At 45.5% G+C, this 461,373-nt stretch carries 393 protein-coding genes, 4 tRNA genes, 3 rRNA genes and 5 pseudogenes (2 of these 405 cut by a window edge); 91 read left to right on the top strand and 314 right to left on the bottom strand.

The genetic code is table 11. The features are described 5' to 3' along the window. Position 1 carries a 1-nt sliver of a hypothetical protein gene (locus U5O15_10640; protein ID MDZ7861096.1) on the bottom strand. Its footprint begins 158 nt before the window's first position, so only 1 of the gene's 159 nt is visible here; only part of the start codon is in view: it crosses the left edge, with 1 base visible at position 1; its stop codon lies beyond the left edge, outside the window. A 766-nt stretch (positions 2–767) separates the two neighbouring features. Here U5O15_10640 and U5O15_10635 point away from each other — a divergent pair. Beyond that, positions 768–1,088: a hypothetical protein gene (locus U5O15_10635; GenBank protein ID MDZ7861095.1), complete on the top strand. Its 321-nt coding sequence runs from the start codon at positions 768–770 to the stop codon at positions 1,086–1,088. A 49-nt stretch (positions 1,089–1,137) separates the two neighbouring features. On the opposite strand, the gene U5O15_10630 is transcribed toward U5O15_10635, so the two are convergent. Then, positions 1,138–2,403 carry a hypothetical protein gene (locus tag U5O15_10630; GenBank protein MDZ7861094.1) on the bottom strand — a complete coding sequence of 422 codons (1,266 nt, stop codon included), beginning with the start codon at positions 2,401–2,403 and terminating at the stop codon, positions 1,138–1,140. A gap of 10 nt (positions 2,404–2,413) precedes the next feature. Here U5O15_10630 and U5O15_10625 point away from each other — a divergent pair, with 10 nt between their 5' ends. Beyond that, positions 2,414–2,692, top strand: a complete 279-nt coding sequence (locus U5O15_10625) for a hypothetical protein (GenBank protein MDZ7861093.1) — start codon at positions 2,414–2,416, stop codon at positions 2,690–2,692. A 120-nt stretch (positions 2,693–2,812) separates the two neighbouring features. Here the strand turns inward: U5O15_10625 and U5O15_10620 are convergent, their stop codons facing one another. From U5O15_10620 to U5O15_10590, 7 genes are all read right to left on the bottom strand, one after another. Then, complete coding sequence (locus U5O15_10620) at positions 2,813–3,916, bottom strand: Wzz/FepE/Etk N-terminal domain-containing protein (GenBank protein MDZ7861092.1); 1,104 nt, start codon at positions 3,914–3,916, stop codon at positions 2,813–2,815. Between the two features lie 28 nt (positions 3,917–3,944). Continuing rightward, the gene (locus U5O15_10615) at positions 3,945–6,287 is read right to left on the bottom strand and encodes an SLBB domain-containing protein (GenBank protein ID MDZ7861091.1); all 2,343 of its coding nucleotides are present in this window, start codon (positions 6,285–6,287) and stop codon (positions 3,945–3,947) included. A gap of 377 nt (positions 6,288–6,664) precedes the next feature. Continuing rightward, positions 6,665–6,781, bottom strand: a 5S ribosomal RNA gene (gene rrf, locus U5O15_10610). Between the two features lie 86 nt (positions 6,782–6,867). Continuing rightward, positions 6,868–9,887: ribosomal RNA gene (locus U5O15_10605) — 23S ribosomal RNA — on the bottom strand. A gap of 121 nt (positions 9,888–10,008) precedes the next feature. Then, positions 10,009–10,081 (bottom strand) — tRNA-Ala (locus U5O15_10600). A 25-nt stretch (positions 10,082–10,106) separates the two neighbouring features. Continuing rightward, positions 10,107–10,183: transfer RNA gene (locus U5O15_10595), tRNA-Ile, on the bottom strand. A 106-nt stretch (positions 10,184–10,289) separates the two neighbouring features. Further along, a 16S ribosomal RNA gene (locus U5O15_10590) occupies positions 10,290–11,845 on the bottom strand. Together the 16S, 23S and 5S rRNA genes with 2 tRNA genes alongside form the textbook arrangement of a ribosomal RNA operon. Before the next feature lie 347 nt (positions 11,846–12,192). Between U5O15_10590 and U5O15_10585 the strand changes: the two genes are divergently transcribed. Beyond that, on the top strand, positions 12,193–14,385 hold the full coding sequence (locus U5O15_10585) for a PBP1A family penicillin-binding protein (protein ID MDZ7861090.1): 2,193 nt from the start codon (positions 12,193–12,195) through the stop codon (positions 14,383–14,385). Positions 14,386–14,481: 96 nt separating this feature from the next. On the opposite strand, the gene deoC is transcribed toward U5O15_10585, so the two are convergent. From deoC to U5O15_10560, 5 genes are all read right to left on the bottom strand, one after another. Next, on the bottom strand, positions 14,482–15,153 hold the full coding sequence (gene deoC / locus U5O15_10580) for a deoxyribose-phosphate aldolase (protein MDZ7861089.1): 672 nt from the start codon (positions 15,151–15,153) through the stop codon (positions 14,482–14,484). A 32-nt stretch (positions 15,154–15,185) separates the two neighbouring features. Beyond that, complete coding sequence (gene alr, locus U5O15_10575; protein MDZ7861088.1) at positions 15,186–16,352, bottom strand: alanine racemase; 1,167 nt, start codon at positions 16,350–16,352, stop codon at positions 15,186–15,188. 22 nt (positions 16,353–16,374) lie between these two features. Beyond that, positions 16,375–17,316 (bottom strand): HD domain-containing protein, encoded by a 942-nt coding sequence (locus U5O15_10570; GenBank protein ID MDZ7861087.1) that lies wholly within the window; start codon positions 17,314–17,316, stop codon positions 16,375–16,377. A gap of 190 nt (positions 17,317–17,506) precedes the next feature. Next, a complete protein-coding gene (locus tag U5O15_10565) occupies positions 17,507–18,286 on the bottom strand; it encodes a hypothetical protein (protein MDZ7861086.1) in 780 nt (259 codons plus the stop codon). A gap of 193 nt (positions 18,287–18,479) precedes the next feature. Further along, positions 18,480–19,466 carry a hypothetical protein gene (locus tag U5O15_10560; GenBank protein ID MDZ7861085.1) on the bottom strand — a complete coding sequence of 329 codons (987 nt, stop codon included), beginning with the start codon at positions 19,464–19,466 and terminating at the stop codon, positions 18,480–18,482. Positions 19,467–19,789: 323 nt separating this feature from the next. Here U5O15_10560 and U5O15_10555 point away from each other — a divergent pair, with 323 nt between their 5' ends. After that, on the top strand, positions 19,790–20,878 hold the full coding sequence (locus U5O15_10555) for a tetratricopeptide repeat protein (GenBank protein ID MDZ7861084.1): 1,089 nt from the start codon (positions 19,790–19,792) through the stop codon (positions 20,876–20,878). A gap of 125 nt (positions 20,879–21,003) precedes the next feature. Here U5O15_10555 and U5O15_10550 read toward each other — a convergent pair whose 3' ends face one another. The 11 genes from U5O15_10550 to U5O15_10500 form a co-directional block, all read right to left on the bottom strand. After that, positions 21,004–22,992, bottom strand: a complete 1,989-nt coding sequence (locus tag U5O15_10550) for a (Fe-S)-binding protein (protein MDZ7861083.1) — start codon at positions 22,990–22,992, stop codon at positions 21,004–21,006. 129 nt (positions 22,993–23,121) lie between these two features. After that, positions 23,122–24,099, bottom strand: a complete 978-nt coding sequence (locus tag U5O15_10545; GenBank protein ID MDZ7861082.1) for an electron transfer flavoprotein subunit alpha/FixB family protein — start codon at positions 24,097–24,099, stop codon at positions 23,122–23,124. Between the two features lie 36 nt (positions 24,100–24,135). Beyond that, positions 24,136–24,927 (bottom strand): electron transfer flavoprotein subunit beta/FixA family protein, encoded by a 792-nt coding sequence (locus U5O15_10540; GenBank protein ID MDZ7861081.1) that lies wholly within the window; start codon positions 24,925–24,927, stop codon positions 24,136–24,138. A gap of 36 nt (positions 24,928–24,963) precedes the next feature. Continuing rightward, positions 24,964–26,124 (bottom strand): acyl-CoA dehydrogenase family protein, encoded by a 1,161-nt coding sequence (locus U5O15_10535; protein ID MDZ7861080.1) that lies wholly within the window; start codon positions 26,122–26,124, stop codon positions 24,964–24,966. Positions 26,125–26,410: 286 nt separating this feature from the next. Then, positions 26,411–31,393: a C25 family cysteine peptidase gene (locus U5O15_10530; GenBank protein ID MDZ7861079.1), complete on the bottom strand. Its 4,983-nt coding sequence runs from the start codon at positions 31,391–31,393 to the stop codon at positions 26,411–26,413. A gap of 338 nt (positions 31,394–31,731) precedes the next feature. Then, positions 31,732–33,576: a hypothetical protein gene (locus U5O15_10525; protein ID MDZ7861078.1), complete on the bottom strand. Its 1,845-nt coding sequence runs from the start codon at positions 33,574–33,576 to the stop codon at positions 31,732–31,734. Positions 33,577–33,707: 131 nt separating this feature from the next. Continuing rightward, positions 33,708–34,052, bottom strand: coding sequence for a hypothetical protein (locus U5O15_10520; GenBank protein ID MDZ7861077.1), 345 nt, complete (start codon positions 34,050–34,052; stop codon positions 33,708–33,710). After that, positions 34,037–34,816: a hypothetical protein gene (locus U5O15_10515; GenBank protein ID MDZ7861076.1), complete on the bottom strand. Its 780-nt coding sequence runs from the start codon at positions 34,814–34,816 to the stop codon at positions 34,037–34,039. Before U5O15_10515 ends, U5O15_10520 begins: the two co-directional genes overlap by 16 nt. 4 nt (positions 34,817–34,820) lie before the next feature. Next, positions 34,821–35,894, bottom strand: coding sequence for an AAA family ATPase (locus U5O15_10510; GenBank protein MDZ7861075.1), 1,074 nt, complete (start codon positions 35,892–35,894; stop codon positions 34,821–34,823). A gap of 358 nt (positions 35,895–36,252) precedes the next feature. Then, the gene (locus tag U5O15_10505; GenBank protein MDZ7861074.1) at positions 36,253–36,681 is read right to left on the bottom strand and encodes a divergent PAP2 family protein; all 429 of its coding nucleotides are present in this window, start codon (positions 36,679–36,681) and stop codon (positions 36,253–36,255) included. Positions 36,682–36,802: 121 nt separating this feature from the next. Beyond that, the gene (locus U5O15_10500) at positions 36,803–38,401 is read right to left on the bottom strand and encodes a peptide-binding protein (GenBank protein ID MDZ7861073.1); all 1,599 of its coding nucleotides are present in this window, start codon (positions 38,399–38,401) and stop codon (positions 36,803–36,805) included. Positions 38,402–38,635: 234 nt separating this feature from the next. Here U5O15_10500 and U5O15_10495 point away from each other — a divergent pair, with 234 nt between their 5' ends. The 4 genes from U5O15_10495 (at position 38,636) to U5O15_10480 (ending at position 43,714) form a co-directional block, all read left to right on the top strand. Continuing rightward, a complete protein-coding gene (locus U5O15_10495; protein ID MDZ7861072.1) occupies positions 38,636–40,345 on the top strand; it encodes an Ig-like domain-containing protein in 1,710 nt (569 codons plus the stop codon). Between the two features lie 143 nt (positions 40,346–40,488). Then, positions 40,489–41,649, top strand: a complete 1,161-nt coding sequence (locus tag U5O15_10490) for a DUF1343 domain-containing protein (protein ID MDZ7861071.1) — start codon at positions 40,489–40,491, stop codon at positions 41,647–41,649. Further along, the gene (locus tag U5O15_10485) at positions 41,603–42,676 is read left to right on the top strand and encodes an NDP-sugar synthase (GenBank protein ID MDZ7861070.1); all 1,074 of its coding nucleotides are present in this window, start codon (positions 41,603–41,605) and stop codon (positions 42,674–42,676) included. The genes U5O15_10490 and U5O15_10485 overlap by 47 nt, the downstream gene beginning before the upstream one ends. Continuing rightward, on the top strand, positions 42,677–43,714 hold the full coding sequence (locus tag U5O15_10480; protein ID MDZ7861069.1) for a phosphotransferase: 1,038 nt from the start codon (positions 42,677–42,679) through the stop codon (positions 43,712–43,714). 37 nt (positions 43,715–43,751) lie between these two features. Here the strand turns inward: U5O15_10480 and U5O15_10475 are convergent, their stop codons facing one another. Together U5O15_10475 and U5O15_10470 are read right to left on the bottom strand one after the other, a co-directional pair. Beyond that, positions 43,752–44,012, bottom strand: coding sequence for a translation elongation factor-like protein (locus tag U5O15_10475; protein ID MDZ7861068.1), 261 nt, complete (start codon positions 44,010–44,012; stop codon positions 43,752–43,754). Between the two features lie 137 nt (positions 44,013–44,149). Further along, positions 44,150–44,944, bottom strand: coding sequence for a sugar phosphate isomerase/epimerase family protein (locus U5O15_10470; GenBank protein MDZ7861067.1), 795 nt, complete (start codon positions 44,942–44,944; stop codon positions 44,150–44,152). A gap of 94 nt (positions 44,945–45,038) precedes the next feature. Here U5O15_10470 and ftcD point away from each other — a divergent pair, with 94 nt between their 5' ends. From ftcD to U5O15_10455, 3 genes are read left to right on the top strand one after another with little or no spacing between them, the layout of a single operon-like run. Next, positions 45,039–46,715, top strand: coding sequence for a glutamate formimidoyltransferase (gene ftcD / locus U5O15_10465; protein MDZ7861066.1), 1,677 nt, complete (start codon positions 45,039–45,041; stop codon positions 46,713–46,715). A gap of 25 nt (positions 46,716–46,740) precedes the next feature. Continuing rightward, the gene (locus U5O15_10460) at positions 46,741–48,006 is read left to right on the top strand and encodes a glucose-6-phosphate isomerase (protein ID MDZ7861065.1); all 1,266 of its coding nucleotides are present in this window, start codon (positions 46,741–46,743) and stop codon (positions 48,004–48,006) included. Next, a complete protein-coding gene (locus U5O15_10455) occupies positions 48,006–49,103 on the top strand; it encodes an FAD:protein FMN transferase (protein ID MDZ7861064.1) in 1,098 nt (365 codons plus the stop codon). The genes U5O15_10460 and U5O15_10455 overlap by 1 nt, the downstream gene beginning before the upstream one ends. A 31-nt stretch (positions 49,104–49,134) precedes the next feature. Here the strand turns inward: U5O15_10455 and U5O15_10450 are convergent, their stop codons facing one another. From U5O15_10450 to U5O15_10415, 8 genes are all read right to left on the bottom strand, one after another. Beyond that, positions 49,135–49,830, bottom strand: a complete 696-nt coding sequence (locus tag U5O15_10450; GenBank protein ID MDZ7861063.1) for an electron transport complex subunit E — start codon at positions 49,828–49,830, stop codon at positions 49,135–49,137. Next, positions 49,830–50,453: an RnfABCDGE type electron transport complex subunit G gene (locus U5O15_10445; GenBank protein ID MDZ7861062.1), complete on the bottom strand. Its 624-nt coding sequence runs from the start codon at positions 50,451–50,453 to the stop codon at positions 49,830–49,832. Before U5O15_10445 ends, U5O15_10450 begins: the two co-directional genes overlap by 1 nt. A 25-nt stretch (positions 50,454–50,478) precedes the next feature. After that, a complete protein-coding gene (locus U5O15_10440; protein ID MDZ7861061.1) occupies positions 50,479–51,600 on the bottom strand; it encodes an RnfABCDGE type electron transport complex subunit D in 1,122 nt (373 codons plus the stop codon). 76 nt (positions 51,601–51,676) lie between these two features. Beyond that, complete coding sequence (gene rsxC / locus U5O15_10435; protein ID MDZ7861060.1) at positions 51,677–52,999, bottom strand: electron transport complex subunit RsxC; 1,323 nt, start codon at positions 52,997–52,999, stop codon at positions 51,677–51,679. After that, positions 52,999–53,826 (bottom strand): RnfABCDGE type electron transport complex subunit B, encoded by an 828-nt coding sequence (locus U5O15_10430; GenBank protein MDZ7861059.1) that lies wholly within the window; start codon positions 53,824–53,826, stop codon positions 52,999–53,001. The genes rsxC and U5O15_10430 overlap by 1 nt, the downstream gene beginning before the upstream one ends. Positions 53,827–53,886: 60 nt before the next feature. Continuing rightward, a complete protein-coding gene (rsxA, locus tag U5O15_10425) occupies positions 53,887–54,468 on the bottom strand; it encodes an electron transport complex subunit RsxA (protein ID MDZ7861058.1) in 582 nt (193 codons plus the stop codon). Between the two features lie 212 nt (positions 54,469–54,680). Further along, positions 54,681–55,220: an HDIG domain-containing protein gene (locus tag U5O15_10420; protein MDZ7861057.1), complete on the bottom strand. Its 540-nt coding sequence runs from the start codon at positions 55,218–55,220 to the stop codon at positions 54,681–54,683. Between the two features lie 20 nt (positions 55,221–55,240). Then, complete coding sequence (locus tag U5O15_10415) at positions 55,241–56,416, bottom strand: isocitrate/isopropylmalate family dehydrogenase (protein ID MDZ7861056.1); 1,176 nt, start codon at positions 56,414–56,416, stop codon at positions 55,241–55,243. A 439-nt stretch (positions 56,417–56,855) separates the two neighbouring features. On the opposite strand from U5O15_10415, the gene U5O15_10410 reads away from it, so the two are divergent. The 6 genes from U5O15_10410 (at position 56,856) to U5O15_10385 (ending at position 64,597) form a co-directional block, all read left to right on the top strand. Further along, positions 56,856–57,278 carry a YbaN family protein gene (locus tag U5O15_10410; GenBank protein MDZ7861055.1) on the top strand — a complete coding sequence of 141 codons (423 nt, stop codon included), beginning with the start codon at positions 56,856–56,858 and terminating at the stop codon, positions 57,276–57,278. Positions 57,279–57,519: 241 nt separating this feature from the next. Beyond that, complete coding sequence (locus U5O15_10405) at positions 57,520–58,002, top strand: ferritin family protein (GenBank protein MDZ7861054.1); 483 nt, start codon at positions 57,520–57,522, stop codon at positions 58,000–58,002. Positions 58,003–58,307: 305 nt separating this feature from the next. After that, positions 58,308–60,230: an aconitate hydratase gene (locus U5O15_10400; GenBank protein MDZ7861053.1), complete on the top strand. Its 1,923-nt coding sequence runs from the start codon at positions 58,308–58,310 to the stop codon at positions 60,228–60,230. Between the two features lie 19 nt (positions 60,231–60,249). Then, on the top strand, positions 60,250–61,539 hold the full coding sequence (locus U5O15_10395; protein ID MDZ7861052.1) for an ATP citrate lyase citrate-binding domain-containing protein: 1,290 nt from the start codon (positions 60,250–60,252) through the stop codon (positions 61,537–61,539). A 3-nt stretch (positions 61,540–61,542) separates the two neighbouring features. After that, positions 61,543–63,390 carry a citrate/2-methylcitrate synthase gene (locus U5O15_10390; GenBank protein ID MDZ7861051.1) on the top strand — a complete coding sequence of 616 codons (1,848 nt, stop codon included), beginning with the start codon at positions 61,543–61,545 and terminating at the stop codon, positions 63,388–63,390. 13 nt (positions 63,391–63,403) lie between these two features. Then, entirely contained in the window at positions 63,404–64,597 is a 1,194-nt protein-coding gene (locus U5O15_10385) for an isocitrate/isopropylmalate family dehydrogenase (GenBank protein ID MDZ7861050.1), read from the top strand. A gap of 225 nt (positions 64,598–64,822) precedes the next feature. On the opposite strand, the gene U5O15_10380 is transcribed toward U5O15_10385, so the two are convergent. The 4 genes from U5O15_10380 to U5O15_10365 form a co-directional block, all read right to left on the bottom strand. After that, on the bottom strand, positions 64,823–66,151 hold the full coding sequence (locus U5O15_10380) for a replication-associated recombination protein A (protein MDZ7861049.1): 1,329 nt from the start codon (positions 66,149–66,151) through the stop codon (positions 64,823–64,825). A 94-nt stretch (positions 66,152–66,245) separates the two neighbouring features. Further along, positions 66,246–67,283: a class II fructose-bisphosphatase gene (gene glpX / locus U5O15_10375; protein ID MDZ7861048.1), complete on the bottom strand. Its 1,038-nt coding sequence runs from the start codon at positions 67,281–67,283 to the stop codon at positions 66,246–66,248. 14 nt (positions 67,284–67,297) lie between these two features. After that, positions 67,298–67,726, bottom strand: coding sequence for a hypothetical protein (locus tag U5O15_10370; protein MDZ7861047.1), 429 nt, complete (start codon positions 67,724–67,726; stop codon positions 67,298–67,300). 172 nt (positions 67,727–67,898) lie between these two features. Next, the gene (locus U5O15_10365; GenBank protein MDZ7861046.1) at positions 67,899–68,375 is read right to left on the bottom strand and encodes a hypothetical protein; all 477 of its coding nucleotides are present in this window, start codon (positions 68,373–68,375) and stop codon (positions 67,899–67,901) included. Between the two features lie 268 nt (positions 68,376–68,643). Here U5O15_10365 and U5O15_10360 point away from each other — a divergent pair, with 268 nt between their 5' ends. The 3 genes from U5O15_10360 to U5O15_10350 are packed head-to-tail and all read left to right on the top strand — an operon-like array spanning position 68,644 to position 70,913. Next, positions 68,644–69,108 (top strand): PTS sugar transporter subunit IIA, encoded by a 465-nt coding sequence (locus U5O15_10360; protein MDZ7861045.1) that lies wholly within the window; start codon positions 68,644–68,646, stop codon positions 69,106–69,108. Between the two features lie 27 nt (positions 69,109–69,135). Next, positions 69,136–69,585: a CBS domain-containing protein gene (locus U5O15_10355; protein MDZ7861044.1), complete on the top strand. Its 450-nt coding sequence runs from the start codon at positions 69,136–69,138 to the stop codon at positions 69,583–69,585. Positions 69,586–69,587: 2 nt separating this feature from the next. Then, a complete protein-coding gene (locus U5O15_10350; GenBank protein ID MDZ7861043.1) occupies positions 69,588–70,913 on the top strand; it encodes an ArsB/NhaD family transporter in 1,326 nt (441 codons plus the stop codon). A gap of 155 nt (positions 70,914–71,068) precedes the next feature. Here U5O15_10350 and U5O15_10345 read toward each other — a convergent pair whose 3' ends face one another. From U5O15_10345 to U5O15_10285, 13 genes are all read right to left on the bottom strand, one after another. Beyond that, positions 71,069–71,599 carry a periplasmic heavy metal sensor gene (locus U5O15_10345; GenBank protein ID MDZ7861042.1) on the bottom strand — a complete coding sequence of 177 codons (531 nt, stop codon included), beginning with the start codon at positions 71,597–71,599 and terminating at the stop codon, positions 71,069–71,071. Further along, positions 71,596–72,123, bottom strand: a complete 528-nt coding sequence (locus U5O15_10340; protein MDZ7861041.1) for a hypothetical protein — start codon at positions 72,121–72,123, stop codon at positions 71,596–71,598. The genes U5O15_10345 and U5O15_10340 overlap by 4 nt, the downstream gene beginning before the upstream one ends. Continuing rightward, the gene (locus tag U5O15_10335) at positions 72,110–72,562 is read right to left on the bottom strand and encodes a zf-HC2 domain-containing protein (GenBank protein MDZ7861040.1); all 453 of its coding nucleotides are present in this window, start codon (positions 72,560–72,562) and stop codon (positions 72,110–72,112) included. The genes U5O15_10340 and U5O15_10335 overlap by 14 nt, the downstream gene beginning before the upstream one ends. A gap of 61 nt (positions 72,563–72,623) precedes the next feature. After that, positions 72,624–73,193: a sigma-70 family RNA polymerase sigma factor gene (locus U5O15_10330; GenBank protein MDZ7861039.1), complete on the bottom strand. Its 570-nt coding sequence runs from the start codon at positions 73,191–73,193 to the stop codon at positions 72,624–72,626. Positions 73,194–73,199: 6 nt separating this feature from the next. After that, complete coding sequence (locus U5O15_10325; protein ID MDZ7861038.1) at positions 73,200–74,045, bottom strand: MBL fold metallo-hydrolase; 846 nt, start codon at positions 74,043–74,045, stop codon at positions 73,200–73,202. Positions 74,046–74,237: 192 nt separating this feature from the next. Further along, positions 74,238–75,500: a pilus assembly PilX N-terminal domain-containing protein gene (locus tag U5O15_10320; protein ID MDZ7861037.1), complete on the bottom strand. Its 1,263-nt coding sequence runs from the start codon at positions 75,498–75,500 to the stop codon at positions 74,238–74,240. Between the two features lie 33 nt (positions 75,501–75,533). Next, positions 75,534–78,515 (bottom strand): SdrD B-like domain-containing protein, encoded by a 2,982-nt coding sequence (locus tag U5O15_10315; GenBank protein ID MDZ7861036.1) that lies wholly within the window; start codon positions 78,513–78,515, stop codon positions 75,534–75,536. 6 nt (positions 78,516–78,521) lie between these two features. Then, positions 78,522–78,932 carry a hypothetical protein gene (locus tag U5O15_10310; GenBank protein ID MDZ7861035.1) on the bottom strand — a complete coding sequence of 137 codons (411 nt, stop codon included), beginning with the start codon at positions 78,930–78,932 and terminating at the stop codon, positions 78,522–78,524. Continuing rightward, positions 78,919–79,404 (bottom strand): GspH/FimT family pseudopilin, encoded by a 486-nt coding sequence (locus tag U5O15_10305; protein ID MDZ7861034.1) that lies wholly within the window; start codon positions 79,402–79,404, stop codon positions 78,919–78,921. Before U5O15_10305 ends, U5O15_10310 begins: the two co-directional genes overlap by 14 nt. A 345-nt stretch (positions 79,405–79,749) precedes the next feature. Next, positions 79,750–80,127 (bottom strand): hypothetical protein, encoded by a 378-nt coding sequence (locus tag U5O15_10300; protein MDZ7861033.1) that lies wholly within the window; start codon positions 80,125–80,127, stop codon positions 79,750–79,752. Between the two features lie 68 nt (positions 80,128–80,195). Beyond that, a complete protein-coding gene (locus U5O15_10295; protein ID MDZ7861032.1) occupies positions 80,196–80,999 on the bottom strand; it encodes a DUF4097 family beta strand repeat-containing protein in 804 nt (267 codons plus the stop codon). Positions 81,000–81,119: 120 nt separating this feature from the next. Then, positions 81,120–81,893 (bottom strand): MBL fold metallo-hydrolase, encoded by a 774-nt coding sequence (locus tag U5O15_10290; GenBank protein MDZ7861031.1) that lies wholly within the window; start codon positions 81,891–81,893, stop codon positions 81,120–81,122. After that, on the bottom strand, positions 81,893–82,747 hold the full coding sequence (locus U5O15_10285; GenBank protein ID MDZ7861030.1) for an SAM-dependent chlorinase/fluorinase: 855 nt from the start codon (positions 82,745–82,747) through the stop codon (positions 81,893–81,895). Before U5O15_10285 ends, U5O15_10290 begins: the two co-directional genes overlap by 1 nt. 217 nt (positions 82,748–82,964) lie before the next feature. On the opposite strand from U5O15_10285, the gene U5O15_10280 reads away from it, so the two are divergent. Together U5O15_10280 and U5O15_10275 are read left to right on the top strand one after the other, a co-directional pair. Beyond that, the gene (locus U5O15_10280; protein ID MDZ7861029.1) at positions 82,965–83,228 is read left to right on the top strand and encodes a hypothetical protein; all 264 of its coding nucleotides are present in this window, start codon (positions 82,965–82,967) and stop codon (positions 83,226–83,228) included. 162 nt (positions 83,229–83,390) lie between these two features. Next, positions 83,391–83,879 carry a YfcE family phosphodiesterase gene (locus U5O15_10275; GenBank protein ID MDZ7861028.1) on the top strand — a complete coding sequence of 163 codons (489 nt, stop codon included), beginning with the start codon at positions 83,391–83,393 and terminating at the stop codon, positions 83,877–83,879. Between the two features lie 7 nt (positions 83,880–83,886). On the opposite strand, the gene U5O15_10270 is transcribed toward U5O15_10275, so the two are convergent. Beyond that, on the bottom strand, positions 83,887–84,840 hold the full coding sequence (locus U5O15_10270) for a PfkB family carbohydrate kinase (GenBank protein MDZ7861027.1): 954 nt from the start codon (positions 84,838–84,840) through the stop codon (positions 83,887–83,889). A gap of 248 nt (positions 84,841–85,088) precedes the next feature. Here U5O15_10270 and U5O15_10265 point away from each other — a divergent pair, with 248 nt between their 5' ends. Next, a complete protein-coding gene (locus U5O15_10265) occupies positions 85,089–85,604 on the top strand; it encodes an NUDIX domain-containing protein (protein MDZ7861026.1) in 516 nt (171 codons plus the stop codon). On the opposite strand, the gene U5O15_10260 is transcribed toward U5O15_10265, so the two are convergent. The 7 genes from U5O15_10260 to U5O15_10230 form a co-directional block, all read right to left on the bottom strand. After that, complete coding sequence (locus U5O15_10260) at positions 85,601–86,635, bottom strand: hypothetical protein (GenBank protein ID MDZ7861025.1); 1,035 nt, start codon at positions 86,633–86,635, stop codon at positions 85,601–85,603. The two genes, U5O15_10265 and U5O15_10260, sit on opposite strands and share 4 nt — an antisense overlap. 56 nt (positions 86,636–86,691) lie before the next feature. Beyond that, complete coding sequence (locus U5O15_10255; protein ID MDZ7861024.1) at positions 86,692–87,582, bottom strand: ABC transporter permease; 891 nt, start codon at positions 87,580–87,582, stop codon at positions 86,692–86,694. 27 nt (positions 87,583–87,609) lie between these two features. After that, positions 87,610–88,599 carry an ABC transporter permease gene (locus U5O15_10250; GenBank protein MDZ7861023.1) on the bottom strand — a complete coding sequence of 330 codons (990 nt, stop codon included), beginning with the start codon at positions 88,597–88,599 and terminating at the stop codon, positions 87,610–87,612. A gap of 52 nt (positions 88,600–88,651) precedes the next feature. Then, on the bottom strand, positions 88,652–90,103 hold the full coding sequence (locus tag U5O15_10245; GenBank protein ID MDZ7861022.1) for an MBL fold metallo-hydrolase: 1,452 nt from the start codon (positions 90,101–90,103) through the stop codon (positions 88,652–88,654). A 15-nt stretch (positions 90,104–90,118) separates the two neighbouring features. Continuing rightward, positions 90,119–91,771 carry a peptide ABC transporter substrate-binding protein gene (locus U5O15_10240; protein MDZ7861021.1) on the bottom strand — a complete coding sequence of 551 codons (1,653 nt, stop codon included), beginning with the start codon at positions 91,769–91,771 and terminating at the stop codon, positions 90,119–90,121. Between the two features lie 240 nt (positions 91,772–92,011). Beyond that, positions 92,012–92,818 (bottom strand): cytochrome c biogenesis protein CcsA, encoded by an 807-nt coding sequence (ccsA, locus tag U5O15_10235; GenBank protein ID MDZ7861020.1) that lies wholly within the window; start codon positions 92,816–92,818, stop codon positions 92,012–92,014. A gap of 2 nt (positions 92,819–92,820) precedes the next feature. Further along, positions 92,821–94,296, bottom strand: coding sequence for a cytochrome c biogenesis protein ResB (locus U5O15_10230; protein MDZ7861019.1), 1,476 nt, complete (start codon positions 94,294–94,296; stop codon positions 92,821–92,823). Positions 94,297–94,428: 132 nt separating this feature from the next. Here U5O15_10230 and U5O15_10225 point away from each other — a divergent pair, with 132 nt between their 5' ends. Continuing rightward, complete coding sequence (locus tag U5O15_10225; protein ID MDZ7861018.1) at positions 94,429–96,162, top strand: hypothetical protein; 1,734 nt, start codon at positions 94,429–94,431, stop codon at positions 96,160–96,162. Positions 96,163–96,177: 15 nt separating this feature from the next. Here U5O15_10225 and U5O15_10220 read toward each other — a convergent pair whose 3' ends face one another. Then, the gene (locus U5O15_10220) at positions 96,178–97,788 is read right to left on the bottom strand and encodes an amidohydrolase (protein MDZ7861017.1); all 1,611 of its coding nucleotides are present in this window, start codon (positions 97,786–97,788) and stop codon (positions 96,178–96,180) included. 522 nt (positions 97,789–98,310) lie between these two features. On the opposite strand from U5O15_10220, the gene U5O15_10215 reads away from it, so the two are divergent. Continuing rightward, positions 98,311–99,126 carry a rhomboid family intramembrane serine protease gene (locus U5O15_10215; GenBank protein ID MDZ7861016.1) on the top strand — a complete coding sequence of 272 codons (816 nt, stop codon included), beginning with the start codon at positions 98,311–98,313 and terminating at the stop codon, positions 99,124–99,126. A gap of 27 nt (positions 99,127–99,153) precedes the next feature. Here the strand turns inward: U5O15_10215 and U5O15_10210 are convergent, their stop codons facing one another. The 65 genes and pseudogenes from U5O15_10210 to U5O15_09890 form a co-directional block, all read right to left on the bottom strand. Further along, a complete protein-coding gene (locus U5O15_10210) occupies positions 99,154–99,651 on the bottom strand; it encodes a DUF4446 family protein (GenBank protein ID MDZ7861015.1) in 498 nt (165 codons plus the stop codon). A gap of 186 nt (positions 99,652–99,837) precedes the next feature. Beyond that, positions 99,838–99,922, bottom strand: a tRNA-Leu gene (locus tag U5O15_10205). A 16-nt stretch (positions 99,923–99,938) separates the two neighbouring features. Next, the gene (gene secG / locus U5O15_10200) at positions 99,939–100,340 is read right to left on the bottom strand and encodes a preprotein translocase subunit SecG (GenBank protein ID MDZ7861014.1); all 402 of its coding nucleotides are present in this window, start codon (positions 100,338–100,340) and stop codon (positions 99,939–99,941) included. A gap of 92 nt (positions 100,341–100,432) precedes the next feature. Next, positions 100,433–101,191, bottom strand: coding sequence for a triose-phosphate isomerase (tpiA, locus tag U5O15_10195; protein ID MDZ7861013.1), 759 nt, complete (start codon positions 101,189–101,191; stop codon positions 100,433–100,435). A gap of 214 nt (positions 101,192–101,405) precedes the next feature. Further along, a complete protein-coding gene (locus U5O15_10190) occupies positions 101,406–102,611 on the bottom strand; it encodes a phosphoglycerate kinase (GenBank protein MDZ7861012.1) in 1,206 nt (401 codons plus the stop codon). 24 nt (positions 102,612–102,635) lie between these two features. After that, the gene (gene gap, locus U5O15_10185; GenBank protein ID MDZ7861011.1) at positions 102,636–103,643 is read right to left on the bottom strand and encodes a type I glyceraldehyde-3-phosphate dehydrogenase; all 1,008 of its coding nucleotides are present in this window, start codon (positions 103,641–103,643) and stop codon (positions 102,636–102,638) included. 28 nt (positions 103,644–103,671) lie between these two features. Continuing rightward, a complete protein-coding gene (gene fba / locus U5O15_10180) occupies positions 103,672–104,595 on the bottom strand; it encodes a class II fructose-1,6-bisphosphate aldolase (protein MDZ7861010.1) in 924 nt (307 codons plus the stop codon). A gap of 302 nt (positions 104,596–104,897) precedes the next feature. Then, complete coding sequence (locus U5O15_10175; protein MDZ7861009.1) at positions 104,898–105,707, bottom strand: hypothetical protein; 810 nt, start codon at positions 105,705–105,707, stop codon at positions 104,898–104,900. A 125-nt stretch (positions 105,708–105,832) separates the two neighbouring features. Then, positions 105,833–106,615, bottom strand: coding sequence for a prolipoprotein diacylglyceryl transferase (locus tag U5O15_10170; GenBank protein ID MDZ7861008.1), 783 nt, complete (start codon positions 106,613–106,615; stop codon positions 105,833–105,835). 15 nt (positions 106,616–106,630) lie between these two features. Continuing rightward, the gene (locus U5O15_10165; protein MDZ7861007.1) at positions 106,631–107,995 is read right to left on the bottom strand and encodes a TldD/PmbA family protein; all 1,365 of its coding nucleotides are present in this window, start codon (positions 107,993–107,995) and stop codon (positions 106,631–106,633) included. Continuing rightward, positions 107,970–109,238 carry a rod shape-determining protein RodA gene (gene rodA, locus U5O15_10160; protein MDZ7861006.1) on the bottom strand — a complete coding sequence of 423 codons (1,269 nt, stop codon included), beginning with the start codon at positions 109,236–109,238 and terminating at the stop codon, positions 107,970–107,972. Before rodA ends, U5O15_10165 begins: the two co-directional genes overlap by 26 nt. A gap of 81 nt (positions 109,239–109,319) precedes the next feature. Then, positions 109,320–111,149 (bottom strand): penicillin-binding protein 2, encoded by a 1,830-nt coding sequence (mrdA, locus tag U5O15_10155; protein ID MDZ7861005.1) that lies wholly within the window; start codon positions 111,147–111,149, stop codon positions 109,320–109,322. Continuing rightward, entirely contained in the window at positions 111,136–111,648 is a 513-nt protein-coding gene (mreD, locus tag U5O15_10150) for a rod shape-determining protein MreD (protein ID MDZ7861004.1), read from the bottom strand. The genes mrdA and mreD overlap by 14 nt, the downstream gene beginning before the upstream one ends. Next, entirely contained in the window at positions 111,645–112,490 is an 846-nt protein-coding gene (gene mreC / locus U5O15_10145; GenBank protein MDZ7861003.1) for a rod shape-determining protein MreC, read from the bottom strand. Before mreC ends, mreD begins: the two co-directional genes overlap by 4 nt. Before the next feature lies 1 nt (position 112,491). Further along, a complete protein-coding gene (locus U5O15_10140; protein MDZ7861002.1) occupies positions 112,492–113,529 on the bottom strand; it encodes a rod shape-determining protein in 1,038 nt (345 codons plus the stop codon). A 12-nt stretch (positions 113,530–113,541) separates the two neighbouring features. Continuing rightward, positions 113,542–114,219: a DNA repair protein RadC gene (gene radC, locus U5O15_10135; protein MDZ7861001.1), complete on the bottom strand. Its 678-nt coding sequence runs from the start codon at positions 114,217–114,219 to the stop codon at positions 113,542–113,544. Positions 114,220–114,450: 231 nt separating this feature from the next. Continuing rightward, entirely contained in the window at positions 114,451–115,692 is a 1,242-nt protein-coding gene (locus tag U5O15_10130) for a rhomboid family intramembrane serine protease (protein MDZ7861000.1), read from the bottom strand. Positions 115,693–116,055: 363 nt separating this feature from the next. Further along, positions 116,056–117,282, bottom strand: coding sequence for a hypothetical protein (locus U5O15_10125; protein ID MDZ7860999.1), 1,227 nt, complete (start codon positions 117,280–117,282; stop codon positions 116,056–116,058). A gap of 392 nt (positions 117,283–117,674) precedes the next feature. Beyond that, entirely contained in the window at positions 117,675–118,748 is a 1,074-nt protein-coding gene (locus tag U5O15_10120) for a C40 family peptidase (GenBank protein ID MDZ7860998.1), read from the bottom strand. A 22-nt stretch (positions 118,749–118,770) separates the two neighbouring features. Then, entirely contained in the window at positions 118,771–118,968 is a 198-nt protein-coding gene (locus U5O15_10115) for a hypothetical protein (GenBank protein MDZ7860997.1), read from the bottom strand. 269 nt (positions 118,969–119,237) lie between these two features. Next, positions 119,238–120,092, bottom strand: a complete 855-nt coding sequence (locus U5O15_10110; protein ID MDZ7860996.1) for an ABC transporter permease — start codon at positions 120,090–120,092, stop codon at positions 119,238–119,240. A 109-nt stretch (positions 120,093–120,201) separates the two neighbouring features. Continuing rightward, a complete protein-coding gene (locus U5O15_10105) occupies positions 120,202–121,140 on the bottom strand; it encodes an ABC transporter permease (protein ID MDZ7860995.1) in 939 nt (312 codons plus the stop codon). A 16-nt stretch (positions 121,141–121,156) separates the two neighbouring features. Then, complete coding sequence (locus U5O15_10100; GenBank protein MDZ7860994.1) at positions 121,157–122,704, bottom strand: ABC transporter substrate-binding protein; 1,548 nt, start codon at positions 122,702–122,704, stop codon at positions 121,157–121,159. A 4-nt stretch (positions 122,705–122,708) separates the two neighbouring features. Continuing rightward, positions 122,709–124,019 (bottom strand): GWxTD domain-containing protein, encoded by a 1,311-nt coding sequence (locus U5O15_10095; protein MDZ7860993.1) that lies wholly within the window; start codon positions 124,017–124,019, stop codon positions 122,709–122,711. Positions 124,020–124,288: 269 nt separating this feature from the next. Further along, the gene (locus tag U5O15_10090) at positions 124,289–125,581 is read right to left on the bottom strand and encodes an ABC transporter permease (GenBank protein ID MDZ7860992.1); all 1,293 of its coding nucleotides are present in this window, start codon (positions 125,579–125,581) and stop codon (positions 124,289–124,291) included. Between the two features lie 11 nt (positions 125,582–125,592). Then, complete coding sequence (locus tag U5O15_10085; protein ID MDZ7860991.1) at positions 125,593–126,870, bottom strand: ABC transporter permease; 1,278 nt, start codon at positions 126,868–126,870, stop codon at positions 125,593–125,595. A gap of 17 nt (positions 126,871–126,887) precedes the next feature. Continuing rightward, entirely contained in the window at positions 126,888–128,099 is a 1,212-nt protein-coding gene (locus U5O15_10080) for an efflux RND transporter periplasmic adaptor subunit (protein ID MDZ7860990.1), read from the bottom strand. Between the two features lie 192 nt (positions 128,100–128,291). Further along, complete coding sequence (locus U5O15_10075) at positions 128,292–128,972, bottom strand: ABC transporter ATP-binding protein (GenBank protein MDZ7860989.1); 681 nt, start codon at positions 128,970–128,972, stop codon at positions 128,292–128,294. Between the two features lie 14 nt (positions 128,973–128,986). Next, complete coding sequence (locus U5O15_10070) at positions 128,987–130,339, bottom strand: TolC family protein (GenBank protein MDZ7860988.1); 1,353 nt, start codon at positions 130,337–130,339, stop codon at positions 128,987–128,989. 367 nt (positions 130,340–130,706) lie between these two features. After that, positions 130,707–131,309, bottom strand: a complete 603-nt coding sequence (locus tag U5O15_10065; GenBank protein MDZ7860987.1) for an energy transducer TonB — start codon at positions 131,307–131,309, stop codon at positions 130,707–130,709. Positions 131,310–131,344: 35 nt separating this feature from the next. Beyond that, positions 131,345–131,752 carry a biopolymer transporter ExbD gene (locus U5O15_10060; GenBank protein ID MDZ7860986.1) on the bottom strand — a complete coding sequence of 136 codons (408 nt, stop codon included), beginning with the start codon at positions 131,750–131,752 and terminating at the stop codon, positions 131,345–131,347. A gap of 13 nt (positions 131,753–131,765) precedes the next feature. Beyond that, positions 131,766–132,176 carry a biopolymer transporter ExbD gene (locus U5O15_10055; protein MDZ7860985.1) on the bottom strand — a complete coding sequence of 137 codons (411 nt, stop codon included), beginning with the start codon at positions 132,174–132,176 and terminating at the stop codon, positions 131,766–131,768. Between the two features lie 15 nt (positions 132,177–132,191). Continuing rightward, positions 132,192–133,055, bottom strand: a complete 864-nt coding sequence (locus U5O15_10050; protein ID MDZ7860984.1) for a MotA/TolQ/ExbB proton channel family protein — start codon at positions 133,053–133,055, stop codon at positions 132,192–132,194. Positions 133,056–133,339: 284 nt separating this feature from the next. Then, the gene (locus tag U5O15_10045; GenBank protein ID MDZ7860983.1) at positions 133,340–134,296 is read right to left on the bottom strand and encodes a PorV/PorQ family protein; all 957 of its coding nucleotides are present in this window, start codon (positions 134,294–134,296) and stop codon (positions 133,340–133,342) included. A 23-nt stretch (positions 134,297–134,319) separates the two neighbouring features. Continuing rightward, positions 134,320–136,809: a hypothetical protein gene (locus U5O15_10040; GenBank protein MDZ7860982.1), complete on the bottom strand. Its 2,490-nt coding sequence runs from the start codon at positions 136,807–136,809 to the stop codon at positions 134,320–134,322. Positions 136,810–136,837: 28 nt separating this feature from the next. Next, on the bottom strand, positions 136,838–139,960 hold the full coding sequence (locus tag U5O15_10035) for a TonB-dependent receptor (protein ID MDZ7860981.1): 3,123 nt from the start codon (positions 139,958–139,960) through the stop codon (positions 136,838–136,840). 298 nt (positions 139,961–140,258) lie between these two features. Continuing rightward, entirely contained in the window at positions 140,259–140,873 is a 615-nt protein-coding gene (locus U5O15_10030) for a V-type ATP synthase subunit D (GenBank protein MDZ7860980.1), read from the bottom strand. A gap of 27 nt (positions 140,874–140,900) precedes the next feature. Further along, positions 140,901–142,334, bottom strand: coding sequence for a V-type ATP synthase subunit B (locus U5O15_10025; protein ID MDZ7860979.1), 1,434 nt, complete (start codon positions 142,332–142,334; stop codon positions 140,901–140,903). Positions 142,335–142,393: 59 nt separating this feature from the next. Further along, positions 142,394–144,166, bottom strand: a complete 1,773-nt coding sequence (locus U5O15_10020; protein ID MDZ7860978.1) for a V-type ATP synthase subunit A — start codon at positions 144,164–144,166, stop codon at positions 142,394–142,396. Between the two features lie 37 nt (positions 144,167–144,203). Further along, positions 144,204–144,548 (bottom strand): V-type ATP synthase subunit F, encoded by a 345-nt coding sequence (locus U5O15_10015; GenBank protein ID MDZ7860977.1) that lies wholly within the window; start codon positions 144,546–144,548, stop codon positions 144,204–144,206. A 20-nt stretch (positions 144,549–144,568) separates the two neighbouring features. After that, positions 144,569–145,549 (bottom strand): V-type ATPase subunit, encoded by a 981-nt coding sequence (locus tag U5O15_10010; GenBank protein MDZ7860976.1) that lies wholly within the window; start codon positions 145,547–145,549, stop codon positions 144,569–144,571. 14 nt (positions 145,550–145,563) lie between these two features. After that, on the bottom strand, positions 145,564–146,160 hold the full coding sequence (locus tag U5O15_10005) for a V-type ATP synthase subunit E family protein (protein MDZ7860975.1): 597 nt from the start codon (positions 146,158–146,160) through the stop codon (positions 145,564–145,566). Positions 146,161–146,203: 43 nt separating this feature from the next. Then, positions 146,204–146,671 carry a V-type ATP synthase subunit K gene (locus tag U5O15_10000; protein MDZ7860974.1) on the bottom strand — a complete coding sequence of 156 codons (468 nt, stop codon included), beginning with the start codon at positions 146,669–146,671 and terminating at the stop codon, positions 146,204–146,206. Between the two features lie 25 nt (positions 146,672–146,696). After that, positions 146,697–148,670 carry a V-type ATP synthase subunit I gene (locus tag U5O15_09995; protein ID MDZ7860973.1) on the bottom strand — a complete coding sequence of 658 codons (1,974 nt, stop codon included), beginning with the start codon at positions 148,668–148,670 and terminating at the stop codon, positions 146,697–146,699. 49 nt (positions 148,671–148,719) lie between these two features. Then, positions 148,720–149,031: a hypothetical protein gene (locus U5O15_09990; protein MDZ7860972.1), complete on the bottom strand. Its 312-nt coding sequence runs from the start codon at positions 149,029–149,031 to the stop codon at positions 148,720–148,722. Between the two features lie 142 nt (positions 149,032–149,173). Further along, the gene (locus U5O15_09985; GenBank protein MDZ7860971.1) at positions 149,174–149,335 is read right to left on the bottom strand and encodes a hypothetical protein; all 162 of its coding nucleotides are present in this window, start codon (positions 149,333–149,335) and stop codon (positions 149,174–149,176) included. 232 nt (positions 149,336–149,567) lie between these two features. Then, entirely contained in the window at positions 149,568–150,533 is a 966-nt protein-coding gene (locus U5O15_09980) for an ABC transporter ATP-binding protein (protein ID MDZ7860970.1), read from the bottom strand. Next, on the bottom strand, positions 150,530–151,501 hold the full coding sequence (locus tag U5O15_09975) for an ABC transporter ATP-binding protein (GenBank protein MDZ7860969.1): 972 nt from the start codon (positions 151,499–151,501) through the stop codon (positions 150,530–150,532). The genes U5O15_09980 and U5O15_09975 overlap by 4 nt, the downstream gene beginning before the upstream one ends. 100 nt (positions 151,502–151,601) lie before the next feature. Next, positions 151,602–152,492 (bottom strand): ABC transporter permease, encoded by an 891-nt coding sequence (locus U5O15_09970; protein MDZ7860968.1) that lies wholly within the window; start codon positions 152,490–152,492, stop codon positions 151,602–151,604. 32 nt (positions 152,493–152,524) lie between these two features. Next, positions 152,525–153,517, bottom strand: coding sequence for an ABC transporter permease (locus U5O15_09965; protein MDZ7860967.1), 993 nt, complete (start codon positions 153,515–153,517; stop codon positions 152,525–152,527). Between the two features lie 26 nt (positions 153,518–153,543). Next, on the bottom strand, positions 153,544–154,320 hold the full coding sequence (locus tag U5O15_09960) for a lipoate--protein ligase family protein (protein MDZ7860966.1): 777 nt from the start codon (positions 154,318–154,320) through the stop codon (positions 153,544–153,546). Positions 154,321–154,346: 26 nt separating this feature from the next. After that, positions 154,347–155,783 (bottom strand): aminomethyl-transferring glycine dehydrogenase subunit GcvPB, encoded by a 1,437-nt coding sequence (gene gcvPB, locus U5O15_09955; protein MDZ7860965.1) that lies wholly within the window; start codon positions 155,781–155,783, stop codon positions 154,347–154,349. Beyond that, positions 155,780–157,135, bottom strand: a complete 1,356-nt coding sequence (gene gcvPA / locus U5O15_09950) for an aminomethyl-transferring glycine dehydrogenase subunit GcvPA (GenBank protein MDZ7860964.1) — start codon at positions 157,133–157,135, stop codon at positions 155,780–155,782. The genes gcvPB and gcvPA overlap by 4 nt, the downstream gene beginning before the upstream one ends. 58 nt (positions 157,136–157,193) lie before the next feature. Then, positions 157,194–157,574: a glycine cleavage system protein GcvH gene (gcvH, locus tag U5O15_09945; GenBank protein ID MDZ7860963.1), complete on the bottom strand. Its 381-nt coding sequence runs from the start codon at positions 157,572–157,574 to the stop codon at positions 157,194–157,196. A 25-nt stretch (positions 157,575–157,599) separates the two neighbouring features. Next, on the bottom strand, positions 157,600–158,709 hold the full coding sequence (gene gcvT, locus U5O15_09940) for a glycine cleavage system aminomethyltransferase GcvT (protein ID MDZ7860962.1): 1,110 nt from the start codon (positions 158,707–158,709) through the stop codon (positions 157,600–157,602). 68 nt (positions 158,710–158,777) lie between these two features. Next, positions 158,778–161,642: an excinuclease ABC subunit UvrA gene (gene uvrA / locus U5O15_09935; protein ID MDZ7860961.1), complete on the bottom strand. Its 2,865-nt coding sequence runs from the start codon at positions 161,640–161,642 to the stop codon at positions 158,778–158,780. Further along, positions 161,620–165,264 carry a tetratricopeptide repeat protein gene (locus tag U5O15_09930; GenBank protein MDZ7860960.1) on the bottom strand — a complete coding sequence of 1,215 codons (3,645 nt, stop codon included), beginning with the start codon at positions 165,262–165,264 and terminating at the stop codon, positions 161,620–161,622. The genes uvrA and U5O15_09930 overlap by 23 nt, the downstream gene beginning before the upstream one ends. A 252-nt stretch (positions 165,265–165,516) precedes the next feature. Then, positions 165,517–166,104, bottom strand: coding sequence for a hypothetical protein (locus tag U5O15_09925; GenBank protein MDZ7860959.1), 588 nt, complete (start codon positions 166,102–166,104; stop codon positions 165,517–165,519). 49 nt (positions 166,105–166,153) lie between these two features. Next, complete coding sequence (locus tag U5O15_09920; GenBank protein ID MDZ7860958.1) at positions 166,154–166,693, bottom strand: hypothetical protein; 540 nt, start codon at positions 166,691–166,693, stop codon at positions 166,154–166,156. Beyond that, entirely contained in the window at positions 166,654–167,100 is a 447-nt protein-coding gene (locus tag U5O15_09915; protein MDZ7860957.1) for a ribonuclease HI family protein, read from the bottom strand. Before U5O15_09915 ends, U5O15_09920 begins: the two co-directional genes overlap by 40 nt. A 165-nt stretch (positions 167,101–167,265) precedes the next feature. Continuing rightward, a complete protein-coding gene (locus U5O15_09910) occupies positions 167,266–168,300 on the bottom strand; it encodes a hypothetical protein (GenBank protein MDZ7860956.1) in 1,035 nt (344 codons plus the stop codon). A gap of 189 nt (positions 168,301–168,489) precedes the next feature. Continuing rightward, positions 168,490–168,612, bottom strand: a pseudogene (locus U5O15_09905) (integron integrase). A 62-nt stretch (positions 168,613–168,674) separates the two neighbouring features. After that, positions 168,675–169,831: pseudogene (locus U5O15_09900) on the bottom strand (IS3 family transposase). A gap of 773 nt (positions 169,832–170,604) precedes the next feature. Beyond that, positions 170,605–171,204, bottom strand: a complete 600-nt coding sequence (locus U5O15_09895; protein ID MDZ7860955.1) for a DUF4276 family protein — start codon at positions 171,202–171,204, stop codon at positions 170,605–170,607. Further along, positions 171,201–172,421, bottom strand: coding sequence for an AAA family ATPase (locus U5O15_09890; protein ID MDZ7860954.1), 1,221 nt, complete (start codon positions 172,419–172,421; stop codon positions 171,201–171,203). Before U5O15_09890 ends, U5O15_09895 begins: the two co-directional genes overlap by 4 nt. Before the next feature lie 473 nt (positions 172,422–172,894). Here U5O15_09890 and U5O15_09885 point away from each other — a divergent pair. Then, positions 172,895–173,937: pseudogene (locus tag U5O15_09885) on the top strand (IS110 family transposase). Between the two features lie 505 nt (positions 173,938–174,442). Here U5O15_09885 and U5O15_09880 read toward each other — a convergent pair. The 4 genes from U5O15_09880 to U5O15_09865 form a co-directional block, all read right to left on the bottom strand. Beyond that, the gene (locus U5O15_09880; GenBank protein MDZ7860953.1) at positions 174,443–175,189 is read right to left on the bottom strand and encodes an exonuclease domain-containing protein; all 747 of its coding nucleotides are present in this window, start codon (positions 175,187–175,189) and stop codon (positions 174,443–174,445) included. Between the two features lie 297 nt (positions 175,190–175,486). Further along, positions 175,487–176,380, bottom strand: a complete 894-nt coding sequence (locus U5O15_09875; GenBank protein MDZ7860952.1) for an endonuclease NucS — start codon at positions 176,378–176,380, stop codon at positions 175,487–175,489. 378 nt (positions 176,381–176,758) lie between these two features. Continuing rightward, positions 176,759–180,088 (bottom strand): DEAD/DEAH box helicase, encoded by a 3,330-nt coding sequence (locus U5O15_09870; protein MDZ7860951.1) that lies wholly within the window; start codon positions 180,086–180,088, stop codon positions 176,759–176,761. Further along, a complete protein-coding gene (locus tag U5O15_09865; protein ID MDZ7860950.1) occupies positions 180,072–180,905 on the bottom strand; it encodes a Hachiman antiphage defense system protein HamA in 834 nt (277 codons plus the stop codon). Before U5O15_09865 ends, U5O15_09870 begins: the two co-directional genes overlap by 17 nt. A gap of 250 nt (positions 180,906–181,155) precedes the next feature. Between U5O15_09865 and U5O15_09860 the strand changes: the two genes are divergently transcribed. The 3 genes from U5O15_09860 (at position 181,156) to U5O15_09850 (ending at position 183,472) form a co-directional block, all read left to right on the top strand. After that, a complete protein-coding gene (locus U5O15_09860; protein ID MDZ7860949.1) occupies positions 181,156–182,031 on the top strand; it encodes a YihY/virulence factor BrkB family protein in 876 nt (291 codons plus the stop codon). Continuing rightward, a complete protein-coding gene (locus tag U5O15_09855; GenBank protein ID MDZ7860948.1) occupies positions 182,032–182,247 on the top strand; it encodes a hypothetical protein in 216 nt (71 codons plus the stop codon). Positions 182,248–182,332: 85 nt separating this feature from the next. Next, positions 182,333–183,472 (top strand): T9SS type A sorting domain-containing protein, encoded by a 1,140-nt coding sequence (locus U5O15_09850; GenBank protein ID MDZ7860947.1) that lies wholly within the window; start codon positions 182,333–182,335, stop codon positions 183,470–183,472. 87 nt (positions 183,473–183,559) lie between these two features. On the opposite strand, the gene brxL is transcribed toward U5O15_09850, so the two are convergent. Genes brxL through U5O15_09820 form a run of 6 tightly spaced genes read right to left on the bottom strand, consistent with a single transcriptional unit; the run spans position 183,560 to position 196,327 of the window. After that, positions 183,560–185,590 (bottom strand): BREX system Lon protease-like protein BrxL, encoded by a 2,031-nt coding sequence (gene brxL, locus U5O15_09845; protein ID MDZ7860946.1) that lies wholly within the window; start codon positions 185,588–185,590, stop codon positions 183,560–183,562. 11 nt (positions 185,591–185,601) lie between these two features. Continuing rightward, on the bottom strand, positions 185,602–188,097 hold the full coding sequence (pglZ, locus tag U5O15_09840; GenBank protein MDZ7860945.1) for a BREX-1 system phosphatase PglZ type A: 2,496 nt from the start codon (positions 188,095–188,097) through the stop codon (positions 185,602–185,604). 11 nt (positions 188,098–188,108) lie between these two features. Continuing rightward, positions 188,109–191,606 (bottom strand): BREX-1 system adenine-specific DNA-methyltransferase PglX, encoded by a 3,498-nt coding sequence (gene pglX, locus U5O15_09835; GenBank protein MDZ7860944.1) that lies wholly within the window; start codon positions 191,604–191,606, stop codon positions 188,109–188,111. Between the two features lie 20 nt (positions 191,607–191,626). Continuing rightward, the gene (brxC, locus tag U5O15_09830; protein ID MDZ7860943.1) at positions 191,627–195,088 is read right to left on the bottom strand and encodes a BREX system P-loop protein BrxC; all 3,462 of its coding nucleotides are present in this window, start codon (positions 195,086–195,088) and stop codon (positions 191,627–191,629) included. 14 nt (positions 195,089–195,102) lie between these two features. Beyond that, positions 195,103–195,702, bottom strand: a complete 600-nt coding sequence (locus U5O15_09825) for a DUF1788 domain-containing protein (GenBank protein MDZ7860942.1) — start codon at positions 195,700–195,702, stop codon at positions 195,103–195,105. Then, complete coding sequence (locus U5O15_09820) at positions 195,695–196,327, bottom strand: DUF1819 family protein (GenBank protein MDZ7860941.1); 633 nt, start codon at positions 196,325–196,327, stop codon at positions 195,695–195,697. The genes U5O15_09825 and U5O15_09820 overlap by 8 nt, the downstream gene beginning before the upstream one ends. 505 nt (positions 196,328–196,832) lie before the next feature. Between U5O15_09820 and U5O15_09815 the strand changes: the two genes are divergently transcribed. Then, positions 196,833–197,063, top strand: coding sequence for an AbrB/MazE/SpoVT family DNA-binding domain-containing protein (locus tag U5O15_09815; protein MDZ7860940.1), 231 nt, complete (start codon positions 196,833–196,835; stop codon positions 197,061–197,063). Beyond that, positions 197,063–197,449, top strand: a complete 387-nt coding sequence (locus tag U5O15_09810) for a type II toxin-antitoxin system death-on-curing family toxin (GenBank protein ID MDZ7860939.1) — start codon at positions 197,063–197,065, stop codon at positions 197,447–197,449. Before U5O15_09815 ends, U5O15_09810 begins: the two co-directional genes overlap by 1 nt. Before the next feature lie 337 nt (positions 197,450–197,786). On the opposite strand, the gene U5O15_09805 is transcribed toward U5O15_09810, so the two are convergent. From U5O15_09805 to U5O15_09795, 3 genes are all read right to left on the bottom strand, one after another. Next, positions 197,787–199,034 (bottom strand): chitobiase/beta-hexosaminidase C-terminal domain-containing protein, encoded by a 1,248-nt coding sequence (locus U5O15_09805; protein MDZ7860938.1) that lies wholly within the window; start codon positions 199,032–199,034, stop codon positions 197,787–197,789. 660 nt (positions 199,035–199,694) lie between these two features. Then, a complete protein-coding gene (locus tag U5O15_09800) occupies positions 199,695–201,350 on the bottom strand; it encodes a T9SS type A sorting domain-containing protein (GenBank protein ID MDZ7860937.1) in 1,656 nt (551 codons plus the stop codon). Positions 201,351–201,466: 116 nt separating this feature from the next. Then, positions 201,467–201,937, bottom strand: coding sequence for a hypothetical protein (locus U5O15_09795; protein MDZ7860936.1), 471 nt, complete (start codon positions 201,935–201,937; stop codon positions 201,467–201,469). A 594-nt stretch (positions 201,938–202,531) separates the two neighbouring features. Between U5O15_09795 and U5O15_09790 the strand changes: the two genes are divergently transcribed. The 4 genes from U5O15_09790 (at position 202,532) to U5O15_09775 (ending at position 209,078) form a co-directional block, all read left to right on the top strand. Beyond that, the gene (locus tag U5O15_09790; GenBank protein ID MDZ7860935.1) at positions 202,532–206,725 is read left to right on the top strand and encodes a T9SS type A sorting domain-containing protein; all 4,194 of its coding nucleotides are present in this window, start codon (positions 202,532–202,534) and stop codon (positions 206,723–206,725) included. Between the two features lie 70 nt (positions 206,726–206,795). Then, positions 206,796–207,665 (top strand): FlgD immunoglobulin-like domain containing protein, encoded by an 870-nt coding sequence (locus U5O15_09785; protein ID MDZ7860934.1) that lies wholly within the window; start codon positions 206,796–206,798, stop codon positions 207,663–207,665. A 17-nt stretch (positions 207,666–207,682) separates the two neighbouring features. Next, positions 207,683–208,231: a cohesin domain-containing protein gene (locus tag U5O15_09780; GenBank protein ID MDZ7860933.1), complete on the top strand. Its 549-nt coding sequence runs from the start codon at positions 207,683–207,685 to the stop codon at positions 208,229–208,231. A gap of 127 nt (positions 208,232–208,358) precedes the next feature. After that, entirely contained in the window at positions 208,359–209,078 is a 720-nt protein-coding gene (locus U5O15_09775; protein ID MDZ7860932.1) for a hypothetical protein, read from the top strand. Positions 209,079–209,280: 202 nt separating this feature from the next. Here U5O15_09775 and U5O15_09770 read toward each other — a convergent pair whose 3' ends face one another. From U5O15_09770 to U5O15_09735, 8 genes are all read right to left on the bottom strand, one after another. Then, on the bottom strand, positions 209,281–209,868 hold the full coding sequence (locus U5O15_09770; GenBank protein ID MDZ7860931.1) for a YeeE/YedE thiosulfate transporter family protein: 588 nt from the start codon (positions 209,866–209,868) through the stop codon (positions 209,281–209,283). Between the two features lie 12 nt (positions 209,869–209,880). Then, positions 209,881–210,414 carry a YeeE/YedE thiosulfate transporter family protein gene (locus tag U5O15_09765; GenBank protein MDZ7860930.1) on the bottom strand — a complete coding sequence of 178 codons (534 nt, stop codon included), beginning with the start codon at positions 210,412–210,414 and terminating at the stop codon, positions 209,881–209,883. Between the two features lie 3 nt (positions 210,415–210,417). Continuing rightward, complete coding sequence (locus tag U5O15_09760; GenBank protein MDZ7860929.1) at positions 210,418–211,869, bottom strand: rhodanese-like domain-containing protein; 1,452 nt, start codon at positions 211,867–211,869, stop codon at positions 210,418–210,420. Between the two features lie 24 nt (positions 211,870–211,893). Beyond that, positions 211,894–213,687: an SLC13 family permease gene (locus U5O15_09755; GenBank protein ID MDZ7860928.1), complete on the bottom strand. Its 1,794-nt coding sequence runs from the start codon at positions 213,685–213,687 to the stop codon at positions 211,894–211,896. A gap of 301 nt (positions 213,688–213,988) precedes the next feature. Continuing rightward, entirely contained in the window at positions 213,989–214,168 is a 180-nt protein-coding gene (locus U5O15_09750; GenBank protein MDZ7860927.1) for a hypothetical protein, read from the bottom strand. Positions 214,169–214,276: 108 nt separating this feature from the next. Continuing rightward, the gene (bamA, locus tag U5O15_09745) at positions 214,277–216,073 is read right to left on the bottom strand and encodes an outer membrane protein assembly factor BamA (protein MDZ7860926.1); all 1,797 of its coding nucleotides are present in this window, start codon (positions 216,071–216,073) and stop codon (positions 214,277–214,279) included. Continuing rightward, a complete protein-coding gene (locus tag U5O15_09740) occupies positions 216,070–219,891 on the bottom strand; it encodes a translocation/assembly module TamB domain-containing protein (GenBank protein ID MDZ7860925.1) in 3,822 nt (1,273 codons plus the stop codon). Before U5O15_09740 ends, bamA begins: the two co-directional genes overlap by 4 nt. 76 nt (positions 219,892–219,967) lie before the next feature. Next, the gene (locus U5O15_09735; GenBank protein ID MDZ7860924.1) at positions 219,968–220,177 is read right to left on the bottom strand and encodes a tautomerase family protein; all 210 of its coding nucleotides are present in this window, start codon (positions 220,175–220,177) and stop codon (positions 219,968–219,970) included. Between the two features lie 393 nt (positions 220,178–220,570). Here U5O15_09735 and U5O15_09730 point away from each other — a divergent pair, with 393 nt between their 5' ends. The 3 genes from U5O15_09730 (at position 220,571) to U5O15_09720 (ending at position 223,171) form a co-directional block, all read left to right on the top strand. Further along, positions 220,571–221,464 carry a lytic murein transglycosylase gene (locus U5O15_09730; GenBank protein ID MDZ7860923.1) on the top strand — a complete coding sequence of 298 codons (894 nt, stop codon included), beginning with the start codon at positions 220,571–220,573 and terminating at the stop codon, positions 221,462–221,464. A gap of 212 nt (positions 221,465–221,676) precedes the next feature. Then, positions 221,677–222,405, top strand: coding sequence for a hypothetical protein (locus U5O15_09725; protein MDZ7860922.1), 729 nt, complete (start codon positions 221,677–221,679; stop codon positions 222,403–222,405). Between the two features lie 13 nt (positions 222,406–222,418). Beyond that, positions 222,419–223,171 (top strand): DUF4197 domain-containing protein, encoded by a 753-nt coding sequence (locus U5O15_09720; GenBank protein MDZ7860921.1) that lies wholly within the window; start codon positions 222,419–222,421, stop codon positions 223,169–223,171. On the opposite strand, the gene U5O15_09715 is transcribed toward U5O15_09720, so the two are convergent. From U5O15_09715 to U5O15_09705, 3 genes are read right to left on the bottom strand one after another with little or no spacing between them, the layout of a single operon-like run. Next, positions 223,127–223,372, bottom strand: coding sequence for a hypothetical protein (locus tag U5O15_09715; protein ID MDZ7860920.1), 246 nt, complete (start codon positions 223,370–223,372; stop codon positions 223,127–223,129). The genes U5O15_09720 and U5O15_09715 overlap by 45 nt on opposite strands. Further along, positions 223,365–224,186: a 4Fe-4S binding protein gene (locus U5O15_09710; protein MDZ7860919.1), complete on the bottom strand. Its 822-nt coding sequence runs from the start codon at positions 224,184–224,186 to the stop codon at positions 223,365–223,367. Before U5O15_09710 ends, U5O15_09715 begins: the two co-directional genes overlap by 8 nt. Positions 224,187–224,227: 41 nt before the next feature. Continuing rightward, complete coding sequence (locus U5O15_09705) at positions 224,228–224,632, bottom strand: Rrf2 family transcriptional regulator (GenBank protein MDZ7860918.1); 405 nt, start codon at positions 224,630–224,632, stop codon at positions 224,228–224,230. Positions 224,633–224,817: 185 nt separating this feature from the next. Between U5O15_09705 and U5O15_09700 the strand changes: the two genes are divergently transcribed. The 4 genes from U5O15_09700 to U5O15_09685 are packed head-to-tail and all read left to right on the top strand — an operon-like array spanning position 224,818 to position 228,615. Continuing rightward, positions 224,818–226,047 (top strand): SPFH domain-containing protein, encoded by a 1,230-nt coding sequence (locus U5O15_09700; protein ID MDZ7860917.1) that lies wholly within the window; start codon positions 224,818–224,820, stop codon positions 226,045–226,047. A 2-nt stretch (positions 226,048–226,049) separates the two neighbouring features. After that, entirely contained in the window at positions 226,050–226,745 is a 696-nt protein-coding gene (locus U5O15_09695) for a hypothetical protein (protein ID MDZ7860916.1), read from the top strand. Then, positions 226,742–227,815, top strand: coding sequence for a hypothetical protein (locus U5O15_09690; GenBank protein ID MDZ7860915.1), 1,074 nt, complete (start codon positions 226,742–226,744; stop codon positions 227,813–227,815). The genes U5O15_09695 and U5O15_09690 overlap by 4 nt, the downstream gene beginning before the upstream one ends. Further along, positions 227,797–228,615 (top strand): hypothetical protein, encoded by an 819-nt coding sequence (locus U5O15_09685; GenBank protein MDZ7860914.1) that lies wholly within the window; start codon positions 227,797–227,799, stop codon positions 228,613–228,615. Before U5O15_09690 ends, U5O15_09685 begins: the two co-directional genes overlap by 19 nt. A gap of 199 nt (positions 228,616–228,814) precedes the next feature. Here the strand turns inward: U5O15_09685 and U5O15_09680 are convergent, their stop codons facing one another. The 3 genes from U5O15_09680 to U5O15_09670 all read right to left on the bottom strand — a co-directional run bounded on the left by U5O15_09680 (position 228,815) and on the right by U5O15_09670 (position 231,036). Beyond that, positions 228,815–229,582 carry a cupin domain-containing protein gene (locus tag U5O15_09680; protein MDZ7860913.1) on the bottom strand — a complete coding sequence of 256 codons (768 nt, stop codon included), beginning with the start codon at positions 229,580–229,582 and terminating at the stop codon, positions 228,815–228,817. A 208-nt stretch (positions 229,583–229,790) separates the two neighbouring features. Then, positions 229,791–230,228, bottom strand: a complete 438-nt coding sequence (locus tag U5O15_09675; protein MDZ7860912.1) for a CGGC domain-containing protein — start codon at positions 230,226–230,228, stop codon at positions 229,791–229,793. Between the two features lie 58 nt (positions 230,229–230,286). After that, positions 230,287–231,036 carry a hypothetical protein gene (locus U5O15_09670; GenBank protein ID MDZ7860911.1) on the bottom strand — a complete coding sequence of 250 codons (750 nt, stop codon included), beginning with the start codon at positions 231,034–231,036 and terminating at the stop codon, positions 230,287–230,289. A 690-nt stretch (positions 231,037–231,726) separates the two neighbouring features. Here U5O15_09670 and U5O15_09665 point away from each other — a divergent pair. The 4 genes from U5O15_09665 to U5O15_09650 all read left to right on the top strand — a co-directional run bounded on the left by U5O15_09665 (position 231,727) and on the right by U5O15_09650 (position 234,640). After that, on the top strand, positions 231,727–231,936 hold the full coding sequence (locus tag U5O15_09665; GenBank protein MDZ7860910.1) for a hypothetical protein: 210 nt from the start codon (positions 231,727–231,729) through the stop codon (positions 231,934–231,936). Positions 231,937–231,944: 8 nt separating this feature from the next. After that, positions 231,945–232,439 carry a hypothetical protein gene (locus tag U5O15_09660; GenBank protein ID MDZ7860909.1) on the top strand — a complete coding sequence of 165 codons (495 nt, stop codon included), beginning with the start codon at positions 231,945–231,947 and terminating at the stop codon, positions 232,437–232,439. A gap of 160 nt (positions 232,440–232,599) precedes the next feature. Continuing rightward, complete coding sequence (locus tag U5O15_09655; protein ID MDZ7860908.1) at positions 232,600–233,298, top strand: DUF1722 domain-containing protein; 699 nt, start codon at positions 232,600–232,602, stop codon at positions 233,296–233,298. 523 nt (positions 233,299–233,821) lie between these two features. Beyond that, on the top strand, positions 233,822–234,640 hold the full coding sequence (locus U5O15_09650) for a tetratricopeptide repeat protein (protein ID MDZ7860907.1): 819 nt from the start codon (positions 233,822–233,824) through the stop codon (positions 234,638–234,640). 74 nt (positions 234,641–234,714) lie between these two features. On the opposite strand, the gene asnS is transcribed toward U5O15_09650, so the two are convergent. Then, positions 234,715–236,010: an asparagine--tRNA ligase gene (gene asnS, locus U5O15_09645; protein MDZ7860906.1), complete on the bottom strand. Its 1,296-nt coding sequence runs from the start codon at positions 236,008–236,010 to the stop codon at positions 234,715–234,717. Positions 236,011–236,242: 232 nt separating this feature from the next. On the opposite strand from asnS, the gene U5O15_09640 reads away from it, so the two are divergent. Both U5O15_09640 and U5O15_09635 read left to right on the top strand, forming a co-directional pair. Beyond that, positions 236,243–238,210, top strand: coding sequence for a tetratricopeptide repeat protein (locus U5O15_09640; protein ID MDZ7860905.1), 1,968 nt, complete (start codon positions 236,243–236,245; stop codon positions 238,208–238,210). A gap of 12 nt (positions 238,211–238,222) precedes the next feature. After that, positions 238,223–239,365, top strand: a complete 1,143-nt coding sequence (locus tag U5O15_09635; GenBank protein ID MDZ7860904.1) for a DUF4388 domain-containing protein — start codon at positions 238,223–238,225, stop codon at positions 239,363–239,365. Between the two features lie 94 nt (positions 239,366–239,459). Here U5O15_09635 and U5O15_09630 read toward each other — a convergent pair whose 3' ends face one another. The 14 genes from U5O15_09630 to sprA form a co-directional block, all read right to left on the bottom strand. After that, the gene (locus U5O15_09630; GenBank protein ID MDZ7860903.1) at positions 239,460–240,320 is read right to left on the bottom strand and encodes a polysaccharide deacetylase family protein; all 861 of its coding nucleotides are present in this window, start codon (positions 240,318–240,320) and stop codon (positions 239,460–239,462) included. A gap of 9 nt (positions 240,321–240,329) precedes the next feature. Next, positions 240,330–240,833: a dUTP diphosphatase gene (dut, locus tag U5O15_09625; protein MDZ7860902.1), complete on the bottom strand. Its 504-nt coding sequence runs from the start codon at positions 240,831–240,833 to the stop codon at positions 240,330–240,332. 172 nt (positions 240,834–241,005) lie between these two features. After that, on the bottom strand, positions 241,006–243,078 hold the full coding sequence (gene pnp / locus U5O15_09620) for a polyribonucleotide nucleotidyltransferase (GenBank protein ID MDZ7860901.1): 2,073 nt from the start codon (positions 243,076–243,078) through the stop codon (positions 241,006–241,008). A gap of 98 nt (positions 243,079–243,176) precedes the next feature. Continuing rightward, positions 243,177–243,446 carry a 30S ribosomal protein S15 gene (gene rpsO / locus U5O15_09615; protein ID MDZ7860900.1) on the bottom strand — a complete coding sequence of 90 codons (270 nt, stop codon included), beginning with the start codon at positions 243,444–243,446 and terminating at the stop codon, positions 243,177–243,179. Between the two features lie 310 nt (positions 243,447–243,756). Further along, positions 243,757–244,716, bottom strand: a complete 960-nt coding sequence (locus U5O15_09610; protein ID MDZ7860899.1) for a bifunctional riboflavin kinase/FAD synthetase — start codon at positions 244,714–244,716, stop codon at positions 243,757–243,759. Positions 244,717–244,742: 26 nt separating this feature from the next. Continuing rightward, the gene (gene truB / locus U5O15_09605; GenBank protein ID MDZ7860898.1) at positions 244,743–245,651 is read right to left on the bottom strand and encodes a tRNA pseudouridine(55) synthase TruB; all 909 of its coding nucleotides are present in this window, start codon (positions 245,649–245,651) and stop codon (positions 244,743–244,745) included. Positions 245,652–245,684: 33 nt separating this feature from the next. Then, positions 245,685–246,674, bottom strand: coding sequence for a bifunctional oligoribonuclease/PAP phosphatase NrnA (locus U5O15_09600; protein ID MDZ7860897.1), 990 nt, complete (start codon positions 246,672–246,674; stop codon positions 245,685–245,687). Beyond that, a complete protein-coding gene (gene rbfA / locus U5O15_09595) occupies positions 246,667–247,044 on the bottom strand; it encodes a 30S ribosome-binding factor RbfA (protein ID MDZ7860896.1) in 378 nt (125 codons plus the stop codon). The genes U5O15_09600 and rbfA overlap by 8 nt, the downstream gene beginning before the upstream one ends. 13 nt (positions 247,045–247,057) lie before the next feature. Further along, positions 247,058–247,336: a DUF503 domain-containing protein gene (locus U5O15_09590; GenBank protein ID MDZ7860895.1), complete on the bottom strand. Its 279-nt coding sequence runs from the start codon at positions 247,334–247,336 to the stop codon at positions 247,058–247,060. A 24-nt stretch (positions 247,337–247,360) separates the two neighbouring features. Further along, positions 247,361–249,529 carry a translation initiation factor IF-2 gene (gene infB / locus U5O15_09585; GenBank protein ID MDZ7860894.1) on the bottom strand — a complete coding sequence of 723 codons (2,169 nt, stop codon included), beginning with the start codon at positions 249,527–249,529 and terminating at the stop codon, positions 247,361–247,363. Between the two features lie 23 nt (positions 249,530–249,552). Beyond that, positions 249,553–251,130 (bottom strand): transcription termination factor NusA, encoded by a 1,578-nt coding sequence (nusA, locus tag U5O15_09580; GenBank protein MDZ7860893.1) that lies wholly within the window; start codon positions 251,128–251,130, stop codon positions 249,553–249,555. A gap of 72 nt (positions 251,131–251,202) precedes the next feature. Beyond that, complete coding sequence (gene rimP, locus U5O15_09575) at positions 251,203–251,721, bottom strand: ribosome maturation factor RimP (protein MDZ7860892.1); 519 nt, start codon at positions 251,719–251,721, stop codon at positions 251,203–251,205. A 379-nt stretch (positions 251,722–252,100) separates the two neighbouring features. Then, entirely contained in the window at positions 252,101–253,012 is a 912-nt protein-coding gene (locus U5O15_09570) for a M28 family peptidase (GenBank protein MDZ7860891.1), read from the bottom strand. Beyond that, positions 253,002–259,262, bottom strand: coding sequence for a cell surface protein SprA (gene sprA / locus U5O15_09565; GenBank protein ID MDZ7860890.1), 6,261 nt, complete (start codon positions 259,260–259,262; stop codon positions 253,002–253,004). Before sprA ends, U5O15_09570 begins: the two co-directional genes overlap by 11 nt. Before the next feature lie 336 nt (positions 259,263–259,598). On the opposite strand from sprA, the gene U5O15_09560 reads away from it, so the two are divergent. From U5O15_09560 to U5O15_09550, 3 genes are all read left to right on the top strand, one after another. Next, positions 259,599–261,017, top strand: a complete 1,419-nt coding sequence (locus U5O15_09560; protein MDZ7860889.1) for an LptF/LptG family permease — start codon at positions 259,599–259,601, stop codon at positions 261,015–261,017. A 46-nt stretch (positions 261,018–261,063) separates the two neighbouring features. Then, on the top strand, positions 261,064–262,143 hold the full coding sequence (lptG, locus tag U5O15_09555; protein ID MDZ7860888.1) for an LPS export ABC transporter permease LptG: 1,080 nt from the start codon (positions 261,064–261,066) through the stop codon (positions 262,141–262,143). Positions 262,144–262,598: 455 nt separating this feature from the next. Then, positions 262,599–264,206 (top strand): GWxTD domain-containing protein, encoded by a 1,608-nt coding sequence (locus tag U5O15_09550; GenBank protein MDZ7860887.1) that lies wholly within the window; start codon positions 262,599–262,601, stop codon positions 264,204–264,206. Position 264,207: 1 nt separating this feature from the next. On the opposite strand, the gene U5O15_09545 is transcribed toward U5O15_09550, so the two are convergent. From U5O15_09545 to U5O15_09365, 37 genes are all read right to left on the bottom strand, one after another. After that, the gene (locus U5O15_09545; protein MDZ7860886.1) at positions 264,208–265,464 is read right to left on the bottom strand and encodes an adenosylhomocysteinase; all 1,257 of its coding nucleotides are present in this window, start codon (positions 265,462–265,464) and stop codon (positions 264,208–264,210) included. A 35-nt stretch (positions 265,465–265,499) separates the two neighbouring features. Beyond that, the gene (gene metK / locus U5O15_09540) at positions 265,500–266,648 is read right to left on the bottom strand and encodes a methionine adenosyltransferase (protein MDZ7860885.1); all 1,149 of its coding nucleotides are present in this window, start codon (positions 266,646–266,648) and stop codon (positions 265,500–265,502) included. 149 nt (positions 266,649–266,797) lie between these two features. Continuing rightward, positions 266,798–267,775, bottom strand: coding sequence for a sugar phosphate nucleotidyltransferase (locus U5O15_09535; GenBank protein ID MDZ7860884.1), 978 nt, complete (start codon positions 267,773–267,775; stop codon positions 266,798–266,800). Next, positions 267,772–268,845 (bottom strand): bifunctional phosphoglucose/phosphomannose isomerase, encoded by a 1,074-nt coding sequence (locus tag U5O15_09530; protein MDZ7860883.1) that lies wholly within the window; start codon positions 268,843–268,845, stop codon positions 267,772–267,774. The genes U5O15_09535 and U5O15_09530 overlap by 4 nt, the downstream gene beginning before the upstream one ends. A 21-nt stretch (positions 268,846–268,866) precedes the next feature. Next, a complete protein-coding gene (gene ptsP, locus U5O15_09525; protein MDZ7860882.1) occupies positions 268,867–270,669 on the bottom strand; it encodes a phosphoenolpyruvate--protein phosphotransferase in 1,803 nt (600 codons plus the stop codon). Next, a complete protein-coding gene (locus U5O15_09520) occupies positions 270,669–270,974 on the bottom strand; it encodes an HPr family phosphocarrier protein (GenBank protein ID MDZ7860881.1) in 306 nt (101 codons plus the stop codon). Before U5O15_09520 ends, ptsP begins: the two co-directional genes overlap by 1 nt. A gap of 14 nt (positions 270,975–270,988) precedes the next feature. Beyond that, positions 270,989–271,702, bottom strand: coding sequence for a PTS system mannose/fructose/sorbose family transporter subunit IID (locus U5O15_09515; protein MDZ7860880.1), 714 nt, complete (start codon positions 271,700–271,702; stop codon positions 270,989–270,991). A 29-nt stretch (positions 271,703–271,731) separates the two neighbouring features. Beyond that, a complete protein-coding gene (locus tag U5O15_09510) occupies positions 271,732–272,466 on the bottom strand; it encodes a PTS sugar transporter subunit IIC (GenBank protein ID MDZ7860879.1) in 735 nt (244 codons plus the stop codon). Next, positions 272,444–274,591, bottom strand: a complete 2,148-nt coding sequence (locus U5O15_09505) for an alpha-amylase/4-alpha-glucanotransferase domain-containing protein (GenBank protein ID MDZ7860878.1) — start codon at positions 274,589–274,591, stop codon at positions 272,444–272,446. The genes U5O15_09510 and U5O15_09505 overlap by 23 nt, the downstream gene beginning before the upstream one ends. A gap of 15 nt (positions 274,592–274,606) precedes the next feature. Continuing rightward, positions 274,607–275,080 carry a PTS sugar transporter subunit IIB gene (locus tag U5O15_09500; GenBank protein ID MDZ7860877.1) on the bottom strand — a complete coding sequence of 158 codons (474 nt, stop codon included), beginning with the start codon at positions 275,078–275,080 and terminating at the stop codon, positions 274,607–274,609. A 74-nt stretch (positions 275,081–275,154) separates the two neighbouring features. Further along, positions 275,155–275,553, bottom strand: a complete 399-nt coding sequence (locus U5O15_09495; GenBank protein MDZ7860876.1) for a hypothetical protein — start codon at positions 275,551–275,553, stop codon at positions 275,155–275,157. Beyond that, a complete protein-coding gene (gene hprK, locus U5O15_09490) occupies positions 275,550–276,527 on the bottom strand; it encodes an HPr(Ser) kinase/phosphatase (protein ID MDZ7860875.1) in 978 nt (325 codons plus the stop codon). Before hprK ends, U5O15_09495 begins: the two co-directional genes overlap by 4 nt. Before the next feature lie 34 nt (positions 276,528–276,561). Beyond that, complete coding sequence (gene raiA / locus U5O15_09485; GenBank protein MDZ7860874.1) at positions 276,562–277,104, bottom strand: ribosome-associated translation inhibitor RaiA; 543 nt, start codon at positions 277,102–277,104, stop codon at positions 276,562–276,564. A gap of 18 nt (positions 277,105–277,122) precedes the next feature. Further along, positions 277,123–277,992, bottom strand: coding sequence for a lipoyl synthase (gene lipA, locus U5O15_09480; GenBank protein ID MDZ7860873.1), 870 nt, complete (start codon positions 277,990–277,992; stop codon positions 277,123–277,125). 68 nt (positions 277,993–278,060) lie between these two features. Next, the gene (gene rpoN, locus U5O15_09475; protein MDZ7860872.1) at positions 278,061–279,452 is read right to left on the bottom strand and encodes an RNA polymerase factor sigma-54; all 1,392 of its coding nucleotides are present in this window, start codon (positions 279,450–279,452) and stop codon (positions 278,061–278,063) included. 17 nt (positions 279,453–279,469) lie between these two features. Beyond that, positions 279,470–280,234 (bottom strand): LPS export ABC transporter ATP-binding protein, encoded by a 765-nt coding sequence (gene lptB, locus U5O15_09470; GenBank protein ID MDZ7860871.1) that lies wholly within the window; start codon positions 280,232–280,234, stop codon positions 279,470–279,472. Beyond that, on the bottom strand, positions 280,221–280,838 hold the full coding sequence (gene lptC / locus U5O15_09465; GenBank protein ID MDZ7860870.1) for an LPS export ABC transporter periplasmic protein LptC: 618 nt from the start codon (positions 280,836–280,838) through the stop codon (positions 280,221–280,223). The genes lptB and lptC overlap by 14 nt, the downstream gene beginning before the upstream one ends. A gap of 451 nt (positions 280,839–281,289) precedes the next feature. Then, complete coding sequence (locus U5O15_09460; protein ID MDZ7860869.1) at positions 281,290–282,333, bottom strand: KpsF/GutQ family sugar-phosphate isomerase; 1,044 nt, start codon at positions 282,331–282,333, stop codon at positions 281,290–281,292. Positions 282,334–282,461: 128 nt separating this feature from the next. Further along, positions 282,462–283,286, bottom strand: a complete 825-nt coding sequence (gene kdsA, locus U5O15_09455) for a 3-deoxy-8-phosphooctulonate synthase (protein ID MDZ7860868.1) — start codon at positions 283,284–283,286, stop codon at positions 282,462–282,464. Positions 283,287–283,291: 5 nt separating this feature from the next. Then, the gene (locus U5O15_09450; GenBank protein MDZ7860867.1) at positions 283,292–284,944 is read right to left on the bottom strand and encodes a CTP synthase; all 1,653 of its coding nucleotides are present in this window, start codon (positions 284,942–284,944) and stop codon (positions 283,292–283,294) included. Positions 284,945–284,995: 51 nt separating this feature from the next. Continuing rightward, positions 284,996–285,718 carry a 3-deoxy-manno-octulosonate cytidylyltransferase gene (gene kdsB / locus U5O15_09445; protein MDZ7860866.1) on the bottom strand — a complete coding sequence of 241 codons (723 nt, stop codon included), beginning with the start codon at positions 285,716–285,718 and terminating at the stop codon, positions 284,996–284,998. A gap of 103 nt (positions 285,719–285,821) precedes the next feature. Next, positions 285,822–286,373 (bottom strand): Fe-S-containing hydro-lyase, encoded by a 552-nt coding sequence (locus U5O15_09440; GenBank protein ID MDZ7860865.1) that lies wholly within the window; start codon positions 286,371–286,373, stop codon positions 285,822–285,824. A gap of 74 nt (positions 286,374–286,447) precedes the next feature. Further along, the gene (locus U5O15_09435) at positions 286,448–287,290 is read right to left on the bottom strand and encodes a fumarate hydratase (protein ID MDZ7860864.1); all 843 of its coding nucleotides are present in this window, start codon (positions 287,288–287,290) and stop codon (positions 286,448–286,450) included. 120 nt (positions 287,291–287,410) lie between these two features. Continuing rightward, entirely contained in the window at positions 287,411–288,067 is a 657-nt protein-coding gene (locus U5O15_09430; protein ID MDZ7860863.1) for an MBL fold metallo-hydrolase, read from the bottom strand. 186 nt (positions 288,068–288,253) lie between these two features. Continuing rightward, entirely contained in the window at positions 288,254–288,508 is a 255-nt protein-coding gene (gene rpmA / locus U5O15_09425) for a 50S ribosomal protein L27 (GenBank protein ID MDZ7860862.1), read from the bottom strand. A 22-nt stretch (positions 288,509–288,530) separates the two neighbouring features. After that, positions 288,531–288,842: a 50S ribosomal protein L21 gene (gene rplU / locus U5O15_09420; GenBank protein ID MDZ7860861.1), complete on the bottom strand. Its 312-nt coding sequence runs from the start codon at positions 288,840–288,842 to the stop codon at positions 288,531–288,533. 222 nt (positions 288,843–289,064) lie between these two features. Beyond that, positions 289,065–290,603: an Rne/Rng family ribonuclease gene (locus U5O15_09415; GenBank protein ID MDZ7860860.1), complete on the bottom strand. Its 1,539-nt coding sequence runs from the start codon at positions 290,601–290,603 to the stop codon at positions 289,065–289,067. Between the two features lie 2 nt (positions 290,604–290,605). Further along, a complete protein-coding gene (locus tag U5O15_09410) occupies positions 290,606–293,350 on the bottom strand; it encodes a TIGR03960 family B12-binding radical SAM protein (GenBank protein ID MDZ7860859.1) in 2,745 nt (914 codons plus the stop codon). 3 nt (positions 293,351–293,353) lie between these two features. Then, a complete protein-coding gene (locus tag U5O15_09405) occupies positions 293,354–294,826 on the bottom strand; it encodes a TldD/PmbA family protein (GenBank protein ID MDZ7860858.1) in 1,473 nt (490 codons plus the stop codon). Continuing rightward, positions 294,808–296,175 (bottom strand): amidophosphoribosyltransferase, encoded by a 1,368-nt coding sequence (purF, locus tag U5O15_09400; GenBank protein ID MDZ7860857.1) that lies wholly within the window; start codon positions 296,173–296,175, stop codon positions 294,808–294,810. Before purF ends, U5O15_09405 begins: the two co-directional genes overlap by 19 nt. Further along, positions 296,172–296,807, bottom strand: coding sequence for a hypothetical protein (locus tag U5O15_09395; GenBank protein ID MDZ7860856.1), 636 nt, complete (start codon positions 296,805–296,807; stop codon positions 296,172–296,174). The genes purF and U5O15_09395 overlap by 4 nt, the downstream gene beginning before the upstream one ends. Before the next feature lie 61 nt (positions 296,808–296,868). After that, complete coding sequence (purQ, locus tag U5O15_09390; GenBank protein MDZ7860855.1) at positions 296,869–297,696, bottom strand: phosphoribosylformylglycinamidine synthase I; 828 nt, start codon at positions 297,694–297,696, stop codon at positions 296,869–296,871. Continuing rightward, the gene (gene purL, locus U5O15_09385; protein MDZ7860854.1) at positions 297,686–300,067 is read right to left on the bottom strand and encodes a phosphoribosylformylglycinamidine synthase subunit PurL; all 2,382 of its coding nucleotides are present in this window, start codon (positions 300,065–300,067) and stop codon (positions 297,686–297,688) included. The genes purQ and purL overlap by 11 nt, the downstream gene beginning before the upstream one ends. A gap of 137 nt (positions 300,068–300,204) precedes the next feature. Further along, positions 300,205–301,560 carry an adenylosuccinate lyase gene (purB, locus tag U5O15_09380; GenBank protein MDZ7860853.1) on the bottom strand — a complete coding sequence of 452 codons (1,356 nt, stop codon included), beginning with the start codon at positions 301,558–301,560 and terminating at the stop codon, positions 300,205–300,207. A 42-nt stretch (positions 301,561–301,602) separates the two neighbouring features. Further along, a complete protein-coding gene (locus U5O15_09375; protein ID MDZ7860852.1) occupies positions 301,603–302,799 on the bottom strand; it encodes a trypsin-like peptidase domain-containing protein in 1,197 nt (398 codons plus the stop codon). A gap of 16 nt (positions 302,800–302,815) precedes the next feature. Beyond that, the gene (fsa, locus tag U5O15_09370) at positions 302,816–303,460 is read right to left on the bottom strand and encodes a fructose-6-phosphate aldolase (protein MDZ7860851.1); all 645 of its coding nucleotides are present in this window, start codon (positions 303,458–303,460) and stop codon (positions 302,816–302,818) included. A 284-nt stretch (positions 303,461–303,744) separates the two neighbouring features. Beyond that, positions 303,745–306,045: a M14 family zinc carboxypeptidase gene (locus U5O15_09365; GenBank protein MDZ7860850.1), complete on the bottom strand. Its 2,301-nt coding sequence runs from the start codon at positions 306,043–306,045 to the stop codon at positions 303,745–303,747. 127 nt (positions 306,046–306,172) lie between these two features. On the opposite strand from U5O15_09365, the gene U5O15_09360 reads away from it, so the two are divergent. After that, positions 306,173–306,445, top strand: a complete 273-nt coding sequence (locus U5O15_09360; GenBank protein MDZ7860849.1) for a hypothetical protein — start codon at positions 306,173–306,175, stop codon at positions 306,443–306,445. Between the two features lie 139 nt (positions 306,446–306,584). Here the strand turns inward: U5O15_09360 and truA are convergent, their stop codons facing one another. The 7 genes from truA to U5O15_09325 all read right to left on the bottom strand — a co-directional run bounded on the left by truA (position 306,585) and on the right by U5O15_09325 (position 312,419). Next, positions 306,585–307,316 (bottom strand): tRNA pseudouridine(38-40) synthase TruA, encoded by a 732-nt coding sequence (gene truA, locus U5O15_09355; GenBank protein ID MDZ7860848.1) that lies wholly within the window; start codon positions 307,314–307,316, stop codon positions 306,585–306,587. Beyond that, the gene (locus tag U5O15_09350; protein MDZ7860847.1) at positions 307,303–308,058 is read right to left on the bottom strand and encodes an energy-coupling factor transporter transmembrane component T; all 756 of its coding nucleotides are present in this window, start codon (positions 308,056–308,058) and stop codon (positions 307,303–307,305) included. The genes truA and U5O15_09350 overlap by 14 nt, the downstream gene beginning before the upstream one ends. 147 nt (positions 308,059–308,205) lie before the next feature. After that, positions 308,206–309,468, bottom strand: a complete 1,263-nt coding sequence (locus U5O15_09345; protein MDZ7860846.1) for a Y-family DNA polymerase — start codon at positions 309,466–309,468, stop codon at positions 308,206–308,208. 2 nt (positions 309,469–309,470) lie between these two features. Then, complete coding sequence (gene umuD, locus U5O15_09340; protein MDZ7860845.1) at positions 309,471–309,920, bottom strand: translesion error-prone DNA polymerase V autoproteolytic subunit; 450 nt, start codon at positions 309,918–309,920, stop codon at positions 309,471–309,473. 45 nt (positions 309,921–309,965) lie between these two features. Beyond that, complete coding sequence (locus U5O15_09335; protein ID MDZ7860844.1) at positions 309,966–310,304, bottom strand: hypothetical protein; 339 nt, start codon at positions 310,302–310,304, stop codon at positions 309,966–309,968. Continuing rightward, on the bottom strand, positions 310,289–310,630 hold the full coding sequence (locus U5O15_09330) for a DUF5674 family protein (protein MDZ7860843.1): 342 nt from the start codon (positions 310,628–310,630) through the stop codon (positions 310,289–310,291). The genes U5O15_09335 and U5O15_09330 overlap by 16 nt, the downstream gene beginning before the upstream one ends. A gap of 124 nt (positions 310,631–310,754) precedes the next feature. Beyond that, positions 310,755–312,419 carry an amidase gene (locus U5O15_09325; protein MDZ7860842.1) on the bottom strand — a complete coding sequence of 555 codons (1,665 nt, stop codon included), beginning with the start codon at positions 312,417–312,419 and terminating at the stop codon, positions 310,755–310,757. A 725-nt stretch (positions 312,420–313,144) separates the two neighbouring features. On the opposite strand from U5O15_09325, the gene U5O15_09320 reads away from it, so the two are divergent. The 3 genes from U5O15_09320 (at position 313,145) to U5O15_09310 (ending at position 317,363) form a co-directional block, all read left to right on the top strand. Then, positions 313,145–314,509: a CoA-binding protein gene (locus tag U5O15_09320; GenBank protein ID MDZ7860841.1), complete on the top strand. Its 1,365-nt coding sequence runs from the start codon at positions 313,145–313,147 to the stop codon at positions 314,507–314,509. Then, entirely contained in the window at positions 314,506–315,186 is a 681-nt protein-coding gene (locus U5O15_09315; protein MDZ7860840.1) for an acetate--CoA ligase family protein, read from the top strand. The genes U5O15_09320 and U5O15_09315 overlap by 4 nt, the downstream gene beginning before the upstream one ends. A 128-nt stretch (positions 315,187–315,314) precedes the next feature. Further along, positions 315,315–317,363: a S9 family peptidase gene (locus tag U5O15_09310; protein MDZ7860839.1), complete on the top strand. Its 2,049-nt coding sequence runs from the start codon at positions 315,315–315,317 to the stop codon at positions 317,361–317,363. Positions 317,364–317,643: 280 nt separating this feature from the next. Here U5O15_09310 and U5O15_09305 read toward each other — a convergent pair whose 3' ends face one another. After that, positions 317,644–318,528 (bottom strand): PhzF family phenazine biosynthesis protein, encoded by an 885-nt coding sequence (locus tag U5O15_09305; protein ID MDZ7860838.1) that lies wholly within the window; start codon positions 318,526–318,528, stop codon positions 317,644–317,646. A 251-nt stretch (positions 318,529–318,779) separates the two neighbouring features. On the opposite strand from U5O15_09305, the gene U5O15_09300 reads away from it, so the two are divergent. Further along, positions 318,780–319,412 carry a peptidylprolyl isomerase gene (locus U5O15_09300; GenBank protein ID MDZ7860837.1) on the top strand — a complete coding sequence of 211 codons (633 nt, stop codon included), beginning with the start codon at positions 318,780–318,782 and terminating at the stop codon, positions 319,410–319,412. Between the two features lie 27 nt (positions 319,413–319,439). Here U5O15_09300 and U5O15_09295 read toward each other — a convergent pair whose 3' ends face one another. The 3 genes from U5O15_09295 to U5O15_09285 form a co-directional block, all read right to left on the bottom strand. Continuing rightward, positions 319,440–320,873 (bottom strand): HAMP domain-containing sensor histidine kinase, encoded by a 1,434-nt coding sequence (locus U5O15_09295; protein ID MDZ7860836.1) that lies wholly within the window; start codon positions 320,871–320,873, stop codon positions 319,440–319,442. Between the two features lie 82 nt (positions 320,874–320,955). Continuing rightward, positions 320,956–321,273: an STAS domain-containing protein gene (locus tag U5O15_09290; GenBank protein MDZ7860835.1), complete on the bottom strand. Its 318-nt coding sequence runs from the start codon at positions 321,271–321,273 to the stop codon at positions 320,956–320,958. Positions 321,274–321,726: 453 nt separating this feature from the next. Beyond that, positions 321,727–322,425 carry an endonuclease III domain-containing protein gene (locus U5O15_09285; GenBank protein ID MDZ7860834.1) on the bottom strand — a complete coding sequence of 233 codons (699 nt, stop codon included), beginning with the start codon at positions 322,423–322,425 and terminating at the stop codon, positions 321,727–321,729. A gap of 166 nt (positions 322,426–322,591) precedes the next feature. Between U5O15_09285 and U5O15_09280 the strand changes: the two genes are divergently transcribed. From U5O15_09280 to U5O15_09265, 4 genes are all read left to right on the top strand, one after another. Beyond that, positions 322,592–323,686, top strand: a complete 1,095-nt coding sequence (locus tag U5O15_09280) for a glycosyltransferase (GenBank protein MDZ7860833.1) — start codon at positions 322,592–322,594, stop codon at positions 323,684–323,686. A gap of 40 nt (positions 323,687–323,726) precedes the next feature. After that, positions 323,727–325,058 (top strand): chloride channel protein, encoded by a 1,332-nt coding sequence (locus U5O15_09275; GenBank protein MDZ7860832.1) that lies wholly within the window; start codon positions 323,727–323,729, stop codon positions 325,056–325,058. A 329-nt stretch (positions 325,059–325,387) separates the two neighbouring features. Continuing rightward, on the top strand, positions 325,388–325,996 hold the full coding sequence (locus U5O15_09270; protein ID MDZ7860831.1) for a hypothetical protein: 609 nt from the start codon (positions 325,388–325,390) through the stop codon (positions 325,994–325,996). A 10-nt stretch (positions 325,997–326,006) separates the two neighbouring features. Then, the gene (locus tag U5O15_09265; GenBank protein MDZ7860830.1) at positions 326,007–326,354 is read left to right on the top strand and encodes a DUF192 domain-containing protein; all 348 of its coding nucleotides are present in this window, start codon (positions 326,007–326,009) and stop codon (positions 326,352–326,354) included. A 6-nt stretch (positions 326,355–326,360) separates the two neighbouring features. Here U5O15_09265 and amrB read toward each other — a convergent pair whose 3' ends face one another. Beyond that, positions 326,361–327,506: an AmmeMemoRadiSam system protein B gene (gene amrB / locus U5O15_09260; GenBank protein ID MDZ7860829.1), complete on the bottom strand. Its 1,146-nt coding sequence runs from the start codon at positions 327,504–327,506 to the stop codon at positions 326,361–326,363. Between the two features lie 127 nt (positions 327,507–327,633). On the opposite strand from amrB, the gene U5O15_09255 reads away from it, so the two are divergent. Further along, on the top strand, positions 327,634–328,269 hold the full coding sequence (locus tag U5O15_09255; GenBank protein ID MDZ7860828.1) for a class II aldolase/adducin family protein: 636 nt from the start codon (positions 327,634–327,636) through the stop codon (positions 328,267–328,269). A 123-nt stretch (positions 328,270–328,392) separates the two neighbouring features. Here the strand turns inward: U5O15_09255 and U5O15_09250 are convergent, their stop codons facing one another. The 3 genes from U5O15_09250 to U5O15_09240 all read right to left on the bottom strand — a co-directional run bounded on the left by U5O15_09250 (position 328,393) and on the right by U5O15_09240 (position 331,782). Beyond that, positions 328,393–329,529: a site-2 protease family protein gene (locus U5O15_09250; GenBank protein MDZ7860827.1), complete on the bottom strand. Its 1,137-nt coding sequence runs from the start codon at positions 329,527–329,529 to the stop codon at positions 328,393–328,395. A gap of 31 nt (positions 329,530–329,560) precedes the next feature. After that, positions 329,561–329,920 (bottom strand): aspartate 1-decarboxylase, encoded by a 360-nt coding sequence (gene panD, locus U5O15_09245; protein MDZ7860826.1) that lies wholly within the window; start codon positions 329,918–329,920, stop codon positions 329,561–329,563. A gap of 167 nt (positions 329,921–330,087) precedes the next feature. Next, positions 330,088–331,782 (bottom strand): aspartate 1-decarboxylase, encoded by a 1,695-nt coding sequence (locus U5O15_09240; protein ID MDZ7860825.1) that lies wholly within the window; start codon positions 331,780–331,782, stop codon positions 330,088–330,090. 394 nt (positions 331,783–332,176) lie between these two features. On the opposite strand from U5O15_09240, the gene U5O15_09235 reads away from it, so the two are divergent. Together U5O15_09235 and U5O15_09230 are read left to right on the top strand one after the other, a co-directional pair. After that, entirely contained in the window at positions 332,177–332,755 is a 579-nt protein-coding gene (locus U5O15_09235) for a hypothetical protein (GenBank protein ID MDZ7860824.1), read from the top strand. A gap of 173 nt (positions 332,756–332,928) precedes the next feature. Beyond that, complete coding sequence (locus tag U5O15_09230) at positions 332,929–333,672, top strand: phosphatase PAP2 family protein (protein ID MDZ7860823.1); 744 nt, start codon at positions 332,929–332,931, stop codon at positions 333,670–333,672. A 428-nt stretch (positions 333,673–334,100) separates the two neighbouring features. Here the strand turns inward: U5O15_09230 and U5O15_09225 are convergent, their stop codons facing one another. After that, positions 334,101–335,492: an amidophosphoribosyltransferase gene (locus tag U5O15_09225; GenBank protein MDZ7860822.1), complete on the bottom strand. Its 1,392-nt coding sequence runs from the start codon at positions 335,490–335,492 to the stop codon at positions 334,101–334,103. A 422-nt stretch (positions 335,493–335,914) separates the two neighbouring features. Between U5O15_09225 and U5O15_09220 the strand changes: the two genes are divergently transcribed. Both U5O15_09220 and U5O15_09215 read left to right on the top strand, forming a co-directional pair. Beyond that, positions 335,915–336,880: an aminopeptidase gene (locus U5O15_09220; GenBank protein ID MDZ7860821.1), complete on the top strand. Its 966-nt coding sequence runs from the start codon at positions 335,915–335,917 to the stop codon at positions 336,878–336,880. Positions 336,881–337,407: 527 nt separating this feature from the next. Continuing rightward, a complete protein-coding gene (locus U5O15_09215) occupies positions 337,408–338,244 on the top strand; it encodes a putative Ig domain-containing protein (protein ID MDZ7860820.1) in 837 nt (278 codons plus the stop codon). A gap of 79 nt (positions 338,245–338,323) precedes the next feature. On the opposite strand, the gene U5O15_09210 is transcribed toward U5O15_09215, so the two are convergent. Further along, the gene (locus tag U5O15_09210; protein MDZ7860819.1) at positions 338,324–340,549 is read right to left on the bottom strand and encodes an AsmA-like C-terminal region-containing protein; all 2,226 of its coding nucleotides are present in this window, start codon (positions 340,547–340,549) and stop codon (positions 338,324–338,326) included. Positions 340,550–341,124: 575 nt separating this feature from the next. On the opposite strand from U5O15_09210, the gene U5O15_09205 reads away from it, so the two are divergent. Next, on the top strand, positions 341,125–341,589 hold the full coding sequence (locus U5O15_09205) for an arsenate reductase ArsC (GenBank protein MDZ7860818.1): 465 nt from the start codon (positions 341,125–341,127) through the stop codon (positions 341,587–341,589). Between the two features lie 18 nt (positions 341,590–341,607). On the opposite strand, the gene U5O15_09200 is transcribed toward U5O15_09205, so the two are convergent. The 14 genes from U5O15_09200 to U5O15_09135 form a co-directional block, all read right to left on the bottom strand. Next, positions 341,608–342,075, bottom strand: a complete 468-nt coding sequence (locus U5O15_09200; GenBank protein MDZ7860817.1) for a MogA/MoaB family molybdenum cofactor biosynthesis protein — start codon at positions 342,073–342,075, stop codon at positions 341,608–341,610. Beyond that, positions 342,047–342,487, bottom strand: coding sequence for an MOSC domain-containing protein (locus U5O15_09195; protein ID MDZ7860816.1), 441 nt, complete (start codon positions 342,485–342,487; stop codon positions 342,047–342,049). Before U5O15_09195 ends, U5O15_09200 begins: the two co-directional genes overlap by 29 nt. Next, a complete protein-coding gene (moaC, locus tag U5O15_09190) occupies positions 342,480–342,935 on the bottom strand; it encodes a cyclic pyranopterin monophosphate synthase MoaC (protein ID MDZ7860815.1) in 456 nt (151 codons plus the stop codon). The genes U5O15_09195 and moaC overlap by 8 nt, the downstream gene beginning before the upstream one ends. Before the next feature lie 92 nt (positions 342,936–343,027). Continuing rightward, positions 343,028–343,843: a radical SAM protein gene (locus U5O15_09185; protein MDZ7860814.1), complete on the bottom strand. Its 816-nt coding sequence runs from the start codon at positions 343,841–343,843 to the stop codon at positions 343,028–343,030. Positions 343,844–343,855: 12 nt separating this feature from the next. Beyond that, a complete protein-coding gene (gene glp, locus U5O15_09180) occupies positions 343,856–345,052 on the bottom strand; it encodes a gephyrin-like molybdotransferase Glp (GenBank protein MDZ7860813.1) in 1,197 nt (398 codons plus the stop codon). Next, positions 345,052–345,489 carry a hypothetical protein gene (locus U5O15_09175; protein ID MDZ7860812.1) on the bottom strand — a complete coding sequence of 146 codons (438 nt, stop codon included), beginning with the start codon at positions 345,487–345,489 and terminating at the stop codon, positions 345,052–345,054. The genes glp and U5O15_09175 overlap by 1 nt, the downstream gene beginning before the upstream one ends. A 67-nt stretch (positions 345,490–345,556) precedes the next feature. Continuing rightward, positions 345,557–345,745, bottom strand: a complete 189-nt coding sequence (locus tag U5O15_09170; GenBank protein ID MDZ7860811.1) for a hypothetical protein — start codon at positions 345,743–345,745, stop codon at positions 345,557–345,559. Next, positions 345,735–346,115 carry a LysR family transcriptional regulator gene (locus U5O15_09165; protein ID MDZ7860810.1) on the bottom strand — a complete coding sequence of 127 codons (381 nt, stop codon included), beginning with the start codon at positions 346,113–346,115 and terminating at the stop codon, positions 345,735–345,737. The genes U5O15_09170 and U5O15_09165 overlap by 11 nt, the downstream gene beginning before the upstream one ends. A gap of 22 nt (positions 346,116–346,137) precedes the next feature. Next, positions 346,138–347,199 (bottom strand): ABC transporter ATP-binding protein, encoded by a 1,062-nt coding sequence (locus tag U5O15_09160; GenBank protein ID MDZ7860809.1) that lies wholly within the window; start codon positions 347,197–347,199, stop codon positions 346,138–346,140. Next, a complete protein-coding gene (locus U5O15_09155; GenBank protein MDZ7860808.1) occupies positions 347,186–347,974 on the bottom strand; it encodes an ABC transporter permease in 789 nt (262 codons plus the stop codon). The genes U5O15_09160 and U5O15_09155 overlap by 14 nt, the downstream gene beginning before the upstream one ends. Continuing rightward, positions 347,974–348,960, bottom strand: a complete 987-nt coding sequence (gene wtpA / locus U5O15_09150) for a tungstate ABC transporter substrate-binding protein WtpA (protein MDZ7860807.1) — start codon at positions 348,958–348,960, stop codon at positions 347,974–347,976. The genes U5O15_09155 and wtpA overlap by 1 nt, the downstream gene beginning before the upstream one ends. A gap of 201 nt (positions 348,961–349,161) precedes the next feature. Further along, the gene (locus U5O15_09145) at positions 349,162–349,500 is read right to left on the bottom strand and encodes a NifB/NifX family molybdenum-iron cluster-binding protein (protein MDZ7860806.1); all 339 of its coding nucleotides are present in this window, start codon (positions 349,498–349,500) and stop codon (positions 349,162–349,164) included. A gap of 164 nt (positions 349,501–349,664) precedes the next feature. Next, positions 349,665–350,411 (bottom strand): NAD-dependent deacylase, encoded by a 747-nt coding sequence (locus U5O15_09140; GenBank protein MDZ7860805.1) that lies wholly within the window; start codon positions 350,409–350,411, stop codon positions 349,665–349,667. 18 nt (positions 350,412–350,429) lie between these two features. Continuing rightward, positions 350,430–350,798, bottom strand: a complete 369-nt coding sequence (locus U5O15_09135; GenBank protein ID MDZ7860804.1) for a NifB/NifX family molybdenum-iron cluster-binding protein — start codon at positions 350,796–350,798, stop codon at positions 350,430–350,432. Between the two features lie 375 nt (positions 350,799–351,173). Between U5O15_09135 and U5O15_09130 the strand changes: the two are divergent. From U5O15_09130 to thiS, 5 genes and pseudogenes are all read left to right on the top strand, one after another. After that, positions 351,174–352,430, top strand: a pseudogene (locus U5O15_09130) (aldehyde ferredoxin oxidoreductase N-terminal domain-containing protein). Between the two features lie 102 nt (positions 352,431–352,532). After that, positions 352,533–354,368 (top strand): NADH-ubiquinone oxidoreductase-F iron-sulfur binding region domain-containing protein, encoded by a 1,836-nt coding sequence (locus U5O15_09125; GenBank protein ID MDZ7860803.1) that lies wholly within the window; start codon positions 352,533–352,535, stop codon positions 354,366–354,368. After that, the gene (locus U5O15_09120; protein ID MDZ7860802.1) at positions 354,368–356,362 is read left to right on the top strand and encodes an aldehyde ferredoxin oxidoreductase C-terminal domain-containing protein; all 1,995 of its coding nucleotides are present in this window, start codon (positions 354,368–354,370) and stop codon (positions 356,360–356,362) included. Before U5O15_09125 ends, U5O15_09120 begins: the two co-directional genes overlap by 1 nt. Positions 356,363–356,367: 5 nt before the next feature. Continuing rightward, positions 356,368–356,985, top strand: coding sequence for a sulfur carrier protein ThiS adenylyltransferase ThiF (thiF, locus tag U5O15_09115; GenBank protein ID MDZ7860801.1), 618 nt, complete (start codon positions 356,368–356,370; stop codon positions 356,983–356,985). Beyond that, the gene (gene thiS / locus U5O15_09110) at positions 356,986–357,186 is read left to right on the top strand and encodes a sulfur carrier protein ThiS (GenBank protein MDZ7860800.1); all 201 of its coding nucleotides are present in this window, start codon (positions 356,986–356,988) and stop codon (positions 357,184–357,186) included. Positions 357,187–357,251: 65 nt separating this feature from the next. Here the strand turns inward: thiS and U5O15_09105 are convergent, their stop codons facing one another. Both U5O15_09105 and U5O15_09100 read right to left on the bottom strand, forming a co-directional pair. Then, entirely contained in the window at positions 357,252–357,659 is a 408-nt protein-coding gene (locus U5O15_09105; protein MDZ7860799.1) for a DUF2914 domain-containing protein, read from the bottom strand. 206 nt (positions 357,660–357,865) lie between these two features. Further along, a complete protein-coding gene (locus U5O15_09100; GenBank protein ID MDZ7860798.1) occupies positions 357,866–358,867 on the bottom strand; it encodes a radical SAM protein in 1,002 nt (333 codons plus the stop codon). Between the two features lie 259 nt (positions 358,868–359,126). Here U5O15_09100 and U5O15_09095 point away from each other — a divergent pair, with 259 nt between their 5' ends. The 4 genes and pseudogenes from U5O15_09095 to U5O15_09080 all read left to right on the top strand — a co-directional run bounded on the left by U5O15_09095 (position 359,127) and on the right by U5O15_09080 (position 363,940). Further along, positions 359,127–361,487, top strand: coding sequence for a C25 family cysteine peptidase (locus U5O15_09095; GenBank protein ID MDZ7860797.1), 2,361 nt, complete (start codon positions 359,127–359,129; stop codon positions 361,485–361,487). A 389-nt stretch (positions 361,488–361,876) separates the two neighbouring features. Further along, a pseudogene (locus U5O15_09090) lies at positions 361,877–361,984 on the top strand (integrase). Between the two features lie 182 nt (positions 361,985–362,166). Further along, on the top strand, positions 362,167–363,054 hold the full coding sequence (locus U5O15_09085) for a hypothetical protein (GenBank protein MDZ7860796.1): 888 nt from the start codon (positions 362,167–362,169) through the stop codon (positions 363,052–363,054). Between the two features lie 259 nt (positions 363,055–363,313). Next, the gene (locus U5O15_09080; protein MDZ7860795.1) at positions 363,314–363,940 is read left to right on the top strand and encodes a hypothetical protein; all 627 of its coding nucleotides are present in this window, start codon (positions 363,314–363,316) and stop codon (positions 363,938–363,940) included. Between the two features lie 409 nt (positions 363,941–364,349). Here U5O15_09080 and U5O15_09075 read toward each other — a convergent pair whose 3' ends face one another. Beyond that, on the bottom strand, positions 364,350–365,228 hold the full coding sequence (locus U5O15_09075) for an IS110 family transposase (protein ID MDZ7860794.1): 879 nt from the start codon (positions 365,226–365,228) through the stop codon (positions 364,350–364,352). 90 nt (positions 365,229–365,318) lie between these two features. Between U5O15_09075 and U5O15_09070 the strand changes: the two genes are divergently transcribed. Together U5O15_09070 and U5O15_09065 are read left to right on the top strand one after the other, a co-directional pair. Beyond that, the gene (locus U5O15_09070; protein ID MDZ7860793.1) at positions 365,319–367,718 is read left to right on the top strand and encodes a PAS domain S-box protein; all 2,400 of its coding nucleotides are present in this window, start codon (positions 365,319–365,321) and stop codon (positions 367,716–367,718) included. Between the two features lie 220 nt (positions 367,719–367,938). Continuing rightward, complete coding sequence (locus tag U5O15_09065; GenBank protein ID MDZ7860792.1) at positions 367,939–368,469, top strand: hypothetical protein; 531 nt, start codon at positions 367,939–367,941, stop codon at positions 368,467–368,469. A 94-nt stretch (positions 368,470–368,563) separates the two neighbouring features. On the opposite strand, the gene U5O15_09060 is transcribed toward U5O15_09065, so the two are convergent. The 4 genes from U5O15_09060 to U5O15_09045 form a co-directional block, all read right to left on the bottom strand. After that, positions 368,564–369,481 (bottom strand): polysaccharide deacetylase family protein, encoded by a 918-nt coding sequence (locus tag U5O15_09060; GenBank protein ID MDZ7860791.1) that lies wholly within the window; start codon positions 369,479–369,481, stop codon positions 368,564–368,566. 9 nt (positions 369,482–369,490) lie between these two features. Then, positions 369,491–371,098 (bottom strand): tetratricopeptide repeat protein, encoded by a 1,608-nt coding sequence (locus tag U5O15_09055; GenBank protein ID MDZ7860790.1) that lies wholly within the window; start codon positions 371,096–371,098, stop codon positions 369,491–369,493. Positions 371,099–371,159: 61 nt separating this feature from the next. Beyond that, positions 371,160–372,419, bottom strand: a complete 1,260-nt coding sequence (locus U5O15_09050; GenBank protein MDZ7860789.1) for a glycosyltransferase — start codon at positions 372,417–372,419, stop codon at positions 371,160–371,162. Between the two features lie 28 nt (positions 372,420–372,447). Next, positions 372,448–372,882: a hypothetical protein gene (locus tag U5O15_09045; GenBank protein MDZ7860788.1), complete on the bottom strand. Its 435-nt coding sequence runs from the start codon at positions 372,880–372,882 to the stop codon at positions 372,448–372,450. A 340-nt stretch (positions 372,883–373,222) separates the two neighbouring features. On the opposite strand from U5O15_09045, the gene U5O15_09040 reads away from it, so the two are divergent. After that, on the top strand, positions 373,223–373,558 hold the full coding sequence (locus tag U5O15_09040) for an FHA domain-containing protein (GenBank protein MDZ7860787.1): 336 nt from the start codon (positions 373,223–373,225) through the stop codon (positions 373,556–373,558). A gap of 152 nt (positions 373,559–373,710) precedes the next feature. On the opposite strand, the gene U5O15_09035 is transcribed toward U5O15_09040, so the two are convergent. From U5O15_09035 to ggt, 8 genes are all read right to left on the bottom strand, one after another. Continuing rightward, positions 373,711–374,358, bottom strand: coding sequence for a class I SAM-dependent methyltransferase (locus tag U5O15_09035; protein ID MDZ7860786.1), 648 nt, complete (start codon positions 374,356–374,358; stop codon positions 373,711–373,713). Positions 374,359–374,378: 20 nt separating this feature from the next. After that, positions 374,379–375,563 carry an aminotransferase class I/II-fold pyridoxal phosphate-dependent enzyme gene (locus tag U5O15_09030; protein MDZ7860785.1) on the bottom strand — a complete coding sequence of 395 codons (1,185 nt, stop codon included), beginning with the start codon at positions 375,561–375,563 and terminating at the stop codon, positions 374,379–374,381. A 156-nt stretch (positions 375,564–375,719) separates the two neighbouring features. Further along, a complete protein-coding gene (locus U5O15_09025) occupies positions 375,720–376,535 on the bottom strand; it encodes an Mrp/NBP35 family ATP-binding protein (GenBank protein ID MDZ7860784.1) in 816 nt (271 codons plus the stop codon). Positions 376,536–376,783: 248 nt separating this feature from the next. Continuing rightward, complete coding sequence (locus U5O15_09020) at positions 376,784–376,915, bottom strand: DUF5320 family protein (protein ID MDZ7860783.1); 132 nt, start codon at positions 376,913–376,915, stop codon at positions 376,784–376,786. Positions 376,916–376,939: 24 nt separating this feature from the next. Then, a complete protein-coding gene (locus tag U5O15_09015; GenBank protein ID MDZ7860782.1) occupies positions 376,940–377,305 on the bottom strand; it encodes a DUF5320 domain-containing protein in 366 nt (121 codons plus the stop codon). Positions 377,306–377,516: 211 nt separating this feature from the next. Continuing rightward, entirely contained in the window at positions 377,517–378,068 is a 552-nt protein-coding gene (locus U5O15_09010; protein MDZ7860781.1) for a NifB/NifX family molybdenum-iron cluster-binding protein, read from the bottom strand. 196 nt (positions 378,069–378,264) lie between these two features. Then, entirely contained in the window at positions 378,265–379,626 is a 1,362-nt protein-coding gene (locus U5O15_09005) for a sigma 54-interacting transcriptional regulator (protein MDZ7860780.1), read from the bottom strand. A 131-nt stretch (positions 379,627–379,757) separates the two neighbouring features. After that, positions 379,758–381,491 carry a gamma-glutamyltransferase gene (gene ggt / locus U5O15_09000; protein MDZ7860779.1) on the bottom strand — a complete coding sequence of 578 codons (1,734 nt, stop codon included), beginning with the start codon at positions 381,489–381,491 and terminating at the stop codon, positions 379,758–379,760. Positions 381,492–381,819: 328 nt separating this feature from the next. Here ggt and U5O15_08995 point away from each other — a divergent pair, with 328 nt between their 5' ends. Both U5O15_08995 and U5O15_08990 read left to right on the top strand, forming a co-directional pair. Next, a complete protein-coding gene (locus U5O15_08995; protein MDZ7860778.1) occupies positions 381,820–382,614 on the top strand; it encodes a T9SS type A sorting domain-containing protein in 795 nt (264 codons plus the stop codon). A gap of 55 nt (positions 382,615–382,669) precedes the next feature. Beyond that, positions 382,670–384,784 carry a hypothetical protein gene (locus U5O15_08990; GenBank protein ID MDZ7860777.1) on the top strand — a complete coding sequence of 705 codons (2,115 nt, stop codon included), beginning with the start codon at positions 382,670–382,672 and terminating at the stop codon, positions 384,782–384,784. Positions 384,785–385,105: 321 nt separating this feature from the next. Here the strand turns inward: U5O15_08990 and sppA are convergent, their stop codons facing one another. Both sppA and U5O15_08980 read right to left on the bottom strand, forming a co-directional pair. Then, the gene (gene sppA, locus U5O15_08985; protein MDZ7860776.1) at positions 385,106–386,845 is read right to left on the bottom strand and encodes a signal peptide peptidase SppA; all 1,740 of its coding nucleotides are present in this window, start codon (positions 386,843–386,845) and stop codon (positions 385,106–385,108) included. Positions 386,846–386,968: 123 nt separating this feature from the next. Continuing rightward, complete coding sequence (locus tag U5O15_08980; GenBank protein MDZ7860775.1) at positions 386,969–388,582, bottom strand: C69 family dipeptidase; 1,614 nt, start codon at positions 388,580–388,582, stop codon at positions 386,969–386,971. Between the two features lie 408 nt (positions 388,583–388,990). On the opposite strand from U5O15_08980, the gene arfB reads away from it, so the two are divergent. The 4 genes from arfB to U5O15_08960 all read left to right on the top strand — a co-directional run bounded on the left by arfB (position 388,991) and on the right by U5O15_08960 (position 392,765). Further along, complete coding sequence (arfB, locus tag U5O15_08975) at positions 388,991–389,419, top strand: alternative ribosome rescue aminoacyl-tRNA hydrolase ArfB (GenBank protein MDZ7860774.1); 429 nt, start codon at positions 388,991–388,993, stop codon at positions 389,417–389,419. A 77-nt stretch (positions 389,420–389,496) separates the two neighbouring features. Next, on the top strand, positions 389,497–389,658 hold the full coding sequence (locus tag U5O15_08970; protein ID MDZ7860773.1) for a hypothetical protein: 162 nt from the start codon (positions 389,497–389,499) through the stop codon (positions 389,656–389,658). Positions 389,659–389,806: 148 nt separating this feature from the next. Further along, positions 389,807–390,598 carry a T9SS type A sorting domain-containing protein gene (locus tag U5O15_08965; GenBank protein MDZ7860772.1) on the top strand — a complete coding sequence of 264 codons (792 nt, stop codon included), beginning with the start codon at positions 389,807–389,809 and terminating at the stop codon, positions 390,596–390,598. 55 nt (positions 390,599–390,653) lie between these two features. Beyond that, positions 390,654–392,765 carry a hypothetical protein gene (locus U5O15_08960; protein ID MDZ7860771.1) on the top strand — a complete coding sequence of 704 codons (2,112 nt, stop codon included), beginning with the start codon at positions 390,654–390,656 and terminating at the stop codon, positions 392,763–392,765. A gap of 328 nt (positions 392,766–393,093) precedes the next feature. On the opposite strand, the gene U5O15_08955 is transcribed toward U5O15_08960, so the two are convergent. The 8 genes from U5O15_08955 to U5O15_08920 all read right to left on the bottom strand — a co-directional run bounded on the left by U5O15_08955 (position 393,094) and on the right by U5O15_08920 (position 409,907). Further along, positions 393,094–394,380: a DUF362 domain-containing protein gene (locus U5O15_08955; protein MDZ7860770.1), complete on the bottom strand. Its 1,287-nt coding sequence runs from the start codon at positions 394,378–394,380 to the stop codon at positions 393,094–393,096. A 190-nt stretch (positions 394,381–394,570) separates the two neighbouring features. After that, complete coding sequence (locus tag U5O15_08950) at positions 394,571–397,024, bottom strand: S8 family serine peptidase (GenBank protein MDZ7860769.1); 2,454 nt, start codon at positions 397,022–397,024, stop codon at positions 394,571–394,573. A 281-nt stretch (positions 397,025–397,305) separates the two neighbouring features. After that, positions 397,306–399,966 carry a PAS domain S-box protein gene (locus U5O15_08945; GenBank protein ID MDZ7860768.1) on the bottom strand — a complete coding sequence of 887 codons (2,661 nt, stop codon included), beginning with the start codon at positions 399,964–399,966 and terminating at the stop codon, positions 397,306–397,308. A 266-nt stretch (positions 399,967–400,232) separates the two neighbouring features. Further along, positions 400,233–404,237: a PAS domain S-box protein gene (locus U5O15_08940; GenBank protein ID MDZ7860767.1), complete on the bottom strand. Its 4,005-nt coding sequence runs from the start codon at positions 404,235–404,237 to the stop codon at positions 400,233–400,235. Between the two features lie 182 nt (positions 404,238–404,419). Beyond that, positions 404,420–405,826, bottom strand: coding sequence for a sigma-54 dependent transcriptional regulator (locus tag U5O15_08935; GenBank protein MDZ7860766.1), 1,407 nt, complete (start codon positions 405,824–405,826; stop codon positions 404,420–404,422). Between the two features lie 18 nt (positions 405,827–405,844). Further along, positions 405,845–409,171: an FG-GAP-like repeat-containing protein gene (locus tag U5O15_08930; protein ID MDZ7860765.1), complete on the bottom strand. Its 3,327-nt coding sequence runs from the start codon at positions 409,169–409,171 to the stop codon at positions 405,845–405,847. Between the two features lie 244 nt (positions 409,172–409,415). Next, positions 409,416–409,748: a DUF3147 family protein gene (locus tag U5O15_08925; GenBank protein MDZ7860764.1), complete on the bottom strand. Its 333-nt coding sequence runs from the start codon at positions 409,746–409,748 to the stop codon at positions 409,416–409,418. A gap of 30 nt (positions 409,749–409,778) precedes the next feature. Next, positions 409,779–409,907 carry a hypothetical protein gene (locus U5O15_08920; protein MDZ7860763.1) on the bottom strand — a complete coding sequence of 43 codons (129 nt, stop codon included), beginning with the start codon at positions 409,905–409,907 and terminating at the stop codon, positions 409,779–409,781. A gap of 449 nt (positions 409,908–410,356) precedes the next feature. Here U5O15_08920 and msrB point away from each other — a divergent pair, with 449 nt between their 5' ends. Together msrB and U5O15_08910 are read left to right on the top strand one after the other, a co-directional pair. Then, the gene (gene msrB / locus U5O15_08915; protein ID MDZ7860762.1) at positions 410,357–411,484 is read left to right on the top strand and encodes a peptide-methionine (R)-S-oxide reductase MsrB; all 1,128 of its coding nucleotides are present in this window, start codon (positions 410,357–410,359) and stop codon (positions 411,482–411,484) included. A gap of 197 nt (positions 411,485–411,681) precedes the next feature. Further along, complete coding sequence (locus tag U5O15_08910; protein ID MDZ7860761.1) at positions 411,682–413,226, top strand: AbgT family transporter; 1,545 nt, start codon at positions 411,682–411,684, stop codon at positions 413,224–413,226. A gap of 543 nt (positions 413,227–413,769) precedes the next feature. On the opposite strand, the gene U5O15_08905 is transcribed toward U5O15_08910, so the two are convergent. The 3 genes from U5O15_08905 to U5O15_08895 all read right to left on the bottom strand — a co-directional run bounded on the left by U5O15_08905 (position 413,770) and on the right by U5O15_08895 (position 417,717). Further along, positions 413,770–414,978: an ATP-binding protein gene (locus tag U5O15_08905; GenBank protein MDZ7860760.1), complete on the bottom strand. Its 1,209-nt coding sequence runs from the start codon at positions 414,976–414,978 to the stop codon at positions 413,770–413,772. A gap of 562 nt (positions 414,979–415,540) precedes the next feature. Further along, entirely contained in the window at positions 415,541–416,878 is a 1,338-nt protein-coding gene (gene gdhA / locus U5O15_08900) for an NADP-specific glutamate dehydrogenase (protein MDZ7860759.1), read from the bottom strand. 452 nt (positions 416,879–417,330) lie between these two features. Next, positions 417,331–417,717, bottom strand: a complete 387-nt coding sequence (locus tag U5O15_08895) for a response regulator (GenBank protein ID MDZ7860758.1) — start codon at positions 417,715–417,717, stop codon at positions 417,331–417,333. Between the two features lie 239 nt (positions 417,718–417,956). Between U5O15_08895 and U5O15_08890 the strand changes: the two genes are divergently transcribed. Next, positions 417,957–420,479 (top strand): glycogen/starch/alpha-glucan phosphorylase, encoded by a 2,523-nt coding sequence (locus U5O15_08890; GenBank protein MDZ7860757.1) that lies wholly within the window; start codon positions 417,957–417,959, stop codon positions 420,477–420,479. Positions 420,480–420,524: 45 nt separating this feature from the next. Here the strand turns inward: U5O15_08890 and U5O15_08885 are convergent, their stop codons facing one another. Beyond that, positions 420,525–421,541 (bottom strand): peptidylprolyl isomerase, encoded by a 1,017-nt coding sequence (locus U5O15_08885; protein ID MDZ7860756.1) that lies wholly within the window; start codon positions 421,539–421,541, stop codon positions 420,525–420,527. A 113-nt stretch (positions 421,542–421,654) separates the two neighbouring features. Here U5O15_08885 and U5O15_08880 point away from each other — a divergent pair, with 113 nt between their 5' ends. Continuing rightward, positions 421,655–422,011, top strand: a complete 357-nt coding sequence (locus tag U5O15_08880; protein ID MDZ7860755.1) for a Smr/MutS family protein — start codon at positions 421,655–421,657, stop codon at positions 422,009–422,011. Positions 422,012–422,075: 64 nt separating this feature from the next. On the opposite strand, the gene U5O15_08875 is transcribed toward U5O15_08880, so the two are convergent. From U5O15_08875 to U5O15_08865, 3 genes are read right to left on the bottom strand one after another with little or no spacing between them, the layout of a single operon-like run. Continuing rightward, entirely contained in the window at positions 422,076–422,816 is a 741-nt protein-coding gene (locus U5O15_08875) for an ABC transporter ATP-binding protein (protein ID MDZ7860754.1), read from the bottom strand. Next, positions 422,817–423,623 carry a cobalt ECF transporter T component CbiQ gene (cbiQ, locus tag U5O15_08870; GenBank protein MDZ7860753.1) on the bottom strand — a complete coding sequence of 269 codons (807 nt, stop codon included), beginning with the start codon at positions 423,621–423,623 and terminating at the stop codon, positions 422,817–422,819. It lies immediately after the preceding gene. Between the two features lie 32 nt (positions 423,624–423,655). Continuing rightward, a complete protein-coding gene (locus U5O15_08865; GenBank protein ID MDZ7860752.1) occupies positions 423,656–424,672 on the bottom strand; it encodes an energy-coupling factor ABC transporter permease in 1,017 nt (338 codons plus the stop codon). Positions 424,673–424,995: 323 nt separating this feature from the next. On the opposite strand from U5O15_08865, the gene U5O15_08860 reads away from it, so the two are divergent. Next, entirely contained in the window at positions 424,996–426,627 is a 1,632-nt protein-coding gene (locus U5O15_08860) for a DUF2271 domain-containing protein (GenBank protein MDZ7860751.1), read from the top strand. Here the strand turns inward: U5O15_08860 and U5O15_08855 are convergent. The 10 genes from U5O15_08855 to U5O15_08810 form a co-directional block, all read right to left on the bottom strand. Then, positions 426,616–428,346, bottom strand: coding sequence for a ferrous iron transporter B (locus U5O15_08855; protein MDZ7860750.1), 1,731 nt, complete (start codon positions 428,344–428,346; stop codon positions 426,616–426,618). The genes U5O15_08860 and U5O15_08855 overlap by 12 nt on opposite strands. A gap of 19 nt (positions 428,347–428,365) precedes the next feature. Further along, positions 428,366–428,611, bottom strand: coding sequence for a FeoA family protein (locus U5O15_08850; GenBank protein MDZ7860749.1), 246 nt, complete (start codon positions 428,609–428,611; stop codon positions 428,366–428,368). 50 nt (positions 428,612–428,661) lie between these two features. After that, a complete protein-coding gene (locus tag U5O15_08845) occupies positions 428,662–429,084 on the bottom strand; it encodes a metal-dependent transcriptional regulator (GenBank protein ID MDZ7860748.1) in 423 nt (140 codons plus the stop codon). 222 nt (positions 429,085–429,306) lie between these two features. Next, complete coding sequence (locus tag U5O15_08840) at positions 429,307–430,197, bottom strand: mechanosensitive ion channel family protein (GenBank protein ID MDZ7860747.1); 891 nt, start codon at positions 430,195–430,197, stop codon at positions 429,307–429,309. A 97-nt stretch (positions 430,198–430,294) separates the two neighbouring features. After that, entirely contained in the window at positions 430,295–431,782 is a 1,488-nt protein-coding gene (locus tag U5O15_08835) for an MFS transporter (GenBank protein MDZ7860746.1), read from the bottom strand. A gap of 254 nt (positions 431,783–432,036) precedes the next feature. Next, positions 432,037–432,112 (bottom strand) — tRNA-Asn (locus U5O15_08830). A 243-nt stretch (positions 432,113–432,355) separates the two neighbouring features. Continuing rightward, positions 432,356–433,972 (bottom strand): (Fe-S)-binding protein, encoded by a 1,617-nt coding sequence (locus U5O15_08825; protein MDZ7860745.1) that lies wholly within the window; start codon positions 433,970–433,972, stop codon positions 432,356–432,358. A 38-nt stretch (positions 433,973–434,010) separates the two neighbouring features. Further along, positions 434,011–435,498, bottom strand: coding sequence for an FAD-binding oxidoreductase (locus tag U5O15_08820; protein ID MDZ7860744.1), 1,488 nt, complete (start codon positions 435,496–435,498; stop codon positions 434,011–434,013). Positions 435,499–435,545: 47 nt separating this feature from the next. Next, positions 435,546–436,493 (bottom strand): AEC family transporter, encoded by a 948-nt coding sequence (locus U5O15_08815; protein MDZ7860743.1) that lies wholly within the window; start codon positions 436,491–436,493, stop codon positions 435,546–435,548. A 298-nt stretch (positions 436,494–436,791) separates the two neighbouring features. Then, positions 436,792–437,313, bottom strand: coding sequence for a ferritin family protein (locus tag U5O15_08810; GenBank protein ID MDZ7860742.1), 522 nt, complete (start codon positions 437,311–437,313; stop codon positions 436,792–436,794). A gap of 209 nt (positions 437,314–437,522) precedes the next feature. Here U5O15_08810 and U5O15_08805 point away from each other — a divergent pair, with 209 nt between their 5' ends. Both U5O15_08805 and U5O15_08800 read left to right on the top strand, forming a co-directional pair. Then, on the top strand, positions 437,523–437,744 hold the full coding sequence (locus U5O15_08805) for a hypothetical protein (protein ID MDZ7860741.1): 222 nt from the start codon (positions 437,523–437,525) through the stop codon (positions 437,742–437,744). 14 nt (positions 437,745–437,758) lie between these two features. Then, a complete protein-coding gene (locus U5O15_08800) occupies positions 437,759–437,974 on the top strand; it encodes a hypothetical protein (GenBank protein MDZ7860740.1) in 216 nt (71 codons plus the stop codon). 55 nt (positions 437,975–438,029) lie between these two features. Here U5O15_08800 and rplQ read toward each other — a convergent pair whose 3' ends face one another. From rplQ to rpoC, 36 genes are all read right to left on the bottom strand, one after another. Beyond that, the gene (rplQ, locus tag U5O15_08795; GenBank protein MDZ7860739.1) at positions 438,030–438,611 is read right to left on the bottom strand and encodes a 50S ribosomal protein L17; all 582 of its coding nucleotides are present in this window, start codon (positions 438,609–438,611) and stop codon (positions 438,030–438,032) included. Then, positions 438,611–439,615 (bottom strand): DNA-directed RNA polymerase subunit alpha, encoded by a 1,005-nt coding sequence (locus U5O15_08790; GenBank protein ID MDZ7860738.1) that lies wholly within the window; start codon positions 439,613–439,615, stop codon positions 438,611–438,613. Before U5O15_08790 ends, rplQ begins: the two co-directional genes overlap by 1 nt. 77 nt (positions 439,616–439,692) lie before the next feature. Then, entirely contained in the window at positions 439,693–440,322 is a 630-nt protein-coding gene (rpsD, locus tag U5O15_08785; GenBank protein ID MDZ7860737.1) for a 30S ribosomal protein S4, read from the bottom strand. A 94-nt stretch (positions 440,323–440,416) separates the two neighbouring features. Continuing rightward, positions 440,417–440,824, bottom strand: coding sequence for a 30S ribosomal protein S11 (gene rpsK / locus U5O15_08780; GenBank protein MDZ7860736.1), 408 nt, complete (start codon positions 440,822–440,824; stop codon positions 440,417–440,419). A gap of 41 nt (positions 440,825–440,865) precedes the next feature. Next, positions 440,866–441,234, bottom strand: coding sequence for a 30S ribosomal protein S13 (rpsM, locus tag U5O15_08775; protein ID MDZ7860735.1), 369 nt, complete (start codon positions 441,232–441,234; stop codon positions 440,866–440,868). 34 nt (positions 441,235–441,268) lie between these two features. After that, positions 441,269–441,382 carry a 50S ribosomal protein L36 gene (gene rpmJ / locus U5O15_08770; GenBank protein ID MDZ7860734.1) on the bottom strand — a complete coding sequence of 38 codons (114 nt, stop codon included), beginning with the start codon at positions 441,380–441,382 and terminating at the stop codon, positions 441,269–441,271. A 50-nt stretch (positions 441,383–441,432) separates the two neighbouring features. Continuing rightward, positions 441,433–441,651: a translation initiation factor IF-1 gene (gene infA / locus U5O15_08765; GenBank protein ID MDZ7860733.1), complete on the bottom strand. Its 219-nt coding sequence runs from the start codon at positions 441,649–441,651 to the stop codon at positions 441,433–441,435. 46 nt (positions 441,652–441,697) lie between these two features. Continuing rightward, a complete protein-coding gene (map, locus tag U5O15_08760) occupies positions 441,698–442,441 on the bottom strand; it encodes a type I methionyl aminopeptidase (protein MDZ7860732.1) in 744 nt (247 codons plus the stop codon). Continuing rightward, positions 442,438–443,106 (bottom strand): adenylate kinase, encoded by a 669-nt coding sequence (locus tag U5O15_08755; GenBank protein ID MDZ7860731.1) that lies wholly within the window; start codon positions 443,104–443,106, stop codon positions 442,438–442,440. The genes map and U5O15_08755 overlap by 4 nt, the downstream gene beginning before the upstream one ends. 68 nt (positions 443,107–443,174) lie before the next feature. Continuing rightward, positions 443,175–444,482 (bottom strand): preprotein translocase subunit SecY, encoded by a 1,308-nt coding sequence (gene secY, locus U5O15_08750; GenBank protein MDZ7860730.1) that lies wholly within the window; start codon positions 444,480–444,482, stop codon positions 443,175–443,177. Further along, positions 444,479–444,964, bottom strand: a complete 486-nt coding sequence (gene rplO, locus U5O15_08745; protein ID MDZ7860729.1) for a 50S ribosomal protein L15 — start codon at positions 444,962–444,964, stop codon at positions 444,479–444,481. The genes secY and rplO overlap by 4 nt, the downstream gene beginning before the upstream one ends. Positions 444,965–445,001: 37 nt before the next feature. Beyond that, positions 445,002–445,304 carry a 50S ribosomal protein L30 gene (gene rpmD, locus U5O15_08740; protein MDZ7860728.1) on the bottom strand — a complete coding sequence of 101 codons (303 nt, stop codon included), beginning with the start codon at positions 445,302–445,304 and terminating at the stop codon, positions 445,002–445,004. A gap of 64 nt (positions 445,305–445,368) precedes the next feature. Further along, positions 445,369–445,965, bottom strand: a complete 597-nt coding sequence (gene rpsE, locus U5O15_08735; GenBank protein ID MDZ7860727.1) for a 30S ribosomal protein S5 — start codon at positions 445,963–445,965, stop codon at positions 445,369–445,371. Between the two features lie 48 nt (positions 445,966–446,013). Continuing rightward, positions 446,014–446,445, bottom strand: coding sequence for a 50S ribosomal protein L18 (gene rplR / locus U5O15_08730; protein MDZ7860726.1), 432 nt, complete (start codon positions 446,443–446,445; stop codon positions 446,014–446,016). An 82-nt stretch (positions 446,446–446,527) separates the two neighbouring features. Continuing rightward, positions 446,528–447,073: a 50S ribosomal protein L6 gene (gene rplF / locus U5O15_08725; GenBank protein MDZ7860725.1), complete on the bottom strand. Its 546-nt coding sequence runs from the start codon at positions 447,071–447,073 to the stop codon at positions 446,528–446,530. A gap of 75 nt (positions 447,074–447,148) precedes the next feature. Beyond that, entirely contained in the window at positions 447,149–447,544 is a 396-nt protein-coding gene (rpsH, locus tag U5O15_08720) for a 30S ribosomal protein S8 (protein MDZ7860724.1), read from the bottom strand. A 33-nt stretch (positions 447,545–447,577) separates the two neighbouring features. After that, positions 447,578–447,763 (bottom strand): type Z 30S ribosomal protein S14, encoded by a 186-nt coding sequence (locus tag U5O15_08715; protein MDZ7860723.1) that lies wholly within the window; start codon positions 447,761–447,763, stop codon positions 447,578–447,580. Positions 447,764–447,781: 18 nt separating this feature from the next. After that, positions 447,782–448,342, bottom strand: coding sequence for a 50S ribosomal protein L5 (gene rplE, locus U5O15_08710; protein ID MDZ7860722.1), 561 nt, complete (start codon positions 448,340–448,342; stop codon positions 447,782–447,784). A gap of 57 nt (positions 448,343–448,399) precedes the next feature. Then, positions 448,400–448,741 (bottom strand): 50S ribosomal protein L24, encoded by a 342-nt coding sequence (gene rplX, locus U5O15_08705; protein ID MDZ7860721.1) that lies wholly within the window; start codon positions 448,739–448,741, stop codon positions 448,400–448,402. Beyond that, positions 448,741–449,109, bottom strand: coding sequence for a 50S ribosomal protein L14 (gene rplN / locus U5O15_08700; protein MDZ7860720.1), 369 nt, complete (start codon positions 449,107–449,109; stop codon positions 448,741–448,743). The genes rplX and rplN overlap by 1 nt, the downstream gene beginning before the upstream one ends. 12 nt (positions 449,110–449,121) lie before the next feature. Continuing rightward, positions 449,122–449,379 (bottom strand): 30S ribosomal protein S17, encoded by a 258-nt coding sequence (gene rpsQ / locus U5O15_08695; GenBank protein ID MDZ7860719.1) that lies wholly within the window; start codon positions 449,377–449,379, stop codon positions 449,122–449,124. 40 nt (positions 449,380–449,419) lie between these two features. Continuing rightward, the gene (rpmC, locus tag U5O15_08690; protein MDZ7860718.1) at positions 449,420–449,632 is read right to left on the bottom strand and encodes a 50S ribosomal protein L29; all 213 of its coding nucleotides are present in this window, start codon (positions 449,630–449,632) and stop codon (positions 449,420–449,422) included. A 48-nt stretch (positions 449,633–449,680) separates the two neighbouring features. Next, complete coding sequence (gene rplP / locus U5O15_08685; GenBank protein MDZ7860717.1) at positions 449,681–450,109, bottom strand: 50S ribosomal protein L16; 429 nt, start codon at positions 450,107–450,109, stop codon at positions 449,681–449,683. A 23-nt stretch (positions 450,110–450,132) separates the two neighbouring features. Beyond that, positions 450,133–450,813: a 30S ribosomal protein S3 gene (gene rpsC, locus U5O15_08680; protein ID MDZ7860716.1), complete on the bottom strand. Its 681-nt coding sequence runs from the start codon at positions 450,811–450,813 to the stop codon at positions 450,133–450,135. Between the two features lie 10 nt (positions 450,814–450,823). Beyond that, positions 450,824–451,201 (bottom strand): 50S ribosomal protein L22, encoded by a 378-nt coding sequence (gene rplV / locus U5O15_08675; protein ID MDZ7860715.1) that lies wholly within the window; start codon positions 451,199–451,201, stop codon positions 450,824–450,826. A 21-nt stretch (positions 451,202–451,222) separates the two neighbouring features. Further along, positions 451,223–451,513 (bottom strand): 30S ribosomal protein S19, encoded by a 291-nt coding sequence (gene rpsS, locus U5O15_08670; protein MDZ7860714.1) that lies wholly within the window; start codon positions 451,511–451,513, stop codon positions 451,223–451,225. A 66-nt stretch (positions 451,514–451,579) separates the two neighbouring features. Continuing rightward, positions 451,580–452,413, bottom strand: coding sequence for a 50S ribosomal protein L2 (gene rplB, locus U5O15_08665; GenBank protein ID MDZ7860713.1), 834 nt, complete (start codon positions 452,411–452,413; stop codon positions 451,580–451,582). A gap of 77 nt (positions 452,414–452,490) precedes the next feature. Beyond that, positions 452,491–452,793, bottom strand: coding sequence for a 50S ribosomal protein L23 (gene rplW / locus U5O15_08660; GenBank protein MDZ7860712.1), 303 nt, complete (start codon positions 452,791–452,793; stop codon positions 452,491–452,493). Between the two features lies 1 nt (position 452,794). Then, the gene (gene rplD / locus U5O15_08655) at positions 452,795–453,421 is read right to left on the bottom strand and encodes a 50S ribosomal protein L4 (protein ID MDZ7860711.1); all 627 of its coding nucleotides are present in this window, start codon (positions 453,419–453,421) and stop codon (positions 452,795–452,797) included. Between the two features lie 14 nt (positions 453,422–453,435). Further along, positions 453,436–454,062: a 50S ribosomal protein L3 gene (gene rplC, locus U5O15_08650; protein MDZ7860710.1), complete on the bottom strand. Its 627-nt coding sequence runs from the start codon at positions 454,060–454,062 to the stop codon at positions 453,436–453,438. A 13-nt stretch (positions 454,063–454,075) separates the two neighbouring features. Continuing rightward, a complete protein-coding gene (gene rpsJ / locus U5O15_08645; GenBank protein MDZ7860709.1) occupies positions 454,076–454,384 on the bottom strand; it encodes a 30S ribosomal protein S10 in 309 nt (102 codons plus the stop codon). 23 nt (positions 454,385–454,407) lie between these two features. Beyond that, entirely contained in the window at positions 454,408–455,601 is a 1,194-nt protein-coding gene (gene tuf / locus U5O15_08640; GenBank protein ID MDZ7860708.1) for an elongation factor Tu, read from the bottom strand. A 16-nt stretch (positions 455,602–455,617) separates the two neighbouring features. Beyond that, positions 455,618–457,696, bottom strand: a complete 2,079-nt coding sequence (fusA, locus tag U5O15_08635) for an elongation factor G (GenBank protein ID MDZ7860707.1) — start codon at positions 457,694–457,696, stop codon at positions 455,618–455,620. A 229-nt stretch (positions 457,697–457,925) separates the two neighbouring features. Beyond that, on the bottom strand, positions 457,926–458,396 hold the full coding sequence (gene rpsG / locus U5O15_08630; protein ID MDZ7860706.1) for a 30S ribosomal protein S7: 471 nt from the start codon (positions 458,394–458,396) through the stop codon (positions 457,926–457,928). 28 nt (positions 458,397–458,424) lie between these two features. Beyond that, a complete protein-coding gene (rpsL, locus tag U5O15_08625) occupies positions 458,425–458,799 on the bottom strand; it encodes a 30S ribosomal protein S12 (protein ID MDZ7860705.1) in 375 nt (124 codons plus the stop codon). A 162-nt stretch (positions 458,800–458,961) separates the two neighbouring features. After that, on the bottom strand, positions 458,962–461,373 hold the 3' portion of the coding sequence (gene rpoC / locus U5O15_08620) for a DNA-directed RNA polymerase subunit beta' (protein MDZ7860704.1). It continues 1,641 nt past the right edge of the window; 2,412 of the gene's 4,053 nt are visible here — the last part of the coding sequence; its start codon lies beyond the right edge, outside the window; it ends in the stop codon at positions 458,962–458,964.

Below are 461,373 nucleotides of genomic sequence, written 5' to 3'. Positions count from 1 at the left end.
TCGCTTCATCCCCAGTATTTTGATACCCATAGTAGCCGTAAATTAAGAATCTCATAGTTTTATTATACCTAGATTGAGCGATTTACCACATGAAAAATCCCGCCGGATTAGTTAATATTTTGCTATAAAATAAATTTCTATCAAATGGTGCTATATGCGCTGTCAACGCATCATGTGGGAGAAACTATAGCAAAAGTCAAAAGAAAATACGAGGTTAAAAAAAGCATACAACTCTCCTTTTAAAAAAACTCACGAATTCAATTTTGAAATGCAACACCCGATGATTTATTGAGCACCTCAATCGGAGTTATATAGTTTGTTCATCTCCCAAAAAGTGAGTAAAGTATAAAGAAAAACAGATAGTGACATCGACACTCAAATTCTGTATCTAATTTGTAAATTATAAGTTAGAAAACAAAAAAGGAATGTCGATGTCATTTTTAAGTATAGCAACTTACTTTGGTGAAACTCGAGCAGTAATTACAGGACAGGAAATATCGATGGATTTAGCTACGGCAACTATTAAAATAAAATCGGATAAAAGATACATTTTTGTTTGCAGGAATTGTGGAGGAAAAACAGATCATGTTTGTTCACATCATGAGCGCTTTGTCGGATGAATCCCCAGTTCTTTTGCCACAGTAACCATTTGGTTACCTTCTTCTGTTACCAATCTTACAGCTTCTATCTTAAATTCCTTGCTGTAGCTTCTTCTGCTTTTCCACCCGCCACCTCCAACTACATCTAATTTAACATAGCTTTTCTAAGTGTCCAAGAAAACGGGGGAGGTTCAAAACATACGGCTTGTGAAATACAGAGGCCTGCAGAATATGATGTTGATGACATTTTGTGCTATGTATTTTGCCGGTGTTCACTTGGGGGATAGCGTAAGGCTTAGGGTTCTTGTTCACCATGGTCTCAAAGAAGCAAAGAGATTTTTTAGTATTCCTGATTTCAGGCACTATGCCCTTCTGGAGAGATATAAGAGGCCTTTTTTGCCGGATGGACGGCTTGGTTGTGGAAAAATCGTAACTACCTCTCTTGGATACATAAAAAAATGGGGAAACTCCGAAGGAAAGTGGTCCTGAAAATAGGGTCTACTTTACACTATAAAAATAACATTTTTTTAAGTCTTTCTTATCCACTTTCAAACTCTTTATATTGTGTGTTCTCTTTATCTCCAATTTCAATAAGTACATTAACTAGAATTCCAAACAGGAATATATAAAGTGGGCGCCAAAACATATTTAAGGCGAATACAAAATAAAAACATGCAAATAGTGCAATTGTTTTTGATGAAACATCTTTTGAATTTATTAAGTTTATACCCTTTAATAACATATAAATAATAATAAATAAATAAAACAATATCAACATCATCCCCCCTTTTAATAAATAAAAATTAATGAAAGTATGAGGATGAAAATACTTTTGTTGTACCAGATCATTTATTGCATAGTCGGATAAACCAAGCTTAAAATCAGTCGGAAAATTTTTATATGTAAAATAGCCTCCGAATCCCTTACCAATAAATAATGGATAGATAAGATCACCTGCTTCTTTAGATATATTTTTAAATTCTAAAATCCTAACCGCAGGAGAATGGGAAATATGACCGGACCATAACTCTTTTGTAAAAAAATCGATTTTATAATTCAAGAAAAGATAAGCAGTTTCGTTATAATGATATAGTAAGACAGGCGGAATCAAAATTATTATTATCAAAAGAATTATTAATACATTTATTCTTTTAATTAATAATTTCCTCTGTTTCATACTACTGATTATTAGAAAAATAAAAATCATCAAGTCAAATGCAAATAATAAGAGATTACCTCTACTTATGCTGACCCCCCCCATGAATACTACCAATAAAAGCAATATTATTTGAAAATACTTTAGTTTTTTACTAAAAATATAAAATACAACAAAAAATAAAGGCCATATCAGATAAGGTTGTGCGGCAAAGCTCATACCTTGCATATGGTTAATACTATCATTTACCATAAAAAAGATTGTTTTAAATCCGGAAGTTAATCCTATAAAAATAATATCTCTCGCGAATGTATAGATTGGGTTTTTATTAACCCTTACAAAATAATTTCCGGCGATTAATGAACTAATTAAAATAACAAAGAATCTATGATCAGAGATAAACTGCTTAACACTAAAAACATCCCTGAAAAATATCGTATCTAATAATGTCGCTAGATACATTAAAATTACTACACCAAAGGATAAGCTTATTAGTTTTTTTGTATCTTTAAAAAGAATTAATCTCCCACTATTATGGATATATTTTATCAATGCAACTATTCCAAACCATAAAAATATCCATTGCGGGAGTGAAATCCCTAAAATTTGCGTAGTACTTATTGAAAAAAATGCTATTTGCTCTTCCATTCCAGCAGTTATGAATGAAAGAAGATTTCTCGGAAATGGGGAAGAGAGAAACATAGAACATAATGCCAGCGAAAGTGCTTTTGAAAAATCCTTTAAAGAAATAAACGCTATTATCAAAAATATTAAAATTGATAAAACAAATCCGATTTTTGAAAAGGCCCAATACTCAGTATATAGAAAAAAGAATACTGCCACAATTATAGAGATAACTACAAATCTCCGGGAAAATATATTTTCAATTGAAAGATTATTTAATTTATTTTCCATAGGAGTCTTAATATTAATCTAAATATTGAAAAATATTTTTAAGAGAATTCATATTTTGTGAAATGTCTATTCAATTTCTGTTTTCAAGTAAAATTCCAATTCCCACATATCTTCTATTTGTAATATACTGGTTTTAAGTTATTTAATTATTCTTTGCATACTTTATAAAAGCAGAAAATAAAACGAGGAAATTAGTAATCAGAAAACTAGCGATCATCGCCAAAATAACAATGTAGGCCCTCTTCGGCTTAATCTTCCATTCCGGCCTCGTAGCTCTGTCAATCACCTGAATAGTAGGCACATCTTTCATTTCCTGTATTTTTGCCTGTTCGTATTGAGGCCCGAGATATTCTAAAACTTTTGTAAAATAAACTGCATTTCTCTTTAGTCTCGAGTATTTCTTCTGAATGTCGGGCACATCATCTAAGTTTATAAAAGCCCCGGCCGAGCCGGAATTCTGAAATAATTCATCGTATTTATCCTTCAGGATCTTTAAATCAACTTCTGCATTGGCGATTGCCCGGCTGGAAGTTGTTCTTGTCTTCATTACACTAAGCTCAACTTCCTTCGCCATAATCTCTGCTTTCATATCAGCGGCTTTCTCTACCTGTGCAGTTAATTGACCTTCCATGGCAATAATGCTGTTATTCTCCATAAAATCGCTGATTCTGTTTTCAACAGCAGTCAAGCTGTCCCGCACTGTCCGCATTCTGTTTTCAATAAATATCCGGTTACTCTTTCCCTTACTTGTAGACATGGCGATATTTAAACTGTCAAGGCAATGAACAACATGATTTACCATGTCCGCCACTTGATCCTGATCTTTATCCAGCATTGAAATATTGATTTGAGACTCTTCGCCAAGATTGATATTCAAATTGGATTTTATTTTTTCATAGGTTTGAAATTTAAACTTTTTATTCCACTTGTTCTGTAAATCGAACTCTTCATCTAACGCCTTCAGCACCGACTTGCTCTTTAGTATCGTTAGCAGTCTCATCTGACTTTCATTGCCGCCCAGCATACCGCCAAGGCCACCTCCCAGCTTTTTCCCGGCGATGGCTCCTAAACCGCTCTCTTCTTCAGCAGGCGGCATAATAACGGCGGTAGCTCTATACCATTTCGGCAGGATTAAACTGATAATCAGCGCCAGAAGCGTAACAACAGTAACAGAAATTATGATAAACTTCTTATGCTTCCAGATTATATTCCAGTAATCAAGCAGGTTAATCTCTTTCTCTTCCACATCAGCCTTTCTTTCTGCATACGGTTATTTATTGAGATATCTGATATATTATATAGGTGCTCGTTACAATTGTGCCTACTACTGAAAAAATATTGTTTAAATCCTTCCAGAGAGTGCTCGGCTTCTTTAGTTCCTTTGGTATAATTATATAATCGCCGCTTTCAATAGGGACATCTCCTAAGTCTTCAGAATATACAAGACCGTTGTATTTGAGTATCGATATCTTCTCATCGTCGGCATTTTCATTCAGCCCGCCCGCTGATTTGATATAATATTTATAATCTTCTCCTTTTTTAACTTTATAAGTCCCATTTCTGGGTACCGCGCCCAGAACAAAGACCTCGTCTGTTTTCTCGGGGACATTTATTATATCAGCGTTCTTGAGGGTTACCTCCCGTTCATCATCTAGGACTTCTTCGAAATCGACGTTTATCCTCTGGAAATTTATATCGTTAAACTTCACAACGCCGTACTTCTTGGCGAATTCAACTACCGCACTTGTGGTATCCTGCTCCATTTCATATGCATTATTAATAATGCCTCTAATCTCTTCGTCTGAAAAATTCCTTCTCAGAGACGGGCGAAGAAGCATAATACCCTTTTCAAAAGCCCTGTCTGTAAAACCTCCCGCTCTTTCGATCAAGGTGAATATATTATCATTGTCGGTAATCAAAGAATATTTCCCCGGATATTTAACCTCTCCTTCTATTGTTACAGTCTCCTGTAATCTAAACTCAGGTTGTTCTCTAACATAGACCCTGTCAAACTCTTGCAGAGGAAATTGTTCGTTATTATCCTTTAAATCAACTCGGAAGACATTCCAAAGTGTGTCGCTCTTAGGAGTAATTTCCCTTAATCTGGATATTTCAACCCAGGTTGAATCAGCCGAATATTTAAAACCGCCACCGCCTGTAACAAGATCTTCCAGATTCATATCCTCTGTAAAGAGATACTCGCCCGGTTTTCTCACAGCCCCGCTGATTGAAACAGAGAGTGTATCCTTAAAATCCAAAACAGAATAAATAGTTACTTCATCTAGTTTCTGGAGTTCAAAATTAATGTTTTCCTTTACTATTTCCGCCAAATTTACATCATAAATTTCTTTGGTACTATCCGGATAGGTCCTTAAGATATCACATCTTTTTCTGTACGCATCGTCAAAAATACCCCCCGCTTTGGTTATTAATTCATTTAAGCTCATCGCGGACTTAATAGAATATGTGCCCGGCTTGAATACAGCGCCCCTTATTTTAACATAATTATTGATCAGACCGGAGACTTGAAATACTGTAACAACATCCGAGTTCTGCAAGATAAAATTCGTATTTTTCTTTTTTAGAGCTTCATAGTCGACATTTAAGATTTCTCTCTCGGGCATACCCGTTATTCGCTCTTGGGCCTTGATAATCCTGTCGATCTGGATTCTGCCGGGGTCGGCATCCGCCGTGAACCCCCCTGAGAATTCAATCAGCTCTTTTAAACCCTCGTTATCTTTTAATTCATATACGGCGTTTCTTTTTACATTCCCGAGAATCGCCACTTTCTTTTCAGCCATCGGGATGTAGATCACATCGTTCGGCGATAAAATTCTGTTTTCCCAGTCTCCTGATAACAGAAAGGGATATATGTCTATGCTGATTACTTTCTTGTTTCTTACAAGATGAATGTTCCTCATCGAGCCCTTGTCGCTAATCCCGCCCGCGTATGAGATCGCCTGGATAATATTCGAAACAGGCGGAAGATTAAACTGTCCCGGGTTATTTGCTTCTCCGTTAACTGAAAGATATATCAGTTTTGGATTTGAAAGTGAGAGGTAAACGTTAGAATCTGAGTAGGTTTTACTGATTTTATTCTTGAGCAATTTTTTTGAGTCAGAAAGAGTCCTGCCTCTGAGATTAACGGCGCCTATTTGCGGGATAAATACATTCCCTTCATAGTTTATCTTAAGCGTGAAAGACTCTTCCCTTTTCCCCCAGATATTAAGGGTTATCTTATCGCCGGGACCGAGAATATAATCTTCGGGGACAGAAAAAGAACCGGCGTTTGAAAAACTGCCGGAACCCTTCCTGAAAACAGCATTCCCGAAGACAGGCAGACTGGAAAAAACCTCACCGATATCTGTATAATAGCCGTATTTTTCAAAATCTGTCTCCGGAGGTACCTGATCCAGCGAATCGTTCTTGACCTTTTTAGGTTGATCTTTACCCTTTTGTTCTTCTATTAACTTCTGCCTTTTATCTTTCGGCAGGTTATCTAATTTCTGTTTAACACTGTCAGGAAAATTTTCCGGATTAACCGGCTCCTGAGCGCTTAAGCTAACGCCCGCAAAGAGAAATAATATAATTGATATGAAAGAAAATGCCTTCTTCATTGATACTCCTTACGACTTATCAGAATTTGTATGATTAAAATCACTTTTTTGTTACCGTAAAATCATATCATTATTGTTCAAGAAGCTATCATACATTTTAAATGTCAGTCAATACAATAATCCTTTTGGAATTTCTTCGATTTTTATCAATTCCACATAAAATTAAGAAGTATGCATAATTTGTCATATATATGGTTGACAATGTTACAATGCCCGACCTGTACAGAATCTCTCCATCCCGCGTAATCAAATAACCGCGGCATATTCCTAATAATTCTCTAAGAGATTTTAACACTCTTTCAGATAAATAAATTTTTATCTTTAATTAAATATAGATATAAAAAAGGCCGCTCAAATAAATGAGCAGCCTTTAATTAAACCGGCAGCGACCTACTCTCCCATAGGGTTGCCCCTACAGTACCATCAGCGCTGAAGGGCTTAACTTCCGTGTTCGAGATGGGAACGGGTGTTTCCCCTTCGCTATCGCCACCGAATAAACAGTGTCCGGTTCTAAAAAAACCGTACTTAATAAATTAAACAGAAACAGGGAAAGCTAATCAGCATCTTCGCTCAATTAATAATGGTTAAGCCTTACGGTCTATTAGTACCAGTCGGCTGAACATGTTACCATGCTTACACCTCTGGCCTATCAACCTCGTAATCTCCGAGGGACCTTCAAGTAACTTGTGTTACGGGAAGTTTTATCTTGGGAGGGGCTTCCCGCTTAGATGCTTTCAGCGGTTATCCCTTCCGAACATAGCTACCCAGCAATGCCTCTGGCGAGACAACTGGTACACTAGAGGTTCGTCCACCCCGGTCCTCTCGTACTAAGGGCAGCTCCCCTCAAATTTCCTACGCCCGCGACGGATAGGGACCGAACTGTCTCACGACGTTCTGAACCCAGCTCACGTACCGCTTTAATCGGCGAACAGCCGAACCCTTGGGACCTGCTCCAGCCCCAGGATGCGATGAGCCGACATCGAGGTGCCAAACCTCCCCGTCGATGTGGACTCTTGGGGGAGATAAGCCTGTTATCCCCGGAGTACCTTTTATCCGTTGAGCGACGGCCCTTCCACTCGGGACCGCCGGATCACTAAGCCCTGCTTTCGCACCTGCTCGACTTGTCTCTCTCGCAGTCAAGCTCCCTTATGCCTTTACACTCTACGCACGATCACCAACCGCGCTGAGGGAACCTTTGGGCGCCTCCGTTACCTTTTAGGAGGCGACCGCCCCAGTCAAACTGCCCACCTGACACTGTCCTCTACCCGGATTCACGGGTCGAGGTTAGAATTCCGACATACCAAGGGTGGTATTCCAAGGATGGCTCCACCGAAACTGGCGTCCCGACTTCTAAGCCTCCCACCTATCCTGTACATGGTCTACCAAAACCCAATGCCAAGCTGCAGTAAAGGTGCACGGGGTCTTTCCGTCCAGTCGCGGGTAACCGGCATCTTCACCGATACTGCAATTTCACCGAGTCCCTCGTTGAGACAGCGCCCAAATCGTTACGCCATTCGTGCAGGTCGGAACTTACCCGACAAGGAATTTCGCTACCTTAGGACCGTTATAGTTACGGCCGCCGTTTACTGGGGCTTCGGTTCAGAGCTTCGCTCCTGAAGCGCTAACACTTCCCCTTAACCTTCCAGCACCGGGCAGGCGTCAGTCCCTATACATCGTCTTACGACTTAGCAGAGACCTGTGTTTTTGGTAAACAGTCGCCTGGGCCTATTCTCTGCGACCTCTCCGGCTCACTCAGCAAGTGGATTTGCCGATTAGAGGCACCCCTTCTCCCGAAGTTACGGGGTCAATTTGCCGAGTTCCTTAACGAGAGTTCTCTCGAGCGCCTTAGGATTCTCTCCTCGCCTACCTGTGTCGGTTTACGGTACGGTCATCCATCGATCTCGCTTAGAGGCTTTTCTTGGCAGTATGGTATCGGGCCAGTTCGCTACCGATATGCGCTCCCCATCACGCCTCAGAGTTAAGGTACCGCGGATTTGCCTACGACTACCTCCTACACGCTTGGACCGGCATTTCCATCAGCCGGCTGGCCTTTCACTTCTGCGTCACCCCATCGCTCAAACGCCTCACAGATGGTACAGGAATCTTTCGCCTGTTGTCCATCGCCTACGCCTTTCGACCTCAGCTTAGGGGCCGACTTACCCTGAGCGGATTAGCCTTCCTCAGGAAACCTTGGGCTTTCGGTGAACAGGTTTCTCACCTGTTTTATCGCTACTCATTCCGGCATAATCACTTCCATATCGCTCCACCGTACCTCGCGATACAGCTTCAACCTGCATGGCAACGCTCCCCTACCGACTACCCGAATGTGCAGATCCGTAGCTTCGGTGACGAGCTTGAGCCCCGTTACATTTTCGGCGCACAACCACTCGACCAGTGAGCTGTTACGCACTCTTTAAATGAATGGCTGCTTCTAAGCCAACATCCTGGTTGTCTGGGCAAAATCACTTCCTTTATCACTTAGTCTGTATTTAGGGACCTTAACTGATGGTCTGGGTTGTTTCCCTCTCGGCTATGGAGCTTATCCCCCACAGCCTGACTCCTGTACTGAAAGTAGTGGCATTTGGAGTTTGAGTGGGTTCGGTAACCTTGTAGGCTCCCTAGTCCAACCAGTGCTCTACCTCCACTATTCATCATACAAGGCTAGTCCTAAAACTATTTCGGGGAGAACCAGCTATCTCCAGGTTTGTTTGGCCTTTCACCCCTACCCACAGCTCATCCGGGAAGTTTTCATCCTTCTACGGTTCGGACCTTCACGCAATTTTACTCGCGCTTCACCCTGGCCATGGGTAGCTCACCCGGTTTCGGGTCTACTATACGCAACTTATCGCCCTATTAAGACTCGCTTTCGCTTCGGCTTCGTGACCTTTTCCCCTTAACCTCGCAACGCACAGTAACTCGCCGGATCATTATGCAAAAGGCACGCAGTCAGTCAATCCGCAAGGCATCGACCTCCTACTGCTTGTAAGTAAATGGTTTCAGGTACTATTTCACTCCCCTTCAGGGGTTCTTTTCACCTTTCCCTCACGGTACTAGTTCACTATCGGTCGCTGATGAGTATTTAGCCTTATGAAGTGGTCTTCACAAATTCCCACAAGATTTCTCGTGTCCCGCGGTACTTGGGAATACAATCTAACAGGCTCGTTTCTTTTCGCTTACTGGATTATCACCATCTATGATTCACCTTTCCAGGTGATTCAGCTAAGAAACAAGTTTGTAACCTGTTTAACCTCTCTGCATTCGGTTACGATTGAATCCCGCAACACCGATCGCGCAAAGCATGCAGGCTTTAACACACAATTCGGTTTAGGCTGTTTCCCTTTCGCTCGCCGCTACTAAGGAAATCGATTTTCTTTCTTTTCCTGAAGTTACTGAGATGTTTCAGTTCACTTCGTTCGCTTCTCCAAGCCTATGTGTTCAGCCAAGAGATGATCGGGTTTACCGTACCGGGTTGCCCCATTCGGAAATCTCCGGATCAACGCTTATTTGCAGCTCCCCGAAGCTTATCGCAGCTTGCCACGTCCTTCATCGCCTATCAGCACCAAGGCATCCACCATGTGCCCTTTAACTTGTAGCTTAATCCGGACACATCACTCGAAATTTCATTGCAACATTACCAACATTACAAAGATCCACGTTTACCGCTTTACCCTGTTTCTGTTTTCAAAGATCAATCTGGTATTTACCAGAATTCTATCACCAGTGGAGAAGACCGGGATCGAACCGGCGACCTTCGCCGTGCAAGGGCGACGCTCTCCCAGCTGAGCTACTTCCCCAGCAGCCTTATTCCAAATATCCTTATGGTGGGCCTAGCTAGAGTTGAACTAGCGACCTCACGCTTATCAGGCGTGCGCTCTAACCAACTGAGCTATAGGCCCTTAATAAAAGGAAATAGCGTGCTCAAAACTTCCGTAATATGGTTCGACCTGTGATCTTTGCCTCAATCACGAAAGTGATATCGGCAAAGTCCTTGATTTCCTTAAGAAAGGAGGTGATCCAGCCGCACCTTCCGATACGGCTACCTTGTTACGACTTAGCGCCAGTCACCAGTTTTACCTTAGGCGGTTCCTTCCGAAGTTAGGTCACCGACTTCGGGTACCCCCGGCTTCTATCGCTTGACGGGCGGTGTGTACAAGGCCCGGGAACGTATTCACCGCGGCCTGCTGATCCGCGATTACTAGCGATTCCACCTTCATGCAGTCGAGTTGCAGACTGCAATCCGTACTGAGACAGGTTTTCTGGGATTCGCTCCACCTCTCGGTATTGCTACCCTCTGTACCTGCCATTGTAGCACGTGTGTAGCCCGGGACGTAAGGGCCATGAGGACTTGACGTCATCCCCACCTTCCTCCGGTTTATCACCGGCAGTCTCCTTAGAGTTCCCAGCATTACCTGTTGGCAACTAAGGACAAGGGTTGCGCTCGTTGTGGGACTTAACCCAACATCTCACGACACGAGCTGACGACAGCCATGCAGCACCTGTGTAATTGCTCCCGAAGGAGAAAGTATCTTTCGATACCGGTCATTTACATGTCAAGCCCCGGTAAGGTTCTTCGCGTATCATCGAATTAAACCACATGCTCCACCGCTTGTGCGGGCCCCCGTCAATTCCTTTGAGTTTCAACCTTGCGATCGTACTCCCCAGGCGGGGCACTTAATGCATTAACTCCGGCACGGAAGGGGTCGATACCTCCCACACCTAGTGCCCATCGTTTATAGCTAGGACTACCGGGGTATCTAATCCCGTTTGCTACCCTAGCTTTCGTTCATCAGCGTCAGATACAGGCTAGAAAGCCGCTTTCACCACCGGTGTTCTTCTTGATATCCACGCATTTCACCGCTACACCAAGAATTCCGCTTTCCTCTCCTATCCTCAAGTCAAGTAGTTTCAAAGGCAATTTAGCGGTTAAGCCGCTAGATTTCACCTCTGACTTTCAAGACCGCCTACGCACCCTTTACGCCCAGTAAATCCGAATAACGCTCGCTCCCTCCGTATTACCGCGGCTGCTGGCACGGAGTTAGCCGGAGCTTCCTCTTACGGTACTGTCAGATCAAAAGGTAATTAACCAATCAATTTTTCATCCCGTATGACAGGGCTTTACATCTCGAAAGACTTCATCACCCACGCGGCGTCGCTCGGTCAGGGTTTCCCCCATTGCCGAAGCTTCTCGACTGCTGCCTCCCGTAGGAGTCTGGGCCGTGTCTCAGTCCCAGTGTGGCCGGACACCCTCTCAGGCCGGCTACCAATCGTCGCCTTGGTAGGCCGTTACTCTACCAACTAGCTAATTGGACGCGGGACCATCCTTGAGTGACAGCTTATAAATAGAGGCTGTCTTTGATTACAGAACATGCGTCCTGTAATATTATGCGGTATTAGCATCTCGTTAGAAATGTTATTCCACGCTCAAAGGGCAGGTTCCCCACGCGTTACTCACCCATTCGCCACTTTACTCACGATTAAAAACCGTTTTCACGTTCGACTTGCATGCCTAATCCACGCCGCCAGCGTTCATTCTGAGCCAGGATCGAACTCTCCGTTGTAAAAAAATCTAAAGAACACCGCCAAAGCGATGCTCCTGTTTTCATTGACTCACTCTTCAATCCAAATGGATCTTAGAGCCCACATTTAGGTCGTTTATTGCACGCTATTCCTTTGTCAAAGAGCATATTCCATATTTATGGAAAATCTATTCTAAACCAAAATATATCGAAGAAATCAGCTTTTGTCAACCTCTAATAAATATATTTTACACAACTTCTTGAGGCAAATTACAAAAACTGATCTCGCACTCGAGACTATATAATTCATAATCATATGTATGTCAAATGATTTAAATAATAATCTTCTTTTTTTTAGTTTTTAATGATTAAATTTTAAATTCAAAAAAATGTTCTGTTTTATTTATAATGAAAAGATATTACTATTAACCTATACTTTCGAGTGTGAAATATTCGAACAATATTATAACGAGGACGGTTTTGCTGTGGGAAAAAATAACAAGAGTAACTTCCGGCACATAATATTTAAGATAATTATAATAGGCGGCATAGCAGTTATAGGATTTTCCGCGGCCGCGCTGAAATGGTTTTCGAGAGACCTGCCGTCTATGGCACGCCTTGAAATGATTGAACCGGCCGTTAAAACAAAGATTCTTGCCGCCGATTCCACGGTTCTCAAGGAGTTTTATACACAGGACCGAATACTTACTTCAATAGAAGATATACCGGAAAAGGTAAAAAAAACATTCATAGCCGTTGAAGATCACAGATTCTACAATCACTTTGGAATCGACTTTATTCGTATTATGTCCGCGGCCTGGGAAGACGTAAAAAGCAGAAGCTTAAGCCAAGGCGCCAGCACAATCACGCAGCAGCTCGCGAGGGATTTATTTCTGACGAAAGAGCGCACGTTTCCCAGAAAAATCAAAGAAATACTGCTTGCTCTCAGGATTGAACGCACATACACCAAAAATGAAATTCTTCAGATGTACTTAAACCAGATCTATTTCGGAGGCGGGAGTTACGGCGTAGAAGCCGCTTCCAGGGAGTTCTTCGGTAAACCCCTAGATGAGCTTAATCTCAACCAGATCGCTCTCCTGGCGGGCCTTCAGAAGAACCCGGCCGGATATAATCCTTTTAGACACCCGGGCAGAGCAGTCAGGAGAAGAAATACCGTTCTGAATCTGATGGCGGCTAATGAAATAATCACTAAAGAACAACACAATTCCCTGAAAAACCTTCCCCTCGATATCGACAACAAGAAGGAATCTGACTCTGAGCTTGCCTCATATTTTACAAGGTATATAAAATCAAAACTCTCGACAAAATATGGAGACCGGGCAGTGTACCGTGAAGGTTTTACGGTCTATACTACACTGAATACTAAGCTCCAGAGAGCCGCCGAAGACAGCCTTGAATCCTTCTTGAGGGATATGGAAGAGGAAGCGGGCTACGAAATTACCCGCGAGGTATATCTGGATTCTCTGGCCGCCGGCTCGGAAATCGAACCTACTTATATTCAATCAGCCGCGCTAGCTATGAATCCTAATAACGGACATATCCTTGTTATGGTCGGCGGAAGAAGCTTTCAGGAAAGTAAGTGGAACAGAGTTACCCAGGCAAAAAAACAACCGGGATCAGCTTTTAAAATATTCACCTATATTACGGCGCTCCAAAACGGTTATAGACCTTCCGATATGCTTCTCGATTCTCCTCTTGTAATAGAAATGCCCAACGGGGAAGTCTGGAAACCTAGAAATTTCTCGGAGAAATTCCACGGCGCCGTATCACTCAGGTATGCCCTTGACCATTCGATAAATGTCCCAACCATAAAACTCTTAAAAAAAATTGGCGCGCCCTCTGTAGTAAATACCGCGAAGAGTATGGGAATAAACAGCCCGATTCATCCATACTATTCGCTGGCACTTGGAACAGAGGATGTCTCACTCATGGAACTAACAACCGCCTACGGCGTTCTTGCCGCTGAAGGAATTCATTCAGAACCTCTGGCTATTCTGAAGATAGAAGACCGGGACGGCAATGTACTCGAAGAAAATTACCCGAGCCGAAGAGAAGTTCTTTCTCCTGAAATCGCCTATATCGCTACAGATATGCTTAAGTCCGTAATAAATGAAGGGACGGGCAAAAATGTCAGACGATCGGGACTCGGCATCCCGTGCGCGGGGAAAACCGGCACTACGGACGACTGCGGAAACGGGTGGTTTCTGGGATATACTCCCGAGATTGTTGTGGGAGTCTGGACAGGATTCGATAAAAAGAAATTCATGGGAAGGAGAAGAACAGGAGCAAGAGTAGCGCTTCCAATATGGGTCGATATAATGAAAGCCGCGTATCCGCTTAACAGAGGGCCCGAATTCAAACAGCCCCCCGGCATTACTGAAACAATAATATGTGAAGATACGGGGCTGCTGGCAACTCCCTATTGTAAAAATGTGCGGCGTGAACTGTTTCTAAAGGGGACTGAGCCAAAGCGAAAGTGTGACCTTCACAGCATAAGTAAATACAATTTAAACAGCGATAAAGAATTCCCGGAGATGGATAAGGCTTTTCAAGAAAATTGACACCTGCCAAATCTGACTGCCTATAATCGTTATGGAATTAAATCCGGCCGGAAAAGCAAAGGGAAAAGGGGTTTCCTTGCTAATACGCGGGCGATTCTAAAAATCTCCGGCTCTGAATTCCTCTATAATCTTTACACCGGCGCTCGCGCCTATTCTAGTAGCCCCCGCTTCTATAAGTTCCAAAGCTTTTCCGGCCGTTCTGATTCCAGCGGAGGCCTTGACACCAAAGCCATCTCCGACAGTTTCACGCATTATCTTAACGTCATGAACGTTTGCCCCGGGCGGTCCAAACCCCGTCGAAGTTTTCACAAAAGAAGCTCCCCCGTCTACCGCAATCAGGCAGGCTTGGCGTTTTTCCTCTTCAGAGAGAAGCGCCGCTTCTATTATTACCTTAACAACAGCTTCGCCGGCGCAGGCTTTAACTACTTTTTTAATATCATCACGCGCGTACTTTTCCCTACCGGATTTAAGGGCGCCAATATTCAACACCATGTCTATTTCATCCGCTCCGTCAGAGACAGCTCTTTCCGCTTCAAAAGCCTTTACAAGAGAATTAACAGCGCCGAGGGGAAACCCTGAAATAGAACAAACCTTAATACCGGTTCCTTTAACCTGTGATTTAACTAGAGGAACGTAATGTGTATTCACACAGACAGACCAAAAATTATATTTCTTTGCTTCATCACACAATCTTATAATATCATTTTCATTCGCCTCAGGCTTTAATAGTGTGTGATCTATCAATCTGTGCAATTTTATATTTTCCATATTATTCCCTTTTCAATTTACTTGATAAATAATCAGATATTCTTATGAAGCCCCTGAAGATTCTTCAATGTGTCGATTTTACCACTTTTAATATAGACCCGGACTACCCTTTTGTTGATTCGACACATCACTTCGTAATTTAAAGTGCCATCCCACTGGGCTGTTTCGTCAACGGTAATTTCTTCATCTCCCTGCCTTCCAAAAATTACAACCTCCTCACCAACCCGCGGATCTTCAAAACCGTATAGATCAACCATAGTCATATCCATCGTAACTCTTCCCACGATCGGGACCCTTCTTCCTCGAAAAAGAACTTCCCCTTTGTTTGAAAGTCTGTGACTCATGCCATGACCGTAACCCGCCGCAATGGTTCCAATGATGGTGGGCTTTTGGGTAATATAAGTTCTGCCATAGCTTATACTCTCCCCCGAGAGAACTTTTCTCGCGAGCAGAAGTTTAGTTTTGAAATTCATTACGGGGCGAATATCAATTTTGTCCCTTAAATCAACAGAGGGTGTATGCCCGTAAGCCAAAAGGCCCGGTCTGACCATATTGAAATGAGATTCGGGGAAATTAATTATGGCCGCGCTGTTGGCGCTGTGAATATATTTAAACGTAACTTCTTTACTTTTTAAATGCTCCACAATTTCAGAGAATAAATTTATCTGATCCCTTGTATACTCAACATCACTGTCAGCTGCAGGGAAATGGGTAAATAACCCGTCCATTACAAGGCCTTCGAGTTTACTGATCTTCAACACATAGTCAGATACTTTTGCCACAGACAACCCCGCTCTTCCCATACCTGTATCAACTTCAATATGAACACTGCACTTTTTGCAGGTACTGATTGCCATTTTGGAGGCGGCTCTCGCAAACTCATAAGTTGACAATGAAGCGGAAAGATCATATTCAATCAACCTTCCTATCTGATCTTTGAGAATAGGACTTATAATCAGAATTGGCAGCTTAATTCCAGCTTCACGAAGCTGCACACCCTCACCAATAGTAGCTACTCCAAGCATATTTACTCCACACCCGGAGGCAAACTTAGAAATCCGGACAGCTCCGTGGCCGTACGCGTCAGCCTTGACGACCAGCATAATATTTACACTGCCGGGAAGAATATCACGGATTCTCTCAAGGTTCCATTTGAACGCGTCAAGATCGATTTCTACCCACGTGGGAAAACTCAGCATCACTTCTCCAGTTATCTACATATCAATCTGTTTCTTCTTTGTCGTAATAAAAAAACCTGTCCAGCAGTCTTACATACTCAGTCCAATTGCCGTCCTCTTTATTATGATCTTCAAAGATATTCAGGGTTCCCCGCACCTGCGCGTCCATATTATCAATATAGCTCAACAGCAATGCCTCAACAGTCATCGGTCTGACGGGTGAACCATGTTCCAATTTCCCATGATGACTGAGTATCATATGCTTGATTTTCATCTCAAGGTCATCGGGAAAACCCTCAATACCCCGTATATATTCATTCAGAAACTCAACCCCAAGTGTTATATGACCAAGAAGCCTGCCCCTGTCTGAATATTCAATATGGTTTGTAACTTTGAGTTCCTGCAGTTTCCCGAGATCATGAAGAATCACACCCGCAATCAGCAAATCATCATCAACTTGCGGATATATGCCGGCCGCCTTAATGGCCATCTGTAACATATCGTATATGTGCTCAACTAAACCGCCGATATAAGCATGATGCCACCCTTTAGCCGCGGGCGCGCTTATAAGCCTTTCTCTGAAACTGCCGTTGTCAAAAATCTTCTCAAGGAGGAGTTTTAAATATTTATTATCAACATTAGAAATAATCCGCTGAATTTCTGAATAAATTTCATCAACCGGTTTCGACGAAGAGGGCAAGAACATAGCCGGGTCGTATTCAGCGCTCTCCAGTTTCTCGATATCATAAACCTTGATCTGGATACTCCCCTTGTAATCCTGTATCGTTCCGCTGACCCGTACAACATCCCCGGCCCTGATAGCGTCACTTCCACTGGGAGGATCCCACATAACTCCCTTCAGCACTCCATCTTTATCAGTGAACTGAAAGAGAAAAAACTCACCTCCGGAAAAGGTTCTGACAACTTTCTTAGATACAGCCATTATTTTTTCTACATCATCGCCAACATTTAATATCAAACCCATTCTTCCTCCACTTAAAAAAACCGGGGTAACCCCTTACACTAAACTACTCCACGAAAAACCTAACAGTCAAGTAATATCAAACTTTTAAGCGCCAATACAACCCGCCATACTCAAACAATCATAAAAAAAGTGCGGCTTAAGAAACCGCACTTGATAAAAAACTAAAATACAAAATCAATCCTGTCGTATATTAGATGGTAGATATGAACTTACCAGCGTATTCTATATACTCAACGGTAACTTTGCCTCCAATATGATTGATTCTTCTGTAATTTCGGGTTGCAGCCGTCGGCCTGCTGCCGAAACTGACTCCACCCTTAAAATAATGATTTTCATTCATCAGAGCCCTGAGAATAAAGGCCGTATCCTCATTCGGTGAATCAACAATAAAACTTACATTCTTCAGGTTCAGCAGAAAAGCCATCTCAGGTTCACCGTCGTAGCTGACTTCCTCATAAGTTACAGGGGCTTTGTCTATCTTGAATTTTGTGTCTATTATTTCCTTTGTTGTACGAGTATTATAGGTTAAACCATCGAGTGTTATCTCTTCATAAGGGGAATCATCAAAACCCTTGACTATATTAGGAAGAGGGTTGCCCGCCGGGGCGTCAACAAAAGAAGTGTCCTGTCCAACGACAATAAAATCCACTTTGTAATGAACTACGGGGTTAAATCTCTTGGTAACACCGACGCTGTAATTCTTGCCCTTTAAAGCTTCTATCTCACTGCCGAGTTTATCGCCAGTGAAAAAATCAAGCAGATTCCCTTCACGTACGAGAGCCGCGTCATCCTTAGACGCTATGAAATGGGGAGTATCAAAACTGAACTTATAGCCCGGACTCTTGATTCCGGCGAAATTCGCTTCCCTTAAACTTACCTGAGTATAAGTTTCCTCAAGCTCTCCTCCGCAACCGGCAAAAATACTGACAGTTAAAACAATAATCATGGAAAAGGAAAAAAACTTAGACATCGACCTCTCCTTTGTAAAAATCGAATAACTCGTTTCTCTATCTACTTATAATTTTATACCATACACTAACAGTTTTCTCCAATGGAAATTAATATGCTTTAACAACAATGTCAACAGCAAAGTTAAAGTGGCAGAGTTACGGATGGATCTAAAATAACTTGCCTAATCACCCTTCTTTACCCTTTCCCGGTTATCAATAACTTTTCTTGCTGTCTTCTTTGTCTGTCAGCTCGATGCCGTGGCTGCGGAACACCCTTTTGACACCATTATGAATCGGTATATTTTTTTCCAAAGGAACCAGTTTTACAGATGAGTATTCGATTTCTCCCTTTCTGGAAATTTCAAGATCCAGTTTCCCGATATATTTACCGTCCCCCCCCACACCTAAGAGTAACGTTTCACCTACTCTCTCGATTTTATCGATCCTCTGACTCCCGTGTCCGGTAACGGCAATGTCAAACAGAGGTACTTCGCTGAGAACCCTCCTGGTTGCGTCCAACTCCATATGAGAAAGCACTATAAGTAAATCCGCCTCGTCTTTCATCCTTTCAGCCACTGCCTTTAGGGTATCCACGGCCGGTTCAAGCCTGAATTTAGAACGATCTATATAATCAGGGAAGCGCACAGAATCATCCAGAAGGCCGGTTATCCCCACCCTGAGCCCGGTATCAAGCTCCTTTATCAAATAAGCGGGCTTGAAGACCCTTTCTCTATTCTCAGAATAAACGAGATTGGAAACGACAAAATCAAAGGAGAACAGCTCGTCAATATCAATTAAATAATCCAAACCGAAAATATATTCTATCTCCCCGGTAGTAAAAACATCGAGTCCCATTAATTCATAACACTCCATTAATAAATCCGCTTTATCCATCGAAAAGGATAAATCAAGGCTGAAATCATCGCCGCAGCTTAAGAAAATAAGATTATCTGTTTTTCTCTTAGTCCTCTTAACATAAGTAGCCATACGCCCAAGACCGCCCATGTCGATTACAGCGCAACCGCATGATCTGATCTTTCCATGCAAACCACTTGTAAAAAGAACCGTAAGATCGGTTCTTCCCTTCAAATCAGCCCTCCGGCTACTATCCTTCTTTGAACAGGAAACAAGAAGGGAAAAGATAAGGAAGAAAACAGATAATAAAACAACTCTTTGTTTCTTCAGCATCATAATCGACATTTTACAACCTCACTGTCTATCTGTAAGAACAGAAACATTCACATCCACATCATTTATAGTTTGCCCTCCGGCGGGAGCACTTAAAATTTATAACTTTCAGCTCACCCTCAAACTTTCATCTTCCGACATCTTCCGAGAAATAAACGCAGCATTTACGGTTTAATATAATCATATTATACAAATTTTTTCCAGTACCAAGAATAAAACCTATCAATAAAATCAGAAATCAAGCTTTACTATATGGATAATTAAAGCTTGCGCGGAAACCGTTTACCATATTTATTTTTTAGAGAAGGGATTAAAAAACGGAAAGGAAGCAGATTATGCCGCAATTCAGGTACTCTCTCGTTATTATAATTATAACAGTTGCCTTTTTTGCCGGATGCGCTGGTCCCCAGGGCCGGCATCCAGCCGCGGAAAAACCCGCAGATACCGCTAAGACAACGCAGAAACGTCCCCCGGAAATAGTATTAGTTGACGCAAATCAAACCGCCGCAGCCGGCAACTTGAAGAAAGCGGCCTCGATGCTCGAAGAACTCATCGATTCTCACCCTGAAAACATAGAAGCGCTAAGATTGCTGGCTAAAATCTATTCTAACCTCGGTAAAGAGGATGAATCATTCACGCTCTGGGAAAGAGTTTACAGACTGAACCCTTACGACCCGGACGCTGCTTATGAAACAAGCAAAACACTAAGATATACCGAAGACTGGTCACAGCTTCGATCCCGTATGCGTAAGCTTGAGAAGAAAGGCGTCGCTGACAGAAGACACTACCTGATGCTCGGACGGGCGGATTTCCGTCTCGGATATAAAGCGGAGGCTGAAAAATATCTGCTTAAAGCAAATGGGCTGAAAGAGGCGGATCTTCTTCTGGGAAAATTGTATTACGGGCAGGGCAGATATTCAGAAGCAAAAAAGGCGTTTGAAAAAACACTGAGGAAAGACAAGGGAAATTATTCAGCACATATTTATTTAGGATATATCAATTACAGCAGAAAGAGGTACGCGAAAGCTCTTGAGCATTACAGAAAGGCACTTGGAACGCGAAACAGCTCTCACGCAAATTTATGCCTTGCGGCAGTCCACCGGAAACTCGGCAATTATACTTCAGCCATTAAATTTTTCGAAGATGGGCTCTCAATAAATGATTCGCGCGGAACAAACGAGAGAAAGAAGGCCTATAATACTCTCTGCCGGCTACTTATCAAAACAGGAAAAACAGACCGCGCCTACTCGGTCATTCGGAGGGGTGTAAGGGAATTCCCGGATTCGGGAGGGCTTTATTTCTACTGGGGAACAGCCCTTTTCAAAGACGGTTTCCCTGCCAGAGCCAAAGATAAGTTCAAAAAGGCGGCGCGTGATCCGTCCTGGAAAGATGAGGCGCTTAAGAGATTCCATTCTATCCGTTAAAGATCAAATTGCCGGATATGCTTATAATACACGATCCTGAGACTCATACGGGGAAGGAAGATGATTTCTCAATAACGCTTATTTCCGTTTCCCTTTCCAAGCGGTTCTGAAATCTCTAGTGCAACTTATTGCTTTTCACTTGAAGCTTCAAGAAGCAACTCTGAAATATCTTTTACTTCCACCTTTTCATTTTCCAGCGCCTTCAATCCGTCCTCAAACATCGTCATGCAGAAGGGGCAGGCGGTATATATCTGATCTATATCTGTTTTAAGAGCCTCCTTGACTCTTGTTTCGTTTATTTTATCTCCGATTGTCTCCTCCAGCCACATCCTTCCGCCTCCAGCTCCACAGCAGAAACTTCGTTTCCCGTGCCTGTCAAACTCAGACAGATCGACTCCTTCTATTTGTGAAATCAGCTCGCGGGGTTCTGAAATAATATCATTATACCTTCCAAGATAACACGGGTCATGATAAATCCCTTTTATATCTTTAGCGGCCGCGAACTTAAGTTTCCCGGCCCGGGCAAGCTCGAGAAGAAATTCAGCGTGATGGACGACAGGTTTTGAATATCCCGCTTGAGGGTAGTCCGCCCTGAAGGAATTAAGCCCATGGGGACAAATGGTCAATATTCTATTGAATTCATAGTTTTTCATGACCTCTATATTCGATTCAATAAGCATCTGCGCGAGATACTCGTTACCCAATCTCCTCGCGGAGTCGCCGCAGCATTTTTCCTCAGTGCCTAAAATGGCGTAGTCAATTCCCGCCCTCTCAAGCAGTCGCACTACAGATCTCGCTATCGTCTTGCCCCTGTCGTCAAACGAGCCGGCGCATCCTACCCAGAATAATATATCAAAGTTCTTCTTTTCCGAAGCTATAGGCACATCAAGGTCTGCCGCCCAATTTGCTCTGTCGGCGTAACCGAATGACCACGGATTGTAATTTACCTCCATGTTTTTAAAAACCGGTTGGACTTCAGGCGGAAAATCAGCTTCTGTTAAAACCAAATATCTTCTCAGATCTACTATTTTCTGAACATGCTCGATAAAAGGAGGACATTCCTGAAGACACGCTCCGCACGTTGTGCAAGCCCAGAGTTCATCCTTTGATACCTGGCCGGGAACAATCTGCTTTTCTTCCGAATCCTTATCGTTACCGGACAAAAGGCCGCCCATCTGTTCCATAAAATGCCCCCTGAGGTTATGTATCATTCCATAAGGGGTTAAGGGTTTATCTGTAAGATACGCAGGGCAGGCCGCCTGGCATCTTCCGCATTCGGTGCAGGCATAAAGGTCAAGAAGCTGCTTCCAGGAAAAGTCGGTCAGGACGGAATTGCCGAATTTCAGAGCTGTTTCATCTTCGAAATCCATACTGGTTAATGTTCCGGGTAAACCGAGATTCCTGAAAAAAACATTCGGGATAGCTCCGAGAATATGAATATGCTTTGAAAAAGGAATATATAACAGAAAGAAGAAAACGATCAAGTGATGAAACCACGCGAACACTGATTCCGCGATATCGGCTCTTATTCCGTTACTCTCTATGATATTGGCGGCAACATTGGAAATTGGCGCTGAAGAACCGTCTACTTCACCCTGGATAATACCCGCTCCTTTGAGTCCGTACATGAGAATTATCAGAATAAAAATCAAGGTAAGGATAAATACCGCTTCTCTGCCTGTTTTTGGATCGTCGCTCTCAAGGCGGACAGGTTTTAGAACAAACCGTCTGAAAATAGACACGATGATCGCCCCGAGAACTATAAACGCCAGTATATCCTGACAGAAAGATATCACGGCAGCCGCACCGGAGCCGAAAAGGGCTTCGTAACTAAAAGAGGGGATTATCATATTCAGGATATGTTCGCCGGTACCCAGAGTAATAAAAATAAACCCCCAGAATATGAAGAAATGGCCGATACCCGAGGCCTGAGAAAGAACGCGGGCCTGCCCGGCAACAAAAACAATAATCGACTTTAAGCGTTGGCCGAAATTGTCGAATCTGTCTTCCGGCCTGCCCAATCTGAGAGCTCTAATCAGTCGAGAAACAATAAAACCAAACGCGATCAGCACAGCTGATAATGTAATCAGCATAATAATGCCTTCAGTGGTCATAAAACTTCTCCTTTAATAACAACCCGGCAGATAAACATTTTGTACATACAGATGATATAATTAAAAAGGCACTTGCCGCCCGATTATCCTTCAAGCTGTATGTTCCTTTAACAAAACTCATCTAAAAATCTACAGGAGCTTCTTTATCTCCTGAGTAAGCACAGGGACAACTTCAAAAAGATCTCCGACAATTCCATAATGAGCTTTTTCAAATATAGGAGCCTTAGAATCCTTGTTTATCGCCACGATTACTTTTGACGTTCTCATTCCGGCAAGATGCTGAATTGCTCCTGAAATCCCGCAGGCAATATAGAGTTTCGGGTTTACGATCTTACCTGTCTGACCTACTTGAATGGGTTGGGGAGCGTAACCAGCGTCAACAGCGGCTCTTGAAGCGCCGACAGCTCCGCCCAGCAGATCGGCGAGTTCTCCGAGGATCTCAAAATTCGACTCCTCTTTCATAGCCCTTCCGCCGGCAATAATCACTTCCGCTTCCGTAATGTCAGGTCTTCCTCCAGCCATCGGGATGATCTCCGTCGCCAGAGCTCTTATCATATCTTCAGTAACTCCCGAAGTACGTGTCACTATCTCAGTTTCACCGCCGTCAGTTTCAGCCGGGGTTAGATTGTTAGGCCTTATTGTGATAAAAACCGGAACCTCTCCGACCGGAGCAATCTCAACAAAAAGCTTTCCGGAATAAACGGGCCTTTTAGCAACGCAGCGTCCATCCTCGAATCTCAAATCAACACAGTCGCTGAACATCACACCATCCACGCGGGCGGCAACTCTTGGGCTCAAATCCCTGCCCATGGCAGTAGCGGCTGAGATAATATACCCGTAACCGTTTTCTTCTATCATGTCAGAAACAACTTTAGCGTAACCCTCTGTAGAGTATTTTTCCACTTGATCGTCATCGACGCATACAGCTTTTCTTATCCCGAATTCGGATATATTCTTCGAAAGCTCGGAAGCGCCTTTGCCTATCAATACGGCGTCTATAGCCCCCCCCGTTCCTTCGGCAACGGTCCTTCCGGCGGTAATAAGTTCTTTGATTACCTTCTTGAGGTTTCCGTCCCTTATTTCTCCAAAAACAAGAATATCATTCATTATAAATATCCTCCTCTATACTATTTTCCCGTATTTTTATAGTACTTTCGCTTCTTCACGTAATACCCTGGCAAGCTCTGCCGCCTTTTCGCTCGCTTCTTCACCCTCGATAAACTTACATTCACCACTCTTGGGTTGTGACAGCCACTTGACAATAGTGCTCTTATTTTCTAAAGACATATCGCTAAGATCAAGATCCTCCAGTGTTACTTTCCTTATCTCTTTCTTCTTGGCCTTCATGATTCCAGGAAGAGAAGCGTAACGAGGTTCGTTCAACCCCTTCGCGCAGGATATAATCACCGGAAGAGAGGCCTCAACTTTCTCATCCGCGCCCTCAATGCTTCGCGTCAGGAAAGCTTTCTTATTATCCTCTGAAATTTCAAATTCAGATATTACATTAACCTGCGGAATATCGAGCTTTTCAGCCAGAAAGGCCTGTGTCTGAGCCATATCGTAGTCTATCCCCTGTTTTCCGCAGAAAATGATATCAAATCCGTTTTCCTTAATAGCCGCGGCTAAAACAGAGGATGTCACATCGGGAGTCGGTTTTTCAAGAGCGGGATCACAAATATGAACAGCCCTGTCAGCTCCCATGGCAAGGGCCGTTCTTATAATTTCGGTTGATTCCTCCGGACCCATGCAAACTACAGTTACAGTGCTTTCTCCCCCTATTTTTTCCTTAAGCTGCAGGCCCTCTTCAATGGCATATTCGTCATAAGTGTTGATTATAAACTTGACACCTTCCTTGTTAATTCCCGAACCTTCGCTGTTAATCAATATTTTCGCTTCAGTGTCCGGAACACGTTTTAATAATACTATAATTTTCAATTTTTCCTCCTTCCAGGATTCATATCATAAAATTATCTAGGATAACATATGACTGTATTCTTTTAAGATCTCTCTGGATATTACTAACTTCTGAATCTCGCTAGTTCCTTCATAGATCTCCAGCGCCCTCGCGTCCCTGTAAAGTCTTTCAATCAGAAACTCGGAAGTATACCCCACTCCGCCATGAATCTGAAGTGAATCATAGACTATTTCATTAGCCGCTCTTGTGGCAAACAGCTTCGCCATCGATACTTGTTTAGTGCTTGCATCACCCGCATCACGTCTTTTTGAGGCAGAATAAACAAGCAAACGCGCGGCCTCAAGTTTAGTTGCGATCTCGGCTAACTTCCATTTCGTAGGCTGCAAATCAATAATCCTCTTTCCAAACTGCTTCCTGGCTCCAGCGAACTTTATTGCCTCCTCAAAAGCAGCCTGACCTATTCCCAGGGATTGAGAGGCAATTCCAATCCTGCCTCCGTCCAGCGCGCTTAGAGCAATCTCCATACCTCTGCCTTCTTCAGAAAGAAGATTCGAGGCCGGGACAACGCAGTCTTCGAAGACAAGCTCAACAGTCGAAGACGCCTTCAGCCCCATTTTCTTTTCTACTTTTCCGATTGAAAACCCGGGGTAGCCGGGCTCTACTATAAAAGCTGACAAACCGCGGTTCCTGTCATCGGGATCAGTTCTCACGAATACAATTATAGCTCCCGCTTTATCGCCGGTAGAGACAAACAATTTTGAACCGTTCAATATGTAGTCGTTATCTTTGCGAACCGCGGATGTCTGTATCCCCGCAATATCACTCCCCGCATTTGGTTCGGTAAGGGCGTAAGCTCCGAGAATTTCTCCTGAAGCCAGTCTTGGCAGATATTTTTCGCGGCTTTCATCACTTCCGTATTTAAGAATAACCCAGTTTGTCAACGAATTATGAACAGACATGGTAACAGCTGTGGAAGCGCATACTTTACTGATTTGCTCTATAGCAAGAGTCAGAGAAAAATTTCCAAAATCTACGCCTCCGTATTTCTCGGGAACGGTCATCCCGAGAAATCCAAGTTCCCCGAGCTGTTTATATATATCATCCTGAAATTCGCCATTTTCATTGCTTTCCACCGCTACAGCGGCAAGGGTCTTATTCGCAAAATCCGCCGCGGTTTTCTGCAGCATCCTTTCCTCTTCACTCAATTGATAATTCATAAAAATCCTTAAGTAAAATTAGTAATCCAGTTATAACAATACAATCACACATCGGGAATTAAGAAGATACTAAAAATTATACCATTCTGTCAATAATTCAAGTTCATACGGTTTAATGTAATTTAATAATTAAGGTCTCTTGAAGCTTTGAATCAGTGTTGAGAAAAGGATAGAATTACAATGGTATAATACTTTGGCGGAGGTTAAGAACTTTAAACCTCCGCCAATTCAAGAACTGCCGATGCATTATTATATAGCAGTTCATCAGGAAAAGATAAATCAACGATTAACGAAGAAGTATCATCTTCTTGGTATCCTTAAAACCTCCAACACGGAGACGTGAAAAATAGACTCCGCTTGAAACCGCGGCTCCTCTATTATTATCACCCTGCCACTCAACTGTATGTCTTCCTCCGCTTACCGGTCTATTTACAAGGGTTTTTACTAGAGCACCCCTGGCATCGTAAACCAGAAGCAGTGTGTTCCGGCTGGATTCAGAAGTGCCGGGTACTGTAAATGATATCTTCGTTGAGGGATTGAAGGGGTTTGGGTGATTCTGATAAAGTCTCGCTCTTGTAACGGGCACATTTACACCGTTTGTTTCAAAGAAGAGGTCATTATCCTCCCCCTCTAACTTATAATAGTAAACCAAGCCCTCCTGAGCCGCCCTGTCAGTATACTGAATCATTCCAGCCTCATCGGCTCTTAATCCGCCCCTGACCAATTCATATTCCCTGGTATCTGTCCTTCTGTAAAGGTCGAAGGAACCGGCGCCGTATGGGACAAGCCAGTCCAGTCTTACTCCGCTACTCTCCAGCTTATAATGAAACGCTATTTCATTTACGGCGGTAATATCTGAATAATCAAAGCAGCCGTTATTATGAATATTAGCGTGGAATCCGTTCCAGGGATCATATTTATAATATTTCTCTCCATCAAGATCCCATATATAAACATTCTGGTCCCAGCATGAAACGGCCAGTTCGATATCACCGTCATTATCTATATCATCTATCGAGGGAGTCCCCCTTAGAAATCCTTTGAGTCTAATCGGAAATCCCAACAGGGAATTTCCGCTGACATCCCAGGCATTCAACTGTCCTTCTTCACAGGCCAGGACGATATCAAGACTGCCGTCGTTATTCAAATCCGCGATAACAGGTGAAGATTCAGTAGTCCCTCCATTCTTATCATAAGGCTGAGGCCAATTCGAAAGAGATGAACCATCAGAGCGGAATATATAACACATACCGTTATTACCGGGAACAACAACTTCAAGACTTCCGTCGTCTGTTAGATCGCCGAGAGCAGGTGAACCAATAAAGTAACCGGAGCTCGATACCCATTTCGGCCAGCCGCTCATAGTACTGCCGTCATGATTCAGTCCCAACACCCTGCCAACATTATTCTGGACAACAATTTCCATTTCTCCGTCATTGTCAATATCACCTACCGCCGGGCTGGCGGTAATAATAGCTCCGGCGTCACCGATAAAAACGGGCCAGCCGCTGACAGAGCTTCCGTCTGAATTCAAACAGTACAGACTGTCATTGTGATCACCGACAATAAGCTCCAGAACACCATCACCGTCGATATCCGCGAAAGAGGGTGTAGAAACATGCCAGCCATCGCCAGTTCCGTCCCCTGCCAGGAAAATCCCGTCAGTGCCGGGATCGCCATCGCCGTCTGTCATTTCTGAACCGTCATGATGCCACACATACACATTACCGCTTATATCCTGTGTTGCCAGCTCTTTATCACCGTCGCCGTCAAAATCTCCCGCAGCCGAGCTGGCCCAGCAGAAACTAGCCGTGCTCTTTGGCCATCCCGGAAGATTATTACCTTCACTATCAAAGACATAAATTTCATCAGTATTCCATGATGACCCGACAATCTCAGCGCCGGCCTGACCGTCGAGGTCTACAAGGGTTGGAGCAGCAACGAAGTTATCACCTTCAGTATTCAAAATACCCCAGGTTAACGGTTTGTTATCGCCGTCCCTTAACTCTATCCCGTCATCATGCCAGGCATACATGTAATCAGACCCGATAACAAGTTCATTATCACTGTCGCCGTCAATATCGCCTATCTTCGGGCTGCTGGATGTTTCTTTCTGCATTCTGTTCGGCCAGCCGGTCTGCTGAGCCGGGCTTGTAGTTATTGACACTTCATTGCAATAGGGACCCATATTCCCGCATGAGTCGACTGCGGCTACAAGATAATAATAATGTGTGCTGGACAATAAACCATAATCATGGTATGTCGTGTGAAAAAGCAAATCTTTACTGACTTGACTGAACGGCCCTCCCGAGCTCAGAGAGCGGTATACAAGAAAATCATTTAATGTATCGCCGGAAGAAGCGTGATGCCAGAACAACACAATTTGATCAGCTCCCAGGCTCGCGTCCAGATTGACGTTTTCAGGTGCCTGGGGCTCTCTCAATTCAAGCTGTTTAGTAAAAACCCTTCCGCGGTTATCTGTAAGAGTTAGAGAGAAATAATTGTTCCTGCTCAGACTATCTTCAGAAACAACAAACCCGTTGCCGTATCCAATCTCCATAGGAGCTATATCAGCATAGGTCGAAACACCGTCTATAACTGTAAGATCGGGGTCAAGCGAAGAAATCACTCCTTCCAGTCCGACTGCCGATCCTGTTCCAAAATTCTTTACTCCGATTTTAAGCAGAAAATTCTCTCCTGTCTCCACCGTTCCATCCCCGTCACCGTAGGGGAGTTCGTCCGATTTAGAGTTTACATATAGTTCTATCCTCGGAGCGTGAACTTCGAAGGCAAAATGTTCACTCCAAACCGACCCTGAAGAATCAAGAACGGCAATCTGAAATTCTATTACTTCTTCATCCCCATACCCCGGACTAACGCTGAAACTGAAAGGGTCATTTCCAAATTCTTTTCCGCCGGCTACTATGTCGGGATAAAGTGCGGTGCTGTCTATAACGGTAACACCCGTATCAGAGGAAGACAGTTTAGCGTAGAGTTTCTCCGCGTCGGTGCCTCCGGTATTCTCGATTTCAACAAAGAGATCCAGAGTTTCTCCGCTATCTATTACACCGTCTCCATTACCGCCGGAAGAATCAGAGCAGTTTTTATCAGACACCCTTAGATACGGCCCGCTCTCCTGCAACACTTCTATTGTGTCAAGATAAACGCTGTGATTCAAACCGGTAACTGCCACATATACCATGCCCTGTTCTCTGCAGAGAAAATCATTGAATGTTATTTCACCCGATAAATCCGTATTCCCATAGATGTAATCATCGTTCTCCTTATAAAGACAGACTCTGGCCGAATCGAAAGGCATTCCATCACTCTGAACAGCCACTGTCACATCATTTTCACCCATCGCGAGAGAAGGCGGAAGAGTTACGCTGAAATTCTTAACCTCGCCTCTGTGCATCATAGCTTCAGGATCTCCCAGTAAATTACAGATGAAATGTGTCCACCTGTGACTCGATTCCGATAAAGCCGATGATGTGTAAGGTTCCCGGGACAGGGTATACAATTTACCCAGTTCCATTATATTCTCATCAAAAACAAGCCTGTAATATTCCTCCATATAAAGCCTTGAAGTGCTTGGAAACGCCGATCTGCTGGAGCCGGTAACAGCGTAAGCGCCGCCTGTATTGTTGAGAAGAAAATATTCCGCGAGGCAATCCGTGTCATAAGAGGCATTTGTACAATTCATTAGGTACATTGAGAAAAGAGCGTCCCCATTTGTGAGATTATTAGCATCATAATTCAAGATGCTTGCGTCTCCGACCGACATATTGTATTTGTAGCCGTGCCCGGCATGTACGACATGATTAGTGCCGGCATCCAGATAAGATAAAGCGCTCGCTTTTGTCAATTCCTCAGAACCCGAGTATGCCGGATAATTTTCATAGAGCCTGTCAGTTGTAATCTCGGTGTGTCCTTGAAGCCAGCTTTGATATATGTCATCTAACAGCTCAGCACCATCGAGAATAATATCATCGCCCGGTGAATAATCGGAGGGGAATAACACTTCACCCAGCATCAGAAATTTTTCTTTTGATGTGGTATCCGAGGGGGTTTCATAATCTATCGTTTTGTTGATTAACAGTTCCGCTTCCTCTAACGTGGAAACGGGCATTCTTCCAATATAAACTTCTGAATACAAATCAGCATCATCGCCCGCGGTCGCCCCGGGAGCTTCTCCCCAGAGAGAATCTCCATCAGCATTCCACGTTCCGTCAAGACAGGAATAATACATATCGGTAGGAATATATTCACCATAATAAAAATCCGAGTACGCGACTCTATCAGGAATTACATCTGTATCACCTGCAAGAAGAACCCATTCAGCCCCCCATTTCGCGTATGCTTCCTGAATGAAGTTTCTTATTGATTCAGCTATATCAACACCATTTCTATAATTATTCTCAATCCATTGAACGGTTTTTACTACAGCGGGGATGCCCTCTCTAGTCTTTCTGTCTGCGAATTCCTGAAAGGTGGCTTTCATTTCCTCATTAGTAATAATAATATATTTAACTTCACTGCCTTCGGTGCTCGGCATATAACTCGGAAGAAAACCACGCTTAGTATCATCGACTCTTATATCTTCGAACAAATAGGATGACGCCATATCTTCATTTTCCACCATAGATTCAACTATTTCCCTGGATTCTTTCCTGAAACCCTTTATATGCCTTATCCGCTTGGCGTCACTGCCTTTAAAATCACGCGGGGCTGTCTCAACAATGAGTTTTGCCTTCGTAATCATCTCCAGTTCACTGGTTTCAATTGAATAATGTATGGGATAAATTGCTATAGAGACTATTCTATACTCCCTGTAATTATTTGTGCCCAGGTGCCGGATCTGCCATTTTGGAAAGGCAGAATCTGAAGTAATTATATCCTCTTTATCCGCGGTTAAGCCCAGTTTCGTCCCATCGTCAAGCAATTCACCGTTATAATTAGCCAGAAGCACAGGTTTTTCAAAGTCAACTGATTCTACGTCAATAAGTTCTATGGAAGAAACCTTTTCACCCTGGGGGATTAACAGGCTCACAACTCGATATGGTACCTGAGGATAATCCAGATATTCTGTCATCTGAAAACCTTCAATCTCGGTAAATCGTTGTGCGCCCGCAACAGGTTCGGAGAAATCAGCATCAGATCTCTCCATGGAGAAATCCCAAGTGACGGTCGATGTTAAAGCAGCTTCCGGCGTTAATAACAAACCTGCCGTGAAAATTATCATAATCATACATAAAACAGATCTACGCATTTTCGTCCTCCTGATTGGCAAAGAGAAAGCCTTCGGATTCTATACTGATAGCATTTTGTCTATGATAAGACGTTAGCTGTATGGCCCTATGATGCGACTCCTTCAAGAATATGACTCTCTACGGTTTAAACGCATAAGAAAGAAAAGTCGTTGAGCTTTATTCTACACTAAATCGGGCTTTTTGTCAACCCTGATGACCCCGTCAGCCCCTCAGGCGGTGAGGGATCGGAAGCTGAATAATTTAATATCAAATGATCAGTTGCAAATAATAAATAAAAACAAACGCCCGCGTTACTTAAATAAGATAAGTGAAACGGAAAGAAATCGAAACTGCAATTTCAGTCCTCAACTATCCAGTCGGAATCAAAAACAGGAGGTAAATTATAAAGTATCTTTACCAGATTTGATTCATCAGTAGAGACATGCTCAACCTTTGGAAAAGTCAAACCAATCATTATGTGCCCTTCATCCAAGCTGTGATGAAGACCTATAACATGCCCAAACTCATGTGTATAGATTACATGGGTATCATTTGTGATAGAAGGCGAGGATAACAGAGTATAGATAAACATGACTTTTCTGCCGGGTGTATCATCTTCAAGCATTTCCACGGTTTCAACACGATGACTGACATAGTCATCAGGTACGGTTGTAGAATCGTAAAGAATTTCAACATCAGCTTCCACGACATTTTCTGTCGTTGTGAAGAGATCGATCCCCGTGATACTTTCCCACTCGGCCATAGCCCCCTCAGCCGCCGCCCGCAGATCGACGCCATCACAAACAACGGGAGGATTATATACCAAAAGCGGCCAATGCCCCCATCCCCTGTAGATACTGGCTTGATATGTGCTCGATGTATTGGTCATTCGTTTGAAAAAATCAAGAAAATCCGTATACCGGTCATCCTTGGCGTCAACCAACGGAAATATCGGAACCATGCATAAATCAGCCTCTAAATTTTCACCAACTTTATCAAAGCTGTAAGTAAAGTCATAATAATCGCCGAGAGAAGAAGAATCCAATTCATCCCTGGCCGTTAGAGATGTTGAGCTTAGAGTAAGATTTTCAAGTTTGTAGGGTCCGCCCTGCAAAGAGGTGTCCTCAACATTATTTGACGATACAATGACACCCTGAACCCCTTCTCCACTGATTCCGTCAATAACCCTGCCTTCAACGTCGAACCCGCGGATTCTCAAATGGGGAGAGCTGCATAGAGGCGATATATTACCAAATTCATCATACGCTCTCAAAGATACATAAACCATTTCTCCCGGATGAAGAGAACGCAATACCATTGAATCTTCCACGCCCGGATCCAAAGGTATCGGCTCGCCCGTATGGTCATTCGCCTGATTCCATGCCAACTCGGTCATTATGCGGATTGTTGATGTCCGTACAATATATCTCGTGGCATTACCCTGATACCCGTCATCGCCCGGAGTCGTCCAATTAAGGGTAATTGTGCCGATTTCATTGCCGGGGTGTCCGTTAAGGTCACATATTCCGGCCGGAGCGATAGTATCTGGATCTCCGCTGATTGTAATATCCCATCCTACAGTATCGGCGTACTCTCCATCGAAAGCAATCCCTTCGAGATAATAAGAACCATTCTGCAGAAATCTGTAGCTGAGTTTCGGGTAAGCAGAAAAAGGCTTAACTGTAATACCTCCCATTTTATAACCGTAAACCAGATTCTCGGGATGATCATCGCTAACCTTAAAGCTGAAATTGACGAGAGACCCCACTACAAATTGAACCAGCTTACTTCCGGGAGTCCACTCAGTAATAACGGGAGGTACATTATTTCTTTTATTAACCTGGATAAACCAGTTGTGTTTCCCGTAATTATCTGAATCGTAAGCTCTTCCTTCTATATTGTAGATGCCGCTATCACGCGCGCAAAAAACCGCGGAATCAGAATCAGATAGAACAGAATCTATCCCGCCGGCAGAATCAATTATCACAAAACTATATCTGATATTGTCTTTTTCAGGATCAACGGCTTTGATATTAAGCCTAACCGAGTCTGACGGAATCCGCAAAGTACCTATCTGCCAATCAGGGGAGAAGTAAACGATTTTTGGAGGCTGGTTCGGCGCAAGGGAATCGTCTTCAAAAATACAAGAATAAATCAGAAGAGGGAAAAGTAAGAGCAGTATTATCAATCCATATTTTCGCATATTCTTCCGCCTGTGGTAAAGACGGGATCCACTTAAATATAACATGAAATATGACAATTTCAACCAGAAATTTTAAGTAATCTTTAATACCTTTCCTCCCCTTTACTTATCTCTCTAACCTCTCTGTTTATCTACCCGTGTGTTGTTGAAAGATAATCCAGGTAATGTTTCAAAGATAGGTCAAGCCCCCTGAAGAATCCATCTTTATCGGACACCCTCACTTCAACGGAGGAATTGTCGCCTATCGATACAATAAAAAGATCTTTATACGGAGACACTTTAAGCAGCAAACACCCAGCTGAATGAAAGCTTATCTCAAAAGGGGTAGTTTTTTTTGCTATTTGATTCGAAAACTTCAGGATTTCATGGCAAAAATTACTGAACAGAGAACGAACAGGTCCTTCAACTATAATCTTCCCTAATCCTTCGATATCACTGTCTAAAGTATGACCGGGGATCATTATCCTTCCTTCCATCTGCCGCCTATCTTCTGCAGCAGGGTATTTGTAAAGCCCGAGAAAAATGGACCGGAGGGGGGCAGACGCTTTCCGAATAAATAATCTATTCCGCTGGAAAGATCCAATTTCTCCATATCAAAACGCCCGGTCCTCTTAACCGGAATCCGGCCGGAGGCGTAAAGTTGGGCGCCGGGAGCTATACAAGACAGCAAATCAAGAAAATCATTGTCCTTAACAACCCTGTCATAATCCAGTATTATTATAACAAATGGAACAACACTGCCGGACTCGTCTTTAAGAGAATAAAACGGTGAACCGCGTAAGATCTCTTCCAAATAATTCTTTCTGCTTGTTCCCGGATAAAAATTAAATGCTTCAACTACAATATGTGCCGTGTTATCCCGAACGAATCCTCCGTTAAAGGGTCTGAGCATATACGGATGTTCGGCATATACAAACCGCAGTGAATCGTAGATAGTCCTTTCTATAACAACCTTCTCCTCAAGTATCGGAGAGAGATATTCCTCGGGTTCAAGCGCGAAATAATAGCCGGCATTCGGCATTCCTGATCCGCATTCAACAAGGGTTACATTTACATCATGGCGGGCAATAGAAGCAGATATGCCGCTTGCCAGAAAAGACCTCATAGCGGAAACTTCTGATCCTATGACCCAGATGAAAGCTTCCGGTACTGCTATTTTTCGGGAATCCCCTCTCTCTTCCTCGGACAGAAACAGACGCGATAACTGTTTGAGTTCTATAGGTGTTTTTCCAGGAGACATTATATTATACAATCAGCAGAGAGTTTTCCTGACCGAATTCGTTCACTACAATATCGTTGTTCTTTGGATCCTTAACCCAGTTTCCATCTACAATAAATCTGTATTCATATTCGCCGGGTTCAAGGTTCAAGGTAACTTCCCATAGTCCATCAATGGAATTTCTCTCCATCTTGATTCCGTTCCTGGACCAACTGGCGAATTCACCTGTAAGATAAACACTCTCCGCGTCCGGCGCGTCAAGTGAAAACAGGATACCTTCTTCCACAATCTTAGGTCCGTGAAGCCTTGCCATCCATCTTTTTATATTCCCCACATTCAGTATCGGGGCTTTTTCTTCTATTTCCTCGGCAATATGCAGGAATTCTCTTTGTAGATGCTCAACACCTTTCATTTCAAATATTGAAACACCCATGTGCGCCGATTCTTTATACCGTACAGAATGGCTTACGGTATTATTCATCAATATAGATTCATGCTCCTTCTCCAACTCACACACGAAATCTCTGGCAAACCTGGTTCCCTTCTCCAGATTATTTATAAGAACATTCATACTCACGGCATGATCTATCTCACTCTCGAGAAGTTCAAGAGTTTCTTTAAGCCGGTCCAAGCCGTCCAAAGAAAAAGAACTCGGCTCAACCGGTATAATAACTTCATTCGAAGCAATGAGGGCATTGAAAGTAAGTATCCCCACATTTGGCGGTGAATCAATTATTACAAAATCATACACTTCGTTCGATCTGGCCAGTTTGGATCCAAGATGCCTTTCCCTTCCCTTTTTTCCGGAAAGCTCCTGTTCAAGCGCGCTGAGAATAGGAAGGGAGGGGATGATATGGAAATCCTCGGATAATTCAAAAACCGCGTCGCATAGTTTCAACCTGGGCTCTATAAGTAAATCATAGGTGCTATAAGAAATCCTCTCATATGGTGTATTAAGACCCATTGAGGCATGCGCCTGGGGATCCAGATCAATCAAAAGCATTTTCTTTTCGAGTTTTCTGAGAGCAGCGGCAAGATTTATCGCTACGGTTGTTTTGCCGCACCCGCCCTTTTGATTAACTACTGATATAATCCGCATACCTGATCACACTCCCGTCTTTACCGGAGATACAGGGAAATATATTTGGCAAAAAAAATACTGAACCATCCCTCGGTTCAGTTTCTAGTTATATACTCTTTGTTTTACCAGCCAGCATTTCCAGATCGCCCTTTAAGGCAAAAATTAGTTCCTATATCCTCTCTTGCAGCCTTCCTGTCCTGTATGAAGTTGAAAATTCCTCTCTACGCATACTTACGTTTCTATTATCACTCCTGTAATAAATTGTTGTCAAGGATTATTTATAGAGAGTTTTATACAATTATTATAGATTCTTTTTAAACGACGACCCCGCTTTATACCACGTCTGTCTGAATGGTAGCTGTATAATTTATATAATCTATCCGTAAAAGAACAACAGTGCGACAGCCAGTCCGACCGCGGCTCCTCCCAGAACCTCAATCCAGGTATGCCCAATGAGTTCGCGAAGTTCATGAGAATCTATATGATGCCTCTTACCTGCTTTTTCAATTATTTCATTAAGAACCCTTGCCTGATTCCCAACTTCCTGCCGCAGCCCCGTCGCTTCAAAAACAAAATAGAGACTGAATATCAACGTTATTCCAAATAGGACCGAGTCCGCTCCTCTGTATATACCAACACCAACGGTAAGAGTAGTTACCATTGCGGTATGGGAACTCGGCATTCCCCCTGTATCGAGCATACGTAAAGGATTGAACTTTCCGTCCTGAATCAATTCAATAAAGGGTTTAATAACCTGTGCGCACAAAACACTTATCAAAGAAGCGATTCCAATTGTGTGGATCACTATACAGCCTCCCAGACAAACTTTGATATTTTAAAGCTCGAAATCAATAAAAAAAGAGCCTGTCCCTCATAATGAAAGTCCTCAAAAAGATAACTTGCATCTTACCATCTTTCCCCGTTATCTAATTCTTCGCGTACCAGTCATACAGATAATGATAGATACCTATAGCGTCAGGCTCAACCCCTCCGAAACGCTTACTTATAACAAAGAGACTGTGGGGAATATAGAGAAATGTATACGGCTGATCATCATGGATAATCTGCTGAGCCCGGCAGAAAAGTGGCTTCGCCTTTTCAAAATCCAGCATACTTGTAGCAAGTTTGTTCAAACTGTCAACCTCGCTGTTACAGTAATCAACACGGTTATAACCACCTTTCCCTCTTGCCCGGCAACTCCATATCGGAGCAAGATCTGCTTTAGTTCCCACGCGCCAGGCGCTTATTATTCCGTCAAAATCCGATGCCTTATGTTTTTCCAGCATTACGGTCCATTCGAGCAAAACCGGATTCACTTTCACTCCTATCTTACTCAGCATCTGCTGAATCATTACCTGTATATCAGCGCGTATCTGATTACCGTGATTAGTGATAATTGAAAATTCAAGCCTCTTACCGTTCTTATCGAGGAACCCGTCGCCATCTTCGTCGCTGTACCCCTCTTCCCGGAGTATCGCCTCAGCCTCATCCGGATCAAAGGGGAGAGGTTCGAGGTCTGGATTATACGCCCATATAAGAGGAACAAAAGGCCCGCAGCACATTTCCGCGTAACCGTAGTAAAGGTTGTCTATAATCAGTTTTCTATCGATAGCCATTGTCAGTGCTCTTCTGACGCGCGGATTGTCAAAAGGCTCCCTGGCTCCGTTCCACCCCAGATATATATACGCCCTCGTTGGAAAATCAAAAACTCTCAGCCGGTTATTATTCTTCTTTATTTTTTCGACTTCAGCTGGAGGAACACTTTCCATGCAGTCGATTTCACCATCTAGAAGCTGTGTGACAAGTGTAACCTGATCAGGTATAATCTTGAATATTACTCTGTTTAGACGAGGCTTGTTATCCTCGTAATAATTTTCATTCGCCGCGAGTATCAGCGACTGGCCCTTTTCCCACTTCTCAATCTCAAAGGGTCCCGTTACGGGAAGTTCCTCGGCGGGTATTCTCCCGAATTTTCCGTGGTCGGTGGTTTCAATAATATGAGCCGGCATGATGGGACCATCTACCGCGTCCATAAGCTGGTAGGGATATATATGATTAAAGTGATACACAACCTTGTATTCATCAACAACTTCCACACTGTCTATATGTTCCTTTAAATGACGGCCGCTCCATACTGTCGAAGTGTCTACCTGCATTCTGAATGTCGCGGCAACGTCCTCCGAGGTAAATTTTCTTCCGTCACTCCAGGTCACATCCTCTCTTAAGTGAAAGGTGAGCTCACGGCGGTCATCTGAAAACTCCCATGAATGAGCCAGCCTCGGACTGAAGGTAAGAAAATCGTCATTTTCATCGAGGAGTGACAGAAAGAGAAGATTATATATGTCCCTGGCGTGAGCATCGGTTGTCGACATCGGGTTTAACCCTTCGTAATTACTCATCTCACCAACAATGAGAGTGCTTTCCCCCCCCTCTCTATCTTTATTATCGGCGCACGAAGAGAAAAGAAACACACAAATAAAGAGAACTGATAAGATAAAGTGATATTTGTTTCTTGTTAGAACCACAGCTAACCCCCTGTGTTTAAATGCATACCTGATATCACGGTGCTTAAACGGTCTAAAGCCGCTTTGATAAAAACAGACTCAGCATCGATGATTATACAACCTCAGGGAAATTCTTAAAAGATATTCTTTCAGTCTTAAATTTATTAAAAAACTCTTTACACTGTTAGGCCACCTGTGCTAAACAATCGTGTGTATGAATAGTTATTTTTTTAATTATAGGCGAAAGGAGCAGAGATGCTTAAACATTTTGGCTTTTCCCTGGCATTAATCTTCGTTGTTGCCGGGCTTGTCATTTTCTGCGGATGCTCAGAAGAGAGTGCCGATGGACCTGAGCCGGACACAACTCCCCCTACTGTTGTAGCTACTGAGCCAGCAGACGGCGCGGCCGATGTTTCCAGAAGCGGGCCGTTCTGGGTACTCTTCAGCGAGGAGATGGATAAAGAATCGGTGGTGGACAACATGTCATTCCAACCCGACGGGTCACTGGATATCGGATACAATACTTACTGGGAAGGCGACACTATTTTTATTACTCCATCTTCTTCTCTTGCCGGAGCAACAGATTATATAATAACAGTCTCAGAATTAAGCGAGGATCTGGCGGAAAATCAGCTCAGTGACGATTATCTTATTAATTTTACGACAACAAGTTTAGAGGATATTACACCTCCCGATGTTTTATCCACAACGCCTGATGACGGAGCGGTAGATGTTACTTCGGTCATTACTGTCGAGATTGAATTCAGCGAACCTGTAAGTGTTCCTTCATACGACCTGGAAACTCAATCTTTTATCACATTTGATCCTTACCCGGACAACGGCGATATTTCCGTTGAGGGTTCCACACTAATACTTCAAAACCTTGTCTTTCCGCAGGATACCACAGTGGAAATTACAATTCTGGGAGGAAGTGGAAATATCACAGACCTCGCGGATAATCCTCTCGCAACGGACTACGGTTTCAGCTTCGTTATTGCGGCGGATGACACAAGACCGACACTTGTAAGCGCCACGCCTTCAAACGGCGCTGCGGGAGTTTCAACTGGTCTTTCAGAGATGATTTTTAATTTCAGTGAACCTATGTATCCCGAGATTAATATGCTTCCGGAAAATATTGACGCCAGAATAGAAAACGCCGTGTCAGTATCCGGAAATCCCTGGAATTCAGATTATACCAGTATGACAGTTCCTGTGCTGAGCGACCGCGTAGCTCCCGGGTGTACATACTGGGTAAGGTTTGCCGCTGAGGACATGGCTGGAAATAGAATAGATCCGGACCCCACACCCTACGAGTTTACAACTTCCGGGACTGTCAGTTACTTCCCCGTAGACAACGGCAACACCTGGTATTTAAGCAGAAGCGGACCGTCTTATGAAAAACATTATATATTAAACTACACCCCGGGTGACGGTACTTTTGACATCGTATACGAGGACTCTACCGGCAGCGGCTGTGAAGTGTATGATATCTGGCACATGAAAAAAACATCGACTGAAATTCAGATGCTGGGGCGCACCGGGTATGATGACGGATCTGTTTCAGAAGAGATGACATGGGACAGCCCCCTTACATTCTACAAGCTCCCTATACTTGATAATCTAGACGAACAATGGGCTCTGGACACTGGTTTCGATATGCATGTAATAGAAGGGGAAACGGATACAACATTTAGCGCCACCTTAACGGGAACTGTAACGATGGCCTCTGCTCCCGTCGATATTGTCTTTAATGAAGGAGTACTTCAGGGAACCTTTAAATCGTGCGCAAAGCACAATCTATCGATTACAATCTCAGTAGCCCACCCTGATAGTGGATCTGTGATCATGGCCCAGATAGATGAGGACAAATTCCTTGCTCCGGGAGTTGGTGTCATAAAACAAATTACAGATGATTTGGAATCATCCGGAATAGACACACTTTCTGTAGAAAGATGGGAATACTAATCAGCCCCGGTTTATATCGGGCCGGCCGTTAACTCGACCGGCCCGATTTTTAATATAGTGACATTGTTGCCGATAGACCCTTGGAGAAATTTACTGAAATTGTTACTTCTGTTACATCTTTTCTCTGAAAGGATATAATTGAATTGGTAAAAACAGGTTGCGATATACTGGCCGGGGGAAAGTGCGCCCGGCTCAGGGGTAAAAGGACCGGCGTTCTGGCCAATCCAGCCTCTGTGACGTCAGACCTGCGGCATATTACCGAAATTCTCCAATCAAACAAGATAGAGTTAAAAGCGATATTCGGCCCTCAGCACGGCTTCGCGGGAGAAACGCAGGCTAATATGATTGAGTGGGAGAGCTATGAGCAGCCCGGCTCTGGGATTCCCGTCTATTCTCTATACGGAAAGACACGCGAACCGACTGACGAAATGCTGAGCGGTCTCGAACAAATTCTAATAGACCTTCCAGATATTGGAACAAGATGCTATACTTACCTCTGGACCGCCGCGTTGATGCTCAAAGCCTGCGCTGAAAAGGGCATCAAAGTGATTATAGCGGACAGGCCGAACCCCATAGGAGGAGAATCTGTTGAAGGCACTGTTATCGACAGGGGCTTTGAATCATTTGTCGGACTCTTCCCGCTTACGATAAGGCACGGGCTGACGATCGGCGAAGCCCTTACAATGATAAATGAAAATGAAGATAAAAAATGCGAGCTGGATATAATAAGGATTTCCGGATGGAAAAGATCAATGCACTTTCGGGATACATCCCTGAGATGGATCATGCCTTCACCTAATATACCACGTGCCGGGACAGCTCTCCTCTATCCCGGAATGGTTCTTCTGGAAGGCACTAACATCTCTGAAGGTAGAGGTACCGCACGCCCGTTTGAAATTATAGGCGCCCCATGGATCGATCCCCGCGCCCTGGCGGACGAACTCACGAAACGGGCCCCCGGAGCCATCTTCCGCCCATTGCGTTTTAACCCAACCTGGGATAAATACCGCGGTGAGATCTGCGGCGGTGTGCAGATTCATATCACAGACAGAGAAAGATTCAAGCCGGTAAGGACAGGAGCCCTTGCGATTCGAACCGCGGCGAGTTTATACCCCGGAGAGTTTGAATGGACGAGGCCACCTTACGAATATGAACGAGAGAAAATGCCAATTGATATTATCACAGGAAGCGATAGTTTTAGAAATACAATCAACAGAGGAGCTGGCCTGAAAGAGCTATTTGAATCCTGGCTCGAGGATGAACGCGAATTTAAAGAAGAAAGTAATAATTTTTTCCTGTATTGATATGAAAAGTAATAACGTTATCAAAGATAAGCTTTGCGGAGTGATTCTCGCGGCGGGATACGGAAGAAGGATGACCCCCCTTTCATCATTCATACCGAAACCCCTTCTTCCCGTTCTGGGAAAACCGCTGATAAATATAATAGCAAAAAAACTGATAAGAACCGGAGCTTCTTCCGTGCACGTTAATACTCACCATCTATCTGAATCTTTCGATAAGGGTCTAATCAGCCCCGATCTTCCCGTCACCTTTCATACTGAAGATAGAATTCTCGATACCGGAGGCGGCATAGGGAATATGGCCGGCTCGCTTGACAACTGCGAACTTATTCTAATACATAACGGCGATATAATATCCAATATTGATTACGCTCCCGCTATCGATTTCCACCAAAAACAAAATGCCCTGATAACGCTGATTCTTACAGAAAGCGGGGGAAATAACGGGAAAGAAGTTTCCGTAAAATCAACCCTTTCCACACCTCCTCCCCGGATTGAAATATCTGATAAAATGCGAGTAGTTGGAATAAGAACTAAGAGCCCCGATAACTCAGCTTCGGCCAAACTTGCCGGTTATACCGGTATGGCAATACTCTCCAGAGAAGCCCTCAGATTCTTTCCATCCGGCAAAAATATAGGGCTTATAGAAATTCTTCTTGAGATCATAAAGAAGAACGCGGGAAGAATTTCGGGATATATAGCCGGCAGCTTAACTGAGGGGATTTTATGGAGCGATATAGGATCGCCTGAAAGCTACCTCGAGCTTCACAGAAGAATATTGACAGGACAGGTCACATTCGACCCGGAAGTTGTTCCGCCCGCTATACCTCTTCATACGGGGCCGAACGCCGTAATCGCCCGGGATACTTCATGGAGGGGATTTCTTGAAATCGGCTCCGGAGCTGTAATTGAGCAAAACTGCGAACTGGAAAATTGCGTAATTCTACCCGAGACAATTGTAAAGAGGGGAACAAAGATAAAAAACTGCATACTGTTTCCTGAAGGACAACTTGAGGCGAAAGGATTGTAAATGGACACCATCACTGAACTTGCCGCGTACTCTTTGAAAATGGCAGCCCGATTGCCCGGCGGACCGCTTAATGCTTCAGCCCGCGTAATCCCATTCTCTAAAAGCGGTTCCAACCGCTATTTCTTTCGTCTCAGCGACGGAAACCGTTCCGCTGTCGCACTTATCGATCCTCGCCCAGACGGAGAATTCGAAGATTACATATCGATCGGGAAATTCCTCTGGCGCAACGGAATCGGCGTCCCCGAATTCTATTCTGTCGATCGAGAACGAGGCATTGTCGTAATGGAAGATCTTGGCGATCTAAGTCTTGAGATTACAGTAAAAAAGGACAACACAGATAAAATAATGCCGCTCTACAAAAGATGTCTCGATCTTTTATGCGAATTGCAGACCGATATTACCTCCGCAATTAAAGAGGAGAATATGCTGAGCGGAAAACTCTTTGACAAAAACAGACTCCTAAGTGAAACAAGTTATTTCGAGGACGAGTTTCTAACCAGATTTCAATCTTACAGAATTCCGAAAGGATGGAAGAATGAAAAAGAAAAACTCGCGGAAATAATCTCATCCCAACCCCTCGTTTTTATGCACAGGGATTTTCAAAGCAGAAACATTATTATAGAAAAGAACAAACCCAGAATAATTGATTTTCAGACAGCCCATCTCGGCCCCGGAATGTACGATACTGTCTCCCTTCTAAAAGATCCTTACGTATCTCTGTCCGAGCACGACAGAAGGAGTCTGCTCGCGTATCTATATAATATACTGGAAGAAAGAGGCGCGCATAACCGCATGAGTTATGAGGAATTCATCAGCCTGTTTGTAACAACCGGAATTCAGCGAAACCTGCAGACTCTAGCCGCGTTTGCCAAACTGGGCTACAGTGACGGCAAAAAGCTCTTTCTTGAATCAATTCCTGCCGGCTTGCGGCTTCTAGAAGAAGGAGCCGGAGTTAACAACTCCTATCCGGCAATAGAAGAGATGGCAAAAGATCTTTTGACTATAGTAGAAAGCGAAAATACTCCGCCATCCGGATAAGCTGTTAAATCATATCCGCGGAAAAAAATTCAGTAGCCTAATCGTCTATTACCTTAAAAACGGTATCGCCGGACCTCGCCTTATCTTTAACTTTGATTCCAACACTTGAACCAGCGCCCGCCTCCTCAACCTGATCATGTTCAATCTGCAGGGATTTAACCTCTTGTGTGAAATCTGTAGTATGTCCCTTGAAATGAAGAGTGTCGCCGATTTTGATACCTTCCGCCGTAACTTCAACAGCCGCAACGTCGATATGGCCAAAAAAATCAGTGACGTGGCCAATCTCTACTTCCTTCATAATTCACCCCCTTATTGCTGTGTGTTGAAAAAGATAAACCTTCAGCATATCAATAACTCTAAAATCGGAATTTTTAAATTTCAAGAGAAAATTATCAAATTTCAGATGATTTTTTACAACAAAACCCAAAGCCGGCCCTACTTGATTCCCTTTTCCTTGAAAAGCCCTTCAAGATAACTTCTGCTCTCTTCAGCGCCTATGAAATCAACTTCAAGATCCAACAGAGGCAGTTTATCAATCTCACTCAGTTTCCCGGCGAGGTTACGAAAATCAAAAATACCCCGTCCCGCGGGAAGATGATCATCGGAGAGCCCGTCATTATCGTGTAAGTGCAGCACCTCGACTCTGCCTCCGACTTTATCCCACCACCCTTGAAGGGAAACCCGGGAAAAACAGTTTATATGTCCGGTATCCAGACAAATACTGAAACGATAATCAGGAATAATATCAGCCAGACGCAGGAGAATCTCCGGTTTATCGTCCCATGTATTCTCAAGAGCAATCGTAACATCTCTCTTCTCCGCTTCTTCCACAACAGGCCTTATCCTTTCGCCCCAGTTTCTAAACCAGTGCTTTCTTCCCCCTCTTGAAAAATAAGGCAGATACCCGGTGTGCATTACCATTATTTTTCCTCCGAGAGAAGCAGTAACTTCAATCCCTCTCATCAGACAATCACGGGTGTATTCAGAAATCCCGCGATCCATACTGGCTATATCGAGACCGAAGAACGGACCATGGGAAAACACGCTCATCCCCCGCCTCTCAACCTCGTCCCTCATCCTGCCGAGGTCGGAATCAGAGAATTTGAAAAGAGCGTCCGTGTTCGCCATCCTTACCTCGGGATAAAATCCTTCCCTGGTAATTAAATCCAGCTCGTGTTCAAGTCTTTCCAAGTGTGTGCTGAGATAAAAAACCATCGACTTTCCAATCAAAATTCAAACCCGCACTTGACCTTAACCCTTTACAATTATATTCTATCCACATATTGGCATATCTTCGAAGATAAAACAAGAGGAGTCATAGATCATGAAAATTGTAGAATGTGTCCCCAATTTCAGCGAAGGTCGCGACCTTGAGAAAATCAAAAAGATCACCGGCGAGATTGAATCGGTAAAGGATATAACTCTTCTCGATGTAGATCCCGGCAAGGATACCAACCGGACTGTGGTCACCTTTATAGGGCCGCCCGACGCAATAGTGGAAGCGGCTTTCAGGGCAATATCGAAGGCTTCAGAACTGATAGATATGTCAACCCACAGCGGGACTCATATGAGAATGGGAGCGACAGATGTAGTGCCTTTCGTTCCCGTGTCTGATATCACGATGGAAGATTGCGTTGAACTGGCAAAGGCGCTCGGCAGGCGCGTGGGGGAAGAACTTGATATACCGGTATATCTATACGAAAACGCTGCTTCCCGTCCCGAAAGGAAAAATCTCGCCACTGTGAGAAAAGGGGAATATGAAGGACTCGGGGAAAAATTGAAGGACCCCGAATGGAAACCGGATTTCGGAAAGGCGCGTTTCAACAAGAAATCAGGCGCTACTATTATAGGGGCGAGAGAATTCCTGATAGCCTATAACGTTAATCTCAACACGAGAGACAGGAAAGTTGCCAGAGAAATTGCCTTTACAATTCGCGAAAAGGGACGTCTCAAGAGAGACGCCAACAGGAAGGTAGTACGTGATGAAAACGGGAAGGCACTCAGAGATCCGGGCATATTTAAAGATGTAAAGGCAGTAGGGTGGTATATGGATGATTTCGGGCGGGCTCAGGTCTCGATAAATCTGATAAATTATAAAGTATCACCGCCTCATCTCGTATTTGATCAATGCCGCAGAATCGCCGGAGAGCTCGGCGTAAGGGTAACAGGGAGCGAGCTTGTGGGGCTCCTGCCGATCGAGGCAATACTGGAAGCGGGAAGACATTATCTTAGAAAAGCCGGTAAAAGCACCGGAGTAACTCAATCGGAACTTATTCATATAGCAGATCTCTCTCTTGGGTTAAGCGACCTTTACCCCTTCGAACCGGAGAAGAAGATAATCGAATACCAGATAAAGCGTGAGGACAGTCTCAACAATATGACTGTTACAGATTTCGTTGATGAGCTGTCGGCGGATTCTCCCGCGCCGGGCGGAGGAAGCGTGGCGGCCCTTTGCGGATCTATCAGCGGAGCTTTATCTTCCATGGTTGCGGCTCTCACTCACGGGAAGAAAAAATACAAGGACGTTTTCGATGAGATGGAAGAATTGGGTGTTAGAGCGCAGAATCTCAAAGATGAGTTTCTAGCCGATGTGGACAGGGATACAGACGCTTTTAACGAAGTTATGAGCGCGATGCGTCTTCCGGGGAAAAAGAAAGAGGACAAGGAGATTCGCGACGAAGCTATTGAGGAAGCAACCAAGAACGCCACTCTCGTGCCCCTGAATGTTTTAAAGAGAACTCAGGAAGCGTCCAGATTGGCGCGTATCGCCTTTGAAAAAGGCAATAGAAACAGTCTCAGCGACGCAGCTGTCGCCGCCCTGACTGCCGCGAGCGCCGCTGAGGGGGCTTTCCTCAATATAATTATCAATCTGGGCGGGATAAATGACGAGAAATTCAAAGCGGATATACTTAAAGAAGCTGAAAAAATAAGAAGGAATGTAACCAAAGAGACAGAAAAGACGGTTCTGAAAACGAAAAAGGCTCTTTCTGAACAGGATTAACTGGTTCGGCTCCGGGCAGGTTGCGGTGATTTCTTTAGAAGCGTATAACTTAAAGGTTGTTTCTGATAAAGACAAAGAAAATTCTAAAGCTTTGGAAGCCCTCCTTTCTATTCTAGACAGAGAAGGGGCCGGTTCAAATATGCTCGGATGGCTTGACCTTCCGAATACCCCCGAATTCGAACTGGATGCCGTAACAAAAGCATCAATAAGAATTCAGGATGAAAACGACTGCCTCGTCGTCGTAGGAATAGGGGGATCGTACTTAGGCGCGAAAGCCGCTATTGAGGCCCTTCCGGAAGAAGCGTCATTCCCCGTTATTTTCGCGGGCAACAGCCTTTCCCCCGGATATCACGACAGACTCATGTCCAGTCTTGAAGGAAAGAGGTTCGCCCTATGTGTTATATCCAAATCGGGAACTACCACCGAACCCGCTATAGCCTTCAGGCTGCTAAGAGATAAACTCATCGAGCGGCACGGAAAGAAGGAAGCGTTAAAGAGGATTATAGCAATTACGGACGCCGAAAAGGGAGCCCTGCGGCAGACGGCGCGCCTTGAAAAAATATTGACTTTTACTATTCCGGAAAATGTGGGAGGACGATTCAGCGTTCTCTCCCCGGTTGGACTTTTTCCCTGCGCGGCCGCCGGGATTCCAATAAAAGAAATGATAGATGGTTCATCCGCTGCGCTCAAAAAATACACCGCCGCGGAAAAAGACAATATCATGATCCGCTATGCGCTTATCCGATACTTGCTTCACAAATGCGGAACCGCGGTCGAAGTTCTTTCAACCTTTCACACAGAGCTTCATTATTTCTGTGAATGGTGGAAACAACTTGCCGGTGAATCAGAGGGGAAGGACGGTAAAGGACTTTTTCCCGCTTCAGCCGTTATGACGACCGATCTGCATTCCCTGGGACAGCTTCTCCAGGAGGGCAGGAGAAATCTTCTTGAAACATTTCTCGTGGCAAAGCGGCCGAGACGCGATGTAGTAATTCCTGAAGATCCGGAAAATCTTGACAACCTTAATTACATAGCGGGAAGATCCTTAGGCCAGATCAACTACACGGCGTACGAAGGAACGAGGGGTGCTCATATCCATGGAGGAATTCCGGTTATTTCACTTCAGATCCCCTCTATCACTCCCGCTTCTTTAGGAGAACTTTTTATCTTCTTTGAGCTGTCAGTCGCCGTAACCGGACGGCTGCTTGATGTAAACCCCTTTAATCAACCGGGAGTGGAGGAATACAAAAACAGAATGTTTAAGCTTCTCGGAAAACCCGGAGTTTCTTGATGCCGCTTATTGATAGAAAAAAAGTCAGGCTCTCAGTCCTTGTTTTTCTGCTTGTATTTTACCTTCAAGCCCTTATCTCCTGTTCAAAAGAAGACCCGGTGGTAAAAGAAACATATGTAATGGGAACAAAGGCGAGTATTACTATATACGGAATGAGCAGGAAAAAAGCTCTTGACGCCGCCGGCAAAGCCCTGCACGAACTTCACAGACTCGAAACCGTAATGAGCACCTGGAATCCCGAGAGTGAAATATCACAGCTTAACTTGAGCGCCGGCAAAGAACCTTTAGTCCTTTCGCCCGAACTTTCAGAGCTTATCAGGATATCTACCCTGTTCTCAGAAAAAACGGGAGGCGCCTTTGACATTACGGCAAGACCTCTCGTGCGTTTATGGGGATTTCAGGACGGAGCCAAACAGCTTCCTTCAGATAAAGAGATCAATAACGCTTTAGACAGGGTTGGATACGGGAAAATTAAGATCGGCGAGAACAGAAATTCCGTAGCACTGCCGGAGGGAACGCAAATTGATCTGGCGGGAGTCGCGAAGGGCTACGGTGTCGACCGATGCGCTGAAATACTTAGAAAAGAAGGGGTGGAATCGGCTCTAGTCAACCTTGGAGGAAACATCTACGCTTTCGGCTCGCCGCCCGGTAAAACGGGGTGGGTCGTTGGAATACGCAATCCAACGGGTGATTCTGAAATAACAGGATATATTATCCTGAAGAATGAAGCCGTGGCAACTTCCGGAAATTATGAAAACTTCATTAGAAGAGATGATAAGACAATCGGTCATATCATCAATCCCCTGACTGGAAGGCCGGTTTCGGGGAACACTCTCAGCGTAACTGTTATTTCCCCGACAGCCGCAGCTTCCGACGCTCTTTCCACCGCTCTCTTCGTTCTCGGGCCTGAAAGGGGCCTGGATACTCTCAGAAAAATAAAGGGAAACGGCTCAGCAGATTATATATCTGAAACTGCCCGGCGAGCGGGCAAACCCGCCGAAGCACAATACGCGAAGGCTGTCTTTATAGTTTCAGACGATGCAAGGATCAGATTTGTGAAAAGCTCAGATCTTGAGGGAAAAGTGATTCTTGAATAGAAGCCGGACGGAAAGAACTTCGGCCGCGGATTTATTGCCCTTTTTCTACGCTGCCTAAGTCAAACCAGCTGCGGTTGACAACACACCCCGCGCAATCGTGTTTTTTGCTTATGATAGGTTCTCTTCCGGATCTTTCCGCTATCTTTATTTCGATCTTGTTCATCAGGCCCAGAAGAATTCCAAGCACAATAAAAGCTCCGGGCGGCATAATTACAAGGAGAAGCGGGTTAAAGGAATCTCCAAATATCGAAATATTAAATACGGTTCCGTTGCCGAACAGTTCCCTTACTACACCAATAATCGTAAGGGAAACCGCGAACCCCAACCCCACTCCAAAGCCATCCACAATAGAAATCCACACGGGGTTCTTGGAAGCAAAGGCCTCCGCGCGTCCCAGAATAATGCAGTTGACAACTATAAGCGGAATAAAAAGCCCGAGACTTTTATGCAGAGCGTGAAAATAGCCGTTCATAACGAGGTCAACTATAGTAACAAAGGTGGCTATCGTTACGATAAAGGCGGGTATACGGATCTTCTTGGGGATAAAAGACCTTATCAGGGAAATAACCGTGTTGGAAGAGACAAGAACGAATGTAGTCGCCAGTCCCATACCCATACCATTTACAGCTGTAGTGGTAACAGCCAGAGTAGGACAAAGCCCGAGAACCAGTCTGAAAACCGGATTTTCTCTCCAGAATCCCTTAATAAACTCTTTACCTGCGTTCATTACTCTTTCTCCTCACTTCCCTGTTTAACGCTTTCTTTTAATCTATCTGTTCCACCTGTAATTTCATTGATATTGGTTTCATAGAAGTTAAGTCCTTTGCGAATCGCCCTCGTTACGGCCCTGGATGAAATCGTAGCTCCCGTAATCTGCGTGAACTCTCCGCCGTCCTTCTCTACCTCCCATACTTTGGTATTATCAATGCTGTGATTCTTGAACTGTTCTCTAAACTCCCCGGAAATTTTAGCGCCGAGCCCAGGAGTTTCCGAATGTTTCAGTATCTCTATACCCTGGATAACCCCATCTCTGTTAACACCTACGAGAAATTCAATATCCCCTGAGTAACCGTCAGCCGATATAACCGGAAACGCGGCACCTGTGATTTTACCGTCTTTTCTGCCTCTGAATACCTCGAGGGTATCGCCGGCCGAATTAACTATAAATTTTCTGTCCTCAATAATTTTATTATCAAAAGGGGGCAAAACATTCCTTACGGCCTTCATTTTCTCTTCCTGCAGGGCTTTCATTATAGGCTCTTCCGTCTTATAACTCACAAAAGCAAGCACACTTGCCGACACGGCCGTAATAACCGTAAGTACGAGAGTTAACCGGAATATCTCTTTCATTACTCTTAAACCTCCATCTTTTCGATCATGCCGCCTTGCGGGCTCCGAATACCTTTGGTTTAGTATAACGGTCTATAAGAGGAGTCGCGGCGTTCATAAGCAGAATGGCGAAGCTTACTCCTTCCGGATATACTCCAAACAACCTGATAAGAACGGTTATCAACCCGCATCCTATTCCGAAAATAATCTTACCTGAGGATGTCATAGGTGAAGTAACGTAATCAGTCGCCATAAATATAGCGCCCAGGAAAAGACCTCCCGAAAGCACATGAAATGTCGGATTGATGTAGTGAGCGGGGTCAATCTTGTAAAATATCCCAGTCAGAAGCCAGACGGAACCGATAAAAGAAACCGGTATATGCCAGGAAATTACTTTCTTAGCTATAAGGAAAATGCCTCCCGCGGCCAGAAGAATGATCGAAACCTCGCCGATACATCCCGCTGTGTTTCCTATAAGGAGATTTATTATCTCTTCTCTGCTGAATAATTCCCTGATTAAATCCATATCAATATGCCCGAGTGTATCTAAGCTTTCCGCCATACGTCCAAGAGGAGTCGCGGTTGTAACGGCGTCGGCGCCCCACGCTGAAGGGGCAATCCACCTCGTCATATGCACGGGAAAGGAAACAAGCAGAACTACGCGGCCTATAAGAGCCGGATTAAAGGGATTATAACCAAGCCCCCCGAATATCTGCTTGGCGACTACTATAGCGAAAAACGTCCCCGTTACAACAAGCCACCAGGGACTTCCCGGCGGCAGGTTGAGAGCAAGCAGAAGTCCGGTAAGAAAAGCGCTGTCGTCACTGATATTAACAGGACGCTTCATGATTCTCAGCGCTAAAAGCTCAAATACGAGAGCGGAACAAATTGAAATGACAATTACCCTGAGAGATGTAACACCGAATATGTAAATGGAAAAGAGTGCGGCGGGCAGAAGAGCAAAAATAACCAGACGCATGATACTGGAGGTTGTCCGTCCATCGTGAATATGGGGAGATGAACTTACAATGAATCTTTCCCTAAAGGGCTCTTCCTTCTTTTTCTCAGGCGGTTTCCGGGAAGTTTTATTTTTTCCCGCTTCTTCCCTCTTCATTTCATTCTTTCCGGATCCGGATTTCCGATCTTTATCTTTCATTTCGTCTTCCAAAAGAACCTCCAGATATTTTTATCTTGCGGGCTCTATTCTTTACACAAGCAGAGTTCATCTGCCGGCCTCTATGTTATCAGCCCGCCTTTTTAGATCTATTTCGAATTTCGGCCTTGGCTCTCTTGAAATGTTGAACCAAAGGCCTCTTTGAAGGACAAACATAGGCGCATGAACCGCATTCAATACAGTCTGCGACTCCATGCTCCCCGGTTTCTTCATAACGCATTCTCTCGGCGAATATACTCAGAGCGGAAGGGTTCAGCTTCATCGGACAGACGACCAGGCATCTTCCGCACCTTATACAAGGTTCATTCTCAAACTGGGCGACTTCGTCGGCCTTAAGAAGAACGATCCCGCTTGTACCTTTATTCACGGCTGAATCAAGTGAATATTGCGATACACCCATCATCGGACCGCCGCTTATCACCTTTGCCGTATCATCCGTCATGCCGCCGCAAAAATCTATTATATCCCTGAAAGATGTTCCCACACGGGCGAGTACGTTGCCCGGATTTTTAATACCGCTGCCGGTAACCGCTACAACACGCTGTATGAGGGGCCTCGACAACCTTGCCGCTTCAAAAGCGGCCAGGCAGGTCCCGACGTTCTGTACGAGCGCGCCGGCTTCCATAGGAAGTCCGCCGGCCGGGACCTTTCTGCCAGTTATACTGTAGATAAGCTGTTTCTCCGCCCCCTGAGGATAAATAACTTCCATCGGTTCAACGCTGAAACCATCCCTGCCTTCAACAGCTTCGCGCATCTTTTCTATAGCGCCGGGCTTATTCTTTTCAATAGCGACAACTATATTTTTGACGTTAATCGCACGGGCGAAAAGAGATGCTCCTTCCAGAATCTCTTCTGTTTTCTCCAGCATCAGCCTGTGGTCGGACGTGAGATAAGGCTCACATTCGGCGCCGTTGAGTATCAGAATGTCAATTGGTTTGTCTTCGGGAGGAGAGAGTTTAACGTGTGTGGGGAAAGTCGCGCCCCCCATTCCAACAATCCCCGCCTCTTTAACAATATCCTTTATTTCATCAGATGTTAACCCGGCAGTATCCCTTTCCCTGTCACAGCCTTCCTCCCATTCGTCCCTGCCGTCCGGAATAATAACAGCCGCCTCCATGAGAGTTCCCACCGGAGAAGGATAAAATCCGGTGGATTTTATCTTTCCGGATGTCGGCGAATGAACGGGAGTTGAAACAAATCCTCCCGGCTGTGCTATAACCTGTCCCTTCTTTACTTCTTCACCCTTCTTTACAACGGCGTTTGAAGGAGCTCCGAGATTCTGGGAAAAATATACGGTTAACTGTTCGGGAAGGGGCATTACCCTAATAGATTTACCGCGCGATAATTCTTTGTTATACTCGGGATGTACGCCGCCAAAAAAGCCTCCGGCCATCACGAACCACCTCCAGCAGTCTCTTGCCCGGCAGAGTCTTCAGTTTTAAATACCTTTATAGTCCCCATCGGACACTCGCCGGCTACACTTTCAGGTATCTCGGCATCATAATTTATTACAGCAAGAAAATCATCCATGTGTATGGCTCCTTCCGGAGCCGCCTTTACACATTTCTGACAGCCTATGCACGCCACCCTGCATTTCTTCTTCGCCGCCGCTCCTTTATCATGGGATGAACAGAGAATGTGAACATTACGCCCCGCCGGCACCAGCTTGATTATACCCTTTGGGCAGGCTTCAATACATTTGCCGCAGCCGGTACACTTATCACTGTCAACCTTAGCTATCCCCTCGGGCAGAATATCTATCGCTCCGAACGGACACGCGCCCGCGCATGTTCCCAGTCCCAGGCATCCGTAGGAACAGGCCTTATCCCCGCCGAAAAACATATCAACCGAAACACAATCATAAATCCCATTGTATTGATATTTCTTAAGCGCCTCCTTATTATCCCCGGCGCAAAGAACAAGAGCTACATACCTCTCGCCGCCCCCGGAGAAATCAATCCCCATAATCTTGCCGATGGCTTTTGCCGCTTTCTCACCGCCGACAGGGCAGGCATCTATATCGGCGTTCCCTCGGGCTATTTCCCTGGCCAGATCGAAACACCCCGGTTTTCCGCACGCTCCGCAATTGGCTCCCGGAAGCACTTCCTCGATCTCCTCAGCCCTGGGATCTGTCTCAACGGCAAACACCCTTGCCGCGATTGCCAAACCGAGACTTCCCAAAAGGCCAAGCCCCGCGAGCGCAATAACAGCAGTCAGCATAATATCCAATTCCTCCGTTAAAAAAATTCTACTATGTAAAAATCTGTCATGTCCTATTAACTACATCTTTACAAATCCGGCAAACCCCATAAACGCGAGAGAGAGAAGCCCGGCGGTAATAAGTCCTATAGCAGTGCCTCGGAAACATACCGGAGGGTCGCACAACTCTATCCTCTCTCTCAGTCCCGCGAAGAGAACCATCGCAAGCCCAAAACCGAGACCCGCCCCGATACCAAAAACGGCGCTTTCGATCAGTGTGTATTCCTTCTGAATATTCAGAACTGAAAGCCCCATAACAGCACAATTCGTTGTAATAAGAGGCAAATAGATTCCGAGAGCTTTATATAGCGCGGGGGATAACTTCTGAAGAGCAAGTTCAACAAACTGCACAAGAACCGCGATTACAAGAATAAACGAAACTGTCCTCAGAAAGGAAAGATTAAAAGGAACAAGTATGTAGTGGTATATAATCCACGTGGCAATAGAGGCTATAGTCATAACAAATACAACCGCGCCGCTCATTCCCGCGGCTGTTTCCAGCTTCTTCGAGACACCCAGAAAAGGACATATACCAAGGAACCTGGCCAAAACAAAGTTATTGACCAGTACAGCACCGATAATAATAAGTATTAATTTTTCCATAAATCATCCGCCCCCGTTAAAATCTTATCTCCTGTCATAATTCCGAACCGGGTCGCAGTTTCGAAGCTGATACTTTATTTTCCTCTAAACTTTAATACTCAGTTGAATAAACGGCATTAACTTAATACAGTTCTATAAAAAAATCAACCACTATTCAAACCGGTACTTATAAGAGCCCCCGCCGCCTGCATCTTCGCCTTACCGGCCTGATTCTACTTCAGCCTTTCCTTAAACGGAAGATATGTCATAAAATCAGCGTGATGAACGATATAGGCTTCAGTCGACCTTTTGACCTTATCGCCCTCTCCCGCGTGAGCCGCGATAATGTGCAATACCTCTTTAGGGACTCCGCACTCCTCGGCAATAGACACACCGGAAAAAGGATGCCTCAAATATTTTCCGTACTCGCCCTTAGTTAGATTTCCGTCATCGTCGTAATCGTATTCGAGAAGTTTACCGACATCGCACAGTATGGCTCCCGAGATAAGAACATCCATGTCAACGGGGAGTTTATCTTCGAAAAATCTGTTCATCTCCTCTCCCGATTTTCTCGAAACATGTACAACACATCGTTTATGCTCCATAAATGTCGCCACCTCACCTTCACACAGAAGTGTAAAGGGTATTTCCAGGAGGTCTTCGGCCTTTAAGACACTCCTTGAGAATGCCGACTCCCAGGTCTTTTCAGTACTTTCCCTCAGCTTGTCATCTTTGATCCATTCAAGCTCGGGCCATAATTCTCTAACTTCCATATTAATCTCTCCCGTGTTTACTACAATTTTGCTATTATCGCGTCGGTCATTTCACTTGTTGAAACGGCGCCCTGATCAAGAACTTCCTCTGAGCCTTTCAGCTTCATCATATCATAAGTTCTTACCTTGCCTTCTCTTACGACCTTTAAAATTGCATCCCTGATCTTTTCCGCCTTTTCTGTCTCTCCGATATGGTCAAGCATCATACACGCGGAACGGATCATCGCGATCGGATTCACTATCGATTTTTCATAGGAAGCGTACTTTGGAGCGGATCCGTGAGTAGGCTCAAATATGGCTACATCTTCACCTATATTCGCTGAACAGGCAAAACCGAGGCCCCCTATAAGCCCCGCGAAACCGTCAGAAACTATATCGCCGAACATATTCCCGCTTACAAGCACACCGTAATTTTCAGGGTTCTTGGTAAGCCACATCATCTGAGCGTCTATATTAGTACTCCAGAGATCAATGCCGTCATACTCTTTGGCCATCTCTTTTGCCATCGCGAGCATCATTCCGGAGGTTTCTCTGATTACATTGGCTTTCTCGCAAACGGTCACAGACTTGTAGCCGAATTTCTTCGCGTGCTCAAAGGCGGCCCTCAGTATTCTTTCTGTTCCTCTTCTGGTGAAAATTCTAGTAGAGATTGCCAGCTCTTCCTTTGGAATGGAAGAGAATTTCTTCATCTTAGGATGAGTTTTAAACGCCTCGTATACGTCATCCGGCGGATCGGTCCATTCGACTCCGCAGTACAACCCCTCGGTATTCTGCCGGAAAATCACAACGTCAACCTCGGGCTCTTCGATATCATCCTTTCCGCGTCTGATAAAATTAAGTGGATTCCCCTTGAATGTCTTACAGGGTCTGATGCACAAATCAAGATCAAAATGCTGCCTTAAACCCACGATAGGACTGTAATATACATAACCTTTGTCCTGAAGTTCGGGGGCTAACTGCCGCGCCGCTTCCGCCTTAGGTTTTGATGTTATAGCCCCAAAAAGGGCTGTTTTATGCTCCTGGAGTATATCCAGTGTGCGCTCAGGAAGAGGATTTCCCTCTTTACACCAGAATTCCCAGCCGATATCGGCATGCACATATTCAGCTTCAAATCCTGCCGCCTCTAAAACCCTCTTCGCTTCTGTTAATACTACACTGCCTATACCGTCACCCGGCATCGATACTATCTTTCTCATTGGCCGACTCTCCTTGCTTTTAAAACCAAAGAAAAAAATTATTACTTTTACTAATCAGACAATAAGACATATGCGGATATTATTCAAGATTAAGTCTGAATCTCCCCGTTTAGAGGGAAAGAATGATGAACGTAAAAATCCTTCTCTTTCTTCACACGTGCCGCCTTACTTCATCTCCGTACGATCTCTTCATGCCTGAAATCAGGATAATGGCGGCGAAGCACAGCATAAATGGGGCTTAAAACCCTCTCGTGCGCACCTGCCCAGTTGACAGAAAAAATCAAATTTTTTATAATTCTCCATAAATGCTTTCAAATACAATCTGCCGGCGGACCGAAGGCAATCAAACCGTACGACACATTTGCCGGTATATTTTTTTTGTCCAGCGAACACAATAACTATTCGGGTTTAAAATAAAGTGAAAACGGCAGGAAGCATTATGAAGAAATATCTGCTTATTTTTACCGGCTATACATCTCTCGTGCTGGGTGCGGTCGGCATATTCCTGCCACTTCTTCCTACCACGCCTTTTTTGCTGCTGGCTTCCGCGTGTTTTTTCCGAAGTTCAGAAAAACTTCATGACTGGCTTATTAATCACAGGATATTCGGAAACTACATCCGGTGCTACCAGCAGTTCCGGGCGATCTCCTTCAGAATAAAGGCGCTGACGATTACAGCTCTCTGGCTATTCATCGGGTATTCAATCGTGTTCGTAGTCAGTGCTTTATGGATACGGATCTTACTCTTAATAATAGCAGTCGCGGTAACTGCTCATATAGCGCTTTTGAGGACGCTCACAAATGAAATGCTGGCTGATTTGAAGAAGAACAACGAATCTGCTCATACTCCACTTCGGCATTGAAAAATTAAGAAAGGCCGCGAAAAATAAAAGTATACAAGAGCCGGTGCTAAAAAAGGTTAACTGATACAAGTTGACAGGATTTACGCGGAAAACCTATACTCAACATGATCTGAGAGGAATAATAAAACTACATCGAGGCGGGAACTGATTTTCAAGCGCTGTTAAAAAATCAGGTATACCCCGTGTCAGGTGTGAAAAAGATAAATTCAAAGAGACTCAGAAGCTTAAAGAAAGGTTGACGATGGAAATACTGGAGTACGCTATGCAGATGGAGAAAGACGGGGAAAACTTCTACAGAGAAATAGCCTCCAGCACCAATGACGCGGGGTTGAAAACTATCACAAATATGCTCGCTGATGAAGAGGTTAAACATTACAGGTTACTACAGAAGATGAAAGCTGATGAATATGTAATGACCGAGACGACCATCCTGGAGGACGCAAAAAATGTCTTCAGCGGGATGCAGGGCGGGAAGTATGTAATTGACAAGAAGGATGACCAAATTGCCGTTTACCGGGAAGCTCAGGATATAGAAAAGAGAAGCCGGCTGTTTTACGAAGAGAAAGCCGCCGAAACCGACAATAAAGATCAGAAGAAACTATTTGAACGGATTGCAGAAGAGGAGCGGAAACATTATTTCCTGCTGGAAAATATAATTGAATTCGTTTCAAGGCCGGAGAACTGGATAGAGAACGCCGAATGGAATCACTTAGAGGCGTATTAACACGAAGCGGAACCGTATAAAAGATTGACTGGCCTTGTGATCCACGGATTGATATATCGACAGTACCCTTCGTGACGCCGGCGGGATAATCAGACATTAGAGAGACTATTAACCCGGATTATCGAGGTGTCCGGTTGAACAATAAACTCCATTCCCACCGCTTATCACAATTAATTCTGAAAATATTCAAGAATTATTTGCTATTTGAATTCATTTTATTATAGTCCTGTTGCATGAGCTTTTTAAGCATGCTGATTGTCAATTTTTAACTGTAATTGCCAAGCTTAAAACAGGAGGAAATGAGCATGGGCAATACTATCACCGAGACGATATTGAAAGATCATATCGTCGAGGGAGAAGCAGCGGCGGGGGAAGAGGTCGCGCTGAAAATAGACCAGACCCTCACGCAGGACGCGACAGGAACAATGGCCTACCTGCAGTTCGAAGCGATTGATATTCCAAGGGTAAAAACAGAATTGAGCGTAAGTTATGTTGATCATAATACGCTTCAGTCTGACTTTAAAAACCCGGACGACCACCGCTATCTGCAGTCGATAGCGCAAAGGTACGGCCTTTACTTCTCCAGACCGGGTAACGGAATATGCCACCAGCTCCATCTGGAGAGATTTTCTGAACCCGGCAAGACACTTATCGGCTCCGACAGTCACACACCGACAGCCGGAGGAATAGGAAGTTTCGCGATTGGCGCCGGCGGACTTGACGTGAGCGTATCAATGGCGGGGCTGCCTTACAGAATCAAATATCCCAAAGTCATGGGCATCAAACTCACGGGCAAATTGCCCGACTGGGTAAGCGCCAAAGACATTATACTTGAAGTATTGAGAAGAATTGACGTTAAGGGAGGCGTAGGATATGTGCTGGAGTATTTCGGTCCCGGAGTAAAATCTCTCAGCGTACCTGAGAGGGCTACTATTACCAATATGGGTACCGAAACAGGCGCGACAACGAGCGTATTCCCAAGCGATGAAATAACAAAGGAATTTATGGAAGCTCAGGATCGAGGAAATTCCTGGATAGAACTTAATCCGGGAGACGATGCTGACTATGATGAAATACTCGAGATCAATTTAAGCGAGTTGGAACCACTGGCGGCAATGCCTCACAGCCCGGGCAAGATTAAAACGGTCAAGGAACTTGCCGGAATGGAAGTTCAGCAGGTTGCTATCGGTTCATGCACAAATTCCTCACTGCTGGACATGAAAAAAGTTGCCGGTATTCTAAAGGGTAAAACAATCTCTGATAAACTTCACCTGACGATCAGCTCGGGTTCCAGACAGGTAGTTGACCACCTGATTGAAAGCGGCGAAATGGCCAATCTCGTACAAGCAGGCGCGCGTATCCTGGAGAACGCCTGCGGACCTTGCATCGGGATGGGAGCGGCTCCTCCTTCCGGCGCCGTTTCAGTAAGAACATTCAACAGGAACTTCCTCGGAAGAAGCGGGACGAAGGATGCCGACATCTATCTTGTAAGCCCCGAGACCGCCGCGGCGACAGCTATAAGGGGAGTACTGACAGACCCGAGGGATCTCGGAGAGTACACCGAAGCAAGTATGCCGGATAAATTCAACATTAATGATAATATGTTTCTGCCTCCTCTTTCTCCGGTCGCTTCTGAGAAGATCGAGATAATCAGAGGTCCTAACATAAAGCCGTTGCCAGACTTTCCCCCTATACCCGGCAATCTCGAAGGGGAAGTGCTGCTGAAAGTTGAAGACGACATTACGACCGACCACATCATGCCGGCCGGAGCAAAGATACTGCCTTTCAGAAGCAATATTCCGGAAATTTCAAAATTTGTTTTCGGAGTAATAGACGACACCTTCCCGAAACGCGCCCTCGATAAAAAGGGCGGTTTTATTATAGGCGGAGAGAACTACGGGCAGGGCTCAAGCAGGGAACACGCCGCTATCGCCCCTAAATATCTTGGTATAAAGGCGGTAGTTGTCAAGTCCTTCGCGAGGATTCACCTGGCCAACCTTGTTAACTTCGGCATAGTCCCCCTGACCTTTAAAGATCCGGACGATTATGACAAGATCGATCAGGGAGATGATATCTCGATAGAGATAGGCAGCTTCGACAAAGTTATAAAACTTAAGAACAAAACCAAGGGGCTCGAGATAGAACTTGAGCATTCCCTTTCCGATCTGGACAAAGAAATACTTAAGATCGGCGGAAAACTGCCCTGGGTTAAAAAACAGGTAAAATAAAACAAAGAGGTGTTTTGATATGGCAGAGAAAGGAATAAGAGAATTCGACGCTAAGAGAATGATCGCGAAGGGATTGAGAGATTTCACCGGGAACGGACTTAAACTCTCAACAAAGCAGGTGCTGGTAACGCCGGAGACCGACATTGAAAGCCTTTCCGGCGAACATCCCTGGCTCGAAAGCGAGAAACTCGTAGCCAAGCCCGACCAGCTTTTCGGCAAACGCGGCAAGAACAATCTTCTACTCGTAGGCAAAGACTGGAAAGATGTAAAGGCCTGGATAAAAGAACGCATGAATAAAGAGGTTACTATTACCCAGACAACCGGAGAAACAACAGGTGTCCTGACACACTTTCTTGTGGAAAAGTTCTTTCCCCACGAAGAGGAATATTACCTTGCAATAACTACCGGCCGGGAAAGCGACACAATTCACTTCTCCACAAAGGGAGGGGTAGATATCGAAGAGGTTTGGAATTCGGTGTCTACATTGGAAATACCGATCCTGTCAAGTATAGACGAAATGGATGTCGCGGGTTTTCTGCCTGAAGAGCTCGGTGATAAATCAAAGGAAATGGAGGAGTTCATCAAAGCTCTCTACAAGATGGCGGTGGACTATCATTTCACATACCTGGAATTCAATCCGGTTACTTTCGTTGACGGCACCATCGTTCCTCTCGATACTGTGGCAAAACTGGACGACTACGCTTCCTATCAATGCGCGGAAAAATGGAACGGCGTAGCATTCCCCAGTTCATTCGGTCTTAAAGGAACAAAAGAAGAACAGTATGTAAATGAACTTGACGAAAGAACAGGCGCTTCGCTGAAGCTTACGGTTCTCAATCCCAAGGGACGTGTCTGGACACTTGTCGCCGGAGGCGGCGCCAGTGTTATATTTGCCGACACGGTGGCGGACCTCGGGTTCGCGGGAGAACTTGCCAACTACGGTGAGTACAGCGGTAATCCCTCGAGAGAACTCACCTATGCTTACACAAAAACCATACTGAAGCTTATGACGGAGAAAAAAGACAGCGAGGGAAAACCCAAATTCCTGATAATAGGAGGCGGCATAGCAAATTTCACGGATGTTGCCAAGACCTTCACGGGAATAATTGACGCTATCGAAGAGTATTCGGACGCGCTCAAAAAGACAGACGTCAAGATATATGTAAGAAGAGGCGGCCCTAACTATAAAGAGGGTCTCGCAAATATGAGAAAGATGGGAAAGAAACTTAATCTGCCTGTAGAGGTCTACGGTCCGGAAACGCATATGACGGAAATTGTTTCAATGGCTCTGCAGGGGAAAGAGGTGTAAACAATGGAAGAATACGAACTCTTTGACAAGAATACGAAATCCTTTATCTACGGCTCTCAATCCATAGCCGCTCAGAGAATGCTTGATTTTGATTATCTTTCCCATAGGGAAGAACCGAGCGTTGTCGGATTTATAACACCATCCGGCGGAGGTTATTACAAGCTTTTCTGGGGAACAAGGGAGATACGTATTCCGAGGTTCAGATCTGTCAAAGAAGCAACGGATAAACATCCGGAGGCGGATGTAATGGTTAATTTCGCCTCTGAACGCTCGAGCGCCGATTCAACAATGGAGGCTCTCGAATCCGATACTATAAGAACCGTCATCATGATTGCCGAGGGTGTACCTCAGAGAGACACACGCAAAATAGCGGCCTACGCGAAGAAAAAGGGCAAGTGGGTAATAGGCCCCGCCACGGTTGGAGGTCTTAAACCCGGTTGTTTCAAAATAGGAAACGCCGCTGGAACGATACAGAACATAAGGGACACGAAACTTTACAGACCCGGCTCAGTGGGTTTTGTTTCAGTTTCAGGCGGTCTCTCAAACGAGGGATACAACATCGTATCTCTGAACACTGACGGCATCTACGAAGGTTACGCTGTGGGAGGAGATGTATATCCCGCGACAACCCTTCTCGACCATCTGCTGAGATATGAAAAGAATCCGAAGATCAAAATGATGGTAGCACTCGGAGAACTTGGCGGCCGGGATGAATACGAAATCGTCGATGCGATTAAAGACGGAAAACTCACAAAGCCCCTTGTAATGTGGGTCACCGGAACTTGCTCAAAGATGCTTCCGGGGGGCGTTCAATTCGGACACGCGGGAGCAAAATCGGATTCGGAAGATACTACCGCGGAAGCGAAAAACAAAGCCCTTAGAGAGGCCGGAGTGGTCGTGCCGGATTCGTTCAACGACTACGGCGAGAAAATAAAGGAGACCTTTGAAAAGCTTAAGGCTGAAGGGAAGATCGAGGAGAGAGAAGAACCCGACATTCCCAACATACCGATGGATTACAAGCAGGCCGTGGCTGAGGGGATCGTTAGAAAACCCACCAGCTTCATATCAACAATCTGCGATGAAACGGGAGACGTGCACAACTATTGCGGTGTGCCTATCGACCGCGTAATCAAGGAAGAATACGGTATTGGCGGAGTGCTGGGTCTGCTCTGGTTTAAAAAGAACATGCCTCAATACGCCCGGGATTTCCTGGAGCTGGTAATTCAGATAGTAGCGGATCACGGCCCGGCCGTCTCAGGAGCTCACAACACGATAGTTACCGCGAGAGCCGGCAAGAGTCTGATAGAGTCGATAGTCAGCGGAATAGTTACCATAGGCCCCAGGTTCGGAGGCGCCGTAAACGGCGCGGCGAAACACTTCAGCTGGGGTATGCAGAACGATATGGCTCCGAGGGATTTCATTAACGCCATGAAAGAAAAGAATATTCGTATTCAGGGTATAGGCCATAGAATCCACAGTGTGGACGACCCCGACGTACGCGTTGAGATTATGGTGAATTTTGCCAGAGAGCATTTCCCGAAGACCCCTCTGCTTGATTACGCTCTGGATGTCCAAAAGGTCACAACCATGAAAAAGAACACTCTTATCCTCAACGTTGACGGTTGTATTGGAGTGCTCTGCGTTGATCTTTTGAAGAATCTCGGGTATGAAGACGGCGAAATTAAGGAAATGATCGATATGGGATTTTTCAACGCTCTTTTCATCATTGGAAGGACAATGGGCTTTATGGGCCACTATTTCGATCAGAAAAGACTCAAGACGGGTCTTTACAGACACCCCTGGGACGACATACTCTATGATGTCCCTGACGAACCTGAAAAAGTAGAATGAAAGAGGTGACAAAATGAGCACAGACGCCATTGAAAAAGCCAAAGAGCATTTCGGCAAATTAATGAAAGAACAGCTCGATCGCGTTGAAATGATGAAAAAAAGCGGAAGCAAACCCGACTATAAGTCCTTAAAGCCTTTAATAATAGGATTTGTAGGAGGCGACGGCATAGGTCCGTTTATAGCAAAGGAAGCCCGCAGAGTATTGAACTTTCTCTTAAAGGACAGCGTGAAATCCGGCAAGATAGAATTGAGGGATATCGAGGGCCTCACTATCGAAAACAGAGCAGAAGTAATGAAAGCCATACCGGATGATGTACTCGAGGAAATCAAGAAATGCCACGTCCTGCTGAAAGGACCAACGACAACACCTAAGAAAGGCGATAAGTGGCCGAACATAGAGAGCGCCAATGTTGCCATGAGACGTGAGCTTGACCTCTTCGCTAACGTAAGACCGGTAAAAGTGCCTAAAGACGGTATAGACTGGATTTTCTTCAGAGAGAACACCGAGGGGGCCTATATACTCGGCAGCAAGGGTATAGATGTCACAGAAGACCTCTCAGTGGATTTCAAGGTTATCACTAAACAGGGCTCTGAGCGTATACTCAGAATGGCCTTTGATTACGCCAAAAACAACAACATCAACAAAGTGACAGTAATTACAAAGGCAAATGTCGTTAAGGCTACTGACGGAAGATTCCTTAACATGGCCGAGCAGGTCGCTAAAGATTATCCTGAAGTTGAGTGGGATGACTGGTTTATAGACATTATGACGGCAAAATTGATCGACCCGGCCAGAAGAAAACAGTTCAGAGTGATGGTTGCTCCCAATCTCTACGGTGATATCATAACAGATGAGGCCGCCCAGTTCCAAGGCGGAGTGGGAACAGCGGGAAGCGCTAATATAGGAACCCGCTACTCGATGTTCGAAGCAATCCACGGTTCCGCTCCAAGAATGGTGGAAGAAGGCAGATCCAAATACGCCGATCCGGGGAGTATGATGAAAGCCGCTTCAATGCTTCTAAACCACATAGGTTTCACTGAAGATGCCAGAAAACTGGAAATGGCTCTGGAGATCTGCGTACAGCACGAGAAAAAAGTCGTTCTCACCGGAAGAGACGACGGCGCCACAAGCGAGGAATTCTCCAATTACGTAATGGAGACCATTCAGGATCCTAAGCTCGAAAGTAAATGGGAGAGCTATAAGTAAGATGCCGCACTCTTATAATCAGGACCTTATTACCTACCGGGGTTCACCTTAAGCAAACCAGAAGAAAAAGGTGAACCCCTCTTTTTATCTTACAATTAATTTTTATTTCAGGTTCAGAGCTTAAAGTTCTACGGCGGCTTATTTCAAAATGTATCAGGCATCTTATTTAACCGTTATTCATACAAAAAATAACTGCTTATAAAATCAACTTTTTCTGTCAAGGTTCTATTTATCGGTTTTCTTTTTCTCCCTGAGCCGGCGCCAGTATTTTATCCTTTTAATTATCTCTCTTTCAAACCCCCTTCGGGCGGGATGATAATATCGTCTTCCAGACAACTTTTCGGGAAAGTATTCCTGAGTTACAATTCCCTCCGGCGCGTCGTGAGGGTAGAGATAATCCTTTCCATACCCTATCTTCTTCATAAAAGAAGTCGGGGCGTTCCTCAACCAGAGAGGAACGGGAAGCGGGCCGTGCTCCTTGACATCCTCCGCGGCCTTAGAATACGCCCTGTAGGCGGCATTGCTCTTTGGCGACACGGCAAGATAGGCTGCAGCCTGGGCGAGAGCGAGTTTGCATTCCGGAATCCCCAGAAACTCAACAGCCCTCTTGGCGTTTAAAGCTACTGAGAGAGCATCGGGGTCAGCGTTGCCAATATCCTCGGAGGCGAATCTTACCAATCTCCGCGCTATATAAAGGGGGTCCTCACCCCCTTCCAGCATTCTTGCAAGCCAGTAAATAGACGCGTCAGGGTCTCCTCCCCTGAGACTCTTGTGCAAAGCCGAAATGAGATTAAAATGCTGCTCCCCATTCTTGTCATAAAGAGGACTGGCCTTTTGCATCGAATCCTCTATAATTTCTTTCGTTATAACCAGCCTTCCCCGTTCATCACTGAATGATTCAACGGCCATTTCCAGAGCGTTAAGAGCTGACCTCGCGTCTCCGTAAGAAAGATGAACAAGATAACGCAAAACTTCCTCAGAAATCTCTATATCTCTTTTGCCGAACCCTCCTGTTTCATCTTCAAGCGCCCTTCTAAGTACCGCTTCTATATCATTTTCAGAAAGGGGCTTTAGAATAAATGTTCTACATCTTGAAAGCAGAGGAGATATCACCTCAAAACTCGGATTCTCGGTCGTAGCCCCTATGAGAATAATAATACCCTTTTCCACGTGAGGCAGAAATGCGTCCTGCTGGGCTTTGTTGAATCTGTGTATCTCATCGACAAAAAGTATTGTTCTTTTTCCGCCGGCGCTCAGACGTCCCCGGGCCTCGGCTATTATCTTTCTGACATCTGCTATTCCGGATGTAACCGCAGAGAAAAAGATAAAAACAGCGTCAACAGATTCCGCGATAAGATGAGCGAGTGTTGTTTTTCCACACCCGGGCGGCCCCCAGAAAATAAGTGAAGATTCGAGTTTGCCATTCTCGAGAATTCTACGAAGTACCCTGCCCCGGCCGATAATATCTTCCTGCCCAACAAAATCTTGCAAACTGCGCGGCCTGACTCTTTCGGCCAGCGGAGCTTCTATATTATTTTTAAAGAGACCGTTCATTTTTACGCTTTCTCCGGTTTTCCCGCGGACAGAAAAAAACTTCGAAGCTCACCGCCGGAAAAAAGAGTTTATTATTACTCTAGCGGCAGACAATCTATTTAGAATAATCAGGAGTTTTATCAAAGAAATGTTCAGTTCTAAGGAATCTTACAGTCCCCGACTGGCTTCTTAAAACAACGCTGTGAGTGAGAGCCCCGCCGGGTTTGAAGATCGTACCTTTCAGAAAAGGACTTAATGAGACTCCCGTAGCGGCAAACATTATATTATCACCTTGAATAAGGTCTGTTTTATCGTAAATTTTTTCAAAATGCTCATCTTGCCCGCTTTTAGAGTTTTTCTCAGCTTTTGCCTCTTTGCCACTTTTCGATCCATCCCTGCCTTTTCTCTCTATCGAAAAAGTGTCATATTTCTCAGGTGTAATTTCACCGGGAGGTATAAATTGAGCCTGCAATCCCCCGCCCAGACATAACAGGGCGGCGGCGGCAATTATCCCCTGCGCGGAACTGCCTATTCCCATAACAACGTCAATACCGCTCGCGGGAATTCCGGTTGATATTGAAGTGGCAAGATCACCTTCCCGTAAAATAGCGATCCTAGCGCCGGACCTTCTTACTTCATCGATTATTTTCTTGTGCCTGTCGCGCTCAAGAACAACGACTGTAAGATCCTCCACATATACCCTCTTCGATTCAGCTACACGAACAAGGTTATCAAACACGGAATCATTAAGATCGATAGAGCCAATCGCTTCCCGGCCGACGGCGATTATCTTCATAAAATCAGAGGGGTATTCTATTATAGTATCTTTCGGCCCAATAGCGATAGCTGAAATAGAATTCGTCTGACCGTTCGCGAGCGATTCACGGCAGTCAAGAGCATCGAGCGCGATATCAACTTTCAGCTCACCGTCTGTACCAACCCTGCATCCCGGATAAAGAATGGCGTTATCCGCGCTTGGTTTTTCTCCGATGATTACACGGCCGTCCATCTTAACGTTCTTGATCGCCTGCTGCATAGCTTTTACAGCCGCGATATCCGCCCCCTCCGGATCCCCTTTACCAAGAAACCGGGCGGCCGCAAGAGCCGCCGCTTCAGTAACTCTGACCATTTCCAGTGCTAAATTACGCTCCAATTTCAAACTCCTTATTACTGATCTTCAGGTTCTTCATCTAACACGTTTGCCGTCTCAGCGTCCTGCTTCTTTCCATCCCGTTCGGCAATAATCCTTTTATTAATCTCCTTTGCCATCTGGTATTGATGGAAAGCGAAAACCACGGGCAGCACAATATATGCCAGCCCAAATGTCAGCGGTATGGCGAATAGCTGGATTATAAAGGTAAGCCAGAACCAGTTCCACTGTTCAAGGTATATATAACCCACAGGTCCAAGCAGTATCCAACCAAGCAGAAATCCCATCGAAGAGGCGGCGCCGGGATTTTTGGTCTCATTAGGAATCTTCAATTCAGTCAATTTGCGGCTCTGTTTCGAAATTCCCGGAGAATCCTGTTCTCTCCCGCAATATTGACAGAATTGATCTCTTTCTCCAATTTCCCCGCCGCAGTATCTGCAAAACATATCTAAACCTCTCTTTTAGAACCTACTATTAATACGGTTCCAAAAACAGAATTGTTTCTGATTAACAGGTATATGCTACAAATATCTTGAGGAAAAAACAATCATTTATTTGATAAATCCCCGGAAAGATTGATTGTTGAACTAATCGACGCGGAATATAGAGCAAAAATGATCAGATATTACCCCGATTACCAATTTTATGTCTTAACTTTCCCAGAAAAACGTTGAGAGGATTCTGTCTCGGAAGAAATGGTATAACCGGCTTTCTTCTTATACCCATCGAAGAGAGTTCCAGCGCGGCCGGGGCATTAGACCTGTCCATAGAATATCCTTTGAGAAACATCCTCCGCGCCTCGTCTTTTCTATTATCTTTCAGTAGAACCCTGCCTAAATTAACATAAAGAATCGGTTCAGTCGATAAAGAACGGACAGCTTCAGCGCATAAAGATTTCCCTTTGACTACATCGCCTTCCACCGCCGTACATAGCCCCAGATAAGATAAATAAAAGGGATTATCAGGCGCGATTTTGACAGCTTTCTCCAGATATTCTCTGGCGCCGGAATGATTTCCCCTTTTTATACTTTCCCTTGCTTTCAGAAAATAATTTCTTGATTCATATGTTTCTTTTTCTTGAGTCGCTTGTACCATTTACCTGCTGATCTCCAATCACTTAAAAACATACAGTGCTATTTAAGAACAACCATCACCTCCGCAGATACCACCCTTTGAAAAGGTGCAACATTCATTCCCTGCGCCTTGAATAACAGAAAGATGACTGGAAATATTCATATAACCGGTTCAAATGATCTTTTATGTATATCTTTATAAGGAGAAACTCCGCTGTTATAATAATTTGACAATTAGTAATCAAACAGATAGGTTTTATTACTGTATAATGCGGGTTAAGGAATTAAGCATGAAACTTTCGAAAAAAATCAAAAAATCCGCGGTAAAACTCGAACTGCAGTCCTATAGCAAAAGGGATGTCATTGAGGAATTGGTGGTTCTACTTTGCGGGTGCTACAAACTTGACGAGCGCAAAACAATACTCGAAGCTGTCCTAAGAAGAGAGGCCGGTCAGAGCACCGGCGTGGGAATGGAAATCGCCGTACCTCACGCGAAGACCCCCGCTGTAGATAAACTCTACGTCGTATCCGGACTTTCGGAAAAGGGAATTGATTTCGATTCAGTTGACGGCAAAAAGGTCAGAATCTTCTTCCTTCTTGTTTCACCGCGGGATGTTTGCGGCCCCCACATAAAGGCCCTGGCAGGTATCTCGAGACTGGTAAAACACGAAGAATTCAGGGCTTCTCTGCTAAAATGCACTACGGCCGGAGAGTTTATCAGGACCGTCAAAGATGCCGAGAAAAAGTATCTGTAGGATTACCACATCGGAGGTTTCAGCCTCTTGGAAATAAAAAACTATATAACGAGGGATTTTCACTCCGCAGGGCCGGAAACACCCTTTAAGGATATCGCGAGAATATTTTTCGAGACGGGAGAATCTGTGATTCCCGTGACAGATAAAGAGGATACCCTTCTCGGAATAATCAGCATTGATGATTTCATGCTTATATTCCTTCCCGATTATATCGATCTGATAAAGGATGTTGATTTTATACACAGTTTCGGAGCCCTGGAGAAAACTTCATTTACTATAGAAGAGCTCCTCTTCGTGGCGGAGGACCTGATGAAAGAAGATCCGCCCGTACTGGAAGAAAATGACAGTTTTCTAAAAGCAATAGCCACACTCCACAGACACAATCTTTCACGAATACCTGTCGTAAAAGGAGATAAACTCACGGGAATGATAAACCTAAATGATATCTGCCGGGGCATCTACGAAAACAAAGGTTAAGTATGACAGCACAGACTATCATCGCTATAGCGTTGTTCATCTCCTCATACATAATTATTATCACAGAGAAAATTCATAGAACAAAAATAGCAATTATGGGGGCAGTGCTCCTTATATGTTTTCACATTATTACTCAAAGTGAAGCATTTGAATACATTGACTTTAACACCATAGGGCTTTTGCTGGGCATGATGCTGCTGATAAGTGTAATTAAAGACACCGGCGCTTTCACCTATGTTGCCATATTTATAACTAAGAAAACAGGCGGCAGCAAATGGAAAATACTTCTCTGGTTTTCCCTTTTTACCGCCCTGGCTTCAGCTCTTCTTGATAACGTAACTACGGTTCTTCTTATAGCACCTATAACGATACTCATAGCTGAAATGCTCAATATATCGCCGTTTCCTTTTCTCATCGCGGAAATTCTATCGGCGAATATCGGAGGAACCGCCACCCTTATAGGCGACCCTCCAAACATATTAATAGGAAGCGCGACAGATCTTTCATTTGTGGATTTTCTCGTACATCTCGGGCCCGTGTCAGTCATAATTTTCCTTGTTACTCTCGTTATTTTCAAAATAATCTTTAGAAAAGACCTGAAATCAGATCAGAATGACAATGAAAGAATCATATCAGAAATGAACGAGGCAAAAGTCATAAAAGACTCTGTGCTTCTGAGACGCAGCCTGATTGTGCTCGGATTTACATTGGCTGGATTCCTCGTTCACAGCTTTATTCACCTTAAACCGGCAACCATCGCGCTTGCCGGAGGAGGAACGCTTCTGGTCTGGAGCGGAACCGACATCGAGAAACACTTGAAAGAAATAGAATGGACAACGTTATTCTTCTTTATGGGACTCTTCATCCTCGTCGGAGGACTTGAAAAAACAGGTGTTCTGAGATACCTGGCTGAATCAATTATCCAATTGAGTGACAACATGCTAGTCCTCTGCGTCAGTATACTCTGGATATCAGCCCTCGCGTCTTCATTTCTGGATAATATCCCGTTTGTAGCGGCCACTATCCCCCTGATTACAAGGATCGCAACAACACTCTTTCCGAACACTCAGGGACTTGATGAAGCCGCTTATCATATATACTACATACATCATTCTCTGCCGCTGTGGTGGAGTCTCGCGCTCGGCTCCTGCCTCGGAGGCAACGGAACGATAATCGGAGCGTCAGCAAATGTAGTTATCTCCGGCTTCAGCGAGAAGACAAAGACCCCCCTTAATTTCAGAAATTATTTCAGATACGGATTCCCCATTATGCTCGTATCAATTACCATTGCCACCGCCTATCTGCTTACCAGATATCTTCTGTTTTAAAAACTTTCTTTTCCGTCAATTCCATATAAAACACAAATAGAAAGTGTCTGGGGTTTAACCACCAGACACTTTCATTGGTATTACGATCTGTCTCTTACAACCTCGGGCGGGGAGTTTATTCTTTTATTAATTCATCTTAAGCATTTTCCCGCCGCCTAGGACCTGCGTCCTCTCCTTTCAGCTTCCGGGCATTCACCTCTTTTTTTATGCATAGAAGATCCTCTATGACCTCTGCTGAATGCTCCTTCTCTTTTGCCACACATTTGATTATTACCCATTCCGTGTCTTATATGCTTTCTGAGAAAGAGTTTCCATTCTTTTTCAGGCAGAACTTTCTTCGCTTCGAACAGGAATCTTATTCTTTTCTTGTGAAGTTCACCCTTAGCCGACGCCATCTTCCCCGCCAGTTTTTCCAGTTTTTCCGCTTCAGGGGTTTCATTTATCATTTCAGCTTTCATGTCGAGTTTTATTTTCTTGATCTCAGCTTTAAGATCAACCAATTCGCGTTCATTCTCCAACTTTAATTTATGAAGCGCCGAGGCATGCTCGCTGTCCAGCCCGGCCATTAAACATGATCTATCCCGATCCGCTCTCCTATAGCAGTTTTTAGATTCATCAGCCATAAGGGGTGAAACAACAAATGCCGTTAATACAAGAACGATCATAAACAATTTAAAAGTCCTCATTTTCTTACTCCTTTTCCGGGAAATTCAGGATGTCCGGGAAAATGTCTTCCTGCTCTTCTCATCCCCATCCTGTGAAACAACAATTTATTGAATCTCTCCTTCTCAGATTTACTGAGAAGTGAATTTACGCGAAGGAGCCTTCTTACCAGAATCTTTTCGAGCCCATTCTGAAGAGAGGATATTTCGTCAACCTTCAGCATAAGTTCTTCCTCGTCCGGCTGTGATCCCTGTAAGAGTTCTATAAGCTCAATTCTCGCCTTTGCGATCCTGTCCTCGATTTTCCTTTCTTCGCCTGTGAATTTACTCATTTCAACAACAAAGCTGTCTGCTTTTTCAGGATGAAGACCGAATCTTCTCGCGAAGTGTCTGCAAGTACGGGGACCCGGGCACTCGGGAGACCTATTTAGAACACTCACGGCATCGCCGCTGTCCGGACGCAGAATAAAATAGCCGAAAACCGCCAGCACAGCCACATTGAAAGCGAGTGAAATAATAACAAGAATACTGAGTTTATTCCTGTTCATATTCGCCTCCCTCTGTTAAGGCCGCGATAAGCTGTCCCGTTGAACCGGGCGGATAGTTGGCAAGATACTCCACCCGGAAAATATCATCCTCGAGGGGATCTACCCGGGGGACTGATCTTTCTGCCAGGAAATTGCCAACTCCCGCTCCAGCGAGCATAACAAAGACAGCCGCCGCTGACACCGCCAGTTTTGCCCAAAGACCCAGCTGAAACAGATGGTCTTCTTCTCTGATACCGGACATTATGCCTTCAAGAAGAGTAGAGGGAGGCTCAACCTCTTCGATACCTTTATGAAACTCTGAAATAGAAGCAAGAGATGCCCTCAGCCGGCTGCATTCTTGACATTGATTAAGGTGCATTTTGAGTTTCTTACTGTCATCTTCAGAAATCTCGCCGTCTATCTCTCTTGAAATCAGCTTATGACACTCTTTACATTCCACAATTTACTCCTTCTATATAGTACAAACGCAAAAGGGGCTAAAAACTTGCAAAAAATATTTTTTAACTGCCTCTTTGATCGAGAAACTCCTTGAGTTCAACCAGGAGAATCTTTCTCGCGCGAAAGATCATCGATTCAACTGCTGAAATACTTTTTCCCATTATTTCCGCTATCTCTCTGTATGAGAAACCTTTTTTGACTCTAAGGTCAATAGCCGCTGAAAGGTCAGGAGGTAATTTTACAAGGGCTGCTTTCAGACTCTCTTCGAGCTCGGAGGCCTGAATATCCAGAAACTGGTCTCTCCCGTGTGGTAGTTCATCGGAAAGTTTTCCGAACTCCTCCTCTTGATCGAAGGGTATTACGGTTCTATTCTTCTTTTTCCTGGCGAAACTGATTGCCAGATTTGAGGCAATTTTATAAATATATGTTTTAAAAGAAGATCTTTTCCTGTATTTTCCCGAACTCTTATACAGATTCAGAAAGAGTTTCTGAGTCAGGTCCTCAGCGTCTTCCCGACTGGCCGTAGAGCGGAAAAAGAAATTATACATGGGGCTTTGATAACGCTCTACAAGCTCACGAAAAGCGCGCTTGTCACCTTCGGCTGTCATAAACATCAGTTCAGTATCATCCACTGAGCTTTACTCCATATCAACCTGCCGTGAGATTTCAAAACTTCCCCTGTCATTTCTTTTTACTTTACACGCCGCTATAACAGGGTCATGCTCGAAGAAAAGGATCCACCCCTCGTCCGCCGCTCTGGCTAGGATTTCCTTCTTCTCACTTAAAGTAGTAAGCGGAAAATGATCATAAGCCATAATATAGGGAAGGTTGATGTGAGAGGCGAGGGGAATAAGATCACCGCAGTAAAGCAGATTCCCATCAGAACTCTCGACTAGTATTATCTGATGCCCGGGTGTATGCCCCTCTGTCGGTATGAGTTTGACGCCGGAAATTATCTCTTTTTCTCCTTCAACAAGAGAAAGTTTACCCTCTTTCTCAACGGGCAGATAGTTTTCCTCAAAAAAACTCGCCCTGTCCTTTTCATTCGGGTGAAATGCCGCTTCCCACTGCTTTTTCTGAATATAGTGACACGCGTTGGGAAATGTGAGCACAAGCTCTCCATCGTCGTTATATCTTGTTAATCCCCCGGCGTGATCAAAGTGGAGATGAGTGGATATAACATCGGTGACAGATTCAACATCCAATCCCTCGGATTCAAAAACATACTTTAGATCCTTACACCTTACGCCGTAGTTTCTAACCATCTTCTCGCCCAGTTTTGTTCCCGCGCCGCTGTCGATTACTATCTTCCGGCCCTTCCCCTCAATGTAGAGTATCCTCATATTCATATCTATTCTGTTATTATCATCCGCCGGATTAGTCTTGCTCCAGAGAGCCCTGGGAACAACTCCAAACATGGCGCCGCCGTCAAGCAGCAGCGTCCCGGCGGTTACGGGCTTGAGAAAAAAATCACCGAGTTTCATTATTATCCTCCAATAATTTCTTTAATCCATCAATGCTGTCGAATGATAATATGGCATTATGGAGAATTTATCAAAAGATTATTCGGAATAAAAAGCGCCGGAAGGATTAACCCTCTATATTCGATATTACCCCTAAGGTCACCCTTAAGGTAATATCGCATCTATCTTTCTGAGAGAAAAGTATCTGTCTTTCTATAGCTCACGCCAGGAAAGCACCATACAGGGCATCGCGCCGCTCAGGGCATTTGATATCGCATCTTTGCTGTATAGAACAGCCGCGTTACCGGCGCTGAAGTTCCAGTCGGATGTACCCCTGACCACAACGCTTCCAAGTATCCAGGGCGTGCCGGTAAGGTGCAGATCTCCTTCCACGTATATGAGCCCCCTGAAGGTAAACGAGCCGGCTCCCTGCAGATCTCCGTTTACATACAAAAGGCCGGAACCCACAAGATTGCTGGTAACATTAGCATCGCCGTCTATATAAGTTATCCCTGTAAGGGGATCAGTGATAGACGTGTTGTCGGCTTTTGAAAGAAGCTCATTGACTTCACCGTTGCTCATTCCAAGAACCTCCGCCAGAGAATAAAAAGGGTTGCTCGAGGAATCGTCTATTGGAGAGGGATCACCACTCACATCCGCGGAGCCCTTTACCTTGACATCGTCACCCGAAGTTGTAACACCGGGGAGATTGCCGCTGCTTAGATGCCAGGAGTAGCAGGCATTAGGTTGGGTTCCCACGGGTGTGTTCAGATCGTGATTGTATCCGCAGAAGGCGCAATTTCCAGTCAGTCTTACCGCCTTATCACAGTAAAGAGACCCAAGAGTACGTACCATAATGGTTCTCTTGGTAACTTCAGCCTGAATTTCTCTCTCCGCGCCGTCTCTTTTTCCGGTTACTGTAATTACTTCCACCGGAAAACCTGAATCAAAATTCTCCGGGGGAACCTTGACCGGGTCATACCTTACAATCTCGTTGGCATCTCTTACTCCGTCACCGTTCCTGTCCTCCCATTTGTGCTCGATCGTGAGTACTCCGTCAGTTCCGCTTGCCTCACTGTATTTCAGATAGGGGTTGCTGGGATCCTGAATAGTCCCCGTAGTTACAACGCTTCCGCCCCCCGCCGGAGCCCCAGCCGGCGTAGTAAGGTATAAACGAGTCTCCCAGTTGGGATCATACGGATGCGCGTCACCAATGGCGGCGTTCCCTGTCCAACCTCCAACCGTAACATTCGTTGGATCTGAAAGAGAAAGCCTGTGAATCGCTTCACTAAGACCCGCCTCAGCCACAAACAATGATTGTGTGTTAACTCTCTGGTTTCCGGATATTTTAGTATCCATGGATGAAACACCCGCCAGTGTAGCCCCTATTACAGATACGGCAAATAAGACTAAAAGTGTTACTACGAGAATATAACCTCTGTCATCATTACTGCTTCTGTTGATTTTTATCTTCATTTTTTGCCTGTCCTTTTTGCTGAATTATCCCTGTTACAAATCACTTCCGAAGAACGCCACAAGTTTACCCTGAGTAGCTGAAGAACGCGTTCCCACTACAATATCCGGCCTGCTGTCCTTGTTGAAATCTCCCGTGTCAATCGAAATAATTTCGCCCGCTTCCGTCTTGTTGATCTGTATCCCGCTTTCGGGAAGTGTTCCATAAGCCGGGAGTACGTAAATATTTCCCGTATAACTCGATGAACTTCTCGTACCATAAGTTACATCCGGATAAACATCATTGTTCACTCTTATAACTGCCATGCTCAGAACTTCTCCTCCAGCGTCGACGTAGTCACTCGGAAGCCGGGGAGTCGTCTCCGGTTCAAAAGTGAGTCCCAGAGTGTCCGGAATACCGAAAATACCGGCTTCGTTATTCCATAACATTACCCTCCCGTAACTATCACCGGAAGATACTCCCGCTATTATATCTTCGTCTCCCAGGTCATCTTCATGCATATCGTTCATAATAATATCGTTAACAGCTCCGAAAGGCTGGTATCTGGCATACCAGCTGAATGTACCTGACGCGTAACCATCGTTTAAATATATATCAATATAGCCGGCGTAATCGGTTTTGTGAGATCCAACGATCACATCTTCGTCTCCGTCACCGTCGACATCGGCGGCTTCGACAGCCCAGATCGGCGCGAGATTGATGCCGCCCGAGGATCCGGCAGTTGTAACGTACTGCCCTGACGTAAAAACACCACTTCCCCATCCTTGAAGAACTTCAAAACCCCCGGATGTACCGATTGGAGATTTCAACCCTACGAGTATGTCGATATTTCCGTCCTTATTGAAATCCGCCATTTTACTGTCCATAACCTCGTTAGTCCCGCTGGAGATATATTGAGCATCGGGAGTAACCCCCAGAATTCCGCCGCTCCCGGTGTGCCAGAGTTGAATGTTATTGCCCGTACTTCTGTCAAGACCTGTTATTATATCGTGAACACCGTCGGCATTTATATCCCAATCGTCCATTGTGTTGATATTATATCCGGCGTCTCTTTTGTAATCCGGGTCGGTGTGAAAAAGTTCACCCACCGGAGTAGTTGTGTTTTCCCATCTATTAAGAAAAACAAGCATGTTGCCTATCCCCGTTGTCAAGGCCGTACCGAGGATTATATCCTGATCATTCTTGCTGTCTTCATTTAAATCCGCGGTGCATACTGAAAGTACACGCTCAGTATTTGAAATGTGAATTTCAACGAAATCCTGTCTTTCCTCAAGTACGTCGCCGAAATTACGGACCACCACTGTGTCCGCTTTAATTTCAATATCCGCGTAAACATTCACGGTAGTAGACAAATAACCGACAGGGTCAGTCTCGGTAACTGAGTATGTATTGGGTTCAAGACTGAATTTGTAATAACCGCTTGTATTAGTAACGGTGCTATCTCCGTTGGATACCCTGATAGTGACGTTTGCCAACCCTTCTTCACCAACATCGAGTATTCCATCTTCATTTGTATCAAGAAATACGGTACCTTCAAGCGTTCCGGTAACCGGCCCGGCAAAATCGCCGAAATTCACTACAACAGTATCGTCTTGAGCCGCTATAGAGGCTGTAGCTGAGTTTGGAGTCGTAGATGAATACCCTGTCTTATCAGTTTCAACCACTGTGTAGCTTCCCATTTTAGCTGTAAACGAATAATTACCGTTTACGTCGGTATTGGCCTTTGATCCGTCATCGAGTGATATCAGCACTCCTTCAATTCCGGGCTCCGTTAGTTGCTGAACTCCATTCTTATCAAAATCTTCGAATACAGTGCCCTTTATCACTCCAATAGGATCGTTTGCAAGATCTCCAAAATTAATTATTTTTGTCTGTCCCGCCGTCAGGTTCACAGTTACAAGGTTCGGAGTAGTTGAACTGTAATCCGGGGGATCAATCTCCTGAATAGAGTAGTTACCCGCGGAAAGAGGAAAGAAATATTTTCCGTAACCGTCAGAAAGAACTTTGCGTCCCTGTCCTGTCAGCTGTATTTCTACCGATGGAATTCCTGTTTCTCCAGGGTCCTGAACACCGTCCCCGTCAGCATCGTGAAATACCGATCCCCTCACCAAAGAGCTTGCCATAGAAGAATTTCTGACGTGAACTTCCGATTTCATCGTAACATTGAGAAAACCGCCGTTGGTTTCATACTGCTTATCGTATGTATTTGATTCACTTATCGCTGTAACTTTGACTCTTCTTATGTTATCCACAACGTTCTGGGAAACCGGTGATATCGATGTAATTTCTGAAGTTTCCAGTTCTCCGCTGTTGTTAGTGTCTCCCCATAACAGATCGTCGGTGGCCGGATCTTCATCGTGATCATAATAGTACTGAAAAAGAGGCTGCGGAATTTTCCAGGTGGGAGATAAATTAGGCCCCCTTATAATGGCAATTTTTGATTCCTGCATTACATTACTGGAAGATCCGTCCGATCCGTATCTGTTCATTTTCAATACAAACAGATTTTCATTCTCTCCGTCTTCTTCCGGGTCATCACCCCGATCGGATGATGTAATATCCCCGTCCCCATCTGAATCAAGTGTAAAAACCACTGTTTCAGCGTCAGAGTCGTAACTTTCAGAGGGGGCATAAAGAATGCTTCCCGAATAAGGCACAGTGTGAGGAGTGCCCGATATGTCTATCGATTCCAGGGGAGCTTTTCCGCCCTTGACCTCACCATTGTCAATATCAGCGTTAAAAACAATCTGATACGGACCGGCGTGTATTATCGGCTGCTGTCCTCTGAAATAATCCAGGTCCGACCCTGCCTGCCTCAGATGTTCGGTTATGCAGTCAAGAGCTATCCTTGAATTCTGCTGAGCGGACGCGTATTCGGAAGTGCGGCCCGAGGACTTAATGAAAAGAGCGAATATACCCGTAACGGCAATAAGTATAATTCCCGTAACGAGAATACTTATAACCAATTCTACCAGCGTGAAACCTCTCTGGACATTCAATTCTCTGAAAGTAGTCATAGTAAATCAACGCCTCGATGTAATGTACGTGGTTAATGTCGCGGAGCTGTCAGAACTTCTCGAATTAAAACTTACAGTAACATTCACTTCTTTCATGCCGCTAACCGGAACGTTGTCATTAATATTCCAGCTTCGCGTAAAGTGGTTCTGGAGAGGATTCTGCGGATCTGTGTGACTCCCTGAAGCAAGGTCGGAGTGATCGAAAGGAACCGCTGAAAGCTCCTCTATTTTTCCCCTGGCTAAATTAGTAGCAAATGTAATATTTCTTGATTTTGTAGTTGAGAAATTACTTACGGGAAGTATCCGCATCGCGGCTGTTATACCTATGGCGAATATCAAGATCGCCATTATAATCTCTATAAGCCCTATTCCCTCTTCTGAATTAAACATATCCTGATTCCTCTCAATCAATTTCAATATTTCCGCTGCCCCCCATAACTCGAATATTCTTTACGCTGTTTCGATCATTCTTTATAGTGATAGTACCGCTGTTTCCTGTTTCTCCCTTACTTTCAAATGTAAGAGTATTTCCGGACAGGGTGTGTGCCGCGATTCTTATTCCCGGCGCCATTTCCTTTGTTCCGCTCATGTACTCGTCCGTGTCTCTACCTCCATCCCCGTCATCGTCTTCGAAGTAGAAGTATGTGTTGTTACTCAAATCGAATGAAAATACCACGCTTGTATTATTCTTGACCGCCGCGGAACGTGCGCATCTGAGTGTGCTTATAAACTCCTGTGTCTCTCCGTTGAGCTTCCATGACTGCAGGAATCCATTAATGTTAGGAAGTGCCATGATCGCGATAAGCCCCATAACAGATATGACTATCATCAGTTCTACAAGAGTAAAACCGCCTCTTCCGCAAAAATATGAACGCTGATTTATTTTCATACATACTCACCCTGTAAAAAGCGCTTGCAATTTCAATGCCACGGAGTTACCGATCCTTTAACCTTATTTTTAACAGTGAATACGTATAGACTGTGCCGTATTGGAGATAATCGAAGATAGACGAATAATGCAAAAAGAGAGTTTTTTTGCGATTTTAATGTAAAATTGCAAAGAACAGGCCGGACAGGCGGCTGTAATCCGCCGTATGGTACAGAACTATATATACTTCAGGGACAGATCCAATGGGGAATTAAAAATATTCTGCATCTATTTGGAGATTTCAATTATCATAATAGAAATCCCTGGATTCAAGGTCTAAATAGAGTATAGAGAAATATAACCTTCTTAACCTCCGTAGATATGACTGTGAGCAATATCGCCAATTACAGGAAGCCTGCATACCCTTCTATGAATCGACTGATACATTATATATATCCACGATACGACAAGAACAAGGGCTACAAGTTCATCCAGAAACGAAATCCAGGAGATAATTGCCGCTACAACGAAAGCCACCCCGAAAAAGACCCAGAAGAGAATCGATTGAACCGAATGAAACCGGAGCAGGTTATTCCTTTTCTCAGCGAATAGAAAGAAGAGCCCGCCTATGACAGGAATGAAATAAGCCAGCATACAGGCAATACCGATTGGAACGGGAATGTCGAGATCTGTGTCAATGTTTACTTCTTCACCCGTGTCATTAATTTTCTTGTCTTCTTCCATTTTCTGCCTCCTCGTTAATCTTTCTGCCGGTTATACAATATACGACTGATTACTCAATTATGTTACTATTATTTAACAGATTCCACAATGATTTTTCCTCTTATGTTTGAGAGATTAATTCTCCCCTGGCCGCTTCCGAATTTCACTACCGCGCGGTCGTACTCTTCTATATCCGGTTTTACAGTATCGCCGATGTCGAGCTCGACACGGCCCTTATCCGACCGGGCTGTTAATACCGCGCTTATCTCTTCATTAAGAAAAAGATATATTTCCCCTGACCCAACCCGGAGATCCAGCTTACCTTTCCACTCGGGAGCAGACAGCTCACACCGGATCTCGCCCCTTGAGACTTCAGCTTTTCCGTTTTCACAGAGAGAGTTTCTGATGTCAATGTCACCGACGTCTGTTTTAAGCAGAAATGTGTCTTTAAGAGTCTCCGCGGCGATATCACCTGCCGATGTAAAAATTTCAATATTAACACCTGAGGGAATTAAAATTCTATAATCTATCAGGATGCTGGTTCTCACTCCCAGCCTATAGCTGAACAACCCGCTCAGGCGCAACCTCGGAAGATCAGTTTCTACAGATATTTCTTTATTCTTCTTCGACATATCGAACACAATTTCACGGAAAATCTCTATTGCCTTCGATTTTGAAGGCGCTCTCACCTTAACAGCCGCGTTAATTTCTAATGAATCCCCCTTATAACCTTTAAGATAAACTGACCCCGCCCTGTTTTTCAGTCTTAACTTCATGGAGCTGCCGGCTTCGAAGCTTCTCCTAACATCCTTTCTGAGTATATAGGCCGGCGCCGAAGAGACAAAAACAGATACAAGAAAAATGAAAATAAACAGGGTTCTATAAATTCTCATACAAAAACTCCCAGACTACAGATCTTTTAAGTAAATCTCATCCTTCCCCTTATCAGACAGGGCAAAACCTCTTTCAAAGTGCCGAGGAACTCAAAACAAACTGACATTGAATATTTAAGATCATTCCGTATTATCTGTCTCAAGGGTCATTCCATCTTCTCCCACTATAATCTCTCCATCATATCTGCGCCTTATTGACCTCTTCATATCTTCTTCCCTCTGGGACGGATACATATGCAGAATAAGCAGTCTCAGAGCTCCGCACCTGGAAGCCAGAAGCGCTACATCAGAGGGGGTCATATGTCCCGCGGCGGGGTTATCATCGGGAAAAGAACACTCGGCGGCAAGTATGTCCGCCCCTTTCGCGAATTCAACAACAGACTGATTAAATTCCGTATCTCCGGTAAAAACAAAAGTTGAACCTTTATATTCCGCCCTGTACATAAGCGCTTTCTGTGCGCCGTGTTCAGCCCGCCCAGTTGAAATGACAAGATCTGAAAATTCAATTCTATCACCGGCATGAACTTCGTTTACATTGAAAAAACGGGTCGCTTTACGATTGGATGGATACAGATCGTGCCATTTTCTGATAAACTCCCCTATTCCCTCGGGGGCGTATAGATGAAATTCTTTTCTTTCAGGAAAACCGGCATCGTTTATGACCGCAGAGAAGATATGTCCCAGGCCCAGGGTGTGGTCAGGATGAAAGTGCGTAATAAAAATGCGGTCCAGCTCACTTAGCGAGAACCCGTTCACTACAATTGCTTGGGGAATGGAGGGACCGCAATCGAAAAGGATAACCTCACTATCTGTTTCAAACATGATAGCGGTCGGTTTTCTTCTCGCAGAAGGTATGATTGTACCTGAGCCGAGAACAGTAATTCTATAACCCATTATTTTACACCCTTATCCGGTAATCTGAGAGAAAAGAGATAAACTTCAATAGATTCCTTGTCTTCATATCCAAGATACTCATAAGCGCTTCCTCCGTTTACGGCAATTTCAATATACCCCCAGCTGTTCTCAAGCGCTATTAATTCTCCTGTTTCCCCTTCTGCATAATATCTTTTCAGACCTTTAGTTTCTCTCCCCGCGGCCTTTATTACACATTCTTTCCGGGGAATAGTCCCCCCGAACAGTTCTCTTAAGTAATCTGCGCTTATATTCGTAATAATATTCCCGAATGTATCTACGTGAACTACTCTGCCTGATATTTCATTATTTTTATTTATGAACGGTTCCTCCCGGGGAATGGTCAGAATTGAAGGAATAGATTCCCCAATTTCGTCCGGATTGACGCCAAGAGAAAGATGAGCTGCAAGAGGGGCGAAGAGATCTCTCCCGAGAAAAGTAGCTCCGCGCCTCTTCTCCGCGACCCTCCCCTGTTTAACCGAAAATATGCCCTCAATACGGCTCCTTTCACAAACCCGGGTAATAAGACCGTTATCAGGAGCGACAAACAGGTAATCTTCTGTCTGAACTATAATATTCTTTCTATCTCCTCCAACCCCCGGATCAACAACACATAAAAAAACAGTGCCGGGGGGAAAATAATTGAAACTTGCCCCTAGAACGAAACCACCCTCGGAAATATCTCCATGGGATATATCGTGGCAGAGGTCGATAACTACAGCTTCGGGGTTGATGCCGAGAATCACGCCTTTCATCACACCCGGATACCAGCTTCCTGTTCCGAAATCTGTAAGTACGGCTATTATCCTCTTCTCTATTCTTTTATTTTCAGGCATAGCTAAACCAAAACTCAATCTAATTGCAAAGGGCGGATAAACAGGGGGCAGGAAACTTCGATATGTTCCCCGTAAAAATCATCCCTTTCGCCGGCATTTCGCAAACGCCAGGTCCATTGCAAGCGCTCTTTTTTTCTTAAATTCAGTCAGCTCCCGCAAACCGCTGAATAAAAATATATCCACGCCAATATCATAGATACAATATTATAAATGTTACATGAAAAAAATATGTAATGTCAAAAATATATTTGGGTGGAGTTTCTCCAATTTTTACATATTCTTTGTATATCCGGCTATTGGTATTGTCAAAAACGCCGTCTATTTCCCCTGCGAGGAAATAGCGTCTCCCGCTCTCAGACTCGCTCTTTCCCATTTCCTTAAAGGAAATGGGAAAACCATGCCCGCTCGTCTTCCGAGAGGGTTTTGCAATACCAATAGCCGGATAGAAACTAAATATAAATTCCCTTATCATTATGGGTAATTACTCGATAGTTATGCCGTTACTAAAATATTGCCCGGATTTTCAGAGGGAACTCCAATATTTATATTTTGGAGTTTCTCCAATACTGTAACGCAAATTAGCTTTCCCTTATAATGATACTGTGATAAGCTTATTTTAAGCATTAAATAGAGAGGTTAAATCATGAAAATAGCCGTGATGAGCGACACTCACGATAATACAGCAAACATTGATAAGGCCGTAACCGAAATAAACAGCTCAGGGGCGGAAAAACTTCTGCACTGCGGCGATCTCTGCTCGCCATTTGTGATTAAATCTCTCTCTCAGTTCAACGGCTCAGTTGATATTGTATTCGGGAATAATGAGGGAGACCGTTTTACAATAAGCAGAACGGCAGCGGAGTTTCCCAATATTACTCTGCATGGAGATATTGCTTTTCTGAAAATCGGCAGTATAGATATCGCGGTCACACACAGGCCTGAATTCGCGAGGGGACTGGCATCTACGGGTGAATACGCCGCAGTTTTCTTCGGTCATACACACAGACGCGAGAATTCAAGGATAAACGACACGTGGCTGATCAACCCGGGTGAGATTCTAGGTTTGGAGGAAAATCCCTCCTGGCTGTCATTCAACACAGATGATTGCGGCTTCAAATATCATGATATTTAGCGGTTATTTATTCTGATATCTCGAACTTTAGTCCCGGTTTTGTCTCTGAAAGATACTCTATCGTCTTCTCAATATCACATATCCCCTCTCTGCCGCCAAGCTTTCTGCACTTCAGAGCCGCGACGGCGTTTGAAAATACGCACATCCTGTAGAGGTCCCATCCCTGCAGTACCGCGAAAAGGAAGGCTCCGTGAAAGACGTCTCCGGCTCCGGTCGTATCAACAACATCCACATTGAATCCTTCAACACTGATCAAACCGTCAGCATCAAGAGCGACACAGCCGTTTTCGCCAAGTGTGACTACGGAAGCCTCAGGGCCGTATGAATGAAGAATATCGAGAGCTTCCTTCACGCTGCCACCGCGAGAGATCTGATCCGCGAAAACCTCACTCGCTATTATATAATCACAGAGAGGAAGCAGTTCTGTCACTCCGTCTCGAAGTGTGCCGGCGTCGATTACAACCGGGATTCCCTTTTTCCCCGCTATTTCCGCGGCATAAGCCGCGGCTTGAGGCTCCAGGCTGTCTATAAGCAGAATGTCGGCTGACAGTATAAGATCGGTATCAACCTGCTCCTCTTTTATAAACGGCAGAGATCCCCTTGTCCATAATATCGTCCTGTCACCCGTCACTTCATCCACCATAATGAACGCGAACTGAGATTCTTTTCCCCTCACAATAATGACAGATGAAACGTCAACCCGTTCTTTCCGCATTTCATCAAGTATCCTGCGGCCGAAAGAATCATCACCGACAATACCGATAAAGGAAGTATTAAGTCCCAGCCTGCTCGCTGTAACAGCCGCGGTGGCCGCAGGGCCTCCTCCCTGGATATCAAACTCCTTAAGCCGCATCTTCCTGTTCTCGACAGGGAATGACGGTATTACACCCAGATAATCGAGAGCTGAATAGCCCAGAGCAACCGCCTTATATCCTTTTTCCGTATTATTTTCCTTCTTCATCTAATTATTACACTCTTATTGTAATGAACTGACCCCGAATATGTTGTAATCATTACTACATTATAACAGGCCTTAGAGACATGAAAGGAAAACTTGCGTATCCGGGGTGAAATGTAAAAACTGAATATATTCAAACTTGCGTCAGCGCTGGTAAAAAGTACATTTTTAGATGATTATTATACTTTAAACCGGCTTGCAAGCCTCCCCGGCTATTGTTATCTTGTGAGAAATGAAAGCGGGTAGATAAAATGCAGGACCGTATGATATTCTGTCCTTACTGCGGAAACAGACTTACATCTAAAAAGAATGAGGGAAGAACACGTTTATACTGCAAACCGGGGGAGAGATATGTATATCAAAACCCCATTCCGGCGGCTACGGGGCTGATATTTGATGAAAATGGAAGAATACTGTTAGTTTTAAGAGCCAGAAATCCGGGAAAGAACAAATGGTGTCTTCCCGGAGGATTTGTAGAAACAGACGAGGCTCCTGTAAAAGCGGCAAAAAGGGAAGTATTTGAAGAAACTTCGATTATCGCCTCTAAACCTGCTCTGATAGATATTGAATTTCAGGAAAGCATTTTCTATAAAACATCCATTATGATTATCGGTTACCATTTTGCTGAATATTCCGGAGAACTTACAGCAGGAGACGATGCTGAAAACGCCGGATTCTTTGCTCCGGAGGACCTTCCGAAATTAGCCTTCACAAGTCATATGAAATTAATAGAAAAGTTTATCAGGGCAAAGGTAGATTCTTCCTAAAGGCGGTAAGATTCAAGTTCGCTGTCTCTTATCGGCGCAACCCTGAAGATCAGCTTCTCATCCTTTCTCCTCGCGATAATCTCGACCTCAGACGAATATTTCGCGTCGCTGTATCTTGCCGTAACAGAAGCAATCTTTTCGAGTTCTTTCCGGTCTGAACTCCCCTGGACCAACACCGTGGGTCCCGGCACGTCTGCCGCGAAAAGAAGCCAACCGTAATTCCATTTTTCCTCGATATATTCATTCTCGTGTTCATCTCTTCCAACCACAATTTTCAATTTTTCATTCAGGCGGAAATGCCTCCCTACAGAGAGCAGAACAATATCTTCAGTCCTTAAGCGCGCACTCTTTTCATGACTCAAAAAATCTTTAAGTCTCAGCGAATAATTTTCGTCAGTCAGGATACAGCCTCCGGCGGGCTCGGGATAATCCGCGGCGCCGAATTCAGCAGCGAGAGCTATCTGCCGTTTTCTTGAACGGCCCTGAATACTCTCGAGGTTCTCTCTTTTAACCCAGCCTCTTTTTTCCACTTCAGTTTCCGCCATGACTTTAGCGGATAAGGGGCGAAGCAGTAATCCTTCCAGACCGCTTCTAACCGCGATAAGGTCTATCGCCTTTTTACGCTGTGACATAGGCCTTTGCCCTACAACTTCTCCGGTAAAGACAAAGTCAGCTCCGATCTCTTTCATAAGCTCGGCCGCTTCCTTAAGAAAAAATATCTTGCAGTCAATACACGGGTTGCAGTTTTTGCCGTATCCGTATTTCGGCTCCAGCATGACCTGAAGAAATTCCTCTGTAGCATCTTTTATTTTAACATCTATCCCGAACAGCTTGCTCATATCAGCTTTTTTCCCGCGGAGCCATTCTTTCTCGTCAGTGGTTACATCTGATCTAACACGCATAGTTTCCTGATCAAACCCGTTAATAATATGAAATCCGACAAGATCGACATTCTGTCTTTTCATTATTTCGACAGCGATTATGCTATCCAGCCCCCCCGAAACAAGCCCTATAGCTTTTGCCTTTTTCATACCGCCACAATACCTCTCAGCAGAATTTACTGTTTACGTACGATTGGAAACTATAATTAATCTCTTGAATAGGCAAGTGTGTTTTTTAAACCTTTTCCCAACAGGTTAAAACAAAGGCATGTCACGAAAATCATAAACCCCGGAACGATTGCGGCCATTGGGGCTGTCCTGAGAACGCTTCTCGCGCTGTCAAGCATGTTCCCCCAGGTGGGAACCGGAGGCTGAACTCCATATCCCAGGAAACTGAGCGCGCTTTCGATCAGCATGACATTCGCGAATCCTATGGTAGCTGAAACAGCTATTGATGATGCTACGTGGGGAAGAATATGTTTCAAGGCGACTATCCAACCGCGTTCGCCTACGGTAAAAGATGCTTCGACAAATCCCCTCTCCTTTATTGATTTAATCTGGACTCTAACGATACGCGCCGTCTCCATCCATGAGACAGAACCTATAACAAAAGGGATTACAATCAATCCGCCGGAAAAAGCGGAAGCGGCGACAAGAAGTACAAGAAAAACCGGTATCGAAAGAAAAACGTCAACTATAGCCGTTACAAAGTGATCTATCGGTCCCCCGAAAAAACCGGCGAGCGATCCTAATACAACCCCTATCAGAGTCGCGACGGTAATCGACCCCAGAGCGACAAAGAGGGAAAACCGCGCTCCGTATATTAATCTCGTAAATGTATCTCTCCCCAGAAGATCTGTTCCGAGTAAATGAACGGCTGACGGAGAACCTGAAATGTTTTGCAGATCAATTTCATCCCTCCCGTAAGTCGACAGGAAAGGGGCCAGCAGCGATACAATCGAAATAAGAATTATATAAATAAGAGCAACTACAGCAACCCTGTTTGACATAAACCGCTTAAAAAACCCTTCTTTCCCGCTTTGAACCGGCAGTTTAGCGGGATCAATCTTCCATAGTTTTTGTTTATCCTTTCTCATCGGCACCCTCTTATTAAATTATTATCTTCAAGGATTGCGATCTGCGGAGTATGACTTTTTCATACCGGTCTGGCTTCTTGGATCGAGAATTACACATATAAAATCGCCTATAATATTGAATATAATTATGCAGAGAGAAGCTATTACTACAATACCAAGAACTCTCGTATAGTCGTGTCTCTGAAGCCCTTCATAAAAGAGTCTCCCCATTCCGGGCCAGGAAAATACAGTTTCTGTAATTACAGCCCCGGTAAAGAGAGTAGAAACGCGCATAGAAACAGCGGCTACTGTCGGCAGCAGGGCGTTACGCATCGCGTGTTTAAATATAACCTTTTCTCTTCTCAACCCCTTTGCTTTAGCGGTTTGAATAAAACTTCCGCTTAAAGCCTCAATAAATCCTTCCCTGATATATTGACTCCACATTGAAAAATAAGCAAACGCGAGTACCGAAGCGGGCAAAACGAGATGCGACAGATGATCCTTCAAAGAAAAAGTTTCCCCGACGCTGACACGGCCGGCCGAAGGTAAAACCCCGAATTTTATTGAAAAAACAAGTATCGCCATCAGCCCGAACCAGAAAACAGGGATTGACATACCCGCTACTGAAATTACGGAAAATAATTGATCCGCGAAGCGCCCCCTGTTAAGAGCGGAAATAATTCCGAAGAGTAAACTTGCCAGAACCGCTATAATAAAAGCCGTGCCCATAAGCTCCAGCGTTGCCGGCAAACGCTCAATTATCATTTCAGAGACAGGCCTGCCGGTTATATAGCTCTTTCCAAAATCAAGCTGCAAAAAGGTCGATTTGAACCAGCGCAGATACTGAACCGGAAGAGGTCTATTGAGCCCCAGATTTTCTTTAGCCCTGACGACATCCTCCTCTGTCATGCGGGGACTCTTCGAAAATATACCCACGGGACCGCCCGGCGCAATGTGAAGCAAGCTGAATATCAATATAGAAATAAGAATTACCAGCGGAACAGCCCGCGTAATTCTAAATAACAGATATTTCTTCATATCTATCCCTGCTTCCTCCCTTACTTATAGAGCACCGCGGCGGAATTAACTATTAATTTCCACTCAGCGTGACATTTTCCCCCAAGCGGGGAATGTATGCTTCCACGCCAAACTTATTACTTATCTTTTCCGCGAGAACACTTGACTGATCATATTCTCCATGTACGAGAAACACCTTCCTGACTCCCTTTATGTTCTTGACCCATTCTAAGAGTCCGCTCTGATCAGCATGTCCGGAAAAACAATGAAACTCCTTTATCCGGATCAGCGGTGAAACCCATTCTTTCCTGTTCTTGCCACTCCCCCAATAACTTACCAGAACCCTTTCCTCGCCTTCAACGAGTCTTCTTCCCAGGGAACCCGGAGGCTGCCACCCCACAATACACAACAAATTCTTATCGTCGCCGAACATCTTCATCAGGTGCCTGGGAGATGACGCGTGCTCAAGGTCGCCGCTCGATGACACGAAGATTGACGGCCTGTGGATTCTGTCATGAACTACGATAGAGGAAGAACTGCCTGTTTCCCTGAATCCGGGCTTACTCAAGATCGCGTCTCCGTAAAAAGTGTTCGCCCACCCGCTGAGTTGGCCGGGGAAATTACGATATATAGATGTTATTCTTTCCGCCGTCGGACTGTCGGCGTATACGATTGTTCCCGAAGGGATTACTCCTTTGTCAATATACCAGTCTATAACGGCTGTAACATTCTGAGTTCTTCCAAGTGTAAAAGCCGGAATAAGAACATCGCCGCCGCCTCTTAAGGCATTTCCAACAGATTCAGCAAAACCCCTGTGTCTCTCAATCGGTATATCACCCTCGTAATCCTTTTTTACGGCGCCGTAAGTTGATTCCATGACCACAAAATCAGCCTCTCTGCACCTCCCAAGAGGGGGAGTAAGGACTGAATTCCCGCTTCCGAGATCACCGGAGAAGACAATCTTCACCGTATCTTCGGGCTGTATAATGGATATTTCGATAAAAGCCGCGCCAAGCAGATGCCCGGCCCTTCTGAATCTGAATGATACATCTTTTAATCTTTTTTCGTCTCTGAAGTTTACTGCTTCTAATCCCTCCAGGGCTCTCGCGTAATCCTCCCCCGCAACCCTCTTTTCTTTGAAGTTCCTGGACATTTCAAGCATAACCGGAACAATTTCCGCCGTCGGAGAAGTACAGAAAACTTTCCCCCTGAACCCGCCGGCGTAAAGCTCCGGCAGTCTTCCGCAGTGATCGCTGTGCGCGTGTGTTAAAAGCAGAAAGGATATATCTTCAGGGTGGGCGGGTATAATATCGTTCCCGGTGCTTCCAAATGTCCCGCAATCCACAAGGAATCTCGTCTCTCCGGTATCAACAAGATAGCATGAACCTCCAACTTCTCCCGCGCCCCCGCAGAAACGCAAAGCGGGATAATTATCAGAGCCGACCATCACCCCTGATATTTTCAGAAAAGATATTGCCGCTGTAACTGTCAGCGCCGCTAACAGTAATTTGAATCGGTTATTCATCCTGTTCCCTTTTATCTATTTATCGAGCCGCCACATATTCGCGTTCCAACTGTCACCCGACTGAGTAGGGTTCGGCCTGTAATTTTTCAACGCTTCCGGCATCGCGTCCACCTGAGTGATCCATAGAAGAGGTATTATAGGAACTTCCCGCGCGAGTATCTTTAATATTTCGGAATAAAGTATCTTTCTCCTCTCGAAAGAAATAGCGCTGCTTCCCACAGAGAGAAGATCTGTCAGGGCGGCATTCTTAAAATATGAATAATTCTGACCTGCAGGGGGGAGAAAATCAGCCGAATAACTGGTTTCCTTCGTTGACGGATCCGGAGGAGCCATAAAAGCGTAAAGAGCCATATCATATTTGCCCCCGCTGAGGATACCGCCATCATCAAATCCGGCAAACAGGACACTTGGATGATAATTCTTTATCTCGAGATTCACCCCTATCTCGCCAAGTTGTTTATTAAGCACAAGTTGTGTGCGTCTTCTGTTCACTCTTCCCGTCACTGTCGAGATTTCAAACTTCAATTCGCGTTTGCCTTTTTCCCTCACACCGTCTCCGTCGCTGTCTCTCCAGCCGGCTTTTCTAAGAAGCTCTCTGGCAAGCTCGGGATTATAACCGTTAAATTCTCTGCCAAAACCCGTGTGGAACGGAGAATCGGGGTGCTCATCACTATAAGCCGGCAGCCATATTCCGTTATAGATTTTATTAGATATCTCTTCTCTGTCAATCGCCAGCGAAAGAGCTCTTCTCACGCGGCTGTCATCTAATGGATACCTGCTGCAGTTTAAATCGATGTGTTCAAGAAACAAAGCGGGTGTTTTATAAATTTTTATTTTTTTAATCTCTGAAACTATCTCAAGAAGGGCGTTTGGAACATTGTCGGCGCCCATTATCTCACCGCTCTCGAGCTGAAACATAAGTGAATTCCCGTCGAGTATAAATTTTATTATAATCCTGTCCAGATACGGCCCCTCGCCGTAATAATCTCTGTTTGCTTTGAACATCATGTGCGAACCGGATTCCCATTCCTCGAAGATAAATGGTCCGCTTCCCACTGGATCTTTATGAAAGTCCGCGCTCGTAAAATCGGAACTTTGAAATTCTTTAAGCAGATGCCGGGGCAGAACAGATTCATCATAAAAACAGTCACCGACGAAATTTGTATATACTTCACTCAAGTGGAAAACTACAGTATGAGAATCAGGGGTATCGACACTTTCAATAATATCCCAGCCCTGTCTTGTACTGACGTTTATTTCGGGATTTCTCATAATGTCGCAAGTGAATCTTACGTCTGCTGATGTAACAGGTCTGCCGTCGTGCCAGAACGCGTTCTCTTTGAGATGATAGGTGTATGTAAGATAATCTTCTGAAATTCCACCGTTCTTTACTGTTGGAATCTCCGTTATCAAATCAGGCACCAGCTCCATACTGTCATTATGCTTTACGAATTTACTGAAAATCAGATTACATAGATAAATCCCTGAAAACATACTGCTTATTGATTCATTCAATATCTCCGGCTCCTGCTGCATTCCTATAACCAGCGTGCCGCCGGATTTATCAGGATTTTTGTCTTTACTCCCCGGATCATCTTTGTCCGCGCATCCGGATAACAATATAAATATAGATAGAATATATATTAAAAGGGTTTTGATGCGCCTCATTATCCTCTCCAGTTATTATTGTTCATCTCTGAGCACCTGTGAAATTTCACCGCGGCGTATGTTTCGTTGAAATAAACGATTTTCTTAATAAATGAATGCTTACTATCCGCATGAATACAAAGCATTTAACATGCCAGAACTAAAGGCCCCAAGGCTTTCATTACAGTTAGAAAACGGTTAACCCCGGGGGAAATATCAATTAGAATATCTCAGCAATTATCATAAGCTCAGAATCCCTTGTTATATATAAGCATGGAGCCCGCCCAGAAAGAGAGTTCCCAGAAATGAAATTATAATAATCAGAAATCCCGCTATAGACAGTATCGCGAGCCGGCGGCCCCGCCACCTTCCTCTGCTCTGCTGATGAAGCAAAAGTGTGTAAAACAACCATACAACGAGAGCTCCCGTTTCCTTTGGATCCCAACTCCAGAAACTTCCCCACGCCTTCCAGGCCCACAGCGATCCGGCAAAGAGAGCTCCGATGGTAAAGAGGGGATATCCAATCCTGATCGATTTGATTATAAGCCCCTCTACAGCCTCGCGGTTTTTAAAATCAATCCCTTTTCTCACTGAACCGAAGAGATAATAAACACCGGCGCCCGCGGCGGTAAAAAAAGCCCCCTCAGCAAGAGCCGCTAAGGTAATATGAATATAAAGCCAATAGCTTTGAAGCGCCGGCATCATATGCTTTGATCCTTCCTTTGGAAGAAAGGCCGCGATCACCATCACAATTATTATGACCGGGGATATAACAAGTCCTGAAATCATGAGGCCGTATTTTGAAATAACCACAAAAAATGAAACAGCAATAAACCAGGAAAGCAATAGAGAATATTCGAACATCGTAGCAAGCGGAAGGTGGCCTGTAAGCCGATACCTTTCTATAATGCCCCCGGTATGCAGGGCGATGGCGGCAAAAAAAACAATTGCCGCTATCTTTCCAAGCAGCCTTTTTTTTACTCCGAAAAAGATTACAAAAAGAAGGAATGAGGCAAGATAGACCCAGAAGGCAATCCAGAATAATGAAATATCAAGGGTAGTTTGCATTTCTAAAATTCCTCCTCGGCGTTATCAATTATACAACCGCGTAATATCCCGCTTAGATCCTTTTTCATTCGGCTGATTTGACGGCTATCCATTTTCCCTCCGCCTTCCGCTTCGATTATGATCGACAAACCTTTTCCATCCAGCTTTATCTTTATCAGCCGATAGCTCGTGCCGAAGAGGAAAAGAAGCCCGACGGCCGCGACTGCTATCCCGGTGACTATGAAAATCGTCCCGGGGTTTGAACTTATCTGCAATCCCGTGTAGTAAACCGGCTCTATATAACTTAACGAAAACTCTGCCGGAAGATCAAAATCCGAATTAAAGGACGGATGTTTCAGAAAAAGCCATCCCGACTTACGCCCGAAAGGCCCTTTGACCTCTATATTTACAGCCGGATTATTCATTCTCCTGCTGGCGTTATACACCTCAGCCCCTTTTCTGAAATCGGGTTTATAATCCTTCACCTTTACTGTCCAATCTTCTGATTTTAGACTTATTTCTTCACCGGGTCTTACGGTAATCGATTCCTCCCTCCGCTTTTCATTGAACCGGCATTTTATAAGCGCCCATGAAAATTCTTCAGTATCTATATAATAGGAACTCTGATAAATATCATACCCGCTGTAACGCGCGGGATCATTAACCTCTAATCTCTCGGAACCCACACTGTCCCCTTCAACGTCAAGAAAAGAAAGATCGGTTATATATTTACTTACTTGCCCCGTATTCGTATGGATAATTTTGAACCTGTCAACCCGTATGGAAAGAGGGCTGTCATAAAGATTGAGGACATCACCTTTTCTGCCGTACATTATCTCTTTGTTACCCTTAAAACTCCCTATCATCCCACCGATTGTAATAACGAGCAGGGCGATGTGAAAAAGCAAATTCCCCGGATAATGCCACCGCCCTCTCAACGCGGAAAAGAGTATGCTCTCATCTGTTTCCCTTGATTTAACACGATACCCCCCGCCTTTAAGATAACCGGCTATCTTCGAGTAAACTGGTGATATCCTCTTCGCCCCTATTTCCACTTCCCTGCCGAATTCTTTTTCATAATAACCTAATATGTCTCCTCTTTGAGGGTCCTTACGGGCTAAATCAGTCCACTTAATCAAAACGGCGGCTTTCCGCCCCGCAAACTCATCCGCAGAGGCGGGAGGAGAGAAATTGAAAGAGTTCACAATCAATCCCTTCCAACCCGTAATAACACATAGGGTCAGCGACAGGGTAAAGAAAGCAAGAACTCCACGGTACCAGAAAGAATGGAAAGGGTCATAAAGCCTTAAATAACTAACCAGATTGAATGTAAAATCCCCCCATCTGAGCCTGTAGGCTTCTTCATTAAAATTAATATCTCTAGGAATAACTTCAGTGCAGATCCAGCCCGCGGCGCTCGCCGCGGTCAGAACTATAATAACCAGAACCGCCGCGCGGCCACTTATCAAACCTTTCCGCTTTTCTCTATTAAAGATCATAATAAATTAAACACCCGAATTCTATAAACCTGTTTACAGACTTCCTGAAAGGAATTATATACATATATAGAGCAGGTAGGCAACAAAAGTATGAAGAATCCGGATGATCGGGAAAATACAATGCTATCGGCAGTGAACGAAAAAAGATTTCTGCTTAATCGACTTATAATTATTATCACAGCGGTATTAATTCTCTTTGCCGGATGTGAGAAGGATAATAAGTCAAGCGGAAATTCAAAGAGATATCGCGAAATAAAGAATAATTCAACTGAATTATACTTCAGACTCCATCCCCTGCGGAGTTCCAGAATCGGAATTCAGCGCGCCGACTCCGCTCTATTTACCTTCTCAGAAGAAGAGTTGTCCGAAGCGGAAGAAAATATCACTTCTATCCTGGACAACCTGTCTAATCTGACTACAGAAGGATTGACAGAAGAGGAGATCGACAACTCGGTATTAATCCTCAACTGGCTTTACGGAGAAAGATTCGCTCTGAACAGGCTTTCTTATCACAAGAACAACCCTGTTATTTACTGCTGGATGATCAATGAAACCCTATGGGGAATTCCTTCGAGGCTGAGCCCGCCGGAGGATAATGAGATGGAAAATTACAGAAAACGGCTTATGAAGATCCCCCGGCTCCTGAGTACCGCCAAAGAGACTATAGACAAACCGTCACAACTTCATACTAAAATTTCACGTAATATGGTAAAAGATATTTTGAGCGAATTCGACAACCTCAAAGCTCTAGTCTCAACACGTTATGAGAGAGGCTTTAACGAGCTTGATTCAACTCTTAAATATATAGAGGATTTTCAGAAGTATATTAACGAAGACCTCTCGGAAAGGTCATACGGCAAAATGATCCTCGGTTTAGAAAATATCACAAAGATTTTTGACTATGATGAGCAGATTTTATCCAATCCAAATATGATTATAGAAAGAGTTGAAAAGAAAACACAAAAGCTCCTGTCAAGCAGAAGGTCTCTCAAAATCATGATCGACCGGGAATCCGAGGATAAAAAGCCCGGCGAATCAGAAATTCCGATAGACAAAATAAGTAAATCCCGGATACTGGAAATGATAGGAGAAATAAACAAAGATATATCCTTTTCCGGCGCGGGTTTCAGCCAGTCACCGCGTGAAATGCCGGAAGTAATCTTCACGGATAATCCGGGACGATTCGCCTTCTACATAAAAAACCCATATCTGTCGATACCATACCCTCAGAAATTTCCCGTTGTTTGGATACCGCCCCCTCTCAACTCCCCACCCCCAAGAAATGGGCACCTTTTAGTGTCTATGAACAGATTGAAAGAATCAGCTGACTATCTCCCGGACCACCTGAGCGGCGAATCATTCGCGGTTTTCTCCATAATAAGAGCCCTGTCGGATAAAAATATATCTTCAGAGTATCTCTTTACCGGAGATACCCTGAGGACACTCCTATGCAGCGAAACCTACAGATTAGGGTTACTCTTTAATAGCATAGATAACACACTTAAACGATATACAGAAAGAAATCTACAAATGCGCCTGCATCTTATTAATGCCCGTATGCTTGATTTAGCTGGAGCGATGACCGTTTTTAAACTCCACAGCGGAAATTATTCCAAGAAGATGGCAAGAGATTTTTTCATGGAAAGATGCGGATTCGACAAGAAGGAATCTACATACCGCGTTGAAAGTCTTCTTATCTCGCCCGCGGCAGCTTACCCGGGTATTACGAGAATTCTGCTGAATAATATCAATGACAGATTAAAAAGCTCTGATGACATAAAACTAAGAAGAATGGGCGCTTTTGAATTTCTAAAATCAAATCCCCCTCTTCCAATCTCACTTCTGAACAATAAGTATTTAAACTGAGCTTCGCAAAACGGATTAAAAGGGCCAATCAGCTGAATTATGAACAATATTGCCGTTTTGAACTGTTCCCAGAACCGCGGTCATAGGTATTTCCTCGACTGGCATCTCCAGGATATTATCAGAAATAATAATAAAATCGGCGAACTTCCCGGCTTTCAGAGAACCCAGAAGATCTTCCCTGAACGAGGCGTAAGCGGCGTTCAGAGTGAAAGACTCTAAGGCTTCCGGGAGACTCAATCTGCGGTCGCAATCACCGCCCGCCTTTGATCTTTTCCCCTTCCTTATCCGACAGGTAACAGCGGAATATATTCCTCTAAAAGGATTTATCGATTCAACCGGCATATCCGATCCTCCGGCGATCCTGCAGCCGCTTGAAACCAGGCTTTTCCAGGGATATGCTCCGGCGAGGCGTTCGAATCCAATCCTGCTTTCCGCCCACGGCATATCCGAGCTGCAGTGGACAAACTGCATAGAAGGTATAAGCGATAAAGCGTGAAAACGGTCAATATCCTCGGGAGCTATAATCTGCGCGTGTTCTATCCTGTGCCTTCTACCCGCAACGGGTGAAAAGAGATTTACTTTTTCGAATATATCAAGGACAACGCGGTTGGCTCTGTCACCTATAGCATGAACGGCCGCCTGCAAACCGGCCCTTTGGCATGAAAGAATCTTCTCTGAGAGAGTTTCCGGATCTTCTGTAAGAATCCCCCTGTTGCCTTTGTCATCTGAATAATCCTCGAGAAGAGCGGCACTGCGGGCGCCAAGTGAACCATCGGTGAAGAATTTTACACCTTGCACGGAGAAATTTTCATCCCCTCCTTCGGGCAGAAGATCGTTATCAGCAATATTATCAAAATCAATCTTATCTTCGAGATAGTATCCGTAAAGACGAAACGGGAATCTCCGCTGTTCTTGGAGCTCTCTGTAAACGGCGGCTGATTCCGGATTAACACTCATATCATGTACGCAGGTTACTCCCGCTGCCAGACAATCATTAACAGCCTCCCCGACAAGTTCTTTCTCTTTCTCCGGAGTTATCCGGGGGATAATCCTCCTTATTATATCCGCGGCCTTGTCGATCAATAATCCGGTCGGCCTTCCCGCGGGATCCCTCTTAATCTCTCCGCCTGCCGGATCCGCCGCGGCGCTCTCTATAGACCCTTTCCCTAGAGCTGCCGAATTAACTAGCGCTGCATGCCCGCAAACCCTCTCTAAAAATACGGGGTTCTCCGGAAAGATCTTGTCAAGTTTTCCAATAACAGATCCGTTAAACCCCCGCATTCTATTCTGATCCCATCCTCTTCCGACTATCCATTCACCTTTCTTGCAATTATCCGCTCTTTCTTTTATCAGGCTTAGAGCCTGACCGAATGAATTCATATCACTCAAATCGAGAAGGTTTTTTGCCATGGCGTAGCTGAACAGATGTGTATGAGCATCTATCAGCCCTGGGATTACTGTTTTCCCTTCAAGATCGTACCTTTCGGCTGACTTTTCCGCCAGCGAGAGCATATCTTCGGAATTTCCAACACGGGAAATCTTATTCCCCTCAACCAGTAAAGCCTCAGCCCGCGGGCAGCCCGAATCCATTGTTATTATTCTGCCATTATAAAATACTTTTTTCATATATCACTCACCTTGGATTATTATCTACCAAATGATCTTATTTATAAAGGAAGATTATTCTACCGATAGAATACTCTATTAATGAATATTTGCTGAAAGAGTAATTTTTCTCCGGGAGTTTGCTCAAAAATTTAGCAATAAATCCACTAAGTTATGTAATGGGTATCAGTTACAAGAATAACCAGCTGGAATAAGTCGGTCAACGTTACTTAAGGCGGATGATTGATATTTTCAAAACCCTCCGGAGGGCGAGCGGGCAAGGATTTCTGGCCCGAAGGGGCAGAAAGAGCGAGCCCGAGGCGGGAGTGGCGATTACCTCGCCGGGGAAATCGACCACGATTTTGAAAATATCAATCATCCGCATACTGTTACAAATCACCCTCTACCTTATAGGTTATAAAAATTGGGGGAATTCCAAAAATTATTCTAAGCTTGAAAAAAACCGTGTATGTTGTATTATCAAAGTTGCTCATTTAAACTTCAGTAGTTATTATAAACAGGATTCAACAGTGGAGTATAGTAATGAACGATTTCTACGGCGGGAGCTCATCAAACGGTATTAAGAACTTCTTGGGCAAAAACGTCCTGAATAAAATAATAGCGGCTAATGTGGTAATTTTTTTTCTGCAGATCATCCTCTATAAGACCAACTTCGAACAATGGCTGGTTCTGCATCCGGAAAAAGTACTCACCAGGGGATATATCTGGCAATTATTCACATATATGTTCATTCACGGAGGTATACTTCATATCGGTTTTAATATGCTGATAATATGGATGTTCGGAACGCAACTCGAAAGGATGTGGGGAAGCAGGCAATTTCTCAAATATTACTTTGTGTGCGGACTCGGCGGCGCCCTGTTCAGTTTTATATTCTCCTATCATTCGATAATACTTGGAGCATCTGCCGCGGCTTATGGAATTCTTCTGGCCTATGCCGTTCTCTTTCCGTACAATCAGATATATATTCTGGGATTATTCCCTATCCGGGCCAGAACACTCGTAATAATATTAGCCGTTTTGGAATTCTTAAGAGGCATGGGCGGTCAGGACGGAATAGCGCACTTTGCTCATCTGGGAGGATTGGCGGCCGGATTGATCTACATACATTCAGATCATAGAACCAGCATATTCTGGAGAAAAATAAAATCTCTTTTGGATTCATTCCCGATCAAAATAAAAATTAAAAATGAGGATGACGCTGAGACTTCTGATGGAAACAGCAGGAAAAAGATAGATTCCATACTGGATAAAATATCAAGAAAGGGTTACGGAAATCTAACAGAAACTGAAAAAAGAATCCTCGAACAGTACTCTGACGACAATAAACACAATTAAAAAATACCACTTCAGAAGGCGCGAAGATCAGGAACCGAGAGAGCTTAGAGCATCCTTGAAACTCTCTGTTTCCTCGTTACTTAATTCGCGCGAAGGGTTGCCGTTATTTATTTCAATTGAATACCCTCGGGTGGAATCCCTGGCGACAAGATTAGATAATATTATTCCATTCCTTTTGGGCGACAGAAGACATACCGAATAACTCTGATTACCTCCAATATCTTCGAAGGCATTATATCGGACTATTCCCATGCCGGAGTAACAGTTGTCAAGTCTTTCCATAATTTCTTTCTGACGGTCGGCATGTTCACGGATATAATTCCTGTTCTCACCGACACCCTTCATAAGTTCCAGAAGGGACTCTTCAGTACCGTTATCGTCATGTAATTGAGCCATGTCAGTGAAGGGTTTGCGCATTCTTCTGACATTAATCAACAAAACTATAGATAAGGAAAAAGCGGCAATTCCTAAAATCATAGAAATTGATATAAGTAAACTGCTGTTAGAACTAATAAGCCCGCTCAATTTAGTTACCTCCCGCGTGTATCAGCTAAATAAATACTCAACAGGAAGGAGATTATCCCCTGCAAGAGAAATTGTAAATAAAAATCCTCAAAAATATTTTATAATCACGGCAACTGCCGATCGGTAATGCCGGACCCCAAGCAGGTAGAAACCATAAAAAAAAGACCTTAAGGTCTCAACAAGTAATGCCGAGGGCGGGATTTGAACCCGCACAAGCGTTTCGCTCACCACCCCCTTAAAGTGGCGTGTCTACCAATTCCACCACCTCGGCAATCAGATAAAATAAGTTATTCGGAAGGTTTTTTCTCTGTACTTTCTCCCTCGCTATTATCTTCCGTGCCTTCCGGAACCTTCCCGAGAATATCGTCAATCTTCTTCTGTTCCTCGGGAACAACTGTTCCCCATTGGTTCTGCTTCGCGGCATTTTTCAGAACACTCTTCTGCTGCTTGCCGCCCCTTCCGGCAGAAAGAAAAGCAAGCGAAAGAGAAGTTACCATAAAAATTACTGCCAGATAAGTAGTTGCCTTACTCAGAAAGGACGCGGTTTCCCGTCCGCCCATAACAGCCTGGCTGCCCATACCGCCAAAAGCTCCGGAGAGCCCGCCTCCCTTACTCGACTGCATAAGCACAACAATAATAAGCAATACACATGCTATGACATGAATTCCAACAAATAAACTAAAAAGCATTATTCACCAACTTTCTCTCAACTGTATTTTAATTAATAGAAGGGCTTCAGTCAATTAAATTATCAATTTGAGAAAAAGAAAGCACTCTGTCTTTATCTTACCGACTGACGAATAATTTCAAGAAATGAATCGGCTTTCAGAGCCGCGCCGCCAACGAGGGCACCGTCAATATCTTTTTCTTTGATTAGTTCAGCGGCGTTTGCGGGTTTAACGCTTCCGCCGTACATGATAATCATCCGCTGTGAAATCACACTGCTGAAAATATTCTCTACCACTTCTCTTATAAGTGAATGCATATCCGCCGCGTCAGAAGCTGTTGCTGTCTTTCCGGTCCCTATTGCCCAGACAGGCTCATAAGCTATTTTAACCCTTGAGATCTCACTGTCATCCAACCCTTCTAATACTTCCCGCAGCTGCTTCTCCACCACATCATCCGCTATACCGCTTTCTCTTTGCTCAAGGAGCTCCCCCACGCAAAAGAAGGGCGACAGCCCGTATTTGAGGGCAATTCTTAATTTCTTCGAAAGTACTGCTGAATCCTCACCGAAAATATGCCTTCTTTCGGAATGACCTACAAGAACATATTCGCAGCCCAGCGCTTTAAGCATATCCGCGGATATTTCACCCGTAAAAGCCCCGCTGCTTTCAGAATAGAGGTTCTGCCCGCCAACAGACACCGAAGATCCCCGGACGACATCGAGAACTGAAGGAATAGTTGTAAAAGATGGGAAAAGAACAACTTCACAATCAAACCCGTCCTTAAGTCCGTTTACAATCTCACCTGCGAGCCGGGCGCCCTCTTTGTTATTCATGTTCATTTTCCAATTACCGGCAACTACGCTCTTTCTCATCAAATCCCCCTCGACAAATACTACGCAAACTAAATTTCAATGTTTAAATAGAATGTTGTTAAATTATCTTTCAACTCTCCGGAAAACACCGGCTGCAAGCCTAAGGGCAAGGTATACTTTTTTAACTCCTTACATACTATATAGGGTTTAAATCCCGTTCACCCTTGAAATCAGCGCGTAACCGGAACATAAGCATGATTACACGCGGTTGATTCTAATTATTTTTCTTCTCCAGTACTTCTACGGCCGGCAGCTCACCTCCTTCCAGTAAAGTGAGTGAAGCGCCGCCGCCGGTGGAAATATGAAATATCCTGTCGGAAAGATGATTCTTGTTCAGGGCTGAAACAGTATCCCCGCCGCCCACAACAGTCTTCGCCCCGGAATCAGTTATTTCCGCCACCTTTCTGGCAATCCCTTCGGTCCCGCGGGCGAAATTATCTATTTCGAAGATCCCCATAGGTCCATTCCAGAAAACCGTGCGGGCTTTGTTCAATTCCTCCGAAAACAGATCTACTGATTTCTCGCCAATGTCCACGGCCGTCCATCCTTTCGGGATATCCCCGGTGGAAACCAGCTTAACTTCGCTATCTTCATGAATCTCCCTCGCGACGAGGCAATCGACCGGCAGATATATTTTTTTCTCCCGCGCTTTGCTGTCTTTTTCCATAAGATCCCTGCAAAGGGGAAGATACTCCTCATCCAGGAGCGAATTCCCAATCTCAAGTCCGACAGCTTTTAAAAAGGTAAAAGCCATTCCTCCGCCTATAATAAGACGGTCAACATGATTAAGAAGATTGCTGACAAGGCCGATCTTTCCGGATACTTTTGCTCCTCCGAGCACGGCGACAAAGGGATAAGCGGGATTATCGATAAGCCCCTCAAGAACCGTAAGTTCCTTTTCAAGGAGAAACCCCGCCACTCTACTTACAAAATTCCGCGGCACCGCTACAGTCGAAGCATGGGCTCTGTGCGCTGTACCGAAAGCATCATTAGCGTAAAGATCACCCCAGCGGGCAATCCGTTTCGCGAACATGGGGTCATTCTCTTTTTCTTCCTTATGGAATCTCATATTTTCCAGCAGAAGTATTTCTCCCTCTTTCAGACCGGAAATCTTATTGACAACGGAGTCTCCAATACAATCTTCCACAAATTTTACAGGATGATCCGTAAGCTCCGCAAGCCGGTACGCTACAACCTTCAGACTCATTGAGGGATTCTTCTCGCCGCCCGGCCTGCCGAGATGAGACATTAATACAAGGGACGCTCCGTTATCAACAACATATTCAATGCTGGGCAGTGCCGACCGTATCCTTGTATCATCGGCCACATCTCCATCCTTTGAAAGGGGAACATTGAAATCAACTCTCATAAGGACTCTTTTGCCGCGAAGATCCAAATCGGCTAATGTCTTGAGATTCAAAATGTTTCCTCCATAAAATTACAATTATTTCTTCCCTATCAATCTTATCATGTCAACCATACGCATCGCGTAGCCGATCTCGTTATCGTACCAGGTAAGAATCTTAAACACCTTCGGCGTCACGCTCATTGTGGCGCCCGGATCAAAGATTGAAGAATGAGGATTACCTATAACATCAGCAGATACAATCGGATCCTCACAGTATTCAATTATACCTCTCATTGATCTTGCGGCGGCAAGCTTAACGGCATGATTTAATTTCGCGATTGTAGTTCTTTTCTTAAGAGTTACAGTCAGATCCACAAGAGAACCGTCGGCGGTTGGAACACGCACAGCCATACCATCCAGTTTCCCTTTAAGTTCAGGCATAACAACTCCGACCGCTTCAGCGGCGCCCGTACTGGTCGGGATTATGGACACGGCGCAGGATCTGGCTCTCCTCAAATCCTTCTTGTGGGGGCCGTCCAAGATATTCTGATCAGTTGTATAGGAATGTATAGTCGTCATCAATCCGTTTGATATACCGAATTTATTGTTCAAAACACTGGCTATGGGAGCAAGGCAATTTGTAGTACAGGAAGCGGTGGAAATTATGTGATGCCGGCTTTTTCTGTAAGATTTGTGATTTACTCCCATCACTATCATTATATCCGGATCTTTGGAAGGTGCTGAAATGACAACCTTTTTCGCTCCCGCCTTAAGATGTTTCGCGGCGGCTTCCCTCTTTCTGAACAGTCCGGTTGATTCAATAACCACATCAACTCCATGTTTCTTCCAAGGCAGGTCAGCTGGATCGGGTTCTGAATAAACCTTGAACTTCCTGTTTCCAGCCCTGATATGACCGGACTTCAAAGCCTTTACGTTACCGGGGAACCTTCCGTGCATGGAATCGTACTTTAAAAGATGAGCAAGAGTTTTATTATCAGTAAGATCATTAACAGCAACAAGATTGAACCGCTTGTCATTTGCCAGACCGCGCATGACAAACCTTCCAATTCTTCCAAAGCCGTTTATGGCTACTTTAATCGCCATTTTATCCTCCTCAGATTAAAATTAAATACTACCCTATCTTATTTTCGCTGCCGAACAACCTGATTTTCGTTTTTACAACCTCTGCTATGGCGTCCCTTCCCGCTCCGAGATACTTTCTTGGATCAAAAATGTCGGGATCCAGAGAAAACTTCTTTCTAATAAAAGCTGTAAAAGCGATCCTCATATCGGTATCTATGTTAACCTTGGATATCCCCCTCTTCACAGCCTCTTTTATAGCGTCATCCGGGACACCTCTCGCGTCCCCGATATCAGCCCCGAACCTGTTCGCGATTTCCACATGCTCTCTGTTAACTCCGGACGCTCCGTGAAGAACCAGCGGAACAGACACCTTTGACGCTATATCGCTCAGTCTATCCATCCCGAGTCTCGGCTCACCTTTGAATTTATAGGCGCCGTGGGAAGTGCCGACCGCTACCGCCAGAGAACCGACACCAGTGCTCTCAACGAACCGGGCGGCTTCATCAGGATCGGTGAATTTCGCGTCCTGCTCAGAAACAGAAACATTATCCTCCACACCGGCCAGTTGACCGAGTTCGCCCTCCACGGAAATCCCCCTTGAACCGGCTTTCTTAACAACTTCACGGGTAACCGCGACATTTTCTTCGTACGGCAAATGCGATCCGTCAATCATTACAGAGGTAAATCCGTTTTCAATACATCTTTCAATTACATCCATATCCTTACCGTGATCGAGATGCAGCGAGAATCGTGTATTATCCCCCTTAGCCGCTATATTTACCATGGCAACCAAATTCTCAAAACCGGCATACTTTATGGCGCCTTCCGAAACTGCTATTATCGCCGGGCTGTTTAGTTCCGCGGCAGCTTCAGTTATAGCCTGAACAAACTCCATGTTATTAATGTTGAAAGCGCCAACTCCATATTTTCCTTTACTGGCCTCTTCAAGAAGCTCTTTGTTCGTTACCAGCATATCTATCCCCCTTCCTCTTAAATCTTTCAAATATCACAAATCTATACTCTCTACAACCCCGTCAACTATGAAGCCACCCGTGTTATAAAAAACCCGCTAAAATATTCAACAGAATCCGGCCGAATAATACGGGCGGCAGGTCATATAGAGTATTGAAACATAACCGCCTTCTATCTTCAACAAAATATTTACAGGACTTTCCCAAAAAATCAGGGCAACATTTTAGTAACGGCATAACTATTAAGTAATTACCCATATTGATAAGTGGAATTGATATTTAGTTTCTATCCGGCCCTTCTAATCTATTTAAAACATGCCTTGGAGGCCCCGGCGGAAAGCACGCTTACGGCCGAAACCCCGTTTCTTCTGAGAACCTTTACGCATTCCCGAACGGTCTCGCCTGTAGTGACAAGGTCATCTACAAGAACAAGGTCCACACTGCCCCTTTCCACTCTATCCGTCATATAGAAAGCGCCGCGCACATTTTCTTTCCGGCTCGAGGCATTGAGTCTTGACTGGCTTTTAGTATTCTTTACTCTCACAAGAAGATCGGTTCTGAAAGAGCATCTTAAATCCGCGCTTACCCTGGAAGCCAGAAGAGACGCCTGATTGTAACCCCTGCGTCTTCTTCTTGATTTATGAAGAGGCACGGGCACGACAAGCAGTTCAGTCAGAGCAGAATCTGCAACATCGTGAAAGTAGTTTTTAAGCGCGTTTGCCATCCACCATGAAAGAGGTTCCGCGGCTGATTTCCCGCCCGAGAATTTCAAATACCTTATAATTTTAAGAAGGATTTCACAGGTTCTGAATGGAGCAATTATCGGAATATCGTCTATAGCGGCAACTGGATACTCCGCGGCGGGAATTAGTTTCAACCAGCAATCGTCACATAACACCCCGGCTGATAAGCATATGCCTCCAATCGTCTTGAAAATGAATTGATTCTGAAAGAAAGACAGGGTCTCTCGGGGCCATCCCCGCGGGATAGGGCCGGGAAGATAAAAAGAATGGTCCTCTTGATTAACCGGCCTCTCACAGACGAGACATCTGTTGATAAATACAGAAGAAGCAGCAAATGAGATAAAATCTTTAAAAAGTCCTGTTCCCTTCACGTCCCGACCCATCCCCTCCGAAATCAAAGTATTATTTGAAATACTCCGATTAAAACCCGTTTAGAACTCTTTTATGTGAACATCGCGCGGAAATCGCCGCTCACACTGAGATCATTAAACCAATTCTAATTATAGCTCTCAACCCTTTTTTTATTTCTCGAGTTAACAGCTATTATGAAACCCGCCCCGGCCGCAACAAGCCCTATACTTATCAATTGATTGAATGTAAATGGACCAACCATGGCAGACTCTTCATAATACCTGAAATAATCTATAAAAAACCTCGCTATTCCGTAAAAAACAAACATGAAACCGAAAAGTGAACCCTCCGCCAACTTTATTTTTTCAACGAGGATAAGCAGAATAAATATTATAAGCCCATAGGCGGAAGAATACAATTGGGTGGGATGAATATGAATATCCGGATATTGATAACCGGCCGGAGAATGATGCGGGAAGACAACACCCGCAGAGCAGGTAGTTGGATGCCCAAAACAACAGCCGCTTAAGAAACAGCCGATCCTTGTAAAGAATATTCCAATACCTATCGAGGGAGATATAATATCAGCTACTTTAAGGAAAGAGGTTTTCTTGATCCTGAGATATATCAACGCGCCCGCTACCGCCAGTATCAACCCTCCGTAATATACAGCGCCCCCTTCCCACAGAGCAAACATATCAAGAATACCGTTATAATTATCCAGATGAGTAATAATGTACAGCCCCCTTGATCCCACCACAGCTCCTATTATCAGGACTATACTCAGATCGTATATCAAATGGGATGAGACTCCCCTTCTTCTCGCTCTCGCCGCGGCCAGAAGTATGCCCGCGAAGAAGCTCAGCGCGAGCATGAATCCGTATGAATAAATTTTAAGAAATCCAATTTCTATCAACACCGGATGCATTTATTTCTCCCTTTCTTATTTTCCGCTCACGCTTAACCCGCTTACAAGTATCGAGGGCGACCCTGAAGACCCCGCAAATACCAGATCATTCGCAATACATGTAATACCTGATAAGACGTCGAGAATATTACCGCTGACTGTCATTTCGCATATTGGACAGTGGACATTTCCCGATTTTATGTAACTCCCGCTGATACCGACTGAAAAATCACCCGATATCGAATCCGCCGTGTGAATTCCCATAATGCTCTGAACATATATTCCCTCTGATAATCCCGACATAATATCACGGCTGCTCTTATCCCCGGGTTCAATATAGAAATTGGTCACGCCGGGCCCGGGTACAGCCTTAAAGGAGGAACGGAAAGCGTTCCCGGCTGAAGTTACTTTCATTTTTCTCGATGTCATAACAGTATGTAAATACCCTTTCAATCTGCCCGATTTTATGATTTCATATCTTCTCCGCGACACCCCTTCGTCATCGAACCGTGAATTGAAACATCCCCCTTTCAAGAACGGATCATCAACAATAGATAGAAATTTCGGGGCGATCATCTTGTTCAATTTCCCGGAAAGACAGGAAATACCTTTAATCACCATTTCCGCTGAAAGAATATCCCCCAGAAATCCGAGGATATCTATAAAAGCCAGCTGACTGAACAGGGTCGGATACCTTCCGCCGGGTATTTTCCTGCTACCCAGTAGATTTAAAGATCTTTCGGCGGCCTTCCTGCCGATACCGGCAAAGTCAATTCCATCCGGGCTCGGCGACTGTCCCCAGGCCCAGCCGCTGCGTGTCTCTCCGGACCGTTTTGAAATAGCCGAAATAAAAGTTGAGCAGCTGCCTCTTTTCTCTTCTCTTGTAAATCCGCGGCTGCTGCTGACAGTTATTATACTGCTCTCTTCAAAATATCCAGCCCGGTCGGTATTTACTATAGAACCGCTGAAATCAAAGGCCGCTTCTTCCATCTTTATTACATCTTCGATTCTCCCCTCTACCGCGTCTCGAGAAAGGTCATCCTGATCCAAATTCCCGTCTGCTTCCGAAGGCTGCGGGTCCGCCAGAATATCTTCATCAAGAGGAGTGCTGTTCCGCGCTATAACTAATGCTTCCTCGAACATGGAGTCTAAAGAAGAGAATGAAAGGTCACTTGTAAACGCGTATCCGGCCCCGGCGTCTTTAACGAGGCGTATCGCTATTCCTCTCTCTCTGTATTTATCCACAGACTCGACGTTTCCCCTGTGCGTTTCAATTTCAATGCCGGCAGAATCCTCTACGTAAACATCGCACTGAACGCTCCGTACGGAGGCAAGGTCAAGAATATAATTAGTAGATTCTTTCAAAAGATCCTTTCTAATACTCGTTAAAACGCATTCCAAAATTCAAAGCGACTCCTATTAGAAAACAACTTGTCAGCATAGAGCTTCCTCCGTAACTTATAAGAGGAAGCGGAAGACCCGTTACCGGGGCAAGTCCTATTGTCATCCCTATATTTATAACACAATGAAATATAAAGTACGCTGAAATTCCAACCGCCGCGAGGGATCCAAACCTGCTCTTTGTCTTAACCGCTAAAAACAGAATACGGTAAATCATAATCCCGAAAAGCCCTATTATTACAACACTGCCAATAAACCCCAACTCCTCGGAGAGTACTGAAAATACAAAATCAGAATGCCTTTCGGGAAGAAATTCAAGCATCTTCTGCGTTCCTTCAAGAAACCCCTTCCCCGTAAATCCACCCGAACCAATCGCCAGTTTTGATTGGTAGACCTGCCAGCCCATTCCCAGTATGTCAGATTCAGGACGGAAAAAGGCCAGTATCCTCTTCTGCTGATATATCTCGAGGCGCCCTATTATGCCGGGAACTGTAAGCATAACAAAAAGGTTGATCCCGACAAGCATAATACTCTGAAAAATCCTGTGCCTCCTCCTGTACGCAATCACCAGTATTATCAAAAAGAAAACCAAAAGCGGGAAAGGATAATCACCGCTGCTAAGGGAAGATTCACTGTAAACAGTCAGAAACGCGCTCACAACGGGGGTAATAAAAAGAAGCATTATACCCTCATCCAGACCGCGCCAGTATAATACCGGAAGAAGCAGAGCCGGAAAAACGAGAGCCGTCCCAAGATCGGGCTGTTTGATTATAATAAAAAACGGGACAGCAATTATCATTACAGCTACGGCAATAACACGCAAGCGGTTCGGGTCCTTCCCCTTGGCGGAAAGGTATTTCGCGAGAAGAAAGATTGCCGCTATTTTCATGATCTCACTCGGCTGAAGTCTCATGCCTCCTATTGTTATCCACCGGCTCGATCCTCTGGAGGGATCAAAGAACAGAACAAATAACAGCAGCGCCAAACTTACAAAATAGATCGGGTAAGACATTACCTCGTAATATTTAAAGGGTATAAGCACGCCAAGAATCAAAACAACAACGCCAAGCAGGGCCCACAAGGATTGCTTTTCGAAAAAATGAGATTCCCCGGAAGCCATGGTATCCTGCAGGTCAGCGGGGATATATCCTATTGAATAGAGATTCAGAAGCCCCGAACCTATAAGAACCAGAGTTACAACTATCAATATCCAATCTATATTTTCAACAAATTTACTGTTCAAAGCTGCCTTCCCTCTTGCCTCGACGCCTTACTACCGACCATCAAAACGCGCGCATCGAACGCTATCTTAATAAATCTATCTTTATTTACCATCCTCTTCTCTTTCAGCTGATAAGCCAAAATAGAATGACATTATTTCCCTGGAAATCGGCCCTGCTTCAACGCCTCCATGTCCCGCGTTCTCAAGGATTACCACGATGGCCAAACGAGGAGATTCAACCGGCGCGTAAGCGATAAAAACCGCGTGATCTTCACCGTGAGGATTCTGAGCGGTCCCTGTCTTACCGGCGGACCTTACCCCCGGCACACGCGAAAACCTCCCCGTCCCCTCAGGAGCCGACACTACTTTTTCCAAAGACTCCCTTATTCTGTTTAAATGCCGGCGATTGATCTCTTTCAGCTGGATAGACCTCCCGTCGCCTCGGTAGACAACTTCACCGTCATTATCCACTATTTTTTTAACAAAATGAGGAAACACCTTTTTCCCGCCGTTTGCTATAATCGCGGTCATAAGGCAGAGCTGAACAGGAGTGGACAGAAGATCGCCCTGCCCTATAGCTAAATTTAATAGATGGCCCCTGGTCCATTTTCCCTTGCCGAAACGTCCGTTATAATAATTCCTGTCAGGGACTATCCCCCTCGCTTCTCCCGGTAAATCCACACCGCATTTCCGGCCGAGCCCGAACAATCTCGACGCTGTGGCAATTTCGTCAACCGGAAGAGCCTCTCCAAGCTGATAAAAATAGGTGTCGCAAGAGTACATAATTGCTTCTGTCAGATTTAATCTTCCGTGCCCTTCCCTCTTCCAGCATTTGAAGTATCTATTTCCGAATTGATAACCGCCGCCGCACGGCTGAAAGTCTATATCGTTAAAAATCAACTTATTATTAAGAGCCGCGTAACCAACCACCGGCTTGAACACGGAACCCGGCGGATATTCGGCCTGAACGGAGCGGTTAAAGAGAGGTTTGTCGGGATCATCGTTTAACTGCCGCCATCTCTTACCTGAAACCCCTGAGGAAAAAAGATTAGGGTCGAAAGTCGGATAACTCGCGGCCGCCAGAATTTCGCCATTCCCGGGGTTCATGACAACTATACTTCCCTTCCTCCCATCAAGAAGTTCTTCCACTTTATTCTGCATATCCATACCTATGGTAAGGTAGAGATCATCTCCGGGTATCGGCATGCGGGGGCTGATATTTCCCCATCCTTCCATTTGCCCGGCATATTCGCTTACGCGGGTGCCTCCGGCGCTCTTCTCAATTAGTCTGACCCCGTCCCTGCCTCTCAAATAATCATCATAGACTTTTTCCACACCCATTCTTCCCATCACATCACCGGATAACAGTTCTTTTGATTTGCTAACCTCTTTGTCTGTTACCTCCCCGATATGTCCAAGAATATGCGCCGCGAGACTCCCATGAGGATATTGCCGATGATGTTTCATCACGAGATTGAAGAAAGGAAAAAGCTCTCTGTTTTCCATCAGAATGGAAATCTGTTCTTTGTCGGCAACCTTGATGAAAATCATCTCCCTGCCGTCAGGATATTTCTCTTTCCATGCTGAAAATTGCTTGAAAAAGAGCTCTTCATCTACTCCGAACCACCCGCAGGCAAGTTTAAGTTCTGGGGTTTTCCCGGCCGCTCTGCCGGGAGAAACGCTGATCTGATAACGTGGTATATCAACAACGAGTTTTTTCCCTTCTTCATCTCTTATAACGCCCCGCGGAGCGATAATACGCTCTCTGTGGATTCTGTTTGACACTGTAAGTTTTCTGTAATAATCGTGCCTGCTTACCTGCATATAGAAAAGCTTTAGAGTAAATATCGCGAAAATAACCGCAACGATGAAATAGATTACTTTTTTCCGATACTCCGGAAGTGATCCGGACTTAAAATCAATACCCGCCACCTGGGCGCACCACCCTTTCGCTTACAAGCTGTATAAACTTCCACAGGGAAACTGCTATCAAGGCCGTATATACCGCGGAAAGAACAGAAAATCTGAAGAAAAACGAGATCACCCGTATAAAAGAAAAAGATTCTGTTATATTGAGAACGATAATCGATTTGACAAGATAAGCCGAGAAAAAGAGAAACATTCTAAAGACTACCGCTTCGGGTAAATAATCACGCCCAAGTCGTGAAACACCATAGGCGACAACTGAATTGGCGAGAGCGTTCATACCTAAAAAAGAAGCGTTCCCCAGATCCTGCAGGAAGCCGAGCAGGAAACCCGCCACCACAGCTGTAACCGGCCCTCTGTCGATAATAATGAGCAGGAGTACGATAAAAACAAGGTCGGGAGAGGCTTTGCCCGGCCAGACTTCATTTACTATGGTCACCTGAAGGACAAAAGCGACAATCGAGACAAAAACTATCCTCAGTATGTAAAGCCATCCTTCTTTCATTCAGCACCATTCTTCAATTTTCCCAGTTCCCGCGAAATTCTTCTGTAATCCCATTCCTTGCCGCTCATTATTACAAACAGCTCTTCAAGTCTGCCGGGATCTACCATGCTGACTACGGTTACATCTTTTGAGATCCGCCCTTTTCCCTTTCTTACTTGACGCACAACCCCCACCTGAAACCCCCGGGGGAAAACCTTGCCGAGACCGCTTGTCACAAGTGTGTCTCCAACAATAACGTCCTCTTCGCTTCCTATAAAATCGAGATTGAAATACCTGCCGCGATCCCATTTCAGAATTCCGACAACTCTGCTTCTTCTATCACGACAGCTGATGGAGAGAGATCTGTTATTAATCAGAATAACCCTGGATGAAGAGGGAAATACCTGCGTCACCCTTCCAGCAATACCCCTATAACCCGATACGGGCATACCCTTTACGACTCCATCACCACTTCCTCTGTCAATCGTAACAGAATGATGAAACCTGTTGGAAGACATTGAAACTATTTCACACGGAAGAAATCTGTAGTGTGATTCCATTCTAAAATTCAGTAATTTTCTCATCCTCTTCTTTTCTCTCTCAAACTGGAGCAGTTTACCGCGCTCGTAGTAGAGAGCGGCGAGAATCTCACGCAGTTTGTCGTTCTCATCCCTCAACCTGGCAATATCAACGAAGTATTTATCAATTTCTTCAACAGGAGCAAGCAGAAATGAGCTTATCTTTCGGGCGGAATTAACTTTGTTGTCCTCTTCCAGGCCAAGCAGTAAGAGCGAAGCGGCAATTGATATAACAAGAATGGACTTGTCGAGATGTTTATTAAAAAGAAATGAGAAAATAGCCATTTTAAAACCGGGAACTCTTCATTATGATCTTTTCATACTTTTGTAGATTACTTAGTATCTTGCCGCTCCCCAGAACAACACAGGTTAGCGGGTCCTCAACTGTATTTATAGGCAAATTAGTTTCTTTCTTAAGCATTATTCCAAGATCTCTAAGGAGCGCTCCCCCTCCCATCATTACGATCCCTCTGTCCACGATGTCGGCGGCGAGCTCCGGAGGAGTTTTTTCAAGAGCTGTTTTGAGAGCGGAAATAATCCTGCCGAGCGGTTCTGAAAGGGCTCCCGATATCTCAAGGCTGGAAATACTGAGTGTCTTGGGAATGCCAGAGACAAGATCACGCCCCTTCACTTCCATCTTCTTCTCCTCACTTACATCTGTTGCGGCACCTATAACTTTCTTGATATTTTCAGCTGTCTGATCACCTATCAGAAGGTTGTACTTCTTTTTTATATGCTGAACTATCATTTCATCCATCTTATCTCCGCCGATACGTATCGATATGTCGGTAACGATTCCGTTAAGTGCTATAACAGCTATCTCCGTTGTACCCCCGCCGATATCTATCACCATATTGCCCGAGGGCTTATCAACAGGCAGCCCGACTCCTATAGCGCCGGCAATGGGCTCGGAAACCAGGTATACCGCTCTCGCGCCGGCGTTCTTAGCTGAATCTATTACCGCGCGGCGCTCCACCTCTGTAATCCCGGAGGGGACACTTATTACTATTCTGGGTCTTATAAAGAATCGCTTTTTAAGGGATTTCCGTATAAACTCCCGAAGCATCACTTCGGTAACCTCAAAATCAGCTATAACGCCGTCTTTCATCGGTCTTACGGCAACGATATGATCGGGTGTCTTGCCGAGCATCGATTTGGCTTCGATGCCTACGGCGTATACTTTACCGGTCTTCTGATCCATAGCCACGACTGAAGGTTCATTCAATACAATTCCGCTTCCCTTCAGAAATACGAGAGTGTTTGCCGTACCCAGGTCAATTGCCAGATCGTTTGAAAAATATTGGCTTATATTATTGATAAACACTTTTTTTTCCTTTCAAAAAGATATAAATCCTCTTTCCTTCATACTTACAAAATCGGTTCCGCCTATAATCACGTGATCTATAAGTTCTATCCCCATCAATTTACCGCACCGCGCGAACCTTTCTGTCAGATCTTTGTCTTCACAGCTGGGCTCCGGGTCGCCCGTTGGATGATTATGCACTACTATTATCCCCGCGGAGCTTGATATCACTGCCTCTTTGAATATCTCTCTCGGATGAACCAGAGCGGCATTGAGAGAACCTACCGCTACTGTTACTATTTTGAGAATTCCATTCCTCGTGTTGAGCAAAAGCGCTCTGAAATGCTCTCTGTCAAAAGAACTCATCTCGGGGATCATCAATTCCGCGACATCCGCGGGGGAACTTATTCTCCGTATCTCCTTCTCTTTTACGGATATCAAACACCGCCGGCCAAGTTCGAAAGACGCCTTCAGCCGGATAGCGGCTACCCTGCCGATACCCATAATCCCCATTAGCTCTTTCACTCCGGTCTTCTCAATGTCCCGAAGACCGCCGAAACGGTCGAAGAGTCTCTGAGCCGTCATTCCGCCCGAACATCCTCCCCGATTCCCGAGAACAAGAGAAAGAAGATCAATATCCCCCATTCTCTCCATACCCCTGAGATAACCTTTTATTCTAAGTTCCCTTAGTGACGACCCAGAACTTCCCATTCCGCACCTCCCGGTCACTACCTACACATTATCAGAACAACAAGGCTGATTCAAACTGTTTTATACAGTCTAATCTAAATTAATTTCAGGAATTTGTGAAGAACTATTTATCTGAAATTTCACCGGGATTAAAAATTTTTTCCGTATAGAAATTAACCGCCTATTCTAATTGACAGCTCTGCCGCTGACAGATATTAGCCCCCGCCTTCTGTAAATATTCTAACATTCAGTTCACGGCAAAACGCTGACGAGATTACCCCTACACAGTTTTTCAAGCTCACGTCCCGCGAAACCTGTCCATTCCGACCCGGGGTACTCTTTCAGAATCCTTTTATAATACTCCAGCGCTTTGCCGGGCTCCTCGAGTCTCCCCTTGTATATCCCGGCCAGCCGCATAAGGACCAGAGGGACACTCTCGGATAATGGATATATATCGATAAATTTTTTGTAAACCTTGCTGGCGCTGTAGAATTTAAGCGACCTTTCAAGGCTGAATGCCATATCCAGGTAGAACTTTTCCTCCATTCTAAACAATGGTATACTTTTCGCGGCCTGAACAAAGGTTTCTTCGGCGATATCTCTTTCCCCTCTTTCCTTGAACAACTTAACCGCGGAGGCAAAATGACCGGCGGCTTCAGCTCTGCTGCCTGTGCACAGAAAAGCTCTCGCGGCCTCAGCTTGAACCGCCGGGTCGGAAGAGGAATCTTCAAGATAGCTTAGATATTCACCCTGCGAGGAAAACCACTCTGCTCTGCGAAAGTGTCTTCTCGCCTTCACGAGGTGTCTCTCACAGCGGGCGGACCGCAAACCCCCGAACAGGACGGCCACTCCCATACCACAGATAAATCCCCCTATATGCACGCCGTAGGCTACAGCCGCACTGCCGGCACCAAACTGCAAGAGCGCGTATACCCCCTGATAAAGCAGCCAGAACATAACGGCTAAAACCACGGGGACAGCTGTCTTTCCGGCTTTATTTATAAGCTGAAGCGGCATAAAAACCCAATAGGCGACTTTTATACGGCTGTAATAGAAATGTATCATAAACGCCCCCAGAATCCCCGAAGTAGCCCCGGAGGCCCCGCCCACAGGGTTGACCAGTAGTGAAGGCATAAAATGCCTCGCGAGGGCCAGATGTGTATACGCACCCGCCACGGCCGAGAGAACAAAAACGGCGAAAAACCCTCCCGCTCCAAGCTTAGATTCAAGCGGTCTTCCGAAGATAACGAGATAAACCATGTTTCCAGCGATATGCATCCACCCGAGATGCACAAACGCGTGTGTTACAGCCGAGGCAATTGACGGGTTTGAGGGAAAAAAGAGCAGGTTTGCCGGATTCCAGACGCCGCCATACGGCACATACTTCGAGATAATAAATATAATAAGAGATATTGCCACAAAAAACCTGGTAACAAACACCCTTTTTGTAACCTGTATATCAAGGCCGACCGGAATATAGTAGAAAAAATACAATGTATTACCTCTGGCTCAACAGCTTCCACCCGGCGCCGCTGCCCCACTCTGGACCTTAAGGCATGTCATATGCCGACTGAAGTCAACGTGACGGCAGCGCATCAACGCTAAACTGCCTATGAAACCAAGCAAGTTACAGGCCACAAGGGCTGCAAGGTCAAAAGGGGGTGTGATATTTATCATTAAAAAACACGGCTGAAAAAACCGGATAAAAGGTTTTCAGTTACTAATATTCTTCTTATAAACAGCGGGCGCTGTAAGTTCTTCCGCCTGAGGGGAAGCTTTAGTTTATTTTGCGGAAGAATAAAAAAGCGGGAGGCAAAAAATGCCCCCCGCCTCTTTTAAGCTAAACTGACCGTCCGATTAGAAATGATATACAGCGGTCATTTTGGTAATGACATGCTGGTCGTATTCATCATAACCTGTCAGCCAGTTACCAAGAACAAAAGGTGTCTCCTTGGCAAGCACGCAGTCGATATCAAAATCGCTTACGTGAAAAGCGAGACCGAGATGCCAGTCGAAAGGCGCCTCGGTAGCTTCATATGTCTCTTCATTTGTTCCATCATCATACGTATACTTCATCTTGCCTAATGATTTATAACATCCTGTACGTACTGTCAGCCATTCCTTTACATCAGTTTCTAGAGCCAGAAGGAAACGGGGCATGATAGTCCCAGTCAGTTCAAAGCTTCCGTTAAAACCATCTTCATAAACTGAAGGCTCAACCTTCATATACTTGAACGGCTCGATACCGAAGATTAACATATTGTCTTCGTTGACTTCAAAGTTCGCGGCCATACCGAGATCGAAACTCATAGCCTTTATACCTGTCATTTCTTCACCCGAAATGTAAAGATCGTTGTCATCCGCTTCCAGATTGTATTCCTGAGTAGTAAATCCTATGTATGGAATAAATGTAATAGTTTCACTATACTCATAGAAGAGCCTGCCGTTAAACTCCATCTTTCTACCTGGGTCAGCGCTGAGATCGCCATATGGTTCTGCGGGGTCATTTTCAACCGTCCAAGAAGCCATCGTGTAGTCAAAACCGATATCGGCGTACATCTCATCGTTTATGTCCATGCGGAAACTCGCGCCTATTGTGGTATAAGCTTGGGTTTCATCCATTTCATTCGTGCCGTCATCGTAAAGCATGCTTGCGCTGGCCCTGCTGAATTTAAAACCAAGGGCCATCTTATCCATCTCATAGGCATAGACGAGGCTATACTTGTTGTCAAGGGTAGAACTAAAAACATCGGAGTTAAACCATAAAGACATACCACCCATGATATCATTAGGACCGTGTGTATTTTCCATAAAGAACAGTCCTATGGTTCCATAATCTCCGTATTCGCCGAGGCCATAGATAAAACCATACGTGCCGTAGACGCCTTCTCCGGCTTCCAAATCGACTATCACGAGATTGGCGTAAGAGGGCAGTGTGGCGGGCCATTTAAAGATGTTAGCATCATCCTCTATATAATTGTCAACGTCACCTAAGGCGTTGAGTCTGCTTTCTGTTGCCATCGCGGGTACTGCTACAGCAGCAATCATGATGGCGGCCAGAGTAATCTTGAAAAACTTTTTCATTTTAGCCTCCTGTAAGGATTTTTCCCTTTCGGAAAATTCCAAGCTAAAAAAGATTCTATATCACCGTTTTCAGCAAACGGTTAGCTACATACAATTAACGCGAATTCATTTTTGAGATTCTAAGATGCGTTTAGAAACGCTACTTAATTCATCCCTCCTTTCAATAGTCTGTTTAAACCGGATCGCCCGCGCGACCGCGCGAACACCCTTCTTTCAACTCCTGATGGTAAAAACCATCAAAATTCTTACTGCATACCCCCTTCCAAAACCCCGCAAACTGCTACTCTATTAATTTGCAGGCAAAGCTAAACCAGTAAATGAACTCTGTCAACCCTTTTTTTAACTTTTTTTTAATTTTTTCTTAACTTTTTTTTAACTGACTTAAAATTATTTTAATCAGAAATAACGCTCCTCGAGGAGAAAAAAGACTCCGCCAACTCTCTGTCAAAGTATTTATCGGACTCTATCAGGCTTCCGGGGGTTACCTCTCCTCTAGCGTGAATGAACCTCCCGGAGCCTGTAGAAAGGGCTACATGAGATATTCTGCCCGCCTCGCGGAAGAAAAAGAGAGAACCGGGCTCAGCCCCCCTGCTTTCTCCGGGAACTGCTTTCTCTGAAACTTCATACTGAAGGTCGCTGTCTCTGGGAAGCGATACGCCCTCCATCTGAAAAACCCTCTTTATAAAACCTGAGCAGTCAAATCCCCTGGAAGTAGTCCCTCCCCATAGATATGGAATACCGAGGAAGACCCGGGCCCTGGATATTAACCTTCCTCTGTCAGCTTTCGCGCCCGGAGGATCGGAAATATCTGATATTCCAACAAATCCTCTTCTCCCGTCCGCGAGCGTAACGCTGTAAGAGTTATTCCCCGTCCCGTCAATCCTGACTAAACTTCCCGCGACAAGCTCACAGACTCTAACGCCTTCGCCTCCTGCCTGTGAATATACTACAGCTGTATTTCTCTCCACCATACCGTTAACGCTGCGCTTCCATTCTTCAATCTCACGGCGGTCCGCCCGCAAAAGACTCCACGAATAAACCCATCCGATATAGCCGTCGGGAAGTCTTACTAGAACCCAGTCCCCCCGCCTCATCAATCCCTCAAGCTGCTCTCCGGCTAATGCCTGAGTAATAAGTTCCCCCCCGTGGGAAGGAACGTTCCTGATATTCGCCACGCTGCCTCCAACTAAAAACAGAGTTTCTTCCCTGCCTCCTATAACCTTAAGCGCTACCTTAATGCCGGATGATGTCTTGAAAACAATTTTATTAAAACTCCTCGATAAAACCCTTGCGTCACCCATCTTTTCCATGACACGGCCGAAGACCCTCTCGCTGCTTACATCTATATTTGCCGATTCTCCCGGTCCGGGCTCAACTGACAGGTAGTAAAACCTGCTGTCGTCAGCGCCGAGTTCCTCGCAAGCTTCATTTACAAGTTCCTTTATATCATACAGCAGTTTTTTCATAATCCCCTGTAACTTGAAACTATTACCGGACATCGCCTGACAGCTCCCTCTCTTTTTCGATAATCCCCATGCCCGGCGGAATATCTCCTGTAAAATCAATAAATAACCTCGAATGCTCCGGTTTGTCAACTGCTATAACCATTTTGGAGTTTCCCCAATTTTTATAACCTATAAGGTAGTCGATGATTTGTAACAGTATGCGGCTGATTGATATTTTCAAAACCCTCCGGAGGGCGAGCGGGCAAGGATTTCTGGCCCGAAGGGGCAGAAAGAGCGAGCCCGAGGTGCAGAGCGTACAATTCCCTCGCCGGGGGAATTGACCAGGATTTTGAAAATATCAATCAGCCGCACTCATCAGCAATGAAAGCCCTATTCCACTTACCAATCCTGATAACTGATTGTATCTCGAATTGTTAGCAAAATACTTACCAATTTCCGGGGAATGTCCTGCTATAACCATTGAGATCAGAAAAACCCAGCTTCAACCATTCATTCCTTACCCTTAGAGTAAATATATTTCGGGTCAAACGCGTCTCTTAACCCATCGCCGACCAGATTCAGCGAGCAAATTGTTAAAGAGAGAATGATCCCCGGAAATATCGTAAGCCACCAGGCGGAACGCATAAATATAATACCATCCGATATCATTCTGCCCCAGCTCGGCGAAGGGGGCTGGACTCCCAGACCGAGAAAGCTCAAACTCGATTCAGCCATAATCGTCATTCCGAGGCCCATCGTATATACGACTATTACGGGGGATAAGCACTGCGGGAGAATATGCCTTATTACCAGAGACAGATTGCCCGCTCCGGATGATTCCGCCGCCTGAACATACTCCCTTTCTCTTACAGTCATAACCTGGGCTCTTACCAATCTGGCTATCGCGGCCCATCCTACTATCCCCAGAACCGTAATAAGTGTGGAAATCCCAGGTGCTACGACAGCCATAATCGCCACAAGAAGAAGCAGTGTCGGAAAAGCAAAAGTGATATCGGCAAAGCGCATAATTACTGAATCGATTCTGCCCCCGTAAATACCCGCTATTACACCCATTACAAGACCGATAAAAAGAGAAATAGTTCTCGCGGCAAGGCCCACCCCGAGTGAAACCCGTGAACCGCGAGTAACCCTGGAGAAAAGATCTCTGCCGAAAGAATCGGTCCCCATGGGATGCTCAAGAGATGGTGGTTGAAGAGAGTTGTCAAGATCTATACGCGCCGTACCTGCCGGAGCGATAACGTCGGAGAGCAATCCAGCTGTAATTATAAGCGCGAGAACGATAAGCGCCGCGAACGCGATACGATTACCGTAAAACCTTCTGTAAAAAGCTTTCAGATTACTCACCTATTCCGTCCTGCTGAATATGTCAAATATTATTTTATCAATTATTACTGCCTTTCTTTCGGCATTCACGCCGCCCGCATTCAAAAATCCGCTAAACTAAAAAAGGGTTCTATCCTCTCTTTCCCTCTACTCTGACCCTGGGATCTATAAATCCATAACTTAAATCCACCAAGAGATTTACAAGCACGAAAAGCAAGGCCATAAAAAGCACCGCTCCCTGAATAACGGGAAAATCACGCTTGAGAATCGCCTGTACTATATGTCTGCCCAGTCCCGGCCATCCGAATATGGACTCGGTGAGGACCGAACCGCCGAGATAACTCCCGAAATCCGTTCCAACTATAGTAATAACGGGAATAAGCGCGTTTCTTACAAGATGTTTCGCGAAAACGACAAATTCATTCAGCCCCTTGGCTCTCGCGGTCTTTATAAATTCCTCGGAGGAGATGTCAAGAAAACTTGAGCGCGAGACTCTGGCCACCGTCGCCATAGAGGCAAAAGATAACGTTACGGCGGGAAGAATCAGATATCTCAGTGAACCATTTCCGTATCCCGAGGGCGGAAGGAGCGAAAGTTTGATGGCAAAAAGATATATCAGCAGCAGACCCAGCCAGAATACCGGAATAGAGACGCCAACGAGAGAAAATGTCATAAGGCCCCGCCCCAGCCACCTGAAGCGCTTCAAAGAAGAAACAGCTCCGATAACTACGCCCGCCGCAACGGCAATCAGCATGGAGGTGAAAGCTAAAACCAGTGTGCGGGGGAAATATTCCTTTATCGATTCAATAACGGGCCGGCCTGTCATAAATGACCTGCCGAAATCCAGTCTTGCCACTCTGCCTATATAATCGGCATATTGTAGAGGAAGGGGCTTATCAAGCCCGAACTCCTCCCTCATTTTCTCTATCGTCGCCTCATCGTATCTTTCTCCTACAAGCGAAAGTACCGGATCGCCGGGTATGATATACATTATAAGAAATGTCACGGTTATTACTCCGAAGAGGATCGGAATAAGCTGAATTACTCTTCTTGTTATAAATTTAAACATTATCAGAGTCCGCCCCTTAGAGGGAAACTTCCAGAAACCGCTGCCCATTGAATATAACCGGAATATGATATCCTTTCAGTCTGTCAGAGACAGCCTCATACCTGACAGGAAACCACAAAAATATCCACGGCGCGTCGCCGTAGATAATCCCTTCAGCTTCATGGTAGAGCTTCATCCTCTTATCTCTGTCAAGCATGCCGGAAGCTCTGTCAATGAGAGAATCCACACGAAGATTTTTATAACCTGTTCTGTTGCCCCCTCCGCCGGTGTTGGAAGAATGAAAAAGAGGAGCAATAAAATTTTCCGCGTCGGGGTAGTCGGCAAACCAGTCAAGATAGAAGGCGTCCGGGGTCTTGTGATCCACAGCCTGCTTGAAAGCGCTCCAATCCCTTGTTACAATCTCTACGTCAACGCCGATATTCCCCAGATAGGCCTGCACACATTCTAAGATTCTCCCTCCCTCGGGACTTTCCCTCTGCCATATTTCCATTGAGAAGCCGTTTTCAAGCCCTGCTTCACAAAGAAGGCTTTCCGCCTTCTGTGGATTGTATCTGTAGATATCAGACTCGAGGGGCTCGCTTCTCAGCATGGGAGGAATGACGCCAACCGCCTTTCTGCCCGCGCCGAAGAGTACTTTCGCGATTACAGCTTCCACATCAACCGCCATATTGAGAGCCCTTCTTACACGGACGTCGTCGAATGGATATCTTTGTGTATTGAATCCTATATATACAATACGGAGCTCTTCTGTTTTTTCCAGATTCATACCGGCGGAGCGCCACCTTTTAAGTTCCGCGTGGGGTATCTTTAAGATATCCAGATTACCAACTTCGAATTCAGCTATCCTCGTCATAGCTTCCGGAATAAACCTGAATAATATCCCCTCTATGCCTGCCTTTCCGCCGGCATAAAAATCGTTCGGTTTGAGAATCATCTTTTCACTCCGGACCCACCGCGAAAGGCGCCAGGGCCCGCTTCCACGGGGTTCAACGCCGTACCTTTTACCCTCTTCCCCAATCTGCCCGGGGCAGACGATTCCGGCGGCGGGCATAGAGAGAAGACTCAGGAAATGCGAGGCTCTTTTTTCAAGCCGGAGGGCCACTGTGGAATCATTAATAACTTCCACAGATTCGGCGTTCCATTCACCATTTTCATGATAATTCCGGGCGCCTTGCAACGGGGCAAGCACCCACCACCTGGGAGAAAGAGTTGAAGGGGAAAGAAGCCGCTTGAAAGAAAAGAGCACGTCGCGCGCTCCTACTCTCGTACCGTTTGAGAAACGGCCGCGGCCAAGGTGAAAGATATAACCTTTCCCGCCGTTTATAACTTCCCAGCTTTCAGCCAGGTCTGGACAAACCTTTCCCTTCGGGTCAATTCTGACAAGATTGGAGTGTATAAGTGAAGTTATAAGCCCCGAGCTGTAATCAACGGCGTAGGCGGGATCAAGAGTCGAGGGCTCTGTCTGAAGCGCCCTTCTCAGGATAGGCGGCTTATCCCTATCCGCGCAGGAAAATAACAGGAGAAAAACAAAAGCTAAAACGACTTCTGGGAATGCCTTTTTCATATATTCAGAAATTCCTCGTACTTAAATATCTATAATCACCCGTTCCGAACTTATCTGTGAATATATAAATAACCCCTCTTGAGTAATAATACCAGAACTGATAATACCCGCCGGATTGCACGCTTCGCCTCGTAACAATCTTGTCGGGCCTGCCGTTGCTGATAAATATCCTCCCCATATCAGTCTTCCATCCGCCGGAGCTATCTGAATAATGTTTTAACACATAATTGATATTCCTCAGAAATTCCTGATAATTATAAGATCCTCTGCCCCTCTCCGCCACCCTGTCACTCCAGAATTCTTTCCACTCATCTATTCTATCCTCGGGAGAGGCTGTAACGATAGGTTTTATTTCATCCTCGGACGCTACAAGCAAAAGCAGATCCTCTGTTTCTTCGAAATGCTGACGCAGCGACCCTCTGTTAAAAAGAACCGCGAATTCCTTCCTAACAAGATCCTTACGCTCAGTTTCTTCAATTTCAGCGCTTATTTCCATTAGGTAAACACCTATATGATAATTATCAACGTTAAAGTCAAAACAAACGATCGAGTGTCCTGTCTCATCGAGATAAACTTGCTGCCTGTTGTATAAAATAATCCCGCCTCTGTAATCGGATATTTTAATAGAGACTGAACACTTTTCACTCTTTTCATCATACGAAGAGACGGAAAGATTAAAAGAGGCTCTGAGCCACATATTAAAATCAGCGTAAGTGTCCTCGGAGCTGATTTTGAAACCGGTTGTTACGGGAGCCGCGCAAGTTAAAACCTCAATTTCGCCGCGGGGGGGTTTTTCCGCCTTTCTGCTCTCTGTCGGAATTGATAAAAGGGGTTCTGATAAACTGACGGCGCCTTCTGAAACTCCGGGTATTTCTATGTCTGTTTCACGTTTATACTTTATATTCGTACCAATTACTTCTATAGTTCCCTCGACTCTGTATCTGCCCGGCCGCAAATATATTCTTCTGTTAATTCTGGTTATTCCGGACGGGGATTTAGTAGCCCTGTAGGTTGGCAGCTTCACATTATTTTCCCATACGTCACCCCAAACAGACCTGTCCCGGCCCCTTTCGAAGATCTGTATATAAACCCTGTAATCCGCTTTAAACCGGTCCTGCTGTTTAAAGAAGACCAAACGCCTGTACTCTATGGATATACCAAGGTCCAGATACACTTTCGCGCTGTCGTCATAGGCATAAAACGCGGAGAGCTCAAAGGGCCTCTGACCTTTGTAATCCTCACCCATTATTAACCGGCACGGGATAATGGTAAGAAGGAGCGCTGAAGCGGCCGCGAAAAAGAGTTTTCTATTCATCAAAAGAGAGATCATAAAATTATAGATTCTAAAGAAAGAGGTTCACTCTTAAATTATCTCTAAACATATGTACTTGCAAGACAGACATATCTTAACAGACTGTTTTCATCTGAATCAGTCCGTCGATTTCAAGTATAGCGCCAGTGCCGCATAGAGAGCAAGCGTGGATTTATACGGGAGTTTTCCGGCGTTTATTTATCGGGTCTTTAATGTCTCAAGAAGCGGGCTTTATTTATCTGAAGGTAATTTCGAAGTTGAAGTCGCCCCTTTCACTCAACTCTCAGAGCGTCAATAGGGTCCATTCTCGCCGCTTTGTTAGCTGGATACAAACCGAAAATCAGTCCTATAGACGCCGAGAAAATAAATGCTATAACTATCCAGATAAAAGGAACCGAGTAGGGAAAACGTATCAGAGTTGCTACTCCCCGCGCCGCGAACAACCCCATAACGATCCCTATAATTCCCCCAAGACCGGTCAGCGTCGCCGCTTCAATAAGAAACTGCTGAAGAATATCCTTTTTATTGGCCCCCATCGCCATTCTTATACCAACTTCCCTGGTCCGCTCGGTAACCGAAATCAGCATAATATTCATTACTCCAATCCCGCCGACCATCAATCCAATCGATGAAATCACAACCAGAATCAATCCTATGTATTTTGTTATATTCCCCAGCATCTCTCTGAATGTCTCAGATGTGGTTACATGAAAATTGTTTCTATCCCCCGGATTAACCCCTCTTCTTTTCCGGAGTAAAGCAGTGATTTCTTCCATTCCTTCCTCAAGTGTATAGCCGGAGCGCATTGTTACCGCAATCTGATATTCATCCCGCCTGCTTGAACGATCCTTTTCATAGACAGTATATGGAATCACCGCGTAATTATCGCTTATACTTCCCATTATATTCTCTCTTGATTCCATGGTGCCGACAACCCTGTACCTGTTGGCACCTATTTTAATCGTTTTCCCTATAGGATCCCTGTTGGGGAAGAGATCCTTGGCCGGGCCATAACCAAGAACAATAACTCTAGTCTTGTGATCCTGTTCAAACCGAGAAAAGAATCTTCCCCTGCCGATCGTAAAATTGAACATATAACCGAAGTTATACGAAGCGCCCAGTATCTGAATAAGGTTGGTCCTCTCATTCCCGTAGCGAAGAACACTCATCGATCCTTCAGAATTAACCTGAAGATCAACTTTGTCTACCGTTGAACATTCCTCTGCTATCGCGGTCGCGTCACCGCTTGTCAACTTCTTACGCCTCATCAGATCGCGCCTGTCCTGTGAATTTGAGAATGGATCAAACCTGCTCACTATTAAATACGGCTTGTTAACCGAAAGGATATCCTGCTGGACCCTCTTCCCGAGACCTGACATGACTGTAACTATAGTCAGAACAGTTGTCACGCCGATAGCCACACCAAGAATAAGAAGTCCCGAACGCATCTTATGACTGAGAAGAACATCAACCGCCTGTTTCAGATTCTCATACCAGACGCTGGCTGCCGAACGCCGTAAGGTGACTTCGTCCGCCCTTTTTATATTGCTTTCCACATCTTTCATAAAATATTCACCTACTCGTGATGAAGGGCTACAACAGGATCAAGTCTGGAAGCCTTACTTGCCGGATATGTACCGAAAATAACACCAATAAGAAATGTTACCGTGAGACCGGCCGCGATTGACCACGGAGCAATCAAATACGGCAGTGGTGATAAGAGCGAAATTACAGCCGCGATAGTAAAGCCCAGAGCAATACCTATAATCCCTCCCAAAAGAGAAAGTGTTATTGATTCAACTATAAACTGCCAGATGATATCCAGTCTTCTTGCTCCGATCGCTTTTCGTATGCCAACCTCTCTTGTTCTTTCAGTTACAGAGACCAGCATCACGTTCATCAATACTACCCCTCCTACTACAAGAGCTATTGAAACCAGAAAAATAAGAGCTTTGAATATCGAAGAGGAAATGTTTTCCCAGAGAGAAACGAGCTGTTTTGAAGTCGATATACTGAAATCGTTCCTTTCCGTCGGATGAAGCCCGTGCCTTATTCTCATGGCTATTTCGGCTTGTTCAACCGCGTTGCCCAGCAGCTCTACATCGGCGGCTTTTACCTTTATTGAAATAGATTCTCTCGATCCGTACATTTTTAGAAATCTTGTAACGGGAATATAAACAAATCTGTTTCTTGATTCACCAAATACAGTTCCCCGATCCTCGGCAATACCAATTACTTCAAAATGTTCCCTTCCTATTTTCAGCGTTCTACCGATCGGGCTTCTGCCGTCAAAAAGATTCTTATATACATCCCACCCTATTACAGCTACTTTATTGCTCCTCTTAATTTCCAGCCGCGACAGATGCCTTCCCGCGTAGAGTTTTACATTTTCTATGACAGGATACTGGACCGACCTTCCCCGTACTTCAGCGCGGTCTACCCAGTTGTCCCGGTACGACATTGAAGATCTGTTATCCGCGGCAGCCCCCACAGATGAAGCAGAAGGGATATTTTTCCTGAGATAATCGGCGTCTTCGAGGAGAATCCTCTTATTCCTGGCAAGAGCTTCCAGAAATTCGTCCAGGTCTGTTATTGCTTCCAGAAAATTAACTCTTTCCACCGTAAACACATTGCTGCCTTCATTTGCAACTTCTTCTCTTATATAATCATCTATCCCCCCGATAAGAGAAACGACAGCTATTACGGACATAGTCCCGACTATATTCCCCAACAGAGTCAGAAAAGTCCTGAGTTTATTCTCAAGTAAGGCTTTGAGCGCTATTCGAACACCCTCTAGAACCATATTCGATACTCCCAGAAAATAACCGCGGCTCTCCCCGGTGTACGTTAACAAGTTGTTATTCTATTATTTTATTTTCCCTTGATTTCAACTCTCTGATCATCTTTTAAATCTCGTATAGCTTTGTAATTTCCGCTTACAACCTCTTCACCCTCGGCAAGACCCGATACCACTTCAAAATATTTACTTCCCGATATACCGACTTCTACCTTTCTGAATTCAGCCTTCTCCGTGGAAATGACAAAAACACCTTCAATTTCTTTTCTTTCAGCACTCAGTGTGTCAGGAACTTCATAATCATTTATTTCATTTTCTTCCCTCACTGTCAGGCTCTGAATAGGAATACTAAGTGCGCTGTCGCGCTCGGCTACTACTATTTCCGCGTCAGCGGATAATCCCGGCCGAACATTTTGAATTGTATCGTTCAAAGTTATCACTACTTTAAAATCGACCCCCTGCTGGCCGGAAACGGATGAAGAAAGTACGGGGCTGTTTCCTATCTCGGTGACTTCTCCGCTGTAAGTCGTGTCCGGAAAGGCATCCAGTGTAACTCCTGCTTTGTCCCCTATCTTGACATATACTACTTCAGTTTCGTCAATTTCGACTTCAGCCTCTATTTGCGACAGATCGGCAATTGTCATAAGAACAGTTCCCGGATTATTGATAGTCCCCATTATCGCCGTTTCCCCTTCCTCGACGTTCAGTCTGGTAACAACCCCGCTCATCCCCGAATTAATCGTAACCTCTTTCAGGTCATGTCTCGCGCTCTTAAGCAGGGCTTTCTGTTCGGCAACCCTTTGAATGCTGGCGTCTAAGTTGGCTACCGCAACATTGTAGGCCGTCTGAGCTGTTTCAATATCCTCCTCAGTTCTAAACCCCTTTTCGAACAAACTCTTGACCCTATCCAGTTCATTTTTCCTCTGCTTCATTCTAAAACTTGCCTCTTTACTCGCCGCTTTTACCGATTGAAGAGATGCCTCTATCCTCATAACACTCGACTCGAGCTGCTCCGGATCTATCTGCATAAGGAATTGTCCCTTCTCAACGTAATCCCCTTCTTTTACGGAGACACTCGTAATCTTTCCAATAGTGCTGGCGCTTATGTCGATCTTCCTCTTAGGTCTTATACTTCCGGAGGCCGTAATAACCATCTTCAAATTCCTGCGCTGAACTTTATCGACCTGAACTTCGATCGATTTACCTCTCTTTGCCTTCAGGTTAATAATGATCAGAACCGCTATAACTATCACAACACCTATAAGAATCCAGTATTTCCTTTTCATGTATCCTCCCCTGACAAGCTGCTAAAAACTGAGATAAATCTAATAACAAAAACGCCTTACCAGATAAACACACCTATTAATAATCCAATCCCGTCCATAAATCTTTATTATAAAAAGAAACGGTCTCATCGGATACTTCAGAGAAATTTTGCCTGAAGACCGCTAAAATATACCCCGTGTTTTATTACAGCTTTAATTTATATTTTTATCAGACTCTATTTTCCCGTCCCGCAATCTTAAGACGCGCATCGAATGCCTGGCAACATCTTCTTCGTGTGTAACCATAATAATGGTATTTCCGGACTGATGAATTTTATTGAAAAGGGCCATAAGCTCCTCGCCTGTTTTGCTGTCTAAATTTCCGGTGGGTTCATCCGCCAGTATTATCGAGGGCTTATTTACAAGGGCTCTTGCTATGGCTACCCTCTGTCTCTGCCCGCCGGAGAGTTCATTCGGGCGATGAGTAGCTCTATCGACGAGGCCGACTGAGTCAAGAGCTTCCATCGCGATCTGCTTTCTCTCGCGGGTTGACAGGCCGGCATAAACGAGGGGAAGCTCAACGTTCTGAAGAGCGTTGGCGCGCGGAAGAAGGTTGAATGTCTGGAAAACAAATCCTATTTCACGGTTGCGGATATAAGCGAGTTTGTCGTCGTTGAGATTGCTTACTTCCGCTCCATTAAGATAATATTCACCCTCGCTGGGAGTATCGAGACATCCCAGAATATTCATCAATGTCGATTTACCGGAACCGGAAGGTCCCATAATCGAAACATATTCATTTTTTTCTATCTCTACATCCACTCCGGCCACTGCTTCGATCTTCTGTATTCCTACCTCATATATTTTTTTTATTCCCTTTACTCTTATTAACATCTTTTGCTCCCTCTCTACATCTTATCTCTCATTTTCCCCGCCGCTCTAGCGAGATCTGCTTCAGCTATAAGATAGTCGCACTTCGCCTCAATTAAATCGGCCTTCGCGGTAGTCAGCGCTACATGGGCGTCGATAGTTTCAAGCATCGTTCCCGCTCCGATACGGTAACGTTCTTCCGCCAACTTCACTTCCTCCTTTGCCTGCCGGATGATCTCTCGCGCGACGGCTATCCTTTCACGCGCTTCATTCATTCCGAAAATCAGGTTCTTGATCTCTTTCGAAACCTCGAGTGCTCTTTTTTCCAGATCATACTCGGCTATTCTGCGATCAGCTTTAGCTGATTTAACCTTAGTGCTGGTCGACATCCTGTCAAATATATTAAATGTAAGAAATCCGGTAACATTCCACTGATACTCTTCACGGAATACGTCCAGAGGATTGTCCACTAATTTACGGTCATTCCAGTAATAATCAAAACCTATCCCCAGAGAAGGCCACCATCCGGCTTTAGCTACCGAAACATTCGACTCGGCGGCTTTTAGATTGTACCTCACACTTTTGAGGTCCGCTCTGTTCTTTAAAGCAAATTCGATCACATTTTGATATTCAGGTTCGCTGTATTCGATTGTCATCGATGTATCGATAGAAAAAGTCCTGTTCTCACTCCTGTTCATTAAATTCCTTAATTCTTCCCTAGCCATCTCCATGGAATTTCTCGTCTTTATTACATTAAGTTTCGTGTTCGAATATCTGACTTGGGCTTTCAGCTTATCAACCCTTGTTGCCGATCCGGCTTCAAGCAGAGCCTTTGCTCTGTCTAAGTTCTTACTGGCTTGCTCTTTACTCTCCACCTGAACAGTATATAACATTTTGTTTCTATAGAGATTGTAATATGCTCTTATTATTTTCGCTATCATAATATCTTTACTATAATTATAATCCTCCCTGGCGGCGTCGTTCCTGCTCTTCGCTGAACTAATCCTGCTGTAATTACCTCCTCCCTGCCACAACATCATGCTGGATGATAATCTCAACGTATAATTTTCATAATCAAACCCGTCTCGCTGTATCGGTCTTCCTTGTGAATCATACTGAACCGAGGAGGGGCCATAGTAGTTATGACCCGTGTAAAAACCGAGAGAAAAATCGGGCATCAAGCTTCCGTATTCAGCCTGAAGGCTACTCTCCGCCTTTTTAATGTATTGAAAACTTATACCAATATCGGGATTGTTTTTCAGAGCTATACTAACGCAATCTTCGAGGGATAATACTTTAACTTCAGAAGATCGCGTTACTCCGGAAAGTAAAGCTAAAATTAAAAGAGCTGAAAATAAATTTTTTACTTTAAATAATAAAGTTTTATCCATTGTCGCCCTCTTTTCATCTTATCAGGTAAATATTCCGGTTGTGTATTTACATTTAATATATAACTTGCGCATAAACGTCTCTCAAACAGTAGTTTAGAGTGAATACATTATGCTTTCTCAAAAAGAATGGTGAGATTCCTTTTACCTTATTTCACCATCTTTAACAACCTCAAACAAGGCGCCTTATATTACTATACGCCTCTTAAGCTAAATTAGTTACATAAAATTATATACAATGATCTATTATAAATCGACTGCCAAAACTATAAATAATAACTACCGGAGAAAATTCAAACCCTATAAAAAAACCCGGCATGACAACCGGGCTCATATAAATATTCTTAACAAAAAACACCTATTCTGATTTCTAATGTAGTCTGAACACAATCGGAATCGCCATATAAGCCTTAACCGGTTTCATTCTCTGCCTCGCCGGTTTGAATCTAAACTCTTTTACCGCTTTCATTGCCGCCTGCTCCATTGCGGGTGTTACTTCCGAATGCAGAACCGATACTCTTATTACTTTCCCCTTCTCGCTTACAAGCACTCTTAACATGACAGTTCCGTCGATGCCGGCCTGCCTGGCCAGCTCCGGATATCTCGGAGCTACCCGTTTAATTAAAACCGGGGGTTCATCAAACGCGAAGAACTTACTCGCCTTATCACTATCGGGAGGCGGCGGAGGCGGAAGATTTTCAATTTTGTCAAAACTTGTGGCAGCAACATCAGCCGCGTCCTGTGCCTCTTCTCCCTCTTCCGCGGCCATTGGAATAACGGGCTGGCTTACTTCTTTAGGAGGAGGAGGAAGTACAAATTCTTCCGCGGTATCAATCGCGATAAATTCCTTTTCTTCCAGTACGTATGGCTTAAATTCAAATTGCGGGCTGAAATAAAACCCCAGAAAATGAAGCACTATAGCCGCGTAGAAAGAATTACGAAGATACCTCTTGTAACCCTTTTTGAATTCCACATTTTCTAATGCGACAGTAGCCACAGATCGTACCTTTAACTTTCTTCCGCCACAGAAACAAACGTTACATTAATAGCATTCGCGTGTTTAAGCTGTTCGATGATATCAGAAACAAGCTGGTATCTTGCTATACGGTCAACTTTAAAAGCGACAATAAGATTAGAGTTTTCTTCCAGTTTAGCCCCGACAACTTTATCTATATCATCAACACGCATTAATTTATCGTTAATACTTATCCTGTTAAAGCGGTCTGCCCATACTGAAATCAGTCTTTCTCTCTGCAATTCCCCGCCGGATTCAGCCCTCGGCAATGAAATAGGAAGTCCCGACTCCATTTTAAAAATCGTTGTAACCATAAAGAAAATGAGAAGCAGAAATATTATGTCTGCCATCGAGCCTGTCGGTATAGTATTCTGAACACCCTGTTTTTTTGATATTTTCAAAGCAGGTTCTCCTCTATTGTCCGGATTTCATGGTTCTCAGGGATATCTTTTTAGCATCGGCATTTCTCAGCTCATCTAAGATATCAATCATAATATTGTATTGGGCGTCCGGATGTGTTTCGATTACTATCACTAATTCTGGATTAACTTTAAGTTTCGCTCTAACGAAAGGTTCTATATCACTCAGAACTATAGGGCCTTTACCTTTAGCTTCTATAGCTCCGTTCGAGAAGGCTCTTATCTTTAGAACATCCTCGGTTTTAAGCTTAACAGTACTGGAGCTCTCGCCCGGCAGAGACATAGGCAGTCCTCTGTCTACGGCAAACATCGTGCTGACAAGGAAGAATATAAGGAGCAGGAAATTAATGTCAGACATAGACGAAGTACTGAATTCTGAAGTTACTTTGCTCGACTTTTTTATCATCTTATCAAACTCCGATTAATTTTCTATTCTACCACTTTCAATAAGTTCGTTAACAAGTTCGGCGGATGCTTCTTCCATTTCCAGAACAAAACGGTCGATCTGTGAGACAAAGTAAGAATGGCCGATACTTGCCGGTATAGCAATTATAAGACCTGTTGCTGTTGTAATCAAAGCCTCTTCAATACCTGAAGCGACAACTTTCGCGCTAACCTGTTCAGCGGCAGCTATTGATGCAAAAGCGCTGATCATACCGGATACAGTACCGAGGAATCCAAGCAGCGGAGCCACCTGAGCTACCGTAGCAATAACTACCAGTCCTCTTTCGAGAAACGAAGTCTCAATACTTCCGGATGTCTCAATTGCCTCTTTGACAGCATCCGGACCTCGGTCACTTCTCAGGAGTCCCGAATGCAAAACGGCGGCAATGGGACCCTTTGTTCCTTCACAAACGCGCATTGCCCCTTCTACACCTTCAGAACGCATGCTCTTGATAACATTATTCATAAGCTTACGCACATTAACACGCGCTCTAAAAAGAGTGACGAATCTTTCTATTATAAAAACAAACAATACTATCGAAGCCAGAAGGAGGGCATGCATAAAATTGCCCCCTTTGACATATTTCTCTCCAATTCCGCTATTTTTGAGATTATAAAGAATCGGTCCAAGACTTTCACGCTCAGCCATATCGGCAAGATCTTGAGCTACAGCTGCCGAGTCATTCTTAGCAGTAGCCAGGGAATCATTTTCCGACTGCATGGTTATCTCAGCCGTTGCTTCTTCCTGCCCCTGCTGAGAATATACTGCGGCGGGTACAATAGCCATAAAAACCGGAATAATAACAAACAACATAACTTTTACCACACACTTACTTCTCATGCTCCTAGCTCCTTCTGTAAATTACAATTGACGCGCTAAGCGTTGCTAACTTAACAAAGTAACTGAAATTTCACCTTTTACAATTCTCAATCATTTATAAATTCTTCATAGCCCGGGCACAAAATCCGGGTTAACGAAACCTTTATAACTCATTTAAAATAAGTTATATACTAAACCTTGTCAACCAAAAACTAACTCCCGTAAACACAGCCTAAGCTGTTATTTAGCAAACCATTACTCTCTTTTATATCCGGCACGGCAGAGCCTCTTTCTTCCTATTACTCTTAATAACTAAAGCCGAGAGATACTCGGTTAGAGTAACCAAGGAAATTAAGATCCTGCCAGGAATAATCAAATTTGATATCGGAAGTCTGGCTTGAATCTATCTTGAACCCTACACCCCAAGCCATCCCCTGGCTGTCATAGTTGATATTATACCCTCCGCGGACGAAGAAAAACTGATTGTATGAATATTCGAATCCCACATTCATTCTCTCCGCGTTGTCTGAAGGGTGAGAAAAGCCTGAAGAAGCAGTTAAAACGCTGGATCCAAGTCTCAACAGATCCATAGCAAGCCCAACGTTGAATACGGTCGGAAGTTTCGAAGAACGCTCATCGTAAGTAAATTCACTTCCCAGGCTCTGAACCATCATACCTAACGTCATGCCGCGTATGCCTATCCTGTAAAGAAGCCCGAAGTCAAATGAAAGTGATTCAACGCTGCGTTCAGCAAGACCCATATGAAGAAAATGCGCCGTAATGCCGGCTGAAAACCTGTCTGTGAAGTAAGTCGCGTAGGATAAACCGTAAGATTGCGAACCGGCATCAAAATGCATGTTCGTGCCCTCCGGCCTGTATATAGTTCGGACTATCTGAGGATCCATAGTCAAAGCCCGCGCTGAAACTCCGAAAGTTCCGGGAAGATAGGGTGTCCTGAAAACCGTGCCTACGAAGTAGAGGTCAATGTCGGCGGGCCAGGATACTGAATTCATTGTTACCTCTGTGCGTTCCAATTCCACAAGTCCGGCAGGATTCCAATATAGAGCCGAGGCATCATCTGCCACGGCAGTAAAGGCGCTGCCCATACCAGTCGCGCGTGCCGATACTCCGACTTTTAGAAATTGAGCGGAGTATGTTCCAACTTTTTCGAATGGTGAAGTACCATACGCAACCAGGGGAAACGCCGTCACAACAGTAAAAATCAACGCAATCCCAGTAAGTAAATGTTTATTGCCTTTCATCGCCAGACCTCCTAAAAGGGCACTTATTTGATAACTACAAACTTTCCAACAAATGTATCGTAATTGGTGTTTTCAGGTTCTACAGAATAGAGGTAAATCCCGCTGGTAATTTCCTGTCCATTTCTCGAAATAAGATCCCAGGTTGCTGTTCCGCTTTCCCCCTTATGCAATATTGTCTCAACGAGGTCACCCGCTAAAGTGTAGATTCTTATCGTGTTAGGACAATGGGGAAGCCTCCGGAATTCAATTTTGATTCCCGACGGGTCATCCATATTTTTCCCGAGCTTCCAGGGTTCAACTGATTCCTTCGTTACGGGATTAGGCACAACGAATATTTCATCACCCTCGGTATTTTCTCCTGTACCGAATTTGGAAACAGGCGATGTAAGAATAAAGTTGCTCGTTGGTTCCCCATATTTATCCGTGTAGTCAAAAGCAGTAACAGAGTAGAAATAATACTGTCCGTTTGTTACTTCAGCATCAACATATTTATAATATCTTTTACCGCCATTAAAATTCAGATTGTATCTCGCGAGAGATTCCAGAGTATCACATTCAACTTGTGACAAACCGGGAGGACATGGAACCGGATCAAGAGGAAAATAATACAGATTCTCTTCAAACATGGTTATAAGTTTTTCCTTATTTCCTAAATCCTGCAGGGGTTCATAGATCAACCCGCCTTCCGAATAGGGCATACGATATTCCCTGTCCTGACCATACCCGTCGCCGGCGTAGTCTCTCTCTAATATCAACTTCCACAATTCTTTTGAAGGGCCGCTGGATTCCGTGGTGCCTACTGGACGGTTCCATCCGTCGGCGCGCCAAACACGGAAACCGGCAAAATCCTTTTCGAGGGTACTCACGTCAAGCGCCTCTTCGCTGAAATTATCCCAGTAAAGGGTTGTTTTATTATGTCCCGGTACGATTCTCATTCCCGGGGGAGGAGGAGCTGTTCCGACAAGCCACTTAATCTGGGCCTCTCTTCCATTTCCCGATTTACTCCTTGTCCCCGTCATATAATCTTCCTTATTACCGGATGAACAACCGAGTCTCTGTCCTTCTTCATACAGCCAATCCTCTTTCCCGCAATCCATGTTGACCCAGACATAGCCGTCTTTGCCGGCAGAAACTGTCTCTGAATCATCCGCGTCACATGTATCAGGATCTATTGTCACAGGCCCCGGCAGCCTGGTCTCCCTGCCGTTAATACCTGTTTCCGGATCGGTGTCCAGATCAAACCAGTTCCCTTCATATGTAACTACAGCGCTTGCCGCTTCTGTAAGCAATCCCGATAATCCCGGTCCGACAGCGACAGCTACCTGAAGCGATAAAGTATCTCCCGGCATCAAAGCGTCAAAAGGACCCGTTGCCATCAACATCCGGTAATCCCTGGGTACGTCCTGATTCTTATCCTTCTGGTTAGCGCTCATGAGTTGATAGCGCTCTGAGTCCTTGGAGGGATCTCCGCCGTCTTCAAAGGGCTGATCACCTGAAAATGCCTGATAGGAAGTGAGCCCCACAACCTTAGGCGCGGTAAAACCGGTAGGGTCTGTTTTATGCCCCAGGAAAACAATCCCAAGATACCCTGTTACAGCTCCCTCATCCGTATCCTTATCGTAGAAATAGGCGGCATCCACTATAACCGGATAGGGTGTGTTGCCCTTTTTTGTACAGACAACTCCATTATACCGTCCTGTACAATCATCCTGCCAGTAGTTATCTGTTTCCAGATCGCCGGCGTCACCATCGGCGAAGAACCCGACATATACATTATCAAGGCTGGTTGTCCCTTGATAATGAATTATCTGATAATCTATTCCGACGAAATTCATGTAATCTTCATCCTCCCACTGATAACTCTCCTGATGAACATAAAGTCCCAGAGGAACATGGTCGGGATATAAACTTGTAGCGGTTTCTTCATCATCCATATACCAGGTTGAAAACATCTGACTACCGATCCCCGCGAAATCCTCGTCGATCTTCCCGTCACCGTCATTATCTTTACCGTCAAGGGGATCTTCATCTATAAGACCGTCTTTATCATCATCGGCGGGGCGTGGAAACCTCGAGCCCCCGACCTTGCTCGAATTAGCTTCATAAATAATCGCAATATCACCGTCAGGTGAACTCACGCCCGGAGGCCTGAACTCCTGCTGATAAGCAGCGGTTGAAACAGCGGCAAGTCCTCCCTTTTTTGCTCCAACCCACAACCCAGCTATATAAAGATACTCCACTCCGCTGTTAGCGGGCCATTGCGCGGAGGGATAATCACCTGTAGGAAAGTTAGACCCGGGGTAAGAACCGAAACAACCCCAATTCGTAACATGCAGCTGAAGATTACCGACGTTATGTATCCCCGACCCGTCAAGGACCCATATCTTTTCTATCTCTTTGAGCTTCCCCATCCAATCTTCATTGTTGTTTCGTGGTTTCGCGGATGCCATTTGAGGAATCAAGGTAAAAGATATTACCATGGATACTGCTAAAAGAAATCCTTTGCGAACCATACGGAACCTCCATAAAATATAATTGTTTCTAAAATTCAAATCCAAATCCGATTCGCCACTGCCTTCTTGACGCCCAAACCGTCGGATCATGTACAGGATTAAAATCCTCTATTCCATCGTCATTTATATCCTGCAGATAAGCCCCTCCCGTTCTACCGGTTTCAGTAAAATAGGATCCATTATCCATAATAGCGTTAGGCATCCCGGGGAAAACACCAGGGGCGATATTTTGAAGAATATCCTCATTGAGCAGGTTCCTTCCCTCAAAATAGAAGGTTAGTTCCTGTCCGTAAATATCAAACATCTTTCTTCCCTGTAAACTCACGTTATGAGTAACTTCGTGTCTTTCAGAGTTTTCCAAAAGGGGATCCTGCTTTCTGGCCCACCTGTCATACGGGGTCCATGGAAGACCGCTTCCAAAAGAATATATAAATGTGGAGCCCCACTTATTCTCGTCATTAAGTGTTAATCTAATATTAAGCGTATGTCTCTGATCCCAGTCGAGAGGCATTTCCTGCGTGGGCAGGTGAGACAAACCTTCAGCCGTTACTCCGAAATTGGCGTCGGAAGCCACACCTTCAGCGAATGAAAATGTATATGAAATCTCTCCCGCGAAATGATAGCTCAACCGCTTAGAGACATTCAATTCAACCCCCCTTGAACTCGCGTAGGCTCTATTAATATGTCTATATCCAGTGGCTCCGAGATCTTCGTCCGTTACCCGTGTTGAAGAAACCAATCCATAAATATCCTTATTAAACACCACGAGTTCTCCGGCAACTGTTTCGCTGAACTGATGTGAAATCCCCGCTTGATATGAAACAGTCAGCTGCTCATCCAGGTTGGGATTCCCGAGTGTACCCGAACCGGCCACCATATCCTGCGAATGAAAGAGGTAGGATCTTGAAGGCCACTGTGTGAACCTTCCATAATGAAAATGGAATTTATCTTTGTCTGTAATTGGAAAAGCAAAGCCCAGTCTCGGACTGACCTGATATTTTACTCTGTCGACAGTATAGTCCAGCCCGCTGCTTACAATCTCGATCTCAGTTGAATTGCCGGGAGAAAACAAATCCAGCCTAATACCGGCATTCACAACCATTCCTTTATAATCCCATTTATCCTGAACGTAGAAGGATCCTTCCGGGTTGTAATTGTGAAAATCGTTACTGCTCTGGCCCTGCATATACCTGTTCTCTTCTTCAAGCCAGCGCAGACTGCCGGGATAATAAAGGGTGAACTCATCCAAGTCGTTATATAAAAATTGAACTCCCGCTTTTGCCGTGTGCCCGCCCCATTTTTTTGATGTTATATCAGCTTTGAGTGTATATACATCTGTATTTCTATCCATGTAGTATGGAGCGTCATAAGCTGTTACATAATATGGATTGTCGGGATCAGTATACCAGACTGTATTCGATTCACCCCTCGCGTTGAAAGCCCCGTTAGGTAAAACGACTCCCAGACCGCCAGTCTCGAATTCTTCCGGATCTTTCCCGTTAACTGAACTGTAACTATAAAAATGTGAGCGGCTTGCTCTTACAGTGTAGAAGATATTGTCGCTTATATTATGGTTTAGAGATACTTTCAGATTCAAACTTTCATTTTCGTTAGTACTGAGTCTTTCAGCTGAATTAAACTCAACATAGCTTGAATCATCCCTGAAATGACTGAACTTCGAGTCAGGATTTCTGAATCCCTCGAAGAGTATCTTATCCTCGTAACTTTCCGTTTCACCATCCTGATTGACCACGGCCTCATCCCATATAATTTCTACTTCATTACCATAGACGTCACGCACACGCCTGGCATAGAAATTCTCATAACTCAGAATATTTACTTCCGGATTTTCAATGCCTCCGGTCGTTACCTTTGTAAATACCCTTACGGGATAGAGATATTTCTTCTGTAAATCCCTGTCATCAACATATTCCGCTTTTCGATCCAGTTCTCTGTCCATCCATGGACCTTTATAAACACTCACAACCCAATTGAAATCCCTCGCGTCAGGGGGAGGGTCATCAAACAGATCTCCGGAATAGGGCTTAAGAGTCATAAATCGATACACTTTCTGCACATATCCCTGAATATCCCAGTTATTAGCGTATCCGTTTCCAAAAGCGTTACTCCTTGACCTGGTATAAATTGCCTGACCAGTCAATTTTAAGTTCGGCTTAACTTTATATGCCAGTTTCCCCTGTAAATTGTAATTGTGCATGGCTCTGTCTGTGAATGAGAACATATCATTAAGAAATGTGTGTTTTTCCCTTTTAATATCCGCCCAGTATTCGCCGTCGCTGAACGCCATCTCGCCGGAGAGATAAAATGTCAGATCTTCAATTGGAGTTGGCCCTCCAAAACCGATACTGAATCTATCATAATTAGTATAAGTTTTATCTTTTCTGCCAAAATCATCTGTCATGTAACGAAATTGGCCTTCGTAAGTTCTTCCGCCTTCACGCGTACTTACGTTAACAACGGCCGACTGAGCGTTACCATATTCAGCGCTCATACCTCCGGTAATAATTTCACTCTCGGAGGATCCCATCAATCCAACTGAAATCTTACCGCCGCCTAAAGGATCATTCACGGGTACCCCATCAATAAGATAGCTGACCTCGCCTCCTCGTCCTCCGCGTACGTGAAGTTCATCTCCGGTCTTGATAATACCGGTTTTAAGGGCAAGAGCTTCATCGATATTGTCGACGGGGAGGTCCTGAAGTTCATCATCGCTGACAGCGTGACGAACATCACTGCTCTTTACATCAATCTGTTTTCTTCCCGCCTCAACAATAATTTCCTCTGTCTTGTCAACAATTTTCGTTTTCAGAGAGAAATCAATTTTTGTGGTCTGTCCAGCTTTTATAACCACACCCTTTTTTTCCTTATGTTCATACCCCATCATCATAGCCTTCACGGTATATTTTCCCGGAGGGCCTTTTATTTTGAACGTCCCGTCTTCAAAAGTAAATCCTCCGTATCCGTCTCCAAAAACAATATTCACCCAGGCGAGAGGTTCTCCTGTCTCCTCGTCAGTTACTTTTCCAACCAATAGTCCCGTCGCGGCAAATACCGCTGAAGTGGAAAACAGCAAAACCAGAAAAACAACTGCTATTGAAATTAACTCCGCTGAATGAAAACGGGTATTCATTTTGTCACTCCTTAAATAATTAGCTCCTGACATCACTTTTACAATTCTGATTCATATTTATCATTCAATTCCAACCTGAATGGAAAATTTGTCAGGTGTGGTCTCCAACACTCTTACTAACCCGTCAAAGTCAATATAATTAGCAGAAACATACGTGTCAATAAATTTGGAATATATCTGGGGAAATCTTTTCCCCGTCATCTCTCAATCGCCCGCACAAATGGCTGTGCTTTAAGCATATCTCAACCCGTCTTACTCTTTCATTTCGTCAAAGTAAAAAAGAAAATTACAGGGTCCGTTACTGTACCATATCTTTTATTTTCATAAGACGCGTCTGTGTCGCTCTCTCATTTTCGCTTAATTTTCTCTCGATACCTTTTATTGTAGTTTCCAAATCAGGTATCAAAACATACTCCAGCGCGTTAACCCTTCGTCTGGTTTTTTCCAGCTCTTCAGACATCTTAAAGAGCGCGTTTTCTCTGGAAGCAAGTTTTAGAAGTGAAGGAAAGGAATCATATAAACGCTCAAAAACGGAATCAAGCATAGGCGAAGATAAAGCGTGTTTATATAGGGGCGCTTCTCTATTAAAACTCATTTCATACTCCGGAATTCTGATACCCATCTCATAGCGGGTTTTAATATCAAGCTGCCCTCTGCAATCACTTAGTTCCAGCGCGTCGCTGAGAGCTTGAGGGCCCGTAAAAGAACGGGCCATAGTATAATCCAAACTTATTTTCAGAAATTCTTCTTCCGCCCGGCGCCTCAGCTTTGTTGTTTCATCGATCAAACTGAAGAAATTCTGCATCAGTTTTTCCTGTTTGTTCTTGAGAAGCTTGTGGCCCCTCCTGGCCAATTCAAGTCTTCGCCGCATACGAAGAAGCATCATTCTGTTAGGATTTACTTTCCTTTTCAAACTATAACCTCCCCAGAGAACAATCCATCAATCGGAAGAGTTCTCATCGGTGCTTTTCTCAATGTCTGTTTCGTCTCCCGCCAGGTATTTTTCAATAAATTCGTCCTTGATACGTTTGATTTCTGTTTTCGGAATAGATTTGAGAAGTTCCCAGCCTATACCAAGGGTTTCCTCAATTGTACGGTTCTCGTCTAACGCCTGCTTGACGAACTTATCTTCGAAAGACTTACCAAAAGCCATGAAAGCCTTATCAGTATCAGTCAAAGCAGCTTCTCCGAGCACAACCGCGAGCTCCTCGACTTCCTTGCTTTTCGCGTAGGAGGAAAACAGCTGATTGGCGAGCTCCGAATGATCCTCCCTCGTCCTTCCCTCACCTATCCCTTTGTCTCTCAGCCTCGAAAGACTTGGAAGAACGTTAATAGGAGGATATATGCCCTTATGGTGCAGATTTCTGTCCAGTATTATCTGTCCCTCTGTGATATATCCGGTTAGATCGGGAATAGGGTGAGTCTTATCATCATCGGGCATTGAAAGAACCGGTATCTGAGTAATTGATCCTTCAAGCACTTCTCCCTCTTTCTCACCTTTCAGAAGACCCGCGCGTTCGTATATAGTAGCAAGATCCGTGTACAGGTACCCGGGATACCCCCTCCGTCCGGGTATCTCCTTCCTGGCAACAGACACTTCCCTTAGGGCCTCACAGTAGTTAGTCATATCGGTCATTATAACCAGAACGTGCATCCCTTTTTCAAAGGCCAGATATTCCGCGGCTGTCAGAGCGGCTCTGGGTGTCGCGATTCTTTCAACTGTCGGATCGTTTGCAAGGTTGATAAACAGCACCACTCTCTCCATAGCGCCTGTTTCCTGAAAATCCCGGATGAAATAGTTCGCCTCTTCAAATGTGATCCCCATAGCGGCGAAGACTATAGCGAAAGAGCTTTCCGATCCCGTGACAGTCGCTTGACGCGCTATCTGAGCCGCCAGCTCTGAATGGGGCAGTCCGAAGCCGGAAAAGATCGGGAGTTTCTGACCTCTGACAAGTGTGTTAAGTCCGTCTATCGCCGATATCCCCGTCTGAATAAACTCTTCCGGGTAAATCCTGGCGTAGGGGTTAATGGGAACTCCGTTTATATTATTCTTTTTCTGCGGTATGATTTTCGGACCGTCATCTATAGGCGTTCCCAGTCCATTGAATATTCTTCCGAGAATATCAGGTGACACGGAAAGCTCCAGCCCCTTACCCAGAAACCTGACTTTGGTTTTTTCAACATCAACACCCCGTGTACCTTCAAAAAGCTGGACGAGGACCTTGTCCCGGTTAACTTCGAGCACCTTCCCGCGACGGACCTGGCCGTCCGGCAATTCCACTTCAACAAGTTCCTCATACGTGGCCTGCTTCACATTATCGAGAAGGATAAGAGGCCCGACTATTTCTTTTATTGTAGTATATTCAGTTGCCATTCCCTCAACCTCTTTTCTTTAGATTATCAAATACTCAAAAGTTTTTCAGCTTCCGCGAATTATTCAGTCCGCGCTTTTTTTTCCTCAACCTGTGAATTCATTTCCTTTTCAATCGCGTCAAATTCGTCAAACTTATCTTCTTTTATATGCCTCATTCTGGCAATCTTCTGACGTACCGGAAGCTCGAGAAGTTTATCGATGGACTCACCCCTCTCAATCGCTTTCTCGCATATCTTATGCAGATTCATTATAGCTTTAAGCATTCTGTACTGCTTATCAAGCTTTGTATATTCATCTTCGGGATCAAAAGCCGACTGATGGAGAAAATCCTCCCTGATTGACTTGGTTGTTTCAAGAACCATACGGTCATTACCCGAAAGGGAATCAAGCCCCACAAGACGAACAAGCTCTTTCAGTTCAGATTCTTTCTGAAGAAGGTTCATTACCGCCGACCTCATTTTTTCCCAGTCTTCATCTATCTCATCACGGAAGTAATCCCCCAGATTGTCATGATACAAAGAATAACTCGTCAACCAGCCGATTGCCGGAAAATGTCTTTCGAAGGCGAGCTGATCTTCAAGAGCCCAGAAGACTTTCACAACTTTCAAAGTCGCCTGAACAACGGGGTCAGAAAGATCTCCTCCGGGAGGGGATACCGCGCCCACAACACTCAACGCGCCCTTTCTGTCGTCGCTTCCAAGGCAAAGCGCCCTTCCGGCTCTTTCATAGAAATCAGCTATTCTCGACGGGAGATAGGCGGGATATCCTTCTTCGCCGGGCATTTCTTCAAGCCGGCCCGACATTTCCCGCATAGCTTCTGCCCATCTTGAGGTTGAATCAGCTAAAACCGCAACGGAGTAACCCATATCCCTGAAATACTCCGCGATAGTTATACCTGTATACACAGAGGCTTCTCTCGCTGCTACAGGCATATTCGAAGTATTGGCAATCAGCACTGTACGCTCCATAAGAGGCTGGCCGCTCGCCGGATCAACAAGCTCTGGAAATTCCTGAAGCACGTCGGTCATCTCGTTTCCCCGTTCTCCGCATCCCACGTAGACGATAATATCGGCGTCAGACCATTTCGCCAGCTGATGCTGAACCACTGTCTTTCCGGCACCAAATGGGCCGGGAATAGTAGCCGTGCCCCCGTGCGCCAGAGGGAAGAGGGTGTCTATGACCCTCTGCCCGGTAACAAGCGGCTTACCGGGAACGAGCTTTCTTTTAATAGGTCTCGGAACGCGTACGGGCCATCTGGTCAGCATTCGAATTTCTTCCGGCCCGTCTTCAGTTTCTATTTCCGCGATAACATCTTCTACAGTATATGAACCCTCTTCGGGAACCTTCTTTAATTTTCCCTTCTTTATATTCGGGGGAACCATGATCCTGTGGACCATAAGCTTTGTCTCCTGAACCTCTCCAAGGAAATCACCGGCTTCCAGCTCCTGCCCCTCCTTCAAGCCTTCCACAGGTTTAAATTCCCATTTCTTTTCCCTGTCCAGTCCGGGAACATTAACGCCTTTTTTAATATAGTGTCCGACTTTTTCATATATAGTATCAAGGGGGCGCTGAATCCCGTCATATATAGACCGCATAAGACCCGGACCAAGGTCAATGCTCAGAGACTGTCCGGTAGTAACCACCTTTTCTCCGGGCCCCAATCCCGAAGTATCTTCATATACCTGAATATACGCCTGGTCACCGTGAAGCTCTATTACTTCACCAATCAGTTCATCCTCACTGACCTTTGCCACTTCAAACATACTCGCGTCCCCGATACCCTCGGCTACAATAAGGGGTCCCGCTACTTTTATTATCTTTCCAGCGCCCATTCGAAACATCTCCTTCTCTGATAAATATTATTCTTCCTTAAGAACCGGATATATCCTGACCGATAGCTCTTATCACGGCCTTTCTTGTTTCCTCCACAGAAACTCCGCTTGACGAAGGCTTACCATCTTTCCAGACGGCTCCTCTTATATCGGGGATTATTGTAACTGACGAACCTTCCCTGCTAAGTTCATCTCTGAAAAATTCCCTGTATTTCAAAAATACCTCTTCTGTGACAAATATAATTTCAAATTGGTCCTTCTTTAACAGCTCTATATTTTCGTTCGTCAACTCCCCTCCCACAGTTTCAAATATCCTGCATCCGAGTATTCTAAAATAAGAAACTGAATCCAAATTCCCCACAACCGCGATCCTTTTAGCCAACTGAAATACTCCCTTCGCGTCTAGACAATTATACTCTCCACTGTTTCTGAGAGAAGGTCACCGGGCAGTCGATTTACTTTGCCCGTGATGACAGAACGCAAAAGTGTTTCGTTTCTCTCTCTGATCTCAAGATGATAGATTACCGGACCGATATCAAAATAGCGGTAGCGGCTGTCATTCATTATATATAACAATTGCCCGGATATCAGGGGATCGATTTTCCATAGGGCTGTTTCGCTGTCCAGCCCGTTTCCTGTCAGCCAGCTGTAGTGCGACGTATTCAGATAGGTGTACAATTCATCCTCAGGTTCTTTGAAAAGTCTCTTCATAGTGAAAGTGTCTATACGCCCTCCCCCTATCCAGGTATGGTCCTGAAGGTCCTTCCTCAAACCGGTCCTTTTAAGCCTGATAAGACTCTTTATGTTCTCGAGGTCTATTCCGCACTTTGTGATAAAACGGGCGTAAGATGACGGCGCCGCGTCAAACCGGCAATTCCATTTAGCCGATTCGCAGAGGGATTGAGCCGTGAGAATCTGATTATCATCCTTAATTCCGAGAAGTTTCCCGAAGATTTCCTTCAGGTAAGAAGGGAGATTCGTCGCTTCCTCGGAATCTATAGCTTCAGCTAACACCTCAGGTGAAACGAGACCGAAGGGAACGGGAGTTTCCCTTTCCATGCTTTCATTCGGGCTGATCAGATGATTTAACTTCCAGAGATAAAGCAGATTGTCAAAATCATATCCTCCACGCAGGAAAACCAGAACATCCCGGTCTGAAATAAGATTTGAGACAAGGTCGAGGACCTCGAGTTTTTCCTCCTCGAGAACCATTTCAAACTGATCAATTGATTCAGCTTTCTCAAAACCGCTATAGTATTCCCTTAACGAGCCCATCAGAGATCCTTTTTCAGTCCCGGCCAGACGGTCAAACCATCCCTCCTCGGGCATCGATGCTTCAATGGCGTTAAGCCTGGCGATAATATATGTGTAATCAACTGCCAACTGTTCAATCCTCTCTATTTACCCTCCGGAAAGAGTAAAGCCGCCACCTGTGATTCAACCCGCTCTGCGATCTGATCAAAAAGAACGCCTATCGACAAATCGATGACTCTTTTATCTTCTTTAAGTACGACTCCCCATGAATAATCGGCTTCCGAATCGGAAAGAGTGAAATTGCCCCCTCCGGGGAAAGCCCGATTGAGCGAATCTATAAAGTCGCCGTCAAATAGATCTCTCTGTTCTTTAGAGACAATAATTTCCTCACTTCCCGATAACGTCCGCTTCAGAATTAACTCTTTCATAAACTCGATATATTCCTTCCGGGGTATCTCCTTTATTTTCTTTTCCGCTTCTCTGTATAAAGCCTCCAGGATTTCGTGTTTCTTAGAAAGCAGAGACTTGCGTAATTCGAGCTGTTCATTGACAATCAAACGGCGATACTGTTCATCAGCTTTATTTTCAGATTCCTTCTTAAGTTTCGCGCTCAGGGCTTTAGCCCTGTCTGAATATTCTTCCCTGATCTTATCAGCTTTCTCCTCCGCTTCGGTTATAATCCTTCCAGCCTCTGATTCGGCCTCTTTATCGATAGTGTTTATTATATTCTCAATAGACATATTAAGACTTCCATTCCTTTATATTGACCGTCTCCGCCTGTTCTTACAACGAGATCTTCTGAAGGAGCAGAATAGTTCCGAGAAGTCCAAGAACGGCGTATGTTTCAACTATAACGGCAAAAACCATCCCTTTACCAACCTCTTCCGGTCTTTTGGCAACCAGACTGCACGCGGAGGCGCAGACCTTCCCCTGGTAGAGTCCGGAAATAAGACCTGTAATAGCTATAGGAAGAGCGGCTCCGAGCATAGCCAGTCCGGAACCTACCGAGATTCCGCCCAGAGCGTCCATCCCGGGAAGCTTGTTTATTATCATAAACAGCGCGACCAATCCATATATACCCTGCGTTCCCGGCAGAGCCTGAAGAACAAGCAGACTGCCGAATTTACCCGGGTCTTCACTCGTCACTCCGCTGGCGGCCTGGCCGGCAACACCCGTTCCAAGAGCCGACCCGGCGCCGGCGAGCCCGGCTGCCAGAGCGGCACCTAAAACAACTAACATGAATCCAAACATATTTTTTTCTCCTTCCTCAGGTAGATTAATCCGTATCCTGTTTTCTGATTATCGAATAACTCCGCTGGCTCCTGAAGGGCCGGAATTCTTTTCCCCCACCCGTGAAGAATTTCGAGAAGAACTCAAGGTACTGAAGTCTCGCGGAGTGAACAAACCCTCCAAGACTGTTAACGGCAATATTGAAGGTATGCCCTCCGAGAAGAATCAATCCGGCCGCGAGATAACCGGCATAGAACGGAAGGCCTGTGACCATTCCCGCGATATCATTGACAGCTATCGCGATAGCGCTTGTAGCCAGTCCCAGCGCCAGAAGCCGCGCGTAGGACAGAACATCTCCGAAATATCCCACAACATCGTAGAAACCGGCCAGCCCGCCGAAAACCTTCTTTACAAATGTCTTTTTCTTTCTGCCTCCTGTTAGAAAGATTATAAACACAAAAGCGAGCGCTCCCCTTTTGCTCCATAAGATAATACTATCCGGAACATAACCGCCGAGAATAACTGAATATCCGAGAGGAGCAAGTGTAATCAGAAAGATAATCCAGCACAGATTGTCGAAGACCGCGTCCGCTATCATGCCCTGTCTTATTTTAGCCGTCATCTTAACGCCCATCCCGAAGAGAATATGGATAATCCCCATCACGAAAGAGATATTAAGCACCGTCATGGGATCTTTAAGGGGGTTAACAAGAATAAACTGCCTGATAAGCGGAGGAAACGATTCGGAACCGATTCCGAAAATCCCGCCGCTGAGTAACCCTACCACCGCGGTTATTATTCCTCCCAGGAAGAGAAGTTTCATGAGCTTGCCGAATCCGCCCGTCGGTCTGAATTTCAATAAAATTACAGCTGAAAAGGCCGCGAGAGTAAGTCCGTAACCGGCGTCACTCAGACACATGGCAAAGAAGAGCACAAAGAAGGGGGCAAGCAGCGGAGTTGGATCCACTTCGGAGTAACCCGGTCGTCCGTAGAGCGTTGTCACGAATTCGCTCGGTCCCGCGAGGGCGTTGTTGTCCAGGTGAATCGGCGGTTCTTCATCATCAAGAGGTTCTCTAAAGGCAAGTTCAATATCTTCAAAGCTGGAGTAGAGGTTGTTCTTTAGATTCTTTACGTCAAGAGCCCTTACCCAACCCTCTAGTAAAACCGTGCTTTCGGTGTGATAAAATCTATTCTCAATCTCTGTAAGTCCGATTTTTTCGCCATAATAATCTGAAAGAATGTACAATCTATCAAGAATTCCGGCGAGTTTTCCAGCCTCGTTTTCTGCTTCAACAATCTTATTCTCCAGCCCTTCCCAACGGGATCTTTCAAATTCAATAACTTGAAGCGGAGTGCCCTCCACTTCCTCATAAATATTACGAAAACCGCCGAGCTCTTTTAATGCTTCAGTCAATTCATCCTGCCCGGCAAGAGGCAGTATAACGGCCAGATAAACTTTCCCCCCTTCCTTCAGACATGACTCAAAATGAGACAATTCAAATTTCTCTTCAAGATCATCAAGTTCCGGGGCGGCCTGTTTTTCAGGCAGAATCCACATCTGAAGTTCATATTTACCGGTTCTCAGAGATTCCAGGGGAACGTCGAGTTCCCTCCATCCGTTAAGAGAATCAACCATATCTTTACTCTTCGAAAACTCCTCTTTCAATTCACGAATCCGTTTATTGGCTTCCGCGCACTCAGCCCATACGCCGCTCACGGAAATTTCACTTTCGAGCTTTGCGATCTCTTCATATGAAACGCCCAGGGGACCACTGCTTAATTTCTCAAAGAAAGAGGGCTTTTCTTTAAAACCCTCGAGGAAAGAGATAGAATTAGCGAGTTCCTCTTTCTTTTTCAAAATCCCCGCCGCTTCATCTTCAAGCGCCGCCGTGTCCTCTTTATCGATTCCGGATACATCGGTAACTTCCACAACGCCGTATTCACGCAGGTACCTCTTTAGTTCTTCCTTTATGGAATTATGCGCGAGGAGTTGGATTTTCAGCATCCTGCTTATTGCCATCCTCAATTCCTCCCTGAATTGATTTATTGGAATCCGGGTAGAAAGATATCTAAGCGCGAAAAGCGTCTAAAATAATATCAATCGATTTATCGTGATTCTTGTCGGCTTCCTTTTCAAGCGATTCAATTGCTTTTTTATTTTTCTCGCGAAGGGTTTTAATCTCATTTTCTGCTTTTTCTCCGGCCTTTTTAACAAGCTCCCGCTTCTCTTCATCCTTCTTTTTTATAAGGTCCTCGATCTGTGCTTTCCCATCCTCATCGGCCTTTTCGATAATTTTTTCTGCGCGCCGGCGGGCTTCACTTATCTGCTTATCAGCTTCTTTTTCCTTCAAACGTATTTTTTCGAGGTCTTCGACCAGCATATAATTCCTCCGGAATATGACTGTTCCTGTATATCATTCTGAAACTGAATATTGCTAAATTTCCTCCTCTAACTCAAGTAAAATATTCTTTGGAGTTCCCCCAATTTTTTAACATTCCTTTGTATATCCGGCTATTGGTATTTCAAAACCCTCTCGGAAGACGAGCGGGCATGGTTTTCCCATTTCCTTTAAGGAAATGGGAAAGAGCGAGTCTGAGAGCGGGAGACGCTATTTCCTCGCAGGGGAAATAGACGGCGTTTTTGACAATACCAATAGCCGGATAGAAACTAAATATCAATTGCACTTATCAATATGGGTAATTACTTGATAGTTATGCCATTACTAAAATATTTCCCTGATTTTTGGGGAATGTCCTGAAATATTTTCAAGCAGACGGCCTGAGGCCTAGAAAGAGAGGTTTTCAGCGCCGTGACATAAAAGAGCTTTACACCTGAATTCATAAGATAAATTGCGGCGTAAACAAAGCCGCCCTCTCCGGCGCTTTATGACAATATTCAACCTTCCGCGATGAATACCTACGAGTAAAGCCAGCACCTTACCGACCGTCCCTCAGGTGTGGTGACAAAAGGAGGAGGTTTGTAACGGCACTCTTTTACGGCTTCGGGGCATCTCGGATAAAAGGAGCATCCCTCGGGGAGATTTATCGGACTCGGGACTTCACCCCTTATTGCCGCTTTCAGCTTCTCCCCTTTGAATTCCAGTTTCGGAATGGAAGCCAGAAGCCCCCGCGTGTAGGGATGCAGAGGATCGGAAAAGAGAGCATCCCTGCTTGATAATTCGACGATTTTACCCAGATACATTACAGCGACATTATCGCTTACATGCTTTATTACACCGAGGTCGTGAGCAACAAAAAGATACGTCAACCCCATATCCTCCTTGAGGTCACGAATAAGATTTATTATCTGGGCCTGCACGGAAAGATCCAGAGCCGCGACAGGTTCGTCGGCAATGATAATATCCGGCTCAACAGCCAGAGCCCTCGCTATGCCGACTCTCTGGCGCTGCCCTCCCGAAAACTCATGCGGATACCTGGATTCAGCGGCGGGAGGAAGACCTACCTTGTCAAGAAGTGAATGAACCCTCGTTCTCACTTTCCTTCTTTCTACTATTTTGTGTATCTTTATGCCTTCGGCTATTGTACTGCCTATAGTCATTCTTGGATTAAGAGATGAATACGGGTCCTGGAAAACCATCTGAATCCGGCGTCTTGTCTTTCTGAGTTCTTTCCCCTTAAGGGCGAGAAAATCAATTCCGCCTAAAAATATTTTCCCCGCCGTAGGTTCGATCAATCTCATAAGAACCCTTGCCAGAGTGCTCTTTCCACACCCCGATTCACCCACAAGGCCTAAACTTTCACCCTCCTCGATCGATATGTCAACTCCATCCACGGCCTTAACAGGCGAGCCGGAACGGGAGAAGAAGCCGCTCCCGGACGACGTGAAATATTTCTTAATCCCTTCCGCCCTTAGAATTATCAACTTTCCTCCTTGTCATGCAGCCAGCAGCGTGAGAAATGAGAATTGTCCAGGCTGAACAGCGGGGGCTCTTCTTCGAAGCACCGGCCGATTCTTTTCACGCACCGGTCGCTGAACCTGCAGCCCGGAGGCAGTTTCGCGGGATCGGGCACTCTGCCGGGTATCACGGGGAGGGTCTTGCCCGGCGCGCTGTAGCCCGGCATAGAGGCAAGAAGGCCCTGAGTATACGGATGAGACGGATCCGAAAAGAGTTTCTCTGAAGGCGCTTTCTCAACTATTTTCCCGGCATACATGACAACCACTTTATCCGCCATTTGCGCTATTACCGCCAGATCATGTGTTATCAGCAAAAGGGACATGCCGAACTTCTCACGGAGATCCTGAAGAAGCTCGATTATCTGTGCCTGCACTGAAACATCAAGAGCCGTAGTCGGCTCGTCCGCTATGAGCAGTTTAGGCTGACAGCTGAGCGCCATGGCAATCATCACCCTCTGTCTCATACCCCCGCTCATCTGATGCGGATAATTCTTGTACCTTATTTCCGGATCAGGAATCCCCACCATCCTGAACATCTCGACCGCTCTGGCTTTTGACTGCTTCCTGCCGAGACGCTGATGAAGGACTATCGCCTCGCGGACCTGTTCTCCGCAGGTAAAGACAGGGTTGAGGCTTGAAAGGGGTTCCTGAAACACAATAGATATCTCGTTCCCTCTTATCTTTCTCATTTGCTTCTCGGGCAGGCTCAGAATATCCCTGCCATTCAGCTCAATTGAACCTCCGGTGATCTTTCCGGGCGGATCTGATATCAGCCGCATAATAGAAAGAGCGGTCACACTCTTACCACACCCTGATTCACCAACCAGACCTATCGTCTGTCCGGTCTCTATATCAAAGCTTATTCCGTCAACGGCCCGGACATTTCCCCTGTCCGCCCTGAACACTGTTTCGAGATTTTTTATTTTTAGAAGCATTTTTTTTAGCAACTTCCTCTTCATTCCGGCCACTGAACCGTAAATTTTCTGCCGCCGTATAATATATAATTTAACTTATCGGTAAAAGAATCAACCCTTCTTATGTAAAGTGCATCGGATCAAAGGCGTCCCGCAGACCGTCGCCCAGCAGGTTGAATCCAATAACGGTTATCACTATCGCGAGTCCCGGAAAAGTGGAAATCCACCACGCGTCAAGCATAACACTTCTTCCTTCAAAAACCATCATACCCCAGCTTGGTGTTGGAGGAGGAACGCCCAGCCCGAGAAAACTCAACGCGGCCTCTGTGAGAATAATTCCTCCAATCCTCAAAGTCGCCGAAACGATTATCACGGTAAGAGTATTAGGTATGAGATGCTTGAAAATAATCCTCTTTCCGTCCATACCAAGAGCCTCGGCGGCTGTGATATAATCCCTCTTTTTAATAGAGAGTATCTGGCCGCGGACAAGCCGGGCGGCTGACATCCATCCAGTCGCTCCCAGCAGGATAATCACAAGCAGTATAGACCTGGAGAAAAGAGCTATACATGTAAGAAGCAGAAATAATCTGGGTATAGCCATAAAAGCGTCGACAATCCGCATTATAACAGCATCAACTACTCCGCCGGCGTAACCCGAGAGGGCGCCGATAAACGAACCGAACAACACGGAAAGCGCCACGGCGAAGAAACCTATCGAAAGTGAGACTTGTGAACCGTAAAACATCCTTGTCATAACATCACGGCCGAACTTGTCAGTGCCCAGCGGGTGCTCCGCGCTCGGTCTTAAATATCTGTCGCCTGGTATATCTCCGTGCTCGCCGGGATCATAGGGGGTAAGAACAGGAGCAAATAATGCCGTCAAATAAAGAAGAAGGACAATCACCGCTCCAGCCACCGCGATGGGTTTCTTCCTGAATCTGGACCAACCCCCTGTCCAGATCCCGCTTGAATAACGCTTGCCGCTTTTCTTTTCCCGCTTCATTCTTTTCATAACAGCATTCAACCTTTTGCGCTCTAGACAGCTCAGCCTTGTTTATTCTTCCTTTTCTCATTGATCTTGATACGGGGATCGAGCAGGGCGTATCCCACATCCGCCATAAAGTTCCCTAGAATCACCATAACACCGACCACAAAGTTTATAGCCAGCACCAGGGGATAATCCCTCGCGTAGATAGCATCGACAGCCAGCCTCCCCATACCGGGCCAGGAGAAAATCTTCTCTATTACGACGGACCCTCCCAGCAGAAAAGGAATACTCAGTCCGATAATAGTGACCACCGGAATAGCGGCGTTCCTGAAGGCGTGCTTAAGAAAAACCCTTCTGTTCTCCAACCCCTTCGCCCGGGCGGTTCTTATATAGTCCTCTCTCAGTACATCAAGCATGCTTCCCCTCATATACCTCGCGATTCCCGCGGCTGAAGCCACTCCAAGGACAAAAGCGGGCATTACGAGATGTTTGGCTCTGTCACATAGAATCTCAAACCAGCCGGCACCGCTCAAACCGAACGACTGCATATGTGAAGAGGGAAGGATCCCGAGCTTTAATGAAAAGAGGAATATAAGCATCAGGGACAGCCAGAAAGATGGAATTGAATAAATAAAAAGAGCGGCGATAGTGTTGACTTTATCAAAGATAGTGTCTTTTTTTACGGCTGAAAGTATCCCAAGACTTATTCCAATCACAATATACAGGAGTAAAGCCGCGACAGTAAGACGCAGTGTGTTGGGTACGGCTTCAAAAATAAGATCGCGTACCGGCCTGTTGTAATTAAGAGAAAACCCAAAATCACCGCGCATAAAGCTCGCGACCCACTTTATATACTGCTCGGCTAACGGTCTGTCCAGCCCGAACTTCGAACGCATCATCTCAACAGTGTGAGGTGAAATTCCCGGGCGGTTAAAGTACTTAGCCATCGGGTCGCCGGGAGCAATATGCAGAAGAAAAAAGGTTATAGTAAGAACGAGAAAAATAAGAATAACTGACTGAAGCAGTCTCTTTACTATAAATCCCGCCATAACTCTTTTTTCCCTTCCTGACGATATTAAAATTCAGCCGCTTTCTTTCTCGCCGCGGCTTTAATATAAGACCTGTCCCCGCCGGAGAGCTTCAAATCCCGGAATTTAACCCTGAATTTAGCGGAAAACGCCTCTTTAAGAACTTCGGCGCACCTGCTGTAACCCGGATTTGTGCCCGTTTCCTTTTTGATACTCGTTACATGACGGTCAAAATCACCCCAATCCCCCTTAAGATATTCCGATATTTTCTTTGCCCCTCCGTCAAGCAGTATAGATCCATGCTGTATAAAAACCGGTCCGCAGCTTCGCTGAGCGCTCGCTACTATCTTCCTGCCGCCGGCGGTGATTTCGTGCTGACTTACGGAAGCAAGACAGGGAGAGGTCATTTCCCCTCCTCCCGGTTCCCTCCTGCCTCTAGATATCCGGGCCTTTACTCCGCAAATGTTCAGCGCGTCCTTTAAGGCTTCAGAGACAGCCGTAAACCTCTCTCTCAGGTTCGACTGAAACACCCCTCCATCCACAGAGGCCGCCAGGCAGTACGTTATTTCATCGTCGTGAAGAAGCGCCCGCCCCCCTGTTATCCGGCGGACGAGAGGTATTCGATCTCTTCGCAGAGAGGCAAGATCTAGAACATTCCCGGGATCCTGATGATAGCCGACAGTTACCGCCGGAGGATCAAATGAATAGAGCCGAAGGATCGCGCCGATATCCGATTCCCTGACAATTTTCAGGATGAATTCATCGGCAGCCATATTCTCGGCGCCGCTTCCTTGTCCGTCATCAAGAAACAACCATCGCGACATCTGTTAGAATCCATTCTCCGCTAAATTTATTTCCCCTTTTGCCAGCGGAAATCGGGATTACGGGCGGCAGAAACCTCATCAAGCCTCCGAACCGGAGTGCTTACCGGAGCGTCATGAAGAAGGTCCGGATTCTTTTTCGCTTCCTCTGATATATCTTTCATGATTTCCGCGAAACGGTCAAGAGTCTGCTTCTTTTCCGTTTCAACGGGCTCGATCATCAGAGCTTCCTTTACAATCAACGGGAAATACACGGTGGGAGCGTGTACTCCGTAATCAAGAAGACGTTTCGCCACTTCCAGTGTGTTGACCCCGTATTTCTTCAGGTTCACCGATGACGCCACAAATTCATGCATACAGGGCCCGGGATATTTGATATCGTAATATTTTCCCACCAGTTTCATAAGATAATTGGCGTTTATAATCGCGTTTTCAGATACCTCTCTGAGGCCTTCTCCGCCGGTGGAGCAAAGATAGGCGTACGCTTTTATAAAAACATTGAAATTGCCGAAATATGAATGCACTTTTCCGATAGTTTTTTCAGATTCCCGCAAAAAGGCGAATCTGTCTTCCTCTTTAACTACTCGGGGAACAGGCAGAAAATCGGAAAGATGCTCCAGCACACCCACGGGGCCCGACCCCGGACCTCCGCCTCCGTGAGGAGTTGCGAATGTCTTATGCAGATTCAGGTGCATTATATCGACCCCTATCTTACCCGGCCTCACTATTCCCAGAAGCGCGTTCATGTTGGCTCCGTCCATATAAACGAGAGCGCCGGCGTCATGCGTTATTTCAATTATCTCTCCTATATCCTTCTCGAATAATCCGAGTGTGTTAGGCAGGGTGAGCATAAGAACCGCCGTTTCACCGCTGATCTTTTCTTTCAAATCGGAAGGATTGATCATACCCCTTTCATCCGACTCGATAGTTACGGGAGTAAACCCGCATATCGCCACACTGGCGGGGTTTGTCCCGTGCGCGGAATCAGGTACTATCACAACCTTTCTCTCTTCCCCTCTGCTCAGGAAATAATCGCGGGCAATCATCATCCCCGTGAGTTCTCCGTGGGCGCCCGCTGCCGGCTGAAGAGAGAAAGAATCCATTCCGCATATCTCGCATAAGATCTCCTGAAGATTATACATGAGCTCCAGAGCCCCCTGGATATCCTCTTCGTCCTGAGCCGGATGAAGACCGCAAAACGCGTTATTGCGGGCAATCTCTTCATTTACAACCGGGTTGTACTTCATCGTGCAGCTGCCGAGCGGATATATTCCCTTGTCGATATGATAATTCTTTGATGCCAGTCCCATGTAATGCCTTATCACTCCCTGCTCCGCTACGCGGGGCAGCCCCAGTGAAGATTCGCGCTGTAGAGGCAGATGGTCCTCGTCAACCGGACAATCGTTCTCGGGGATATATCTTCCGCTGATACCGTCTGTTCCTTTATCAAAAATCGTCCCTGTCATTTTCCACCTCCAGTCCGCGAGAGCAGGTCACGGTAAAGGATAAGATCCTCTCTGGAGCGCCTCTCGGTCACCGCCGTGAGAATAGCAGAATCCCCGAGCTGCGGGAAATCCTCAGCCAGAGAAATGCCGGCAAGCACACCTCTGCCTCTTGCCTCCTTCAGAAACTGGTCGGCCGGAACGGGCAGTTTAATAACAAATTCCTGGAAGAAGTTGTTTCCGAAAGGAAAGCTGCATCCGGGCAGGCCGGATATCATATCATACAGCGTGCGGGCCTTCGAGGCGCTCTGAAGGGCAACTTCCCGGAAGCCGTCTTCACCCAGCGTTGCCAGATAGACAGAAGCCGCGAGAGCGCAGAGCCCCTCATTAGTACAGATATTAGATGTCGCTCTGCCGCGCCTTATATGCTGCTCTCTTGTTTGCAGAGTCATCACGTAACCTGTATTGCCGTCAACATCTGCTGTTCTGCTAATAAGACGGCCGGGTGATTTTCTGACGTACTTCTTCTTAGTCGCAATAAATCCGAGGAGAGGTCCGCCGAAGTTCTGCGGAAGACCGAAAGACTGTCCTTCCCCCACAACGATGTCGGCGCCATACTCTCCGGGAGGGGTTAATACAGCGAGAGATACCGGATCAACATACGAAACGAGAAGCGAACCGGATTCACGCGCGATGGAGGAGATTTCCTCCGCCTTCTCTATCACACCGAAATAATTGGGCTGAGCCATCACAACGGCCGCCGTATCCGGCCCGACCTCTTCTTTGAGTTTGCCGATATCCAGAGTGCCGTCTTCTGTGAAGGGAATATATTCCATTTTGATATTTCCCCCGAGAGTATATGACCGGAGGACGGATTTCATTCTTCCTGGAATAGAACCTGAGACGAGCACCTTATCTTTCCGCTTCACCGAACACGCCATTAATATCGATTCAGCCATAGCTGTCGCTCCGTCATAGAGAGAAGCGTTCGCCACTTCCATCGAAGTCAGCCCGCATATCATACTCTGATATTCATAAATCGACTGCAGAGTACCCTGACTTACTTCCGCCTGATAGGGCGTGTATGAAGTATAAAACTCACTTCTGGAAAGCACGTACCTGACGGCAGCGGGGATAAAGCGGTCATAAACCCCTCCGCCCAGGAAACTCTTCATCGAAGAAGCCGGATTGTTCCGGGCGGCCAGCCGGTCAAGCTCACTTATTACTTCAGCTTCGCTCTTTGGCCCGGGAAGATCCAATCCTCCCTTAACTCTAAACTCTGAAGACACCGGCTTGAGAAGTTCTTCGAAAGATGATACTCCTATAGCCTTTAACATCTCTTCTCTGTCTTGATTAGTATTCTGTATATAACTCATCTGTTACCCTTCTTTAATGCTGTTGCCGCGCATTCAGATTCGGCGCGGCCTGCCGGAGTTACTCCTCACCGAGAAAATCTTTGTATTCCTCGTAGCTGAACAGAACATCAAGTTCAGACATATTCTCCATCTTTATCTTAATAAACCATCCCTCTCCGTAGGGGCTCTTGTTGACAATATCGGGGTTGTCCACTACCTCTTCATTGATTTCAGTTACTTCGCCCGTTACGGGTGAGAAAAGCTCGGCCACAGTCTTAACCGCCTCGATAGTCCCCACAGGGTCCATCTGTTTTACTTTCCGGCCCTTTTCGGGAAGCTCAATAAAAACGATATCTCCCAGCTCGCCGGCAGCATACTCGCTGATACCGATTGTCACCACTTTATCTTCGACAAACACCCATTCGTGTTCCTTGGTAAAAAGGCATTCTTCTATCTCCATTTCACACCTTCCTTCCGGTGAAGTGCTAATCCTTCACCCTGCTCTTGTAAAAAGGGAATTTAACTCTCTTTGCCTTCAGCCTTCTGCCCCTGATATCTATTTCAAAGTCCTTTATCTTCTTGGAGATTGACCGTCTGATCATTGCAATCGCGAGGGATTTGCCGAGTGTGGGGGAATAATTGCCGGATGTCACGCGTCCCGCTTCCTCCTCGTTCTGAAAAACCTTAAATCCCGTTCTCGCTATGCCCCTTCCGATAAGTTCAAGACCGATCAGTTTACGAGCCGGTTTATTTTCCTTCTCATCCACAAGGGCGTCTCTTCCGATAAAATCACCCTTATCAAGTTTTACGGTCCAGGAGAGACGGGCTTCGAGCGGAGAGGTGTCTTCATCGAGTTCATTCCCGTAAAGGCAGAACCCCGATTCAAATCTTAGGGTATCTCTCGCTCCCAGGCCGATAGGCGCCGCGCCAAGTTCCTTTCCGGCCCTCTCTAAATCATCCCAGACTTCTACAACACGGCCCGCGGGAACATAGAGCTCATAACCCAGTTCGCCTGTATATCCCGTTCTTGAAAGAATAATCTCCTCTCCGTCTTTCTCGAAAGAAAAGAACCTGTAGTAATCCAAGTTTTCTACCTTTTCAGTGAATCCCGAGCAGATATCGCTCTTGAGCATAAGCTCTCTGGAACGGGGACCCTGAATCGCTATCTGTCCTATGTCGTCAGAGATGTTTTTGACATCAACATCTTCCCAGCGCTTATCAGAAAGGTGGCGGAATATCTTCTCATAATTAGCCGCGTTGGAGACTACCAGAATCCTGCCTGAGGAAAACTTGTAAACAAGCAAATCGTCGAGGGCGTGCCCTTCGTTATTGCAGCAGACAGTATAACATATCTGCCCGTCATCGAGTGAACCCACATTATTGGTAACAACGTAATCGGCAAATTCCGCGGCTCTTTCGCCTGTAATCTCAATCTCTCCCATATGGCTGACATCGAATAATCCCACACTCTCGCGCACCCTGTTATGTTCCGCCACTATTCCTTCAAAAGAGACGGGCATGAGAAAGCCCGCGAAGTCCACGATCTTACCGCCGTTCTCAACGTGCCTGTCGTATAAAGCTGTTTTCCTGCTCATCGCTTACAACCCCTTCATCAAGTTTAGAATTAACATTAACTGTCGAAGCTGTTTAATTCAACCATTCTTCAATCCCGCGTGCTGTATTTCTTTAGCATCTTTCCCGTGTACGAAGCGCCGCAGCTTAGAATATCAGCCGGAGCTCCGCTGAAAACCACCTCTCCCCCATACCGCCCCCCTTCGGGGCCAAGGTCAATTATATGGTCGGCGTGCCGGATAATATCCGGATTATGCTCTATTACTATCACCGTATTACCCTGATCGACCAATCTGTTAAGCACGTTCATAAGCAATTTTACGTCTTCAAAATGAAGCCCCGTACTTGGTTCGTCCAGAAAATAGAGTGTTCTTCCCGTACTCTTCTTTGAGAGTTCAGAGGCGAGTTTTACCCTCTGCGCCTCTCCTCCCGAGAGTGTCGTCGCGGGCTGCCCAAGACGAATATAGCCGAGCCCCACACTTTTCAGAACCCTTAATTTCCCTCTTACAGGCGGGACATTTTCGAAAAAGCCCTCCGCTTCGTCCACGGTCATCTCAAGAACCTCGGCGATATTCCTGTTTCTGTAGGCAACTTCCAACGTTTCGCGGTTGTATCTTCTACCCCCGCAATCTCCGCAATGCACGTAAACATCCGGCAGAAAGTGCATTTCAACCTTGATCATTCCCTGCCCGCGGCACGCTTCACATCTTCCCCCTTTTACATTGAAACTGAATCTTCCCGGATTATACCCTCTCATCCTCGATGTGGGCAGTTCCGAGAATATTTTCCTCACGGGAGTAAAAATCCCCGTGTAAGTCGCCGGATTAGACCGGGGGGTTCTTCCAATGGGAGACTGGTCGATATTTATTACTTTATCAATATGTTCAACCCCTTCGATACCGTCATGTTTTCCGGGCAGAACCTGAGAACGGTAAAACTTGCGGCGAAGGGCCGTGTATATAATATCTTCCATCATTGTACTCTTGCCGGACCCTGAAACTCCTGTTACACAGATCAGTTTCCCGAGGGGAAATCCAACGTCTATATTCTTAAGATTATTCTCCCTTCCGCCTTTAAGCACTATGCTTTCCCCGGAACCTCTTTCCCCGCCCGTCTTAAGATCGAAATGCTGCTGCGTCTTGAGATATTTTCCGGTAAGACTTTTGCTTTCCGCGATAACATCATCTCTTGTTCCGGCAGCTATGAGCTGACCGCCCATCTCTCCCGCGCCCGGGCCGAGATCAATTATATAATCCGCTGCCAGTATCGTTTCGCGGTCGTGCTCGATAATAACAACCGTGTTGCCTGCATCCCTTAAATCTTTCAGAGTGGAGATCAGCCTCGCGTTGTCCCTCTGATGAAGTCCGATAGTCGGCTCATCGAGAATATATAGAACACCCACGAGCTTCGTCCCCACCTGCGTGGCCAGTCTGATTCTCTGAGCTTCTCCTCCCGCGAGGGTCCGGGCGGAGCGATCCAGTGTAAGATAGTCGAGCCCCACATTAACGAGAAACTGGAGTCTGCTCGTTATTTCCTTCAAGAGCGGAGCCGCGATTATTTTCCTGTTCCCTTCAAACCGCAGAGAATTCATAAACCGGAGTAATTCTTCAACCGTCATTGAACTCACGTCGCCGATCGTTTTTCCGCCGGTAAGAACAGAGAGAGCTTCCCGGCGAAGCCTCGTTCCCCCGCACGCCGGACAACTTTCCATAGTCATATAATTTTCACACCAGCCCCGCACAGCCTCAGAAGCCGTCTGATGATATCTCCTTCTCAGATTGGGTATCACACCCTCCCACTCAGTTACATATTCCCCCTCACCCTTCTCAAAATCATACCTTACGACAAGATCATCTTCAGAACCGTACAAGACGGTTTTCTGAACACCCTCTGTCAAATCTTCGAATGGCATATCCAGCGAGAAATCATTCTCACCGGCAAGGGACTTCAACCTCTGGCCAAACCAATTGTCCTTGAGAGCGCCCACGGGCGCCAGAGCTCCTTCTCTAATACTCAGCGACCGGTCCGGAACGACAAGTTCTATGGAGAAATCAACCGTTGTTCCAAGTCCGTTACATTCCGGGCACGCGCCGTACGGCGAATTAAAAGAAAACAGTCTGGGCGACACCTCGCCGAGACTGATATTGCAGTAAGGACAGGAATGTTCAAGACTGAAAAGCTGTTCCTTCTCTTTTCCGATCTTAGCCAGCAGAACCCCGTCGCTGATATCAACCGCGGTCTGAGCGGAATCTGTAAGACGCTCTCTGATGCCGTCCCTTAAGGTAAGTCTGTCCACTATTACTTCGATATTGTGTTTTCTGTTCTTGTCTATCTTTATCTCGTCTCCGAGCGAAAAGGTCTTTCCGTCAACCCGGACTTTTGTAAATCCCCTGCTTGAAAGTTTTCTGAGTTTCGTCTTGTGCTCACCCTTTCTCCCTCTTACCACAGGGGCCATCAGGACGACCCTCTTCCCCTTCTCATTAGCCGTGAGAGTGTCTATTATCTGTGACAGCGACTGACTGAATATCTTTCTGCCGCAGGACGGGCAATGCGCCGTGCCGACCCTGGCGAAAAGAACCCTCAAGTAGTCGTAAATTTCCGTGGCTGTGCCGACAGTCGACCTCGGGTTTCGGGAAGTTGTCTTCTGATCTATGGAAATGGCCGGCGAAAGGCCTTCAATCGAGTCAACGTCCGGTTTTTCCATCTGCTCTAAAAACTGACGCGCGTAACTGGAAAGAGATTCGACGTAGCGTCTCTGTCCCTCAGCGTATATCGTGTCAAAAGCGAGAGACGACTTTCCTGAACCGCTAAGGCCCGTTATCACAACCATCCGGCCTCGCGGAATTGTAACGGTGATATTCTTCAGATTATGTTCCCGCGCTCCCCTGACGGTGAGATACTCGTAAGCTCTGTCCGAATCTGTCCTGTCCGATTTACTTACTTTCTTTCTGCCCATTCTTCCCGCTCTGATCTTTATCTTTTATATTCCGTACTTGCTGCAGGGAACCGGCCGCTATCCTGCCCCAATCCGAATCCTTTCCGTGAGACGATATTATGTCAGTGTATATCCTCTCCGCTTCATCGTACCTCTCGAGTTTCGAATAGCACCCGGCAGCTTCAAGCTTTGAAGTAACACCCCACATTCCGCCCGTTCCAAGATAGGGCACACGGAGGAATTCCCTTACAGCTTCTCTGTATCTCTCTAAATTCTTAAGACTTATGCCCGCCCAGTAATGCGCTCTTCCCAACTGTTTCTCGTTTACCGCTATCGCGGGTATCCTGCTGTAAACGTCATAGGCCGGCTCAAAACGTCCGGCCTGACTGTATGAAAATCCCAGTTTAAAGAACGATTCGATAATATCTGAATCGGCGGGATGTCTTTCAATAATCTTTTCCCATGTGGCGGAGGCCTTATCCCAGTTCTCCGTCTTCTCGTAAATCCGGGCGAGATTCCTCAAGGCCTTAAGTGAAAGTTCGGAATCCGAGCACGCCTCTGATGCGAGGGAAAAATTTCTAGCCGCTAAATTCAGCTTTTCCATATTGAGCTGAACGGAGGCCAGCTTGAAGTATGCCATGCAGAGAATTGAAGAATGGGGCGAACCCGCGAGGAATGCGTTCAGCTTCCTCTCCGCCTCCTCATACCCTCCGGACTTGATATCACAGAGGGCCTGGTAGTAAAGAGCCTTTTGAGAATATTCGGTCTCTTTAAACTTCTCCGTAATATAATCCAGGGTTTGACGGGCCTTTTTATACTCCCCTTTACTTATGAATATCATACCCTTTTCCAGAAGAACAGAGGCCGCGGCGTCTGAACCCGCGCAAAGACTCCATATTCTGTCAAGGTCTTCTTCGCCCTTATCGTATTCTCCCAGCCTGTAGTAGGCTTTCGCCCTTCCTTCAAGCACCCTGCAGATATCGGGTTCTTCAAGCTCAAGCGCGCGGGAAAAGTTCAAAGCGGCGCCTTCTAAGTCTCCTGTTTCTCTGAGAGCTTCAGCGAGGATCGCTACGTTACCGGCAGTTTCTTCCAACATAACAAGCTCTTTATAAACCTTTACAGCCTTTGAAAACTGATTATTCGAATAATATTTCCTGCCTGCCCTGGAAAGGAGCTTTACGCGCAGGCTTCTTTTGATACCGTCTCTTGCGAGAAGTTCACTGAAGATAGAATCCGCCCTCTCCGTCTTTCTCATTCTTTCCAGAGCCAATCCCCTTCTATACTCGGCGACATCCGACAATGAACTCGAAGGAAACAGGCCGGCGAATTTTCCGTACTCCTCTTGGGCCCTTCCGTATCTCTTCATAAACAGATAGCAGTCGCCCCTTCGAATATGGGAATTCTCGGCAAGCCTGCCTGCGGGATTGTTTCGAAGAGAGCAGTTATAGGCGTCAAGCGCTTTTTCATATTCCCTCAGGGATATGCGTATCTCTCCAAGGTCATAGCAGACAGGGGCCTTGGCCGCCCCCCCTAAATCTCCTGAAATATACTCTGTTAAGAGCTCTTCCGCCTCTCTGGTATTCCCCTTATCCCTGTGTAAATAGGCTTTTTTCTTAATTGTCCGGTATCTTATACTGTCCGGCGGAGAAGCTGAAAGTATCTTCCTGCATAGGGTTATAGCGCTTTCAGATGCCCATTTTTCACCCCTCACAGCGGCCTGGTATAGAAAATCCAGTTTCTTTTCGAGGGCCCACCATCTGCCGGCGCTTCCTTCGTAATATTTAATAAACTCATCTAGTCTTTTGAGGCGGGTGGCAAGATTCCAGTCCTTGAACTTACAATCCAGATACGCCCTGTGAGCCTCTTCTCCCCACCTGGTATTATTATAGTCACGCGCCGTATTGAGCCAGAGCGAGCGGGCCTTATCCAAAAATTCATCCCGCGCGTCACCTTTAAGCTCGGTGATCTTATACTTATCGAAGTATGCCCTGCCCAGATAAAAGTTCGCTTTAGCGCGGGCGTCTTCCGGCAATTCATCCGAAAAGGAATTTTCGATAAATTCAATGGCGGTATCAAAATCCCGCGCGTTATAAAAAGTAATCCCCGATTCAATCATTCTTATATCTCTATCATTACCGCTTGATGCAATCTCTCCTAGTTTACCGGCGAGGTCTTTATTCCATCTCTCTCTCAATTTCAAGACCTTAAGACGTCTTTCAGCTTCAGGGCCGCGGTCTCCGTCAGGGTATTCTCTAATTAGTTTCAAATAGTTCTCGGAGGCGGATTTATAATCGCCGGAGGCCTCTTCAAGCAGAGCTGTTTCAAACAGCGCCTCCTGCCTTGTTCCGCCCGCTGTAACTTCTGCCGCTTCTTTTAAAGCCGTAAGAGCCGCCAGCGTATCTGAGAGCTTATTTGAATATATGCCGGCCAGTTTAACCAGGATCTCTCCCTCTTGACCTTTAATGTCATCGCCCGCCAGTGCCATGTTATAATATCTCGCGGCCTTTCTGTTGAAGCCGGCGGCGTAATTAAGGTCGGCTTTAAGAAGGAGAACTTCGGGGCTGTAGGAACTCTCCGGAAAGAATCTTTTCATCCTTTCAAGCTCTTTTAATGCTTTTTCCGTCTCTCCTTTCAGCCGCAGAAGTTTTGAGGATTTCACATAGGTCCATCCGGTTGAATCGCCCTTCGGGAATTCCTTTCTGAAATTTTCTATCAGCAAAAGTGATTTGTCCGTTTCGCCGATTTCAGAAGCCGCGTTTATAGCGGTGATATAGATATCGTCTCTACCGTCTGTCTTCTTAAAATCCTCTATAAACCGTTCAGACTCTTTAAGAGCTAATTTATAATCCTTCCCGTTATAATAGAGTTTTATCAGACTAAGAAGGGCTTTTTCCCTAATAGCGGTTTCTTCGTATCGGCTTAGGGTTTTGTTAAAATAAGTTTCGGCTTCCTCTGTCCTTCCTTTATCAGAAGCTCTCACGCCCAGTTTCAAGAGAGCAAAAGCGGCAACGGGTGAATCGGGATAGTTCTCAGCCAGTTCTTCAAGAGTAGCGTAACCTTTAAGTTCCCTACCCATACTCGTAAGAGCGAGAGAAAGGCCGTAGAGAGCACGCGGCGCCAGAGCAGTACCTCTGTATTCGTTTATCAATCTCTTAAACGCCTTCGCGGCTTCCGCCGGATCGGACGCCGACAGAAGGGATTCCCCCGCCTCAAGCAGGGCCTTCTCCACTAAAGGACAACCCCGGTATTCATCCGCGAGAAGGAGAAATTCGCTCGCTCCCTCTTTGTACCTTTCGGTTTTCTTAAGTACGCGCCCTCTGTAGAAGAGAGCCTTGCAGACCTGCTTATCTTCCGGATATGAATCAATATAAGATTTAAAAGTTTCAAGCGCCTCACGGGGCTTTCCCGCCTGCATCCAGGATTCTCCGGCGGAAAAGAGCGCTCCGGGACGCAGACTGCTCTCTGGATATTTCTCGCAGAAGCGGATATATTCCTCCGCCGCCGCGATGAACATCCCATCTGAGCGCAGTTTCTCAGCGAACCGGAAATCTTCATTTTGGCCCGCGAGGGCTCCATTTAAACCGGGAATAAGAAGCAGTGCCGCCGCGGCAATCAACCCAAAAATTAAAGCACTCGTTTTCAAAAGACTTCCTCCAGTAAAGAGACGTGGGGTCACGGGTAAAAAGTAATGTAAAATTAGCAAATCGAACCTTCAAGGTCAACTGTGAAGGAAGAGGGGTTCAAGTTAATGGAGGGGGCGGGACTGAGAATTTCAGTGTCTTAATATCCTTTTTTCTGTTAGGGCGGGCATTTGGACGGAAGACACGTTTGCGGTCAGGCTCGTTATAGTCAGAAAATTAAACATATTATTGGCAGAGGAGTCTTGATATGGGAGTTAGACACTTTTTGGCACATCATCAAGAATATGCCAATAGCAATAATCTCTAGAGAGACCTATGAAGACAGGAATGCTAAAGTCAAGTCTCTCTTTGGCATTAGCCCATCCAACAAACCTGTGATTCCCCTCGATAATTGTAAAAGGACCGTCTTTATAATGTCCCCATAGTATTGGGGCATCCCAATTCGAAGGTTCTGTTCTTAAGGGTTCTTTTTCTCTAAGAATTACCTTCTCTATTTCATTCTTGTCTGATTTAGTTTTTGAATCCCACTCACATCTTCCGATAACTCTGAGTTCGGATATATGCTGCTCATTAAGAAACTCGACTTGATACCATTTTGTTGAACACGGTATCATCGCCAATAATCCCTTTCGACCGCAGACCTCTATAAGTAGCCTGAATCTCAAATGGTTTTCCATAGGATCTTTAAAATCAGGCGTCGTGATAATTTTATGATATTCACTCATTTTGTGGGGGTTACGCTCTCCCAATTCTCCTTTTAAGAATGAATGATAAACATGATGAATAGATATTTCGGTCCATGCTTGATCACTTAGGGTTGATTTAGAATTATTATTCGTCATTATTTCAATTCCACTAATCGGCAAAAATTATTTTTTTTAATATAAATGATCAATGCATAATTCTTTGAACTTCCTCTAAGAAATTGACATATGCAGTAATACGAGTTCTATTTGGTTGAAATTTATTTACTGTGAAGTATCCGTAAAAATTGCCATTTTGGTCAACAATTATAGGAGGATTAGGTGCATATAGATTCCATGGGCTGTATTGACTATATTTAGAACCGTAAATTCCATTAGCATTCCAAATACTAAATGGCCCATAATTACTTCCATAGCTCCCATATTTATTGTAGATAGAGTCATTTTCGTATTCTGGACAATTCAAACGCCCTAGGAAAACTGAATTGTTTGCCCCACCAAATAGCATATGCTTAGTTTTTAGTCCTCTATGTTGATATGTTGCTCTTGAATAACCTCTGGAAAAACCTTTCATGAAATCTGCAGCATTTTTAGGTGTGCAGCCAACCCATTGTAAAACACATAATAATGAGATTGAAAAGAATATTTTTTTTCGATAACAATTCATATATTTTTTAATCAACTCTTTTAAAATGTCCTTCCTTCGAATGCTTCGTTTACCATCCAATCAGCTTTTTTTATGAATTGGTGAGTACGCCTACAATGCTGATAGACTACTTCTTCAAAAGGATTTTCGTTCCGCTTAACTTCATGGTAAAGTGCTCTAAGTTGATCATTTTTTAATCTCCAAAGACCATTCATCTGTTTTACTACAAGGTTGCTATCGAGCATGCATATTACTTTTTTTCTGGTATATTTTGCAGACATATCTAATCCTCTAATCAAAGCATGATACTCAGCTTGATTATTTGTTGTATGTCCTATGCATGCAGAATAATGTGCAAGCACATCGTTACTATCGCCATCACGTATTATAATTGCTATAGCCCCTGGACCGGGATTCCCACGACATCCACCATCAGTAACAAGTTTGATATATTTAACGTACTTGTTTGATTTATTTTTAGAAGCCATTTAAAAAAATCCTGCTATTTTTTAGCTCTTACACAATTTTTAAAACTCAATATTTCCAGTTTCAAAAATCCGAATGCCCCGCTTTGCTGTCTAACACTCTGCATAACCAGCACGGGAACTACCCTTGCACGTCCCACTGCTGCCTGTGCCTGGTTCATGCAGTGGTTAGCCAACGAATAGAAGGTATGCAATAAAAGCACATGTGAGATTAATCACTATTGATACGACGATGTTGAACCAGAACTTCCTTATCAGAGCTGTATTTTTGGTTTCGTTCTCCTTCTTTGCGTTTTTATCACCATTTGTAAAGCAAAACATAGTATGTATGCCATAGTTATCTATAGTCTTATATATTGTTTTGCCCAGGTATTTTCCCATCAGAGATATAGCCGAGATCCCGACTCCAGTCCCCAATAGCCAGTATAGTGAATATTTAAATATACTAATAGGTACTAGAGTGTTTGGAGTGAACTCAGCAAATTTGGCGTGCAATATGCTCGCAGACAATAAACCAAATAGGAAAGGAAGTGAGTAATGTACGAATCGGGCAATAGTCCGTTTACGTAATTTCAGGAAAGTCTTTGGCTTTGTAATAAACTCAGCCACTGATCGTGACTTCACCCACTCTTCAACAATGTTTATCAACTCATCGCTAAGTAAATGACTAATAAAATCGACGCGGCATAGGATCGGGGCGGTCTCCATTTCCACTTCACTTATCTGATCGGGATTCTTTGAAAATATCGCCTGTAACATATGCAATGGACTAAATGAACCTAGTAGAGTAACAGTCAGCGTATGTCTTTGCGGAATAGCATAGTGAGGGAGTTGAATGATGAAATCCCACTTAACGCTAGCTTTTTCAACTACATGTGTAGTATGCCAGTTATAATCTTCAAACTCTGGCCATGTACCAAATTGCGTAGCCCTTCCATTCTTATACATCACATCTACAGATGCAACGGCTGCTTTTGTGTTATGCTGCATTAGCTTTTCTTGTATACGCTCATTCAGTTCGCTAATATCTTCTGGTTCTATGCATATAATGCGCCAAAATAACTTTACATTACTATCTTGCTTTCCTGCAACAAGGTACAAAAGAGATTTCAATCCTTCTTTTGATAGCAAAGAGGCGGTTTCGCCTATCTCTGTCAAAGAACGATTTTCGTTTTTCCTAATTTCCCTTGGCTTGTCGTTCATTTGATTCCTTTCTTGGCTAACATATAGTATACAGCCCTGCATAACTAAATAACCGCAGTATAATCCCGCTGTATAATACGAATAAATTCATTTATTTTATCCCGTAAGATTCCCGTAACCAAATACTACCAAATTAATTCCCACTCATGCAACCTTTAATATATACAGCGAGAGCTTTGCAGTATAATTCTATAATTCCTCCAGCGGGCTCTTCACCCCCCACCCTCCCCCGTTCAGGATATGATTATTAATCATGGTTGCTGACACATCCTTGTGACCGAAAAGCTCCTGAATATTACGGATATCATATCCGATGATGAGTGGCACAGGGTATGGCAAGTACCTGGTCTTCCCCCGATATTCCAGACAGTCAGTTAAGCTATATTTGCCATCCTTTCAAAATCACAAGGGCTTTTATACCCCAGATATGAATGACGACGAATACGATTATAAAACGTTTCAATGTATGTGAAAATATCTCTTTTTGCCTCCTTTCTGGTTTTATATTTCTTTGAATAAACAGATTCAACTTTCAACGATCGATAGAAACTTTCCATTACAGCGTTATCCCAGCAATTCCCTTTTCTGCTCATACTGCAGATCATACCATGTTTCTTGAGCTTATCCTGGTATTTATAACTGGCATACTGGCTACCCCTGTCCGAATGATGTAATAAGCCGGGGGCCGGACATCTGGCTCTTACAGCCATATCAAGAGCGTCTATCACAAGATCTTTCGTCATCCGTTTATCCATAGACCAGCCAACAATACGTCTTGAATATAGGTCCATTACAGTAGCCGGATATAGCCACCCTTCATCAGTCGCAACATACGTAAGATCAGACACCCAAACCATGTCCGGTAAAAGAACTTCAAAATTCCTGTCGAGAAGATTGGCGGCAATAGGATAATTATGTTTTGAATCTGTTGTTGGTTTAAACTTACGTTTGCGCTTTGCTGCTATCTGCTCTTCCCTCATCAGTCTGGCTACACGTTTCCGGCTGCAGCTAAAGCCTCTATCAAGCAATTCTTCATGCACTCTCGGGCTGCCATAACTTATTTTTCTACCGGTATGAATTCTCCTAATCTCTTCCAATATTCTCCTTTTTCCCCGATATCTTTTACTTTCCGGCTGGCTCTGCCAATTGTAATAGCTCTTTCTTGATACACTTAGAACCTTGCTCATCACAGATACCGGATATTTATTCTCATTGTCTCTTATGAATTTGTATTTCATCCTTCGTCCTTCGCGAAGTAACCAACTGTTTTTTTTAGAATTTCATTTTCCATCCGAAGACGCCGGTTTTCTCTTTTTACCCGCGCCAGTTCTTCATTTTCTGGTTTCATGTATCCTTTGCCGGGAAACAAATGTTTTGCGTCTTCGGCATATTATTTCTTCCATCTCGTCAGCGTAGTTGGATGCACCCCCAGTTCTTTTGCCACTGTAACCATTTTGTTGCCTTCTTCAGTTATTAGTTTTACAGCTTCCACTTTAAATTCCCTGCTGTATCTCTTCCTTCTCTTTTTCATTCGACACCTCCTGCTATCTCTAGTTTAACATAGCTTTTCTCAGTGTCTAGGAAAACGGGGGAGGTTCAAACCCAACTTGGCCAGACTTACTATCGCACGGCAAATTGCATCTATTGTATTATCAATTTGGAAATCAAAGGAGGTGTACAATCCGGAAAAATTAAAACACGCAACGTAAAATCTATTGGAGTTAAAAATAATACAGGAGATAAAATTAGTCTTGGGTGGAACCGTTCCTGGAAACTAGATGGTTACAGGGGAGAGTATCCAGCCAAACACTGGTCCTGGACCATAAGTCCAGAGTCCCCGTCGATAAGCTATGCCCCTTGAGAACCGAATAAAGCAATGGACCATAGAGTCCCCCGATAGAAAGTTGGTTCCTGTCTTTGTGCAGAGAACAAAAATGCTTTGATGTCAACCGGGATGCCATCGGAAGGTTGATGACAAATCACTTGAAATACAAACATTCACTTATCAACCCTCGAATACCATGTATCTTTATGCGAAGATTAATTTTAAACCTATTTTTCATACAACTGGGGACGGACGCCGGATGCAATTATATGTGCGCTGGCTATAGGGGGAAATTATGTCTTGACATCTTGCCCCATAGAAGGTGTTTGGTGTAGAATGCTTATCTATACCAGATCGATGAAATTAAGACAGATGACAGAATCAGTGATCTAAAAAAACAGCTGCCTCAGGCAGCTGTCAAAAGGTGAACTTTATCCCTTGACATGGGAAGGCCTCATAGGAGTTAGGACTAATCCAAATTACTTAATTCCTATTTCTGTACAGAAAATGTTAAATGACTTTGAATTTAAACAACCATCTCTATTTCTTACGGAGGTAAACAGTTTTTTGGCGTGCAATAATTTTTTGTATTGCACTTTCATGATATTTTTTAATTCTCTCACACCATTTTTGCCTTCGAAATTTTTTTGTCTACAACTTTGTTTGATCAAATAACTGCAAGATTTTATTCCTTCGATATCACTCAATATCCAATTCTCAAACATTCTATCAGGTACAAATACAACTAATTTGTTTTCAATGTCGTCTTCTTTAATCTTAGTATTTTCAACTACTTTTCTTATTATTGACTCTCTAAGTTTTTTGCCGAAATTTTTAGCTAGAAGCCTTCTTTTTTCTCTGTCAACTACACAAACGATATGTAAAAACCTGTCTCGTAAAACGGCATTGAGTGTTCCAAGGGCAGCTGATGCATAACCTTCGGCAGTGACAGACTTTCCATTACATCCAACTTTTCTAAATTCTGGCGCACTACCGCATTCCATATAAAATTTAGCTTTGATTGCCATTATCTCAGTTTGGCCATCAACTAAAAATACTGTGGAATTAATATCAATCATTCAGGCGTACCCCCTAAATTTCCTGCAACATAATGATATCCACACCCGAATCCTGATTCGCTTATAGCTTTTTTCAGCCCAGATTTATTTGTTGCCCTGGCAGCTTTTGTAAATCCATTCTCATTTTCTACAATTACAATTTCTTTAGGAAAAACTAAATTTAGAATAGTTTCTGAATGTGTTGTTATAATGCAAACTCCTTTTTGAAAATGATCCCTCAAATATCGTATAAGTAGTTGACATGCCCATGGATGCAGGTAGTTTTCAGGTTCTTCGATAATGTTTGTTGAAGCGTTTTGACCGTAAACTCCAACAAGGAGTGCAATTGTTTTGATTGTCCCATCGGAAAGACAATTGGCAGGGCATGTAACATCATTATGATCGGTTATTGAGAAAGAATTTAGCATTGTCTCAGTTTTTGTAACAACATTTATTTTCCTGAAACCAGGTAATATTCTTGCCAATATATGGCTCATTTCTTCAAATTCTTTTCCCCCCTTTTTTTCCATCTCATGAAGAGCATTAGCCATTCGCCTGCCATCCGATAACATAGATGAAGGCTCTAATACATCGGTTGGACGTTTAGCAAGATATGGATCAATATTCCAAGCTCTAGAAAAAGACAAGTCAGCGTTAACCAAATGGCACGCATAGATAAAAACCGATAAAACAGAAAGAAACCCCATCATCTCAGGTATTCTCAAATTAAATTCTCTTTTTCCTTCCTCTTGAAAAAGATCGGTTCTTAAAGGTCCTATATTTTCCAAATCAACAATATTAATATTGGCATTACCCTTACTATTTCTTGATGCAGTCAATACCTTTTTGTAGATTTGATCTCTTGTTAATCTCTGTATTTCTAATTTCTCATAATATATCTTCATACCTTGAGTTTTTAATCTTAATGTTAGAGAATATTTGTATTTCAAATCTATTGATTCTTTTTCTAAGTCATTTTTAACGTTACCGACACATCCTATTTTCAGCCTCGATCTTGATTGATTCGAACTTAAAGTTGACAGAGATGATTTTCCTCCAACTGAAATGATATATTCAGCAATTGAGTTATCGCATACAGCGGAAATCATACCTAAAGCTTGGCATATATTTGTTTTCCCCGCACCGTTTGGGCCTATTAATACATTAAGACCTTTTCTAAAATTGAGCCTAAACTTATTTAAAGATTTAAAACCACTGACTGTAATCTTTTGTATCATAATTTCTCCTATTACTTTAGGTACTTTCTATAGTCCTAACGGGCTGCGGATCAGTGGCGGGAGAGACCGCGAGCTTGCTCGCAGGCCCTACCGCCCGCTGCATGCGCATGATGGCCGGCGCGCAGCGACGGACAGAATGCGGATGGTAATCCGCAGCCCGATGGCGCGAAGCTGAGCGCCTCCTATTTTCCCGTTAACCTTTTTATCTTATACCCTTTCCATCAGTTTTTCAACCAAAATACCCTCGCGAAGCGTCCGCGCCATCATTCCCAGCATCAACTGCGGGATGGCCTGGCGCGGCTCTGGCCGAATGGCCGAGCCGCTGCCGGCCTGCCGAAGCCTCTTGCCAGATCCGTGACAGGGCAGAACCGTCAGCCGCATAACGATAGATACTCATTGAGGCCTCCCCCTCAGCATACCAAAGTGGTATGATGGGAAGCTACCAACCTTAACCCGTAAAGGAGGAGACCTCTATGAGATTCTATACTCAAGAGCATAAATTCTACTGCGGTATCGACCTTCACGCAAGATCAATTTACATCTGCATCCTAGACAACCACGGGGAAGTCCTCGTACACTGCAACACGCGCGCAGAGCCCGGGTGCTTCCTAAACACTATCGCCCCATACCGGGAAGATATCGCCGTTGCAGCTGAATGTATGTTTTCCTGTTATTGGCTTGCCGATCTATGCGCTGCAGAGAACATCCCTTTTGTCCTCGGGGCTCATTATACATGAAAGCTATACACGGAGGAAAGGCTAAAAATGACCGTATCGATCCCAGAAAGATCGCCGGACTTCTAAGAAGCGGCATGATCCCTATGGCTTATGTCTATCCGGCTAAGATGAGATCAACCCGGGACCTCATGAGGCGTAGAAACTACCTCATGCGAAAACGCTCCGATCTGCTCGCTCACATTCAGAACACCAATGCTCAATACAACCTACCTGAGTTCGGAAAAAAGATAGCCCGGAAGATCCATCAGCAGGGTATTGCCGAACAGTTCAGCGATCCCCAAGTCCGACGAAGCATCGAAACTGATCTCGAACTGATCAATCACCTCAGCCAGCTGCTGACAAATCTGGAGAGACATATACTGCGTACCGCCCGGTATCACGACCCCCAGGCTCTATATCTTTTACAAAGTATCCATGGAGTGGGGAAAATCATCTCTATGGTGATCCTCTACGAGATCGGTGACATCAATCGTTTTCCCAGGGTCCAGGACTTTGTCTCTTATTCCCGGCTCGTGGCATGCGCCCGCGAGTCGGCGGGAAAGAGGTATGGGAGTTCCGGACGTAAGATCGGAAACATGCACTTGAAGTGGGCGTTCTCTGAAGCTGCCGTACTTTTTCTAAAGGACAACCCGGCGGGAATGAAATACAGAAAAAGACTCGAGAGAAAACATGGCAAGGCAAAATCTCTCAGCATCCTCGCACACAGGCTGGGCAGAGCTGTCTATTACATACTCAAGAGAAAGAAGGCCTTTGATATGAATAAATTTCTTGGGACTTAAGAGGAGGGGGCGGTCAAGCCAAATGTCTAACTGGAGTAACAGATGATGATCCGGCTCAGTACCATAAGACAGGGACAATGTCTGTGACCAAGATCACAACCCAGGTACTCGAGACTTAAATCATGAGCCTTCGCGATAGATTGGATGACCGCTCCGCTCCGGATACATATGTACAAGGATCGTGCCTCCTGCCCCTTCCCCGGGTCGTACGTTAACTGGAGAGTGCTCTGGCACTCAGCCATCCGTTCGATTGATCCGGCATAAGGGAACTGATGTGTTTCTTGGTCGTGAAGCTTCCGCTTCGCAGGTTCATCACCGATGAGCCGGAACCAATATAGGAGTTTGGTGCAGGGCACAACCCTGCTCCCCTTAACATGAAACAAAGTCGGGAAACGGTCTTATGTATAATTAAACAACCCGGCGATAAAATCGCCGGGGAACAGAATCATTTTATCTGTTGACAAAAATAGGCCTCATAGGAGTTATAACACCACTTATCCAACTGCTAAAATATTTTATCACGGATGTACAACAACATCATTCTCAGTGCCTTAGCCTCTATGTTGTCTAGCACATCATCCTGCAAAAATCGCCTGGTTGTTTCGGTAAGCTCCTCATATTCTTTTGCAATATCTCTGTGATCCTCAAGCCAGTAGAGTAGCTGATATGCTTCTTTATAATCGACAACATCGTCTTCGAGAATATCGCTAATTAGTCCTTTGAATTCAGTCTTGCTGTCACCTGCAATTTGAACAGGATTATCTTGATCAAGATCTTGTAACTTTAAATATACTCTAGCACATGCAATAGCATCTTCCTTTGCATCATGATGCTTGAAAGTGGGAAGCTTGAAATATTTCACCAAAGTCTTAAGTTTATGGTTCTTGAGATCAGGCAAGCGCATTTTTGCCATGGAACTAGTATCATGATAAATAAAATTAATGGCTATTCCGAAGTATCGGGCAAGTGCTCTGAGTACCTGTTCATCAAATAGACTATGCGCAACCAATGGTGAATCAAAGATACCAGCAATAATAGGATAGAGAGCACAGAACTCTGGCTGACTACATGTATGCTCTTCTTTTATCCCATGAATCTTTGACTGGAACGGTGCATGCCCTCCAACAGGTTTGATAAGATACCCTTTTGATTCAACAATATCCCCATTGGATACTCTAGCATACCCAATTGCACAAGCACTCACCCTCTTTGGATTGGCTGTTTCGAAATCGATTGCGATGAAATCTTTCATCTTCAACCTCAGTGTTATAACTTATGTATATCCGGTTTCCAGATATCCTGATTATTAGATATTTCGTCCGCATAAGAAACATTGGCATTTTATCGGTATCACATTTAGTTGTAAAGTGTTATTTAAATATTTTTAACTGAATAAGTTCTTATCTGTTTTCCGTATAACGCCTGCGATAACCCGCCAAAAACTAAACGGATAGTGAACCTTTATATTCTCAGTCGCTACCTCTAAGCAAATACGATAAAACAATCGATGCGCGTTTTTGGTCAGGTTGATTGCGTTGTTATACGACTTTTATATTAACTGAGATATTATTTTCCATTCAGTATCTTTTACAGGGAAATTCGTTCCCTGGTAGTGACGAAGAATTGATAAATTATTCAATTCATTAATTTTCAATAAATCTTTTTTTAAAATTGGTTTATTCAGCAACCTTTTCAAAATTGTCATTTCAACCCTTACAGCTTCCTCTTTTTCAGAATCATTCAACCAGTACTTTCTTTCTGCTGGATGATCCTTCCTTAACGCTGGATCCGTTTCTATCCGAGTAAGAGCATAGATTCCAGCATCTTTACCAGACATCCAGATCAATCCTATATGGTTTTTTTTAATTTTTCTTTTATGCTGATTGACAGACCAATGTATATTATTGCCAATCTCATTATCTGATAATGAGTTCAAAATATCATACCTTTGTGGATTACCCTGAAAAATCCATGTAGAAATATCTTCAGTATTTGAGTCGATAGAATAGTGTGATGTAATTTTATTATTTGCACGCTGTTTATTTTGATATGATGGCCGATCATCAATAAATGTATAGTCATATTTTTTTGATAGTTCTGAAATAAATGCTATACCAAGCTCTTTACACTCAATCCCAATATTTTCTAAAAATAATCGCCTTTCTTTAGGAATCACATTTGCGCATAATATCATTTCATAAAATGTATCTTTATTTTTACTTTTTAATCTTCCATAATATTCAGCTATTTGCCCCGAGGCATTACGATTTAAGATTCCTCTTTTTACTTCAACAATAACTTTCCTACCAACACCATCTTCAAAAAGAATATCTATTCTCTTGCCTTCAACCGAATACTGTTGCTCAATAAGCTTAAATCCTTCTCCTTTAAATATTTCTTCCGGGTACATTGCTATCAGATTTTCTATGTCTTTTTCTAACATTCTTTTTCCTCAAGTAATTAAAGTAAAACGGTTTACGGATAGGCGGCGGGAGAGGCCGCGAGCTTGCTCGCAGGGCCTACCGCCCGCTGCAGGCGCATGATGGCCGGCGCTTTAGCGACGGACAGAATGCGGATGGTAATCCTCAAAGCCCGATGGCGCGAAGCTGAGCGCCTCCTATTTCCCCGTTAAGCTTTTTTTATCTTATACACTTTCCATCAGTTTTTCAACCAAAAACCCCCCGCGAAGCGTCCGCGCCATCGTTGGCCATCACCGGCGGGAATGGAGCGTAGCAGAATTCCCGTCCGTGTGCATGGCACTGTTATGTGTTTTTCCATTTTTTTCAACAGTTATGCGAATTGACCTATTCTTGAAACTCCCCTAATCGACAATATCCTTGGGGGATCGAATAGTGAACTGAAATCTTCCGTCATACTTCACAAACGAAAACCGATAGTCGTCGGTAACTCGATCAAATGGCCACTTTTTCGACACTTTGACGGCCATCCGTTGTCTACCATCTGGGGAACAGAGATACGTTCTGTCCCCATCTGTGCGAACGAGGAGCGTGTCATGGCTTTCTATCTTTTCGGCCTCAAAGGACGGGAATTTAGGCAGATTGACCTTTTCTCGGGCGGATTCAGCCCAGTGAAGTTCCAGCCATGCCTGCGTTGATTCGCTTACGCATGATGCCAGCTCATCCAATGTTTCTTTGTCTCGGAGCCGTCTCCGAACGGTCGATGGAGATCTACCGAGATCGACGCCACATTGGGCCAATTCCGTTGAAGCAGCACGTGAGCGAATACCTGCCAGGAAGATCCATGCGGCGGCTTCGTTGGGAACACCAAGTTCGACCAGTAGTGCCACCGACGCCAGGGTATCGGAGAGTTCCTCATTCCCCATTTTTCTTATTTGCTGCGCAGCTGCATGGACAAGCCAAGGGACTTGATAACCGTAAATATTCTTGCAGATGGCATCGGCACTGGCTGTCTCGTCAAGAATATCGCGCATGGGCGTCCCGGCGACCCACGGTTCACGAACCAGATCCATTATTTCGTTTTCCGGGAGCTCCTCGACAACGGCGGTCGAGTGCTCACGAGCCCATTCTTCCAGCCATGCGACGAACTCAACAATGGACTGAATCGACTGTTCAGCGTCGGCGATTTCTTGAGCCTTTTGGAGAAACTCATCCCTGTCCCGATATAGATTCTTCGCTGCCGACAAAGGCAATCCTGTTACAACGTATGCTTTGCGCTCTCCGGAATCTGGACACGTTCGAAGAATGTTCTCAGCCCGCGTTTGTATGAACTTCAGGAATTCATCTTTGGTGAGATTGAATTTGCCATCTTCGGATTGAATAGCAGCCAATGAACCGCGAAACACATTATCCGCCCAATTTTCAGGCTCCTCGTTTCCTGGGTTTGCTTTCGCGTCCTCCTGAAGTGCCAGCAAACCATCGTCAATGAGATCAAGAATCCCCGAACATCTGGCGGCGTCCTCGCCCAACCCAGAAAAGTCATTCTCGGCAACCATGGTCATCAATTGGTTGAAATTGACACCAGCTTTCTTTGCAATATTGCGAATGAGATGGAGCACAAACAGCAATCCACTCTCAACGGGATCAGCATTCGCAGCACCGAAATACTTTTCAGCCAATTGCCGATCTTTCCGAATCTGCCACGCTTGTCTTGTTTCATCGATTGCGAACAGAATCTTCCCCTCGCCATCCACGAATGCGCGTCCGGCACGTCCACAAATATTCCAGAAGTCCCGATGACCGATGGGGTGCCTTCTTTGATACGGAGTGGCAACGATCACGCTAGAAATTCCTATATTGACCCCCTGTGCCAGCGTCGATGAGGCGATGATGATTTTGGGTGGCACTGACCGCATCAGCCGTTCCGTTGCCATGCGAACTTGAGTCGGAAGACGGTTGCTGTGGCAAATAACACCATATTGTGCTGCCTTCAATTCAATAGCATTCCCGGGAAGCTCTTCTTCGCACGTTGCATGAAATGCTTTCCAGATCACTTCTGGCCATCGGTGTTCTTCCGGATTTTCTCCAAGGGCCAAAAGGACTGCCTTCGCCAGCCCCGGGATGCTGTTGGCGCGTGCCGAGAAAATCATGACTGGTCCCACAGAGGCCAATCGAACAGCAGTTGCGGCAATAGCCTCGTTCTTATTATTGGGAAAGGGCTTCCGGCGTCTTCCCCAGCCCAGTGGGCCAGATTGGACGAACCGGGGGTTGAACGACTCAAAGTCGCCACGCCAATCAATGCGAACGTTATCGCCTTGCCATCGAAGCAGTCCGAATCTCTCTGCCGATGGCTTCCATTCCGAACGAACAACATTTTCGGAGTCGCCAGTAACCCACTCGGCGAGATGCGCTGGATTTGGAAGAACCGCTGACAACATCATTATCCGGCAATCAGTGACACTGGCGATGAATCGTAGATGATCCAAGAACAGCTCATTCTTGACCAACCGCTCGTTTGCCCCAATGAGGTGTCCTTCGTCGACCACAATCAGCTTTACGTTATCAAAAAGCTCCGGCGAAGATCGTAAAATGGCCCTGGCTTTTTCGGGAGTTGCGATGGTGATGGTTGAATCTTCCGCCAATTGCCTGTCTACGGAACTGAGTCGAAAGCCTCCGTATAAATGGGAAACATGAAACCCACACCAGTCAAAGACCTGACCAAGTGTCTGCTCAATCTCCAATGCAAGAGACCTGAAGGGAGCAAGATACAGGATCTTTGCATTTGGATCGGCATGCAGGGCTTGAAGGATCGCCAGTTCGGCGACGCGTGTCTTACCAGAACTTGTTCGCATGTTTATCACAGCGCCATGCCTTGTCCGATCCAGAGCGACAGGGACGGCTTCGCGCTGAGAACACCACAGTTCCGTGATGGATTGCTTGCTAAACAAGAGCAGTCGGATGTATCGGCGCAGCAATGACAAGTCATCCGGAAAGAATGGCGGCAGAATACGCCACAATGACGCATCGCCATTTCCCCGAATCATCAGACGCAGAAGCCGTGCGATCCACCATAGTGCTGGGGATTCGTAATCCTGGGCAAGACGCATAGCAATATTCAATGTGCTGCCTGCTGTCTCAAGGTGCCGCGATTCCCCAGTAGCGAAATATTCAAGAATCAGCGAGAGGGATCTGGCAATCGCGGTCGTCACAGCATGGTCGCAAATAGTCCAAGGGTCATTGAAATCGCTCAGGTCTGCTAGGAGATACGGGTTCAGTTGCCCGATCAGTTCATTCGGACGTTTCCGAATGAACAAAGCGACCATACGCGCGAGGTCCGTCTGAGCCTCGACCTTTCGTATTGATACAAAGGCCCGTGAGTACTGCCCTGATGCATAAAAGGCCATTGATGCCACGAGGATATGGAACCCACTTGCCGGATCGTTCTGCGCACGCGGCAGATGTACGTTATTCAGAAGGGTGGCGGCTTCTTCCATTGCCGCAATTGCCTCCGGCGAGGGCACTTCCTCGGCAAGGCTTACACCCGCAGCGAGAATCGAATAGGCCGACATCGTGACTTTGTCGATAAGAGCGGGATCAAATCGGGGGAAATTACCTTCATCCTCGCCCACTTCATAGAGAACATGGCTCGCGTTCGATTGTGCGAACAGGTTCTTGATTCTCGATGTTCGATAATCCTCAAGAATGTTGCGGGCAATGTCAGTCGGAATCGCCACAGGCATCCTCCTCAATCCCGTCAAAACAGTCGCGGACGAGACTACTGGGGTCATCAATTCCCAGAGAGATCATGACGAGATTCCGCAGTTCACTATTGGTGTGCCGGTCTACATTCGCCTTACTATTTGTATTGCTCAAGAGCAAACCAACGTATTGCAGATCGAGCTTCCCCTGTGCCATCAAGAGGGCGCAGTTTTCGACTCGGCGACCGAGGTCTATATTTTTCATTTCGAAAAGTCGGTCGGCAACAAACTGAAGAGATGCCGGTAATCCTGCTTGGTGTGATCGAACAAGACCTGCCACAATCTCTTGGACGGCCGCTTTCGATGAGGTGCCACGAAATTTGGCCTCTCCCACAAGGATGCGCACCCGCTTAGAATGAAAATCGAACGCTAAAACGTCATCACCTTTCATGGATTGTTCGACATTGGGGTTGTATCGGAGGCGGTAGATGGGTAGGTCGGCATCCGCGCCTGCACCAATATATTCCGCGAGAAACACTTCGGCCAAGTTGCCCTTTCGGGTTTTGTCGGCATGCGGGAATCTGTGCGTCCCTGCGTCGGATACGGGGTAGCCAAGCTGACGCAGATCCTCTCTCTTTCGCTGATCTCGCGCTCGCATTTCCACGCTGGTATGATGCCGGATTAACGCTTTTCGGAGCTGCCCCACCGTGTCATTACGGCTTCCATCATCCTGGCTCAGAGCGCGATGCGGAACATCTGAATTTGTATTCGTGTCTTTTGCCTGAGTATGACAACCAAACGCATCAGCTTCAGGGTGCGATCCCAATATTTCGTCTGGTTGTTTCTCTGCCATTGTCACTCGATTCCATTTCTTGGTTCATACACATAACTATGTATACTCGGTTTCCAGATATCCTGATTATTAGATATTTCGTCCGCTTAAGAAACATTGGCATTTTATCCGTATCGCATTTAGTTGTAAAGTGTTATTTAAATATCTTTACCTTAATGCCTCCCAAAGCCGATTAATCTTGAAAGAGCACCTCATATCAAATAAAATCATTCTGTTGGATCCAGCTACGTGTGAATTCTGAACCGGCAGATTGATCCAGGGGAGAATAATTATGTCAGAATCAAAGGACCGTTCGGTAAAGATCCCGGGTGTGCTGCTGATGCTGAAGAAGGCGGTATGGAATATATTCGAGGACGATATCTTTACCCTGGCAGGGGCGGTGGCCTTCTTCGCAACACTTTCCATTGCCCCCCTTCTGGTTCTTCTGCTCTCGGTTACCGGCCTGTTTTCAGCATCGTTCCACCAGGAGATCGTAGCGGAACTGAACCTGCTCCTTGGCCCGGCCGCCTCGCGCGCCATAGACGTGGTTTTGACCAATATAGAGCAGCAGCAGCTGGCTGGGAGGATATCGGCCCTGATAAGCATCGCCATTCTGCTCTTTTCCTCCACGGCGGTATTCGTACAGCTGCAGAAGGCGATGAACCGGATCTGGGGAGTAAGATCGAAACCTGGCAGAGCTGTCAAAAACTGGCTCAAGAAGCGGCTGGTATCCCTGATTATGATACTTGCAGTAGGGCTTATACTGATGCTTTCGGTACTGATGAAGACCGTCCTGAACTTTGTGTTCGAAGATATGGGCAACTTGATAAGTATACTGAGTACTCTGGGAACCATGCTCGTATATATAATACTGTTCGGCGCCATGCTGCTTTACGTTCCGAATGCAAGACTGGCGTGGCGGGATATAGCTTTCGGGGCGGTCACTACGGCGCTGTTTTTCCATTTCGGCAAATGGGCTATCGGGCGTTACCTGTCCTTTACCGGGATCGGCTCAGCATACGGAGTCGCGGGAACCCTGGTAATAGGCCTTCTCTGGGTATACTACTCCACCCTGGTTGTTTTTCTGGGCACCGAGCTGGCCAAGGCGTACACCCAGCAGCACGGAACCGTAATAGAATCTGACTGAATGTTCTGCGTAAAAACATATCACGCGGCGTCGCTCGTCCTTGCACAGATGTTGGTGTTTACTATACCTCTCGCCTTTCTCGGTTCTAAGCTGATTGGGCTGACAGGCGTTTTTACGGGAATGGCAGCGGGCTACTTTGCGGCGGGCGCTCTGGCGATATTTGTATTAAGGGATGTAATTATTGAAACGGGGGAAGAAATAGTGTATAATAGCTAGAATATAAGGGATCTCCGGATCTCTAAAAATCCGGAAAAATAGAATTCAATTATTGAGTTGAGGGATAATAATGGGGAAAATAAAGGTGAAAAAATTTATTATAATTATTTTTGTTTTAGGTTTAATCGCTGCGGCCGCCGATATGAGTTACGCGCAGCAGAGCGGTGAACCTGTAATAATAGATCATACATGCGAGGGAATTTCAGATATCCCCGATGCCTGGATAGATTCTGTTCAAGCGGTTATAAAACTTCACTACGCTCACACCTCTCACGGGGGTCAGCTTGTATACGGGCTTAGCTATATAGAATCAGATGATGCAAAATACAGCTTTGCCCGTGAGGATAATAATCTCCCTTCAGAGGAGGGCGCTTTCTGCATTTACGGCGGGCAGATCAGCGACACATATATCTCAACTTACGAATACTGGGAAACAGCAAGCGGGATGGACAAGACCAGAGCGGTTCTTGACGCCAACCCGGAAATAAACGTTTCGATGTGGTCGTGGTGCACCGAGCTTAATAGCTACACGCAGGAGCAGACGCGGGCATACCTTGACTCCATAAGTGTACTAGAAGCGGAATATCCGGGCGTTACATTCGTTTACATGACAGGCAATGCCCAGTATACGGGAGCAGAGGGATACAACAGATATCTCAGGAATCAAGAGATAAGACAGCATTGCCTGGATAATAACAGGGTTCTATACGACTTCGCCGATCTCGACGCCTGGTGGTATAATCCTGTGGCAGAGTCGTGGGAGCAGAATACGTACGATTACGGGGGCACCGCCGTGCCGGTTGAGCATGAACAGTTTAACGGCGATGAAGCGGCGCACACGACAATAGAAAGCTGCAAGCAGAAGGGCAGAGCGGTCTGGTGGATGGCGGCTCTCATTGCCGGATGGGATGGAGGGGTAATTTCAGATTCTCCTAACATACCGCCGATCTCCTTGACATTATTCCAGAATCACCCGAATCCCTTTAATCCCACGACAACAATACGGTACTATCTGCCGCGGCGAACCCATGCGGAATTGAAGATATATGATGTTTCAGGCAGCGTGGTCACGAAGCTTTCAGACGGGATAGAGGAGGAGGGGTTTAAAACTGCCAGGTGGAATGGCACAAATACCCGCGGAGGGTCTGTGGCCTCCGGTGTCTATTTCTATCAGTTGCAGGCGGAGGGCGGGACTGTTACAAAGAAGATGATTCTTTTAAGGTGAGGGTCAAACAGAAGGGTTGATGACTATTGAGGAAAAGATCAATTGATCCCTCATGAATTCAGAATATTATTTTTTCTGCCGTTCTCACTACCCCCACCTTTCCCTGATATAAGCGCCCACTTCCTTCGTGGTCAGCTGTCGGGTTGAGGCCGCGGATCTGATGAAGAAGTCATTTTCGTGTACATATATAGGTTTTGAGCTACTGGAAACATCTATATGACAGACCTTTTTCCCTTCGATCTCAATAATCTTGACCTTGCAATTGGCTGTAATAGGGGTTCCCAGCTTCTTGCATATTATATCATCTATCTGGAGCCGGAAGCCGTCCAGGCCCCTGTCTCCTCCCAGACTCTTAAGGTCATTCTCTATCCCCAATATTTCTCCGTTGTTACTGACACCGATAAGAAGAATTCCACCCTCTGTATTAGAGAATGCGGCTATCGTTTTTGCTACATTATTCTGCAGATTCTTGTTCTTCTTGTTTTTAGAATAATCCCACCTGAGTGATGATTTAAATTCGAGATTCTTGTTTTCACCTCTTGTTATCAGAGTTCTCAGGTATTTAACCTCCATATCGTTTTTTATAACCCTCTTATTATCAGCTCTTTTATCCATTTCTGCTGATTTTTCAGGATAGGGCTTACCAACGCTTCCGTAGAACTGCGGGAATTTCTCCTCCTCCATCGTCCTTACGAGAATTTCCTCTTTGCTGTCAAGGTCAATATAGCCGAACCTGACATCCGTATAGGTCGGATCAATCCTCATGATCTGGTCCTTGATGCGCTTGCGGCCCTCTATTGCAAATTCTAGTATCTCCCTTTTTTCATCTCTGGTAGCTTCCCTGTTGGGGTACAGTATCTTAAGAAGCCCCGAGAAGGTTTTATTTATACCGTCCCTGTCCCTTGTTGAAATCTCCGGGAACAGTTCGAAATCATCACTGTAGAACTGGCTGTAGTCGTGGTCCCTGACAGAACGGAGTATCTCCGCCAGGTAGTCCACCACAAAGCCATACCCATCGCAGAACATCTCACCCCGGATAATATCAACTTCCCATCCGGGAATATAGAAATGAAGCCGGTCGAAGAAGGCGGAGTCATGGTACTGATGGGGGACCTCGTCGAAGAGGTCGGAATGCCTGAGCATGTATTCAACGTTATGTCTGGTGTTGCCGACGAAAGCCAGGGATGCCTCGGCTCCCAGTGTTTCTATACCTCTGGAGAATGATTTGTTGGCCATGTAATTCTTCAGGATATCCACCAGGGCCTTGTTGGAACGCTTCTTCTTCCCGGAGAATTCATCGAAAGCGACTGTATCCCAGAAGCCAACCAACCCTATCTGACCGGTTGAATTATTAACAAACAACTTCGGCACCGTCACCTCGCCGCCCGATATGAGAATACCGTGGGGCGAGAATTCAGAGTATATATGAGACTTGCCAGTTCCCTTGGGGCCGAGCTCTATCAGATTGTAGTTCCTTTCGCAGTAAGGGATCAGCCTGACCAGCTGCAGCAGCTTGCCGCGCCGGGTGAACTTCTCAGGGTCGAATCCGATGCTCTGAATAAGAAGATCGATCCATTCTTCGGTCTTGAAATCTTTTCTCTTATCAAGGTATTCATCTATATCGAAATATGACAACTGGATCGGTTTGAGAGATCTCATGATCCAAGGGCATACCCTGGAATCCTCGGTGTACTCGAACTCAAGGTCTGCTATGGACCACACTCCTGTAAGAAGGAGTTTGGGATGTTTCTTGACCGTGTCAGAATTGACCAGCACCTTCTTGATCCCGAGGTTGGAGAAAGAGGCCTCATAGGTATTGGTCTTGTCATTAAGCCGTACGCTTATCTTATCGATGACCTTGTGCCGGCCCTGCTCTCTTATCCTCGATTTAACCAGCTCCGCTTCGTTTCGGTGTACGAAATGCTTTCGCAGAACCTCCCGTACTGTCTCTATGCCGGAGCTGATGCTCTCCTCGTCGCTGGTAGCGCAGTACTGCCCCAGCAGGTACTCCAGCACGTAGGTTGGCACAATGGCGTTCCCCTTGACCAGTTTAACCAGGTCCTTACGGACCACCAGGCCGGAGAATACTTCTGTAATCTTCTCATCCAGATAGTTCATATCTAATCCCTCTAAAAGTCAAAATCACTGGTGAACGATCTTCTGAATTGATAATGCGCGGTCTTATAATCTTTCATGTGAGATGTGTCAGCTATCTGCTCCTGTAACTTCAGCACGATTTCCTGATCCTTGGCCTTTTCCGAATCTCTGGAGAATATAAATCTAACCTTTTTCTCACGATCTCTTGGGTTTTCAGATTCGTAATTGAAAACGAGTTTGTGCTCTTCGGAGATTAGATCTCCATCCGCATTGTAAAACCCCGCATGCAGCTCTATCGGCTTTTTCTTTCCCCCCACCGGTTCTGTCTGATAGAACACCACGGTATGCTGGCCGGATGAGATCACCCTGTTCGGCTCGCCCAGGATATCAACACCTACGGTGCTTATATCACTCTTTCGCTTCTTATTCACATGGATAACCGGCAATACTACTTCCTGCAGCGATGCTCCACCATGAACGTATCTGCTTCCGGAGCCCTTTTGCCGGAGGCGGTTTATGGATTTGGGGATCTGAACCTCCAGGTCGCCTTCCAGCCCCAGCTCCTTCGCCGAAAACTTACGCAAGCTGGGGTGATCTGAAAGGTTTCTGCCTATTATATATCTCCGGTCCCATACGAAAACATCCTCTTCCCTATGAACAGGTTCGGTAAAATCACTTAAATCAATTTCCCTGTCCTGATAGATAAATCCATGATCAGAGGTGATCAGAATATTATTTGCGTTTGCAGATGTCAGTCTTCTTATCATCAGCATCAACTCTTCGACGGTTTTCTCCACAGCTTCGAATATCTTAGTCTCTGTCTTTCTGTCTCCGGCGGCATCGATCCTGTTATGGTAAAAATATATGATATCGTTATCGCGAATCAGCTCTCGGGCATCGTCATTGTTCATTTTCAGGAAATCATCAGCCGGCATAACCAGTGACCTCTGATCCAGTTCCTTCTTAAGAATCTTACCACGGTTGACGCTGCCCTGAGAGTCCAGACCATTCACCAGCACCTTCCCTGACCGGTCATCAACGATCTCAAGCTTCCGATTGGGAAGAAGCGCTCCCATTCCAAGCTGAGTAAAGCTGGGAAGCATCCCCAGTACCGGCTCGGTTTCCGCGTTGAACCGGTCTTCTCCCGTGATCCTCCCTGCCAGCTCTTCACCCACTTCATAACGCATGGCATCCGATATGACCACAAAAATCTTTTTTTCATCAGCCAGATAGGGCCATACTCTTTTCTCATAAAACTCTCTCTGGCTCTTCACCCCGGACGCGCTCCACTTATCCATACTATCCACAACCCTCTGCCAGTTATTGTTAAGCTTCAGGAGAAAATTATTGTTATATATATTCTCGATTTTCTCATAAAGGGTACCCAAAAGAGTCCTGTGACCGGACTGATTAAGATAGCATATAAACTTTCGGTATAACTGGTCAATCCTGAACCAGGTTTCAGCATAAGCCTTTACACCCTGAGAGGCGGATTCAACTTCCAGCGAGATATTATTCATCTTCTGCAGGAATTCGGAAGCGCAATCAGCCGCTTCGTAAGAATGCCTGTAATTCTCATACCAGTGAGTCTGCCTGCGTTTACGAACAATTTCCGCGCAGTCCTCAGCTGATATGGTCTCATCAGTTACCTGCCCTACAAGCTCGCTGAGTATTTTTCGGTCTATTACCTCAAAGTAATCCAGATCTACCAGATTAAGGTAGTCCATTCCCACAAGATCTTTCTCAATGCTCAATAAACTGGAGTATTCTGAAGAAAGCTTCTCGAAAGATTCATATCTCTTTCTGTTGTTTTTCCATCTGTTCAGAAATATCAGCGCCTCATCATAGAGGCGGGGAGTATCTCCTGCCCCCATTGCCCAGCAGGATTTGAACAGTTCAATGGCAAAATCGCGCACGCCCGGCTTGTCCGAGCTGTACCCGAAAAGCGCCTCCATCTGACCCCAGAGAAATCTGTCCAGTCCGCATCTTTCAATAAGTCTGAACTTACTGTCTTTCTCCTCAGAAAGCTCCTCCAGCAGACTTTCCAGAACATCATTGATCGAAGGTTCCGCAGAAGCGCATACCCCCAGCATATTCAACTTCAGCTTCTTTTCGCTTACCGTCCTGGGAAGGCTCTTCATGAGAGCTTCACGCCGTTTCCCGGCATTGAAAAACTCTACATGTCCCTGCAGCACATCTGTGAACTCAGAGCCCAACCCCAGCTCATCCAACCAGATAGATACCTGATCTGTATGGAACACCCCATTCGCCAGTTTTATATCCAAAAGCCAGTTCCTGATATCTTCAGGTTCAGGCCCCTCATGATAGAGCAGAAATTTATCGTCCGTCTTCTCCCGGAGCACTGTGTACTTGATACCGAATTCATTGTTGTCAATCACCAGCTTATTCACTCCGGGGATCATCAGCTCTTCAAACTCATCCCTGAGCTCAAGCTCCCTGTCATACCAGAACACTATCCGGTCCTTCTCGAACATCCCGGAAAGCCGTTTCTCGATGCTGCCGCTCATTATGATCTCTTTCAGCTGAGCCCCATGACCTTTCGAAGAGCTTTTCCGAACTCAGGATAGTTCACCTTCACCCCGTCATCCAGGTCAATATCTATATTCTTCGTAGCCAATGGATACAGAACTTCTCTCTCATACTTCTCAAGCTCGTTAATTATCTTTCTGATCTTCTCTATCTCTTTTAGGGCTTTGGTCTTCTCCCTCTTATCCTCACTGCTTAATCTCACATGCTCCAGATGATCCTTCCTGGATCTGAGCTTGGCCCGGTAATCCCGAAGGTATCCGTTCAGCACTACACTCACCGTATCGGGACGGTACCGGTGCATATATATCAGCGCCTGAAAGCTCTTCTTCGGGCTGGAGAAAAGCCAGTATATGGGACGCTTTTTATAACGCCTCACATGATCTTTGTAGAATTTTGTTAAGAAATATTTACGGACTGTCAGCTTCTTCCCCTCTCTGGGCTCCAGAGAGTTTTCTATAAATTGCAGGTTCTCTTCAAACTTCTCCTCGCCAAAAGCAACCTTCAGGAATCTGTAGAATCGTTCTGTGATATCGTCGTTAAACCAGCCCCTGTCAAGAACCGGAATAACGTTGTCGTCATCAGCCATGAAGCTGGGCTCGGGAACCTTCTCCAGGTAGTCACCTATGGTCTCTCCCTGGTTGGCAAGTATCAGCCCCGGCTTATCCAGGGAGTATCTTCCGAACATGCATCCGACCGCATAGGAGATGAGTTCTTTCATGGTATCGGAAAGAAGGAGAGCTTCCAGCTCTTCTTCACTTCGGTCTCCTTTGTATCTGTAATGGGGGTTACAGGTCAGGGTGATCTCCTTCAGGGGAACATCCGGAGTCAGCTCTTCTTCCAGCCCGTAGGCCTCGATAAAGATGCGGTTGTTCTCTTCCTCCAGCTCTTTCATCCGGTCTGTCATCCCCTGCCAGTGTTCGCGGAGTTCGGAGTAGGTTTCTTTGAGGGTGGGGTGGCGGAACTCAGGGCTGAGCAGTGGGAGTGTCTCGAAATCCCAGGAGCGTTCGTAGGCATCCCAGTCGGATTTGGCGATTTTAATATTTTCTCTTACTATTTTGTCAATGTCATTCAAAGTAATACGATCGAGAGCAATTATTGGAGTTTTAGCAATCTGTCCAACCTCATAATTTAAAGTAGGACTCAAAGAAGATATTAAAGGATCTTTTATGACTCCATTAAAGAATCCTAATAAATGAATTATTTTATTATTTTTTCCGAATATGGAACAACCAGCGACATCAAAAATAAATCCTTCTGGAAAATATCTCATAGCTAATCCACCAGAGGTAACTTTAGACCATGAAATGCTTTCTCTAAAATAAAAATGCGTATTTTGAGGTCTAGATCGAATATTTCCAGAGCTGTCTTTAAAGTTTTTTATCCTTTCACCATCATTTTCCCAATCTACCACGTAATAATGATTTCCATACCATTTTCTATATTTACCACCGCTATTATATGGAAACCACTTTAATGATTCCTCAAATCCAAAGAAACCAATTTTATGAAAACTGATCTCTTGCCAATTTCTTCTAAATAAATTATTGTCCCCGGATTGTAAACCCACACAGGGTTTAGCAACCGGGGACAATAAATCACCTATCACAAATATCTCCCGCACCCTCTCACTCGCCCAATACGCAATCGGCGACCCGGGTATTTTCTTGAAGTCGCTGGCAGAGGCGCGGAAGGGTTCCTCTCTTTTTTTAATAAGTTCAGATTCCTTCTCCTCCTCGTTTTTACCGTCAACAAGTCTCAAATAAGACCCCTCGTATTGCGGTTTGATAGAGTTTTCTATAACAAATGAAGTTGTTGATACTACATGCCCTCCGATGCTATCAAAAGCATTTGGGCCCAAATGCGCCATAGAAAAGATGGTGCTGCTATCCAGAATTTTATTACGAAGATTTTCGAAAGATGACAGAAACATCCAGCTTTGCATAGTTATCATACTGACAAACCCATTTTCACCTGCTAATTCCAGATTTCTTTCTATAAACATCGCAAAAAGATCCGATTTGCTCTTCTTGTAGTTTTTTCTGGAAAACTCCTTCAGCCGCCCGTTCATATTCTTGCTTCCCATATAAGGCGGATTTGCTATTACCACATGGTATTTCCTGCCCAGGTAGTCTGCCTGCTCAAGCGCTTTTAGTACCTTCCTGTGTGTTTCATGCAAGAAAATGTCGCTGTACATTCCCTTCTCTTCAAGGGTCTGGCGGATATAGCCAAGGTCTTTCACTTCCGGTCTGATCAGGGAACCGAAGTTGTCTGCCTCCTGGAACTGGTTGAGGGTTGTTTCAAGATCGGCGGTGAACAGGTCCCTTCCTATCCTGTCCATGTACTTTTCCAGCTCTCCGTGCTCGAAAGAGATATTCTCCAGCACACAGATATTCGGCTGAGTGGGATCGCTGAAAAACCTCCTGTCTTTCTCCCGTGCCTTCATTACCAGGGCGAAGGCAGCCAGGGCTGCTGCCCGCTGGTCGATCTCTATTCCAAACAGGTTGTTCTGCAGTATCAGCGATGGTATCTCTGATGCCTGATACCCCTCCCCCTCGTATACTGCGTACAGCAGATCGAATGCGTATACCAGCATGTGGCCGGAGCCGCAGGCAGGGTCGCACACCTTTATCTCTTCAGGGGTGTTTATCCTGAGAAAATCATCCTGTTTTTCTTGATGCTCAATGTAATAATCCATCCGCTTTTTTAATGCTGAATCCGGCCGGTTCAGCATCCATAGCCTTCCCAGGGAGTTCTCTGTCAGGTATCGGACTATCCAGTGAGGGGTGAAAAGCTGGGTGACTGCCGGTATCTCTTCCGGCTGTACTTTCTTTTGCTTTTTCAGTTTCCTGTATACCTGCTCTTTTCTCTCCGAGATGTAGAACTGGTACAGCCATCCGATAACCTCCACATCCCCGCATCTGTCCGCTGTCAGAGTCTCTCTTACGGCATGCAGTATCGAATCTCCCGAGAGCAGGTCCTCGGGGATCAGAAGCTCGGTGTAATCGTCTATCTGCTCGAACATGAAGGGCATTATGGAGTTGTAGTAGTTGCACACCGCTACCAGGAGCATCCTGTACGCTTCTCCCTGGGGATCTGAGGAAGGCACCTGACCATTAAGAAGGCCCAGTACCCTCTTGCTGTCAATGAACGGGACCAGTCTGTCCTCTATATGCCCACCCTTGGCGTTTCTGAGCATCTCCGGCTGGGTGAACCCCGGCTCCGGCGATACTACACCTTCTTCGGTGTAGTTATTTGCATCCATGAACCTGAGGGCGCAGAAACGGTTGAACCATATATATGCGATCCGTTCGGTCACTTCCCCTCTGGAGCTGGCTTCGATCTGTTTCTTGAGAGCATTCACCGCAGCTTTTCTCTCGCGGAGTTCAACGCTGTCTGTGTTCAGCACCCAATCCAGCCGGGCTGATACCTGATCAATAAGCTGACGCCTGGCAGACCTGGCAAATTTCTCAAGGTGGCTGGTGTCCATTAATATCCCCTTCTATAATGCTAGAGACTTATCCTTTTGCCCTCTTCAAGCGCTTTCTCAACAGCTCTTCTTAGAGCTGCGACATACTCTTCTAAATCCTGCCTGTTCTTCAGCTGCGTTTTATTGAAATCTATCCTGATCTTGCTGAAAGTAACATACTTAAGCTCTTTTTTCTCGCCTGCCATTTCTGACATATTCTTAAGAATTCCAGGATATTTTATCTTCTTAAAATCATCGATCCTCTCTCTGATCATGGAGATCAAGCTCTTCTGTTTCAGTTCGCTCTCAAAGTTTTTGAATGGATTCAGCAGCTTTTCCTCATCATCCGCTGAAAGTTCCTTAAACTCATTCTCTTCCTTGAGGTTATCTCTCAGATCATGCAGGATCTTTAAGGCTGCTTCCAATTCTTCCTCTCTGAGTTTCCCGATCCTCTTTTCAAGATCTGACTTCAGCTTCTTCGCCCGCCTCATGGAATCTCCCCGGAAACATTCCGGGTCGTTAAGTATACCTTTCAGTTCCTCCTTTTCCTCTCCTTCGAGGTAGTCCAGGTTTGGGCCCTGAAGCTTCAGAAATTCTGAGATATCATCATAAATCTTCAAAGGGCTTCCGCTCATAAAGTGCCGCACCGGGTCTATGACCTGCTCCTTGAGCCGGAGAAGCTCTCCGTGTTGTTCAGGCAGCTCCAGCAGATAATATTTATATGACTTCCCTGTGCACTCGCATATCAGCCCTACCGGTTCTTCCAGGACGGCCAGAAAGGGATACCTGTGTTTTTTATCAGCGATAGTTTTCAGTTCTTCAACCAGGCTGCCGAAAGCTTCTGAGGCCTCCTTTCCCAGAGATTTTGCCTCGCCCGCCGACGGTGGCTGGTCGAAAAAGTCGCCGTAGAACTTCCTGAGTTTATTCACCATTCTGGGATCAATTCTTTCCCGCAGATCTATTATCACGTTGCCGTAGGTGTGAGTGTTTAGAAGTACATCTTTCATTTTATCTTCGTCGATCAGATTGCTATCTCTTACCAGGTCTATCTCGCCCCTGACGCATAATCTTCCAAGCTGGCAGAGTATAGCCATTAACGGCCAGCCATAGGTATTACCTTCAAAATGGCTGACAACCTCCTTGATTGTGGTGCGTTTTCCGCTGGCTTTATTCCTTCGGACAAGATTTAAGACTTCGCTTTCCGGTTCGTTTAATGCTTCATCTCCTTCAAAAAGCTCTTTATCTTTTCTCCGAAGAATATTGTCCAGATCTTGCTCTGTATAATCATATTTCCCCAGCATCCTGAGATTCGAATAGGTTCTGCTCACAAGTTTTTCAAAACCCCGGGATATCCTCTCTACCGGCTCGCTGGCCGAAACATCAAGCTTTTTGCCTTCAATGATTAGCTCCGAGTGCGATATCAGTTCCTTCAGCTGCTGTTCTATTCTTCCCAGCAGCTGGTTATTATGAAATTGTTTATCGCTGAGTATCTTCTTTTTGGATTCTTTCTGTGTTACGCTGACATTCTGCCTTACATATTTTTCAGTCCTCTTGTACATGATAAGATCAGAAAGCATTCTATCATCACCGGGCAATCTTACCAGCAGTTCACTGCGGCCCATGGACTGAAAAATAACATTCTGATTATCATAATTTTCATTAAAAGGAGTGATGATATTAAGGGATAATTCATGTTCTCTGCCTTTCTGACGGCCATCAACCTTTCTGGTAAAACTGAAATCCAGGTTGTATTCGCTATGCCGGATTTTCTTAGTTTTAATAATGTCATCAAATATCATCTTTGACATCTCATCAAGGATTGCTGAATCTTCCACCTCTGTATTCTTTATTTCCTGTTCAATGTCCTTTTCCTCGTCGGTCAGAAATTCGTACTCTTCTCCGTTGAATTGGATATAGCTCTGGTTCTCCAGAAGCTCCAGAGCGCTCTTGATCTTATCATGGAAAGAGGTTATATCGGCGCTGAAGCTATCCAGCATTAAAATCCCGATATTTCTGAGGTCAGCCTTGAATTCCTTTATATATTTAACCAGGAATAATGCTTTAAGAACCCGCAATGCGAATTCATCGTCCAGATTCTTCTCCGCAACCAGTATTGAGCTCTGATGATTTGATTTCAGTGTCTCACTTATTCCATCGAACATCCGGTCGAAAGAAGCGATTCTACCCAGCTGGCTGTCTGATATTTTTTCCACCACTTCCTTGAACACCGCAAGCATTGATCTCTCCCCTACCGACTGGTGCTTTCCCTGAAAGGCGTTCTGAGCTGAAAGGTTCTGTATGGCGGTCTGAAACAGAGTAAACTGATACGGTATAAATGGATAGCAACTGATGAAGTGATCCAGGCCCTGGAAATTCCTGTATTTTCGAGAACTTCCTGAGAAGCCGAACAGAGTCATGAAATTGTTCTCCTGCTCACTGTATATATCTGAAAGCTCTGTGATGCAGCTCTCCTTTTTAGCCAGGAGCCGCTTCTGTATCACCTCCTCCACATCCCTGCTGGTCAGTGATATCCTGGTCTTGAACCTGTCTCTAATCTTTGAGAAATCGGTACTCTGCGCCCCGCTTTTCTCCCCCAGAACATCCTTCATCTCCTGCTGTGCCGTTACAAACAGCCATGCTCGCCCTCCGCACTTTGTACCAAGGCTCTCTGCGATTGTCTGAAGGTTGGTCATAAGTTTGACATTCCCAGCCACGTACTGCCCCACTTCATCCACGAAGAAGTTTATCCGGAAATCCTTGTCCTGGCTGTCGATATATCTTTTTACCTGCTCGGCGAAATCCTCTATTGATACCCTGTACTCCTCCCTGTACTTATCTATTATATCCGAGGCCGCGTTTTCATCATCCATCCCTCTTGTCCTTGCATATGCAGCTGCGATATTGTCTGATTCCAGAAGTGTCTCCTCTCGCCCCTTCTCCCAATCTCTCCCGGCTACCTCCCTGTAATTTTCCATGAACTCCTGATATTCATCCCTGCTATCCAGGTCCCTTTCAAACTTCGCAATATACCCCTGCTTACCGTAATATCCACACATCTCATCAAAAACCTTCATAAAGACAAGAAGTACAGCGTCGATATCCTTCTTGGATATGATATCCGCCTTCTGATCAATGTTGAAAAGAACGCTTTTTGATGGTATGCCAGCCGCCTTCTTGAGATCTGCCCTTAGCATTTCATTATCACCACACTTGGGCAGAAACATATCCAGGACAGGTTTTTCATCTATAGATCTGTTCTCAAGAAGAAAAGCGAGCATTTTCAAAAGATGAGATTTTCCGGAACCGAAAAAACCGGAAATCCAGACACCGTTTCCCCCCTCATAGTTATTGTAGGCATCCAGCATCGATTCCAGATTTTGAGCCACCTCATTGGTAAGGACATATTCTTCAACTTCGTTTAAAAGATGTTTCTGGTCATCAGCCTTTATTACTCCCTCGATCGGCCTTTTAATATCCTTTTGAAAAATATCTTTAATCTTCAACTTATATCCCCCTATCAAACCTTGTATTCAGCAATATTAAATGCCCTGTAGTAATTATCATCATGTAGCCGCCCGAACAGTTCCAGGGATGCCCCCTTCTCCGGTGAGTGTATAAACTCTCCCGGAAAGAACATAACAGTCGGCTTTTCATCAGCAGTACTCTGCAGATTATTAAGAACCGTATGAGATCTTATATACGGGAACACTTCTCCCACACCGGTGATAAACATCAGATCAAAATCCTGCCTCTTCATCTTCTCTGCTATCGCCGGAATAAGGTGATTCTCTATATCCAGCGGCCCCTGCAGGATCTCCTTGAACTTTTCTTTGGTTGTATCTTTTTCGATCTCGATTAGCTTTTGCCAGATCCCTCTTTTTTCAAGCAGTTCAACTGAAAGATCATAAAGATTGATCTTAAGCACATCTATACCCATATTTTTCAGCTTTCCCATCAGCTGCTTACCCATCTTTGAGACCTTGTTGGAAAACTCGGGAGGGAACGGAAAGATAAAGAACGGCACCTCGTTACCCAGCCCCTGTTTATTCAGAAACCGGTCACTGCTGAGTACTTTTAATAGGTGCTCAAAACTGTCTTTTATGAAGCCGCTAACCATTCTTCTTACCCGCCAGTACAGCCTGAATATCTCTCTGAGAAACCGGGAAGGCGGTCAGCAGTAATTTATCGTCCCGGATGATCACCATTGCCAGTTCCCTGTTGAGAATCACTGGATTTATCAAACCCTCCTCTGAAATAATACCTGCCTGTCTCATGATCTTGAACAACACTTGCCTTATCTTAGATCTGGTAGAATCGCTGAGTTTTTCCAGCTCTTCATGCCACTCGGCCTTATCTGCATAGAAACGGTCAAAATCCTGGTAGGTGACCAGCATTTCCAGATGGAGATATTTCTCTCTAACCACTTCCTTAGCAAATTCAAAAATGAACTGATGCCTCTTACATATCGCAATCCACAGCAGGCAAAGCTTCTCAAATCTGCTGCCGGATAGTAAAAAAACGAATTCGTCAGCAGTCAGGCATTTCAATCTTTCTTCCACTTCGCGGTAAATTCTTATCGCAGAATTCATCCGGTGCGCCTGTAGCAGATTATCCTGCAACACCCTCTCTTTCGTCTTTTCCCAATCCTTAAGTTCATTATAAACATCAGCCACTATGACCGATTCGTTAAAGCAAAGGTTCCCCGCAGTAAAGGACATGTTGTAATGCTTTTCAGTCTTCATGATGATTCTCACTTACCCACACTCACAGTTAATATTTTAAAATCATATTTTCATTACCAGGTATCCCGCATCCAAAAGGCAATTCCGTAAAACCATCATTTTGAGTCAAAAAACTCCCCTCATGTACCCCCGGAAATTCCTTTCAAAAAGCTTATTTTATGGGGAATTACCCCTGAGTAATAATGCTGCTGGGATTATACCCCATGCAGGATAATATTAAAATATTTTTTTCTGGTAGAGTTCTTAATTGACCGTCTTGAAATGAGCCAGGATGTTCACGTTGAAGACGTTCAAATAGTGCCTTTGCTGTGGAATCAGGTTCTTTCTGCAACCATCCCGGAACATCAAACCAGACCGATTAAAAGGATCTTTCCTTGTTCTCCAATGACGTGATTCAGATGATTTATTGCGATGAATCGCTCGAACTTCCCTCGAATGCCAGAATTTTGGCAGTTGACATGAAGCCCATCCTTAGTTATAATATAGTTATAACAAGGGAGTTGACATGATCAAACAATTACGAAAGCTCGGTAACAGCAACGCCTTGATTCTTGACAAGCCTATTTTAGAGCTTCTTGGGCTTGAGGAGAACGGCCAAGTACATCTCACGATTCAGGATGGCAATCTGATCGTCACACCTGTCAATCCACAACTCGTCAATGCAGAGGAGATGAACGAACAACTCGATTATGTCATGAAGAAACGCAGGAATGTATTGCGGCGGTTGGCCAAGTAATGCAACCAGTCGCTTATCTATCGGTAGAAATCGTATTGGAGATTCATCGACGGGTCATTGAGGAGTTCGGAGGGGATCCTGGACTGCGTGACCGGGGAATGCTGGAATCAGCAGTTTCATTACCACAATCAACCTTTGATGGCAAAGACCTTCACACGGGATTGTCTGAGAAAGCTGCGGCGTATCACTTTCATCTCTGTGCGAATCATCCATTTGTTGACGGCAACAAACGCGTAGCCGTTACTGCGGCAGAATTGTTCTTGCTAATTAACGGAAGAGAGCTTCCAGCGAGTGATGAAGAGGTGGAAGATCTTACGCTAGGTGTCGCCGGTGGGCGGCTATCCAAAGAGCATGTTATTGAGTTTTTCGTGAGATTCGTTAAATAGTTATATGTCAGTTGGATCAGCGGCGGGAAAGGCCGCGAGCTTGCTCTCAAGGGCCTGCCGCCACTTGCATTCGCGTGATAACCGGCGCTTTAGCGGCTGATTTTAACCATAATACTGAGTAATTGCTGAACCCAATATTGATAATCTTACTTTTACGATCTATAGAATTTCAGGCAGGCTTAGGGATTTACCGGGATCTTTTTTCATGCCGGTTGAGTATATTTACCGAAGGGTTAACAGTCTTAAGGTTTTATAGCCGTAATGAAGTGACAGGAGGGAAACTGATTTCAGCTTCCCTCCCGAGTCTTCACACCTGATTAACCGCTAATTTCAATTCTTATTGAGAACTCTCAGCATTGTAGAGAGCTGAAATCTCAGAGCCGCTCAGCGCTCTGTCATAGAACCGGATATCATCTAGGATCCCCTCGAAATGTAACGGATCGCCGGTGGTCCGGAGCTTCCCGATGAGCACGTTGTCGTCATTCAGCAGCGGGTCAGGCATTGAAAAGCTTGTCTGCCCCAGCACGCCATCATAATAAAATCTTATCTCATCGGACATGGTAACAACCACGTGGTAGTACTGATCCAGGTGGATATATTCAGAACCGGTGGTAGTCCAGTTGCCGCCTGAAGTTACATGCGTGACATTCATGTTGCAGTAACTTGCTCCGCCGAATTTCCGCAATCTCAGGGTGTAGTTTCCGAAATTACTTCCCTTGTTTATCAGGCAGTAGTCTCCGGGGGACAACGGATCCGGCAGAGTGGGCAGGGTTGAGATCCTGACCCAGAAACTTATGGAGTACTCTTCAAAATCGAAATATGTCTCATCGGGAAGTTCTATGTAATCATCAGTTCCGTCGAACTGGTAGGCGGAATTCGCGTAACCGAAACGGTCGGTGGCAGGAGTCGCGCCGTAAACGGTCCCGTCATGGCCGTGCCCGCTGACATCTATCGCATCTCCATCGAACGTGTAATAGGCCACCAGATCCGGGATAATTACGATCTCCTTACTGGCCACAGGGCTGGGATCCATACCCTCCTTGAATGCCCGCGCCTTTAATACGCAGCTGCTATCAACCCGAACTAATGAGAACAGATGTGTGGAATTGGTATCCGGGGTGCTCCCGTCAGTAGTGAAGTAGATATCGGCGTCCGGAGTGGCGCAGGTGATTGACACAAAAACGGAACTCTGATAAACCACTGACCCGACATTGATAAATGGCGCTTCGACTTCAGGTAAATCAATAATATACTCCGCCTCGGCGATGGCGCTGGGGTCCATCCCGCTACTGTAAGCCCTTGCCCTGATAGTGGTAGTGCTGTCCACCCGAATCGAATCTTCCGCTGCCAGCATGGTGGAAGATTCATCGGGGTCCGAACCGTCTATTGAATAATAAATATCCGCTTCCTGGTTGTCACAATTGATCTTTACGGATATAACACTGTCGTAACTCCCCGCGGCCGGATCAAAGGTGGGTGTGGATACACAGTCAGTATCGGCCTGAGTGGGTGACGAATCGTCGTCTGAACAGCCGAATGAGATCAGAACAACGGCTGCCAGCGCGATGATAGCTGCTTTCCTCAAAACAGAACCTCCTTCTGGTTAAAAGTTATCTCTAAACAGTTAAATTATTATTAATTAATAACATATCTTTTTTATACAACAAATAATTTCTTTGAGAAGCAAGCAAAATTCCTGCCTCCTTCCGAAAAAGGGATGAAAAAAGTCGTTTTTCAGAATAAATTTCAGTCAGATTCTATTACTTTTTTGAGCCGCTGAGTATACGTCTTGGCCAGCTCCGTCCCCAGAAATACCACCAGGGTAAAATAGTATACCCACAGAAAATGTATTGCCGGAGTGCCCGCCGCTCCGGACGTAGGCGGAGCCGATCCCTGTAAAGGCGAGGTGCCTCCATATGACCCACTTGCAGAAATAAAAGAACAGGGCGGTTATTACAGCGCCGAAGCCGATATCCCGCCATGCCGGACGAACATCTGGAACGTAAAACGCTTTTATCTGCAGGGGCGAAGATGAGGACGATGGGCTACAGGAAGCGTAAGTCTGGAGATAATCCCCACTACAGAATCCTCAGTCTCCCTTGTGCGACCGCATGCTTATGACCGACCTCTCCAGAGCCGCACACAGGACTCTGGGCTCTGAAAAATAAATTCCTGGGCTTGCGGCTGAGATGATCATCTCGAGTGAATTCTTATACGGAGATTCCTGACCTGGATTTATTACAGGTTATTTCATTATAAGCAGTTTGCGAGTAAAGGCGCGTTCACCTATCCGCACCACCACAAAGTAAACACCTCTGGAAAGAGGGTTCTCTCCGTTATTTCGGGGGTTCCAGCTGCGTATCAGTGCTCCCTTTCCGTATACACCCTCGGCAATGTCGGTAATCTTCCTTCCGGTTACGTCATATATCGCCATTCTTACCTCATCCCTTTTAGCCAGTGTACACCTTATCTTTAAATCAGAACTGGCAGGGTTGGGATAGATATCGACCACCTGTTTTGATATTTCTTCGGCCGTATCAGAGTCTGTTACAATTATTTCCTCTCCGAAAAGTGAAGCGGTGCCCGTTCCGCCGATGTTCCAGCCGCCCGCGGTGAAACTTCCTCCGCCGCCGTCATGCCTGGTAAAATGCCTCAGCCCTGCTACTGAAATTCCGAGTTCTCCCAGGGTATCAGCGGATTGATAGGTGAAGAGTGGAGATGAGGACAGAGGGTATTCCCCTTTAAAAAGGTATACCCTTCCGAATTGAACTCCGGCGCCTCCGTAACCGGGGGCTCCGGCTATTATATCCTCGATGCCGTCACCATCCGCATCGGTACAGGAAAGAGAGTATCCAAGCTGTTCTTCATAGGACCCACCGGGGATTGTGCCGTCCTGTATTCCGTCAGGGTTAGAAGCGCCCAGAAAAAGGTATATTATGCCGGCATCATCACCGTATATATTGTTGAAATAGGGAGCGGAAACTATCATTTCATCCATGGAGTCTGCGTTGAGATCTCTGACAATCTTACCCGCGGCGCCGAACCAGTCTCCTATTGAAGCTCCGGTCATGGATGCGTCGGGGATAGTATCAAAAGCGGCGCCTCCCAGATAGAGATAAGCTTTCCCTCCCCATACTGCGCCGTCATCATTTCGGGGAGCCCCGATCAGCAGATCGTCTTCCCCGTCGCCATTAACGTCACCACCGGCGTCTACCATATCGCCGAAGAAATCTCCGGTGTTCTCTCCGTTAATAGTGATATCTTCGTCTGTATCGAAAGGGTTTCCCCCGAAATAGATATAGACCGTACCTGATGAATCCGCTTCGGAGGCCCCTATAATCAGGTCACTGCAGCCGTCTCCGTTGATGTCGCCGTTTATCGACATACCCCTTCCGAACCGGTCGCCGGATTTTGTGCCTGTCAGCACCGCATCGGGAACACCATCCAGAGAGCATCCCCCGAGAAATATATATACTTCGCCAGGATCTCCTGAAGAACCGGAAGCGTAAACTGCGATATCATCGTATCCATCGTTATTGATATCTCCTCCGCCGGCGACTCTGGTTCCCAGTCGGTCTGCGGTTGAGCCGGTAAAAGTCATATCCGGGATTGAATCAGGGGTCATACCGCCAAGGTAAAGGTAACATCGCCCGGCAGCGTCACCTCCGGAATCCTCAAGGTTGGCGCCAACCACCAAATCGATATACCCGTCTCCGTTGAAATCACCGGCAGTACTTACCGAAATGCCGAACTGGTCGTTCTGATATTCTCCCGGGAAGGTTGTAATCTTCTCTATTGAATGGATATTCCCTCCATGAATCAGGACGATTAGAATTACCGGCAGATATAAAAATATTTTTATTCTCTTGAATATCATAATCCTCATTTTTTGATCATGCATTTACCGGTTACACATTTGCATTCGTTTTAAAAAACCACAGTTGCTATTTATTGCCTTAGAAATGCAAGGAGCACCCCTCCCGGAGTACTCCTTTTGATTTTAACTGCCGACAAATATTATCTATGTATAGATTTAACCTTACCCCAAGTTGCTTCCTCAGTACCTACGGGTGAAGATACTGTGTTGAATGATGTGACCATATTGTCATCATTAAGATAAACAGTTGCGCAGGCAACGTCTGAGGCAAAGCCCATCTCAGCAGTTACGCAAAGTGCGTACTCACCGGGTGGTACCGCTTCAGGAATAGGCAGTTCCAGTTCCTTAACAACGATTTCCCCTGCGGGCATATATACTTCAAACGTGCCGGTACCGACCTCTTCACTATCGTAGGTCAATTCTACTGTCAGTTCAACCATTCCAGGCTCGGTTCCGCAGTTTTCCAGAGAAAAGTAGAGCTGCAGAATATCGATAGTCTCACTCTCAACTACTTCTGCTCCGAGTTCTACGTCCACACAATCATCGGCATTGGCTGGCATTGCATAGAGTGCAATAACCAGTACGCTGAATAATACTAATAACTTTTTCACAAATTCACCTCCTTTTATAAGTCCAACTCTAAGCTATTGTATCATAATGATATACTTTCGTCAAGGAATAACCCTGTGCGGAGCGGGAACTGCGCGAGTGCCAGATAAATCTTGACTTAATATACTATTTGATGTAATATGTGAACGTAAATTGTAATTCTAAGAGGGCATTCAATAGAATCTAGGCTAATAAAAAGAAGAATCGTAAGAGCCACTCGCCGGTTCGTCTGTTATAAGGGGGTAAGAGGATTTTTTCTTTTTTTTCCATAAAATCTTCAGCGGATTTTTCGATTTCCATAATAAATTCAGAGTTGGGTGTCATTATATGCTTCCCTTGTGGAAGGAGTGTGCCATGATTCTGAAACCACCATGATTCCTTCAGATCGAAAAATATTTGTAGAATACTCGCAACTATGAAATCAAAAAAGACCAATATCCAATATCATTTAGGAGGGGACTATGAATTATCGACGAACAATGTTTGCACTTCTCTTTTTTCTCATCGCCTTGCCACTCTCACCCTGCCTCGCGGCCAGCGGTGAAGATAACGCGGAGAAACCGAAACCAGCAGAGCCATTCTTATCGGAAAGTCAAATGCTCACTAGCCAGAGTCCTTCCGATAAGTCGATTCAACGGGCTCCAACCGGCATCGTCGCGGCGACACTTAATGTGCCGGGCGATTACGCCACCATACAGGCGGCCGTAGACGTCGCCCTGTCGGGCGACGTGATAGTGGTTGCCTCAGGAACGTACCCGGAAGCGATCACCGTCAACGGCAAGGACCTGACCATTCAGGGAGCGGGCTCAGGACTTTCCATAATAACCGGGACGACAGCTGTTACTACTCACATCGTGCACATAACCGGCTCCGCCACGGTCGATTTCTCCGGATTCACCGTCGACGGTACCGGGAAGGATATACAGTACGGCGTCTACGCCGACAGCGGTACGGACGGAGATATCCATGACAATGAGATCAAGAATATCGCTTATCCGGGTGCCGCCGGCCTGGCGGTGCGGAGAGAGGACAGCCAGATCTACGTAACCAATAACGATATTTACGGATTCGGCCGGATCGGTATCTATACCAGGGATGAGAACATCCTCAACAACGATACCGGCGTCATATCCGGAAACACCGTAACCGGCCTGGGAGGCGCCGACCCCGACCGGATCAACTATGGAATATCCTGTTACTACGGAAATCCCACAATCACGGGAAACCATATCTATGACTGCCTTTCGGGGGCCAACCAGACCAACTGGGCCTCATCGGGAATGGACCTGTGGAACGGAGGAACCCCGTCGGTCACCAATAACGACATCCATAACTGTGGATACGGAATCATGGTGGGAAACTCGACTGTGTCGCTGTCGGGAAACACCTTTTTCGATATCGACGGCGACGATGTCCGGCTTGACTTCATAGTCAAGGGAAACCCCACGGCCCACTGGGCCGAATGGTATGACACCATTCAGGAAGCCGTGGACGCGGTGCCGGTAAGTTCCTATAAGTCGCTGGTGTGGATCGCCATATACAGCGGTGCGGGCACCTATGAAGAACAGGTGGAGATCGACAAATCGCTTCGAATGTATGGAAATTATTCCAATACCGTTATTGTTTCCCCAGAAACACTTACCCAGTTTTTTACCACCAGCGGCGATAATTACCCTATCGTCTATGCCCACGACGCGGATGAGGTGATCATAGACGGCCTGGTAGTCGACGGAGCCGGCAGGGGAAATAGCAATAACAACTTTATCGGTGTGGGCTATCACAATGCCGGTGGATACGTCAACGAAGTAGAATTCAAGGACGTAAAGGACACGCCCTTCAGCGGAGCCCAGCACGGCGTGGCCATGTATCTGTACAATGAAGATTCGGTAGCCCGTGAATTCGGCCTGTACAGCAGCACCTTTACAGGATTCCAGAAGAACGCCGTGGCCCTTAACGCTTCCTCCACCACGGAACTGACCGTGGAGGTTGCCGGAAACGTTATCACCGGAGCGGGAGCGACCGATGTCACGGCACAGAACGGGATTCAGCTTTACGGTGAAATGATAACCGGTACCATATCCGGAAACGAGATATCCGGAATAGCTTATGATAATACAGCGGCGGCCACCAAATGGTGCGCGACTAGCATTCTTAATTATTTAGGCGATGCTGAGGTAACCGGTAACACCATCACCGGCGCCCACATGGCAATCTACCACTACTTCGGCAGAGGCCCTGTCCGCGAGAACGACCTGACCATCGAGAAGATCGGAGTATACGCCTACGGAGTGGTGACCGCGGATCCTCCGCATCTGGTGCCGTCACCATTCAGCGGGGAAGACGGCGCTCTGGGCAGCTCGAGAGAGATCTACAGCGCTGCCGCGGCGGATGTCAATTCCACCGTAAACTCCAATGTTATAGTGTTCAGCGGAACGGATAACACCGATACTTACGGCGTATCCCTGGAAGCCGGCTACGACGCGGACAATATCACAGCGGTGGCGGACAGCAACACGGTAACCGGATTCGGTACCGGAATAGAGTTCTGGTCCTGCCAGAGCGGCTGCGGGACGGGACTTTTCGCCAGCGGTGACGCCCATTATAATAATATCAGCGGCAACACCATGGGAATGTTCTCCAATGTCGACTATATCACAGTGGACGCCACCAACAACTGGTGGGGGCATTCCAGCGGGCCTTATCACCCCACACTCAATTCGGACGGGCTTGGAGACGAGGTAAGCGACCGCATTCTGTTCGATCCGTTTATCGAGCCGGGAATCAGCGTATCCCCCGTCTATGCGGTAACCACCTGTTCCGATCCGCTGACCTTCACATTCCTCTATGACGGGACTGACGTGCCCAAAGAGGTACGCGGCTATGAGGTGACATTCACCATAGATCCGGCGGTAGTGACGGTACAGGACGACGGCACTGATATAGTGGAGGGCTCCTTTCTGGATTCTTTCGGCGACGGCAGTTTCTACGCCACTGATGAAGGCGGCGGAGCTTACACTGCCAACTGCGCTATTCTGGGCGGAGATACCGGAGCAACCGGCAGCGGTGACCTTTTCAGTGTTGAACTTACTCCGGTGGCGGAAGGAACCAGCGCTATAACCATTACAGGTGTGAAAGTGAGAGACCTGGACAACAACGACATGTCCGCTTCAACAGAAGGGGCTTCCGTACAGGTAGACTGCACCGTTCCCACCATGGAAACGATAGCTGAAGCGGAAGGCGGCTGGTACAACTCCGCTCCGGTTTTCAGCAACTTCGGCTTCGATGACGACGTAAACCTCGACGTTGCCGAGTATCAGATAGATGGCGGCAGCTGGACCACCATATTCAGCGGCATTGACGCTACCGAATGGAATGATGACGGATGGACCCTCCCCGGATTCTCCGGGCTGAGCGAGGGAAGCCACACCGTATACTTCAGGGTGGCTGACGACGCCGGCAACTGGAACGGCGAGAGTACTCCGGACACCTACAGCTGGCAGTTCAACAAGGACACTACTCCTCCCGAACCGCCAACCGCATTCGCGGCCGCGCCGGGTAACAACAAGGTCCACTTGTCCTGGACCAATCCTACCGGCGACGCTACCTTCGTCGGCGTTGAGCTCAGAAGGGCTGCGTGGGGAGATTATCCCGAGTACATCACCGCGCCCAACTACCCTGCCGATGAGACAGAAGGTGTTTTAATCGCTCAAACTTCCGCTGAAGCGTATGACAACTCCGTAACGGCGGGAAGAGACATTTACTACTATACCGGTTTAAGCTATGACCTGGCCGGTAACTATTCAGCCTATGACGCCGACGGCTCCGACAGGGCTACCAGCTACTGGCTCGGCGATGTAGCCTCGCCCTATGACGGCTATGTTAATTATACCGACCTGGTCGATTTCTCACCGGCTTTCGGGGAATCGGATGGAGATCCCGGCTGGAACAATGAGTGTGACTTCGGTCCCACCTATGACAATTCCAGTTACGGAATCCCTCTTCCGGATGATGTGGTTGATTTCGAGGATCTGATGATCTTCGCCATGATCTACGGCAAGGTGGACGCCCTGGGTAGCACCAGGCTCCTGGCCGGGACCATTCCCGAACCTCTGGAGAGTAAGGTTGCCTTCAGCCTTGAGAAGCAAGACTCTGACCAGAATGGAACGGTACTGTCGCTTAGAATCGACAATGACGCCGAGACTCTCAAGGGCTTCAGCATCCATTTAAGCTCTGGAGACGGAGGCAGGATTCTGAGCGTCCAGAGAGGTGAGATCTTTGAAGGCGGCAATGATCTTTTCTTTGGAACCATGAGAACAGACAACGGCTCTGTCGAAATAGACGCGGCGGCATTGGGAATAAACCTTCCCATCAGCCAGTCGGGCGAAGTAGCCAGGGTCGTGGTATCGGGCGGTTCGGCTTCACTGAAGATGCTGAGCGCGGATCTAAGAGACCTGGAGAACAGGGGCACACATGTGGAACTTGAAGGAGAATTCGAGGCTCCGTTCATGCCCACCTCTAACGCCCTGATGCAGAATTATCCCAATCCGTTCAACCCGGTTACTTCAGTAACCTTTGATATCGTAAGGGCCGGAAGGGTCAACCTGAGGATCTTTGACGTGAACGGACGGCTTATCAAAACTCTGGTGGATGAAATCAGAACCGCTGGAAGGCACACCATAGAATGGAACGGACTCAATAACAGAAATGAATCCGTACCAAGCGGAGTGTACTTCTACAGAATCGACAGCAGCGGCTTCTCGGCCACCAGAAAGATGATTCTTCTTCGTTAATACGGAGGGGAAGTCAGGAGCGGGGGCGCTCGTCGTTGTCCCCGCTCTGTTTAAACCAGGGAAGAAGAACATGAACTCGAGTATTAAAATCAGATTCCGGTTATTCGGCCTCTCGCTGGTGTTTGGAACGTTGTTTTTGGTTACAGCATACAGTTTCCCGGACGCGGAATGTGGCAGCATTGTCAGCGGCCCAGCGGAATCTTCCAGTTCGACCGTCTACCTCCTGCCCGATTCTTCCCGTATACTACAGGGTGAAAGATGCACTCTCAGCGTGATGGTGGATCAGGGAACTGATTCTCTCAGCTGCGCGTATTGCGAGATTACTTACGACAGTACTATGCTGGAAATCGTCTCTGCGGGGGAGGGAGCGTTATACAGTGAAACCTCTTTTTCAACTTTCTTCGATTGGGAGGTTCTCTACCCGGGCAGAGTGATGGTCAGCAACTGCGTGCTGGGATACCGGAGCTACATTCTGGCGCCGGGAGAGCTGTTCGAATTGGTCTTCGAGGGAAAGTCGGATGGTTGGTCATGGGCGGAAGTCGATTCCGCCACGCTACATGATATTGACCGGGACCCTGTCGGCACGGTTCCCGGAATTCCCGTCGATATCTATATTGGAGAAGTCACCGGAGTAGATAAAATAATCTTCCCGACCGGCAGCTTCACATGCAGGCCCAATCCTTTTAATCCTCTTACCAGGATTACCTTCCAAAATTCGGACGGGGAAAACCCTTTAGCGTCATCCGGAGAGCTTAGGATCTATTCGCCTTCTGGAAGAATCATCAGGGACCTTTACAGGGGAAGGCTTAACAGAGGAAAAAATGAATTCGTCTGGAAAGGAAAAGATAACAGTGGAAAAATCGTATCAGCAGGCCTTTATATCGCTGCCTTGAAGGCCGACGGCGCTCTTTTTACTCAAAAGCTGATTTTGGTTAGATAACAATGATTGGAGTTTCGATGAAGTTCGACATAAAGCAATTATTATTAGCATCGGTTATATTAGCAATCTTCCTCGGAACCCCCCTCGCGGTCAGGGCTGGATTGACACTCTCGATACAGCCGGACACCACACAGGTGGACATAAACTGCGAATTCGAAATAAAAGTCCACGCCGGTCCGGATACATTAGATTTTATGGGCTATGACGTTAGACTTTTATTCGATCCGGAATATCTTGAGATTACCGGCTGCTCCGAGGGTGAGCTTCCTTCAGGTTCAGGAGAAGAAACCTTTTTTTATTGGCAAATTGAGCCGTCCTGTGATATAATGTCGGTAAGTGGAGCGATACTGGGTGCCGAGATTGAGACGCCAGGGGATTTATTATCCATCAGTTTTAAAGCCTTAAAGTCAGGTACTACAAACATAGGAATTACTTATTCCGACCTGAGGGACGGCAATAATGATGGTATAGGGCACGATGCCAAAGGGGGGGAGGTCTCGATTATCACAGAGATAGGGGCTGAAAATACCTCTTGGGGAAGATTGAAGTCTAGTTATATAAAATAGGATGAGGGTTTATTCTTTGACGGAGTACTTTTGAAGAACCAGGCAAGGAGGTGATTAAAAGAGATAATTTAAATTGTTAACGTAAATTACGTAAAGGAACTGGATTCAAAAAAATCGGAGGGGTAAAATGAAATTTTTGAAAATGACGTTCATTATTGCTTTGACACTGTTATTCGCCTGGCCCGTTTTGGCCCAGGACTGCGAAGGCGCGAATAATCCTGACGGAAATTATACCACCAATGGAGGAGATCTTCTGGGAGGACGCGTCTCAGAGGCAAACTGCGCCGGAATGGGCCCCGGATACCCGGGAAACACTCAGGACGCTCAATCCTGGGACGGCTCAACACTCATGACCCAGTGGCACGTCTGGGGAATGGAGATAGACGAAAACGGCGCTGTGGAAACCGCGAGATACTTTGACGAAAACGGAAACGGCTGGATCGACTACTCGACGAATTACACGGGCGGCTACTTCTGGCTGGCCTCCACCGGTCCGTGGGGCGACGGCTCGATGGACTATACGGGTTATCTGAACTATTACAACGTAAGCACCAGAGTCAGCTACGAAGGAGGACAGCCCGTCGGAAAAACATCCAACGTTTACTTCACTGGAAACTTCGACGAGATGGATTGCTACGACTGCGCGCTCGACTTTGTTATCTCAAACGCGCTGATGGTCTGGGAAAGCACCAGCGGAGAACCAAAACCCGCTGACTATCCCGATTTTCTATGCGGAGCAACCGACGGCGAGCTTTTCGACGCCTGCTGCATCGACGCTTCTATTACCTGCGGAGCGGTCGCTGCAGAAGAATCCACATGGGGAGCTGTAAAACAGCTCTACAGATAAACGCTCGAATCGCTGTAAATCGGACAGATAGGGCGGTGAGATACGAGGAAACCGGATAGCTACTCGTCTTTCTCACCGCCCTATAATCATATTTAAATCCTGAGGGTTCCGTTTTTCTCTCGTTCTCTTATCCATTTTTTTAAATATATCTAACCAGGTGTTATGCAGTACACCGGGAGTATTGGTTTTTCCCTCATAGATGTTACAAACCGGCCCGTTCGAGCCAATACAGCACGATAATAATGAGTGCTGCGGCGGGAATGACGATCACCCAATCATTGACTTTGAACAAGCGCGGGAAGGTCAGGTCGCCAAAATCGCCTTTCATCATAATGCTCTGACTAAGCCGCGGATAAAGTGCGGCAAAAAGGCCGGAACCGATTAAAATTCCCGCCAGTCCTCCGACCAGGGCGTCCAGCGCGCCGTTACCGATAGCGCCCGCAATGGTACCGGGACAATAGCCCAATACCGCAAAGCCTACCCCAAAAATCAATCCGCCTATAATGTTCTTGCCCGCAGAGCCTGATTTGGGATAAAGTTTCACCCAGCCCAGGGTCTTCATCGCATGGATACCAATCATTCCGATCAAAACAGCGGAAAGCATGATTTTTATGACGGTGAAATCGGTAAGCAGCAGCTGCCCGACAATCACGTCATATTTTGTCGCGCCGCCTTTCTGAAGCAAAAAGCCGAACGCAATACCGAACGCCAATCCCCAGAGCAGGGGCGATATGTCTTTCTTTGATACGGATGTCTGTTTACGCTTATCCATAAATTTACTTGTTTGCATGTTTACCTCCTGCTAACCGATTAAGGCGAAGATAATGTGAGCCGACAGAATGCCGCCAATGAAAAAACATATAGCCGAAATCCAGCTTGAAACGGCAAGCTGGAGGGTTCCGCTGATACCATGCCCGCTGGTGCATCCGCCCGCCCATCGTGCGCCAAAACCGATGCAACCGCCGCCAACCAGCGCCACGATGAAGCGCAGTACCGGGTTGCCGCCAAATGCGTCTGCCCAGAGCGAAGGAACCCACTGCCAGCTAAAATCACCGGACAGCAGCGCCGAAATCAGCGAGCCGATGATAATGCCCGCCACCAGCATCCATTGCCAGTCCACGTCAAGCCCTATCTTCTGGTAGTAAGGCTTCAGATCAACCTTTTTCCCCGAAAACAGTCTTTCAATCATGCCGCTGGTCCTGGCAAAGCTTGTTGAACATGCGAGCGGTTTTCTGGAGATGAGAAAGCTGAACCAGCTCAGGATGCCGATGCCAATCCCGACTGCATAAGGCGACCAGCGCACTTCTGTTAAGAATTCCATCAGATTGCCCTCCATTCTTTATTCTGTATCCCTGTGTTTTTTAGGTTCGCTAAAGTTCGTGAAAAATCTCGAGCCATGCGGATTGACACAAACCCGGCACTCCCGGATATACTCGGCAGCGCTATAGCCAGACAATCCTCCGGCTACATTATAAACATTGTTGAATCCATGCTGTTTGAGAATGCTGGCGCCGAGTGTGGAACGATTCCCCGAGCTGCAAATAAGGACGGTTGTTTTGTCCTTGTTCAGTTCATGGTGGCGGGTGCGCAACTCGGCCACCGGGATATTGATGGCGCCTTTGATATGGGTATCCGCATATTCAAGCGGTGCTCGTACGTCCAGCAGTACAAAACTGGTGGTACCGGTGATCATGTCGTGCAAGTCCTCGGCTGAAGCCAGCTCGATATGACTGGTCTTAAATCCCGCCACGGCCCAGGCGACCATGCCGCCATCCAGACAACCCACAATATTATCCACACCAACCCGGCGCGCCCAGGTATTAGCTTCCAGCGCCTTTTTAAAATCATCTGCTATCAATAAGATATCCTTGTCCGTCGGCAAAACCCAGCCGGCAAAAGTCGGAAAGTTGCCGTTGAGATCAAGATGCCAGACGCCAGGGATGTGCTGGCTGGCAAAGGCGTGATAACCGCGGGCATCCAGCAGCACAATATTGGCGGCGCTCATGCGTTCCTTGAATTGGCCTGGGTCCAATTCCTCCATAGTGGGGAGATCGGTAACCAGAGCCGGTCCTTGGCGGTTGATGTCGCTGCAGCGGCTAAAATGATCTGGGGCAGGGGGCATATCTTGCGTTAGCGATTCGATAAACACGGATTCATCTTTGATTTGAAGAGCAGGGTTAAAGTTGCGTTCATAGCCGATGGTGGTGCGCCATTTGGCGCCCATAGCACGACCGCACAAGGAACCCGCGCCGTGCGCCGGATAGACTTCGACATAATCAGGCAGCTTCAACAATTTGTCATGCAGGCTGTGGTAAAGTTTTTTCGCCAGTTCCTCCGCCATGTCGGGAAAAAGATCCGGCCTTCCTACATCCCCAACAAAAAGCGTATCGCCCACAAACACACCAACCGGGCTATCTGACCGGGATTTGTCGATCACGACATAGCTGAGATGTTCAGGGGTATGGCCGGGGGTTTCCAATACCTGGAGAAGCATATCCTCCAATTCTATGGAATCGCCTTCCGACAGGGCCACGTGGTCGAAGGTACACTGTGCCGATTTCGCAACGTAAATTTTTGCACCGGTTTTTTTCGCCAGATCCATATGCCCCGAAATGAAATCAGCATGAAGATGGGTTTGAAGAATATGGGTGATTTCCACGCCCATCTTACGGGCTTCGGTGATGTAGACATCGACATCCCGCTGAGGATCGATGACGGCGCAATAATTCTTTCCCGCGAGAAGGTAAGAGCTGTGAGCAATTTTACCGACAAAAAAATGTTTGAGCAGCATTAATTTCTCCTTTATTTTCTGAGTTTATAGATAGAAAAAGAAAAAGATGGGCACAACAACCGCAAGAAATAGCAAGGTCATTCCGCCGCCGGCTTTAAAATAGTCTGCATTACGATATCCGCCGGAGGACATCAGGAACGCATTGACCTGGTGGGTGGGCAAAATAAAGGAATTTGCCGCACATACCGCTGCCATCAAAGCCAGGGGACGGGGATCGAGTCCGCCAATTTGCGCCATGCTCATGACCAGCGGGGCCAACACCACAATCGCACCTACATTGGACATAAACAACGAAAACAGGGTGGATAAAACCGCAACGGCCAAAAGGATAAGCGCCGGATGGCTCCCCTGAACCAGCGACATCACTTTCCCTGCCAGAAAAGCAGCGGTTCCGGTCTTCTGCATGGCGACCCCTAGCGGAATAAGCCCGGCAAGAAGAAAAACAACCTTCCATTCGATGGCTTGATAGGCTTCCTGGATTGTGAGCGCCCGGGTCAGTACCATAGCGATAGCGCCGGTGAAAAATGCCAGCGAGATGGGAGCGCCGGTCATTGCTAATCCAATGGCGCACAGGAAACAGAGCGCAGCCAGCCAGAATTTTGAGGGCTTTTGTTTCTTTCCGACCGTGAACGGCGTCACCACCACAAAATCAGAGTTCGTTTTCAGATCGCTTACATTCTCCCACACACCATAGACAATAATTGTGTCGCCGGGAAGTATCTGACGGTCTGAAAAATCACCCCGTATTTCTTCTCCCTTGCTGAACATCATCACCGGCTCCACGGCATACCGTTTGCGAAGTGAAAATTGGCGAATGGTCTGACCCATCATTTCCGAACGGGGCGGGATAATGATTTCCGCAAAACCGGCGCGCGCTGGATCGTTGAGACTGGAAAATCGATCAGCCTGTTCTTGATGTATCAGGTTGTAGGCGGAGGCGAATTTTTTAACATTTTCTTCGTTGCCCAAAAGCGCCATCTCCTGCCCAGCCTCGAACTTTGCTTCTCGCCAGGGCGCATATTCCGCCTCTCTGCCTTGCGAGATACCGAGAATATTTAGATTAAATTTTTCCCATACACCCGATTGTTCGGTCGTTTTGCCTGCCAATGCGCTGTCTGGGGGAATGGTATAGTGCCAGATATGATGCGGCAGATGTAGTTCTTCAATGAGTTTATCCTGCTCCGAAATTGATTCGTCCGAAGATTTTGAATGAGGTAGAACGAATTTGCCAAATAAGAAAAAGAAGCCAATTACAGAAAGAAGCAACACAATACCCACCGGGGTTACGCTGAATAATCCATAAGGCGCCAAGTCAGCGCCGCGAAGCAGGTCATTGATCAGAATCAGCGGGCCTGAGCCTACCATGCTTAATGTGCCGCCTACTATGGTCGCAAATCCTATCGGCATGATCAAAGCCGATGCCGGGATTTTTTCCCGGCGTGAGGTAGTGAGAATACCCGGCAAAAAAAGCGCCGCCGCGCCGATGTTCTGCATAAGCCCCGAGAGCATCCCCGCCGATAAGGACATTACTCCAATCACGCTCGACTTTTTAGTCCCCACTTTTTCCAGGACTGCGCGTGAAAACCGATCCATGATGCCGGTTTTAGCAATGCCTTGCCCCAAAATCATGACGGCTATCATAGCGATCACGGCATTGCTTGAAAAACCGGAGAGCGTTTCTTGCGGCGTCAGCACGCCGGTCCATCCCAACGCCAGCATGCAGATAAGCGCAACGACATCTATGCGGACGGTCTCGAAAATGAGCGCAACCACAGTGCCAATGAGGATAGTCAGAACAGTGATGATGGCTGGATCCATACTAAAAGTTCCTATTATAATATATGCAGAGTTGTCACATAAAGCATACGTAAGGGATATCCTATCTGAAATGCAGTACCAACGATTTCCATTCCGATACCTCTTTCAATTAATGTATGCGATATTTATTGAATTTGCCTGCATAACAACCTTCTATTCAGCCGCGGGCTTCACTGGCGCAAGTCCTCCGTGACAGGGAAGCCTGCGACGGCTGCAATTGATGTAATGGACTCCTCAGTAAATCCGTATGACATTGATATAATTAAAACTGGTGTCATTTTATCGTTTCAAAAAGGAGAAGTCAATAAGGGATAGTATCACAATCGCCGTCGATATTGCAAAGTCTGTCTTTCATGTTGCCGGATCCTCTCCGGCAGATCCTGAATCCGCCGGCAGTGCTTATGGAATAAGGGGAATATAGAAAGCAGAAAGCAACATAGCCATTGGTGTATTCCCTTCCATCTTCGAACAGGCGTATCACCCTCTTCGCAGTCTTTACGGTGAATAGATGAAGATCAGGGCAGCAGCGAAGGCCACGTTTCCTCTAACTATCCCGGTACAGGTAATCCGGCCAGGCTCCTGAAAAATCCTAGAAGGCGTTTCCCATAACGATGTAATACCGGACCTTCTCCTCACCTTCCCTGGGATCGGGATTGAAGCCGGCATCAAAACGGACGATGCCGATCGGGGTGTTAATTCGGATTCCGGGGCCGGCGGAGTAACGAATACTGTCGAACCGGCAGTGTCGTATCCTCCTCCATACATTTCCGGCGTCGAGAAAAACCGCGACTCCGACCCAGCGCCATACCGCTTTCCTGATCTCTCCGTTCAATACCAGTTCGAACTGTCCGCCAACGGGATTACCCCCGGCATCCAGGGGGCCCACCTTCCTGTATTCGAAACCCCGGATTGAATTGGGCCCGCCGGTATAAAACAGCTCATTTATCGGAACTCCGCCGGAAGCCCCGTAAATATCAATCCATCCGGCTTCTAATGACGCCGCAAGGACATTACCCAATCCCACAGATCTGAAACAGCGGAGATTCAATACTGTGCGGTTGAATGCTTCGGTGCCGCCGAGAAAGGTTCCAGACAGTTCGTATGAAAAATCCAGGAACCAGCCCCTTGTGGAGTTGAAAAGATCGTCCCGGGTATCGTTGGTAAGACCCAGGGTTATACTGCGCAGCCTTGGTTTGGTATTCTCAGGCAACTCCAGGATCTCCACATTACGGAGACGCTGATCCTCGTGACGGTAACGCAGAGTTAAATAACCGCTACTACTAATGTTGCGGCCGAATGTGAGAAGGCCGCCGTGACGGCTGACGTCGAAGCCGGGTTGATCCTGATAGCTGTAAAAGAGATTCAGATCGGTGGTAAAACGGCTGCCCATGGTCCTCGGTTCAGAAAAAGAGCCTTCCACCCTCCGCTCGATGAAATTCGCCTTCATCCTCACACCTGCCTTCCGGGCGGTGCCGAAGAGATTGTCAAAAGAGATCTCAACCCTTCCCATAACCTTCTCTATCGAACCGTACCCTGCCGAAACGCTGAATCTGCTGGAGTCCTTTTCCCTTAATTCAACCACAAGGGCTCTCTGTCCTTCGGAATCCCCGGGGCGCTTTGCCGGGGTGATGCTGACACTATTAAACAGGCCGGTGAGATAAAGCTGTTTCTGGGATTTCATAAGCTTTCTGCGAGATATAATTTCTCCCTTTTTGAAGTTCAGCTCCCGGCGCACCACAAAATCTCTTGTCTTATCCAGTCCCCTGATCTCGATATCAGAAATGGACATCTGCTTTCCCTCGTCTATTATCAGATCTATTATCACCCGGTGTTCCCCTTCGTTAATTCTGGTTTCCGGTGTGACCGACGCATCCAGATATCCGTTATCCGCGTACAAGGTGGCTATCGCAATCATGCCGTCCTGAAGCTTTTTTCTCATGTAGGGAGTTCCGGTCTCAAGTTTTAACAGAGCCGTCAGGGTTGAATCCGGGAATGCACGGTTACCTAAAATGCTTATACCCTCCACCGAGGTAACCGGCCCTTCATCTATCGAGATGAATATTCTGACATGGTTTTCATCCCTATCTCTTGACACTGTGGTATCGGTTATCTCAGCGTTGAAATATCCGTTCTGCCTGTAGAACTCACCAAGTCCGGACAGGTCATCCTGAAAAACTGAATGGTGGAACTTTCTGGACCGGAACCAGCCGGATGGACGGGTAACCATAAGTTTAAGCAGCTCGTCATCTTTGAATACCCGGTTTCCCTCAATATTTACACTTTTCACAGTCCATTCAGGCTGTTTTTCCTCTGCCCGCCCCTCTGCAAAAACGTACGGCGCGGCAATAACCAGAATTGCTATCTTAATAATCACAATTCTTCTCATCGGAACCTCAATGAATAGGTCAGACTCGCTGAGGAATCGCCGCTTCTGCTGGTAGAGCCCTCGACCATCCAGCGCCTGCTCAATTCCCAGTTGAGATTTATCCGTTGTTCATTCAGATGCCCCACGGTAGTCTGGTATGTAACAGTTACTCCTTCGGACACCTTCTTTGCCATTATCAGTTCAGGCTTTAAGATCTTGCCGGTGACCGTTACTCTGTCGAGCCCGAGGGTCTTCTCCAGCTTACGGCCCGCGTAACCCGTTATCTGCCGGCTGGCCAGGACCTTTCCGCGGTCTTTCAGCACATTGCCCGTATCCCCGGTCAGTTGGGCCCTGGTAGCTCCCAGAGTAAGCAGCGATACAATGTCGGAGCGCTGCAGAGGCGGATCTGCGGTGAGTTTGATAATCGGATCCTGGGCCTTCCCGGTAATTTCCAGGGAAATCCTGTATTCGGCACTCTCTGTCTGCCGGTATGTGGTAACATTCGTGACGGCTCGAAAGATAATATCAGGATTGATCTCCGCGGGATCAGAGAAAAAAGCCACCCCTTCCCCGACCTCGAATTTCCGGTCCAGATAGAGTATATAACCTTCTTCCAGCACCAGGCGCCCACTGATGCCGGGATCGGCAAGAAATCCTGATATGCTTAAATCAGCCGCCGATCTGAGATGAGCCAGGTTATTATCGATCCATATCTCATCGGCTCCGGCGATCTTTATTTCCATCCTGGTTCTGGCCAGCAGCGGAGGCAATTCTGTTTCTACCTCCTTTGTCTTCCTGGTCCAGGGCATGATCGATGCCGGATGAAAATTGCGGGTGTAGCGTATTTTCCCCGGGTCGATATTACCGCCCAGCTTATAGTATGCCCCATCCCGTTCCCAGAACACATCAAGGGAATCGATGTTAACTTCCAGGTCATGGTTAATGACAAACCCCACGCGGCGGCCATGAAGTAACATCGATATATCTGAAATGCCGGTGGTGTCCAGATTGGCATACCCGCTGCCTGTGATCACACCCCCGCCCAGCCGGGCGGAAAGGGCTTCCATCCGGATAGTGCCCCCGTCGAACTCCGCCAGAAACCGGCCTTTTGTTACGGGACGATCCAGAGCCTGCGGCTGGATCTCAAGACCTCTCCCCCGAATATTTCCTGTAATATCATTCTTTTCCGGAGTACTGCTCAGATGAACCGATGCGAATAATTGACCTTTCGTCAGCTTAACACCCGGAACGAACGGTTCAAAGATACGGACATTCAGGCTGTCCATCTCTATATTCAGGTCCTGTTCCTCCCGGGAAAGGATACCCCTTGCCGTAAATACCTGAGCGGCTTCCATCCCTCCACGCAGATCTATCTTCAACCGGTTTTCCGGGATCAGAGTGGCGGAACCATTCAATGAAACCGGCGTGCCGTTAACATTCGCCTCTGCTGTATCCAGTATAAATACTGAATCGGCTAGGGTTCCGGAGATATTAATCCCGCTTACTGACTGCGCTTCCTCTCCAGCTCTTCCCCAGGCAGCTGATTCTACCCGCAATGAACCCTCCGGCTTCGGGTCGAATATGATTCCGTCCCAATCCAGATCGATCCAGGCCAGACCCTTTATAGACCATCCTTCCGGAAAAAGACTGCCAAACTGCTCAAGATTAAATTGTTCAACGTCAATACGGCCGCTGGTTGGGCTCCCGGGAGTCACGGTCCAGCCGCCGGAATCATCTTCAGCCAATTCCATATATAACTGGCCCCGTAATGATTGCGCGGCGCGTTTCAGGTATACTTTTTCCACTCTCAGTATTCCATTCTCAAACGAACTGTCAAGGCGAAGAGAATCCATTCGGACACCGCGGCAGCTCGGTCTTTCCACCTCCAGGCGAAGGCCCGCCCTCAAAGAATCGACTGGACCGCGGGCAGTCACTTCAAACTCCGCTACTCCTCCGGCCGTTATAGTATCACTGACAGCCGACGCCAGGGCGTCTATATCCATCCCTCTGCCGGATCCTTTGAGGTAGAATGATCCTGTTTGCGGGAAGCTGAAATCCAAGTCAAGACATCCGGCTGATTTACCTATATCGGTCGGTTCAGGCCAATCTGCCGAATCCGCAACTCTGCCCCTTCCGGAATCGTAGAGGCAGGCGGACAATCTTCCGGAAGCGGATATCCGGTCGAAGTACCCTGCCGCCCTCACCAGCAGCGAGTCTCTCCCGCAGGAAAGTGAATCCAGGAAAATCTCTGTTCCTTCCATCCGGCCCATGCAGTAAAGAGCATCCAGAAAGACTCCCCGGACCTGCAGACTTTCCGCCTTTATTTCGGCTTTCAAGTCCGGACTGCCGTATGTTCCCTCTATATCCATCTTCGCCGTCATCATCCCGCTCAGCTGCCCGGCATCTAATAATTCCGCCAGAAGTTCCAGCCGGTCGATACCGGCGTCCACTGAGCCTTCCAGGGTGGAATCGCCAAGGATGACGTTTCCAGTCACCCGGCAGTATTCCTGGCTGAAATCAAGGTTTAAACGTCTGTCCCTGAGACGCAGAGACAGCTCTGTATCCTCAAAAGGCCGTGACATATAGCGGGTCCCACGGGACTGGACCTCTGCCGTAACATCCCATTCCTGCCAGCGGGGTCCATTCAAGTCCAGACTGACATGTCCTTCCAATCCACTTCTTAAAGGAGAAGGGGGTTCACGGAATATGGCCCAGATATTCTCTGTTCTAACCGAACTGAATGCCAGATCCGCTCTCCCTTTCAATCCATCCGAGTAAGAGAGGAAACCGTCTGCAAGGATGACACCCTCTGCCGCGGCGGCCCTCAGGGTATCTACTGCCAGGGTATCGGGGCCTCCCCGGACTTTCAGAAGACAGTCTTTAAACACCAACCCGCGGTAATGAATTTCCGGCAACACTACCCTGGCATCGCCCCGGGGAAAGGACAGAGGGCCCTTCAGATTCGCGGCAGCCGATAGGCGGCCCCCGATCTTATCCACGGGCAACTCCAAACTTTCCATTATTTGGCTAATCACCGGCAGCGGCTCACCCTGCAGCCCGAGCTGCAGATCCGACAGGTATTCCCCGTCTGTCTCCACCGATCCGGTTACCGACAAGATAAACCCACCCACAGCAAGCCGGGTGGAATCGGAAACAATCAGGCCTTCGCTGATTTCACCGCTATAAAAGAAGGAAAAGGGGATTTCAGGCAGGGTCTGGTACTTCATCATTCCTGTACCGATTTTTATCCTCGCGCTCCTGCCTGTATGTCCCGAACCCGGGCTACCGGCCAGAAATAAGATTTGGCCAAGCCGGAAATTCACCGGGACCAACCTGTCGATGTAACTTATATCCGCGCCGGTTATCCTGACTGCCCCCGCCTCTATATTCCATCTTCCTCCCTGCACGGCTGTTTCCCTCAAACTATCCTCTGGTGGCGCAAGCAGGGAATTCAGAAGAGGAAGGTTATATCCTCCGGTAGAATCCCTGACGATATTCAACCGGGGCGACCTTATTTTTATTGAATCGATTATTACTTTCCGGTTCAGCAGCGGCTTCAGCCGGTAGTTAAGTTCTACCGCCCCTATTTTAACTCCTCCGCCTATCGAATCCGGTGCCGGGATATTTATATCCCTGATGATTAACCTGGAAATAATATCTGTTTCCAGATCCCCAATCAGCGTTTCCTGGTGGGTAATAGCTGAAACCCGGCCCTGTATCACCCTTCTCAGGATATCCTCTCCGGGAGGAAGAGTGGCGAATATCAGCAGAACCGCTATCAGCAGGATCAGACCGCCACCCGCGATAAATAAATATTTCACAGCTGATCGCAACTTCACAATCCATGTATTAACAGGCATTTTCATCATCCGGGATAAGATAGTCAGTAAATGGTGTCATCTTTTTACCCATAAATCAGTCATCCGATTCATATCTGTCACTGAACTTTTTCGAGGCAGGTACTCCGCCAATCCCCCAGTTCGTCATAGGCACTTCATGCACCAGCACATCAACGGCCTCTTCGGGAACTTCAAGATCCGCGAATACTCTGATTATACCCTTAATCACCTTTTCTGCCTTTTCTTTTCCGAAACCTTTCCAAACATGCGCGTGAATTACCGGCATTTAATAATCTCCCTGTTTTTAAGCGATATTATCATTTACGGCCGCATTGAAACAAGCAGTCATTCACCATGGCCATCAGTTTCCCGATCCGCCGCGGCAGACTCTGAACCCGCCGTCGGTGTTCAGGGAAATCTTATGGTTGGTGCCCCTCTTCAGGGTCAATATCACCTCAAAGCTGCTGCTTGTGGCAAACGAACCCCCCAGTGGCGAGCTGAAAAGGTTCTGTTAATGCCGGATACTGCAATCGGCAATTCCTATTTGAAGGTTATGCAATCCCCCTGCGATAAAGGTAAAATCATGTATTGACGAAAAATCTTTAAATCACTGCGGTTATTCTGCTAATATATAATATCACGGCTCTGGCACGATTATTTAATGCTGCTGGTGAATATGATGAAACGTTTTCTTATTCTGACATTGCTCTTTATGCTGCCCCGGGGCGTTTCCGGAATGGCAAATGTCGCCTCCGAGCAGCCGGAGAAGTTCAACCGGCTCTACAGGCTGGTCAGGAAGAACTATTCGGGAGCTGAGCTCAGAAAGCTCTTCAGCTCTCCTGATGTGGCGCGGATGGAGGAAAAAACGGACAGGAATCTCAGGTTTCTATTGAATCCGCTTTCTATCAGGAAACAGAAGACTCAGCACGAAAATGCATTTCTGAAAGATATTGACAGGGAATTTATCGACAAGGGGGCCCGGTTCTTCGAAGAGCACAGAGGGATATTCAAAGAGGTTTACCATAGATTCAAGGTCCAGCCCGCTGACATAATCGCGATCCTCAACTCGGAGAGCAGCCTGGGGAGCATAACAGGAAGCCAGAAAATCATTCAGATCTTCATTGGCCAGTACTTTTTGTGGGAAGAATATATCGAGGGATTTGAAAAAGAGGGCGCATTCGGGGAAAAAGGCGCGATGACCCGGGCAGAAGCCATGAAAAGAGGCCGCAGGCTTGAAAAGAGCGCTCTTTACAACCTTGCCGCCCTTCTCAATCACGGAGCGGAGATGAACTTTGATCCTGCTGAAGTAAGGGGATCCAGGGCGGGTGCAATCGGATACTGCCAGTTCATGCCCGCTTCTATGCGGTTCGCCCTGGACGGAGACGGTGACAGCCGGATAGATCTCTTCAGCATGCCGGATGCTATTTTTTCAGTAGCAAATTTTCTGGCAGAACATAAATACAGGGAACGGGGAAGAGAATATTCTTTCAAACGGTACAATCCGGACAGCACATACGTTAGAGGTATAAAAAAACACTCCGAGATGCTGAAAGAGGCCGGAGTTAAGATATAAAGAACTTAAGAAAAACAATATTATAATTACCCCGCCCTCTCAAACTCCCGCGCATTCCCGCCCCTGATTATGTTGGTGTGAAGGTTACATCAGGGGGATAGCCATCGTAATAATATCCCACTTCAGTAAAGAACCTGTACAAAAAAGTAGTACGCCGCTATAATGAAAGGGCTACAGAAAATTGATGGCGGTATAAACGCAGAGGAGGCGCCATGAAGAAAGTTTTTATAGTACTAGCGGTAATTGTAATTGTAATTGCGGCCGGGATCTGGTTTCTGTACTCGAACCTGAATTCCCTGGTCGCCGGAATGATCGAGAAATACGGAAGCGAGGCGACTCAAACCTCCGTAACCGTATCAGAAGTTGATATCTCCATATCCGACAGCAAGGGCTCGATTAAGGGGCTCACGGTGGCTAACCCTGATGGGTTTGATGCTGCCAGCGCCTTTGAAATGGATGATATCACCCTGGACATAAACGTGGAGAGCCTTCGGAGCAGCCCCATAATTATCGAGGAAATAAGGGTGATGGCTCCGGTGGTCTACGCGGAGTTTACCGGGAGCGGAAGTTCCAACCTGAACCAGCTCCGGAAGAATGTGGAAGAGTACACCGCGGACAAAACCGGCGAAGCGGAAACGGAAAAGAAACAGAAGCGTCTGATCATAAGGAAGTTCATCTTCGAGGAAGGCAAAATAGAGATGGACGCGACGGCGCTGGGGGCCGGGGAAAGGACCGTTACCCTCCCCGAAATCAGGATGACTGATATCGGAGGCGAAAAAGGTGCGACCCCCGGAGAGATCGCGTCAATTATACTGAAATCTGTGGCCGGAAAGGCAGCCTCGAGGGTGGCAGGCTCCGAACTGAAATCAATCATCGAGAACAAGCTGGGCGATGAGGGAGCCGAAAAAGCGAAGGAATTAATCAAAAATATGATTGATTAGAAAAGAGGGCAACATGGCGCTATCGAAATTCCGGCTTCTGGCAGCTGTGACTGTTTTTTCCCTGACTCTGTCCGGTTGCTCCGTCCTGGACGGGGAGCTTGGAAAGGTTCTGGAAATAGGAGGCGGCCCGAACGGGGCGCTCGACGAGCGAACCGTGGCAGCGGGGATAAAGGAAGCCCTCCGGGTGGGATCGGACAGAACCGTTGAATCCACTTCACGGAGGGGCGGGTTCCTGGAGAACAGGCTGATACACATAGCCATCCCGGAGCAGCTGCTCAAACCTGCCGGTATTATGAGGGATTTCGGGATGGGAAACCTGGTGGACGAGCTGGAATCCGGCATGAACAGGGCGGCCGAGCTGGCCGCCGCCGAGGCGAAACAGGTCCTGTGGAACGCCATAACGGAGATGACCGTTCAGGATGCCTTCGGGATTCTGAGGGGCGGGGATAACGCCGCCACCGAATACTTCCGCCGGAAAACAGGGCCGGTCCTTAGAAAGAGGTTTCATCCCATAGTCGAGAGCAAGATCGAGAGTATCGGGCTATCCCGGGTTTACAACAGGTTCGCGGACGCTTACAACATCATAGATATCGAAGGAAAACCCGAGTTGGTGGAGCTGGACGAGTACGTTACCAGCCGGGCTCTGGACGGGCTGTTCACCGTTCTGGGAAGAGAAGAACTTAAAATCAGGGAAGACCCCGTCGCCCGCACCACCGAGCTTCTAAGGCGCGTTTTCGGACAGGACGAAGCTCAATCCCCCGGATAACAGGCTCGCTCCAGGTTCTCTTTGATCTCTTTCAGGGTAAACCGGTCCGGCTTGAACCTCATCGATAGTGATATCCTTAAAAATCAGCAAGCTGCCGCCGGCCGCTCCGGCTGCATATTTTTTTCGTATGAAATCTGATTTTTCTTTGATTCGAATACGGCACGGAGCACCCTTTCTGCCCGCGCTTCCCGGCTTATACAATGTCACCCCCGACTGATATGACATTTACCTGTACCGTATGTCTAACCCCGGCTTTATCCAGAGCTTTTTCCACTATCACTTCAATTCCGCCGCAGCAGGGCACTTCCATCCTTGTTATGATTATGCTGTTAATATTCCTGCTGCTGAATATTTCAGCCAGTTTATCGATGTATTCATCTATACCGGAGTCCAGTTTCGGGCAGAGAGTGATCACCACTCTGTCTTTGACGAACCGGCGATGAAAATCGGCAAAGGCGAACGGTACGCAGTCGGCGGAGATAAGAAGATCGGCATTCTCCAGGTACGGCGCGTTCGGGTTTACCAGGTGTAACTGCACCGGCCACTGCCTCAGCTGGCTTTCTATCCTGCCGGCAGTATCCCCGGTGCTGTCCTTCTCCCTGCCGGGTTCTATGGTTTTCGATTCTGAACCGGGGCATCCGCACCGGCAGCCAGAAAGTTCCATCTCCGGTACAGGGATCTCTTTTTCATACAGTATCGCCAGCGCTTCACGGAGATACTCCATCTGGCCGTGATCGCGGAGATGCTCCAGGTGGGCTTTTATAGTATTATCCCCCTTATCGATTATATTTTCCATCACCCGCGCTTCGTCGTAGGGTTCCGATTCACGCTCCTCTATACTTATCGCTCCCTGCGGACAGTCACCCATACAGGCACCCAGCCCGTCGCAGAAGAGGTCGCTCACCAGCCTGGCCTTTCCGTCTATTATCTGAAGGGCCCCTTCGGGGCAGGCAGGGATGCATTCACCGCAGCCGTTACAGAGTTTCTCGTCAATTTTTATTATTTTTCTCTTCATTTTTTTAAGTTCTCCCTGTGAATCATTTACCGGGTTGATCTTTAATCTTTGATAAAATCAGAAAGCTTTATACTTTTGTACATTTCATAGATATCTCTGGAAATTCTCGTTACTTCATCTCTGAAGATACAGCTTTCGAATCTGCACACCTTCCTGTCAAAAGGGCACCCGCCTAATTCAATCTTTCCGTCTATAACTTCCAGAATAGCCAGAAAACTGATCTCTTCCGGAGGTCTGTTGAGTTCAAATCCCCCGGCCGGACCCCGGATGGATCTGACCAGCCCGGAGGCTGCCAGCTTCTGGAATACCTTGGCCATATGAGCTCTGGAAGCGCCGAGCTTTTCTGAAAGATCTTTTACCTTAAGCCTTTCAGACTGATCTGCGGCTATCAGGGCCATTGCATGAAGGGCCAGAGATGCGCCCTCTGATACTCTGATCAGACTCATATTACTCTCCTTGTCTATTAACGTATTTAGGATAATGAATACCTAAATAGATTTCAAGAATTTTCTTATAGATTAATCAATTAATTCTATCAAAATCCTGAATTCCCCGTGCTTTTCACCAGGCCCGGGATAGATCCTTATCTGTCCGGGTATGGAACAGGGCGGAACGATAATCCGTGATCATAATGGGGCATTCTGGCATCTCATTTGCTAATATACCAGTGTTGGAGCAGAATCTCTATTTTAAAGATCATAATGTATTCACGAATGGAGCAGAAATGTCACAGTTTATGGAAGTTCTTGAGTGGTTCGATGAAACAGGCGAAGAGATAGTTCATCGGCTGCCCCCGGAAGGTTCAGCCGAGATCAAGATGGGGGCCCAGCTTATAGTAAGGGATAACCAGAGTGCGGTTTTCTTCAAGGACGGGAAGGGGCTGGATATCTTCGGTGCCGGAAGGCACACCCTTACAACAAAGAACCTGCCGATACTGACCAAGGTGCTGGCGCTTCCCTGGGGATTCAAGAGTCCGTTCAGGGCTGAGGTTTACTTCGTCAATATGAAAACATTCCTTAACCAGAAGTGGGGTACCAGGGATCCGGTGGCCTTCAAGGACAGCCAGCTCGGACTGGTCAGGCTCAGGGCTTTCGGGCTGTACACTTTCCGGATTAAGGAGCCGGTCCTGTTTATTAACCATGTAGTGGGCACACAGGGCGAATTCACCAGCGAAATGATAGATAATTACCTCCGGGATGTTATTGTCTCGAGGATGAACGATATGTTCGGGGAACGGCTGGATACCATATTCGATCTGCCCCGTAATTACGATGAACTGGCCGAGGAGATAACCGGAAGACTGGAAAGCGATTTTTCGAAGTATGGAATGGAACTGGCTGATTTCTTTATCAACTCCATTACCCCTCCGCCGGAAGTTCAGAGGATGATAGATGAACGGTCTGGCCTCCAGGCTGTGGGTAATCTGGACAATTTCTTCAAGTTCAAGGCGGCAAAGGCTATGGGAGATGCCGCATCCGGCGGTGGAGCGGAAGCCGGAGGAGCAGCCGGAGGAGCCGCGGGGGGAATGGGAGTGGGTGTAGGAGCCGGACTGGGTATGATGCTGCCCGGAATGCTTGCGCGTACCATGAATGAACCATCCGCGGGATCGGGAAAAAAACTCAATTGCCCCAGGTGCCATAACGAAGTCTCTCCAGATTCCCGTTTCTGTAATAACTGCGGCGCTCAGCTGGTTACGCTCAACCGGTGTCCGGAGTGTAAGACAGAGCTGCCGGCGGAGGCTAAATTCTGCTCCAACTGTGGAAAGGAACTGTCGGAAACCCTGATCTGCCAGCACTGCGGAGCAAAGCTGCCGCCGGGAACAAAATTCTGTACCAGCTGCGGCGAGAAACTGAAAGACTGACCATGCAGGTTAAGTGTGAACTCTGCGGAGGAAAAAATGAACTGCTTCCGGGTCAGAAGATGCTCAAGTGTATCTATTGCGGCTCAGCGCTGGCGGTGGAGGATAAAGAATATGAGCACCTTATACTGCCGCACCGCCGGGACGACGGGACAGCTGAGGATATGCTTCGCTCTTTTCTTCTGAAACGGGGCTGCCCCGCTCCGGATGATATCGAAACTGAATTCAGTTACGTCCCCTTTTCGGTGATTGAGGATGAGTCGGGAGGAACCAGCTGTATTCCCACCGACGGGGCTTCTCGCAGGGTTGGCCCGCTGGCTGATATTCCGGCCGGGGACTACTGCTTTTTCGACGAGAAGCTTACTTCGGGCGAGAACCTGGTTCAGGCAACCAACAGGGATGACCGGGCTTCCAGGATGATTCATTTACCCCTGTACCTGATATCATTCAGGATGGGGAAACAGAGATTAGACGCTGTGATTACAGGAGAGAACTGGCATGTGCAGATGGAAAAGGTTCCGGCCAGGAGAAATCAATCCATGGATATTGCTTCACTACTGCCGGCAGCAGGACTGTTTTTAATATATCTGCTGGCGGGGAAGCTGGCCGGTTCCTGGATGGCCAGGCTGGGTCTGATGGCTGCAGCCGCCTCTGTTGGTTATTCCGTGTACAGAATCAGAGATAAGGTGGCTTTTCTATGAGAAGCGGCAGAATCACAACCGATCCCGCCGCCGTGGCCAATCTAGCGGCGGATACCCCTGCCGAACCGGAGATAGAGCTGAACGTCCGGCACACCGGGGATGGCTCAAGGGAGAATATTGGGATCAACTGCCCCTCATGCGGAGGCTCGCTCAGTATACCAGAGGGGATCAGGAGCATTCTGTGTGAGTACTGCGGATCTGATCTGTATATACTGAATCCGCGCGGTGTCCGGAGCTTCTATATCGAACCGGGAATTACCGCCGGGAAGGCAAGGCTCAGGGCACTGAATCTTCTGAATCAGCGAACCGGCGGGCGAATCGGAGCAAGGCACACATCAGTGGTTGATTTGAAGCTCATCCACGTTCCCTTCTGGAGGATGAAGGGAAGATTTATCGGATGGATCTGCGGAGAGGAGTTCAAAACAAGAACAGTTGAAAAGTACACGGACACCCCCGGCGGAAAGATGAGCCGAAAGGTCATCCAACAGGAAAGAAAGCCCTTCTCAAAATTCATTTCAAGGAATATTAACTGGAGTGCACCGGCATGTGTTATGCGCCATCTTGGGCTCCAGGGAATATCCTTCCGGTCCAGATTCGGTGACTGGAAGGTGTTCGATCACAGCCTGAAGAGATCGATGAATATTGCTCTGGTCACCGTTCCGCGCAGAAAAGCGGAAGCGAACGGATTCAGGTATACCGCGAGTCTGTCCAGGCCGGCGGGGTCCAGGATAGACGCCAGCCGGTTCCACCTCTTTGATAAGAGACTCTCCGTATACTACTACCCTGTCTACCTGCTGTTTTATAAGTACAGGGGGATTATCTGCGAAGTGACCATTGACGGGAACGATGGCCATATCATCAGGTCGGACGTTCAGGAAACAAGGAGGATAAATCCGGCGTACTACTTTTTCATACCTGCTGCCGCGGCTTTCCTCGCCGGAACCTGTTTTCCCCTTATCTTTGCTGTCATCTGTCTGCTGTACATATCCGATATGATTAGAAACAGCAGAATGATAGATCCGCTGAAATGGATGAAGTATAAACTCCACAAATGGTTCGGAAGGGGATAGGAATGCTTGAAATAAAAAGACTGGCCTGTCCGCACTGCGGAAGGGAACTTTCCGGCTCAGATGATTATATAACCAGGTTGTGCCAGTCCTGCCTGCGGCACTGGATGATAACGGAAGATGGCCTCAGGGAGTTGGCTGTATACAGGGCGGTGGAAGAGGGCGATGCTGATCTTATGCTGCCTTTCTGGATAGTTTACATAGACAATAAAAAGCTGGCTGAGGATCTGCGTGCAGCCGCGGGAGAATATATGCAGATAAAGAAGGCTCTTTACGGAGTCAGGCTCGAGGACAAAGGAGAAGCAACTCTGCTTTCGTCATTCTCCGAACCGCCCGACGGGATGGAGAAAATTGAAAAGCCGGCCGGAATACGGATGGACCGGAGGATGGCCGGAATAAGAGAAATTGAGCATTTTATAGATAAGATGGCGGGCAGCCGCCCTTACAGGGTTTATATACCGGCGTTTATTTCAACGAACCCATTTGCTTACCTGAAAGCGGGGAGACTGCTTACCTCCAAGCAGCCCTCCTTCCGGATGGAAAGCTCGGCAGGACTGAGAAATCCCGTGCTGTGTTCGGTGGAAAGCTCGGAGGCAATGGCCCTCGCGGATTTTGTGTTTCTGGCCTCACTTCCGAAATCTATACTCAGGTGCGGAAGAATGCTGGAGAATATATCGCTGCATCCCTCTTCGCCTGCCGTTCTGGTTAATTTTCCCTTTATCAGGCGGAGAGATTCTCTGATTTCACTGATAGGCGGTTTTTCTATCTCATCCGGGCTGCTGCAGCCGGCTGAAGCGGGCTAGATCATTGTAAATTGTGTCACCTCTCGGGGAGAGTTGGATGAGTTATAATCTGATTCTGCCTCCCCCCCACCACAGCAAATTCTGCTTTAACGGCCCGGAACACGGCGAAGAACAGCATAAATGGAGCTGCAAACCTTCCGGTCCGCACTTCCCTCGTTGACAGAAAAAATCGAATTTCTTGTAATCAGCCGGAATGGTCTCATGCCCCTTCCCCGAACATAAGTATAATAAATTCGGCATCTTCATCCCGGTTGTTCCAGAACTCGTGAGCTACTCCGGCGGGGATCATAACGCTGGTCCCTTCCTTTATTTTCATGTATCTGTCTCCGATCCTTGCTTCCGCCTCGCCGGATGTAAAGACCAGCAGGGTGGGGAAGGGATTTGTCTGATCCTCCGGGCGCTGATTGATATGCTGGCCCTTCTCGATCTGGTACCATGCGGAGCGGAACCCCTTCTGATAGTAAAAAGCCGTTACATTGGCCCCGTGTACTACCCGGGTGTTTTTTTTATCTCCGAACTTAATCATCTCAGGGAATCCTCTGGTCCAGAAGTGGAAGGTGAAAGGGGTGAAAAAATCCATAAAGTCGCCGGGGGGAGAGTATCCAGGCATCATCTCGAAATCCATTGGCGCGGGATCGGATGCGGACGCCCTCCCCATCGCCGTAATTACACCCAATTCTTCCCGGTCCATTTTCCGCAGGGTTTCCATATCGGTCAGGTATAGGAAGGACGGCTCCGGCGGCTCCCCCTTCTTCAGGAATGCTTCCCCTTCGCCTCCCAGCTGTACCGTCCAGATGCCAAGCCCTTTTATTTTAACCCCGAAACTCAGTTCCAGCCCCTCCGAAGCCACATCCCTGCGGAAATCCTTCACATATCTGTTCAATATATCATCCGGGCCCGAACCCAAGGCAGCGGTCGCGGGCAGGATGAAAAGCAAGGTTATTAATACGGCAATCTGTTTAAGCATTCTGTTTCCTCCTGCTGAGAATTCAATAAAGGAGATTTCAACCCCCGGCCGGGGGAGCATTTATTAAAGATAATTCTTTATACATTTGCGATGTTGTCAGTTTCGACACAAGCGAAACATATTCTTCCGGAGTGGGATAAACCGGCAAAAAGGCTGTAGAGACGACAGGATGAAATCCTTAACTTAAAAAACTCCGGGTGCGTTATTCCTAGACATACGCCTTACGCATCTGCTCATCCGTCAGGACATGCTTGATAAGTTCCTGCCATCTATCAGATTTCCAGGTACCCAGCTTACCGTGGGTAATGTAATAGCTCTGAGGAATCGGATGAGTGCCGACAACCACGTCCAGATCAAAATGGGCGGGAATAAATTCAGTAAAAAAGTTCAGCCGCGGGCAGGGCGGATATCCAACCACCAATCCGGTTGCAAGATGAATTACATCTGCCCCGTTCTTTTTCATCTCCGCCGGAGCGTACTCTATATTTCCTCCGGGACAACCTCCGCAGGTGGTATAGCCGGCTAATTCAACTTCCTCATTCTTATACAGGGCGAATGCCCCCTCACGGTTCCGCAGGGATCGAAGACATTTCCCTCCCGCGCAGTTATGATAACGGTCACAGATAATTATTCCGATTTTCTTCATCTAACCCGCCTCCTTTTTATTTATATATCAATTTCCATATTTTTAAGATAGAACTTCTTTATTCAAAATGAAATACCGCGCCAACGGAGGCGTAGTTTATCAACGTAAAATTATATACTTCATCATTATCCGCTCCGCCCTCCAGAATTCTGTAACCCGCGTACATATCGATCTTATCGGTCGCTTTAAAGGTCAAGGCGGCAAGAATATCCTCTGCGCGGCCCTGAGGAGCTACAAGGGCGTCTCCATCCAAGAGAAACGCGAACTTCTCAGCAAATTTCCATAAAAGCCGGTAATGAATTATCGGGACGAACCCGACATTGCTTTTTTCTGATTCGAGGCCGTCCCCTTTTACGGCAATTTCCGCGTCTCGTATCTTTCCTGTAAATCCAATACCCATTTCGATTTTATCATTTCTCATAAAGTCATAACGGTAGGTCAATCTGTAAGAATTAAATGTATATTTTGCTTCCAGGGGGGTATGAGCCGGGAAAGTCTTCCCTTCGAATACGAGGTCACGATCCAACCCGCCGCTTGACTGAATTGAAAGCGGGGCATAAAGAACTCCGAGGTGATGACGTTCATTGAAATTATAGAATACTCTAATTCTAAAGAAACCTTCCGCGCCGGTTTTAAGCTCCTCGGAAAGGGAAAAAAGCGTTCCCCCGTCCCCGGGAATCCTCACATCGTTGTACCCGCTGAATACTGCGCCTGTTTCAATCTCCAGGTCAACCTGGGAGAGAAGATCAGGTGTATGCAAAACAATAACGCTTAACAATAAGATGAAAAAGCTGCCTGCTTTTTTCATGACCTGCTCCTTTTGCAATATAAATTGACCTTCATTTTAAAGTGCGCGAGGACAGAAAACCGGGGGAGCTTGAATTCTAAAGCTTAACTTCCAGTTTCACATCAGATCCCCGAATTGCAGCCAAAGCCCCCGCGTACCATAACGAACTTATTGGAATAACAAATTTTAGGATATAGAAAATATTAAGTCAATGAAGTTTACAATGTGGAGTTTCCCCAATTTTTATAACCTATAAGGTAGTCGATGATTTGTAACAGTATGCGGCTGATTAATATTTTCAAAATCGTTGTCGATTTCCCCGGCGAGGGAATTGCACGCTCTGCGCCTCGGTCTCGCTCTTTCTGCCCCTTCGGGTCAGAAATCCTTGCCCGCTCGCCACTCGGCGAGGGTTTTGAAAATATCAATCAGCCGCACTCATCAGCAATGAAAGCCCTATTCCACTTACTAACATCAGTTAGCTGATTCTCTGCCTGAAAATTGGGGGATGTCCAAAAAAAAAATAGACATATACAAAAATCAGAGAATAATATAAAATTTGTTATTATAGTATAATTCTCCAAATGTAATTTGAAAGAAACTGCGATAGGGGTAAGGTCAAACAATATTTTAGGGCGCGGTGATAATGCTATATATCCTCAACAATATTGAATTTCCGATATCCTGTAGGGAAACCGCGGAAGGAGACAAATCATGAACATGCACAAAAATCATAGAATCAAATTTACACTGGCCGGGCCGGGCAGCAATCCGCTGATGATTTCCGCCGCCGGCACCTTCGCGTTACAGGGCTTCACCGTGGTCAAAGCGGGAGGTCTGGTCGTCAACGCCAACAACAACCTGGACATAAACGACAACACACTGCCGGCGACAACCTCTATATCAGCACTGCTTTCGGCATGAACGGACGTATGGAAGTAATGAACCACAATTCGAACCCACAATTCGAAGTGGCCTCTCCGGTAGAAGGCAATACAACCTGGGGGGTAAGCAAGAACATGTTTGCCTCTACTACTATCGGCGCCGAGGGCGTAGGCGAGATGAACGGCACGGTGACATTGACCGGCAACACGCTGAACGGCACCGAGGCCAGTCAATGCATGGTGATCGCCAAGGGCCGCGTCGACGCCGACAACAACGACGTACTGTCTGGCAACATCACTGTCATAGAGGGCCCCCTGCACCTGTCGGGCAACACAATTTCCTCCTGCTACCTGATCGACAGCTGGCCCGAGGGAGGATTGATGAACGACCCCGTGGAGGACAACGACGGGCTTACGCCGTACAATGTAATTACTTTCGTGGACTTCGACGACAATGGCTGTTGCGACTACCCACCCCCCAGCAACGAGAAGGACGAGAACGGCGACTGCCTATGCGACGGTGTGTCGCCGCCGGGTGGATAAACAGAACCAGAGTATGATCTGAATATTCAGACTATTTACCTCTTTTAATCGACGTACAAGATCCGAGGTAAGCTAAATGTGAGAAAGATTGTATAACATCAATTTGCGCCGGACACACCTGCCGGTGAAGCGATGCTCTTTATAGGGCTTTGGATATCACATGAGAATTTGGGACATTAATCCAGGTTATTTGAATCGGCAAAGCCTGTTAGGTGAACATCGGGAATTACATGCAGTAGTATCGATTGTTCGTAATAATAAGAAGGGATACTCAAAGCACCCCGAAACTCTTCGCTGGATTGGCTATGGATGGGCGCTCAAGCAACGCCATAAATTGATCGTCGCTGAGATGAATCTTAGAGGCTACGTTGATAGGTCGCCCGTGAATTTAAGATCAAAAAAAAATCAATGGCCAGCCGTGTTCATTGATTCCCCGGCTTCTCAGTTATCTATTCTGTCTAAAAAATATGAACTGCTTGAACCCGGGAGAATACCCTTACCTGAAAACGCACAACAATTATGGGCGCAACATAAATATTCAGTAATGGCGAGAGATATCGAAACGTATAAAAGGATCGGAAAATGGTTAGCATCAAAGCATGATCTGAAAAACATCGATGATATCTCCCTGGAATTAACAACATTATTAAAAACACCGCCAAATCCAAAACTTATTCATAACGCGGCGCTGCACATGTGGGACTATGTTTCTGAATATTCATCGACAGCAAAAAATAAGATTGACTCCATTCCAACTAAGAAATTGTTAAATAAAATTCAACGTCTGGCCTTATCGAATAATTCACGTTATTTGATAGATTCGACAGCATTGAGCGAACTACGCGCATGGAGCGACTAAAGCCCTTTAACAAACGCTTATGCCGTTAAAAATTGTTGAAAGATAAATATCCAGTGTATTTTAGATTTATTTTATGAATAGCAGGGGGCGGGTTAAAACCGGAATGAGTGGCAACTTTCGCCGGAATACAAAAGTGTTAAATTTTTTTTAAATATTTATTTATATTGAGGGAAAATTGGCTGGAGTACCACTCTAATCTGTCTGAACTATAGTGTTCCTCCGCTTTGTTCTTAATCCTAAGATAATTAAAAAAAATAGATTGAAGGAATTTGCCAACCATACTTTACGTTAAAAAAAACGGATGTAAAAACTTCATCAAAACCCATAAGAACTTTGATCGGGTAGAATTAGAATTGTAATCCGCAGATCAAAAATGTTAAGTTATTTATGTTCTACTGGTTGACTCTTTATTCAGCAATTTTTGTTATATTATACTATCGGGCAGTCTGGTGGCGCGGCATTAAATATTACAACTGTTGCATTTCAAAATTGAATTCGTAAAGCAAAGCAGCAGGGAAAAAAGTTGAAGATAAAAAACTACATTATAGCAAACACGATACTCCGAACAACTCGCAAAGCCTTTTCATCGAATTCCAATACATCCTCACGCCCTCCTACTACCGCCGAGTGTAAAAAAGCTTGCGGATGCTTGTTCAAAATTGTCTTGCCTTTTATCTACCTGGTTGAGCTGCTTTTCGCGGCAGCAGTCCCTCTATTTGGAATATCCCTGATTGCTCTTACAATAGCCGGCCAGCTTCTCTTCTACTTTTCAGATAAGCAGAAAGCGAAAAGAGCCAGCCGGAAAGCTCATAATAAATTTGAGGAAAACGATTTCCACGGAGCGCTCGAATTTTTCAAAGAAGCCCATCGTCTTGACTGCAGCGACTATTCTACAATTAGAAGTCTCGGATATACTTACCGCCTGGTTGAAGAGTATGATGATGCCATCGAAATGCTTCAGAAGTACTTATCAGAATATCCCGATGATCATTTTGCTCTCTTTCTGCTCGGAAGCTGTTATTACGACACTGAACTATTTGAGAAGGCCATAGAAGTGCTGCAGTTAATCCCTGAAAGTTATGAGAAAAATGCTAAAGTACTTAACCTTTTAGGGTCATCATTTTATCAGTTGGGTAAAGTGGATTCAGCGCTCGACACATTTAACAGGGCTCCTCTAAACCAGCCGATAGATAGCTATGATCTGAAAGAACTGCATTACAATCTCGGCCTGATCTATAATGATCTGAAGGAAGAGGAAAAGGCATTATCACAATTCAAAAAGGTTTACGCGCGGGACATCAATTACCGGGATGTTGAGGCGCTGATCGAATCCCTGGAATAATTGATGTACATTTTTATAAAAACAAAAGGGGCATCCCTCTTCTATCGCCCGTCTTTCTAAGAAATATTTACCGCTTAAGGACTCAGCCTGTTTATCAGTCTCGGGAAGGCAATCGTTTCTCTTACGTGCTTTATCCCGCAGATATAAGCGAGGAGACGCTCCAGACCCAGCCCGAAGCCGGAATGCGGAAAAGCCCCGTACCTTCTCAGATCCAGATACCATTCAAACGCTTTTCGAGGCAGCTGCTCTTCTTCTATCTTCTTCTCGAGATATTCCAGATCGGAAGCCCTCTCGCCGCCGCCTATGATTTCCCCGTACCCTTCGGGAGCCAGAAGGTCCACCGACAGACTTAACTTATTGTCATCCGGATCCGGTTCCATGTAGAAAGCCTTGATGGCGGCGGGGAATCTATGCACGAAGAATGGTCTGTCAAATTCCTCGCTCAGTACGGTTTCATCATTCCCGCCGAAGTCTCCTCCGAATTCAAAATCGACACCCTTCTCCTTTAATTTAGCAGCAGCGTCTGTATAAGATATCCTGGGGAAAGGAGGCTTGACGCTTTCCAGCATACCTGTATCCCTCTCGAGAACATCCTCCAGCAGGTCCCTGTATGTATCAACAGTTCTTCCTACAACCTCGACAACAAAGTCCTCCGCGAGCTTCATTATATCATCGAGACGGGCGAAAGCAACCTCCGGCTCCACCATCCAGAATTCGGTAAGATGCCGCCGTGTCTTCGATTTTTCAGCTCTGAAAGTAGGACCGAAGCAATATACTTTTCTGAAAGCCGCAGCGGTGGCTTCATTGTAGAGCTGACCGCTCTGAGTAAGATACGCTCTATCCCCGAAATAATCCGTCCCGAAAAGTGTTGTCGTGCCTTCACAGGCGTTCGGCGTAAAGATGGGAGTATCACAACATATAAACCCCCTGTTGTCGTAGAATTCCCTTATGTAACGTATAACTCCGGCTCTTATCTTCAAGATAGCGTTCTGTCTGGAGCTGCGCAGCCAGAGGTGTCTGTTGTCCATAAGAAAGGACATCCCATGCGATTTAGGGGTGATCGGATAACCATCCGCGATATGAATCACCTTCAAATCAGTGACGTCGAGTTCATAACCGCCCGGGGCGCGCTTGTCCTCTTTAACTGATCCGGTAATCTCGAGAGATGATTCCTGTGTGAGGGATGAGCCCGCTTCAAAAATTTCATCTCCTACCGATGATTTCTCTATGACACACTGTATAATACCTGTGCCGTCTCTCATCTGAATAAAAATTATCTTTCCGCTGGAACGTATATTATACACCCAGCCTGACAACTGTACACTCTTCCCCACAAAACCACTTATACCGGAAATTTCGGCTGGCTGCATTTTCTCTCTCCTCCTTAAAAAACAAAATTGATTTCTTTCCGACACTATTAAGGCGGCATCTAATACCGCGCCACATTATTCTATTTACCACTTCAATATGAAGATGTAAACAGTGAAATGGCAATAAATGCCTTTTAACCCCCTATTAAACCTCTAACGGCATGATTATTGCCGAAAATATCGGGGAAAGTGTTAAATAACCGCTGTTTACATCAGAGAGGCAGATAAATAATTGAAAAAGAGGTTCTGGCAGAGGAATATAACTAAATCCCCGGCGATTATTTCACTGTGCGCCCTGCTCTGTATTGCATTATGCACTTCAGCTCTGGGCAATTCACTTGACGACATAAAAGATTCCGGAATCAAAAGTTATACAAACGAGGAGCTGCGCGTGGGGGCGCCCGCGCTGAACTTAAGCTCCAGACTTTTATACAGCGAAGCGATGAGAACCCTGAAAGAGGGAAACCGGAAAGAGGCAAAAGAAAAACTGCTTCTAGCGCAGGATCTCTCAAGTGACTACGCCGCCCCTTCATACGCTCTTGCCCGCATCTCCCTGAAGCAGGCAGACTTCAATTTTATTATCTATCTTTTAAGTGGACTGAAGAAACAAAGTTCGTCTTTCTACAAGAGGAATCTGGTTCTGATAAATCTTATTATCACCCTTACAGCGGCTGTCGGTATAACTCTGCTGATTTATCTCATACTCCTGCTGGTAAAATACAGTTCAAAGATAAACCACAAAATCACTGAAATCTACGCGGGCAGATTTACTTTCCCCCCGGCAAAATACATAGGCCCTGTTATAATAGCGGGGCTGCTGCTTACTCGTCCCGGGCTTGCCGCCTACGCCTTTCTTCTTATTATCGCAGTATGGAGCTTCAGTTCAAATAAGGAAAAGGGGATATTGATATCACTCATCGTCTTAATATCCATTTCTTCTTTTTTCTCGGAAAAAATTAATAATTTTGTTCCGGGGATCGATGAATACAGCGTAACAAGACGACTATCTTTGATTAACGAAAAGGGAGCGGATAGAGAAACAATCAGTTTGATTGAGGAAATTGATTCGCCGGAATTTAGCGCCGAAAGAAATTTCGCTCTGGGAACTCTGATGTACAGAAGGGGAAATTTACAGATTGCAAAACGATATCTCAGACAGTCTATCGAGGAAGAAAACGATTTCGTTGAGGCTTTCATCAATCTCGGTAATATCTATTTCAAAGAGGGTGACTACGATAAAGCTTTGAACGGATACCGTAACGCCGTCTCCATAGACTCAACTAATTCTGTAGCACAGTACAATATCGGTCAGACCTGTATCAAAAATATGCGTTTCAGTCTTTCGAGTTCGGCGCTTACAAAAGCCAGTGAATTTGGTATCGAAAGATACAAAAGAGAAAACCCAGCTTCAGATTTTGCTGATAACGAGATTCTCGGGTGCGGCTTTAAAAAATCACATTTGCGCCGTATAGCCGCCCGCGAAGCTAAAAACCGAAAACTGCTCCTTATAGACGAAATCTTTAGAAACTGGATTCTACTGCCGTTTAGCATCCTCTGGCTGCTGTTTCCGATGAGCGTTTTGGCCGCGATCTTTATAAAAAAAGCCCTTCCCGAAGAATGGGAGGTATTTAATTGCGATAATTGTGATAAACCGGTCTGTCCGAAATGCGCGGGAACTGAACTGGGAATCAATTTATGCCCCGACTGCGCCAGCATGATAAATGGACTTTCAAGTGTAAAAGTCACTGAAGCGCTTCTTCGCCGCAAACGTCAGAAGACAATCAAAAGAATATCATCAGCCAGGTGGAAGAGGATGCTTATATTTCCCGGCGGAACACACATATACACTAAAAAGACTTTCACAGGTGTACTTATGATTTTCGTCAGCTCGATCGCGCTTCTTTCTCTAATCTGGAACGGTTTTTACTTTAAAGATCCGCGATATGAGTTCACCTCCCCCGTGCTCTGGAAAACGATAATATCTCTAATAATACTGACTATTACGGCCATTATCTCAACAAGGGCAAAGAAACCCGGAATAACCCGTAATTACAATATTCTTCCGCCGCAGACTCTCGGCGAACATAACGAAGAAGAAGACAAAAGGAATTACGGCGAGAATAACAACTCGGACGAAGTTGGAATAAAAGACTCAAAGGAGAAGGAAGAGTTCTTCAGTTCATTTATGGATGCTCTTTAGAAAGGGCTTAATATGGCATTCGAAGGAGATGTAAAAGATTTTGGATTAAGCGAGATACTTCAGCTGATCTCAGTACAGCAGAAATCCGGGATGCTCCTTGTAAAATGTAAAGAAAAGGTCGCGATATTCTTTCGTGAAGGAGAGATTATATCCACTCGCGACCGCAGAGACCAGACAAGAGATCCACTCGAAGAATACCTCATAAGGTACGGGTTCCTTAGTGAAAGTGAAATAAAGAGCCTTAAACGGATCCAGGCTGAAACAAAACTCGACCTGACAGATATACTGCTGTCCGAAAAGTACTATTCAGAGGATGAACTGAAAAAAATCTTCACGGATCAGATATACGAAACTATCCAGGAAGTTATAAGCTGGCCGAAAAGTCACTACAAATTTATCTCGGGTAACAGACTCCTCCAGGGAGTAAAAAGTTTTATCAGCATCAGGGTTGATGCTATTCTTATGGAAAGTATGAGGAGGATAGACGAATTTGCTGAATTCGAGAAGAGATTTCCCTCAATGGAAATGACCTTCAAGAATATATCCAGACCGGAACATGAATTTTCAGAACTTACGAAAAACGAAAAGTTGATCTACGGAATGCTCCATGAAGAAATGAAACTCTCCAACCTTATTTCAAGGGGCAGGATGCCCCGTTTCAACACCTATGAAGCCTTAAAAGAACTCCTCGAAAAGGGTATGATTGAGATCGGTAAAGTAACAACCCCTGAGACAGAGGAGCTGCCGCCGGAAGAAAAAGAGGAGAAAAGTTCCGGAAAGCGGTTTTTACCAACTTCCATAACGATATTGACTCTTATCATCTGCTTTTTTATTGGAGAATTTGCCGTACCCCGCGTCCTTCCGCCCGGATGGTCATTCCGGAACGTTAAAACAGAACATAACAATGGTTCCAAAGCAGCCGCCGGAAATTACCTGGCGGGGAATATTGAAGAGATCAGAACACGGCAGCTTGAGAAGAAAGTCCGGTCAGCCCTCGACGAATACACCGCGGAAAAGAAATCTTATCCCTTAACTCTGGAGATTCTGTCAATAAAGGGTTATATTTCAGAGGAAATATCAGCCCGGGTAAAAAATGCTGGGTTCAAATACAAACCGTATAAAACCGGCCGGTCCTATACTCTGAGAAAAAACTGAATTCATCCGTTTTCGCAATGATATTGCTCCAGGTCCCAAACGGAAGACTCCGTGTATGATTTCCTTAAGCACAGGTTTATGAAAAATACTTCCTCTACCTCTTTATAAGCGGTGTAAGGGCGGAGACGCCATTTATAAATCTACCCTTTAAATCTTCCACCCAGAAGAGTTTTCCGTATGACAATTTGTTTTTTAGACTGAAAATATTATCTATCACATAAACACCTTCACGGCGAAGGGCGAAGGGGTCAATTCTTGAATTTAAAGACGGCGGACAGATCGAAAACGCCGCCCTGTATCCCGCGCGGCGCGCCGCCTCACTCACTCCGGAATTCACCTTGCCGAAAGGATATGAAAGGCATTTAATCTCTTCTCCGGTGTTTTTATCCAGTATTCGCTTAGAAAACGTCAATTCATCCCTGAGCTCTTCTTTGCTTAAACCGGTTAAGTCTCTGTGTGACATTGCGTGAGATCCAAAACTGAACCCCATATCAGAAAGTTCCTTTATTTCATCCCAGCTTAAATGCTTGAACCTGCGCCATGGAAGATTTAACTCCCAATCGTTGTACTTGCCCGTATATGAGGTAATAATAAAGATTAGAGCGCTTATATTCCGTTTCTTAAGAATCGGCGCCGCGTTGAACAAGAATTCCCTGTAGCCGTCATCAAAGGTTAAAAGTATTTCTTTTCTATTTCCCGTCCGTCTACCCTCAAGGACCGCCAAGAAATCATCTTCACCTAAAAAACTAAACCCCAGATCCAACAATCTGTCAATCTGGGACGCAAACCTGGCGGGGGATATCCATGTCCCGCCAAGTTCAAAGTCTGTAACCTTATGATAGGCGAGAACACGCGGGAAATCATCGGGAGGCAGTCCCCATCTGGTTTTCCAGAGCAAATATGAGAGAATAACTAAAAATGATAAAACGGAAAGTATCAAAAGAAAAAGGGACAAACCTTTCTCCTAACCGGTATGGCCGAATCCGCCTTCACCCCGCTTAGTGGCATCGAGCCTGTCCAGTTCGACAAGAGAGACATTGGGCAGTTTACAAATGACAAACTGTGCTATTCTGTCTCCCCTCTTCACAACAAACTCTTCAGAACCGAAATTATACAGAATAACCCCCACCTCTCCCCTGTAATCACTGTCGATTGTTCCGGGGCTGTTAAGAACACCTATTCTGTTATTTAGAGCCAGCCCGCTTCTGGGCCTCACCTGAGCCTCATATCCGCGCGGGACTGAAAGCTTGAATCCGGAGGGAACTATTCTAACATCTCCCGGACTTATTGAAAGATCTTCAGCGCAGGCGGCGCAGATATCATAGCCGGCCGCCCCTTCGGTCGCGCGGGACGGGGCAGGGAGTCCGCCGTGATGAGGAAGATAGCAAACACCTACCTCGGCGAGTAAGTCGGATATGACCTGCTTTTCCTCCAACCTTATCCTTTCAGAAAATCCCGTTAGAACCACAAGTAAGACTATTTAAACAGCGGTAAATTCGCGTATTGAGATCTATGCTTCCGGAAACAGAAACGGGGAAATATTACCCCTTTAAGATTAAGATATTAAAAAAGTAACAAAACCCCGGGAATTTCCCTGCCTTAAGTTGATTACAAGAAAATGCGCTGCATGCCCTGAAATACTAGAGAAGCACTTTTCGGCTTAACCTGATTTTCCCCTGATCGTCGATACCGATAATTTTAACATCCAATTCATCTCCGACATTCAGCACGTCCTCCACCTTTCCTATACGTTCGTTAGCGATTTCAGAAATATGAAGCAGTCCGTCTTTGCCGGGAAGAACCTCCACAAAGGCGCCGAATTTCACGACACTCTTTACGACTCCTTTGTAAACCTTGTTGAGTTCCGGTTCCTCGATTATTCTCTCAACCATTTCAAGGGCTTTATCGCCTGATTCCTTATCTACCGCCGCGATCTGAACCGTTCCATCGTCATCAATATCAACCTTCGCTCCTGATTCTTCCTGGATATGTCTGATAACTTTACCTCCCGGGCCGATAATTTCTCTGATTTTATCAACGGGGATCTGTATCTGGACTATCTTAGGAGCTTTGGGCGAGATATCAGCCCGCGGTTCCGGGATTACTTCCAGCATCTTATCAAGAATACTGACTCTTGCTTTGCGCGCTTGTTCAAGGGCTTCAGCCATAACTTCGCGCGACACGCCCGATATCTTCGTGTCCATTTGAAATGCCGTTATCCCGTCTTTAGATCCGACTACTTTGAAATCCATATCCCCGAGGTGATCTTCAAGCCCGAGAATGTCGGTCAGGATAGCATAATTATCCCCTTCCATAACAAGCCCCATGGCAACTCCCGCGAGGGGTTTCTTCATCGGAACCCCCGCATCCATAAGGGCAAGTGTGCCTCCGCATACAGTTGCCATCGAACTGGAGCCGTTGGATTCCATAATGTCGGATACCACTCTGATCGTATATGGAAAATCTTCCTCAGACGGAATCACCGGAGTCAATGAACGTTCAGCCAGCAAACCGTGACCTATCTCGCGCCGGCCGGGACCGCGGAAAAACCCCACTTCACCCACGCTGTACGGCGGGAAATTATAGTGGAGAAGGAACCTCTTCCATGATTCCCCTCTCATAGCGTCGACTCGCTGCTGATCCTGAGAAGTTCCAAGCGTTACGGCAACCAGGCTCTGTGTTTCTCCCCTGGTAAACAGAGCGCTTCCGTGAGTCTGAGGCATCACACCCACTTCACAAGTAATATCTCTTATATCATCCAATTTTCTTCCATCGGTCCTTACTCTTTCATTGAGAATTAAATCTCTGACAATCTCCCGCTCAATTTCGTGAAGTATTTCAGTTATTTCTTTCTCTGCCTCGGGATATTCTTCTGAATATTTCTCTACAGCCTCCAAACACAAACGGGAGAGCGAACGCTCCCTGTTCAGCTTACCGCTGATATTGCTTCTCTCACGAATCTCCTCAGTATATTCATCTCTTAATTTCTCAACGAGTTCGGCGTCACGCTCAGGTTCGAGGACCTTTCTCTTCTCTGGAATATCACAATCTTCAAGAAACTCCCGTTGAAACGCGTTTAGTTTTCTGATCCAGCTGTGAGCAAAATCGAGAATCTCCAGTATCTTATCCTCTGAAATCTCGTTTGTTCCCCCCTCAACCATCAGAATCGCGTCATCTGATCCGGCGACTATTATATCCATATTCCCATTTTCAACTTCTTCAAAGGTGGGATTTATTATATAACCGTCATCACCAATACCAACTCGAACTCCGCTCAGTATGGTCTCAAACGGAATCTCAGACATATTAAGAGCAAGAGAAGCCCCTATTATACCCAGAACGTCGGCCTGGTGTTTCTGGTCCGCGCTCAACACGCTGCAGGCAACCTGCACTTCATAATTAAAATTGTCGGGGAAAAGAGGCCGTATCGGTCTGTCAATAAGTCTGCAGCTGACCGTTTCATGATCTCCGGGCTTCCCTTCACGCTTGAAGAATCCTCCGGGAATCTTCCCCGCCGCGTAGAATTTTTCTCTGTATTCGACGAAAAGAGGGAAAAAATCTTTATCTGTTTCCTTGCCTTTTGAGGCAACCGCGGTTACAAGCACGGTTGTGTCGCTTTCTCCCAGAAGGACAGAACCGTCCGCCTGTTTCGCGATTCTTCCGGTTTCGAAAAATAATTCTCTGTCTTCAATTGTAATATTCTTTCTTATCATCTTATTTCTTTCCTTCCACAAACAAATAATTAATACAAGACACGCTCACGCACACTCCAACGGCCACGAAAAGACCTGGTTGGCAATATAACTGATGATTATTTCCTGAGATTCAATTCCTTGATGAGCGCCCTGTATTTTTCAATTCTGTTCTTTTTCAAATAATCCAGCAGTTTCCTTCTTCTACCTACCATCTTCAATAGACCGCGTCTGGAACCGAAATCCTTCCTATGCTTTTTGAAGTGTTCCGTCAAGTCGTTAATCCTCTTTGTGAGGATAGCAACCTGCACTTCCGGTGATCCGGAATCCGAATCATGGAGCTTAAATTTGTCAATTATCTCTTTCTTAGCATTTCCGTCTAAAGCCATCGTAAAAACCTCCTTTAATCACAATGCTGAACAAACACGATGGCAGCAGAAAGGGGTTTTCCCAATCCGCCATTAGTATCTAATTAATATTAAACTCAACGGCAGGTCTATTCTTCAATCCTATTACCGTCTCCTGAAAAAATTTAAACTACAGCACAATGCTGTAAGTTATAATGATATAATATTAAATTGGTTTGTCAATCATTTAAATCCTAATTGGAGTTTCCCCAATTTTTATACCCTGTCAGGTAATCGATTGATTTGTATAGTGTGCGGCTGAGTGATATTTTCAAAATCGTTGTCGATTTCCTCACGGGGAAACCCCCCGCTCATTCTCTTTGAAGATACCTCTGATCAATTCACGGTCCTTTATCAATTGCTTTCTCAGCTCGCCGTAACTGCCAAACAACCTCTCTTTTCTTATGAAGTTGCCGCAGTGAACCCTGAGCGTTTCACCGTAGATATCTTCTGAGAAATCAAATAAATGAACCTCTATTCTCTTCTTATTATCTGATTTAACAGTGGGAGACGTGCCTATATTCATCATGCCCGCGCGGCGCGTTCCGCCTATTTCCACGGAGACAGCATAAACACCCTCCGCCGGGATCAATTTATCAGGATTATCCACGACAAGATTCGCTGTCGGGAAATCAAGCTCGCGCCCTATATTTTTTCCCCTGACAACAAGCGCGTCAAAAAAGTATTCACGTGTCAGATATTTCACCACATCTTCAGTTCTTCCGGCAGAAACATCCGCTCTGATTATAGTGCTGGATACAATATTACCCTCGATATTCTCAGGAGGAACAACGGTTAATCCAAATGAATCCCGCTTGCCTTCGCGCTTTATACGCTCCAGCGATCCTTCTCTGTCCTTTCCTAGACGAAAATCATACCCGACGACGAGATGCGTCATTCCCCATCTTTCTATCAACCTCTTCTCGATAAAAGAAACATAATCCATTTTGAGCAGTTCACCGGAGACCTTCTCAATAACAAGATAATCGATGCCGAGGGGCTCAAGGAGTGAAATCTTCTCTTCCATAGTAGTAAGAAGCTGCGGAGCCGTACGGGGCTTAATAAAACTCAACGGATGTCTGTCGAAGGTAAAAACAATATTCTGATCGAGAGTCTCTCTCTCCTTTATATCAACAAGCGTGTTTATGACCTGCTGATGGCCGGCGTGGACTCCGTCAAAGACCCCTATCGTCACCGCGGATTCGCCCTCAATTCCCTTTTTAATATCTTCCGTCTTAGAAATAATCTTCATCAGTATCCCCGAAATTCATAATATCATTAACTGGAAGCTGTCTTAAGAACACGCCTGATCTTAATGATTCTCGCGCGGGTAACTTCTCCTATCCCGCCCAGTGTATTATCGAAACGGATAAGACGGATAATATCACCCCGGGATAAGTCCATATCGACCGGAAAGGGCGGGGCGACGCCATTTAGAAGCAGAGCGGACTGACGCTTTGTCATCTCAAGAGCCGGCAGATGTGCCAGCGCTTCAGCCGGCGAGTATCCCGGACTGTCAATCTCAGAGAGCATGTTAAAAGCGTCCGGCGAGACCGCCTCTTCAACGTTAAAATTGCCTATCGCGTCTCTTCTCAGACCTGACAGGTGAGAAGGAACTCCCAGTCTTTCTCCTATCTCCTCGGCCAGAGTTCTAATATACAGTCCCCTTGAACATTTTACCTTAATCCTGAACTCGGGAAGATTACATGAAACAAGATTTATGTCATATGTTGTAACTTCACGAGGCTTCCTCTCTACTTCTTTTCCCTTCCTTGCAAGTTTATAGAGCGGAGTCCCTTTATATTTGAGCGCGGAATACATGGGAGGAACCTGCGGGCGTTTTCCCAGAAAATCGGGCAGAACTGAAATAATATCCTCTTTCCCGATATCCTTCCACTCCCCGGTTGAAACCACCTCTCCCATTGTATCCTGAGTATCGGTTGACTGGCCCAACCTGATATCGGCAGTGTACTTCTTCGGCAGATCCATCAGATAGTCGGACAATTTTGTCGCTTCACCGCTCAGAATCAGAACCAATCCCTCCGCCACGGGGTCTAAGCTTCCCGCGTGGCCCGCTTTTTTAATCTTTGTAAAACTCTTGAATTTCCTTACGCAGTCAAAAGTCGTAATCCCGGTACTTTTATTTACAGGTATAACTTTATTATTTAATTTATCTTTCAGTTTCATTAGATCCTCTTGCAGGGTTTTCCGCCCGAAGAATTAAAGTTTAATCAATATTTGGCGAAACCCATTAATTATCAGCTCTCTGCTTCTCTCGAGGTCATACTCTAAAGTCAATCCGGCGGCGTTCTTATGTCCCCCCCCGCCATATCTTTCAGCCAGGGAAGCAACATCAAGGTCATCTAAAGAACGAAGGCTCGCCCTTACTCTCTCTGGGTTTATTTCTCTAAGAAAAGCGGCAAGTTCAACCCCTTCGATTGAAGAAGCATAATCGATAAACCCCTCGGTATCCTCCGCCTCGGCATTAAACTCGTCCAGCATGGAATTAGTAAGCGTCATAACGGCTATCTTTCCATCCTCGAACAATTGCAAATTGGCGAGAACACACGATAAGAGCTTTACTGATCTGAATTTCTTCATATAAAAGAATTCCCTTGTTATCTCACTCGCCCTCGCCCCGTACTTAATAAGTTCTGAAGCGACGGAAAGCGCTTCAGCGTCAGTATTCTGAAATCTGAAACAACCCGTATCCATTACAATCCCCAGATAGAGATAATCGGCAATCTCCGGTGTTATAGATTCACTGCCGGTAAAGGAAAGAAAGTGATAAACCAGAATCGTTGTAGAAGCGGTTTTATCTTTGATATAATTGATTGAACCGAATCTCCTGTTCGTGGGATGATGGTCGATATTTACTATAACGGCGTCGCCTTCGGGAGTGATGATATCGCCCGCTCTTCCGAGAGTAGGCGTATCGAAAACAAAAGCGGCTTCAAACTGAAACCCTTTAACATCCTCTTCGGACAGGATCGATTCCAAGCGCGGAAATTTCTTATACTTTCCCGATACTCCGCCCGGGATATAACACCCGACCTCTTTACCCATGTTTTCAAGCAACGCGGCAAATGAAAGCATTGAACCGACACAATCACCATCCGGATCAATATGAGCAATCAGAATAAATGTCTTATGCTGGTTGATCAGTGTTCTGATATTCTCAAATAACTGCATATCCTTATAGCTAATCAACCTCATCCTCCAGATCCCGATCCTCCTGCTCATCATGAATTTTATTGATTATTTTCTCTATCCTCATTGCCTTGTCGAGTGATTCGTCATATTTAAATATCAACTCGGGGATCACTTTCATACGGATGTGTTTTCTTATCTTACTTCTTATAAAACCCTTGCAGCTTCTCAGTCCTTCCTGAACTGTCTCGATATCATCTTTTCTTCCTATAATATTGTAATAGATTTTAGCAACCGAAAAGTCATCTGCTGCGTCGATCTTTTGTACCGTAACATTGGCGACACGCGGATCCTTGACTTTTTTCATAATCAATTCCGCGACAAACTCACGAATCGCCTCCTTTTTTCTGGCTTTATACTTATTACTCATATCGTTTTTCCCTCTATAAATAAGTTCTTTCTATGTTAGCGCAAACGACTCTTGGATCACTGTCAAGAAAGGATATGACAGATTGAAGAATCTTATCCAGCCTCTTTGAAGTGTTAGCGACTGTCACGACGCAGAACTCGCTGCGCTGCCATTTATCCTGAAAACCCGTTTCGCAAAAGGCGGCGTTGAACCTGTTTCGCAGTCTATCCTTGACGCTGTTAAGAATAATCCTTTTTTCTTTCAGAGAAGAACAGCCGGGTAAATAAAGTTCTAATACTAAGCTGGCAATCATCATATGAATGGTTTTTCAGCACCCTCAAATAGACCTGCTTCTTTCCTCCTTAATAAAAATACGCAGGATATCCCCTTCTTCTACGTCATTATAGTCCTGTATTCCTATACCGCACTCGAATCCGCTGTTTACTTCCTTGACATCATCCTTGAATCTCTTCAGGGAAGAAACCACACCTTCAAAAATAACCTCTCCCTCCCTTTCGACTCTAACAAATGAATCTCTGACCACCTTGCCGGATTTTACGAATGACCCGGCAACCACCCCCACTTTTGACACACCAAAAACCTGTCGGACTTCAGCCGCCCCAATATCTTTTTCGATGATTTCAGGTTCCAGAAGACCTGACATAGCGGCTTTAATATCCTCGATTGTTTTATATATAACTTCATAAAAACGGACATCAACATTTTCCGTTTTTACAATTTGTGTGGCTGGGGGGGTTATACCGACATGGAAACCAATAACTACAGCGTTGGAAGCTGAAGCAAGCAGAATATCGCCTTCATTTATCATCCCCACACCACTATGAATAATTTTAATCTTAACCTCTTTTGTGTCAAGACCTTCCAAACTATCCGCGAGCGCTCCCACGGAACCGTCAGTATCAGCTTTAATTATAAGGGGCAGTTCTTTTACTTCTCCTGCTTTTATCTGATCATAGAGGTCTTCGAGAGTTATTTTGCTTTCAATTCTTCTTTCCCTTTCCCTTCTTAACTGCTGTCTCTTGCTCGCGATATCCCTTGCTGTTCTCTCCTCTTCCACCTGAATAAGGAAATCTCCGGCTTGAGGAATACCGTTGCTTCCCATAACAATAACGGGAGTAGAGGGGGGAGCCTCTTCTATTTTATTGCCCCGTTCATCCAGCATAGCCTTAACTCTTCCCGCGTAATCCCCCACGAGGAAATTATCCGATACTCTGAGCGTACCCTGCTGAACCAGAACCGTGCATATAATACCGCGCCCTTCCTCTTTTCTCGCTTCAATAACGGTCCCATGAACCATAGCTAATGGATCGGCTTTTATTTCCATCATCTCCGCCTGAAAAAGGACCATTTCAAGGAGATGCTCAACCCCTTCACCCGATACAGCCGATACTTCAGCCACCATTACATCCCCCCCGTATTCTTCGGAGACGATCTCATGTTCTAGCAGCTCACGCTTAACCTTTTCCACGGAGGCATTTGGAAGATCTATCTTATTTATAGCTATAACGATAGGCACATCGGCAGCTCTCGCGTGGTTTAGCGCTTCGACTGTTTGAGACATCACGCCGTCGTCGGCAGCTACCACAAGAATTACTATATCAGTTACTTGAGCTCCCCTCGCTCTCATAGCCGTAAATGCTTCGTGCCCAGGTGTGTCTATGAAGGATATCTTTTTATTATTTACTTCGACTTCATAAGCGCCGATATGCTGAGTTATTCCGCCCTTCTCTCCGGCGATTACATTTCTCTGGCAGATATTGTCCAGCAGGGAGGTTTTTCCGTGATCTACATGTCCCATGATAGTTACAACAGGAGCTCTCGATACCATGCGTTCAGGATCTATCTGTTTGACCTCTTTCTTAATCAACTCACGGGGTTCTACTTCTTCGAATTTTATTTCGTAATCGTACTCATCGGCGATCAATGACATTGTATCGGAGTCAAGACGCTGATTGATAGTAACCATCACCCCCAGCCCCATACATTTCTTAATAATTTCCGTGGGGTCTACATCAAGCTGACGCGCTACTTCTGAAAGTGTGGAATACTCCGGGAGTTTAATGACATTATCCTCTTCCACAACCTCTTCTGATTTTTTCTTTCTTTTGCTTCTCTTGGATTTTCTGGTGACTTCCATTTTAGCCAGAGTTTTTCTGACACTCTCTTTAACGGCTTTCTGATCCGCTTCCTTCTTGCCTTTTTTTGACTTCTGAGGTTTCCTTTTCTTGCCGGGTTTTTTGATCTGCTTCTTATTCTTACTTTTTTCCTGAGTCTCCTTAATCTTAGATTTATTCTTGTTTTTAACATTCTCTTTAGTGTCGTCCTTAATCTGCTTCAAATGCTTCTTTATCATAGATTCGGCGCGCTTCTCCACCGTGCTCATGTGGCTCTTTACAACGATACCCTCTTTGACAAGAATTTTGATCAAAGCCTGACTGGATATACCATACTTTTTTGCAATCTCATAAACTCGAATCTTCGTCAATAGACCTCAACTCCCTCCAGATATTACTCTAGTTTTTTTTCGGTATCATCTTCCGCCTCTTCAAAAAGTGGGCTTTCAGAATCTCCTTCAGATTCACTATCTGCCTGATCTGTTTCATTATCGTTTTCTTCAGTGATTTCACCTTCATCTGTCCCGGGAGTATCGGCATTCTCCTCTTCCTGTTCAACTTCATCCTTCTCTTTCTCTCGGGATTTGCCGAACAACTCATCCTCGGTAGGCATTACTTCACTTTCCTTATCTTCAGAGGATTCGAACACCTTTTCACCAAACAGCTTCTCCTCCATGCCCTCATCTTTTTCTTTTTCCTTCTCGATAAGTTCCTCAAGCGCTTTATCCAGCTCTTCCATAGTCTCCTCGGCTCTCGCCTTGAGGTTATCGGCAGTCTTTTCTCCTATTCCTTTTATCTCTTTGAGTTCCTCTACCGGTGTCTTGTGAAGCTTCTGTACAGTTAATACCCCAAAATCCTTGAGTTTCCTGGACAGCGTTTTAGTGACTCCGTACATTTCCGATATATCCATCAAGAGTTTCTGTTCAAACTTGCTTCTTCTTTCGGTGTCCTTAACCGTGGCCAAATCTATTTCCCATCCTGTAAGTTTCGAAGCCAGCCTTACATTCTGACCCTGCCTGCCTATAGCAAGCGACAGCTGATCTTCCTCAACAATAACCACAACGGTTTTTCCCGCTTCATTGAACCGCAAACCGCTGACTTTAGCCGGCGCGAGCGCGCGAGAGACGAATTCGGAAGAGATATCACTCCAGTTCACTATATCTATCTTTTCGCCGTGTAATTCATTTACGACAGCCTGAACCCTCGATCCCTTCATTCCAACACATGACCCTACCGCGTCTACTTTATCACTCCGAGAACGAACGGCGATCTTTGATCTCCCTCCCGGTTCTCTCGCGATACTCTTTATTTCAACATCTCCGTCAAAAATTTCAGGAACTTCCTGTTCGAATAACTTTCTGAGGAATTGACTGCTGGTTCTCGAGATCGTAATAAGGGGGCCTTTGATATCTTTATCAACGTCAACGATACAGGCTCTGATCGTATCACCCTGATTATACCTTTCTTTCCTTATCTGTTCTCCGTAAGGAAGATACGCTTCAGCTCTTCCGAGGTTAACAAGGATGTTGCCTCTGTCTACCTGCCTGACCGTACCTGAAACAATATTACCCACTCTGTCTTTATAATCCTCGTAGATCCTTTCTCTCTCTGATTCCCGGACACGCTGCATAAGAACCTGTTTAGCGGTTTGTATGGCATTCCTTCCAAATTGCTCGAGAGACATCTCTTCGGAAACCTCTCCGCCAATTTCAGCGTTTTCATCCAGCTGCAAAGCTTCATCCAGCGTTATCTCTGTATCAGTTGATTCAACTTCCTCTACAACTTTGTATATACGATTAATTTCAAGAGCGCCCTTGGCTTCGTCGATATGAACTCTCACGTCCGCGTCAGGTCCAAACTTCCGTTTTGCCGCGGAAACAAGACTGGCTTTGACAGTTTCAATAAGAGCATTTTTGTCAATCCTCTTTACGCGTACCATCTGCGAAAAGGCGTTGAAGAATTCCGATTTCATAATACCTCTTTTCTTAAATTCATCATTCCTGGTTTCATTGTATTCCAGCTAATGGAATCTGTCAAAATTTTTTCACTTCCGTCTCTTTTTCTTCTTTCCTTTTTTACCCTTACCGATACCAACGGGCTCAGTATCAAGATTAGCCCGGGTTATCCTTTTTAATTCAATCCTGACAGTATCTTCTTTTAATCTTAAGACAACCGAGCTTCCATCTGTTCCGGATATCTCCCCCGTAAGCGACTGCTTATTCCCCTTTTCATTAATAAACTGAACTCTGGCTTTTTTCCCTCTGAACTGTTCGAAATGTTCAGGTTTCACAAGGGGCCTTTTAACCCCGGGAGAAGATACCTCAAGATTATAAGGACCTGATATGCCGTCCAGCTCATCAAGGACAAGAGAGAGTGATTTTGAAACACCAACGCAGTCATCTATAGTAATACTCCTGTCCGGATGAGCTATAAAAATACGTAATATCCGGCGTTTACCCCTCTGGAAAGAATTTGCTTTTATCAATTCATATCCCAGATTACCGAGCTCTTCCGTAAGGATTTCATCTATATTCTTTTCAACTGTCATATTAATATTTACCAATACCCTCAAATAAAGCAAAATAGGGCGCTTCCGCCCTATCTACCTACTATTAATAACTACCTTAATTACAGTCAAAAATCAAGGATAATTTTAATTGGAGTTTCACCAATTTTTATAACCTATAAGCTAGTTGATGATTTGTAATAGTATGCGCCTGATTGATATTTTCAAAATCGTGGTCAATTTCTCGCCGGCCGAGGAAATTGTACGCTCTGCGCCTCGGGCTCGCTCTTTCTGCCCCTTCGGGTCAGAAATCCTTGCCCGCTCGCCACTCGGCGAGGGTTTTGAAAAATATCAATCAGCCGCCTTAAATAACGTTGATGGACTTATTCCAGTTGTTTTTCCCTGTAACTAATTCTCAATCCAAAATTTAGTGGATTCACTGCTGCCAGATATATTCCAGAAGAACAGTGCCGACGGCACCCAGGCTCTCCTTTGAGCATTTATCGGGGGTATCCTCTAGGGTATGCCAATATGGATAATCAAAATCTATAAGATCAACCGCCGGTATTCCCTTTTTTATAAAAGGCAGGTGATCATCAAGAATTGAAACCCCATTTTCATCCCTGAACTGTGAAATATCCAATCTACGGGCAATTGAATATATTTCTTCGAGAAGCCGCGCTGAAAAGTCTCTTGAAAAACCCTCTTTTCTGATTTCAACATCTTTCTCGCCAATCATATCAACTATTATTACAGAATAAGGACGATATCCCTTCATATGAGAAGCAAAATAAGAAGATCCAAGTATATAGTCTTCAGAAACACCTTCCCTTCCGTAATCCTCTCCGTCAAAAAAAACGATATCTACTCCGATTGGAGGATTTGACTTTCCAAGCTGCCTCGCTATTTCAAGCAGCACGGCAACGCCGCTGGCTCCGTCATTAGCTCCGATAATCGGTTTGTCGCGATTTGAGGGGTCGGGATCACGGTCCGCGAAGGGCCTGGTATCATAATGCGCCCCCAGCAAGATTCTTTTTCTGCTGCCGGTATTGAAATTGCCTATTATATTTACCAGCTTCAATGTATCGCCTGAAGTTAAGACTCCGTCAAAGGGCTGCACTGAAACATTGCCGCCGAATTTCTCCAACTTAGAGACAAGATACCTCTGCAGTATCTTATGCTCCTTCGTCCCCGGCGCCCGCGGGCCAATTTCACATTGATCCAAAAGGAATTCAAATGCCTTGTCTTTGTTGAATTCCGGTAACTCTGATGAGGAACATCCATACCCAAAGACAGCGATAGATACAAAAAGCAATACCGGCAGGAAAATATAAAATTTAGAATTCAATGTTAGCTGTCGCATGAACACCAACCTGCTGATGAATATAACCGTAAATTCCGCCCGATGAACGGGAATAATTCATCGATAAATTCCCAGTTACAGCCTGGCTGAATCCATAGGTAAACATAGGCGCCACCTTCAACGTGGACATTTTGGGATTGTTATAACTTTCCTTCTCAGAATATGATATGTTGAGATTCGAAGTCAATTTACTTTTGAATTTTATCTTCTTGCCTCCGATAAACGGAAGTGGAAAGCCGAATCCCTCCTTGCCGCTGAAATCATATTTAAGGTTAATGCTGGCTGCCCATGTTCTATCCCACATCTCCTGATTTTTCACATTCCTGTTTTCCTGGGAATAACTCATCGATATCGTTGAATAAAGACTGTTTTTCCACATGAGAGTCCAGTTTGGAGAAACCTTATAAGATGTCTTTTCATAGGTTTCACTAACTGAAAACCTGCGTGTAAAATTTACGTTAAGCATGCTGGATTCTATAAATTTCTCTATAATCCCCCATTTTTCGAGGCCTGTCCAGCTGACGCCGATCTTCGGCCACAGTAGATCCGTGGTCTCTCTCTCCCGGCCGTTTGTTTCTTTGAAATCGCCGGTTAGACGGTACCCTATATCAAGATTTACATCAGAAGTTACTTCAACCTTTGTGTCCATATTCAGAGAAAGCCTGTTTGTCAATGATACCGGAACTTTTTCTTCCTCCCCGTCACTTCCCAAAGCTCCGCTGTAATCGGTTATTCCCAATTGATAACCAACCGCCGCGCGCTCATAAAGATGCTGGTAGGAAGTTCTTTTTGTTAGATCGAGCCTGGCGTTAACGGGACTTACTCTTCCAATCAGACCGAGAAATTTCTTTACTATGATTAGTTTATCCTTATTTTCACCTTCCTCTTCTTCACTCTTGCCCGGTTCGGACACGGATTCATCTTTCCTCTCCACCCCCCCGCTGGAATTCCGCCTGGTTATTGGAAGAAGTTTCAGATAGTCTGTTTCTGAATCAGTTTCTACGGGGAAAGTGTCGAACTCAAATAAAAATCTCCTTTCCTCCTCAGTCAAATTTCTTCTTAGATATTTCTCCTCTATCAAAATAATAAAATCCACTTTACTTTTTTCTTCATCCTTCTCTTCAGATTCGACAATCTTCTTCTTTTCTTCCTTCTCGCCGAAATGCTCAATATATCCTTTGAAATCATTTGCGTAACTGCCGACATCAAAATCCAGATTGATATTTATCGATCTATTAGAGGTGACATTCCTCGTTCCGGGAGGGTCCCCGGCTCTTCTTACACCGCTGAGGTTTTCCGAATAACCGGTCTTGTACTGAAACGAGGGACTGAACTCGGAGAGAATGGGGATTTTGTTTCTAGGTCTGAAATCAATCGACATACTCTGATTGAAATTTCTCAGCATCCCGATAGGGACGCCGTGAAAATCATGATCCACGCCCATATCACGGCTTTCACTCCTCTGGTAACCTATTTTTACTGACTCGAAGGGATCATAGGACATTGAAAGATCATTAGACCAATCACAATCGTAAGTAGAGGGTCTTCTGCCCGACTCTGAATAGGAATTACGCGTGACTCTGCTTGCCCTTGAATTTATTGATATGTTAGTAAGCCAGTAACGCCATTTTAACCCGAATAAGTCGACCGTTCTATCTTTCCCGAACTGAAGACTATAATTCATCGTCCCGCTCATAGACCAGGATGTATCACTTGAGATTGGTGTGTAGCTCGATTTTTTAGAATAATTATAACCCAAATTCAAATTATCGAAGAAATGTTTCATAATGAAATTCGAAGACCCGTTCCTGCTGAGTTTCAAATTAAACCCATAACTTTTCGAAGCACTCACAAGGCTGTCACGTACAGAATCATCGGTAATTTCCACATCGCTCTGAGTCATATATTTAGGCTTTGAGACCCTGCTGTTATAACGTAAGGACACCGGAATATTAAATCCTCCCGTGGGAATAAAATGCTCCAGCTTACTGTTTCCTGATAAAGACAGAGATGTTCTGCTGACTCCACTTCCCCTCTTCTGCTGCAGGGAGCGGAATTCAGGCCCGCTCCTCTCCCAATTACCATTCAAGGAGAAAATGCCGCCCCCCAGATTGGCAGAAAAAGTGGTTCTGGCGGCAAAATCAATATCTTTCCGCACATCAGTTAAAGTTATATCGTTCAGCATAAACCTTGTTTCCGTAATTACTTCGTCTGTTCTATTTCTGAGCCCCACATAAAAACGACGGACTTTGAATAAAGAAGGTTTTCCCTTCAGTCTGCCCCAGTATTTCTTTCCTGTTGAACGGCTGTCCTCAATCAGTCCTTCCACAAAATTGCCGGACGCGCCGATCTTCAAATTCGTCAGGTCACTCAAGTTAACGAAAACGTGATTCCAACCGACTGGCGTGAGGTAATCAATGGGAACCCCTATTTCGTAATAATTGAGACTGTCATAGGCGATCTGGAGAAAGAACTCCACACTGTCAGCTGGGTCACTTACTATCTTGCTGTCCAGATGATAATAGAATTCAATGCCCTTATACTGCCCGAAGTTTTTCCCGTCTCCGTAGAATCTTTTTGAAAACTGAAATGATGTGCTGTCGGCAAAATTCTCAACTTCAAAAGTAAGAGATTGTTCTCTGATATCAATCCCATCTTCCTCTTCTACGTCATACGGCGACTGGTAAAGTGAAGGGTTGTCTTTATTATTCATCGTTCCCGCCTTCACCCTCATCCCCGGGGCGGAACCAACCGGCAGTATACTCCCCTTCAGATCACGAATATTGTCATAACGCCATTTGTTCCCCACAAACTTCAGACCGGCAAGTTCCAGTGTATGCTGATCTCCTCCCGTTTGTACTGAATCTACATTTTCAACCCATATTCTCATTTGTTCAATGGCATCCAGCCGCGGCTTCATTCCAAACAGCTCCGCTTTTGACAGATCGATACGGTACATTCTCCAGGATTTACTTCCTTCTATCCCATTAAAATCCCTTTTGACATCGATCATAGCCGAATCGGCCAGATTAAACTTTAGTGAATAATAATTATTCTTAGTGTCAAGTCTGTTGTTGCCGTTCATATCTTCACTGTCATGAAAGGAATTTTTCACGCGCGAATTTATCCACTCGTAAACTCCTTTTTCCTCATTATAGTGTGACTCGTCAAACGCGGTCGGGTAAATACGGTTCTGGTTGTCTCCCGTGAAACCAAAATCATTTTCCATCGCTGTCCAGTTATAGGGGTTTTCATCATTTAACAGGTTTTCATACGGTAAATAATAGTCTTCATCTATCTCACCGAAATCAATATGAACAGTTCCGCCTCTTAAAGCCTCATCTTCAGTGAAATCATTTACCCAAATTTCCAGATACTGAGCGTTGGAAAGATCCAGCCCCCCCATAAACCCTGACATTATGCCGCTCCATTGATTTTCCGGTGATCCATCCGTGTTAATTGTCTTTAGGAAGAGTGATGTTACTCTTGTATTTTCCCTGTCATCGATCTGGGGATTCAGATCCTTTTTACTTGTTACAAGATGTTCCTGCTCATCGGTTGTCGCGGGATTATACCAATAAAATTCGACATCCTGAGGGACGGGAGCAAGAGTGTCATTCGGGTTTTCCGGATGAAGGGGAGGAGAAGCCGGTTTCCATACGTTACGTACTAAAGTAAGCCTGTTACTATCCTCTATCCCTTCCATATTATCAATATAGGCATTTCCTTTAGTGTTGGGGTTAGGGATGCTGAGCGCCACCTCGCCGCCAACGTTCAATTGACTTTCCTTATCTGTATCGACTCTCGGCAATAAATTAACCAGGGAAGTCATCCAGGAAGGTCTGAAGACAAAACTTCCGTTAATATCAGCCGCCATGTTTCTGCTCGGCTCTTCACCCAGATTCGGTTTATACCGGCTCGCGCCGCTTGAATTGTAAAGAAATGCCGCGTTCAGACGCGCGTCGGGGGAAATATCGTAATTCGCTCCTATCCCGATCAAAGAGCTCTTCCCTCCCCCCACCAGGGGTTCTTTCTGATAGTCAATATTGATCTTAGCGCCCGGATCACTCTGAAGTGTGTTGAGAGCCTCTCCCTTGAGAGTTACTATACCCGACATATAATCAATTTCATAATCGGTCCCCTTCGAGAATTTCACGCCTCCAATCCGAACAACTTCACTGCCTTCAATTATATTAAAGGCATTAAGCCGAATCGTTTTCTGTCCGCTTGAACCTTCTATTACGATATCATAGTAATGCGGCGGGGGTTCATTGGGGGTTATCAGATCATCGTATATAGATGTATTCCGGGTGAGAGATGTGTCAACTACAGCCGCCACTGAATCTGATAAATAGCTCCTTAAAACAGCTTCAGGTGTTTTGAATGGTTCATCCCAGGGAAACATTAAGAAACCATTTCTGTAATCTATAACACCCTGGCGGTCATCCACTCTGCCGTCGGGATTTTTCTGTCCCGTTACATCGTACTGATCTAATCCGAAGATCCGGAGATAGCTGATCTGGGTTTCTTCATGAATATCCCTGCTCCCCTGTATTTTTTCCACACTTTCAATTGTTACTTTCAGACTTCCTTTACTGATGTTGCTCATATTAAGCGAGTATATGTTTCTCATCATCATGTTCCAGGTAGAAGGAAAGTCCGATTGTGCGGGACTGAAATCAGCTTTTTGCGGGCAAATTAACTCCGCTTTAAAAGTTAAATGATCATCCGGGGGCCTGTCTCCTCCGTAATTTTCAAAGCCGGCTCCGTAATCGCCTATTGTATCGCCCTCGTTATTAATATATCTGACAGCAAGAGCCTTATCGTTCGGAAGGGGACGGTTTAGATATATCCCCATATATTTTATCCCTTCATCTTCATTGTAATAATCCTGAATCAGTTGATAATCCTCGCCTTCAGTGAGCACCCTGTACCAGGAACCCCAGGCCGTAACTGTTGTATCGATTCCGTCATTGCCCGAATCGGGATAAGCTTCGAGGTAACATCTCGGTTCGTCCCCGGTCCATTCAACGGCCGGGTTTAGTTCGATAAAGACTTCCAGACTGTCTTCAGCGTCTATTTTGGGATAAACTCTGCCGGTATTTGAAAAATCAGAGCCGGGATTTTCCAGATAGAAAAACTGACGTTTTATAAAACCATAATCCGCGATCACGTTTTCACTGCTCTGACCTCCGCCTGACGAAAATGTGCCGGAGGCAGTTTCTCCCTTTTCCTTACTCGCGATCAGCGTCAGATCCACCGGCCCGACCTGACCCTTAACCTTCACTCCGAACAAGCCCTTAGCGGATCCTGAATAACGAATCATCTGGGCTCCCCGCAGAGTCATGTCGGTGTCTCCCATTTCAATCAACTTTATAATATCATCCTCAAAACCCTGATAATGCACTCTTACCTGATTGACAGACTGCATTCCATCCCCCTGACTCGAATGGTTTATCGCGACTCTTATCTTCTCTCCGATAGTTCCATGAAGATTGACTGACAATTTCTGCTGCATATCAAGGTCGGGGAATTTCTGCGGTTCCGGCATACCTTCGGTTCGAGGACAGTTGCTGCACCATCTCGAATCACCTCCAATTGTAATCTCTTCCCTTCCTGAAATAGAGAGATTCGTCTCTTCACCTTCGCCAATAAACCACTCTATCTGTTTAGGAAGATCGATTGGTATATCAATATCCAGCATTCCGCTTTTATGACTTTCTTCTCTGTCTATACCGAGATTGTATAGAATATTCTCTTTCCAAACCTCACGGAAAGCCCTATCTCCCAAATATTCAGCTCTTTCCTTCAGTGAATAGATATTAATATCGATCCCCGGAATTTTCATATCTCTCTGAGAATAATAAATAAATCCCCTTTTTCTCCTCTCTCTGCTGATAAAGGAATAGTCATTAGGAACGCTGAACTCAAAGAACAGCCCGGTCCCTTCATCATATTCTCTGATCAGTTTTGTGGGTTCTTCGGCTTCTTTAATAAATGATCTTCTCCTGCTGAGTCCGAGTTTCATGTAATCAAGGGGCAATTCTCCCTTCTCAATTTCGTGTAAATAAACTTCGGTCTTTTCACGCATTTCGAGCAAATCCACTTCCAGCGATTGTGCCGTAAGCTCATAGGGACAGATAAAAAGCAGGATAAAAGAAACGGTGAGAATCCAGGCGGGGACAAATCTGTTTTTTGTTCGATAATGAATTTTGAATTTATCGATAACAATCAATTTATACTCTCAGACGAAATCGTTCAGAAAAAGCTACATCCCGGGAACTAATTATGTTAAATTACATTTACTATACTAATTACCATGGACATACCCACAATCAAAGGCAGGCGATACAGTGTCCATAAATGAATACAGATTACCCCTGTGCTGTCCACAAAAATATACACACTATTTTCACCCTCGCCGACTGACCAAGTCACGGCAATGTGGAAAATGGACACCCAGAGGCGGTCTTATTTTATCATTGAAAAGGGGGTCGTCTATACCGTTCAAACCCCTTTATCAATTTTCACAAACAAAAATTAACAGCTTTTTACTAAACCGTGTAACTGTATGAAAATGAATACAATAGACAAATACGTGCTTAAAAACCATATCGTTCCATACCTCTTCGGATTTTCTATAATCACCTTTATCTTCATAATGGACTTCCTCTACCGTTATCTCGATCTGTTCATCGGCAAAGGGATTAATTTCCTGGTAGCGATGGAGTTCTTCATACTCAGTTTAGGACATATGTTCGCATTAATTATACCAATGTCGGTCATGCCGGCTACCTTGATGGCATTCGGACAGCTAGCCTCAGATAATGAAATAACCGCGATGAAATCCAGCGGTATTTCTCTATATAGAATAATTTTGCCCGTACTTATAGCTTCGCTGATACTTACCGGAGGACTTGTATATTTCAATAATTATATACTCCCTGAAAGTAACCACAAATTACTCGGTTTGATGATCGATATTGGAAAAATGAAACCAACTATGAATATTAAAGAAAATATTTTTTGTGAATCAATTGAAGATTACACACTTCTCATCCAGGAAAAGAACGATAAAACCGGATTGATAAAGGGGGTGCAGATATTCCAGTTGAACAAGGAAGGAATCCCCATTATAACTGTCGCTGAAAAGGGGAAGATGAAATATATCAAGAGAAAGAATCTACTCCAGTTCGAGCTCGAAAACGGAGAAATACACAAAATGCCCAATCCGGATGATGTATCTACATACCGTAAGACTCATTTCGAACATTATACTCTCAGCATTCAGGATTCAGATAGAGATCTCAACAGAACGAAACGAAATTACCGCGGCGACAGAGAAATGAATATAGCTATGATGAAAGCGAGGATAAGAGAAATAAACACAGAGATCAACAGAAGTCTGACAAGAATGAACAAAACAGCGCTGACACCTATCCAGAATACATTTAACAGTATCTTTACGCAAGGATCAGACTCAGCCTCAACTGATATTTCAAAAAGGGTTAGAGGCACTGAAATATACTCCGGGTCTGATACAGAAAACCGCTCCGAGACGATTGGATCAATCCAGAAGATTCTAAAGAAAATAAAGAATGAAATCAAGATTATGGAAGCAAAACGGAGCCAGATTGCGCGTTATAAAGTTGAAATACACAAGAAATACTCTATTGCCTTCAGCTGCACGATTTTCATTCTCATCGGCGCTCCCCTGGCCCTTTTATCGGGGAAAAAGGGTATAACAATGGCTATTGGATTCAGTTTACTGTTCTTTGTAATATACTACATTTTCTTGATTGGGGGGGAAAAACTCGCCGACAGGCAGCACCTTGCCCCCTGGCTGGCAATGTGGCTTCCGAATATTATTTTCACCGCGATGTCAATAGGGCTTATTCATATGGTTGTAAATGAAGCAAAAACCATCAACTGGGCAAAGATCAATCTTCTGAAACAGTGGCGTAAAAAGAGGGAAAAAGCTATATTATAATTTTGATTTACGCTGTGTCCAATATCCATAAACTGGAATAATAACAATGAAAATTCATGACAAATATATTCTGTCATCATTCTGGAAAAATATCTTTCTGGGTCTACTGGCCTTTACGATTATCTACATAACTGTTGATTTCAATGAGAAAATTGACGAATTCATCGATCACAATGCCAGTATTATACAAATAGTCTCTTATTACTTTTTTGAAGCGCCGTGGATAATCCTGCTCGTTCTGCCCGTGGCGGTTCTTCTCGGTACGGTCTTTTCACTTGGAAAAATATCGCGGGACAATGAACTGACAGCTCTTATTTCCTCAGGTATTCCGCTTATAAGATTAGCAATGCCGCTACTAATATCGGCATTCTTGATATCTGTTTCTTCAATAGCTTTTAATGAAATTGTCGTGCCCCGGTCAAACCACAGAGCCGAAGAGATAATGCGCGTTGACATACAAAAAAGTAAAAACAGAAGCTCTTCAAGATTCAAAAACAATATTCATTATCAGGGTAAAAACGGAATGACATACTACGCTGAAAAATACGACACTAAAATGAAAGCCCTCACAAATTTGATTGTTCAGGAATATGACGGTCCGCATTTGAAAACCAGGATAGACGCCAAGAAAGGATTCTGGAACGGATCAGAATGGATATTCATAGACGGGGTTTTAAGATCGTTCTCAGGTAATGAGGAAACGACAAAGCAATTTAGCCGCCTGCCGATGCCCAAGCTCGATGTAAAACCGAACGACCTGAAAAAGGAAGAAATGGAACCCGAAGAAATGAATTTCGTTCAGCTTAGAAAATATATCGACAAAATCAAACGCCAGGGAGGATCATTCAATAAATACAGAGTAGATCTTTATTTTAAATTCAGTTTCCCCTTTACAAGTCTGCTATTTACTATAATCGGCATTGCCCTTTCAGCCAGTAAAAGAAAACCTTCTATGGCTACAGGTTTTGGATTGACTCTGCTCATCAGCTTCTCCTACTACGGAATACTCAGGCTGGGTCAGGCATTAGGTAAGAGCGGTGTAATACATCCTTTAATAGGCGCGTGGGCCGGAAACATTATATTTCTCGTGCTTGGAATATTCTTGCTCTATAAAGCAAATAAATAGCCGTCGCAGGAAATGTAAGGCCTGGAGTTTCCCCAATTTTTATAACCTATAAGGTAGTCGATGATTTGTAACAGTATGCGGCTGATTGATATTTTCAAAATCGTTGTCGATTTCCCCGGCGAGGAAATCGCTGGCTCTGCACCTCGGGCTCGCTCTTTCTGCCCCTTCGGGTCAGAAATCCTTGCCCGCTCGCCCTCCGGAGGGTTTTGAAAATATCATTCAGCCGCACTCATCAGCAATGAAAACCCTATTCCACTTACCAACCCTAATAACTTATTGTATCTCGCAATGTTAGTAAAATACTTGCCGGATTTTCAGAGGAAACTCCTGCAAATATTTTTCCCTTTAATATGATTATGTTGAAATCAGCGGCAATCCGGCTATATATCTTTGCAAAATTCTCTCAAATTCTATATTTTATAACCAATCAGTTACTACGGGATGGTAAGGATAAAATGAAGCAGAAAAATTTCATAATAGCCGCGGCCGTGATTTTACTCTCTATTCTCACCTCTAATACCGCGGCCGCCGAAGATTTCGACGGAGAAAACAAATTGATAGAACGCCTCGCGCCGTTCGAGAAAAAAATCTACTACGGCCTCCAGTATTTATTTAATAAATACCAGAAGAAAGAATTCCTCTCTATGGAAAGTGTCGCGGGCAGAACAAAGTGGAGGAAGAAATTCTGGATATACAAAGATCCTACTCCCACAACTGAAAAAAACGAACGTAAAATAGAACATGAAGCCAGAGTCAAACTGGCCGGAAAGCTTTTCGGAATGGAGAAACCGCCGGGCTGGGATAAGAGAGGGGAAACATTAATACGGTTCGGAATGCCCTCGAGCAGAACAAAAGTACCCGGGGAGGTGGGATTCTATAGAATGACCCCTCCCGGCGAAATATGGTATTACAAGAAACTGGATATGTTGATTCCCTTTCAGAATTTCAACCTCAACGGCGTGTTCATTTACGCCATCGAGCATTACGGAGAAAGCTCCAGACAAACCCTGGACAGACTGCGAAGGATGAAACAATTTTACAACCTCAGGAGTATTGAGGAATTGATGTTCACAAGACCGGAAGATGTAATTAATGTAATTGAATTTAATCCGGACGATATTGACTATATAGCCGATCAGGATATCAGGGCTAAGAAAGCAAGGGATCTTATCGCGGCGATTGAAAATCGCAAAATGATCAAATCAAAACGTAATTTTTATAAATATCTTCAGGACAACCCTACAATCTACTCTTTCGAAGTAAATCAGGAAAAGCTTCCCGTCTATTTCGATATAACAAAATTTAAAGACGGAGCAAATTCCGTAGAAACTAAAATAAACTTTGAAATTCCTTCCAGTGAGATACGCTTCATAAAGAAGGAGGGGGAATTGAGGGGTGAAGTCCTGCTCAGCGCTCTTGTCAGAGATATAAATATGAAAAAGGTCAGCTCCGGGCATGACACAATAAGGGTAGCTCAACCCGGACTCAGTAAATTCTCGGGGCCCGGGCATCTTCCCGGACAAATCGTTATGAGTCTAAACCCGGGCTATTATCGAATCGGCCTGGAGGCAAAAGACACTTCATCAGACCACAGGGGCGTCTACAACACAACTGCTCAAATAGACCCGATGGACAACCGTCTGGCTATGAGTGATATCCAGCTGGCCTCCGTTATCAGAAAAGCGAATAATCAGACAAAATTCACAAGGGGCGGCTTGCAGATCATTCCACACCCGCTGCACGCGTACAGAATCCCTTACCCGCTTACATTTTATTTCGAAATTTACGGCCTGGAGACAAACAGTGATGATCTGGCATTCTATTCAGTGGATTATAAAATAACTCCGCTCGGCAAAAGACGGAAAGGTCCTATACTGGAAGAAGTGCCTACTGCCATCTCCTCCAAATTCGAGAGAAAAGGGAAAGGGTCAAAACAGATACAGAGACTCGAGATCGCCACGGATAATCTCTGGAACGGAACGTTTGAACTCACAGTCAGCGTAATGGACAGGCAGACGAGAGAGACGATTCATAAAAGAGCAAGATTCTCCGTCCTGGAGTAGATCAGGTTCCAAATTTCCAGCTGGAAAGATATTTCTTCTGTTTTGGAGTCAATTCATCGATACCGCATCCGAGAGCGTCGAGTTTCAGCTCCGCGATATTTCTGTCAATATCTTCAGGTACGGGATACACCCTGTTTTCCAGCTTTTTATAAACCTTCGTAAGATACTCAGCGGAAAGCGACTGATTGGCAAAACTCATATCCATTACTGAAGCTGGATGTCCCTCAGCGGCCGCGAGATTTATAAGCCGTCCTTCCGCCAGAACATTTATCCTCTTCCCGTCATCCATAGTGTACTGCTGAAGATTTTCGCGTATCCTCTTTTTGTCCGAGGAGTTTTCAGCCAGATCATCCAGATCTATCTCAACATTAAAATGTCCTGAATTCGCCACAATAGCGCCGTCCTTCATTTTCCTGAAATGCTCGAGACGGATTACCGAAATATCACCGGTAAGCGTCACAAAGATATCACCGTATTCCGCGGCCTTCATCGACGGCACGACATTGTATCCGTCCATTACAGCCTCAAGAGCCTTTACAGGATCAACTTCAACGATTGATACTTTAGCGCCCATCCCTCGAGCTCTCATTGCGACTCCTCTTCCGCACCATCCATAACCGAAAACAACGAAATCAGTGCCGGCGAGAAGAACGTTTGTCGCCCTTATAATACCGTCGATGGTACTCTGCCCTGTGCCGTACCGGTTGTCAAAAAAGTGTTTTGTGAGAGCGTCATTAACGGCGATTATAGGATAGGCAAGAACCTTGTCGGCCTGCATACTTCTCAATCTTATCACACCCGTAGTAGTCTCTTCGGAACCGCCTATAATGTTCTCTAGAAGTTCACGTCTCTCCTTGTGAAGTGTGCTGACAAGATCAGCGCCGTCGTCCATTGTGATATGCGGCTTTTTATCAAGTACTGAATTAATATGATCGTAATATTTGACGTTATCTTCGCCGTGTACGGCAAAGACGGAAATCCCGTAGTCATCTACAAGAGAAGCTGCTACATCATCCTGCGTGCTGAGAGGATTAGACGCGCATAGAGCGGCCTCGGCTCCACCGGCTTTGAGGGTGCGCATCAGGTTCGCCGTTTCTGTTGTAACGTGGAGACAGGCTGAAATCCTAATTCCGTCAAGCGGTTTCTCTTTTTCAAACCGCTCACGAATCATACGCAGAACCGGCATATTGCTGTCGGCCCATTCAATCCTTGCCTTGCCGCCCGGGGCAAGCTTGAGATCCTTGCAATCGTATTTCATAAAAAATCCTTTCCAAACTAAACGTATTAAATATTCTAAATTCTTGACTTCAATTTATCTACAAAATCAAGTTTCTCCCATGTAAAATCCTCGTCTATACGGCCGAAATGCCCGAATGCCGCGGTTTTTCTGTAAATGCTCCTTTTCAGATTCAACCGTTCTATAATACCGACTGGAGTAAGGTCAAAAAGATCAGAGACAATGCTGCCAAGTTTTTCATCATCGATTTTACCTGTTCCGTAAGTATTAACCATTACAGAGACAGGATCTTTCTTCCCTATAGCGTATGCCAGCTGTACTTCACATTCATCCGCGATATCCGCTCCCACGATATTCTTCGCGATATGCCTGGCGGCGTACGAAGCCGATCTGTCAACCTTCGTCGGATCCTTTCCGGAAAAGGCTCCGCCGCCATGGCTTCCGAACCCGCCGTAAGTATCAACGATTATTTTTCTTCCCGTTAATCCGGTGTCAGCCATTGGCCCGCCCTTAACGAATTTTCCCGTCGGGTTAACCCATGTTTTATAATCATCTTTCTTTATATCAAACTTCGAAATAACCGGCTTAATTACAAATTTCTCAAGATCACTCTCCATTTTACTGATCGTAACATCTTCGTCGTGCTGTACAGAGATAACAACAGTATCGATCCTTCTTGGAACTTTATCCTTATATTCAATTGTTACCTGTGATTTTCCGTCGGGTCTCAGATAATCAAGAGTCCCGTCTTTTCTTACCTCCGAAACCTTCCTTACCAGCTTATGCGCTATTTGAATAGGAAGAGGCATAAGAACATCGGTCTGCCTGCAAGCGTATCCGAACATCATTCCCTGATCACCCGCGCCGCCGGTATCTACACCCTGAGCTATATCCTCAGACTGCTCTTCGATTGATGTCACTACTGCTGACGTCTGGAACGCGAAACCAAGTTCCGGTTTTGTATAACCTATATCCCTGACTATTCCTCTAACTATACTGGGGATATCAATATAGGCTTTCTCAGTGTGAATTTCGCCGCTTAAAAAGGCCATACCAGTAGTTACAAGTGTTTCGCATGCTACTCTCCCGTCAGGATCCTGATCAAGAATGGCATCTAAAATTCCGTCTGATATCTGATCTGCCACCTTGTCCGGATGTCCTTCTGTTACCGATTCTGATGTAAATAGATGTTTGCCTCGGTTCATTATATCCTCCTGATTGTAAAGGTATTTATCTAAATCTCTTCAAAATTAACTCATTTTTACCGTTAGAATTAAGCTGACAGCAGCTGATTAGACACGCAATCTGAAATTCGCTCTGCCTCTATGAAGAGGCTATATCTCTAATCAACTCCCTATTTCTTCAAATTTAGACTGGAATTATTTCCAATATTAACACTCTTCCTGCTTCCGGCGACCTCCGCCATAGAACCTATAACACTGTCAGCTAAAATAATATCCTGAAGACGGCAGCCGTCATTCAATATTGAATTTTCTACCAGCGAATTAGTAATCTCACAATCCGGCGAAATAGAAACATACGGTCCTATTATCGATTTTTCGATCTTACAGCGCTCGTCAATCCAGCATGGAGGAATAATTATCGATCCTTCCCTTTTCTGTTTATTATCACCTTTTTCCAGCAGCGCGCGGTTGGTTGCCAGAAGTGTCTCTATCTTACCGCAGTCATACCAATCGCCAATCCGGTACGGTTTGAACTGCTCGCCTTCGTCAATCATAAGCGCGAGAGCGTCTGTTATCTGATACTCCCCTTTGGTCTTGATATCTTTATCTACAATGGCCCGGCAAGCTCTGTAAAGCCCCGCTGAGTCTTTGAAATAATAAAGTCCCACGATAGCGAGATTACTTTTCGGCTTATCCGGTTTTTCCTCTATGCGGGTTATTATTCCATCAGATATTTCAGCAATTCCGAAACGGGCCGGATCGTCAACTTTCCTCACGCCCAGAACATTATCCCCCTCCAGAGGTATTTTTGAAAAATCAGCCTCTATTATCGTATCTCCCAGGATAATTATCAATTCGGAGTTATCGGCGTGTTGTCTCGTGAGGCTTACCGCGTGAGCAATACCCTTCTGCTCCTCCTGAACAACGAAATTAGTTTTAATATCGTACTCGCCTGTAATATATTCACGGATCATCTCTCCCTTATACCCGATAATAGGGATAAGTTCCGTAACTCCCATATCCAGAAGATGATCGATTATATGCCCCAGAATCGGACGGCCGGCAACACTAATAAGAGCCTTGGGAACCGCGTGTGTATGCGGGCGAAGGCGCTTTCCTATTCCCGCAACGGGGATAACCGCTTTCATAATTCTCCTATCTTTAAAAATTTCTTTATTTTTTCTATCTTCCCAACCGGCGTCGGATCAACACCTCTGCCAACAGCCAGATAAAGACTTATAAAATCGCCGAGCGCCAGCATGGAAAGAAGACGTTCAAGTCTGCCGGGGGAATCATTTCCATACCAGCTGCTGCCGATCATTACCGCTTCCCCGGTCGATTTTGCGAGCATTGAATAAGCCGCATCCATACGCTTCCGTACACCGGGGTGATCATCGCTGTCAGTTAAAAAAATAAAAAACAGGTTCTTCATTATCTCCTCTGAACATTCCCATCCCATAACTTCATTGTGCACAAGCTCCGGGAATATGTTCGAGTACGCGGCAATCTTGCTATTTTCATTAAACTGGCACTTCCACCTGTATGATATCCCCTCAAGCAGTCCGTCTCCCGCGTAAATAACAGGCATCTTATCACATAATTTCTTTGATAATTCAAACGCCGGGTTGTCCCGCGCATTACTTTCCGGAGTGAGTTTTTTTATTACAAGTTCTATTCTTTCAGTAAGAAGGTTTAATTCTTCTCCGGTAATTTCATATACCCCCCAGTTAACCATTAAATGAAGCAGTGTGGTAAAGAGCAGACCAATTGCCGCCCTCGGGGGAAGTCCTTCCCGCACCTTCATCATGCTGACATTACGCTTAGCCGCTTCTCCGGCCAGCTCTCCTCCCGAAGTAATCACACCTGTATTACAACCACGCTCCGCGGCGTCGCCAAACAGCTTCAATACCTCTTCAGTATTTCCGCTGTAGCTGATACATATAACAGTCGCGTCAGATCCGACATGAGGAGGCAGTAAATATCCTCTTTCAACCTGTACGGGAAAATCGCATTCTCTCTTGATTAGATCCCGAATTAAGAAAGCGCCAATTGCCGACCCGCCCATACCGCAGATAACCAGCGGGTTGGGCCCCGAGGGGCGGGGAAGAATAAAATCCCCGGACATCTTCCATGCCTCACGGATATGATCCGGCAGCGAGAGAATATTCTCCAGCATTCCGGATCTGTCATATTTGTTAAACCTATCTTTTATATTCATTGCAATCTACCTATAACAGGTTTACTTATCGAGGGCAACTTTAGGGATAAACTCTGTTAATTCCGACCTTTTCTCCTTTATATATTTGCTGAGCAGCTCCCTTACTTCATGGGGAGTTGAAAATTTCAATATCTTCTTCACGAGAGTACGAGTTTCATCAAATGTCACCGACCTGATAATCTTCTTTATTTCAGGTATAAGGTAAGAAGGAGCGCTGATTTCATCAAGACCCATCCCGATCAGCGGCAATACACCTAAAGCTCCTTCACTTACAGCCATTTCACCGCATAACCCAACCTTTATCCCTTCTTCTCTGGCGGCATTTACCGTATCCTGTATAAACCGTATAATGACTGGATGAAGGGGATCGTATAAATATGAAATCCTGCTGTTTCCCCTGTCAACTGCCAGAGAATACTGAACAAGATCATTCGACCCTATACTGAAGAAATCAACTTCTTTGGCAATATGTGGAGCTAATGCCACCGCCGACGGAGTTTCTATCATCACTCCTATTTCAACATCTTCGTTAATTTTATAACGCTCTTTCAGTAAATCTTCTTTTACCTCACCGCATATTTGCTTCGCGGCCCTCACTTCCTCGATAACCGATATCATCGGAAACATTATCTTCAGTTTTCCGTGGGCTGAAGCTCTGTAGATCGCTCTTAACTGTGATCTGAAAATGTCTTTTCTAGAAAGGGTGAATCGGATACCCCTCCAACCCATAAAGGGGTTCGCTTCATCAACGTTTGTTATCCAGTCCGCGATTTTATCCCCTCCGATATCCAGTGTCCTGAAGATCACACATTCGGGAGCCATCTCTTTTACGACATCTTTGTAATATCTATACTGAACCTCTTCACTGGGAGGAGAAGATCGCGTGATAAAGAAATATTCCGTTCTGAAAAGCCCAACTCCTTTAGCGCCGTGGCTGGAGACATCCTTCAACTCATCTATAGCTTCAACATTTCCCGAAAGCTCGAATTCCCGGCCATCCAGAGTTACCGCGGGATAATCCTTCAGAGTAAGGAGTTCCTTTTCCATTTCCGCGAATCTTCTTCTGGCATCTTCATAAAGCTTAACGGTGCTTTTTTCAGGCCGGAGAATAACTTGCCCCGTGATACCGTCAACAATAATATTATCGTATGGACGTACCTTGTGAGTGAAATCCTCCAAACCGACTACAGCCGGAATCCCATGCGATCTTGCTATTATAGCGGCATGAGAAGTGCTGCCCCCTATAGCAGAAACAAATGCCTGGACATATTTCCTGTCAAATCCCACGGTATCAGATGGGGTAAGATTCTTTGCGACTACAACAGCTTTCCGTCTCAGATCTTTCAGGCCTTCCTGAGCCTGCCCAAGCAGATTACGTATAATACGTCTCTTTACATCATGGATATCCTCAGCCCTCTCGCTCAGATATTGATCATCCATACTTGCAAAAGATTCAAGGGTCTTGTTTAGAACAATATCAAGGGCATAAGCCGCGTTCCCCAACTCAGTTCTTACATAGTCTTCCGTTTCTTTTATCATAGTAGAATCATCCAGAATCATCAGATGAGTATCCATGATTCTCGCGTGGTCCTCACCAATATCTCTCGCTAGTTTTGCTTTAATATTCTTCAGCTCCGCCTCGGTTTGTTTAAGCGCCCGTTTGAACTTTCTGATCTCCTCTTCAACATCACCTTTGTCAATCTTCTTGTCACTCAAAGAAAGCTCATCGAGGTTTGCGACAAAGACCTCTCCAATCGCTATCCCGGGTGATACGGGAATTCCGTTAAAAATCATCTCTTTTTCTGTATTTTTTGCGGAAAACATCATTTCTCCCCTTCAGAGAAACCACTTTCAAAGAGCTTAACAAGTGAATCCAGCGCTTGATTCTCATCCTGCCCATTGACAATTATAGTTAATTCGGAACCGTATTCAGCGCCGAGACTCGCGACACTTAGAATACTCTTTCCATTTATCTGTTCGGAGTTTTTCTCAATTAGTATATCCGATTTGAACTTGTTGCTGTTTTTAACCAGCTCCCCGGCTAAACGCAGATGAATACCATTCTCATTAATAACTTTAACCTGAGCCCTTTTCATCTTATCGGTCACTTCTTTTAAAACAAAATTCATATAAAGCGGACAGTCTAAAAAAGCTGCCGGCTGACAATATATAGAACCGAGACAATAAACCCGGCAATAATACTAACCCTGAACGAGTACTTTCTTCTCAACCATATAACCCCGGCAACTAACAGCAATCCCGCACCCGTAATCTGGAACCCTCCAAAAAAGTAACCTCTCATAAACACAATTGATGTAAATACACCTATTACAAATGCAGCCGCCGCTTCGATAAATTTGCAGGTTTTTAAATACGATCCTAAAACTAAGCCCCCTGCATCTTCACCAAACCTCAAACCCTTGTAATAACCCCCGACCCTGATCTTAAAATGATAATAGTTGTATAAAAGCAAAAAGATAATCGGGCCGAAATACAATCCGTATATAGTAAAAATACAAGCAATTGTCAACGTCAACGGGAATAAAACAACTTCAAAGAAATAGTCGCCCCTTGCTGCCATTACAGACGATAATGTGTTTTTTACACTGTCTATCTCGGCTGTATCAATTTCCTCCCCGCCCGCTTTCCGTTCCTCCATACCTTGAACCACGCCTATAATGCAGGAGGAAAATACAGAATTGGTATTATAATAACTTAAATGCCTTTTTACGTAATCCTTCATCCTGTCATTCCCCGCGGAGAGTTTTCTAAATACGGGAAGTAAGGCGAAAAAGAATCCAAGCCCGTCATTTAACCTTTCATTTCTTAGATTCTTGAGAAGAAACAATCTCCATATGACATTTAAATTCAGAATAACTGCTCCTCTTAAGTAAAGATCAGTACTACAGTCGATATAAGAAAGCCGAATACAAACCAGAACCCCTGGGATTTAATAATCTGCGTCTTGAGAAGAGAACCGACACCTATGAATGGTAAAATAATGTAGAGGATATCCAGAGAACCGGTTAACTTCCAGGACGAGAGGACGAAGTACAATATTATTTCGTAACCAACAGGCAGGATTACTATAAGAACCACAAAACCGTAAACAAAATGAAAGAGAAACATGAAAATGTTAATAAAAGAAAGATAGTATAATTTTCCTTCCATCGCCTTTTTCGATACTTCTTCAGCTACTTCGGACAATCTGAGATAGATCATTCTGTAGACGAAATGTCCCAGCCATCCAGCTGATAAACCGAAAAACAGGGCCCATATCATTGTCATGGCGGCTACAGAAACATCCCCTGCCAACTTGATATCGACGAGAACGTACAGCGCGGCCGACACAACACCGGCAACAGGAAGATCAAGTGCCTTAGATCCTCTTACAAAGAAATTGCCCAGAAACATTATCTGAATCAGAGTGCCGGCAAGCAAGCCGTTGAACGGTTCGCCCAGAATCAATCCGGTTAATAACCCGCCGCACACGGGCTGTGACACCATCAACCTTAATGAAGTTCTGAAATCAACGCACAGAGCTCCGCCGAGAATAGAAACTGGAATTATAAGATTCAGCCCAGCCAAACCGACCCTTTCAATCTTTAAACCTTTCGACACTTACTACTATCTCTATCTTACTTTTTTTCCCTTCCTTTATATCAAGAGGCCATACAGCCGCGATAACAGAACCCTGATATATCAATTCATATCCTGATTCGGAATTCGAGACCGTCTCTATTGGAAATCTCCATACTTTTGCCCGAGGTTTAAATTGTAGATCTATCCTTATATTCAGCCATTCATCAATTAGTGAAACAGTATCAACATCTTTTTCCTCCCCGGTCGACGCCAGGTTTCTCTTATTAATATTCCTGCCCTGAAAACTGTAATACCTGTCAGGCGCGTCCCCGGCAAGGAGGGAAAAAACATTTTCTACCGCGAAAGAACCTTTAGCGTCTCCGCTCTCACAGAAAAGTGAATAATCCGCTTTAAACCCCGCGGATGATTCTGAAACAGAAATAAGCTTATCTATCTTAATTTCAGATTCTCTATTGTCTAAATTCACTTCTCCGTGCCTGCTGAAGAGGAGAGATTTTCCGTCATTATTTTCGATTATACGGTGGGAAAATTCACCATCAGTAAAATCTCCGCATTCACGGTACGAAGTACGGGCGAAAGAATCTATTCCGACATCGCTTTCAATGAAATGATCGCTGAGTGACATCCGTTGATATGAATCGTATATAAGGAATGAATCAAGACCATCCTCCTTAGCAAAATTAATTTCATGAATGCTGGCGGTTTTGCCGGGTTTATCAGCGGCAGTACCGGGAATTTTGCTGTGGTATATCTCCTCACGCCTGCGAAGAATATCTGTTAGATTAAAAGCCGGGTCAAAAATATCGAATTCTCTCAGAGAAGCTCCCCTCGACTTGAATATTAATTTCATAAAGGGAGAAGAAATCGAAACTTCCTCGATTCCGTCGCCGTCAATATCCCCGGCTGAATACTTCAGATATTTATCTCTTTCATTTATCCCGTTTTCAACAATTGTTTCAGCCTTGATCAGATGCTGAAAAATGGCGCTTCGCAAATGCGGAAGATAAAGCCCTCCGAAAAGACCGTGCCAATAGGCGCAATTACATTGAGCCTGATACAGATGATTCCTCGCCTCCTCCCAGGTCTCGTTATACTCTGTTTCCCTTCCACATCTGTCCACTAAAGCGCTCGCTGACAGCATCCTCTTGTGCATCCAGTTGCTTTCCTCATATTTAACGAGAAAATTTCTCCAGAATCCCCCCTTGATAAAATCCGCCGGTTCATCGATTTGGGGATCAGATGACAGGATTTCACGGGCTTTTTTATGCTTAATCTGAACTGAAAGGGGAAGCGCCCATTCCATCATCTCACTATATGAGGCAGTCGGAATATAGACAATTCCGGATGGAGCAAACCTGTCTATAACATCCGAAAAGTTCATCATCCGCAGCCAGTCTTTATTCTCCTCGAGGATAGCGCAGAAACGGCGGAGCCATCCCTGCTGATAGCAGAGAGAATGAGTTCCCGGCCAGACACCGAACTTCTCACCGTCATCTGCCAGAACAATTATTTTGTCTTTGTTCTGGCGGTCTTCAGCAATTTGACGCAAATATGAAATGGTCTCTTCCGGACTACTGAAAGGAACCAGATATCTTAATTTTTTATCGATAGGGAAGACTTTAACATACGATCCATTTTCTTCAGTATTGAAAAAGGTTCTTATTTCAGAATCTCTAAGCCCAATTGACTTAAAATGCGAGTCGTCAACAACAACGAACTCCAGTCCCGCGTTCTGAAGAATATCCGGCATGTGAGGTTCCCATATTCTTTCAGTCAGCCAGCATCCTCTTGCTTTGTAACTCAATTTATTCGCAATGAATTTGTTCATCATCGAGAGCTGGCCCATCTGGTCTCTCCCGGGAATAATAGACAAAATCGGTTCATAATATCCCGCTGAAAGAATTTCAAGCTGGGAGCGCCGTATCATTCCGTGAAGAATTTCAAGATATTCCTTGTGGTTCCGGGAAATCCAGTCCCATAGTATCCCGCTGTTATGAAGCGCGAAGGGAATATCGGGAAATTCATTCATTACTTCAACAAAAGGGAAATAGGCCTTTTGATAGGCATCCTCAATTACATGATCGAAATTCCCTACAGGCTGGTGGTTATGAATCCCAAAGGAAAATATTACTTTATTCTTCATATTCACTGTTCTGTTCTAGACAATTCTTGAATTAATTATCACTTTCTCATCGCCGGGAAGAGCTCTCGATTCTAATACAACACTCTTTTTTACAAGCTCCCGGAGTATTGATTTCTCTTTATCGCTGATATAAAAGTTCTCCATCAACTTCTTCCTGCCCTCCATATAATGCATTCCGCCGATATTTAATTCATCGAACACTACGCCATACTCATAAAGGCGGAGTGCCTGCTCGGGCGCTCTGACAAGAAGTATAACCCTGTCCCTATCGTAAACCCCCCGCTTAATCCTTTCCGCAGTATTTTTCAGCGAGATCACAGAGACTTTTGTATCGGTAGACACGGCTGAAATATAAAGATTCTTCTCGAATTCATTGGCGGCCACATTATCATCAGCCAGAATTATCCTGTCGGGGCGACATTCTTCATTCCATCCTATAACAACTTGCGCATGAATCAACCTGTCGTCTACTCTGACTAAAACCAGCACCCGTTAAACACCTTTCCGTAATAAAATGTTTAAAGAAATTTATATTATACAGAATAAATTAAAACAATTAATTCCTATGACATGCTTGTGATACTATCTCTACCCCGTTTGACCAGGTGGTCTGTCATTTCATCATAATCCATCAGGCTTCTTTTAGTCACAAAGTCCAGAAGAACAGGTAAATTAACTCCGCTGATCAACTTTATACCCTTTACGCCGACTTTCGCTCTAATACAATTAAGGAAACAGGATCCCCCTGAATAATCCGCGAATAAAACAACACGCTCCTCTTTATATTTTTCAATTATATCTCTTATCTTCTTTACAATCATAGTATCACCGTAATTTTCGCTGCAGACAGGATAGAGATCCTCCATCTCCCCCAGAATACTCTCAATTGTTCTAATCAGCTCCTTCGCTAACTTTCCGTGAGTAACAACAACTCCGGCTATTCTTGTTCTCGTGTCGCTCATTCAGTATCATTCCTGAGATATCTTCGAGTTCTTTTTCTGCTTTCCATCAAGTCAATAAGATTCCTATCGAGTTTTTTCGCGGCGTCAAATCCGTATATTTTAAGCATATGATTTAAGGCAATAGTCTCGGAGATAACTGTAATATTCTTTCCCGGAAATATAGGAATAAACAGCTGTGTAACTTTCGTTCCAAGTATGTCAGTGGATTTCTCGTCAAGGCCGTGCCTGTCCCAATCCTTGGAGGGATCCCATTCACTGAGTTGCACTGCTACCTCTATACGCTTCTGTATTCTAATCGCCCTTATACCGAACACATCCATAATATTTATAATTCCTACACCTCTAACCTCCATAAAATGCCTCAGATGTTCTCTGCCTCTTCCAATAACCACATCCCCCTTCTTGATTATTTCAACGACATCATCAGCGACAAGCCTGTGCCCGCGCTCAACAAGGTCGAGAACAATTTCGCTTTTGCCTATACCACTGGGTCCGGAGAACAACAAACCTACACCATAAACGTCAACAAGTGATCCGTGAGTTATAGTTCTTGGTGCAAAGTAGAAATTCAATACTTCTCTCAGTGTGTACATGAAGATCGTGGTTTCCCAATTTGTCCTCATAACAGGTACTGAAGATTCTCTGGCCTTCTCGATGAATAAATCCGGTACATCAAGTTTCTTTGTTATAATAATGCAGCAGAGAGATTCTGAAAAAAGCCTGTTGAAAGCGTCCTTCCTCTGACCGGAAGTGAGGGAACGAATGTAGAGCAATTCAGTTTCCCCTATAATCTGGATTCTTTTATGAAGATAATTCTCCATAAATCCAGTGAGAACAAAAGCCGGACGGTAGAGATCAGAACATGTTATGTCCAGAGGGCTGTCAAGATCAGAGGTAAGAAGCTCAAACGAAAATTCGTCTTTGTTATCTTCGTAAAATTCCTCTACCTTGTAATTACTTTCAGATCCAGTCAATATCTTTTCCCGGCCTAAATAATCTGCCTATAAACTACAATTTAATTACCCCGTAATTGCCGTCAGACCGCCTGTAAACAAAACTCGGGTTGCCCGATTCTGTATTATCAAAAAAGAAGAATTCCTTTTCCTGTTTCTTCATAGCCTTGATCGCTTCTTCAACATTCATGTTTTCCAAGTCATAAGCGGCCTCTTCGATCATTTCAACGCCGTTTTCACTTTCAACACTCCCGGCGCTGATTATATATTCACGCGGATATTGTTCCCGCTTACTCCGTTTATGGTTTTGATAACGGGACTGAAGCTTCCCCCTATATTTTTTTATCTGCCTTTCAAGATCCTTCTCGCATTTATCTATTGAAAAGAACATATTATCAGATTCTTCTATTGCGGTAAAATTATGCCCCTGAACGTGGAGATTTACTTCTGCAATATGACGGACTTTCTCTACAGACATTATCACATCGACATTAAGAATATTCTCGAAATAGCGTTTCAGTTTTCTCATTTTTACTTCTATATGTTCAATAAGTTCGGGACTTGCCTTGAAATGCCTTGATGTTGTTGTTAATTCCATATCAATTTCCTCCTCGCATCATTCGTCCGGCTCTATCACTGCACTTTTTCTAAAATTACTGATCTTATTTTCCTGATAAGAACTCCTAACTAAAGGTCCTGCTGTTACTTCCAGGAAACCCATTTCATATCCCTTTTTCTCATACCAGAGGAATTTCTCGGGAAGAATAAATTCCTCAACAGGAATCTGCTTTATTCCCGGACGGAGATATTGCCCAATCGCGAGAAAATCACACTCCGCCTCTCTGAGCTCCCTCATCGTTTCAAGAACTTCATCAACTGATTCTCCCAAACCAAGCATTAACGCCGATTTTGTCATCACCTCCCTCCCCTCATCCTTTATTATTGAAAGTATCGAGATGGATCTATCATAATCGGCTCCTTTTCTTACCCTTCTGAAAACACTTCTAACTGTTTCGATGTTATGAGAAATAATATCAGGTTTTGTATCAAGAACCGTCCTTAAATCATCTATATTACCATTAAAGTCCGGTATAAGAAGTTCAATCATCGGAGGGGGATCCAGCTCCTTGAGTTTCCTTACAACATTGGAATAAAAACGGCTTCCGCCGTCCGGAAGATCGTCCCTGGTAACAGAAGTTATTATCACATGAGTCAACCCCAGCTGCTGAACCGCCTCGACTATTTTATCAGCTTCACTTAAATCGGGCGCGATGGGCCGACCGTTCTTCACATCACAAAACAAGCAGTTCCTTGTGCAAACATTCCCAAGTATCAAAAACGTAACTTTATTTTTCGAGTAACATTCCGCTCTATTCGGACAACGCCCTTCACGGCAGATAGTGTGAAGTCCCCTTTTTCTTATCACGCGTTCAACATCAGAACACACATCTAAAAGAGGAATCTTCCTCTTCAACCAAGACGGCAATCTTCTGGAGCGTCGATCATAAGTAGAAAATGTCATTTATCTATCTTAGCTCCGTCGAAAAATCAACCTCAATACTCTTTCCTGTGTCTCGCGGGCAAAATACCCAGCTGTTCTCTGTACTTAGCAACAGTTCTGCGGGCTATAACCAACCCTTCATTTCTCAAAATATCAGCAATTTTCTGATCACTCAAGGGTTTCTTTACATTCTCATTTTTTATTATATTCTCTATCTTCAATTTAGCGCTTCTAGAGGAAACATTCTTCCCCGATTTAGTACTGAGTTTGGCACTGAAGAAGAATTTCAGTTCATAGACACCTCTTGGTGTCTGAACATATTTGTTTGTCGTTACACGGCTCACAGTGGATTCATGCATATCTATTTCAACGGCGACTTGCTGAAGTGTCAAGGGCCTAAGGGCGATTACCCCCTTTTCAAAAAACTTACTCTGCTTATCCACTATACATTCCATGACCTTGATCATCGTACGCCGGCGCTGTTCGATAGTCTGAATAAGCCATTTGGCATTCTTGAGGCGTCCTTTGATAAAATCTTTTGTTTCAGTGCTGATCTTCCGGTTACTTGTCAATTCATCCCGATACGCCTTGCTGATTCTCAGCCGGGGGACGTTACGTTCGTTCAAAGATATAACAAACTTCTCGCCGACCCTCTCTACTATGAGGTCGGGAATAACATATTTAGGTTCCTCTGAATAAACGCTCAGGCCGGGCTTTGGATCGAGAGTGGCAATTATCTCCGCCTGGGTCTGAATTTCCTTCAGGGAAATTTTCATCTTCTTGCTGATGTCGAGGTATTTTCGCTGTTTGAATTCTTCAAAATAATCACTGATAATAACCGCCGCTTTACTGCCCAGCATCTCTTTTCTTTCAAGCTGCAGCATGAGACATTCCCTGATATCCCTCGCTCCCACACCGGGCGGATCGAACGTTTGAATAAGTTCGAGTGTTTTACGAACATGTTCTTCTTCGACACCGAAAGTCCTGGCGATGTCACTTAGAGAACCAACCATATAACCGGAATCATCAAAACTGCCTATTAAATATTCACCTATCTCGAGCATCTCTTCATCATCGGTGGCTAAACGAAGCTGGCTCAACAAATTGTCAGAAAAGCTCTGTTTCGCGACGGGCACTCTCTCGAGCATATCTTCTCTTTGCTCTGTCTCCTCACCATTTGCTCCACCCATATTGAACGCGGTTTCAAAAACCTCATCCCAATCTGTATCTTCCTCCTCTTCTTCCTCCTCTTCCTGGATTTCATCCTCATCCAGTTCTTTAAGTTCGTCATCTTCCTCAAGAAGGGGGTTCTGTAGAATCTCCTGCTTAAGTACCTGCTGCAATTCCAGCGTAGGCATTTGCAGCAACTTCAAGGCCTGTTGAAGCCTGGGGGTCATAACAAGACGCTGCTGCATTGCCACACGCATTCCCATCTTCATTTCCATAGATCAGCTATCCTCCATTACAATTGAAAAGATTCTCCCAGATATATCTTCCTTACCTCAGGATCGGCGGCCAAAGCGTCCGCGTCACCCAGACACTTGATACTCCCCTCAAACATTATATATGCTCTGTCGGTAATTGACAATGTCTCCCTGACGTTATGATCCGTTATTAAAACACCGATCCCTCTATCGCGCAGCTTGACGACTATATCCTGCAGATCGGCGACTGCGATAGGATCGATACCCGCGAACGGCTCATCGAGCAGCATGAATGAAGGATCTGTAACTAAAGCCCGGGTTACCTCAACTCGTCTTCTTTCCCCGCCGGACAACTGGTGCCCGTAATTATTTCTCAAATGTTTCACGCCAAGTTCATCGAGAAGACTTTCGAGAAGCTCAGAGCGTTTATCATCAGAAATAGAAAGGGTCTCGATTATGGCTTTGATATTATCCTCTACTGTCATTTTCCTGAAAATAGAAGGTTCCTGAGGCAGATAACCTATCCCCAACCTCGCTCTTTTGTACATAGGCAAATCAGTAATATCCCTGCCTTTAAAAAATACTTTTCCACTCTCGGGTTTGATCATACCGACAATCATATAGAATGTAGTAGTCTTGCCCGCTCCGTTTGGTCCAAGCAGCCCCACTATTTCACCTTTTTGAACCGATATGGAAACTCCGTTCACTACAACTTTCTTCTGATATTTCTTAACTAGATTCTCGGTTCCGAGCCCCTCGCCGATGTCACCGGAATCAAGACACTCCCTGCTACTCTGCTTCATTCTGCTCCACTTCCTGATTCATCTCTTCGTCTGTGTTCGAAGTTTCATCAATCAGATCTCCATTAATATCTCTTACTATATCAAATTCCTTTAATTCAGGATAGCCCCAAAATCCGTATCCCGTCGTAACATTCTTGCCCTTTGTAAATCTTACAAAATCTTCAGTATGAATCTCGCCTCTTTCATGAAGCCAGGCGAGACTCTCGGTCTCAAGTGTGTATCCTTCGTTCGAGGTAACAACAACACTTCCAATAGCTGTCAAGTCCCGTGATTTCTGATTAATCTCACCCTTGTCAGCCGTGACCACCGATGAAACTTCACCCTTTTCATCGTAAAATTTTATTACAGGATTTTCGGTAACAAGCAGCTTTCTGCTGTTGTATATTCTCGCTACTGGCGCTTTCATCCGCCACTTTACAACCCCGGAATCACTTTCCACGGTAGTAAAATTATTAATTACTTGATCAGCTCTTCCATATGGATTGATATAGTATTCTTCATCACTGCTTTCGCATGAAAGAATAATCAATACCGGCAGTAAAATAATGACAGCTGAAAAGAAAGAACTGAAAGAAGAATTTCTGAGACTAATGATATGCCGCATTTGAATTAGTGATCCTTCGCTATTTTGAAGTCATAGAAAACAGCTGTTTTTCTTTTTCCGGCCGGCCGGCGTTCTGCCAGCGTACTACCGAAAGAAGTATAAATTTCATAATCGGGACTTACTGATTTCCGGCCTTGCAATTAATTATAGCAAAATCAATTCACACAGTCGAGCAATTAATGTGCCATCCAAAAAGGCAAGAAAACTAATGAGTTACGCCTGCGCAACCCTAAGCCGAACATAATATTACACAATACGCAAAAATTAACTGGAATCTCCGTAAAGAAAATAACATCTCAGTTAGAAAAATATGCCGGATAGTTCTGAGCCGGCACAGATATGAAATGAATGAATATTTTGCTTTTATTAGAAACAGAATCGCTTCCCGGCAGGGGATAAACGAAATAATTTATCGGATTTATTAAAATCTGTAACTGTGAGAGAAAACGGTCTATTTCAGTCCCGCCCGGAGAATATCGTGGATATGAATTATACCTACGGGATAGCCCTCATCATCGAGAACAAAGAGTTGAGTAACCTGACCCTTGGGATTCATTTCCATCTCTTTGAGGGCTTCTACAACAAGCAGGTTCGGACTTACAGTCATTGGTGATTTAGTCATGAGTTTCGATACAGGAGTGTCCAAAGCGGAAGGGTTTTCCGTGAGAATTCTCTTTAAGTCGCCGTCTGTGATAATACCCGCCAGCCTGCCGCCCGGGCCAGTAACGCCCGTACAACCGAGCTTCTTGTCGATTATCTCAATCAGGGCTTCCTTAAGAGAGGTATCCATGCTGACAAGGGGAAGCTCATCTTCAACATGCATCAATCCGGAAACCTTCAGAAAGAGCTTTCTCCCCAGAACGCCCCCCGGATGAAGTATCGCGAAGTCCTCACGGCTGAAATTCTTCTTCGTCAATACGGCTACTGCCAGAGCGTCTCCCAGAACCAGAGAAACCGTTGTAGTCGTAGTCGGGACTACTCCAATTGAACCCGCTTCTTCTTTAGAATTTATCAGCAGCACCACATCGCTTTCTTCAGCAAGCCTGGAATCCTCACTGGCAGTAATGGAAATTATTTTTACTCTGATAGCCTTAAGATATGGAATAAGCCTCGTTACTTCCTCGTTGCCCCCGCTCTTGCTGACAGCCAGGAAAACATCATTCCCGGTTACCATCCCCATATCACCGTGGCCGGCTTCCACAGAGTGCAGATAAACAGCGGGAGTGCCGGTACTGCTTAGCGTAGCAGCTATCTTCCTTGCAATAATACCCGATTTGCCGATCCCGCAGACGATAACTTTCCCGGGGCATTCAAGAAGGATCTTTACGGCCTCTTCAAATTCGTCCCCGATTCCGTCATGTAACCCCTTAAGCCCTTCAATCTCTTTTAAGACAACTTCACGCCCGATATCCGAGGTCTTCCTCTGACCGGAACTTTCCCCGAAGGAATGCTCCGCATCAGATCCTTTAATTTCAGAAGAACTCTTTTTTCCCATATCAGTAATTTCCTCCCCGCTGAGTTTCCATACCCCGAGGCCTTGAGATTAATATCAGGCCAATATATTAATACATGAACGGATAAAATGATATTTCCGCTCTACATAATCTATCAATCAATATCACTTTAATCAAAGGAATTTACAAGGTCAAAAATCTGTGATACTTCCCTTAAGATATCCGGCATCTTATCTATCTGAAGCATTGACTCCGCGTCAGATTTACATGAAGAGGGGGCAAAATGAGTTTCTATAAAGAAACCGTCGCACCCCGCGGCGGCGGCGGACCGAGCCATAATGCCGGCGAATTCAGGACGACCTCCGCTCCTGGTTCCCGACCCTCCCGGAAGCTGGAGGGAATGAGTTACATCCATTATTAAAGGTACTCCGAAGTGCCTCATCCTCGGAAATGATGTCATATCAACAACAAGATTATTATAGCCAAAAAGAGTACCTCTCTCTGTGACCATCACTGACGCGGCCCCGCTTCTTCTGGCTTTGTCAACCGCCAGTTCCATTTCTTCCGGAGAAAGAAACTGAGCTTTCTTCAGATTCAGAACCTTCCCCGTTTTCGCCGCGGATACAATGAGCCTCGTCTGCCTCGCCAGAAAGGCGGGGATCTGCAGGACATCGCACACATCGGCAACACTGGAAATTTCCTCCCGGCAATGAACATCTGTCAATACCGGAACGCCAACTTCACCGCGCACTCTATCTAGGATTCTAAGTCCATCTTCAAGCCCGGGACCCACATATGAATCCAGAGAAGATCTGTTGTCCTTAAGGTAACTTGATTTGAAAATATAGAAAAATCCGTTTTCTTCAGCCAGCTCGGCACATTTGCGGGCGATTCTTACGGCGTCTTCTTCATCTTCCAACACGCAGGGACCGGCTATCAGAATGGGTTTTTTTCGAAGGGAAACCCTGTGTTCTCCTATTACAAGAGGATCCATATCAATTATCCGTCCTGCTTTACTTTATTATTCGATCCCGTCGAAGCTGAAACAGAATATTCTATAGCCGCCTTGACCAATCCCTTGAAAAGCGGATGAGCTTTCTGTGGACGGGATTTAAACTCCGGATGAAACTGAACGGCAATAAAGAAAGGATGTGACGGCAATTCAACTATTTCGACAAGGTTGCCGTCCGGAGAAAGCCCTGAAAACACGAGACCGTTACTGCCAAGTACACTGCGATATTCATTATTAACCTCCCAGCGGTGCCGGTGTCTTTCATTGATTTGAAGGGAACCGTAAAGTTTCTCCGCGAGAGAACCCTCTTTTATATTACATGGATAGGAACCAAGCCGCATAGTACCGCCCATCTTCGATTTGCTGCGCTGTTCAAGCATAAGATCAATAACCGGATCCTCCACATCGGGGTTAAATTCGGAACTTCCCGCTTCAAGTCCGCAGACATTACGGGCAAACTCGATAACGGCGCATTGAAGACCGAGACAGATGCCGAGCAGGGGAATGCCATTTTCTCTGGCGTATCTAACGGCGTTTATCTTCCCTTCAATCCCTCTTTCGCCAAAACCACCCGGAATCAAAACCCCCTCTACATCCTCAAAACACACCTCGGGGCCATCTTCCTCAACTCTTTCCGCGTTTACCCATTTAATATTAACCCTGACATCGTTAGCGGCTCCCGCGTGAGTGAAAGACTCTATAATACTCTTGTAGGCGTCGACTAGATGAATGTATTTACCACATACGGCGATCCGTACATTCTCTTTTGGAGATTTGATTTTGGTAATCATTTCTTCCCACCGAGTAAGATCGGGCTCTGAGCTTTTTATGGCAAGTTTTGTTATTACAATATCATCGAGTCCTTTGCTGCTCAGCCTCAGAGGAACTTCATATATTGAATCAGCATCAAGGGCTTCAATGACAGCCTCTTTCTCGACATTGCAGAAGAGGGATATCTTGTCTCTTATCCCGTCTTCAAGCGGCCTTTCAGATCTACAGAGCAGAATATCAGGTTGAATCCCGATCTCCCTCAACCCCTTGACGCTGTGCTGAGTAGGTTTCGTTTTAATCTCATGAGCGGCTTTAATATATGGTACGAGGGTAAGATGAAGGTATAAAACATTCTCTTTTCCAAGTTCAAAACGAAGCTGCCTTATCGCTTCAAGAAAAGGCAACCCCTCGATATCTCCAGTTGTTCCGCCAATCTCCGTGATTACAATATCAATATCGTCATCTTCACCGGCGGCTCTCATTATTCTCTTTTTTATTTCATCTGTAATATGCGGAATAACCTGAACCGTCCCCCCCAGATATGCTCCCTCACGTTCTCTGTTTATAACAGCTTCGTAAACCTGACCTGTTGTGACATTCGATTTCTGGCTTAGATTCTTATCGGTGAAACGCTCATAATGACCCAGGTCAAGATCGGTTTCAGCTCCGTCGTCTGTGACAAAAACCTCGCCATGCTGAAAGGGGCTCATCGTTCCGGGGTCAACGTTCAGATAGGGATCAAATTTCTGGAGAACAACATTCAAACCACGCTGCTTAAGGAGCAGCCCGAGAGAGGACGCCGCTATTCCCTTTCCGAGAGAAGATACCACACCGCCCGTAATAAAAATATATTTTACCTTTCCGTTCACTCTTCTCCCGATCTTTGTCTCTTAAAGAAACTGCGGTTACTTAAAAACACTCTACAAATTATCAAAAAAAGATTCAACCCTTTTTATATCTTCGGGTCTGTCAACCCCTCCGGAAACCGCGCTGCAGTTTATAACTCTGATATCAATACCATTCTCAAGTGCTCTGAGCTGTTCGAGGGATTCGATTTTTTCCAGGGGGCCTCCGGGAAGGTTTTCATAATCGAGTAAAAAAGAGCTCCTGTAAATGTAAATTCCTATATGCCGGTAGAATCCGCCGCCGGAAGCTCCAACCGGCAGACGGGAAAAATAGAGAGCGTTGCCGGAGAGGTCAAAAACAACCTTTACAACATCACGGCTGTTCATCTCCACCTCTGAATCTGAAAAAGAAGCCAGGGTTCCCATCTTTATAGACCGGTCAGTTTTCATGACCTCTATCAGTTTTTCAACTCCGTCTACCGGAAACAGAGGTTCATCGCCCTGGATATTCAAGACAATGTCGCAGTCGTTCTCAGAGACAACTTCGCATACTCTCGAAGTGCCGGTATCATGGGATCCGGAGGTAATTACCGCGCGCCCGCTGTCCGCGTTTACGACATCGGCAATCCTTCTGTCATCAGTGGCCACTAAAACGCTGTCGATACCCTTGATACTTTCAGCCCTTCTAAGAACATGAACTATCATGGGAGTCCCGTTTATCAAAGCCAGAGGTTTCCCGGGAAACCTCTTAGAGCCGTAACGCGCCGGTATGACCGCGGTAACTTTCTGTGAAGACAAATTCATCCTCCGGTGAAAAATAACACCGGGTCTTATCTATGCCCGGAGACTAATAAAAATTGCGGGAACGCTGGATTCACATATTCTCTTTCCGTGCCGCAGGTTATTCAGCATACTTTGCCTGGCCCTCAACGTAAACATTGCCGCCGTGACAATCCTGAGCGACAATTACGGGAAAGTCCTTAACTTCAAGTTTTCTTATCGCTTCAGCCCCGAGATCCTCGTAGGCCACAACCTCCGAAGAAAGGATGCTTTGAGCAATCAGTGCCGCGGCTCCTCCCGTCGCCGCGAAATATACCGCCGTCCCTTTTTTCATGGCATCCACGACGGGCTTCGTGCGTCCCCCTTTTCCTATCATACCTTTCAGACCATTCTCTATAAGAACAGGTGTATACGGATCCATTCTGTAGCTTGTCGTCGGTCCCGCGGACCCTATCGCCCTGCCGGGCGGAGTGGGCGCCGGACCGACATAATATATAATCTGGCCCTCAAGGGGTATCGGAAGCTCATCTCCCGCTTCTATCAATTTTACAAGACGCTCGTGAGCGCTGTCCCTCGCCGTATATATTATCCCTGACAGGGACACTTTGTCGCCCGCTTTCAATTTTTTTACATCCTCATTCTCAAGTGGAACCTCTAATGAATATTCAGCCATTCTACACCGCCTGTCTGCAAAATTTTATTTAAATTACTTCTAATATTTCATTCCTTCAAACTAAGATATCAACTTTACAACTCGATAAATTTGTGCCGCGCGGCGTGGCAATTGATATTCATCGCCACCGGGAATGAAGCAATATGGCGAGGCGCGGTTTCAATATGAACAGCGAGGGCGGTTGTTGTGCCTCCGAGTCCTGCCGGACCGACTCCTGTTTTATTAACAAGTTGAAGAATTTCCTTCTCCAGCTTGTCATAGAAAGGATCCTTATTACTACTTCCTATCGATCTTAAGAGTGCCTTTTTTGAAATCTGAGCGCATCTTTCAAAACTGCCCCCTATTCCAACTCCCACCGTAATGGGCGGGCAGGGATTGCCGGAAGCTTCCCTGACTCCATCGACAACGAACTTCTTTATCCCCTCTACGCCGTCGGCGGGCTTCATCATAGCGATCCTGCTCATATTTTCACTTCCGCCCCCCTTTGGTACGACATACATCCTCAATTTGTCACCTGGAACAAGATCAAGATGTATAACCGCGGGTGTGTTATCCCCTGTATTTCCACCTCTCACGGGATCGGATACAATCGACTTTCTCAAGTACCCTTCAGTGTAACCCTTCTTGACACCTTCATTAATAGCCTCTTCAAATCCGCCTCCTGCAATATGCGCGTCCTGCCCCAGCTCAGCGAAAATTACGGTCATACCCGTATCCTGACATATCGGGACCCTCTCTGTTGAAGCAATATCGGAGTTATCGAGAATCTGCTTCAGGACCTCTTTCCCGACAGGGGATTTCTCTGTTTCATACGCCTTTTCCAGACTCGTCTGAACATCTTCTTCGAGTTTGAAATTAGCTTCCATACAGAGTTTCGCCACAGCCTCGGTTATTCTGCTGGCTTGTATTTTTCTCATCCTTCCCTCCCGCTGAATTTAATAATAAATCACTTATGAGATCAAAATACTCCGGGCTCGCGTTCATCCATTAGATCGAAAGTCCGGGCAAAAGCCGCGCTGAATCGCAAATTCATAAAGTTATAGCGCGGGTTCAAGCATTATAATTCTTCGTTCATCTCCAAAGATCTTCTCATTGATATCCAACTCACTGCCGCCCGTTTTTTCAACATTATTCTCAAGTTCGAGAAATTTGTCAACCGATTCGATAGGAAAGCCCACCTTTTCCGTCTTAAAATGCATTGGTATAACAATTTTAGGACTGAATTCCTCTACTATCCAATGAGCCTCTGCGGCATCGATCGTAAAATATCCTCCCACCGGGATCATCATTATATCAACATTCTCAAGCTCCGGTATTTCTGCCAATGAGATGTCGTGACCGAGATCACCGAGGTGAGCGAGACGAATCCGTCCTGTATCTACTAATGAAATCAAATTATTGCCCCGCTCGCTGCCCTCGGATTTATCGTGAAAGGTGGGGAAAGTCTTTATCTTAATACCGGAGAATGAAAAATCACCTTTGCTCTCGACAACATTTTTTATCCCCGATAATACTTCTTCGTCTCTGTGATCGGCATGATCATGGCTTACCACGGCAATATCATAATCGCCCTCAACCGGTCCGTACGAAAGCGCTCCGTCATATGAACCGGCTTCATAGGGATCAAATACGATCTTAATTCCGTCATCAGAAATGAGTTCAAAGCAGGCGTGACCAAGAAATTTGAGTCTCACAATACACCTCCGGGATTTCAAATACAGCAGGTCCGTGTTACTTGTCAGCTATCCTATTTAAAAAACACCAAGTATATTTCTCAAGACTAACATAAATTGCCGGACTGCTCAAAAAAAAAGAACCCTCAGCTTTTTATAACGCTTCAGGTTCCCGGTAAATTGCCGTTCTTATTTTATAAGAAGAGTTTAATTTACGTATATACTCACCTTTTTTCTTTTCTTACTCAATCTTTCGTATTCTACTCTGCCGTCGATTAAAGCATAAAGGGTATTGTCCCTTCCCTTGCCCACATTCGTACCGGGGTGAATTCTCGTGCCCCTCTGACGGACGAGTATCGTGCCCGCGTTAACTTCCTGGCCCGCGAATCTCTTTACTCCAAAAGATTTCGCGTTACTGTCTCTACCGTTTTTTGAACTTCCAACACCTTTTTTATGCGCCATGACAGCCTCTCCCTGATTATACTTATGCTGATATATCCTTTATTTTAAGAAGAGTATATCGCTGATGATGTCCTCTTTTCCTGCGGTACTTCTTTCTGCGTTTCATCTTGAACACGACGATTTTGTCATCCCTGCCGTGCTCTAGAATCTCCGCGGTCACTTTAATGCCGTCCAGATAAGGTTTGCCGACTCTTATATCGTCATCATCTGAATAGAACAATACGTCATCGCAAGTGACAGTGCTGCCCACTTCCATATCTATAAGAGGAACGTGGACATTACTTTCCTTCTCAACCTTTATCTGTTTTCCCGCTATATTTACAACCGCGTACACTTTGCGCAACCTCCTTAAATAATCAAGCGACTTTATAAATAACAAACAAACATCCGCAAGTCAAGCGTGAACTTGCAGCTTGAAGGGATTTTCTGAATCCCGGCTCGACAAATAACCTCTTCAAACATAAGCCAGCTGATCTTCCGTTTTCAACACGGATAATTCATTGTCGGATTAGAGAATAGAAGGATCTCGATATAGACGCCCCTGCGGACGGCCGATCTATACAAGCTCCGCCTTAAGATCTCTCTTGCCGTCTCTTGAAAGGACCCTGAAGTCCTCCCTCTGCATTCTGGGATCATCTATAATCTCAATCTCTAAATTGTATTTATCAGCGAGCTGATTGATATATTCACCCTTCTGTTCACGGAGGAATAATCCAAGCATCGAATTTACGCGAAACTGAATCCCTTTTATCTTCTTTGACCCACAGCGTCTTACCCAGTGTTCGATCTTCATAGCCATAGATTCTATGCTCAGGATTTTCCCGCTCCCCTTACAGTATGGACATTCATCGCTATAGTAGTGAAGAAGACTTGGACGGACTCTTTTTCTGCTCACTTCAATTAACCCCAGATCGCTTATCTTCGAAACCCTGGCGTACGATTTGCCCCTCTTGAGCATACGCTTGAACTCCTGATAAACTTTGCTGCGGTTCTGTTCCCTTTCCATATCGATAAAATCGACAACTATGATTCCGCCGATATCACGAAGTCTCAGCTGTCTTGCTATCTCTTTTGCCGCAATCATATTTGTCTCAAAAATCGTCTCTTCCTGATTCTTCTTTCCCGTAAAGCGGCCGGTATTCACATCTATCGAGACAAGCGCTTCTGTATGTTCTATAACAAGATATCCACCCTTGCGAAACCATATCTTTCTTTCCAGAGTCTTCTTGATTTCCCTTTCAATTTCGAAGTAATCAAAAATAGGTATACTCTTTTTATACAGCTTCACCTTTGAAGACAGGTTAGGCGCTGAACTCTTAAGATAGGCGATCAGCCTGCTGTATTCATCCCTGTTATCGATAGTGATCCTGTCAACATCATTCGACACCTGATCTCTGATGGCAAACACAGTAATATCAACATCCTCATGTATCAAAGAAGGCGCCTTGGCTTTCTGGATTTTCTTCTGAATATTCTTCCATTTCTTTTCCAGTTGTTTAATGTCATCCCTGAGTTGATTTTCGCTCACACCTTTTCCAACGGTTCTTACTATAACAGCGCACCCTTTGGGACGGCATTTCCTTGCTATCTGTCTGAGCCTGTGTCTTTCACGGCGATCTCTAGTCTTTTTACTTATTCCCACATGATTGAGATTGGGCATGAGTACCGCGTAACGTCCGGGCAGTGAGAGCTGGGAAGATATTCGGGGACCTTTAGTTCCTATTGCTTCTTTGCGTATCTGCACAATTATTTCATCACCCTTCTTCAATAGACTCTGAATCGGGGGTGTCTCTTTCTGATTCCTGCTTTCGTTGAAATCAGCGTCCTCGTCCTCAATCAGATCAGGATCCACGGATCCCGTGCCGACGTCACTCGCGTGAAGAAAGGCGGCTTTCTCCCTTCCGATATTAACGAATGCCGCCTGAATACCGGGAACAACAGCGCTGACCTTTCCGAGAAATATCGCGCCTACAGTTCTGCGGTTATCCTCCCGTTCTATGAGAAATTCAACAAGCTCTTCATCTTCTAGTATAGCTATACGAACTTCTCTATTTGTATAATTTATTACTATTTCTTTTTTTATCTGTTTTCCCATATTTACCTTTTTTCTATAAGCTCGGCGGGGTCATAAGATTTTCCCCCCTCTATATAGTATAATCCCTTTCTCGTAATTCTTACTAAATCAGCAAACTTATCAGGCAGATAAACGCTCAATAGATCCCGCGGAGTTACCCCGGCGCCTCCTTCAGCCGGCAATTTCAATCCGATAACATCGTCTCCCACGAATTCCGCACGGCAACCCTCTAAAGATCGCGTTTTCCCCCTTCTATTTATAATATCTTCATTCCTTCCAAAAAGCTCTTCGAACCGCTTCAACAGACATTCTGCCGGGTTATCCGCGAGACAACCGTTAACAACGCTTTCATCACCCGGGAAGCTCAAACTCTCTTTTAACAAATACCACATATTGAACCCCTGACGCAAATATTTACTGTCTTTTCTGTAGTCCTTCATCAGAAAACGAAGAGCCTCAAAATCGAGATGATAATGAAACAACGATTCAACCGGCAACTTCCCCTTTTTCTTAGTAAAAGGTCCCGTGCACCGTTTAACTTCAATTCCCGGAGGTAAAAGCTGATGAAAAACCTCTGGAGATATATCCATTCTATCTTTCAGCTCGATATCGAAAAACTCGTTTTCGCCTTCCATTCCCACAGAGAGAGGGGGCGCAATAGAAAGTTTTATCTGAGGATGAAAACCTTTGCTTAAATTGACCGGAAGTCCCGTTCGCCTGACGGCTCTCCGGATTACATCTACAATCTCCCGGTGTGATATAAATCTTGCCTTCCCGGTCTTTGAGAAAATAAATCTGTAACGGAAAACTGCCTCCTGATTGTTCTCTGAATCCGCATTAATATCCGCTTTATCAAGTTCCCCGCCGGTCTTAAGGCTTAAATAATCTTCAGCAGATTTAGAATTTTCAATACTCTCTGGTTTCTCTGTATCATTCAAGCTGCGCTGCTTTTTTTCCGAAACATCATACCCTTCACCGGGCAGATAATCACACACACCGCAATCAGTACATAACCCCTCCCTGCAATCCGGAGTGAGCATCCCTTCATACCCTCTTTCTCTCTCCTCGATAAGGAACTCTCTTTTTACGGGGGATCTGAATTTTTCCCATGGGAGAGGATTACCGGAGGGTATTCCGGAAAGGAGGTTGTGTAGATTCATCCCCTTCTCATCGAGCTCTTCTTTCCATATGTCGAAGTTGAAGTAATCGCTCCACCCTTCAAAGCGTCCTCCTCTCTCAACTACACGGAGAAGGACCGGCCACAGGGAAGAATCTCCTCTCGCCAGTATCCCTTCCAGCACACTGACCTCGGGATTTCTCAGGCGCAGGTTCAAACGGCGGTCTCTCAAACGACTCGAAAGGTATTCTTGCTTCTCAGCGATCTCCAGGGTACCGCACTGCTTTTCTCTTTGAAACGGAGTATGCGCTTTAGGAACAAAAGGTGAGACTGTCACGTTTAACTTGAATTTTCCCTTTTTCTTCAGACTGAGAATCTCATTTATCAAATCAACAATTCCGTCAAGATCCGCTTTAGTCTCAGTCGGAAGACCTATCATAAAATACAACTTGATAGTCCGCCAGCCTCCTTCGATTATTCTCCTGCAACTGCCGATAATATCCCCATTACTCATATCGCGGTTTATAACTCTTCTAAGCCGTTCCGTTCCCGCTTCGGGAGCAATTGTAAACCCCGACTTCTTCCCCAGCGAAAGGGCTTCGACTATCTTGTCCGTTATTGTTTCCGGCCGAAGGCTGGGGAGAGCGAGCGAGACATTCCTGCGGCGCAGCTCCGGAGCCAGCTTTTCAACAAGCTCGCCGAGTTTAGAATAATCGGAAGTAGAAAGGGAGAGAAGCGACACTTCCTCCCAACCGCTGGAGTCCAGCCCTTCAATTACAGCACGGACAATCCCGTCGATGCCCCTTTCACGGCAAGGCCTGTAGAGCATCCCCGCCTGGCAGAAACGGCACCCCCTGGTACATCCTCTCTGAACCTCGATTACGAGTCTCTCGTGAACTATCTCAGACGAAGGTACAAGGGGCTTCCAGGAAGGAACTATACCCGGGAGTTTATAAGGAGGATCAAACTTCTTATCGTCATCCGAGTGTAAAGAATAGATCCTTGCTCCGGCGCCTGAAGAATAGCCTTCAACATAAACCCCGTCAATCCCTGACAGCGCCTCTTTCCTGTCTTCTCTCGGCGCTTTAGAACCTTTCAGTTCCTTCAGCAGTTCAACCGCTTCCAACAGAGATTCTTCGCCGTCGCCGAGAAACACGGCATCCATTGACTTTATAACCGGAAGAGGATTCATGCAGCATGCTCCGCCGGCAATAACAAGCGGATCCTTATCCGTTCTTTCAGACGCTTCGAAGGGTATGCCGGCCAAACGCAGCATCATAAGAAGATTAGTGTAGTGAAGTTCATACGTCAGTGAGAATCCGACAAGATCAAATCTGCCCGCCGGCGTTCCCGACTGCAGTGACCTTAACCGTTCATCACAGTCTAAAAGTCTCTTCTCCATATCGGGCCACGGCGCGAAAATAAACTCCACTTCTGCCAGCCGCTTCTGAAGAATTCTCCTGTAAAGGGTGTGGATCCCCTGATATGACATTCCTATCTCATAAACATCGGGAAAGGCCAGCAGGATGTTGAATCTCCCTTCTGTAAATCCCTCAGAGAGAAAGTTCAGCTCATTTCCAATATATCTTGACGGTTTTTCTACTGTCGGAAGAATTCCGTCAAAATAGGGATCAAGAGATTTGCCGCTCATAAATCATCGCACCTGTGCCTCTCCCCCAACCGTAATAGATGGAATTCTCAGAGTCGGCTGGGCGTCTGAAACGGGCACAACTTGTCCGTCTTTACCGCAAGAACCTATATCGAATCCTGGGTCATCCCCTACCATATCGATCTGAGTCAGTATCTTAGGTCCATTTCCTATAAGAGTCGCTCCTCTTACGGGACTGCCGAGTTTACCCTTCTTGATCATATATCCTTCATTAACCTTGAAAACAAAATCGCCGGTTGAAGTGTCAACCTGCCCGCCCCCCATACGGGCAACGTATAAACCGTCTTCAACACTTGATATTATAGAATCAGCGTCATCCTCGCCGGGAACGATCATCGTATTACTCATCCTTACAATCGGCCTGTATCTGAAAGATTGTCTTCTGGCGTTTCCCGTCGAAGATGTTCCAAGTTTTTCAGCTGACTGACTGCTGTGCATATACCCCTTCAAAACACCTTTATCCACAAGAAGTGTCTTGAGCGCCGGCTGACCCTCGTCGTCAAATATATACGACCCCCTTTTCCCTTCGAGAGTAGCGTCATCAACAACGCTTACCAACTCTGAAGCGACCATCTTCCCCATTCTGCCCGTGTAAACCGATTGCTCCTTTGCGACTGAATCACCTTCGAGCCCGTGCCCGATTGCCTCGTGAACCATTGTGCCGCCCGCTTCACTGCCCAGAACAACTTTCATAATCCCGCCGCTTACGCGGGGAGCTTTAAGTATCCTGACAGCTCCGGCTGAGGCTTCGCGGGCAAGTTTCTCAATCAGTTCGGCTGAAAGAAACTCATACCCTTTCCTCCCTCCGACGCTCCTGTACGCGGACTGCAGATCTGAACCGTCTGAAGCGACAACGGTTATATTGAACAGTATCTGACGGCGTTCATCTCCGACAGATACACCTTTACTGTTGAATATCTCAACGTACTGAAGACTTTCGCCGTATCTCACACTTACCTGCGCAATCTCTTCAGATGTCCCCCTGGCAATTCTGTCAGCGTCAAAAGCAATATCAACCTTATCTTCAAGAGAGACTTTTTCAGCGGGTACTTCTATTTTGCCGGCCCGCCCCTTTTTCATTTTCCCGTGAAGAACAAAATCACCTTTACCGCCATTTACGCCGTCTAAGACATCCCGGCATAACCGCATCATCTCTTCAGCGGATATAACATTGGAATATCCATACGCGGTACTGCCGGAAGTTACAATTCTAAGGCCGAAGCCGGCATCCCTCCCGCTTAATATTTTTTCAGCTCTTCTGTCTTCGAGAAGTATAGATTTCGTCTGTCTGTTTTCGAAAAAGAGTTCGGCAAATTCAGCGCCGTTTGAAGTCGCCAGTTCCAATACGTCGTTTATTTCACCCGCTCGAGGGAACACATTCATATTATTTCCAGTCCCTTCAGACCAACAATCCGTGCAATCCCTATAACAGCCGTTTCTCACGAATCTCCGGAACAATTACTACAGCCAATTGGATAATCACCATTGAAACAGGCCACGCAATAATCCTCCGGATTGTTTACACAACTCTTTAATCCTTCCAGGGAAATATATTCAAGGCTGTCCGCGTCGAGAAATGACCTGATCTGCTCTGCCGAATAGGAAGAAGCAATCAGCTCTTTTCTCGTTGGTGTATCTATACCGAAATAGCACGAATAATTTATCATGGGAGCCCCAATCCTTAAGTGAATTTCGGCCGCTCCAGCCTGGCGCAGCATATATACGAGTTTCTTCATTGTAGATCCGCGAACGATCGAATCATCCACTACAATAACCTTTTTACCCTTTAGAACACCTCTGACCGGATTGAACTTAATACGCACATCCCAATCCCTCGAACTCTGTTCGGGCTGAATAAAAGTCCGCCCTACATAGTGATTGCGGATCAAACCTATCTCATAAGGAATGCCGGATCCATTCGCGTAGCCGAGAGCTATCGTATTACTCGAATCGGGAACGGAAATTACTATATCGGCGTCGACCGGCGCCTCTTCACTCAACTTGCGTCCAAGTTTCCTCCTGACCTTATCGACATTTTCGCCGAAGACTTTGCTGTCCGGCCTTGAGAAATAAATAAATTCAAAGATGCATTTAGAGAGAGTGGCGGCCGGTTTTGCAAAATTAACAGACTCGATCCCGTCTTCAGTCGCGACGCACATTTCACCCGGGGCTATTTCACGTATATATGTCGCCCCGATGAGATCGAAAGCGCAGCTTTCGGAAGCAAATATATAGGAGTTTCCAAGTGTTCCCAGGCAAAGAGGCCTGAACCCGAGCGGATCCCTCACCGCTATTATCCTATCCTTGAGAAGAAAGACTATTGAATAAGCACCCTCGACGTGCCTGAGAGCATCGGGCAATATTTTATCCATAGTCTTTTTTTTGCTTTTCGCGATCAGGTGCAGAACTATCTCGCTGTCCATAGTACTTCTGAATATAGAGCCGTTATTTTCCATTTCCTTTCTCAGCTTTGCCGCGTTAACTATATTCCCGTTGTGAGCTATCGCTATCTGTCCCCCCTTGTAATTAACCATAAAGGGCTGGGCGTTAGCCAGGCTTGTCCGGCCCGTGGTCGAATACCTATTATGCCCTATAGCGAGGTCTCCTTTTAAGCCGTCTAATATTTCACCGGTAAAAGCTTTAGAGACAAGCCCCATCGATTTGTGTTCAAACATTTCTCTGCCGTCAGAAGTAATGATTCCGGTACTTTCCTGTCCCCTGTGCTGAAGTGAATAAAGTCCGAGGTAGGTCAGTTTCGCGGCCTCATCGTTTCTGAGTATTCCAAACACCGCGCATTCTTCTTTCAATTATTACCTCTTTCCGAAAGGCTTACTGTGGAAATGATTTCAAAATCCTGGTAATGAGGATTCAAAAGAAGCCCTTCACGGCGCGAACGCGTAACTGAGATTTCTCTGGCTTTTTTCTCAGCTTCACTGCTGCTGTCGGCCTCAATAATCAATCTCCAAACAAGCCCCGCTCTCATTTCTGAAATAGATATGTCATCCAGCCTGCCGCTAATGCGGTCGGTATAATTCTTATTTTTATCGGATTCCAATTCACTTACCAGACAGTCGCAGGCGTAGAGCTTATCGGAAGGCGCTTTGGAGCGCAGGGTAAAATCCTCCTCAGTCTTAAGATCGCCCCTCTTGGCGACAAAAGAACTCTCACCCTTCCCCGTTTGATTTTTCTCCTCTTCAATCATCAATGAATATTTATGTTTGTTCTGGTTCGTAAATGTACTGTCAAGAGTTATCACCCTGTCTAACTGATCAGCTGTTTCCTCAAGGCTCTTGCCCTCACACCTCATAAACCAGTAAGAATATTTCGTCAAGCCGCGAAGATAATCAAAATCAAGTTTCTCGGTCAGGGTTAACCATGCCGTCTCAACTACCAGATCTGTAACTTTCAATTTCACCCATAACTCAGCGCGGGCTTTCAAATCCTTCCTCCTTATTGAATATTCTTGATTTCAGACTCATCAGAAAGATATCAACACCGCCTCAGCCCGATATTTCTTTAATGATCGAGGCAAAAAACCCGAACCCGGGCCCTTCATTCTCCATCTTCTCCGGCTTTAAGCATGATCTCCTGCGTTTCGCTCTCCATTTTCCGGAAATATCTTCAGGCACCTGTCTCAGCCACGAGGCTCTTTCAGGATGAGGCATCATGGCCAGCACGTTTCCTTCCGGGTTACATATTCCGGCCGCGTTTTCAATAGAACCATTCGGGTTTACCGGGAAAGAAGAGTCCAACCGGCCCGCTTCACCGCAGTAGCGAAGCACTATCTGATTGTTCCTGCGGATATCATCGATAATATTTTTATCCCTTGTTATAAAGCGTCCCTCAGCGTGGGCAATCGGCATGGGAATGATCTCTCCTTCTCTATATTCACCCGTCCACACACAATTATTCTCCTCGACCCTGAGATAGATCCAGTTACAGTAATACCCTTCCCTGTCACTCATAACATTAGGAGCAAGCGCGAGATCAATCCTTTCCCAGTGAAGACCCGGAATAAAACCAGCTTCGACCAACACCTGAGCTCCGTTGCATATACCGAGAACTGGTTTGCCCTTTTCCGCGAGATCACTCAATTTGTCCATAATCCTATCCTTAGCAGCAACCGCTCCCGCTCTCACCCTGTCCTGGTATGAAAAGCCGCCCGGCAGAATAACAGCAGCCGCTTCACTTAGAAGCCCGGGAGACATATTCCAACGGAATATTTCCGCCTCCAATCCGGCGTCCCGCGCGGCTCTTACAGTTTCAGGCTCACAGTTTACCCCCGGAAACTGAATAACAGCCACTTTCCCATTAAAATTATCCGGCACTTGTTCTCCTTTTCCGCTTTCCGAATATAGCTCTGCAGGCGTTTGAATAAGCGGCACGCAATGCGGCTATATCCCAGCTCGCCAACCTCTCGTTTCCGGCCGATATATTAAGCTTCGGCCTGGAGATGATATGTCCAAGCTTGAACAGTTTAACACGGTTCCTGGCGCACAGAGCAAGTACATCTCTATCGAGACCTTCGGGAAGTTCCACCAGGAACGCCCCCGTTTCGGAGAAAAGGAGTTTTTCCGGTTCGAGAGTGGTTTTGCCTAATTCATCAAGATTAACCGTAAGTCCCAGATCGTAATCAGAACCCATGGCCATCTCGGCGAGGGCTGTAATAAGCCCTCCCTGGTTTACATCGTGACAAGCCCTTATCCAGCCCAGCTTGTGCATCTCTATTATCGTTTTAATTTGATTTCTTTCACGGATAAAATCGGCTATTGGAATATTCGCTCCGCTGGTATTATAAATCAGCCTGTAATACTCACTGCCTCCAAGCTCATCCAGCGGTTCACCTACCAGAAACACCGCGTTGCCCTCTTCCTTGAAAAAGATAGAACGTGATCTGGAATAATCTTCCACAACTCCGGCGCACGCGATAATGGGGGAAGGTGGTATGGCTTTTTCTTTTTTGCCCTGGTTATAGAAACTGACATTCCCGGATACAACCGGCAGAGGTTCCCCCTCACTGCCTATCAAACCGATCCCCCTGCAGGCATCGCCGACCCCTCTAACACCCTCGTAGAATTCCCAGAAGACTTCCGGGTATTCGGGATTTCCGTAGTTAAGGCAATCTGTTATTGTTGACGGGACCGCTCCAACGGCGGCAACGTTTCTGGCCGCTTCACAAACCGCGAGCGCGCCCCCCTGATAGGGATCAACCATTCCATAGTAGGGGTTTCCGTCAACTGAAAAAGCAAGACCTGTGCTGCTGCCCGGTATCGGAGCAATCACTCCCGCGTCCGCTTCCCCGGGTCTTATAACCGCTCTTCCTCCGACTTCAGAATCATAATGTCTGAAAGCATACTCCTTCGAAGCAATATTCACAGACGAGATTATTTTCATAAAATCTTCTTCTATTGACCTTTCGGGATCGAGCTGGGGTTCTTCGAAGATCCTCTTTCCCGTCTCTTTCGCTCTGTCATAAGATATTCCCGTTGTAATAACATCGACCGGAGTCTCACATACAATCTCACCTGAGGTTTCTATCCTGTAGATCTTTTCATTTATAACGTCTCCTATTACAAAAGCCCCCGCCCCGTGATAAATATGGGGTAGCTCATAATCTTCGTTATAGATCCCCAGAACCTCATCGACAAAATGCTCCGGAACAGCAAGGCAGTAACGTTCCTGGGTTTCGGAACATGATATGACAGACGGAGGGTAATTCCCCGCCGCAAGATTAACGCTGTCAAGATTCAGCCGAACTCCGAATCCGCCCGCGTCGGCCATTTCAGATGTCACACAGGCTATTCCTCCGGCGCCCAGATCCTTAAAACCTATCTTAATGCCTTTCTTATGCGCCAGATCGAGAACTTTTCTATTGGCTACTGTAAGTACACGTTTAAGAAATGGATCGGGGACCTGCACCGCTCCCCTGTCCGCTTCCTCCTCATCGGCAAGATCTTCAGAGGCAAACGCCGCGCCGCCAAACCCCGAGTCATCCGTCGGTTTTCCGACGAGAATAATCTTGTAGGGGGTCTTTCCGGCCTCCTTAGGGACCCTGCTCCTTATAAGCCTTGATTCCTTTACAAGGCCGACGGCCACAACATTTACGAGACAATTATCGTCATAGCCGCCGTCAAAGAGAAGATCGCCGCCTAGATTCGGCACACCGAGAGCATTTCCGTATTGAGCTATACCGTCAACTACTCCTCTCGCTATAGCCGCTGATTCGGTCCCCCTCTCCCCTTCCGGATCACCGAAACGGAGGGGGTCGAGTACACCCACGACATCCGCTCCCATGCAGTATACGTCTCTTACAATTCCGCCTATGCCGGTCGCGGCTCCTTCAACGGGCAGAACCTGAGAAGGATGATTGTGGCTTTCGTGAGCTATCACAAGACAGTATGAATCATCTTCGCCCGCGGGAGCAAATCTGATTACACCGGCGTCTTCACCGGGCCCCATTACGACATTGGAGGCTTCGGTGGGAAGAAATTCCGACAACACTTTGCTGCTGCTTTTGTAGCTGCAGTGCTCGCTCCACATAGTATTGAATATAGTAAGCTCTACCTGAGTGGGGTCTCTGCCGACGAGCTTCACAACCTTCCGCGCTTCTTCAACTGTGATATTAAAACCATTTTCCGACAAAGATTCTTTGACCTCAGAATCTGTTTTTCCTTTTATAGATACGGTTCCTTTAACCACCCTGTTTACCCTTTCTCCGACTTCTTAAACACCGATATACAACCAAACCCTCAATCTATATGAAACCGAAATAATTGTCAAAAGGAGAGATGGCAAAAAAACAAATTGCAAAATAATAAATAAGCTGTTTCGTCTCTCTATTTTTTCAGTACTCTCTTAAAAATATAATCGATGTTTCTATAATGATTATCCAGATCGAAGGCTTTATCGAGCTCCTCTTCGGAACATAACTTTGTGAAATTTCCATCACGGGCCAGGCACTCTTTAAAGTCAGCTTCGGATTCCACACTCTTCATCGCCGCGCTCTGTACTATCGAATAGGCATCCTCTCTGGAAATCCCCTTTTTCACCAGAAGGAGAAGAATATGCTGGGAGAAGATATGCCCGCCTGTAAGCTCGAGATTTCTCTTCATCGCCTTTTTGTTGACCCTCAGATTCTTGACCACCCATGTAAACTTCTCAAGCATATAGGCCAGTATTCCGGTTGAATCAGGGAAAATCATCCTCTCTACCGATGAATGGCTTATATCTCTCTCGTGCCAGAGAGCTATATTTTCTAAAGCCGCAAGGGAGTTTGAGCGCAGAATTCTAGCCATTCCGCTTATCCTCTCGGTGAGAATCGGATTTCTCTTATGGGGCATCGCGCTCGAACCCTTCTGCCCGGACGTAAAGGGTTCTTCGGCTTCAGCAACCTCCGTTCTCTGAAGAGCCCTTATCTCTAATGCCATTTTCTCGAGTGAAGCGCCGACGAGAGCTATCGCGGACATATAGCGGGCGTGCCTGTCGCGCTGAATTATCTGAGTTGTCACTCGCGCGGGGGTCAGCCCCAGTTTCTTCATTACAAATCGTTCGACCTTAGGATCGGTATGAGACATCGTTCCTACCGCCCCCGTAAGCTGGCCGACTGAGATACCGTCAATCGCCTCTCGCAACCGCTCGATATTTCTTTCTGTCTCACTGAACCAAACCAGCAGTTTAAGGCCGAAAGTAGTCGGCTCGGCGTGCACTCCGTGGGTTCTTCCTACCATAGGAAGGTTCTTGTATCTTACCGCCTGATTTTTAAGAACTGTGCGGAGTTTCTTAAGTCTCCTGAGGTTTTCCTTTCCGGCGGAGCGGAGCTGGCAGGCAAGCGCGGTATCTAAAAGGTCCGAACTTGTCATCCCCATATGAAGGTATTTGCCCGCCGGGCCGATATTCTCAGCCATATTAGTAAGGAATGCTATCACATCATGGCGGGTTTTCTTCTCTATCTTTTCGATCCTCCTGATCTTAAAATCCGCTTTCGATCTTATCTCTTTGGCGGCTTTTTCCGGAATGTATCCGTACCTTGCAAGCCCTTCACAGTATAAGACTTCAATCTCGCGCCATAAATCATACTTGTTACCATCAGACCAAATTTCCGCGATAGCGGGAATAGAGTATCTGGATATCAAAACGACCTTCCTTTCTAATCTGGATATTGCCTGCAAAAATGGATATTCTCTATATTCCACTTCTTCAAGAAACCGCGGCAAGCAGGTTTCGAAGCAATTCCGTCAGGCCCTGTCAAGGGATTCAGCGAGTTTCAATTCAACTTTCAGAAGCTCCCCGTCGCGCCAGACGGTAATCCTCAGAATATCTCCAACACGTTTCCCGAAAATAAGCCTGTTTGCCTGTATAAAACTGTCAACCTCTTTGCCGTTAATCTTAATAATCACGTCTCCGACCTTCAAATCAGCCGCTTCCGCGGGACCGCCCTTTTCAATCTGCTGAATAAAAAGCCCGTTATCAAATGGGAGCGAGAATCTCTCGACCATTTCTTCGTCAAGTTCTACAACTCCCAGGCCGGTCCAAACCTGTCTGAAACGGCCGTAATTAATTATTTCCTCCATTACCATCCTGGCTGTATTGACCGGAATGGCAAACCCCATCCCGATACTGTTATTCTTATTATTCCCGGAAAGGATAAAAGTGTTGATTCCAATTACTTTTCCACCTCTGGACACCAGGGGACCACCGCTGTTTCCGGGATTTATCGCCGCGTCTGTCTGTATCATGTTATTAAATATATGGTCCGCGCCCTCACCCTGGCGGACGTCCCTTCTAAGCGCGCTGATGACTCCCGAAGTTACGGTAGGCTGAGTATCATTAAAAAGATAGGTAAAAGGACTCCCTATAGCTATAACAGTCTCTCCGATTTCTAGGTCGTCTGAATTACCAAGCGGAGCGTAATAGTATCCCTCTCCGTCTATCTTGAGAAGAGCTAAATCAAAACTCACCGTTTTGCCCGCCACGACAGCTTTTTTCTCAGCGCTGTCGGGAAGTGTTATATATATCTCGTCAGCGTTCCTTATAACATGTTCATTGGTGAGGATATATCCGTCGGGATTAACTATTATACCGGAACCGAAATTCGGATATTTCTCCTTCCGTCTCCTGGGCATTCTTCCCGAAAACTGCATGAACCACTCATAGCTCGAGCGCGGTCTGTCATAGACCATTTTCGTCTTATAAGCGGTAATTGTCACTACCGCGGGGGCTACAAGTTTTCTGGCGGATACCATCGCCGATCCGCTCACATCGGGAATATCTTCCGTGTCCAGCTCTTCGAGCGGGGCGGGGAGAAAGGGCCTGCTGCTGCTGACCCTTTGAAACATCACAATCGATATAACAAGAAGGGCAACGGAGAGACCGAAGATCGTCCCCATAACATAAGGGAATGCTTTAGACCACCAGGAATTGAAATTTTTCACAGTAGATCACCCGAAATTACTTTTCGACCTTTTCCCAGTCAGCAAGAAACTTCTCTATTCCTATATCGGTAAGGGGATGCTTTATCAGCTGTTCTATTACTTTCAAAGGAATCGTAGCCACATCGGCTCCCATAAGAGCTGCTTCGTACACATGCTGAACACTGCGGATACTTGAAACAATAACCTGGGACGTAAATGAATAATTGTTGAATATCATGACAAGATCAGAAACGAGATCAAGTCCGGGAGATCCGACGTCGTCTATTCTTCCCACAAAAGGGCTGACGTATGTCGCTCCCGCTTTTGCGACTAAAAGACCCTGATTGGCTGAGAAACAGAGAGTGGCGTTGGTCTTGATCCCCTCCGCGTTGAATTTTCCAATCGCCTTGACCCCTTCGCGGATGCAGGGAACCTTTATAATAATATTATCCGCTATCTTGCATAACTCCTTCCCCTCTTTTACCATGCCGTCCGCCTCGAGAGAGACAACCTCGGCACTGACAGGACCGGGAACTATCGAACAGATCTCCTTGAGTATATCCTTAAAACCCCCCTCCTCTCTTGAAAGAAGAGTCGGATTAGTTGTAACGCCGTCAAGAACTCCAAGTTCCGCCGCTTCGCGTATCTGCTGAACATTTGCCGTGTCGATAAAGAATTTCATTTCTGCCTCCCTATTAACCTGATTTTCACAATTCAAAAAGTAAGAGTTCAGTATACAAAGATTTGCCTGAGTTGACAACCAATTTTACAAATGTGGAGTTTCCCCAATTTTATAACCTATAAGGTAGTCGATGATTTGTAACAGGGTCACAGCTGCCTCTTCAGATAACCCCGGTTGTTTCTCCCTGGCGAGCTGCCAGGGGGTTTTATACTACCTGTAGAAGTTAGGCCTTTCGAGATTAAAGAAGATCTGGTAAATGCTGGCTGGCACCAGCCGGATTTATATCACCTCATAAGCACCATCTTCTTCGAGATAACCCGCTCGGCTGCGGAAAGCCGCATGAAATATATCCCGCTGACCAGCTTCCGGCCGCTGTCTCCCCGTCCATCCCACCGAACCGAATACTTCCCCGGCGCCATGTTTCTCTCCAGTATGGAAGCTGCCTTCCTTCCGGAAACATCGAAAATTTCCAGGGTAACCGGCGCTGGTTTCCTCCCCCCAACGATGAACTCTATCCTGGTGCTGGGATTGAACGGGTTCGGGTAATTCTGCTTCAGTTCTGTCAGATGGGCCGGGTCCGCTATATCATCGGTTATATCACTGACTGAATGGAATACTATATTGCTGCCCCTGCTCAGGTGCCCTTCATTGTCAAAAGCTTTTACCTGGTAAGCGTAATCACCTGTTTCAGAGGGGTCAACCACATAGAAGGTATCCTGAACTTCCTCGGCCAGCAACAATTTACGCTCGCAGTAAGAGGTGGGTGAAACATCGTCGACGTAAATACCCTCTTCGTCCACATAGGCGTCGGTGATGTAGGCGAAACGGAGCTTGATTACCTCATCGGCGGTTATATCGGGAATGTCGCCGATATAAAAACTGGCCTGCACCCATCCTCCTGAATTCCCGGTTATACCGTTACCTCTGTTATTTCCGTTGGGGTCGTAATCGGTGGTAATATCCCCCGGGACGGTGGTATAGGTCAGGCCCCGGTCGAGGCTCGCTTCCAGGTAGGCGTAGTCCCAGTCCGTTTCGATATCGTGCCACAGCATGCAGCGGAGGGTATCCCCAAAACTGCGGCTATAATCGGTTTCCATTGCCATAGTATTGTTCATACTGCTTCCCATGTCCGAATAAAAACTGTGAGTGCCCGCGTTGGAACGGGTATCAGTCAGATAGAATCCATCGGTGCTCCACAGGGTATCTCCGGGTTCACAGAAGTCCCTGATTCCGGACAGCCCTCTGTATTCCGAAATCCGGTACCCTGACGGCTGATTCGGGTCGGAGGGGACCGGGCCGGACCACTCCAGCAGAAAATCGGGATTTGCCAGGGGGGTAACCTCACTTAGCACAGGAATTTCCGGGCCGATTACGCTGAACGGTTCATCCGCTTTCTCTATCGCAGTGAGATTCAGATCCAACACCTTTTCAAAGGTGGGCTGTATCAGAGTATCCGGAGGGGCGAAACCTCCTTCCTGATAGGAATTCAGCTCTACAGTAAAGCAGTAGAATCTGTTCTTCCCGGTAGTCTCTCCGTATGCCCAGTCGTCGGTGTCCCCGTTAGTGGGATAGATAGCGCCGGTGGCCGAACAGCCGGGAAGGTATCCGGTGCCTCTTTCCAGCGAGTCCGCGAATGTGGAAAAGAATTCATGGTCTTCGGTATAAATAGGGCTGTACCCCCAGGGGTAGAGTATAAGCTCACTGTATGAATGATATGATAGTGCCACGCCGAATGAACGTTCCGCGCAGAAATCCCTTACCGCCTGGGTTTCTGGTTCGCTGAAAGGGGCCGGCCCCCTGTAAACAAGTGAGCTGGTGTTCGGGGAGGAGCCGGTGTTGTCGTACCCCCATTTGTAGCTGTAGTTCCTGTTAAGGTCCACGCCGTAGGTGCCGTCAAGGTTGTCCCGGCGGTTCTTCCTCCACCAGTTATAGGATTCGCCGCCGTGATTGAACTGAACGTAGACGTGGCCGTCCGGGTTTACCATCGGGACTATCCAGATTTCCCTGCCGTCCACCAGATCCATGATCCGGCTGCTTTCTCCGTACCCGTCGAGCAGGTGCTCTGCCAGAAGCAGCGGGACCTCCACTGACATAAGCTCTCTGGCGTGATGGCACCCCATTATCAGAACCTCCGGTTCATCCTCGTCAAGGCCGGCGTTATCGGAAATCTTGATACCCCTGATCAGCCTCCCTTCCACACTGGTTCCCAGGGTATCCAGTCTGCTGATCTGGGGAAACAGGCCGGCAAGGGAGTCCAGAGCAGCTTCCATCTCGGCGTATGTATGGTAATTTCCCAGGTTGGAGTCCAGTTCCGCCGAGGCCCGCGGCATCCCCTGCTCGTGAAGAACCTGGTATCCCGGCAGTTCGGAATCGATCCACCTGCGCTGTTGTTCATTTACCGCGATGTCGGCTCTCCCGTCGCGGTACACCGCCAGTACATCGATATTTCTTTCAATGAGATCTCCGTAAGTTATACTTTTTCCCAGTTCAATCCTGAGAAGAGCGGTGCTGTCTTCAGCCGCCTCGGCAGCGGGAAGAATGCCCGCCAGAATCAACAAAACGGCTGCCGTTTTAAATATCTTCAAGTTAATCTCCTCTTTGGTGAAAGTTAAAAGCTAATATTCAAGCAACATTAGGACTCAGCGGGCGGAATAACCCGCAATCCTGTATTATTTTACCATAAATCAGCCGCTTTTTCAATCTCTTCGGCAAGTGGAGTCCGAGAATAGGAAGAGAGATCATGACCCCCTTCCTGCGCTAAGGAAGCTTCTTTGTTTTGGGGAAGGGGTGTGGACGGCTCTTCCGGAGGCGGCAGAGTCTGCGCGGGGGAGCGGGGAAGAGAAAGAAGAAGAACTACTGGAAGAGTTAACAGCTGAGATAGAGATCCGGGAAGAGACAAAGGCTGAATATGCATCTGGCGAAGAGATCTTTTTTAAGGCGAGGGCCCTGGTACGAGAGGTAGAGATGACGCGAGATCCTCGATGAGAGAACGCAGTGAGGGGACATTAGCGGAGAGAACGAGGCGCGTAAACCGCTTAAAGAGTTGTTCAAAAAGATATTACTTAATCTCGCGGCCGCCCTTCCATGATAAAAGTTCAGAATTACCCCCGCCCGCCCCTCGCCATCAGACCGGAGGGTCATACGCGACTTCCATAAGGTACAGAGCGTGAGGAGGCAGGTTGGGCCCGGCGCGGGAACGGTCGCGGGCGGCAATAATCCGGTCCATATCATAATCCTTTCCCCTTCCCGCCTCGAGAACTGTCCCGGCTACAGTACGTACCATATTGTATAGAAACCTGTCCGCCTTTAATGAAATTATAAGAAGTGGATCTCTCTGCCTGAGGTCTGCTGAAATCACTCGGCATTCTGTTGTTTTCACACCGGATGATGAGGCGAATGAAGCAAAATCTTTTTTTCCCTTTATACGCGACAGAGCGTACCGCATGGCGTCGATATCGAGATTCTCTCTTACCCGCAGATAAGACTTTCTCCACAGGGCGGTTTTTTTTGTAATAAATATATAATTATAGGTTTTATGCTTAGCGTCATAGCGGGAATGAAACGACAGAGGGACTTCCCGTGTATTCCTTATTAAAATATCAGAGGGCAGAATGTTGTTTAGAGCTCTCCCTATCGTTGCCGGCGAATGATCAGATTCAATATGAAAATTTGCCGCCTGCCCGACAGCGTGCACTCCCGCGTCGGTTCTACCCGCGCCTATAACCTTTACCGCGCTTCCGGTAAGTTTTGTGACCGCGCTCTCAATCTCACCCTGCACTGTCCTCTCGGAGGGTTGAATCTGCCAGCCGGAGAAAGCGCTTCCGTCATACTCTATTGTCAATTTAATATTTCGCATATAAACCCGCCGAAAACAACAGAATTGCTATAATAACAATTGATATATCCCGCGCCGACATTCGCCGTTCCAGATTAAGGATCCTTCCGCTTCCGGTTCCGTATTGCCTGGCCCTCAGAGCCAGTTCAAGCTCGCCGGCCCTCCTCATAAGAGATGCTATAAGGGGCGCTAGAAAGGGAACGACTCCGCCTTTCTTTCCGGACAGCCAGCTTCCGCGCCCGCACCTTACAAAGCGGGCAATTTTGATTCTTTCCGCTTCCTCGGCGATGTGAGGAAGAAAGCTGAAAACAATCATCAGAAAAAGTGAAACATCCTCTCTTCTCAGCCCGATACTTTCGAGAGGTTTCAACACGGACACAATTGAATCCGAAAGATCCACCGGATCTGTTACCGCGAGGAAAAATCCGGCTGAAGTGATAAGAACCAGCACTTTAAGCCCCTGCAGAAGCCCCCGGACGGCATGGCTGAAAAGGGATTGCCCGTCCCTTAAGAAAATGACATTAGCCGCTACTATCAAAACAACAAAAAGCGGAAGGAGCTTTAAACCGGAGAAGTATCTCTTAATCTTAACCCCGCCTGCCGCGTATAGAAGAAAAATAAACACGGCCAGCGCGGCATTTACGGCCGGGCCGTACATAAACACAGACAGTACAATAAGGAACAGGATCAAAAGCTTTGCGGCCGGGTTCATAAGGTGTATAAACGAATCACCGCCTACGTATCTCAGTTTTAAAACAGCCATAACAGACCCTGCCTCTGAATTCCGTGTTGACAGAATACAACCGGTACAATTTCTCCTTATGAAATGTAAAGGAATACACCCTTAGTATAAAACAAAAAAAACAATTTCCGAGCGTCAACACTCAGGGCGTAATTAAGACACATATAATCAGACCTTTACCGTTATAATATCACGCCAGCTGGTTGTATAGCGGGGAGAAAGCCTTTCCTGCCGCAGTCTCCATTCACTGCCGCTCCCCTGAGCGCCTATTTTTATCGTCTCTCTCCCGTAGCGGTCATTGACGCTGTCAAAAGCATCCATGACCTTACTGTGCTTTTCCCTCTTAACATTGTCGAACAGGGATGTCTGCGTCTGTCCTTCAGGGACAATGCCGGCCGTGATAACACCCGCTTTCTTGTAGCGGTAGCCCTCTCTGTATATGCTCCTGAGCCCGGCAAGGGCGTAGCTTACTATTTCCATACTGCTGTTTGACGGCACCGGAAGTTTCAGCACCCGGCTGCGGGCATACTGCGGGTCCTTCTCTCTGAAGGGGTTAGTATGAATAAAAACCATGACTATGTTCGCGCGCGAGTGCTGACTTCTGAGCTTAGCGGCGCAATTGTTGGCGAATGTCGCCACCGCCTCCTCGATATTCCGCAGCCGGGTCTGCATGGTGCCGAAAGAACGGGAGGTGCATATGGCTTTCTTGGCGCCCGGAACTTCTTCCAGCTGAATGCACGGCTCTCCCCGCAGTTCCCTTTTTAAGCGCAGACCCGTAACTGTCATTTCCCGTTTTACCCACCTGTCAGGAAGCCGGGAAAAGTCCCCGGCGCTTTTCACATTATGCCGGCGCAGTTTTCCGCCGTACCGCCTGCCTATCCCCCAGATATCACCTACGGGAAGTTTCTCGAGATAAAAGTCCCTTTCCTCCGGCCCCTCTATTACCAGTGTTCCGCGGCACTCCGCATTTTTCTTCGCGAAACGGCTCGCGGCTTTGGCCAGCGTCTTGGTCGCGCCGATGCCGACGCTGACCGGAATACCCGTTCTTTTTACAACCTCCCGGCGGATTCTATCCGCGTAAGCGGATAGATCATAGCGGGAAAATCCGCTAAGATCCAGAAACGCTTCATCGACGGAGTAGATTTCCAGCCGCGGGGTAAACCTGCCGAGTATATTCATCACCCGCCGGGACATATCGCCGTAGAGGGCGTAGTTGGAGGAAAAAACCGCGACCTCTTTTTCCCTGAGAAAATACTCGGACTCGAAAAAGGGCTGCCCCATCTTAATCCCGAGGGCCTTTGCTTCATCTGAACGCGCGATAATACACCCGTCATTATTGGAAAGCACCACAACGGGCCTGCCGCGCAAGTCGGGTCTGAAGACGCGCTCACAAGAGGCGTAGAAATTATTGCAGTCAACTAAGGCGAACATGGCTACATCTTCTTGATAATATAGGTAACTATACCCCAGACAATAAAATCGTTTTCCGGTGTCACCTCAACCGGGTCATAATCTTCATTGTCGGGAACGAGAAAAAGTCTTTCCCCGGCGAATTTTATCCTCTTCAGGGTAAATTCACCGTCTATAAAGCAGACAGCCACTCTTCCGTTTACAGGCTCAAGGGATTTATCGATAACAAGAATATCGCCGTTATGAATGCCGGCGTCTTTCATCGAGGAGCCTTTTACCCGGCCGTAAAATGTGGAGCTTGGATTACTTACGAGTTCTTTGTTGAGATCGAGAGCCAGATCGATATAATCTTCAGCGGGAGACGGAAATCCCGCGGCTATACCGCTGTCGACATAAGGAAGCAGCATCTCTGAAGATGTATCAGCCGTGTAAAAATCTATTTTCGGTGTTGTCTTTATTCTCTTTATCTTTATCACAGGGTCTCTCCGATCCCGGTATTGACCGGTTGCGTGTCCGTTCTATTTTCGCGCGGCGAAATTAAAATGGTCAAAGTATTTCCGCCACAAGTCTTCAGAGGAAGAGAACTGGTTGGTCCCGTAAAAGTAGTCAACCACGGCTTCGCGCAGACGGGCCAGCTCCTTGAGCCTCGGAAACGACCTGGTGGAATCGAGACTCAAATCAAGCAGTTCAAGGGCTCTCGCGGCGGCTCGTCTGGAGTATTCCTCATTATCCTTCTTACGCCAGTTGAGCGCGCGGCTGACTTCACTGCCGATATTGGCCAACTGCACAGAAAGAGATAATTTCTGCCATCTTCCCGAAGCAAGCTCTTTATGCCGGCAATTCATCTCTTCACCCATCTTTCTACTATTGCGAGAACCGCTTTTCGTACCGAAGGATCATCCACCCCGCGGCTCATGTTCCCCCCGGAAGGACGCATATTAATCATGGAATCGAATTCGACAAAATCATCGCCTTCCAGGTAAGGGTAGAAATTTATACCCCACAGATCTTTCTGGCTGGAACCGTTTTCTATCAGCAATGCTTCCTGATCAGAATGTAATTCGGCGTTAATCACGATAAGCCCCAGACGTACATCGACGACAGCCTTAACCATATCGCCGAATGTGTCCGCGGCGATTCTCTTTAATTCATCTATTTTTACAGGTTTTCTAAGTATTCTCACAGCTTCTCCCGCCGGCAAAGCTCACCGCGGCAAAACGTCTTATAAGTCAACTATGAAATAATAAGATTTTACGCCTGCTTTTAAAAGTATTAATCGCTTCTGCGCCGTGTTTTGGAAAAAAGCATCAGCGAAAGAGAGGAGGATGTTCATCCTTGAACCCCGCCGCGTCCTGATACTTCTTTGCCGCGGCCAGGAGTTTACCCTCTTCGAAGAGTTTGCCTATAAAACTTATGCTGACCGGATCTCCCCCGCTGTCAAAACCGTTCGGAACCACCACGCACGGATGCCCGGTCAGATTAGTGAGAAGAAGGTTATTCCCGCCGAAAGAAGGCGCGAGATATATATCCACATCTATATTTTCCATCTCCTGAATGAGCTTATACCGCAAACGGTTCGCCCGGATATATTCAACCGCGGGGATCAGCCGCGATGCTCTGAATACATTGGGCCACGCGTTTCTGACCTGTCTTACCATCATATCGTCCTCTCCGGAGCGGGTAAGCCGGTCAAAAGCGGCGGCGGCTTCGGCGTTTAAAATAAAAGACATGCTCTCTACCGGGAAATCGGGCAGTTCTACCGGTATCAATTCGGCGCCGAGTTCTCGCATCTTTCTCAAGGCGGCGGCATCTGTTTCCTTCTGCCGGTAATCACTTTCGAAAAGCCTTTTAAGATATCCTATTCTCACATCCTCAAGATCTATATCATCATTGTAATTGAAGGGAAGATCGACCACCGTAGCGTCATTCCCGTCCGGACCGCGAATGGCGTCGAAAACGACGGCGCAGTCTTCGACGTATCTGCATATCGGGCCTATCTTATCCATCGACCAACTCAGCGCCATCGCCCCGGAGCGGCTCACCCTTCCGAAGGTGGGGCGCAGCCCTACCACACCGCATCGCGTCGAGGGGGATACTATAGACCCCCACGTCTCCGTTCCTATTGAAAACGCGACAAGTCCGGCGGCCGTAGCCGAAGCCGGCCCCGCGGAAGATCCGCTCGAACCTTCCTCCGTATTCCAGGGATTACGCGTCTTTCCGCCGTACCATACATCTCCCCAGGCAAGGGCACCCAGGGTAAGTTTCGCGACCAGAACAGCGCCCGCTTTATTCAGCTTATTTATAACCGCCGCATTCTCATCTATCTCCTGATCCCTGTAGGGCGTAGCTCCCCAGGTAGTTTTATAACCCTTCACAGAAAGAAGATCCTTGACTCCGTAGGGAATACCGTGAAGAAGCCCCCGGTAATTGCCTTCCGCTATCTCCCTGTCAGCCCGCTTGGCCTGCTTTAAAGCCAGCTCTTCTGTCAGTGTGATAACACATTTGAGCTTCGGGCCGTATTCCTTTAATCTCGCTATATACATCTCGGTAAGCTCTGTTGAAGTTATCTTGCCCTCGCGTATCAATCCGGCCAGCTGACGCACAGAGCAGAAGGAGAGTTTTTCGAGATTCTCCGGGACCTCTACATCCTCGGCGGGGCTGAATTTCAAGCCGCTTTCCTTCTCTTCAAACTCCGCTCCGGCCGGAACAGGGTTAAACATCAGCGCGGGCGGGACCGCGTTTGATATCCGCGTCTCTCTGAGCTTACGATAGGAATGGAGATTGGCGGTTAAATCCTCCAGCATAGAATCCATCTCCGAAACTGTAAATTCAAGTCCTATTAATTTCCCCGCCCTTTCTACATCGGATCTTTCAATTTCCGCCTGACCTTCCCTCCCGCGGTATAAAGTGTAGAGAAGAACAGCAGCAATCACCGCTATTACCGCGTAACACGCAATTCGTCTGGCAAACATAATTCAACTCCTTTTCATCAATTACCTGTCCGGCTCATCTCTCAGAACCGATATTGAGAAGTTCTGGCCCTTTCTGATCCAAGCCAATACACCAGAAATAATATTCCGGGAACAGCAAATAAAAACAGCTGGATATAGTGTATTGCCGGGCTATATCCGTCCGGATATACCGCTGACTGCCGGTATCTATCCCTAATTTCTACATACTAATGTTAAACGTCAACTCCAACAAGACAATAAATTCACTGGAATCTGTCACCGCCGTGTTATTTACTTCTCTTTCCGCGTATAAGTTACTTGCAGCTGCCGTAAGCGCCTGTCTTCCAGAATAAACTTAAATTGACTCCGGCTTCAAGGATATATACAACTTTCGCCGCCTGAAACCTTGAGTCTTAAACAAGGAAAAGAAAAGTGTACATAGGGTTTTCATTGCTGATGAGTGCGGCTGACTGATATTTTCAAAACCCTCCGGAGGGCGAGCGGGCAAGGATTTCTGGCCCGAAGGGGCAGAAAGAGCGAGCCCGAGGTGCAGAGCGTACAATTCCCTCGCCGGGGGAATTGACCACGATTTTGAAAATATCATTCAGCCGCATACTGTTACAAATCATCGACTACCTTATAGGATATAAAAATTGGGGAAACTCCAAAACGGTATCCGCTTGACAGAAGATGCTAAATATATCAGGATGTACAATAATACATATCCTTTTATTCTAGGAGAACAATTGGATTTCCTGAAACTATTTGAACCCAAGACAATAGCGGTGGTCGGTGTTTCCCTCACAAACGACCGCCACCCGGCGAATGTGATCTACAATAAAAACTACTTTCGCTATCCCGTGAAGGTCTACGCCGTAAACCCCAAAGGCGGCATATATTACAAGGAAAAAGTTTATAAGAGCATAAAGGATATCCCCGAGAAAATTGATCTGGCGATTATAGCAATCCGGGCGGAGTACGTACCGGCTGTTTTGAGCGACTGCATTGAGCGCTGGGTCGGCAGCGCGGCTGTTATCTCAGGCGGTTTTGCTGAAACCGGCCGCGGGGATTTGAAAAAGAAACTCCTTAAAGCGGTCGAAGAAGCGGACTTTCCAATAATTGGCCCCAACTGTCTTGGAATATATTCACCGGGTTCTGTTGACTCCTTCTTTCTTCCCAGCGAAAGAATGGTAAAACCCGAATCGGGCAATGTCGCGCTGGTCAGTCAGAGCGGGGGTATTCTCGTCGATCAGATGGTTAAATTCGCGGGGCAGGGAGTCGGACTTTCACGAGCCGTAAGTATCGGAAACAAAGCTGTTGTGAATGAACTGGACCTGCTTACCTTCTTTGCCAGAGATGACATGACCGATGTTATTGCTTTCTATATAGAAGGGTTCGGCCCGGGTGAAGGCCGGGAGTTTGTGCAGACAGCCAGCAGGTTTCCAAAACCTGTAATAGTAATGAAGGGCGGACAGAGCGCGGCGGGAAGCAGAGCAGTCTCGAGCCACACAGCTTCAATGGCGGGGGATTACAATGTATTCTCCTCGGTTATGAAGCAGTTCGGTATGGTAGAAGCAAGAAATGAATATGAAATGATCTCTTTCTGTGAGTCACTTAGCTGCCACCCGGAACCGATATCCGGAAAAGTGGGTATTGTCACCGCCAGCGGAGGTCACGGCGCTGTAGCCGTGGACAGATGTGAAATATCAGGACTGAAGGTACCTCCCTTAGCAAAAAAAACGCAGGATAATATAAGGAAGAAACTTTCTTCCAGCATTCAGCCAATCGCTTCACTGGGGAATCCTCTGGACCTGACGGGAAGCGCCCGTGACGATGATTTTGTGACCGCGGCTTCAGAATTAGGCAGGCTGAAAGAGATCGACTGCATTCTAGTGCTCCTCCTTCCGTATCTTCCGGAAGTTACAACCGATGTGGGAGCGCGGCTCAGCCAGCTTTATCAGGAAGTGAGCAAACCAATCGTCGCCTACGTTCCCCACGTAGAAAGATACCGTATGTTCATTGAAGGATTTCAACTTAATAATGTCCCCGTAGCCCGCTCAATTGACGGAGCAATTCTAATGGTAGAAGCTATGAAGAGGTATGACCCATGATAAACGGAGAAATTCTGGATATTTTAAAAAAATCCAGAAAGAACGGCTGGGTACTTGAACCGGACGCCAAGAAAATATTCAGAATATCCGGGTTTGACGTACCCCAGCACACACTCGCCTCGAGCGCTGACGAGGCGGCCGGGTTCGCGAATAAAACGGGATACCCCGTGGTAGCAAAGGTAGTATCCCCGAAAATAGTCCATAAATCAGACGTGGGAGGTGTGGAGGTCAATATCGATAATGATAAAAGATTGAAAACTGTCTTTAACCGCTTCAGCAAAATGGACGGGTTTGCGGGTCTCTTTGTGGAGAAGATGGTCTCGGGCACCGAATTGATCATAGGGGCTAAGATAGACGAGCAGTTCGGACCTGTAGTGCTGATGGGGATAGGAGGCGTTGGAGTGGAATTATACGGCGATACCGCCATAAGAATGGCTCCGGTTGGAAAAACGGATGTTAAATCGATGATAGATGACCTCAAAGCAAAAAAATTAATAGAAGGTTTCAGGGGAAGCCGGCCCGTAAATATAGATAAATTATCCGCAACACTAGTTAAATTCTCCGAATTGGTTATGGAACTCAAAGAGAAAATTGAGTCTATAGATCTAAACCCCGTTATATGCGGGGGGGCGGAATGTGTGATAGCGGACGCGAGAATCATACTAAAAAAGAAGTAATCCCTCCAAATTATCAGCGCGGCTTCCGGGCGGGCGGAGCAAAATCCGCAAACATCTTGACAGGCATCTCACATGACAATACTCTATACCTGATATTTAAAAGCACTGACCCAAAAGGAGGATAAAGAATGAAACAGGGTATTATATTCACCGCTTGCCTGGTTATCTGTCTCTTGCTTGTTCAATCCCCTGAGCTGAGCGGAAAGGAAAAAAGAGCTATAACTTTCGACGACCTCATTTCATTCGGAAGGATCGGAGATTTTGAGATCTCGCCCGACGGAGAAACGGTTGTCTTCACCGTAGCCTGGTTCGACAAGGAAGATAATTCGTCCCGGAAAGATATCTACAGTGTTCCCGTAGGGGGGGGTACTCCGAGAAAAATCGTCGGGAGCGAAAGCGACGACTACGCGCCGTGCTGGTCGCCTGACGGAAAGAAAATAGCTTTCATCTCCGACAGGGAAGAAACACCTCAAATATGGATTCTATCTATAGAGGAAGGAGAAGTTCGCCGCGTAACGGATATCCCAACGGGGGCATCCGCGCCGCTGTGGTCGCCCGACGGCGTCACACTTGCTTTTACGTCAGATGTATACCCGGGATGTCCGGATATGGACTGCAACAGAGAAAAACTCGAGGAATTCAAGAAGGGGAAGGTAAAGGCGAGGGTTATAGACAGACTGATGTACCGCCACTGGAATAGTTGGAGAGACGGAAGGTGGAGCCACCTCTTTCTGACCGACACTGAAGGTTCAGCGATTACCGAAATAAATAAAGGAGAAACCGACGTGCCTCCCATCTCGCTGGGCGGCGAAAGAGATTATTCATTTTCTCCCGATGGAAAAGAACTGTGTTTCACTATGAACCCGGATTCCGTTATCGCCACCTCAACTAATAATAATCTCTACATAATGAACCTGCCGGGCGGCAATCCCGAATCGATTACAGAGGAAAACCTCTCTAACGACAATAACCCCCGCTATTCTCCAAATGGAGAATTTATAGCTTACCGCGCCCAGTTTACTCCGGGATTCGAAGCCGACAGATACAGACTTATGCTCTATAACAGAAAAACCGGGGAAACCCGCAATCTGACGGAAGATTTCGACTACAGTATAGAAAATTTCACATGGAGCCCGAATAGCAAAAATATATATTTCAACACCGAAAAACACGGCCGGATCTGTATCGGCAGGGTTTCTGCCGGCGGCGGCGACGCGGAATTTATTCTCACGGATAAATTCAATATGAACCTGCGGATAACTCCGGACGGCAAAGAGATTATCTTTTCAAGACAGGATATTTCACACCCTACCGAATTATATAAAGCGACAACAGAAGGTGATGAAGTAACACAGCTTACTGATATAAACGGAGAATTACTAAGCAATCTGAAGATGAATCCGGCTGAAGAATTCTGGTTTGAAGGGGCCGAATCAAAAGAGATACACGGTCTTCTCGTAAAACCGCCCTTCTTTGACAAAAACAAGAAATATCCGTTGGTAATTCTCATCCACGGTGGCCCTCAGGGAGCTTTCGGTGATGAATTCCACTACAGATGGAATGTTCAGATGTTCGCCTCGCCGGGATACGTTGTAACCATGTTTAATTTCACTGGAAGCACCGGCTACGGGCAGGAATTCACGAACGCTATAAGCGGAGACTGGGGCGGCCGTCCATACGTCGATATAATGAAAGGTACGGATTACGTGCTGAATAATTACACCTGTATAGATACAAACAGAGTGGGCGCCGCGGGAGCTTCCTACGGCGGATTTATGATAAACTGGATAGAGGGTCATACCGACAGATTTGAATGCCTGGTCTCTCATGACGGAGTTTACAACCAGACAAGTATGTACGGGGCTACCGAAGAACTGTGGTTCCCCGAATGGGAGTTTAAAGGAACTCCATGGACAAATCCCGAAATGTACAGAAAATTTTCACCGAGTACATACGCGGAGAATTTCAATACTCCCTGTCTCGTTATTCACGGTGAAAAAGATTTCAGGGTACCCTACACCCAGGGGCTTGAATTTTTTACCGCGCTTCAGCGCCGTGGGGTGGAATCGAAACTGCTCTTCTACCCCGACGAAGATCACTTCGTTCAGAAACCTCTGAACGCCGAGCTTTGGTGGAATACGATACACAAATGGTTCGCTGAATACCTGGATATGTAAAAGTCCGCCGAATGGTTAGAAACTCTGCCCGCAAACAGGCAGCCGTGGGGTAACACTATGTTTAACAGGGGTCTTAAGAAAGGACTGGCTTTTCAGGGAAGATATAAAATACCGGAAAAGAGAACCAATGAAAGGGTCACACGGGCCGCCTTCTCAGTACCTTCCCCGGTAATTTCTAATTTGAACCCGACTCTTTTATAGTATACTAACCCGCGGAAATTATCAAGTTTAATTTATATAATATCTTAAAAGGGAGGATTATCAAGTAATCCGCGATAATCTACGGGACCTGAAGAGTCCCTTTTCCAACATGTGCAACAGCCCCCGTAACACTTACACTTTCAACCATTCCCCTGTCACAACGGACAAAAACCTTGATCTCACTGGGACGGCCCATTTCAATACCCTGCCGCACCTTGAAGGACAATTTATCGGGAAACTTAAGGAGTCTGGCCAGATATCCGCCCATGGCGCCGGCAGCAGAACCGGTCGCGGGGTCTTCCCACACTGATAAGCCCGGAGCGAAAAAACGGGCGCGAATATTTCCTTTCCCCTCATTAATTCTCGCGAACAGGTAAACTCCGCATACCCTGTGCCTGGATATCACATTGGAAGCCTGCTCAAGATTCAGTTTCGCTCTGCTTACAACTTCCTCCCCATCCACCTCTATCATCAGGAAAGAAAGGCCGTTTGAAACAACCCCGCCCCCTAAGACCTCATGCCTCTTCAATCCGAGACCTCTGGCAACCTGTCCTCTGTTCTGAACAGCTGTTCCGTATTTCGGAATCGGTTGATTCATAGAAAAGAGTTTAGAATTTCTCTTCTTAATAATATCGACCTTTATTATCCCTGACTTCAGTTCCAGCACAAGCTCTGCCGGCTTTCTTCCCTTCTTGTGCCTTTGAATTACATAAGCGGCGCCGAGAACCGGATGACCGGCAAACGGCAGTTCTTCAGAGGGGGTAAATATACGTATCTTCGCGTCAGCTTCTTCCAGTTTCGAGGGAAAGATAAAAACAGTTTCAGAGAAATTTATCTCCCTCGCGATCGACAGCATCCTTTGCGGAGAAAGTCTGCCTGGAGTTCGAAAAACAGCCAGTTGATTTCCCTGAAAGGCTTTCTTTGAAAAAACGTCAACATGTTCAAACGACAGCTTTCTGCTCATTTAAAAGATCCTTTTAAAAAAGATATATAATCAACGGTCTTCAATCCCCATCGTCATATAATAAATACAATTCAGCGTGATACCTGTAATATTCACATATTATCAGACCCGCCCTTAATGTTAAAAGGAAAAAGATTCCTTTGTTCAGAATCAATAAAATCATACCCCTGTTTGATTTTTCCCTCTTAAAATGATAAATTACCATATAGAGAAATGTAAATTGTAAGCAGACTAAAGGGAGGTATCTGAATATGAATTCAAGAGGGATTACAGCCTTACTGTCAATTACCTTTATCCTCTTTTCATGCGTGTTCTTTGCCGGCAACGCGGCCGCGGGCGAGAAAGACAACCCGAGAGTACTCGTGAAAACTAACATGGGATCATTTACTATCATGCTTTACCCCGACAAGGCTCCCATAACTGTCAAAAACTTTCTAACCTATGTGGAAAGTAAGTTCTACGACCAAACCCTGATACACAGAGTTGAAAAAGATTTTGTTATCCAGGGAGGCGGCTATAACATTGATAACAAGAAGAAATATACAAGAGACCCGATAAAAAACGAAGCTGACAACGGGCTTAAAAACCTCAAATATACTCTCTCTATGGCAAGAACGAGTGCCGTGAACAGCGCGACGAGTCAGTTTTTTATTAATCTCAAGGATAACACTGCCAGTCTCGACCACAGAAGCGACAATCCAAATGAATTCGGATACGCCGTTTTTGGAAAAGTTATAGACGGGAAAGACGTTATCAAAAAAATAAGATATGTAGAAACTAAGAAAAAGGGTGTAATGCACGTACCCGTTGAGCCGGTTATTATCAAATCAATGCGTAGAATAGATTCAAAAGAAGAAGAAGGCAAAAAAGAAGAAAATAAATAACTTGAAAACTGTAAAGAAACACAGGATTTAAGCGGGCAGCCAGACGGAAAATTCTGTTCCCTCATCTTCGGTGCTGCGGTAATAGAGTTTTCCGTCATGCTCTGATATTATCTTTTGAGAAATAAAAAGCCCCGCGCCCATTCTCTTCACTCTTTTCTCACTGGAATTTGATCTCTTCGGGGAAAGCTTCACTGTCTTATCAACTTTCTCTTCTTCAGTTCCGCCTCCGCTGTTCTTCACCCTTAGAACTAACCATTCCCCGGCCGTAATATCTCTCAACTGCTTCTCCAGAACACCGTTTATACCGACCGTTTCATTTTTACTGCTGATATCCTTTTCAGACGGCATAGCGTCTACATCACTGCTGTCGTAATATCTTAATTCTATACCCTCCATTTCATTCGGACCTGTCTGATAGATAGATAAGGCGATTTTAAGACGTCCCCCGCTCGGCATAAACTTAACCGCGCTGCCGATTATCTCTTCCACCGCGATTTTGATTCTCGCCCGATCTACCCTTACCTCACGAAACACCTTTTCATCGAATATGACCGAAATCCCTTTCTCTTCTATATCCGGCAGTATCTTCCTCAGGCATTCTTCCACAATAGTAGAAATATCTGTCATTCTAAACTGGAGACCCGTTCCATCAAATTCAATTTCCGCGATGTTGGCCAGTTCATTTATGCCGCTTTCAAGATGTTTTGCCGCGTCTCGGGCCATATCCAGCATGAGAGATTCACTGACGGCATTCGACTCAATCGACCACAATGTACTTTTCAATACTGTCAGAGGTGTGTTCAGTTCGAACGAGCGGCGGCTTGTCAATTCCGACTTCACTTCCGAGAAACTATTCCTTTTAACGCTGGATTTTGACAGCGCCTCAAAATCAAGTGCGTTTTTAACCGCCGCCGAACCGATCCTCATAAGAATTTTCAAAAGTTCACTGTCATCTTTGTCGAAACCCTTTCCGTCGACTTTTCCGCTGAAAAATATCAATCCTTTCAGGTTACCATCGAACTGCAGGGGAAAAAGATAACCAAATCCGCTTTTTACGATCTTCTCAAGCCACTTTCCTTTTACAAGTAACCCGGAAGATTTGCCCGTATAGATAGTGTCAATATGAACGGGGGTTTTCTCCTCTCTCAGCCATTTTATGAAAACATTGCTTACATTCATTGACTTGAGATCGAAATCTGACCCCGTCCCCAATGAATATATCGACCTGAGGCTCCCGCCGCCCGCAGAAGCAACAAAAACTGAAACTCTGTTAATCCCCAGGTTCCCCGCTATAGACATTGCAAAAATCCTCGCCAACCTCTTTATATCAAGGGTTGAAATAAGCTTTTCGGACAATTCCAGAACACTTTTCAACATATAATCAGATTTACGGAGCTCCTCGCGGAACTTGTTAAGGGCATCCGCGTTTCTATAATCTTTATCTTCCGTTTCTTTACTCATCAAAAATCCTTTTTCAAAAGTGCCGTCATATATCCTGTTTTAAAATTTCCTCTGACAAGGATTCCCTTTATCACGCATTATTTTACACACACTCAAAATAGCTGCCGGCTCCGATCATCTTCATTTTCGCGCCTATCTTACCCGGTACGTTCATAAAAACAACAGATCGGCCTTCGCTGCTGAGTGAAGACTGAATGCCCAACAGTAATCCCATACCCTCTTCGGAAATAAACGAAAGATCCTTCATATCGATTTTAAGATCTATTGATTTCCTTCTCATCAGCTCCGTCAATTCATCTTCCATTTCCAACGCGCTGTCACTATCGAGCCGGCCCGACGTCACGATGAGGCAGCTGCGGTCCTTTTCTTTCTCTCCCACTTTGATTTGGAAATCGCTCATCTTTAAAACCTCTTTCAGGTGATAAGTTTCTGTCCACCCGCCCGAATTTCAATCAATCTTTTATAGAAGCTAACTGAAAGCTATATATAGGAGCAAGACTCAGGCCGGAAGGTAGTTAGAGATCCTTCTTCCTTCTTGCCTGTATTTACAATATTAAGCTAACCCTCCATTATATAATAAGTTAACAACGTTTTATGATACACGGTCATAATTTATGCCCACAAATTACAGGGCAAGAATTGTTCACACTATGCTGGGTAAAATATATTCAGGACGTTAATCGGATTATATTTCAGAATTTAGGGGGGCGAACAGGATACGTGGACGGTGGGATAATATCCGCGCTGAAGTCTGCCTTCACAGGCATTTTACACGCGGAGCTAATGCCATTCTATCCTCGTCGTATACACGGAAATCTTGGTAATATATCTTTAAAGCCGGTTTTTAATAAAATCAGACTCTATTGCCGGAATACCGGCAGTAAGTCCTCAATGGGCAATCCGAACAGAGAGGGACTTTTCTGCAACAGGATTTTGCGTGTTCTACTATAAGAGCGTGAAATTGATTGAACAGCCGGCTGTCATCCGGAAGATTCTTTTCAAAATATCCCCTTATAGTTTCATAGGAACCGTTTCTTTCTATAATACCAAGCCTTCCAAATAACCTTCTTGTATAAGCGTCAACGACAAAATAAGGTTTATTTAAAGCGTAAAGCATAATGGAATCAGCGGTTTCCGGTCCTATTCCGTAAAGCTCGAGAAGAGACTGACGGTTGATATTATTATTCTGAATAAAATATCCGGCAAGCACCTTGAGTTTCTTTGCCTTCATATTGTAATAGCCTGAGGGACGAATGATTTTTCCGAGCCGCTTCTCATCCATCTTTAAAATAGCTTCCGGGTTTAGAATGCCCGATTCGTTAAGGTTACAAACAGCGCGGGCGGCGTTCTTCCACGATGTGTTCTGCGTAAGAACAGCCCCGACGGCAACTTCGAATATCTGCTCGGGGTTCTCGGGGCCACCCGTGTATTCGGGATGTGTCTTCCCGGGGGGAGTAACCGGCCACCAGTTTCTCGGTCCGTACCAATCATTAAGAAGGTTAAAAATATCAATCAGCCTTGAGGGTTTCCCCATACCGTTTTCCCTGTTCATCCAATTTAAAGCGATGCGGCCTTATGCTTAAACATTAACGAATATCCCCGTTCATAACAATCGGCATATTTAATAATTTCGAAAACAGGATATAAAGAAAGGATGGAAAAATATATACATTTATCCCGATAAATTATAACCTTCAGTAAAATATTAACAATATCTGATGAAAGGAAACTTCATGCGGATCGCTATTCTAGGAGACGGCTCACTTAATCATATAAAACGCTGGGGAGGTTTCTTTCAGAAGCAAGGCCACGAAGTTCTTCTGCTCTCCTTTGAGAAAACAGTAAATTCTCCCGTGCCTGTAATACATCTGAGAAAAAACCTGCCCACAGATCTTCTCGGATACCTCTCATCACTCGGGACAGTAAAGAAAAAGCTCGGCGTGTTCCGCCCCGATATTGTCAACTCACTCTATATCAGCGGATACGGATTGATCGGGGCCTTATGCGGCTACAGACCTCTAGTTTTATCAGCTCTCGGCTCCGACCTTCTCGTGGATTACAGAAAACACTTCATCCATAAACTGCAGATAAACTACTCGATTGAAAAAGCGGATTTAATCACGGCTGACTCTGAGGATCTTTCAAGAATCGCGGCTGAGGCGGGCGCTATGAAGAAAAATATCCTCAAAATATACTTCGGTATAGACAAGAATCTCTTCTATCCATCCGATGAAAAGAACGAACCATCAGCCGATAACGGTAAAACATTGATAATAAGCACTCGTAATCTTTATAATATATACAATATAGAACTCTTAATAGAAGCCTCTCCCAAAATTTTAAATGAAATAAACGCTTACTTTATTATATGCGGGGACGGGCCTGAACGTGAAAATCTCGAGAAAAAAGTTGACAGACTCGGGGTAGGCGAAAAATTCACTTTTAAGGGAAGACTCAGCCCGGAAGAACTTTCACGGGAGCTTAGAAAAAGCGATATATATATATCAACATCGCTTTCCGATTCCACTTCCGTCTCCCTCCTCGAAGCGATGGCAAGCGGCTTGACCCCTATTGTAACCGACCTTGAAGGAAACAGGGAATGGATCGAGGACGGAGAAAACGGAATGATAGTGCCTACCGGCGCCCCCGACATACTCGCGGAATCTGTAGTCAAAACGGCTAAAGATAGAAATTTTACGCGGAAAGCCCGTAAAATCAATATAAGTAAAATTATCGACCGCGGCCTGTGGGAAGTGAATATGAAACGCGTGGAAGAAGAGATGTTAAGACTGATCGAAAAAAGAAAACGCTGACGATCGTTAAGGTTGTAAATAATCTAAGAAATAGTACGCTATGGATAAATTCTCCGTCAACACAATCGGTAAATTCTCCGGGATGATTATTTTGTCAGTCCTGGCTGGAATCAGCGGAGCTGTAATCGTTGAAGCCTTTACATCTACTCTGAAATTTATAAGCAAATATACCGACCGCGCGGACAACCTATGGGGGTTTTTATTACCCGTTGCCGGAGCGTTTATTCTGGGGTCATTAATACTTAGATACCACTCAGATGCCGGACATGACGGAATACCGTCTTATATAAAAGCCATAAATCAAAAGGGCGGTAAATTCAGCACACCTGCCACATTGCTGAAAATACCCGCGACTCTTCTGACCCTGGGTTTATGCGGAAGCGGAGGAATAGTCGGTCCTCTATCAAGAATTGGCGCCGGTATCAGCTCTCTGATCTACTCAAAAGTTCTTACAGTGTTTAAGATAAGGCACGAAGAAGCGCTTCGCGCGGCGGCAATATGCGGTATGAGCGGTATTATCAGCGCGATATTCTTATCGCCCCTCGGCGGTGCTTTCTTTGCCGTCGAGATATTAAGTAAGAGATCACTTAAATATTCAGACCTTTTCCCTTCGATTCTGGCGGGTGTTATCGCCGTAATCACTTCTTTCTCACTCGGACTGGAGCCGGTCTTTCGAGTACACGCTGCTCCATTCAGAAACGATCTCTACATTTTAATGCTGCTGCCTCTTGCCGGAATAATAAGCAGCGCGGCGGGATTATTGTTTATAACAATATTTGATAAAATCTCAGACCTGTTTCAAAGTATATCCGCGAGACAGCCTTTTCCGGTACTCCTTTCGTGTTTAACCGTATCAGTCCTATGGCTCTCCGGAGCAAAGGCGGTGCTTGGAACATCAATGCCCCTTTTTCGAATTTTTGCCGGCGGCAGTCTAGAGGACCTCTCTTTACTATCTATTAATTTCGGCAACATACCGCTTATCATCATCAGCTTCGTGATATTAAAGATTATGGTAACTTCACTAACGGTGGGAAGCGGAATGAGCGGAGGCCTTACAGCTCCCATACTTATTATAGGAGCGGGATGCGGAGCGTTTCTCTGCAGCATCTCAGGTATCGAGCCGGGATCAAGCGCGTATTACGCGGTTATCGTCTCCTGTATATCAGGTATACTCGCTTCAGGATTAAATATTCCCATAGCTTCAATTCTTATTTCAGCGGCGATATTCGGACACTCCTATACCGTGCCCGCCATAATCGGCGCTATACTCCCGTTCCTGCTCTTTAAGGAGAAAACTGTCTTTAAGTACTTAAAAGCAGATGAAGAAGAGGATTCTGAAGGGGAAATCACAAGACGCGATGAGGCACATTAAGGAACAGCACTAAATTACGCGAAATGCTTTCAACACACGAGTCAAAAAAGTAGTAACAATCACCAATGCTCCCTATACCACCGGGATTACATGGTGGAATTTCCCCACAATATTTGATTCCAAACTCCGGTATATTTATTAAAATTTGCGCTTATAATAATAATCCGTTTTATCAACCTCTGTAACTCGCTGTAATAAAAATAATTACATAATTTGATCTAGGTAATAAAACCGCTCTTTTTCCCAGGTGATTAGGGGCCGGATTAAGGAACATTTCTTGTTTCTGCTATAAAAGAAGAAACAGTATTAAGCAAAAAGGAAGGGTGTCGATGGGAACATATCATTTGCAGACTTTGATTCTTAAAATTCTGGCTGTTGCCTTCATTATGATAATTATAACGAGCAGGCCGAAAAAGAAGGTTCTTACAGCAATAATATTCACGGCGGTAATGTCGCTGGCTGTTCACGCGTTCAGAGATGGAATAAGTGGTGTTTATTTCTCAGTTTCGGGTATTTTTATATCACTTTTACTTACAACACCGATCAGATTCTATAAAAAAACGTCAAAATTGGGATTTCTTTATTCAGCCGCGGCCGGAGCAATTACAGGCCCCCTCGGTTCAATACTTGTTTTTATTATTCTCTTTACCTTTCTTGCCATTTCAAAGCTTTTTAAATCGCGACAGCTTATGGTCCTGTCTAATTTTCGAAATCCGGCACTCTTACTTCAGTTTACTATTCCGGCACAAGAAAATCTTACATCTCAGCTCTCCCGAATAGAAGCATCCAGAATGGATAATGAAAACGGACAACCTGACGGATTAGAATATAAGTATGAGGATGGAGAACAAATGACAAAAAATATCAGGATAGGACCCTGGAAAACAATGCTCGCGATGTCAACTCTCGCCGTAGTAATAATAGGAGTTTTTGTATAGAGGAGAATAAATGTCTGTTCTGAATCTAACACAAAACACCATACTTGGAGACACTCTCCTTACTCTAGCTTCAAATTTCAAGAAAACACTCACGCGGATAAATAATTACGGAATACCAACGGGATGCGCGTTGTGGCTGCATCAATGCAGCGGAATCTATACCGTAGGAATGAAAAAACCGGTAGATATAATTTTTATCGATAAAAACAGAAGAATAATAAGGATATTGAGAAACTTCCCCCCGGGCTGTTTCACGGAATCAGCCGACGGTGCTATCGGCGCGATTGAGCTTCCTCCAAACACACTGTCCGAAACCCATTCTAATCAGGGTGATGTAATAGAATTATTCCCCGGCTGACATACTTTACCAGTAACCCACAGCCGCGTATCCAACCCAATGATGAAGTGTATTAATGTTTGTTACTCCAAGTCCGTCAGGTTCAGGGTTGATCCTTCCAGGTTCCAGGCTGGTCTGATATTTCAGCAAAAACCCCTCCGGGGGTTCACGGCCTACAAGTTCACACAACCTGCGGGCGGTACTCAAACCGAAAGGAATCGAATAAACCCCGCACCACGGGATTTTATAGGGGAACTCAGGGTCATCCCTCTCAACCAGAGATCTGAATCGATTTATCCTTTTATCATCTATTACACCCGTTAAAGATGAATCTATTACCTTCATTTCCTGTTTTAAGGCCTTCTCATACCCTTGGTCATCCGTTCCGAAAGGCGCGAAATTGCGCCCGCCCCATTTTTTATCTCCATAGTGCACGCAATCGGCTGAAATAAGAATCTGCAGGTCTTCTCCCAGAATCCAACCCCTCTCTTCCATCTCTTTTTTCAGAACTGAGGCGAGCCTGCCGGCTGCTTTCCCCTGCGATTCCCCCTTAAATCTGGTAACAAGAATGGGAATAATCCTCGGAAAAGAATAATTTCTCCTCTCCAGGGCTTTATTTCTGTCAGGGAATCCCGGATACTGCAGGAAGGGCAGAAAAGCCTCAAGAGAATGTTCCTCCGCGTGAATATCGCCGTCAACAATAACAATTTCCGGCGGAAGAGCCTCAATAATATCATCCCTGAGACTGGAAACCTTTACTTTTCCATAGGGACCTTTCCAGGTTTTAAAATCATCAAAAATCAATTTCCCCTCTATCCCCATATGTCTGGCACGGTGAGAAACGCCAATCATTAAAATCACAGGGGCTGTAATTTCTCTCATCACGTGAAAATAAACGGGAGCGGCATACAGATAATCGTCATGCGGGCAGACCGCGGCGATCAACTCCCTTTTGGACATTACGGGATGTAAACGTTCATTCTCCAAACATCGAGCGTTTTCAAGGGAATCACATAAATTTATAACAGCCACGGTCTGTGAAGGTGTAACAGCATACCCGACAGTATCCATGGGACACCTCGTCTCTTCTATAGACTTATTTTTTCCAAACGAAGAAACAGACGTCGATATCATCAACATTAAGAGACATGTTGTAATCACCAGATATTTCATATCAATACCCCTCCCCAAGTAAGATTCAATCACTCGGAACCGTTTTATATTTCCTTTTATTCTGTTAATTTATATGATAGTAATGAAGAATAACAGATAGAACGACAATTTTAAACAGGCAAATACCATGTCATCAGGGAAAAAAGAAGAAATCGCCTACTTTATGAACCGCCTCTACGCGCGCGGACTTACAACGGCGCTAGGAGGAAATATCAGTCTGAGAAACGGCGCAAACTCGATCCTTGTTACTCCATCGGGGCTCGACAAGGGAAGGGTCACAGCCGCGAGTATTTGTGAAGTTTCAAATGACGGCAGAAATCTTTCCGGTGACCTTACACCCAGTATGGAAACCTCCCTTCATCTTAAAATCTATAAACGACGCGATGATATCAAAGCCGTTATACACGCTCATCCCCCTTGGGCAACCATCCTGTCAGCATCCAACATAGAGATAAAAACCAATCTCACAGGTGAATCACGATTTATACTGGGACAAATAGCCAATGTGCCTTATGCTCTTATGGGGTCCGAAAAATTAGCCGGGGAGGTCTTCGAAGCCGCGGCAAACAGGGATGTAATAATGATAAAGAATCACGGACCTGTCTGTCTTGGGCAGACCCTTCAAGACGCCTTTAGTAAAATCGAAGCGCTTGAAGCGGCGGCTCGAACGACCTTGTTCACGGAACTGCTTGGAGGCGCCAGCAGACTCACCCGCGAACAGATAAGCGAAATAGACAGACTTCGAGAACAGAAAAGATCATAACCTTCAGTAAATTTAGTTACCTGACAGCCAAGAGACGCCCTGCTGTCAAATCGGCTGCGCCCCCTAAGTTCTAAGCTCAATAGAAAACTACGCCGATTCAGGGGTGATATAGCTTTATTGATACTAACCCGGCAAATTTCTAAGAGAAGTCATAACTCTCACCGCTTCTTCGAAATCACTCCTCGTTACAATGCCGGTAAATCTTCCGTAATCATCGATTACCGGAAAAGAATCGTACTTTCCCTCTTGTATAAAACGGAGAAGTTTCCCGGCGTTATCAAAAGCCCGGATCGCGTAATCTGAAATATTCCTGTTTACTAAATCCGCCGTCTTCATTTCAGGCCACCTGCCGCTGTCAACCTTCTTAACATCATCGAGTCTTATTATTCCCTCTAGAACTCCATCTTCCACGACGGGAAAAGAGAGAAAGGGGTACTTCTTGAAATAATCCTCGACAAGCGTCTTCAGATCAACTGACAATCCAACGGTCACAACATCATTTCTTACTATATCTGAAACCTGAAACCTATTCATGACCTCCCGGTAAATAACGGCTTTGTAGCTTCTTTCGGCGGCTTGTCTTAGAAAAGCGCCGATTATCATCAGCCAGATACCGTCTATAAGATTACCCTTAACCAGAAAACTGATAATGCCCATGCCGATCAGGAAAAAGGCGAAACCCTTTCCAATCCGGCTGGCTGTTTTTGTTGCTCTGAGGAGATTGCCAGTCTTACGCCAGATAACCGCCCTCAGTATTCTTCCGCCGTCAAGTGGAAATCCCGGAATCATATTGAAAACAAGAATCGCTCCGTTTATAAACGCGAGAGAACTGAACAACACAAAAAGGGTGTCGAAAGATCTGAAAATTACGCCCAGCAAGTAATAAACACCTATCAGCACAAGGGTCATCGCGGGTCCCGCTGAGGCCATCTTAAGTTCCACGGAAGGACTTTCAACCTCACGGCGCATCTGAGCTACTCCTCCGAACATAAATAATGTGATTTTTCCGATAGGAAGACCATTTCGGACAGCAACAACAGAATGACTGAACTCATGAAGAAGTATCGACAGGAATAAAAGAACAGCCGTCAGAAAAGACATGATCCATAACTGAGTGGAGGAGAAAGTGCCACCATAAGACTCGGGATAAACACCGGTGGCAAAGCTCCATGTTACAAGTATGAAGACAAGAAGCCAGCTTATATGAATTTCCACCGGAATGCCCCATAGCTCAAAGATGCGTAGGCTTCTTTTGAACATTCACTCCCTTTCTGAGAAACCGTAGGAAGGGTCAGCGCTCACCCGCTGTGACATACCTGGAAAAATGATTATTCTCATCCAATTTTATAAAGAGTGATTGAGCTTCACCCGTGGTCCAGGAAAATGCCATGATATCAACAATGTCACCTTCATCTACAAGGTGAGCCGCGGCACCGTTGATGCAAATTTCTCCGGAACCCCTTTCCCCGATTATTATATAAGTCTGGAGTCTGTTGCCGTTGGTTTTGTCAACGATCAATACATTCTCGTTTTCGCTCAGATTGGCTTTATCAACAAGATCTTCGTCGATCGTAATGCTTCCCACATAACGAAGATCGGCTTGAGTGACCTTCGCTTTCAGAATCATAGATTTTAAAAACATACGTTTCATGACATACTCACATCTCCACAGTTTCGATCGCGTACAGATATAAATATATCAAATTATCTATAAAATCAAAGGGAAAGTAAGGATTAATAATGCCCGACAGACAATTGATTATTAAGCCAAATGAGAAAGTTTATCTCCGGCATCTTTAAAAGCGCCGGATAGATCTATCATATTTTCTGCCCTGGAAATTCTGTAAGATAACGTAAGAACCTGTTCTTCTTATCAACGAGAATATTACTGAAATCAATCTCGTTTTCCTTCGACCATGTAAACGCCATTACGCCTATTTCATCCCCCGGGTTAAGTTTTTCCGCGACCGCTCCGCAGGCTTTAATATCACCTTTATCTTTGGGAGCATTCACGGCGAACGTTTCGAGACGAACTCCATTTGTGGCGTCAACGATGAGGATTTTTTCATATTCGGAAATATCGGCTAGCTCCATGAGTTTTTCGTCTATACACAGACAGTCATTCATATCAGGTTCCGCCGAGGTGATATTTGCCTTGTGTATCTTGGATTTAATGACAAGTTTTTCTTCGGTATCAGGAATAATAAACCTGGATTTCCCCGAGGGTGTAAGAGGAATGTCATCAACTTCAAGAAAGGTAATGTTTAAATTATCTCCGCAGTATGACTTGATTTTTCTTTCAAGCATCTCTTTAAATTCAACTTTCCATCCGGGACCCGGAACAACTCTGTAATTAATGCTGTTTAGACCTTTCTGCTCAATTTGAAATCTCTTTATCCCCGGCACTGTTCTCGAAAGTCTCGTCCAGAAAGCACCCCCGACAGATTTGCCTTCAGCAGTTCTGATAGTATTTAAGTTGCGTCCTTCAATCCTTTCAAGGAGAGGCAGACCTATTCCGCAGTCACAAATTCTTCCTGCCGGCACCGCGTAATCTCCGGTTCTATATCTTATAAAGGGCATGTAAAAGTTAGACAGGTCGGTAATGACCAGCTCCCCCTTTTCTCCCGCTTCAGCCGGTTTTCCGCTATTGTTAATTACTTCGACGAAGAAGAGATCACTCGCGACATGCAGCCCCTTATGCTGTTTACATTCGCTGGCAACATTGGAAAACTGACTGGTTCCGTATCTGTTGAAAACAGGGGCGGAAAAAACCTCTTCGATTATCTCCCTCTGCTCCGGGTACAGCATTTCTCCGCTTGTAACAACGGCTTTCGGTTTAAAAAGCTTCAAAGTTCTCCGCTTGCAGAAATCAGCCAGAAGGGCGAGAGCTGAAGGGTAGGCTACAATAACAGAGGGTTTAAAAAAGCGTTCAACACGTATATATTCTTTCATCGCTTCGTCTGACATATCAAACGATGACAAGAATTTAATATTATTGAAGTAATCTTTTACCTTCGCCGCGGCGCTTTCCTTCCATGTTCTATCCAGCTGATCTCCCATAAGCCGCAGCTGTCTGTCGCCAATATCAATACCGGCATAGCGGAACTGCCTGATTGTGTTGGCACGACGTACGGGGCCGGCCGCAAGATCACAGTAGAAATACAGAGGGTCACCGTTAGACCCGCCGGTACTCGAAGCATACCCCTTCATCAGCGGATCTCCCGTAATAAGATTACGGCTGCTCTTTGTGATAACATTTCTTGTCAGATACGGTATATTCGTAAAATCAGCGGGGCTTTCTATCTCATCGGGCTCTATTCCCCTGTTGCTGAAGAGATCCCTGTAATAGGGAACATGGATAGAAGCGTAACTCAACAGCTTCTTCAGCTTCCTCCATTGTATCTCTTCTATCTGGTCTTTCGAGAGCCATTGATTATCCTCCAGATCGCTGAGAATTGAAAGGACCCTGTCTTTTCTATACCCTCTATAGAAAGGGTAAACAAAATGTCTCACTAACGAAGGTAAAAGAGGAGGTAACATATTTTAACTTCCCTGCCCGGCTGTTTAATAACGTTCGAAAGAACCTACAGGATATATTCTAATTAATATTACACCTTTCTCCAACCGGATTTTTCACATTTATTGGAACTTAGTCTGTAAATTCTCACTTTTTATGCCGGTGCCGGAAGCTTGAATTTGATTTCCTCTCATCAAAGAAGCTAAACAGAAGTTTTAAGGGCGGGTAAACTTTTCACCGCGTGAGGTCCTACCCGGTGTAAGGTTGAAAATAAAAAACAATACTTGTCTTTTCCTTGAATCTGTGGCACCCTGTACAACAACTTACTTTGAGAAGGACAGTAAAAAGTTCTTATCCATGCAAGAGTGCGAGCAAAAGGGAGGGAAAAAGATGATTCATAAAAGTGCGTTGCTGATGATCGCCATTATTATTATTCTGCCTGCATCAGCTTTGGCCGCGGACAGCATTATGGAACAAATCGAATTCAACGCCAATGCCGGACTATCAATGCCTATCGGCGATACGGGCGATTCTTACAATACGGGAATATGCTTCGGCCTGGACGGTTTTATCCCACATACAGACAATATACTCCTGGGAGGAAGGATCGCCTACAACAGGTGGGGAGTCGATGAAGGCGGATGGACGGGAACTGATATTGACGGTTCAGCTTCGATAATGGAATTTATTCCCCAGGTGAAATATCTCTTTTCACAAAGTGATTCGACAGGCAGCACAAATAAATATTTCGGACAGGCGGGGATCGGCTTTTACCGCAGTGCTTTTGATGTAGATGTTGGAAATGATAACTATGATGATTCGGAAATAAATCTTGGGATGAGCTTAGGCGGCGGAATAATAATCCATCAGTCTGAATCAAGAAGATGGGAGATCAAACCCGCCCTTAATATAATATTTAATGATGGCACAAGTAAATATTTCACTATTTCCGGCGGTTTCTCATTTTAGTAATAAGCTTCAGCTAAAAAGTGTCAGCGGTATAGAAGCACAGACGAAACCACCTGCTGATAGGAATTGTAAAGTAATTTCAGAGGAGTTCTGATTCTGTCTATTGCACTTTTCGGGCGGCAGGATCAGAACACTTCCTTTTGAATTATTGTCTTAGAAAAAACTCTGCAGCTATGGCAAAAGAAAGAATCCGGCAGACATTCCTGATATTCATAGTTCTAATTATGCTGCCTGCAGCTTCCGCCAGCGCGCCGACTCCCCGCGCGACAGACACAGATTCTCTTTCGGGGTCCGCCTGGCGTAAATTCCAGAACGAATCATCCTACGACGTGAAGATCTTCCGGTTTATTAATACGGGGCTCGCCAACAGGGCATTTGATACTGTCATGCCGATTATTACAGATTTTGACAGATCTAAGATTATTATTCTACTTTCATGGTCAGCTCTTGTAATATTCGGAGGGGCGAAAGGGAAATGGGCCGCTCTCGCGCTCATACCCCTTCTGGTAGCTTCTGATCAAATATCCAGCGGAATTATGAAACCCCTCTTTCAAAGATCGCGTCCCTGCGAAGTGCTGGGCGGCGCGCGTTTCTGGAGCGGGAACTCAGGATGGATTACCACATCTTTTGAAGCAGTCAGAGGATATAAATCATCCTTCTCCTTTCCGTCCGGACACGCGGCTAATATAACAACTTCCATGCTGTTTCTCGGTCTCGTCTACAGAAAACTTCTCGCCCCTCTCCTTCTGATCGCGGCAACAGTTTCCTTCTCGAGAATTTATGTTGGAGTACACTGGCCTCTTGACGTAGCGGCTGGAATTACTCTGGGGATTATTCTTTCAGTGCCTTCGTACATTATTTTCAGCAGACTTACGAAAAAGAAAGAAGACTCCAGAGAGGTGAATCCCGGGCAATAAAATCCGCGAAGACCCTGTTATCAAAGGCAGAATTTAAAATATATATAATTTCCAGCTGTTTTCTGCTGGAAAAAACCGGCTTCTGCGTTATTTGGAGTTCCCTCTGAAAATTCGGCAAGTATTGTAATAACATTGCGAGATACAATCAGTTATCAGGATTGGTAAGTGGAATAGGGCTTTCATTGCTGATGAGTGCGGCTGATTGATATTTTCAAAACCCTCGCCGAGTGGCGAGCGGGCAAGGATTTCTGGCCCGAAGGGGCAGAAAGAGCGAGCCCGAGGCGCAGAGCGTGCGATTACCTCGCCGGGGAAATCGACCACGATTTTGAAAATATCAATCAGCCGCATACTGTTACAAATCATCGACTACCTTATAGGTTATAAAAATTGGGGAAACTCCAAAAGCCATGTTACCCGCCGCGGCCCGATTATTCACCGTTCCAGCAGTTCAGACACAATTTTTCCCTCGGCATACCTGTCGATTCTACCATATCATCGGTCGTCTGATATCTCAGAGTCGTCACTTTCAGATCCTTTCGTATCCATTCTATCATTCCAGCGTACTTATCTGTTGTGTGATCTACGTATTCTGAGACATCCCCGATATCAGTTCCTTCAATAGCTCTTATAGCCCTGCGGGCCGCGAGCTCGCCGATACTCCGAGTTGAAAAATTGAATTTACATGGAAACATCAGAGGAGGACAGGCAACTCTGACGTGAATCTCCTCGGCGCCAGCGGACCACAGCTTCCTGATAGTATAATTTTTCAGCTGAGTTCCTCTCACGATCGAATCTTCACAAATAATAATTCTGTTTCCTCTAATTATAGACTCATTAGGAATCAATTTCATTCTGGCGATATGATCCCGCATATCCTGTGAACTGGGAATATAACTCCGCCCGTATCCGGGAGTATATTTTACCAGAGGCCTTCTGTAGGGCTTATTCGATTCAATAGCGTATCCGACCGCGTGGCCAGTCCCCGAATCAGGAACACCCGCGACGACATCCACCTCGATATCACTATCCCTCTTTGCCAAAAATCTGCCGCATTTTTCTCTGACTGTCTCGACATTAATACCTTCATATCTACTAGTCGGAAACCCGGTATATACCCACAAGAAGGCGCAAATCTGGTTTTTGTCGGAACCCTTCTTTTTCTGCGTAAGCCCTTTTTCATTTATCAAAACGATTTCACCGGGTCTTAAGAACTTTTCACCTTCAAAATTAAGGTTGGGAAAGGACGATGTTTCAGAAGCCACCGCCCATGAATCGCCGTTTCTCCCAACGGCCAGAGAGGAATGCCCGTGCCTGTCTCTGGCGGCATAGATTCCGTCTCTATGCAGCAGGAGAAGTGAACAGGACCCGCTTATTTGATCGAACATCTTTTCGATACCGCTTACGATGCTGTCACCCTGCGTTATCAATTTAGCGGTAAGCTCAGCGAGATTCACATAACCCTTCCCTACTTCACTGAAACTGATTCCACGGTCCAGAAGCGCCGAGGCAAGCTCTTGAGAATTATTGATAATTCCATCCATGATGAGGCAGAAAGGACCAAACCTGGAATTAATATATACAGGTTGCTCATCAACAGCGCTCACGACCCCTATTCCCATATTTCCCCGCATTTCCATAATATCCTTATCGAATTTCGATTTGAACTGGCTGGCGCTTATATCGTGTATTTGCCGGTGAAAAGTTTCCCCTAAAACCGCCGCTCCTCCGAATTCATTACCGAGATGAGAGTGATAATCCGTTCCATAAAGCAAATGCTCAGAACAACGATCTCTGGAAACTACACCGAAAAGCCCACTCATTTTTTTTACCTCCGAGGCGAATCAAATTATATATCACCACTGCGAAAAAAAGCATTGTAGCCTCTCAGTGTTAATTCCGCAAGAATTTTTAGGATTTCCGGTCGGCAAACCTATTTCCTGAAAGTAAATCCGGGCTTCAGGCGGCTTTTGAAGAATCAGTTTTATAGCCTTTTACGCCTTCCTCAGCCCCATTATCAGGTCGAACGATATCGGGCATCGGCGAAGACTCTATAAAAAATTCATGTTACTGAATATATATTTCACTTTTTTATAAAATGAATTGAAATACCCCGCCCGGTTCATGTTAATATCCTACCAGCTGGAAGATAACCCTCTATACCCTTTATTATCGAATAAAGCAGAATAGACGGAGTGAATTACTGATTAAGCCAATCACAGTTGAGGCAAAAAGGAGGAATCTGATGGATAAAGAACTTTATGAATCAGCGGTAATAGCCGTAAAAGATTGCCTGAAAGTAAAAAAAGATGAATCATTCCTTGTGGTAACAGACTCTGAACTTAAAACAATAGGCCAAGCTCTATTTGAAGCTGGACGCTCACTCGGAGCGGAATCTGTCTTAATGGAGATAATGCCTTTGAGTAGAAACGGCGAGGAACCTCCTGAAGCAGTCTCGCGCGCGATGGCCGCCAGTGAAGCTGTTATAATCCCGACATCAAAATCACTTACTCACACGGCGGCAAGAAGAGAGGCTTGCTCGGCCGGAGCCAGAGTAGCTACAATGCCCGGAATTACCAAGGATACAATGGTTCGCTGCCTTAAAGCCGATTACTACGCTATAGCTGACAGAACAAAAAAAATAACTAAGATGCTGACAGATGCAAAATCCGCGCGTGTAACAACAGAGTCGGGTACAGATATAATAATACCTATCGATGGGATAGAGGGTATAGCCTCGACCGGGCTCATACATGAAAAGGGCGGATTCGGAAATCTTCCCTCGGGCGAAGCCTATCTCATGCCGGTTGAAAACAGTTCCAACGGAGTATTTATAGTCGACGGATCTATGGCCGGAATCGGCGATCTTACAGGGAAGACTCCTATAACAATTACTGTAAAAGACGGCTTTGCCGTGGAAATTACAGGCGGACCGGAGGCGGATCTTCTCAAAGAAAAACTGGAAGCTGTCGGGCCAATGGCATTCAACACAGCCGAACTGGGTATTGGAACCAACGATGCCGCGAAAATAACGGGCAAGATACTCGAGGACGAAAAAGTCATGGGAACAATACACATTGCTCTCGGAAATAATATGTCTATGGGAGGAACTGTGGATGTTCCGATCCACCTCGACGGAATTGTAATGAATCCCACCGTAGAGTTGGACGGCAAAATGATAATGGAAACGGGAAAACTGCTTATAGACTGAAAATACAACATACCCGCGCTGACTCAATACAGATTAATACTGGCGTCATAGTCTGCCGTATAATCCAGACTGAATTACTGCCTGTTTCAGGAATTACTCTATCTCAGAACTTCAATTACGGTATTGGGAATATAAACGTAAAAGTATAAAGTGTGTTGCACTCTGAAGAACAAATTATCTCTGTAGATAATTTACAGACACTCTGATACTTCCCCTTAAAAAGATTTCTTACTGTACGCAAGGCGCTTTCCAAAGACCCTTTCAGATGTATCGGAAAGCAGCCGCCGCCGAAGGTAACTATTGTAAACACTGAAGAACTAATAACCACTGTAAAACATAATTTGGCATAATGAGAGTCTGATATTACTTCAAAATACAGGCAAAACCTCCGGGCGATAGAATTTATATATATGCGTGACAAGGAGTTACAGAATCTAACTTCATACATAACATATGTGGCACGCGGATTGCAATGGACAAGGCCAAAGGGTACAACCGGACTTTAAGAGACAAAAGGAGGTCTCAAAATGAGAAAGGTTTTTTTAGTTCTTTTAGTTCTCTCTTTGAGCGGCATGTTTATTTCGTGCTCAGAGGATGAGGACACCGTCGCTCCGACACCGGAGCCGGAAGAATTGGCAATCACAACTGATGCCACACTTGAAACAGGATACACCTGTTCCCCGTATAACGTGCAGATGGAAGCCGAGGGTGGAACGGCACCGTATACCTGGTCGCTTGATGCCGCTTCAAACCTGCCCAGCGGAATGGAACTTTCTTCAGACGGTACTATTACTGGTGTGATGGAATCGGCGGGAAGCTATAATTTCGACGTAGTTTGTACAGACGATGAAGGGGCTACAGATCAAGTTGATTTCTCACTTGAGGTTGACGTACCTGATAACCCTTCAATAGCTATCTTCTTTGATGAAGAAACTTCTGTATGCAGCGGCGACGTTACATATCCATCCGTACTTGACTGTTACGCGTATGTTATGCTGGATGGAACCGAGTACAACAGGACAAATGGCGCCTCATTCAAGATCAATTTCGTGGATTCCGAAGGTTCACCAGTTGATGAATCTACAGATTTTGTATACACATATACGAACTTCCCGGATTATGTGCTTCCCTTAGGAAGCATCTCAAGCGGAATCGCGCTCACATTTACTAGAGATGTGTATTCCGACGGCGAAACATTGGTTTGTTCTTTCGGTCTAATGCTTCTTGAAGACCTTAACGAACTTGCTTTTGAAATCGCTCCCAACCCTAATGAACCGGGTGATGCTGCTAATCCAATTATACTCGATAAGGATATGAATGAAATCCAGGCAACAGGACGTAAAGCCGCTATTAATTATCAGTAGACGATAGAGGATTTCAAATAAACGGTTAAGCAAACTACCCCCGGGAAATGTGAAGAGACTTCACTTTCCCGGGGTTTTTCTAGAAGAGGCCTTTAAGTTTCTCAACAGCTTTTTTCTTTAAATCATCGACGACTTTCTTCTTCGCTTTATCTCTGACTTTTGTCTGATCCAGCTTAACTATCGGTGATTTAACAGTGCCGCCGATATCAAAAACAAATATAAGATTCCCCTTGTCATCTTTGAAAAGATCCACAAGATCGCCGTATTTGCTCAAATCTTTCATTCTCTTCTGCGCGCCGGGCGGAATAACCAGCTTGGCTGTACAGCTTAGAGTGCCGTCCAGGCCTATCGAACCCCCGGCCAGAATATCGCCGTCTCCCGATCTGAGTTTCCAGTCCTTTATAATCACCCTTCCGCCCGTAATAAGCAGATCCCCCTTCCAGGTTTCATAGTGGTATTTCTCATATTTTGAGAAATCCAAAGGCACCGCGGCGGTTACCGGAGAAAAAAAACCTGAGAAATCCACATACCCGTCACTTGAATAAATTGAACAGCGGGCGTGGAGAGATTCTAACGGATCGGCATGGCGTGAATAATTCATCCTTCCCGTACTATTTATATCAAATTTTCCTCTTACCAGGCTGCTCGAGCTTGAAAACCGGGAAAGAATCCGTCCTATTTCAATACCATCGGCTTTTAGATTCATGGCGGTTCTTATCTGATCAGGATTCCTTAAGGTTATCATTCCCGACGATTCAAAGCTGCCGCCCGCGACCCTTCCCTTAAGCGGCTCGAGACTTATATTGCCATTTCTGATTTTACAGGCCATATCCAATGAAGTTATAACGGCGCGTGATGAAACTACCGAGTCAACGCGAGCTGAAAAATCTAAACTTTTCAGAAAAACTAATGTTACAGGATTCCTGATAATCATGGCTCGAGGCATATTCTCACTATCTGATCCTTCCATTCCTTGAGAATCCGGCCCTGAATCATCGCCCAAGAATTCCTCCAAGTCAATATATGAACCTGTGATTTCTATTGAATTTTCAGAATCTGAACGCATCCCGCTGAATATTGAGTTAACCCCGGCAGGGGAAAGATCCGGAGCGCTTTCACCGCTGAATATAGAAACAACTTCAAGCGCGGCGGGAATAATATTTATAAATGAACCCTCAAGAGAAAAAGGTCTCCCGTTCAGTTTGAAATTGCATTTAAGTTCCCTTACGCTTCCTCTGTTAATACCGGCGTCTATATTTATATCTGAAATATCGGCGGGAAGAACGGCAGGGCCAATCGATGCGGCATTGATATCCAGTTTCCCCTCCAGCTTGAAATCTTTGAATATCTGATCTTTTTTACCTTCACCGGATGTTTTGGAAATATCCTTCAACCCCCTTATTAAAGGCTTTAGCTTACCATCTCCGTTTAAATCCAATGCGACTGTACCTTCCGGAGCTATAGATGATTCCCTTAAAAAGGGTTTTAGATCAGACAAATCTATCCTGATACTCTGCGTAAAATTCAGGTCCTCAGGTTTTCTGTCTTTATCAAAAGTGATCTCGAATCTGACATCAGATGAAGATTTTCCTGATTTAATCACCAGATCATCCGTTGCAACAACGTTACCAGACAGGTTTATAGAACCCTCCCCTTCAAATTCAGCGGGTACCTTTTGCCCGGAAAACATCAGCTTCCCGGTTTTAAATACGCCGTTTATGGTCGCACGGGGGAAAAGTTCTTCATCAGTTTTTCTAATGGGAAAATCTGTCTCTATCACACCTTTATAATTCAGGCCGGCCGCTGAGCTTATCTCTGAAGTCTCATCCGATCTTAACAGAATTGAATCAATGCCGAGAGCGATGCCGATTTTGTACAATTTATCTTCCGGAACAAGAGACATCACAGAAGAGATCCCCTTTACAGTAAGCATCTTGACCCGATCCTTACTGATCGTTATATCCCCTCTGTTAATCCGGACCTTGGTAAGCTTCGGTTTTCTTCTGATTAATGACATAAGAGAAGCCTTTACTTCCGCGCTTTCAGAGTAGAAGCCTATTTCTTCACCACTTTCAAGTTCCTTTGAAACTCTCAGCCGCTCTACCTCAACACCAAACCCGAATGGAAATTCAATTTTCACATCCCCGACTTCAACCCCGGCGCCCAGATTCTTCTCGATCCTGGGCACAATCATAGAAATCAGTTTATCATCAGTAAAAACGACCCTGAGAGCAACGCTTGCCGCTATTACAACTATCGCGATAACTACTAAGGTTACAAGTAATTTGCGGTTTATTCTTTTCATCTCTACCCCCCAAAAAGACATTGAAGATATTCGCATAATAAGACGAATTAACAGGTCTGCTTCGACTTTCGCTTTATCTCACCGCCTGATAACTCCCCAACACTATCGAGAGAATAACCGATTATGAACTTACCGTCAATTAATCTGCCCGGCTGGAGTTTCCCCAATTTTTATAACCTATAAGGTAGTCGATGATTTATAATAGTATGCGGCTGAATGATATTTTCAAAATCGTTGTCGATTTCCCCGGCGAGGTAATCGCAACTCCCACCTCGGGCTCGCTCTTTCTGCCCCTTCGGGCCAGAAATCCTTGCCCGCTCGCCACTCGGCGAGGGTTTTGAAAATATCAATCAGCCGCACTCATCAGCAATGAAAGCCCTATTCCACTTACCAATCCTGATAACTAATTGTATCTCGCAATGTTATTACAATACTTGCCGAATTTTCAGAGGGAACTCCAAATCTGCCCGGTGACCTTGATTCTTTTAAAGATGATTTAATCAGCTCAATTTGTTACAATTTAATAACAGGCAAGGAAGTAATGATTATTACAAGATTAAAGACGGGGGGTAGTATTGAAAAAGGATAAAAAAATTAGAATTCTTTATCTATGTACGGGTAACGCCTGCAGAAGTCAGATGGCGGAAGGATGGACTAATCACCTCAAAGGGGATATAATAGAAGCTGGCTCCGCGGGGGTTACACCTATTGGAGTGAGCAGAAGGGCGATCGAAGTAATGGCCGAAGAAGGCGTTGATATATCAGGGCACAGGTCCAAGTCGATGGATGAATTTATAGGCGCGGATTTTGACTACGTTATAACACTTTGCGCCAATGCCGAAAGAAACTGCCCTGCCGGCATGTGTAACGCCGTAAAGATCCACAGGCCTTTCGACGACCCCTACGGGCTCTCCGGCGACAGAGAATATGTAATGTCGGAGTTTAGAAGGGCCCGTGATGAAATCAGAGCTTTTGTTGAAAGTATGCCCGAAGTTCTGATATCCAGCCGGGATTTAGGAGAGAAGCCGGAAAAAAATTAACGCAGAGTTCCTCTTCGTTTAATGCCCACCGCCCCGCAGCATAGCTAACGAATGCTTTAAAATGTCCGGGATCAGTTCAGCGCAGAAACTCGCTCCTTTTACAGATCCCGGAAGATTAATAATAATCGTGTTATCTTTGATCCCGGCAACCCCTCTTGAAAGAACGGCATTTAAGGTTTCTTCAAGGGATTTTATTCTTAAATATTCCGCTATGCCGGGGATTAGTCTGTCACAGAAGGCGCTCGTAACATCGGGCGTAACATCACGCGGGCCGATACCTGTCCCGCCTGTAGTTATAATTACATCTTTGTCAAGATTAGCACTCAAGGCTTTTCTGATCTCTACTTTTTCATCCGGTACTATTTGTCTGTCTACTTCAGCCCCTGATATACTATTCACAAGGACGCTTTCTACGGCTGGGCCGGATCTGTCACTGTAGATACCCTCTGAAGCCCTGTCAGATATCGTAAGAACCAATACTTTCATCCGTAATAACACCCCCCTTGATCACCCTGGCGAATAATCCTCTCTTTACAAGAAGAGGCTCAGTTCTTAATCCCTTAATGGTGTGCCCTTTCCCGGGTTTTCCTATCTGTGTGACCTCAAATTCTACTTCGTCAATATTAAATCTCGCTCCAACGGGAAAGGATAGAAGGTCAATCCCCTCAGTAGTAATATTCTCGGCAAAATCACCGGGGTTCAATCCTGAAAATTCCTCTTTCTTTCTGTCAATGTCCTCCATAGCTAAAAATGACACCTGTTTTCGCGAACTCCCCGCGTGAGCATCACCGACAATACCATATTCACTTTTAAGAACGATTCTTCCAACCGGCCTTTTCCCCGTTCCCCTGCCGGGGGAAATATTAACGGACACAACCTTGAATCTTCCTTCACTCATCCGGCTCTTCCTTCCTTTTACTTATGAGTTTAATTTCGCCGATAACCATATCCTTACTTACAGCCTTACACATATCATAAATCGTCAGCGCGGCGGCAGTGACAGCCGTAAGCGCCTCCATCTCCACCCCCGTTTTCGCGGTTGTTACCGCGGTAGCTTTGATTACGACCCTGTCATTTCCGACCTCAAAATCAACATCCACATTTTCAAGAGGCAGAGGATGACAAAGCGGGATAAGATCGCCGGTTTTCTTGGCGGCCGTAATTCCCGCGATTCGCGCGGCTGAGAGAGGATCCCCCTTCTTCAAAGACCCCGCCTTTAATAAGTCCAGAACCTTACTGCCGGCAACTATAACTCCTGAAGCAGCAGCGGTTCTCTTCTGGACCGGTTTGCCGGAGATATCAACCATTCTCGCTTTCCCCTCTGAATCAATGTGAGTAAAATCCATTCTCGTTTCCTCTCTTAATAACTTGGTGCCCTGAAAAAACCGCCGTTTACAGAAGGAAGACAAATTCAGAAACTTTTCAAAGCCGGCAAATATCATCCTCCTATCTGCGACATCATTCTGTTATCACATACGGTGCCTCTCTGAGGTTTTTCTCTTACAGCCCTTTTCAGGCTTTTCTCTATATCGTTCCAATCAACTCTGATTTCAGAATTTGACAAAAGACAGGGTTTTAATAACCCGTCCGCTGTAAGTCTTATTTTATTGCATAAACTGCAGGGCTGCGGCCTGTCAAAGACAAAGGGAAAGCTGATTTTTCCCTCTCTGTTATAAAGTGAAAATTGTTTTATCGTCTGAAGCTTTAATCCCTTTCTCTGGCAGAAAGAACGCATTGCCTTAATATCATCGTGCGAAGTATCCTCGAATATCACCATATTTATCTTAACAGGATCCAGCCCGGCGCTTCTCGCGGCTTCTATTCCGGAAAGAACGTCTTCTATATTGCCTCTTCTTGTTATTTTCTTGAATTCATCGCCGTCGAGAGTGTCTAAGGATATATTAATTCTGGACAATCCAGCTCTTTTTAAATCCAAAGCCTTTTCCTCTGAAAGCAGAGAACCATTGCTTGTCATTACGAGTTCATCGATCCCTTCACAATGAGCAAGCATGGCTACAAGCTTTTCAACATCTTTTCGTACAAGCGGTTCTCCGCCCGTGAGTCTTATTTTCACTATACCTAGACGGGCCGCGCACCCGGCAATCCTTGTTATCTTCTCAAAAGACAGTATCTCCTCGTGCCTCTTCAGCTTAACACCTTCCTCGGGCATACAGTACACACACCTGTAATTGCATTTATCCGTCACTGAGATCCTAAGGTAGTCGATCTTTCTTCCGAAATTGTCCCTGAGCATTCTGAATCTCCATTAATTTATCAATGTAACCTCTATTGTTTCGCCGGCCTCTATTTTCCCGGTACCCGCGGGAACGGCTATAAAACCATCAGCCGCCGTATAGGCGTGAATATGAGCTGATCCGTGATATTCAACAATTTCAACCTTACCACTTCCAGTCAGCTTTACGGGAATATGTGAAATACGGCCTGTTTTCCGGCGCTCAATCTTATCTTTTAACCGGGCGCTCACGCGCCGAGGTTCCCACTTAGCCCCCTCTAGAGCAAAACAGAAAGGTTTAACGAACAATTCAAATATAACAAATGTCGAAACCGGGTTCCCGGGAAGACCGAAAACGAAATCATCCTTGCTTTTTCCAAAAACAGTCGGTTTGCCTGGCTTGACCGCCACCTTTTCAAAGAGCAGTTTAAAACCCCTGTCTTTTAGAACACCCGGGACAAAATCGAATTCGCCCATCGACACACCCCCTGAAAGCAGAAAGAGATCAACGCTGCCTCGATAACGGTCTATAGTATCGCCGATAGCTTCCGGTGTGTCCTCTGTGATACCAAAATAGCGCGGTTCAAATCCGGCGTTTCTCGACTGAGCGGCAAGTTGATAACTGTTGCTGTTTCTAATCTTCGCCCGTCCCGGTTCACTGGACGGTTCGACGAGTTCACTTCCTGTCGCTATAATCCCTAAAACCGGGGTTTTCGAAACAGGAACCTCAACGCAGCCCACCGCCGCAAGAACCGCAATCTCGGAAGCTCCAATCACAGTCCCCTTTTTGAGCACAATATCACCTTTCGCGACATCTTCCGCCCTGTAGCAGATATTCTTCCCTCCACCTTTGATCTTTACTACAACTCTTCCTCCGGCAACCTCTGTATGCTCAACCATAACAACCCGGTCGGCGCCTTCAGGCACAACCGCTCCAGTCATTATTTCTGAACACTCCCCCTCTCCGATATCCTTCTCCGGAGCTTTCCCCGCGGGAATCGTTTCAATAACCTCAAGGGGGCTGTAAATATCCGCGGACCTGCACGCGTACCCGTCCATAGCGGATTTGTTAAACGGTGGCATATCAACATCCGATCTGATATCCTCGAATAGAACCCTGCCCGAAGCTTCATTCAGCGAAACAGTTTCTTTTCCAAGAAGTTTCGCGCTATTCATCATTAACTGAAAAGCCTTTTCAAAGGATATCATTTCCATATTATTTCCTTTCATTAATCATCCCGTTCACAGAACAAGGCTTCGGAAGCTTTTATAATATCAATCAAGACAGTTTCGGAAACAGCAAGATCTTTCTTTAGGCGTCTCGCGGTTTCAAAATCAACTTTTTCACCTCTTATAATATCCGCGCTTTCCCGAGCGGCGGCGGCGGAGGGTTTGGGATTTTCTCCGGGAAGATAGATAACACAATCGGGAGTCATTTCTTTAAGAATAGTATTGCTCTCAATTACAAGAAATGAGGCGTTTCTGTTTTCCCGCCTTATTCTCTCAAAGGAAATTCCAATGTGATAATAGACATTATCAACGCCATTCTTTTCCGTTCCGTGACCTATTTTTATAAACACAGCTCCGGGCAGAATGGACGCGATCTTGCGCGCGAGGGTTGTTTTGCCCACATTGGAACTGGCTCCTGAAATTACTACAGTCCTCATCGTGTTATTTCTCCATACTCTTTTCCCAAGCCGAGAAACCTTGGTTTTCCCCTCTTCTTATTTCTTATCATTTAAAAAGTCCCAGCTGACACTCTGTAATCTTAACCCCCGTTCTATTACAGCTCTTTCCTATTTCGCGGGGGCTGACCTTGTGTTTTTCAGCCAGATCAAGCGCCGCTGCGCATTTTATCTTCTTCTTTCCTTCAATATCAAAAGAAGCTTCAATAACAGCTCTGTCTATCTCTTCACTGCCCATTTTTTCCTCCTTTTCTGATAAGCCCTTTTATATTACGCCTGAATGAATCCTCGAGATATAATGAAATATCCTTTCTGTATTCTTCCCAGGCTTCAATCAATCTTAATCCAAATTCCGTAAGATGAGTTGAACCGCCTTCACTGCCCCCCCTGTTCTTGACCACTACTTCGCGGCCGAACCCTTCCTCTACTTTCCTTATATCCTCCCATGCTTTTCTGTAACCCCTGCCCAGTGATTCCGCGGCCTTCATAATTGATCCAGTGTCTCTGACTTCTTTCAGGAGCTTGAACCTCCCGTCGCCAATCAGTCCTTTTCCATCCTTACTCTGAAGAAAAAGCCTCATTCCGGGTTTCACATTCAATTCATTCATACTCACACTCTCAACCCGCAAGTCAAATCCTGATAAACTTCACCGCGCTCGCTTTGACGCTGACAAAAAGCTCTCTTCCCCTCTCGACTCGCATTCTTTCCGCCGACCCTCTGGTTACGAGGGCCGCCAGTTCGACTCCCACATCAATTATCACTTCAATCCCCAGCCTGACGGGAAAAAGATCAACTACCCTGCCTCGAAAAGTGTTCATGGCGCTTGTTGAACCCGGTCTCGAAGAGAGTGTTAAATCCTCGCTTCTGATTACAATATTCCCTTTTCCGGGCTCCCTATCTGTCAGAACATTGAAAGTTATTCCGTCAGATATAAATTCCGAGACTTGCTCATCCTTCGAAGTTGCTCCGGTAAGTCTTCCGCGGAAAAAATTTCTGATACCCACAAAATCAGCGACAAAGCCTGAAGCGGGATTTGTAAAGACATTATCCGGACTGCCGGTCTGAACAATGGTACCTTCTTCCATAATACCCACCGTGTCAGCCAGCGATAACGCTTCTTCATAATCGTGAGTTACGTGAACTACCGTCATCCCCCTCCTCTTGAGGTTCCTGAGAAGAGATCTTATTTCGGACCTGGCCCCTCTGTCCAGAGATGAAAGGGGTTCATCGAGAAGAAGACAACGGGGGGTTCTGGCGAGAGCTCTTGCAAGCGCGACTCTCTGCGTCTCTCCGCCTGAGAGTGTCGCCGGATTCCTCGGCATCAATGATGAAAACCCCAACTCCTCAGCCAGATCATTTACCGTACTTTTTATCTCTCTGCTGTTTTTCCCCAGGCATTTCAATCCGTATGACACATTCTCCTCCACGGTAAGATTAGGAAACAGCGCGCCATCCTGAAAAACTATTCCGACATCTCTTTTCTGTATCTTCAGAGATGTTATATCCAATCCTTCGAGTTTAATCCTTCCGGTGTCAGGGAGGTATATCCCCGCGATTATCTCAAGAAGTACCGACTTTCCCACACCGCTGGCGCCGAGAAGAACAAAATATTCGCCCGGAGCCGCTTCAAAAGAAACATCTCTTAAATTAAATTCACCGATACTTTTCGACAGATCACTAACTCTTAACATAATTCTTCCCGCCGCCAATACTCCTAAGCAGAATGAAGGAAATAAAACAGACTATCAGAAATACGGCAGATACAGGACGTGCGTATTTCAGGCCGAAGGCCCCGAATCTCTCATATATAAGAACAGGGGTGATCATAGGATGATAAGCTATAATTATAACAGCGCCGAATTCACTCATCCCCCTCGCCCACATTAATACCAGTCCCGATACAACAGAACGCCACGCTATAGGCAGAGAGATCGTCAGAAAAACTCTAAAGGGGCCAGCGCCAAGATTCATAGCCGCCTTTTCATAGACCTCGGGTACCGCAGCGAACCCGTCCCTCGCGGAATTAATAAGGAAAGGTACGCTCACAAAAGCCATTCCGGCCATAATGCCGGCCGGAGTACCGATGAATTTTATCCCGATTCTCTCGGCGGCTCCGCCGAAGAGACTGCCGCCTGAAAGAACACCGAGCAGAGCGATACCCGCCGCCGAGTGAGGAATAACTATAGGCAGATCTACAATCGAGTTGACAAGTCCTTTAAGCGGAAAATCCTTGCGGGCTAGAATATAGGCCAGAGGAACCGAACCCGCGGCAAATATAAGTGTGGCGCCCATCGAAGCTGACAGGGTAAGCCAGATGCTCCCGGTCACTTCACCGTCACGGGCGGCACTGATGAATTCCTCGGTGGAAGTATTTACAAAAATACCCGCGAGTGGAGCTATTATAAACAGCAGAACAACGCCGCCTAGAATCGAAAAAAGCAGATGGACGGGTTCGATCTTACTCATCATTCTTCTCCCACAATCTTTTCCGCGGGGAGAACGAATGCCTTAAGTTCGTCCGGGATATTTTCGTAATTCTCAGCCGGCGACGGAACTACGGACGGCTGGCCGTTTCGGCTCATAATCTTCTGTCCCTTTGAATCTTCGAGCAGATACTCTACAAACTCGAGGGCGAGACCGGGTGACGGAGCATTATCCGGTATAGTCACACCGTAAACCATGGGAGCGCCCCTTCGTTCTATAAATTCTCCAGGCTTTTTCCCGGAAATCTTAACGGAAGAGGACGCGTAATAATCTTTAAGTTCAGATTCCTTTAAATTTATCTCATCAGGCAGGGTGATAAACCGCAAATCGTGCTGTCTGGCTACCGACCGGTATATGAACATGTAATCAATAGTACCCGATTCTAGAAGTCCCAGAAGATCAGTCTCTTTAGGTCTCATAAACTCAGTATCTTTTTCCAGAAGTTTCTCGCTGAGTCCTTTTTCGCCGTAGAACTTCTCGGCCAGTTTCAGAGTGAGGACTGTTCTGTAACCGCACGGATCAGCATTAGGATCTGATCGCCCGAAAGTAACATCATCCTTTAGCAGTATGTCATACCAGTTACTCCGATTTATAGTATCCGCCTCTCTTGAATCATCCCTGAAAGCTACTGCCATTTCATTAGACGCGAATTTAATGTTCCAGCTCGCGAAATCGGGTATAAGAAGAGCGTCGATAACCGCGTAATCCGCCGACGCTATAACATCGCATCTTCTGCCGAGTTCTGAAATCTTGCGCGCGCAGGTTCTGCTTCCGGCCGCCTCCATATTTACTTCTACCTGAGGATTTTCTTCTTCAAACCTCTCGGCAATCTCCGCGAAAGGAACAGACAGACTGCCCGCGTGAAATATAATAAGCCTCTTCCGGGCGGATCCTTCATCGCCGCAGGAGCAGGAAACGAATTGAACAGCCATAATTAACGAAATGACAGTTAACCCTATTTTCCTCATCCTCTTCAAACCCCTTTCATAATTTGGTAACGAAAACCCGTTGACAGTTTTTTTAAAATAGCATCAGGAAAAACCGAATGCAACCGTTATGTTTTTATGTGCATATCGAGCGTAAAAAAACTATTTAAAGCATCTTTATCTAAAATTAAGACTTAATCAATCCCCCCGGGTTTAACTCTTTGAAGCAGCTAAACGCACTGTTTAGAATTCTTTCAGTTCACCCTTTTTATATGCGTCGTAGGCTTCTTTTACTGTCATACCTGAAGCGCCGATATAGACCCGCATGTCAGCTTCAGCGAGAACAGCCGCGGCGTTTCCTCCGGGCCCGTTGCCTGTAATCAGTAGATCAACCTTATTTTCAAAAAGCCTCTGCGCGGTTTTGGGGCCCGCTCCGTGAGCTTCATTTACAATTGAAGTATTGTCAATTGCGCTCTTTTCATCCTTTTCTTCATCGTACATAACAAAATATTCAGACCTCCCGAAGCGCGCGTCAATCTGTGAATCCCACTCGGTCCCCTTAGCAGTTAATGCTATCTTCATTCTTCTAAATCCCCCTTTACCTTTATAGTGTTCAAAGAAATCCTTTTCCGCGAATTTCATCTGAGGCTAATTCGCGGATTCCTTTAACAGCATGCTATCCTTTAACGCTGAAAAAAGCAAAATTTTTTTATAAAATCTCTTTCTTATTTTCTTAAAATAAATCTCTACAGATTCTTTCTCAACTCCTCCAGAAGACTGGCGGTCATTTCAGACGCTTTTCCCTGAAAGAAGATATCTGTAATACTGTCCGTGTAACTCGACTTATTAGTGTTTATCTCAATAATTCCGGCGCCATTTTCCTTGGCTATATAGGGAATCGCGCACGCGGGCATAACCTCGCCCGTAGTTCCGATAAGTATAAAAAGATCAGATATGTCGGCTTCCCTGAAAGAATTGGTCCTGGCGGGTTCCGGTATCTGCTCGCCGAAGAAGATAAAATCAGGCTTCAGCACACCTCCGCAACTTAGACATTCAGGCGGGAGTTCATTCAAACTGACCTGATCTACTGAATATTTTTCGCCGCAGGCTACGCAGACAAGCTTTCTTGAATTTCCGTGGAATTCAAAGATATTCCTGCTGCCGCCGACCTGATGAAGGTTATCTATATTCTGAGTTATTATCGCGCCGAGAAGGCCTATTTTCTCCATTTCAGCGAGGCCGTAGTGGGCTCTGTTCGGAGCGGCTTCACCGAAGAAATCATAGAATATTTCCTTTATCAGTGTCCATGATTCGAAGGGGTTCATGCGGAAATGATTGATATCGAGAAGAACCGGATTATACTTATTCCACAACCCACCTTCGCCCCTGAAGGGAGGAATTCCGCTTTCAACAGAAATCCCCGCTCCGGTAAAAGCGGTAACCCTCCCGGCATTCATTATCATCTCAGCCGCTTTTTTCATCATCTTAAACATGAAGACTTCCGTGATCGATCAGTGCCCGCATCCGTGAGTGCCGTCCCCATGGCCTTCGCCATGCTCGCAGCTGCTTTCACCAACTACGAGAGTGTCACTTAAATAGTCATTAATAACGGCGTCTACTTCTCCTCTTACACCGACTATCCAATCAATATCCGCCTGCCTGAACAGGTCCTTCGCCCTGCCGCCCATTCCTCCGGCAATAATCAGAGTACATCCCTTTTCCTTAAGGAATGCCGGTATAGCGCCCGGTGCGTGGCCCGGACTGTCTAGTACTTCCTTAGCTTCGACTTTTGAATCTTCCACATCAAAGATCGTGTATTTTTCGCATCTTCCGAAATGAGGAGCCACCTGACTTCCGTCCGTTGAAATTGCTATTCTCATTGATCTACCTTCCTCTATTGAAAACCCTTTGGTTAGAAAATAAACTGGCGTCATCGCTTTAAAATATCACCTTAGAGAATATAACAAAATGAATGGAATTTAAAGACAAAAAACACACCTAAAATACTCTTTGCAGATTATCTTGCTGCCCGGCGCCCGGCAACAGGATAAAACAGAACAAAGACGAGAACGTTTTCTTAAAACGCCACAGAGCTTCGGGCCCTGTGGCGTTTTTCTCCAATCATCCCGCGGGAAATTGCCGCGCCCCTTTGAACTTTCAAAGAAAATAATTTATGCTTTATATCTGAAATAATAAATTGTATATTTAGAGTCTCAATAGGTTTTTTTGATATCCAGCCTTTAGGAGGCCTTCAGATGGCGGAAGAATCTCTATCAAAGATAAAGAAAGCGCACGAACTCTTGGCCAAATTTCCCTTTGAAACAATAAGATTGGAAAGGGGATATTCAAACAGAACTCTCAGAATTGATATCGGTGAAAAGGACATTTCTATCAACCCCGTATCGGAACGCATGAAAGAACTCTGGACAGGGGGCAAGGGTTTTGACCTCTGGCTTATGTTTCAGGAAATAAACGCTGAGACAAAATGGGACAGCCCGGAAAACAGTATATGTTTTTCTCCGGGTCCTCTCGGAGGAACAGCATCATTTCCCGGCTCCGGCAAGACCCTGGTTACCGCCGTTTCTCCTTCCACTCATTCGATTATGGATTGTAACGTGGGGGGTTATTTCGGGCCTTATCTTAAATTCGCCGGATTTGACGCCTTAACCCTGACCGGCAAATCAGAAGAAGAAATAATTATCGTCATAAACGCCGTAAAAGGTGAAATTACTATTGAGAAAGCCCCCCTTGAGAGTATTGATTCACATCTTCTGGCAGAGGAGCTCACCGAGATGTACGCTGACGATGAACTGGACAAAAGAAATATTGCCTGCGTAACTTCAGGAAGAGCGGCCGAGCACGGCAACATGGGAGTGCTCAACTTCTCCTTCTGGGACTGGAGGAGAGCTACTGCCAGACTCAAACAGGCCGGGCGAGGCGGTATAGGAACTGTATTCCGCGACAAAAGGATAAAAGCCCTTGTCCTAAAAGGGAAACCTGATATTCCCGGCTGGAGTATTCAAAAAAGCAGGGCCGCCGAGGCCGCCGCATCCAAAAACAGTCCTCCACAGACAGACAGAAGCGAACTTGAGGAAATAGATCGGATAATCAAAAGCTGGGGCTGCCGCGGTGAATACGCGATAGAAATATTACGGGAACTGCAGAACCGCTTCCACTATATCTCCAGAACCGCTATCGACAAACTTTGCGAAATGACCGGAAAACCCAAATCTCATCTTTACCACATAGCCAGCTTCTACAAAGAATTCAGTCTCGAACCCAAAGGAGAGAAAGTAATCCAGGTATGCATGGGGACGACTTGTCATGTAAAAGGGGCGGAGGGAATACTTGAAAGTTTCGAGTCTGTTCTCGGAATAAAAGCAGGCGAGACGACAGAGGACAAAAAATACAGTCTCGAGGGAACATCCTGCCTCGGAGCATGCAGTGTGGCGCCTGTAGTACAAATAAACGGGAAAATGTATGGAAACGTAAAAGCTCAGGATGTAAAAAAACTCCTCGAAGAAGCAGATAAAGAAGAAAATAAAGAGAACAAAAGCTATGCCGAAAATAAAAACGCTCCGGCGGAGAAAATCTCACCCTCAGATCTAAAGAAGATCGCGAAAAGAGAAAATAACGCGGCCCGCGGGTACAAATCAATATTCAATGTCTGCGCGTGCTCGGGGTGTGTGGCCGCGGGAAGTCTGAAAATAAAAGAAAAATTAGATGAAGTAATCAGGGAAAAGGGGCTGGAAAAGGAATTCGCTGCCGCCCAATGCGGATGTGTGGGGCTTTGCTCAGCCGGCCCAATCGTCATAGTCCAGCCTCAAGGAGTGTTCTATCAGAATGTCGCGGAGAATAATATCGACCAGCTCGTTGAAAGCGCCGCTAAGGGTGAAAAGCTAGATCGCCTCATGCGCAAAGATCCGGGCGGCGGGAAAATATTAGAAAGAATGGAAGATATTCCATTCTTCAAAAACCAACTTTCCGTCGCTTTAAGGAACAAAGGGGTTATAGATCCTGAAAGGATTAACAGCTACATTGCTCGAGGCGGCTATGAAGCCTTCAAAAACGCTCTCGAAAAGAGCACTCCTGAGAAAATAAGAAATGAAGTAACTTCCTCGGGAATAAGAGGGCGCGGAGGCGGCGGATTCCCGACCGGAATCAAATGGGAAACAGCAAAGAAAAAGGCCGAGGAAAGAAAAGAAGAAATATATATCATCTGTAACATCTCCGGAGCAATTATGGAAAAAAGCATCATCGAGACCGACCCTCACACAGTCATTGAAGGCCTTCTTATAGGAGCTTTCGCTCTCGGAGCGAAAGAGGGTTACATATATATCAGAAATGCATATACACTGGACAGGGAAAGACTTAAGAAAGCCATTACCCAGTGCAGGGAGTACGGCTTGCTCGGAAAGGGAATACTGGGCAGTGATTTTGACTTTGATCTTGAAATTCGAACGGCAACGGGGGCATTTATAACCGGCGAATCCAGCGCTCTTATAACTTCCATGTCCGGACGCGCAGGCGAACCTCAACCTAAATATATCCACAATGCCGAACGCGGATTCCGCGGGAAACCCACCGTTCTTAACAATGTTGAAACCTGGGCAAATATTCCGGTTATCATCGAACGGGGATCGAAGTGGTTTTCATCGATCGGTTCAGGCGACGTAAGCGACAATCCCCTTAACGGCTCCTCCGGCACGAAGATTCTCTCCCTCTCCGGCGACATAAACAATCAGGGACTGGCGGAGGTTCCGTTCGGAACAACGCTCCGCGAGGTCATCGAAGATATCGGAGGCGGAATTCCAGAAGGCCGCGAGCTCAAGGCGGTTCAGATAGGCGGTCCTTCAGGCGGAATTCTGCCTGCGGGCAAACTTGACATAAAGATCGATTTCGATTCTTTAAAGGAAGAAGGAACAATAACAGGTTCGGGCGGAATAGTTGTAATGTCAGACAGGACCTGTATGGTGGATACCGCTCGGTATTTTACTGATTTCCTTATGAATGAATCCTGCGGGAAGTGCGCCGCGGGCAGAGAGGGGCTCTTTCACCTGAACAAGATACTGACACGAATATGCGGCGGCGAAGGAAAGGCGGGTGATATCGAGAGACTTAAGGAGCTGGGCCAAACCGTAAAAGAGATCAGTCTCTGCGGGTTCGGCCGAACAGCTCCCAACCCCGTCCTCTCCACAATCAAGTATTTCAGAGAAGAGTACGAGAAACATATCGACGAGGGGAAATGCCCCGGCGGAGTCTGCAAAGCCCTTGTTACGTACCGCATAGACAAGGATAAGTGCACCGGCTGTACTCTCTGCGCTAAAAACTGCCCCGTAGAGGCAATATCGGGCGAAGCAAAGAAACCACATTTTATTGACATCGAGAAATGCACGAGATGCGGAATCTGCCGCCAAGTCTGCAACTTCGACGCAGTGGAGGTGATATAATGTCAGCTCAGAAGATAAATATAACGGTAAACGGAAAAGAAATTAATGTGGAAAAAGACACCTTTCTTCTTAAGGTCCTGAAGGAAAACGGCATATCTGTTCCAACATTATGTAATCACAAAGATCTAACCCCTAGCGGCACATGCAGGCTGTGTGTAGTCGAAATTATATCCGGAGACAAAAGAGAACTTGTCACCTCCTGTAACTACCCTGTGCGAAGCGCGATCAAAGTTGAGACCGATTCTGAAATGGTAAAAAAGCACCGCAAGAGACTGGCCGAAATGTACCTTGGACGCTGGCCTAATGTCCCTGCTATTAAGAAGATAGCAAAGGATTGCGGAGCAACAGATAAGGAAAAATATAAAAGTGAACTAACGGATGAAAACCCTAAGGCATGTATCCTCTGCGGCAGATGCGCGAGAGCGTGCGCTGAATTCATGCAGGAGAACATTCTCGATTTTGCCGGACGAGGTATCGACAAGTATATGACTATGCCCTTTGAAGAAGTAGACCCTCACTGTATTGGCTGCCGTTCATGCGAATATGTCTGTCCCACTCAGGCTATCAGTATCGAAGAGGATCAGAACCATCCCGCAAAACCTAAGATGATTCGAAATTACGGGATGCGCATCAACGCTGAAATGGCAACGCTCGATGAAAACCAGTGCCGCATGAGAGAAGTAGGAACCGCCAATATTGTGGACGTAATGGATGAATACGATCTTCTTCCCGTACACAATTACAAGTTTGGATCACATCCCGATACACACAGGATCGACTCGGTTATGCTCAAGGCAAACTATTTTACCCAGAATTCACCGGACGGCTGCTGGAAGGGCTGCTCGATGGCCTGCTCTAAAACAATCGATAATTTCGAGATAAAAACCGGTCCCTACAAGGGAGATAAGGTAGTTGTAGACGGGCCGGAGTATGAAACAGCCGCGGCGTGCGCTAATATGGGATGTTTCGACGCGGACTTCGCCGCTGAATTCAATTTTTACTGCGACACTTACGGAATTGACACAATCTCAGCCGGTACATGCATGGCCTTTATCATGGAGTGTTTTGAAAACGGCATTATCACAACGAAAGAGACCGGAGGGAAAGAGCTCAAATTCGGCGCCACAGATGAAGTCCTCAAATGCCTCCACGAAATGGCGGAAGGCAAAGGGTTCGGTGTTGATTTCGGCAAGGGGATCCGCTGGCTTAAAGAAAAATGGATTAATGAACTTGGAGCGGACCCTGACTTCCTTGCCGATATAGGAATGGAAACAAAGGGTCTGGAATTCTCCGAATATGTAACCAAAGAATCTCTCGCCCAGCAGGCTGGTTACGCGATGGCGGTAAAAGGCCCTCAGCATGACGAATCCTGGCTTATCTTCATGGATATGGTTAATAACCAGATCCCCTCCTTCGAAGACAAGGCGGAAGCGCTGTATTACTATCCCCTGTGGAGAACATGGTTCGGGCTCCACGGTCTCTGCAAACTTCTCTGGAATGATGTGGTTCCTACAAGCACACAGAACTATTCACCTCAGGAAGCAGCCAAGATACCAGAACACGTTGAAGATTTCTTTAAATTCTTCGAGGGTATGACGGGAAGCCCCCTTGACGAGGCGAGTATGCTTGGGCAATCCGAACGGGTTCATATGCTGCAGAGATTGTTGTGCAGGATGCTAGGCTACGGTACTAAAAAAGACGATTTTCCTCCGTACCGCGCCGTAGGTCCCGTAACAAAGGAAGAATACGAATCCCGCGCCGAGAGATACGACAAAGAGCTGCGCGAAAAATGCGATTACGATCCCGAAGGCAAATCCACAGAGGAAAAGATGAAAGTTCTTCGTGATTACAGAGAAGACCGGTACAATCAGGTAATGAAAGCGACATATAAACGCAAGGGGTGGGATGAAAACGGCGTTCCCACGCTTGAGAGGATGAAGAAACTTGGAATTGATCTTCCGGAGCTCGTAAATATTATTGAAGAAGCAACCTGATCGTAATGAAAAACAAGGACCAACTTTCGATATTCAAGCGGAATGTACCGCGTTCAACTGCTATACTGCAAAAATCAACTGTAGGAATAGCCGGCTGCGGCGGGCTTGGCTCAAACGCCGCGGTCGCTCTCACAAGAGCCGGAATAGGCAGTCTTATTCTGGCTGATTACGACAGGGTTGAAGAGTCGAATTTGAACCGTCAGCATTACTTTCAGCACGACATCGGGAAGATCAAGGTAGCCGCCCTCGCGGAACATCTCCGGGCCATTAATCCGAATATTATAATAAATCCGCTGGTGATAAAACTCTCGCCCGAAAACATTCCTGAAGTTTTCAAAGACGCCGACCTGCTTATAGAGGGGTTTGACAAAGCTGAAAGTAAACGCTGGCTTATTGAATCGTGGTCCTCGGCCTATCCGGACAAAGCAATAATCTGCGGAAGCGGATTAGCCGGAATCGGCCGTACAAACTCTCTGAAAGTGAATTCGTCCGGAAATGTATATGTCTGCGGAGATGAAGAAAGTAATTCATCTATGGGTCTTTGCTCCTCCCGCGTCTCTATTGTGGCGTGTATGCAGGCCAACGTAGCAATAGAACTTCTAACCCGGCCAGGTGAAAAATAAATGATCATAGTAAATAACAGAGACAAACTGGAATGGAAAAAGGGGATGACAGTTCAGAACGTACTCGATGAGATGAGATACAATTACTCACTCATAACTGTTACTGTCGATGGAAAACTCGTCCCCGCTGAAGAGTACGACAGTTATACCCTTGAAGATAACTCTGATGTTAATGTCTTCCATCTCGCTCATGGAGGATAACGTTACTCCAAAGCTTCAGGTTAACCCTTCTAATATGAGAATATCTTCAAGCTACATGAAAAGACCTATTCCTTTAACGGTTTATAGATAAATTCTTTTTCTGAAATAACGGTGCTGTCCTGTGTGGTAACAACGACTTTCCAGCTCCCCTCCCAGCTGTCGATCATCCTCTTAGAGCTCCATGTACGCCACAGCGGCGAACGGACCGGGAGCTTAACTCTGGCTAACTCCCCGCCGTCATAGTACCATATATGATAGACGGATGTAGTATCAAGCGCCCCCGCTATCTTGGTAAAACAGTACAGTTTTTCCACTGATTCGAAGAACTGGTTTTTAACCCCCACAGGCGACATGTTTTCAATATTCTTACAGAAGACCATTTCTTCCACCTTTAGAATATCTCCGCCCTCAGCGGGCCGCATAAAAAAAGTTAATAAGAAAACAAGAGAAATCGCGATATTAAAACGTTTCACCATACTCTCCTTTGCTTAAAAATCTTAAAACACACTACGCCGGTCGTGAAGTTCCTGATTTTAATGATTATCATTCGAATTATATCAGCGGTTTTTTGCCTGCGTCAACACTATTTTCGTCTATAGAGCTTTCCTTACAACTCTAACCCGGCAAAACGCTCAGATTGTTATATAATTATCACAAATGGAAAAGCTTCAATTTACAATTATAATTTTACTTTCATAAGTTTATTTTTCAAAGCCCAGAGACCGATCTTAAACTTGCGCTCAAGAAGGGCCTTTCTGAGTAAACACCCCATCCAGTAAGGGGTTTTATCATTTCTGCACTTTTCACGAATTATCCCGCTCTGAGAGGAATTCCAGATCCCTTCGAAAGTATCTTCTGTCAAATTCCCCATAATATGATCGTGAATAACTGACGGGTATATATTACCCCCCGGATCAAGGTAGAAAAAGTCCTCTCCCGGACGGGAGGAAAAAAGCTGCCTACCTTCTGCGGCCAGAGCATAACTTCCGTAATGAATAAACGCCTTACCCCATCTTTTGAGATTATAAGAACTTAGCTCGCCGTTTATTATTGTCTCAAAATCCTCTTTTAACTGATCGCTGCTGAAATTGCCGGAGTTGTCACTTATTACAGATGATTCATTCCTGCCGAAAAAGAAGTCGCTCTCGTGTGAAACCTGCATAGTAAATTCAACCCCTAATTCCTCGGCAAGCCTGTAAACCCTTATCATATGATCGGGATTATCAGATGTGAGTGTATAGGCAATCCTTATATTGCTTATCCCGTTTCTTTTTATTCCCCTGACAGCTGAAATAACCTTCTCATAGGCTCCCTTTACCCCCCGGATGAAATCCTGCATCTCTCCCACGCCGTCCACTGAGAAGGCGAATCCGATACGGGGAAATATCTCTTTCAGTCTAAGCGCTCTCGGTATTATATCTTCCCCCATAAGGCCGTTTGAGGATACTACCATTCTGCTTCGCGGAATATGATCGTGAACCACCCTGACTATCTCTTCAAGGTCCGCTCTTAGAAACGGCTCGCCTCCGGAAATATTCACATCTCTCAAGGTCTTTGGAAGCCTTCTATAAATTTCGGGTGAAATGTCATCATGCTCTTCAATTTTCCATATAGAGCACATCCTGCATTTTGCCTGGCATCTGTATGTAACTGCTATTACAGCATCGATTGGATATCTCATAAATAACCCTTAAACCCCATAAAAGAGACTTTGTCAATAATTACCGGCTGACCTATTCTACTATAATTAATATCCGGAGCAAAATAAATTCCAAAAGGTAGAATTAAACCCGTCGCAGAACTCTTCGGACTCTTTCATAATCATCTCAAATATGTTATAATAAGGCAATTAAAAGTACGGCCAGGTTATATCTATTATTATTTATACCTTTGGCGACCAATAGTAAGAATTTGAATAAATCATAAAAGGAAAGGTAAAGATGAAACTCAAAACCGCCTCTTTTATCCTGCTGCTGATATGCGCCTCCTTACCGTTTTCCCTTTATAGCGCGGAGGTAAGTGTTGTTTATCACTTTGACACACCCTACGTAATGAATAACTCTAAAGGATTCTCCCGTATTATCTTTCCGAATACTATTCAGGCGGCGAACCCGGGCGAACCGAGCGTTCCCTACCGTAAAGCGCAGATACTGCTCCCTGCCGGCCAGAAAGCAATCGATGTCAGGATAGAAAAACGGAACTGGGAAAAAATAGGAAGCCGGTGCAGACTGCATCCAAGACAGCATGTTGTGCCGGGAGACCTCAGGTCAGGCGGCAGAGGCGGATTTATTTATAAAAGCTCGTCATATAATATAGACAAGTGGATATATCCTCCTGTGTCAAACTTCTCAACTCACTATCTCCGCGGACACCCCATAGCTACCGGTTCATTTTCTCCGGTCGGGTTTCACCCTTCAGCTGATGAAGCGGGGTATTTCAAGGAAATAAAAGTCACAATAGTAACAACTTCGGAATATTCATCTTCCGGAATAATGCCGAAATCAGATAAGGAGACTGTTACCAGACTTAAAAAACTCGTTGATAATCCATCCGGCGCCGATCTGCCGTGCCATCCCGCCGCGGAAGGAGACTATCAGTATTTAATAGTCACGAGCGATTCGTTCGAAGACGATTTCTCAGAACTGGCCGATTTTTATAACAGACGCGGATTCCTCACGCAGATCATGACGGTTGAAAATATTGAATCGGCATACAGCGGAGAAGACACAGCCGAAAAGATCAGAAATGCCGTAATCAGCGAATACAGTCAGCACAGCATCACCCACCTTCTTCTCGGAGGAGACGGTGATGGAGAAGCCGGCAATTCCGGGATCGTTCCCTATAGGGGGCTCTATGGCGCCGTTCAATCCAGCTCCCTGTATGAAATAGCCGATATCCCATCTGATATTTACTACGCGGCCCTCGACGGCAGTTGGAACAGTGATTCTGATTCACTGTGGGGAGAACCCGGTGAAGAGGATTTTTATTCTGAGATTGCCGTTGGACGCGCCTGCGTGGGGAACGCCGATGATATCGCGGCATTCATAAACAAGACAACTATGTATCAGGAATCCCCCGTCGTCTCTGATCTAAAAACCGCGACCCTTTACGGTGAAAAACTCTATGACAGCCCTCTTACGTACGGCGGAGATGAAATGGATCAGCTTATAGACACCTGCAGCGCCTATGGCTTCTCGACAGAAGGCATACCTATCGATTTCAATATTACAAAGTACTACGACAGAGACACCACCCCATGGGACGAAACAGCCGTATTCAACGCTATCAGCTCGGGAAGTAACTGGATAGCCCATTCGGGTCACGCGAATCAGACCTATGTTATGAGAATCACAAATTATGATATTACGACTTCTAATTTTCTCAACGACGGGCAGAACGCGAACTTCCCGATTATTTACAGTTACGGATGTTACTCGGGCGCTTTCGACTACGATGATTGTGTGGGGGAAGATATGGTCTCAAATCAGCACTGCGCGGCCGCGTTCTTAGGCAATTCAAGATACGGATGGTTCACGGAGGGTACAACAAACGGTCCATCTCATCATTTTCAGCGGGAATTCTATGATGCTGTATTTACAGAAGGCATCACAACGCTGGGAGCCGCGAACCAGAGGTCGAAGGATGAGACTGTTCCATTTATTGACCTTCCGGATGAATACGAACCCGGCGCCCACAGATGGTGTTTCTATACTCTTAATCTTATCGGAGATCCCGCTATGGACGGCTGGACAGACACGCCGGAACAGATTTACGCGACACACGCGACCTCTATCGAGCGCTCAGACACGGTCTTTACAGTAGGAACAGATGTCGGCGGTTCTGTTGGAGCACTTTACTGGAACGGAGTCTGCTACTCCAGGGGTACAGCGGACGGAACGGGGGATATTACTCTGAACCTATCCTCGGCGATACCCGCCGGGGTTGATTCAATCGTTCTGACTGTAACATCTCACAATTACCACACATACAGAGACACGATAATGGTCGAAGATACTACCGGTTCTGACAATCCCTCTTTCCATCTCAGGTTGGCTCAGAACACTCCAAACCCGTTCAATCCGTCCACGACAATTACTTTTTCCATACCTCGCTCGGGGCATGTGGATCTCAGGATATTCGACATTACGGGACGGGAAGTAGATTGTCTGATTGATGAAAATCTTGAAGCAAAATCCTATTCTATAGACTGGCGTCCTTCTAATCTTGCAAGCGGCATCTATCTCTACAGATTGAAAACCAGAGAAGGAACTAAGAGCCGCAAAGCGATCCTCCTGAGATAGAGCTCTTTTGCAAAAAGTTAAAAAAGAATCTGTTTTAAGAGTTATTGAAACTTATAAGGGATATACGCGGACGCACGCGGGCATGTGGAAATAACAAATTTATTTTGAAGATAAATAGATGGCTGAAGTATTTAAGTTTATTAAAATGCTTAAACCCCTAAAAACCTTCCCCGTTCCCGAAAGAGAGCAGCTTCACTCTTGACATTATAACTGATTATATGGTATAAGTTTGTCCATCCGGGGAGAAGATATAGGTTTTATTTATTCAGATATAATCGAAAGTATCAGTTCGGAGACTGCCTTTTCCAGCTCTGTTGTGCGTGAAGAGAGACTTAAGGGAAATAAACGAATTTCTCACCCACCTTGCAGTTAAAAGAAGTGTAAGTTCTTCAACACAGGAGCCTCTCGGCCATAAGGGTATAAAAACGACAATGATATATACGCATGTTTTGAATAGAGGGCCAAATGGTGTAAAGAGTCCAGCAGATGAATTGTAAATATTGAAAGGATTTTATACGGAAACCGTATAAGAACTTATTTGTTTTATTAAAGTTGAATAAGCACCTTACTTAAAAGGAGATATCGCAAAGATATTTAAAAAATATATGTTGACGAAATAATCAAATATAGGTTTATACGTAAACTGTATATACAATGTTAGGTTCTGATCACGGAAATTATGACAGAGTTCAAAGAAAAATTTATCGCATACATTGATATCTTAGGTTTTAAGAAACTGACTGAGGCCGCAGAGAAAGGTACAGGTCCTAAGCTTTCTGAACTATTGGAATACACAAAAATATTAGGGGCGACAGGGGACAAGGAAGGTTACAAACGATACGGAATTACAACCTGTCCTGAATCGGAGACTATTGAAACAGATATTGATTATCAAATAACGCAAGTGTCCGACTGTGCGGTTATTTCGGTAGAAATATCACCTGGTGCAATAATCAATTTAGTATCTTCTTGTTGGACAACGGTGCTTTATTTGCTGAGACAGGGTCTGATGTGCCGTGGTTATATAACGAGGGGAACAATTTATCACAATGGTGAACAAGTAGTTGGAACAGGCTATCAAGAAGCCTATGAACGGGAGAGAGGCGTTTCTGCTTTTAAAAGAAACGCTGATGAAAGAGGTACTCCTTTTGTCGAAATAGACAAAATGGTGACAGATTATATTTCTGATAATGGAGATGATTGTGTGAAGAAGATGTTTGAACGATTTGTGAAAAGGGATGGAGACGTTTCTGCATTATTCCCCTTCAAACGATTATCACATTCTTTTCTGATTGGAGGAATTGGAGTAAAATTCGATCCAAAGAGAGAAAAGGAATCAAACAATAATATCAGAATTGGTATCCTCGAATTTAAAAAGAGAATCCAGCATCATATAGACACGACTAACGAGGATGCTGTAAGAAAATCTGAGCACTACTTATCAGCATTAGACAAACAGCTCAATCATTGTGACGAGACCGATAGAATAATCGACGATCTATGTAAGCCTTTTTTAACAAAGAGAATTATAGATTTGTTTAAACCAGATATCGATAAGAGAACCTAACCCTAGCTTGCAGCCGACGGAATCTTCCCTGTCACGGCCCCTGCGGAAGGCAAAGCCCGCGCCAGGCAAGCCCGCGGCTGAAGCGAAGATTGTTAGACAGGTAATGTAGGAGATTATGCTCAAATACGTAGAAACACTTATTACCTTAACTGAACGCTTCTCGCAAGAATCCTGTTATTGGTTATTCAGTACGATATCTCAAACCATATCTGCGTTTATAGCATTTATTATTGCCGGGTATGCGCTGGTATATTCAATTATGGATAACAATGAGACTAAGGATGAGAGCTTGGTTGAGATAAACTTTAAGCTAAAGACAACGTATTTTAGGAGATTGATTCTCTTATCCGTATTGTTTGTTCTTACTATAGTATTGAGTCTTGCCTTAATAATCCTAAATGAAACTTTATATTCTCTGAAATCAATTCTTATATTAATCACTATTGTTTTATCGGTTGCTGTAACGATTCTTGGATTGATGTTCATAGTATCCATACTAAATCCGAGGAAGTATTCCAATATTGCGGATAAACTACTAAAAGATGAGGAAGATAAAATTGCTGAGAAGGGAGAAGTAATTAGTAAAGCCTTGTTTATTGAGAAATTTATTACTCTAGAAATAACAATGAGAGAGTTTCTTGAGAGTAACGATATCAAAGTAATCTCTAACAATATTAATAACATGTACACTTATAAGAATATGGTCTATGCTTATATAAATAACGGGTATCTCGATAGAAAATATTTAGATAAGTTCATGGAATTAGGTAAAATAAGGAATCTCGTTGTCCATGGTCGTAAGGAAGATATAGATACAAACATGCTTAAATTAGTAGAAGATGCGATTACTATCATCAGTAGAGTTAATAAAGATAGGTCTGTCTAACCCTCATATCTGGACTCCTCTGTCAATAATATGTTTAATTTAATGAGCTGAACGGATCTGACTGCAAACGTATCTTCGGCCTCATAAAGTGGAGATCTAAAAACGTCTCCGGGCCATGATGGAGAATGCGCACAGGGAGCCAATCGCTATGCACGACCTAAAGGGGTCAGGACAGTTATCGGCTTGCCCCTGCGCCGGTGCAGACCGGTCAGCCATCAAAGCTATTTGTCATAGCAATCAAGGGTAAGAGCTGATATTAATTGACCTCCTTTTTTGATCCATAGTTGCAGTTTTTTGTCCAGATAGCCCAAACGATACGGGCAAGTTTATTTGCCAGAGCCACAGCAGCTTTGTTGTGACTACGTCTTCTCTCTATTTCAAGAGCCCAGATTCTTAATCTGTCCAGGTTTTATTTTTTCTTGGAAGACCACAGAACTGATCTTGCCCCGTGAACCATCAGCATTCGGATATACTTATCTCCTCTCTTGGATATAGAGCCGAGATGTCTTCTTCTGCCACTTGAATGTTCTCTGGGAGTAAGACCAAGATAGCTTGCGAAGTGTCTTCCTGATGGAAAGCGTTTGGCAGTTCCGATAAAGGCAACCATAGCTGTAGCTGTTAATAGCCCTATCCCTGGAATGGAACGAAGCCGGTGAACAACAGGGTCACCTTTTGAAATAGTTTTCAGCTGCTCTTCTGTTTCTTTAATCCTGGACTCAAAATATTTGATCTCATCACAGGCAGAGTTAAGAGCTGCCCGTAGAGGATGAGTTGTCGAGCTTTCAGGATCGGAGATAACTTCAATAACGGTTGGAACTACTCTGGAAGCCCCAGAGGGTATGAAAATTCCGATTTCTCTTAAGATTCCTCTGGTTGCATTTATTCTGGCTGTACGCTGGCTTATGTAAGAAGAGCGGAAACGGTGAAGTGTTGCCAGGGTATGTTGATCCACTGATTTAACCGGAACCGTATTTATATCTTTGTTTCTGAATGCTTCAAGGATTGCTTTGGCATCGGTCCGGTCTGTTTTGTTTCTTGCAACATATGGTCTAACCTCATGAGGGGGAAGAAGGGATACTTCATGTCCTTGTTTCTTTAATTCTCTGGCCCAATAGTGAGCAGAACCGCAGGCTTCGAAGATTACTCTTGTTGGCTGACGTTTTACGAAGAAACTTTTGAATCTACTCCGAGTGAACCGGTAATGTTCGCTGACTTTTCCTGGGTGATGGGATACAGCTACCTGAAAAACAGATTTTGCAAGGTCAACGGTGATTGTGGTACTTTTCATTATTGACTCCTCCTTATTGAAGTAATAGAATGACATCGGGTGAAATTATACCAATGTCATACAGATTTACTGAGGAGTCCATTACATCACTTGCACCAGCAGGCGGGGCTGGAAGGAGAGGAAAGCAATATGAGCCAAAACAAGAGACCAGATTGCGAAACGGGACGTCGTCATGGCTCGACACCCGCGAGTGCCGATGTGTGGGAGGCATTGCGTGCCTCGGAAAGCCGCTATCGCAGACTCTTCGAGTCTGCCAAGGACGGTATTCTGATCCTCGACGCCGAGACCGGGATGATCACGGATGCCAATCCGTATCTATTGGAATTGCTGGGCTACTCGCGCGAAGATTTGGTCAAGAAGAAAGTCTGGGAGCTCGGTTTCCTATCGGATGTCGTCGCCAACGAGGCCAACTTTTCCGAGCTACAGGAGAAGGAATTCATCCGGTACGATGATCTGGCGCTGGAGGGTCGCGATGGAAAGCGGCATGAGGTGGAGTTCATCAGCAATACCTATCTGGAAAACGGCCAGAAGGTCATGCAGTGCAACATCCGAGACATTTCTGAACGAAAGAAGGCAGAAAGAGTGGAGCGGGAATCCGCACTGATGATCCAACGGATTATCAATGCAATACCCGCTCGTGTCTACTGGAAGGACAAGGATCTTGTCATCCTGGGCGGCAATGCGGCATTCGCCCATGATGCGGGTTTCGATGATCCCAAGGACATTATCGGAAAAGACGACTTCCAGATGGGATGGCGCAAGCAAGCGGAAATGTATCGCGCCGATGATAGAGCCGTCATCGAAAGTGGTTGCACCAAGCTGCTCGTCGAGGAAACCCAGACGAACCCGGACGGGGACCCCATTACACTGCTGACAAACAAAATGCCGATGCTCAATACAGACGGTGAAATCGTTGGGGTGATCGGAACGTATGTGGACATCACGGCCCTCAAGCAGTCCCAAAAATCCCGCGACCTGTTGGCGATTGCGGTGGAGCAGGCGGCAGAGGCGATCGTCATCACGGATCAGACGGGCAGCATCGTCTACGTGAATCCGGTGTTCGAGACAATTACCGGCTACACCCGTGAAGAAGCCATTGGCCGGAACCCGCGCATTCTCAAGAGCGGCAAGCACGACGAAGGATTTTACCGTCAGATGTGGACGGAACTGACCGCCGGGCGTGTGTTTCGATGCCGTATGATCAACAAACGAAAGGACGGCAGCCTCTACAAGGAAGAGTCCACGATCTCACCCGTGCAAAGCATGACGGGCAAGACCACCCATTATGTCGCCGTAAAACGCGACCTCTCTCACGAAATGGACCTCGAAGCACAACTCCACCAAGCCCAGAAGATGGAATCCGTGGGCCGGTTGGCGGGGGGCGTGGCGCATGACTTCAACAATTTTCTTATGGGCATCATAGGATACGTCGAGTTGTGCAAGGATAAAATTGAGCCGAGCCATGAGATCCGCAAGTGGCTCGACGAAATAACCTTGTGCTCCGAGAGGTCGGCTGAAATCACCCGGCAACTTCTGGCCTTTGCCCGGAAACAAACTATTGAGCCCAAGATCGTGAACCTCAATGATTCTGTGGAGGGCATGCTCAAACTGTTGCGGAGGCTCATCGGCGAGGACATCAATCTGGTCTGGCGGCCCGGCAAGGGCACCGGTTCGGTACTGATCGATCCGGCGCAGATTGACCAGATCCTTGCCAACCTGTGCGTCAATGCTCGTGACGCCATCCCCGGCGTCGGGGAGATCGTCATCGAAACCAAAAGCGCTCACATTGATGCAGACTATTGCGCAAGCCATCCGGATGCCATCCCCGGAGAGTATGTCTGCCTCTCGGTCAGCGATGATGGCTGCGGAATAAACGAGGAGGATCTGGAGCAGGTGTTCGAGCCGTTCTTCACGACGAAGGGGATCGGCAAGGGAACGGGTCTGGGATTGGCCACCGTTTATGGTATCGCCAAGCAGAACTTCGGATCCGTAGACGCCTCCAGCGAACCAAGCAAGGGCTCGACATTCAGGGTCTATTTGCAAGAGGTTGAGGCAGAGGTCGTGAAAACAACCGTTACCAGCAAGGCGGAAGCACCCAGAGGTCGGGGGGAAACCATCCTGTTGGTGGAGGACGAGAAAGCACTGCGCGTAACCTGTGGCCGTTTCTTGGAAACCCTCGGGTATCACGTCGTGGTAGCGGAGACACCGGGCGAAGCCTTGAAACTGACAGCCCAGCATTCGGGGGCCATTCATCTGTTGTTGACCGACGTGATCATGCCCGGAATGGATGGACGCCAATTGGCGAAAAGAATCACTGTGGCCAAGCCAGGCGTCGAGGTGCTGTTCATGTCCGGTTACACATCTGATGTGATAAGCAGAGGCGGTGTAATTGACGAGGGCATGCATTTCATGTCCAAGCCGTTCACACGCGATGACCTCGCTCACAAAGTGCGAGAGTTGCTCGATGCCTCATCCGTACAAACGATATAGCTGCCAACAAGCCGGATGCACGCGACGGCCATCAAACGGCTGCAGCAGACGCTGATCCTCAGCCCGATACATCACCCGGCAACTTGACAATTTCGTGAATAAATGGTACAATAGTATTAGATTTCAAGTAACTCCTCTCCTCTTTATATACCCTGCGCGAACATTAAGCATTTCTAAATTCGTCTTATCCACTAACTTAAAATAGATCGGAATGACAACAATGCGTTTATCATTAAGACAATCCGTATTTATACTGATCGTGACAGTTCTTGCAGCTGCTGTTTCGGGCACAACTTCAGCCGGTGAATCTTTTAACAAGTGGGCTTCCTCGATGAGCAACAGGCTGGACAGGCAATGGAATAATATAAGTCAGTCTGACGCTTTAACCCCCGTCAGCTTCAAGACAACTCACAGAGCCTTCGGAAGAAGTGCTTCACAGAATGGTTCGGCGAGGCGCTACCGCAGCGGCAGAGCAAACTGGGCGTTTGTTAATTCAAGTTTTACCCAGCGGGGAAAGGTAGGATTTTTAACTTCCACCGCGAAACGCCGGAGAGCCCCAAGCCGCGGTACAGCCAGTTTCGACCACCCGGCGCGAGGCCGCCACGGGATCACAAACGGCAGTTTCCATCACGGTACTTCACAAAACTACAGACGGAAACACGTTTCCAGCAGAGGCGGTATCAGCCGGCCGAGATTGAAGAATTTTACCAGAAGTGTAAATACAAGGGGATCAAGAACAAGAAGACGATAAAGAATGATTTAATAAGCGCTTCAGTCTGAGAATGCCGGTCACCTCGCCTGCCGGCATTCTTTTTCTTTTTTTTACACATTGCCGGTGTGCCTGTCTAATTACAATCAATTCCGACAATCTTCTTGAATCTAGTGAAAGATGTCTTGGATGTAACAGCAAAACGTTTGATTCCAGATAGAGGGTCTCCAGGATAGTTTCTTCCGCTCTTTAGAGTCAATATACCCTCAAACCCGGCTGCTGCCGCGAGCGAATCTGAAATGTCTGTTCCGAAACCGTAAGGCCAGGCCAGAAAATTCGACCCTGTTCCGAGGTTAAAATTCAGAGATACCTTCGACCGTCTAAGGTCATTGAATATTTTTTCCTTCCTGCTGTTATCTATTGTCTCTCCGGAAACGATAAAGACAGGATGGGGAATATCCCCTTCCCGCAGCTTAGAGTGCATATCATGCGTATGGGATTCAATATCGATAACTCCTGATTCCTCCATCTCACGCAGCTCTTTCCACGGGGAGATATTAAGACTATTCCAATTCCGCCCGACCTTGGAAGTAACAATAAAAAGAGTGCCCTTCATATCGTATTTCTTAAGCAGCGGATACGCGTATTTGTAAACGCTTCTATCGCCGTCGTCAAATGTTATGGCCACACAATTTCCCGTCATCTCTTCACGGCCGGTCATAAAAGATTTCAGCTCATCCATTGTAATGGTTTTATAACCGTTTTTATCGAGACATCTTAATTGCTTTTCAAAATCGTCTAATCTTACCGTCCATGCATCCTTTACCGTCAGGAGGGGCAAATTCAGAAGAACCGTGCCTAAGGCTCTTCCCCCCTGTTCAAATCTGTTTCTGTCATTTAAATAATGGTAGGCAAGTACAGGTATTCCGGCTTCCGAACGCGGCGCCCTGTTATCAAATCCTGAATCTCTGTCATTTGCGCATGAACTTAGAATACAAGAAGTAATAAGAAACACTATTATTACAATGCTCTTTTTTGAAACGTAATTTATCATAGCCAACCGTCAGAAGATAATTCTTAAAAAGACGCGGGTGAACGTTCTGCTGTATCCCGCTTCACCCGCCACGCGCGAATTGGAAGCAAAAAATTCGCCGCCTAATTCCAGGCTATCCCCCGCCCTCCATTCAACGCTGGACCTGAAGGAACCTACAGAAAAGAAATCCTCTCCCTTTTCCTTTTCACGGGATAATCTTCCCTCAATCCTGTAATATACAGATTCAGAAAAATCCCCGCCAATCCCAACCTGAACTCCAACGTTGTGGTATCCGGCGGGATTGTAATAACCGTTCGGTTTATATTCTCTGAATGAAAAGAATGTGTATCCCGGCTGGACTTCTACTATCACAGGAGAAGAGATTATCCTCCACTGGAAAGCGGCTTTAACTAAATTCCGCCTGTTTCCGTCAGAATACGATCTATGATCATAGGCTGTCAGCGCTTTGAATGATTGTGTTATCTTATAATCAATCCCGATGCCGCTGCCGCTAAATATAATCTCTCTCTGTACCGACAGAGGGGTCGCTATAACCGCTCTGCCGGCGGACAGATCCGCTCTGAATCTTCCCGTGGGATTCCACGTCAGCCATCCATCCCAGGTCAGGGCTGTAAAATCTTCGCTGCCGGTCGAATGAAACACCGGCAGAATATTCAGATGAAGAGCCCAGTCTTCATTAAACCGGCTATAGAGGCGGGCGGCGGCATCGATTCTCGTCACATGGGGCATTGCCTCCTGTCTCATAGAAAGCCTCGCCACACCAAGCCCTATCGTTGTTTCACCGTAAATATTATAAAGCCCGGCGGCTTCACCCCTGTGAATTTCCAGACCGTCCGAGTCATAAGAAGTACCGTAGCTGAATTTTAAGCGTGGCGCCCTGTCGTGTTCGATAGAACTGATGATTTCTTCCGCTTCAGAGTCGCCTTCAATTTTATAAAGCAATTCGAGGGCTTTGCTTCCGAGTCCAAGCCACTTCAGGGCCTGAGCCTTCCCCTTTAAAGCTTCCTTTGAGTCAGGATCTTCCTCGAGTATATCATTATACAAACACATTGCCTCGCGGTGCTTACCCTGCCAGTTAAGAACACGCGCCAGACCTAGAGCAGCTTCAGTATTACCGGGATGTTTTTCGATTATCTTTCTGTATAGATCCTCCGCTTCAGCATTTCTATCGAGCCATGATACGACTCTCGCCTCTCCAACTCTGGCATCTAAAACACCTGGATATTCACGGGTTATGCGGCGGTACCACTTAAGAGACTCTGAATTCTTATCCGCCCATGAAAGAGCCCTCGCCAGTCCGAGCATCCCTTCTATGTCTTCAGGGTGAGTCTCAAGATATCTCTGAAACCATATTATCGCACTGTCCGGTTTATCACTCCACGTGTACTGAAGACCGATTTCTTTTCCGAGTTCTCCTATTAGCGATGTATCCATCCTGCCGGCTTTAAAATACAACCGTAGAGCTTCCCCGTGCCTGTCATCCGCAGCTGCTTCTCTTGCCCGCCGAAGAACGTCTTCGCCCTGCTGTTCATTTCCCCGAAGATTGATCTGCGGAAGAATAATAAACAGAAAAATCGCGATAAACACCACTCTTATTATCTTAAAGCTCTTTGTCAACTCAATTCCTCCGGCAGAGGCGATCTCTTCGAGATTAAAATAGAAAACAAAATCATCTTACTTACTTCCTTATTGGTTTCCAGCGGGTCATTACGCCTGTTTCGGGTTTTTTAAGTAATCCGCGCAGAGAGAAAGACGCCGTTACCATCGCTAAAAATATCCAGTAGATAATCGGATAGAACACAGCGACTCCGTAATACCATCCGAGTCCCCTGTCATACTTACGATCCAGAATCACTCCTGTAAGCAACTGCATCATACAGACAGTAGAAATCATCATCCCCCACCAGTTCGGGACTGGAGACGCCCCAACTGGAGGAAAACCCATAGAGTAGGAATAAACCCACAAAATTGTAAGAATAACAAAATCATAAGCCCATACGATTGACATCAGAGATTCCAGCATCACCATCCACAACCTTCTGTTTTTCCAGTCAGCCATTCGTCTTCCGTATCTTCTGAGGACCTGGGCCTGGCCGAGAGCCCATCTCTTTCTTTGATTCCAAAGACCCTTAAATGACCCCGGCGCTCTCATCCATACAATAGATTTGGATTCATATCTTACATCGTAATGCTTCAACTGAAGCTTCCACGTCATATCAATATCCTCTGTTGCCATCTCGGGACTATACAATCCGACATCAAACAGCGCGCTTTTTCTGAAAGCTCCAACAACCCCGGACATCGTCATAATACGCCCCCATACCCTCTGAGCGCGTCTCTGAATGCTGATTATCGAAGAAAACTCTATCGCCTGAAGCTTCCCTGTAAATGACTTTCTGTTTACAACCCTTGGATTCCCCGTAACAGCCGCCACTCTGGGATACTTAAAATGAGGGATCATAAACTTGAGTATATCGGGATCCGGACTGGCGTCAGCATCTATTATCAACAGGAATTCACCCTTCGTACAGGGAATCGCGTCATTAAGCGCCATTGCTTTCCCCTGATTTGCTTTCTTTTTTATAAGGCGAACTCTTCCCTCTCTTACAAACCTCATCACTAAATCAACTGTACGGTCATTAGAGTCATCGTCGATAACAACTACCTCATAATTCGGGTAATTCAGGTTGCATGTATTCTCTAGGACTTGACCTATATTTCTTTCTTCATTAAATGCCGGTATAACAACCGTTACCATTGGATACTCATCAAGTTCATAGAATTTTCTGTGGTCTCCCTTTTCATTACGGAAGAAATAAACAAGAGCCGTAAATATCCACATTATGCTTGATAATATCGGATACCAGGCAAAATAGACAAGAGCTGTCAGATAAATGCCTGAATTTTCAATAATTTCCAATACAGAAATAATATCCATTATTTAAACCTGAAAGATTGTTTAATCTCTATCCCTTATCTTCAGTCTGTACCTGAAGAGGCTTGAATATCTTCTTGCCGGCGTCAACGGTAACCTCTATCAAAGGCGATTTCTTCAATACTTCAATATCCTCAATTTTAACTTCAGCTCCAACCTTATCGAACGCGTATGTATTCGGTGAAATATCGGGGGTGGTTCTCCTTCTGTTTCTTTTAGATATATTTATATTATGCCTGATCCATAGAGATGTAAAAGTTACGAGAAGAAATGTAAAAACAGCCATCGAGATAACGGCGATAGGGATACCCCTGCCAACCCCTCTCTTTATTACTACAAACCAGAAATACCCGAACACCGTCCAGCCCGCAATCCCTATAATCACATGAAGGATAAACCCGAGAACACCGCTTGTTTCTATACTATCTTTTCCTTCTCTTTTATCCGTTCTCTTTTCTTTATCCATTTTATACACCGTTACAGGCCTGTTAGTACCTATAAATCTACACTATTTAAGCTTTATGCAAGTTTCAAGCCTCGATAAAATATATACACGTCCCGCCCCCCATTATAAGAGAGAAAGTTGCCATAATACAACAATTAATAATGCAAAAAACATTACAAATCAAATATTCAGGAGAGATAATTAGATCTTTATATATTCTATAAGCTCATGTAAAACAAAGAGATACAATACTTATACTCAAATCGGGCATACAACATGGAACATTATTTGCGAAAAAGCGTGGCAACTAATATCCGTAAATTGATTAACCGTAAATTATACTATTACGGAAGGTTCAAATATGACTAGTAAAGCTAATACTTCTAAGAGAAGCGCGGGCCCTAAATCGAAGAATGAAACAATTATTATAACAAACGGTTATTTTTCGGGTTTGAAAATGAAACTGAAAGGCGAAAAAACCCTTATGGGTAAAAGCACTGACTGCGATATCTGCCTTGATCACAATCTTGTCTCTGAAGAACACGCCATAATATACAAATCAAAATCCGGCTGCTGGGTCGAAGATTTGAACAGTAAAAACGGCACCTTTATAAACGGCAGAGAGATCCACCGGAAAAAACTGAAAAACAAAGATAAAATATCAATAGGGGATTTCTCGCTTGAATTCAAATGCTGAATTACCGCTGACACATATCCTTCACTATGGCCTGAGATGGTTTATTTCAATTATAATATTCCATTTAGAAGTGAGAATATAAACCAGGCGCTGCGACTCGGGTAAATCAGAGCAATATTTTTGAAAAAAAGTACGGGTGAATTTGTGAATTTTCAGTTCTTCTCCGCTACCATCAAATGCTCCTGAAACCGAATATCCTGACTGCGGCACTTGAGGCCGAACTCCGGAATGATCTGCGCTATATCATATATAGTTTTTCGGTTACTCCTCTGGTGCTCACGGCCTTCGCTGTTAAGAATACTGTGAAGAATTTCGAACCCCTCCTCTGTAAGGTCAGCCACAACAAAAATCCCGCCCGGTGTCAAAACGCGTGAAATCTCGCCGGCTGTTTTCTTGAAATCTTTAAGGTGATGCAGGGTGTTTACCATAACAACAAGATCAAAGCTGTTATCGTCGAAACCCATCCTGGCCGCGTCTAATAGATGAAACTCTATAAACTCAGCGACAGATTCCGCCATAGCGTAAAGATAGGCCTTTTGTAAATTTTCTTCCGATAGGTCAACGGTCTTGACAGGGATCCCCCTCCTGGCAATTTCAACGGCGGTAAACCCCTGGCCCGTTCCAATATCGAGAATGCGCTTCCCGGAAAGATCCACAGAGTCAATAATAAATTTTACAGCTTCCGCCCGGTTGTGCCCTCTTTCTTTGTATATAGTGTTTCTGTTTCTTAACCCGGCGGCAGCACCTTCAATCTCTTGCGGGGTAACTTGACGCGGACTCCATAACATCGCTGATAACACTCACCTTACCAATAAAATTCTTATACCTTTTCAAGGGCCTGTTCGATATCGGCTATCAAGTCCTCAACATCCTCGATCCCTACGGATATTCTAACAAGGCCGTCGCCTATACCGGCTTCATTCCTCTCCTCAGCTGACATACAGGCATGTGTCATAGAAGCCGGATGCTGAATGAGGGATTCAACACCTCCAAGGCTGACAGCGAGGGTATTTAAATTTACGGAATTCATCATCGTTTTCCCCGCTTTCAATCCCCCCTTGAGAAAGAAACTGATAAGCGCCCCCGGACCGTTAGTCTGTTTCTTATGTGTTTCATATTGAGGGTGCGATTTAAGACCGGGGAAAACCACCTTTTCAACCTTGGGGTGAGTCTCAAGATATTCCGCTATCTTCTGAGCATTTTTGCAATGACGTTCCATTCGAACCGACAGCGTTTTTATTCCTCTTGCCACAAGAAAGGCGTTGAAAGGATCGATTGTTCCTCCAAATTCCGTAGCCATGGAACGGAAATGGTCATAATCCTCTTCTGTTTTTAAAACGACTATGCCCGCTACAACATCGGCGTGGCCATTTAGAAATTTTGTCATCGAATGAAGAACCAGATCCGCGCCGAGATCCAGGGGTTTCTGAAGCACGGGGCTCATGAATGTGTTGTCTACACAGAACTTCACATTATTATTATGGGCAATATCCGCAATAGCGGCAATATCCGAAACAACTATAGTAGGATTCGCGGGAGTTTCAACATATATAAGTTTTGTCTCGGGTCTAACGGCGGCCTTTACCGCTTCAGTATCCGAAGTATCCACAAAACTGACTTTAACTCCGAACCTGGGGAATACGGAACTCAGTATCTTACTTGTTGAGCCGTAAACCGCTTCACTGCTGATCACATGGTCTCCGGCGCTGAGCAAAGAAGCAAATACAAGATGAACCGCGGCCATACCGGTAGCGCAACCAACTCCCTTGTATCCGTTTTCAAGTATAGCCACCTCATTTTCAACAGATTCAATTGTCGGATTTCCCACACGGGTATAGATATACCCTTCTTCCTCGCCGCTGAAAAGTCTGGCCCCGTGGTCAGCATCCTTGAACGCGAATGTCGATGTCTGATATATCGGAGTTACAACACAACCCGTTTCATCGGGTATTAAACTTCCGTGAACACACTTGGTATTCTCTCCCAGTTTTCTTATATCCTTCATTTTGTGCCTTTCCCTTCATGAAAAACCAATTCAACAAGTTGTATTGGAACTTACTCCGGTATTATAACCAAAAACATAACAATATTCCAGTAATCGATCGGAGGAAAGGAGAAAACGATTATTCGAAACAGAATTATTTCATTTCCGTTATTAAGTTCAATCCTTTTCGCCAAGCTTCAATATAGGGGCGGAAACAGCGGTGAACGCTTTCGCTACCTCAGTATCGGCCTGTGAAGAGACGAAAGGTTTTCCCTCGTCACTGGCGTTAACCACAGACGGATCCATCGGGAGACTTCCGAGAAACGGAATTCCCATATCATCCGCCATCACCTTACCTCCGCCGGTTTTAAATATCTCCGTGCGTTCCCCGCACTTCGGACATACGAACCAGCTCATGTTTTCCACTACGCCAAGCACGGGCAAGTCAAGTTTGCGGCAGAAAGTAACGCATTTGCGCACATCGGATATCGCCACATTCTGCGGAGTCGTAACTATTACCGTCCCGTCCGCCTTTCCCAAAAGCTGAATAATACTCAAAGGTTCGTCTCCGGTTCCAGGCGGAGAATCCACAATAAGATAATCAAGCTCGCCCCATCTGACATCCGAAAGAAATTGCTGGATCATTTTATATTTCAAAGGGCCGCGCCATATTACCGCGTCATCACTCTGGCGAAGGAGAAAAGCTATTGACATAACGCTAAGATTATCATCGATCTTCAGCGGTTCAACAGATTCCTTGTTCCCCTTCAGCTGAGATCCCTCGACACCGAGAAGTGTGGGAACGCTCGGGCCGTGAATATCAACGTCCAGCAGACCTACTTTCTTACCCGCGGAAGCAAGTGACACAGCCAGATTAACCGCCACGGTACTTTTGCCCACACCGCCCTTACCCGAAAGAACAATCACCTTATGTTTGATAGTGCCCATTCTTTCTTTTATTTTTGTTTTTGCTTCTTCCCTGGCATCGTTCATTTTCCCTCCTGTCCGGCTTTAACAACAACATCGCTCAGCAGAACCTGTTATACTTTGTAAGCGGGGTTGATTTCCAAAGCAACTTCAGGCCTCTTCTATTCTCCGCGCGCACATCCCATTGTAACTATAATAGATAACGGAAAGTAAAGTAACCTTTTTCCTTCCGGGGCAATTCTCTATTCATGACACACGGATATACCCCATCCTCGTTCTCCTGTAAGAATGATAATCATCCACTCTGTAAAAATCTACTGTCTGTTTCTGCCTCTTCCGGGGCTTCCTGTTCCGCGCCCTCCTCCACTTTTCTTGCCGCAGTCTCCCCTTCCTCTTCCAGTACGCGGACCGTCTCCGTCAGGTCCTGTTCTGTCTCCTCCCGGCATATCTGCCTCCTTTATACTTAGCAGTTAACCTTTCTTGTTTTCTTTCTCCAATTCCTCGATGCGTTTGGTAATATTTTGCAGATTTTCCTTTAAATAATCCGCCTGTTCGCTCAGGTATTCCATTTCCTGCTCTTTCGTCGCGGCAGGCGCAGGGGGCGCGGCGTACGGCGCTCCATAGAAACTGTTATTCCATCTGAAGCCGCGGCCGCCATATCCATAACCTCGACCAAATCCACGTCCTCCACCGCGTCCGAATCCGCCTCCGCCGCGAAAACCGCCGCCGACCGAGCGATTCATAAATCCCGGCATATTGTAACCAGCGCAGTAACCAGCGCTTCTACCTGTCATTGGTCCGTATCCATCAGGTCCTCTTCTGTCTCCTCCAGGCATAACTGCCTCCTTTCCTTAGAGATCCTTTTCAATTCAGATCTCAATATAAAAAACTTATTTAGACACTTCCTTTATCCACTCGCGTTTAAGAATTGATCTTCCGCTAAAACACCTCCCTGCTTCTAAAACCATAAAATTCATTCGTTTGCTTCCTTCCTCATCTTTTCCTATCTGAAATTAATAAAATCCTTTCTATTATTGAATACCACATCTAATCCCTCTTCTTATTTCCATCTAACCTGTTTCCCCTATTACGATTACTTCCACCCGCCCATCGCTCTTGTAATCCGTTGAAGTTATAATTACCGCCATCTCGAAACCTGCCGTCCTTGGAATTTCTCCTTCCCCTCCTCCTTCTTCTTCCGAAACACCCCGGCATGAGAAACCCATCATCACCTATCCTGTTTCTTATAAGCGCCTGAATAACTTCTTCCTTATAACCGCTTATCCATCCGATAATCTCTATACCCGCTGAACTGACGAGCCCGGCTGTAAAATTGGATATGGCTCCGCAAACAAGAATATCAACATCAAGTTCCCTTAATCTTTCGATCTTTTTGCATACAAGCCCTTCATCAAATCGCGGTGAAAACGATCTGTTATAATTGCCTCTCTCCGCCTCGTGAAAGGGGGTAACGGGCAGCTCCCGCTCCGACCTTGACAGTTCATGGTTCTGTTCTACTTCAACTAGGATAATCCTTCCGGCTGACTCAAAAACCGGGGATATTCTATCATTCCATATTGTTATCGCTATTCTCGACATAATATCACTTATCCACTCGAAATTGCATTATATGTACCAGAAAAGCAGATTGCAGGAAAGCAATCTGTATCTTATTGCTATTAATTCTCTTATAAAGTTATTATACCTTCCGGGATGTGGTAAAATATTCGATAGTATTGCAATAATGCTATGCTATCTAAACGGGATTTACTGCATAATTGCAAATATAGCAGAATTACGGATTCTTTTTCGAACTGCGCCCGTCAACGCGGGGAAGGTCAATATTTAACTTCTTGATCTTTCTCCAAAGAGTTGTCTCGTGTATCCCCAGCTGCCTGGCGGTTTCCTTCCTGCTCCAGTTATTTCTTCTTAGAACATCCTTTATAAATGCCGATGTGAGCTCGTCGAGACTGCTTACTTTCGAAACTTCACTTTTCTGTTTTTCTTTTCTTAAAAAACTCGGAAGATGCTCTACGCCTATAACATCCCCGCGGCAGAGAACAAAGGCGTGTTCAATTATATTTTCAAGCTCACGCACATTGCCGGGGAAACCGTACCCCATAAGCACAGCCATAACATCCGCGGATACCCCTTTGATATTCTTGCTTTTAAGCGTGTTGAACATATTGACAAAATGCCTTACCAGAACAGGTACATCCTCTATCCTGGAAATAAGCGGAGGGATATCCAGCCTTACAACATCTATTCTGTAGTAAAGGTCCTGCCTGAATTCCCCGGCGTCGACAAGCCCTTTCAAGCTCTGATTAGTGGCGGCGATAATCCTCACGTCCGCTTTTTCTGTCTCAGTGCCGCCGAGAGGTTCATAAACACCCTCCTGGAGTACGCGTAGCAGCCGGGCCTGCATAGCCCTGGAAACATCACCGATCTCATCGAGGAATATCGTCCCTCCCCTTGCCATGGCAAACCTTCCGGGTTTATCTTTTCTCGCGTCAGTAAAAGCTCCGGCTTTATACCCAAATAATTCAGCTTCCAGCAGGGAATCCGGCAGAGCTCCGCAGTTTACTGTAACAAGCGGTTTATTATGCCTGGAGCTCAAATTGTGAAGCGCTCTCGCGAACAGTTCTTTGCCGGTCCCGCTTTCACCTTCTATAAGAACAGTACTGTCACTTTCGGCGATATCGGGAAGGACGTCAAAAAGCTCCCACATCTTATGATTTTTGCTGATAATATCTTCAAAACTGTAGCTCTTTTCGAGTTTTTTCCTAAGTTCGATCTCCGTTGAGATATCTCTGAACGTCTCAACGCCTCCTATAACATTACCTTCCCCGTCCTTTAAAAGAGCGGTAGAAACAGAAAGCTTCAAGGGTTTCCCGTCTGCTCTAAGTATGGTTATCGCTTCATTAACTATCGATTCCCCCGTCTTCATCGTCCTTCTCATCACACAATCCTTTTCACAAACGTTCGCCTTGAAGATCTCGGCGCAGAATTTCCCCTCGGCCTCTTCCTTTGAGACTCCGATAATCCTTTCCGCCGCTCTGTTGAGATATGTTATCCGCCAGTTAAGGTCGACTGTAAAGACGCCGTCAGCGATACTGCTTAATATTATCTCATTTTTTAAATCAAAACCTGAATTCACGTAAACTACCTGCCAATAAAATAAGAAACCGGCATTTTAAACCTCTTTACCAATAATAATGAAAATAATAGGAAGTTTCAAGAACAACATTGCAATAGTGCAATTGTAGTATATATTGAATACAATATATCTCAATACCCAATCGCGCATCCGTCTTTTCTCGATTCCGAGCCTCCTATCAGGATATCATTTCTGTGGTCCCACCATATACCCTGATAACCTCCAAACCCGCCACTCTCTTTTATTATCCTGTGCCCCTTTTCGATAAGTTCCCTTATAACCTCTCTGCCTATACCAGATTCAAGAGCCACTCTGCCGCCCGCCGACATCTTTCGGCCGGTTGGCTGAGAAGATCCGAGATGCCTGAATCTCGGAGCGTCCCCGGCCTCCTGAATCCCCATACCAAAGTCGATTATATTGCAGAGGATCTGAACGTGTCCCTGGGGCTGCATCGAACCTCCCATCACTCCGAAAGCAAATACAGGCATGCCCTTCCGGGTTACCATAGCCGGGATTATCGTATGAAAGGGTCTCTTCCCCGGCTCAAGCGAATTTGGGTGCTCCGGATCAAGATTAAATAGAGCCCCCCTGTCCTGCAGGCAGAAACCAAGTCCGTCCGGCACGGGACCGGAACCAAAACCCGCGTAGTTGCTCTGTATCAGAGAAACAAAATTCCTTTCACTGTCAGAGACAGCAAGATAGGTAGTTTCGCCGTTTTCGAGTATAATATCCCCCGGATTTATAGCTTTGAGGGCTTTCTCCGGATTCAAAAGCTTCCTTCTTCCGCGGGCATATTCCTTTGATATCAATTTATCAACCGGGATATCTGAAAATTCCGGATCTGCGTAGTAACTTGCCCTGTCTTCAAAAGCTATCTTCTTTGCCTCGATAAGGTGATGAAGATATTCAGAGCTGTTATGCCCCATGGCCTCAAGATCAAAAGCCTCTATGATATTCAATATCTGAAGAGCCGCTATTCCCTGTCCATTCGGAGGCAATTCCCACAGGTTGTAACCCCTGTAACCGGTACTGACTGGCTCTACCCATGTTGAGGTGTGATTTTCAAAATCCTTCAGGCGAAGATACCCGCCGATACGCCTTTCGAATTTATCTATTGTCTCCGCGATTTCACCCCTGTAGAAAGCATCTCTTCCCCTTTCCGCGAGCAAGGAATACGTATGGGCAAGATCCGGGTTCTTAAAGACCTCTCCCTTGAGAGGCGCCCGCCCCCCGGGAAGATATGTCTTCGCGAAGTTCGGCTGATCTTTAAGTCTTTCTCCCCCTATCTTCCAGTAGTGAGCTATTATTTCTGTCACGGGAAAACCCTTTTCGGCATACCGAATAGCGGGAGCGAGAATTTCCTTCATATCAAGTTTCCCAAAACGCCCGTGAAGCTCAAACCATCCGTCAACACACCCCGGAACTGTCTGAGGCAGCACGCCGGTATAGGGAATCTCTGAATATCCCTTTTTCTTAACTTCCTCGATATTTAAAAGACGGGGAGCTCTGCCGCTGGCATTAAGACCGTAGAGCTTCTGCGTTTCCGCGTCCCATACAATGGCGAAAAGATCTCCTCCAACCCCGCTGGAAACAGGTTCCATCAGACCGAGGGCGGCATTTACTGCAATAGCGGCGTCAACGGCGCTTCCGCCCTTTTTAAGAATGTCTATTCCGATCTGAGCGGCAAGCGGCTGTGCCGCGCAGACCATTCCCTCTGAGGCCAGAACCTCTGAGCGGGAGGCGTACATCTCCCCAGCGGGCCTGTCATAAGCACGCGGCCATCCGGAAAATAGAATTAAAGATATTATTGCGGCAAACAGCGCCGAAGCAGATCGGCGCCGTACAATTCCTCCTAAAGCAGACACTTTAAACCTCCCGGCCAAAAAAAACACTTTAACCATAAGCTCTCAATAAAGGAATTTGGGCAGAACAAAATAAAACCGATAGAAACAGATCTAAAAAGTGCTAACCCACCTCACCATTCCTTTTTACTATAAATATACTAACATATTGATCTTCTTTACATGAACTTATTATAATCAGCCGCGGGCGGCTAAAAAACTCCGTTCAAAGGTAGATCCCTCCGTGGAAGAATAAGAAGAACCTGCTTGCATCTTTTTTCGGCTTAAAATATTATATGGGTATAATAACCTATACATGATCCTTAATTCAAAAAACAAAGGAGGCGGGCAGATGAAAAGTGTTATACTGCTGCTTCTCATTCCTCTGCTGTTGATGTTTCCCGCGCGGGCGAATACTCAATATCTGATACCGCACGGGACACTTAACTGCGGAGGGACAGTAAGAAGCGGAACAAATATTATTTATGACACCGCGGGGCAGGCCGCAGCCGACAGGCTCAGCGGAAGCTCCCACAACGTCAAGCTGGGCTTCTGGTATGTAGCGGACCTTGAATCCGCCGTTGACGTGGCTATAGTATCTTTTAAGGGGGAATACACAAATGACACCGTACTTCTCAACTGGACGGTAAAATCCGGCGCGCCGTTTGACGGATATGATATATACCGCGCTGAGGGGGATGGCGCGAATTTTACGCGCATCAACGAAAGCATAATCGAAGCCGAGCCGACGGTTGAATACAGCGATCAGTCCGCAATTCCGGGGAGAAGCTACAGATATTACATAAGCGCGGTTAAAGAAAAGAGTGAAGTAGTACGCTCTACGACATTTGAACTGACACTTCCGCCAAAACCGGTCACACTCTATCAGAACTTTCCGAATCCATTCAACCCGTCGACTACGATCAAGTTTTTTATTCCGGACAAGAGACGCGTCACACTTGACATCTTCGATGTCAGGGGAAGAAAAATAAATACTCTAATTGACGAAATTAAACCGGCAGACAGATACAGGACAGAATGGAATGGCAGGAATTCCCGCGGAAAACCTGTCAGCTCCGGCGTCTATTATTACAGGCTGGCAGCCGGCAAAAAGGTTATCACCAAAAAACTTGTTCTTATGAGATAGAGGGAATTCAGTGTTTATTAACAAAACAGGAAACAAAAAATGGAGGAGACTCAAGATGAAGAAACTGGCGTTTTTTATTATTATTTCGGCGATCGTTATAGCAACCGCCGCGACGGCCCAGATACCAAAGACTATCAATTATCAGGGAGTACTTACTGACAACGGAGGGACAGTAGTAGCTGACGGAGACTATGATCTCACATTTAATCTCTACACGGTAGCTACCGGCGGTTCGTCTATCTGGAACTGCACAGAAACAGTAACAGTTACAAAGGGGATATTCAGCGCGGTGCTTGGCGAAAGCTGCGTGCTTGCTCCCTCTTTCGATACTCAGTACTATCTCGGAATCAGCGTCGAAGGGGGAACTGAACTTACTCCAAGAACAGCGCTTACCGCATCAGCTTACAGCTTAAACGCTATGGCTGTAACCGGTACCGATAATGTGTTTCCCGCGACTGGAAACGTGGGCATCGGGACAGCGAGCCCGGGAAGCAAACTTGAAATCCACTACGACAATTTGTCGAGTAATAACGCCGCTATTGAAATAGACAACAATACAACGGGCGGACAGAATGTTCTCTCCTTTGCCTTTAACGGCACACAACAGGCCGGCCTCAGGAAAGCGGACGGCGGGGATTTATTTGTTTCATCTCTTAACGCTCTTTCTTTTGTGACATACAATTCAAACAGAATGAGGATCTTGTCCGGAGGAAATGTCGGCATAGGAACTATTTATCCACATGAACTGCTGGATGTCGCGGGCGGAATAAAACTAGGAAGTTCTACAGGCACAAACGCGGGAACCATGCGCTGGACCGGTTCAGATTTCGAAGGATATGACGGAGGTTCATGGCAGTCGCTAACATCGGGCGGCGCTTCCCTGCCCTCCGGCACATCCGGGCAGACTCTTCGGCACAACGGAAGCAGCTGGACGGCCAGCAGCGCGATTTATAACGACGGCACAAATATAGGTATAGATGACGCAACCCCCGAGACAAAACTTGATATCAGCGGAGGAGAGTGGGACCTCGACAACACAGAGGGCGACTTTAAGATAGGAGATGAAAACTACCGTCTTAAATTCGGAGTAGCCACGGAAGGCGGAGGAGCCGGCTCAGCCGGAATCCGGGTTCAGGGAGGGTTGAACAACCTTATTCTGGGCGCGGGCTCAAGGGAAGTGCTTCATGTGGACAGCACCGGTACGGTAGGCGTAGGAAGCTCCCTGTATACAGGTAATCTTAAGCTCTATCAATCAGGCTTCAACGATCCCTTGGCAGTGATCTCCCCTCACTACAGTAGTGGCGGACAAGTTTCTTTATATGATGAAGCTGGCAATTCAACAATATCAATGATGCCTGACGTACATGGAGTAGGTGGATATTTTTATGTAAGAAGGTCTACCGGATCAACCGGATTCAGTGTGGATGGAAATTATTCCGGCACCGAGAATCCACGAGTCGGAATTATGGGGGCCAGCAGGAGCGCTTACTTTAATATGGATTCTCCCGGTAACAGCTCAGTCTCCCTTCCGGCAAATTCGATCTCAAATTCAGAGATTCTCGATGAACCCGGAGCGGCCAGTTACATAGATGGTCTTTCATCAACGGAAATTGGCGCCGAAGCTACTGTTATTGGCAGCAGGAGCATCACCGTACCCGCTTCAGGTTATGTGCTCGTTATGTCATCCGCGCAACTGACAGTGTACCACACAAACGGAACTTACAGCCGGGCTGATTTTGGTGTTTCAGACAATAACTCTTCATTGCCGTCAAATCAGGATATAATGGCTGGACTTCCATCCGACGCGGCTACGGGGTATTATAACATGCCAATTACTGGGCACGGGCTTTTTGAAGTTGCTTCCGCGGGCACCTATACCTATTATTTCCTGGGTGACCTTCTTGATACCGGGGCGGACATTGAAGCCTATGATACGCAGTTAACCCTGATCTATATCCCGACATCCTACGGCACAGTTTCACCGACTCTCGCGGGTGGAGGCGACATCCCAGAGGACAACTCAAGCGGCAATCCCGGCATGACCGAAGCCGATATCACCGCTGAGAGGACAGAATCAATAGCCGCGAACGAAGCCAGGGTAGAAAAAGAACTCGCCGAGATAAGAGAAAGAATGGAAAAGCTGGAAAGAGAGATGGGAAATAATAAATAACAGGCAGGTATAATCACATAGGCATAATGTCTAATTAGGCAAAAGGGGGAGTTTTTTACAACAAGCTCCCCCTTTTCTTAATTTGTTACATATCCGCTTGATAATATCTGAACAGCTTAGACCTCTTAAATCCTTTCAACTCATTATACGCGGGCGCCGGGGCAGGGATCTATCGGATTACCTGCTGAGGGGAAGGAAACTCAACACTTTTACTACCGCGTTGAGTGCCGGCGCCTCCGGCAGTCTATACTATTATGAATAACCCATAAACCCCCAGACTCCATAACAGTCATATACAGTAACAATCGGGGACTTTACAGATCAATTTATCTCCATTCGATCCAGCATGTACAATCTTTTTGAAGATATCATCTCCCAGGTTTCCGCGAGATCTTCCCTTATATATTTATAAATTATATGGTTTACCGCGGCCGCGAGGTCGAACTGTCCGCTTATAATACTCTCAAAAAGGGTTTTTCTTATCGGATAGTGCACGAGTGTAACCTTTTCTTCCGGCTCTATCCCCGCCAGTTCCCTGGCGACTTCAACTGCTCTGGTGAGTCCGCCAAGTTCGTCCACGAGACCGTTCTTCTTTCCCTGGCGCCCTGTCCATACTCTGCCGTGAGCAAGTTTCTGGGCCTCATTAAAAGTCATCCCTCTATGCTCCGCGACATCCTTGAGCCATCTGTTGAACCCCTCGAGGTGATTATCCGTAAAAATCTTCCACTGTTTATCCGTAAAATCCTTGTAGGGTGAGAACATCAGAGCGTTTGGCCCCTTTTTGACAAAATCGTGCGTGATCCCCACCTTTTCGTTTAATCCGTTGATATTCATCTTGCCGCTTATAGAACCGATCGATCCTGTCACAGTCATGGGGTCGGCGACAATCTTACTGGCCCTGTAAGCTATATAATACCCTCCGCTCGCCGCGACATCCACCATCGAGACCACAACGGGTTTCTTTTCTTTCGTTACATCAACTTCGTGGCTCATAAGATCGCTTCCGAGAGATTCTCCCCCCGGACTGTTTACGCGGAATACAATTGCCGCGACACCATCGTCTTCCCGGGCCTTTTCCAACTCCTCGGCAATAGATTCATGTCCCATCATTATTCCGAGCATCGGGTCCACTTTGTTTTTTCTTCCCCCTATAGTTCCCTGCGCGTGTATGACCGCGATCTTTTTCTTACCCCTGAGGCCGACAATTCTCGGGCTTATCCGGGCGTATTCCTCCTGAGAAACGACTCTGAGTTCGTCATCCGTTCCCTTTAGCATCTCTTCAATTTCATCCCAGTACATCACGCTGTCTATAAGAGAAACCTGTTTCGCGTCTTGAGCAGACAGAGTGGCCATCTCCATTATTTCAATAATTTCATCCTCGCCGATACCGCGGTCTTCCCGGAGGGCCTGAACGTACATATCCCAGAACTCATCAAGCATCCACTCTTTATTATCACGCGCCGGCTTTGACATCTTTTTGTCCATGATCATCTCAGCGGCACTCTTGTAATCTTTTATCTTATGCAGCTGCGGGTTGATCTCCAATTTATCGAGAGTACCGCGGAAATGCTCTGTGGTAACTGAAAACCCGAAGAAAGTGATATATGCCGTCGGAGGCATAAAGACAGAATCACACGCGCTCGCTAAAAAGCAGGTCTTGCGGTCAATCGAATCTGAAAACCCGTAGACCTTCTTTCCCTTTTTCTGAACCATCTTTATTGCTTCTCTTATCTCCTGGATCATCGCCCTTCCGGCATTGTTCGTGCCGGACATTTTCATTATAACCCCTTTGATCCTCTCATCGACCGAGGCCTTCTCAAGATTACCGAGGATTCTCTGCAGGGTTTCAGTCCTGTCTCCTATAATTTCAGACATAATACCCACCGGAGGTCTGTATTCCTGAATATCTCCATAAATATCTATTACAAGATAAGATCCGTCCTTTACTGTTTCCTTTTTCCCCGAAACGGAAATAGCAGTCAGCCCGACAATAAAAATAATGACGATAACCACTACTATAGCCAGAAGTGAAGCGAAGAAAGACTTGAAAAACGATTTCATCTCAGACCTCCATTTTTCCTTTTACTTCCCGTTAAAGATAAAAACAGCATTTAGAATCAGCCGGAATTAAATTCGAGCATTTCAAATCCCCCGTGAAATTCGCCCGCCCCGCATAATAAAATATTAAAACTTTTCATCATATTTCGTCCACAGCTTATCCCCAAGCTTCCAGTAGGCTTCTGTTATTTCCTCACAGAAATCATAACTGTACTCTGAAAGATACTCTACGGCTTTATCAGGATCTTCTTCGAAAAGTTTCAACGCCCTGTCCTCTACACGTTTCTGATCCGCCAGGGCCTGCTTGTGAATTGAATCTCTCACAGCGGCTACATCATGACGCATATCCCCCCATCTGTGAGCGGCTATTGTTCCAACCCGGTTGAAAGCCCACCATGCACTTTCTCGTGTATACGCGGGCTTTCCGCCCTCTCCCCCTATCTTATAGGAATCGGGAAGATCTCTCGCGCAGCAGTATATGGGAGCATAACAGGTCATCGCCGGATTATCCCATCCGAACCAGGCGACTCCTCCAATAGGATCGGGAAGCCAGCCGCGTGACTGAGAGATAAAAACGTAAAGACAGTAAAACCGTGCTATTGTGCGCTCTCCCATTTCGTGCAGAGAACCGTTTATCTTCCACAGAGGCATCTGGTCATAATTCATAAAGGGGTTAGCGTAAGGACTTTTCACACTCCTGCCGTCTTCATCTGTCACTGTCATAAACTTGGTCATATCATAGTCGGTACCCTCATAATAATCGCCGAATATCGCATACATATCCTCAAGCGATATCTTTTCCTCAGGTTTAACGGAAAATGGAAAATTCTCTCCGTTAGGATCCAGGTTGAGTGACGGAGCCACAATATCAAAGACTCTCCATTCGCGTCTTCTAGCCCACATCGACCGGCGGTCCGCGTAGGCATAGCAGAACTGAAAAGGTTCCCCGCTTTCCTTATCCCACAATCCCATCTCCCGGGCTACTTCGCGGACATTATCGGAAGCCATAAAATAATCTTTATTATCCAGGTCGAGCTCGCGGATTCGGCTCGCGTTGGCATTTACACTGACATGATCATCCGGAACCCGCTGAGCGGCCCAGACAGCTCCGACCCTGCCCTCTCCGGGGCCTACAACCTCAAAATGCCAGACCTCTTTCGTGTCCGCTATAGTAAGACATTCCCCGCCGTCGTTGTATCCGTATTTCTCAAGAAGTTTACCAGCCAGTTTTATAGCTTCACGGGCCGTCCTGCACCGCTCCGCCATTATGCGCGTCAGCTCATAGCAATTTATTATCCCCTTCTCACTCTTCATCTCTTCTCTGCCGCCGAAGGTGGATTCGCCAATGGCGAGCTGATGCTCATTAATAATCGAATAGATTGCCCAGAGGTGCCCGTATGTTTTTGTCTTATAGGGAATTGCTCCATTATACACTAATCCGGTTGTGTCCCCCGGTCCGGCCATATAATCCGTTTTCATGTATATGGTATCAAGTTCGTTTTTGCCGTGCTTCTCGGCCGGAATGGGCTCGAGCCACGTTCTCCCGTCATGCCCGTCACAGGTATGAGAGGTCATAACGGATCCGTCCGACGAAGCGAGACGGCCTACGGTAACAGTCGTACAGCCGTCAGGTATACCGGCGGCTGATATATTTTCAGCGGATAATATCACAGCCGACAGAGAAATCGCCGCGGCATAGAGAACGAATTTACGAATCGATTTAAAAATACCGGTTGACATTTGATCTCCTTTCAGTAAAAAACAGGTCTTAAATCCTTAACTTAAAGGGACATTGATCAGATTCATTATTTTAAAACAATATAACGGAATGTCCCTCATATTTGTTTTTTCATGTCCGGACAGGTTAACAGATTTAGCTCAGGCTCTCAATAATAAAAATTTTTTTCTGGCTGACTCGGAGTATCTGTATTCGGTAATTGATATTACGAAAAAATTCCACAAAAAGATTTTACCCAGAATACCGCCCAGGCGGAAACAAATCAGAATCAACACAAAGTAGTCAGGGCGCCGGAGCGCCTTCCTTTACTTTTCCCTCTAACTGTAATAACATAATTCTGTCAGCCCGAATTCAAACCGCGGCTACTCGAACGGTGATTTTTCAGCCCGAGCGACGGGAGACTGTAAGAGATGTTAAAAATCAACAGAAGAGTTGCTGTCCCTGAAAGCGAAACAGCATTCAGGTTTTCAACAAGCAGCAAACCGGGCGGTCAGAATGTGGACAGAGTGAACACGAAAGTCACACTCCTTTTTGACGTTGCCGCTTCACGGGCTCTTTCCGAAAGACAAAAAAACCGGATCATAAAGAAGCTTAAGGGCAGAATCAACAAGGAGGGTATTCTCCGAGTCTCATCACAGAAGCACAGGTCGCAAAGTGAGAATCGCAAGGCGGCCGTGGAACACTTTGTTTCTCTCCTTCAAAACGCTCTCAAGCGGTCTGCCCGGCGAAAAAAGACTCGTAAGCCCAGATCGGCAAAAGAGCGAAGACTGGAAACCAAAAAGCGCCGCGCGAGACTCAAAAAGCTTCGATCCGGAGTAGACCCCTCCAGAGAAAAATAAACAAATTACAGGACATTCCTCGAAATCAGGGCAATATTTTAGTAACATAACTATCAAGTAATTACCCATATTGATAAGTGGAATTGATATTTAGTTTCTATCCGGCTATTGGTATTGTCAAAAACGCCGTCTATTTCCCCTGCGAGGAAATAGCGTCTCCCGCTCTCAGACTCGCTCTTTCCCATTTCCCTAAGGGAAATGGGAAAACCATGCCCGCTCGTCTTCCGAGAGGGTTTTGAAATAACAATAGCCGGATATACAAAGGAATGTAAAAAATTGGGGAAACTCCAAAACAAATTATGTTTGACCCTTTTTCATAGATAATATACCCTTTAGGCATAAATACCTAAGAGGGCGTTTTTATTTACAGACAAAGGAGGCGGGCAGATGAAAAGTGTTATACTGCTGCTTCTCATTCCTCTGCTGCTGTTTCCCGCGCGGGCGAATACTCAATATCTGATACCGCACGGGACACTTAACTGCGGAGGGACGGTAAGAAGCGGAACAAATATTATTTACGATACCGCGGGGCAGGCCGCAGCCGACAGGCTCAGCGGAAGCTCCCACAACGTCCAGCTGGGCTTCTGGTATATAGCGGACCTTGAATCAGCCGTTGACGTGGCAATAGTCTCATTTAAGGGTGAATTCATCAATGACGCCGTACTTCTCAACTGGACGGTAAAATCCGGCGCGCCGTTTGACGGATACGATATATACCGCGCTGAGGGGGATGACGCGAATTTTACGCGCATCAACGAAAGCATAATCGAAGCCGAGCCTACGGTTGAATACAGCGATCAGTCCGCAATTCCGGGGAGAAGCTACAGATATTACATAAGCGCGGTTAAAGAAAAGAGTGAAGTAGTACGCTCTACGACATTTGAACTGACACTTCCGCCAAAACCGGTCACACTCTATCAGAACTTTCCGAATCCATTCAACCCGTCGACTACGATCAAGTTTTTTATTCCGGACAAGAGACGCGTCACACTTGACATCTTCGATGTCAGGGGAAGAAAAATAAATACTCTAATTGACGAAATTAAACCGGCAGACAGATACAGGACAGAATGGAATGGCAGGAATTTCCGCGGAAAACCTGTCAGCTCCGGCGTCTATTATTACAGGCTGGCAGCCGGCAAAAAGGTTATCACCAGAAAACTTGTTCTTATGAGATAGAGTAAATTCAGTGTTTATTAACATAACAGGAAACAGAAAAAGGAGGAGACTCAAGATGAAGAAACTGGCGTTTTTTATTATTATTTCGGCGATCGTTATAGCAACCGCCGCGACGGCCCAGATACCAAAGACTATCAATTATCAGGGAGTACTTACTGACAACGGAGGGACAGTAGTAGCTGACGGAGACTATGATCTCACATTTAATCTCTACACGGTAGCTACCGGCGGTTCGTCTATCTGGAACTGCACAGAAACAGTAACAGTTACAAAGGGGATATTCAGCGCGGTGCTTGGCGAAAGCTGCGTGCTTGCTCCCTCTTTCGATACTCAGTACTATCTCGGAATCAGCGTCGAAGGGGGAACTGAACTTACTCCAAGAACAGCGCTTACCGCATCAGCTTACAGCTTAAACGCTATGGCTGTAACCGGTACCGATAATGTGTTTCCCGCGACTGGAAACGTGGGCATCGGGACAGCGAGCCCGGGAAGCAAACTTGAAATCCACTACGACAATATTGATTCTAATGAAGCGGCTATAGAAATAGACAACAATACAACGGGCGGACAGAATGTTCTCTCCTTTGCCTTTAACGGCACACAACAGGCCGGCCTCAGGAAAGCGGACACCGGGGATTTCTTCGTTTCATCTTCAAACTCAATAACTTTTCAGACAAACAACACAAACAGAATGAAAATTATGCCCGCGGGACAGGTGGGCATAGGAACTACTTCTCCAACTGAACTGCTGGATGTCGCGGGCGGAATAAAACTAGGAAGTTCTGCGGGCACAAACGCGGGAACCATGCGCTGGACGGGAACAGACTTTGAGGGCTATGACGGAGGTTCATGGCAGTCGCTAACATCGGGCAGCGCTTCCCTGCCCTCCGGCACATCCGGACAGACTCTTCGGCACAACGGAAGCAACTGGACGGCAAGCAGCGCGATCTTCAACGACGGCACAAATATAGGGATAGATGACGCAACCCCCGAGACAAAACTTGATATCAGCGGAGGGCAGTGGGACCTCGACGCCACAGAGGGTGACTTTAAGATAGGAGATGAAAACTACCGGCTTAAATTCGGAGTAGCCACGGAAGGCGGAGGAGCCGGCTCAGCCGGAATCCGGGTTCAGGGAGGGTTGAACAACCTTATTCTGGGCGCGGGCTCAAGGGAAGTGCTTCATGTGGACAGCACCGGCACGGTAGGCGTAGGAAGCTCCCTGTATACAGGTAATCTTAAGCTCTATCAATCAGGCTTCAACGATCCCTTGGCAGTGATCTCCCCTCACTACAGTAGTGGCGGACAAGTTTCTTTATATGATGAAGCTGGCAATTCAACAATATCAATGATGCCTGACGTACATGGAGTAGGTGGATATTTTTATGTAACAAGGGCTGCCGGATTAACCGGATTCAGAGTAGATGGAAATTATTCCGGCACCGAGAATACACTAGTCGGAATTTACGGAGCCAGCAGGAGCGCTTACTTTAATATGGATTCTCCCGGTAACAGCTCAGTCTCCCTTCCGGCAAATTCGGTCTCAAATTCAGAGATTCTCGATGAACCCGGCGTTGCTAGCGACGGTGAAGATAGCTATACAACAATTGGTGCCGAAGCTACTGTTATCCTTTCCAGGAGCATCACAGTTCCGGCCGGGGGGTATGTTCTTGTAATGTCATCGGCCCAGCTAACTCTAACCCACACAAACGGAACTGATAGCAGAGCTATTTTCGGCGTTTCAGACAATAGCTCTTCATTGCCGTTAAATCAGGATATAATGGCTGGACTTCCTAGCAACTCTACTTCGGGAATCAGATACATACCCATTACAACTCACGGGCTTTTTGAAGTTGCTTCAGCCGGAACCTACACCTATTATTTCCTGGGTGACCTTTTTGATACCGGGGCGGACTTCTTGGCCTGGGATCCGCAGTTAACCCTGATCTATATCCCGACATCCTATGGCACAATCACCCCCACTCTCGCTGGCGGCGAAAATAGTTCTGAGGAGAACGCCAGCATCAACCCCGGCAAAACCGACGCCGAGATAGCTGCCGAACGTTCAGCTTCCCTAGCTGACAACGATGCCCGCATCCAGCGTGAGCTCTCCGAGATAAGGGATAGAATGGAAGAGCTGGAAAGAGAGATGGGAAATAATAAATAACAGGCAGGTATAATCACATAGGCATAATGTCTAATTAGGCAAAAGGGGGAGTTTTTTACAACAAGCTCCCCCTTTTTAATTTGTTGCGAATCTGTAAATATCAGAACTGCTTAAATCTATTCAAGTCTCAATATAAAGCGACTTTGAGGTTGAAAAATTCCGATATTAACATATCTAAAATCAGGGAAGGGATGACAAAGACAGGGGCTTTCGCGGGAATCGTAAGCGAAGGGCAGCATGATCGTCATCTGGAAGTAATTACAGGGCGGAATATTCGATCTTTAGATCCATTAATCAATCATCACCGATAACAACAGATAAAGTATGATCAGCTTCTTTTACCCGTTTGTCTTCCCGTCACAAAGCCGGGTATCTCCTTTAAGGTTGTCCCCATCACCCTGAAGGCTTTCATCATATGCCTCAGAGACTGTTTCTTGAGTTTAGCGGGTTGTCTTCCAACATCTTCCCAACCCGGAATTTCAAGTTCATCGGGAGGAAGTTCAACTTCTTCCCAGTTGTTGAATAATCTCCCCCAACTGCTTCTTAATATCTTCAGCACCCTTCGTTTGTGAACGGCATACCAGAAAAAATCATGATACAGGACACTCGCTATGAATGCCCACGGCGCGAGCACAGTCTTTAATGACCATTCCAGCGGTTTTTTTAGAGGTCCCCAGTATATCATGTGCTGCATCCTGCTCGCGAATGTCATCTTCCTGAAGGGACCGGCAAAATGCCAGTTTTTCTTTGATTCTTCAACATCGCCCGCTATCTCTATCTCTTCCGGTCTTCCCCTGCCAAGTCCGGCTTCATGAGCCATTCTTATAAACTTGATATCCTTCATAGGGTCAAACCCCATCATTTTTGCCGCGACAGCGTCTATAGCCACCTGATCGGAAGACGCCAGAAGCACATTTTTGACATAGGGCGCCATACACCTGGGCCCGGGGCCGTCCCCGGCGAATGTTCCATCCATTACGGCGAAAAGCCCTGAGTGTATCTCCTTCTGTATCCTCAAAAGATCTACCAGGGTTTCGTGAATTACGGGGTGGGTCCAGTGCCTCTTCTCATTTAGAAGTCCGCCGAAAGCATTCTTCATGGCTCCCGTTGTTGTAGTAAATACATGTGTCTTCACAGTCGGAAGTTGAATAATATTTTCCCCTATAAACCTCTTCGGTATCATAAATCCCTTGGGATATACCTCATTAAGAACCAGAAATCTGTCAGCTAAATCGCCGACTGCGTCCCTTATGTGTATCCACTCCTCACCCTCATACAGATGGATATTCCTGAGTCCGTGGTTATCCGTGACGTTCACCTGCTTGTTTTCCCTCTCCCCGAGATGAGAGTCAATTACAACAGTTCTGTTATGACACCCGTGGATGAGACCGGGGTCATACCCGTCTCTTTTCATCGTCCTTATGACACCCTCGAGCTGCCACGGAGTAGTAGAGCTTCCGGGATAGAAAAAATGCCAGCTTATATTTATCTTTAAAGCCGTATCAACATCTTTAGGCAGTTCATCCTGGTAATCCGCGAGATTCATAAGCCGGTAATAATCTTCCAGCACTGTCCGGGGCGAAGTCTTTACTACAGCAACTTTTGATTTCTCCATATCCGACCTTTCAGCTTTTTTTATTTATATAGCATAGCCATATCAAACAATATACAAGGTGGGTAGATTAATGATAAGAAGAAACAGAATAAAAAGGCAGAAAATCCTATAAGGCGTAAAGTCAATCAAACTGCACTTAACGTTTTTTACTTTATCGGCCGATTCAATAAAATATCCAATTCCAACCCTTTTACCGCAGCAGAACCATCTTTCTTGACTGCTTATTCTCTCCCTGCCTCAGAACACAGAAATAAATTCCGGAAGAGACCTGTTTCCCTTTATTGTCGATCCCGTCCCAGCGGGCGGTGTGAGGGCCTTTCTCCATAAGGCCTTCTTCGAGATTTCTCACAAGCCTCCCTTTAACATCGTATATCCTGATACCCGCTCTGGCAGTCTTCGGAATATAGAATGGTATATGTGTTGAAGGGTTGAATGGATTGGGATAGTTCTGGCCCAGCGTAAGAACCGGGGGCGTTCTGCCGTCAGCTACATCCTCTATACCTGTAACAACACCCAGAGCGCCGATAATGCGGAGTTTGCCGTATCCCCACGTATCGTTGTAGACACTTCCGGTATATCCGTCTGTAGCGGCGTTAACTTGAATCAGCCCTGCGATTTCATCCATGCTGTGGGCGGGATATTTCTGCTGCACAAGCGCGGCCGCCGCCGCGACATGCGGCCCCGCGGCGCTGGTGCCGCTGAACTGCATATATCCCCCCAGAGGATAACCGTCTGAATCTGTATGTGATTTGGTTGAATAGACGTCGTAGTTTCCGGGTGAACATATATCAAGAAGGTTCATGCCGTCGATACGTGCTCCTCTGCCGCTGAACGCGCTTATCTCTCCCTCGTCGATACTGCCTCCTCCGACTCCTCCATAACCTTCGAAACCGCGTGTTGAATAAGACCCGTTTACGAAGGCGGAATCCGCGGTCGCCGGATAAGTTACATTTCTTTCATCAGTAGCGTAATTGGCAAAAACAGCTCCTCCGGACCATGAGGAGACATTATCGGCGATATTACTTATCACTTCTATAGTCGATCCTGTCTGGTTGCTTACCGTAAGATACCAGTCGCCGAGCACATCCGCGTTTGAGTTCTTATCAACATAAATATCCTGCCTGCATGTTCCCCTGTCGCTCTTTCCCGTCGACGACCAGATGTAATAACCGTCAACATACTGGTCCCCTCCGGATATCGTTATTTCACCCCCAATTGGAGATTCCAGTCTGAAAATAAGATCGGAGAGTTCTGTTCTCCAGAGTGTAGTCCCGTAGAGCTGATCTAACGCGGTTGTTCCGTATATGGCAGCGTCGATATGCAGCTCCACTGAATCTGAACCCGCCGCGTCGGCTATCGCGTGTTTTCCGCCCCGGCCGAGATTGCCGGAAGGGACGACCTGGAAGATAGAATCGCTCTCATCTGTAATCAGCTGTTCGCCGAGGGAGGAGCCGTCTAAGTATTTCCATACAAAACCGCCGAATTCATAAAGCATCACGTCGGCACCCTTTGATCTCGCCCACGGGATAAGGTAGGAAAGGGGGTTATCTGAAAAATAATATCCCATTAGAATTTCAGCGCCCGGGGCTATCCCCGTAAATCTGTTCAGCCCGGGAGTGCCTCCCGCCAGTATGCCGGAAACACCCGTTCCGTGACCGTAATCATCAGGGTCTGACTCGATAAGATCGACACCTCTTATTCTCTCAACAGAACTACCGTTCATAGTCGCGTAAATCTTTGATGTCTTTAACCCGACAAGCTGTTCTTCTTCGTCAAGAATTCCATTCTTATTAGTATCAAGAACTACGAAGATCTGCTCGCCGAAGGTCGGATCGCTGTCATCAAATCCGCTTGCCAAGCCGTAATCACGTATTGAATTGGCGTTTTTATCATTATACAGCCAGTCCCAATATGTCTGGAATCCGTTTCCGGAGTTGCTCGGATTAGTAGCCCCCCAGACATGAGCGTAATCGGCTATCTCTCCGTCAAAGCAACAAAGCCTTTCATTACCGTCGACACCTCCGTTATTATTCAGATCAACAGCGTCGTCGCCGCAGTCGAACTGGCCGTTCAAGTTTACATCCATCCACTCAAAAGTGTCGCCGTCCGCGTAGAAAAAGGAAGGATGAAATACATCAATGCCTGTATCGAAGTCGGCTATTCTGGTCCCCTTGCCGGTTATCGGAAAACCTGAATCGTCGTTATATCCCCAAGCCGAATCAGCTTCTATCTCCCGCGCGCTGACATCGAGTGTGGGATAAATAGCGGGATGCCAGCTGCTCTCCATGCGCAGGACCTCTTTCTTCCCGCTGACACTGTCAAGCTCGGTCCAGGGAATCCTCACCGGATAGATAGCTTTAGTCCTGGCAATTTCTCCGCTGATATAATAAAAAGAAAGTCCCCTTGATTCATATTCAGAGATCTCAGCCGGGCTGAGGATATGATCAAACTTAACGGTTACAACCGCCCTTTCACTCTCGATACCGGCTTTTACAATACCTCTCGCGTTCGTCCTGAGTGTCGATTTTGAACGCATATTCCTTAGAAAACTAAGAGGAGAATTCATCTTTCCGTTATCCGCGCCCGCTCTGCTGACAGGCAGCAGCAGAAAAACACAAATAATCAAAGTAAACAGCTGTTTCACTTTTTTCTCCTTTTTTTATAACTGTCAATGATCATAGATATCCCGATAGATAATTAATATGCTAGTATGTTTATTATAACATAAAAAAGGGCTATCTGTCTAATCATCCCCCTTCGGAAGGCTGAAAGAAGAAAAAGGGGAACGGGCATTATTATTCATGTTGGATTGTGACTTGATAAGACCGGATTTCTTAAATACTTTCAGAATATTTGCCGGCGCGGATAATTAAGCAGAAATATAAAGAAACCTGAAAAAGCAGCAGATCACGAAAGTTATGCTGATCAAGATTCGAGAACCGTACTCTCTACTTCCATAAACTCAAATCCGGATTTGAACACTTCCAGACAGGCATCTACGACATCCGGATCATACAATTCGCCTTTTCTGTCTTTTATCTCCTGCAGGGCGACTTCCAGCCCCCTGGCCTTTCTGTAGGGACGATGAGAAGACATGGCCTCGACTACATCAGCTACGGTTAATATCCTGGCTTCTAGCATAATCTCTTCACCGCTTAAACCCCGGGGATACCCCGACCCGTTCAAAGCTTCATGGTGCTGATAAATAATTTCTGCCAGCGGCCAGGGAAAAGTAACGCCTTTCAGCACCTGATAGCCGACTGTCGGATGCTGCTTAATATACATAAATTCCAGTTCAGTCAAACGGGTTGGTTTACTGAGTACCTGAGACGGTATTACAATTTTCCCCAGATCATGAATTGAACTGGCTACTTCCAATCCTTTAATTCTATCCTGAGCAAGATCCAATCCGCGGGCTATCTCAACAGCAAGCTGAGCGACCCGTCTCTGGTGCCCCGCCGTATAAGCGTCGCGCAATTCCAGAATATCCGAGATAACTTTTATCGTTCCTTCAAAAGCTGTATTCAACCTCTCCTGAGCTCTTTTGCGCTCGGTAATATCGGTCATGGCACCAACTACAGAAACTGTTCTGCCGTTTTTCAATATAGGCGCTTCATTCACCTCGACAAAAATCTTCTTCCCCTTTTTCCCGAGCAGCTCAATTTCGAAGGGTTCCTGCACCTTCCCCGTTTCAATCGCTTTCAGAGTGAGGTTAATTCCTCTCTCATTAATAGGGTTATCGCTTAGAAAATCTGTCCAGTTAGTCATACCTTCTTCCGGTTTACACTGAAGGAATCTAATAGATTGAGGGCTGAGATAGGTTATCTCCCGCCTGGTGTTGTGGGAGAAAAAGAGGTTTGTACTATTTTCCACTATATTTCGCAGTTTTTCTTCATTTTCCAGAAGCTTTTCCTCGGCTTTCTTCCGCTCGGTTATATCCCGAATGGTTCCCACCAATCTTTTCGGTTTTCCCTTATTATATTCAAAAGCCCCGATACTTTCCACCCAGCGCTCCTTCTTATCATTTACCCTTATAATCCGGTATTCCAACCCAAATCTTTGTTTTTTCTCCGCCATTGCGGACATGAAAAGTTTCTCAACCTCTCCACGATCCTCTTGATGTATAATATTCATCCAGGATTCGATATTTTTCTTATATTTATCATCTATGCCGAATATGTCATCAAGTATCTCAGAACTGTCCCAAATTGAATCTTTGCCGCGGAATTCCCAGCTGTAAAATCCCAGACGGGCTATCTTCTGGGCTTTCCTGAGTTTTTTCTCAGTTTCGATTAAATCTTCCTGAGCTCTTTTCTGCCTGGTGATATCAAGAACGGCAAAAGTAATTTCATCATCTGGTTTAGAATTACTGACAGGGGCCATACTCACGACAACGTCAATTATTGTGCCGTCCTTTCTCCTCACCCTTGTCTCTACCGTGCCGGTACCGTATTTTCTTATCTGTTCATATATTTCGCTTCCAACATATTCATATTCCTCTTTCGATGGATAAATTAATCTGACATCTTTCCCTATAAGCTCCTCTTCGCCGTATCCCAGATGTTCGAACAGGTTTTGATTTACTGTTTTAAACCTGCGGTTATACACCGTCCCTATCCCCACCGGGGCGGCTTTGAATATACTCCTGAGATAATTCTCATTATCCCGCAGCTCTTTCCTCTCTTTAAGTTTTTCCCATCCAAAAGCCATGTCCTCCGCGACTTCCAGAAGAAGCTCTTTCCACTTGTGTTCAATTTGGACACCTTCTTCAAGCGAGATGCTGAGGATACCTATGAGCTTATTTTCTCTTTTCATTGGAACCATAACACAAATATATTTTCCTCTTTTCTTATAATAACTGCATTTATTGCAGCTTTTCGTATCAATTATTTGAATTTTACCGGATTTGACAGTTTTCTTGATACATTGGGGCGCCCGTCCCTTTCCTTCTCTGGAAATCGACCAACCCTTTATAAATCCGCCCTCTCCGGACGTTACAAAGGGAGTAATCCTGCCGTTATCTTCATTAATAAGAGAGAACGTACAATCCCTGTATTTTTTAGTCTGCAAAAGCAAATCGCCGGCTTCTTGAAACATCTTTTCAAGGTTTTCCGCCTTTACAATAACTTGGTTGATTTTGCTGATCGAATCGAGAAGGGAGTTCAGCTGGCGGATCATCTCCCGGTTCCTTTTCCGTTCTCTTCGGATTTCCGCGTCCTTGAGCTCCCTCTTCACCGCGGGAACCAGCCGCGCCAGATTATCCTTCATTATGTAATCATGGGCGCCCTTTCTCATCGCCTCAACTGCCTTTTCTTCCCCCACAAAACCGGAAACAAGAATCAAGGGTATATCGAGCCCCTTTTCCATTGCTATTTCAAGAGCGCGTATACCGCTGAATTTCGGCAGTTTGTAATCCAGGATAATAAGATCCCAGTTCTTTTCATCCAGAGACTTCTTCATTTCCTTTTCTGTTTCCACGCGTTTCGGCTTGAGTTTGAATCCGCCTCGTTTCAGCTCTATCTGCAACAATTCAGCGTCATCTTTCGAATCCTCCACAATAAGTACTCGAAGTGGGTCTTTCATCATTGTTCAATTCCTTTTTTTTATTCACCGCGTTTTCAAGCCAATACCCCGGATGAGCAATACATTACGCTACAATTTTTGACTAGATCCTGCTTGATTGTCAAGCCTTAAAACAGCTTGGAGTTTTCCAATTTTTATTACAAATCAGGAGATTAATTAATTCTTGAAGTTCGCGGCTGATTAATATTATCACCTTCGGAAAAGATTAAAACAGGGAAGGTGACACTTATTCTTCCTGTTCCTGTTGCCCCCCGCATTCCTGCATTCGATCACTCTTTTATTACACGCGTAATCTCACGCCTTAAATCTTTTATCTCGAACGGCTTTACGATTCGGCCCGCAAACCCGTAATCAGTGTAACCGGCCATAACCGGATCGGTTGAATAACCGCTTATAACTATAACTTTCGCGTTCGGATCTGCCGTGAGAATCTTTTCGCTCAGTTCTTTGCCGCCCATTCCGCCGGGGACTGTCAGATCCGCGATAACCACGTCAAATGGATTGCCTTTCTTCAATGCCGAGATATACTTTTCGAGCGCTTCCTCCCCGTTAACAGCCAAATCGGTATTATACCCGATTGCTTTCAGCATCCTGGCTGAAACCTCCCTCACCGCCTTCTCGTCATCCATCAGAAGCACCTCCCCCAGATTTTTTGAGGGTTTTCTGTCTGTCTCCGCTTCTTCTTTTCCCTCTATTTCGGAAGACTTTTCGGCCGGGAGAAACAGGGCAAAAGCAGCGCCCTTTCCCGGTTCGGATTGAACGCTGATATGCCCGTCATGTTTGTTTATTATACTGTAAGCTATCGACAGTCCCAGGCCACTTCCCGCCTTTTTTGTGGTAAAATAGGGGTCGAACACACTCCCGAGAAACTTTTCGGGAATTCCGACACCTTCATCCCTTACGGTAATCATGACATAATCCCCTGATAAACGGGAAGCGCATTCTCCTCCTGCTTCTTCAACATTTTCCGCTTCTATGTGAATAACCCCGCCCATCGACATCGCTTCCTTCGCGTTAATAATAAGATTTGCCAACACGTGGCTCATCTGTCCTCTGTCCGCTTTAACCATCCACAGATCGTCCGGCAGGTTCAAACTCGCTTCAATACTGCTCCCGCTGAGGTTGAATCGAACCGAATCCCGCACAAGCTCCTTAATATTAACAGATTCCAGCAGCGGCTCTCCTCCCCTGGCAAAAGTCAGAAGCTGTTTGGTCAGGTGCCTGGCCCTCTCCAGCGATTTATGGGCGGTCTCAATATGCTTATACGATTGATGATCCTCGGACAGCTCCAGCCTGGCAAGTTCGATATTGCCGTATACCCCGGTAAGTATATTGTTGAAGTCATGCGCTATTCCTCCTGCCAGTGTACCTACACTCTCCAGCTTCTGCATCCTCTGAAGTGCCTCCTGCGCCTCCTTACGCTCGGTTATATCGCGTATATCGGCGACCACACTCTCTTCGTCTTTATGAAGATCCAAGGTTGCCAGGAACCACATATCCCTGTCCCCTATTCTGAGAGGGTATTCGAATCTCCGCGTTTCGCCGCTTCTTCTTACTTCCTCAGCTGATTTCTCATACATATCGATTATAGAAGATGGCATTACCTCTTGAATCCTCTTTCCCAGAAATTCTTCCGGCTCCGCTAAAAGGACATTACCCGGTTTAGAGTGTATTTCCTGAAACCGATCATCACAGTCGAGCAGGAATATCATATCACTCATCGAGGAAACAAGGGTTCTGTACTTTTCTTCACTCTCCTTGAGCGCCTCCTCGGCATATTTTCGTTCCGTTATATCAGTATGGGTTCCGACGAAGCGGGTTGGGGATCCTTTTTCATCCCGCTCAACTACCATGCCTCTCCCCTGAATCCACATCCAGCCTCCATCCTTTCTCTTAAATCGGAACTCCACATTAAAGTTGTCTATCTTTCCTTCCAGATGCTCACTGGCCCGGTTCATTACATATTCTATATCATCAGGGTGAACCCTTTTTTTAAACTCATCCAGGCGCGGGGGGAATTCATCCACCCGGTATCCAGCCATCTTGTAGTACCGGGGATCGAAGTACACATCATCGGTGGTTAAGTCCCAGTCCCAAATGCCTTCATTCTTTATTGACATGGCAAGACTTAACAGCTCCTCGCTGCGGCGCAGCTCTTCCCTTATCCTGTATTTTTCGGTAACATCTCTGAATACGAGAACCACTCCCGTAGTTTCACCTTCAGTGTTTCTGATGGGCGACCCGGAGTCGGCTATCTGGTATTCCTTACCGTCGCCGGCTATTAATTTTGTGTGGTTTGCCAGCCCCACTACCACCCCCTCCTTAAGAACCTTATCAACCGGGTTGGGCGCCTTTTCCTCTGTCCTGGAATTAACGATATGGAAAACTTCCGTGAGCTGTTTACCCCTCGCCTCTTCTATACTCCATCCCGTCAGATTTTCCGCTACAGGGTTCATATGCGCTATTCGCCCTTCCGTGTCGGTGGAAATAACAGCATCACCTATGGAATTAAGAGTGGTTTCGAGGTTATCCCGGCTTTTCCTCAGCTTCTGCTTGGTTATCTTCAGCTCTGTAATATCCTGAAACGATCCGTAAAGACGAAAAACATTGCCATCCGAATCCGTGTCGGGGAATCCGCGGGACAGGCAAATCCTGGTTCCGCCCCCTCTCGGAAGGGCTCGAAGCTCCAGTTCATAGGGAACACCTTCCGATACAGCTTTTTCAACCGCGCGTTTCAGCAGCTCCATATCGTCCGGATGATACAGAGACGGATGTTCCTTCCAGCTGGGCGGTTCTTCTTCCGGATCAATATTGAAAATACTGAAAAGTTCATCTGACCAGGTAACGCTGTCCCCGGCAATATCCCATTCCCAGCTGCCGACATTCGCGATGCGCTCTGTTCTGGCAAGTATCTTCTTGCTGCGGCTCAAATTATCCCGAGTCCTCTTCTGTTTGGTAATATCTCGGACAAACTCTACCACTCCGGACACCTTTCCAGTTTCCTCATCTATGATCGGATAACTGTACAATTCAATCCACTCAACGGGTGAATCGGGCTCCGGGGGCCCGGGGACAATATCGAATTCCTTTTTTCCCGTTTCCATGCACCTCAGGGAAGGGCACGGTTCACATGGATTATCCCTGCCGTGATAACAGAAATAACACTTACCTCCAACCAGAGGCATTTTAGCCCCGTACCACTTCTCCATAACCGGGTTAACGTAACTTATGGTCAGATCCCTTTCGAGAACACTCACTCCATCCTGAATGCTTTGAAAAGTGGCGGAGAGAAGCTCCAGGTTTTCTTTAAGCTGCTGGCTTTTCTTATATTCATCCGTAACATCTCTGAATACGAGAACTACTCCTGTTATATTCCCGTTCTCGTCTCTTATCGGCGATGCAGAATCTGCTATCTGGAACTCCTTGCCATCGCCGGCTATTAATTTTGTGTGGTTGGCCAGCCCCACTACCACCCCTTCTTTAAGAACTTTATCAACCGGGTTGGGCGCCTTTTCCTCTGTCCTGGAATTAACAATATGGAAAACTTCCGTGAGCTGCTTCCCTCTCGCCTCTTCTATACTCCATCCTGTCAGATTTTCCGAGACAGGGTTCATATGTGCTATTCGCCCTTCCATGTCGGTGGAAATAACAGCCTCACCGATCGAACGGAGGGTAGTATAAAGATTATTCTTACTCTCTTGCGCTTCCCGTACCTTCAGAGAACTCTGGATTTCAGACAATCCCCGCTCTGCCAGTATTACAATTATCTCCCTCAGGAAAGATAGAGATTCGCGAAAATCTTCCTCTTTCACAACCTTAACCTCTTCAAGCGTCTCGAGGTATTTTTCCGAGTCATACCCGTAATTTTTCGCCTGTTTTCTGAACCATTCCGGCTCCGGTTTTTCAAACAGAACCGGGCCGATAATCAAATCTGCCAGATACACCCCGTTTATCACTATCGGGGCTTGACCTCTGATCAAACCGTTATCGCATCTGCTTATTACAGCTTTCTTCCCCTTTTTGATTTTTTTATTCAGTTTGAGATTGCTCTTTCTGCATTTTTCTCCGGATTCCGAATATTTCCGGTGGAAGCCGCCGCATATAACAGGCATACCCGTGCTGATCAGAAGTTGGCAATCGGGGTTTGAGTAAAGCTCGCATGAATACCCGTTCGCCCGGGCAAAGCTCTTCAGAATATCTTCGAGACGGTCAATATTGACCGTATCGGAGATATCGTATTTTCCTTCGATCGTAAAACTATCTTTACTTTCCATCAACCGGCCTTTCCATTTATGAAAAAAAGACTGTACTCGAACAGCAGAACATTCTCTTTTCACTCTTTTACTTGACCTTTACCGCCTGATAAATTTATACACCTATATTATTATTGTTTCAATCTACTTTCAGCCCCTTTATTGCGATACTTAAGGACAGCGCTCACCAAGAGTCCTTTAAGCTACGACAGATTACGGTAATCCGCCGGTTTGACGTTGTGTCTGCTGCACAGCCGGTATAGCGCGGGCCTTAGTATTCCGGCCCGATCGGCGGCGGCCTGCATATCCCCCCCGGTCGCCTTCAGAAGGTTTTCCAGGTAGGACTTCACCGCTTTCGATTTAAAATCATGATATTCCAGAGAGAAAATGCCGCGGGGCAACCCATTTTCTATTTTTCCCGCTCTTGTCAACGCCTGGGGAATATTCTCAGTCTTTAAAACTCCTGAATTTGTGTAGGTCACTCCGTTCTTGATCCATTCCTCGAGTTCGCGGACATTGCCGGGCCAGGCGTATTTCAGCATCAGATCGATTAGAGCGGAATCGATCTGATCTACGTTTACCTTCCTTCTCTTGCATTCCCTCTTAAGGATTGCTTCAGCCAGTACCGGTATATCTTCTTTCCTCTCAGCGAGGGGGGGGATGTGCACATGAAATGTCTTTAGGCGGTGATAGAGGTCTTCCCTGAAATTCCCGTTTCTTATCTCTTCTTCCAGGTCCTTATTGGTTAGAGCTATAAACCTTACGTTTTTATAAAATTTTTCCTCTCCGCCTATCCTCCGAAACGGCCTGTGTTCAACTATATTCAACAGAAGCTTCTGCGCATTCGGCTCTAAGTCACCGACCTCATCCAGCACCAGCGTGCCCATGTGAGCGAGATCGAGCAGACCTTCCATATCGCTGCTGGCTCCCGTAAAGGAACCCTTTACGTGCCCTCTGAATTCCCTGGAGAAAAGATCGGGAGTCAGACCGGGCAGAGATTCCACGTAGTAGGGCCCCTGCGATCTGATACTTCTGCAATGTATCCAGAATGCCAGGACACCCTTGCCGGCTCCGGGAGGCCCAGTGATAAGAATGTTCTCGTCAAGATGCATAAACCTTCTTATCCGCCCCTTGATCTTCTTCATAACCGGAGATTCGAATACCGGCTCCACGACATAGTCTTTTCTCTTGATATCATCAAGTATGCGGATTCTCCTGGCCAGGTTGTTATCAATCGCTTCGGATATCTTCCTCTCGAGCTCCTTGCCGGATGTCCTCTTCGATATGATATCGTCGGCGCCGGCCGTTCTGGCCGCCTCAATAACCGTTTCCTTAAGATGAGCCGATATGAAGATAATTATCAGGTTGTCGTTTCTTTCTTTCTTCAGCTCCCTGATTACATCCAGCCCGTCATAGCCGTCTTCCAGCTTGTAATCAAGAAGGAGAACGTCCGGCAGATAATCCCTGTATTTTTTTCTTCCGTCGCGCCAGCCCACGGCGGCGGAAACCTCATAGTTTCCGGAAAGAGAATCGATTATCCTTTCTCTGAAATCGGCTGAATCGTCAACTACCAATACCCTGTGTTTGTGAACATTTTTCGACTGCAACAATAGATCCTTTCTCCCCTCCTAAAACACCACTATCTTCATAATAAAATCAGTTCCCGATCCCCCCGGAGTATTCTCGGCCCTTATACGTCCTCCTCTTCTGGCCAGTATCCTGCCCGATTGGTAACACCCTTCTCCCATTCCGCCGGGTTTATTGGATCTGACAGGCGAGATGAATATATCATCTTCCATCCCCGGGGGAAGCCCCTCGCCGCTGTCCCGCCACCTTAGAACCAGATAATCGACCTCGTACCGGCCGCTGACCGTGATCTTTTTTTCAGGAACGTCTCTTAGAGCGTGAATCGAATTTTCGAACATATTCTTAAAGATATGCCTGAACTCATCGTGAAGAAGATGCGCCGAACGCCGACCTATATCATCCGGGAATTCCTCTTCCAGCTCTATTTGTTCCTCCTTAAGCTGAGTCCTGTATTCTCCCTTGAGGGCGTTCCATTCATCCATGAATTTGATCGAGTACTTCATTCTCAGCTTCAGGCGGTAATCTTCCAGCATCGAATTAAGTCTTTCCAGCGAGTTTTTGAATATCCTTAGGTCCGGGGATGCCGGGGATTTTTCCTTCCCGTCACTGATCAGGCGGCCGCTGATCTCCTTTATTTTTTCAATCTCCTTCCTGATGACCCTCCAGTCTGAGTCGGCGGGTGATATCATCCTCATTGCCGATGTCATATTATCAAGTGATTTGAAATCTTTCCGGATCTGCTCATAATCCAATTCGCTGTCTTTTCGCGCCATATCGCCGAGAAAGGAAAATTTCTTCTCAGTATGAATGGCCTGTGAGAGATCGTCAAAAAGAAGTTCCTCCAGTTTACTCCTCCGCGAGGATGACATAAAGAATCCACGGAAAAACTCTTCCAGGCGGTAGATAAAGATAATAATAGCCACAGCCGTTATAATTACAGCAATCCCCACAGCAAAAGAGCGGTAAACAAGAAGAACGGCGAGTATTCCGGCGGCAATAACTGCAGTTATTCTCGCCAGTCTTTTGTTTGCCGCCCCCACAGCGTCCCTTATCCATACTCCGGCTGCCAATACTACAGAGAATACCAGGAGTGAGAAAAACCAGAGAGGAATCCTGAAGAGATAATAGACGAAATTGTCTCTTATTTGATCGGCCCTGTGGCCGCAGAAGACCTTTCCAAAGAAAGATTCGCTCTGGCAGATATTCAGGAAACTCCCTTTTTTAACGTTCTCGATGGTTTTTACCACCTGATCTCCGCCGCCCGCGGGTGGAAACACTACCTTAAGATCTACCAGTTCGTGAGCTCCCAGACCGAAATGGGCCACCGGGGGCCGTTTCGTTTCGCGGCAGGCGTTCTGTGTTATCTCCCTGTAGCCGATAAGATGCTTTCTGTTATCCAAATGCCCCGCTTGGTAAATATATACTTTTCCCCCTATACCGAATCTGTTCTTTCCCTCTCCTCTAAGCCGCACTTCAAGGAAATTATCGGGATCCCCGATATTTTCTCTTATAGACAGCCGTCCGCCTTCAGATGTCAGCATTACCAGGTCGAGGTCGCCGTCCAGGTCGAAATCGAGAGCGGCCGCCGCTCTGGCAGCTCCCTTGAACATCAGGAATGTAAATCTTTCCGTCTCGCTGAAAGTGCCGTCTCCGTTGTTAAGATAAAGTATCGATTCTGAACCTTTTCCGTTAATAAGGTATATATCCACAAACCCGTCCAGATTGAAATCCCCGGTCACCACCCCGCTGTTTTCAGCCCGGCATCCCGCTCCCGAACTATCCGTTACATCATGAAAAGTTCCGTCACCGTTATTCCGGAACATCATGGTGGAAGGCACGGCGCTCGAACCTGCGATAAAATCGGACGCGCAGTAAATATCAAGGTCCGCGTCGTTGTCAAAATCGCCGGTTGCGCAGACATTAAAGTGAGTTGGGCCGGGATCTTTCAGTGCTTCAAGGGAGGGTTTGAACCTGCCGGTCCCGTCGTTGAAATTTATCATTCCCCGCCGCCTGCCCGATACAACCGGCTTGTAATTTATTAAAAGGTCGCTAAACCCGTCATTGTTAAAGTCGGCGAATACACCTCCGAAAGAACCTTCTGAAAGCAAATAGGATTTCTCCGTCCAGTCGGTAAACTTTAAGCCCCCCTCGTTCCTGAACACCCTCACTCCGCCGAAATTGCCGCGTCTCCTGAATCCGTTAAACATAAAAATGTCCAGATCCGTGTCACCGTCCATATCCGCCGCAGCTGTGCCTGAACCGTGTTCTCCCGGGCAGTTCAGCGCGCCGCCATCAAACTCCCTGAACGATCCCTTCAGATAATCGTTAATAAAGCAAACGTTCCCGTAAAGGTCGTCGAACTGGAAGAGAAGATCAGAATGCCCGTCACCGTTAAGATCGGCGGGTGTCACTACCGCGTCCCCGCGCTGGGATCCCAATTTAATACTCATATCCGGCGTTACGCGCACGTTACTGATCCTGCCTTCCCCTCCGCCTGAAGATTCGTCGGAATGCGGATTGATAAATATGTCCGCCCTTTCGCGGTAAACCTCCACCCGGTCGGGGATGTCATCATGATCGATATAAGCATACGAAAACCCGGTCATCTTTGATTCTGCTTCAACATTTATCCTGGAGCTGTCGGAAATAGTATTGACGTATTCCGGCGGCGGTCCGTGGCCGACCCATATATTATCGACCCACGCGTCGATACTTTCGGCGCCATATGCTGCCATGCCGATTTTATTAACTATAATATCCCCTTTTTTGAACGGCCCGTACCTTCTCCAGACAAAATCATAGACCGACCTGCTGTTGAAACACCAGCATCTAGGCGGATCATAGGTCTCCATGCAGTCGTGCATATACTTTGTGTGATTCGCGGCCCGTACGCGAAAACTCTTGCCAGTCCTGGTATCCAGCATACTGAGAAATATCCAGACCCCATTCATATCTTCGACCCTGGAAACATTCCACGCCCAGGCCATCTGAATATCACGGGTCAGCGGAAAGTTCTCTATTCCGTTCTCCTCGAATACAAAAATCATTTCACCGCTGCTTTCTCCCTTCACCGGACCGAAATGAAGAATTTTTTCGCTGTTATTGTATTTGGTTGCCTCCACAATCTCCGTGAAAAGCAGATCCTTACGGTCTTTCCCGGGAGTTTGAATAGTCCAGTGGCCTCTCTCTTTGTCCTCGAAATCAAAAAAAAGTATCGTCCGGGAGCTGTCCCCGGAGCTGCTAGGCGGGATATTCTCCGGCGCGGAATGATTATTTTCAACCGGTTTTTGGTCGGAACAGGAGAAAATCAAAAACGCGGATAGAGACAAAAATACAGCGGCTCCCCTTAACCCCTTCACTTCTTTCATTATTTAACCTTAATTTTCTATATAAAAAAGAGTTTTTCAGCTGCCGTTTTATTAGAAGGTATCACAGGATATCCCGTTCTTTCAAGGATTTCATGACAGATTCGCCGGCAAAAGATAATTTAGAAGGACAGGCGGTTTTTTCTAATCAACAACTACACCCGGAAATTATACCTATACTCCTTTACAGATATCTTTGATCGTCCTCATATTTACCGGGGAAGAAACAGGCAATTTTATCTCCTTGTCATTTTAGAATCCATTGATGCAGAAACGCCGCTGCCAGCCACGCGCCGAAGCTTGAGACGAGAACAACAGGGAGCGAAAAATTCCTCTTAAAGCAGAAGAGGGCCACGAGGAAGAAAAGAACGCTGGGTACGATCCCCCAAAGAGCTCCTTTGGTGAAGTTCCGCATGATTCTTTGATCCCCTTCATTTTCGATATATATCCACACGAGGACAAGAGCGCCGGTAAGAGGCATGACGCCGATCAGGCCGGCAGTGGACGGAAGTTTCTTTCCGATCGCCGTGGCGGTGAGAATAATAGCCACACTCATGATTATTTTGATCAGAATCTGCATAATTTGTCTTCTTGTCTAACTCTCCCCGCGTCAGATGCGGGTGGCCGTAAAATCAGGTGCTCTGAAGCCGGCTATGCATCCGCGTCTGCCCGGTTCAGTCGATTTAAGAAAATCCTGAATAAATCCATATACCATTGATAATACATCAGCTTCTGCCATTCTATAGCTCCCGCAGGAATGAGTCAATTATAAATAATATCTGGAGTTCCCCCGAAAATCAGGCAAGTATTTTACAAACATTTCGAGATACAACCATTTATCAGAATTGATAAGTGGAATAGGGTTTTTATTGCTGATGAGTGCGGCTGATTGATATTTTCAAAACCCTCCGGAGGGCGAGCGGGCAAGGATTTCTGGCCCGAAGGGGCAGAAAGAGCGAGCCCGAGGCGCAGAGCGTACGATTACCTCGCCGGGGAAATCGACCACGATTTTGAAAATATCAATCAGCCGCATACTGTTACAAATCATCGACTACCTTATAGGTTATAAAAATTGGGGAAACTCCAATAAATAATATCTGGAGTTTCCCCTTGACATATCCCTTAAATATAAGGTTATTTACCACGAGTGGCCAACCTTCTTTATCTCCGCGTCAAGGAGGCTCCATTATGACAGAGAAAATATCGATCGTCTTCTTTATTTCAGTCTTGACAGCCTTTACACTACAAAGTGCCGCCTCTTCGTATGAAAGGACGGGAAAACCAATGAACAGCAAGGATAAAATGAAATCAGCTACCTTCGCGGGGGGATGCTTCTGGTGTTTGGAAGCAGATTTTGAAAAGGTCGATGGTGTAGTAAAAGTAATATCGGGATATACCGGTGGAAAAACAGAAAACCCCTCCTACCGGGAGGTTTGTTCCGGAGAGACAGGTCATCTAGAAGCGGTTCAGATATACTACGATTCCACCGCGGCCGATTATAGAAAACTGCTTGAAGTCTTCTGGCGGCATATCGATCCCACAGACAGCGGCGGTCAGTTCACAGACCGGGGCACCCAGTATACCAGCGCCATATTCTATCACGATGAACGGCAAAGAAAGCTGGCTGAATATTCCCTGGACAGGATAAGGGAGTCCGGAATCTTCAGCCGGCCCATAGCCACCAAAATAGAAAAGCTGGACCGGTTCTGGCAGGCGGAGGAATATCATCAGAACTACCACCTTGAATGCCCCCTGCGCTACCGGCAGTATAGGGAGGGTTCCGGGCGGGACCGAGCCCTGGAGAAAATATGGAACAATGCGTACAAGCTTTGGGGGCCGGAGAAAAGCAAACGGAAGGCGGAAAAAGGTCCTTCCGGAGAAGCTTCAGGCAAAAACAAAAGTAAGGAAAAATTAACCGCCCTTATGTACGGGGTTACTCAAGAGAATCAAACGGAGCCGCCCTTTCAAAATGAGTACTGGGATAATAAGCGGGAGGGAATATATGTGGACGCGGTAAGTGGCGAACCCCTGTTCGCCTCGGCGCACAAGTTTGAATCCGGCTCGGGCTGGCCGAGTTTTACCAGGCCTCTGGAACCGGAGAATCTTGTGGAAAAACCCGATAGAAGCCACAATATGATACGCACGGAGGTGCGAAGCAAAAAGGGCGATTCACATCTGGGGCATCTTTTTCAGGACGGGCCTCCCCCAACTGGATTGAGGTACTGCATCAATTCAGCCGCGCTGCGTTTTATTCCAAAGGATGAACTGGAGAAAGAGGGTTACGCGGAGTACCTTAAATTGTTTGACGGGGAATAACCGTCGCCTCGGCCAAATTTGCCGAGCGAGATGCGAGGGAGAGAGTGCACCAACATATCCTAATGCCTTTTACGCCGGCAAGCGGGAATATTACCCCCGGAAGCGGGCAAAAAAGCAAACCGCTTGTAAAATTAGAAAGTTATCCTTATATTCCGAATACTGAATCGTTTTAATAATCCATTGATCAGGAGAAAGTGATGAATCTTAGAAGTTCTAAGGCCGGAAAAAACGGAAGAAAAAAAGAATCACTGCTGATGCGGTCGCTGGATAATATTGAAAAAGTGGGAAATAAGCTCCCTCACCCGGCTACCCTCTTTGCCATATTCGCGCTGATAGTGGTAATAGTATCTGAAATCGTCTACCGCTACGGGTCGGCCGCGGTACATCCTGGAACCGGGGATACAATAAGAGGTATAAGTCTTCTGAATTCCGAGGGTTTGAGATTTATTTTTTCCAAGGCTACCGATAACTTTGTCTACTTCCCCCCTCTCGGTATCGTGCTGGTGGCCATGATCGGGATCGGAGTGGCGGAAGGTTCCGGCCTGATATCGGCCCTCCTCAGACATATGGTTACTTCAGCCCCGAAACGGCTTGTTACAGCCTCTGTAGTAGCCGCGGGTGTACTTTCTCATCTCGCCTCAAGCGCGGGTTACGTAGTACTTATTCCACTGGGAGCAATGGTTTTCGCCGCTATTAAAAGACATCCGCTTGCCGGGATGGCCGCGGCTTTCTGCGGAGTGAGCGGAGGGTTCGGCGCCAATTTTCTTATCGGCTCTGTAGATCCGATTCTGGCAGGCCTGTCAGAATCAGCTGCCAGTCTTATAGAGGGAGGAATTCAGATCAACCCGGCTGTTAACTTCTACTTCATGTTCACATCCGCATTCATGGTAGTAATAGTCGGAACATGGGTAACCGAAAAATTCGTTGAACCGCGCCTGGGTGAATACTGCGGAGAAACTGAAGAATTCGACCACATCGAGAGCCGCGAAAAGAAAGGGTTGATCTGGGCCGGTATATCTGTAGGAGTCGTTCTGGCGGTCCTTCTGCTTATGGTCGTACCTGAAGGTGGTGTGCTTCGTAATCCGGAAACAGGATCTATTCTTCATTCCCCGTTTATGGATGGGCTGATAACAGCTATACTGATCTTCTTTCTGGTGCCCGGGCTCGCCTACGGGATAACAGTGGGAACAATTAAAAACGACAAAGATGTTATCAAGCAGATGACCGCATCTATGAAAGGCCTTGCCGGATATATAGTTCTGGTATTCTTCGCCGGACAGTTTGTCTACTACTTCAAAGAGAGTAACATCGGAGTTCTGCTCGCGATTAACGGAGCTGAACTTCTAAAAAATATAGGCTTTACAGGAATCCCCCTGCTGATCTGTTTTGTTCTAATCTCAGCGGGCATTAATCTCTTCATGGGAAGCGCTTCTGCCAAATGGGCTATAATGGCTCCTATATTTGTCCCTATGTTCATGATTCTAGGATACCATCCGGGAATTACACAGGCCGCTTTCCGTATCGGAGATTCGATTACGAACATAATAACTCCCATGATGAGTTACTTCGCCCTTATAGTGGCTTTCGCCCAGAAATACAACGAAAAATACGGAATCGGCACAATTATAGCCACCATGCTGCCATATTCGGTTGCTTTAGGTATATTCTGGATGATACTGCTGACTATCTGGATGATTCTGGGATTGCCGACCGGACCTGATGCCCCGCTGCATATGCCCTGAAGCGGCACATGGATCCGGCTTAAATGAAATTTAAATTCTCCACGGGATAAATTCCGATCTTCCGAATCTATACGGAATATGCTGAGAACTGTCCTCCGGACGGGCCGGAGCTGAAATAAAAACTATTGCCTGAATTTATACTTTAAATTCAAAACGGTCCGGCTGTATCAAGCACAATTTGATGTAGAGTTTCCCCAATTTTTATAACCTATAAGGTAGTCGATGATTTATAATAGTATGCGGATGATTGATATTTTCAAAACCCTCCGGAGGGCGAGCGGGCAAGGATTTCTGGCCCGAAGGGGCAGAAAGAGCGAGCCCGAGGCGGGAGTTGCGGTTTCCTCGCCGGGGAAACCGACAACGATTTTGAAAATATCAATCATCCGCACTCATCAGCAATGAAAACCCTATTCCACTTACCAATCCTGATAACTTATTGTATCTCGAAATGTTAGTAAAATACTTGCCGGATTTTTGGGGGAATTCCTGCAATTTGATAATATGAATCTATATTTAGTATGAGAATCCCAGGCGAATTTTCAGTTAATTTTTATCATGCTTCAACGTAAAACTAAACACCGCGCCCTTCCCCTTCCCTTCACTTTCTCCCCAGACATGCCCCTCGTGACGGAGTATGATATCCTTCACCATTGTCAGCCCTATGCCTGTTCCTTGAAAATCATCACGGGAATGAAGACTTTCAAAAGACCTAAACAGCTTGTGAGAATAGCGCATGTCAAAACCCGCTCCGTTGTCTTCGATAAAGTAGATTTTATTTCCTCCGTGCTCTTTTTCGCCGAATCTTATCTTTGCTTTCTCTTTTTGTTTAGTAAACTTCCAGGCATTCTTAAAAAGGTTTTTTATTACGAGCCGGAGGAGATAGGTGTCTCCCATAGCTATCATCCCATCCTGTATTTCGATTTCCACCCTGCGGGATGAATCAGCGGCGCGCATTTCTGCCGCTATTTCTTTTGCTATATTCCCCAGATAAACCTCTTCGAGGACCATCTTTCTTCTTCCCGCCCGGGAAAGTTTCAGCATGTCGTTCATTGTCTGATTTAACCGCCCGGTAGCGGCCCGCACGCGCTTTAGATAATGTCTTCCGTCCTCATCCATATTGTCACCGTAATCCTCGAGAAGTATCTGGCTGAAACCATCTATAACGTGAACGGGTGAACGGAGGTCATGTGACGCTGAATAAATAAAAGTTTTAAGATCGCTATTCGAGGACATCAGGTCTTCCGTGAGTTTTTTAACCCTTCTTTCCAACTCGATATTGTCCGGGCACACATCTTCTTCCATCTTCCCGGGTTTAGTAATATCCTTAAAAACGCAATAAGCTTGCTTGAAACCCCCTTCATGTTGATAAACAACATGCCCGTCAAATGAAATATCCAGGTAAACTCCTTTTTTGTTTCTGATTTTAAGCTGAACATTACTTCTATATCCGCATTTTTTCAAATTCAAAAACTTTTTCTCAAAACGGGTTTTCCAATCGGGGTGCAGAAACCCTGTAAAATTTTTCCCTATAACTTCTTCGATTCTATACCCAAGAGTGTCAAGCCAAGCGGGATTTACATTTCTGATAATTCCATCTTCAGCGAGGCATTGATAGGGGAGGGGGAGCTTTTCGTATAGTTCCTTGAATTTTTTATTACTCTTATTTAATTCTCTGTTTATCTTTTGCAGCTTTTCTACTTTTGCTGTAAGTTCTTTTAATTTGCTTTCCGGATTTTTCTTCTTAACTATCACCATATTACTTCAGTTATCTCATCACGTTAAAACTCAACCATTGCGGCATTTTTAAAAACATTACGAAGGTTTATACTCTGGTAACTCATTTGTATTTATCGCAAAAAAAGAAGGTAATTCCAACTTTGAAGCAGGAGAGAATTAAAAAATTACAAAAGTTTTACTTTACCTTACCTTTAACCTACAACTGAGCAATTTCTATTCCGGAAAAGATTAGAACAGATTAAAAGACAACAGATAAGATAAATCCGTAGTGGAGTTTCCCCAATTTTTATAACCTATAAGGTAGTCGATGATTTGTAATAGTATGTGGATGATTGATATTTTAAAAACCCTCGCCGAGTGGCGAGCGGGCAGGGATTTCTGACCCGAAGGGGCAGAAAGAGCGAGCCCGAGTTGGTAGAGCGTACTATTTACTCGGCCGGCGGGAAATCGACCACGATTTTGAAAATATCAATCATCCGCACTCATCAGCGGGTTGTTGCTTTATCAGCATTAAAGAAAGGGCCCTCCCGCAGCGGGGAAAGCCCTTTTACGTCTTCTAATATTACAGCGCCTGTATCTATACAGCACCCTGATCTATCATCGAGTCGGCAACCTTTATGAATCCGGCAATATTCGCGCCGTTGACATAATTAACAAAGTCGCCTTCCTTGCCGTACTCTTCACACTGAGCGTGAATCGCCTTCATGATATTATGAAGCTTCTCGTCAACTTCTTCACTAGTCCAGCTGTAGCGCATACTGTTCTGTGACATCTCCAGCCCGCTTACGGACACTCCGCCGGCGTTAGCGGCCTTACCGGGCGCGTAAAGAATCTTGTTTTCAAGATAAACATCCACAGCTTCCGGGGTACTGGGCATATTGGCGCCTTCAGAAACACAAAAACAACCATTGTCGACGAGGGTCTTTGCATCCTCGGCGTTAATCTCGTTCTGAGTGGCGCTGGGAAGCGCGACATCACATTTTACATGCCATGGGCGTTTGCCCTCATGATATTCAACGCCGTACTTTGCGGCATACTCCTTAATGCGTCCTCTCTTGACATTCTTAAGCTCCTTAACAAACTCGAGCTTTTCCTCATCTATCCCGTCCGGATCATGAATCATGCCGCTTGAATCTGAAAGTGTGACCACCTTCGCTCCAAGGTGTATGCATTTTTCAGTGGCGTACTGCGCGACATTTCCAGAACCCGATACAGCGCAGGTCTTACCTTCTATAGAATCACCTTTTGTCTTGAGCATCTCTTCAGCGAAGTATACCTGCCCATAACCTGTAGCCTCAGGACGGATAAGGCTTCCACCCCAGTTACGGCCCTTACCTGTCAGAACGCCGGTAAATTCACCTCTGATCCTTTTGTACTGACCAAACAGAAATCCGATCTCACGGGCGCCGACTCCTATATCACCGGCGGGAACATCTGTGTTGCTGCCAATATATTTACACAGTTCTGTCATGAAAGACTGACAGAAACGCATAACCTCATTGTCGGATTTGCCCTTCGGGTCAAAATCGGATCCGCCTTTTCCTCCTCCCATAGGAAGGGTGGTAAGAGCATTTTTGAATACTTGTTCAAACGCGAGAAACTTCAGGATGCCGAGATTAACCGTGGGATGGAAACGAAGCCCCCCCTTGTAAGGGCCGATCGCGCTATTCATCTGAACTCTGAACCCGCGGTTTATCTGAATGTCGCCTTTATCATCAAGCCAGGGCACACGAAACATAAAAACACGTTCCGGTTCCGCTATTCTTTCCAGTACTTTAGCTTCTTTATATTTAGGGTTTTCTTCCATGAAAGGTATAAGTGAAGTTGCCACTTCATGTACCGCCTGATGAAACTCAGGCTGATTCGGATCACGGGCCTTTATCTTCTCCATAAAGGCCTCTACAGCATTAGACATCTGCGCCTCCTTCTAAGAGCTGATGGCAAAGAATTAACTCTCATAACCCCGCGATAAAAATACCCCAGGGGACAGGAATAATATATGATTAAGGGACGAAGTGTCAAGTTGTTTCCGGAATTTCTGAAATAGTAAATTATAATGAATTAAGTGAGCCTAAAACATCCCGCTTGCCCCTTATAACTTATTATTATATAACAATATATAACACTTCTTTATCTGACACATACCTTCTTGATTATCCCCTTTACGGGGCTTTTTGATGTACTAATCGAGGAAAACCCGGTAGAGCTCGTAAAATATCATAAGAATTTCTTAAACTGTAACTTATCAAGCTCCCGGAACCTTTAAAAAAGTTAAGATAGAACAAGCTGAGAAGGTTTATGACAGAGTCAGAGGGACCTGTTCAAGCGGGTCGATTCGATATCACGCGGTCACATCCGGGTCAAGCCTCAATCCTTAATCGGATATTCTTTCCCCATCAGAGCTTTCAATTCCTCGGCGGTATACGGTTTTGCTATAGCGCCGGTTAATCCGTGTTGCGCGTAATCGGTGATTATCGGATCGCTTGAAAATCCAGTTGATATGTATATTCTCGCTTTTGGATCATATTTTAAAATTGCCTTTGCCGCCTCGAGCCCCCCCATCCCTTCGGGGACTTTTAAATCCAGAATGACCATACTGTAACCGTCCCCCTCTTCCATATATTTTCTGATTGCCTCCTCGCCGTCCGAGGCAACATCACACTCCACCCCTAAACTTTCGAGCATCAGGGAGACAACCCTGCGAAGCAATTTCTCATCATCCATAAAGAGAATTTTTCCCTTAACGAATCCCATATACACCAACCCCCATAAGTGCAATCAATTAAACAGGAATTCTATCTAGATGTTATCATATACTGCGCCCCAAGTGATTTGAATTTACCATAACGCGCAATCTATGTCTACACTGAAATTGAAAAACAGGGTAATTTCCTTTTTACATCCCCGTCTGTTTAACCCTATACTTCAGTAATGAAGTCGAGACAGATTAAATAGATCACCGCGTTCAAACACCGCGGCGTATGGAGGGAAATATGCGAAACAGTTCTCTTTTCAAGGAATGGGGAATCTTTCACAAGGGCACCGGAAGAAAGAGGCTTAAGTACAGCTTTGCCAACCACCTCGAATATTCTCTTTCAAAGGATAAGTTCACCGCTACCACGCGCGACCTGTATTACTCCCTGGCCCTTTCAGTCAGAGACAGGATAATCGAGCAGTGGATTAACACTCAGCAGCAGTACCACGAAAATGACGTTAAAAGGATATATTATTTATCCGCGGAATACCTTATCGGAAGAACACTCACTAATAATCTTATAAACCTGGATATGTATGAAAACGCTAAAATGGCTATGGCCGATCTTAATATGGATTTGCTTGAACTCGCGGAGGAAGAAATCGAACCGGGGCTCGGAAACGGAGGGCTCGGAAGGCTTGCCGCTTGTTTCCTTGATTCAATGGCGACTCTTGAGATACCTTCTCACGGTTATGGAATCAGATATGAATTTGGAATATTCCGGCAGGTAATCCGTAATCTCGGCCAGGATGAACTGCCGGACGCGTGGCTTAAGAAGGGCAACCCCTGGGAGATAGAACGCCCGGAATACAAATACACAGTAAGATTCTATGGAAAGACAAAAGATACCGCGTGGAGCGACGGAACTAAAAAAACCGAATGGACCGATACAAACAATGTGATTGGCGTAGCCTACGACACTCCAATAGCCGGCTATGACAACCAGACTGTAAATACACTGAGGCTGTGGTCCGCGAGAGCCTCTAATGAATTTGACCTGGACTACTTTCAGCACGGTGATTATTTAAAGGCCGTTAGAGAGAAGAATATCTCTGAGAATATCTCAAAAGTTCTCTACCCTAACGACAATAACTTCGAGGGGAAAGAACTCAGGCTGAAACAACAGTATTTTTTCGTCTCATGTTCCATTCAGGATATAATACGGCGCTATCTGGCGGAACACAGTACTTTCGATCAATTCACCGAGAAGGTAGCTTTGCAGATGAATGACACGCATCCGTCCCTGGCGGTAGTTGAGCTTATTCGCATATTGATAGACGAACATCACCTCGAATGGGAAGAAGCATGGGATATCACTCACGGGACCTGTTCTTTTACGAACCACACCCTTCTTCCCGAAGCCCTTGAGGAATGGCCGGCCGATATGCTGGGTAACCTCCTGCCCAGGCATCTTCAAATCATATTGGAAATAAACAGGCGTTTTCTCCAGCATGCAAGGGCGTTTAAAATTGATAATGATTATCTCAAAAGAATTTCTATCGTCAAGGAAGGGGAGAAAGAAAAGATCCGGATGGCACACCTTGCTTTAGCGGGTTCGCATTCAGTAAACGGTGTCGCGAAATTGCATACTAAACTTCTCAAGGAAACTATCTTCAAGGATTTCGACAATTTATTCCCGGGACGTATTATTAATATTACAAACGGAATCACGCCGAGACGCTGGCTTCTGGCGTGCAATCCCAATTTAGCGGAACTTGTCTCCGGCAAGATTGGTAAAGGGTGGATTAAAGATCTCAAGCAGATCGAGGGAATAGAAAAGTTTTCAGATGATGACGATTTTCATAGCCGGTTTAATAAGATAAAGAACAAAAACAAAAAAGCGCTTACATCAATTACCGAAGATCTGACCGGCGTCAAGATAGATCCCGATTCTATTTTTGATGTGCAGATAAAGAGAATTCACGAATACAAAAGACAACTGCTGAATATACTTAACATAATTACGCTGTGGCTTCAGATAAAGGATGGGGAGGAAAAGAACATTCATCCGAGAACATTTATTTTCGCGGGCAAGACCGCACCAGATTACTATATTTCAAAGATGATAATCAAACTGATATGCCACGCCGCAGAAAAGATAAACGGCGATCCTGAAAACCGGATAAAAGTTGTATTTCTGCCAAACTACAATGTAACGTTAGCTGAGCGGATAATACCGGCGGCCGATCTTTCAGAACAGATATCAACCGCCGGATACGAAGCTTCCGGGACAGGCAACATGAAACTGGCCCTGAACGGAGCCCTGACGATCGGCACACTCGACGGCGCGAATATAGAAATCAAAGAGAAAGTCGGCAAAGAAAATATCTTTATTTTCGGACTTGACGCGGATGAAGTAAAGAAATCATGTTATGATTACGAGCCGCGGGAGTATTACCTTAGAAATCCCCTCTTAAAGAAGACAATCGATCTGATCAAAGAAGGTTTCTTTTCGCCAGACGAGCCGGACCTTTTCCACCCCCTTATAGACAAACTTCTTAACAATGACCGCTTCATGGTTATAGCTGATTTCGATGACTACAGAAAATGCCACCTGAAAACAGGCAGCTTATATAAAGACAGAAAGAACTGGACCAGAAAAGCTATACTGAATGTCTCCAGAATGGGTGATTTTTCATCCGATTACACAATAAAAAGATACAACAGGATGGTATGGGGCGCTAAACCGTTCCACGTCAAATCACCCCTGGATAAAGAGGGAAATCCCGAAGCCCCGGGGGATACTGAAAACTCCCTGTAACCTCAGACAGATTGAGCGCCTGATATAAACCGCAAAAGAGGGGGGTTACGGCCGGACCAGGCTCGAATCAGCATATTCTATATCTGCTTCGGCCCTAAGATCGGCGATATAATTATTTATTACCTCGTTTTTCTCCATCCCTTCCAGGTAGGTTGTTATATTCTCTCTGGCCTCTTCAAATGAAACCGTTTGGGCTTCCTTTTTATCATTAACCTTTATTATATGGTAGCCGAAACGAGTTTCCACGATATCGCTGATTTCACCCTTATCCATCGAGAATGCGGCTTCCGAAAAGGGTTGGACCATATCTGTTTTACTGAAGAACCCGAGATTTCCACCCTTCGATTTGGAAGGACCTTCGGAATAAAGAGAGGCGTTTTCACTGAAAGACGCTCCATTTCTTATATCTTTCAGTATTCCTTCGAGTTTTTCCCTTTTCTTCTTCTTCGTTTCGCTGTCGTCCTCTTCATTAACTTTTATGAGGATATGACTCGCGCTTACCTGTTCGGGCTGTTTAAAAATGTCGCGATTTGAATCATAATACTCTCTTACTTCACTTTCCGGCGGAGATTCAATTCCAGCGGTCTGTTTATCAATAAGTTTCTGTATTTTTATCTTCATGGCGAGTCTTTTTTCAAACTCGGCCTCATTCATTCCTAATTCCTTCAATCTGTTCAAAAACTGCTCTTCCGATTGGTATCCAGTCTTTATTTCAGTTATCCTTTCGCTTAGATCTTCTTCGGAAACGGTTATTCCTTCATCTTCGGCGGCCATAACAAGGAGTTCGTAATTAATCATATTAGCAAGAGCCTCTCTCCTGAGCTGACCTCCCATCTGCATACGGTTGTTCCCCTGTCCGGACTTCTTGATCTCGTCTATTTTATCAGAAAGTTCGTTTTCCGTAATATCAACTCCGTTTACTACCGCTACTACTTCAGAAGCATCTGCTGCTTCATCTCCTTTTGTGCCGGCTGAATCAGCATTTTCCTTCTCACCGGAACAGCCATTTAACAAAAACAGAGAAATCATTACACTCACGCAAAAAACAAACATTTTTTTCATATTCTCACTCTTTCATGGCTTAATTAAAAACGGGCAATATAACTACCAGAAAACAAGTGTAAAATTATTTTCTGGAAAAACCTGACCGATTAACTTTATACTACAACCTAACATTGTACATCAGTATTGTCCAGCAGATAGTAGATAAAAAGTTAAGGCTTGAACTGCCCGGAAACAAGAGGCTGAATTCAATGGATGAACCTGAACCGACCTATTATCCTATAGACGGCGTACTTGATCTGCATACATTCGACGCGGCTGAAGTAAAAGATCTTGTGCCTGATTACATTTCAGAATGCCTCAAGAAAAGAATTTATCTGATTAGAATCATTCACGGAAAGGGAAGAGGGGTGCTGAGGAATAAAGTTCGCTCTATCCTCGAGCGTTCACCCTGCGTCCATTCTTTTCGGACAGCTCTGGAGGAAGAAGGAGGATGGGGGGCTACTATTGTACGGCTGGAAGAGAAATGACAAGTTTATCGAGCTTGAACCGGAGGAAGGAATTATCTTCGCGGTGTCCGACCGGCCGCTTATCTCAATCCGGGTATTTCTGCATTCTAAGAGGTTTTTCCAGATTGCTTCTTTTCAAAAGCTGTTCATCGCTGAAGATTTCAAGTGAATTCCCGTCAGCCGCGACTTTTCCTTCAACAAGCACAATCGTTCTCGGACACAGATCGAGCACCATATCAAGATCGTGAGTGGCTATTATCTTGGTGTGCTTGAATGTTTTCAGCAGTTCTATCAATCTCCTTCTCGCTCTCGGGTCCAGATCGGAATTAGGTTCATCCAGAACCAGTATGTCCGGCAAAACAGCAAGAACAGCGGCTATGGAGACAGCCCTCTTCTCCCCCGCCGAAAGACGAGTAGACGACCGGCCTTTAAGATCAACAGCTCCCACCTGGGCCAGGACTTCGTCCACTCTTGCTTCGACCTCATCGGGCGGCAATCCGCAATTAATGGGTCCAAAAGCTATGTCGTCAAAAACAGTAGGCATAAAAAGCTGATCGTCGGAATTCTGGAACACCATCCCCACCGTGCGGCGGACCTCTTTTAACCTGTCTTTTATTACCGGGAGGTCCCCTACTCTCACCTCTCCTCTCTGAGGGAGCACCGTTCCGTTAAGATGACGGAGCAAGGTTGATTTACCAGCTCCATTGGCACCTACAACCGCTACTGATTCCCCGTGTGTTATCCTGAAATCAACACCTCGAAGGGCGGGAGTGCCGTCCCTGTAAGTAAAATGAAGGTTTCTAGCTTCGACAATATGATGACTCATTTAAAAAATCCTCAAGAAGTAACTCCCGATCAACTCGGAAAAATTATATCTCCTCATTAAAATAAAGAGCGCGGGCCAGAAAACAACAAAGAAAGCGTCAGCTGTTCTAAATTTAATACGCCTGTTGAATGTTACACTTCCGTCAAATCCCCTTGCCAGCATCGCGCTGTGAATTCTGTCAGCTCTATCGACGGTTCTCAGCAACAGGTTTCCGAGCAGGCTGCCGAATGTCTTTATCTTCATGTGTCTATCCGAAAAGGATCTGAGGGCGTGAGCCCTCACCATGCGCGCGCCCTCGTCTAGAAGAACGAAAATATATCTGTAAAGGAACAAAAGCTGCATTACAAACAGGGAAGGTACTCCAATTCTCTCAAGGGCCATGCAAACCTTATAGAATCCGGTGCTCGCGATAAGGATAAGGATTGAACCCGCGGTCAGAAAGAATCTTATCAAAATTGAGAAAAAAGAAACCCAACCCGCGGAAATTTCCGCTCCGGCAAGAATGAACGCGGTTTCACGGTCAAATACCGGATTAAAGACAGCAATTAAAACCACAACCGGAGATATTAAGAGAAGCTTCTTCGTTAAATAACCGGCCGGCAGATCCCCCGAAACCAGCAGAAAGAGAGGAAAAGCAAAGAAGGTTACAAGCGCGGATATCTCATATCTGTTGAAGGATAATACAGTGAAAATAAAGAATAGATTGACGATTATTTTGGCACGCGGGTCAAGACGGTGGACCGGAGTATCTTTTTGAGACAACTCTTCCATATATAGAGCGTCGTCTCTGGCTGATCCGATTTTCATAACACTTTGCCCTCAGGCTGAACTGAAAACGCTTATCTTGAAGGTTTAATCTTCCCCCGCATAGTCAATGAAATGAGGAAAGTAAAAATAAGAGTCAACAGTCCTCCCGCTAAACCGGCTATGGTAGTTTCAGAATTAATGTCCGGCCACGCGGCCTCTTCATTGCCGCCGCTCCCGCCAATAGAGTAATCCGGCATGATAGATGTTTTATCCTGAAAAACAGCCAGGTGAGAGTATAAACTCTTTTCAGGCGCTTCAAGCTCCGACCCGCTCGTTCTGTATATCGCCCACTCAAGGCCGTCGGGATTACTGGAGGCAAACCACGAGACAGCTCCTCCAACTACTACCGCGGCTAATACAAAGACCGCGATGAGATTCCTCATGGAAATACTGCCTGAACCGGCGGGCTTTAACCCTCCAAGAATTTCCGGTCTGGTGTTCCACACAAAAATTACGACAGCCGCGGTTACAAGCCCCTCTACAATTCCTATTGCCAGATGTACCGGCTGCATCAATAACACAAATGTGCTCAGCGGAAGACTGCTTATACCTGAAAGCAGTGTTTCTATCACAACACTGAACGCGCCCAGCTGAAGACTGACAACGGAAGCTGTAACAGCAGCGGCAACTATCATTGATTTACCCGGCCTCTTATTTATCATTTTCTTGAAAATCAGAGGATAGGCAATAAAAGCGGGGAAAAAACCCATATTAAATATGTTACATCCGAGAGCGAGTATCCCTCCGTCGGCAAAGAATAGAGCCTGAACGACAAGTACCGAGGAAATAACGATAAATGCCGCGTGAGGACCCAGAATAATCGCGAGAAGAAGTCCTCCGCCGAGATGACCGCTCGAGCCTGTACCCGGTATAGAAAAATTTATCATCTGCGCGGCAAAGATAAACGCGCCGAGGACTCCCATAAGGGGCACTCGGACGCTGTCGATAAATCCCCTCAGTTTCCTGGAACAATACCAGAGAATAACGCCTGTTGTTATCCAAAACATCCCACCTACCGCGGGTGAGACAAGCGCGTCAGACATGTGCATGGAACATCCTTTCATTTGCCCTATAATATCTTAAAATTCTTTGGTTTAATAAAAATGCTAAATTACATGGCAGCAGTCAAGGAAGAAGGATTCACTGTGCATAAAAGGGGCTCGTGTGCTTTTTATTCCGTTATCCTTACGCGAACTGCGGTTTTAAGCCAAAGTAACGATTGAAATAATACCGCGGCGAATATAGTATAATACGGTAACATTTTATCAGTCTGGCTGAGAAAAAACTTTTAACTTACAGATAAGAGGATCTTCGTCTCAGCTTATATAATATATATCTTAACTTTAAGGGGTATGCCAAGCGAGGTGCTAAGATGAAGAGAAACTACATAACAATCATGATTCTTGTTTTATCGCTCGTTTCAAAGATTATTTTCGCGGCGTCTGTTGATGAATATATTAAAAAGGCAAAAGACTTACAGAAATCCGACAAGCTTGACAAAGCCCTTGTTATTCTGGATGACGCTCTTGTTGAATTTCCGGAAAATTCTACTCTTTACGCCTATAAAGGTCTGTATACAGGAATGAAAGCCGGACGGACCGGCAACTTCCTCGAGGCGGGAGAATTGAGCTCAGAATCTTTCAGGCTTCTTGACAAAGCGGTATCGCTCGGCCCTGACAACCATATCGCGCTGATGTTCAGAGGATTGATGTCTGTTAAAGTTCCGGGATTCCTGGGCAAACTGAACGGAGGGATAGAGGATCTTCAGCGTACATGCGAAATCATAAGGCGTTCCCCGGATAAATTATCGATCGAGGATAAGATTCTCACCTGGAATCTTCTCGGAGAAGGGTATAAGAAGAAAGGGGATCTTGATAAAGCCGCGGCTGCCTGGGAGAAAATAATAAAGAACGCCCCGGAATCAAGCGAAGCTGAATCTGCTGAAGCGAGGATTAAAAAACTTAAAATTTCCCTTAAAAATAGAACAGAACCCAAAAAAACGAAGACCAAGCAGCCGCTTTTTGAAACAGATTACAGCTCTGATAAATTATTAAAAAAGGGGGAAGAGACATACAGGCTGAAAGATTATGACAGAGCAAGAAAGATATTTGAAAAGGCGGTTGAAAAAAACCCCCAAAATGCTGAATCCTATATGTGGCTGGGGCTGGCGATTTCAAGACAGGCGGAAAAGGGCTACGATGAAAGAATATCAAGTGACACAGACCTGAGGACTGCCCTTGTTTTTGAATCGATGGAAAATTTTGACAAAGCTGTCGAATTGGCGCCGGACGACGCAAAGCTGAGATTCATAAGAGGATCAATGGGAATTCAGTTTCCCTTCTTCGCCAATAAACTGGAGCAGGGAATAAAAGATCTAAGCATTGTTCTCGAAAGCGATGTTTCAGATTCACTCAAATCGGAAGCAAAGTTCTTGCTTGGCACGGCATATCAGAAGAAGGGGATGAGTTACTGGATAGACCTTGCCGTAAGGCATCCTGAATCCGCCGCCGCCCTGGCAGTATACAATTCCCTGCGCCCGGGGATAAAAAGGACCGATCCCTCGAAACTGGAAAAACCCTGTATGATAATCGATTTTGTTCTGGGATTCAGAGACGAACTTGCCCCTCAAACTGCCGTCTGGATAGAAGATGAAAAGGGAAATTATGTCAACACCGTTTATGTTTCAGGATTCAGCGGAAATGTAAAGAGTACTCAAATTGTGCTTCCTTCCTGGGCTGAATCATCGGATTTTAATAATATTGACGCTGTCACAGCCGCGAGTATAGATATAGGCCATCATATTTACACCTGGGATCTTGTTGATTTTGAAGGCAACCCTGTAAGTAGAGGTTATTACACGGTAAAGGTCGAAGTCTCCCACTGGCCGAGCATGAAATACCAGCTCGCCGAGACCGGAATTAACATAGGCGGGGAAAGCGGCAGGAGCCTTTCTGAAGAAGGGAACTTTATCCCGTATCTTGAAGTCAGATACTTAAAGGATTAGATTCAGCATTCCGCCGACTAGCACTGTTGATACTATCATTATCAGAGCCGATTTTATCATGTCTCTTACGCCGAGTTCCTTCACCATTACAACAAATGTGGCGGCACAGGGAAAGTACATCGTCAAAACCACACTGGCGGTAATAAGCTGTTTTACCGTCAGATCAAGCGGCGCGAGCATACCCACAGCGACATCTTTCCGCAAGAACCCCACAACTAATCCCGCTACAGCACCGTCCGGAAGGCCGAAAATTCCGGAAACAAGGGGATTAAAAATTTTTCCTATGAATTGGATAACGCCGAACGTATAGAGAATATTGATCGTGAACACTCCAACCAGGACCCAGGGTATGGCTTCTCTTACAAACCAGAACACCCTCATCCACACTTTCTTCAGAAGAGCTTTCCAGTAAGGAATACGATATGGAGGTATTTCTATAAAAAGTTCCGGGGCTATACCTTTCATAATCTTATTCATAATAAACCCTAAAATGAACCAAACCATAAACAGAGTTCCGAAAACGATGAACAGCGCCGAGGCTCCTTCTTTACCCACGAGCCCCATAATCATAGCGATTTGCGCCATGCAGGGAACAGATATAGCCATTATCGTAAGAGAGAGAAACCTCTCCCGTTTTGTCTCCATAATTCTCGTTGAAAGAGCTCCCGGCACATTGCAGCCCAATCCGAGGATCATCGGTATTATCCCAAAACCGTGCAGTCCAATCCTGTGCATCGCGTTATCAATTAGTACAGCTAACCTGGGCAGATAGCCGGAGTCCTCCAGGATAGAGAGAGCTAGATAAAAGGATATTATATAAGGCAACACCGCGGCAATTGGAACATAAAGTCCAGTTGTAAGGATGCCGAATGATTCCCCGAAATCGATCTGTCCGTCTACAAGCTTCCCAATCAGAATATTATGCAATACCCCTTTTGAGCTCATAATCCCCGAAAGTTTAATCATAACGGGCAGCCAGATTCTATCGAAGAGAGGGTCGAAGAGATACTTGATAAGTCCCTCGCCGATAAATCTGACAATCTGAAAAGAAAGAAAAAGGACCAGAATTGCAATGGGAATTCCGGAAAACGGCCGCACTGAGAAATCTCCGAATTTTTCGAGCAGGGTATGATGCCTGTGAGTTAGAGTTTGAGTTTTATTTATAATATCGCCTATCTTATTCCACTTTTCTTCCCGCTTACATTCAAATCCGCTCCTCTTTGCTTCTTTTATCCTGTAGACGAGCTCTTTTATTCCCTCGCCTGTTATTCCGCATGTCGAAACAACAGGAACACCAAGTATTCTCTCCAGTTCATTCTTATCAATATTCACACCCGTATGCTGAGCTTCATCCCAGAAATTAAGAGCTATAATAACAGGCACGTCCCTGCTTAAAAGCTGTAAGGTTAGATTCATATTACGCTCGAGATTAGTGGAATCTATCACGTTGACAACTGTAGTTTTTTCTGTTTTATCAGCGCCGGTTATTTCATCAAGAATCCTTACCGCGACTTTCTCAGCCTCTGAAATTGGATCAAGGGTGTATGTTCCGGGGATATCAATAACTTCCTTTTCTCTTCCTTCAACCCTTAAAATCCCCTTACTCAGCTCCACTGTGGTTCCCGGATAGTTGGAAGCTATCACTTTTGCCCCGGTTAAACGGGAGAAAATAGCTGATTTACCGACATTAGGATTGCCCATCAGTAAAATTTTATCCATTCAACTTCCCTCCCGGGGATTATTCGTCTTCAGGTTCTATCAGGATTTTTTTCGCCATACCGAATCCAATCGCCACCCTGGAGTTTCCAACCAGAACCACAACCGGCCCCCTCATAAAATGGCGGCTTACTACCGTCACTCCCACGCCGGGTCTGATTCCCAGATTTTCCAGATTCTTTATAAGTCTAAACCCTCCGTCAACACCGGCTACTATTGCTTTATCGCCAGGCTTAAGGTTAACGAGAGTTTTTGTATCCTTCTTCAATTTTTTCCCTTCCCTAAAATATTAAAACCCTGTTTATAAAAAACTATAAACTACTCCTGAGCGTCTTTTCTGTGACGCTGCTCACTGTGCGGACAGGATTCAACCATTTCAATAAAATCGGCCAGTTTTTTCTGCGTCTCTTCACTGATATAATGTTCGATCCTGCATGTTTCCTCCTGCGCTTCTTTACCGGGAACTCCAAGTATATCAGTTAAGAATTTAAGAAGTATCTCGTGGCGGCAATATATCTTCTTTCCCGCTTTTCTCCCCTTCCGTGTAAGTTCAACATGGCCGTAGCTCTCATGCCTGATAAATTTTTCCTCCTTAAGGAGGTTCAAGGCATGATGAACACTCGGCATACTCACGCCGAGCTCGGAGCTTATATCCTTTACCCTGACAGCGTTCTTACTTTTATCCAGGAGGAATATCGACTGCAGATAATCTTCAGAACTCGGAGTCAGCATATCACCCATTCCGCTCAATTATTAGTTAACTCTAACTTTATTAGATAATACTAACATTTATACTTCCTGTCAACCCCTATTATATTTCTGGAGTTTCCCCAATCTTTATTACCAATCAGGAGATTAATTGATTCGTGAAGTTTGCGGCTGATTGATATTTTCAAAATTTTCGCCGAGTGGCGAGCGGGCAAGGATTTCTGCCCCTTCGGGACGGAAATCCTTGCCTGTCTTCTATTGTTTTATCTCTTTTGATTCCGCGTCTACTTTAAGAACGCCGTCATTTTCACCCTCTCCCATATATAGCGTTACATGAGGGAAAGGTATCTCGATATTTTCCTTGTCGAATCTTTTCTTTACCAGACGGCGGTATTCCCTGGAGGTGCTCCACTGCTCTATCGGTTTCGTCTTGAATCTTACCTTGATATTAATGGACGATGAACCGAAGCTGTCCAGACCTATTACCTCCATCGGTTCCAATATCTTGGGGCCGTAAGTCTCGTCTTTCCTGATCTCTTCGCCGACCTCCTTCAGGATACCGATGACTCTGTCCACATCCTCCTTATAGGCAACACCTATCTCTATCAGTGCCCGCGAGTATTCCTTGGTGAAGTTTGTAACAACCGATATTTCACCATTCGGCACTATATGGACCTTACCTTCGAAATCTCTCATCACCGTTATTCTCAGATTCATCGACTCGACCAATCCCGCTTTGCCCGCTATCTCAACCACATCTCCCACATTCAAATGGTTCTCCAGGAGCATAAAAAATCCGCTTATAATATCCTTCACCAGACTCTGAGCACCGAACCCAACCGCCAGCCCCACGATACCAGCGCCGGCGAGAAGGGGAGTTATATCTATCCCCACTTCCTTCAGGACCATAAGCAAAACGGTAATCAGTATCACTACCTTCAGAGTGGTTTCTATTAAACCGGAAAGTGTCTCAGCCCTTTTGGCTCTTTCGATACCTACCTTTGCGCTCGATGAATATTTTGATAAAAATCTTCTTATTATGATCTTGAAAATTCTGACCGTAATAAAAGCCCCGGCCACAATTGCGGCAATCCTTATACCGCTGGTCAGAGCAAACTGGCTCAATGCCTCAACGAATTCGTTCATACCTACTCCTCCTTAACGAAATGTATCTTCTTCTCTGTATAAGTTTACAACAACCCCCTCCACGGCAATGCCGGATTTTCTATTTAACCTTCCTATTCTACTGAGGTTGATCAGTCCAGCCTCTGCTTTTCAGCATGGTATACAACCCCCCCAGCCCGACAAAAAACATAATTCCAGCCTGAATCCACGTCTTGGGTGTTATATCGGAAACTAAAATCAGCACCGAGGCTGAACAGATAATTAAGATCCCGTAAATAAAGTACAAGGCCTTTCTCGCCCTCATACGTGTGACTGTTGTATCTTCACTGAACAGCTTGTTATAAATCATCAAGCCGAACATCGTCGCTATCCCCAGTATGGAAAAAACCAGCCAGAAATTGCGGAGGGTGCCGCCCACTCCGGGCTGTCCCACGATGGGCGCGAGAAACGCCTTGTACATCTCTCCTCCCACATTGGAGCCTACCAGAGAACCGATCACACCGTAGAGAAAAGCATATCCCATATAGACAGCTTTCTTATCCTCCGGCGCGACCAGCCCTATATAGCTGTAGTACTTGGGATGACAAGTCATCTCTCCTATCGAGAAAACCGCCATCCCCAGAATAAACACCCAGACGTGCTGAGACATGGCAAGGCATAGAAAACCGAGTGACCCGATCAGTATTCCCCCTACCATTGTAGGAAGCGCCTTGAACCTTTTTACAATTATATTTACGAATATTTGAAGAAGGACGATCGTACCGGCATTTATCACGGTAACATGCTCCGCGTCAAACTGAAATCCCTCTATACCTATACGGGAGAAAAAATTATTTACCGGAGTGGGGTCTATGAAATCCCTTAGATACCAAAGCACCGTTCCGAAATTCTGAAAATATATTATCCAGAAACATGAATAGACGAAGATCAGGAGCATAAACCGGGCATCTGAGAGTACGGTCAACGCTCCGGAGAGAACCTCTTTTAATTTCTTGGTACTTTTAGGCTTCGGCGGATCCCGGAAGAGAAAGAGTGTGGGAAGTATCATCAGCGCGCAGTAAATCCCGCTCGCTATAAAAACATATCTCCAGGAAAAACCCCTTAGCCAGCCGGCTATAAGCGGCGCGGCCAGCGCGCCGAGATTAATCATCCAGTAGTACAGGCCGAACCCGAACCCTGATGTTTTCTCGTCGGTTGTCCGGGCAATCGTTCCTGAGACGATCGGTTTGAAAAGTCCGCTCCCGGTCGCCATAAGAAGCAGAGTGGCGAATATAACACCGTACCCGGTCACTTCCCCGGAGAGGAAATAGCCTGCGGAGAGAAGCGAAAAAGCGGCAAGGAGCATCCTGCGGTATCCATACCTGTCTGCCAGAGCGCCCCCTAGAATAGGTACTACATAGGTTACCGCGTAGACCACCCCCTGAAGAAGTCCTACCCTGTCTTCGGCAAACCCGAGACCTCCGCCCACTTTATCGGTAAGATACCGGGCAAGAAGAGCGTTAAGTCCGTAATAAGCGCCACGTTCGAACAGCTCCATCACATTGGCAAGCCAGAAATTCTTCGGGAATGACTTTATCAATGAAATCTTGGATGATTTTTCTTTCATTCTATATCCTCTTCGGCAAAGTTATATAGGGCGGACCCTTTATATGAATATTTATAATAACCAATCCACTTAAAAAAAACAGCTTTTCCATATGGGGCAATCATAACAGGTGATAATATGTTTTTTAAAGAAAAATAAAAACCGGTTCGGAAGGGAATTTCCAATGCAGTATAAATACAGGACAAAATTGCCGGGCGATCGCGGAAAGAAAAACGGTTAGGAAGCAGCTCTCAAGGCTCGAATATAAATAAAAATGGCTCCCCAGGTAGGACTTGAACCTACAACCCTTCGGTTAACAGCCGAATGCTCTACCGATTGAGCTACTGAGGAGCAAAAACAACAGCTACGCTGCTAATATATCAGTAATATATAATAGTATCAAAAAAAGAGTTTGTCAACGCTCAAAAAAGTTTGGAGTTTCCCTAATTTTTAAATTTAAAAATAGCAGAAGAAACCCGGTTAAGACAGCTTCCTGTTGATTGAATTCGTCAAAACTACGGGCCTGTTACTCGCCGGACTAAAAAAATCCCCGCCTCTTAGCCCCGGAAAAGAAAAATTCATCCAACCCTGATTCTAAGGTCTGCTGATACTCTTTAAATCTCTGACCAGAAGCTCTACCGGAGTTTTAACTGAAACTTTCTTAACTTTGTGTGTTTTTCCCCCGTATTCGATACCCAGGTCCCTGCCCGTCATATCCATAAGCTGAATGCGGCAGACAGGACAGGATGTAGAGACAATATCCGCGCCCGCTTTCGTAATTGACAGCACTTTTCCCCGCGCTATCTTCTCAGATATCTTAGACTCCGTAAATGTGAACACACCTCCGCCCCCGCAGCAGGTAGTGTCATTTCCCATCCTTACATAACGATACCCGGGAAGCATCTTTAAAATATATTCAGGTTCGCTGTAAATCCCCTGCCCCCTGTTCAGATGACACGGATGATGATAAACGACAACGGGCCTTCGATCTTTTCCATCACATCGATAATCTATATCCTTCTTATTCTTATCCGGCCCCTTCTCTTTAGCTCCGTGTCCTGAAAAAAGCTTCTCATAATCGTTCTTCTGAGGCGCGAAGAAAAGAAGTTCAGCTACGAGTTCATTAATATCTCTTATCTTTCCTTTAATATTCTCGGAATATAACCTGGCCTCTTCACTCAGGTTTTCCTTATTAATAGTTTTTCTTTTCAGAAGCTCACGTTCGCTGTCCCATTGGATATCAAAAAACCCGTCTTTATTCAGGTCCAGAAGTCTCGGATATTCTTTTTTCAGCATCAATCCACCGGAAGCACATGATGTTACAAGCCAGTCATACTGATAAGACGACAGTATTCTTATAAGCCGCCGGGCTCCCTTTCGAGCCCCCGCTATATCGCCCGAGTAGAAAGCGGGAGCGAAACAACATGTCTGGTTCTCAGGCACGACCACATCCACTCCCAGAAGATTCAGCAGATAGACTATGCTCTGTGCCTCTTCACTAAAGAAATTGTTAACCATATCTCCCACAAAGAAACACGCCTTACTGCTGTTCTTGAGATTTATCTCTCTGGCTTTTTTCACTTTGCCGGCGAGTTCTTCCGCTTTTTCCCAGTCAAATCCGAGCATCTCCTTTTCCGTCAGCAGCCGCGGATCGAAAAATGTTATCTCAGCGTCTGCCGCGCTGAAAAAACCGGAATTTGCCCGGATAAATGATCTGTCATTCGGCATGGGCACAAATCGCTGCCTCGGCCAGCCGAGTAGTGGAAACAGAAAACTGAAAGGGCTGCGCTTCGTTTGGGGACGGTTATCTTTTCGCGTAAGCTTGAAAAATCTCATGGTTTTGAAAATGAAATTATTCATTCCATCAAGGACAAAAAGAAGAACTCGCTTATAAAAAGGTATTAGTCCTCTCTTGCCCATTTCATTTTTTACAGCCATAATAATTTCATCGGCTCTTGTTCCGGAGGGACAGTTCTCCAGGCATGTCTTGCAGTGAAGACACACTTCGGAGACTCTGTTTATTTCTTTCTCGTCTACTTTCCCCCCCCGGAAAAAAAACTCCGCGAGCTCGACCTTCCCCCTCGGCCCGGACCATTCTTCACCTATAACATCATAAACCGGACAGGCAGACATACATGAACCGCACCTGTTACAGAGAAGAAAATCCTCAGTGACATCTGTGTCAGCTTCTTTATCCCTGATTATTTTCAAAAAAACAGCTCCCCCGTGTTGTAATAACCGGCCTTAAGCTACTTAGCTGTAATCACCCTTCCGGGATCAAACAGGCGAAGAAGACTTTGATTTAATTCAAGCAGACCCTCTCTGTTTTCTTCACTGCCGCCAAACGGCAAATACGCGTCTTTTCCGGTAAATCCTTCTTGTTCTATCCCGATGCCGCTTTGAAAGTAGAAAGAAGTACCTCTAATTATTTCAACAATCTTAACATCGCCGCCATCTTTCGAATTAAATATGTGTTCGGCCAGCCTCCAGTCACCAATTGCCACTTTTTCCAGAAAATCTCCTTTTGGCACGATACATTCAGCTCTCAATCCCGACACACTCTCTTTCCTTAGATAACGGACAGCAGGCGTATCCCTCAAATCTGAGAACCTTGTATCTTCACGGCAAGGAATAAGATAGTGGATTCTCCCGGGATGCATATTTTCCCAGGCAATGGATCCCGCGGGTATATCGATATCCGACCGGGGGGTGAAAGAAATATGAATTACCGCGGCATATTCTTCCTCAGCGTTAAATAACCCTTCAATAATATCCCTTCCGGAAAACCGGCCTTTGTAATAAAACTTTTCAACCTCCAGGCTATTTAAAATAACAGTCTTTTCTATAGCATCCTCAGAGCGTTCAAGGGCATCCATGCTCTCACTTTCCAGCCGAACCGCAAGAACAGCGTCATCGCTTAATATCCTTTCCCCGGCGTATTGTTTCTTCAGGGATTTTACCCCGCTTGGGCGTTTCTCTTCTCCTTCGATAAGCCGGAGCGAGGCTGAATGATATATCGTCTGGCACACAGATCCGATTTCAAATATTATCTTTGAAGAAAGCTCTTCAAGAGTTAGCGCCTTTCCCCTCCAGTAAATTAATTCAGTACTTTCATAAGCTGGTAATAGTTTAGAGGTAACCCTTGTAATAAGCCCGCATCTTCCCATCGCCCCGTAGACGAATCCCGTTATATTATAACCCGCCACATCCTTTACTGAACGCGAGCCGGAAGAAATCACCTCTCCCGCAGAAGTCACTATATCCAGCGAAAGGATGTATTCGCGCAGATTGCCGTATCCGCTGTCAAGATCAGATACGAATCCTTCGTCAACCAGTTGTGCCATTGTAATATTGTCGTAGAGAGGAGTACCCAGCGGGAAGAATAATCCCTTTTCGCTTATTTCCTTTATAAACTCGGAAACTCCCAAACCCCCTTCGGTCACAGCAAGCATATCTTCTTCTGAAATATCAAGTATTCGCTTCATGCCGGCTTGAGATACCGCAATTACTATTTCTCCATTCCGCGCAAAATCTTCAATTTCATCTATATCTTTGATAATTATTATTTTGCCGTTTTTAAGGCGATTAAAATAACCGCCTGAATCTATGAGCACTTGCAGATTACACTTATCTTTCTTTAACCTCGCGCACAATTTGAAAAAACGGACCGTCTCAGAGGTACTGACAGGATTATACAAAAGCAGATTCCGCTCTCGGGGTATGTTCAAATGAACCACATTCTTTCTTCAGCTTCATCACAGCCTGATAGGTGGGGCTGAACCATTCAGATCAAATAATTCAATACCATGGTTATAGTAGCTATACTGGCGACAGTTGCCGTGAGAATACCCACGGTAACTATCTCCGGCCTGCAATCGAACTCCGTTGCCATTACAACGGCGTTTACAGCGGTCGGCATCGACGCTTCAACGATAAGCACCTTCCTGATGAGTGAATCAAAACCGAAAATTTCACAGAGAAGAAGTGCCGCCGCAAATCCTCCGCCTATCTTTATCACGGCAGCGGCAGTGCCCTGAAATAGCTCTTTTCTCCGATCAACGGGATTAACCTGATCGGCATATCCCCCCAACCCCGCGAATCTCTCGAAAATTATCTTTTCAAGCTGCATGCCGAGCAGCAGGAGTCCGAGTGGAATCGCCGAATGACCCAGCATATCAATCATTTTCATGAAGGGTTCAGGAGGAAGTAAATTAAAATTAAGAAGCAACTTCGAAATTATTATAGCATAAATCATAGGCACCTTGAATACAGCACCTATTGCCTTTGAAATCTTCTTTTTCCCGGCATTTGCGACGAATATGCCCAGAGTCGACTGAACCGTGGAAGACCCGGCAACAAAGATAGCGGCATAAACAACCCCTTCCTCTCCGAAGGCCAGCATGCAAACAGGTATGCCGTAGAATCCGCTGTTGGAAAACATGGCGGCAAGGGAAATAGCATTCCTTGTAACTTTATCCTCCTTGAATAAGAATCCAACTGCCTGAGCTGCGGCCAGGAGAATCACAGATAATGAAGCCACAAAGAATAAAACCCTGAGAAGAATGGAGATCTCCGCATCACTGCCCGTCATTGCCACAAATATAAGCGCCGGAGTCAGCACATAGAGCTGAGTACGCGAAAATACTCTCTCATCTACTTTTCCCAGCCTTCTTAGTAACAGCCCCAGGAAAATGACAAAAAATACCGGGAGGACAACATTTGTAACTATCATTGCTGCAACCTTAAAGTTTTAATCTTCCGGAAAGGTTCAAACTTCTTAAAGATACAGGTTTTCCCAACTCCCTTCAAATAAATTGCGCCATTTTAATATACCGGCGGTATACGGCTGTTGAACCGCGCGGAATAAGCAAACCTGTGAAAGACTACAAATACTCTAAATCCCGCTCTCAATGGAAACTATAATTATAGAAAGGAAAGATACGCTTTATGCCCCCAATTGAGGTAATGACAATCTGCTTTCCATCTTTAGCAGTGGTCTTTAAGCGGAGGCGGCTTCTATAATTATAAACTTAATATTGACCGTCCATTCGAAAAGCGGGAACACCAAACCAGACCCCTGAATTATTTACAGAATCAAGCTCAGCCTGAATTAGATCGAAATGTGAATCTTCCCATTCAGCCAGGCGTAAAAACATCTCTTTAGCCCGAGAATCACTCACTTTATCAGCCTGTTCCCTGAAAAATCCCGCGGCTTTACTTTCAAGGTCCAGAGCTGTGTTAAGGGCGTCTATTTCTCCCAGCTTTGCTTTTCCTTTCGTTTTGATCTGTTTTTCTCTGACCTTCGGAATTAGTGATGCCACTTTTGACTGGGGTATTTCAATTTCTTTCCACTTCCCGCTCTCAGTCAGATGTTCGAGCTGTTTCTCCAATATTTCTCTGTGTTCTATTTCATCTTTGGCCAACTGTTGAAACATCTTCTTGCCGTTTTCATTCTCAGTCTTATCGGCAAGATTCTTGAAGGTTGCCATACCGTTAATCTCTACTTCTATCGCCGTCCTGAGTATCTTTTCGAGCTGTTTCGTAGAAGACATATCACTTCCTTCTTCAATAACTTTTTTTAAGAATACGAAAGTTCCCCTGTGCTGTCAAAGAAATAACAGTTGGACATTCCACGAATATCATAGGAATATTTTAGTAACGGCAAAGTTACAGGGTGATTATCTGTAGTGACAAATGGCATTGATACTTAGTTTTTATCCGGCTATTGGCATAGCAAAACCCTCTCGGAAGACGAGCGGGCATGGTTTTCCCATTTCCTTCAAAGGAAATGGGAAAGAGCGAGTCTGAGAGCGGGAACTGCGATTTTCTCGCTGGGAAAATCGACAGTGATTTTGACAATGCCAATAGCCGGATATACAAATTATATGTAATAATTGGGGAAACTCCAAAAATAACAGATATGGACATTACTCAAACTGACATTGTAAGGTTACCTCATGTTTACGATGATCCTATGATTTGAAAAGGAGGAAGAAGATGACAAGGTTCTTTTTTGTGTTGTTTGCCGTTATTGCTTTTAGCGCCTGCGGAGATAAATCATCCGGAACTCAAGAAAAGAAACTCAACCGCGCTGAAAAAGACAGCGTTCTTTCAGAATCTGCCCTTCCGGGAGCAAAAGCGGTTGGCAAGGCCATCGCCGTCTCTGATTCAGCTTCTGCCCGCACCAAACGGCTCGATGAATCAGCCGAGTAGAATGGGCTTGATAGATTTAAGGATGATTATGACAGATTGAAGGGAATAACCGACCTTATTCTTTTCCCTCTCCCTCTTCCTTTCCCACTGACTTGTCTTTATCCTTATCCGGCTGCTCTTTTTTTTCTTCTTCAACCGGCTTTTCTTCTTTATCACTATCTTGGGATTGGCCCTTTTTATCTTCTTTGCTGGATTTTTTCTCCTGAGCTGCCAGAGGATTTTCCGGAACGTCAACCTTATGGTACTTTTTCATTGACTTCTTCTTTCCGCGTTTCTTTTCATCAGCTTTGAGAAGTTCGAGCAAAACCATATCGGCATTATCTCCGGGACGATTGACAAGCCTGAGAATACGGGTATAGCCGCCCTGCCTGTCGGCAAAACGGGGACCTATATCATCAAAAAGCTTTCTTAGAACATCTGCTTCCTTAACGGTTTTTGCCGCCTGCCGTCTCGCCGAGATATCCCCGCGCTTGGCGAATGTAATTAAATGTTCCGCCACCCTTCTAGCTTCTTTAGCTTTGGCTGGTGTTGTTCTAATCCTTTCACTCTTAAAAAGTGAGGTTACCATATTTCTCAACATAGCTTTCCGATGAGAAGCGGTTCTGTTTAGAGATCTACGATCGTGATTATGACGCATTACTTCTTCTCCCCTTTCGTATTTTCATCATCCCCCATAATATTATCAACATCCATTCCCAGATGAAGATCCATTCCATCGAGAATATCTGTTATTTCTCTTAAACTCTTGCGTCCAAAATTACGATACTTAAGCATTTCGCTTTCAGATTTTCTTACTAACTCGCCAAGGGTTTCGATTTTAGCCGCTTTCAGACAATTAGAAGATCTTACCGACAATTCGAGTTCTTCAACACTCCTGTTAAAGAGTTCTCTCATGTTCAACAGCTCTTCATCTACTTCTTCAACTTCCTCTTCTTCAAACGGTTCTTCGTCAAAATGAATAAACATCAGGAAGTGATCCTTTAGAATCTTAGCCGCGAATCCAAGAGCGTCTTGCGGTGTAACGCTTCCGTCTGTATGTATATCAAGAGTTAAACGATCAAAGTCGATTTTCTGTCCAACACGTGTATCCTTAACTTCATAATCAACCTTGATAATTGGACTGAAAGTGGCATCCATAGGTATAAGCCCTATCTCATAATCATCAAGATTGTGCATTTCTGATGAAACATACCCGCGTCCGTGACCAACCAGAATTTCCATTTTCAGTGGAATTTCTTCTGTAACAGTAGCAATCAGAAGATCTTTGTTAAGTATCTCAATATCTCCGTCAGCTTTAATATCGGCAGCCGTGATTTCTCCTTTTTTCTTTGTTTCCAGAGTCAGGAATTTCGGCTCGTCACAATGCATAACAGGTATTAATTGTTTCAGGTTAAGAACAATATCCGTTACATCCTCTTTAACCCCTTTAATTGTATCAAATTCATGCCTGACACCGTCGATTTTCACAGCTACTACAGCCGCCCCCTGGATGGAAGAAATCAGGGTTCTCCGAAGACCATTTCCAATAGTATACCCGAAACCTCTCTCGAAGGGTTCAATCCTGAATCTTCCGAAAGTAGGAGTTGAAACCGATTCATCTATTTCGACTTCCTTTGGCATTAAAAGGTTGCGCCATTTCATTAAATCTTCCTCCTTGCAGGGTAAGCAAACACACACCTGTCTGTTCGCAAACAACTATGTGGAAAAATTACAGTAAATTACTTTGAATACAGCTCCACAATCAAATTCTCAGATATAGGCACAGGGATCAAGTCTCTTGTGGGTTCCTCAACATAAACGCCTTCTTTTTTGTTGACATCTACTGAAACATAAGGAACATGCTCCCTGCTTCCGTACGTCTTGAGTGATTCTTCAATAACAAGCAGACTTCTGCTCTTTTCCCTTGGAGCTATCCTGTCACCAACTTTTACCCGATAAGACGGTATATTTACTCTCTTCCCGTTTACTTCTATATGATTATGAAGCACAAGCTGTCTGGCCATCGCGCGTGACGGCGCAAAGCCCATTCTATAAATAAGGTTGTCAAGTCTCGTCTCAAGGAGTATCAGCAAATTCTCCCCGGTAACACCTTTCATACTGTCAGCGGTCTTGAAATAGTTATGAAATTTCCGCTCAAGGAGCTGGTAGAGACGACGTAATTTCTGTTTTTCTCTAAGCTGGAGCCTGTAATTACTCCTGCGTCTGTATCTCATTCTTCCATGTTCTCCCGGAGGATAATTCCTCTTTTCAAGAGCACAACGATCAGAGTAACAACGGTCCCCTTTAAGAAAGAGCTTTGTTCCCTCTCTTCGGCATAATTTACATTTGGGGCCAGTATACCTTGCCATTTAATAATACCTCCCTGAATTTCGATCCGTATATCATCAAATTATTCAATATCAATTAAAGTGACGGGATTAACCCGGCACTCATCAAAATTAACTACATTCTTCTGCGTTTCTTGAGCCGTACGCCATTATGAGGGACAGGAGTACAATCCCTGATACTAGTAACTGTTAATCCCGCCGCTCTAAGGGAACGTATAGCCGGCTCTCTGCCGGGCCCGGGACCCTTAATCCAGACTTCCACTTTCGTCATACCCATAGCTACAACTTCACGAGTAACGTCCTGAGCGGTCTGCTGCGCGGCAAACGCCGTACTTTTTCGTGATCCTTTAAAGCCGAGTTTGCCCGGACTCGACCATTTAATAACAGCTCCGTCATAATTCGTAATAGTTATTATTGTATTATTAAATGTAGATTTAATATGCGCGATTCCCGCTGCATCTACCTTTCTTTTCTTCTTTTTCACCTTCTGCTGTTTCTTGCCCTTCTTTCCAGGTTTGGCCAACTGACAACCTCCTTCCTCGAATGATATTATCTATAAATAGATTACTTTCTTTTAGCGCCCGGACGATGACGGGGGCCTTTACGCGTGCGGGCGTTAGTGTGCGTTCTCTGGCCGTTAACGGGCAAACCCGCTCTGTGCCTGAGTCCGCGATACGCCCCAATGTCCATTAATCGTTTAATTCCGCGAGTAACATCACTTCGCAAAGCGCCCTCAACCTTATATTCATCTTCAATGATATCCCTTATCTTAACTGTCTGATCCTCTCTTAGATCCTTAGTTTTTACATCAAAGGCGATACCGGCATCTTCCAGAATCTTCTTCGCGCTCGAGTTGCCAATTCCGTGAATATAAGTTAAAGCAATTCCAATATGTTTATCGTCCGGTATATCAACTCCGGCTATACGCGCCACAAAATACTCCTTTCACTCTCCAAGGTTTTTCCCTTTACCCCTGACGCTGCTTATGCTTAGGGTCCCTGCAAATAACTCTCAGGATACCCCTGCGTCTTATAACTTTACAATTCGGACACATTTTCTTTACTGAACTTCTTACCTTCATTTTTTCTTCTCCGTTTATGCCTCGGCGAAAATACAAAAAATAACAAATTACTATTTATACCGGTACACAATCCTGCCTCGTCCAAGGTCATACGCACTAAGCTCCAGTGCCACCTTGTCACCCGGGAGAATCCTGATAAAATTCATTCTCATCTTTCCCGAAACATGAGCGAGAACAACGTGCTCATTCTCCAGTTCAACTCTGAAGATAGCATTCGGCAAAGCTTCTATTACAGTTCCCTCTACCGGTATTCCTTCCTGTTTGACCATTTTTATCTTCTTCCTGAATCCTCTTTCAAACTTAAAGCAAAAATCTCTACTTCGTTAAAACTTCGGGTTTATCATCTGTCGCGACAACTGTATCTTCGAAATGGCAGGACAAGCTTCCGTCCCTGGTAACAATTGTCCAGCCGTCCTTCAAAGTCATTATATCCTCAGTTCCTTCGTTAAGCATCGGTTCGATGGCGAAAACCATTCCCGTTTTGATGACGGGACCTTTTCCCGGAGGCCCGAAATTAGGAATTTGAGGGTTCTCGTGAAGCTCTCTCCCGACACCGTGGCCTGTGAGTTGTTTTACAACGCTGTATCCATTTTCTTCCGCGTGCGTCTGAATAGCGTGCGATATATCCGATATATGATTGCCGGGTCTTACTTTATCGACGCCGATTTCAAGAGCCTCTTTTGTAGTTTTCATTAATCTCTCCGCCTCGGGGCTGATCCGGCCAACGGCGAAACTCCGTGTTGAATCTGAATAATACCCATCCTTAATCACTCCACAGTCTATTCCTATTATATCCCCTTCCTTAAGTTCTCTGGGACCCGGGATGCCGTGCACAACCTCTGAATTCACAGAAGCGCAAATTGTTGCCGGGAACCCCTGATAACCCTTAAACCCAGGTTCTCCACCATTCGATCTTATAAACTCTTCCGCGACCCTATCCAATTTGGCTGTCGTAATACCGGGTTCTACCAGCGCGCCAACGGTCAACAAGGCTTCCCGAAGGATCTTGGAGCTCTCTCTCATCAAATCGACTTCGGAATCTGTCTTTAGAGGTATCAATCTAATTCCTCCATAATTTCCGAAGTTATATCTTCTATACTCGAACTTCCGTCGATCGAAACCAACAATCCGGTTTCGTCGTAATAATCAATGACGGGCGAGGTTTGCTTGCTGTAAACTTCGAGTCTCTGCCGTACTGTCTCTTCGGTGTCGTCATCTCTGGTTATAAGCGTTCCTCCACACTTCTCGCACTTTTTCGTATCTTTACCCAACTCAGCGGTATTATAAACCGCTCCGCAAGAGTCACATACCCTTCTACCGGTCAAACGCTTGATAAGAAGTTCCGGGTCAACATCTATCAAAATCACTCTTCCGAGTTCAACTCCCTTTTCTTCGAGCAGCGAGGAGAGCGCTTCAGCCTGAGCTAAGGTCCTTGGAAAACCGTCGAGAATCCATCCGCCGGAGGCATCTCCGCTCAATCTGTCGGAAATCATCCCGAGAATAACTTCATCAGGCACAAGCAGCCCTTTATTCATAAAATCTTTAGCCTTATTGCCAAGTTCGGTGCCCTCCGAGACAGCTTCACGCAGGAGATCACCCGTAGAAATATGCTGAATCCCCAACCTGTCGGCTATCCTCACGGCCTGGGTTCCCTTACCCGCTCCGGGAGGACCTAATATAATAAGATTCTCTGCCAATTGAAAAAACCTTTCTTTAATTTTCATATGAACGGGAAAATTCAATTTCTTCCGTACGTATCGTCGCCATATTGAACTCCGTCTGATGAAGCATTCTATCGTCTTCCTCTAAGATGGCCTTTTTTCATGAAGCCATCGTAATGCCTCATTAACAAATGTGTCTCTACCTGCTTTAAAGTGTCCAGCATAACTCCCACGATAATAAGAAGTCCCGTACCTCCGAAGTAGAAAGGCAGTCCTCCTCTTCTCATCAGAATATCGGGAAGTACGGCGATAAAAGCCAGGAAAATAGCCCCGGGCAATGTTACGCGCGTTAATATCCTGTCAATATAATCACTGGTTCTTTTACCGGGTCTTATTCCGGGAATAAATCCTCCGTATTTCTTCATATTTTCGGCCATATCAGTGGGATTTAGAATAATAGCCGTATAGAAATAAGTGAAAAAGATAATAATTATCGCGTAGAGCAGAATATATAGCCAGGACCCGGGGGCCAGAATCGCCTGAATTCCGGATATTATTGTGCTCCCTTTGAAGAACATCGCTATTGTACTTGGAAACATCATGATCGACTGGGCAAAAATAATCGGGATTACTCCGGCAGTATTAACTCTAAGGGGGATATATTGAGACCTGCCGCCATATACCTTGTTACCCACTATTCTCTTGGCATACTGAACAGGTATTCTTCTCTGCCCCTGAGTAATCAGAATTACTGCCGCGACGACGGCAACCATTATAACCGCGAAGAACACCATCCTGAAGGGAGTAATCTGCCCCAGCTTTATAGCTCTCCAAGTATTTAGGAAGTTGCCGGGATAACGGGCGAGAATACCTACCATAATTATAAGAGATATCCCGTTACCGATACCGCGCTCGGATATCTGTTCTCCAAGCCACATAATAAAGATTGTACCCGCTGTCATTGTAATAACAGTAAGGATTCTAAAAGCAAGCGGTGACATCGTAACAACTGAACCTCCGCCCGGATTCATGCTCAATAGAAAATATGAAATACCTATCGACTGAACCATGGCAAGAAGCACCGTTCCGTAACGTGTATACTGGGTTATCTTCTTTCTGCCTTCTTCCCCTTCTTTCGCCAGCTTCTCAAAATATGGAATTACAGCCTGAAGAAGCTGTATAATAATAGAGGCGCTGATATAAGGCATGATGCCTAGGGCAAATATCGTAGCCCGGCTGAGATTACCGCCGGCGAACAGATCATACAGCGCGAAAATAGTGCCTTTCTGATTTTGAAAAAAGGCTTTCAGCGCGAGAGGATTAACACCCGGCGCAGTGATATGACCGCCGATACGGTAAACAATAAGCAGCGCTACCGTAAAAAGTATCCGCCTTTTGAGTTCGGGAATACTGAATATATCCTGAAATTTCTTGATCATTGTGTATTCTCCCCATCATCCAGTCCGGGCACCTTGTCACCGGAGACAAGTTTCACCGAACCTCCAGCCTGTTGTATTGCCCTAGCGGCAGACTTGCTTATTTTATCCACTTCAATCTCAAGAGCAGCTTCAACAGCACCATTACCAAGAACTTTGACAGGCAAAGATGCCTTATTTATTAATCCGGCTTCAGCTAGAACTTCACCGTTTATCTTAGATCCACTATTAAAGCCTTTCAGATCATCCAGATTTATAATCTGATAACACTTCTTAAACTTATTGTGAAAACCCCTCTTAGGCAAACGTCTCTGAAGCGGCATCTGCCCGCCTTCAAACCAGGGAGGCACACCCCCGCCTGATCTACAGTTCTGCCCCTTGTGACCGTGGGTACACGTTTTTCCCCTGCCGGACCCTACGCCCCGCCCAAGTCTCTTGCCCTTTTTGACCGCGCCTCTCGGGGGCTTAAGTTCATTCAATTTCATATTTCACGCACTCCTTAATACCTTGATATCAAACGCCTTACCCTTTGGCATCCTCTGTTTTCTTATCTGATTTATCCTTCCCGGCCCCTCTTCCCTTACCTTTAACAGCTGTGATTCCAATTGAATGTTTCCTGCTCAAAGGAATATCTTTCTCGTCGATTTCTTCCCAATGGACCAGGTGTGAAACCTTTCTCAACATCCCGTTTATTTCAGGCGAGATATTCTTATATAATGTCCTGTAGTTCTTTCTGAATCCCAAAGCCCGCATAGTTCTCTTATGCTTCTTTTCCTGCGATCCGATTATACTCTTTATCTGTGTAACTTTTAGTTTTTTCGCCATCTCTTTCCTCACTATCAGGGATATCCTAACGGTAAACCAACCGCTGATACATATTGTTTATTTATCACTCCGCGGCAGGTTTCTGTTCTTCGGTTTCCTGCTTCTGATTATTTTTATCATCTTCTTCAAGATCAAATAGCTGACTGATCGACAGACCTCTCCTCCGCGCGACATCTTTCGCGCTTTCCAGTCTTCTCAACCCTTCCATAGTAGCCTTGACCATATTATAGGGATTATTAGAACCTATAGATTTCGTGAGTATATTCTCAACACCTGCAACTTCGAGTACCGACCTCACTCCTCCGCCAGCGATTACACCGGTACCGGGGGAAGCGGGTTTCAGTAACACCCTCGAAGCTCCGAAACAACCCGTAACCTTATAAGGAATAGTTCCATCCTTAAGCGGAAGTCTGATCATATTCTTCCTGGCGTCTTCATTCGCCTTTCTTATCGTATCGCTTATTTCATTGGCTTTTCCAAAACCAATACCAACTTTTCCCATACCGTCGCCAACCGCGACAAGCGCGTTGAAGCTAAAGTTACGTCCGCCCTTTACAACTTTGGAAACACGGTTTATATGAATAGTCTGTTCAATATATTCCGGTACGGCGGCATCCTTCTGACGATTTCTTCCTTTTTGTCTTCTTTTATTATTATCCAACTAATACACCCCCATGGGTAAACATCCTGTTCCCCCGAGCTATTTACATTAAAATTTTAGACCATTTTTTCTAGCCTCATCGGCAAATACGGCAATTCTGCCGTGATAAAGAAAACCTCCTCTATCAAATGAGACTTTCTTAATATTCTTCTTTTGAGCTTTCTCGGCGATAGCTCTTCCAACAGCTTTAGAACGGCGCATTTTTAAAGTCGCCGGTTTCTTCGGCGCCTTTCCCTTATCTTTACCTTCCTTGTTTTCATTTTTATCGGCAGATTCAGATTCCGGAGGTAATTCAATCTTCAGACTTGACGCTGAAGCTATAGTATTACCTTCAACGTCATCAATTATCTGAGCGTATATATGATTAAGGCTCCGATAAACCGAAAGACGCGGTCTTTCGGAAGTACCAAGCACCTTGTGTTTATACCTGTTATGCCTCTTCTCTCTGGCTTTTCTCTTTTCTTTGTTCTTATTTCTCACTGTCCTATGCTCCTGTTCCGGAAAAGATGGAACGCCTGTGTGAGTAACTTCTCCCGTGTTCCGTCAATCCTTCAACATTCAATTAAAATCCTGTGCCGACCGCCGCCTTACCAGCTTTACGTTTTACTATTTCATCAACGTATCTGACACCTTTCCCTTTATATGGTTCCGGCGGACGAAGAGCGCGCATTTCCGCGGCAACTTGTCCAACTTTTTGCTTATCTATCCCCTTTACTTTGATCTTCTTTTCATCAACTTCTACTTCAATTCCTTCTATTATTGGAAAGTTTATCGAATGAGAGTGACCGAGATTAAACTCTAAAGATTTACCTTTTTGTTTGACCTTATATTCGATCCCCTGGATTTCCAGTTCTTTCATAAACCCCTTGTGAACACCCTCAACCATATTCGCTATAAGGGATCTGGTTAATCCGTGCAGAGATTTATGTCTTTTCGATTCGGAGGGTCTTGAAATAAGAATTTCATCATCTTTCAGCTCGATTTTCATATCTTTACTTAAAGACTGCTCCAGCTCCCCTTTGGGACCTTTAACCTTAACATAACCCCCCTTAATATCGATAGTTACACCGGACGGAACCGGCACTGGGCTTTTTCCAATTCGTGACATATCCTTTTTAACCTCCGTAATATAAATCTACAATAAAACTATCCGGCACCCTTCCAGGCAGCGCCTCGGCATCAATTACCAGACATGGCATAGAACTTCGCCTCCGATACCCTCAGAACGACATTTTCTACCTGTCATAACTCCTCTCGAAGTGGATATTATGGCAGTTCCCAATCCACCCATAACTCTGGGGATATTATCTTTACCTACATACACTCTGCGGCTCGGAAGACTTACGCGTTCTATCTTTTCTATAACACTTTTATCATCCTCAGTATATTTAAGATATATTCTTATTACACCCTGCAGCCCGTCATCATAATATTTGATATCCTTTATGAATCCGTCTGTAAGCAATACTTTGGCAATTTCCGCTTTAATTTTAGAAGCGGGAATATCGACATGTTTCATCCCTATTCTGTAAGCGTTTCTCATGCGCGTAAGCATGTCGGCAATTGGATCAGTCATCATCTTGGTTTCACCTCATGTAAAAGATTCTTTAATCTACCAACTCGCTTTTACAACTCCGGGGATTTTCCCTTCAAGAGCAAGTTCTCGGAAACAAATACGGCAAAGGCCAAATTTACGCATATATCCCCTCGATCTTCCACACCTGCCGCATCTGTTATATTCCCGTACTTTGAATTTCTGTTCTCTCTTCGCCTTGGCAATCAAACTTTTCTTAGCCACGAATCATCTCTCCTTTAATCAATCTTTACGTAACGGCATTCCCAGCAACGTTATAAGTTCTTTGGCTTCTTCGTCAGTCTTCGCGGAAGTTACAATAGTAATATCCATCCCTCTTACTTCACTGACGTTATCGTAGTCGATTTCAGGGAAAACAACCTGTTCTTCAACTCCAAAGGAATAATTTCCCCTTCCGTCAAAACTTTTTGTATTCAATCCTCTGAAATCTCTGATACGCGGTATAGCAACATTTACCAATCTGTCAAAGAATTCATACATCCTGTCTCTGCGAAGAGTGACCTTACAGCCAATTTGTGCTCCAGCGCGGATGTTGAATCCCGCGACAGAGGTCTTTGCCTTAGTTATTAAGGGTTTCTGGCCGGTTATCGCGGCCAGGTCAGCCACCGCCGAATCGAGTATTTTAGGGTCATCCTTAGCACTGCCGAGCCCCATATTTAATACTATTTTCTTCAGTCTGGGCACCTCTAAGACATTGCCGTACTCGAATTTCTTTATAAGTTGCTGAACAACTTTATCCCTATATAATTTTTCTATGTTAGCAAAATCTTTAGTAACAGCCATTTTTTTTCTCACCATCTAAACCAATAATTAAAATGCCAATTGTTATTTGAATAACTATTATGCTTCATCACTCAACGTTTCTCCGCATTTCCCGCATTTCCTAACTGTAGGTCCATCGGATAACTTTACATTTGATGTGCGCGTCAGTTCACCGCATTTCGGACAAATCAACATCACATTTGAAGCATCAATAGGGGCTTCCTTTTCAATAATCCCTCCCTGATCCTGCTGGCTTGTCTGCCTTGCATGCTTCATAATCATATTGACCTTCTCGACAACAACACGCCGGGATTTGGGAAACACCTTAAGAACTCTACCCTCAACCCCTTTCGAGTTTCCAGCCATTACCTTAACTCTGTCATCCTTTTTTATTCTCATCGTAATTCCACTTTCATTCACTACACTACTTCCGGAGCAAGAGATATTATCTTCATAAAGTTCTTTTCTCTAAGTTCTCTCGCCACAGGCCCGAATATCCTTGTGCCCACGGGTTCCTTAATCTCATTTATAATAACGGCTGCGTTCTGGTCGAAACGAACGTAACTGCCGTCAGCACGCCTGACTTCCTTCTTTGTCCGCACGATAACACATTTCACAACTTCACCTTTTTTTACTCCACCTCCAGGCACTGCCACTTTAACAGAAGCACTGATGATATCACCAATAGACGCGTATCTCCTCCTAGACCCTCCCAGGACCTTAATACACCGTACTCTCTTGGCTCCTGAATTATCAGCAACAGCTAAATTTGTCTGCATCATAATCATTACTGTTTTCTCCTACTGAGCTTTCTCAACAATTTCAACAACTCGCCATCTCTTAAGTTTGCTGAGAGGTCTCGTTGAAACAACCTTTACCTGATCCCCTACACTACACATTTCTTCTTCATCATGAACCCAGATCTTAGACCTCTTCTTTATATATTTCTTATACTTTTCGTGAAGCAGTTGTCTTTCGATGGAAACCGTTATCGTTTTGTTCATCCTGTCACTTATAACTTTTCCCACTAAGGTCTTTCTGGTTTTTCTTTCCGTCATCTTGTCTCCTCACAAATGAAACATTCAAGCAGAGAATCAATCAGGCATCCGGATTGGATTTCCCCTCTCTTATCTTCTCATTGATTATTGTTTTCACTCTTGCCAATTCCCGTTTTGTTTCTCTAACCTTCAAAGGGTTATCCATCCTCTTGATAGATAACTGGAGTTTATATTGAATCAGCTCTTCAATCAGCTCCAACTCTCTTCCCCTCAATTCCTCCAGCATCATTTCTCTTAATTCTACTGCTTTCATATTATAAACCATCCTGCTTTCAGCAAATCAAACTGCGATTGTTGCGATTTATCCCGGAACCTTCCCGGTCGGAATTCTGCGTACAAATTTTGTTTTAATAGGCAGTTTAGAAGAAGCAAGCCTCATGGCCTCTCTGGCTACTTCCCGGGAAACGCCCTCGAGCTCGAAGATTATACGCCCCGGCTTTACTACACAAACCCAGTATTCCGGCGTTCCTTTTCCCTTTCCCATTCTTGTCTCGGCCGGTTTTATCGTAACCGGTTTATCGGGGAACACTCTAACCCAGAGTTTTCCTCCTCTTTGTATATAACGCATAATAGCAACTCTCGCGGATTCTATCTGACGTCCGGTCAGCCAGTACGGAGCTTCAGCCTGCAGAGCGTACTCGCCGAAGTTGATTTCACAACCTCTATACGCTAACCCCCTCATCCTGGATCTCTGCTGCTTTCTAAACTTTGTTCTTTTTGGCATTAACATAAACTATAACCTCTCTCTACCTATTATTTGCGTGAAGACTCCTCCATAGCATCATTGGATAATTCCTCTTTGAAATCTTTCGAGAAAAGCTCTCCTTTATAAATCCACACCTTTACACCTATTTTGCCGTAAGTGGTATAAGATATAGCATTAGCGTAATCGATATCCGCTCGGAGTGTGTGAAGCGGAACTTTTCCTTCCATATAATTTTCAACCCTGGACATCTCCGCGCCGCCCAGGCGTCCGGCACATGTAATTTTTATACCTTCAGCCCCCATTCGCATAGCTGATCCAATGGCCTTTTTCATCGCTCGTCGAAATGAAACCCTCATAGCGAGCTGTTCGGCTATATGTTCAGCCACTAAACGCGCGTCCATCTCCGGTCTCTTAACTTCTTTAATATCAAGATTTATTTCTTTGTCTGTAAGGTGAGCAAGTTCCTCGCTCAGAAAATCAACTTCGGCTCCCTTTCTGCCAATTACCATTCCGGGTCTTGCCGTGTGAATAGATATTCTTATTTTCCCGCTCTGGCGTTCTATAATTATTTTCGAAACACCCGCTCTCGCCAGACGCCTCCTTAGATAACGCCGTATAACAATATCCTCTTCAAGCCAAGCTGCGTAGTTCTTGTTAGCAAACCATCTTGAATCCCACGTTCGATTGATCCCCAATCTCATACCAACGGGATTAACTTTCTGACCCAAAATATCCTCCTTATTTACCTTTTCCGGCTATTTTCAATTTCTTGCGGTTAACTTCATCACTGATAATCACTGTAATATGACTGCTTCTTTTACGAATCCTGTATGCCCTTCCCTGAGCTCTGGGCCTGATTCTGTACATCGTCCTGCCCTCATCGACGAAAATCTGTTCAATCCGCATATCCGCGGGTTCTATTGGATGATCCGATTTCTCGCCGAGATTGTGCATGGCTGAAAGAATCGTCTTCTGAACAATTTTCGCCGCTTTTTTCCCTGTATATTCCAGTATCTGCAGCGCATTTTCTACGGATTTCCCGCGCACAAGATCCACAACAAGCCTTGTCTTTCTTGTTGAAACCCTGACTCCCCGCGCTATAGCGCGTGCTTCCATCGTCTCCTACCTCCATCAATATTAAAGAGTCTTCGCTCTTGCTTCCTTCTGAGCTTTAGTCGTATGCTTCCTGAATATTCTAGTTTTCGAAAATTCCCCGAGTTTATGTCCCACCATATTTTCAGTAACAAAAACCGGTATAAACTTGTTCCCGTTATGAACCGCGAAGGTATGCCCGACGAATTCCGGGGAAATCGTAGATCTCCGGGCCCAAGTTCTGATGACTTTTCTGTCACCCATTTCATCCATTTTTTCAATTTTTCTAAGCAGCTTCGGGTCTATGTACGGACCCTTCTTCAACGATCTTGTCATTTATCTCCTCCAGCCTCTTTGCACTATGATAAATACAGTACAAATTATCTTTTTCTGCCTTTATTCCTATCTCTTCTTTTTCCTTCTATAAACAATATCCTTGTCTGATTTCTTCTTCTTCTTTCTGGTTTTGTAGCCCTTCGTAGGTTTGCCCCACGGGGTTACGGGATGACGTCCCCCGCTGGTTCTTCCTTCGCCGCCGCCCAGCGGATGATCGATGGGATTCATCACTACACCGCGAACTTTAGGACGACGTCCGAGCCACCGGGACCTGCCGGCTTTCCCTATTTTGACATTGTCGTGATCTATATTACTAATCTGCCCTATAGTGGCGTAACATTCTTTCCGGACCTTCCTTACTTCACCACTCGGCATGCGGAGCAGTACTTTTCCGCCTTCTTTCGCCATCAATTGAGCGTAAGAGCCGGCGCTGCGGGCGATCTGCCCGCCTTTACCAATTGTCATTTCAATATTGTGCACAAAAATACCGGTTGGTATCTTCTCGAGCGGCAAGGCGTTTCCGATATGAATCCCCGCGTCTTCTCCGGAAACAAGACTGTCTCCAACCTTTATCCCGCTCGGAGTCAGAATATAGCGTTTTTCACCGTCTGCGTAATTTAAAAGGGAGATAAATGCTGAACGGTTCGGATCGTACTCGATAGAAACCACCCTTGCCGGTATTCCATACTTGTCTCTCTTAAAATCTATTTTCCTGTACCTGCGTTTGTGTCCGCCTCCACGGCGCCGCATTGTAATTCGCCCGTTATTGTTCCTTCCGCCTTTGCTCTTAATAGGTTCGAGCAGGGATTTCTCGGGAGCTTTTTTACTCAACCCGGAATAATCGGTTACAGTTTTATATCTCTGTGACGAAGTGGTGGGTTTGTATTTTTTAATAGCCATGCGTCAAATTCCTTCTCTATAAATTCAATTCGATCTATTTCTTTTCAGCCAGACTTAATTCCTTTTTATTTATTAAGTTATACCTCATCAAATATATCAATTGTGTCCCCTTTGGCAAGTGAAACTATCGCTTTCTTTCTATCGGGGCGTTTGCCTGTAAACCGGCCCGCTTTTCTGAAAGTTGTCTTCATCTTGCCGCGCAGAACACTCGTGTTTACTTTCTGGACTTTTACTTTAAATACACTTTCTACGGCTTCTTTTATCTGTTTCTTGTTAGCTCTAGGATCAACCTCAAAGACGAACTTGTTGCTTTTCTCCTTAAGATTTGTAGCTCTCTCCGTTATAACAGGCTTAAAAATTACTTTGTTAATATTTACCATATTACACAAACACCTCCTCAAGAGAGGAAAGGGATTCCTTAGTCAGAAGGAGAACATCCGCCTTGAGTATTTCATAGGCGTTGAGATTACGTCCCAGTATAAACTCAACTCCCGCGATATTCCTTACGGACTTATAGATATTTTCATCAAACCCGTCAGTCGCAAAAAGTATCTTCTTGCCATTCAGGCCGGCGGACTGGAGAAATTTGACAAAATCCTTTGTCTTTGGCTTCTCCATCGAAAAACCCTCAACTACTACAACACAATCGTCATTGAACTTGTCAGAAAGAACACTCTTTAGAGCCTTCCTTCTTACCTTTTTGGGAACATCGGTCCTGTAGTCCCTTTTTCTGGGGCCGAATACCACACCCCCGCCCTTCCATATCGGTGAAGACCTCTTGCCGGCTCTCGCCCTTCCGGTTCCTTTTTGCCTGTACGGTTTAGCTTTACTGAAGCGAACCTCTCCGCGACTTTTCGCCTGGGCCGTTCCGCTGCGCCTGTTAGCCATATAAGCGCGTATTACATCGTACAAAACTGATTTGTCGACATCAGCTTCAAAAAGAGATTCCGGCAAATCCATATTCCCTTTTAATTCTCCGTCAAAATTATAAACCTTAGCACTTGCCATTATTCCAACCCTTTTTATGTTGATTTCTGTACTGTTATTCTGAGCACATTATTTCTCGCGCCCGGAACGGATCCTTTTACCAACAACAGATTATTTTCAGTGTCCACATTGACAACTTGCATGTTCCTTATATGTTCTTTTTTATTTCCCATTCTGCCTGGAAGCTTCTTTCCCTTTATCACTTTACCCGGATAAGCGGCCATTCCCACCGAGCCTGGAGACCTGGGACCTCTTCCGCCGTGCGTTTTTCTTCCGCCGTGAAATCCGTATCTCTTCATTACTCCCTGAAAACCTTTTCCCTTTGATTTTCCCGACACGTCCACCTTTTCTATCCCTTCAAATATACCTACATTGACCAAATCCCCAACTTCATAATCATCCGGGTTGTCAACGCGAAACTCCTGAAGGTATTTATAGGGGGGAAGGTTTGCTTTGCGGAAATGTCCAAGTTCCGGAAGATTCGATTTCACCGGTCTGATAGGCTCGAAGGCCAGCTGAATCGCGTTATACCCGTGTTTGGCTTCAGTTTTCTTTCTGACAACGGGACACGGGCCGGCATTTATGACCGATACCGGAACGGCTTCACCATTCTCGCCGAATATCTGACTCATTCCAATTTTCTTTCCAATCAGCCCTAACATCTAGTCCTCCACATTAGACTTTGATTTCGATATCCACACCCGCCGGAAGATCAAGCTTTTGTAAAGCGTCAACCGCCTTTGGTGTAACATCGGTAATCCAAATCAATCTTTTATGAACTCTTATTTCAAACTGCTCTCTCGACTTTTTGTTAACGTGAGGAGATCTAAGCACAGTATAAACAGTCCTCTTTGTTGGAAGCGGTATAGGTCCAGCGACTCCGGCCCCCGTCCTTCGAGCAGTTCTTACAATTTCTCCAGCGCTACGATCAAGCATCGTATGTTCGTATGCCTTTAATCGAATTCTTATTTTTTGTCCTTCCACCGGACAACCTCCGATATTCTCAGTTACTCAATAATTTCAGTTACAACACCAGCTCCGACGGTTCTTCCGCCTTCACGGATAGCAAACCGCAACTCCTTCTCCATCGCTATCGGGCTTATCAGCTCCACCGTCAGCTCAACATCATCACCCGGCATTACCATCTCCGTGCCTTCCGGCAGCGTTGCTACTCCCGTTACATCTGTCGTGCGAAAATAAAACTGCGGCCTGTACCCTTCAAAAAACGGCGTGTGACGACCGCCCTCTTCCTTCTTCAATACATATACCTTGCACTTGAACTTCTTATGAGGCGTTATCGATCCGGGCTTCGCGGCTACCATCCCTCGAAGCAGATCCTTCTTGTTTATCCCTCTGAGCAGCAACCCGACATTGTCCCCGGCTCTACCCTCATCAAGAAGCTTCCTGAACATCTCCACTCCCGTCACTACGGTCTTCTGCGTGTCCCTTATCCCCACTATCTCCACATTTTCACCTACATTTACTATCCCGCGCTCTATCCTTCCCGTTCCTACCGTGCCCCTTCCCGTTATCGAAAAGACATCCTCGACAGGCATCAAAAACGGCTTGTCCAAATCCCTCTCCGGCTCGGGTATATAACTGTCCAACGCATCCATCAGCTCCCATATACACTTGGCCTCTTCCGAATCCGGATCATCGCTCTCAAGAGCCTTAAGCGCGCTGCCCTTTATTATCGGTATCTCGTCCCCGGGAAATTCATACTCGTCCAAAAGCTCCCTCACCTCAAGCTCCACAAGCTCTATAAGCTCCGGATCATCAACCATGTCCGTCTTGTTCATAAATACCAGAAGCGCCGGCACATTAACCTGCCGCGCCAAAAGTATATGCTCCCTCGTCTGAGGCATGGGCCCGTCCGCGGCACTCACTACCACTATAGCCCCGTCCATCTGCGCCGCGCCGGTTATCATATTCTTAATGTAATCCGCGTGACCGGGACAATCCACATGCGCGTAATGCCGGTTCTCAGTCTCGTATTCAACATGCGCCGTGGCTATCGTTATGCCTCTGTCTCTCTCCTCCGGCGCCTTGTCTATCTCGTCAAACGGAACGAAATCCGCCCAACCCTTCGTCGCCAGATGCTTCGTCATAGCCGCTGTCAGCGTCGTCTTGCCATGATCCACGTGCCCTATTGTCCCTACATTTAAATGCGGCTTGGTCCTTTCAAATTTCTCCTTAGCCATAATCAATTCTCCTTTACTACGCCAATCCTCTCAGTCTGCCCTGAATTTGCATCATCAATTCCTCGGGCACAACTTCATAATGAGAAAATTCCATTGTGTGAACGGCTCTCCCCTGAGTCAGGGATCTCAGCCCTGTTGCGTATCCAAACATATCCGAAAGCGGTGCTACCGCTGAAATCACCTGGCCGCTCTTCCTATGGAACATCCCTTCTATCTTACCTCTTCTAACGGTAATATCTTTTATTACATCACCAACATAATCAATGGGGAGGACGATTTCAATATTCATTATGGGTTCGAGTAAAACCGGCCCGGCTTTTCTTATCCCTTCGACAACAGCTTTGTTGCCGGCGATTCGAAAGGCAAGGTCCGAAGAATCAATTTCATGATATGAACCGTCAACCAGCGTTACTTCGACATCGATCACGGGAGCGCCATTTACAGGACCGGCATTCAGCGCTTCTTTAGCTCCTTGCTCAACATATGGTATAAATGATTTTGGCACATCCCCTCCCCTGATCTTGTTAACAAACTTGAACCCTTCTCCCGGCGCGGGAGCAATTTCAACCATGACATGTCCGTACTGGCCTTTTCCGCCGCTTTGCTTGATAAATTTGCCTTCCGCTTTCACCGCTTTTGTTATTGTTTCACGATAAGCAACGTGGGGGCGCCCCACATTGGCTTTGACCTTGAATTCCCTCAGCATACGCTCTACGAGTACCTCTAAGTGAAGCTCTCCCATTCCTGAGATAACTGTTTGTCTTGTTTCTTTATCGACATTAACCTGAAAGGTGGGGTCTTCATCACTCAACGCCCTCAGAGCGTTGGATAATTTCTCTTCTTCAGCCTTAGTTTGAGGTTCAATCGCGACAGATATTACAGGTTTCGGGAAATTCATCACACTCATTTTAATCGGGTGTTTTGTATCACAGAGCGTGTCTCCCGTGCTTGATTGCTTCAGTCCTATAACCGCCGCGATGTCGCCGGCGTATAGCTTTTTTACATCTTCCCGGGAATCAGCGTGCATAATAAGAGCTCTCGTAAAACGCTCCTTCTTTTTATTAGTAGCATTTATAAGATTCGTGCCGGCCTCTAATTGTCCGCTGTAAACTCTTATATAATGGAGCTTGCCGACAAAAGGATCCCTCGTGACTTTGAATACTATTGCTGAAAACGGATCCTCTTCCGAAGCTTCTCTGGTTTCTTCTTTGCCCGTAAAGGGATTTACTCCGGAAACAGAAGGCACTTCCAGCGGACTGGGTAAATAATCGGTTACGGCATTGAGAAGAATCTGGATCCCTTTATTTTTGAAAGCTGAACCACAGAAAACCGGAATCAGTTTAATATCAAGTACGGCTTCCCTCAACGCTTCTTTTATTACCTCTTCGGAAACATCAGCTCCGTCAACAACATGATGCAGAATATCATCACTGTAATCCGACAACTCCCCGAGCAGTTCTTCGCGCGCCTGAAGACACTCGTCAAGCAGTCCTTCAGGTATTTCTGCTTCTGTATATTTCGCGCCGAGGCTATTCTCATCGTAGTAAAAGGCTTTCATTTTAACAAGGTCGACCATCCCCCTGAACTTGTCCCTCGAAGAAATAGGAATCGTCAGGGGAGAAACACTGACGTCAAACTTCTTCCTCATCATTTCTACTGTATCACGGAAGTTCGCTCCAGCCCTGTCCATTTTATTGATGAACGCGATGCGCGGAATATTATATCTATCAGCCTGTCTCCAGACGGTTTCGGACTGCGGCTCCACTCCGCCAACGCCGCAGAAAAGCACAACCAGGCCGTCGATTACCCTGAAGCTTCTCTCAACTTCAGCGGTAAAATCAACGTGTCCGGGAGTGTCGATAATATTTATTCTGTTATCATTCCAGAAGCAGGTAGTAGCGGCGGAGGTGATTGTTATACCTCTTTCCTTCTCCTGGTCCATCCAGTCCATTACCGCGCTCCCCTGATGCACTTCACCCATCCGCGTTACTTTCCCTGTATAATACAGCATTCTTTCAGTAACCGTCGTCTTACCCGCATCTATGTGCGCGGCCAGTCCGATGTTTCGAGTCTTATTTAGAGAATACTTTCTCAAAAGAGAACCTCTCCAGTATTGGGACCGCCAATCCCTCAACCGAAAAGGTTGAAGGACTAGTTAATCCCTAGATATTCTATAGTGCTACAAGAAACTAGCAATCTAGACATTTATTTATTCCCTACCTCCACTGACATCCGTAAATAATTTCGGACACCTTTATGGACTCCACCCTACATCCCAGAAAAACCTTTATTCCAATCCAGCCATAAAAATAGCACCGGGCATTTTACCACTTATAATGCGCAAACGCTTTATTGGCTTCCGCCATTCTATGAGTATCGTTGCGCTTCTTGACCGCGGGACCTTCCTTGTTATAATCAAGGATTATTTCTGACGCCAACATATCGGACATCGAATGACCAGACCTCTGCCTGGCAAACCCAATTATCCAACGCATTGCAAGTGCCAGTTTTCTGTCATGCTTCACTTCGACAGGAACCTGGTATGTTGCTCCACCGACACGCCTCGACTTTACCTCGAGCATGGGCTTTACGTTATCCAGAGCTTTTTTAAAAACTTCCAGGCCGTCCTTGCCGGTTTTTGACTCTATGATTTCCAACGCCCCATACACAGCCTCTTCCGCGGCGCTCTTCTTCCCATCAACCATCACGTAATTCACAAATCTTGCCAAAACAACATCATTATATTTTTCTTCAGGTTGAATTTCTCTCTTTGTTATTCTTCCTTTACGGGGCATCTATTCTTTCTCCTTTACGAAGTAAGACCTATTCTTTCGGTCTTCTTACACCATATTTGGAGCGGCTGGCTTTTCTGCCTTCGACTCCTTCTGTGTCAAGACTCCCTCTTATAATATGATATCTAACACCGGGTAAATCCTTTACGCGTCCGCCGCGAACGAGCACAATGGAATGCTCCTGTAGATTGTGTCCTTCTCCCGGAATGTACGCGGTAATTTCCATGTTATTCGTCAATCTTACTCTCGCGACTTTTCTAATGGCAGAATTCGGTTTCTTTGGTGTGGAAGTATAAACTCGCGTACAGACACCCCTTTTCTGGGGACATGACTGCAGGGCGCGTGCTCCCGTTTTCTTCTTTATTTTTTTTCTGCCTTTTCTTACAAGTTGATTAATTGTAGGCACGTAACACCTCTTCAGATCAAGTTATTTATAAATCCAGCACCCCGGCAACAACACAACCAAATGGATGCAGAATAGTAAATCTATCAATTAGTAAAGTTCTTGTCAAGTCATTAATTGTAATAAATGTATCACATTGCGCGGGGATAATTCCCCGTCAATTCCTTAAGAAGCCCCCTCCTTCATATCATCAATTATTTCGGACAATTCCTCTTCAGTAAAATCTCTTTCCATAATCTCCTGCTCTGTTACATCTTCTACGAGCTCAACGTTTTTATACTTACGCATGCCGGTTCCGGCCGGTATCAGGTGGCCCATTACAACATTTTCCTTAAGTCCATGCAATTCATCGACTTTACCCTGAGTGGCCGCGTCCGTAAGAACCCTCGTTGTTTCCTGGAAGCTCGCCGCCGAAATATAACTGTCGGTGCTCAAAGACGCCTTTGTTATACCAAGCAGCAGCGGCTTGAATGTGGCCGGCGTTCCTTTCCCCTTCTGGGCTTTCTCGTTTTCTTTTTCAAATATCTTTTTGCTGACCACATCACCTTCGAGGAAATCTGTGGAGCCCGGATCTTCGACTAGAACCTTTTGAAGCATCTGACTGACAATAACTTCGATGTGTTTGTCATTTATATGAACACCCTGCAGCCTGTATACTTCCTGTATTTCATTCACAAGGTATTCCTGAACGGCGTTAACTCCTTTGATATTCAAAATGTCAAAGGGATTAACCGGACCTTCGGTAAGGTTGTCTCCAGCTTCGATAATGTCACCTTCATAGACCCTTAGATGTTTCCCCTGAGCGACAGAATAGGTCCTTTTATCACCACTGTCATTTTCTACTACAATCTTGCGGATACCCTTAGAGACAGCCCCGAATTTAACATTTCCGTCTATCTCCGAAACAATCGCCGCGGATTTGGGTTTACGTACTTCAAAGAGCTGCGCCACTCTGGGCAAGCCTCCCGTAATATCGTGTGTTTTCGTTATTTCCTTTGGAATCCTGCATATTACATCTCCGGGAAGAACATCGTCACCGTCATGAACTACCAGTCTCGATCCGGTAGGAATAATGAAGTTGCCGATTATTTTACCCTTATTATCGAGCATTTCAATGTGAGGATGCAGTTTCTTATCGCGATCTTCTTCGATTATCCTCTGTCTGAGGCCCGTTTTATCATCAAGTTTTTCATTCAGCGTGACACCCTCTACAATACCGCGGAAACGCAATTTACCGCCTTTATGGGAGATAATAACATTCGAATAGGGATCCCATTCATAGGCAATCTGTCCCTTCTTAACATGGTCGCCTTCATTGATTTTCAGGATTGCTCCATAGGGTACACCAAAACGCGCTCTTACCCTATCCTTTTTATTGCTTAGTATAACAGCTTCGCCTTTTCGACCGATTACCTTTGTTTCCTTGTTACGGTCCTCTACATATTTTATTCTATTGAATTTTACATACCCTTCATGAGAACAGGTTTTTTGAGTGGTTTCAGCAATTCTGCTTGCCGTTCCACCAACGTGAAATGTCCTCAATGTAAGCTGAGTGCCGGGCTCTCCAATACTCTGCGCGGCGACAACACCTACCGCCTCACCAAGATCAACCATCTTGCCGTTGGCTATATTACTCCCGTAGCAGAGAGCGCATGCTCCTCTCTCGGCCTCACATGTCAACACAGATCTTATCTTAACGGTCAAAACTCCCCGCTCTTCGATTTCATCCGCTGTATCTTCATCTATAAGACTATCTGCTTCAGCCAGAACTTCCCCGCTATGGGGGTCTACAACATCATCTATTACCACGCGGCCCAGAATCCTGTCGCTTAGAGACTCGATAATCTCCTCGCCCTCTTTAAGCGCGGTCGCGCCGATCCCTCTTATTGTTCCGCAGTCATATTCAGTTATAATCACATCCTGAGCGACATCTACCAGACGCCGTGTCAGGTAACCCGCGTCCGCTGTCTTAAGAGCGGTGTCAGCAAGTCCTTTCCTGGCACCGTGAGTGGAGATAAAGTACTGCAGCACCGACAGACCCTCTTTAAAATTAGCAGTAATAGGCATTTCAATAATTTCACCTATTCCTCCTGTAATTGTCTTCTGAGGTTTGGCCATCAAACCGCGCATTCCGGCAAGCTGACGTATCTGGTCCTTGCTTCCTCTCGACCCTGAATTTGCCATCATGTATATGGGATTGAATCCTCCCTTATCTTCACTCAACGCGTCATCCATTCTCTCCGCTACTTCGTTAGCAGTGTGAGTCCAGATATCAATTACCTTGTTATAACGTTCTCCGTCGGTAATAACACCGTTTGAATACTGCTTTAAAATCTTTTCGATCTCTTTTTCAGCACGTTGAATCATATCCGATTTCTTAGGAGGCACTACAATATCATCGATACCGAATGTTATCCCGGCTTTTGTCGCGTAATTAAACCCGGTTTCCTTGAGTCTCTCAAGGAACCGCACCGTGGCGTAATTTCCAATCTTTTTGTAACTTTTGGCGATCAGTTTATTCAAAGTGGATTTATCAAGAAGATCATTAACGAATCCAAGACCTTCAGGCACAATGTT

The sequence above is a fragment of the Candidatus Krumholzibacteriota bacterium genome (assembly GCA_034520215.1).
GTDB lineage: Bacteria > Krumholzibacteriota > Krumholzibacteriia > Krumholzibacteriales > WJIX01 > JAGHBT01.
This window is presented reverse-complemented; position numbering and strand designations above follow the sequence as displayed.

Bases quoted from the DNA above. Each gene is read 5' to 3' on its own strand.
- U5O15_09520 (MDZ7860881.1), bottom strand. From the start codon at position 270,974: ATGAATTTTGTTTTAAAAGAAGTGACCGATAAGATGAAAAGGGCTCAG.
- U5O15_09135 (MDZ7860804.1), bottom strand. From the start codon at position 350,798: ATGAGAATAGCAATTTCAACGGACGGAAGTCAGGTGGCTCCTCATTTC.
- U5O15_09720 (MDZ7860921.1), top strand. From the start codon at position 222,419: ATGGCGCTATCGAAATTCCGGCTTCTGGCAGCTGTGACTGTTTTTTCC.
- U5O15_10070 (MDZ7860988.1), bottom strand. From the start codon at position 130,339: ATGGATAAAACTTTATTATTTAAAGTAAAAAATTTATTTTCAGCTCTT.
- U5O15_09655 (MDZ7860908.1), top strand. From the start codon at position 232,600: ATGAGAATTTGGGACATTAATCCAGGTTATTTGAATCGGCAAAGCCTG.
- U5O15_10265 (MDZ7861026.1), top strand. From the start codon at position 85,089: ATGCAGGACCGTATGATATTCTGTCCTTACTGCGGAAACAGACTTACA.
- U5O15_10245 (MDZ7861022.1), bottom strand. From the start codon at position 90,103: ATGAATAACCGATTCAAATTACTGTTAGCGGCGCTGACAGTTACAGCG.
- rpsO (MDZ7860900.1), bottom strand. From the start codon at position 243,446: ATGGCTTTAGACGGAAATGCTAAGAAAGAGATAATTGACAAATTTAAG.
- U5O15_10055 (MDZ7860985.1), bottom strand. From the start codon at position 132,176: ATGATAAAAAAGTCGAGCAAAGTAACTTCAGAATTCAGTACTTCGTCT.
- U5O15_10120 (MDZ7860998.1), bottom strand. From the start codon at position 118,748: ATGAAAAAACTGCTGTATGATATAAAGGAACTTGTAAATGAAGCTTGC.
- U5O15_10625 (MDZ7861093.1), top strand. From the start codon at position 2,414: ATGAATGAAAGAAGATTTCTCGGAAATGGGGAAGAGAGAAACATAGAA.
- U5O15_09785 (MDZ7860934.1), top strand. From the start codon at position 206,796: ATGAACTCGAGTATTAAAATCAGATTCCGGTTATTCGGCCTCTCGCTG.
- U5O15_09175 (MDZ7860812.1), bottom strand. From the start codon at position 345,489: ATGAGGACTGTAGTAATTTCAGGAGCCAGTTCCAATGTGGGCAAAACA.
- U5O15_09685 (MDZ7860914.1), top strand. From the start codon at position 227,797: ATGGTTCGGAAGGGGATAGGAATGCTTGAAATAAAAAGACTGGCCTGT.
- U5O15_09825 (MDZ7860942.1), bottom strand. From the start codon at position 195,702: ATGGTTAGCGGCTTCATAAAAGACAGTTTTGAGCACCTATTAAAAGTA.
- U5O15_09725 (MDZ7860922.1), top strand. From the start codon at position 221,677: ATGAAGAAAGTTTTTATAGTACTAGCGGTAATTGTAATTGTAATTGCG.
- gcvT (MDZ7860962.1), bottom strand. From the start codon at position 158,709: ATGAGCAGGAAAACAGCTTTATACGACAGGCACGTTGAGAACGGCGGT.
- ccsA (MDZ7861020.1), bottom strand. From the start codon at position 92,818: ATGCAAACTACCCTTGATATTTCATTATTCTGGATTGCCTTCTGGGTC.
- U5O15_09560 (MDZ7860889.1), top strand. From the start codon at position 259,599: ATGAAAATGAATACAATAGACAAATACGTGCTTAAAAACCATATCGTT.
- U5O15_10255 (MDZ7861024.1), bottom strand. From the start codon at position 87,582: ATGAGAAAGGATAAACAAAAACTATGGAAGATTGATCCCGCTAAACTG.
- U5O15_10520 (MDZ7861077.1), bottom strand. From the start codon at position 34,052: ATGGAAGGAAGGATAATGATCCCCGGTCATACTTTAGACAGTGATATC.
- rplB (MDZ7860713.1), bottom strand. From the start codon at position 452,413: ATGGCTATTAAAAAATACAAACCCACCACTTCGTCACAGAGATATAAA.
- sppA (MDZ7860776.1), bottom strand. From the start codon at position 386,845: ATGAAATCGTTTTTCAAGTCTTTCTTCGCTTCACTTCTGGCTATAGTA.
- U5O15_09970 (MDZ7860968.1), bottom strand. From the start codon at position 152,492: ATGAAAAGAATGAAGCGGGAAAAGAAAAGCGGCAAGCGTTATTCAAGC.
- U5O15_10315 (MDZ7861036.1), bottom strand. From the start codon at position 78,515: ATGACTACTTTCAGAGAATTGAATGTCCAGAGAGGTTTCACGCTGGTA.
- U5O15_10320 (MDZ7861037.1), bottom strand. From the start codon at position 75,500: ATGAAGATAAAAATCAACAGAAGCAGTAATGATGACAGAGGTTATATT.
- U5O15_08990 (MDZ7860777.1), top strand. From the start codon at position 382,670: ATGAAGAAACTGGCGTTTTTTATTATTATTTCGGCGATCGTTATAGCA.
- rpsQ (MDZ7860719.1), bottom strand. From the start codon at position 449,379: ATGACGGAAAGAAAAACCAGAAAGACCTTAGTGGGAAAAGTTATAAGT.
- U5O15_10170 (MDZ7861008.1), bottom strand. From the start codon at position 106,615: ATGCATCCGGTGTTGATAGAAATTGGATTTCTTAAAATTTATTCATAC.
- U5O15_09875 (MDZ7860952.1), bottom strand. From the start codon at position 176,380: ATGTTAGAAAAAGACATAGAAAATCTGATAGCAATGTACCCGGAAGAA.
- U5O15_09120 (MDZ7860802.1), top strand. From the start codon at position 354,368: ATGTCAGCTCAGAAGATAAATATAACGGTAAACGGAAAAGAAATTAAT.
- U5O15_09550 (MDZ7860887.1), top strand. From the start codon at position 262,599: ATGAAGCAGAAAAATTTCATAATAGCCGCGGCCGTGATTTTACTCTCT.
- U5O15_09755 (MDZ7860928.1), bottom strand. From the start codon at position 213,687: ATGGATCCAGCCATCATCACTGTTCTGACTATCCTCATTGGCACTGTG.
- U5O15_10020 (MDZ7860978.1), bottom strand. From the start codon at position 144,166: ATGGGCGCTGGAAAGATAATAAAAGTAGCGGGACCCCTTATTGTAGCC.
- U5O15_10325 (MDZ7861038.1), bottom strand. From the start codon at position 74,045: ATGAAACTCGGTGATTTTTTTCTCAAGCCCGTAACCGCCGGGACGCTG.
- pnp (MDZ7860901.1), bottom strand. From the start codon at position 243,078: ATGATAAGAAAGAATATTACAATTGAAGACAGAGAATTATTTTTCGAA.
- truA (MDZ7860848.1), bottom strand. From the start codon at position 307,316: ATGCGAAATATTAAATTGACAATAGAGTATGACGGAAGCGCTTTCTCC.
- U5O15_08755 (MDZ7860731.1), bottom strand. From the start codon at position 443,106: ATGAAAATTAAAGAAAGGTTTTTTCAATTGGCAGAGAATCTTATTATA.
- U5O15_08790 (MDZ7860738.1), bottom strand. From the start codon at position 439,615: ATGAAATGGCGCAACCTTTTAATGCCAAAGGAAGTCGAAATAGATGAA.
- U5O15_09695 (MDZ7860916.1), top strand. From the start codon at position 226,050: ATGCAGGTTAAGTGTGAACTCTGCGGAGGAAAAAATGAACTGCTTCCG.
- U5O15_10025 (MDZ7860979.1), bottom strand. From the start codon at position 142,334: ATGGCAACTGAATATACTACAATAAAAGAAATAGTCGGGCCTCTTATC.
- rplF (MDZ7860725.1), bottom strand. From the start codon at position 447,073: ATGTCACGAATTGGAAAAAGCCCAGTGCCGGTTCCGTCCGGTGTAACT.
- U5O15_09345 (MDZ7860846.1), bottom strand. From the start codon at position 309,468: ATGTTCGCCTTAGTTGACTGCAATAATTTCTACGCCTCTTGTGAGCGC.
- ptsP (MDZ7860882.1), bottom strand. From the start codon at position 270,669: ATGTTTTCCGCAAAAAATACAGAAAAAGAGATGATTTTTAACGGAATT.
- kdsA (MDZ7860868.1), bottom strand. From the start codon at position 283,286: ATGGATCCTCTTGTAATAGGAGAACACAGGGTTTCCCTTCGAAAAAAA.
- U5O15_09315 (MDZ7860840.1), top strand. From the start codon at position 314,506: ATGATAAACGGAGAAATTCTGGATATTTTAAAAAAATCCAGAAAGAAC.
- U5O15_09290 (MDZ7860835.1), bottom strand. From the start codon at position 321,273: ATGAGCGATTTCCAAATCAAAGTGGGAGAGAAAGAAAAGGACCGCAGC.
- U5O15_09665 (MDZ7860910.1), top strand. From the start codon at position 231,727: ATGAACATGCACAAAAATCATAGAATCAAATTTACACTGGCCGGGCCG.
- U5O15_09255 (MDZ7860828.1), top strand. From the start codon at position 327,634: ATGTCATCAGGGAAAAAAGAAGAAATCGCCTACTTTATGAACCGCCTC.
- U5O15_09045 (MDZ7860788.1), bottom strand. From the start codon at position 372,882: ATGGATAAAGAAAAGAGAACGGATAAAAGAGAAGGAAAAGATAGTATA.
- infA (MDZ7860733.1), bottom strand. From the start codon at position 441,651: ATGGTCAAACAGGAAGGAATACCGGTAGAGGGAACTGTAATAGAAGCT.
- U5O15_09010 (MDZ7860781.1), bottom strand. From the start codon at position 378,068: ATGTCGAGAATAGCGATAACAATATGGAATGATAGAATATCCCCGGTT.
- amrB (MDZ7860829.1), bottom strand. From the start codon at position 327,506: ATGAAATATCTGGTGATTACAACATGTCTCTTAATGTTGATGATATCG.
- mreD (MDZ7861004.1), bottom strand. From the start codon at position 111,648: ATGAAAGAAGGATGGCTTTACATACTGAGGATAGTTTTTGTCTCGATT.
- U5O15_10415 (MDZ7861056.1), bottom strand. From the start codon at position 56,416: ATGAGAAAGATAGTATCGATGCCGGGTGACGGTATAGGCAGTGTAGTA.
- ftcD (MDZ7861066.1), top strand. From the start codon at position 45,039: ATGAAAATTGTAGAATGTGTCCCCAATTTCAGCGAAGGTCGCGACCTT.
- U5O15_10080 (MDZ7860990.1), bottom strand. From the start codon at position 128,099: ATGAAAAGGAAATACTGGATTCTTATAGGTGTTGTGATAGTTATAGCG.
- U5O15_10530 (MDZ7861079.1), bottom strand. From the start codon at position 31,393: ATGCGTAGATCTGTTTTATGTATGATTATGATAATTTTCACGGCAGGT.
- secY (MDZ7860730.1), bottom strand. From the start codon at position 444,482: ATGATCAAGAAATTTCAGGATATATTCAGTATTCCCGAACTCAAAAGG.
- U5O15_08960 (MDZ7860771.1), top strand. From the start codon at position 390,654: ATGAAGAAACTGGCGTTTTTTATTATTATTTCGGCGATCGTTATAGCA.
- U5O15_09195 (MDZ7860816.1), bottom strand. From the start codon at position 342,487: ATGAGTGAAGGAAGATTCAAGGTTGTGTCCGTTAATATTTCCCCCGGC.
- U5O15_09815 (MDZ7860940.1), top strand. From the start codon at position 196,833: ATGATCAAACAATTACGAAAGCTCGGTAACAGCAACGCCTTGATTCTT.
- pglZ (MDZ7860945.1), bottom strand. From the start codon at position 188,097: ATGAGCGGCAGCATCGAGAAACGGCTTTCCGGGATGTTCGAGAAGGAC.
- U5O15_09040 (MDZ7860787.1), top strand. From the start codon at position 373,223: ATGACTAGTAAAGCTAATACTTCTAAGAGAAGCGCGGGCCCTAAATCG.
- rplP (MDZ7860717.1), bottom strand. From the start codon at position 450,109: ATGTTAATGCCAAAAAGAACAAAGTTTAGAAAGCAGCAGAGATCCAGG.
- U5O15_10445 (MDZ7861062.1), bottom strand. From the start codon at position 50,453: ATGAAAGAGATATTCCGGTTAACTCTCGTACTTACGGTTATTACGGCC.
- truB (MDZ7860898.1), bottom strand. From the start codon at position 245,651: ATGAAACTGAAAGATAAATTAAATAATAAAGTTATACCTGTAAATAAA.
- nusA (MDZ7860893.1), bottom strand. From the start codon at position 251,130: ATGAAATCGGAATTCTTCAACGCCTTTTCGCAGATGGTACGCGTAAAG.
- U5O15_09910 (MDZ7860956.1), bottom strand. From the start codon at position 168,300: ATGAACGACAAGCCAAGGGAAATTAGGAAAAACGAAAATCGTTCTTTG.
- rplO (MDZ7860729.1), bottom strand. From the start codon at position 444,964: ATGAAATTGAATGAACTTAAGCCCCCGAGAGGCGCGGTCAAAAAGGGC.
- U5O15_10365 (MDZ7861046.1), bottom strand. From the start codon at position 68,375: ATGGTACAAGCGACTCAAGAAAAAGAAACATATGAATCAAGAAATTAT.
- brxL (MDZ7860946.1), bottom strand. From the start codon at position 185,590: ATGAACTATCTGGATGAGAAGATTACAGAAGTATTCTCCGGCCTGGTG.
- U5O15_10515 (MDZ7861076.1), bottom strand. From the start codon at position 34,816: ATGTCTCCTGGAAAAACACCTATAGAACTCAAACAGTTATCGCGTCTG.
- U5O15_10360 (MDZ7861045.1), top strand. From the start codon at position 68,644: ATGAAACTTTCGAAAAAAATCAAAAAATCCGCGGTAAAACTCGAACTG.
- U5O15_10240 (MDZ7861021.1), bottom strand. From the start codon at position 91,771: ATGAGGCGCATCAAAACCCTTTTAATATATATTCTATCTATATTTATA.
- U5O15_09545 (MDZ7860886.1), bottom strand. From the start codon at position 265,464: ATGAAATACGATTGCAAGGATCTCAAGCTTGCCCCGGGCGGCAAGGCA.
- U5O15_09220 (MDZ7860821.1), top strand. From the start codon at position 335,915: ATGGATAAAGAACTTTATGAATCAGCGGTAATAGCCGTAAAAGATTGC.
- U5O15_09155 (MDZ7860808.1), bottom strand. From the start codon at position 347,974: ATGAGTAAGATCGAACCCGTCCATCTGCTTTTTTCGATTCTAGGCGGC.
- U5O15_09350 (MDZ7860847.1), bottom strand. From the start codon at position 308,058: ATGGCTGTTTTAAAACTGAGATACGTAGGCGGTGATTCGTTTATACAC.
- U5O15_10475 (MDZ7861068.1), bottom strand. From the start codon at position 44,012: ATGAAGGAAGTAGAGATTGGCCACGTCACTGATTTTTTTGGCCATATC.
- U5O15_09140 (MDZ7860805.1), bottom strand. From the start codon at position 350,411: ATGTTTAAGATGATGAAAAAAGCGGCTGAGATGATAATGAATGCCGGG.
- U5O15_10615 (MDZ7861091.1), bottom strand. From the start codon at position 6,287: ATGAAGAAGGCATTTTCTTTCATATCAATTATATTATTTCTCTTTGCG.
- U5O15_10345 (MDZ7861042.1), bottom strand. From the start codon at position 71,599: ATGAGGACTTTTAAATTGTTTATGATCGTTCTTGTATTAACGGCATTT.
- U5O15_10535 (MDZ7861080.1), bottom strand. From the start codon at position 26,124: ATGAATTATCAATTGAGTGAAGAGGAAAGGATGCTGCAGAAAACCGCG.
- U5O15_08890 (MDZ7860757.1), top strand. From the start codon at position 417,957: ATGCGAAACAGTTCTCTTTTCAAGGAATGGGGAATCTTTCACAAGGGC.
- U5O15_09680 (MDZ7860913.1), bottom strand. From the start codon at position 229,582: ATGCTTAAACAGATTGCCGTATTAATAACCTTGCTTTTCATCCTGCCC.
- rsxA (MDZ7861058.1), bottom strand. From the start codon at position 54,468: ATGGAAAAATTAATACTTATTATTATCGGTGCTGTACTGGTCAATAAC.
- U5O15_09960 (MDZ7860966.1), bottom strand. From the start codon at position 154,320: ATGTCGCGATGGTTGTTTCTTGATGACGGACAAGGAAGCGGCGCCGAG.
- U5O15_10630 (MDZ7861094.1), bottom strand. From the start codon at position 2,403: ATGGAAGAGCAAATAGCATTTTTTTCAATAAGTACTACGCAAATTTTA.
- U5O15_10285 (MDZ7861030.1), bottom strand. From the start codon at position 82,747: ATGCCTGAAAATAAAAGAATAGAGAAGAGGATAATAGCCGTACTTACA.
- U5O15_10380 (MDZ7861049.1), bottom strand. From the start codon at position 66,151: ATGAACGGTCTCTTTAAAAATAATATAGAAGCTCCGCTGGCCGAAAGA.
- U5O15_08875 (MDZ7860754.1), bottom strand. From the start codon at position 422,816: ATGAGTCATCATATTGTCGAAGCTAGAAACCTTCATTTTACTTACAGG.
- rsxC (MDZ7861060.1), bottom strand. From the start codon at position 52,999: ATGGCCGGAGGCTTTTTTGGCGGCGTACATCCCGAGTATAACAAAGAA.
- rbfA (MDZ7860896.1), bottom strand. From the start codon at position 247,044: ATGAGTAATAAGTATAAAGCCAGAAAAAAGGAGGCGATTCGTGAGTTT.
- panD (MDZ7860826.1), bottom strand. From the start codon at position 329,920: ATGAAACGTATGTTTTTAAAATCTATGATTCTGAAAGCGAAGGTCACT.
- asnS (MDZ7860906.1), bottom strand. From the start codon at position 236,010: ATGCAGCCAGCCGAAATTTCCGGTATAAGTGGTTTTGTGGGGAAGAGT.
- U5O15_09925 (MDZ7860959.1), bottom strand. From the start codon at position 166,104: ATGACGAATAATAATTCTAAATCAACCCTAAGTGATCAAGCATGGACC.
- U5O15_10220 (MDZ7861017.1), bottom strand. From the start codon at position 97,788: ATGAAAAAAGTATTTTATAATGGCAGAATAATAACAATGGATTCGGGC.
- U5O15_09230 (MDZ7860823.1), top strand. From the start codon at position 332,929: ATGGCAAAAGAAAGAATCCGGCAGACATTCCTGATATTCATAGTTCTA.
- U5O15_08835 (MDZ7860746.1), bottom strand. From the start codon at position 431,782: ATGAAAGAAAAATCATCCAAGATTTCATTGATAAAGTCATTCCCGAAG.
- lptG (MDZ7860888.1), top strand. From the start codon at position 261,064: ATGAAAATTCATGACAAATATATTCTGTCATCATTCTGGAAAAATATC.
- pglX (MDZ7860944.1), bottom strand. From the start codon at position 191,606: ATGGACACCAGCCACCTTGAGAAATTTGCCAGGTCTGCCAGGCGTCAG.
- U5O15_09310 (MDZ7860839.1), top strand. From the start codon at position 315,315: ATGAAACAGGGTATTATATTCACCGCTTGCCTGGTTATCTGTCTCTTG.
- U5O15_09185 (MDZ7860814.1), bottom strand. From the start codon at position 343,843: ATGCTCAGGGACAATTTCGGAAGAAAGATCGACTACCTTAGGATCTCA.
- rpmD (MDZ7860728.1), bottom strand. From the start codon at position 445,304: ATGGCGAAAAAACTAAAAGTTACACAGATAAAGAGTATAATCGGATCG.
- arfB (MDZ7860774.1), top strand. From the start codon at position 388,991: ATGTTAAAAATCAACAGAAGAGTTGCTGTCCCTGAAAGCGAAACAGCA.
- U5O15_09880 (MDZ7860953.1), bottom strand. From the start codon at position 175,189: ATGAAAGATTTCATCGCAATCGATTTCGAAACAGCCAATCCAAAGAGG.
- U5O15_09410 (MDZ7860859.1), bottom strand. From the start codon at position 293,350: ATGAGCGGCAAATCTCTTGATCCCTATTTTGACGGAATTCTTCCGACA.
- U5O15_09800 (MDZ7860937.1), bottom strand. From the start codon at position 201,350: ATGCATGATCAAAAAATGAGGATTATGATATTCAAGAGAATAAAAATA.
- gap (MDZ7861011.1), bottom strand. From the start codon at position 103,643: ATGGCGATTAAAGTAGCCATAAACGGCTTTGGAAGAATTGGAAGGTTT.
- U5O15_08945 (MDZ7860768.1), bottom strand. From the start codon at position 399,966: ATGATGAAAGACCCACTTCGAGTACTTATTGTGGAGGATTCGAAAGAT.
- moaC (MDZ7860815.1), bottom strand. From the start codon at position 342,935: ATGGATTTTACTCACATTGATTCAGAGGGGAAAGCGAGAATGGTTGAT.
- gdhA (MDZ7860759.1), bottom strand. From the start codon at position 416,878: ATGTCTAATGCTGTAGAGGCCTTTATGGAGAAGATAAAGGCCCGTGAT.
- U5O15_08800 (MDZ7860740.1), top strand. From the start codon at position 437,759: ATGACAAGGTTCTTTTTTGTGTTGTTTGCCGTTATTGCTTTTAGCGCC.
- rpsG (MDZ7860706.1), bottom strand. From the start codon at position 458,396: ATGCCCCGTAAAGGAAGAATAACAAAGAGAGAAATTCAACCTGAAGAA.
- lptB (MDZ7860871.1), bottom strand. From the start codon at position 280,234: ATGAAGCAGAGTAGCAGGGAGTGTCTTGATTCCGGTGACATCGGCGAG.
- U5O15_09670 (MDZ7860911.1), bottom strand. From the start codon at position 231,036: ATGAAAAAAGCAGGCAGCTTTTTCATCTTATTGTTAAGCGTTATTGTT.
- U5O15_09020 (MDZ7860783.1), bottom strand. From the start codon at position 376,915: ATGCCGGGAGGAGACAGAACAGGACCTGACGGAGACGGTCCGCGTACT.
- U5O15_09975 (MDZ7860969.1), bottom strand. From the start codon at position 151,501: ATGCTTCTAAAAATAAAAAATCTCGAAACAGTGTTCAGGGCGGACAGG.
- U5O15_10545 (MDZ7861082.1), bottom strand. From the start codon at position 24,099: ATGAATGATATTCTTGTTTTTGGAGAAATAAGGGACGGAAACCTCAAG.
- raiA (MDZ7860874.1), bottom strand. From the start codon at position 277,104: ATGGAATTAACAACAACATCAAGGCATTTCAAGGCAAGTCCCGAACTT.
- U5O15_09085 (MDZ7860796.1), top strand. From the start codon at position 362,167: ATGACAGAGTTCAAAGAAAAATTTATCGCATACATTGATATCTTAGGT.
- U5O15_09610 (MDZ7860899.1), bottom strand. From the start codon at position 244,716: ATGAAGATTATTTCTAAGACGGAAGATATTAAAAAGGGAATTGAGGGC.
- U5O15_10295 (MDZ7861032.1), bottom strand. From the start codon at position 80,999: ATGAGAATTTATAGAACCCTGTTTATTTTCATTTTTCTTGTATCTGTT.
- U5O15_09095 (MDZ7860797.1), top strand. From the start codon at position 359,127: ATGAAACTCAAAACCGCCTCTTTTATCCTGCTGCTGATATGCGCCTCC.
- secG (MDZ7861014.1), bottom strand. From the start codon at position 100,340: ATGCTTTTTAGTTTATTTGTTGGAATTCATGTCATAGCATGTGTATTG.
- U5O15_10405 (MDZ7861054.1), top strand. From the start codon at position 57,520: ATGGAAATACTGGAGTACGCTATGCAGATGGAGAAAGACGGGGAAAAC.
- U5O15_10035 (MDZ7860981.1), bottom strand. From the start codon at position 139,960: ATGAATACCCGTTTTCATTCAGCGGAGTTAATTTCAATAGCAGTTGTT.
- U5O15_09285 (MDZ7860834.1), bottom strand. From the start codon at position 322,425: ATGAACAGGGAAAACGGTATGGGGAAACCCTCAAGGCTGATTGATATT.
- U5O15_08925 (MDZ7860764.1), bottom strand. From the start codon at position 409,748: ATGCAGATTCTGATCAAAATAATCATGAGTGTGGCTATTATTCTCACC.
- U5O15_09965 (MDZ7860967.1), bottom strand. From the start codon at position 153,517: ATGGCGGGATTTATAGTAAAGAGACTGCTTCAGTCAGTTATTCTTATT.
- U5O15_09460 (MDZ7860869.1), bottom strand. From the start codon at position 282,333: ATGGGAAAAAAGAGTTCTTCTGAAATTAAAGGATCTGATGCGGAGCAT.
- U5O15_10260 (MDZ7861025.1), bottom strand. From the start codon at position 86,635: ATGAAAAAGGCAAAAGCTATAGGGCTTGTTTCGGGGGGGCTGGATAGC.
- U5O15_09215 (MDZ7860820.1), top strand. From the start codon at position 337,408: ATGAGAAAGGTTTTTTTAGTTCTTTTAGTTCTCTCTTTGAGCGGCATG.
- U5O15_09855 (MDZ7860948.1), top strand. From the start codon at position 182,032: ATGTTCTGCGTAAAAACATATCACGCGGCGTCGCTCGTCCTTGCACAG.
- lptC (MDZ7860870.1), bottom strand. From the start codon at position 280,838: ATGCGGCATATCATTAGTCTCAGAAATTCTTCTTTCAGTTCTTTCTTT.
- rplN (MDZ7860720.1), bottom strand. From the start codon at position 449,109: ATGATTATGATGCAGACAAATTTAGCTGTTGCTGATAATTCAGGAGCC.
- U5O15_10390 (MDZ7861051.1), top strand. From the start codon at position 61,543: ATGGAAGAATACGAACTCTTTGACAAGAATACGAAATCCTTTATCTAC.
- U5O15_08920 (MDZ7860763.1), bottom strand. From the start codon at position 409,907: ATGGCAGAAGCTGATGTATTATCAATGGTATATGGATTTATTCAGGAT.
- U5O15_09730 (MDZ7860923.1), top strand. From the start codon at position 220,571: ATGAAACGTTTTCTTATTCTGACATTGCTCTTTATGCTGCCCCGGGGC.
- rpoN (MDZ7860872.1), bottom strand. From the start codon at position 279,452: ATGGAAATGAAGATGGGAATGCGTGTGGCAATGCAGCAGCGTCTTGTT.
- U5O15_08895 (MDZ7860758.1), bottom strand. From the start codon at position 417,717: ATGGGATTCGTTAAGGGAAAAATTCTCTTTATGGATGATGAGAAATTG.
- radC (MDZ7861001.1), bottom strand. From the start codon at position 114,219: ATGGGAAGTTCTGGGTCGTCACTAAGGGAACTTAGAATAAAAGGTTAT.
- U5O15_10105 (MDZ7860995.1), bottom strand. From the start codon at position 121,140: ATGTTTAAATTTATAACAAGAAGAGTAATTCAGCTTATTCCGATCCTC.
- U5O15_08885 (MDZ7860756.1), bottom strand. From the start codon at position 421,541: ATGAAAAAAATGTTTGTTTTTTGCGTGAGTGTAATGATTTCTCTGTTT.
- U5O15_09415 (MDZ7860860.1), bottom strand. From the start codon at position 290,603: ATGGGAAAACAGATAAAAAAAGAAATAGTAATAAATTATACAAATAGA.
- U5O15_10395 (MDZ7861052.1), top strand. From the start codon at position 60,250: ATGGCAGAGAAAGGAATAAGAGAATTCGACGCTAAGAGAATGATCGCG.
- U5O15_09735 (MDZ7860924.1), bottom strand. From the start codon at position 220,177: ATGCCGGTAATTCACGCGCATGTTTGGAAAGGTTTCGGAAAAGAAAAG.
- metK (MDZ7860885.1), bottom strand. From the start codon at position 266,648: ATGAACCGAGGCAAACATCTATTTACATCAGAATCGGTAACAGAAGGA.
- U5O15_08995 (MDZ7860778.1), top strand. From the start codon at position 381,820: ATGAAAAGTGTTATACTGCTGCTTCTCATTCCTCTGCTGTTGATGTTT.
- U5O15_09895 (MDZ7860955.1), bottom strand. From the start codon at position 171,204: ATGATTGATATTAATTCCACAGTATTTTTAGTTGATGGCCAAACTGAG.
- U5O15_09065 (MDZ7860792.1), top strand. From the start codon at position 367,939: ATGCGTTTATCATTAAGACAATCCGTATTTATACTGATCGTGACAGTT.
- uvrA (MDZ7860961.1), bottom strand. From the start codon at position 161,642: ATGGGCAGAAAGAAAGTAAGTAAATCGGACAGGACAGATTCGGACAGA.
- U5O15_09495 (MDZ7860876.1), bottom strand. From the start codon at position 275,553: ATGAGCGACACGAGAACAAGAATAGCCGGAGTTGTTGTTACTCACGGA.
- U5O15_09440 (MDZ7860865.1), bottom strand. From the start codon at position 286,373: ATGGCTGAATATTCATTAGAGGTTCCACTTGAGAATGAGGATGTAAAA.
- rplW (MDZ7860712.1), bottom strand. From the start codon at position 452,793: ATGGTAAATATTAACAAAGTAATTTTTAAGCCTGTTATAACGGAGAGA.
- U5O15_10340 (MDZ7861041.1), bottom strand. From the start codon at position 72,123: ATGAACAGGAATAAACTCAGTATTCTTGTTATTATTTCACTCGCTTTC.
- U5O15_10125 (MDZ7860999.1), bottom strand. From the start codon at position 117,282: ATGAAAAAGTTTTTCAAGATTACTCTGGCCGCCATCATGATTGCTGCT.
- U5O15_10400 (MDZ7861053.1), top strand. From the start codon at position 58,308: ATGGGCAATACTATCACCGAGACGATATTGAAAGATCATATCGTCGAG.
- gcvPA (MDZ7860964.1), bottom strand. From the start codon at position 157,135: ATGAGTTATATACAGAATACTAATCAAGACAGAGAAGAGATGTTAAAG.
- cbiQ (MDZ7860753.1), bottom strand. From the start codon at position 423,623: ATGAAAATCGGATCAGCCAGAGACGACGCTCTATATATGGAAGAGTTG.
- U5O15_10005 (MDZ7860975.1), bottom strand. From the start codon at position 146,160: ATGTCTATTGAGAATATAATAAACACTATCGATAAAGAGGCCGAATCA.
- U5O15_10455 (MDZ7861064.1), top strand. From the start codon at position 48,006: ATGCCGCTTATTGATAGAAAAAAAGTCAGGCTCTCAGTCCTTGTTTTT.
- fsa (MDZ7860851.1), bottom strand. From the start codon at position 303,460: ATGAAATTCTTTATCGACACGGCAAATGTTCAGCAGATACGCGAAGCG.
- U5O15_08805 (MDZ7860741.1), top strand. From the start codon at position 437,523: ATGGTTTTCCCATTTCCTTCAAAGGAAATGGGAAAGAGCGAGTCTGAG.
- U5O15_09780 (MDZ7860933.1), top strand. From the start codon at position 207,683: ATGAAGTTCGACATAAAGCAATTATTATTAGCATCGGTTATATTAGCA.
- U5O15_09030 (MDZ7860785.1), bottom strand. From the start codon at position 375,563: ATGAAGGATATAAGAAAACTGGGAGAGAATACCAAGTGTGTTCACGGA.
- U5O15_10270 (MDZ7861027.1), bottom strand. From the start codon at position 84,840: ATGAAGAAGGAAAATAATACGGAAAAAGGATATAAGGCGGTTGCTCTG.
- wtpA (MDZ7860807.1), bottom strand. From the start codon at position 348,960: ATGAGGAAAATAGGGTTAACTGTCATTTCGTTAATTATGGCTGTTCAA.
- fba (MDZ7861010.1), bottom strand. From the start codon at position 104,595: ATGCTGGTAACGAACAAAGAGCTTCTTGAAGAGGCCAGTAAAGGAAAA.
- U5O15_09060 (MDZ7860791.1), bottom strand. From the start codon at position 369,481: ATGATAAATTACGTTTCAAAAAAGAGCATTGTAATAATAGTGTTTCTT.
- msrB (MDZ7860762.1), top strand. From the start codon at position 410,357: ATGACAGAGAAAATATCGATCGTCTTCTTTATTTCAGTCTTGACAGCC.
- U5O15_09250 (MDZ7860827.1), bottom strand. From the start codon at position 329,529: ATGTTCAAAAGAAGCCTACGCATCTTTGAGCTATGGGGCATTCCGGTG.
- U5O15_09775 (MDZ7860932.1), top strand. From the start codon at position 208,359: ATGAAATTTTTGAAAATGACGTTCATTATTGCTTTGACACTGTTATTC.
- U5O15_09660 (MDZ7860909.1), top strand. From the start codon at position 231,945: ATGGAAGTAATGAACCACAATTCGAACCCACAATTCGAAGTGGCCTCT.
- U5O15_09435 (MDZ7860864.1), bottom strand. From the start codon at position 287,290: ATGAGAAAAATACAAGCCAGCAGAATAACCGAGGCTGTGGCGAAACTC.
- U5O15_09170 (MDZ7860811.1), bottom strand. From the start codon at position 345,745: ATGGGCAGTGAAGAGATAGACAGAGCTGTTATTGAAGCTTCTTTTGAT.
- U5O15_10000 (MDZ7860974.1), bottom strand. From the start codon at position 146,671: ATGTTTGGATTCATGTTAGTTGTTTTAGGTGCCGCTCTGGCAGCCGGG.
- U5O15_09705 (MDZ7860918.1), bottom strand. From the start codon at position 224,632: ATGAGTCTGATCAGAGTATCAGAGGGCGCATCTCTGGCCCTTCATGCA.
- U5O15_09700 (MDZ7860917.1), top strand. From the start codon at position 224,818: ATGGGGCATTCTGGCATCTCATTTGCTAATATACCAGTGTTGGAGCAG.
- U5O15_09080 (MDZ7860795.1), top strand. From the start codon at position 363,314: ATGGATAACAATGAGACTAAGGATGAGAGCTTGGTTGAGATAAACTTT.
- U5O15_10095 (MDZ7860993.1), bottom strand. From the start codon at position 124,019: ATGAATAGAAAACTCTTTTTCGCGGCCGCTTCAGCGCTCCTTCTTACC.
- U5O15_08865 (MDZ7860752.1), bottom strand. From the start codon at position 424,672: ATGCACATGTCTGACGCGCTTGTCTCACCCGCGGTAGGTGGGATGTTT.
- U5O15_09770 (MDZ7860931.1), bottom strand. From the start codon at position 209,868: ATGCAAACAAGTAAATTTATGGATAAGCGTAAACAGACATCCGTATCA.
- U5O15_10300 (MDZ7861033.1), bottom strand. From the start codon at position 80,127: ATGGAAGAAGACAAGAAAATTAATGACACGGGTGAAGAAGTAAACATT.
- U5O15_09235 (MDZ7860824.1), top strand. From the start codon at position 332,177: ATGATTCATAAAAGTGCGTTGCTGATGATCGCCATTATTATTATTCTG.
- U5O15_10550 (MDZ7861083.1), bottom strand. From the start codon at position 22,992: ATGACCACTGAAGGCATTATTATGCTGATTACATTATCAGCTGTGCTG.
- rpsD (MDZ7860737.1), bottom strand. From the start codon at position 440,322: ATGGCAAGGTATACTGGCCCCAAATGTAAATTATGCCGAAGAGAGGGA.
- tuf (MDZ7860708.1), bottom strand. From the start codon at position 455,601: ATGGCTAAGGAGAAATTTGAAAGGACCAAGCCGCATTTAAATGTAGGG.
- U5O15_09335 (MDZ7860844.1), bottom strand. From the start codon at position 310,304: ATGGGTGAAGAGATGAATTGCCGGCATAAAGAGCTTGCTTCGGGAAGA.
- rplV (MDZ7860715.1), bottom strand. From the start codon at position 451,201: ATGGAAGCACGCGCTATAGCGCGGGGAGTCAGGGTTTCAACAAGAAAG.
- U5O15_09275 (MDZ7860832.1), top strand. From the start codon at position 323,727: ATGGATAAATTCTCCGTCAACACAATCGGTAAATTCTCCGGGATGATT.
- U5O15_10560 (MDZ7861085.1), bottom strand. From the start codon at position 19,466: ATGTCGATTATGATGCTGAAGAAACAAAGAGTTGTTTTATTATCTGTT.
- U5O15_09995 (MDZ7860973.1), bottom strand. From the start codon at position 148,670: ATGGCAATAAGCAGGATGCTGAAAATCCAACTCCTCGCGCATAATTCC.
- U5O15_08940 (MDZ7860767.1), bottom strand. From the start codon at position 404,237: ATGGAAAGTAAAGATAGTTTTACGATCGAAGGAAAATACGATATCTCC.
- U5O15_10555 (MDZ7861084.1), top strand. From the start codon at position 19,790: ATGCCGCAATTCAGGTACTCTCTCGTTATTATAATTATAACAGTTGCC.
- U5O15_08845 (MDZ7860748.1), bottom strand. From the start codon at position 429,084: ATGGGTGATATGCTGACTCCGAGTTCTGAAGATTATCTGCAGTCGATA.
- mreC (MDZ7861003.1), bottom strand. From the start codon at position 112,490: ATGGCTATTTTCTCATTTCTTTTTAATAAACATCTCGACAAGTCCATT.
- U5O15_09820 (MDZ7860941.1), bottom strand. From the start codon at position 196,327: ATGAAGACTGAAAAGCATTACAACATGTCCTTTACTGCGGGGAACCTT.
- gcvPB (MDZ7860965.1), bottom strand. From the start codon at position 155,783: ATGACAGGGACGATTTTTGATAAAGGAACAGACGGTATCAGCGGAAGA.
- U5O15_09790 (MDZ7860935.1), top strand. From the start codon at position 202,532: ATGCTCACTAGCCAGAGTCCTTCCGATAAGTCGATTCAACGGGCTCCA.
- U5O15_09225 (MDZ7860822.1), bottom strand. From the start codon at position 335,492: ATGAGTGGGCTTTTCGGTGTAGTTTCCAGAGATCGTTGTTCTGAGCAT.
- U5O15_09325 (MDZ7860842.1), bottom strand. From the start codon at position 312,419: ATGTTTGCCAGACGAATTGCGTGTTACGCGGTAATAGCGGTGATTGCT.
- U5O15_10290 (MDZ7861031.1), bottom strand. From the start codon at position 81,893: ATGGGTTATAGAATTACTGTTCTCGGCTCAGGTACAATCATACCTTCT.
- U5O15_09165 (MDZ7860810.1), bottom strand. From the start codon at position 346,115: ATGAATGAATTGAATGTGAAACCCGGAATGAGGCTTTTTCTTCAGAGT.
- U5O15_10350 (MDZ7861043.1), top strand. From the start codon at position 69,588: ATGACAGCACAGACTATCATCGCTATAGCGTTGTTCATCTCCTCATAC.
- U5O15_09915 (MDZ7860957.1), bottom strand. From the start codon at position 167,100: ATGGCTTCTAAAAATAAATCAAACAAGTACGTTAAATATATCAAACTT.
- U5O15_09145 (MDZ7860806.1), bottom strand. From the start codon at position 349,500: ATGAAGATAGCATTAACTGCTAAGGGGACCGAGTGGGATTCACAGATT.
- U5O15_10495 (MDZ7861072.1), top strand. From the start codon at position 38,636: ATGCTTAAACATTTTGGCTTTTCCCTGGCATTAATCTTCGTTGTTGCC.
- U5O15_10420 (MDZ7861057.1), bottom strand. From the start codon at position 55,220: ATGGAAGTTAGAGAATTATGGCCCGAGCTTGAATGGATCAAAGATGAC.
- U5O15_09100 (MDZ7860798.1), bottom strand. From the start codon at position 358,867: ATGAGATATCCAATCGATGCTGTAATAGCAGTTACATACAGATGCCAG.
- U5O15_09265 (MDZ7860830.1), top strand. From the start codon at position 326,007: ATGTCTGTTCTGAATCTAACACAAAACACCATACTTGGAGACACTCTC.
- U5O15_10090 (MDZ7860992.1), bottom strand. From the start codon at position 125,581: ATGAAAGATGTGGAAAGCAATATAAAAAGGGCGGACGAAGTCACCTTA.
- thiF (MDZ7860801.1), top strand. From the start codon at position 356,368: ATGAAAAACAAGGACCAACTTTCGATATTCAAGCGGAATGTACCGCGT.
- U5O15_10040 (MDZ7860982.1), bottom strand. From the start codon at position 136,809: ATGGTTCGCAAAGGATTTCTTTTAGCAGTATCCATGGTAATATCTTTT.
- U5O15_08840 (MDZ7860747.1), bottom strand. From the start codon at position 430,197: ATGAACGAATTCGTTGAGGCATTGAGCCAGTTTGCTCTGACCAGCGGT.
- U5O15_09535 (MDZ7860884.1), bottom strand. From the start codon at position 267,775: ATGAAAGCGGTTATCCCCGTTGCGGGAATAGGAAAGCGCCTTCGCCCG.
- rplQ (MDZ7860739.1), bottom strand. From the start codon at position 438,611: ATGCGTCATAATCACGATCGTAGATCTCTAAACAGAACCGCTTCTCAT.
- rpsS (MDZ7860714.1), bottom strand. From the start codon at position 451,513: ATGACAAGATCGTTGAAGAAGGGTCCGTACATAGACCCGAAGCTGCTT.
- U5O15_10050 (MDZ7860984.1), bottom strand. From the start codon at position 133,055: ATGAGAAGTAAGTGTGTGGTAAAAGTTATGTTGTTTGTTATTATTCCG.
- U5O15_09810 (MDZ7860939.1), top strand. From the start codon at position 197,063: ATGCAACCAGTCGCTTATCTATCGGTAGAAATCGTATTGGAGATTCAT.
- U5O15_09200 (MDZ7860817.1), bottom strand. From the start codon at position 342,075: ATGAAAGTATTGGTTCTTACGATATCTGACAGGGCTTCAGAGGGTATC.
- U5O15_10525 (MDZ7861078.1), bottom strand. From the start codon at position 33,576: ATGCGAAAATATGGATTGATAATACTGCTCTTACTTTTCCCTCTTCTG.
- U5O15_10430 (MDZ7861059.1), bottom strand. From the start codon at position 53,826: ATGCTGACTGCTGTTATTGCGCTCGCGGGGCTTGGCCTTTTGGGAAGT.
- rpmJ (MDZ7860734.1), bottom strand. From the start codon at position 441,382: ATGAAGGTAAGAAGTTCAGTAAAGAAAATGTGTCCGAATTGTAAAGTT.
- U5O15_09210 (MDZ7860819.1), bottom strand. From the start codon at position 340,549: ATGAAAAGAATAAACCGCAAATTACTTGTAACCTTAGTAGTTATCGCG.
- rplD (MDZ7860711.1), bottom strand. From the start codon at position 453,421: ATGGCAAGTGCTAAGGTTTATAATTTTGACGGAGAATTAAAAGGGAAT.
- U5O15_09990 (MDZ7860972.1), bottom strand. From the start codon at position 149,031: ATGCTGGTCGAAGACCTCGAAAAAATACGTTTGAAGGAAAAAGAAGCT.
- U5O15_09300 (MDZ7860837.1), top strand. From the start codon at position 318,780: ATGAATTCAAGAGGGATTACAGCCTTACTGTCAATTACCTTTATCCTC.
- U5O15_08910 (MDZ7860761.1), top strand. From the start codon at position 411,682: ATGAATCTTAGAAGTTCTAAGGCCGGAAAAAACGGAAGAAAAAAAGAA.
- U5O15_09710 (MDZ7860919.1), bottom strand. From the start codon at position 224,186: ATGAAGAGAAAAATAATAAAAATTGACGAGAAACTCTGTAACGGCTGC.
- thiS (MDZ7860800.1), top strand. From the start codon at position 356,986: ATGATCATAGTAAATAACAGAGACAAACTGGAATGGAAAAAGGGGATG.
- bamA (MDZ7860926.1), bottom strand. From the start codon at position 216,073: ATGAGAAGAATTGTGATTATTAAGATAGCAATTCTGGTTATTGCCGCG.
- alr (MDZ7861088.1), bottom strand. From the start codon at position 16,352: ATGCTGAGTTTTCCCACGTGGGTAGAAATCGATCTTGACGCGTTCAAA.
- U5O15_09160 (MDZ7860809.1), bottom strand. From the start codon at position 347,199: ATGTTAAGAGTTAGTGATCTGTCGAAAAGTATCGGTGAATTTAATTTA.
- U5O15_09050 (MDZ7860789.1), bottom strand. From the start codon at position 372,419: ATGGATATTATTTCTGTATTGGAAATTATTGAAAATTCAGGCATTTAT.
- U5O15_10250 (MDZ7861023.1), bottom strand. From the start codon at position 88,599: ATGAAGAAATATCTGTTATTTAGAATTACGCGGGCTGTTCCGCTGGTA.
- rpsH (MDZ7860724.1), bottom strand. From the start codon at position 447,544: ATGATGACTGATCCAATTGCCGACATGCTTACGCGCATGAGAAACGCT.
- U5O15_10485 (MDZ7861070.1), top strand. From the start codon at position 41,603: ATGAACGCGAATTTAAAGAAGAAAGTAATAATTTTTTCCTGTATTGAT.
- U5O15_10480 (MDZ7861069.1), top strand. From the start codon at position 42,677: ATGGACACCATCACTGAACTTGCCGCGTACTCTTTGAAAATGGCAGCC.
- U5O15_10385 (MDZ7861050.1), top strand. From the start codon at position 63,404: ATGAGCACAGACGCCATTGAAAAAGCCAAAGAGCATTTCGGCAAATTA.
- U5O15_10215 (MDZ7861016.1), top strand. From the start codon at position 98,311: ATGAACGATTTCTACGGCGGGAGCTCATCAAACGGTATTAAGAACTTC.
- U5O15_09295 (MDZ7860836.1), bottom strand. From the start codon at position 320,873: ATGAGTAAAGAAACGGAAGATAAAGATTATAGAAACGCGGATGCCCTT.
- U5O15_09305 (MDZ7860838.1), bottom strand. From the start codon at position 318,528: ATGAGCAGAAAGCTGTCGTTTGAACATGTTGACGTTTTTTCAAAGAAA.
- U5O15_08955 (MDZ7860770.1), bottom strand. From the start codon at position 394,380: ATGGAGAAATCAAAAGTTGCTGTAGTAAAGACTTCGCCCCGGACAGTG.
- U5O15_09890 (MDZ7860954.1), bottom strand. From the start codon at position 172,421: ATGATACAAAAGATTACAGTCAGTGGTTTTAAATCTTTAAATAAGTTT.
- U5O15_10075 (MDZ7860989.1), bottom strand. From the start codon at position 128,972: ATGTTAATAAGAGTAAAGGGAATAAAAAAAATATATGAGGTAGGAATA.
- U5O15_08815 (MDZ7860743.1), bottom strand. From the start codon at position 436,493: ATGATAGTTACAAATGTTGTCCTCCCGGTATTTTTTGTCATTTTCCTG.
- rplE (MDZ7860722.1), bottom strand. From the start codon at position 448,342: ATGGCTGTTACTAAAGATTTTGCTAACATAGAAAAATTATATAGGGAT.
- U5O15_10510 (MDZ7861075.1), bottom strand. From the start codon at position 35,894: ATGCGGATTATATCAGTAGTTAATCAAAAGGGCGGGTGCGGCAAAACA.
- rplC (MDZ7860710.1), bottom strand. From the start codon at position 454,062: ATGTTAGGGCTGATTGGAAAGAAAATTGGAATGAGTCAGATATTCGGC.
- U5O15_10280 (MDZ7861029.1), top strand. From the start codon at position 82,965: ATGAAAAAAATATGTAATGTCAAAAATATATTTGGGTGGAGTTTCTCC.
- rpmC (MDZ7860718.1), bottom strand. From the start codon at position 449,632: ATGAAAGCAGTAGAATTAAGAGAAATGATGCTGGAGGAATTGAGGGGA.
- U5O15_08855 (MDZ7860750.1), bottom strand. From the start codon at position 428,346: ATGGATAAAATTTTACTGATGGGCAATCCTAATGTCGGTAAATCAGCT.
- tpiA (MDZ7861013.1), bottom strand. From the start codon at position 101,191: ATGAGAAAGAGCGTAGTTGCCGGTAATTGGAAAATGAACATGAATAAC.
- U5O15_09635 (MDZ7860904.1), top strand. From the start codon at position 238,223: ATGGCATTCGAAGGAGATGTAAAAGATTTTGGATTAAGCGAGATACTT.
- rpmA (MDZ7860862.1), bottom strand. From the start codon at position 288,508: ATGGCGCATAAAAAAGGTGTTGGAAGTTCAAAAAACGGTAGAGACAGT.
- U5O15_08930 (MDZ7860765.1), bottom strand. From the start codon at position 409,171: ATGAAAGAAGTGAAGGGGTTAAGGGGAGCCGCTGTATTTTTGTCTCTA.
- U5O15_09690 (MDZ7860915.1), top strand. From the start codon at position 226,742: ATGAGAAGCGGCAGAATCACAACCGATCCCGCCGCCGTGGCCAATCTA.
- U5O15_09760 (MDZ7860929.1), bottom strand. From the start codon at position 211,869: ATGCTGCTCAAACATTTTTTTGTCGGTAAAATTGCTCACAGCTCTTAC.
- U5O15_09075 (MDZ7860794.1), bottom strand. From the start codon at position 365,228: ATGAAAAGTACCACAATCACCGTTGACCTTGCAAAATCTGTTTTTCAG.
- glp (MDZ7860813.1), bottom strand. From the start codon at position 345,052: ATGAAAGGAAATAATATGGAAATGATATCCTTTGAAAAGGCTTTTCAG.
- U5O15_09015 (MDZ7860782.1), bottom strand. From the start codon at position 377,305: ATGCCTGGAGGAGACAGAAGAGGACCTGATGGATACGGACCAATGACA.
- U5O15_09280 (MDZ7860833.1), top strand. From the start codon at position 322,592: ATGAAAGGAAACTTCATGCGGATCGCTATTCTAGGAGACGGCTCACTT.
- U5O15_08810 (MDZ7860742.1), bottom strand. From the start codon at position 437,313: ATGTCTTCTACGAAACAGCTCGAAAAGATACTCAGGACGGCGATAGAA.
- U5O15_10370 (MDZ7861047.1), bottom strand. From the start codon at position 67,726: ATGTTTTGCAGATACTGCGGCGGGGAAATTGGAGAAAGAGATCAATTC.
- U5O15_09765 (MDZ7860930.1), bottom strand. From the start codon at position 210,414: ATGGAGGGCAATCTGATGGAATTCTTAACAGAAGTGCGCTGGTCGCCT.
- U5O15_09025 (MDZ7860784.1), bottom strand. From the start codon at position 376,535: ATGAACGATGCCAGGGAAGAAGCAAAAACAAAAATAAAAGAAAGAATG.
- U5O15_09865 (MDZ7860950.1), bottom strand. From the start codon at position 180,905: ATGGCAGAGAAACAACCAGACGAAATATTGGGATCGCACCCTGAAGCT.
- U5O15_09675 (MDZ7860912.1), bottom strand. From the start codon at position 230,228: ATGAAGAAAATCGGAATAATTATCTGTGACCGTTATCATAACTGCGCG.
- U5O15_08965 (MDZ7860772.1), top strand. From the start codon at position 389,807: ATGAAAAGTGTTATACTGCTGCTTCTCATTCCTCTGCTGCTGTTTCCC.
- deoC (MDZ7861089.1), bottom strand. From the start codon at position 15,153: ATGGAAAATATAAAATTGCACAGATTGATAGATCACACACTATTAAAG.
- U5O15_10045 (MDZ7860983.1), bottom strand. From the start codon at position 134,296: ATGAAAGGCAATAAACATTTACTTACTGGGATTGCGTTGATTTTTACT.
- U5O15_10565 (MDZ7861086.1), bottom strand. From the start codon at position 18,286: ATGTCTAAGTTTTTTTCCTTTTCCATGATTATTGTTTTAACTGTCAGT.
- U5O15_10100 (MDZ7860994.1), bottom strand. From the start codon at position 122,704: ATGAAAAAGGCATTCCCAGAAGTCGTTTTAGCTTTTGTTTTTCTCCTG.
- U5O15_09530 (MDZ7860883.1), bottom strand. From the start codon at position 268,845: ATGAATATAAAAGATAGGTTTAACAAATATGACAGATCCGGAATGCTG.
- U5O15_08860 (MDZ7860751.1), top strand. From the start codon at position 424,996: ATGAAGAGAAACTACATAACAATCATGATTCTTGTTTTATCGCTCGTT.
- gcvH (MDZ7860963.1), bottom strand. From the start codon at position 157,574: ATGGAGATAGAAGAATGCCTTTTTACCAAGGAACACGAATGGGTGTTT.
- U5O15_09505 (MDZ7860878.1), bottom strand. From the start codon at position 274,591: ATGAAGAATAAAGTAATATTTTCCTTTGGGATTCATAACCACCAGCCT.
- U5O15_10275 (MDZ7861028.1), top strand. From the start codon at position 83,391: ATGAAAATAGCCGTGATGAGCGACACTCACGATAATACAGCAAACATT.
- U5O15_10570 (MDZ7861087.1), bottom strand. From the start codon at position 17,316: ATGGGTTTGATATTAAATGTTGGCGATGATGTAGAAAAAATAATGGCT.
- U5O15_08980 (MDZ7860775.1), bottom strand. From the start codon at position 388,582: ATGTCAACCGGTATTTTTAAATCGATTCGTAAATTCGTTCTCTATGCC.
- U5O15_10585 (MDZ7861090.1), top strand. From the start codon at position 12,193: ATGTTCTGTTTTATTTATAATGAAAAGATATTACTATTAACCTATACT.
- U5O15_10230 (MDZ7861019.1), bottom strand. From the start codon at position 94,296: ATGATCTTTAATAGAGAAAAGCGGAAAGGTTTGATAAGTGGCCGCGCG.
- U5O15_09590 (MDZ7860895.1), bottom strand. From the start codon at position 247,336: ATGATTGCCAGCTTAGTATTAGAACTTTATTTACCCGGCTGTTCTTCT.
- U5O15_10450 (MDZ7861063.1), bottom strand. From the start codon at position 49,830: ATGAACGCAGGTAAAGAGTTTATTAAGGGATTCTGGAGAGAAAATCCG.
- U5O15_09270 (MDZ7860831.1), top strand. From the start codon at position 325,388: ATGGGAACATATCATTTGCAGACTTTGATTCTTAAAATTCTGGCTGTT.
- U5O15_10305 (MDZ7861034.1), bottom strand. From the start codon at position 79,404: ATGAAAATAAATCAGCGTTCATATTTTTGCGGAAGAGGCGGTTTTACT.
- U5O15_10410 (MDZ7861055.1), top strand. From the start codon at position 56,856: ATGAAGAAATATCTGCTTATTTTTACCGGCTATACATCTCTCGTGCTG.